Source organism: Psychrobacillus sp. NPDC096389, from assembly GCF_044762855.1.
Lineage (GTDB): Bacteria > Bacillota > Bacilli > Bacillales_A > Planococcaceae > Psychrobacillus.
In genome coordinates, this window is the sequence record NZ_JBIWFB010000001.1 from 807,402 (window position 1) to 1,268,774 (window position 461,373).

At 36.9% G+C, this 461,373-nt stretch carries 442 protein-coding genes, 5 pseudogenes and 2 other annotated features (2 of these 449 running past the window's edge); of the genes and pseudogenes, 367 read left to right on the forward strand and 80 right to left on the reverse strand.

The annotated features are described in order from the left end of the window. The 4 genes from ACIQ38_RS03780 to ACIQ38_RS03795 all read left to right on the forward strand — a co-directional run. Positions 1-451, forward strand: the 3' portion of a protein-coding gene (locus tag ACIQ38_RS03780) for a redoxin domain-containing protein (RefSeq protein ID WP_402818187.1). It extends 128 nt beyond the left edge of the window; 451 of the gene's 579 nt are visible here — the last part of the coding sequence; the start codon falls outside the window, past its left edge; it ends in the stop codon at positions 449-451. 71 nt (positions 452-522) lie between these two features. Then, complete coding sequence (locus ACIQ38_RS03785) at positions 523-1,941, forward strand: S41 family peptidase (protein WP_402818190.1); 1,419 nt, start codon at positions 523-525, stop codon at positions 1,939-1,941. An 81-nt stretch (positions 1,942-2,022) separates the two neighbouring features. Beyond that, on the forward strand, positions 2,023-3,192 hold the full coding sequence (locus ACIQ38_RS03790) for a PDZ domain-containing protein (protein WP_402818192.1): 1,170 nt from the start codon (positions 2,023-2,025) through the stop codon (positions 3,190-3,192). Positions 3,193-3,200: 8 nt separating this feature from the next. Further along, on the forward strand, positions 3,201-3,452 hold the full coding sequence (locus ACIQ38_RS03795; protein ID WP_402818195.1) for a CsbA family protein: 252 nt from the start codon (positions 3,201-3,203) through the stop codon (positions 3,450-3,452). A gap of 243 nt (positions 3,453-3,695) precedes the next feature. Here the strand turns inward: ACIQ38_RS03795 and ACIQ38_RS03800 are convergent, their stop codons facing one another. Beyond that, a complete protein-coding gene (locus ACIQ38_RS03800; RefSeq protein ID WP_402818198.1) occupies positions 3,696-4,004 on the reverse strand; it encodes an AzlD domain-containing protein in 309 nt (102 codons plus the stop codon). 4 nt (positions 4,005-4,008) lie between these two features. Further along, a complete protein-coding gene (locus ACIQ38_RS03805; RefSeq protein WP_402819596.1) occupies positions 4,009-4,716 on the reverse strand; it encodes an AzlC family ABC transporter permease in 708 nt (235 codons plus the stop codon). A 112-nt stretch (positions 4,717-4,828) separates the two neighbouring features. Here ACIQ38_RS03805 and ACIQ38_RS03810 point away from each other — a divergent pair, with 112 nt between their 5' ends. From ACIQ38_RS03810 to ACIQ38_RS03845, 8 genes are all read left to right on the forward strand, one after another. Further along, the gene (locus tag ACIQ38_RS03810) at positions 4,829-5,464 is read left to right on the forward strand and encodes a TVP38/TMEM64 family protein (protein ID WP_402818200.1); all 636 of its coding nucleotides are present in this window, start codon (positions 4,829-4,831) and stop codon (positions 5,462-5,464) included. A gap of 2 nt (positions 5,465-5,466) precedes the next feature. Beyond that, a complete protein-coding gene (gene lepB / locus ACIQ38_RS03815; protein ID WP_402818203.1) occupies positions 5,467-6,018 on the forward strand; it encodes a signal peptidase I in 552 nt (183 codons plus the stop codon). 78 nt (positions 6,019-6,096) lie between these two features. Next, a complete protein-coding gene (addB, locus tag ACIQ38_RS03820; protein ID WP_402818206.1) occupies positions 6,097-9,591 on the forward strand; it encodes a helicase-exonuclease AddAB subunit AddB in 3,495 nt (1,164 codons plus the stop codon). Further along, positions 9,578-13,285, forward strand: a complete 3,708-nt coding sequence (gene addA, locus ACIQ38_RS03825) for a helicase-exonuclease AddAB subunit AddA (RefSeq protein ID WP_402818209.1) — start codon at positions 9,578-9,580, stop codon at positions 13,283-13,285. The genes addB and addA overlap by 14 nt, the downstream gene beginning before the upstream one ends. A 12-nt stretch (positions 13,286-13,297) precedes the next feature. Further along, entirely contained in the window at positions 13,298-14,494 is a 1,197-nt protein-coding gene (locus ACIQ38_RS03830; protein WP_402818212.1) for a DUF418 domain-containing protein, read from the forward strand. 46 nt (positions 14,495-14,540) lie between these two features. Beyond that, complete coding sequence (locus ACIQ38_RS03835) at positions 14,541-15,437, forward strand: fumarylacetoacetate hydrolase family protein (protein ID WP_402818214.1); 897 nt, start codon at positions 14,541-14,543, stop codon at positions 15,435-15,437. 55 nt (positions 15,438-15,492) lie between these two features. Next, positions 15,493-15,855 (forward strand): YisL family protein, encoded by a 363-nt coding sequence (locus ACIQ38_RS03840; protein WP_402818216.1) that lies wholly within the window; start codon positions 15,493-15,495, stop codon positions 15,853-15,855. Between the two features lie 361 nt (positions 15,856-16,216). After that, positions 16,217-17,650: an alpha-amylase family glycosyl hydrolase gene (locus tag ACIQ38_RS03845; protein ID WP_402818219.1), complete on the forward strand. Its 1,434-nt coding sequence runs from the start codon at positions 16,217-16,219 to the stop codon at positions 17,648-17,650. Positions 17,651-17,719: 69 nt separating this feature from the next. Here ACIQ38_RS03845 and ACIQ38_RS03850 read toward each other — a convergent pair whose 3' ends face one another. Beyond that, positions 17,720-18,571: a DegV family protein gene (locus tag ACIQ38_RS03850; RefSeq protein WP_402818222.1), complete on the reverse strand. Its 852-nt coding sequence runs from the start codon at positions 18,569-18,571 to the stop codon at positions 17,720-17,722. A gap of 3 nt (positions 18,572-18,574) precedes the next feature. After that, positions 18,575-19,405: a Cof-type HAD-IIB family hydrolase gene (locus tag ACIQ38_RS03855; protein ID WP_402818225.1), complete on the reverse strand. Its 831-nt coding sequence runs from the start codon at positions 19,403-19,405 to the stop codon at positions 18,575-18,577. A 137-nt stretch (positions 19,406-19,542) separates the two neighbouring features. Here ACIQ38_RS03855 and ACIQ38_RS03860 point away from each other — a divergent pair, with 137 nt between their 5' ends. Next, a complete protein-coding gene (locus ACIQ38_RS03860) occupies positions 19,543-20,301 on the forward strand; it encodes a prolyl oligopeptidase family serine peptidase (RefSeq protein ID WP_402818228.1) in 759 nt (252 codons plus the stop codon). A gap of 57 nt (positions 20,302-20,358) precedes the next feature. Next, entirely contained in the window at positions 20,359-20,667 is a 309-nt protein-coding gene (locus ACIQ38_RS03865; RefSeq protein ID WP_402818231.1) for a metal-sulfur cluster assembly factor, read from the forward strand. 254 nt (positions 20,668-20,921) lie between these two features. Here ACIQ38_RS03865 and ACIQ38_RS03870 read toward each other — a convergent pair whose 3' ends face one another. Further along, entirely contained in the window at positions 20,922-21,623 is a 702-nt protein-coding gene (locus ACIQ38_RS03870) for a Crp/Fnr family transcriptional regulator (protein ID WP_402819599.1), read from the reverse strand. A gap of 149 nt (positions 21,624-21,772) precedes the next feature. Between ACIQ38_RS03870 and ACIQ38_RS03875 the strand changes: the two genes are divergently transcribed. After that, positions 21,773-23,899 carry an ATP-dependent Clp protease ATP-binding subunit gene (locus ACIQ38_RS03875; protein WP_402818234.1) on the forward strand — a complete coding sequence of 709 codons (2,127 nt, stop codon included), beginning with the start codon at positions 21,773-21,775 and terminating at the stop codon, positions 23,897-23,899. A gap of 137 nt (positions 23,900-24,036) precedes the next feature. Here the strand turns inward: ACIQ38_RS03875 and ACIQ38_RS03880 are convergent, their stop codons facing one another. Then, positions 24,037-24,225, reverse strand: a complete 189-nt coding sequence (locus ACIQ38_RS03880; RefSeq protein ID WP_402818238.1) for a YjzD family protein — start codon at positions 24,223-24,225, stop codon at positions 24,037-24,039. Between the two features lie 166 nt (positions 24,226-24,391). Between ACIQ38_RS03880 and ACIQ38_RS03885 the strand changes: the two genes are divergently transcribed. The 7 genes from ACIQ38_RS03885 (at position 24,392) to ACIQ38_RS03915 (ending at position 33,285) form a co-directional block, all read left to right on the forward strand. Next, a complete protein-coding gene (locus ACIQ38_RS03885) occupies positions 24,392-25,327 on the forward strand; it encodes a beta-ketoacyl-ACP synthase III (RefSeq protein WP_402818241.1) in 936 nt (311 codons plus the stop codon). Positions 25,328-25,355: 28 nt separating this feature from the next. Beyond that, positions 25,356-26,591 (forward strand): beta-ketoacyl-ACP synthase II, encoded by a 1,236-nt coding sequence (gene fabF / locus ACIQ38_RS03890; RefSeq protein WP_402818244.1) that lies wholly within the window; start codon positions 25,356-25,358, stop codon positions 26,589-26,591. Positions 26,592-27,489: 898 nt separating this feature from the next. Next, positions 27,490-28,503 (forward strand): ABC transporter ATP-binding protein, encoded by a 1,014-nt coding sequence (locus ACIQ38_RS03895; protein WP_402818247.1) that lies wholly within the window; start codon positions 27,490-27,492, stop codon positions 28,501-28,503. Then, a complete protein-coding gene (locus ACIQ38_RS03900; RefSeq protein WP_402818250.1) occupies positions 28,500-29,447 on the forward strand; it encodes an ABC transporter ATP-binding protein in 948 nt (315 codons plus the stop codon). Before ACIQ38_RS03895 ends, ACIQ38_RS03900 begins: the two co-directional genes overlap by 4 nt. Position 29,448: 1 nt before the next feature. Then, positions 29,449-30,411 carry an oligopeptide ABC transporter permease gene (gene opp4B, locus ACIQ38_RS03905; RefSeq protein WP_402818253.1) on the forward strand — a complete coding sequence of 321 codons (963 nt, stop codon included), beginning with the start codon at positions 29,449-29,451 and terminating at the stop codon, positions 30,409-30,411. 32 nt (positions 30,412-30,443) lie between these two features. After that, a complete protein-coding gene (locus ACIQ38_RS03910; RefSeq protein ID WP_402818256.1) occupies positions 30,444-31,349 on the forward strand; it encodes an ABC transporter permease in 906 nt (301 codons plus the stop codon). Between the two features lie 70 nt (positions 31,350-31,419). Next, entirely contained in the window at positions 31,420-33,285 is a 1,866-nt protein-coding gene (locus tag ACIQ38_RS03915; RefSeq protein ID WP_402818260.1) for an oligopeptide ABC transporter substrate-binding protein, read from the forward strand. Positions 33,286-33,530: 245 nt separating this feature from the next. Here the strand turns inward: ACIQ38_RS03915 and trpS are convergent, their stop codons facing one another. Then, entirely contained in the window at positions 33,531-34,517 is a 987-nt protein-coding gene (gene trpS / locus ACIQ38_RS03920; protein ID WP_402818262.1) for a tryptophan--tRNA ligase, read from the reverse strand. Positions 34,518-34,562: 45 nt separating this feature from the next. After that, positions 34,563-34,780: a binding site (T-box leader), on the reverse strand. 40 nt (positions 34,781-34,820) lie between these two features. Beyond that, positions 34,821-35,165, reverse strand: coding sequence for a DUF3899 domain-containing protein (locus ACIQ38_RS03925; RefSeq protein WP_402818264.1), 345 nt, complete (start codon positions 35,163-35,165; stop codon positions 34,821-34,823). Between the two features lie 236 nt (positions 35,166-35,401). On the opposite strand from ACIQ38_RS03925, the gene ACIQ38_RS03930 reads away from it, so the two are divergent. The 12 genes from ACIQ38_RS03930 (at position 35,402) to pepF (ending at position 50,528) form a co-directional block, all read left to right on the forward strand. After that, entirely contained in the window at positions 35,402-37,108 is a 1,707-nt protein-coding gene (locus ACIQ38_RS03930) for a peptide ABC transporter substrate-binding protein (RefSeq protein ID WP_402818266.1), read from the forward strand. 198 nt (positions 37,109-37,306) lie between these two features. After that, entirely contained in the window at positions 37,307-38,239 is a 933-nt protein-coding gene (opp3b, locus tag ACIQ38_RS03935; RefSeq protein ID WP_402818269.1) for an oligopeptide ABC transporter permease, read from the forward strand. Beyond that, complete coding sequence (gene opp3C, locus ACIQ38_RS03940; RefSeq protein ID WP_402818272.1) at positions 38,239-39,258, forward strand: oligopeptide ABC transporter permease; 1,020 nt, start codon at positions 38,239-38,241, stop codon at positions 39,256-39,258. Before opp3b ends, opp3C begins: the two co-directional genes overlap by 1 nt. Positions 39,259-39,273: 15 nt before the next feature. Then, on the forward strand, positions 39,274-40,338 hold the full coding sequence (locus ACIQ38_RS03945) for an ABC transporter ATP-binding protein (protein ID WP_402818275.1): 1,065 nt from the start codon (positions 39,274-39,276) through the stop codon (positions 40,336-40,338). Beyond that, entirely contained in the window at positions 40,338-41,276 is a 939-nt protein-coding gene (locus ACIQ38_RS03950) for an ABC transporter ATP-binding protein (RefSeq protein WP_402818278.1), read from the forward strand. Before ACIQ38_RS03945 ends, ACIQ38_RS03950 begins: the two co-directional genes overlap by 1 nt. Positions 41,277-42,108: 832 nt before the next feature. After that, entirely contained in the window at positions 42,109-42,939 is an 831-nt protein-coding gene (locus ACIQ38_RS03955; protein WP_402818281.1) for an alpha/beta fold hydrolase, read from the forward strand. Between the two features lie 5 nt (positions 42,940-42,944). Continuing rightward, positions 42,945-43,934, forward strand: a complete 990-nt coding sequence (locus ACIQ38_RS03960; protein ID WP_402818284.1) for a sensor domain-containing diguanylate cyclase — start codon at positions 42,945-42,947, stop codon at positions 43,932-43,934. A gap of 620 nt (positions 43,935-44,554) precedes the next feature. Further along, a complete protein-coding gene (locus tag ACIQ38_RS03965) occupies positions 44,555-45,763 on the forward strand; it encodes a putative glycoside hydrolase (RefSeq protein WP_402818287.1) in 1,209 nt (402 codons plus the stop codon). Positions 45,764-46,146: 383 nt separating this feature from the next. Then, positions 46,147-46,542 (forward strand): transcriptional regulator SpxA, encoded by a 396-nt coding sequence (gene spxA / locus ACIQ38_RS03970; protein ID WP_402819602.1) that lies wholly within the window; start codon positions 46,147-46,149, stop codon positions 46,540-46,542. A 214-nt stretch (positions 46,543-46,756) separates the two neighbouring features. Next, positions 46,757-47,422 (forward strand): adaptor protein MecA, encoded by a 666-nt coding sequence (mecA, locus tag ACIQ38_RS03975; protein WP_402818290.1) that lies wholly within the window; start codon positions 46,757-46,759, stop codon positions 47,420-47,422. A gap of 67 nt (positions 47,423-47,489) precedes the next feature. Beyond that, positions 47,490-48,644: a competence protein CoiA gene (locus tag ACIQ38_RS03980; RefSeq protein WP_402818292.1), complete on the forward strand. Its 1,155-nt coding sequence runs from the start codon at positions 47,490-47,492 to the stop codon at positions 48,642-48,644. 63 nt (positions 48,645-48,707) lie between these two features. Next, positions 48,708-50,528, forward strand: a complete 1,821-nt coding sequence (pepF, locus tag ACIQ38_RS03985; protein ID WP_402818295.1) for an oligoendopeptidase F — start codon at positions 48,708-48,710, stop codon at positions 50,526-50,528. Between the two features lie 554 nt (positions 50,529-51,082). On the opposite strand, the gene ACIQ38_RS03990 is transcribed toward pepF, so the two are convergent. The 4 genes from ACIQ38_RS03990 to ACIQ38_RS04005 form a co-directional block, all read right to left on the reverse strand. Further along, positions 51,083-51,904 (reverse strand): ClpXP adapter SpxH family protein, encoded by an 822-nt coding sequence (locus ACIQ38_RS03990; protein WP_402818298.1) that lies wholly within the window; start codon positions 51,902-51,904, stop codon positions 51,083-51,085. After that, positions 51,901-52,299, reverse strand: a complete 399-nt coding sequence (locus ACIQ38_RS03995) for a globin domain-containing protein (protein ID WP_402818301.1) — start codon at positions 52,297-52,299, stop codon at positions 51,901-51,903. Before ACIQ38_RS03995 ends, ACIQ38_RS03990 begins: the two co-directional genes overlap by 4 nt. A gap of 111 nt (positions 52,300-52,410) precedes the next feature. Then, positions 52,411-53,061, reverse strand: coding sequence for a lytic transglycosylase domain-containing protein (locus ACIQ38_RS04000; RefSeq protein ID WP_402818303.1), 651 nt, complete (start codon positions 53,059-53,061; stop codon positions 52,411-52,413). Positions 53,062-53,067: 6 nt separating this feature from the next. Further along, positions 53,068-53,643 (reverse strand): CYTH domain-containing protein, encoded by a 576-nt coding sequence (locus ACIQ38_RS04005; protein ID WP_402818306.1) that lies wholly within the window; start codon positions 53,641-53,643, stop codon positions 53,068-53,070. A 99-nt stretch (positions 53,644-53,742) separates the two neighbouring features. On the opposite strand from ACIQ38_RS04005, the gene ACIQ38_RS04010 reads away from it, so the two are divergent. The 6 genes from ACIQ38_RS04010 (at position 53,743) to ACIQ38_RS04035 (ending at position 59,209) form a co-directional block, all read left to right on the forward strand. Further along, a complete protein-coding gene (locus ACIQ38_RS04010) occupies positions 53,743-54,126 on the forward strand; it encodes a UPF0738 family protein (protein WP_402818309.1) in 384 nt (127 codons plus the stop codon). 24 nt (positions 54,127-54,150) lie between these two features. Beyond that, positions 54,151-54,831 (forward strand): GTP diphosphokinase, encoded by a 681-nt coding sequence (gene yjbM / locus ACIQ38_RS04015; RefSeq protein ID WP_402818312.1) that lies wholly within the window; start codon positions 54,151-54,153, stop codon positions 54,829-54,831. Then, complete coding sequence (locus ACIQ38_RS04020; RefSeq protein WP_402818315.1) at positions 54,828-55,634, forward strand: NAD kinase; 807 nt, start codon at positions 54,828-54,830, stop codon at positions 55,632-55,634. Before yjbM ends, ACIQ38_RS04020 begins: the two co-directional genes overlap by 4 nt. Beyond that, a complete protein-coding gene (locus ACIQ38_RS04025) occupies positions 55,631-56,545 on the forward strand; it encodes an RluA family pseudouridine synthase (RefSeq protein WP_402818318.1) in 915 nt (304 codons plus the stop codon). Before ACIQ38_RS04020 ends, ACIQ38_RS04025 begins: the two co-directional genes overlap by 4 nt. 868 nt (positions 56,546-57,413) lie before the next feature. Beyond that, positions 57,414-58,772, forward strand: a complete 1,359-nt coding sequence (mgtE, locus tag ACIQ38_RS04030; RefSeq protein WP_402819605.1) for a magnesium transporter — start codon at positions 57,414-57,416, stop codon at positions 58,770-58,772. A 50-nt stretch (positions 58,773-58,822) separates the two neighbouring features. Next, on the forward strand, positions 58,823-59,209 hold the full coding sequence (locus tag ACIQ38_RS04035; protein WP_402818320.1) for a hypothetical protein: 387 nt from the start codon (positions 58,823-58,825) through the stop codon (positions 59,207-59,209). 617 nt (positions 59,210-59,826) lie between these two features. Here the strand turns inward: ACIQ38_RS04035 and ACIQ38_RS04040 are convergent. Then, on the reverse strand, positions 59,827-60,348 hold the full coding sequence (locus ACIQ38_RS04040; RefSeq protein ID WP_402818323.1) for a CotY/CotZ family spore coat protein: 522 nt from the start codon (positions 60,346-60,348) through the stop codon (positions 59,827-59,829). A gap of 132 nt (positions 60,349-60,480) precedes the next feature. Here ACIQ38_RS04040 and ACIQ38_RS04045 point away from each other — a divergent pair, with 132 nt between their 5' ends. From ACIQ38_RS04045 to ACIQ38_RS04080, 8 genes are all read left to right on the forward strand, one after another. Further along, complete coding sequence (locus ACIQ38_RS04045) at positions 60,481-60,873, forward strand: hypothetical protein (protein ID WP_402818326.1); 393 nt, start codon at positions 60,481-60,483, stop codon at positions 60,871-60,873. Further along, on the forward strand, positions 60,873-61,328 hold the full coding sequence (gene spoVAC / locus ACIQ38_RS04050) for a stage V sporulation protein AC (RefSeq protein ID WP_402818329.1): 456 nt from the start codon (positions 60,873-60,875) through the stop codon (positions 61,326-61,328). Before ACIQ38_RS04045 ends, spoVAC begins: the two co-directional genes overlap by 1 nt. After that, positions 61,322-62,329, forward strand: a complete 1,008-nt coding sequence (locus tag ACIQ38_RS04055; RefSeq protein WP_402818332.1) for a stage V sporulation protein AD — start codon at positions 61,322-61,324, stop codon at positions 62,327-62,329. The genes spoVAC and ACIQ38_RS04055 overlap by 7 nt, the downstream gene beginning before the upstream one ends. 1 nt (position 62,330) lies before the next feature. Further along, positions 62,331-62,696, forward strand: coding sequence for a stage V sporulation protein AE (gene spoVAE, locus ACIQ38_RS04060; protein WP_402818335.1), 366 nt, complete (start codon positions 62,331-62,333; stop codon positions 62,694-62,696). A gap of 68 nt (positions 62,697-62,764) precedes the next feature. Next, positions 62,765-62,908: a YjcZ family sporulation protein gene (locus ACIQ38_RS04065; protein WP_402818338.1), complete on the forward strand. Its 144-nt coding sequence runs from the start codon at positions 62,765-62,767 to the stop codon at positions 62,906-62,908. 33 nt (positions 62,909-62,941) lie between these two features. Next, positions 62,942-63,187, forward strand: a complete 246-nt coding sequence (locus tag ACIQ38_RS04070) for a stage VI sporulation protein F (protein ID WP_402818341.1) — start codon at positions 62,942-62,944, stop codon at positions 63,185-63,187. 172 nt (positions 63,188-63,359) lie between these two features. Next, positions 63,360-63,659, forward strand: a complete 300-nt coding sequence (locus ACIQ38_RS04075; protein ID WP_402818344.1) for a hypothetical protein — start codon at positions 63,360-63,362, stop codon at positions 63,657-63,659. Positions 63,660-63,860: 201 nt separating this feature from the next. After that, on the forward strand, positions 63,861-64,841 hold the full coding sequence (locus tag ACIQ38_RS04080) for a DUF2642 domain-containing protein (protein WP_402818346.1): 981 nt from the start codon (positions 63,861-63,863) through the stop codon (positions 64,839-64,841). Positions 64,842-64,933: 92 nt separating this feature from the next. Here the strand turns inward: ACIQ38_RS04080 and ACIQ38_RS04085 are convergent, their stop codons facing one another. From ACIQ38_RS04085 to ACIQ38_RS04095, 3 genes are read right to left on the reverse strand one after another with little or no spacing between them, the layout of a single operon-like run. Further along, on the reverse strand, positions 64,934-65,362 hold the full coding sequence (locus ACIQ38_RS04085) for a GNAT family N-acetyltransferase (RefSeq protein ID WP_402818349.1): 429 nt from the start codon (positions 65,360-65,362) through the stop codon (positions 64,934-64,936). A gap of 3 nt (positions 65,363-65,365) precedes the next feature. Continuing rightward, positions 65,366-65,881, reverse strand: coding sequence for a YjcG family protein (locus ACIQ38_RS04090; protein WP_402818352.1), 516 nt, complete (start codon positions 65,879-65,881; stop codon positions 65,366-65,368). Positions 65,882-65,939: 58 nt separating this feature from the next. Continuing rightward, positions 65,940-66,662: an alpha/beta hydrolase gene (locus ACIQ38_RS04095; protein ID WP_402818355.1), complete on the reverse strand. Its 723-nt coding sequence runs from the start codon at positions 66,660-66,662 to the stop codon at positions 65,940-65,942. A gap of 167 nt (positions 66,663-66,829) precedes the next feature. Here ACIQ38_RS04095 and ACIQ38_RS04100 point away from each other — a divergent pair, with 167 nt between their 5' ends. Then, entirely contained in the window at positions 66,830-67,414 is a 585-nt protein-coding gene (locus ACIQ38_RS04100) for a phosphatidylglycerophosphatase A family protein (protein ID WP_402818358.1), read from the forward strand. A 640-nt stretch (positions 67,415-68,054) separates the two neighbouring features. Next, positions 68,055-69,977: an FUSC family protein gene (locus ACIQ38_RS04105; protein ID WP_402818361.1), complete on the forward strand. Its 1,923-nt coding sequence runs from the start codon at positions 68,055-68,057 to the stop codon at positions 69,975-69,977. 157 nt (positions 69,978-70,134) lie between these two features. On the opposite strand, the gene ACIQ38_RS04110 is transcribed toward ACIQ38_RS04105, so the two are convergent. Next, on the reverse strand, positions 70,135-70,602 hold the full coding sequence (locus ACIQ38_RS04110; RefSeq protein WP_402819608.1) for an Lrp/AsnC family transcriptional regulator: 468 nt from the start codon (positions 70,600-70,602) through the stop codon (positions 70,135-70,137). Positions 70,603-70,863: 261 nt separating this feature from the next. Here ACIQ38_RS04110 and ACIQ38_RS04115 point away from each other — a divergent pair, with 261 nt between their 5' ends. Then, on the forward strand, positions 70,864-71,760 hold the full coding sequence (locus ACIQ38_RS04115) for a DMT family transporter (RefSeq protein ID WP_402818364.1): 897 nt from the start codon (positions 70,864-70,866) through the stop codon (positions 71,758-71,760). 116 nt (positions 71,761-71,876) lie between these two features. Here the strand turns inward: ACIQ38_RS04115 and ACIQ38_RS04120 are convergent, their stop codons facing one another. Next, complete coding sequence (locus tag ACIQ38_RS04120; protein ID WP_402818366.1) at positions 71,877-72,581, reverse strand: thermonuclease family protein; 705 nt, start codon at positions 72,579-72,581, stop codon at positions 71,877-71,879. Positions 72,582-72,692: 111 nt separating this feature from the next. Beyond that, entirely contained in the window at positions 72,693-72,836 is a 144-nt protein-coding gene (locus tag ACIQ38_RS04125; protein WP_402818369.1) for a hypothetical protein, read from the reverse strand. 311 nt (positions 72,837-73,147) lie between these two features. Here ACIQ38_RS04125 and ACIQ38_RS04130 point away from each other — a divergent pair, with 311 nt between their 5' ends. Then, positions 73,148-74,536, forward strand: a complete 1,389-nt coding sequence (locus tag ACIQ38_RS04130) for an aldehyde dehydrogenase (RefSeq protein ID WP_402818372.1) — start codon at positions 73,148-73,150, stop codon at positions 74,534-74,536. A gap of 157 nt (positions 74,537-74,693) precedes the next feature. On the opposite strand, the gene ACIQ38_RS04135 is transcribed toward ACIQ38_RS04130, so the two are convergent. Both ACIQ38_RS04135 and ACIQ38_RS04140 read right to left on the reverse strand, forming a co-directional pair. Further along, entirely contained in the window at positions 74,694-75,374 is a 681-nt protein-coding gene (locus ACIQ38_RS04135) for a phosphopantothenoylcysteine decarboxylase domain-containing protein (protein WP_402818374.1), read from the reverse strand. Positions 75,375-75,415: 41 nt separating this feature from the next. Then, complete coding sequence (locus ACIQ38_RS04140; RefSeq protein ID WP_402818377.1) at positions 75,416-76,633, reverse strand: ATP-binding protein; 1,218 nt, start codon at positions 76,631-76,633, stop codon at positions 75,416-75,418. 468 nt (positions 76,634-77,101) lie between these two features. Here ACIQ38_RS04140 and ACIQ38_RS04145 point away from each other — a divergent pair, with 468 nt between their 5' ends. The 5 genes from ACIQ38_RS04145 (at position 77,102) to ACIQ38_RS04165 (ending at position 86,094) form a co-directional block, all read left to right on the forward strand. Next, positions 77,102-78,151 carry a M42 family metallopeptidase gene (locus tag ACIQ38_RS04145; protein ID WP_402818380.1) on the forward strand — a complete coding sequence of 350 codons (1,050 nt, stop codon included), beginning with the start codon at positions 77,102-77,104 and terminating at the stop codon, positions 78,149-78,151. 88 nt (positions 78,152-78,239) lie between these two features. Next, positions 78,240-79,814 carry a peptide chain release factor 3 gene (locus ACIQ38_RS04150; RefSeq protein ID WP_402818383.1) on the forward strand — a complete coding sequence of 525 codons (1,575 nt, stop codon included), beginning with the start codon at positions 78,240-78,242 and terminating at the stop codon, positions 79,812-79,814. 406 nt (positions 79,815-80,220) lie between these two features. Next, the gene (locus ACIQ38_RS04155) at positions 80,221-83,295 is read left to right on the forward strand and encodes an efflux RND transporter permease subunit (RefSeq protein ID WP_402818385.1); all 3,075 of its coding nucleotides are present in this window, start codon (positions 80,221-80,223) and stop codon (positions 83,293-83,295) included. A 560-nt stretch (positions 83,296-83,855) separates the two neighbouring features. Beyond that, positions 83,856-84,647: a TerC family protein gene (locus ACIQ38_RS04160; RefSeq protein WP_402818388.1), complete on the forward strand. Its 792-nt coding sequence runs from the start codon at positions 83,856-83,858 to the stop codon at positions 84,645-84,647. Positions 84,648-84,741: 94 nt separating this feature from the next. After that, positions 84,742-86,094 (forward strand): TrkH family potassium uptake protein, encoded by a 1,353-nt coding sequence (locus ACIQ38_RS04165; RefSeq protein ID WP_402818391.1) that lies wholly within the window; start codon positions 84,742-84,744, stop codon positions 86,092-86,094. 653 nt (positions 86,095-86,747) lie between these two features. On the opposite strand, the gene ACIQ38_RS04170 is transcribed toward ACIQ38_RS04165, so the two are convergent. Continuing rightward, complete coding sequence (locus tag ACIQ38_RS04170) at positions 86,748-88,505, reverse strand: B12-binding domain-containing radical SAM protein (protein WP_402818393.1); 1,758 nt, start codon at positions 88,503-88,505, stop codon at positions 86,748-86,750. A 198-nt stretch (positions 88,506-88,703) separates the two neighbouring features. Between ACIQ38_RS04170 and ACIQ38_RS04175 the strand changes: the two genes are divergently transcribed. Further along, positions 88,704-89,768: an ATP-binding protein gene (locus tag ACIQ38_RS04175; protein WP_402818396.1), complete on the forward strand. Its 1,065-nt coding sequence runs from the start codon at positions 88,704-88,706 to the stop codon at positions 89,766-89,768. 76 nt (positions 89,769-89,844) lie between these two features. After that, the gene (locus ACIQ38_RS04180; RefSeq protein ID WP_402818399.1) at positions 89,845-90,288 is read left to right on the forward strand and encodes a MarR family winged helix-turn-helix transcriptional regulator; all 444 of its coding nucleotides are present in this window, start codon (positions 89,845-89,847) and stop codon (positions 90,286-90,288) included. Between the two features lie 39 nt (positions 90,289-90,327). On the opposite strand, the gene ACIQ38_RS04185 is transcribed toward ACIQ38_RS04180, so the two are convergent. The 3 genes from ACIQ38_RS04185 to ACIQ38_RS04195 all read right to left on the reverse strand — a co-directional run bounded on the left by ACIQ38_RS04185 (position 90,328) and on the right by ACIQ38_RS04195 (position 91,865). Continuing rightward, positions 90,328-90,945 (reverse strand): hypothetical protein, encoded by a 618-nt coding sequence (locus tag ACIQ38_RS04185; RefSeq protein WP_402818402.1) that lies wholly within the window; start codon positions 90,943-90,945, stop codon positions 90,328-90,330. 54 nt (positions 90,946-90,999) lie between these two features. After that, positions 91,000-91,611: a CPBP family intramembrane glutamic endopeptidase gene (locus ACIQ38_RS04190; RefSeq protein ID WP_402818404.1), complete on the reverse strand. Its 612-nt coding sequence runs from the start codon at positions 91,609-91,611 to the stop codon at positions 91,000-91,002. Between the two features lie 65 nt (positions 91,612-91,676). Continuing rightward, on the reverse strand, positions 91,677-91,865 hold the full coding sequence (locus ACIQ38_RS04195; protein ID WP_402818407.1) for a YkvS family protein: 189 nt from the start codon (positions 91,863-91,865) through the stop codon (positions 91,677-91,679). A gap of 126 nt (positions 91,866-91,991) precedes the next feature. Here ACIQ38_RS04195 and ACIQ38_RS04200 point away from each other — a divergent pair, with 126 nt between their 5' ends. From ACIQ38_RS04200 to ACIQ38_RS04230, 7 genes are all read left to right on the forward strand, one after another. Beyond that, the gene (locus ACIQ38_RS04200; RefSeq protein WP_402818410.1) at positions 91,992-92,180 is read left to right on the forward strand and encodes a hypothetical protein; all 189 of its coding nucleotides are present in this window, start codon (positions 91,992-91,994) and stop codon (positions 92,178-92,180) included. A 92-nt stretch (positions 92,181-92,272) separates the two neighbouring features. Further along, entirely contained in the window at positions 92,273-92,428 is a 156-nt protein-coding gene (locus ACIQ38_RS04205; RefSeq protein WP_402818413.1) for an aspartyl-phosphate phosphatase Spo0E family protein, read from the forward strand. Positions 92,429-92,449: 21 nt separating this feature from the next. Further along, positions 92,450-93,388: an AAA family ATPase gene (locus tag ACIQ38_RS04210; RefSeq protein ID WP_402818416.1), complete on the forward strand. Its 939-nt coding sequence runs from the start codon at positions 92,450-92,452 to the stop codon at positions 93,386-93,388. Beyond that, positions 93,385-94,539 carry a DUF58 domain-containing protein gene (locus ACIQ38_RS04215; RefSeq protein WP_402818419.1) on the forward strand — a complete coding sequence of 385 codons (1,155 nt, stop codon included), beginning with the start codon at positions 93,385-93,387 and terminating at the stop codon, positions 94,537-94,539. Before ACIQ38_RS04210 ends, ACIQ38_RS04215 begins: the two co-directional genes overlap by 4 nt. Further along, positions 94,536-95,780 (forward strand): hypothetical protein, encoded by a 1,245-nt coding sequence (locus tag ACIQ38_RS04220; RefSeq protein ID WP_402818421.1) that lies wholly within the window; start codon positions 94,536-94,538, stop codon positions 95,778-95,780. Before ACIQ38_RS04215 ends, ACIQ38_RS04220 begins: the two co-directional genes overlap by 4 nt. Positions 95,781-95,922: 142 nt before the next feature. Next, a complete protein-coding gene (locus tag ACIQ38_RS04225; RefSeq protein ID WP_402818424.1) occupies positions 95,923-96,792 on the forward strand; it encodes an NAD(P)-dependent oxidoreductase in 870 nt (289 codons plus the stop codon). Between the two features lie 67 nt (positions 96,793-96,859). Further along, positions 96,860-97,765: a chemotaxis protein gene (locus tag ACIQ38_RS04230; protein ID WP_402818426.1), complete on the forward strand. Its 906-nt coding sequence runs from the start codon at positions 96,860-96,862 to the stop codon at positions 97,763-97,765. Between the two features lie 450 nt (positions 97,766-98,215). Here the strand turns inward: ACIQ38_RS04230 and ACIQ38_RS04235 are convergent, their stop codons facing one another. Further along, complete coding sequence (locus tag ACIQ38_RS04235; RefSeq protein ID WP_402818428.1) at positions 98,216-98,683, reverse strand: YkyB family protein; 468 nt, start codon at positions 98,681-98,683, stop codon at positions 98,216-98,218. A 415-nt stretch (positions 98,684-99,098) separates the two neighbouring features. Here ACIQ38_RS04235 and ACIQ38_RS04240 point away from each other — a divergent pair, with 415 nt between their 5' ends. The 11 genes from ACIQ38_RS04240 to ACIQ38_RS04290 all read left to right on the forward strand — a co-directional run bounded on the left by ACIQ38_RS04240 (position 99,099) and on the right by ACIQ38_RS04290 (position 115,477). Beyond that, positions 99,099-101,150, forward strand: a complete 2,052-nt coding sequence (locus ACIQ38_RS04240; protein WP_402818430.1) for an EAL domain-containing protein — start codon at positions 99,099-99,101, stop codon at positions 101,148-101,150. A gap of 1,018 nt (positions 101,151-102,168) precedes the next feature. Next, positions 102,169-102,621, forward strand: coding sequence for a cyclic-di-AMP-binding protein CbpB (gene cbpB / locus ACIQ38_RS04245; protein WP_402818433.1), 453 nt, complete (start codon positions 102,169-102,171; stop codon positions 102,619-102,621). Between the two features lie 68 nt (positions 102,622-102,689). Next, positions 102,690-103,565 (forward strand): transcriptional regulator CcpC, encoded by an 876-nt coding sequence (locus ACIQ38_RS04250; protein WP_402818436.1) that lies wholly within the window; start codon positions 102,690-102,692, stop codon positions 103,563-103,565. A gap of 56 nt (positions 103,566-103,621) precedes the next feature. After that, entirely contained in the window at positions 103,622-106,030 is a 2,409-nt protein-coding gene (locus ACIQ38_RS04255; RefSeq protein WP_402818438.1) for a hypothetical protein, read from the forward strand. Further along, positions 106,027-106,956, forward strand: a complete 930-nt coding sequence (locus ACIQ38_RS04260) for an ABC transporter ATP-binding protein (RefSeq protein ID WP_402818441.1) — start codon at positions 106,027-106,029, stop codon at positions 106,954-106,956. The genes ACIQ38_RS04255 and ACIQ38_RS04260 overlap by 4 nt, the downstream gene beginning before the upstream one ends. 1 nt (position 106,957) lies before the next feature. Then, the gene (locus ACIQ38_RS04265; RefSeq protein WP_402818444.1) at positions 106,958-107,800 is read left to right on the forward strand and encodes an ABC transporter permease; all 843 of its coding nucleotides are present in this window, start codon (positions 106,958-106,960) and stop codon (positions 107,798-107,800) included. Positions 107,801-107,813: 13 nt separating this feature from the next. Further along, entirely contained in the window at positions 107,814-109,244 is a 1,431-nt protein-coding gene (locus ACIQ38_RS04270; RefSeq protein ID WP_402818447.1) for a hypothetical protein, read from the forward strand. Between the two features lie 12 nt (positions 109,245-109,256). Then, positions 109,257-110,249 (forward strand): AAA family ATPase, encoded by a 993-nt coding sequence (locus tag ACIQ38_RS04275; RefSeq protein WP_402818450.1) that lies wholly within the window; start codon positions 109,257-109,259, stop codon positions 110,247-110,249. After that, a complete protein-coding gene (locus ACIQ38_RS04280) occupies positions 110,246-111,121 on the forward strand; it encodes a DUF58 domain-containing protein (RefSeq protein WP_402818453.1) in 876 nt (291 codons plus the stop codon). Before ACIQ38_RS04275 ends, ACIQ38_RS04280 begins: the two co-directional genes overlap by 4 nt. Before the next feature lie 11 nt (positions 111,122-111,132). Further along, entirely contained in the window at positions 111,133-112,893 is a 1,761-nt protein-coding gene (locus ACIQ38_RS04285; protein WP_402818456.1) for a vWA domain-containing protein, read from the forward strand. Next, the gene (locus ACIQ38_RS04290; RefSeq protein ID WP_402818459.1) at positions 112,877-115,477 is read left to right on the forward strand and encodes a VWA domain-containing protein; all 2,601 of its coding nucleotides are present in this window, start codon (positions 112,877-112,879) and stop codon (positions 115,475-115,477) included. Before ACIQ38_RS04285 ends, ACIQ38_RS04290 begins: the two co-directional genes overlap by 17 nt. Positions 115,478-115,646: 169 nt before the next feature. Here ACIQ38_RS04290 and ACIQ38_RS04295 read toward each other — a convergent pair whose 3' ends face one another. The 9 genes from ACIQ38_RS04295 to ACIQ38_RS04335 form a co-directional block, all read right to left on the reverse strand. Next, positions 115,647-116,549: a dihydrodipicolinate synthase family protein gene (locus tag ACIQ38_RS04295; RefSeq protein WP_402818462.1), complete on the reverse strand. Its 903-nt coding sequence runs from the start codon at positions 116,547-116,549 to the stop codon at positions 115,647-115,649. 91 nt (positions 116,550-116,640) lie between these two features. Next, positions 116,641-117,642 carry a 2-keto-3-deoxygluconate transporter gene (gene kdgT, locus ACIQ38_RS04300; RefSeq protein WP_402818465.1) on the reverse strand — a complete coding sequence of 334 codons (1,002 nt, stop codon included), beginning with the start codon at positions 117,640-117,642 and terminating at the stop codon, positions 116,641-116,643. A gap of 106 nt (positions 117,643-117,748) precedes the next feature. Continuing rightward, positions 117,749-118,522: an IclR family transcriptional regulator gene (locus tag ACIQ38_RS04305; protein ID WP_402818468.1), complete on the reverse strand. Its 774-nt coding sequence runs from the start codon at positions 118,520-118,522 to the stop codon at positions 117,749-117,751. Positions 118,523-118,831: 309 nt separating this feature from the next. Further along, a complete protein-coding gene (locus ACIQ38_RS04310) occupies positions 118,832-120,019 on the reverse strand; it encodes an MFS transporter (RefSeq protein ID WP_402818471.1) in 1,188 nt (395 codons plus the stop codon). A gap of 149 nt (positions 120,020-120,168) precedes the next feature. Continuing rightward, positions 120,169-121,242 (reverse strand): ABC transporter substrate-binding protein, encoded by a 1,074-nt coding sequence (locus ACIQ38_RS04315; RefSeq protein ID WP_402818474.1) that lies wholly within the window; start codon positions 121,240-121,242, stop codon positions 120,169-120,171. Further along, the gene (locus ACIQ38_RS04320; RefSeq protein ID WP_402818476.1) at positions 121,239-122,042 is read right to left on the reverse strand and encodes an ABC transporter permease; all 804 of its coding nucleotides are present in this window, start codon (positions 122,040-122,042) and stop codon (positions 121,239-121,241) included. The genes ACIQ38_RS04315 and ACIQ38_RS04320 overlap by 4 nt, the downstream gene beginning before the upstream one ends. After that, positions 122,029-122,850: an ABC transporter permease gene (locus ACIQ38_RS04325; protein WP_402818479.1), complete on the reverse strand. Its 822-nt coding sequence runs from the start codon at positions 122,848-122,850 to the stop codon at positions 122,029-122,031. The genes ACIQ38_RS04320 and ACIQ38_RS04325 overlap by 14 nt, the downstream gene beginning before the upstream one ends. Beyond that, on the reverse strand, positions 122,840-123,946 hold the full coding sequence (locus ACIQ38_RS04330; RefSeq protein WP_402818482.1) for an ABC transporter ATP-binding protein: 1,107 nt from the start codon (positions 123,944-123,946) through the stop codon (positions 122,840-122,842). The genes ACIQ38_RS04325 and ACIQ38_RS04330 overlap by 11 nt, the downstream gene beginning before the upstream one ends. A gap of 175 nt (positions 123,947-124,121) precedes the next feature. Next, positions 124,122-124,664, reverse strand: coding sequence for a helix-turn-helix domain-containing protein (locus ACIQ38_RS04335; protein WP_402818485.1), 543 nt, complete (start codon positions 124,662-124,664; stop codon positions 124,122-124,124). Positions 124,665-124,829: 165 nt separating this feature from the next. Between ACIQ38_RS04335 and ACIQ38_RS04340 the strand changes: the two genes are divergently transcribed. Both ACIQ38_RS04340 and ACIQ38_RS04345 read left to right on the forward strand, forming a co-directional pair. Next, entirely contained in the window at positions 124,830-125,273 is a 444-nt protein-coding gene (locus ACIQ38_RS04340; RefSeq protein WP_402818488.1) for a TlpA family protein disulfide reductase, read from the forward strand. 83 nt (positions 125,274-125,356) lie between these two features. Continuing rightward, entirely contained in the window at positions 125,357-126,016 is a 660-nt protein-coding gene (locus ACIQ38_RS04345; RefSeq protein WP_402818491.1) for a potassium channel family protein, read from the forward strand. Between the two features lie 55 nt (positions 126,017-126,071). Here ACIQ38_RS04345 and rnjA read toward each other — a convergent pair whose 3' ends face one another. Next, positions 126,072-127,739, reverse strand: coding sequence for a ribonuclease J1 (gene rnjA, locus ACIQ38_RS04350; protein ID WP_402818494.1), 1,668 nt, complete (start codon positions 127,737-127,739; stop codon positions 126,072-126,074). A 3-nt stretch (positions 127,740-127,742) separates the two neighbouring features. Next, positions 127,743-127,952, reverse strand: a complete 210-nt coding sequence (locus ACIQ38_RS04355; RefSeq protein WP_402818497.1) for a DNA-dependent RNA polymerase subunit epsilon — start codon at positions 127,950-127,952, stop codon at positions 127,743-127,745. Positions 127,953-128,235: 283 nt separating this feature from the next. On the opposite strand from ACIQ38_RS04355, the gene ACIQ38_RS04360 reads away from it, so the two are divergent. Both ACIQ38_RS04360 and ACIQ38_RS04365 read left to right on the forward strand, forming a co-directional pair. Beyond that, the gene (locus ACIQ38_RS04360) at positions 128,236-129,009 is read left to right on the forward strand and encodes a Cof-type HAD-IIB family hydrolase (RefSeq protein ID WP_402818500.1); all 774 of its coding nucleotides are present in this window, start codon (positions 128,236-128,238) and stop codon (positions 129,007-129,009) included. 10 nt (positions 129,010-129,019) lie between these two features. After that, entirely contained in the window at positions 129,020-129,952 is a 933-nt protein-coding gene (locus ACIQ38_RS04365; RefSeq protein ID WP_402818503.1) for a carbohydrate kinase family protein, read from the forward strand. Between the two features lie 41 nt (positions 129,953-129,993). On the opposite strand, the gene def (ACIQ38_RS04370) is transcribed toward ACIQ38_RS04365, so the two are convergent. Continuing rightward, positions 129,994-130,551 carry a peptide deformylase gene (def, locus tag ACIQ38_RS04370; protein WP_402818506.1) on the reverse strand — a complete coding sequence of 186 codons (558 nt, stop codon included), beginning with the start codon at positions 130,549-130,551 and terminating at the stop codon, positions 129,994-129,996. A gap of 133 nt (positions 130,552-130,684) precedes the next feature. Between def (ACIQ38_RS04370) and ACIQ38_RS04375 the strand changes: the two genes are divergently transcribed. The 10 genes and pseudogenes from ACIQ38_RS04375 (at position 130,685) to ACIQ38_RS04420 (ending at position 141,895) form a co-directional block, all read left to right on the forward strand. Further along, entirely contained in the window at positions 130,685-131,329 is a 645-nt protein-coding gene (locus tag ACIQ38_RS04375; protein ID WP_402818509.1) for a YkyA family protein, read from the forward strand. A gap of 932 nt (positions 131,330-132,261) precedes the next feature. Beyond that, entirely contained in the window at positions 132,262-133,374 is a 1,113-nt protein-coding gene (gene pdhA, locus ACIQ38_RS04380; RefSeq protein ID WP_402818512.1) for a pyruvate dehydrogenase (acetyl-transferring) E1 component subunit alpha, read from the forward strand. Between the two features lie 3 nt (positions 133,375-133,377). Next, complete coding sequence (locus tag ACIQ38_RS04385) at positions 133,378-134,355, forward strand: alpha-ketoacid dehydrogenase subunit beta (RefSeq protein WP_093264164.1); 978 nt, start codon at positions 133,378-133,380, stop codon at positions 134,353-134,355. Positions 134,356-134,386: 31 nt separating this feature from the next. Continuing rightward, positions 134,387-135,730: a dihydrolipoamide acetyltransferase family protein gene (locus ACIQ38_RS04390; RefSeq protein WP_402818516.1), complete on the forward strand. Its 1,344-nt coding sequence runs from the start codon at positions 134,387-134,389 to the stop codon at positions 135,728-135,730. A 3-nt stretch (positions 135,731-135,733) separates the two neighbouring features. After that, positions 135,734-137,146, forward strand: coding sequence for a dihydrolipoyl dehydrogenase (lpdA, locus tag ACIQ38_RS04395; protein WP_402818519.1), 1,413 nt, complete (start codon positions 135,734-135,736; stop codon positions 137,144-137,146). 966 nt (positions 137,147-138,112) lie between these two features. Beyond that, positions 138,113-138,898: an SDR family NAD(P)-dependent oxidoreductase gene (locus tag ACIQ38_RS04400; RefSeq protein WP_402818522.1), complete on the forward strand. Its 786-nt coding sequence runs from the start codon at positions 138,113-138,115 to the stop codon at positions 138,896-138,898. Between the two features lie 85 nt (positions 138,899-138,983). After that, on the forward strand, positions 138,984-139,826 hold the full coding sequence (locus ACIQ38_RS04405) for a polysaccharide deacetylase family protein (protein WP_402818525.1): 843 nt from the start codon (positions 138,984-138,986) through the stop codon (positions 139,824-139,826). 306 nt (positions 139,827-140,132) lie between these two features. Next, positions 140,133-140,567: pseudogene (locus ACIQ38_RS04410) on the forward strand (nitrilase-related carbon-nitrogen hydrolase); the annotation flags it as partial. Positions 140,568-140,843: 276 nt separating this feature from the next. After that, positions 140,844-141,221: a CidA/LrgA family protein gene (locus ACIQ38_RS04415; RefSeq protein WP_402818527.1), complete on the forward strand. Its 378-nt coding sequence runs from the start codon at positions 140,844-140,846 to the stop codon at positions 141,219-141,221. Continuing rightward, positions 141,218-141,895 carry an LrgB family protein gene (locus ACIQ38_RS04420; protein ID WP_402818530.1) on the forward strand — a complete coding sequence of 226 codons (678 nt, stop codon included), beginning with the start codon at positions 141,218-141,220 and terminating at the stop codon, positions 141,893-141,895. The genes ACIQ38_RS04415 and ACIQ38_RS04420 overlap by 4 nt, the downstream gene beginning before the upstream one ends. 45 nt (positions 141,896-141,940) lie before the next feature. On the opposite strand, the gene ACIQ38_RS04425 is transcribed toward ACIQ38_RS04420, so the two are convergent. Beyond that, the gene (locus ACIQ38_RS04425; protein ID WP_402818532.1) at positions 141,941-143,410 is read right to left on the reverse strand and encodes an aminotransferase class I/II-fold pyridoxal phosphate-dependent enzyme; all 1,470 of its coding nucleotides are present in this window, start codon (positions 143,408-143,410) and stop codon (positions 141,941-141,943) included. A 137-nt stretch (positions 143,411-143,547) separates the two neighbouring features. On the opposite strand from ACIQ38_RS04425, the gene ACIQ38_RS04430 reads away from it, so the two are divergent. Next, a complete protein-coding gene (locus tag ACIQ38_RS04430) occupies positions 143,548-144,507 on the forward strand; it encodes an NAD(P)H-dependent flavin oxidoreductase (RefSeq protein ID WP_402818533.1) in 960 nt (319 codons plus the stop codon). 10 nt (positions 144,508-144,517) lie between these two features. Continuing rightward, on the forward strand, positions 144,518-144,787 hold the full coding sequence (locus ACIQ38_RS04435) for a UPF0223 family protein (RefSeq protein WP_402818535.1): 270 nt from the start codon (positions 144,518-144,520) through the stop codon (positions 144,785-144,787). Between the two features lie 40 nt (positions 144,788-144,827). On the opposite strand, the gene ACIQ38_RS04440 is transcribed toward ACIQ38_RS04435, so the two are convergent. Beyond that, positions 144,828-145,457, reverse strand: coding sequence for a YktB family protein (locus tag ACIQ38_RS04440; protein ID WP_402818538.1), 630 nt, complete (start codon positions 145,455-145,457; stop codon positions 144,828-144,830). A 156-nt stretch (positions 145,458-145,613) separates the two neighbouring features. On the opposite strand from ACIQ38_RS04440, the gene ACIQ38_RS04445 reads away from it, so the two are divergent. After that, complete coding sequence (locus ACIQ38_RS04445) at positions 145,614-145,811, forward strand: hypothetical protein (RefSeq protein WP_402818541.1); 198 nt, start codon at positions 145,614-145,616, stop codon at positions 145,809-145,811. A gap of 118 nt (positions 145,812-145,929) precedes the next feature. Beyond that, positions 145,930-146,721 carry an inositol monophosphatase family protein gene (locus tag ACIQ38_RS04450; protein ID WP_402818543.1) on the forward strand — a complete coding sequence of 264 codons (792 nt, stop codon included), beginning with the start codon at positions 145,930-145,932 and terminating at the stop codon, positions 146,719-146,721. A gap of 33 nt (positions 146,722-146,754) precedes the next feature. Here the strand turns inward: ACIQ38_RS04450 and ACIQ38_RS04455 are convergent, their stop codons facing one another. After that, complete coding sequence (locus ACIQ38_RS04455) at positions 146,755-146,940, reverse strand: YlaF family protein (RefSeq protein WP_402818546.1); 186 nt, start codon at positions 146,938-146,940, stop codon at positions 146,755-146,757. Between the two features lie 103 nt (positions 146,941-147,043). Between ACIQ38_RS04455 and typA the strand changes: the two genes are divergently transcribed. Both typA and ACIQ38_RS04465 read left to right on the forward strand, forming a co-directional pair. Next, positions 147,044-148,891: a translational GTPase TypA gene (typA, locus tag ACIQ38_RS04460; protein WP_402818549.1), complete on the forward strand. Its 1,848-nt coding sequence runs from the start codon at positions 147,044-147,046 to the stop codon at positions 148,889-148,891. Positions 148,892-148,913: 22 nt separating this feature from the next. Beyond that, the gene (locus ACIQ38_RS04465; RefSeq protein WP_402818552.1) at positions 148,914-149,240 is read left to right on the forward strand and encodes a YlaH-like family protein; all 327 of its coding nucleotides are present in this window, start codon (positions 148,914-148,916) and stop codon (positions 149,238-149,240) included. 258 nt (positions 149,241-149,498) lie between these two features. Here the strand turns inward: ACIQ38_RS04465 and ACIQ38_RS04470 are convergent. The 3 genes and pseudogenes from ACIQ38_RS04470 to ACIQ38_RS04485 form a co-directional block, all read right to left on the reverse strand. After that, positions 149,499-150,670 (reverse strand): annotated as a pseudogene (locus ACIQ38_RS04470) (IS3 family transposase). 340 nt (positions 150,671-151,010) lie between these two features. Next, positions 151,011-151,214: a YlaI family protein gene (locus ACIQ38_RS04480; RefSeq protein ID WP_142537607.1), complete on the reverse strand. Its 204-nt coding sequence runs from the start codon at positions 151,212-151,214 to the stop codon at positions 151,011-151,013. A gap of 12 nt (positions 151,215-151,226) precedes the next feature. After that, complete coding sequence (locus ACIQ38_RS04485; RefSeq protein ID WP_402818561.1) at positions 151,227-151,724, reverse strand: peptidyl-prolyl cis-trans isomerase; 498 nt, start codon at positions 151,722-151,724, stop codon at positions 151,227-151,229. Between the two features lie 177 nt (positions 151,725-151,901). On the opposite strand from ACIQ38_RS04485, the gene ACIQ38_RS04490 reads away from it, so the two are divergent. From ACIQ38_RS04490 to pyc, 3 genes are all read left to right on the forward strand, one after another. After that, entirely contained in the window at positions 151,902-152,183 is a 282-nt protein-coding gene (locus ACIQ38_RS04490) for an Fpa/YlaN family protein (RefSeq protein WP_402818564.1), read from the forward strand. Between the two features lie 67 nt (positions 152,184-152,250). Beyond that, entirely contained in the window at positions 152,251-153,417 is a 1,167-nt protein-coding gene (locus ACIQ38_RS04495; protein ID WP_402818567.1) for an FtsW/RodA/SpoVE family cell cycle protein, read from the forward strand. Positions 153,418-153,430: 13 nt separating this feature from the next. Continuing rightward, on the forward strand, positions 153,431-156,871 hold the full coding sequence (gene pyc, locus ACIQ38_RS04500) for a pyruvate carboxylase (protein ID WP_402818570.1): 3,441 nt from the start codon (positions 153,431-153,433) through the stop codon (positions 156,869-156,871). A 563-nt stretch (positions 156,872-157,434) separates the two neighbouring features. On the opposite strand, the gene ACIQ38_RS04505 is transcribed toward pyc, so the two are convergent. After that, positions 157,435-158,346, reverse strand: coding sequence for a COX15/CtaA family protein (locus tag ACIQ38_RS04505; protein WP_402818573.1), 912 nt, complete (start codon positions 158,344-158,346; stop codon positions 157,435-157,437). Positions 158,347-158,670: 324 nt separating this feature from the next. On the opposite strand from ACIQ38_RS04505, the gene cyoE reads away from it, so the two are divergent. The 7 genes from cyoE to ACIQ38_RS04540 all read left to right on the forward strand — a co-directional run bounded on the left by cyoE (position 158,671) and on the right by ACIQ38_RS04540 (position 165,963). After that, complete coding sequence (gene cyoE, locus ACIQ38_RS04510) at positions 158,671-159,594, forward strand: heme o synthase (protein ID WP_402818576.1); 924 nt, start codon at positions 158,671-158,673, stop codon at positions 159,592-159,594. A 101-nt stretch (positions 159,595-159,695) separates the two neighbouring features. Then, entirely contained in the window at positions 159,696-160,778 is a 1,083-nt protein-coding gene (gene coxB, locus ACIQ38_RS04515; RefSeq protein WP_402818579.1) for a cytochrome c oxidase subunit II, read from the forward strand. 33 nt (positions 160,779-160,811) lie between these two features. Further along, complete coding sequence (locus ACIQ38_RS04520) at positions 160,812-162,674, forward strand: cbb3-type cytochrome c oxidase subunit I (protein WP_402818582.1); 1,863 nt, start codon at positions 160,812-160,814, stop codon at positions 162,672-162,674. Between the two features lie 2 nt (positions 162,675-162,676). Further along, on the forward strand, positions 162,677-163,303 hold the full coding sequence (locus tag ACIQ38_RS04525) for a cytochrome (ubi)quinol oxidase subunit III (RefSeq protein ID WP_402818585.1): 627 nt from the start codon (positions 162,677-162,679) through the stop codon (positions 163,301-163,303). 1 nt (position 163,304) lies between these two features. Beyond that, positions 163,305-163,640, forward strand: a complete 336-nt coding sequence (locus ACIQ38_RS04530; protein ID WP_402818588.1) for a cytochrome C oxidase subunit IV family protein — start codon at positions 163,305-163,307, stop codon at positions 163,638-163,640. Between the two features lie 913 nt (positions 163,641-164,553). After that, positions 164,554-165,471: a cytochrome c oxidase assembly factor CtaG gene (gene ctaG, locus ACIQ38_RS04535; protein ID WP_402818591.1), complete on the forward strand. Its 918-nt coding sequence runs from the start codon at positions 164,554-164,556 to the stop codon at positions 165,469-165,471. A 30-nt stretch (positions 165,472-165,501) separates the two neighbouring features. Continuing rightward, entirely contained in the window at positions 165,502-165,963 is a 462-nt protein-coding gene (locus tag ACIQ38_RS04540; protein WP_402818594.1) for a DUF420 domain-containing protein, read from the forward strand. A gap of 41 nt (positions 165,964-166,004) precedes the next feature. Here ACIQ38_RS04540 and ytvI read toward each other — a convergent pair whose 3' ends face one another. Together ytvI and ACIQ38_RS04550 are read right to left on the reverse strand one after the other, a co-directional pair. Next, the gene (gene ytvI / locus ACIQ38_RS04545) at positions 166,005-167,066 is read right to left on the reverse strand and encodes a sporulation integral membrane protein YtvI (protein WP_402818597.1); all 1,062 of its coding nucleotides are present in this window, start codon (positions 167,064-167,066) and stop codon (positions 166,005-166,007) included. Between the two features lie 108 nt (positions 167,067-167,174). Continuing rightward, on the reverse strand, positions 167,175-167,543 hold the full coding sequence (locus ACIQ38_RS04550; protein WP_402818599.1) for a YugN family protein: 369 nt from the start codon (positions 167,541-167,543) through the stop codon (positions 167,175-167,177). Positions 167,544-167,695: 152 nt separating this feature from the next. On the opposite strand from ACIQ38_RS04550, the gene ACIQ38_RS04555 reads away from it, so the two are divergent. After that, the gene (locus ACIQ38_RS04555; protein WP_402818602.1) at positions 167,696-168,793 is read left to right on the forward strand and encodes a CAP domain-containing protein; all 1,098 of its coding nucleotides are present in this window, start codon (positions 167,696-167,698) and stop codon (positions 168,791-168,793) included. Between the two features lie 397 nt (positions 168,794-169,190). On the opposite strand, the gene ACIQ38_RS04560 is transcribed toward ACIQ38_RS04555, so the two are convergent. After that, the gene (locus ACIQ38_RS04560) at positions 169,191-169,922 is read right to left on the reverse strand and encodes an amino acid kinase family protein (protein WP_402818605.1); all 732 of its coding nucleotides are present in this window, start codon (positions 169,920-169,922) and stop codon (positions 169,191-169,193) included. A gap of 162 nt (positions 169,923-170,084) precedes the next feature. Here ACIQ38_RS04560 and ACIQ38_RS04565 point away from each other — a divergent pair, with 162 nt between their 5' ends. Then, complete coding sequence (locus ACIQ38_RS04565) at positions 170,085-171,491, forward strand: UDP-N-acetylmuramoyl-L-alanyl-D-glutamate--2,6-diaminopimelate ligase (RefSeq protein WP_402818608.1); 1,407 nt, start codon at positions 170,085-170,087, stop codon at positions 171,489-171,491. Here the strand turns inward: ACIQ38_RS04565 and ACIQ38_RS04570 are convergent. Then, positions 171,440-171,934 carry a PaaI family thioesterase gene (locus tag ACIQ38_RS04570; RefSeq protein WP_402818611.1) on the reverse strand — a complete coding sequence of 165 codons (495 nt, stop codon included), beginning with the start codon at positions 171,932-171,934 and terminating at the stop codon, positions 171,440-171,442. The two genes, ACIQ38_RS04565 and ACIQ38_RS04570, sit on opposite strands and share 52 nt — an antisense overlap. Positions 171,935-172,019: 85 nt before the next feature. On the opposite strand from ACIQ38_RS04570, the gene ACIQ38_RS04575 reads away from it, so the two are divergent. Next, positions 172,020-172,469, forward strand: coding sequence for a YlbF/YmcA family competence regulator (locus ACIQ38_RS04575; protein WP_402818614.1), 450 nt, complete (start codon positions 172,020-172,022; stop codon positions 172,467-172,469). 41 nt (positions 172,470-172,510) lie between these two features. On the opposite strand, the gene ACIQ38_RS04580 is transcribed toward ACIQ38_RS04575, so the two are convergent. Further along, positions 172,511-173,413: a glycerophosphodiester phosphodiesterase family protein gene (locus ACIQ38_RS04580; protein ID WP_402818617.1), complete on the reverse strand. Its 903-nt coding sequence runs from the start codon at positions 173,411-173,413 to the stop codon at positions 172,511-172,513. Between the two features lie 135 nt (positions 173,414-173,548). Here ACIQ38_RS04580 and ACIQ38_RS04585 point away from each other — a divergent pair, with 135 nt between their 5' ends. Next, the gene (locus ACIQ38_RS04585) at positions 173,549-173,821 is read left to right on the forward strand and encodes a YlbG family protein (RefSeq protein WP_093263995.1); all 273 of its coding nucleotides are present in this window, start codon (positions 173,549-173,551) and stop codon (positions 173,819-173,821) included. An 11-nt stretch (positions 173,822-173,832) separates the two neighbouring features. Here the strand turns inward: ACIQ38_RS04585 and ACIQ38_RS04590 are convergent, their stop codons facing one another. Beyond that, complete coding sequence (locus ACIQ38_RS04590; protein WP_402818621.1) at positions 173,833-174,219, reverse strand: DUF7147 family protein; 387 nt, start codon at positions 174,217-174,219, stop codon at positions 173,833-173,835. Between the two features lie 52 nt (positions 174,220-174,271). On the opposite strand from ACIQ38_RS04590, the gene ACIQ38_RS04595 reads away from it, so the two are divergent. The 3 genes from ACIQ38_RS04595 to coaD all read left to right on the forward strand — a co-directional run bounded on the left by ACIQ38_RS04595 (position 174,272) and on the right by coaD (position 176,829). Continuing rightward, positions 174,272-175,690: a hypothetical protein gene (locus tag ACIQ38_RS04595; protein WP_402818624.1), complete on the forward strand. Its 1,419-nt coding sequence runs from the start codon at positions 174,272-174,274 to the stop codon at positions 175,688-175,690. 82 nt (positions 175,691-175,772) lie between these two features. Then, positions 175,773-176,342: a 16S rRNA (guanine(966)-N(2))-methyltransferase RsmD gene (rsmD, locus tag ACIQ38_RS04600; RefSeq protein ID WP_402818627.1), complete on the forward strand. Its 570-nt coding sequence runs from the start codon at positions 175,773-175,775 to the stop codon at positions 176,340-176,342. Position 176,343: 1 nt separating this feature from the next. Beyond that, entirely contained in the window at positions 176,344-176,829 is a 486-nt protein-coding gene (coaD, locus tag ACIQ38_RS04605; RefSeq protein WP_402818629.1) for a pantetheine-phosphate adenylyltransferase, read from the forward strand. Between the two features lie 960 nt (positions 176,830-177,789). On the opposite strand, the gene ACIQ38_RS04610 is transcribed toward coaD, so the two are convergent. Further along, positions 177,790-178,665 (reverse strand): hypothetical protein, encoded by an 876-nt coding sequence (locus ACIQ38_RS04610; protein WP_402818632.1) that lies wholly within the window; start codon positions 178,663-178,665, stop codon positions 177,790-177,792. 92 nt (positions 178,666-178,757) lie between these two features. On the opposite strand from ACIQ38_RS04610, the gene ACIQ38_RS04615 reads away from it, so the two are divergent. Further along, positions 178,758-179,804, forward strand: coding sequence for a SepM family pheromone-processing serine protease (locus ACIQ38_RS04615; RefSeq protein ID WP_402818635.1), 1,047 nt, complete (start codon positions 178,758-178,760; stop codon positions 179,802-179,804). Positions 179,805-179,808: 4 nt separating this feature from the next. Here the strand turns inward: ACIQ38_RS04615 and ACIQ38_RS04620 are convergent, their stop codons facing one another. Further along, entirely contained in the window at positions 179,809-181,023 is a 1,215-nt protein-coding gene (locus tag ACIQ38_RS04620; RefSeq protein WP_402818638.1) for a nucleotidyltransferase, read from the reverse strand. Between the two features lie 124 nt (positions 181,024-181,147). Between ACIQ38_RS04620 and ACIQ38_RS04625 the strand changes: the two genes are divergently transcribed. The 46 genes and pseudogenes from ACIQ38_RS04625 to ACIQ38_RS04850 all read left to right on the forward strand — a co-directional run bounded on the left by ACIQ38_RS04625 (position 181,148) and on the right by ACIQ38_RS04850 (position 228,306). Then, positions 181,148-181,687 carry a YceD family protein gene (locus tag ACIQ38_RS04625; RefSeq protein ID WP_402818641.1) on the forward strand — a complete coding sequence of 180 codons (540 nt, stop codon included), beginning with the start codon at positions 181,148-181,150 and terminating at the stop codon, positions 181,685-181,687. Between the two features lie 24 nt (positions 181,688-181,711). After that, positions 181,712-181,885, forward strand: coding sequence for a 50S ribosomal protein L32 (rpmF, locus tag ACIQ38_RS04630; protein ID WP_093263953.1), 174 nt, complete (start codon positions 181,712-181,714; stop codon positions 181,883-181,885). Between the two features lie 505 nt (positions 181,886-182,390). Further along, complete coding sequence (locus ACIQ38_RS04635; RefSeq protein ID WP_402818644.1) at positions 182,391-183,146, forward strand: enoyl-CoA hydratase/isomerase family protein; 756 nt, start codon at positions 182,391-182,393, stop codon at positions 183,144-183,146. 64 nt (positions 183,147-183,210) lie between these two features. After that, entirely contained in the window at positions 183,211-183,609 is a 399-nt protein-coding gene (locus ACIQ38_RS04640; RefSeq protein WP_402818647.1) for a transcriptional regulator, read from the forward strand. A 221-nt stretch (positions 183,610-183,830) separates the two neighbouring features. Beyond that, positions 183,831-184,043 (forward strand): acetyl-CoA carboxylase biotin carboxyl carrier protein subunit, encoded by a 213-nt coding sequence (locus ACIQ38_RS04645; protein ID WP_402818650.1) that lies wholly within the window; start codon positions 183,831-183,833, stop codon positions 184,041-184,043. Positions 184,044-184,082: 39 nt separating this feature from the next. Beyond that, a complete protein-coding gene (locus ACIQ38_RS04650) occupies positions 184,083-185,624 on the forward strand; it encodes an acyl-CoA carboxylase subunit beta (protein WP_402818653.1) in 1,542 nt (513 codons plus the stop codon). A 614-nt stretch (positions 185,625-186,238) separates the two neighbouring features. Then, positions 186,239-187,129, forward strand: coding sequence for a ketopantoate reductase family protein (locus tag ACIQ38_RS04655; protein WP_402818656.1), 891 nt, complete (start codon positions 186,239-186,241; stop codon positions 187,127-187,129). Then, on the forward strand, positions 187,113-187,502 hold the full coding sequence (locus tag ACIQ38_RS04660; RefSeq protein ID WP_402818659.1) for a DUF3397 domain-containing protein: 390 nt from the start codon (positions 187,113-187,115) through the stop codon (positions 187,500-187,502). Before ACIQ38_RS04655 ends, ACIQ38_RS04660 begins: the two co-directional genes overlap by 17 nt. A gap of 173 nt (positions 187,503-187,675) precedes the next feature. Next, a complete protein-coding gene (bshC, locus tag ACIQ38_RS04665; protein WP_402818661.1) occupies positions 187,676-189,292 on the forward strand; it encodes a bacillithiol biosynthesis cysteine-adding enzyme BshC in 1,617 nt (538 codons plus the stop codon). A 250-nt stretch (positions 189,293-189,542) separates the two neighbouring features. After that, complete coding sequence (mraZ, locus tag ACIQ38_RS04670) at positions 189,543-189,974, forward strand: division/cell wall cluster transcriptional repressor MraZ (RefSeq protein WP_402818664.1); 432 nt, start codon at positions 189,543-189,545, stop codon at positions 189,972-189,974. 13 nt (positions 189,975-189,987) lie between these two features. After that, a complete protein-coding gene (gene rsmH, locus ACIQ38_RS04675; protein ID WP_402818666.1) occupies positions 189,988-190,938 on the forward strand; it encodes a 16S rRNA (cytosine(1402)-N(4))-methyltransferase RsmH in 951 nt (316 codons plus the stop codon). Next, entirely contained in the window at positions 190,939-191,307 is a 369-nt protein-coding gene (gene ftsL / locus ACIQ38_RS04680) for a cell division protein FtsL (protein ID WP_402818669.1), read from the forward strand. 35 nt (positions 191,308-191,342) lie between these two features. After that, positions 191,343-193,511, forward strand: coding sequence for a penicillin-binding transpeptidase domain-containing protein (locus ACIQ38_RS04685; protein WP_402818671.1), 2,169 nt, complete (start codon positions 191,343-191,345; stop codon positions 193,509-193,511). Positions 193,512-193,621: 110 nt separating this feature from the next. After that, positions 193,622-195,487 carry a penicillin-binding transpeptidase domain-containing protein gene (locus ACIQ38_RS04690; protein WP_402818672.1) on the forward strand — a complete coding sequence of 622 codons (1,866 nt, stop codon included), beginning with the start codon at positions 193,622-193,624 and terminating at the stop codon, positions 195,485-195,487. 67 nt (positions 195,488-195,554) lie between these two features. Further along, a complete protein-coding gene (mraY, locus tag ACIQ38_RS04695; RefSeq protein ID WP_402818675.1) occupies positions 195,555-196,526 on the forward strand; it encodes a phospho-N-acetylmuramoyl-pentapeptide-transferase in 972 nt (323 codons plus the stop codon). Between the two features lies 1 nt (position 196,527). After that, the gene (gene murD, locus ACIQ38_RS04700) at positions 196,528-197,883 is read left to right on the forward strand and encodes a UDP-N-acetylmuramoyl-L-alanine--D-glutamate ligase (RefSeq protein ID WP_402818678.1); all 1,356 of its coding nucleotides are present in this window, start codon (positions 196,528-196,530) and stop codon (positions 197,881-197,883) included. Between the two features lie 49 nt (positions 197,884-197,932). Continuing rightward, a pseudogene (gene ftsW / locus ACIQ38_RS04705) lies at positions 197,933-198,994 on the forward strand (putative lipid II flippase FtsW); the annotation flags it as partial. Position 198,995: 1 nt separating this feature from the next. Then, positions 198,996-199,796: a cell division protein FtsQ/DivIB gene (locus tag ACIQ38_RS04710; protein WP_402818681.1), complete on the forward strand. Its 801-nt coding sequence runs from the start codon at positions 198,996-198,998 to the stop codon at positions 199,794-199,796. Positions 199,797-199,920: 124 nt separating this feature from the next. Beyond that, positions 199,921-200,496 (forward strand): DUF881 domain-containing protein, encoded by a 576-nt coding sequence (locus tag ACIQ38_RS04715; protein ID WP_402818684.1) that lies wholly within the window; start codon positions 199,921-199,923, stop codon positions 200,494-200,496. A 21-nt stretch (positions 200,497-200,517) separates the two neighbouring features. Further along, on the forward strand, positions 200,518-201,237 hold the full coding sequence (locus tag ACIQ38_RS04720) for a DUF881 domain-containing protein (RefSeq protein ID WP_402818687.1): 720 nt from the start codon (positions 200,518-200,520) through the stop codon (positions 201,235-201,237). 3 nt (positions 201,238-201,240) lie between these two features. Beyond that, the gene (locus ACIQ38_RS04725) at positions 201,241-201,591 is read left to right on the forward strand and encodes a small basic family protein (protein ID WP_402818690.1); all 351 of its coding nucleotides are present in this window, start codon (positions 201,241-201,243) and stop codon (positions 201,589-201,591) included. A gap of 111 nt (positions 201,592-201,702) precedes the next feature. Then, on the forward strand, positions 201,703-202,995 hold the full coding sequence (gene ftsA / locus ACIQ38_RS04730; RefSeq protein ID WP_402818692.1) for a cell division protein FtsA: 1,293 nt from the start codon (positions 201,703-201,705) through the stop codon (positions 202,993-202,995). Between the two features lie 43 nt (positions 202,996-203,038). Next, positions 203,039-204,199 carry a cell division protein FtsZ gene (gene ftsZ, locus ACIQ38_RS04735; RefSeq protein ID WP_402818694.1) on the forward strand — a complete coding sequence of 387 codons (1,161 nt, stop codon included), beginning with the start codon at positions 203,039-203,041 and terminating at the stop codon, positions 204,197-204,199. A gap of 814 nt (positions 204,200-205,013) precedes the next feature. Beyond that, positions 205,014-205,856 carry a sigma-E processing peptidase SpoIIGA gene (locus tag ACIQ38_RS04740; RefSeq protein WP_402818697.1) on the forward strand — a complete coding sequence of 281 codons (843 nt, stop codon included), beginning with the start codon at positions 205,014-205,016 and terminating at the stop codon, positions 205,854-205,856. After that, positions 205,856-206,563 (forward strand): RNA polymerase sporulation sigma factor SigE, encoded by a 708-nt coding sequence (sigE, locus tag ACIQ38_RS04745; protein WP_402818699.1) that lies wholly within the window; start codon positions 205,856-205,858, stop codon positions 206,561-206,563. The genes ACIQ38_RS04740 and sigE overlap by 1 nt, the downstream gene beginning before the upstream one ends. 90 nt (positions 206,564-206,653) lie before the next feature. Then, positions 206,654-207,436, forward strand: coding sequence for an RNA polymerase sporulation sigma factor SigG (gene sigG, locus ACIQ38_RS04750; RefSeq protein ID WP_402818702.1), 783 nt, complete (start codon positions 206,654-206,656; stop codon positions 207,434-207,436). Between the two features lie 109 nt (positions 207,437-207,545). Then, positions 207,546-207,785 (forward strand): YlmC/YmxH family sporulation protein, encoded by a 240-nt coding sequence (locus ACIQ38_RS04755; protein ID WP_142608618.1) that lies wholly within the window; start codon positions 207,546-207,548, stop codon positions 207,783-207,785. 77 nt (positions 207,786-207,862) lie between these two features. After that, complete coding sequence (locus ACIQ38_RS04760) at positions 207,863-208,555, forward strand: YggS family pyridoxal phosphate-dependent enzyme (protein WP_402818706.1); 693 nt, start codon at positions 207,863-207,865, stop codon at positions 208,553-208,555. Next, entirely contained in the window at positions 208,552-209,028 is a 477-nt protein-coding gene (locus ACIQ38_RS04765; RefSeq protein WP_402818709.1) for a cell division protein SepF, read from the forward strand. The genes ACIQ38_RS04760 and ACIQ38_RS04765 overlap by 4 nt, the downstream gene beginning before the upstream one ends. Positions 209,029-209,047: 19 nt before the next feature. Further along, positions 209,048-209,311, forward strand: coding sequence for a YggT family protein (locus tag ACIQ38_RS04770; RefSeq protein WP_402818712.1), 264 nt, complete (start codon positions 209,048-209,050; stop codon positions 209,309-209,311). 56 nt (positions 209,312-209,367) lie between these two features. Then, positions 209,368-210,156: a YlmH family RNA-binding protein gene (locus ACIQ38_RS04775; RefSeq protein WP_402818715.1), complete on the forward strand. Its 789-nt coding sequence runs from the start codon at positions 209,368-209,370 to the stop codon at positions 210,154-210,156. A gap of 96 nt (positions 210,157-210,252) precedes the next feature. Next, entirely contained in the window at positions 210,253-210,762 is a 510-nt protein-coding gene (locus tag ACIQ38_RS04780; protein WP_402818718.1) for a DivIVA domain-containing protein, read from the forward strand. 140 nt (positions 210,763-210,902) lie between these two features. After that, positions 210,903-211,125, forward strand: a binding site (T-box leader). A 206-nt stretch (positions 211,126-211,331) separates the two neighbouring features. Further along, positions 211,332-214,082, forward strand: a complete 2,751-nt coding sequence (gene ileS / locus ACIQ38_RS04785; protein ID WP_402818721.1) for an isoleucine--tRNA ligase — start codon at positions 211,332-211,334, stop codon at positions 214,080-214,082. Positions 214,083-214,665: 583 nt separating this feature from the next. Further along, the gene (gene lspA / locus ACIQ38_RS04790) at positions 214,666-215,142 is read left to right on the forward strand and encodes a signal peptidase II (protein ID WP_402818724.1); all 477 of its coding nucleotides are present in this window, start codon (positions 214,666-214,668) and stop codon (positions 215,140-215,142) included. Next, positions 215,142-216,068, forward strand: coding sequence for an RluA family pseudouridine synthase (locus ACIQ38_RS04795; protein ID WP_402818727.1), 927 nt, complete (start codon positions 215,142-215,144; stop codon positions 216,066-216,068). Before lspA ends, ACIQ38_RS04795 begins: the two co-directional genes overlap by 1 nt. A 206-nt stretch (positions 216,069-216,274) precedes the next feature. Then, positions 216,275-216,814 (forward strand): bifunctional pyr operon transcriptional regulator/uracil phosphoribosyltransferase PyrR, encoded by a 540-nt coding sequence (gene pyrR / locus ACIQ38_RS04800; protein ID WP_402818730.1) that lies wholly within the window; start codon positions 216,275-216,277, stop codon positions 216,812-216,814. A 30-nt stretch (positions 216,815-216,844) separates the two neighbouring features. Continuing rightward, on the forward strand, positions 216,845-218,143 hold the full coding sequence (locus tag ACIQ38_RS04805) for a solute carrier family 23 protein (protein ID WP_402818732.1): 1,299 nt from the start codon (positions 216,845-216,847) through the stop codon (positions 218,141-218,143). Between the two features lie 151 nt (positions 218,144-218,294). After that, on the forward strand, positions 218,295-219,173 hold the full coding sequence (locus ACIQ38_RS04810; protein ID WP_402818735.1) for an aspartate carbamoyltransferase catalytic subunit: 879 nt from the start codon (positions 218,295-218,297) through the stop codon (positions 219,171-219,173). 1 nt (position 219,174) lies between these two features. Next, positions 219,175-220,461, forward strand: a complete 1,287-nt coding sequence (locus ACIQ38_RS04815) for a dihydroorotase (protein ID WP_402818739.1) — start codon at positions 219,175-219,177, stop codon at positions 220,459-220,461. Further along, a complete protein-coding gene (locus ACIQ38_RS04820) occupies positions 220,452-221,552 on the forward strand; it encodes a carbamoyl phosphate synthase small subunit (RefSeq protein WP_402818742.1) in 1,101 nt (366 codons plus the stop codon). The genes ACIQ38_RS04815 and ACIQ38_RS04820 overlap by 10 nt, the downstream gene beginning before the upstream one ends. After that, positions 221,545-224,742 (forward strand): carbamoyl-phosphate synthase large subunit, encoded by a 3,198-nt coding sequence (carB, locus tag ACIQ38_RS04825; RefSeq protein WP_402818745.1) that lies wholly within the window; start codon positions 221,545-221,547, stop codon positions 224,740-224,742. The genes ACIQ38_RS04820 and carB overlap by 8 nt, the downstream gene beginning before the upstream one ends. After that, a complete protein-coding gene (locus ACIQ38_RS04830; protein WP_402818748.1) occupies positions 224,739-225,515 on the forward strand; it encodes a dihydroorotate dehydrogenase electron transfer subunit in 777 nt (258 codons plus the stop codon). Before carB ends, ACIQ38_RS04830 begins: the two co-directional genes overlap by 4 nt. Continuing rightward, positions 225,512-226,426 carry a dihydroorotate dehydrogenase gene (locus ACIQ38_RS04835; protein ID WP_402818751.1) on the forward strand — a complete coding sequence of 305 codons (915 nt, stop codon included), beginning with the start codon at positions 225,512-225,514 and terminating at the stop codon, positions 226,424-226,426. Before ACIQ38_RS04830 ends, ACIQ38_RS04835 begins: the two co-directional genes overlap by 4 nt. Next, positions 226,423-227,133, forward strand: a complete 711-nt coding sequence (gene pyrF, locus ACIQ38_RS04840; RefSeq protein ID WP_402818754.1) for an orotidine-5'-phosphate decarboxylase — start codon at positions 226,423-226,425, stop codon at positions 227,131-227,133. Before ACIQ38_RS04835 ends, pyrF begins: the two co-directional genes overlap by 4 nt. Next, complete coding sequence (gene pyrE / locus ACIQ38_RS04845) at positions 227,130-227,762, forward strand: orotate phosphoribosyltransferase (RefSeq protein WP_402818757.1); 633 nt, start codon at positions 227,130-227,132, stop codon at positions 227,760-227,762. Before pyrF ends, pyrE begins: the two co-directional genes overlap by 4 nt. A 235-nt stretch (positions 227,763-227,997) precedes the next feature. Then, positions 227,998-228,306 carry a hypothetical protein gene (locus ACIQ38_RS04850; protein ID WP_402818760.1) on the forward strand — a complete coding sequence of 103 codons (309 nt, stop codon included), beginning with the start codon at positions 227,998-228,000 and terminating at the stop codon, positions 228,304-228,306. A 72-nt stretch (positions 228,307-228,378) separates the two neighbouring features. Here the strand turns inward: ACIQ38_RS04850 and ACIQ38_RS04855 are convergent, their stop codons facing one another. Beyond that, a complete protein-coding gene (locus ACIQ38_RS04855) occupies positions 228,379-228,807 on the reverse strand; it encodes a MarR family winged helix-turn-helix transcriptional regulator (RefSeq protein WP_402819611.1) in 429 nt (142 codons plus the stop codon). Between the two features lie 119 nt (positions 228,808-228,926). On the opposite strand from ACIQ38_RS04855, the gene ACIQ38_RS04860 reads away from it, so the two are divergent. The 5 genes from ACIQ38_RS04860 (at position 228,927) to ACIQ38_RS04880 (ending at position 233,817) form a co-directional block, all read left to right on the forward strand. Then, positions 228,927-229,514 carry an NAD(P)H-dependent oxidoreductase gene (locus ACIQ38_RS04860; RefSeq protein WP_402818763.1) on the forward strand — a complete coding sequence of 196 codons (588 nt, stop codon included), beginning with the start codon at positions 228,927-228,929 and terminating at the stop codon, positions 229,512-229,514. Positions 229,515-229,677: 163 nt separating this feature from the next. Then, positions 229,678-230,136: an SRPBCC family protein gene (locus ACIQ38_RS04865; RefSeq protein ID WP_402818766.1), complete on the forward strand. Its 459-nt coding sequence runs from the start codon at positions 229,678-229,680 to the stop codon at positions 230,134-230,136. Between the two features lie 152 nt (positions 230,137-230,288). After that, entirely contained in the window at positions 230,289-232,037 is a 1,749-nt protein-coding gene (locus tag ACIQ38_RS04870; protein ID WP_402818769.1) for an ABC transporter ATP-binding protein, read from the forward strand. A gap of 20 nt (positions 232,038-232,057) precedes the next feature. Further along, positions 232,058-232,735, forward strand: coding sequence for a response regulator transcription factor (locus ACIQ38_RS04875; RefSeq protein WP_402818772.1), 678 nt, complete (start codon positions 232,058-232,060; stop codon positions 232,733-232,735). Next, positions 232,732-233,817, forward strand: a complete 1,086-nt coding sequence (locus ACIQ38_RS04880; protein ID WP_402818775.1) for a HAMP domain-containing sensor histidine kinase — start codon at positions 232,732-232,734, stop codon at positions 233,815-233,817. Before ACIQ38_RS04875 ends, ACIQ38_RS04880 begins: the two co-directional genes overlap by 4 nt. Before the next feature lie 55 nt (positions 233,818-233,872). On the opposite strand, the gene ACIQ38_RS04885 is transcribed toward ACIQ38_RS04880, so the two are convergent. Then, on the reverse strand, positions 233,873-234,406 hold the full coding sequence (locus ACIQ38_RS04885; RefSeq protein WP_402818777.1) for an ECF transporter S component: 534 nt from the start codon (positions 234,404-234,406) through the stop codon (positions 233,873-233,875). A 184-nt stretch (positions 234,407-234,590) separates the two neighbouring features. Beyond that, complete coding sequence (locus tag ACIQ38_RS04890; protein ID WP_402818780.1) at positions 234,591-235,781, reverse strand: coenzyme F420-0:L-glutamate ligase; 1,191 nt, start codon at positions 235,779-235,781, stop codon at positions 234,591-234,593. Positions 235,782-235,902: 121 nt separating this feature from the next. Here ACIQ38_RS04890 and ACIQ38_RS04895 point away from each other — a divergent pair, with 121 nt between their 5' ends. Beyond that, entirely contained in the window at positions 235,903-236,787 is an 885-nt protein-coding gene (locus tag ACIQ38_RS04895; protein WP_402818783.1) for a LysR family transcriptional regulator, read from the forward strand. A gap of 119 nt (positions 236,788-236,906) precedes the next feature. Here ACIQ38_RS04895 and ACIQ38_RS04900 read toward each other — a convergent pair whose 3' ends face one another. Next, entirely contained in the window at positions 236,907-237,080 is a 174-nt protein-coding gene (locus ACIQ38_RS04900; protein WP_402818785.1) for a hypothetical protein, read from the reverse strand. Between the two features lie 566 nt (positions 237,081-237,646). Here ACIQ38_RS04900 and ACIQ38_RS04905 point away from each other — a divergent pair. Continuing rightward, positions 237,647-238,084, forward strand: coding sequence for a VOC family protein (locus ACIQ38_RS04905; protein WP_402818787.1), 438 nt, complete (start codon positions 237,647-237,649; stop codon positions 238,082-238,084). A gap of 175 nt (positions 238,085-238,259) precedes the next feature. Here the strand turns inward: ACIQ38_RS04905 and ACIQ38_RS04910 are convergent, their stop codons facing one another. Then, positions 238,260-238,934 (reverse strand): DUF421 domain-containing protein, encoded by a 675-nt coding sequence (locus tag ACIQ38_RS04910; protein WP_402818790.1) that lies wholly within the window; start codon positions 238,932-238,934, stop codon positions 238,260-238,262. A 162-nt stretch (positions 238,935-239,096) separates the two neighbouring features. Here ACIQ38_RS04910 and hprK point away from each other — a divergent pair, with 162 nt between their 5' ends. Next, positions 239,097-240,014, forward strand: coding sequence for an HPr(Ser) kinase/phosphatase (gene hprK, locus ACIQ38_RS04915; protein ID WP_402818793.1), 918 nt, complete (start codon positions 239,097-239,099; stop codon positions 240,012-240,014). Between the two features lie 101 nt (positions 240,015-240,115). On the opposite strand, the gene ACIQ38_RS04920 is transcribed toward hprK, so the two are convergent. From ACIQ38_RS04920 to ACIQ38_RS04940, 5 genes are all read right to left on the reverse strand, one after another. Next, a complete protein-coding gene (locus ACIQ38_RS04920) occupies positions 240,116-241,459 on the reverse strand; it encodes a TldD/PmbA family protein (RefSeq protein ID WP_402818796.1) in 1,344 nt (447 codons plus the stop codon). A gap of 3 nt (positions 241,460-241,462) precedes the next feature. Then, the gene (locus tag ACIQ38_RS04925; RefSeq protein ID WP_402818799.1) at positions 241,463-242,851 is read right to left on the reverse strand and encodes a TldD/PmbA family protein; all 1,389 of its coding nucleotides are present in this window, start codon (positions 242,849-242,851) and stop codon (positions 241,463-241,465) included. Positions 242,852-243,082: 231 nt separating this feature from the next. Then, positions 243,083-243,931, reverse strand: a complete 849-nt coding sequence (locus ACIQ38_RS04930; RefSeq protein ID WP_402818802.1) for a PD-(D/E)XK nuclease family transposase — start codon at positions 243,929-243,931, stop codon at positions 243,083-243,085. Between the two features lie 110 nt (positions 243,932-244,041). Next, positions 244,042-244,854 (reverse strand): YgaP family membrane protein, encoded by an 813-nt coding sequence (locus ACIQ38_RS04935; RefSeq protein WP_402818805.1) that lies wholly within the window; start codon positions 244,852-244,854, stop codon positions 244,042-244,044. Positions 244,855-244,972: 118 nt separating this feature from the next. Continuing rightward, the gene (locus ACIQ38_RS04940; RefSeq protein WP_402818808.1) at positions 244,973-245,245 is read right to left on the reverse strand and encodes an alpha/beta-type small acid-soluble spore protein; all 273 of its coding nucleotides are present in this window, start codon (positions 245,243-245,245) and stop codon (positions 244,973-244,975) included. Positions 245,246-245,392: 147 nt separating this feature from the next. Here ACIQ38_RS04940 and ACIQ38_RS04945 point away from each other — a divergent pair, with 147 nt between their 5' ends. From ACIQ38_RS04945 to ACIQ38_RS04965, 5 genes are all read left to right on the forward strand, one after another. Beyond that, positions 245,393-246,331: a Gfo/Idh/MocA family protein gene (locus tag ACIQ38_RS04945; RefSeq protein WP_402818811.1), complete on the forward strand. Its 939-nt coding sequence runs from the start codon at positions 245,393-245,395 to the stop codon at positions 246,329-246,331. Between the two features lie 156 nt (positions 246,332-246,487). Then, positions 246,488-247,237 (forward strand): methionine ABC transporter ATP-binding protein, encoded by a 750-nt coding sequence (locus ACIQ38_RS04950; RefSeq protein ID WP_402818814.1) that lies wholly within the window; start codon positions 246,488-246,490, stop codon positions 247,235-247,237. Continuing rightward, the gene (locus ACIQ38_RS04955) at positions 247,230-247,892 is read left to right on the forward strand and encodes a methionine ABC transporter permease (protein ID WP_402818817.1); all 663 of its coding nucleotides are present in this window, start codon (positions 247,230-247,232) and stop codon (positions 247,890-247,892) included. Before ACIQ38_RS04950 ends, ACIQ38_RS04955 begins: the two co-directional genes overlap by 8 nt. A 16-nt stretch (positions 247,893-247,908) precedes the next feature. Further along, entirely contained in the window at positions 247,909-248,736 is an 828-nt protein-coding gene (locus ACIQ38_RS04960; protein ID WP_402818820.1) for a MetQ/NlpA family ABC transporter substrate-binding protein, read from the forward strand. Between the two features lie 107 nt (positions 248,737-248,843). Further along, the gene (locus ACIQ38_RS04965; RefSeq protein ID WP_402818823.1) at positions 248,844-249,239 is read left to right on the forward strand and encodes a hypothetical protein; all 396 of its coding nucleotides are present in this window, start codon (positions 248,844-248,846) and stop codon (positions 249,237-249,239) included. Positions 249,240-249,550: 311 nt separating this feature from the next. On the opposite strand, the gene ACIQ38_RS04970 is transcribed toward ACIQ38_RS04965, so the two are convergent. Beyond that, positions 249,551-250,741, reverse strand: coding sequence for a M14 family metallopeptidase (locus ACIQ38_RS04970; protein ID WP_402818826.1), 1,191 nt, complete (start codon positions 250,739-250,741; stop codon positions 249,551-249,553). Between the two features lie 239 nt (positions 250,742-250,980). Between ACIQ38_RS04970 and ACIQ38_RS04975 the strand changes: the two genes are divergently transcribed. The 4 genes and pseudogenes from ACIQ38_RS04975 to dacB all read left to right on the forward strand — a co-directional run bounded on the left by ACIQ38_RS04975 (position 250,981) and on the right by dacB (position 255,684). Further along, positions 250,981-251,151 (forward strand): hypothetical protein, encoded by a 171-nt coding sequence (locus tag ACIQ38_RS04975; protein WP_402818829.1) that lies wholly within the window; start codon positions 250,981-250,983, stop codon positions 251,149-251,151. A gap of 333 nt (positions 251,152-251,484) precedes the next feature. After that, positions 251,485-253,539 (forward strand): annotated as a pseudogene (locus ACIQ38_RS04980) (ribonuclease YeeF family protein). Positions 253,540-253,552: 13 nt separating this feature from the next. Further along, positions 253,553-253,945 (forward strand): hypothetical protein, encoded by a 393-nt coding sequence (locus ACIQ38_RS04985; protein ID WP_402818832.1) that lies wholly within the window; start codon positions 253,553-253,555, stop codon positions 253,943-253,945. 281 nt (positions 253,946-254,226) lie between these two features. Continuing rightward, a complete protein-coding gene (dacB, locus tag ACIQ38_RS04990) occupies positions 254,227-255,684 on the forward strand; it encodes a D-alanyl-D-alanine carboxypeptidase/D-alanyl-D-alanine endopeptidase (RefSeq protein ID WP_402818835.1) in 1,458 nt (485 codons plus the stop codon). 216 nt (positions 255,685-255,900) lie between these two features. On the opposite strand, the gene ACIQ38_RS04995 is transcribed toward dacB, so the two are convergent. Next, positions 255,901-256,041 (reverse strand): hypothetical protein, encoded by a 141-nt coding sequence (locus tag ACIQ38_RS04995; protein ID WP_402818838.1) that lies wholly within the window; start codon positions 256,039-256,041, stop codon positions 255,901-255,903. Between the two features lie 146 nt (positions 256,042-256,187). Between ACIQ38_RS04995 and ACIQ38_RS05000 the strand changes: the two genes are divergently transcribed. Further along, a complete protein-coding gene (locus tag ACIQ38_RS05000) occupies positions 256,188-256,712 on the forward strand; it encodes a lysozyme inhibitor LprI family protein (RefSeq protein ID WP_402818841.1) in 525 nt (174 codons plus the stop codon). 70 nt (positions 256,713-256,782) lie between these two features. Here ACIQ38_RS05000 and ACIQ38_RS05005 read toward each other — a convergent pair whose 3' ends face one another. Beyond that, on the reverse strand, positions 256,783-257,340 hold the full coding sequence (locus ACIQ38_RS05005; protein WP_402818844.1) for an NADPH-dependent FMN reductase: 558 nt from the start codon (positions 257,338-257,340) through the stop codon (positions 256,783-256,785). Between the two features lie 174 nt (positions 257,341-257,514). Here ACIQ38_RS05005 and ACIQ38_RS05010 point away from each other — a divergent pair, with 174 nt between their 5' ends. Together ACIQ38_RS05010 and ACIQ38_RS05015 are read left to right on the forward strand one after the other, a co-directional pair. Next, positions 257,515-258,069 carry a TetR family transcriptional regulator gene (locus ACIQ38_RS05010; protein ID WP_402818847.1) on the forward strand — a complete coding sequence of 185 codons (555 nt, stop codon included), beginning with the start codon at positions 257,515-257,517 and terminating at the stop codon, positions 258,067-258,069. Between the two features lie 75 nt (positions 258,070-258,144). After that, positions 258,145-259,374 carry a multidrug effflux MFS transporter gene (locus tag ACIQ38_RS05015; RefSeq protein WP_402818849.1) on the forward strand — a complete coding sequence of 410 codons (1,230 nt, stop codon included), beginning with the start codon at positions 258,145-258,147 and terminating at the stop codon, positions 259,372-259,374. A 74-nt stretch (positions 259,375-259,448) separates the two neighbouring features. Here ACIQ38_RS05015 and ACIQ38_RS05020 read toward each other — a convergent pair whose 3' ends face one another. Together ACIQ38_RS05020 and ACIQ38_RS05025 are read right to left on the reverse strand one after the other, a co-directional pair. Beyond that, positions 259,449-259,904 carry a helix-turn-helix domain-containing protein gene (locus tag ACIQ38_RS05020; RefSeq protein WP_402818853.1) on the reverse strand — a complete coding sequence of 152 codons (456 nt, stop codon included), beginning with the start codon at positions 259,902-259,904 and terminating at the stop codon, positions 259,449-259,451. A 662-nt stretch (positions 259,905-260,566) separates the two neighbouring features. Beyond that, on the reverse strand, positions 260,567-262,093 hold the full coding sequence (locus ACIQ38_RS05025) for an L-lactate permease (RefSeq protein WP_402818855.1): 1,527 nt from the start codon (positions 262,091-262,093) through the stop codon (positions 260,567-260,569). 322 nt (positions 262,094-262,415) lie between these two features. On the opposite strand from ACIQ38_RS05025, the gene ACIQ38_RS05030 reads away from it, so the two are divergent. The 10 genes from ACIQ38_RS05030 to aspA all read left to right on the forward strand — a co-directional run bounded on the left by ACIQ38_RS05030 (position 262,416) and on the right by aspA (position 276,200). After that, the gene (locus ACIQ38_RS05030; protein WP_402818858.1) at positions 262,416-263,759 is read left to right on the forward strand and encodes a cyclic 2,3-diphosphoglycerate synthase; all 1,344 of its coding nucleotides are present in this window, start codon (positions 262,416-262,418) and stop codon (positions 263,757-263,759) included. Between the two features lie 104 nt (positions 263,760-263,863). After that, positions 263,864-264,895, forward strand: coding sequence for a Gfo/Idh/MocA family protein (locus ACIQ38_RS05035; RefSeq protein WP_402818862.1), 1,032 nt, complete (start codon positions 263,864-263,866; stop codon positions 264,893-264,895). Between the two features lie 468 nt (positions 264,896-265,363). Next, positions 265,364-265,861 (forward strand): TRAP transporter small permease, encoded by a 498-nt coding sequence (locus tag ACIQ38_RS05040; RefSeq protein ID WP_402818864.1) that lies wholly within the window; start codon positions 265,364-265,366, stop codon positions 265,859-265,861. A gap of 1 nt (position 265,862) precedes the next feature. After that, positions 265,863-267,158, forward strand: coding sequence for a TRAP transporter large permease (locus ACIQ38_RS05045; protein WP_402818868.1), 1,296 nt, complete (start codon positions 265,863-265,865; stop codon positions 267,156-267,158). A 50-nt stretch (positions 267,159-267,208) separates the two neighbouring features. Next, positions 267,209-268,237, forward strand: coding sequence for a TRAP transporter substrate-binding protein (locus ACIQ38_RS05050; RefSeq protein ID WP_402818871.1), 1,029 nt, complete (start codon positions 267,209-267,211; stop codon positions 268,235-268,237). A gap of 121 nt (positions 268,238-268,358) precedes the next feature. Beyond that, positions 268,359-270,203 (forward strand): sensor histidine kinase, encoded by a 1,845-nt coding sequence (locus ACIQ38_RS05055; RefSeq protein WP_402818875.1) that lies wholly within the window; start codon positions 268,359-268,361, stop codon positions 270,201-270,203. Beyond that, positions 270,200-270,943, forward strand: a complete 744-nt coding sequence (locus tag ACIQ38_RS05060) for a response regulator transcription factor (protein ID WP_402818877.1) — start codon at positions 270,200-270,202, stop codon at positions 270,941-270,943. The genes ACIQ38_RS05055 and ACIQ38_RS05060 overlap by 4 nt, the downstream gene beginning before the upstream one ends. A 51-nt stretch (positions 270,944-270,994) precedes the next feature. Further along, positions 270,995-272,380 carry a glucuronate isomerase gene (uxaC, locus tag ACIQ38_RS05065; RefSeq protein ID WP_402819614.1) on the forward strand — a complete coding sequence of 462 codons (1,386 nt, stop codon included), beginning with the start codon at positions 270,995-270,997 and terminating at the stop codon, positions 272,378-272,380. Between the two features lie 52 nt (positions 272,381-272,432). Further along, complete coding sequence (locus ACIQ38_RS05070; protein ID WP_402818880.1) at positions 272,433-274,580, forward strand: glycoside hydrolase family 3 protein; 2,148 nt, start codon at positions 272,433-272,435, stop codon at positions 274,578-274,580. A gap of 195 nt (positions 274,581-274,775) precedes the next feature. Continuing rightward, positions 274,776-276,200, forward strand: coding sequence for an aspartate ammonia-lyase (gene aspA, locus ACIQ38_RS05075; protein WP_402818883.1), 1,425 nt, complete (start codon positions 274,776-274,778; stop codon positions 276,198-276,200). Positions 276,201-276,399: 199 nt separating this feature from the next. Here the strand turns inward: aspA and ACIQ38_RS05080 are convergent, their stop codons facing one another. Together ACIQ38_RS05080 and ACIQ38_RS05085 are read right to left on the reverse strand one after the other, a co-directional pair. Then, positions 276,400-276,876, reverse strand: a complete 477-nt coding sequence (locus ACIQ38_RS05080) for a DUF4188 domain-containing protein (protein ID WP_402818886.1) — start codon at positions 276,874-276,876, stop codon at positions 276,400-276,402. A gap of 2 nt (positions 276,877-276,878) precedes the next feature. Then, on the reverse strand, positions 276,879-277,427 hold the full coding sequence (locus ACIQ38_RS05085; RefSeq protein ID WP_402819617.1) for a PadR family transcriptional regulator: 549 nt from the start codon (positions 277,425-277,427) through the stop codon (positions 276,879-276,881). 259 nt (positions 277,428-277,686) lie between these two features. Here ACIQ38_RS05085 and ACIQ38_RS05090 point away from each other — a divergent pair, with 259 nt between their 5' ends. The 3 genes from ACIQ38_RS05090 to ACIQ38_RS05100 are packed head-to-tail and all read left to right on the forward strand — an operon-like array spanning position 277,687 to position 279,026. After that, positions 277,687-278,037 carry a sigma-70 family RNA polymerase sigma factor gene (locus tag ACIQ38_RS05090; protein ID WP_402818889.1) on the forward strand — a complete coding sequence of 117 codons (351 nt, stop codon included), beginning with the start codon at positions 277,687-277,689 and terminating at the stop codon, positions 278,035-278,037. Between the two features lie 37 nt (positions 278,038-278,074). Then, positions 278,075-278,203, forward strand: a complete 129-nt coding sequence (locus ACIQ38_RS05095) for a hypothetical protein (protein ID WP_402819620.1) — start codon at positions 278,075-278,077, stop codon at positions 278,201-278,203. Beyond that, positions 278,178-279,026 (forward strand): hypothetical protein, encoded by an 849-nt coding sequence (locus tag ACIQ38_RS05100; RefSeq protein WP_402818892.1) that lies wholly within the window; start codon positions 278,178-278,180, stop codon positions 279,024-279,026. The genes ACIQ38_RS05095 and ACIQ38_RS05100 overlap by 26 nt, the downstream gene beginning before the upstream one ends. A gap of 130 nt (positions 279,027-279,156) precedes the next feature. On the opposite strand, the gene ACIQ38_RS05105 is transcribed toward ACIQ38_RS05100, so the two are convergent. Both ACIQ38_RS05105 and ACIQ38_RS05110 read right to left on the reverse strand, forming a co-directional pair. Then, a complete protein-coding gene (locus tag ACIQ38_RS05105) occupies positions 279,157-279,459 on the reverse strand; it encodes a YciI family protein (protein WP_402818895.1) in 303 nt (100 codons plus the stop codon). 297 nt (positions 279,460-279,756) lie between these two features. Next, positions 279,757-280,719: an aromatic acid exporter family protein gene (locus tag ACIQ38_RS05110; RefSeq protein WP_402818898.1), complete on the reverse strand. Its 963-nt coding sequence runs from the start codon at positions 280,717-280,719 to the stop codon at positions 279,757-279,759. 342 nt (positions 280,720-281,061) lie between these two features. On the opposite strand from ACIQ38_RS05110, the gene ACIQ38_RS05115 reads away from it, so the two are divergent. Both ACIQ38_RS05115 and ACIQ38_RS05120 read left to right on the forward strand, forming a co-directional pair. Further along, on the forward strand, positions 281,062-281,697 hold the full coding sequence (locus tag ACIQ38_RS05115; protein WP_402818901.1) for a YczE/YyaS/YitT family protein: 636 nt from the start codon (positions 281,062-281,064) through the stop codon (positions 281,695-281,697). A gap of 244 nt (positions 281,698-281,941) precedes the next feature. Next, positions 281,942-283,450: a DUF1846 domain-containing protein gene (locus ACIQ38_RS05120; protein WP_402818904.1), complete on the forward strand. Its 1,509-nt coding sequence runs from the start codon at positions 281,942-281,944 to the stop codon at positions 283,448-283,450. Positions 283,451-283,636: 186 nt separating this feature from the next. On the opposite strand, the pseudogene ACIQ38_RS05125 reads toward ACIQ38_RS05120, so the two are convergent. Then, a pseudogene (locus tag ACIQ38_RS05125) lies at positions 283,637-283,795 on the reverse strand (monooxygenase family protein); the annotation flags it as partial. Between the two features lie 237 nt (positions 283,796-284,032). Here ACIQ38_RS05125 and ACIQ38_RS05130 point away from each other — a divergent pair. The 4 genes from ACIQ38_RS05130 to ACIQ38_RS05145 all read left to right on the forward strand — a co-directional run bounded on the left by ACIQ38_RS05130 (position 284,033) and on the right by ACIQ38_RS05145 (position 288,196). Continuing rightward, positions 284,033-284,815 carry a transporter substrate-binding domain-containing protein gene (locus ACIQ38_RS05130; RefSeq protein ID WP_402818907.1) on the forward strand — a complete coding sequence of 261 codons (783 nt, stop codon included), beginning with the start codon at positions 284,033-284,035 and terminating at the stop codon, positions 284,813-284,815. 33 nt (positions 284,816-284,848) lie between these two features. Next, on the forward strand, positions 284,849-285,514 hold the full coding sequence (locus tag ACIQ38_RS05135) for an amino acid ABC transporter permease (RefSeq protein WP_402818910.1): 666 nt from the start codon (positions 284,849-284,851) through the stop codon (positions 285,512-285,514). 3 nt (positions 285,515-285,517) lie between these two features. Further along, a complete protein-coding gene (locus ACIQ38_RS05140) occupies positions 285,518-286,270 on the forward strand; it encodes an amino acid ABC transporter ATP-binding protein (protein WP_402818913.1) in 753 nt (250 codons plus the stop codon). A gap of 1,158 nt (positions 286,271-287,428) precedes the next feature. Further along, positions 287,429-288,196, forward strand: coding sequence for a DUF6414 family protein (locus ACIQ38_RS05145; RefSeq protein WP_402818916.1), 768 nt, complete (start codon positions 287,429-287,431; stop codon positions 288,194-288,196). Between the two features lie 213 nt (positions 288,197-288,409). Here ACIQ38_RS05145 and ACIQ38_RS05150 read toward each other — a convergent pair whose 3' ends face one another. Further along, on the reverse strand, positions 288,410-290,095 hold the full coding sequence (locus tag ACIQ38_RS05150; protein ID WP_402818918.1) for an Rqc2 family fibronectin-binding protein: 1,686 nt from the start codon (positions 290,093-290,095) through the stop codon (positions 288,410-288,412). 169 nt (positions 290,096-290,264) lie between these two features. Here ACIQ38_RS05150 and gmk point away from each other — a divergent pair, with 169 nt between their 5' ends. The 12 genes from gmk (at position 290,265) to ACIQ38_RS05210 (ending at position 302,795) form a co-directional block, all read left to right on the forward strand. Further along, positions 290,265-290,885 carry a guanylate kinase gene (gene gmk, locus ACIQ38_RS05155; protein ID WP_402818921.1) on the forward strand — a complete coding sequence of 207 codons (621 nt, stop codon included), beginning with the start codon at positions 290,265-290,267 and terminating at the stop codon, positions 290,883-290,885. Continuing rightward, positions 290,886-291,110 carry a DNA-directed RNA polymerase subunit omega gene (gene rpoZ, locus ACIQ38_RS05160; RefSeq protein ID WP_402818924.1) on the forward strand — a complete coding sequence of 75 codons (225 nt, stop codon included), beginning with the start codon at positions 290,886-290,888 and terminating at the stop codon, positions 291,108-291,110. A 79-nt stretch (positions 291,111-291,189) separates the two neighbouring features. Next, positions 291,190-292,398, forward strand: coding sequence for a bifunctional phosphopantothenoylcysteine decarboxylase/phosphopantothenate--cysteine ligase CoaBC (gene coaBC / locus ACIQ38_RS05165; RefSeq protein WP_402818927.1), 1,209 nt, complete (start codon positions 291,190-291,192; stop codon positions 292,396-292,398). Continuing rightward, positions 292,395-294,806: a primosomal protein N' gene (gene priA, locus ACIQ38_RS05170; RefSeq protein ID WP_402818930.1), complete on the forward strand. Its 2,412-nt coding sequence runs from the start codon at positions 292,395-292,397 to the stop codon at positions 294,804-294,806. The genes coaBC and priA overlap by 4 nt, the downstream gene beginning before the upstream one ends. A gap of 207 nt (positions 294,807-295,013) precedes the next feature. Continuing rightward, positions 295,014-295,502 carry a peptide deformylase gene (gene def, locus ACIQ38_RS05175; RefSeq protein ID WP_402818933.1) on the forward strand — a complete coding sequence of 163 codons (489 nt, stop codon included), beginning with the start codon at positions 295,014-295,016 and terminating at the stop codon, positions 295,500-295,502. Next, complete coding sequence (gene fmt / locus ACIQ38_RS05180) at positions 295,499-296,440, forward strand: methionyl-tRNA formyltransferase (protein WP_402818936.1); 942 nt, start codon at positions 295,499-295,501, stop codon at positions 296,438-296,440. The genes def (ACIQ38_RS05175) and fmt overlap by 4 nt, the downstream gene beginning before the upstream one ends. After that, on the forward strand, positions 296,437-297,786 hold the full coding sequence (gene rsmB / locus ACIQ38_RS05185; RefSeq protein ID WP_402818939.1) for a 16S rRNA (cytosine(967)-C(5))-methyltransferase RsmB: 1,350 nt from the start codon (positions 296,437-296,439) through the stop codon (positions 297,784-297,786). The genes fmt and rsmB overlap by 4 nt, the downstream gene beginning before the upstream one ends. Before the next feature lie 56 nt (positions 297,787-297,842). Further along, the gene (locus ACIQ38_RS05190; RefSeq protein ID WP_402818942.1) at positions 297,843-298,580 is read left to right on the forward strand and encodes a Stp1/IreP family PP2C-type Ser/Thr phosphatase; all 738 of its coding nucleotides are present in this window, start codon (positions 297,843-297,845) and stop codon (positions 298,578-298,580) included. Between the two features lie 2 nt (positions 298,581-298,582). After that, the gene (pknB, locus tag ACIQ38_RS05195; protein ID WP_402818945.1) at positions 298,583-300,577 is read left to right on the forward strand and encodes a Stk1 family PASTA domain-containing Ser/Thr kinase; all 1,995 of its coding nucleotides are present in this window, start codon (positions 298,583-298,585) and stop codon (positions 300,575-300,577) included. Between the two features lie 12 nt (positions 300,578-300,589). Beyond that, positions 300,590-301,471, forward strand: a complete 882-nt coding sequence (gene rsgA / locus ACIQ38_RS05200) for a ribosome small subunit-dependent GTPase A (protein WP_402818948.1) — start codon at positions 300,590-300,592, stop codon at positions 301,469-301,471. Between the two features lie 2 nt (positions 301,472-301,473). Beyond that, complete coding sequence (rpe, locus tag ACIQ38_RS05205; protein ID WP_402818951.1) at positions 301,474-302,142, forward strand: ribulose-phosphate 3-epimerase; 669 nt, start codon at positions 301,474-301,476, stop codon at positions 302,140-302,142. Beyond that, positions 302,139-302,795 carry a thiamine diphosphokinase gene (locus ACIQ38_RS05210; RefSeq protein WP_402818954.1) on the forward strand — a complete coding sequence of 219 codons (657 nt, stop codon included), beginning with the start codon at positions 302,139-302,141 and terminating at the stop codon, positions 302,793-302,795. Before rpe ends, ACIQ38_RS05210 begins: the two co-directional genes overlap by 4 nt. Positions 302,796-303,484: 689 nt before the next feature. Here ACIQ38_RS05210 and rpmB read toward each other — a convergent pair. Continuing rightward, complete coding sequence (rpmB, locus tag ACIQ38_RS05215) at positions 303,485-303,673, reverse strand: 50S ribosomal protein L28 (RefSeq protein WP_142537723.1); 189 nt, start codon at positions 303,671-303,673, stop codon at positions 303,485-303,487. Between the two features lie 319 nt (positions 303,674-303,992). Here rpmB and ACIQ38_RS05220 point away from each other — a divergent pair, with 319 nt between their 5' ends. From ACIQ38_RS05220 to ACIQ38_RS05845, 126 genes are all read left to right on the forward strand, one after another. Next, positions 303,993-304,355, forward strand: a complete 363-nt coding sequence (locus tag ACIQ38_RS05220) for an Asp23/Gls24 family envelope stress response protein (protein ID WP_402818958.1) — start codon at positions 303,993-303,995, stop codon at positions 304,353-304,355. 16 nt (positions 304,356-304,371) lie between these two features. Continuing rightward, positions 304,372-306,027 carry a DAK2 domain-containing protein gene (locus ACIQ38_RS05225; protein ID WP_402818961.1) on the forward strand — a complete coding sequence of 552 codons (1,656 nt, stop codon included), beginning with the start codon at positions 304,372-304,374 and terminating at the stop codon, positions 306,025-306,027. 132 nt (positions 306,028-306,159) lie between these two features. Beyond that, positions 306,160-306,822: an L-serine ammonia-lyase, iron-sulfur-dependent subunit beta gene (gene sdaAB / locus ACIQ38_RS05230; protein ID WP_402818964.1), complete on the forward strand. Its 663-nt coding sequence runs from the start codon at positions 306,160-306,162 to the stop codon at positions 306,820-306,822. A 12-nt stretch (positions 306,823-306,834) separates the two neighbouring features. Then, positions 306,835-307,734 carry an L-serine ammonia-lyase, iron-sulfur-dependent, subunit alpha gene (gene sdaAA / locus ACIQ38_RS05235; RefSeq protein ID WP_402818967.1) on the forward strand — a complete coding sequence of 300 codons (900 nt, stop codon included), beginning with the start codon at positions 306,835-306,837 and terminating at the stop codon, positions 307,732-307,734. After that, positions 307,724-309,772: an ATP-dependent DNA helicase RecG gene (gene recG / locus ACIQ38_RS05240; RefSeq protein ID WP_402818969.1), complete on the forward strand. Its 2,049-nt coding sequence runs from the start codon at positions 307,724-307,726 to the stop codon at positions 309,770-309,772. The genes sdaAA and recG overlap by 11 nt, the downstream gene beginning before the upstream one ends. Before the next feature lie 95 nt (positions 309,773-309,867). Beyond that, on the forward strand, positions 309,868-310,434 hold the full coding sequence (fapR, locus tag ACIQ38_RS05245) for a transcription factor FapR (RefSeq protein ID WP_402818972.1): 567 nt from the start codon (positions 309,868-309,870) through the stop codon (positions 310,432-310,434). Between the two features lie 16 nt (positions 310,435-310,450). Further along, on the forward strand, positions 310,451-311,446 hold the full coding sequence (plsX, locus tag ACIQ38_RS05250) for a phosphate acyltransferase PlsX (RefSeq protein WP_402818975.1): 996 nt from the start codon (positions 310,451-310,453) through the stop codon (positions 311,444-311,446). Further along, positions 311,439-312,389 carry an ACP S-malonyltransferase gene (gene fabD, locus ACIQ38_RS05255; RefSeq protein ID WP_402818978.1) on the forward strand — a complete coding sequence of 317 codons (951 nt, stop codon included), beginning with the start codon at positions 311,439-311,441 and terminating at the stop codon, positions 312,387-312,389. The genes plsX and fabD overlap by 8 nt, the downstream gene beginning before the upstream one ends. Beyond that, positions 312,382-313,128: a 3-oxoacyl-[acyl-carrier-protein] reductase gene (gene fabG / locus ACIQ38_RS05260; protein WP_402818981.1), complete on the forward strand. Its 747-nt coding sequence runs from the start codon at positions 312,382-312,384 to the stop codon at positions 313,126-313,128. Before fabD ends, fabG begins: the two co-directional genes overlap by 8 nt. 57 nt (positions 313,129-313,185) lie before the next feature. Beyond that, complete coding sequence (gene acpP / locus ACIQ38_RS05265; protein WP_142537734.1) at positions 313,186-313,422, forward strand: acyl carrier protein; 237 nt, start codon at positions 313,186-313,188, stop codon at positions 313,420-313,422. A gap of 145 nt (positions 313,423-313,567) precedes the next feature. Next, on the forward strand, positions 313,568-314,326 hold the full coding sequence (rnc, locus tag ACIQ38_RS05270) for a ribonuclease III (RefSeq protein ID WP_402818984.1): 759 nt from the start codon (positions 313,568-313,570) through the stop codon (positions 314,324-314,326). Between the two features lie 3 nt (positions 314,327-314,329). Next, complete coding sequence (gene smc, locus ACIQ38_RS05275; protein ID WP_402818986.1) at positions 314,330-317,884, forward strand: chromosome segregation protein SMC; 3,555 nt, start codon at positions 314,330-314,332, stop codon at positions 317,882-317,884. A 14-nt stretch (positions 317,885-317,898) separates the two neighbouring features. Beyond that, complete coding sequence (gene ftsY / locus ACIQ38_RS05280; RefSeq protein WP_402818989.1) at positions 317,899-318,921, forward strand: signal recognition particle-docking protein FtsY; 1,023 nt, start codon at positions 317,899-317,901, stop codon at positions 318,919-318,921. Between the two features lie 72 nt (positions 318,922-318,993). Next, complete coding sequence (locus tag ACIQ38_RS05285; protein ID WP_402818992.1) at positions 318,994-319,323, forward strand: putative DNA-binding protein; 330 nt, start codon at positions 318,994-318,996, stop codon at positions 319,321-319,323. A 12-nt stretch (positions 319,324-319,335) separates the two neighbouring features. Further along, a complete protein-coding gene (gene ffh, locus ACIQ38_RS05290) occupies positions 319,336-320,691 on the forward strand; it encodes a signal recognition particle protein (RefSeq protein WP_402818995.1) in 1,356 nt (451 codons plus the stop codon). A gap of 104 nt (positions 320,692-320,795) precedes the next feature. Beyond that, positions 320,796-321,068 (forward strand): 30S ribosomal protein S16, encoded by a 273-nt coding sequence (gene rpsP / locus ACIQ38_RS05295; RefSeq protein ID WP_402818998.1) that lies wholly within the window; start codon positions 320,796-320,798, stop codon positions 321,066-321,068. 14 nt (positions 321,069-321,082) lie between these two features. Next, positions 321,083-321,316, forward strand: a complete 234-nt coding sequence (locus ACIQ38_RS05300; protein ID WP_402819001.1) for a KH domain-containing protein — start codon at positions 321,083-321,085, stop codon at positions 321,314-321,316. Between the two features lie 45 nt (positions 321,317-321,361). Next, positions 321,362-321,877, forward strand: a complete 516-nt coding sequence (gene rimM, locus ACIQ38_RS05305; RefSeq protein ID WP_402819004.1) for a ribosome maturation factor RimM — start codon at positions 321,362-321,364, stop codon at positions 321,875-321,877. Further along, positions 321,877-322,605 carry a tRNA (guanosine(37)-N1)-methyltransferase TrmD gene (gene trmD, locus ACIQ38_RS05310; RefSeq protein WP_402819623.1) on the forward strand — a complete coding sequence of 243 codons (729 nt, stop codon included), beginning with the start codon at positions 321,877-321,879 and terminating at the stop codon, positions 322,603-322,605. Before rimM ends, trmD begins: the two co-directional genes overlap by 1 nt. Positions 322,606-322,747: 142 nt before the next feature. Continuing rightward, positions 322,748-323,092: a 50S ribosomal protein L19 gene (gene rplS / locus ACIQ38_RS05315; RefSeq protein WP_402819007.1), complete on the forward strand. Its 345-nt coding sequence runs from the start codon at positions 322,748-322,750 to the stop codon at positions 323,090-323,092. Positions 323,093-323,234: 142 nt separating this feature from the next. Further along, a complete protein-coding gene (gene lepB, locus ACIQ38_RS05320; RefSeq protein ID WP_402819010.1) occupies positions 323,235-323,798 on the forward strand; it encodes a signal peptidase I in 564 nt (187 codons plus the stop codon). A 15-nt stretch (positions 323,799-323,813) separates the two neighbouring features. Continuing rightward, positions 323,814-324,665 carry a ribosome biogenesis GTPase YlqF gene (ylqF, locus tag ACIQ38_RS05325; protein WP_402819013.1) on the forward strand — a complete coding sequence of 284 codons (852 nt, stop codon included), beginning with the start codon at positions 323,814-323,816 and terminating at the stop codon, positions 324,663-324,665. A gap of 728 nt (positions 324,666-325,393) precedes the next feature. Next, on the forward strand, positions 325,394-326,161 hold the full coding sequence (locus ACIQ38_RS05330) for a ribonuclease HII (RefSeq protein ID WP_402819626.1): 768 nt from the start codon (positions 325,394-325,396) through the stop codon (positions 326,159-326,161). 9 nt (positions 326,162-326,170) lie between these two features. Beyond that, positions 326,171-328,021: a hypothetical protein gene (locus ACIQ38_RS05335; protein WP_402819015.1), complete on the forward strand. Its 1,851-nt coding sequence runs from the start codon at positions 326,171-326,173 to the stop codon at positions 328,019-328,021. Further along, on the forward strand, positions 328,018-328,311 hold the full coding sequence (locus ACIQ38_RS05340) for an EscU/YscU/HrcU family type III secretion system export apparatus switch protein (protein WP_402819017.1): 294 nt from the start codon (positions 328,018-328,020) through the stop codon (positions 328,309-328,311). Before ACIQ38_RS05335 ends, ACIQ38_RS05340 begins: the two co-directional genes overlap by 4 nt. Positions 328,312-328,443: 132 nt before the next feature. Next, a complete protein-coding gene (gene sucC / locus ACIQ38_RS05345) occupies positions 328,444-329,604 on the forward strand; it encodes an ADP-forming succinate--CoA ligase subunit beta (protein WP_402819020.1) in 1,161 nt (386 codons plus the stop codon). 18 nt (positions 329,605-329,622) lie between these two features. Beyond that, positions 329,623-330,525: a succinate--CoA ligase subunit alpha gene (gene sucD, locus ACIQ38_RS05350; protein ID WP_402819023.1), complete on the forward strand. Its 903-nt coding sequence runs from the start codon at positions 329,623-329,625 to the stop codon at positions 330,523-330,525. Positions 330,526-330,584: 59 nt separating this feature from the next. Then, positions 330,585-331,466, forward strand: coding sequence for a DNA-processing protein DprA (gene dprA / locus ACIQ38_RS05355; protein ID WP_402819026.1), 882 nt, complete (start codon positions 330,585-330,587; stop codon positions 331,464-331,466). A gap of 121 nt (positions 331,467-331,587) precedes the next feature. Further along, positions 331,588-333,663, forward strand: a complete 2,076-nt coding sequence (gene topA, locus ACIQ38_RS05360; protein ID WP_402819029.1) for a type I DNA topoisomerase — start codon at positions 331,588-331,590, stop codon at positions 333,661-333,663. Between the two features lie 18 nt (positions 333,664-333,681). After that, the gene (gene trmFO / locus ACIQ38_RS05365) at positions 333,682-334,992 is read left to right on the forward strand and encodes an FADH(2)-oxidizing methylenetetrahydrofolate--tRNA-(uracil(54)-C(5))-methyltransferase TrmFO (protein WP_402819032.1); all 1,311 of its coding nucleotides are present in this window, start codon (positions 333,682-333,684) and stop codon (positions 334,990-334,992) included. 71 nt (positions 334,993-335,063) lie between these two features. Continuing rightward, positions 335,064-335,957 (forward strand): tyrosine recombinase XerC, encoded by an 894-nt coding sequence (gene xerC, locus ACIQ38_RS05370; protein WP_402819035.1) that lies wholly within the window; start codon positions 335,064-335,066, stop codon positions 335,955-335,957. Between the two features lie 49 nt (positions 335,958-336,006). Next, complete coding sequence (gene hslV, locus ACIQ38_RS05375) at positions 336,007-336,555, forward strand: ATP-dependent protease subunit HslV (RefSeq protein WP_402819038.1); 549 nt, start codon at positions 336,007-336,009, stop codon at positions 336,553-336,555. Beyond that, positions 336,552-337,946: an ATP-dependent protease ATPase subunit HslU gene (gene hslU / locus ACIQ38_RS05380; protein ID WP_402819040.1), complete on the forward strand. Its 1,395-nt coding sequence runs from the start codon at positions 336,552-336,554 to the stop codon at positions 337,944-337,946. Before hslV ends, hslU begins: the two co-directional genes overlap by 4 nt. A gap of 86 nt (positions 337,947-338,032) precedes the next feature. Further along, positions 338,033-338,812 carry a GTP-sensing pleiotropic transcriptional regulator CodY gene (codY, locus tag ACIQ38_RS05385; RefSeq protein WP_402819043.1) on the forward strand — a complete coding sequence of 260 codons (780 nt, stop codon included), beginning with the start codon at positions 338,033-338,035 and terminating at the stop codon, positions 338,810-338,812. Positions 338,813-339,560: 748 nt separating this feature from the next. After that, positions 339,561-339,956 carry a flagellar basal body rod protein FlgB gene (gene flgB, locus ACIQ38_RS05390; RefSeq protein WP_402819046.1) on the forward strand — a complete coding sequence of 132 codons (396 nt, stop codon included), beginning with the start codon at positions 339,561-339,563 and terminating at the stop codon, positions 339,954-339,956. Further along, complete coding sequence (gene flgC, locus ACIQ38_RS05395; protein ID WP_402819048.1) at positions 339,956-340,417, forward strand: flagellar basal body rod protein FlgC; 462 nt, start codon at positions 339,956-339,958, stop codon at positions 340,415-340,417. Before flgB ends, flgC begins: the two co-directional genes overlap by 1 nt. A gap of 23 nt (positions 340,418-340,440) precedes the next feature. Further along, a complete protein-coding gene (gene fliE, locus ACIQ38_RS05400) occupies positions 340,441-340,746 on the forward strand; it encodes a flagellar hook-basal body complex protein FliE (protein ID WP_402819051.1) in 306 nt (101 codons plus the stop codon). A 57-nt stretch (positions 340,747-340,803) separates the two neighbouring features. Further along, entirely contained in the window at positions 340,804-342,393 is a 1,590-nt protein-coding gene (fliF, locus tag ACIQ38_RS05405; RefSeq protein ID WP_402819054.1) for a flagellar basal-body MS-ring/collar protein FliF, read from the forward strand. A 131-nt stretch (positions 342,394-342,524) separates the two neighbouring features. Beyond that, entirely contained in the window at positions 342,525-343,538 is a 1,014-nt protein-coding gene (gene fliG, locus ACIQ38_RS05410; protein WP_402819057.1) for a flagellar motor switch protein FliG, read from the forward strand. Further along, positions 343,522-344,301: a flagellar assembly protein FliH gene (gene fliH / locus ACIQ38_RS05415; protein WP_402819060.1), complete on the forward strand. Its 780-nt coding sequence runs from the start codon at positions 343,522-343,524 to the stop codon at positions 344,299-344,301. The genes fliG and fliH overlap by 17 nt, the downstream gene beginning before the upstream one ends. Positions 344,302-344,306: 5 nt before the next feature. Then, entirely contained in the window at positions 344,307-345,629 is a 1,323-nt protein-coding gene (gene fliI, locus ACIQ38_RS05420; protein WP_402819063.1) for a flagellar protein export ATPase FliI, read from the forward strand. 1 nt (position 345,630) lies between these two features. Beyond that, positions 345,631-346,080 carry a flagellar export protein FliJ gene (fliJ, locus tag ACIQ38_RS05425; RefSeq protein ID WP_402819066.1) on the forward strand — a complete coding sequence of 150 codons (450 nt, stop codon included), beginning with the start codon at positions 345,631-345,633 and terminating at the stop codon, positions 346,078-346,080. A gap of 8 nt (positions 346,081-346,088) precedes the next feature. Further along, complete coding sequence (locus ACIQ38_RS05430; RefSeq protein ID WP_402819069.1) at positions 346,089-346,688, forward strand: MotE family protein; 600 nt, start codon at positions 346,089-346,091, stop codon at positions 346,686-346,688. A 32-nt stretch (positions 346,689-346,720) separates the two neighbouring features. Further along, the gene (locus ACIQ38_RS05435) at positions 346,721-347,917 is read left to right on the forward strand and encodes a flagellar hook-length control protein FliK (protein WP_402819072.1); all 1,197 of its coding nucleotides are present in this window, start codon (positions 346,721-346,723) and stop codon (positions 347,915-347,917) included. Between the two features lie 12 nt (positions 347,918-347,929). Beyond that, positions 347,930-348,604, forward strand: a complete 675-nt coding sequence (flgD, locus tag ACIQ38_RS05440) for a flagellar hook assembly protein FlgD (RefSeq protein ID WP_402819629.1) — start codon at positions 347,930-347,932, stop codon at positions 348,602-348,604. Between the two features lie 19 nt (positions 348,605-348,623). Continuing rightward, positions 348,624-349,004 carry a TIGR02530 family flagellar biosynthesis protein gene (locus tag ACIQ38_RS05445; RefSeq protein WP_402819075.1) on the forward strand — a complete coding sequence of 127 codons (381 nt, stop codon included), beginning with the start codon at positions 348,624-348,626 and terminating at the stop codon, positions 349,002-349,004. 81 nt (positions 349,005-349,085) lie between these two features. Continuing rightward, positions 349,086-350,363, forward strand: a complete 1,278-nt coding sequence (locus tag ACIQ38_RS05450) for a flagellar hook-basal body complex protein (protein WP_402819077.1) — start codon at positions 349,086-349,088, stop codon at positions 350,361-350,363. Positions 350,364-350,427: 64 nt separating this feature from the next. Next, positions 350,428-350,649, forward strand: a complete 222-nt coding sequence (locus ACIQ38_RS05455; protein WP_402819080.1) for a flagellar FlbD family protein — start codon at positions 350,428-350,430, stop codon at positions 350,647-350,649. Next, a complete protein-coding gene (gene fliL / locus ACIQ38_RS05460) occupies positions 350,639-351,070 on the forward strand; it encodes a flagellar basal body-associated protein FliL (protein WP_402819083.1) in 432 nt (143 codons plus the stop codon). The genes ACIQ38_RS05455 and fliL overlap by 11 nt, the downstream gene beginning before the upstream one ends. 28 nt (positions 351,071-351,098) lie before the next feature. After that, a complete protein-coding gene (gene fliM / locus ACIQ38_RS05465) occupies positions 351,099-352,097 on the forward strand; it encodes a flagellar motor switch protein FliM (protein ID WP_402819086.1) in 999 nt (332 codons plus the stop codon). Continuing rightward, positions 352,090-353,244, forward strand: coding sequence for a flagellar motor switch phosphatase FliY (gene fliY, locus ACIQ38_RS05470; protein WP_402819632.1), 1,155 nt, complete (start codon positions 352,090-352,092; stop codon positions 353,242-353,244). Before fliM ends, fliY begins: the two co-directional genes overlap by 8 nt. 19 nt (positions 353,245-353,263) lie before the next feature. Continuing rightward, a complete protein-coding gene (locus tag ACIQ38_RS05475) occupies positions 353,264-353,626 on the forward strand; it encodes a response regulator (RefSeq protein ID WP_402819089.1) in 363 nt (120 codons plus the stop codon). Continuing rightward, positions 353,598-354,311, forward strand: coding sequence for a flagellar biosynthetic protein FliO (locus tag ACIQ38_RS05480; protein ID WP_402819092.1), 714 nt, complete (start codon positions 353,598-353,600; stop codon positions 354,309-354,311). Before ACIQ38_RS05475 ends, ACIQ38_RS05480 begins: the two co-directional genes overlap by 29 nt. Continuing rightward, positions 354,304-354,969, forward strand: a complete 666-nt coding sequence (fliP, locus tag ACIQ38_RS05485; RefSeq protein ID WP_402819095.1) for a flagellar type III secretion system pore protein FliP — start codon at positions 354,304-354,306, stop codon at positions 354,967-354,969. The genes ACIQ38_RS05480 and fliP overlap by 8 nt, the downstream gene beginning before the upstream one ends. 12 nt (positions 354,970-354,981) lie before the next feature. Further along, positions 354,982-355,251, forward strand: a complete 270-nt coding sequence (gene fliQ / locus ACIQ38_RS05490) for a flagellar biosynthesis protein FliQ (protein ID WP_402819098.1) — start codon at positions 354,982-354,984, stop codon at positions 355,249-355,251. Between the two features lie 4 nt (positions 355,252-355,255). Then, positions 355,256-356,032 (forward strand): flagellar biosynthetic protein FliR, encoded by a 777-nt coding sequence (gene fliR / locus ACIQ38_RS05495; protein ID WP_402819100.1) that lies wholly within the window; start codon positions 355,256-355,258, stop codon positions 356,030-356,032. Position 356,033: 1 nt separating this feature from the next. Then, on the forward strand, positions 356,034-357,119 hold the full coding sequence (gene flhB, locus ACIQ38_RS05500; RefSeq protein ID WP_402819102.1) for a flagellar biosynthesis protein FlhB: 1,086 nt from the start codon (positions 356,034-356,036) through the stop codon (positions 357,117-357,119). Between the two features lie 24 nt (positions 357,120-357,143). Beyond that, positions 357,144-359,177, forward strand: a complete 2,034-nt coding sequence (flhA, locus tag ACIQ38_RS05505; RefSeq protein ID WP_402819105.1) for a flagellar biosynthesis protein FlhA — start codon at positions 357,144-357,146, stop codon at positions 359,175-359,177. Then, positions 359,174-360,289: a flagellar biosynthesis GTPase FlhF gene (gene flhF, locus ACIQ38_RS05510; RefSeq protein WP_402819108.1), complete on the forward strand. Its 1,116-nt coding sequence runs from the start codon at positions 359,174-359,176 to the stop codon at positions 360,287-360,289. The genes flhA and flhF overlap by 4 nt, the downstream gene beginning before the upstream one ends. Beyond that, positions 360,273-361,139 (forward strand): MinD/ParA family protein, encoded by an 867-nt coding sequence (locus ACIQ38_RS05515; RefSeq protein ID WP_402819111.1) that lies wholly within the window; start codon positions 360,273-360,275, stop codon positions 361,137-361,139. Before flhF ends, ACIQ38_RS05515 begins: the two co-directional genes overlap by 17 nt. Before the next feature lie 4 nt (positions 361,140-361,143). Further along, entirely contained in the window at positions 361,144-362,250 is a 1,107-nt protein-coding gene (locus ACIQ38_RS05520; protein WP_402819114.1) for a protein-glutamate methylesterase/protein-glutamine glutaminase, read from the forward strand. 13 nt (positions 362,251-362,263) lie between these two features. Continuing rightward, positions 362,264-364,321: a chemotaxis protein CheW gene (locus ACIQ38_RS05525; RefSeq protein ID WP_402819117.1), complete on the forward strand. Its 2,058-nt coding sequence runs from the start codon at positions 362,264-362,266 to the stop codon at positions 364,319-364,321. A gap of 32 nt (positions 364,322-364,353) precedes the next feature. Beyond that, positions 364,354-364,809 (forward strand): chemotaxis protein CheW, encoded by a 456-nt coding sequence (locus ACIQ38_RS05530; RefSeq protein ID WP_402819120.1) that lies wholly within the window; start codon positions 364,354-364,356, stop codon positions 364,807-364,809. Between the two features lie 3 nt (positions 364,810-364,812). Continuing rightward, positions 364,813-365,442: a chemotaxis protein CheC gene (locus tag ACIQ38_RS05535; RefSeq protein ID WP_402819123.1), complete on the forward strand. Its 630-nt coding sequence runs from the start codon at positions 364,813-364,815 to the stop codon at positions 365,440-365,442. 1 nt (position 365,443) lies between these two features. After that, positions 365,444-365,941 (forward strand): chemotaxis protein CheD, encoded by a 498-nt coding sequence (locus ACIQ38_RS05540; protein WP_402819126.1) that lies wholly within the window; start codon positions 365,444-365,446, stop codon positions 365,939-365,941. Then, on the forward strand, positions 365,938-366,231 hold the full coding sequence (locus ACIQ38_RS05545) for a hypothetical protein (RefSeq protein WP_402819129.1): 294 nt from the start codon (positions 365,938-365,940) through the stop codon (positions 366,229-366,231). Before ACIQ38_RS05540 ends, ACIQ38_RS05545 begins: the two co-directional genes overlap by 4 nt. Positions 366,232-366,328: 97 nt before the next feature. Next, positions 366,329-367,102, forward strand: a complete 774-nt coding sequence (locus tag ACIQ38_RS05550; RefSeq protein WP_402819133.1) for a FliA/WhiG family RNA polymerase sigma factor — start codon at positions 366,329-366,331, stop codon at positions 367,100-367,102. 911 nt (positions 367,103-368,013) lie between these two features. Further along, positions 368,014-368,316 (forward strand): RNA polymerase subunit sigma, encoded by a 303-nt coding sequence (locus ACIQ38_RS05555; protein ID WP_402819135.1) that lies wholly within the window; start codon positions 368,014-368,016, stop codon positions 368,314-368,316. A 9-nt stretch (positions 368,317-368,325) separates the two neighbouring features. Next, entirely contained in the window at positions 368,326-368,811 is a 486-nt protein-coding gene (locus tag ACIQ38_RS05560; protein WP_402819138.1) for a DUF6115 domain-containing protein, read from the forward strand. Between the two features lie 153 nt (positions 368,812-368,964). Beyond that, positions 368,965-369,687: a 30S ribosomal protein S2 gene (gene rpsB, locus ACIQ38_RS05565; protein ID WP_093263113.1), complete on the forward strand. Its 723-nt coding sequence runs from the start codon at positions 368,965-368,967 to the stop codon at positions 369,685-369,687. A gap of 90 nt (positions 369,688-369,777) precedes the next feature. Beyond that, complete coding sequence (gene tsf / locus ACIQ38_RS05570; protein ID WP_402819141.1) at positions 369,778-370,662, forward strand: translation elongation factor Ts; 885 nt, start codon at positions 369,778-369,780, stop codon at positions 370,660-370,662. A 104-nt stretch (positions 370,663-370,766) separates the two neighbouring features. Further along, a complete protein-coding gene (pyrH, locus tag ACIQ38_RS05575) occupies positions 370,767-371,492 on the forward strand; it encodes a UMP kinase (RefSeq protein ID WP_402819149.1) in 726 nt (241 codons plus the stop codon). After that, positions 371,492-372,049 (forward strand): ribosome recycling factor, encoded by a 558-nt coding sequence (gene frr / locus ACIQ38_RS05580; protein ID WP_402819154.1) that lies wholly within the window; start codon positions 371,492-371,494, stop codon positions 372,047-372,049. Before pyrH ends, frr begins: the two co-directional genes overlap by 1 nt. A gap of 143 nt (positions 372,050-372,192) precedes the next feature. Then, a complete protein-coding gene (locus tag ACIQ38_RS05585; protein WP_402819157.1) occupies positions 372,193-372,987 on the forward strand; it encodes an undecaprenyl pyrophosphate synthase in 795 nt (264 codons plus the stop codon). Then, on the forward strand, positions 372,984-373,775 hold the full coding sequence (locus ACIQ38_RS05590; protein ID WP_402819160.1) for a phosphatidate cytidylyltransferase: 792 nt from the start codon (positions 372,984-372,986) through the stop codon (positions 373,773-373,775). The genes ACIQ38_RS05585 and ACIQ38_RS05590 overlap by 4 nt, the downstream gene beginning before the upstream one ends. A gap of 14 nt (positions 373,776-373,789) precedes the next feature. Beyond that, positions 373,790-374,938, forward strand: coding sequence for a 1-deoxy-D-xylulose-5-phosphate reductoisomerase (gene dxr, locus ACIQ38_RS05595; RefSeq protein ID WP_402819163.1), 1,149 nt, complete (start codon positions 373,790-373,792; stop codon positions 374,936-374,938). A 37-nt stretch (positions 374,939-374,975) separates the two neighbouring features. Next, positions 374,976-376,235, forward strand: a complete 1,260-nt coding sequence (rseP, locus tag ACIQ38_RS05600; protein WP_402819166.1) for an RIP metalloprotease RseP — start codon at positions 374,976-374,978, stop codon at positions 376,233-376,235. Positions 376,236-376,306: 71 nt separating this feature from the next. Beyond that, entirely contained in the window at positions 376,307-380,629 is a 4,323-nt protein-coding gene (locus ACIQ38_RS05605) for a PolC-type DNA polymerase III (RefSeq protein WP_402819634.1), read from the forward strand. Positions 380,630-380,763: 134 nt separating this feature from the next. Further along, complete coding sequence (gene rimP, locus ACIQ38_RS05610; RefSeq protein WP_402819169.1) at positions 380,764-381,243, forward strand: ribosome maturation factor RimP; 480 nt, start codon at positions 380,764-380,766, stop codon at positions 381,241-381,243. 22 nt (positions 381,244-381,265) lie between these two features. Then, positions 381,266-382,396: a transcription termination factor NusA gene (gene nusA, locus ACIQ38_RS05615; protein ID WP_402819172.1), complete on the forward strand. Its 1,131-nt coding sequence runs from the start codon at positions 381,266-381,268 to the stop codon at positions 382,394-382,396. A 25-nt stretch (positions 382,397-382,421) separates the two neighbouring features. Next, positions 382,422-382,700, forward strand: a complete 279-nt coding sequence (rnpM, locus tag ACIQ38_RS05620; protein ID WP_093263079.1) for an RNase P modulator RnpM — start codon at positions 382,422-382,424, stop codon at positions 382,698-382,700. After that, positions 382,697-383,017, forward strand: coding sequence for a YlxQ family RNA-binding protein (locus tag ACIQ38_RS05625; RefSeq protein ID WP_402819176.1), 321 nt, complete (start codon positions 382,697-382,699; stop codon positions 383,015-383,017). The genes rnpM and ACIQ38_RS05625 overlap by 4 nt, the downstream gene beginning before the upstream one ends. 4 nt (positions 383,018-383,021) lie before the next feature. After that, positions 383,022-385,265, forward strand: a complete 2,244-nt coding sequence (gene infB, locus ACIQ38_RS05630) for a translation initiation factor IF-2 (RefSeq protein WP_402819178.1) — start codon at positions 383,022-383,024, stop codon at positions 385,263-385,265. Beyond that, positions 385,262-385,540, forward strand: coding sequence for a DUF503 domain-containing protein (locus ACIQ38_RS05635; RefSeq protein ID WP_402819181.1), 279 nt, complete (start codon positions 385,262-385,264; stop codon positions 385,538-385,540). Before infB ends, ACIQ38_RS05635 begins: the two co-directional genes overlap by 4 nt. A 22-nt stretch (positions 385,541-385,562) precedes the next feature. Beyond that, on the forward strand, positions 385,563-385,907 hold the full coding sequence (gene rbfA / locus ACIQ38_RS05640; RefSeq protein WP_402819184.1) for a 30S ribosome-binding factor RbfA: 345 nt from the start codon (positions 385,563-385,565) through the stop codon (positions 385,905-385,907). Between the two features lie 72 nt (positions 385,908-385,979). Beyond that, a complete protein-coding gene (truB, locus tag ACIQ38_RS05645) occupies positions 385,980-386,888 on the forward strand; it encodes a tRNA pseudouridine(55) synthase TruB (RefSeq protein WP_402819187.1) in 909 nt (302 codons plus the stop codon). Positions 386,889-386,902: 14 nt separating this feature from the next. Further along, positions 386,903-387,850 (forward strand): riboflavin biosynthesis protein RibF, encoded by a 948-nt coding sequence (ribF, locus tag ACIQ38_RS05650; RefSeq protein WP_402819190.1) that lies wholly within the window; start codon positions 386,903-386,905, stop codon positions 387,848-387,850. A gap of 133 nt (positions 387,851-387,983) precedes the next feature. After that, positions 387,984-388,253, forward strand: coding sequence for a 30S ribosomal protein S15 (gene rpsO / locus ACIQ38_RS05655; RefSeq protein ID WP_053589935.1), 270 nt, complete (start codon positions 387,984-387,986; stop codon positions 388,251-388,253). Between the two features lie 154 nt (positions 388,254-388,407). After that, positions 388,408-390,528: a polyribonucleotide nucleotidyltransferase gene (gene pnp, locus ACIQ38_RS05660; protein WP_402819193.1), complete on the forward strand. Its 2,121-nt coding sequence runs from the start codon at positions 388,408-388,410 to the stop codon at positions 390,526-390,528. A 111-nt stretch (positions 390,529-390,639) separates the two neighbouring features. Next, complete coding sequence (locus ACIQ38_RS05665) at positions 390,640-391,872, forward strand: M16 family metallopeptidase (protein ID WP_402819196.1); 1,233 nt, start codon at positions 390,640-390,642, stop codon at positions 391,870-391,872. Between the two features lie 930 nt (positions 391,873-392,802). Further along, on the forward strand, positions 392,803-393,075 hold the full coding sequence (locus ACIQ38_RS05670; RefSeq protein WP_402819199.1) for a YlmC/YmxH family sporulation protein: 273 nt from the start codon (positions 392,803-392,805) through the stop codon (positions 393,073-393,075). After that, positions 393,072-393,890 carry an NAD(P)-dependent oxidoreductase gene (locus tag ACIQ38_RS05675; RefSeq protein ID WP_402819202.1) on the forward strand — a complete coding sequence of 273 codons (819 nt, stop codon included), beginning with the start codon at positions 393,072-393,074 and terminating at the stop codon, positions 393,888-393,890. Before ACIQ38_RS05670 ends, ACIQ38_RS05675 begins: the two co-directional genes overlap by 4 nt. Next, on the forward strand, positions 393,874-394,461 hold the full coding sequence (locus ACIQ38_RS05680) for a dipicolinate synthase subunit B (protein WP_402819205.1): 588 nt from the start codon (positions 393,874-393,876) through the stop codon (positions 394,459-394,461). Before ACIQ38_RS05675 ends, ACIQ38_RS05680 begins: the two co-directional genes overlap by 17 nt. Positions 394,462-394,539: 78 nt before the next feature. Next, the gene (locus ACIQ38_RS05685; RefSeq protein ID WP_402819208.1) at positions 394,540-395,589 is read left to right on the forward strand and encodes an aspartate-semialdehyde dehydrogenase; all 1,050 of its coding nucleotides are present in this window, start codon (positions 394,540-394,542) and stop codon (positions 395,587-395,589) included. A gap of 250 nt (positions 395,590-395,839) precedes the next feature. After that, positions 395,840-396,721 carry a 4-hydroxy-tetrahydrodipicolinate synthase gene (gene dapA / locus ACIQ38_RS05690; RefSeq protein ID WP_402819211.1) on the forward strand — a complete coding sequence of 294 codons (882 nt, stop codon included), beginning with the start codon at positions 395,840-395,842 and terminating at the stop codon, positions 396,719-396,721. A gap of 153 nt (positions 396,722-396,874) precedes the next feature. Beyond that, on the forward strand, positions 396,875-398,542 hold the full coding sequence (locus ACIQ38_RS05695; RefSeq protein ID WP_402819214.1) for a ribonuclease J: 1,668 nt from the start codon (positions 396,875-396,877) through the stop codon (positions 398,540-398,542). Between the two features lie 127 nt (positions 398,543-398,669). Beyond that, positions 398,670-400,910, forward strand: a complete 2,241-nt coding sequence (locus ACIQ38_RS05700) for a DNA translocase FtsK (protein ID WP_483880206.1) — start codon at positions 398,670-398,672, stop codon at positions 400,908-400,910. 155 nt (positions 400,911-401,065) lie between these two features. Then, positions 401,066-401,794, forward strand: a complete 729-nt coding sequence (locus tag ACIQ38_RS05705; protein WP_402819220.1) for a GntR family transcriptional regulator — start codon at positions 401,066-401,068, stop codon at positions 401,792-401,794. A 55-nt stretch (positions 401,795-401,849) separates the two neighbouring features. Then, on the forward strand, positions 401,850-402,932 hold the full coding sequence (locus ACIQ38_RS05710; protein ID WP_402819222.1) for a BMP family lipoprotein: 1,083 nt from the start codon (positions 401,850-401,852) through the stop codon (positions 402,930-402,932). Between the two features lie 549 nt (positions 402,933-403,481). Then, a complete protein-coding gene (locus ACIQ38_RS05715; protein ID WP_402819225.1) occupies positions 403,482-404,210 on the forward strand; it encodes a GntR family transcriptional regulator in 729 nt (242 codons plus the stop codon). A 47-nt stretch (positions 404,211-404,257) separates the two neighbouring features. Further along, positions 404,258-405,334 carry a BMP family lipoprotein gene (locus ACIQ38_RS05720; protein ID WP_402819228.1) on the forward strand — a complete coding sequence of 359 codons (1,077 nt, stop codon included), beginning with the start codon at positions 404,258-404,260 and terminating at the stop codon, positions 405,332-405,334. Between the two features lie 132 nt (positions 405,335-405,466). Beyond that, entirely contained in the window at positions 405,467-407,017 is a 1,551-nt protein-coding gene (locus ACIQ38_RS05725; RefSeq protein WP_402819231.1) for an ABC transporter ATP-binding protein, read from the forward strand. Continuing rightward, positions 407,007-408,053: an ABC transporter permease gene (locus ACIQ38_RS05730; RefSeq protein WP_402819234.1), complete on the forward strand. Its 1,047-nt coding sequence runs from the start codon at positions 407,007-407,009 to the stop codon at positions 408,051-408,053. The genes ACIQ38_RS05725 and ACIQ38_RS05730 overlap by 11 nt, the downstream gene beginning before the upstream one ends. Position 408,054: 1 nt before the next feature. Beyond that, entirely contained in the window at positions 408,055-409,014 is a 960-nt protein-coding gene (locus ACIQ38_RS05735) for an ABC transporter permease (protein ID WP_402819237.1), read from the forward strand. Positions 409,015-409,634: 620 nt separating this feature from the next. Further along, the gene (yfmF, locus tag ACIQ38_RS05740) at positions 409,635-410,912 is read left to right on the forward strand and encodes an EF-P 5-aminopentanol modification-associated protein YfmF (RefSeq protein WP_402819240.1); all 1,278 of its coding nucleotides are present in this window, start codon (positions 409,635-409,637) and stop codon (positions 410,910-410,912) included. Continuing rightward, positions 410,905-412,209, forward strand: a complete 1,305-nt coding sequence (gene yfmH, locus ACIQ38_RS05745; protein WP_402819243.1) for an EF-P 5-aminopentanol modification-associated protein YfmH — start codon at positions 410,905-410,907, stop codon at positions 412,207-412,209. Before yfmF ends, yfmH begins: the two co-directional genes overlap by 8 nt. After that, the gene (gene ymfI / locus ACIQ38_RS05750) at positions 412,202-412,933 is read left to right on the forward strand and encodes an elongation factor P 5-aminopentanone reductase (RefSeq protein WP_402819246.1); all 732 of its coding nucleotides are present in this window, start codon (positions 412,202-412,204) and stop codon (positions 412,931-412,933) included. Before yfmH ends, ymfI begins: the two co-directional genes overlap by 8 nt. A 126-nt stretch (positions 412,934-413,059) precedes the next feature. Then, on the forward strand, positions 413,060-413,866 hold the full coding sequence (locus ACIQ38_RS05755) for a DUF3388 domain-containing protein (protein ID WP_402819249.1): 807 nt from the start codon (positions 413,060-413,062) through the stop codon (positions 413,864-413,866). A gap of 16 nt (positions 413,867-413,882) precedes the next feature. After that, positions 413,883-414,743 (forward strand): helix-turn-helix domain-containing protein, encoded by an 861-nt coding sequence (locus ACIQ38_RS05760; RefSeq protein ID WP_402819251.1) that lies wholly within the window; start codon positions 413,883-413,885, stop codon positions 414,741-414,743. 50 nt (positions 414,744-414,793) lie between these two features. Beyond that, positions 414,794-415,372 carry a CDP-diacylglycerol--glycerol-3-phosphate 3-phosphatidyltransferase gene (gene pgsA / locus ACIQ38_RS05765; RefSeq protein WP_402819254.1) on the forward strand — a complete coding sequence of 193 codons (579 nt, stop codon included), beginning with the start codon at positions 414,794-414,796 and terminating at the stop codon, positions 415,370-415,372. 13 nt (positions 415,373-415,385) lie between these two features. Continuing rightward, on the forward strand, positions 415,386-416,633 hold the full coding sequence (locus ACIQ38_RS05770; protein WP_402819257.1) for a competence/damage-inducible protein A: 1,248 nt from the start codon (positions 415,386-415,388) through the stop codon (positions 416,631-416,633). Between the two features lie 214 nt (positions 416,634-416,847). Then, positions 416,848-417,885 carry a recombinase RecA gene (gene recA, locus ACIQ38_RS05775; RefSeq protein WP_402819636.1) on the forward strand — a complete coding sequence of 346 codons (1,038 nt, stop codon included), beginning with the start codon at positions 416,848-416,850 and terminating at the stop codon, positions 417,883-417,885. Positions 417,886-418,689: 804 nt separating this feature from the next. Then, complete coding sequence (gene rny, locus ACIQ38_RS05780) at positions 418,690-420,252, forward strand: ribonuclease Y (RefSeq protein WP_402819260.1); 1,563 nt, start codon at positions 418,690-418,692, stop codon at positions 420,250-420,252. A 112-nt stretch (positions 420,253-420,364) separates the two neighbouring features. Then, positions 420,365-421,162, forward strand: a complete 798-nt coding sequence (locus ACIQ38_RS05785; protein ID WP_402819263.1) for a TIGR00282 family metallophosphoesterase — start codon at positions 420,365-420,367, stop codon at positions 421,160-421,162. Between the two features lie 84 nt (positions 421,163-421,246). Next, positions 421,247-421,513 carry a stage V sporulation protein S gene (locus tag ACIQ38_RS05790; RefSeq protein WP_093060206.1) on the forward strand — a complete coding sequence of 89 codons (267 nt, stop codon included), beginning with the start codon at positions 421,247-421,249 and terminating at the stop codon, positions 421,511-421,513. 185 nt (positions 421,514-421,698) lie between these two features. Then, the gene (locus tag ACIQ38_RS05795) at positions 421,699-423,441 is read left to right on the forward strand and encodes a 2-oxoacid:acceptor oxidoreductase subunit alpha (protein ID WP_402819266.1); all 1,743 of its coding nucleotides are present in this window, start codon (positions 421,699-421,701) and stop codon (positions 423,439-423,441) included. Next, complete coding sequence (locus ACIQ38_RS05800) at positions 423,441-424,307, forward strand: 2-oxoacid:ferredoxin oxidoreductase subunit beta (RefSeq protein WP_402819268.1); 867 nt, start codon at positions 423,441-423,443, stop codon at positions 424,305-424,307. The genes ACIQ38_RS05795 and ACIQ38_RS05800 overlap by 1 nt, the downstream gene beginning before the upstream one ends. 428 nt (positions 424,308-424,735) lie before the next feature. Next, on the forward strand, positions 424,736-426,283 hold the full coding sequence (gene miaB / locus ACIQ38_RS05805) for a tRNA (N6-isopentenyl adenosine(37)-C2)-methylthiotransferase MiaB (protein ID WP_402819270.1): 1,548 nt from the start codon (positions 424,736-424,738) through the stop codon (positions 426,281-426,283). Beyond that, complete coding sequence (locus ACIQ38_RS05810; RefSeq protein WP_093262934.1) at positions 426,283-426,717, forward strand: YlbF/YmcA family competence regulator; 435 nt, start codon at positions 426,283-426,285, stop codon at positions 426,715-426,717. The genes miaB and ACIQ38_RS05810 overlap by 1 nt, the downstream gene beginning before the upstream one ends. 137 nt (positions 426,718-426,854) lie before the next feature. After that, complete coding sequence (locus ACIQ38_RS05815; RefSeq protein WP_402819274.1) at positions 426,855-427,871, forward strand: LytTR family transcriptional regulator DNA-binding domain-containing protein; 1,017 nt, start codon at positions 426,855-426,857, stop codon at positions 427,869-427,871. 119 nt (positions 427,872-427,990) lie between these two features. Next, on the forward strand, positions 427,991-428,839 hold the full coding sequence (locus tag ACIQ38_RS05820; RefSeq protein WP_402819276.1) for an ABC transporter ATP-binding protein: 849 nt from the start codon (positions 427,991-427,993) through the stop codon (positions 428,837-428,839). Then, a complete protein-coding gene (locus tag ACIQ38_RS05825; RefSeq protein WP_402819279.1) occupies positions 428,836-429,543 on the forward strand; it encodes an ABC transporter permease in 708 nt (235 codons plus the stop codon). The genes ACIQ38_RS05820 and ACIQ38_RS05825 overlap by 4 nt, the downstream gene beginning before the upstream one ends. A gap of 481 nt (positions 429,544-430,024) precedes the next feature. Further along, the gene (locus ACIQ38_RS05830) at positions 430,025-431,218 is read left to right on the forward strand and encodes an MFS transporter (protein WP_402819282.1); all 1,194 of its coding nucleotides are present in this window, start codon (positions 430,025-430,027) and stop codon (positions 431,216-431,218) included. A gap of 238 nt (positions 431,219-431,456) precedes the next feature. Beyond that, entirely contained in the window at positions 431,457-431,810 is a 354-nt protein-coding gene (locus ACIQ38_RS05835; protein ID WP_402819285.1) for a YxeA family protein, read from the forward strand. A 240-nt stretch (positions 431,811-432,050) separates the two neighbouring features. Continuing rightward, complete coding sequence (locus tag ACIQ38_RS05840; protein WP_402819287.1) at positions 432,051-432,878, forward strand: alpha/beta fold hydrolase; 828 nt, start codon at positions 432,051-432,053, stop codon at positions 432,876-432,878. Positions 432,879-433,132: 254 nt separating this feature from the next. Continuing rightward, a complete protein-coding gene (locus tag ACIQ38_RS05845; protein WP_402819290.1) occupies positions 433,133-433,675 on the forward strand; it encodes a DoxX family protein in 543 nt (180 codons plus the stop codon). Between the two features lie 69 nt (positions 433,676-433,744). Here the strand turns inward: ACIQ38_RS05845 and ACIQ38_RS05850 are convergent, their stop codons facing one another. After that, entirely contained in the window at positions 433,745-434,683 is a 939-nt protein-coding gene (locus ACIQ38_RS05850) for a DMT family transporter (RefSeq protein WP_402819293.1), read from the reverse strand. Positions 434,684-434,805: 122 nt separating this feature from the next. Between ACIQ38_RS05850 and ACIQ38_RS05855 the strand changes: the two genes are divergently transcribed. Next, on the forward strand, positions 434,806-435,678 hold the full coding sequence (locus ACIQ38_RS05855) for a LysR family transcriptional regulator (RefSeq protein ID WP_402819296.1): 873 nt from the start codon (positions 434,806-434,808) through the stop codon (positions 435,676-435,678). A 34-nt stretch (positions 435,679-435,712) separates the two neighbouring features. Here the strand turns inward: ACIQ38_RS05855 and ACIQ38_RS05860 are convergent, their stop codons facing one another. Next, the gene (locus ACIQ38_RS05860; protein WP_402819299.1) at positions 435,713-436,615 is read right to left on the reverse strand and encodes a hypothetical protein; all 903 of its coding nucleotides are present in this window, start codon (positions 436,613-436,615) and stop codon (positions 435,713-435,715) included. 247 nt (positions 436,616-436,862) lie between these two features. On the opposite strand from ACIQ38_RS05860, the gene ACIQ38_RS05865 reads away from it, so the two are divergent. From ACIQ38_RS05865 to ACIQ38_RS05905, 9 genes are all read left to right on the forward strand, one after another. After that, positions 436,863-437,480, forward strand: coding sequence for a trimeric intracellular cation channel family protein (locus ACIQ38_RS05865; RefSeq protein ID WP_402819302.1), 618 nt, complete (start codon positions 436,863-436,865; stop codon positions 437,478-437,480). Between the two features lie 310 nt (positions 437,481-437,790). Continuing rightward, positions 437,791-438,213: a FosM family fosfomycin resistance protein gene (gene fosM, locus ACIQ38_RS05870; protein WP_402819305.1), complete on the forward strand. Its 423-nt coding sequence runs from the start codon at positions 437,791-437,793 to the stop codon at positions 438,211-438,213. Positions 438,214-438,350: 137 nt separating this feature from the next. Then, positions 438,351-439,319, forward strand: a complete 969-nt coding sequence (locus tag ACIQ38_RS05875; RefSeq protein ID WP_402819307.1) for an MBL fold metallo-hydrolase — start codon at positions 438,351-438,353, stop codon at positions 439,317-439,319. Between the two features lie 13 nt (positions 439,320-439,332). Continuing rightward, positions 439,333-439,716 (forward strand): FAS1-like dehydratase domain-containing protein, encoded by a 384-nt coding sequence (locus tag ACIQ38_RS05880; protein ID WP_402819310.1) that lies wholly within the window; start codon positions 439,333-439,335, stop codon positions 439,714-439,716. A 235-nt stretch (positions 439,717-439,951) separates the two neighbouring features. Next, on the forward strand, positions 439,952-440,659 hold the full coding sequence (locus ACIQ38_RS05885; protein WP_402819312.1) for a DNA alkylation repair protein: 708 nt from the start codon (positions 439,952-439,954) through the stop codon (positions 440,657-440,659). Between the two features lie 81 nt (positions 440,660-440,740). After that, on the forward strand, positions 440,741-441,169 hold the full coding sequence (locus ACIQ38_RS05890) for a hypothetical protein (protein ID WP_402819315.1): 429 nt from the start codon (positions 440,741-440,743) through the stop codon (positions 441,167-441,169). 22 nt (positions 441,170-441,191) lie between these two features. Then, complete coding sequence (locus tag ACIQ38_RS05895) at positions 441,192-441,656, forward strand: DinB family protein (RefSeq protein WP_402819318.1); 465 nt, start codon at positions 441,192-441,194, stop codon at positions 441,654-441,656. A 245-nt stretch (positions 441,657-441,901) separates the two neighbouring features. Then, positions 441,902-442,495, forward strand: coding sequence for a YdeI/OmpD-associated family protein (locus ACIQ38_RS05900; RefSeq protein WP_402819321.1), 594 nt, complete (start codon positions 441,902-441,904; stop codon positions 442,493-442,495). A 123-nt stretch (positions 442,496-442,618) separates the two neighbouring features. Next, the gene (locus ACIQ38_RS05905) at positions 442,619-442,741 is read left to right on the forward strand and encodes a DUF4083 family protein (RefSeq protein WP_402819639.1); all 123 of its coding nucleotides are present in this window, start codon (positions 442,619-442,621) and stop codon (positions 442,739-442,741) included. 32 nt (positions 442,742-442,773) lie between these two features. On the opposite strand, the gene ACIQ38_RS05910 is transcribed toward ACIQ38_RS05905, so the two are convergent. Continuing rightward, complete coding sequence (locus ACIQ38_RS05910) at positions 442,774-443,190, reverse strand: DUF1284 domain-containing protein (protein WP_402819324.1); 417 nt, start codon at positions 443,188-443,190, stop codon at positions 442,774-442,776. 163 nt (positions 443,191-443,353) lie between these two features. Between ACIQ38_RS05910 and ACIQ38_RS05915 the strand changes: the two genes are divergently transcribed. The 10 genes from ACIQ38_RS05915 to ACIQ38_RS05960 all read left to right on the forward strand — a co-directional run bounded on the left by ACIQ38_RS05915 (position 443,354) and on the right by ACIQ38_RS05960 (position 449,742). Then, positions 443,354-444,328, forward strand: a complete 975-nt coding sequence (locus ACIQ38_RS05915) for a M23 family metallopeptidase (RefSeq protein ID WP_402819327.1) — start codon at positions 443,354-443,356, stop codon at positions 444,326-444,328. Positions 444,329-444,365: 37 nt separating this feature from the next. Beyond that, positions 444,366-444,935, forward strand: coding sequence for a hypothetical protein (locus ACIQ38_RS05920; protein WP_402819330.1), 570 nt, complete (start codon positions 444,366-444,368; stop codon positions 444,933-444,935). Positions 444,936-445,003: 68 nt separating this feature from the next. Continuing rightward, entirely contained in the window at positions 445,004-445,288 is a 285-nt protein-coding gene (locus ACIQ38_RS05925) for a hypothetical protein (RefSeq protein WP_402819333.1), read from the forward strand. 37 nt (positions 445,289-445,325) lie between these two features. Beyond that, entirely contained in the window at positions 445,326-445,946 is a 621-nt protein-coding gene (locus ACIQ38_RS05930) for a histidine phosphatase family protein (protein ID WP_402819336.1), read from the forward strand. Further along, the gene (locus tag ACIQ38_RS05935) at positions 445,943-446,401 is read left to right on the forward strand and encodes an NUDIX domain-containing protein (RefSeq protein WP_402819339.1); all 459 of its coding nucleotides are present in this window, start codon (positions 445,943-445,945) and stop codon (positions 446,399-446,401) included. The genes ACIQ38_RS05930 and ACIQ38_RS05935 overlap by 4 nt, the downstream gene beginning before the upstream one ends. Before the next feature lie 108 nt (positions 446,402-446,509). Beyond that, positions 446,510-446,647, forward strand: a complete 138-nt coding sequence (locus tag ACIQ38_RS05940) for a YfhE family protein (RefSeq protein WP_402819342.1) — start codon at positions 446,510-446,512, stop codon at positions 446,645-446,647. Positions 446,648-446,725: 78 nt separating this feature from the next. Next, on the forward strand, positions 446,726-447,538 hold the full coding sequence (locus ACIQ38_RS05945; protein ID WP_402819345.1) for an aminoglycoside adenylyltransferase domain-containing protein: 813 nt from the start codon (positions 446,726-446,728) through the stop codon (positions 447,536-447,538). A gap of 29 nt (positions 447,539-447,567) precedes the next feature. Then, entirely contained in the window at positions 447,568-448,287 is a 720-nt protein-coding gene (locus ACIQ38_RS05950; RefSeq protein ID WP_402819348.1) for a nucleotidyltransferase domain-containing protein, read from the forward strand. A gap of 11 nt (positions 448,288-448,298) precedes the next feature. Further along, the gene (locus ACIQ38_RS05955; protein WP_402819351.1) at positions 448,299-448,577 is read left to right on the forward strand and encodes a hypothetical protein; all 279 of its coding nucleotides are present in this window, start codon (positions 448,299-448,301) and stop codon (positions 448,575-448,577) included. A 109-nt stretch (positions 448,578-448,686) separates the two neighbouring features. Then, positions 448,687-449,742, forward strand: coding sequence for a nitric oxide synthase oxygenase (locus ACIQ38_RS05960; RefSeq protein WP_402819354.1), 1,056 nt, complete (start codon positions 448,687-448,689; stop codon positions 449,740-449,742). 660 nt (positions 449,743-450,402) lie between these two features. Here the strand turns inward: ACIQ38_RS05960 and ACIQ38_RS05965 are convergent. After that, positions 450,403-451,596, reverse strand: a complete 1,194-nt coding sequence (locus ACIQ38_RS05965; RefSeq protein ID WP_402819642.1) for a CynX/NimT family MFS transporter — start codon at positions 451,594-451,596, stop codon at positions 450,403-450,405. 199 nt (positions 451,597-451,795) lie between these two features. On the opposite strand from ACIQ38_RS05965, the gene ACIQ38_RS05970 reads away from it, so the two are divergent. The 6 genes from ACIQ38_RS05970 to ACIQ38_RS05995 all read left to right on the forward strand — a co-directional run bounded on the left by ACIQ38_RS05970 (position 451,796) and on the right by ACIQ38_RS05995 (position 456,054). Next, the gene (locus ACIQ38_RS05970) at positions 451,796-452,596 is read left to right on the forward strand and encodes an ABC transporter ATP-binding protein (RefSeq protein WP_402819357.1); all 801 of its coding nucleotides are present in this window, start codon (positions 451,796-451,798) and stop codon (positions 452,594-452,596) included. Then, positions 452,589-454,232 carry a hypothetical protein gene (locus ACIQ38_RS05975; protein WP_402819360.1) on the forward strand — a complete coding sequence of 548 codons (1,644 nt, stop codon included), beginning with the start codon at positions 452,589-452,591 and terminating at the stop codon, positions 454,230-454,232. The genes ACIQ38_RS05970 and ACIQ38_RS05975 overlap by 8 nt, the downstream gene beginning before the upstream one ends. Next, positions 454,229-454,798 (forward strand): nucleotidyltransferase family protein, encoded by a 570-nt coding sequence (locus ACIQ38_RS05980; protein WP_402819363.1) that lies wholly within the window; start codon positions 454,229-454,231, stop codon positions 454,796-454,798. The genes ACIQ38_RS05975 and ACIQ38_RS05980 overlap by 4 nt, the downstream gene beginning before the upstream one ends. A 13-nt stretch (positions 454,799-454,811) precedes the next feature. Beyond that, positions 454,812-455,405: a hypothetical protein gene (locus ACIQ38_RS05985; RefSeq protein WP_402819366.1), complete on the forward strand. Its 594-nt coding sequence runs from the start codon at positions 454,812-454,814 to the stop codon at positions 455,403-455,405. 104 nt (positions 455,406-455,509) lie between these two features. Next, positions 455,510-455,701, forward strand: coding sequence for a hypothetical protein (locus tag ACIQ38_RS05990; RefSeq protein ID WP_402819369.1), 192 nt, complete (start codon positions 455,510-455,512; stop codon positions 455,699-455,701). 74 nt (positions 455,702-455,775) lie between these two features. Continuing rightward, complete coding sequence (locus ACIQ38_RS05995; protein ID WP_402819372.1) at positions 455,776-456,054, forward strand: hypothetical protein; 279 nt, start codon at positions 455,776-455,778, stop codon at positions 456,052-456,054. Positions 456,055-456,103: 49 nt separating this feature from the next. On the opposite strand, the gene ACIQ38_RS06000 is transcribed toward ACIQ38_RS05995, so the two are convergent. Continuing rightward, positions 456,104-456,802, reverse strand: a complete 699-nt coding sequence (locus tag ACIQ38_RS06000; protein WP_402819374.1) for a glucosamine-6-phosphate deaminase — start codon at positions 456,800-456,802, stop codon at positions 456,104-456,106. A 138-nt stretch (positions 456,803-456,940) separates the two neighbouring features. Here ACIQ38_RS06000 and cotE point away from each other — a divergent pair, with 138 nt between their 5' ends. The 3 genes from cotE to mutL all read left to right on the forward strand — a co-directional run. After that, positions 456,941-457,480: an outer spore coat protein CotE gene (gene cotE, locus ACIQ38_RS06005; protein ID WP_402819376.1), complete on the forward strand. Its 540-nt coding sequence runs from the start codon at positions 456,941-456,943 to the stop codon at positions 457,478-457,480. 442 nt (positions 457,481-457,922) lie between these two features. Continuing rightward, positions 457,923-460,484: a DNA mismatch repair protein MutS gene (mutS, locus tag ACIQ38_RS06010; protein WP_402819379.1), complete on the forward strand. Its 2,562-nt coding sequence runs from the start codon at positions 457,923-457,925 to the stop codon at positions 460,482-460,484. Between the two features lie 16 nt (positions 460,485-460,500). Further along, positions 460,501-461,373: the 5' portion of a DNA mismatch repair endonuclease MutL gene (gene mutL, locus ACIQ38_RS06015; RefSeq protein WP_402819382.1), read on the forward strand. The gene runs 933 nt beyond the window's last position; 873 of the gene's 1,806 nt are visible here — the first part of the coding sequence; its start codon is at positions 460,501-460,503; its stop codon lies beyond the right edge, outside the window.

Sequence of the window (461,373 nt, forward strand, 5' to 3'; positions counted from 1 at the left end):
GGCAAACCCTGCAAATGAAGGAATCGGACAAGGGGATCGTGCGCCGAACTTTACACTGACAACGCTTGATGGAAAAGAAGTATCCCTTTCAGATTATCAAGGTAAAAAAGTCGTATTAAATTTTTGGGCAACTTGGTGTCCACCTTGTAAAGCCGAAATGCCACATATGCAAAACTACTATGAAGATATGGCAGAACAAGAAAATGTGGAAATCTTAGCTGTTAACTTAACAAGCTCAGATGTTGGTATCGATAAAGTAGAACTATTTAAAGAAGATTATGGACTTAGCTTTCCAATTCCTTTAGATGAAGAAGGGAATGTTGGAAAAACATATCAAGCGATTACGATTCCAACCACTTATATGATTGATACAACTGGAACGATTCAAAATAAAATAGTCGGACCTATGGATGAACAAATGCTTACAGACTATGTTAGTAATTTAAAATAAACACCGATTTTTGGGCAAGTATTAAATTTCGCTTTCCACACATATATTAGTGGAAAAGTAGGAGGTTGAACTTGCGCAAAAGTCGGATTTTTTTATATGTCTTGTTATTTATCATTTTATTAGGGTTCGTGTATTTTTGGTTTGGAAAATCTACTAAGTCCGAAGTAACAGGGGTTAGTAACAGTAGAGTAATTGATGAAGCTTATCAGTTGATCAAAAAAGAGGCAGTTTTCTCGAAGAATGAAAAGCTGCTAGTGGAAGGTGCCATTCGTGGAATGACCGAAGCATTAGAAGATCCGCATAGTACGTATTTGACGAAGGAAGAAGCTGCAAACCAAGAAGCTTCACTCGCAGAAGAGCGCGTCGGAATCGGTGTAGAAGTTATGCAATATGCCGGTAAATTTATCATCGTTGCTCCTCTGAAAGACTCACCGGCTTATAAGGCGGGATTAAAGTCTCAAGATGAAATTGTTAGAGTGAATGATGAAAGAGTAGATGGTAAAACAATGGCGGAGCTTGTCCAATTATTAAGCGGGGATAAAGGAACGACGTTGAAAATGACGATCTATCGTGCAAGTGAAAATCGTCATGTAGAGTTACATATGAAAAGAGATACAATCGCTATGCATACGGTCGCAAGCGAAGTATATGAAGTGGATGGTCATTCTATTGGGATTGTGACTATTTCATTATTTGGAGAGAAAACAGGAGAAGAATGGGAAAAGCAAACAAAATCATTGGTGGAGCGTGGCATTGATGGATTAGTCATCGATGTACGTGGAAATCCAGGTGGTTACTTGTTTAGCGTTTCTTCTGTCATCGGTACGTTGATGAAAAATGGAACTACTTTTGCTTATATGCAAAATGCAAAAGGTGTTTTAGAAATGTTAAATACAGAAAGTAAAGAAGCCCCTTATTTGAATAAAGTACCGACTGTTTTATTGCAAAACGGGGGAAGTGCTTCTGCAAGTGAAGTATTGGCTGGTGCACTCCGAGATAATAACCGGGCGCTAATTGTAGGGGAAAAAAGCTTCGGTAAAGGAACTGTGCAAGAGACACATCCATTATCAAACGGTGGCAAGTTGAAAATTTCCACTCATAAATGGTTGACTCCTAAACAAGAGTGGATTCATCATAAAGGAATTGAAGCGGATTTAAAAGTAGAACAAGAAGAATTATTTGCAATGGATCAAAAGTATTTAAGTGGAGAGTTCCGAATCGGTGATTACGGGGAAGAAATAAAATATGTCCAACAAGTATTAAGCGCACTTGGCTATAGTACAGGAAGAGAAGATGGCTATTTCGATGAAGATACGGGAGATGCGATCGAAAATTATCGCCAAGAAAGAAGTTTAGGGGATGGAAATGAAATAAACGCCGCACTTTTTCAATCTTTAACGGAAACAGTCGCAGCATATAAAGAGAAAAAGGAAAATGATAAGCAATTACAAATGGGAATCGGCTATTTACTTCATGATTTAAAAAAATAAGATTATACGAAAATCCTATACGCAAAAGGCTCCTCGTTTGTTACAATAATAGGATAGTATGTGCAAGCGAGGAGGATGCGTATGGTAGAGGAACTATTAATCGAGTTGGCTAAAGGAATCGGACGGTTTTTCCTTCATCCAGCAGTATATATTACGATCCTTTTCTCTGTTTTAATCGGCTATTATCGCGTCAAGCGAGAAAGAAGACAGTTGAGAACAAGAATTTTGTGGGGATGGACAGAAGCAAAGCGACTTGTAGTCGACGGATACTTATGGGCAATCATATTATCGGTCCTTAGTGTCGGCATTGGACTTGTACTGCCAACTTCATGGTTATACATATTTAGTGCGTGGATGATTTTGATCGTATTGTTGTTTATGTATCAAGCTGGCTCTGCCGTTTATGCGATTGCATTAAGTGTAGCAACATTGTATATAATCAATTTGTATGGCTGGTCATTCAACTTATTTTCATGGGAATTAACTGGATTTAATATAATAAATGAAACAATTGTCCCAATCGCAATCGTAGCGGGTTTGTTACTTATTGCAGAGGGAGCGCTTATTCAAAAGCATGGGGCAAATAATGCTTCTCCACGATTAGTAACTACTGCCCGTGGAATCGAGGCGATGGAATATATAACGAAAAGATTATGGTTATTACCGGTCTTACTCGTTGTTCCAGGTGAAGTGATTAGTTCATATATTCCATATTGGCCACAATTTCCGTTAGGAGAATCTATGTTTTCATTGATCCTATTTCCTTTTGTAATAGGATTTCGACAAAAAAGTAGACATACATTACCGGTACATTTTTTCCAAAGATATGGGAAAAAGGTTTGGCAACTTGGAATTATTGTCACAATCTTAGGGGCTGTCGGATTTGTAATGCCTTTGATTAGTATAATTGCAATCGCACTCGGTGTAATTGCTAGATTATTCATTAGTTATATGGAATATAAGAAAGAGATGTCCGGATCGTTTGCGGTGTCACCGCAGTCAAATGGTGTTATGATAGCAGCAGTACTTTCCGATTCCCCGGCAGAAAAAATGGGGCTTCTCGTTGGAGAACGTATCGTCAAAGTAAATGGACAAAAAGTGGCGAATGAACAAGAATTATACGAAGCGATACAAATAAATGCAGCACATTGCCGCTTGGAAATATTAGATTTCAACGGCGAGCTCCGCTTACGTCAACATATTTTGTTTAGACATGATCATTATCGATTAGGGCTAATTTTAGTAAGGTAGGAGAATTCATGGAAACATTATCTTTATCAACCCAAATAATACTTGCCATTTTTGCCCCTGCGTTACTAGTTATTCTTTTTACACGCATAACATTTAATCCTTATGTGGCACTCATTCTTACAGTCGCCCTATTTGCTGCTTCTGTACAAGCAGGATATACACATAGATGGTGGATCTATATACTAGATGCAGCGTCACTGACTGTTGGATTTTGGTACTCCACGAAAAGTAAAAAACCAAAGAAAAAATCCGTCTCTTGAGGCGGATTTTTTCTTTGGTTGGAGGAATAGGAGAGCGGGTGGTAAACAAATCTGAAAGATAGAAGAGTGAAACAGCAAGATAGACTCAGCAAATCGCAAGATAGGGTGCGGGAATCGCAAGATCCACTCTCAGAATCGCAAGATATAGTCCTGAAATAGCAAAATCTACTCTCAGAATCGCAAGTTAGCACCCCAGAACCGCAAAATCCACCCCAAAAACCACACCATGTATGTATTCAACTATCAAAATAACAAACTATAAACAGCTAATACTCCAATTGTCCCTAAAACAACGACCATTACATTAGAAAAAAGAATAGCCAGAGTAAAGGCCACGATTGTACCGATAAATCCAAACAAAAGATTTCCTTCTTGAACGTATAAAATAGCTGGGAATATCAATGCACCCAAAACTGCGAATGGAATATTGCGTAAAACACCAGAAACGACTGGCGGCAATTCTTTTCCTTCTAAAAAAGTAAGTGGAATCGCTCGGGGGATATACGTAACGACCGCCATACCAAGCAATGTCCACCAATACCATGCTCCCATTATGTTAAGCTCCTTTCGGTAAACTTCTACCTCGTCGTACATAAATGATTTCTACAAAAATAGAAGATGCTAAAGTGGAAACTAAAATAGACCACCCTGTCGATAAAACACCGGACCAATAAAAAAATCCATTAATAACAGCAGCGATCAGTGCAAGCATGACTACTTTGCGGCTGCCACGCATAGACGGTACAAGTAAACCTACAAACATCGCGTATAAGGCAATGGACATCGCAGCTTGTAAAAATTGTGGTAGATTAGCGCCGATTACATGTCCAACAGCAGTGAAAACAACCCAGCTACTATAGGCGATAATAGCGACACCAAATGCGAAGGATGTGCGAATCTTTTCTTCTTTTCTCGTTGCGAGGACAGAAAAAGATTCATCTGTAATGCCAAAAGCATAAATTCCTTTTATCCATCTTTTTTCGCTTTGCATCTTTTCATTGAGCGCCGCCGTCATTAAGAAGTGGCGTATATTAAGGACAAATGTATTTAAAACGATTAAAATAGGGTCAACCCCTTTTGAAATTAGCGTTAAAGACATGTATTGAGATGCTCCCGCATAAACGAATATACTCATCGCAGTAGCTTCCCATATGGATAATCCTGATGTTTTGGCAAGTAAGCCGAATGTTAAAGCGACTGGAAAATATCCGATTGCAATACTTAACCCTGCCTTTAATCCTGAAATAAATGAATTATTATTCAACAATAGTCACCACCTAAAAAATCATAATAGACAAATTATACTATAACCGAATAGTTTTATGAATATGAAATATGGGAATAGTATAAACATACATATTTTGGAGGAGAGCAACATGTTTGATTGGTTTTCATGGGATACGTTAACAAATTTAACACAAGATTATCGTGCACTAGGACCGATAATCGGTATCCTTTTGCCTTTTTTAGAAGCTTTTTTGCCCTTTTTACCGCTCATCGTGTTTATCGTAGCGAATGTAACTGCTTATGGGTTGCTCTTTGGATTTTTGATTTCATGGGCAGGCTCTGTAATAGGGGCATATACAGTATTTTTAGTTATTCGCAAATATGGACGAGCACGTGTCCTTGGCTTTATAACAAGACATGAAAAGATCCAAAAATTAATATTATGGGTAGAGAGGAATGGATTTGGTCCACTTTTTTTACTCATTTGTTTTCCTTTTACTCCTTCTGCCCTTGTGAATATCGTTGCCGGACTTTCTAATATGAAAAAGAAAACGTATTTGTGGACGGTTACACTCGGGAAACTCATTATGATTTTTATCGTTAGTTTTATCGGTTCAGATATTAAAGCTTTAATCACCCAACCAGTTCGAACAGCGATTGTGGTAATCATTATTATCATTCTATGGTTTGTCGGAAAAAGGGTAGAAAAACGAATTGAAAAAAAGGTAGAGGAAGATTTAAATAACTTTCATAAAGGCAGAAAAATAGGGAAAGAAAGGAGATAAATTTGAGTACAACGAAGAAGGAAATTATCGAATGGCTTATCGCTTTAGGCATTGGATTTATAGTCGTTTTCTTTGTTCGATCATTTTTAGCGACCAATTATGAGGTAGTTGGGGAGTCCATGATGCCAACGCTCCATGATCATGATAATGTCATCATTAGCAAAGTATCGCGAATTAAACGAATGGATATTATTATTTTTCATAGTGATGAACAAGAGGATTATGTGAAACGAGTTATTGGATTGCCTGGCGATACGATCACTTATGAAAATGATGAATTATTTATCAACAATCAAAAAGTGGAAGAGCCCTTTTTGAGGTCGTATGAAGTCTATATGAATCCTGAAACCAATTTCACGGAGGATTTTGATTTGTTGGAGCTGACTGGTAGTAAAGTGGTTCCACCGGGTAAGTTATTCGTTTTAGGGGATAATCGAATATCCAGTTTAGATAGTCGTTATTTTTATTTTGTTGATAAAAAAGCAGTTATTGGGGAAGTAAAGCTAATTTACTGGCCAATTACCGATTTTACGATGAACTTTCGTTCCGAATAATTTCCTTCCCTATTGGATGTTTTGTACAATAGAGTTAAGGGGTTATTCGGATTTTTTCTTGAAAGGAGTTTGGTTACGTTGTCATTAAGAATCATTAGCGGACGATCAGGGACTGGGAAGACAACAAGGATGCAACAAGAAATTGTACATACATTAAAACAAAGTCCGTTTGGGGACCCGTTATTTTATATTGTGCCCGATCAAATGTCATTCTCGAGTGAGTATGATCTTGCTGCTGGAGCAGGTTTAACAGGGTTAATACGTGCGCAAGTGACGACATTTAAACGGTTAGCTTGGCGTGTATTACAAGAAACGGGTGGTATAGCAAAAGAAGAAATTAGCGGATTTGGATATCGCATGCTTATCCGAAGTTTACTAGAAGATCACAAAGATGAATTTATGCTATTCAATAGATCCGCAACTAAACGTGGATTTACCGATCAAATAGAAGTGCTTATGAAAGAATTCAGTCGCTACTGTTTAGATCATGCCACGATGGTCAACGCATTGCATCAATTAGAAGCAGTCCAAGCACCTAAAACACTTATTGATAAATCTGCGGACCTTATGCTCATGCTAGATTTAATGGAACAAAAGCTAGGGACAAGCTATATCGATGGGGAAGGGTATTTAACTTTACTTGCCGAAAAAATAAAAGACTCTAGTTTGCTTGCAAAAACAGAACTTTACATCGATGGATTTACAAGCTTTACAACGAGAGAACTAGAAATTATTCAAGCATTGATGAAACAAGTAAAGCGTCTTACAATCGCCCTTCCGATGGAGACGCTTGCAGATAGCCAAGACGAGCAATCGTTATTTTATCAGCCTGCTAATACTTGCGTGAGACTACTAGAAATAGCACAAGCAGAGCAAGTGGAAATTGAAGAAATCGTGCATCAAGTAGAACAAAAACGGTTTGTATCGAAGGAACTTGCCCATATCGAAGCAAATTTTGACCGGCTACCACCGGAAGAAATGAAAACAGAAGGTAAATTGCGAATTACGGAAGCTGCAAATAAACGAGCAGAAATTCATGCCGTAGCAAGACAAATAAGAGAGATGATGCAACAAAAAGAAGTGCGTTATAAAGAAATGGCAATATTGCACCGGGATGCAGAAAGTTATGAAGGACTTATCGAAACGATTTTCCCGCAATATGATATTCCCGTGTTTATCAGTCAAAAAAAATCGATGTTGCATCATCCGTTAATTGAGTTAAGTCGTACGGTTTTGGAAATTATCCGAACCGGGTGGAAGTATGAACCGATATTCCGAGCCATTAAAACCGATTTATTCTTTCCGTTAAACGCTTCTAAAAGTAAATGGAGAGAACGGACCGATCGGCTAGAAAATTTCGTTCTGTCTTTTGGTATTTATGGGGATAGATGGTTTGATGACCGCAGATGGGTATACAAAAAATATCGTGGCTTAGAATTTTATTCGAAAGTGCAAACCGATGAAGAATTAAGTATACAAGCAGATTTGCATGCGGCCCGTGATCTAGTCGTCGAACCTTTAAAATTACTTGCGGATACACTCGCACAAAGTAAAACCGGGGTGGAAATGGCAACTGCCCTCTTTTCTTTTATGGAGTCGCTCCAAGTTTACGAGAAACTGCAAGTATTGAAGCAGACAGAAGAAGAAAACGGTCAATTGCTGCTCGCAACAGAACATGAACAAGCTTGGAATGAGTGGGTGGATGTACTCGACCAATTCGTTTTAATGTTTGGTGAAAAAGAGATGACTGTCGAAGAAGCAGCGAAAATATTAGACGAAGGGTATGACCAGCTAGCGTTTTCACGCATACCTCCAACAATCGATCAAATTACCGTTGCAAATGTAGATATTGCGCGTTTAACGAATATAAAAGCGGTGTTTGTTATTGGTGTGAATGATGGTATATTCCCAAAACGGATGGATCATGAAGGATTGCTGTCTGATACGGAACGGGAATGGTTTTCACAAGTAGGATTTGAGTTAGCGCCAACATCGAAAATGCGCTTGCTCGATGAAAATTATTTAGTATATAAAGCATTTGTCACTGCATCCGATTATTTATCCGTGTCTTATCCAATTGCTGATAGTGAAGGAAAAGCACTACTTCCATCGATGTATATTAAAAAACTCCAACAAATGGTTACGGATGTTCCAGTAGAATTGGCTGTAATGGATCCAACTGATCACGCAGATTTGGCACTCCATCTCCAGTCGATAAGTCATCCAAGAACGACACTACCCTATGTTGTGATGCAACTTCGAAAAGCATTAAATACGGGCGAATTGCCAGAAGTTTGGCAGTCGGTTTACCACTATTATGTGGATGACCCATATTGGTCGACTATTTTAAAACGTGTTGTCAAACCTCTAATACATGGCAATGAAACAGAAAGACTTCCACAAGAAATCACGTCGGCTTTATACGGTGAAACGATGATTTCCAGTGTTTCTCGAGTAGAACGATACTATAGCTGTCCATTTGCTCATTATGCAGCATATGGCCTGAAACTAGAAGAAAGAGCGGAATATCGCCTAGAAGCACCGGCAATAGGGGATCTATTCCATGCTGCCCTAAAATGGATAGCAGACGAAACGGCAAGACTTGGTTTAACATGGGCGGATCTTTCCAAGGAACAATGCGCAGCGCTAGCAAAACAAGCGGTCGATCAAATTGTGCCAGTATTTGTGCATCAATTGTTATTAAGTACGAATCGATATCGATATATTCAGCGTAAACTAGAGCAAATTGTTGCTTCCACACTATACGCATTGAGCAAACATTCTAAAGTATCGACTTTTGTGCCAATCGCAATTGAAGCCGGGTTTGGTCCAGGAGAAGATTTACCTGCACTTGAAATTCCTTTAAAGCGTGGGCGAAAAATGCAATTACGCGGGCGCATCGACCGAGTAGACGCATCCAATGTAAATGGTAATCTATTTGTTCGGATAGTCGATTATAAATCATCTCGTAAAGGGATTGATTTGAACGAAGTGTATTACGGACTGTCGCTTCAAATGCTTACTTATTTAGATGTAGCGATAGAAAATGCAGATATTTGGCTACATGAAAACGCAGAGCCTGCAGGAGTTTTATATGTGCATATGCATAACCCTTTTATTAAGACGCAAAAGGAAATGAATGACGCAGAGTTACAAGAAGAGATTTATAAATCGTATAAGATGAATGGTTTGTTACTGGATGATCCAGAAGTGATTATGGAAATGGATGAACAAATCGAAGGGTTTTCTAAAATTATTCCAGTACGAATGAATAAGGACGGAAACTTGTCTAAATCTTCTTCTAAAGTAGTAGAACCGGAACAAATGAAACTTCTTCAATCATTTGTACGTAAAAGACATGAGCAAGCTGGAAATGGGATGAATGCTGGAGATACCCGGGTTTATCCATATCGCTTGAAGGACAAAATGCCTTGTACGTATTGCTCGTATCGAAGTGTTTGCCAATTTGACCCACAGGATCCAGCGCAACCTGTCCGTAATTTAAAAATAGAACAACCAGATATAGTCACTGAAAAAATTCGAAAGGAGATGGGTACAGATGAATATTCCTGAAATGCCAGCGGAGTTAACATGGACACCTGCTCAGTGGAAAGCCATATGGGCAACCGGTTCAGATGTTCTCGTATCTGCAGCTGCGGGGTCTGGAAAAACGGCTGTCCTCATCGATCGTCTCATTCAAAAAGTAATTGCCAAAGACAATCCGATTAACGTCGACGAGTTATTAGTCGTAACTTTCACGAATGCATCTGCTGCAGAAATGCGCCATCGAATGGGGGAAGCACTTGAAAAAGCAATCGCGCTTGATCCAACTTCAACTCATTTGCGCAAGCAACTAAGTCTGTTAAGTAAGGCACAAATATCGACACTCCATTCATTTTGCTTAAATATTGTTAAACAATATTCGTATATGCTGACGATTGATCCCGGATTCCGCATTGCAAATGAAGCAGAAGCAGCACTTATTCGGGATGATATTTTAGCTGAAGTGTTAGAAGAAGCATACGAAGTAGAAAACCCGGAAGCCATGTATAGACTATCAGATAGTTTTACATCGGACCGCGACGATCAATCGATCGAGACGATGATTGAGAAATTATATACGTATGCTAGGGTGCACCCTGAACCGAAAAAGTGGTTATTGGCCATTCCTGAAGCATATACATTACGGGAAGATATGACCATAGACGAACTTTCTTTTATCGAACCTTTGAAACTTGCGATTATACATCATTTAGAAGAAGCAATTGCCGTAGGGGAAGAAATTCGAAAGCTAGCAAATATGCCAAATGGTCCAGCTCCACTTGCGGAAACTGCTATAAAAGATCAGGAGATGATTGGGGAAGTTATTCGACTAATGAAAATGGGTACTTGGCAAGATACATTTCATTATTTGGGGAGCTTGTCATGGGTGAAAGCGGCATCGATTAAAAAAGATTCATGTGATGAAGCCTTGAAAAAACAAGCAACCGCTAAACGAACGAAAGTGAAAAAAATAGTGAATGATTTAAAAGACAATTATTTCACAAGAACGCCAGCCCGTTTACTCGAAGAAATGAGACTAATGGCGCCGCAATTACAAACCTTAGTCGACCTTGCCATTACATATGGGGAACGATATACCGCTGCCAAGAACGAAAAAGGGTTAGTCGATTTTTCCGATCTAGAGCATTATGCATTAGACATATTAACCGAACACGATGAAAATGGCCAACTTGTCCCGTCTGAAATTGCAAAAGAATACCAAGCTCGCTTCAAAGAAGTGTTGACCGATGAGTACCAAGACGTGAATTTACTACAAGAAACGATTTTACAATTAGTGAAAAGCGGCGATGAACGAACGGGCAATATGTTCATGGTTGGCGACGTCAAACAATCGATCTATCGATTCCGTTTAGCAGAGCCGATGCTATTTTTAGGAAAATATTTAGCATTCCATGACATGCCAAAAGATTCTGGTGTAAAAATCGATCTGAACGCAAACTTCCGAAGCCGCAAAGAAGTGCTAAATGCGACCAACTATATATTCCAACAAATTATGGGGGAAAAAGTAGGGGAAATTAATTACGACGAGGATGCTTCCTTAAAGCCGCAAGCACCGTATAACGAAGCAATCGCTCCAGTCGAGTTAGCCCTTTTATATGAAGTGGAAGACGGAAGTGTAGAACCACTAGAAGAAGACGAAATGGAAAATGCCGAGGAAGAATTAAAGAAATCACAAGCAGAAGCGCGTTATATTATTTCTAAAATAAAAGAAATGATGGATTCTGGAGCAACTGTATATGACCCTTGGAAGAAAACAAGTCGCCCTGTAGCCTATAGCGACATCGTTATATTAATGCGTTCGATGACTTGGTCTGGGGAAGTGACAGACCAATTTAAAGAAGCGGGCATTCCCTTATATGCAGAGCTTTCGAAAGGTTATTTTGAAGCGATCGAAGTGCTTATTATGCTTCATACACTCCGAACAATTGATAATCCTTACCAAGATATTTCACTTGCATCTGTTCTTCGTGCTCCTTTTGTCGGACTGACTGAATCGGAACTTGCTATCATTCGTCTTGCTGCACCGAAAGAGCCTTTTTATGAAGCACTGAAAGTATTTGTAGCGACTGGTGGTGCAGGGATTTCAACGGAAACTGCAGAGAAATTACAACGATTTTTATTGCAATTTGAGGATTGGCGGAATATGAGTAGAAGAGGTTCTCTTGCGGATTTGATATGGCGAATCTATTTGGATACCCATTATTACGAAATGGTTGGTTCCATGCCAAATGGAATGCAAAAGCAAGCGAATTTACGTATTTTACATGACCGTGCAGTAGAATATGAAAAAACGTCGTTCCGAGGGTTATTCCGCTTTTTGCGCTTTATCGAGCGTATGCGTAGACGGGGAGATGATTTGGGCGCAGCTCGTGCCATGAGTCAAAAAGAGGATGTCGTGCGACTTATGACTATTCACGCTTCGAAAGGTTTAGAGTTCCCGGTTGTATTTTTAGCTGGAATGGGCAGACCTTTTAACCAAATGGACTTTAATGAACCATACTTATTTGACCAATCGTTCGGGCTTGCTGTAAAAGCTATTGATCCTGAAAAGCGACTTTCATTTACCTCTTTGCCGTTTTTATCAATGAAAGAGAAAAAGCAGATGGAGTTAAAAGCAGAAGAAATGCGTGTGTTATACGTAGCGATGACGAGAGCAAAAGAGTATTTATACCTCACAGCATCTATCAAAGATCTAGCTAAGACGCTCGCTAAATGGGAAGACGCACAAGCACTTTTGCCTGATGAAATGCTTCCAGAATATGTTCGAGCGAAAGCAAAGAACTATTTAGACTGGATAGGACCAGCCATTGCAAGACACCCAGATTATGAGCAAATAGCTGATGTAATGGAAGCAAATTTGGTTGAAAGCGACTCGAAATGGCGAATCGTTGTGAAATGTGTCGATGATTTGAAATTACCTACAGAAACAGAAGTAAAAGAAAAGATTTCCATCGACGAGCTGATTGGCGAGAAAAATACGACTGTTTTGGGCGAAGTGAAAACGCGCTTTGACACAATATATCCTTTTGTACTTTCCACCCAGAAGCGATCAAAACAAAGCGTTAGTGAAATGAAAAAAATTCAACAACTGATGGCAAGAGAAGATGATGCCTATTTTGAACCAACGTTAACTGCAAAGAGTCCATCGCGAGTTTCGAAGCGTCCGTTCTTTTTACAACAGGAAGCGAAACAAACGGGAGCAGAAATTGGTACCGCTGTACATGCGTTTATGCAAAACGTCGATTTGAAGGAAGTAAAAACAACGGAACAAGTGCAAGTCTTTGCACATGAGCTTTATGAACGTGAAATTTTAACAAAAGCGGAGAAAGCAGCGATAAATCCAGAAAAAATGGTGCCGTTTTTCCATTCGAATATCGCGGAAAGGCTACGTGCTGCAAAAGAAGTAATGCGAGAATTCCCATTTACGTATGCAATGGAGGACCAAGACGGAGATAAACAAATTATTCAAGGGGTTGTCGATTGTTTATTTTTAGAAGAAGATGGACGCTTTGTTTTATTAGATTATAAAACGGATCGTGTTGGGCATTTAGCTAACAATGAAGCATTATTGCAACAAGAAATGAAAAATCGCTATGCTATGCAATTATCTATCTATGCGCAAGCAATAGAATCTATTTTGCAAGTGGAGATTAAAGAAAAAATACTTTATTTATTTGATGTAAACAAAATGGTATCGATATAGGAGGAAATAAGTTTGTTGATTCGTCCAGTGGGGGAGAAAGAAAGGGTTATTTCGATTGACGTGATGAGAGGATTTGCACTACTTGGCATTTTTGTCGTCAATATGTTGTTTTTTCATAGTCCGTATATTTATATAAATCCATATACTTGGTTTCAACTTCCAGGGGATTATGAAACGCATAAGTGGATTGACATTTTTGTGCAGGGTAGTGTATATCCGCTGTTTTCTATGCTTTTTGGTTACGGACTGGCAATGCAGTTTATGAAATCGCAAGAAAAGGGGACCTCTTTTAGTAAGCTAGCTGTTCGTCGATTGTCCATATTACTAGTAATCGGGTGTATACATGCGTTCCTTATATGGTCCGGGGATATTTTGATCACATATGCGATTGCTGGGTTCTTTTTATTATTAATGATTCGTTTAAAGCCAATTTGGTTAGTATTAATTAGTGCGCTATTATTTTTAATACCTAATGGGCTGTTAAATTTATTATTGTATTTCATTGGAAAATTTCAGTCGGATAGTTTGATTATTTTTACAGGAATTCAAGAGATTGAGTCATCTCTCCTTGCTTATTCGCTTGGTTCTTGGGGGGATATTTTTTCGCAACGACTAGATGATTGGATTTATATGAATGGCAGTGGGGCAGTAGTACTAATAATTTTAATTACTATTTTGCCGTTTTTAATGCTTGGAGCAGCTGCGGCCAAGATAAAGTTAATCGAACGAGCTCGAGAATTAAAAGTCTTTTGGATCATAGCCATTATTGTAGGGCTTGGGGCTGGAACGGTTATTAAATGGCTTCCTTATATCACAGAGCCAAATTTACTGACGATGACGGTACAAGATACATTTGGGGGACCACTGCAAGCAATCGCTTATGCAGGTATATTCGCGCTTGTATGTACAATCCCCTTCATGCAAAAACTGCTTTCTCCAGTGGCAAAAGCTGGGCGTATGTCTATGACGATTTATTTAATGCAGTCGATTATCGCAACGACCATTTTTTATGCTTATGGTTTTGGATTATACGGAAAAATCGATATTCGTACAGGAACATGGATGGCAGTAGGTATTTACGTGCTTCAGCTAGTCTTTGCAGAAATTTGGTTTATGAAATTTAAACAAGGACCAGTAGAAGCATTGTGGAAAAAACTGACTTATCAAAATAATATGTCGAAAAAAGATGAAAATGAAGTCAACTTGTAATAGACTAGGAATAAGCTATTAAACTACTTGAAGGAGTGTCAAAACGATGAAGCTATTATCATACCGTTTAAATGATAAAATTTACTTCGGACCAAAAGTGAAAAAAGAAGAGGCAGTATGGGATGTATTAAGTATTCAGGAGACGCTTCAAGTATTACCTAATTTTCCTTCTACCATTATCGAAGGTGTAGGATTAGGAATGGATTTTATTGAACAAATTCGTAAACTAGTGGAAGCTGCTTTGAAAGATGAAAATGCAAATTCGTTCAAAAGGCAATTCACCGAAATAGAATGGTTATCACCAATACCTCGCACACCGAAAAATATAATGGCTGTAGGAAAAAACTACGCGGATCACGCAAAAGAGATGGGCGGCGTAGCACAAGACTTTGTCGTATTCACTAAGTCACCAACTTCCATAGCAGCAGATGAACAAACTCTGTCGATCCATGCGGATAAAACAGATGCATATGACTATGAAGGGGAATTAGCGATTGTCATTGGTAAAAAAGGAAAAGATATTCCTTCTAAGCTTGCATTCGACTACGTGTTTGGATACACGATTGCAAATGATTTAACTGCACGTGATTTACAAACAAAACACCAGCAATATTTCTTAGGGAAAAGTTTAGAAGGCTCTTGTCCGATGGGCCCTTATGTTGTGACAAAAGATGAATTGCCTCATCCGCAAGAACTTACAGTCGTAACAAAAGTAAACGATGAAATTCGCCAAAATGGTCAAACTTCTGACATGGTTTTTCCTGTTGAGCAAATTATTGCGGAGATTTCTAAATCGGTTACATTAGAGCCTGGAGATGTCATCTTGACAGGTACTCCTGCTGGTGTAGGAAAAGGATTTAATCCACCAAAATTTATTAAATCAGGCGATATTGTGAAGGTTTCTATTGAAGGAATCGGTACTTTAGTGAACAAATTCGAGTAAAATATTTCATTTGATGGTAAGATATATACGTGAATAAATTGTCGAGGTGAAATAAATGGACTTTTTAGCATCAACACACTTACACATTACAACTTGGGTAATCGCTATAATTTTGTTCTTTGTAGCATTAGCGATCACTAATCCAAAAGTAGTGCATATGATTTTACGTGTATTTTACATTTTAATCATTATTACGGGAATTGCGTTATTTATGAAAGGCATGGACTTCGGTCAAGGAATGCTATACGGATTGAAATTTTTAGCTGGAATCCTAGTCATTGGAATGATGGAAATGTCTTTAGTGAAAAAGAAAAAAGGAAAACCTTTTACTATGTTTGTTGTATTATTTTTCATTTTCCTTTTCATCACACTTTTCCTAGGCTTCAAATTACCAATGGGTAGCCATTTTTTAGCGTAAGCAAACGATGGGAATATCCTTATTAATTTTTGTCGTTGTATTGATGATTATTTTTGTTGTTACTTCTATTTTGATCTCGCGTGTACAAGCGAAGTCATCGGAGGAAGATGCCTTACATCATCATATTCTTCATCAAACAAAACCACCAAAATGATTGGTGGTTTTTGTTATGGCTGTTACTTTTCCAACTAACGTAAAATTATTGAACTAAATCTAGCTAATGTCACAGTTTGGACGAATTATCGGCTATTTTTGGGGCTTTTGTGCCGAAACGATGGCGATTACGAAAGAGCTTTGATAAAATAACAATGACCTGTTTTTATACAAAATACGCTCTTTCCTAGATAGAGGAGGATTTACCTTGAAATTTAATAAGTGGCTAATGACTGGTTTAATGATTAGTGGACTTTGGATCACATCGTCTCAACCAACCAATGCCGAAACAAACGCTTCTATACATAATGAAAGTATTTACGATTTATATGTGGATCGTTATTTTAATAAAGTAATTTCTAATGACTATGATGTCAATGCAAAAGACCCAAATGCATTTGCCGGCGGTGACTTTTTAGGAATTATAGAGAAGATGGATCATATAAAAAAAATGGGATTTACAACGATTTCCATCGGACCTGTATTCGCAACGGAAACCTATGACGGGAAACGCATTTTAGATTTTAATACTTTAGAAAAACGCTTCGGTACACCAGAAGAATTTCAACAGTTGATAAGCGAAGCACATAAACAAAATATAAAGATTATGATTGAATTCCCGCTAAACAATTTTAGCGTCAATCATATGTGGAATGCCGAAACAGATTGGATTCAGAGTACAGAAAACGATGTATTAACATTAGATTTAACAAATGGGGAAGTGCAACAAGCACTAACCGATACATTAATCGAGTTTGCAAATACGTACGGTATTGATGGTGTGAAACTATCTGCATTAGATGGAGCTCCAACTTCATTCATCAACGAACTGATTGCGACTGTAAAAGAAGTGCGTGATCCGATGTACGTAATTGCACTAGAACAATCGGATGCAAATTTTGACGTGAAGTATTCAGATGAATTACTCGTACATTTTAGAGATGCTTTCAAAAATACAGACTTATCAACAGAAAGTATCGTGACAACAGACGAAAATGAGTTACTACTATTTGACAATTTAAACACGGAGAGATTCACTTACTATAGTGCGTTGGAGAATATGTTCCCACCTACTCGCATCAAAACAGCACTAGGTGCAATGTTTACAATGCCTGGCGTTCCATATATGACATATGGTACAGAAATTGCAATGAATGGACAAAACGCTGCGGAAAGTCATCAAGTTATGAATTTCCGAGTGGATGAAGAGCTAATTGAATATATTCAAGACATTAACTCAATTCGCAATAAATCGGAAACAATGCGCACTGGCAAAATAGAATTATTAGAAAATGATAATGGCTATACCGTTTTTAAACGTTATTCCGACGAAGAGCAATTTATCGTCGTTATTAATAATACAAGTGAAACGAAGCGAATTGATTTGGCGAGTGACGTAGTTGGGGAAGATAAAGAACTGCGCGGTTTGTTTGAATCAGATATTGTTCGAGCAGATGATAATGGCAACTATAGATTAGTACTTGATCGGGAAATTGTAGAAGTTTATCAAATAACGGATCGTACAGGTTTAAATAAATCATATATCTTTGCTATGGCATTATCATACGTATTGTTCCTTGGGTTTTTAGTCATCGTGTGGAGAAAAGGAAAGCAACGAAGAAGCGAACAAAATAATAAGTAAAAATGAAAACAGCTACCTACGTCCATTTGCTTTGGACATAGGTAGCTGTTTTTTTATACAATCAATCTCTTAATCTAATTTATTTAAAAAGAATAATGCCAACGTGCCTGGTCCCGTATGCGCAGCAATTGTGGAACCAATCATATAAATTTCAATGCTTTTCGGTTGAAACTTTTCTTCAATCATTTGTTTTAAAGCAAGCGCTGTTTCTTCATCGTCACCGTGGCTAATTGCAACAATTTGCTCGTCTAAACGTTCGCCACGTTCTTCCATCACTTCTATCATGCGCTTGATCACTTTCTTACGCCCACGAATTTTTTCGATAGGCACTAGTTTCCCATCTTCTACATGGAGAAGGGGCTTAATATTAAGCAAACCGCCGATAAAAGCACTTGCTTTGGAAACTCTCCCACCTTGTGCTAAATAATCTAAATCTTCCACTGTGAAGAGGTGCTCCATATGCTCGGCTTGAAATCTGATTTTTTCTTCGATCGTCTGTAAATCCCATCCTTGTTCTTTATAACGGGCTGCCTCTTTTACTAGCAGTCCATAACCTAGAGATGCACATTTGGAATCAATAATCGTTAGCTTTAAATCGGGATACGTTTCCATTACCTGTTCACGCATCATAACTGCCGTACTATATGTTCCAGAAAGTGCAGAAGAGAAGGCGATATACAAACCTACTTCTTCCGACTTCGCTAATTCCTCAAACACACGTAAAAAGTTTTCTGGTGAAGCTTGCGAAGTTTTAGGGTGGGCTCCTTTCCGGATCTCTTCATACACTTGTTTGGAATCAATTCCAATAACATCATCGTATTCTTGTTCCCCGATATGGACTCGCAGTGGAAATAGTTCTACTTGATGTGATTCATAAAATGATTTAGGTAAATCACTGGCACTATCTGCAAATAATTTCATCTTTTATCCCCCTAAAACGCTACTTTGTTTTAACTTTAATCGCTCTATCAAGAAATCGGCAATACCGTCTTCATTGTTCGTTTTCGTGATTTCATTTGCGATGTTTTGTAATGGTTTAATCGCATTCCCCATTGCAACCCCAACTCCCGCATACTCAATCATTTCCAAATCATTGTCTTCATCCCCAAATGCTATGATTCGTTCTTTCGGTATGTTTAAATAAGAGGAAACATGAGAGAGACCAACTGCTTTGTTCAAACCATGGCGAACAATTTCTATTACGTCCCATGGTGCACCCCATCTGCGATGGTCGATTACTTCTGCATGTACATCTCGTAAATGCTTGCGCACTAAATCAACCGAATCTTCTTCTGCATGGATAAGTAAACTTGTAGGATCTTTTTGTAAGATCGTACGTAAATCACCAGTCGTAATGCTTGGATTCCCTAATGCAAATGCAGACATCATTTGTTCATCATGATAATGAAGATAGACATCATCGAGCACTTCAGCAAGCATATTTTTTATAGAGTATTCCTCGACAGCTTCCACCACTTCTTTTACAACTTTCAATTCGATTGGGGTATGTACAGTTTGCCAGGAAGTATTCATAGGGTGATGTACAAATGCTCCATTGAAATTGACAATTGGAGTAGTTAAACCGAGCTCTTTATAATACATTTCACTCGATCGATATGGTCTTCCAGTTGCTATCATGACTTCATGCCCTTCTTCTTTCGCTTGAAGAAGTGTATTTTTCGTCTTGTTTGAAATTACCTTTTCGTCTGTCAATAAAGTTCCATCTAAATCTAGTACGATTAAATGACGTTGCAATTGAAAAACTCCCTTCTATTCTTATATAAAGTGTATCGTGTTCACAGAAGAAGGTCAAAATGTATAGATTAAGCTTTTTGTAAATTTTAAAATGCTTTGTTAGAATAATAATATAATCAAAAAGGTGGGGAAAGTAAATGATTGTCCAACAAGAAACATGGAGAAACATTCCATTATTACATATTTATCATGAGGAAATACAAAATAATGCACCAATCGTTCTTTTTCTACACGGTTTTGAAAGTGCAAAAGAACATAATCTCCATTATGCTTATCAACTAGTACACGAAGGATGTCGTGTCATTTTACCGGATGCCCATTTACACGGGGAACGAGATGAACAATTAGACCAAGTCGAGATCAGTTTACGTTTTTGGGAAACGGTATTAACTTCAATAGAAGAAGTAGGCATTTTAAAAGAAGAACTAGTAAACCGCGGCTATCTAACAAATCAAAAAATCGGCATTGCAGGTACTTCCATGGGGGGTATCACCACCCTTGGTTGCTTAACCGCTTATTCTTGGATAGATGCTGCAGTTATTTTAATGGGAACTCCCGGGTTTGTGGAGCTGGCAAAAGCACAAATGCAACAAATCGAACAAAAAGGCTTTCAAATACCATTAGATGCGGAAGAAAGAAGAAATATGCTCAACACTTTAGCTAAGTTCGACGCTACAAACCAAATGGAAAAACTAAAAGACAAGCCGCTGTTTTTCTGGCACGGCGAAAAGGATCAGGTTGTACCTTTTGCACCTACCGCCGGGTTTATCCAAACAATTGAAGAAGAATATGAAAATCAATCCATCGAATTCATCAAAGAAAAATCAGCAGGACATGCCGTATCGCGCAAAGGAATGTTAGCCGCAACGAAATGGCTTGCAAACAGTTTGGCATAAGTAAGCTTGTTTGTTATGATTGTTATGATGAATGAAAGCGATAAAGGAGGATTTTAAATGGATCAAGATATGAAAGACAGCATGATGGCTGCACTCGAAAATGTTATTGACCCTGAGTTAGGCATTGATATTGTTAATTTAGGTTTAGTATATGATGTAGATTTAACAGAGGAAGGTACGGCAAACGTAACAATGACGCTAACTTCCATCGGTTGCCCAATGGGACCAATGATTGTAGATCAAGTGAAAACTGCACTTGGCGAATTACCAGAAGTAACAGAAACAGAAGTAAACATCGTCTTCAATCCACCATGGTCAAAAGAAAATATGTCAAGATACGCAAAAATCGCTCTTGGTATTAGATAAGTAGAAAAAGCGCAAGGCAATCCTCTTATAGATTACCTTGCGCTTTTTTTATGTTGTTATAATTACTTTGACTTTGGAAGTAAATGGCGAAGAGCAACCAATTGTGATGGAAGCAACCTATTGTACAAGTAAGTTAGTTTGAAAAGAACATATTTGGGGAAAACAAGCGTCAATGGGCAATTAAATGGCGGTGGGAGCAATCCTTCCCTAAAAAAAAGCAAACTTCATATGCAAAACTATGAAGAATGCATTTATTAATCGATGCGACAAATATGCAATGGACAATTGTCACATTCTATTTCCCTACGTAAGAATTGCAAATCATGGACTGTAATAATTCCTTTATCAAAAGAAATGATTCCGTTTTTTTTCAAATCATTCAGCATTCGATTGACTACTTCCCGACTCGTCGCACAAAAGTTCGCCAATTCTTGATTGGTCAAAGAATAATCGATTATTATACTACCATCTGCTTGCTTAATGCCGTACGTATTCGTCAAACGTATTAATGTTGAATAGAGTGCCCCTTTTTTTCCATGTAATAATAAATCACGGAAGCGGGTTTCATTTTTCAAATTATGTGTTTGAATAATTTTCATCCATTCCATCATTAACTGTGGAGAAGAGGACAGGTGTTTTTCCAGTTGATTTTGAGGTAATGCGATGACATGAACTACATCATTTGTATGTGCTGAAACGGAATGATAATTCACTTCGCAAAAGACAGAAGTTTCGCCAATAAACGTATTAGGGCCAGCAATTCGAATCGTTAAAACTTGCCCACTTTCTGTATCTTTACTAATACGAACCGAACCTGACTGGATAAGGTAGACATCCTCTGAACGTTCACCCTCCTCAAAAACTGGCTTATTTTTTCCAACCTTCAGAATGGAACCGTATTGTTCAAATAATGTATAAATCCCAAATAAAGAAGAAGTATCCTCGCTCAAAAATATCACAACCTTTCCTTCTATATCGACATAATACCATATTTGTACATATATCCACCCTAGAAAATCAGTTTTCTTTACAAATTCTACGTAATAATATTATAATTACGTTAGTCAAAGAAGGTCAAACAATTTCAAAAAGGAGATGTTTGGTTATGCAAATGAAACAACAAGATGAAAAAACACCTTTAGAAACGTACGGACGTAACCTAGTTACCGCAGTTAAAGAAGGAAAAATGGATCCGGTTATTGGGCGAGACCAAGAAATCAGAGACGTTATACGAATTTTATCTAGAAAAACAAAAAATAATCCAGTGTTGATCGGTGAACCAGGTGTAGGTAAAACAGCAATAGTAGAAGGATTAGCACAGCGAATTGTTCGAAAAGACGTACCAGAAGGTTTAAAAGAAAAAGAAATTTATGAGCTTGATATGAGTTCCCTTATAGCAGGGGCAAAATACCGCGGGGAATTTGAAGAGCGTTTGCAAGCTGTCTTGAAGCAAGTAAAAGATAGCGAAGGACAAATTATTTTATTTATCGACGAAATTCATACGATTGTAGGGGCGGGTAAAACGGATGGTGCAATGGATGCAGGCAATATGTTAAAGCCGATGCTTGCTCGTGGAGAACTGCATTGTATCGGAGCAACGACATTAGATGAATACCGTATGTATATTGAAAAAGACCCAGCGCTCGAAAGACGATTCCAACAAGTTTTAGTTCGCGAACCTTCTGTAGAAGATACAGTTTCTATTTTACGCGGATTAAAAGAACGTTTTGAATTGCATCATGGAGTGCGCATCCATGACCGTGCAATTGTAGCAGCGGCAGAACTATCGAATCGATATATTACGGAACGCTTTTTGCCAGATAAAGCTATTGACCTTGTAGACGAAGCGTGCGCAATGATTCGAACAGAAATTGATTCGATGCCACAAGAATTAGATGAAGTAACGAGAAAAATGATGCAATTGCAAATTGAAGAACAAGCACTTATGAAGGAAAAGGACGCTGCAAGTCAAAAACGCCTAGAAATATTACGTGAAGACTTAAAAGAACTAGAACAGTCTTCTAGCGAAATGCGAACTAAATGGACAGAAGAAAAAGAAACCATTCAAGTAATTCAACAAAAACGCGAAGAATTAGACCGTTATCGTAGAGAGCTGGAAGAAGCGGAGAATAAATACGATTTAAATAAAGCCGCAGAACTGCGCCACGGTAAAATTCCAACATTAGAAAAAGAATTGCATGCTTATGAGGAACAAGTGAATGAAGACTCAAGCAATAGATTATTACGAGAAGAAGTAACAGCAGAAGAAATTGCTTCAATTGTTTCCAGATGGACAGGAATTCCAGTGACGAAGCTTGTAGAAGGGGAACGTGAAAAGCTGCTCCGTTTAAATGTAACGCTTGGAGAAAGAGTGGTTGGTCAGGATAAAGCGGTGCAATTAGTTACTGAAGCTGTTTGGCGTGCAAGAGCCGGCATCAAAGATCCGCATAAACCAATTGGTTCCTTCTTATTTTTAGGTCCAACTGGTGTTGGAAAAACGGAACTTGCGAAATCGCTAGCGGCCAATTTATTTGACTCAGAAGAACATTTTATCCGCATTGATATGTCGGAGTATATGGAAAAACATAGTGTTTCTCGACTAGTTGGTGCTCCTCCTGGCTATATTGGCTACGAAGAAGGCGGTCAATTAACCGAAGCAGTGCGTAGAAATCCATACTCGGTTGTTCTACTGGACGAGATGGAGAAAGCACATCCAGATGTTGCGAATATTTTATTGCAATTGATGGATGATGGCCGAATTACGGATAGTCAAGGGCGAATCGTAAACTTTACTAATACGATTGTTATTTTAACTTCCAATATTGGCTCACAATATTTAGCTAATACAACAGGAATCGTAGGTGAAGAGGAAGAGGCATTGGTAATGGCTTCCTTAAGAGAGCATTTCAAACCCGAGTTACTAAATCGGATGGATGATATTATAATGTTCCATTCCCTGACTACACATCATTTTGAAAAAATTGCAGAGAAATATGTAAAACAGTTAGAAAATCGTTTGCTTGAGCAAGAAATTAAGCTACAAGTGGAAGATTCGGTTATTAAGTGGATTGTAGAAGAAGGTACAGACGCTGCATTTGGTGCAAGACCATTGAAACGATTTATCCAACGCCATCTAGAAACAGCGGTGGCCAAGCTGTTGATCGGCGGAACCGTACTTCCAGGTGGAACCGTAGTTGCTACGATAGAAGATGGGGAATTACTTATTAAGTAGGAAAATCGCAAAATAGGATATGTAAATCACAAGATACTCATCACGAATTGCAAGATAGGTGTCGAGAGTCGCAAGATACCTCCTAGCACGCGGTAATTTTTAAAAATAAAACAGCTCCCAATACCGGGAGCTGTTTTTTAGTGTTGTTCTTTTGGAAGTGGATCGTTAGGAATGATTGCAGCAATGATAAAAATCATAATAGCAACAGGTACAGACATAATTAGCCCGTTTTCAAATACAAAAGGAACTGCTTGTACAGAACTTACTACATAATTTAACATGGAAACTAAAATAACCGACCATACTAATGTCATAATGTATTTCATATAATTTCACCTCAGGAACTAATTTTTACTAATTGTATCATACCATAACAAAAGGCTTTGCAAAAGAATATTTAAAGAAGGAAACTCTGTTGTTGAAAATTGTACATAAATTCGTTATTATTATTACCAGGTACTAATAATAGATTATAAGAAAAGGGGAACTTTCATGAATGCAGGAATTATTGGGTTAGGAACATACTCACCTGAAAAAGTATTGACAAATGAAGACCTTGAAAAAATGGTAGATACATCAGACGAATGGATACGTACGAGAACTGGCATAGAAGAAAGAAGAATAGCAGGGGATGACCAAGATACATCTGATTTAGCGTTTGAAGCTGCTAAAGAAGCGATTAAAGATGCAGGAATTTCACCTGAACAAATAGGACTTATCCTTGTAGCAACGGTAACACCGGATACACCGTTTCCAAGTGTTTCCTCCATGTTACAAGATCGTTTAGGTGCAACCAATGCTGCGGCAATGGATGTTTCAGCGGCTTGTGCTGGATTTATGTACGGATTAGTTACTGCAAAGCAATTTGTGGAATCGGATACTTATTCACATGTACTTGTCGTAGGTGTAGAAAAGCTTTCGAAAATCACAGATTGGGAAGACCGTAATACTGCAGTATTATTCGGTGATGGAGCAGGAGCTGCGGTAGTAAGTAAAGTTTCAGAAGGTCGTGGAATTTTATCATTTGAACTAGGTGCAGATGGAAGTGGCGGCAAACATTTATACCAAGATGGTGCTCATTTAGCGATGAACGGTCGAGAAGTATTCAAATTTGCTGTGAGACAAATGGGTGAATCTGCTGTCAACGTAATTGAAAAAGCAGGACTTTCCAAAGAAGATATAGATATGTTAATCCCGCATCAAGCGAATATTCGTATTATGGACGCTTCTAGAGAAAGATTAGGATTACCAACAGAAAAAATGTCTAAAACCATTCATAAGTATGGGAACACTTCATCGGCGTCCATTCCACTTTCTTTAAAAGAAGAAGTAGACAACGGCAAAGTAAAAGACGATGATATCCTTGTTATGGTTGGCTTTGGCGGTGGCTTAACTTGGGGTGCCATTACCTTAAAATGGGGAAGATAAACATTGAATTACGAAAGGATGAATATGCATGACGAAACGAAGAGTTGTAGTAACAGGAATAGGTGCTGTTACACCACTTGGCAATGATATAGAGACAACTTGGTCTAGTATTAAAGAAGGTAAGTCAGGCGTAGGTATGTTGACAAGACTTGATGCAAGTCAATTCGCAGCAAAAGTTGCAGCGGAAGTAAAAGACTTTGATATAGAGAAATATATTGAGAGAAAAGAAGCGCGTAAAATGGACCGCTTCACGCATTATGCACTTGCAGCTTCTATTATGGCTGTGGAAGATGCTAATTTGACAATTACGGAAGAGGTAGGTCTTCGAACAGGTGTATGGATCGGTTCTGGTATTGGTGGAATGGAAACATATGAAAATCAGTTCCGTACATTTTTAGAAAAAGGCGCACGTCGTGTTAGTCCATTTTTTGTACCAATGATGATTCCAGATATGGCTGCTGGTCAAGTATCTATTCATTTCGGAGCAAAAGCAATCAATTCATGTTCGGTGACTGCATGTGCATCTGGCACAAACTCCATTGGGGATGCATTTAAAGTAATTGAACGTGGAGATGCAGATGTGATGATTACAGGGGGAGCGGAATCACCGATCACCCACATGTCTGTAGCAGGATTCTGCTCTAGCACTGCACTATCATTGAATACAGATCCTCATACAGCATCTAGACCATTTGATGCAAATCGTGATGGATTTGTCATAGGTGAAGGCGCAGGAATTATTATTTTGGAAGAATATGAGCATGCTGTTGCTCGTGGAGCGAAAATTTACGCCGAAATTATTGGATATGGCTCTACTGGGGATGCTCATCATATTACAGCACCAGCTCCTGGTGGAGAAGGGGCTGCACGTGCGATGCAACAAGCATTAGAAGATGCAGATGTTCAACCTGAGCAAGTCGGTTATATTAATGCACACGGAACAAGTACGCCATATAATGACCAATTTGAAACAATGGCTGTGAAATCTGTTTTTGCAGAGCATGCATATAATCTAGCGATGAGTTCTACTAAATCAATGACAGGTCACTTATTAGGAGCGGCTGGTGGAGTAGAAGCAATCTTTACGGTGCTTGCATTAAAAGAGGGCATTTTGCCACCAACGATCAATTTAGAAACACCTGATCCAGAATGTGATTTAGATTATGTGCCAAATGTTGCGAGATCAGCAAACCTTGAATACGCAATGAGTAATTCACTCGGATTTGGCGGACATAACGCAAGTATTTTATTTAAAAAAATATAAAAACATATAGGAGAAAGGGCGCTAAGCATTGCTAGCGCCCTTTCTTTATTTATTTAATAAAATTTTTCTAATTTTCACTAATTACTGAGATAATGCGTCATATGGTAAAGCATCGGCCTTTTATGATTGGAAAATAATTATTATTTATATATGTACAATATTGACCAAAATAAATCTCAGTCACCGCCGTTTCATCTCAAGTAAACTTATTGTTTTAAGAATTTAGTTGCTTTCATTGAAGGATTTGTTGCCCTAAGCCATTTATTGGATTAATACAGTCGGAAAATTGTAGGAGGATTTATTTTAAGCAAGTCAATACTGAGCAAGTAAACAATTTTTGTTGATTTTCTCTGCAGGAAGGCATTGCCACACGACGTGGAGTTCTCAGCCTTTGTTCTTCTGTGAGAAAAATGAGCCTTCATAACGTACGCGTTAGCGGCTGTGAAAACTCTACGACATTAAAGAATATAACTGGAATAAAATGGTTAATCATTATTCAAAAACACCTCAAAGCATTTCCAAGTAAAAATTTGGAAGTGCTTTTTAGTATGTAAAATATTTTATTAAGTTGAAGTGCTAGTTTAGTAGTGTTTTAGCGCATTGGTGGATATTTTAGTGAAATAATATGTCGAAAAATGATGTCCCATTCATTTTATGAAAAATTTTTTTAGTTAGTTTATAATGGCAAAAACCGTTGAAAATACTATGTTTTCACCTAATTACTAATTTTCTAAAAAGAGTAAATAAAGGAAACAGTCAAAAAATAATATTGCGATTGTAAAGAGATTGTAATAGACTTTGTAATTAAGGTAACAAAACTGAAAAGTGAAACAATTTAATAGCTTAGTAATTTCCAATGTTTGGGTAAAATGATCGATGGCATGAAAGGAGAAATACTTTGAACAACACAGAGAAACTTTTAACGATCAATAACTTACATACTGGTTTTCGGATAAAGGATACATATTATGACGCAGTCGATGGCGTATCAATTTCACTAAAGAAAAACGAAATACTTGCTATTGTAGGCGAATCTGGATGTGGGAAGTCCACACTCGCGACTTCTATCATTGGTCTTCATGATCATAACAAGACGAGAGTAGAGGGAGAAATCATTTATAAAGGAAAAAATCTCGCAAAGTTGGATGAAGAAAAGTTTAACGAAGTCCGCGGTGAAGAAATCGGAATGATTTTCCAAGATCCACTTTCTGCCTTGAATCCGCTTATGCGAATTGGTGATCAAATTGAAGAGAGTTTAGCATTCCATACAAAAATGTCTAAAGGAGAACGAGATAAACGCGTTTTAGAGCTTCTCAATCAAGTTGGAATTTCCAATCCAGCACGTATCGCGAAACAGTTTCCTCATCAATTATCAGGGGGAATGCGACAACGGGTCATTATTGCAATTGCCCTTTCATGTAAACCAAATATAATTATCGCTGACGAACCAACTACAGCACTCGATGTAACAATACAAGCTCAAATATTAGATTTATTAAAAGATTTGCAAGCAGAAACCGGAGCTGGAATTGTTTTAATAACACATGACTTAGGAGTAGTAGCAGAAGTGGCAGACCGAGTTGCCGTTATGTATGCAGGGCAAATTATAGAAGAGGCACCAGTAGAGGAATTATTCGCAAACCCCTTGCATCCATATACACGTTCTCTGTTCAACTCGATACCACAAATGAATAGCGAGAATGAGAAACTACAAGTAATTCAAGGAATTGTTCCATCTTTAATAAACTTGCCAAGAACAGGTTGCAGATTTTCAGCACGTATCCCATGGATTACAGAAGCGATGCATGAAGAAAATCCAACGATGCACGAAGTTTCTCCAGGTCATCTAGTTAGATGTACTTGCTGGCAACACTTTCATTTTGAAAGTGAAGAAGGAGGAATTGCAAGATGAGTTTTATGCAAATAAATGACTTAAAAGTATATTATCCAATTCGTGGAGGCTTTTTCAATACAGTAGTTGACCAAGTAACTGCAGTAGATGGAATCTCGCTGGAATTTGAAAAGGGAAAAGCATATGGCTTAGTTGGTGAGTCGGGATGTGGAAAATCGACGACTGGTAAATCGATTATTGGCTTAGAAAAAATCACTTCAGGAAGTATCATATACGAAGGAAAAAACGTGACACATAATCGAAGAGGACGTGGATCTTCCTATAATCGAGATATACAAATGATTTTCCAAGATGCACATTCTAGTTTGAATCCTCGTAAAAGAGTAAAAGATATTATTGCTGAGCCGATTCGAAATTTTTTGAAACTTTCTCCAGATGAGGAAAAACGTAGGATAAATGAATTGCTCGCAATTGTAGGGATGAATGAAGATGCCAAATTGAAATATCCGCATGAGTTCTCAGGAGGACAAAAACAACGAATTGGGATTGCCCGAGCAATCGCTTGTAATCCAAAGCTTATTATTGCGGATGAGCCAGTTTCCGCACTAGATCTATCCGTTCAAGCGCAAGTACTAAACTTCATGAAAGATATTCAGCAAGAATTAGGACTAAGCTATTTATTTATCTCGCATGATTTAGGGGTAGTGAAGCATATGTGTGATCATATATCGATCATGTATAAAGGACGTTTTGTTGAATCGGGGAGCCGTCAAGATATATATACGAATCCACAACATATATACACGAAACGATTATTATCGGCAATTCCGGATGTGAATCCAATAGATCGAAAAGAGCGAAAAAAGGAAAGAATCGAAGTAGAAGCAAGCTATGCTACAAATCATAAAAATTACTTTGATGAAAACGGAAAAGTACATGATTTAAAACAATTATCCACTACACATTTTGTAGCAATAAGTGCTCGCGAGAAAGGGGGCATTTAACATGTGGAAGACAATTGTTAGACGAGTATTAATCATGATTCCGCAATTATTTGTTCTAAGTTTATTAATCTTTATTATGGCTAAAGCAATGCCAGGAGACCCATTTACAGGAATGATTACTCCAGACACGGATCCGGCACGAATTGAGGAGCTCCGTGAAAAGGCTGGCTTGAATGATCCATGGTATGTGCAATATGTAAACTGGATTGGAAATGCTGCACAAGGGGATTTTGGAAAAAGTTACACATATAAAATACAAGTATCTACTTTAATCGGAGAGCGAGCGTTAAATACATTTTGGTTATCGTTAGTAAGTGTCATCTTGTTATATTTAATCGCCATTCCACTTGGTGTTTTAGCAGGGCGGTATCAAGATACATTTTTAGAAAAAACAATCGTATTATACAGCTTCGTCACATATGCTATTCCGACATTCGTTTTGGCATTAATTTTCTTATACATTTTTGGTTACCAACTTCACTGGTTTCCAACAGTAGGTAGTGTTGATATTAAATATGATGCAGGTACATCTGGTTACTTGTGGAGTAAGTTATACCACATGCTGTTACCAGCAATCACCACAGCTGTATTAGGTACTACTGGTGTCATTCAGTACCTACGTTCTGAAATTATTGACGCAAAATCGATGGATTATGTGCGAACTGCACGAAGTAAAGGAATTCCTGTTAGAAAAGTGTATTCACGTCATATTTTTAGAAATTCATTACTCCCAATTGCAGCTTTCTTAGGGTTTACAATTACTGGGTTACTAGGTGGATCCATTTTCATCGAAACAATTTTCGGTTATCCGGGGATGGGGCAATTATTTATATCGTCCCTTTCATCACGTGACTACAGTGTGATTACCGCGCTTGTTATGTTGTATGGCTTCTTAGCGTTATTAGGTAGTCTACTGTCCGATATCATCATGAGTATCGTTGACCCAAGAATTAGGATAGAATAGGCGAACTAAATGTTAAGGAGAGGTGCATAAATATGGGGAAAGAAGCAACAATTGATAGTAAAAAAGTAAAAACTAACTCTCCTCCAACGGGTATGCAAGTTATTTTCAGAGAGTTTAGTAAAGATAAACTGGCCATGTTCTCACTGATTTCTTTAGTAATTGTAATTGTAGGGGTTTTTATATGGGCATGGTTTATTGACCAAGATGCATTGATGCGTGTTAGTTTACGAGATAAATATGCACCGCCAGGAGATAAGTTCTTTTTAGGAGCCGATCAAGGTGGGAAAGATATTCTTGGACAGTTAGTAATTGGTGCTAAAAACTCCATTAGTATTGCTATCGCGATCACGTTAATTACCGGTGTTTTTGGTATTATTGTCGGCTTAGTTTGTGGTTATTTTGGGGGATGGATTGATAATATGTTTATGCGTATTATCGACTTTTTTATCACGATTCCTTCTTTAATGATTATTATCGTATTTGTAACAGTCGTACCAAAATATACAGTTACTATTTTTATATTCATCATGAGTTTATTTCTTTGGACTAGTACTGCCCGACTTGTACGTAGTAAAGCATTGTCCGAAAGCAGACGGGATTATGTCAATGCTTCTAAGACGATGGGCACACCGGGTATATTGATCATATTCAAAGAAATTATGCCCAATTTAAGTTCAATTTTAATCGTCGAGATGACATTAAACTTTGCAGGGAATGTGGGGATTGAAACGGGTCTATCTTATCTTGGATTCGGTTTACCACCTCAAACCCCTAGTTTAGGTACATTAATAAGCTATGCAAATAACCCACTTGTACTGCAAGATAAGTGGTGGGTATGGTTACCAGCGTCAATCTTTATCTTGTTAATGATGTTAGGGATTAACTATGTAGGGCAGGCATTGCGCCGTTCGGCAGATGCTAAGCAGCGTTTAGGTTAACTTTTTTTGGTATTAAACGGATTCGCGTTTGATATATATATGAAAAAGAGAGTAAAAAGGAGGAAAAGAAATGAGTAAGAAGCTTTGGGGATTACTAGCATTGTTACTAGCATTTATGCTTGTACTAGCTGCTTGTAACAGTGATGGAGAAGAATCTACTGGTACAGATGAGGGAACAAAAACAGAAGATGCTACTACAGATGATGGTGGAGAAGAAGGTACAGAAGAAGAGGCAGAAGAACCAGTTGCAGAAGAATCGGACGCATTATTCCCATTATCCGTTGAAAACGACGGTGAAGCTATTTCAGGTGGTACTTTAAAAGTTGCAATGGCAAAAGATGAGCCATTCCAAGGAATTTTCTCTTATGTATTGTATGAAGATGCTTATGATGCAGACATCTTAGCATATGCAACAAACTCACTTTTCGAAACTGATGGAGATTTCTTAATAACAGATGAAGGTATTGCAAGTATGGAAGTAGATCAAGAAAACAATAAAGTATTAGTAAAAATTCGTGAAGGTGTAAAATGGTCTGACGGAGAACCGTTAAAAATCGAAGACTTAATCCAACCTTATTTAATTATTGGTCACAAAGACTACACAGGTGTTCGTTATGATTCTGATTTCCAAAATATTATTGGTGCTGTTGAATACCATGATGGTGCTGCTGATACAATTTCAGGTCTTAAAAAAGTGGATGAAACAACATTAGAAATTTCATTCAATAAATTATCTCCAGCAATCTTCAGTGGTGGAGATGGAATTTGGACATATGCAGAGCCAAGTCATATTATTAAAGATATTCCAGTTGCGGATTTAGTAGAATCAGATGCAGTTCGTAAAAGCCCAGTTACTTTAGGTGCGTTCAAGTTTGATAAAATCGTACCAGGTGAATCTGTTCAATTAGTAGCAAACGAACACTACTGGAAAGGTCAACCAAAATTAGATGGCGTTCTAGTAAAAGTTGTACCAACAAGCTCCATTTCAGTAGCAATGCAACAAGGTGAATATGATATTGCTTCAAGTTTCAGTGCTTCTAAAATGGAAGAAGTAAAAGACTTTGATAATATCGAAATATTAGGTCGACAAGAACTTTACTATGCTTACTTAGGATTCAAATTAGGTAAATACGATTACGATAATAGTTTAGTTGTAACTGACTTAGAAAATTCTAAAATGGGAGACGTAAAACTACGTCAAGCGATGGGCTATGCTTTAGACGTAGAGCAAGTTGCGGAAGTTTTCTATAATAACTTACGTGAACGTGCAAACTCATTAATTCCTCCGGTATTTGCATCTTTCTATGATGCATCTTTAGAAGGATATACGTATGATCCAGACAAAGCAGCTGCATTATTAGAAGAAGCTGGTTTCAAAGATGTAGATGGCGATGGAATCCGTGAAGACAAAGAAGGGAAACCTTTTGAGATTAAATTTGCGACAATGTCAGGTGATGATATCGCAGAAGATATTACACAATTCTATTTACAAAACTGGAAAGATGTAGGCTTAAATGTAACATTAACAACAGGCCGTACAATCGAATTCAACAGCTTCTATGATAAAATTGAAGCAGATGATCCAGAAATCGATATTTTCATGGCTGCATGGGGTACAGGAACAAACCCATCTCCAGCAGGTCTTTACTCGAAAACAGCTCAATATAACTTTAGCCGTTACTCTTCTGATTTCTTAGAGCAAACGCTAACAAATATTGACTCTCCAGAATCATTTGATGCTGATTACCGTGCAAAAGAATTCCGTGCATGGCAAGAATATATGGCTGAGCAAGCGCCAGTTATTCCAACAATGTATCGTTATGAGTTAGTACCAGTTAATAAACGTGTGAAAAACTACAATATTGACTATGCTAACCCAACTGAGTTACACGAGATTGAGCTAGTAGCTGATACAGGAGTAAAATCTACAAAATAATAAATAAAAAAACCGTTCCTAGACGAAAGTTTAGGAACGGTTTTTCATATTGTTTAAGAAGGATGTGATACATATGAGAATGGTATTGTTTTTAATCAGTTATGGGATAGCAGTTATTAGTTGCTCCCACTTAGTTTTATTCTTAAACTTTTTATCTTTAGGTTATTCGTTGAATTCTGTACTGATGTACATGCTCCAGTCAAAAGAATTTATGATGCTATGTGGATCGCTTTTAGTTTTAACGATTATCGTCTTCTTCCGAGGCCCATTGCGGCTTCCATCTTAGCAAGTGTCGCATTTGCTAAAGCATTTGCTTTTTCTGCTCCAAGATCTAAGATGTCATCTAGCTCAGATGAATTTAATAATTCTTCATATCTCGCTTGAATTGGAGCTAAATGATCGATGATAACTTGTGCCACAGACGCTTTAAAATCTCCATAACCTTTGCCTTCATACTTTTGTACAAGTGCTTCTATTGATACGTCAGTCAGAGCTGCTTCTATTGTAAGGAGATTTGAAACGCCTGGTTTGTTTTCAAGATCATATGCAACAATGCCTTCAGAATCTGTTACAGAACTTTTTATTTTCTTTTCAATTTCCTTAGGTGTATCGAGTAGGCGGATTGTTGCTTTTTTATTTGGATCGGATTTACTCATTTTTTTCAATGGGTCTTGTAATGATTTAATACGTGCACCGTTCTTGGGAAGTTGGATATCAGGAATTGTCAGTACTTCCCCGTATTTTTTATTGAATCGTTCTGCTAAGTCACGTGTTAACTCCACATGTTGTTTTTGGTCGTCGCCAACAGGTACGATATCCGATTGATATAGAAGGATATCCGCTGCCATTAATGGTGGATATGTTAATAACGCTGCTGATACTGCTTCTTTTCCTGTCGATTTGTCTTTAAATTGCGTCATTCTTTCTAATTCACCGATATAGGAAATACATTGCATAATCCATCCGGCCTGTGCATGCGCAGGGACTTCAGATTGTATAAATAATGTAGACTTATTCGGGTCAATTCCTACTGCAATATACAATGCTGCAAGGGAACGAATATGCCCGCGTAGTTCTTCGGGGTCCTGTGGAACGGTGATAGCATGTTGATCAACAATGCAAAATACGCAATCATAATCGTCTTGTAATGCGGTAAACTGTCTAAACGCACCGATATAGTTTCCTAACGTAATAATTCCTGTTGGCTGAACTCCTGAAAAAATTTTCTTCATGTTTTTTCCTCCTCGATAAAATAAAAAAACATCATGCATCCCTAAAAAAGGGACGAATGATGTAAAATCCGTGGTACCACCCAGCTTGCTAAAATAATAATTAGCCACTCTTCTTCTTAACGTGAAGGACACGGTCTATGCTACTACAAGTTCACATACACTGCTCAGAAGCCCATTCCATTTATAGTATGGTCTGTTTGCACCAACCACAGACTCTCTTTTCATACTGTATTAAATGTACTTTTCTTCGTCATAGCTTAACTATTTTGTTTCGCTAATTATATTATAGAAGAAACACAAAAATCAAGCATAAAAAGCAACTAGGGCAATGCCCATACAAACTAAACAAGACAAGCCTAAAGTGACAATCGGCTTATATGGAAAAGAAAAAACCTCGGATGGCAACCTCATATCATTTGCGGTTTTTTTCATATGTTTAGGAGAAAACACTTTTCGTGTGCTTGTCACAAAAATATCGAAAAACCCACCAGCAACTACATACGTCATGAGCCCGATAAATGTAATAGAACCTCCAACATAAAAGGACAAATTTATATATGAAGTAAGCGTGAAAGACCCATTTGTGAAAAACATTAGTACAAAAATAATAAGCTGTAAGACTAAAAAACTAATAATTGTTTTCTTCATAATTCACCTCGACGAAATAAATTATAAAAGATTCACTTAAAATAATCAAAAATTAGACAATTCAAAATGTCAGAAATGAACAAATTAACTACCAAAGATTCCTAATTGTTAGGACAATGTAATGATTTTGTTACTGAATTGTAAAAAAATAATCGAAAAACCTGTACAAGTTTCTAGGAAAATGTATAATGATTATTGTAATGAATTTTTCTGAATATTTAAAGGGGGTTATTCTTTTGAAGAATAGCAAGTTTGCTTGGCTTTTAGGCCTAATGTTAGTTGTTGCTCTTTTCTTGGCTGCATGTGGCGGCGATAAAGAAGAAAGCACAGAAACATCTACAGAAAAAGAAGAGACAGACGCAACAACAGAAGAAGTAGCAACTGACGAGGAACAAGTTCTTAACTTAATCATGACTGCTGAGATTCCAACAATGGACTCTGCACTTGTTACGGATGCAGTAGGTTTTGACCTTCTGAATAACGTAAACGAAGGTTTATACCGTTTAAATCAAGATAACGTTGCTGAACCAGCATTATCTGAAGGTGAACCAACAGTTTCTGAAGATGGATTAGTTTACACATTCACATTACGTGATGCTAACTGGTCAGATGGTTCTCCGGTAACTGCTAATGATTTTGAATTTGCGTGGAAACGTGCGATGAACCCAGATACTGCTTCTGAGTATGGTCCATACATGATGGATGGCGTTATTAAAAATGCTACTGAAATTATGGAAGGTTCTGTAGAGTACACTGAACTAGGTGTTAAAGCTCTAGATGAAAAAACATTAGAAGTAACACTTGAAAAACCAATTCCTTATTTCTTATCACTTATGTCATTTGGAACATTCTTACCACAAAGTGAAGAATTCGTTACAGCGCAAGGTGCAAACTATGCAAAAAATTCTGAAGCACTTTTATACAACGGACCATTTACACTTGCTAACTGGGACGGAACAGGATTATCTTGGCAACTTCTTAAAAATGAAGAGTACTGGGATAAAGACACTGTAAAATTAACTGAAATTAACTATGATGTTGTTAAAGAACCAGGTACAGCTGTAAACTTGTATTCTGAAGGTCAAAAAGACCGTGCTGGGCTTTCTGGTGAGTTCGCAATGCAATATGCTGCTGATCCAGAACTAATCACTGAATCAGAAACATCTGTATTCTATTTCAAATACAACCAAGAGCGTCTTGGAGAAAAAACACCACTTGCTAATGTAAATATTCGTGAAGCAATGTCAAAAGCTTTCAATAAACAAGATTTAGTAGATGTAGTTTTAGCTAACGGTTCTGTACCAGCTAACTACTTAATTCCAAAAGACTTTACTTTCGATGCTGATGCAAATGATTTCCGTGACGTAAACGGTGACATGGCTGAATTCAATGTAGAAGAAGCAAAAGCTGCATTTGAAAAAGGATTATCTGAACTAGGCGTTTCTGAATTAACTATCGAAATTTTAAATGGTGATACAGAAGCAGCTAAAAAAATGGGTGAATACCTAGCAAATCAATTACAAACAAATCTACCAGGTTTAACAGTTAAACTAAAAGAAGTACCATTTAACGTACGTCTAGATCTTGACACAAATCAAGATTACGATATGCAAATTGCTGGATGGGGACCTGACTATCAAGATCCTTATACATTCATGAACTTATGGTTAACTGGTGGCGGAAACAACAAAATGTCTTATTCTAACCCAGAATATGACAAACTAGTAAACTCAGCTGCTAATGAATTAGCTCTTGATCCAGAAGCTCGTTGGCAAGCACTTGCTGATGCTGAAAAACTTCTTATTGACGAAGATTACGGTATCGGACCAATTTACCAACGTGGATTAATGTTCCTTCAAAAACCATATGTTAAAGGTATCGTTGCTCACCCATTCGGTGGAGACTATAGCTACAAGTGGGCTTATATCGAAGGTAAAAACTAATTTAGTGAATGTTTAAAATCACATAGTTTGAGAGTATATGGTATCCGTTCGGGGCCATATACTCTCTTTTTAAATGAATCAGAATTCACGAAATATTTTATTTTTAATTTTAGTTTTGACAACTACGGAGTTTATCTGTTTATATATACTAGTAGAGTTTTAAAAATTATAGGAAAATATTATTTAGGAGGTGCAAAGATGACAAAATATATGATTCGACGTATCGTTTATATGTTTATTACCCTTTTCCTGATCGCGTCAGCAACGTTTTTCTTAATGAAGGCGCTTCCAGGATCCCCGATTAGCTCTGCTCCAAAACTTACCCCTTCACAACTTGCGATGGTGGAAGCGAAATATGGATTAGATGAACCAGTTCCTGTGCAGTATGCAAAATACATGCTCAACTTGGCAAAAGGTGACTTAGGTAACTCATTCCAGTTCAAAAATGCTAGTGTAACGGAACTAATCATGAATCGTTTAGGACCATCTGTTTTAATTGGAACACAAGGTTTGATACTGGGTGTTGCTATAGGTATTTTGTTAGGTATGATTGCAGCGTTAAGGCAGAATACTGTATGGGATTATGGTAGTACACTAATTGCTATCATTGGTATTTCTATTCCATCTTTCGTTTTTGCAACATTGCTTCAATATTGGTTAGCGGTAGAATGGGGTCTATTCCCTGTAGGTTTATGGAAAGATGGTTGGATGTCAAGCATACTACCTTCTATTGCATTAGCAATGGGACCACTTGCGACAGCATCTCGATTTATCCGTACAGAAATGATTGAAGTATTAAGTTCGGATTATATTACTTTAGCAAAATCTAAAGGGGCTAGCGGATTTGAAGTTGCATTCAAGCACGCTTTCCGTAATGCATTAATCCCGCTTGTCACTGTTTTAGGACCGCTTGCTGCTGGTTTAGTTACAGGTTCACTTGTAATTGAACAAATCTTTGCAATACCGGGTATCGGAGAACAATTCGTTAAAGCTATTATGTCCAATGACTTCTCCATTATTATGGGAACAACATTATTCTACTCTGTATTGTTAATTGTCATAATATTCGTAGTAGACGTCCTTTATGGAATAATTGATCCTCGTATTCGTTTATCAGGAGGTAGTAAATAATGAGTTTGGATATAAAAAAAATACCTGCTGAATCTTTTGAAAGAGTTCATATCGATAGTAGCCAAGCAGAAAGAATTACGAAACCGTCTTTAAGTTTTTGGCAAGACGCTTGGTTACGAATTCGTAAAAACAAGGCCGCTATTGCAAGCATATTCATATTATTGTTTATCATTATTATGGCATTTGTAGGGCCGATGGTTAGCCCGCATGATTCTGAAACTCAAACAATTACACATGCTAACTTGCCTCCAAAAGTTCCTGGACTTGAGAAGTTAGGAATATTCGATGGTGTTGGTACATTAGCAGGTAAAGAAGTAGATTTATATGAAATGAAAAAAGTAGATACGTATTATTGGTTTGGGACGGATGGTTTGGGACGTGACATGTTCTCAAGAGCATGGGAAGGTACTCAAATTTCATTGTTAATTGCCTTTATGGCAGCATTAATCGATATGGTAATTGGTGTTGCTTACGGAGGTATTTCTGGTTTCTACGGTGGTCGTGTCGATGATGTGATGCAACGTATTGTAGAAATTCTATATGGTATCCCAACATTAGTTATCGTTATCCTAATGTTATTATTTATGGAACCAGGTGTCACGGCGATAATTATTGCGATTACGCTCACAGGATGGATTGGTATGTCGCGTATTGTTCGGGGTCAAGTCTTGAAATTTAAAAACCAAGAATTTGTACTCGCATCCCGTACTTTAGGTGCAAGTAATGGTCGCATAATTTCTAAACATATTTTACCGAATATTTTAGGGGTAATTATTATTAATACAATGTTTACTATCCCAAGTGCGATTTTCTTTGAAGCATTTCTAAGCTTTATCGGATTAGGACTTCAAGCTCCTGATGCGTCTTTAGGTACACTTATTAACGATGGGTATAAAGTAATTCGTTTCCAACCACATATTTTATTATTCCCATCGATTATTTTAAGTTTATTAATGATTGCATTTAACTTGCTTGGTGATGGATTACGTGATGCATTTGATCCGAAGATGAAAGACTAAAGGAGGAAAGCGAAAATGGAAAAAATATTAGAAGTAAAAGACCTAGAGCTTTCCTTCCATACGTTTGCAGGGGAAGTTAAAGCAATTCGTGGCGTTAACTTTGACTTATTAAAAGGAGAAACGCTTGCAATTGTTGGAGAGTCTGGTTCTGGTAAATCCGTAACGACTAAGTCAATTATGCGTTTATTGCCTGAACATAGCTCTGAATTTAAAAATGGTCATATCTTATTTAATGGAAAAGATTTAACGAAACTTACAGATAAAGAAATGCAAAAGATTCGTGGAAAAGACATTTCAATGATTTTCCAAGATCCTATGACTTCGTTGAATCCTACGATGACTATTGGAAAACAAATTATGGAGCCTATATTAAAGCACCGTAATGTAAGTAAATCAGTAGCGCATAAAGAAGCAGTAGATTTACTTCGTCTAGTAGGTATGCCTAAACCAGAAGCTCGTATGAAACAATATCCACATCAGTTTTCAGGTGGACAACGTCAACGTATCGTTATTGCCATTGCACTAGCATGTAATCCACAAGTATTAATTGCGGATGAACCGACTACTGCGCTGGACGTAACGATTCAAGCACAAATTCTAGAGCTAATGAAAGATTTACAAAAGAAGATTAATACATCGATCATCTTTATTACACATGATCTTGGTGTAGTAGCGAATGTGGCAGATAGAGTTGCTGTTATGTATGGTGGGAAAATTGTTGAAATCGGAACGGTAGATGAAATTTTCTATAATCCACAACACCCTTATACATGGGGATTACTAAGCTCAATGCCTTCACTTGATACGGCAGAAGAGAAACTATATGCAATTCCGGGAACACCACCGGATCTATTGTCACCTCCAAAGGGAGATGCATTTGCTCTTCGTAGTGATTATGCAATGAAAATAGATTTGGAAGAAAATCCTCCATTTTTTAAAGTGAGTGATACGCATTATGCAGCAACTTGGTTATTACATCCAGATGCTCCGCAAGTAGACCCACCAGTAGCAATTATGGAGCGTATGAAAAAATATCCAGGTAGTCGTTACTATGAAGGAACGGAAGGAGGTACTTACTAATGGCTGAAAAATTACTGGAAATCAAAAATTTAAAGCAGTATTTCAATCAAGGTAAGCCAAATGAAGTTCGTGCGGTAGATGATATAAGCTTTGATATTTATAAAGGGGAAACATTAGGTCTAGTTGGCGAGTCAGGTTGTGGTAAATCAACGACTGGGCGTACAATTATCCGTCTTTATGATGCAACAGATGGTCAAGTAATTTACGATGGTGTAAACGTACATGATAAAAAATCTAAAAAAGATTTAAAAGAATTCAATCGTAAAATGCAAATGATTTTCCAAGATCCATATGCTTCTCTAAATCCGCGTATGAAAGTACTGGATATTATCGCAGAAGGATTGGATATTCACGGTCTTGTGAAAAATCCAAAAGAACGAAAAGAAAAAGTAGTAGAACTTTTAGAAACTGTTGGATTAAACCGTGAGCATGCGGATCGTTATGCACATGAGTTTTCAGGTGGACAACGTCAACGTCTTGGAATTGCAAGAGCACTTGCTGTGAATCCTGAATTCATCATTGCGGATGAGCCAATCTCAGCGCTAGATGTATCGATTCAAGCACAGGTTGTAAACTTACTAAAAGAACTACAAGAAGAAAAAGGCTTAACTTATTTATTCATTGCACATGACTTGTCTATGGTAAAATACATTTCTGACCGTATTGGAGTAATGTATTTTGGTAAGCTAGTCGAGTTAGCTACTGCAGAAGAATTGTATGCAAATCCGATGCATCCATATACACAATCTCTTCTATCAGCTATTCCTCTTCCAGATCCAAATTATGAGCGCACTCGTGTCCGTAAATCATACGACCCAGCAAATCATAATTATCAAGACGGGGAAGAAATTGCTATGCGTGAAGTAACGCCTGGACATTTTGTTTACTGTTCTGAAAAAGAATTGCAATCTTTAAGAGCTACATCAAGCTCTAAATAATAAAAAATCGGTCATTCCTATGCGAATGATCGATTTTTTTATGGCCTGTGAAATTATAAAGTAAGTAGGTTAAGTGAATTCTTAAAATTGAGCACAGTATAGGGATGATGCGTCATAAGCATACTTATATGTCCGCTATGATTTCCGCTCCAGGCGGAGACGCTTACCGTGGGGCGGGCGGTGACCTCACAGGTCTCGCCGCCTTGCGCTTCAATTAATAGAACTTGCTAACTTGTTCAGTATCGACTCTCTCAAAACATTCATTTTTCATGGAGTATATCCAGTAAATGTCTTAGGGGAACTAACTAGTCATGGATAGCAACTAATTCTTATTACAACAAGTTTTCTTGGAGTGAGAGGATAATAATTTAGACATAATCTAGGGATAGTGCGTCTTAAGGAAGCACTATTAGTTTTAGCTTATAGGCATAATTTCATCTATTTGCAGTGTTTGGAAGAGAGATCGTCCAACTTCGTGTAGAGCTTGATCAACTTACGCGCAAGCGACGTGAATGATTCATCGCTCACCCGGCGGAAAGCGTACGGCTACAACGAAAATCACAGCGGTCACTAAGACACATTATCTCTATAATATGTGATATCTATTAATGCTGATTATTTCCATTCCTCAGATGGGGACGAAGAGATGCGCTTTTATTCTGGGTAAAGTAGCGAGGAAATGCCTTGTATTCGCTTCTTTAATTGTTGGAACATGTAGAATAGGATATAATGAAATTACTAGAAAATTTTAGAGGATTGTATATGTAAAGCGAGTTAGGTCTTACAATTTAGATAAATAGACTTATATTATTAGAATAGATGAGGTTTCTATATGGATCAAAATGTTCTTTTACGAAATAATGTAAATATTACTGGAAAAGGTACGAGGGCAATGTTGTTTGCTCCTGGGTTTGGATGTGACCAAAATATGTGGAGGTTTGTAGCACCTGCTTTTGAAGAAAATTATCGTACTATTCTTTTTGATTATGTTGGTTCAGGTAAGTCTGATTATAATGCTTATAGCCCTAGCAAATACAGTAAACTTCATGGATATGCACAGGATTTGCTAGAAATATGTGCTGCACTGGATTTAAAAGAAATAACTTTTATTGGACATTCAGTAGGTAGCACCATTGGGATGTTGGCATCTATACAACAGCCTGATTTATTTGAACATCTTATTATGATAGGACCATCCCCTCGTTATCTAAATGATCATCCTGACTATATAGGTGGGTTTGAGAAAGAGGACTTGGATGGATTAATTGATATGATGGAGATGAATTATATTGGCTGGTCCAATTATCTTTCCAAAGTTATTATGAAAAATCCCGATCGTCCAGAGCTTTCCAAAGAATTAGAGGAAAGTTTTTGTTCGACTGATCCAACTGTTGCTCGCCAATTTGCCATTGCCACTTTCTTTTCTGATAATCGAGAAGACTTGAGAAAAGTGGCGGTACCATCGCTTATTCTTCAGTGTGCGGAAGATGTTATTGCTCCAAGTGAAGTTGGGAACTACATGCATCGCCATCTGCCAGACAATACCTTGCGTTTTATGCAAGCTACTGGGCATTGTCCACATATGAGTCATCCTGAAGAAACCATTCAATTAATTAGTGAATATTTGACTACTGGTTCTGTAAGCACACTTAGTAAGGAGTAGATTATTTGTTAGATGAACAATTGAACTATGCTCCGTGTGGCTACTTATCCCTTTCAGATGAGGGCACCATTCGAACGATCAATCAAACATTGCTTACTTTACTAGGCTTTGACTTGGACGAGTTATATGGAAAACATGTCAATATTATTCTAACGGCTCCTAGCAAATCTTTTTATCAACTTTACTTTTTCCCTATCATAAAGTTTCACGAACATGTGGAAGAGATGTATCTTACATTCAAATCGAAAAACAATAAGGATATTCCGGTTCTCCTAAGTGCGACACGTAAAAAACGTGACGGGGAAATTGTAAATGATTGTGTGTTATTTCAAATAAAGAAACGCTATGAGTATGAGCAATCCCTCCTGGCGGTAAAAAAGGAAACAGAAGAACGTAATCGTATTAAGAGAGAGCAAATAGCCGAGCTAGATCTTTTGCGTAGGGAATTAGAGAGCAAACAAAAAGAACTGCTAGAAGTAAACGAACAATTAGAAAAATTAGCTACTACAGATGGACTTACTGGTCTTAAGAACAGAAGAAGTTTTCAGGAAGATTTAGCATCTAATATTTCTTTATTCGCCAGCAATTCGCAACCACTTTCCCTATTATTGTTAGATATAGACCATTTTAAAAAGATAAATGATAATTATGGGCATTTAACAGGTGACAGAGTTCTCCAAGGATTGGGATTAATTCTGAAAGAGGAGCTAAGGGAAGAGGATGTTGCGGCTCGTTATGGAGGAGAAGAATTTGCATTGATCCTTCCTAATACAGATCAATCTGATGCCCAATATATTGCTGAGAGTATCCGCTTACGTGTAGCGAGTGCCGGCTGGACAGATCAAACTGTTACGATAAGTATTGGAGTTGCAACTATTGTAAAAGGAGATACTATAAGTACTCTTCAATCCAGAGCTGATCAGGCGCTTTATGCATCTAAAAATGGTGGACGCAATCAAGTCACCCTTGCTCTCCACTTAGCTATAAATTCATAAATCTTGAAAACGGAGTAAGCTTAAGAGCCACTCCGTTTTTCTATGTATAAATTGTAGAATTTCATTGTATATTTCATGATAATGAACAGAAAAGTTTTTCTTTCATGTTATTAGGGTATATAAACATAAACTTCTAAAAACGATGAATAGTTTGAGGTCGCATTATAGACTATTTAGAAAGAGTATAGAGATAGTGCGTCGTTGTGCGTTGACTAGTGACCGCTGTGATTTTCGCTGCAGAATGGACGTTTTCCGCCGGGTGAGCGATGTTCTTTCACCGACGCTTACGGCTTACATTGTAAAGGCTCATCTGCCTCACTCATCCCGCCGGAGTCGCCGCCTGCCGCGAAAATCAATGGTAATATTAAATTACTAAATTATAACATTAACAGTAAATGGTTGAATGTGACAATTTCAGATGTGAACTCGACAATCACGGCTTCGAACACTACAAAGCAGCCACTGAACGCGACAATCTGGTTTAGCGGATACCTTAAGACACATTATCATCAGTATGCGCTACTTAGAAGACGTGTTAGCAACATTTTGAGCATTATTTCTCTTTCAATCATTGTTTAGTATTGTTAGAATTAAGAAACACTATAAGAAAGGAGAATTTTATGAAAAAGCCAATAAAGCTACTTGCCTCATTTAGTATGGCAGCTACTGTACTTTTACCTAGTACCGTATTTGCTGAATCTAAAGTATTTGCAGAAGACTTTACAACAAAAGAATATAGTTTAAAACCGATCGATGAAACTGTCGTTTCTACATCCAAACTTTTCATATACGACTCCGGACTAAATTTTCAATATCCGGATGCTGTGAGAGGAATATATGTTACTGGTCATTCAGCTGGAGGAGCTAGATTCGCTAATTTAGTAGATTTACTAGATTCAACAGAGCTAAATGCGATGGTCGTAGATATTAAAGACGACTTTGGAAACTTAACATATATTCCAAGTGAGGAATCATCCCTTAAGAAATATGATATTGGAAAGCCATACATAAAAGATCCAAGAGCAATGCTTGAGACAATGGAAGAAAAAGAGATATATCCAATTGCACGTGTCGTTGTTTTTAAAGATACAGAACTTGCCGAAAGAAAACCGGAATGGTCGTATGTGGAAGGGAATGCTGTTTGGAAAAATGGCAGAGGAGAGGCATTTGTCAATCCATTCCTTCAAGAAGTATGGGACTATAATGTAGAAATCGCGATCGAAGCAGCTAAAATGGGCTTTAAAGAAATTCAATTTGACTATGTACGATTTCCTGAAGGATTTGAAAATAGGGAAGATACATTGAAATATTCTATGGGTGAATATGAAACATCGAAAGAAGATCCAGTTCAACGGAGAGTTACTGCTGTTACAGACTTCGTTGCTTATGCAAAAGAAAAGCTAAAACCATATGGAGTACAAGTGTCGGTTGATATTTTTGGTTATTCTGCTACGTTACCAGAAGCACCCGGAATTGGACAAAATTTCTCCAAAATATCCGAAAATGTAGATGTTATTTCTTCCATGATCTACCCAAGTCATTGGACATCTTATTTCGGTATTGCAAAGCCTGATCTAGAGCCTTACCGTTTAGTACAAGAATATGCTAAAGTAGAAAATGCAAAATTAGCGGAACTAGAAAACCCACCTGTATCCAGACCATGGCTTCAAGATTTCACTGCTTCGTACTTAGGTGCAGGCAATTATCAAACATATGCTAAAGAGGAAGTAGAAGCTCAGATTAAAGCATTAAACGAAGCAGGTATTATGGAATACTTATTATGGAATGCTGGTAACAAATACTCGCCCGGCGTAGACTACACACCTTAAATAAAAAAGATAGGATCATAAAAAATCCTATCTTTTTTATTTTTTATGAAACTTTATTTCATGAAAAACGTATTAATTAGTATAACAGTTATTTTCAATACAATTCTTCTAAATGAGAATATGAAAATTTTCATTTTTATGTTTAAAACAGAAAAGAGATGGGTATAATTTAAACATCTATCATTATTAAAGTGAAAATGTAAGTATAACTTATATATTCAACGAATTTGTGACAGCTTTAATTAAAGGAGAAATTTTTCTTATAAACGTATTTTAAATGATTAAAATTTGGTGTATACTGAAAAAGTAAAGAACTACATTAAATTAATTATAAACTACTTCATATAACACAATTACCAATTGAAAGGAAGTGTTTTTAAATGATGGTTACGTTATTCACCTCACCAAGTTGTACTTCATGTAGAAAAGCAAAAGCATGGTTAGAAGAACATGATATTCCATATACGGAAAGAAATATTTTTTCAGAACCACTTACGATAAGTGAAATAAAAGAAATTTTACGAATGACAGAAGACGGAACGGACGAAATTATCTCTACTCGTTCAAAAATATTCCAAAAGCTAAATGTAGATGTGGAAAGCCTGCCTTTACAACGTTTATATGAGCTAATTCAAGAATATCCTGGACTTCTTCGTAGACCAATTATTTTAGATGAAAAACGTCTACAAGTTGGTTATAACGAAGACGAAATTCGTAGATTCTTACCAAGAAAAGTTCGTGCATATCAGTTACTCGAAGCACAAAAACTTGTTAACTAAAAGTTAATCGGCTGATTATTTTCAAAGAACTTTTGAAAATAGTCGGCTTTTCTTTTGGATTGCTTGCATTTAAGTGTAATTTTTCTTACAATTCAATTGTGATTAATAATTTAAAAAGATAAGTTGGAATCCTTTTCTTTTTTTCACAAACAACATACAATAGTAATAGACACTACATGAATGAGGCGGTAGGAAGCGAAAGGAGATGTGTTAAATGGATATCGAGCGTATCAATGATAACACTTTCAAAGTATACATTTCATACATCGACATTGAAGAAAGAGGCTTCAGCCGAGATGAAATATGGTTTAACAAAGATAAGAGCGAGCAGCTTTTTTGGGAAATGATGGATGAAGTTCATGATGATGATCATTTCGAGGAATTGGATGGTCCATTATGGATACAAGTTCATGCGATGGAAAAAGGTTTGGAAGTGATTGTCACTCGAACGGAAATAGGGAAACATGAGGAACGATCAGATGATTTTGAAATGGATGACCTGTCAAATAAAATTTTCAAAAATGGTGTCTCCAGTTCTATAGGACCTCACGAATTTGATGATTTTTCGCATTTCATGGATGATGGCGAGGAAATTCCTTCCGAATACACATTCGTGTTTGAGAACTTTGATGATTTACTTGTTCTAGCAAAAAAGTTAGATAAAGTAAATTTTGAAACATCATTGTATCATTATGAGGAAAAATATTATTTACATGCAGTTTTTAATTCCGACGTAACAGAATTCGAAGATGTATTAAATACACTTAGCGTTATTTCAGAATTTGCAAATAGTACTAAAACTACTATCCATATGATTCAAGAGTATGGAAAAGAAATTATTGTAAATGATGTATTCCAAGAACTCAATAGACATTTTTAACCTTCTGTAAAAAGAAGGTTTTTTTTCTTGCTTTTTTCACTGAAAATTCGTACATTTATGGAAAGAGGTGATCAACATATTAACAGCCATAACTAAAGAAGGACAAGTAATCGTTTCTGTCGACTATTCACGTGAATTCCTAAACCATTTGAAACAAAGAAGTGCGTTTATGTGTATTCAATGTAAGGAAGATGTAATTTTGAGAAGTGGATCCATTAATATTCCTCATTTTGCCCATAAGCGTAAATCGGAATGCATCCATTCTTTTTCAGAAGGAGAAAGTAAAGACCATCTGAATGGCAAATTACAATTGTATGCATTTTTAAAGCGACATAATTGCCAACCACAACTGGAATCATTTATCCCGAAGATCAAACAAAGACCAGATATTTTAGTTAACAATAACCAGTCCCAAGTAGCCATTGAATATCAATGTAGTAAAATACTACCGAATACTATAGTAAGTCGGAATAACGGATATAAACAGCAACAAATCGACCCCCTTTGGATACTGAGAACACCATCTATTTCGGAGTTCCCACCTCAAGAAATAGGCACCCTGCATTTGTCAGCATTTCGTCAACAATTTTTCCTGGAAACCTCCACATACGGTAAAATGATCATCACCTACTGTCCACAAACAAAATTTTTTCACTATATTTCCAACCCAGTTCACATACAATCGAATAAATACATCGTCAAAATAAAGAAGTTATCATTAGAAAAGCAATCCTGGCCATTTGCAGTCGTCAAACGAATATCCCATAAAGAGTACAAAACGTATCTACGAATATATAGAAAACAACGTTTTAAGCATATAGATAACTTATATTTTTATAATAGAAAAGGAGTCCAGAATCAGTTTTTGCAAGTGTGCTATAGATGGAGGCTGTCTCCGAAGGAAATTCCTTTTTTTATAGGTATTCCGACTACTCATGCAGAATCTTTTCATGTGCACGCCGTGGAGTGGCAAATACAGTGGATGGACTATTTAAATCGCATAAAAATTCCGCTTGATGAAGCGGATCTTTCACATTGTAAATCCTTCCTACTCGATCGTCCAATAGGTTCTTCACAAAATCTATTTAAATTGGAAGCTGTCCAATCTTATTTGTCGATACTCCAGCAATGTCTTATGCAGTCAAATACTGTTACTTATAAAAGCAAGTTTAATAGTTCGAAAATGGTTGAACTACTATATAGGGATTTCCTTGCAAAGTGACCTGAAAATTGAGAAAATAAGTAGTGATACGAATTTCGAAACAAATGGAAGGGGAAGTTCATCTTGACGACTGAAACAAACAATAAAGTATTAACACGTGAGGAAGTAGAAGAGCATCTAACTTGGAGATTAGAAGACATTTTTCCTTCCAATGACGCATGGGAAAAAGAATTTCAAGATGTAGCGAAGTTAGCCGAAAAAGCATCTACATTTCAAGGGACGATTGCAAATGGTGCAAGTGCTTTGTTAGAAGTGCTAACGTACCGAGATGAATTAACAGGACGTCTGCGGAAGCTATATACCTACGCACATATGCGTTCTGACCAAGATACTGCAAATAGCACTTATCAAGCGATGGATAGCCGTATTAAGTCGTTATATGTAAAAGTTTCTACGGAACTATCATTTTTAGTGCCAGAAATTTTATCACTAGATGAGTCAGCTCTTTCTAATTACTTATCTGAAAATAGTGATTTGCAATTGTATCGTCAACTTCTAGAGGAAGTAAATCTAGAACGCCCACATGTACTTCCAAAAGAGCAAGAAGCATTGCTTGCCCAGTTTTCAGAGGTGGCTGGTTCACCGTCAGATACATTTGGCAAGTTAAACAATGCGGATTTAGAGTTTCCATCGATCAAAGATGAAAATGGCAACGAAGTACAACTTACGCACGGTCGCTATTCCCGTTTTCTAGAAAGCGAAGACGGACGTGTGCGAGAAGACGCATTTAAAGCAATGTATGATACGTATGGCAAGTTCCGTAATACATTTGCATCCACTTTAGCTGGGAATGTAAAAGGGGATAATGTAAACGCTAAAATTAGAAAATACGCATCTGCACGTGAAGCGGCAATGTCGGGAAATCATATTCCCGAAAGCGTCTACGATAATTTAGTCGGAACGATCAATAAAAATGTTCATCTCCTTCATAAATATGTTGGTTTACGAAAAAAGGTACTTGGATTAGATGAGTTGCATATGTGGGATTTATACACTCCACTCGTAAAAGAATTGAAAATGGAATACACGTATGAAGAAGCTTGCGATACAATGCTAAAAAGCTTTGCTCCGCTTGGTGAGGAATACGTATCGATTGTGAAGCAAGGATTAGAAAATCGCTGGGTAGATGTTGTAGAAACAAAAGGAAAGCGTTCAGGTGCATATTCGTCAGGTACGTATGGTACGAACCCATACATTTTGATGAACTGGCAAAATAACGTGAATAATCTATTCACCTTAGCACATGAATTTGGTCATAGTATTCATAGTTACTACACGCGAGAAAACCAGCCTTATGTATATGGAGATTATTCCATCTTTGTTGCAGAAGTAGCGTCTACTTGTAACGAGGCATTATTGAATGATTATTTATTGAAAACGATTGATGATCCGAAAAAACGCATTTACTTACTGAATCACTGGTTAGAAGGATTCCGAGGAACGGTATTCCGTCAAACGATGTTCGCTGAGTTTGAGCATATTATCCACCAGCTCGATCAAGACGGAGAAGCATTGACTGCGGAAAAACTAACGGAAGAATACTATAAATTAAATCAAAAATACTTTGGCGATGAAATCGTAATCGACGAGCAAATTGGGCTAGAGTGGGCACGAATCCCACACTTCTACTACAACTACTATGTGTACCAATATGCAACAGGTTTAAGCGCTGCTACTGCATTAAGTAATCAAATTTTAACGGAAGGTAAACCAGCCGTTGATCGCTATATAAATGAATTCTTAAAAGCAGGTTGCTCAGATTATCCAATCGAAGTGTTAAAGAAAGCTGGCGTAGATATGAACACGGCTGCTCCAATCGAAGAAGCATGCCGCGTATTTGAAGAAAAACTTAATGAGTTAGAACAATTACTATTAGCAGAATAAAATAGTGAGAAGAAGGCTAAACTAGAGATTACTCAGTTTGGCCTTTTTTGTTGTTCGGAGTGAGTATAAAGCCAAGGTATCCTGCGCATAAAAATAGGGAGCGAGCAATAAGCATTTGTATCCGAGCATATCCCAGCGCCATTCAAGCATATCAAACCTTTATCCGCGCAAATAATGGAGAAAGAGTATAAGCCGGCCGTACACGCACAAACCATGCGTTAATGGGCACATAAACTCAGTCATACGGTGTTTAATAAAGGTATGACGTCTAATGTATGACGAATTTGTGAAAGTCAGTGCTAATATATTGTATTTCTTTAGAAGACATGATAAAGTAAGAGTGTGAAATAAATCACAAGATAACATACACCCCTTTGTTTGAACGTGAACATTTCTCCCATCCCCTTTGTAAAACGAAAACCCCCTTTTCTAACTGAGGAAAGGGGGTTTTCTATTTGGATAATAAATTTGATACTTAGTTATAAGTATGGACTTACTATACAAGAAATTGAATAAAAAAAGCTGCTCATCGATTGTAGATGAGCAGCTTTTTTTTAATTATTTTTCAGTCGCCAGATGACAACGTCCGGTAATACTAATCTTTCTACTTCTTGAAGTAGAAGGAGTTTTTTCAGTTCTCGTTCAGCTTGTTGGTCGGAAATATTATAATAGCTAGCAATTTCACTGGTTGTAAGGGAATGGAATCGATCAAAAAGCTTGGCAAGAGCAGGTGGTTCCTGTACTTCTGGTTTTTCATATAGCATTTCTTGTAATATTTGTACATAAATTTCATAAGGATAAATTCCGGAAACTTTTATTCCTTCATCTTCTATATTTTCATTAAAAAAGACGATACTTGGAAATGTAGTGACATCCATTTCTGACGTGATCGACAAATCACTTTGGAAGGAACGTGCACACTCTTTCGATTGGAAATCTTGTGTGAATTCCGCTACATCAATGTTGACTTTGCCTGCTATTTCTTGCAAAACAGAAAGCGAAGTAACATTTTTCGTTTTAATGAAAAGATATTCTTGTATTTTATTGAAAAAACGAAGAGCAGCTTTTTTCCCTTGAAATTCTGCAGCTTTTACGGCAATAGAAGGGAATACAGAATGCTCTATATCTGGGAAATCACATTGAAACTTTGTTCTTTCTTCAATTGACGTTTTGCAAACAGTATTTAAATTATTCAGCTGAGTACTAAGTACAGTACGAATTGTAAAATACTGTCCATATTGAACTTGCAATTTCCGAATAATCGGTTGCATTTCCCAACAAGCTGAACAAAGTGGATCTAGAAATACATACATTTCAAGTGGCTTGTTCAGAAAAGGAGATGTAATCGGTTCAGTCGGAATGAGTATTCTTGTCACGCTTGTTCCTCCTCATGACTCATTTGATTGACCATGTGGTTTGCAGTAAGCTCAAGTCTACGGTAAAAAGTTTCACGTACTTTACCTTCAAGCCCAACAGTATCCATTGCGGCTCTCATACAGGAAAGCCATGCTGCTGCCCTTTCAGGTGTAATCGGAAAAGGATTATGACGCATTTTCATCATTGGATGTCCATGCTCTTCGGTATATAAATTGGGACCGCCAAGATATTGCGTTAAAAATTGTTTTTGTTTTCTTGCGGTTTCTGTTAAATCATCTGGAAAAATCGGCTTCAGCATTGGATGTTTTGCAACATTACTGTAAAACGTATCGACAAGCTGGTATAATTTCTCTGCTCCAATCTCATCGTAAGGAAGTATTGGTTTTTGTGTCATAATTCGTTACTCCTTTGTTTTAGCACTAATATCATTCTATCAATCCCAAACAATTATCTCAAATAATTAGACTGCCAGTAAAAAACGACCTATCAGGAGGTCGTTTCAAGCCTATGCTTGGTAATAGTTTAATACTTTCTGAACATAATTTTGTGTTTCTTTATAAGGTGGGATACCACCGTATTTTTTTACTGCTCCAGGTCCTGCATTATAGGCAGCTAGTGCTATTTCCGTGTCTCCGTTGAACTGATTAAGCATTTGGCGTAAGTATTTGGCACCGCCCATAATATTTTGTTCAGGGTCGAAAATATTCGTTACACCTAAGTATTTAGCCGTTCCGGGCATCAATTGCATTAATCCAGAAGCACCTGCAGAACTTAGCGCAGAAGGATTAAAATTAGATTCTTGTTTGATGACAGATGAAATAAGTTTTTCTGATACATTATAATTTGCCGCTGCACGTTTAATAATGTCATCAAAATCTGAACTCGACATCTGGTTGGATGGAGCATAAGAAGCAATTGCATTTATTAAGGATTCATTTTGATATGCAAGGTTTGATGGTCTAAAAACAGGGGAATTTCCATTATAGTATAAAGAATTCCTATTAGCTGAATCTACATTGGTTTCATCTGTTTGAAGAACTTGTCCTAGCATTTCTGAAAACAAGGAACTGCTTGAAGTATTTAGTGAGCTTTGCACACTCCCAAGCGTCTGCATGGCATTTATTTCCATAAGTGTTTTAAGGGATTGAATATCCACTTGGTATCAACCTTTCAACGAATTGTTATATTTCATAAGTCGAGCAATCTTTTTATCGGTAGTTCGTAGGGGAATTTGATGCTCTTCTAATAATTGAAGAAAAACTTTCTGCCCCGTTTCGACATCTTTACATTCATATTCTACCTCAAAATCTTCTATTCGACTATAAAAGGAGTGATCCAAAAAGAGTATCCCATTGTTGTAGGGGATTTGTGCTCGATCTGTTTGCATGCTACCAATACAAGTTAATGGACCTTTATCTTTTATTTGCTCCAAAAAGGGGACAGAAGGGAAGCGTGTTTCATGGATGATAGCATCTCGTTCTTTATCTGATAATAGGACTGTTTTTTCCTCCATCACATGTGCCTGTATTGGTGCTTTTAATGTTAATTCATTGTGGTTTGGTAAGACACGTAATCTAAACCCCATTTTATGTTCTTTAAAATAGCTTTCTGGTGTATCGAAGTAGTAGTTTGTTTGTGTTTGGAAATCTGTATTTGTTAAGCCGAGAGCGGCAATTAATGATTGGAATTCTTCTTTTGTTAGTAAATTTTTAAACTCGATTTCACGTTCAGAATGCACAATTTCACGTCCTTTCCTATTATTTCTATTATAGACGGTTTGCAATGAGTTTCAATATGATAAAATAGTGAAAGAATGGACAGAAAGGAAAGATTAATTTTGCCTATTACTTATAACGTGCACAGTGGTGTGCAATTAGAAAATGATATTCGTTTTACTTTAGAGGTAACACCGGACCAACCTAGTATAAATGCGGGTGGTCGAATGATTACCGATTCCGACTCGTTGTCATTTGTGTACTTATTAGAAGATGAAGATGGGTATCATTATGTAAAGTTCGGACAAGATGTATGGCCATTATTAGTTAATACGTTAAGAGCGGAAGATGATCCAACATTACAATTCGGAAATATTGAACTAACTTTAACAAAATTTAAAGAAGAATTGGAAATGCTGATTTTTAATATTGAAGGCAATGATAACTACGGGGCTACATTTTCCAAAGCTGTAGAAGAAGCATTTGAAGAAATATTAAAAGCATAGTGCCAGTGAATGGAGGTTAAGCTTATGGGGCAATGGGAAAGGTTTTTAGAGCCTTACAAGCAAGCAGTTTCCGAGTTGAAAGTGAAGTTAAAAGGAATGCGTTCACAGTATGAAATGGAAAACACAAACTCACCCATTGAATTTGTTACAGGACGTGTGAAACCACTTGCAAGTATTTATGATAAGTCCCTTATTAAAGGTATCGCATTTGAACCTTCTGAAACGTTAGCAAAGGAAATACCGGATATTGCAGGACTTCGGATGATGTGTCAATTTGTTGATGATATCGAACATGTGGTGGAATTATTACGCGCCAGAAAAGATATAAAAGTCGTGGAAGAACGGGATTATATTTCCCATAAAAAGCAAAGTGGCTATAGGTCGTATCATGTCATTATAGAATATCCAGTTCAAACTATACATGGAGAGATCAACATTTTGGCTGAAATCCAAATTCGGACACTTGCGATGAACTTCTGGGCGTCTATTGAACATTCGCTGAATTATAAATATAAAGGAATTTTCCCAGAAGAGATAAAGAAACGTCTTCAGTTTGCAGCGGAAGCAGCATTTCGTTTAGACGAGGAAATGTCTTTAATACGTGGTGAAATCCAAGAAGCTCAAAAATATTTTAGTGAATACAAAGAGCTATCTACGCCAAGAATTCATGAAAGTCATAAAGAAGAAAGGGGGCGCGCGCGATGAAGTTTTTTATTCAATCACGAAATGATGAGCTATCCAATCGCTTAATGGAAACGGCCAAAACGTATTTAGTTGATTTTGGACTAGTATTCGATGAACAAAACCCTGATATTGTGTTATCGATTGGGGGAGATGGGACATTACTACATGCTTTCCATAAATACAAGCATTTGACAAGTTCTGTTGCTTTTGTTGGTATTCATACCGGCCATCTAGGTTTTTATGCAGATTGGAAACCGGTAGAAATTGAAAAGCTTGTCATTAGCATCGCCCAAAAAGAGTTTGAGGTCATTGAATATCCACTATTAGAAGTGACGATCAACTATCGGCATGAAGAGGATAGTTCGGTCTATCTTGCTGTCAATGAATCGACTGTAAAGTCTCCAGACGTGACATTAGTGATGGACGTGGAGTTAAATGGCAAACATTTTGAACGATTTAGAGGTGACGGGTTATGTATGTCTACCCCATCTGGAAGTACTGCGTATAACAAAGCGCTAGGTGGGGCAATCGTGCATCCTTCGTTAGAAGCAATGCAACTAGCGGAAATCGCTTCTATTAATAACCGTGTTTTCCGTACGGTTGGCTCTTCACTCGTTTTACCAAAGCACCATTCTTGTTTATTGAAGCCAGTAAAAGGGCCAGATTTTATGGTGACGATTGACCATTTACAATTATTGCATAAAGACGTGCAATCCATTAAGTACCGAGTAGCTGATGAAAAAATTCGTTTTGCAAGGTTCCGCTCTTTTCCTTTTTGGCAACGAGTTCATGATTCGTTCATCGATAGTGATTTGGAAAAATGAGCAATCAACCAATCACATTAACTTTTGATATAAAAGAATCCCCATTATTATTACGTGATGCCATTAAACAATACGGCATATCCAAAAAAGCATTGACTAGTATTAAGTATGAAGGCGGGACAATCCTAGTCAATGGGGAAGAAAAAACGGTTAGGCATATATTGACTGTTGGTGATAAAGTGACAATTATTTTTCCAAATGAGAAAAAGAGCGAAGGATTAATCGCCGAAAAAGGAGAATTCTCCATTCTGTTTGAGGATGACCATCTTTTAATATTTACAAAAGAAGCAGGACTAAGCACAATACCTTCTCGAGAGCATCCAAATGGAACGGTTGCAAATTTCGTTGCGGGTTATTTTGAAGAAAATGGCCTTTCTTCCACCGTTCATATTGTGACGAGATTAGATAAAGATACATCCGGTGTAATTTGCGTAGCGAAGCACCGGCATGCGCACCATCTTTTAAGCGAAATGCAAAAAGCAGGCACTATATCAAGAGACTATGAAGCGATTGTACATGGCTTTATAAAAGAAGATAGCTTTGACATCGAGGCGCCTATTGGTCGTAAAGATGGCAGTATTATCGAGCGTTTTATATCACCCGATGGTAAATACGCTAAAACCTCTGTACAAGTGTTAAATCGTTTTCACTTGCATGGAGAGCCGCTTACGCATGTCCGGTTAAAGCTACATACGGGACGAACGCATCAAATCCGTGTACATATGATGTCAATTGGTCATCCTTTAATAGGAGACGATTTGTACGGTGGCAGTTTAAAGTTCATAAGTAGACAAGCATTGCACGCAAGAGAGCTAAAATTAAAACATCCATTTTCAGGAGAAGCGTTAATGATAAAATCTCCTTTTCCATCAGATATGGAGAATATAATTCCGTCAACAGCCACTAAATAAACCTGCATATCAGGGAAGTTTAGTGGTTTTTCTTTATGGTAAGCGAGACTGAACTATTTATCTAAAAAGATTATCAAAATAAAAATGTGCAACTTTTAGGGATAATGTGTCTTAGGAAGTTCTATTAGGTGAGCGCCGTATTTTAGTCGGGCGAGTGACGAGCCGCTACGTCGCTAACGCTCTTGCAGGGTCTTTCACCTTCGAGTAAAATTCCAAATAACGGCAAAGAACAATCAAAAAGCTATTGAAAGCAACTAATTTCAGTACGAAAGCAATTAAAATCAGCATGAGAGCAACTAAATTGATAATGAAAGCAACTAATTCTTACAATATCAAGTTTACTTGGATTGAGATGATGAGTATTTTTGCATATTATGGAAAGTACGCATAAATGCCTGCCCAACTCGCCTTGTCGGCATCTGTTGGAATGGTTTGTCGCGTTCACGGACGATATTGTCTCATCCAACCACTTATTGTTAATTTCGGACACTGATAAGTCAGTGTTTTATCATTGGATTTTCGCAGCAGGGCGGCGACTCCGAAGGGATTAAGTGAGTAAGATGAGACTTCACAACGTACGCGCTTAGGCGCGGCGGTGAAGGCTCATCACTCACCCCATGGAAAGCGTCCGTCCTGCTGCGAAAATCCCTGCGGACACTTCATACAATTCACTACGACACATTATATCTATTATGCGCACTAACCTTCTTCATCTTGTTAGTATATTTAATTTAGTTTTAGAATGATTTCCCGGGGAATAATACAAGGTGAATCATTCGGGTTTTCTATGAAAGTGGTTGCTTAATCTTTTTATAGCTCATACAATGAGAGAGGAACGCTGGAAGGAGGGAAAAGTGTGAAAGAAGAAATGAATCAACTACAATTAGAGGAATCAAAGTTAATTGATTTCTTAAGTAATGATTTAATGGATGAATTTAGAGAAGAATTTATGCAATTACATCCTTATGATCAATCGCTATTTTTTGAAAAGGTGGACCCAGAAATACGAAAGAAAATCTTTCACTACCTATCTCCGAAAGAAATGGCTGAGCTATTTGAAGCAACAAAATTTGAAGAAGAACAATATGAATTTTATTTGAAAGAAATGGACACCACTTATGCGGCAGACATGCTCTCTTATATGTATGCCGATAATGCAGTAGACGTATTAAATGAGTTAGGAAAAGATCAAGTCGCTAGTTATTTAAGTATAATGGATGTGGAATCTGCACAAGAAATTAAAGATCTTCTCCATTACGAAGAATACACAGCTGGATCTATTATGACTACAGAATATGTAGCAATTTCCGAAACATCCACTTGCCGTTCAGCAATGACAATATTAAGAAATGAAGCACCAAAAGCTGAAACGATTTACTATTTATTTGTAGTGAGTGAAGAACATCGATTAACTGGAGTTATTTCTCTGCGAGATTTAATCATTGCAGATGAAGATACACTCATTAAAGATATTATGAACGAACGTGTTGTTAGCGTTTTAGTAAGTGCAGACCAGGAAGAAGTCGCACATATGATTAAAGACTATGATTTCCTAGCAGTACCAGTTGTCGATTTTGATCAGCATCTACTCGGAATTATTACAGTCGATGATATTATTGATGTATTAGAAGAAGAAGCATCGGATGATTACTCTAAACTTGCAGGTGTTTCTGATATGGATACATTTGACAAAAATCCATTTCAAGCTGCCAAAAAAAGGTTGCCTTGGCTTATTATTTTGCTGTTTTTAGGAATGATGACTGCAAGTTTAATGAGCGTGTTTACAGAAACACTAGAGAAAGTCGCATTGCTCGCTGTTTTTATTCCTTTAATATCGGGAACAGCCGGAAATAGTGGTACGCAGGCCTTGGCTGTTGCAATTAGAGGGATAGCAACAGGGGATATTGAAAAGCAAAGTAAAATGAAACTACTTGCAAGAGAAGCTGGGACAGGTTTAACAACAGGTCTATTATGTGGAATTATTGTTGTTGGCATAGTTTTCTTTTGGAAACATGATTTAGTAATTGGCTTATTGGTTGGTGCAGCCATTTTTGTTTCTATTTTTGTAGCGACTATTTGTGGATCGTTTATTCCCTTATTGATACAACGAATGAAAATTGACCCTGCTGTTGCATCTGGTCCGTTTATTACAACGATTAATGATGTCATTAGTATTTTAATATATCTTGGGCTTGCAACGGTGTTTATTTCTTCCTTACAAGTCTAGTTCACATTATTTTAGCTAAATGCATAATGTAAAGGAAAAAGGATGTGTCTGTGAGCGTTTATAATGATCCTTTAATCTATATACAAGGCCCACCGGTTTTTCATCTTCCACCTAGGGAAAAGCTAGAGACAGAAATGGAAGAGCAAGTGAAAGAAGAAATTGAGCAAGATGAGAGTACTTCTATTTACGAATTACGAACGAGTATGTCGGATAAAACACTCGCTATTTTAGAGAAACTGAGATTTTTATCGAAACCATTTCAACGGAAAGTTTATCGTCCATTAGTGTTCCATTTGAATGATGGATCGCTTCTACAAGGTGAAGTGGAAAAAGTAGAGAATGAAGTCGTTACTTTTTCTGTTGGAGCTGGAGAACTGATGAAGTATCGAGTCGAACAAATAGAAAGAATTATTTGGCGTGGAGTAGAAATGAAATAACTTGAACAAACTATCCTTTATAAGGGTAGTTTTTTTGTTTTAAGAAACCCCTAAAATAAATATAATTCATTTTAGGGGTAGTATGTAGTAAGGTGATCGTCAGCTTTCGCGATTTGCGCACGTGGCATTAGCCAATTCGTATTGGAAAAGAGTTGCTCACGCGATCCGGCAATATATCTGCTTTATTTAGTTAGAGAAGAATGTCCAAACGAAATGAGGAACATGGTGATGCGTATCTCTAACATTTACTAAAAAGTGACACAATTATAGTCATTTTACTCTGAGTAAACTTGCTATTGTAAGAATTAGTAGCTTTAGCTGACAATTTGGTTGCTTTCGTGTTGATTTAGTCGCTTTCAGACTAGTATTAATTGCTTTCAATGATTGGTTGGTTGCCCTAATCCATTTTCTGGATATGCATAATTGAAAAGGCTGTATTAAATTTGATTTTTAGCGAGTCGCTACTGTGTAAGTAAGCAATTTTCAGCTAAAATCACAGTAATCACCTAATAGAGCTTTCTGGGATGCACTATCCTTAGATTTTAATGTATAAAATCCCACAACAAAACCGTTCGGGGCAGTCCCGAACGGAAGTAGACACTACAAGGTTGAAACGATCAGTCACATACATTTAAAAATACATCCGCTACACATTCAATTGCACAGAAACAATTTAAATCTACTGTAATACAGCTACCTGTCAATCTAAAATTACGTACCTTACAAAGTTTTCTCAAATTAATTTTTGTACCACATTCAGATAATAAATCAACTTCATGTCTATTGGAATCAAGTGGTTCTAACACACGTAATGTTGCACAACAACCGTCAAAAATATCTTCTACACGGAAATAGACGGAAATACAATCATTATCGCAGTTATCTGTGTCACGGAAAAATGCTTTAAAAGGATCACCATCTTTTGTTAACAACATGAAAACTCGTGTGTCCGCACGATGACGAGCAGCAGGACTAACTAGGCCTCCAAGTGGCTCTAAAAAACAGTTTGTAGGACATTGCGGGCATTCATCGTTTGTCGCTGCATCTTGAATATCCTTAATCGCACGAACAACGTCACAAACGCAACCTCTATCATGTTTTCTTTCATTTGTTACGTCTTCAACTCTTCCACAACCCATTGAGTTTCACCTCCTTTTTATCTCTTTCTAATCTATGTAGCTTCTTCCTAATGGGTAGGGCATATATCTCGACACCATTTGTATATTTCATTTTCGCTCGAGCATACTAACTCGAAAAGGAGCAAGTATAAAATGAATAAAATAATGTATGTTTTCCCTCTATTACTACTTTTAACGGCTTGTTCAAATGAAAGAGAAACGGCTATTTATCCGGCTGTGGAATCATCGGAACTCGAGCAAATACTAAATAAGCAAGATACAATCAACGGGTATACAAGTGTCATGGACGACGCAGACATTCTCGTCGCAATCGATATTAAAAGGATGAAGCGATTCCATAAAGAAAAAATTGAAGAAAATTTAAAAAAAGAAATAGAAGAATCGTTTCCCGATAAAGAAATACTTGTTTCGGGTGATATAAAACTAAGGTGGGAAATGGAAAAAGTAATAGATGAACAGTTACAACCAGACAAACTAACAGAAACAATTGAAGAAATAAAATCACTTTCAAAGGAAGAGACATAATGGATCAAAAACAATTCGATAAAATTGTCGATAAACAAACTCCAAAAGCCCCACTATTTGTGAATATGTTAAAAGCATTTCTAGTCGGTGGATTTATTTGTACAGTAGGACAACTTATTACATTTTTTTATGTACGCTTTTTTCCGTTTACAGAGCGAACTGCTGCAAATCCAACGGTAGCCACAATGGTATTTATCGCCATGATATTAACTGGCACAGGACTTTATAAAAAGATTTCTCAATTTGGTGGTGCAGGATCAGCTGTGCCTATCACTGGGTTCGGAAATGCTGTTATTTCATCAGCCATTGAACATAAATCGGAAGGATATGTACTTGGGGTTGGAGGGAATATATTCAAGCTTGCGGGTTCCGTTATCGTTTTCGGTGTATTATCTGCTTTTATCGTTGCATTAATTAAAACAATATTAGTGAAAATGGGAGTGGTCTCATGGTAAATACATTTGGGACAATTCAGTTTAAAGAAATGCCCAGTATTGCAAGTACAGGTGTAGTCGTTGGTCCAGTAGAGAAAGAAAGTCCTTTTGCTAGTTCATTTGATGAGATACTGTCACTTGAAAATGAAAAAGGAGAAACATATGAACAGGCCAATACACGCTTTATCGAAAAAGCTTGTACAAAAGCTGTTCAAAAAGGCCATGAGCAAATGGAGAATATTGATGTATTTATAGGGGGAGATTTGGTCAATCAATTATCCCCTACAAACTTTGCTGCAAGACAGTTAGCGATACCATTTTTAGGTGTTTTTTCTGCTTGTGCAAGCTCCATGGAATCATTAATACTTGGTAGTCTGTTATTGGAATCAGGGAATGCAAAATCGGTTTTAGCTGGAGCCTCCAGTCATCATCCGACCGTAGAAAGACAGTTTCGGTATCCGCTTGAATATGGTGCACAAAAACCTGGAAGTGCACAATGGACGGTAACAGCAGCGGGTTTTGCACTATTACAAAAACATGCCAAAAATGCGCCCATTATTACGCATGCCACGATTGGAAGAGTAGTGGATGGCGGACAAACAGATCCTTTACATATGGGAGCTGCAATGGCACCAGCGGCAAGAGATACAATAGAAAGACATTTAAAAAATACGAATAGTAGCATGTCTGATTATGACATTATTATGACCGGTGATTTAGGAAAAATAGGATTATCTATATTAAAAGAAATGTTCCAAGATGAAGATAGTGGTGTAATTTTACAAGATGCAGGTGCTCAGTTTTATGGAGAAAATTCTTTTTTTAATTCAGGTGCTAGTGGTGCAGGTTGTTCAGCCGCAGTTTTTTTTAGTTATATATATGAACAATTAAAAAACGGTGTATTTAGCAGGGTGTTACTAGTTGCAACAGGAGCACTATTATCCCCTTTAACTTTTCAACAAGGGGAAACAATTCCTTGTATTGCTCATGCTATTGAATGTCGTATGGAGAAGAGGGGATAACATGATTACTTCATTAATTACTTCGTTTATTGTCGGAGGTCTTATTTGTGTAGTAGGTCAACTATTAATGGATGGTTTAAAATTAACTCCAGCCCATACATTATGTACCTTAGTTGTTTGTGGTTCTATTTTAGATGGAATTGGTTTATATGAGCCACTCATCGATTTTGCTGGAGCAGGTGCTACAATTCCAATTACTTCTTTTGGAAACTCGTTAACGCATGGAGCACTAGCCGAAGCTGAAAAACACGGCTTAATTGGTGTATTAACTGGTATGTTTGAAGTAACAAGCTCTGGTATAAGTGCAGCAATATTATTTGGTATAATTGGTGCATTTATTTTTCAAAAGCGGAATACGACCTACTAGTTGATTCGCCCTTTTTCTTTGTACCCTCTTTGCATATGATACGTTGAAGAGGAGAGGAGGGAAAGGATATGTACGACTACTGTGGTGGAGGATATCCCGGCTATTGCGGAGGTTACGGCGGCGGATACGGTGGAAATCGTAACTCAACATTTGTATTAATCGTTGTTTTATTCATTTTATTAATCATTGTCGGAAGAAGCTTTCTCCCTTAAATCTAGAAAATCAAACTGTGAGGGGGAAAAGTAATGCAAAATCCATTTTTTAAGGCAATTGAAAATAAAACTGGAGTATCGATGGATGATCTTTTTACGCTTGCAAATGCCATCTCATATGCTGATTTTACGGATGAAAAACAAGTGCGTAAAATAGTAAGAAAAGTAGGCAAGTTAGCGAATAAGCCAGTTTCAAAAGAGCTAGAAGATGAACTGACGAAATCCATTTTACAAAGTGGAAGTAGTTTAAGTTTAAAGGATATAGAAAAACTACTATAAAATCCAAATGAAAACTGTATTTTCTTTCGAAAAATAAAGTGAACAACTCATGCCCCAGGAAGATGACCTCTATTTTAATCATTAAAATAGGAGCTCAAATTCACTGGGGCAAAGTTGTTTAAAGCATATTATTTTTGGGTATGGAGTATATATAAAGATGGAGGTGGAAAAGATGGGCTACATATTACCGAATCAATCGATACAATCACGAGATTATGCAAATCGCATGTTAATGGACGACTACAATTTTGCTTATATTAATAATGTAAACAGCGTTAAAATGAAGTCAAGTTTTGATGACCATTTAGAGAGAGAAATTTTAGACGAAGAGGAAGAATCGCAAGTATTGGAACAAAATGGACAAACCGATCTGCCATTATATAAAAGCTTCATCCAACCGAACCCCATTAATTTATCGCCTATAATCGCAGAAATAAGCGGTAAAGGAAATTATATAAACCGTTATATTTGATGAAAATGCCGACATATTTGTTGGCATTTTTTTCGTCCATCCCTATACAAATTGAAAAGAGATGGTGGATGATATTCTTCTATTAGGCTTTTGACCGATGATAACAATTCCCCAATACATATAGTAAAAACGAAAACAAAAATCGAAACGAGATAGGCATATTCAGAAAAATCGAATGTTCTATGAAGGAGGTCTCGCAAATTGAGCGAGAAAAATATGAAAACAGCCTTAGCTCCCCTTATAGATAGGAAAATTGGTATATTTCTACATCACAATCAATTTGCAGAAGGTGTTTTGTTAGCTATTAAACAAGATCATCTAGTTGTTCAGATAGATGGGGAAATATATTATTTCACAGTAGAACATATACCTGCTTTTACGGGGAATATAAATCATGCACAAACTTCTCAAAAGGAAGTTATTCTTTACCACAGTAATGATTTAACGGGAGTATTAACACATCTACAAAACAAATGGGTCACGATCAATCGTTTTAGTGATCAAGTGTTTAGCGGCATATTAAGCAGTATTCAAGAGGATTATATTGTTGTCACGAATGATCAAGCACTTCATTATATAGCGATTTCCTCTATTGCAAATATTCATCAAGAAAGCAAGTTAACTAGTACTCTAATGAAAGAGCGGTCTAGTGAAATCAATAAAGAAATAACAACAGAAGAAACTATGTTAAGATTGGTCACCGTCATTAAACAACTGATTATTAATTCTAAAGAGGATGTACAAAGATCTTTGCCGAAAGAACAACCTCCCATTAGAAGATATGAAAAAAGGACACTTCTAACACCTTGGAGTGAAATGAATTATGATCAAAATGCGATTGCTATCTCCTCAACTAATAGGAAAAAAAATCCACCTATTCCCATGCTCCCAGTAGAAAAAAACGAAATCTTACTAGATGAAAAGCCGCCAATTGCCAATAAAAAGCGTTTTGAGGAACAAACAGTCGAAGCATATATAAACCCTAAAGAAAGAAAAGCAATGATAGAAAAGCAATATTATGCACTAATGAGACATGCAGAACAAAATCAAGATCAAAAGCAGGAGGACACGAAAAAACTTCCGATTCATGCGAGCAGAAAGGACGAAAAAGCTGTAGAAGAAAAACAGTTCTATTCGTTAATGCGACATGCAGCTAAAATGTATCGCCAATTGAGAGACTAAAAAATGTTTATGTATCATAGTAGGCATATGATAGATTTCATAAAAAAAAAGTGGAATGCATTGTGTCTGCATCCCACTTTTATCAATTCCAACTATAAACTTTTATCCATCGCACGATGTGGAATACCCGCCTCTAAAAATTCAGGAGATGTAATCGTATAATTTCTTTTTTCATAAAATGGAATAGCATGGCTTTGCGCATTTAACTTCAGCTTTTGAAAACCATTAGAAAATGCATAATCTTCCATACATTGCATCATTAAATTGCCTAAACTTTTACCTCGATACTCAGGTAAAATACAAACGCGCTCTACTTTTCCAATAGTCGGTTCAGTCGTTCGAATACGGCCTGCACCAAAAGGTATTTCTCCATCATATGCAACAAAATGCACTGCCTCTGCATCATGTTCGTCTAATTCCAAATGAAGCGGCACATCTTGTTCCTCTACAAAGACTTTTCGTCGAACGACGATCGCATCTTCATATTCTTTTTTTGTTTCAACTTTTTTTGCGAAAACCAATATTTATTCAGCTCCAGACAATCTAAATGTTTCGTAAACGGTCCAAGAACCATCTTCTAGTTGATATAGCAAATGAAGGCGATCGATTTGTTCTTCAAACTCGGCACCGATCATTTTTAATTGAGGATAAATATCGTCGTGTTCACTAGCACTCAATTTTTGTGCAATTGTAATATGTGGTACAAACGCATAGTTTTCTTCGTCATTGAAACCAATTGCATTTAAGTTTTTGTGCAACGAGAGTAGTTCTTCTGTTGGTTCTACCTTGAAGTATATTGCGTTTGTAACAGGGGCAAATGAACTAACTTTAGACGTCTTTAACGTAAACGGTTTATGTTCTTTTGCAACTAGGGCTACATTTTCTGCAATTTGCTTGATTTCGTTCTCGTTTGCTTCGAATACCCCTTTAACCGTCATATGCGGTGTGATTAATGCGTAATGAGGGTCATAGCGCTTTCTATAAGAGTTAGCAAAGTCCTGTACTTTTTTAGATGGGAAAGCAACAATACCGTATTTCATTTTTCATTACCTCCTCGAAGTTTTTATAGACTACATTAATAGTATAACAAAAAATAATTTATAAACCGAAATTGTTTTGTAGTGATCTTTTCATATCTGGTTGCCAGAGCTTCCAAGTATGGTCACCATCTAATTCGTCATAATACGTGGAAAATCCTTTTTTTATTATTAAATTATGCAATTCTCGATTTGGGGTGACGAAATCTGTTAATAATCCGTCTCCTGTTTTAACTTCGAGCTCGTCTTTTCCAAATACATGATAAACAGAAAAGGCATGTACTTCCTTGTGTTTTTCCACTTGGGCTAATACATACTCATTTACGAGTGGCGAATGTAAAATAATTTTTCCAAATATATTTGGATATTGGAGCGCTGTCAGTAATGACACAGTTGCAGCTAAAGAATCCCCGATTAACGCACGTCCCATGCCAACTTGATAAGTCGGATAGTTGGCATCTATGTAAGGGATAAGCTCATGGGCTAAAAATCGAATATACGCCTGATGCTTTTTGCCTTCAGGATGATACTTTTCTCTGCGATCTTTGACATTTTTGTAAGGGATACCAATAATGATCAAGTTTTCAATTGCTTGTTGTTCATACAATTCATCTGCAACTCGTGTAATACGTCCTAACTGAAAATAATCTTTTCCATCGTTGGCGATAAGAATAGAATATTTATACAATGGGGAATAATTAGGTGGTAAGTAAATAAGTAATTGCATATCTTCTTGCAATGCGTTGCTAAAAAGTGTTAAGTCTTGTACAACTCCTCGGTTCATGGTAGTTCCTCCTACAAGTAATCATGTTGTATAGAAATTGTAACATATACATGTACAGAGGTATAATAAACATTCATCAAAAAACAAGAGCATTTCGTATGACAATATAATGGCATAGAGGGAAAGAATAAAGACTTTGAAAAATTAGACAAGAGGGGGTAATTAAATTGGATAGACAAACGTCCAGAGTACATTCAAGAACAGTGGAAAAGGCAGCAAAAGATGCATTACTTAGAAGAGGTGTAACGATTGAAGAAATTGCTAAAATCGTCTATGAAATGCAAATGCCATACAATAAAGGATTAACTATTGAGCATTGTATAGAATCGATTAAAAGTGTTTTGAAAAAAAGAGAAATGCAACATGCCATTTTAGTGGGCATCGAATTAGATGAGCTTGCTGAAAAGAAAATGTTATCTGCACCATTACAACAAATTGTAGAAGCAGATGAGGGATTATTCGGCATTGATGAAACAATCGCATTAGGAGCAGTGTTTACCTATGGTAGTATTGCTGTTACTACTTTTGGTCATTTAGATAAAAATAAAATTGGTATTATATCTAAGCTTGATACGAAAATTGGGAATGGTGTGCATACGTTCTTAGACGATATCGTCTGTAGCATCGCGGCAAGTGCTGCATCTCGCTTAGCTCATCGTACGAGGGATTTACAAGAAGCAAACGAGACCTTTGAGGATATAACTCCAGAAGAAACTGCTCCTGAATCGAAAATAAAAGACGTCAGAACATAATTACACTTCTTAAATCCCTAGTTGCTTTATCAAGCGACTGGGGATTTTTATTTTAGTGAGATGAATTATTTGGAACAGAATAAAGTAGTAACCGCTATAATATCCGACACCTGCAGGGAGAAAAATTAGAAATTACTTGTTTATCAGTGCCAATCTGCTGAAAAAAAATTTTTAACCAGTTTTTCAATTGTGGCTATCCAATAAATGGCTAAGGGCAACAAATCGATTATGGAAAGCAACTAATTCAGCGCGAGAGCAACTAAATTGCTGGTGAAAGCAACTAATATATTAAAATAGCAAGTTTACTTGGGGTGAGAAATGTGAAATTGTAAATGTTGAGCAACATTCATAATTTCACATTTCTGACCCGTAATAAAAGCTGATTTTTTACGGTACGACTCGGTATCTTTATTATGTAGGTCATTCTATTTATCGCTTTCAATTCCTATATGGTGGGAGAGACCGTTACTTGCACTATTGTTCATGCTTTTTAATCTACTGCAAGCAATAGAACGACGATTATAATCTTAACGTTATTTACCTACGTAACTATCGGTTCATATAAGAAGTTTTGGGGTATATATATGAATAGTGATTTCATTGTAGAATAGGTAGTTAAAAACAAAAGTAGGGGATGCGCATGAAAAATAATTTTTTTAGAGGGTTAAAAGCAGCTTTTGCTGTTAAAAATACTCCGTTCCCTTGGATAAGAGCGATTTGTGCAGGAATATGTTCTTCTACACCTGTTGTTATTGGATTACTACTAGGCAATTTTCAATATGGACTACTTGCTGGCATTGGAGGATTTGCTTATTTGTATGTTTGGAATGAGCCCTTTCCCCAAAGAGCAAAGAAAATTTTCTTTGTGGCACTTGGTTTATCTGCTTCTATAGGATTAGGCATTCTGACTGCTTCTTCACCAATAATCTTTGCTATATTGATTGGACTCATAGGCGGCATTGCCACATTCATTTTTGGTGCATTAAAAATTCCGGGGCCAGCTTCTATATTTTTTGTCATAGTGTTCGCTATGACTTCCGCTTCCCAACCTGATCCAGCGCTCGCTATCACCTATGCTGGTCTTGTTTTTTTAGGAGGGACTTTTGCTTGGTGCGTAGCAATGATTGGTTGGTTTATTAATCCTCAAGGACCAGAAACAAATGCAGTGAAAAGAGTATATTTAGAGTTAGCTTCTCTTCTTCAATCTGTTGGGACAGACCAGTTTAATAAAGCGCGAGAAAAAGTGGTAATTGCGTTAAAAGATGCTGATGTAACATTGATCGCAGGGTATGCTTCTTGGAATAGCTCGATCAATTATAAAGGATTGTATTTATTAAAAGATCAAGCTAGCTTTCTTTTCTCGGATATTCTTGAAATGGTGGCAGAAGGAAGGACAAAGCTACCGTCTGAGTTAGGACAAACAGTTGAGGCGCTAGCCCATTCACTTCATCCAACAAAGAAAATGGAAACTCCCATAATTCTTCAGCCAGTAGATACGGATAAGGCAGTAGATCGATTATTTTCTAAAATCTATGATGCAGAAGCCATATTAAATGAACCAATATCAAAAATTAATCAAGCAATCACTATTACCAAACCGACTGTACGCAGTGTTTTTTCAGATGCATTTGATAAAAACTCGATTGTGTTTATTTCTGCGTTAAAATATGGTGTAGTGTTAATAACTGCGTCACTCATTGCTTTTGCATTTGACTTTGAACGCTCGTATTGGATTCCAGTATCTTGTGGAGCGACAATGTTAGGTTCTACTATAATGAGTACGTTTCAACGAGGTATTCAAAGATCTATAGGTACAATTGTTGGTATTTTGATTATAGCTATTGTTCTTTCATTAGAACCAACTGGTGCCTGGGTTGCGTTATGTATTCTAGTGTTCAGCTTTTTCACAGAGCTTTTTATCGTACGAAATTATGCATTTGCCGTTATGTTTATCACTCCAAGTTCTATATTAATAGCAGAAAATACGACACAAATCCATAATCTTTCTTATTTTGCTACTACTCGAATTACAGATATCATCATCGGGGTTCTCATAGGTCTTGTTGGTGTGTTATTAATAGGCAGGCGATCTGCATCGAGTAGACTTCCTCATTTAATAGCGAAAACGATTCGCAGTCAGTCCCAATTGTTTTTTAAGCTGTTTCCTGAACAAAATAGCGAAATAAAAATGGATAAAAGCCATGCCGTAAATAAGTTAAGAACCAATTTAATCAACTTAAGAACCATTTATAATACTGCTTTAGGGGAAGTACCAAGTAATAAAGAAGCATTGGAATTATTGTGGCCAACCATTTTTTCGATCGAGCAGTTAGGATATGTACTGGAGTTTTCTTCTAATAATGCAAATAGACCAGTTCTATCAGATAAAGTGCTTTCCCAATTTCTTTTAGTATTTGAAACGATGGCAAAAACGGTCGAATTACACCATCATGATAACACCAAACATGTGCCTAGTATCGAAGGATATTCTAAAATCCAACAAGAAATTATTTCCTTGCAAAATGCGCTTGAATTATTCCATGATCAAACTCAGTTAACTTAAAAATCCCAAGTCCTTTTATTTAAGACTTGGGATTTTCGTACCTATTAGGAATAAGAGAGGAAAGTGGGATTCTTTAAGCCATTCAATTAATTGGGTAGTTGTAAAAAGCATAATCCTAATAATTTTAACTCTAGTTCTATAAGACAGATGTTGCAATCTAGAAGCCATTGTTTTCTCGTATAGGTAAGACTGTGGAATATTTAATTTCCCTTAATGCTAAGCTAGTTTGAATGCGTGTAATGCCCAGTGTATTTAACTTTCTTATAAAATTCTCCAATTCTCTGCGGTCTTTGTTTGCCACCTTAAGTAGATAATCATATTCTCCCGTTATGCAATGGCATTCTAAAACTTCTGGCATTGACTCTAATGCTTTCTCCAACACCTTCAGCTGCTCATGTTGATGGATATTTGTACTCATAAAAACAAAGGATAATAAATCATATCCGAGCTTTTCTTGATTTAAAATAACAACATGTCGATTAATATATCCTTCTTTTTCTAGTCTTTTTATCCGTGCATGGGTAGCTGGCGGAGACAGATTAACTCGTTTAGCTATTTCAGAATTACTTATCTGGGCTTCGTTTTGCAGAATATCTAAGATTTGCAAATCCACCTCATCAAGCATTTTACTTATAGATTCCACTGTTTTTTCCTCCTTTATATTCTTCAAATTTTCTCAATAAATTGTGATGAAAAATAAATGTTGTTTTGTAAATGTGATGAATTACTTAATGTTATTTTGAATTTATTCAATTATGCAGAAAAAAAACACCGTTTAGGCATGGAAATGATAAAATTATTAACACTGAATATTTTACTTCATTGCACTATCGCTAGAAGGTAGAGAAATTAAAGCAGTGATAATGGAAGGGATAGAGAAGAAGGAATGCCGATTAAGTATTATGTCTTGCTTTTATTAACTTGTTTGTTTTGGGCAGGAAATTTCGTTGTTAGTAAATCTCTTGTTGAGCATGCGTCACCAATCACCCTGACGACTCTGAGATGGGTGATAGCGGTCGTTTGCCTAGTACCGCTTGTATGGTGGAAGGAAAAGAAGATTCTGCCACCGCGAAATGCTCTACTTTCTTTATTCTTTATGGGAGTAACAGGAGTTGTGCTATTTAACCTTTTGCAATTTTTAGCATTAGAGCATACTACCGCTACAAATGTAGGATTAATATCTACTCTAAATATGATTTCCATCGCTGTCTGCTCTTTTATATTTTTGAAAGAAAAAATTAATTTACTCCAATTCTTTTCAATGATTTTTTCTCTTTTTGGTGTCCTTCTTGTCCTATCGAAAGGGAAACTAGATTACTTGATTTCATTAAATTTTAATACAGGAGATTTATGGATGTTAGCTGCTGTATGTGTATGGGGATTATATACAGTTTGCACCAAATGGGCTATGACGAAAGTTTCGGCTTTGATGTCTACTTTGTATTCCGCTATTTTTGGACTAATTGTTCTCTTGCCTTTTGGTATATCTAATTTTGATGTTTCCAATATAGATGCTTCTTTCTTAGTTGCTATTTCATATACAGGGGTAGTTTCAACAGTTATATGTATGTTGCTTTGGAATATTTGTGTTCAAAAATTAGGTTCAACGACATCCGGAGTTTTTCTAAATTTTAATCCGATATTTACGGCAGTTTTAGCTTTTCTATTCCTTGGAGAACAAATGACTTTGATACAAGCAATGGGTAGCGTTGTCGTCATAACAGGTTGCTATTTATTTTTGTACTTTTCAAAAATAAAATTGAAATATAAAGTAAGTGCATAAATTCGCTTTAATGATCATTGAAGGCATCTTATTTCTAAAATTTTTTAAGCAAGCATCCATTTTGTTTTTTTCAAAATGGATGCTTGCTTAAAGTTTATTTAACAACATTATTTATATTATTGTTGAGCAGGACGGAAACCCGCTTTCACAGCTTCATCTTCCGTACAAAACCATTCTTCCGGTTTAGTTTCCTCATAGTTTTTGCCACTTGGCATATGGTAAATTTTCTTTCCTTGACGATTAATATTCCCTTTTATAAGGCATTTTCCACTTTCTTCGAATAAACTTTTATTGTCTATTACAGCAGCGTTAAATCCTCGATTTGTTACATAGCCTGTTGTCTCCCATACACCAATTTTTTCGTTTTTGGCTATTTCCTCTGCTTTTTCAAATTCATCTATGTATGTTGTATTTGGCGGAAAGACGTAGGCTACCCGTGCCAATCCTTCTTTTAAAAGAGTTTCTTGGACACTGACACCATCCACGTAAATATAGGCAAGCATTCGATTATAATCATCCAATTGTTCTCCTACATCAAATTCAATGGTGACATCTCCGCTATTTAGTAGTTCTTTGTTTCGAGTCTTTGCTGCTTCTCCAAATGGCTGTTTTCCAAGCGTTTGGTGATTCGTCTCAGGGGTATCAATTAGCAAGTATCGTACTTTTTCAACATTTCCCTTATATTTTATTTTGATTGTGTCACCGTCTATAACCTCCATAACTTCAACGGGAATTTGGTTAGTTTGTGTATTTATATCGGTGGAAATTTCTTCACAACCGAATAATATGCAAACGACAATAAGTAAAATCCATTTTTTCATCTTCATCACCTAAAATAAGTTTAACATATAGACAAAGGGGAGAGATTATAATGAAAAATCAGCTTTTCCTTTTTATATGAAGGGAAAGCTGATTTCATGTAGAAAGTATATTCAATTATTACTCTCCGTTTCGTCTAGGTCTTCTTTAAAGTATAAAAACGCTTCTTCGTCTAATTCAGTTAATCGTTCTTTGTTTAGCCCCATTGCAAATGCACCTGTAAAAATTGGTTCCCACCATGTTTCTGTTTCTGTCATGTTCATTTCCTCCTTTAGTTTCCTGTTATCCATTTGACATGTGTATACCCTAACAAGTTTCACAAATAAACTGAATTTCTGAAAGATGAATCAAATATCATACACCAAAAAGTAAGACTTATAGACTAATGGATTGGAATGCATAAAAAAGAATTTCTCTCTACATTAAGAGTATTCCACATTATTTGTTTCTCATGTATCGCGAAAAAAGAATTTTTGCACGCATCCATCGCAATGTAATATTCTTTCTTAATCCAGAAACTAATAGTATGATTCATTAAAAGCCAGTTATACACGAAGGAGATGTTTACATGTATTTTACGGAACAACAATTAGATAAAATAATGAAGGAACATCAAGATTTTTTTAATACCGGTACTACCAAATCAACTAAATTTCGAATGGAACAATTAATGATTTTAAAAAATACGATAAAAAAATATGAAAGAGAAGTTATACAAGCACTTTATCAAGATTTAAGAAAAAGCGAGTTCGAAGCATATACGACTGAAATTGGGTTAGTATACGATAATATTTCATTTATGATCAAACATTTGGCAAAGTGGATGGAACCCAAACAAGTCAAAACACCGATTACACTTATGCCTTCGAAAAGTTTTATCGTGCATGATCCATATGGAACGGTTTTAATTATTGCTCCGTTCAACTATCCTTTTCAATTAGTGATGGAGCCATTGCTAGGAGCTATTGCTGGTGGAAATTGTGCCGTGATAAAACCATCCGAGGCAACTCCGCACACAACAAAGATTGTACAAAAAATAATTGGGGAGGCATTTCATCCGACTTATATTCGAGTAGTGGAAGGAGAGAAAGAAGAAACTTCTATGCTTATACATGCTCCATTTGATTTTATCTTTTTTACGGGCAGTGTGAAAGTTGGAAAAATAGTAATGAAAGCCGCTGCTGAAAGACTGACACCTATTGCACTGGAACTGGGTGGAAAAAGCCCGGCAATTGTTGATCACACTGCGAATTTAGAAGTTGCGGCTAAAAGAATCATTTGGGGGAAACTCATTAATGCAGGTCAAACTTGTATTGCCCCTGATTATGTCGTAGTGGAAGAGAACGTGAAAGAAAAATTTATGGAACTTTTAAAACAAGCTATTTTAAAGTTCTATGGCAAATCAATTCAAAATAGTCCGGATTTCGGTAGAATGGTTCATATAAATCATTTTAATCGTTTACAAGAAATTTTAGCTAAAGAAAAAAATCAAATTATTTTCGGTGGAAAAACAGACAGTGCTGATTTGTATATAGAACCGACTTTACTTACAGGAGTAGATTTTTCAAGTCCTTCTATGGAAGAGGAATTATTTGGTCCAATATTACCGATTATAGGTTATACAGATCTACCAGCTATCATTCATCAAATTCGTAAATTGCCAAAACCACTTGCCGCTTATATGTTTAGTGAGCATGAAGGGGCACAAAATTATTTCTTACAACATCTACCGTTTGGAGGAGGTTGTATAAATGATACAATTTCACATGCGGGAAGTGCTTATTTACCTTTTGGTGGTGTAGGTAATTCTGGAGTACAAGCGTATCATGGGAAAGCTAGCTTTACTTTGTTTACTCACCAAAAATCGATCATGAAAAAAAACACGTCCATCCCTGTTAATATTGTATTTCCTCCATATAAAAATAAAGTGAAATTAGTGAGAGGATTATTAAAATGAAAACGGGCTGATAATTAGAATTCTCTTTTTCAACGTAAACATATAATCAAATAAAAAAACACCGCAAATGCGGTGTTTTTTTATAGCTCAATCCAATGGAATAAGCTTTGCCAACTATTTATTCTCACTATAATATCTATTCGTTGAGGAAGGTTAGTTAGTTTAAATAATCAGCAAGCAAATATATTAAAGCAGTTGCGGTGTCCTTTTTACTAATGTATTTTTGGGGTGCTCGAAATTTTGAAACAATATAATGTTCTGCTTCTTCACCATATAGAGCACCTGATTTATTAGCGACCATAAATTCTGCGCTTGAAGTAGTCATTCGAAGATTTGCCTTTTCTACTAAGTAAGCTAGATCATCTGTATGTTCTAGCTTAAAGCCGACAAGCAATAAGTTAGGATTCCATTTTTTTATTTGTGCTAATATTTTCGGTGCCTTTTTAAAATGAATGATTGGAGGTTCATCACTAGACATTTTTCCTACTTCTGTAATTGGATTTCCTTGTTGGTCTAATACTTTCTCAACAACCCAATCTGAACCGGCAGCTGCCATTATTACAATATCAATATTCTCAGATTGCACGATATTTTTGATTTTTTCTCCTAAATCCTCTATACCTTCAAAAGCAGTTAAACGCATTTTATGATGGTTTTCAGGAAGTTCCGCAAAATATCCGTGTAAATAGATAACCTCTGCTTCTTTATTCAACGCTTCTTCAGCTAAATAACAACCAATTTTTCCTTTTGCTAAATTAGTATGTCCTCTAACATTATCCCATTTTTCAAGTGTTCCTCCACTTGTTATCAATACTTTTTTCCCTTTTAACGAATTCACAAAATCACCTTCTACATAATTACTTATTAGTAACTGTTTATTTATTCTTCCAATGTAAAGGGGAGTTGAATGGTTACAGATGTTCCTGTTTCTATTTCACTTTCGATAAAGATTTTTCCCCCATGATCGGCAATAATCTTCTCAGAAATCATCATACCTAAGCCCGTCCCTTTTTCTTTTGTTGTAAAGAAAGGGGAAAATATATTTTGGAGCGTCTCTTCATCCATCCCAACCCCATTATCTGTAATTTTTATTAGGACGATATTTTCTTGTTCTATCGTACTACAGATTTTTATTTTTCCGTTTTCAGTAATTGCCTCAATTGCATTTTTTATAATATTCGTGAGTACTTGTTTCATTTGAGTTTCTTCTCCAAAAATATATGCGTCACCAGCTGACCACTCGTTGGAGTAGACAATTCCTTTTAAATTCAATTCGGATTGAAATAACATAAGGATATCGTCAAGTGTTGTTTTTAAATGATATTTTTTAGCCGTTGTTAAATGTGGCTTAGCTAAAACTAGGAATTCACTAATAATATAGTTAATGCGTTCGATTTCTTTTTCGATAACCTTTGTATAACTAGAATACGGATATTCCGGATGGTTACCCATCAATTGGACAAATCCTGAGATTGCTGTCATCGGATTGCGAACTTCATGTGCCATCCCTGCTGCTATTTCGCCTGCCATTTTTAGTTTCTCCGATTGTAGTAGTAATTTCTCCGATTCTTTTTTATAGCTTATATCTCTACTTATAACAGATGACGCAATTAATTGACCATCATGATCATAAATAGGTGACAATGTTAGCTCTGCATCAAACAAGGAGCCATCTTTTTTCATCTCTTGCGTTTCTAACAAGCTATAACTTACTCCCTCGTTAATTTCTTTCATTCGAAGCTCGACAATTTCCTTATTATATAGTGGAACGAATTGAATATTTTGACCGATAATCTCCTCTCTTTTCCAACCATATAATTTCTCAAAGGCTGGGTTTACTTCAATTACCTTATTGTTCGTGTCAAACACTGCAATACTGTCTTTTGCATTATCAAAAAATAATTGTAAATATCCTTCTCTCGAGTTTAACTCTTTGCGCATAGATTGATTTTGATCGGAAAGATTTGCCCAATACTTTTTCTCAAATAATGTATTAACAATAGAGGTAGTTATTATTACGATTAAGAGTAAGATAAAGATATTTAAGTCATACAAAGTTAGATTCAAATCATAGGGTGGATTTTGAAAATAAATCAAAAAGTATATTTCCAATAATGTAATAATAAATATGATGACTCGTGGTAAAATAGAGTGGTACAAAATTGAGATATAAACAGGGTATATGAAAAAGAGAATAAAGGAAATTTCCTCACTATAAATGTTTGTAAGCAGGGTATACAAATTTGAGCATATTACGAGTAAATAAGGAGTTATAGCCCCTTTAAAATTACTAAAATAAAGGGACAATAAAATAGCCAAATAGCATAGGATGCTTAATAAAGTGAGCTTTTCTTCAAAACCTCCAAAAATTATTTCTAATATGAAATGTAATGAAGCAAACAAAGCAAATATTATGTAGAAAAGCCTGTTTTGATAAGCGTGAAAATTGTCCATTATGCACCCCTTAGTCAATTATTATTTCCTATAATACCGCAATAAGAGCTTTCTGAATATATCAGAATTTGGTAAGATAAAGAAATGTTTAAAATATAGGAGGAACAATGTATGTCATATATATTTCAAGAAAGAGAAACGGTTTCTTTGTTAAAACAATTAGTGGAAATTCCAAGTCCATCAGGTTATACAAAAGAGATCATGGATTTTATGGAGAATTTATTAAAAGACCTACAAGTTACTTATACTCGAACGAATAAAGGTGCGCTTATCGCTACAATCAAAGGGGAAGACGATTCCAAACATCGACTATTGACGGCTCATACAGATACACTAGGGGCAATGGTAAAGGAAGTTAAATCAAGTGGAAGATTAAAACTTTCCATGATCGGTGGTTTCAATTGGAATGCTGTAGAAGGAGAATACTGCACAATTCATACAGCGAGTGGGAAAAAAATTCGTGGAACGATTTTAATGCATCAAACTACTGTGCATGTCTATAAAAATGCTGGTGCTTTACCAAGAGATGAACAAAATATGGAAATTCGAGTTGATGAAAAAGTAACGAATGCGGAAGGTACACGAAAACTTGGAATTGAAGTAGGTGATTTTGTCTCATTTGATCCTCGTTTTGAAGAGACGGACACTGGATTTATCAAGTCTCGCCATTTAGATGATAAAGCAAGTACTGCTCTACTACTTCAACTGATTAAAACATTAAAAGAAAATAATATAGTGCTACCACATACTACCCATTTTTATATTTCTAACAATGAAGAAATCGGATACGGTGGAAATTCAAACATCCCTGAGCAAACAGTAGAATATATCGCTGTAGATATGGGGGCAATTGGCGATGGTCAAACATCCGATGAATATACTGTTTCTATTTGTGCAAAGGATTCATCAGGACCATATCATTATGAATTGACTCGTCAATTAGTTGAGCTTTCGAAGCGGGAAAATATTGACTATAAATTAGATATTTACCCTAATTACGGTTCCGATGCATCTGCTGCTATCCGAGCTGGATTTGATGTGAAGCATGCATTATTTGGACCGGGGATTGAGGCTTCCCATGCCTACGAGCGTACCCATATAGATTCACTAAAAAATACAGCAGAGCTTTTATACGCATATGTAAACTCAAAAATAAGTTAAGAATCGGGTCAAACCGATTCTTTTTTACTTGTTTTTTTTGCCTTAAATCCATATGATAAATAAGTGAATAAGAAGGAGATATAACAGAATGGACATAAAAACACAAGATGAAATATTAAAAAGAAGAACCTTTGCAATAATTTCCCACCCGGATGCTGGTAAAACAACTATTACGGAAAAGCTTTTATATTTTGGTGGAGCAATTCGTGATGCAGGAACAGTAAAAGGAAAGAAATCAGGGAAATTTGCAACGTCTGACTGGATGGAAATTGAGAAGCAACGTGGTATTTCCGTTACATCATCCGTAATGCAATTCGATTTTAATGATTGCCGGATTAATATATTAGATACACCTGGGCACCAAGACTTCAGTGAAGACACATATCGTACATTAATGGCCGTGGATAGTGCTGTAATGATTGTCGATGCTGCCAAAGGGATAGAAGCACAAACGTTAAAGCTTTTTAAAGTTTGTCGTATGCGTGGAATTCCGATTTTCACATTCATTAACAAGCTTGACCGCCAAGGGAAAGAGCCACTAGAGCTAATGGAAGAGTTAGAAGAAGTACTAGGGATTCAGTCTTACGCGATGAACTGGCCAATCGGTATGGGTAAAGAGTTTTTAGGAATCTATGATCGCTATAATAACCGAATCGAGCAATTCCGTACAGATGAATCTGAACGATTCCTACCATTAGATGAAGAAGGGGAATTAGCAGTCGATCATTCCATGAAACAAACTTCCTATTATACACAAGCAATGGAAGATATTATGCTTTTGAATGAAGCAGGAAATGATTTTGATAAAGAAAAAGTACTTGCGGGGGATTTAACACCGGTATTTTTTGGAAGTGCTCTAACAAATTTCGGAGTACAAACATTTTTAGAAACATACTTACAATTTGCACCGACGCCTCAACCTCGCAGTACGGACAATGAGGAAGAAGTTAATCCTTTAAATGAAGAGTTTTCAGGTTTCATTTTCAAAATTCAAGCGAATATGAATCCTGCTCACCGAGATCGTATTGCATTCGTTCGAATTGTTTCTGGTAAATTTGAAAGAGGCATGACAATAACGCTCGCACGTACAGGGAAAACGTTTAAAGTAACACAATCCACTCAATTTTTAGCGGATGACCGTGAAACAGTCGAAACAGCTGTAGCGGGAGATATTATCGGACTTTACGATGTTGGTAACTATCAAATCGGAGATACAGTAGTAGGTGGGAAAAAAGCATTTAATTATGAGGCGCTTCCACAATTTACACCTGAGTTATTCGTTAAGGTTACAGCGAAAAACGTATTGAAATCGAAGCACTTCCACAAAGGGATCTTACAATTAGTGCAAGAAGGTGCGATCCAATATTACAAAACGCTTCACACCGAAGAAGTTATTTTAGGAGCAGTTGGACAGCTGCAGTTTGAAGTGTTCGAGCATCGTATGAAAAATGAATACAACGTAGAAGTTCGTATGGAGCCAATCGGATCAAAAGTAGCCCGCTGGATCGAAAACGAAGAAGATGTAAAAGAGTCCATGACTGGTCCAAGAAGTATGCTAGTTAAAGATCGCTATGATAATTATGTATTCTTATTTGAAAATGAGTTTGCAACACGTTGGTTCCAAGATAAATATGAGCATATAAAATTGTATAATCTACTGTAAGTAATAAGGCTGCCTTCTAGGAGGTAGTCTTTTTTATGTAATTGGATGGGGGAGTGTTACCAATCGCAAGATAGACTTTTAGAATCGCAAAATACTCATTGATAATCACAAGATCCACTTTAGGAAACGCAAAATAGACTCCCTGAATCGCAAGATCCGCCCTCAGAATCGCAAGATATCGTCAAATCGCAAGATATCCCACTAGAATCGCAAGATACCCAGTGAGAATCACAAGATCCACTTTCGGAATCGCAAAATAGACTCTCTTAATCGCAAGATGACCTCCCAAAACCGCAAGATCCACTCTACAAACAAAATCCATCTTCATTTTTTATCCATAATAAATTTGAACTCTTTCTTTCCAAAGCATATGATAGTAATAGCAAATAAGAAGGTGGACGTGCGAATGAATATAAGTAATTTCTCCATAAAAAGACCAGTATTTACAACTGTTATTATGTTCTTGATTATCATTTTAGGTGGAGTTTCTTTTTTCAAAATACCAACCACACTTATACCTAATTTGAATCCTCCAGTAGCGGTTGTTGTGACGAGTTATCCTGGGGCAAGTCCAGTCGAAGTGAATGAAAAAATTACAAAGCCACTTGAAACTTCGTTAAGTACGTTGCCCGGGATTAAATCGATAAAAAGCACTTCTCAGGAAAGTGCCAATTTTATCTTACTGGAATTTGAATGGTCTACTAACATGGACGACGTCGAGCTGAATGTGATGCAACGTCTAGATATGACGGTATTGCCAGAGGATGCTGCAAAGCCACAGTTTTTAAAGTTTGATCCTGCCCAATTTCCAGTAATTCAACTAGCCTTAAGTGGTACGAGTTCGGGTGAAGATATTCGTTTAGTAGCTGAAAGACTTGAAAAAGATCTCATTAGCACGGAAGGTGTAGCGAGTGTTAATGTATCTGGTGCCATTATAGAAGAAGTGCAAATACAGCTGAATCAGCCTGCTTTAGAAGAAAAAGGGCTAACTCAGTCAGACATTGTACAACTAATTCGAGCAAATAATGTATCGCTTCCTGGAAACCCAATTGAAACGGCAGATAAAAAAACTCTGACAACTCGAATTGTTAGCACACTGACAACGGTCGATGACATAAAAAACTTAGTTATTACTGTAAATCCGCTTGATGGAAAAAAAGTAACGATCGCGGATGTTGCTACAGTCGAGTTAACCGAACGAGCGCAAAATTCGGATACGAGAGCGAATGATGAACCAGCCGTTCTACTTTCTGTTTTTCAAGAATCTAGTGCAAATACTGCCAGTGTTTCCAAAGCATTTCAACAAGCGTTGGACGTGCAGCTAGCAAAAGAGTCTTACAAGGACATAAAAGCAAATATTTTATTTGACCAAGGAGATTATGTAAAGGGAGCGGTCGACAATATTGGGACTAGCCTTATTTCAGGGGCAGTTTTGGCGATGTTTGTATTATTTGTTTTTTTAAGAGGTATTAAGAGCCCAATTATTATAGGTGTCGCTATTCCATATTCCGTCATTGTGACATTTGTTTTAATTTACTTTGCTGGTTTCACCTTAAATATTATGACATTAGGTGCATTAGCACTTGGTATAGGAATGTTGGTAGACAATTCTATAGTGGTAATTGAAAATATCGAAAGGCATTTAGGATTAGGTAAGAAACCAAAAGAGGCAGCTTTAATTGGGACGAAAGAGATTGCTAGTGCAATCTTTGCTTCTACTTTAACGACGGTAGCAGTTTTTGTACCAGTTTTATTTTTATCTGGCTTAATAGGTCAAATTTTCAAGGAATTTGCTTTAACTATTTCGTTTAGTTTGTTTGCTTCTTTAGTTGTGGCACTAACAGTAGTTCCGATGATGGCTAGTAGAATGTTAAAAAAATCAAAAGGAAATTTAGAAGCGAAAAGACGTCGGTCGAAGGCATATAATAATTTCGAGCGATCCGTCAAATGGGCATTATCCCACCGTGCAATTATTCTTTCGATGACCGTTCTTTTATTAGTTACTTCTACATTTGGATTATTCCGTATAGGCACAGAATTTTTACCTGCAACGGACGAAGGTTTTGTAACCATTGTAGTGAGGCTAGAAAATGGGGCTACTTTAGCTGCTACAGATGAAGTAGTAAAAAGTATAGAGCAACAATTACAAAAAGAAAGTGATGTGGAAGTTTACGTAAGTTTTGTCGGAGGCAATCAAGAAGGTCAATCAAGAGGGACTTCGATGTCCAATAGAGCGGAAATATACGTAAAAATGATTCCTTTAGAAAAAAGAAAACGTTCAATTTTTGCATTTGTTGATGAAGTGCAGCCCAAAGTAAAAGAAATCGCCGGAGAAAATGTGGAAGTGAACTTTAATATGCAAACTGCAGCAGGTTCAGCTCCAAATTCCATTTCTTTTACAATTTCTTCAGTAGACAATGAACATCTTACTAACGCAGTTCAAGCAATTACAAATGAAGTTGAAAAAATGCCCGGTGTCACTAGTTTTAGAAACGATTTAACGGAAACAATCGAGGAAGTACAAATTACTATTAAACGAGACGCTGCAACAGAATATGGATTTGCGCCGATTCAAATCGCACAAACGGTCAATAATGTAACAAGAGGAGCATTTGCAACGCAAATAATTTCGGAACAAGAAGATGTATATGGTGTTTATGTCCAATATGATGAAGCATTTCGAAGCAGTGTCGACCAATTGAAACAGTTGAAGCTTAGAACTCCTTCAGGCCAATATATAACCTTACAAGATGTGGCGGATATTGAAATTGCAGAAGGTCCATTAACGATTAGACGGGTGGACCAAGCGGGAGCAGTTACTTTTACGATTAAGTATGAAGCGACATATTCTTTAGGAGCAATGTCTGATATGGTGGATGAAGCGATTGATGATGCTGCCCTTGCTGATAATGTAATCGTCTCTTTTGGCGGCGATAGAGAGTTATTGGATAATGCGAAAGATGATATGATTTTGGCTGTTTTATTGGCAGTTGTATTAGTTTATATCGTTATGGCAGCCCAGTTTGAATCATATAAATATCCATTTGTTATTATGTTTACAGTACCGCTAATTACAATTGGCATATTCATTGGTCTATTTGCTACGGCTACTCCAATAAGTATTTCAGCAGTTATTGGTATTTTAATATTAGTGGGCATTGTCGTGAATAACGGAATTGTGTTAGTGGATTATATAAATCTGCGAAAAGCAGAAGGTATGGGATCGTATGATGCAATTACAACATCGGTAAAAGACAGAGTTCGTCCTATATTAATGACTGCGTTGACGACCATTTTAGGATTAGTTCCGCTCGCTTTAGGGATTGGCGAAGGAACGGAAATCAATCAACCGATGGGTATAACCGTTATCGGTGGTCTCATCAGTTCGACGTTTTTAACATTATATGTTGTACCTGTGATTTACAGTTTATTTGATAAAGAAACGAGAAAAAAGGCTTCAACTATTACAAATGTGGATTAACTAAAAGTTAAAAGTAAAATTTTATTAACTTGGTGATAAAACATTAGGTGCTTATGAATTGCTTAAAACGAGTTCTATACCATTACCGGTACTTCTTGGAACAAAAGGGATGCGACTTTTTCCCATCCCTTTCGTATTATTTCGTTAATCGTATGGTAGTCGTTCGTACATCGCACTGCAATAGCTGAGTATCTAAAGTGCCTAAGCTTTTGAAATAAAAGAATAACCACTTTCCTATTTATACAGTAAGCAGCCAAAGATGCAATTTTTCCACTTTCCTTGTGTAATCTTAGTGGAGTAAGTTGGTTAATCAAAAATCCCATCTTACAATTAAGTAATATATGTTTACAAATGGAAAAATGGTCTGTATAATGAATATCATAATAGAATACACTTTTGACGTACGTCAAAGGGGAGTAGCTATAGGGAAACCTATTTCATAGTCGTCATTACATGGCTTTTGCCATCGGTTATGATAGCAATTATTAAATTTGCTTAGCAAGACCTTTGCCTTTTTTTAGGCAAGGGTCTTTTTATTTGCAAAAAAGAGGAGGATATTGATGGATTTAGGAATTTTGTTAGAGTATGGTTGGGTATTACTTGTACTAGTTGGGCTAGAAGGATTACTTGCAGCCGATAATGCAGTCGTAATGGCTGTTATGGTAAAACACTTACCAAAAGATAAGCAGAAAAAAGCGTTATTTTATGGATTACTTGGTGCGTTTGTCTTTAGATTTTTAGCGTTATTTATGATTACTTTCTTAGTGAACATTTGGCAAGTTCAAGCAATCGGTGCAGCTTACTTGTTATTCATCTCCATTAAGCATATTTACGATCAACGGAAGAGTAATGATGACGATGAATCCAATAGTTTGGAACAAGAAGGTCAAGGAAAAGAGAAAAAAGGTTCTGGTTTCTGGATGACGGTTTTAAAAGTAGAGCTAGCGGATATCGCTTTCGCAATTGACTCTATGCTTGCAGCAGTTGCGATTGCCGTTACATTACCACATGTAAGTAATTACGATATTGGCGGTATTAATGCAGGGCAATTCGCTGTTATGTTCTTTGGTGGTGTAATAGGGCTTATTATTATGCGTTTTGCGGCACATAAATTTGTTCAATTATTAGAAAAGTATCCTACACTTGAAACAGCAGCATTCTTGATTGTTGGATGGGTAGGGGTTAAACTTGCAGTATTAACACTTTCACATCCAGGTGTTGGCATACTAGATGAGCATTTCCCACATTCAACAGTATGGAGTATTATATTCTGGACAGTCCTATTTGTAATTGCAATTGGTGGTTATGTACTAGGAGTAGCTAAATATAAAAATGGGCCAGCAAGTAAATAATATATAAAGCATAAAAAGATAGTTTTAACTATCTTTTTATGCTTTTTTTTTCTACAATGGGTTAACAAAGAAAGTCTGAAAGGAACTATTATGTATGAAACACTCACCACTAAAACTTAAAACTAAATTTACTCCTGCTCAAGCTATCGTAACCTATTATTTTATCGCAATTGCTGTCTCCGTCATGCTGCTTAGTTTACCGGGGGTTCATAGACCAGGGGTATCAGTAAACTTTATAGATAGTCTTTTTACAGCAGTAAGTGCAGTAAGTGTTACTGGACTTACAACGATTAGTATTTCAGATACATACAGTGTGTTCGGATATATTGTGATTATTTTTATTTTACAACTTGGTGGCATCGGAATAATGTCATTGGGAACTTTTATTTGGCTTATTTCCGGTAAAAAAATCGGTTTGAGAGAAAGACAACTCATTATGGTCGATCATAACCAGCCTACTTTGTCAGGAGTCGTTCACTTAATAAGAGAAATTGTAAAACTGCTTTTAGTTATACAATTAATCGGGGCAATTTTATTAACATTATATTTTACCCAGTATTTTGATTCGTTTCAGGAAGCAATGATGCAGGGGATTTTTACTTCGGTATCGGCAACTACGAATGCTGGGCTAGATATTACAGGGCAATCTTTACGGCCATATCATAATGATTACTTCATCCAAATTATTACGAGCTTTTTAATCATTTTTGGTGCTATTGGCTTTCCGGTTCTAATAGAAGTAAAAACATTTTTGAAAAATAAAAATAAAAATTTTCGTTTTTCACTATTTACTAAGCTTACTACGATCACATATGGTATTCTCTTACTATTTGGAACGATTATGATTTTCTTACTAGAAATGTTCCACTCTTTTCAAGAAATGTCGTGGCATGAAAAGTTTTTTACTGCCTTTTTTCACTCTGTTTCGACAAGGTCGGCAGGACTTACTACGATGGACATAACGAGTTTTAACGAGGGAACGGAATTTTTGATGAGTGCGCTCATGTTTATCGGAGCTTCTCCAAGTTCTGTTGGTGGAGGAATACGTACAACGACTTTTGCGGTTGCATTATTGTTTTTGATCAATTTCTCAAGAGGAAAAGACAGTATTCAAATTTTTAACCGAGAAATACAATTAATTGATGTTTTCCGGGCGTTTGCGGTAATTACACTCGCATTAATAATGGTATTTGTAGCTACTATTTTACTGTCGGTTACAGAACCTGATATACCGGTTACCTCTCTAATATTTGAAATTACTTCTGCTTTTGGAACTTGCGGTATGTCGCTAGGAATAACAAGTGAGTTGTCGGATATAGGTAAAGTAACAATGATGGTGCTTATGTTTATCGGTCGGGTAGGCATGCTCTCTTTCTTGTTTTCACTAGGAGGAAAAAGTAATAAAACCAAGTATCAATTCCCTAAAGAACGCGTAATTATTGGGTAAAAAAACAACCGAGCCAACAGTCCTTTAATGGGATGAGTTGCTCGGTTGTTTTAGAGTAAGAAAAGATACCATTTCCGTTGATTTGCTAATTTCTATCATTATAAATTCACCACATATGCGCAAGTATCTCATTTTTCATTTGTACATTTTAGGTTGGTTTTGGACGAAATAATTATTACAACATTACCGGTGGCTTAGTGTAGCTTAAAGTGATTGCCAATGAAAGGCGGAAATATGAAAGAGAAGGACTGAGCAGCCAAAATTGCATCTTTGGCTGCTTTTATATGAATAGGAAAGTGGCTATTCTTTTGTCCTTAAAAGCTTTGGCACTTTGATTCCACCTGCTTTTGGAGTGCGATGGAAGAACGATTGCCACACGATTACCGAAAAAAATGTGCAGGGATGCGACGAAGTCGCATCCCTGCACATAAAGAAGTCTCGATAATGGTGTAGAACTCACTTTCATTCAAAGAACTCCAAAAGCATCTATACATAGAGTGCCTTTTGAGTTGTCGCAAATATAATAAACAATTTAATGGATGACTTTAATTGATCAACGGTTGACTTCACATCTCTTATTTATAGCTTACCTCATAATGATATAGCCAATATACTTTTCAAAGAAGGCTAGAAACAATGAAGACAAGATGCACTTAAAGTATACTCTGCACTTTACTAAGTTCAACCATCGAAAAATGTGCAGTTTCACTTTTACCGAAAGTAGTTAGTAAATAACCATCTTTTTCCTTTATGATTCCATCTTTATAAGCTTCTACACAAATAGAAATAGGGGTAATAAACGTTTGCTTATATAACTCGCGCTCGTTTAACTTGAACGAAACAAACTCATCTCCAGCAATTGAAGGATTATCTACTAGTTGCTTGTATATTGCAGATTGTTTTTCTTTATCCATATCATTTTCCCACCAAGGTTTACGCGGTTGGAATTTTTGTTTCGATAAATAATCAAGTTTCATCACACTTTGAATCGTTTGCAAAGGAATATTTTCTTGATCTTGTAAATAGGAGAATAAACGAGTATACAAATCTTCTAGCTGATGCCCAATTTTAGACCAGTTTCTTTCTTCCCAAAATGTCCCGAATTGTTGAAAAAAGTCGAATGGCGTCTCAAATACATAAGCGAATAAATATTCAAGTGTATTATCCATTCGATGTGCATTCCAATATTTTTCTAGCACATCTTCTACTTGTTTAATACGAAGTATATCTTCGAACGTTAAAACATTATTAGAAAAGATTTCATAAGGTGCTTGATCGACATAAACATAACCATATTTTTTCGCTTCTACACGTAAACCTGTACCACGAAGGAGTTTTAAAAATCCAAGTTGCAGTTCTTCTGGTCTCATATCGAATACTTCATTAAAAGTATTTCTAAACGAATCATAATCTTCCTCAGGTAATCCGGCTATTAAGTCTAGGTGTTGATCTATTTTTCCACCACTTTTCACCATCGTGACAGTGCGTTGCAACTTTTCAAAATTCTGTCTACGTTTTACTAGCTCATTTGTTAAATCATTTGTAGATTGAACTCCAATTTCGAAACGGAAAAGTCCAGCAGGTGCATTGTCATTTAAAAATTGGATAACTTCCGGACGCATAATATCTGCAGTTATTTCAAACTGAAACACCACACCAGGTAAATGTTCATCAATGAGGAATTGGAACATTTCCATCGCATAACTCCGACTAATATTAAATGTTCTGTCAACAAACTTGATTGTTTTTGCGCCATTTGCCATTAAGAAGCGAATATCTTCTTTTACTTTATCTCGATTAAAATAACGAACGCCAACTTCTATAGAGGACAAACAAAATTGGCAAGAAAATGGGCAACCGCGACTTGTTTCAATATATATAACCCGCTTTGATAAGTTTGGAAGATCTTCTGTAAAACGAAATGGTGAAGGTGATTCTCGTAAATCTAATTTCGGTGGTAGCGGATTAAGCATAAATTTGTCGTCTTGTACATAAGCTACACCAGGAACATCATTTAGCGGTTGCTTATTATGTAAGAAGTTTAACAACTCTTTAAATGCATGTTCGCCTTCTCCAACTACAATATAGTCAATTTCTTTTACTTGACGTAACCATATGTTTGTATCGTATGAAACTTCGGGGCCGCCTAAAATGATTGTGATAGAGGGATCTACAGTTTTTAACATTTTAATTACTTTAATCGTCTCTTCAATGTTCCAGATATAACAGCTGAATCCAACTATATCCGGCTTTTTTTGATATAGATCTGCTACAATATTATAAGTAGGATCTTTAATCGTATATTCGACTATAAGGGGGGAATATTCAGGTTCAGCGTAGGCTTTTAAGCAGCGTAATGCTAAATTTGTGTGAATGAATTTCGCATTCAGCGTAGTTAAAATTATATTCATTATTCATAACTCCTTCTTTTGTATAATCATTGTAACAGTGAAATTGCATGTCGACAATATAGGTGAAAAGTATCATATCAAAAACATAGATGATATGAAATAATCAGAATTAATGAATATTTCGGTGTTTTTCGTTTTGCAATTTTCATTGTTTAGTATTTATCAATTTTATGAAATTCATTCGCTATGAGAGGTTTGGTGAAGTTTGTGCTAGTGGAGTATGAATACAGACAAAAATTCGAACATATATTTCAGTTTTTTTCAAATGGTCTACTTTTTGTTGATAAACAAGGAATAGTGATAGAAATGAATGCACAAGTAGAGGAAATATTACAAATAGATAAAAATCGAGTGATTGGCTTTAGTGCTTTGAAGATTTTGGACTTGTTTGTAGATTCATACGAAAGTAAAAAGGCCTTCGTTGCAGAAATTATTCGTTTTGGTCATGCGGAGCTTTTCAGCGAAATTCGAACTTTTTTAGGTGAATTAAAATATATTCATATAAAAGTATCCAAACAGGAAGACACCAATATATACTTGACGGAAATTCATGACGAATCTGAAAAGATTCAGATGAAAAAACGATTAAATCATACGGAATCATTAAGTACAATCGGTCAATTAGCTGCAAGCATAGCGCATGAAATACGCAATCCAATGACATCATTAAAAGGGTTTACACAATTGCTGCAACAAACAACGAATGAGGATGGTAAAAGGTATTTAGCGGTCATTAACGATGAAATAAAACGCATGGAAGAAATTTTAACCGAGTTTTTAGAAGTGTCCAAACCAACGAGTAATAAATTTGAGTACTTCGATTTACAAGTATTATTATTAGAAGTGGTTAATTTTATGGCGCCACAGGCACTATTAAAAAATATAGAAGTAATCCTCGATCCAGAAACAGAAAGCTTAAGCAATTTTTGGGGAGATCGAAATTTAATTAAACAAGTTTTTATGAATTCAATTAAAAATGCCATTGAAGCAATGCCAAAAGGTGGCAAAATAAATATAAAGGTATCGTATACTGAAAAGAAAGATGTTTGTGTTGAGATAAAAGACCAAGGTCAAGGAATTGAAAAGGACAAACTAGATAAAATATTCGAACCGTTTTTTACAACAAAGTCCACAGGGACAGGGCTTGGGTTGTCACATAGCATTCAAGTCATCCGATCTCATGGGGGAACAATTGAAGTAGAAAGCGAAGAAGGAGTAGGAACTAGCTTTAAATTCATACTTCCACTACGGAAAGAGATTTAATCCTATTTTGACAAGAACATAGGATAACCTATATAATGATAGCTAATGTCAATTTTATAGGTGAGGATGACTAAGAATGACAAATGAACAACCGAACAATGCATTAAAGCTTTTTGTTGTATTGTCTCGTGCACATAAAGTAATTCATGAATGTACCAATCAGTTTTTTCAAGAAAATGGATTAAACCCGACAGAATTTGCGGTGTTAGAACTTCTCTATCATAAAGGAAAACAGCCACTTCAACAAATTGGTAATAAAATCTTGCTAGCAAGTGGTTCGATTACCTATGTAGTAGATAAATTAGAAGGACGAGGGTATATAACTCGCGTTTCCAGTGATACTGATCGACGTGTTACATATGCGGAAATCACAGATGAGGGTACAACATTTATGGACGAACTTTTCCCAAGACATGAGCAACAACTGAAACAATTGATGGATGTTTTATCGGAAGAAGAAAAGGAACAAGTGATAGAACTTCTAAAGAAATTAGGATTATCTATTAAGAACCTTTCTTAATAAACTAAAAAACTTCGAGCCAGTTAAGGCCCGAAGTTTTTATTTGGCTTGAATGGTTGAAGCCATTTGTACAAAGTTCTGAACGGCTGGTGTTTCTGTTGTATCAAAAACAGTAAGCTTTACAAGTAATCCTTCTCGCTCAAATGTATAGCCAATTACTTTTCCATCTGGCGTATCTATTTGATAAGCATTCATATGTTCAATAGATTCGTTTGTTGGTATTAGGTTTTGATCCGTAATTTCTTCTACTGTTCCATTATCGTTGGAAGCTTGCAATGTATCCATTAAGTTTTTTGTTAGGTCCTCGAGTGTTGTATCGTCTGTACTAAATGTCTCGATTCGCATGGACTGTAGATCATTTTCTTGATTGAATAGTAAATCTTTATTTGGCTCTTCAGCAGTTAGTTCAAAGCCATCTATTACTGTAATCATATAATTTTGTGTTTCACTTTGAACTTGAGTACCTTCAAGCTCTACTTCTGGTAAAGTCACACTGTCCGTTTCACCTTCAGCTTGAGTCTCTTCTTGGATATTTTCAGTATTGTCAGTTTGTGTTTGTGACTCCGGCTCTGTAATGTCATTTGCGGTGTCCGTTCCACAAGCTGCAAGTAAGATTGTTAGTAAAAGAATGGAAAGTAACGTATAGATTTTTTTCACATTGATTCAGCTCCTTTTTCAAATAGACGTTTTAGTTGTAATAATGTTTCTTTTTCAAGTAAATGGTATTACTAGAAAAAGTAGTATGAGCATCGTAATATGAGCTAAAATAATTAGCGGCATACTTTTTTTCCATTCGTATAAAAAGCCGAAAACAAGGCTGACGATGAAGGCCGCTAGTACTCCTAACCAAAATCCGCTAATAGCAAATGACATACTAAATAATGCTGCAGCTACTGTAATAGCAAATACCGGCGGAAGATATTTTTTGAGTTGTTGTTGGATAAAACCTCTCCAAAAAATTTCTTCACCTGGTGCAATGATAAATAAAAGTAGCAAGTAATGCCATATGGATGAAGGCCCAAATTTATGGATAAAAGAATTGATACTTTTGGTAGACATAAATGGAGTAAGGTCGATCAGTTTATAACCAATAAATAAAAGGGCATATGTAAGCGCTCCGAAAGCTATACTGAGGATGAGGTAGTGAAATGTATTTAGTTCATCTTCTATTTTAGCGGAATAATAAGCAAGTGACATAAGGAATAAAGTTGTAAAGGCATAAAAGTACCAAAATACTTTTACATTTGAAAAGGTTAGCCAAGCAAAGGCATAAGCAAAAATAAGGGGAATTATTAATTGTATAATTGGTATTTTTCGTAACATATAAAGCACATCCTAACTATAATTCAAAAGCCGTTCTTCTTAAAGTGAGAGGAACGGCATGACGTTTAATCTTCATTACTATATAATATTTTATAACGCTTGTGATTAATCACAGTTTTTTCTTCCATTTCTAGCTCATTAAAATTCTCCATGAATGTCAAATTGACAATAACAGAGTTTTCATTCACTTTTTCAACAATACCTTGCAAACCATCTTTAAATTCAACAATATTACCAACTTCAGCTATTTTCATAGATTGTTCCATCCCCTTTTAGAACTTAATACAATACAGTTTGCCCTAAAATGAGGTAGACGTAAAGTATTTTAACCAAAAGTATTGAAAGTATACATGATTAGTAAACAGAAAGGAATGCTTTAGATGAATTCATATGAAGAAAAATTGAATATGTTACAAAGTGGTGACATTGAAATATTAACAATTTCCAAAGGAGATTTTTTATCATTTCGAGAAGTATTAGTTAACAGGGAAGATTTTAAACATTTTTCTGGAAAAGCAACGCAAGGCGGAGAAATAATTTATACGTATTTACGTGTCGCTAGAAGCTAACTTGTTCCTAGTCGCCCGAAAAGCAAATGTTTAGAGAGAATATACAGAAGGTATACTGCAATATATGTACATTTTGTAAAGGGGCGTTTTAAATGGTGGAAGAGCTATTAAAAGAATTAGAATTGACAAGAGAGAAAATGATTCAGGCTGCTTTAGAAAAAGGAGTTTCTCATAAAGAAACGATTAACCTTAGTAAAGAGCTTGATAGACTTTTAAATGAGTATGATACAAATGGAAAATCAAAATAGCTCAATAAGGGAGAATTGTCCATGCATAATATAAAGCGGTTACAGGGAGAGTTGAATAAAGCAATTATTGGAAGAGAAAAAGAAATTGATTTCATGTTAATGGGGCTATTAGTACAAGGACATGTCCTTTTAGAAAGTGTACCAGGCTCAGGTAAAACGATGATGGCAAAAGCTTTTGCAGAAGCTATACAAGGGGAGTTTAAACGACTTCAATTTACTCCAGATGTATTGCCGTCCGATGTAACAGGTATTAGTTATTTTCATCCACAAAAACAGACCTTTATCCTTCGTGTAGGACCTGTAATGAGTAATATATTGCTTGCGGACGAGATTAATCGTGCAACTCCACGAACCCAGTCTAGTTTGCTGGAAGCGATGGAAGAAAAGCAAGTATCGATTGATGGCGAAACGATTAAATTGCCATTCCCTTTTATGGTCATTGCGACACAAAACCCAGTTGAATCGGGACAAGGTACTTTTCCATTACCAGCTGCGCAATTAGACCGATTTTTATTCAAACTGTCGATTGGTTATCCAACTGTTGCGGAAGAAAAAGTCATATTACAGCAGTTTGGACGATCTCCTGGGGAGCTGCCGATACAAGAAGTAGTGTCATTGGAACAAATAGAAACATGGTCACAACAAGTAAAAGAAGTAGCCGTGCATGATGATATTTTGACTTATATTATTCAAATCGTACATAGCACAAGAAATCATCCATATATAGAATTAGGATTAAGCAGTCGAGCATCACTAGCACTTCTTCAAGCAGCTAAAGCGAATGCTTTTATTAATAGCCGTATGTTCGTAACTCCAGATGATGTGAAGAGAGTAGTAGAACCTGTATGTCTACATCGTATGAAACTATCAGCTGAGGGAATGTTAATCCATGATATGGAGGAAGTGATGAGAAAACTTTTACAGACCATTGAAGCACCTGTAGAGGCGAATACTCGATGAGCTGGATTCGTAAAGATTTTGGATTGCAACATATGAAAAATTATATGCAGATATTAGTATTTTCATTGATACTAAGTTTTTTGTTTAAACAATTTCTCCTGTTTTCAATCTTTTCATTTTTACTTATTATTGTTCTTTTGAACATGTATTATTTCCGACAAGTCGGCAAAAAACTTGAACTCGTCAATGAAAAAAAGAGAATCCGTTTACTTAAAAATACTACTTCTGATCTAGAACTAACCTTTCAAAATAAAGGGATACCGATTTGGAATGCAACTCTATTAATCTCTTTTCAAACATGTATAGCACCAAATGGGATTAGCTATACAACATCGGCAGTTTTTCACGAAGTAAAGTTGCCTTTTTCTATCGGCTATAAAAAACAAGTAACTGTAAAGATCCCAGTTGAAGGAGTGCATAGAGGCTTGGCGAGGATAAAGCAAATTGAACTACAAATTCCGCATCCTCTAACAGATGGGTCAATAATACTCGATTTTAAACCAATGATTCTTATAGATGCTATCGTTTATCCACAAATTCATAAGTTGGATGATAATCTTACCCCATCTCGATTAAAGGAAGGCTATTTACAATTGAATTCTTCCTTATATGATGATCCTTTTTTTCCGGTAGGAACAAGAGAATATATACCAGGCGACCAATTCCATCACATTCACTGGAAGGCAAGTGCAAGAACGCAACAATTACAAACGAAGGTATTTACAAAAGTGGCGAATGTCTCTGTCTTATTCGTCGTTAACGTCAAGAAAAAGTATGGGGTAGTTGCTGATTTTGAAGAAAAAATTGAGTGGCTTGCTTCACAGATGGAGGTCTGCTATAAAAAAGATATTCCCTATTCATTTGCCGTAAATATTCGCACTTTTGGGAAATTTCCTTTAGTTTATTTACCTTTAGGGAGCGGAGATGCACATCGTAAACAAGGATTAGAACTTCTCGCTATCTTATCGAGAAGTGATAATTTAATCCCATTTGAAAAGGTTCTTGCATACATAGATAGTTTTGTGGAGTTACCCGTTGCTGTAAGTGTTATGACCCATGAAATAGAACAGTACGCTCCCTTCCTGAGTCGTTTAGAACAGCGTACAAATGTTTTGTATGAAACGAGTACATTTCCAGAGGGAGTTTTATGATGCATCAACCGACTATCACTTTGAAGATTCAAGCTCAATCATTTGGGAACTATTTGCGAGATATATGGTTCGGAGCATTACTATTTGTATTAATACAACATCAAACGACGCTAGCTTTACCATTTCTTTGGATTGGACTACAAATCACTATGGTGGTCGTTAGCGTAGTATTTTTTAGAAAAATAGGTCCAAACAGTATTGTCCCTTTTGTAATCCCTTTTTTCCTTCTGCTCCCTATGTTTTTATTTGGCGCTCCAATTTGGCTATTTGCGGGAAGTGTTGTCTTTTCCATATGGCGGATACAGACAAGATTTAATAACGCTCAAGTGGAACAAACGATGGATAATCCCTTTATTCTTTCCTATTTTTTTACGTTTCTAACAGTTCATTTTGTTAGTTATTTTTTAGGTTACACGGATTATCATTTTGTACTTTATACCGTATTTATTGCTGGTATAGTGCTTTTTGGGGGAGCTCGATTAATCGCTGTTTCGATGAATGTAGACGAATACCATGCATCACCGAAAACTAATTTATTGGGCATATACTTGCTTAGTATAGTTGGCGTAATGAGTCTATCTAGTGTTATTTATTTTGCTATCCCTTTCTTGCGTAAACTGTTTGATTTATTATTCGAGATAATACTTCGTGTCGCACTCATTCCTCTTGCTCCTGTTCTAGAATATATAGAAGCTATATTAAAAGGATTGCAAATAAGAGTATTGGAAGAGGAAGAACTCATCCCAGAAGAGGAACAAGTGGAGACAGAAACGAAAGATGTAGCGACCAATGAAACATTTATTAATTTCCCGGTAGAATGGATTTTTATAGTGATAGGTGTAGTTGCTGTTTTATTTATTATTTATTACTTGTGGAGAAATAAACCGAAGAATATAGAAATAGAGATTTCGGATGTACAATATGAAAATAATCAACTGGCTGCAGGAGAAGAAAAAGAAACAAACCAATTGAACTCTTTATATCAAGTGGAAACTTCCTATTTGCGAGAGAAATACGCACAGTTTGAATTAGAAGCTCACACGTATGATTTTGATAGAAATAGAAGTGAAACAGTTAGAGAATGGTTTAAACGTATGCAATGGCGAGTAGACCCATTCTTTTTTCAAATATATGAAGAAGTTAGATATGGAGGAAAGATGATCAGTTCTGAAAAAGGAGAATTGTTCATAGTAAGCATAGAAAAAATAAAAAATGAAAAATTTTTTAAAAAAGATGTTTAAGAAAATGTAAAACGGGCATATTAATAAAGAACACAGCAACATTCTCATTTCCCCCTTTTTAAAGGATCATCCAAAAGCTATTTGGATGGTCCTCTTTTTTTGGTACACTAGGAGTATGAAAATACGATTTGGGGGAAATGACATGACAGAAAACGTGAAAACTGGATTTATTGGTACGGGTGTAATGGGTAAAAGTTTAGTAAAACATTTACTAAATGCGGGTCATGAAGTAGTTATTTATACAAGAACAAAGGAAAAAGCAGAGGAACTAATTTCACTAGGTGCGACTTGGGTAGAACGTGCAAGTGACGTAGCAAACAATTCGCAAGTTGTATTTACAATGGTAGGCTATCCAAATGATGTGGAAGAAATCTATTTAGGAGAGAACGGTATTCTTGCTGCTGACAATAAAGGTTTAGTTGTAGTTGATCTGACAACATCCACACCAACTCTTGCTCAAAAAATAGAAGATGCTGCAAAAGGAAGAGGTATGCATGCGCTAGATGCACCAGTTTCTGGTGGAGATATTGGAGCGCAATTAGGGAAATTATCAATTATGTGCGGTGGAGAGAAAGCGACGTTTGATAAAGTTTTACCTCTACTAAACCTTTTCGGAGAAACCATTTTATATCAAGGGGCTGCCGGAGCGGGGCAACATACGAAAATGTGTAACCAAATAACAATTGCAACTGGAATGATAGGTGTTTGCGAAGCACTAGCATATGGACAAAAAGCCGGGCTCGATTTAGAGCAAGTGTTACGATCCATTTCTACAGGAGCAGCTGGTTCTTGGTCATTAAGTAATTTGGCTCCTCGTATGATAGCAGGAAACTTCGAACCAGGTTTCTATATTAAACATTTTGTCAAAGATATGAAAATTGCGCTAGAAGAAGCAGAAAAAATGGACTTACAACTCCCAGGATTACAACTAGCAAAATCGATGTACGATGAGTTAGTCGCAAAAGGTTATGAAGATAACGGTACACAAGCACTTATAAAATCGTACGAATGAAATAGGGACTTAAACCTACTATATGATACAATCTACTTAGCTGCTGTAAATAGAAAGGGCGATTCATATGAACGATCATAAAGGAATATTGTTAGAAAGCGGTACGAACGAGCTAGAAATAGTAGAATTTCAAGTAGGTTCTAGTAAGTTTGGGATTAATGTCATTAAAGTAAAAGAAATCATTCAACCGATCCCAGTAACTTTTATTCCGCATGCTCACCCGCATGTGGAAGGAATCATACAATTACGTGGAGAAGTTCTACCAGTTGTAAGTATGGCAAAGGTGCTTGGACTACCGGCAATAAACAAAAGTGAACAAGAAAAATACATTGTTACCGAATTTAACAAACAAAAAGTTGTTTTCCATGTAGATAATGTATCCCAAATTCACCGGATATCATGGGAGCAAATCGAAAAACCGAGTGATATATATCAAGGTGGTACTTCTCATGTGATTGGTGTTATTAAACGCGCCGAGGAAATGGTTCTATTACTAGATTACGAACGAATCATTGTAGATATAAATCCAGAATCAGGCATAAATGTGGCATCGGTTAAAAAACTTGGCGAGCGAGAACGATCTCATAAAAAAATCGTCATTGCAGAGGATTCGCCACTACTTCGTAAGTTATTGAATGATACTTTACATGAAGCGGGCTATGTTAACCTAGAATTTTTTGAAAATGGAAAAGACGCCCTAGGTTACTTAGAAGAGTTAGAAAAGGTTTCACCTGACATTGCGGAACATGTACAAATGGTTGTAACGGACATTGAAATGCCGCAAATGGACGGACATGCATTAACTCGCAAAATTAAAGAAAATAGTCATTTAGCAAAATTACCTGTTCTTATTTTCTCGAGCTTAATAACAGATGACCTCCGTCATAAAGGAGATCAAGTGGGGGCAGAAGATCAAATTAGCAAACCAGAAATTGCCGAACTAGTATTGAAAATAGATCAATATATTTTGTAAGTCTAAAGAATATTTGTGTGCTCTTTGTATGGTCGCTTTTGAATTGCTTTGAATCAAAACAAGACCTACATTATTACCGGATCTTTATAATGTGCAAGGGACGCGATAAAGTCGCACCCCTTGCGCATTTTTTCGGTAATGAAGTAGTTATTGTTTGTTCGGTGCGGTTCGAAAACACAAATAAGCTATTCGAAATCAAAGAATAGCCACGTTCTTATCGAAATAAGAGCAGCCAAAGATGCAATTTTGGCGGCTCAGTCCTTCTATATTGAATTTCTGCTTTTCGATTTTAAAGAAGTGTCCCTGTTCAACATATTGTTACTTATTTGGCCAATAGTTATAGTGGAAATTGATTAAACAGCAGACCAAATAAAATAAGACACTCCTTGTTCGATCATAAACAAGAAGTGAATTATTTTGGTTTCTAATAATGTTGATTCAGGGGGGGAATTAATAATCTAAATATGATTTCATTGTTTGTTTTTTTCGATTAGTTGGCCTAGCATAAGATTGGGTACCCAGTGGAGAGTTAGTAGAGGGATTCTTCACCGTAGATTGAGGTCCAATGTAATCAGTAAGTACTTGTTTTGCCATTTTTAAATTCATTTTTCGGATAGGATTTCGATAAGTATCATCTAGATGACCGAGATGAGGTAATTGCTTAAAATCCTCTTTTGTTGGGATCATATGGAAGTAGTAGTCTGCGCATTGAATTAATACGGAGGATTGCTGTTGGCTATTCCTTGGATTTCGTACAAAATGTAGACCGACTTTTTTGGCTTTGTCTTCTTGTAACATCTTATCGATGGCTAGTTTTTTTAACAGGTAAAGCGGCTTTTTATCAATGGCTGTTTTAGCATGGCGATTGACTGTATAAATGGCAGTAGCTATTCGTTCATCTTCTGTACTATTTGTCATAATAACCCCCCTCAATATATTATATTTACTATATCATACCAATTTTCAGTTAAATTGTATACACAAATCAAAAAAGTATTATGTGGTAACGGACTAAAGATAAGCGTCGTAATGCCGATAAAATAAGGTGAAGTAATATTTTAACTTCATTCAGCAAAAGTTTCCCGCTAATAAAAAGTGATAAAATGATTGTAAAGTAAGTATACAATTTAGCGAAGAACCACTAATCCTTGCTCCTGTGTTTACTCGTTGCAAACAATAAGTGCTGAATAAAGTTAAAGCCTCCGGCGGATGCCACAGATTTTTAGAGGAATTTATCGAGCAAGCTCGATAAAATCTGGGCGCAAATACGCCGAGGCGCATTTGATTATTATTGTTTCGTACTAGTTAGTTTCGATTCAAATTGGAGGATTCCATGAACAATTCAGTAATACCCAAGCTTCTCATGAATAATAACCTAGCAAAAATGATGGATGGGAATCCATTGCCGTTTATTTTACTGAAACGAGAAAGCGAAAAAAAGTTTTCTGTAATCTATTACAACCATGCAGCCGAAAGTTTTTTTGAAGATTCAAGTGATGAATCTGCATCATTTTTTTCAGTGGAAGTCTGGAATCAGTTGCATGTAATTCTAAATAGTTTGAACGTTGAAAAACAGAATGTACATAGTAATTTACTTCTTACGAATCAAAATGGTAACTATTCAATTGATATGACGATTGTTTCCCTACAAAGCGAAGAAAACAGTGTATACGGATTAACTTTGCATAATACGAAGAACGACTTAATCGAAAAACAAGATTTACTTGCAATAAAAGAAAAATATATGTCTCTCTTGAATTATAATACAGATTCTGTTTTATTAGTAGACGAAAGTGGAATAATTCATTATACGAATGCAGTGACTACAAAAGCGTTAGGTTACGACTCAACTACACTTTTACATCAACCGATTGAACAGTTTATCGAAAGTAATTCGCTTAGCAATTTTCAACTTATGATCAAGCAAACATTGAGTGGCTATCCTGCTGAATTGCAAAAATGTCTTTTCCAGCATGCGAACGGACATTATGTATATGTATATTTGAAAGCAATTCCCATTCATGATGAAGGTAATGTGAAAGAGTATCATTTAGTATTAAGAGATTTGACAATAAGTGCCGATGAAAAGGAACAACTATTTTATTTGGCATACCATGATCATTTGACTGGTTTATGGAATCGCCGTGCTTTAAAAGAACATCTACGTGACAATTTAATCGAAGCCCATAATAAAAATACTAAAATTGCTATTATGCGAATCGACTTAGATCGATTTAAACTTATAAACGAATCGCTTGGTTACAATTATGGTGATGAACTATTAAAGAAAATTGCAGATCGTCTAAGCCTTTTTATGAATAAATCAAGTAACCTGTATCGTCAAAGTGGTGATGAATTTGTCTTTATTTTAAAAGGCAAAACACGAGAAGAGACAAGCAGTTTTGCAGAAAATTTATTAGGTGAATTGTCCAAACCAATTTATTTAGATCATCAAGAATATTTTGTAACGGCTTCTATCGGTATTTCGATGTATCCACTAGATGGAGATAATTTAGATGAACTACTTATTAAGGCAGATCAAGCTTTGTATGTAGCGAAAGATAGAGGAAGAGCTCATTATCGCTATTTTCAAGAGCAGATGAATTTATCCTTTCCAAATGAAGCTTTAATGGAGTCTCATCTAAGAAGAGCCATTGAAAAAGAAGAGTTAACGATTCACTATCAACCACAAGTAAATTTAGCAACGGGAGAGATTGACTCCTTTGAGGCATTGTTGCGTTGGAATAATCGAAAGTTCGGATATGTGTCGCCGATGCAGTTTATCCCCCTTGCAGAAGAGTCTGGAATGATTATGCAAATTGGCGATTGGGTATTAGAAGAAGTATGTAAGCAACTAGAATATTGGCAAGAAAAAGGTTATCGCCCAGTTCGCATTGCAGTTAATATTTCACCTAACCAATTCAAACAAGAAAACTTTGCGATAAAAATTCGGGAAAAGATAAATAAATATCGTATTAATCCATTTTCGTTAGAGGTCGAAATAACAGAAAGTGCCATGACGGATATGCAAGATACTTTTGCCATGCTAAAAGAATTGAAGAACATTGGAGTTGTTATTTCAATAGACGATTTTGGAACAGGCTATTCTTCTCTCAGTTATTTGAAAAAATATCCGATTGATATTATTAAAATTGACCAATCGTTTATTAAAGATATGGAGCTAGATGAAAAAAATGCAGCAATCGCAACGACAATTATCCAACTTGCGCATAGCTTAGGGATGGAAGTAATTGCGGAAGGTGTGGAGAAAGACAAGCAAGTCGAAATCTTAAAATCAGCCAATTGCCAAAAAGCACAAGGCTACTATTTCAGTCGCCCGGTACCAATAGACGACATCAACCAATCTTATATGAATATTATTTAACCGTAAATTGTACTACAGATTTACGGTTTTTTTTGTATAGCAAGTTACCAGGTTAATGTTGTAGTCGTGAAACTTTCTCCAAATAATATTAGCTATGCCACTTTTTTATTGATCGCAGTTTAGGGATACTACGTGGTAGCAAGGCGAATAAAGTGTCCGCTGTGATTTTTGCTACAGTCGTACGCTTTCCGCTGGGTGAGCGATGAGCCATCCCCGCCGCCCATAGGCGTACGTTGGGATGTCTCATTAGCCCACTCATCCGGCAGGAGTCGACGCCTGTAGAGAAAATCAGTGGAAATTGCCCAATTATCCATACCATCCCATTAAAAAACAAAATTTCAACCAGTTTTTCCATTCATGCATCCAGTAAATGGCTTAGGGCAACCAACCGATCACTGGGAGCAACCAATTCTATATCGAAAGCAACCAAATCAACATGAGAGCAACCAAATTACTCGTGAAAGCAACCAATTCTCAAAAAGGCTCTTTACTTGATGTGAGACAACTATAATTCCGACCTATTATAGGAGTTATATGTCTTAAAGACCGTCGAACACGCCTGACCGGCATCTACTCGACTAGTTTGTCGTGTTCAGTTATCTTATTGTCGCGTTCGCAGTGGAGATTGTCTCGTTCAACCATTTATTGTTAATATGGGATCCCAATAATTTGGCGATTTTCATTGATTTTCGCTGCAGACGGCGACTCCAGTGGGATCAAGTGAGCAAAATGAGACTTCACAACGTTCGCGCGCAGGCGCGGCGGTGAAGGCTGATCGCTCACCCCACGGAAAGCGTCCGCCCTGCAGCGAAAATCATAGCGGTCACTAGTCAATTCACTACGACACAGTATCCCTATACTGCGAGAACTATCCAGTAACAAGTGTAACTTTTTCATTCCAAACAAAATAAAAAATTAAATGAAAGCGATTCCATGGTATTTTTATCCGTTCATATGCTATCATAGTTTCATAGGGGATGTTTTCTTAAAGTGAAAACAGACAAAGGAGTAGAATGCTATGATAGTTACAAGCAGTAAAGACTTTTTACAAATCCCGATCGAGGATTATATTATATCAGCAGAAAAAGTAGCACATGTTCAATTAGGAAATAACGCCGAACATGCATTATTAGTATTGACGAAAACTGGATATTCTTCCATCCCAGTACTAGACGTAAAATATAGACTACACGGTCTAATAAGCTCCCAACAAATAACGGATGAAATATTAGGACTCGAACATATTGAATATGAACGACTACCTGATCTAAAAGTTGACGATATAATGAAAACGGACGTACCGGTTATCCATATCAAAGAAAAGTTCCAAAAAGGGCTGGATTTATTAGTAGATAATCCTTATTTATGTGTAATCGACGACGAGCGAACGTTTATGGGCATCTTAACTAGAAGAGTTATATTAAAGCAAATGAAAAAGTATTTATACCAAACACAAGAATCTCAAGTATAATGGTGTAAAAACGAAAGAAGGCCTCTTATATATAAAGGGCCTTCTTTTTCATGTAAGGAGGATAAACAATGACTTCAGATTTTATCGTTATCAAAACATTAGCAGAAGAACAAAACATGAGAAAAGCAGCAGAGCGTTTATTTCTTTCCCAACCGGCACTATCGCAACGACTTCAAACAATCGAAAAAGAATGGAATACCAAACTTTTTTTGCGCTCCCAAAAAGGATTAACAGCAACACCAGAAGGCGAATTAATCATTGAATTTGCGACGAATATGATCCAGCAAAAAGAAGAACTTTATGAAGCGATACAATCGCTCACATCTAAAGTGCATGGGACATTGAAAATTGCTTGTGCTTCTATTGTTGGTCAAAATTGGTTGCCGAAAGTGCTGAAGGATTTTGTTCAAACGTATCCAGAAGCAAAAATTTCTCTTCTAACTGGCTGGAGTTCAGAAATTGTCAAAGCGATATATGATGGGGAAGCGCAAATAGGCATCGTCCGGGGGCAAACGGATTGGAAAGGGAATAAAATACATCTGTTCCGAGACACGCTCTATTTAGTTGATAAAGAAATGACTTCTATAGACGATGTCTTAACGACTGATAAACCATTCATTCAATTCAAAAGTGATTCGAACTATTATCAAGAGATTCAGCAATGGTGGCAAAAGCATTTCTCAAGCAACCCAAAAAGACAAATAGTAGTAGATCAAATTGAGACATGTAAGCAAATGGCTCTAAATGGGATTGGGTATGCTATTTTGCCATCCATTACATTGACTGGTCAAGAAGATGTCCAAAAAATTCCTTTAACTAATAATGAAGAACAGTTTGAATTAACGCGTGATACTTGGCTTATTGGCTATGATGCAGCATTTGAACTTCCTCAAGTGGAAGCTTTCGTCAGTATTGTAAAAAAACATGCACAAATATTTCAATAAGGAACTTTCATCTGTTAATAGCGTACTAATTAGTAAGAAGTAAAGGGGGAAATACGATGCATATTCGGAAGTTAGTGCTTTTTATTTCAGTAGTATTTATCTATTTTACATTATTGCCAACAGTAAGTGCATTAGCGGCACCTAACTTAAATGTAAAGGTAACAACTGGATTTAATGGAAAAGCAAAATATGGAGAAGGTCTACCAATCACCTTAACTGTTGAGAATAAAGGAGATGCTTTTTCTGGAGATCTCGTGTTAGATACAGTTGAGTCGTATAATCTAGGAAATGCACTTGCTATTCCATTTGAAATTGGAGCAGGAGAAACGAAAACGGTTCAAGTGGCAGTAGGTGGCTTGGGAGAAGATTATATGTATCAAGGGTCCAATGTGCAACTTATCCACTTTTTTGAAGGAGGATGGGAAAAAGGGAAGTCGATTGATTTTAAAGGAACAAAAAATTTACGAACTAATTTCTATGATCCAACGACTATTTTTTATCTCACACTGACAGACAGTGCAGACCGATTAAAGGTATTGAACCAAATCAAACAGCCTAACCAATTAAATGATGAAGTAATCCATGTTGCACAACTAAGCAATTTTTCTTTGCCAACAGATGCTGTAGCGTGGGAAATGGCGGACTATATTATTTTAGATGAATTTGTTTTAGCGGATTTAGCTGATACGCAGCAACAAGCACTTATTGATTATGTTAAAACTGGCGGAAACATTGTAATTGGTGCATCAGCTAACCTTACTGCAGAAGTGGGGAAACTAGGGGATTACCTACCACTAGCGTTAGAAACAACTACACAAACGTTAACTGCAGAAAATATGCGTGCAGTTACGGCAAATAATACATTATCCAATGATATAACCGTTTATAATTCTACTTTAAGCAATGAGGCCACACCATTATTTAAAATAGACGGAACGATATTAGCAGGAAAGAAACAAGTAGGCAGTGGGGCAATTATTCAAACGACTTTTTCTCTAGGTGATGATCCATTAGCGAAAGATCCAGTCTATAGCGATTTAATGTCTACGATTTTACAGTCAGTTAACGTGCAAAACACGCCAAACATGTATGGCTATAATAATAGTAAAGACCAGCTCGTTTATGAATTAGGCGACACGAATTCTTTATTTAGTTCTTTTAAAGTTTCAACACCCCTAATGATTGGCATCGTAGTCGTTTATATGATTATTATTGTGCCTTTACTGTATATCATATTGAAAAGAAAAGATAAAAGAGAATATGCATGGGGGATTATACCGATTACAGCAATCATTGCTTCGGCTGCTATTTTTGGTTATGGGGCAAGAGACCGCATTGCCCGTCCACAAGTACAACAATCTTCTTTTTTAGAAGTGAATGAAGATAAAAGTTTGCAAGGGTATTATGCAGAATCTATTTTAAGTAACAAAAGTGGTGATTTTACTTTTGAGGCTCCTCCTACTACAACGATGGTTGCGAAGCGAAATTTTAATTCGTTTACGGGGCAAACCCCAAATGTGTATGAAAATGCAATTATGGAAAAGCATGCAACAAGTAGTGAGTTGACGTTTAGAGATGTAGGTTACTGGTCTGTTTCTTCTTTGTTCGGGGAAACACAAATACCGGAAGTAGGAAATTTCGATGTCAATCTTCGAGTGGATGCAAGTCAACTTACTGGTACAGTTCAAAATAATTTTCCGTTTGTCGTAAAAGAAGTGTCCGTTTGGTCTGGAAGTAAACTAATCCCATTAGGTGACCTTGAACCAGGCGAAAAACTGGAAGTAAATAAAAAATTAAGCTCTGTTATGTTAATGCCGATTTCCAATCCGTATGCTAGCAGAAATTATGGAATAAACTCAGGAACGTCCATTGATCTAGTTGAACAACGAAAGCAATCGATGTACTCTGCAAGTTTAATGGGGGACCAATTTGGAAAAAGTCCTGTTCTTACTGGTTTTGCAGAAGATAATATTGTTCCTATCATGCTAAAAGATAAAAAAGTCGAGATGTCGGCTTTACATTTACTTATACAGCCGTTTAAAGCGGAAACAAGTTTTGCGGGAGAATTTGTATTACCAGCCAATATGTTCACTGTCAACGTAAATACAAATGAATATGGTAAATATATGGAACCGGTCATGAACAACAGTTTGGAATGGTATTTAGACGATGGTGAATATAATGTGTATTGGAAAATTCCAGACACAATCCCGGTAGATAAAGTAAAATGGGCACAATTACAAATCGCCAATACCGACCGAAATTCTCATACAATTGAAATATGGAATATAGAAACACAAAGCTTCGAAGAAATAAGTGAAAGTAGATTCACTACTACGGAAAATATCCAACATTATATTAATGATGCAGGCGAGATTTATTATAAACTTCTTAAAAAATCTGTCGACGGTAATCAATACACAAGACTGCCAGAGGTGCGACTGAAAGGGGAGGTTACGCAATGATCGAAATAAAAGGATTAACAAAGAAATATGGCTCTTTTTATGCATTGAATGATTTAAACCTTACGCTAGAAGAAGGAACTGTATTTGGATTCGTAGGAGCGAATGGGGCAGGGAAATCTACTACTTTTTCGATATTGGCTACACTTCTTCAACCGACGTCTGGTGATGCTTTTGTCAATGGAAAAAGTGTAAAAACGGATGCACATGAAGTGCGAAAGCAAATTGGCTATATGCCCGATTTTTTCGGGGTTTATGATCAGTTAAAAGCAAATGAGTATTTAGATTTTTATGGAGCAAGCTACGGTATTTCGGAAAAAGAAAGAGAGGTTTTAATACCTCAATTGCTAGAGCTAGTCAATTTAAGTCATAAGCGTTATGACTACGTCGATTTACTTTCTCGTGGGATGAAACAACGTTTATGTTTAGCACGTTCGCTTATTCATGATCCGAAAGTATTAATTCTTGATGAGCCGGCTTCTGGCCTAGATCCAAGAGCTCGTGTCGAAATGCGAGATATACTTAGACAATTAAAAGGGATGGGTAAAACGATTCTAATTTCCTCCCATATATTACCGGAGCTAGCAGAAATGTGTGATGAAATAGGCGTAATCGATGGAGGCAGACTAATAGCACATGGTTCCGTAGGAGATATTCAAGCACAGCTTGCCGGTGAAAAGCAAATAACGGTGAAGGTGAAAGGATTATTAGAAAATGCGGTTCACTTTTTCGAGGAAGATCCTTTTGTTTCTAAAGTAGAAGTAGAAACGGAGAAAAATGCCATTACCTTTACGTACAGAGGCACAGAAGAAGATCAAATCAATTTGTTAAAAAAGGCATTAGATCATTCTTTAAAAATAGTTTCATTCTCAGAAACAGAAACAGACTTAGAAGATGTCTTCATGGAAATTACGAAAGGGGTGAAATAGGGTGAAGCAGTTACTAGCAAATCCAGTATTAGTAAAAGAAATAAAACTTCGCTTTCGCTCGTTAAAAAGCTTTACGGGTATTCTCTTTTACTTAATCGCGATGTGTATATTTGTATTTGGTTTTATCATGCTGACTACTTCCTTTACTGGAACTGGATATTTCCGACCAGAAGAAAGTTTCTTCATGTTTGCGATGCTATCCTATATTCAGCTAGGGCTTATTCTTTTTATCACCCCCGGCTTAACTGCAGGTGCCATTAGTTCGGAACGGGAGAAGCAAACGTTAAATATTTTATTGACCACTTCTCAAACTTCTTTTCAAATTATTTTCGGGAAGTTAACGTCGTCGATCGCTTTTCTTTTGTTATTAGTAGTATCTGGTTTACCTATTTATAGTTTAGTTTTCCTTTTTGGAGGGGTATCACCTGGACAACTGGGCATTATTTTCTTATTTTTCTTTTTAACGATGCTTGCCATTGGCGGGATTGGTATCATGTACTCTACGATTATTCGTAAAACGATTGTAGCGATGATTGCGACTTATGGAACGATGATTTTCTTGGCTGGGGTAACTGGGTTTATTTACTTAGTCATAACTGGCATGAATAGCATGGCAGCAGGTACACTTGCTTCATCACCTATCGCTCATTTTTTTGCAAGTATAAATCCGGTTGTTTTAATGCTTACATTAATTTCGCCAGGTTCGGATAGCTTTATAACGGAATCAACGAAAGTAGATCTACCGATTTGGATTGGATATACGATTTTCTATATTTGTATAACAGTACTCTCGATTTTTATTGCGGTGAAAAAATTACGTGTCAATATGAAGCATACTAGATGAGGTGGATGCTTAGATGAATAGCCCTTATAAATTAGTTCGTTCTATTGGGAAAGCGAGAAGTCTTCTTGCATTGGAACATTATATTAGAATGCTACAAGCGGCATTGTTTTATGGGTTTGCTTCTGCTGCGGCTATTCTACTCGTCTCTAGATTATTCGTGTTCCCCTATTATATTCGTACTGCAACAATCATTGGTAGCATCGTTTTTATCGCTGTATTTACGTATGCATTTTGGAAAAGACCTTCCAGTGAAAAGGCAACTCGAATATTAGATGCTTTCTTTCCGGATAATTTATTGTTAACATCCATTTCTTTAATACATGATAAGTCTCCACTCATAAAACCGTTATTAGAAAAAACAGATCAGCATAGTGAAAAAGCATTTTTGCTGTTTAAGAAAAGGGAAAAGCGATTTATTCAGCCTAAATGGATGATTGGATTCGTTATTTCCTTTGCTGCTGTTCTTGTACTATATGCCTTCCCTGCGGCTACTCAGCTAGAAGCGAAAGATGTGGAGAAAGAAAATCAAATCGTAAAAGAAATGAAAAAAGAAGTAGAAAAATTAGAGAAAAAAGAATTAGCTACGTCAGTCAAAAAAGAATTGAAGGAATTAAAAGAGAAGCTAAAAGAAGTAGAAACGGCAGAAGAAGCATTACGTGAAACGGTGAAAAAGCAAAAAGAATTAGCTCTAAAAGAACAAAAATTAGAAAAAAAGAAGGAGCTTGCAGAACAAGAGGGCTCTTCGGAATCATCTCTTACAGCTGAAGAACAAAAAGAGCTCGCTTCTTTAGAAGATACGGTAAGTGCTCTATCGAAAAGTGCTGCTACTTCTCAAACTGCTTTAAGCAAGATGGGAAAATCATTTCCTTTTACTTCAAATGAAATAGCACAAAATGGATCAAGCACAAATACGCAGAAAAGCCCTAATCAGTCAAATCAAAGTCAGGGGCAAAATCAAAGCCAGGGTCAAGGACAGAGTCAGAACCAAAACCAAAACCAAGGTCAGAGTCAAAATCAAGGACAGGGTCAAGGCCAAGGACAGGGTCAAGGCCAAGGGCAAGGTCAAGGTCAAGGCCAAGGCCAAGGCCAAGGCCAAGGTCAAGGACAGGGCCAAGGACAGGGTCAAGGGACAGGGCAAGGATCTGGTTCAGGTCAAGGCTCAGGAGCAGGTAAGGGTTCCGGTGGAAGAAATCTCCTTTCCATTCCAACAAGAATCGGTGGAACTGGTGACACTTCTGTAGATGGTGGTCAGCTAGGAGAAGGAGAAGCTGCTAGTGAGCAAGCTGGAGAAGTACCAGTGACACGCGGAACAGCAAAGCCATATGAAGAAGTAGTTAATGAGTACGCGGATTCCTATATAAAAAGCTCTGAGCGCATGCAGTTACCATCGGATTTACAGCGAATCGTTCAAGATTATTTTTCAACCGTTGAAAATAGTGAATAATGGAGGATCATAATGACTTTTACAACAGAGGATTACACAAATATAAGTAAACGCTTAGAAGAAGTTCGAGCGGAAATAGGTCAATTTATCGTAGGTCAAAAAGAAGCTGTAGAATTTTCCATTTATTGTGTTCTAGCCGATGGTCATGCTTTATTAGAAGGATTGCCTGGGTTAGGGAAGACAATGCTTATTCGAACTATTTCAGAAGTACTGGATTTATCTTTTTCTAGAATTCAGTTCACCCCCGATTTAATGCCATCTGATATTACCGGAACGAGTATGATTGAACGATTGGAAAACGGAAAACAGCAATTTACTTTTCAAAAAGGACCAATTTTTAGTCAAATGGTTTTAGCAGATGAGATAAACCGGGCAACGCCGAAAACACAAAGTGCACTTTTAGAAGCAATGGGTGAAAAAACAGTAACGGTGCTTGGAGAAACGAAGCAAATGGATAAACCATTCTTCGTTCTTGCGACTCAAAACCCCATTGAGATGGAAGGGACATATCCATTACCAGAAGCACAAATGGACAGATTTCTTTGTAAAATCCTTGTTTCTTATCCAACAAAAGAAGAACTGATGGAAATTACAAAGCGAACGACAGGCGGGGAGTCCATTCAGTTGAATAAAATAATGAACGCAACAGAAATTGTACACGCTCAACAAATGGTAAAAGAAGTATTAATAGCAGATGATATGCTTGAGTATGCAGTGGATCTAGTAGCTGCCACCCATCCAGAAGCAGCGATCATTCCAGAAGTTGCACAATATGTACAGTACGGGAGTGGACCTCGTGGTTTGCAAAGTCTTATAAAGCTTGCAAAAGCACGGGCTTTAGTTGCCGGGCGTTATCATGTATCCATTGCGGATATTAAATCTGTTGCCAAACCAGTGCTCCGACATCGTTTATTACTAAATTACGAGGGAGAAGCAGAAGGAAAAACAGCAGATGAACTAGTAGATATCGTCTTGCAAACGATTAAACAAGGACAAAGCGTATGAGTACGAACGCTATAGTGCCAAAAGATTGGGCTAGGAAACTAAGTAGTTTATCCATTTCTACGAAATCTAAATTGCGCGGACAACATAAAGGCTCACATCGTTCCCAACGCTTCGGGGCCTCACTAGATTTCTCTGATTTTAGAGAGTATAGTCCGGGTGATGATGTGCGCCAAATAGATTGGAATGTCTATGCGAGAACGGATAAGTATTTCATCAAACGATTTTTAGATGAACAAGAAATGCGCGTACATATATTACTTGATTGTACGAAGTCCATGAGTGATCCACTAAAGTGGACCTTTGCTAAACAGCTTGCGGTATCTCTCGGTATTCTCGTCTTACAACGTGATGATCGCTTATCTTTTTCAGCGGTGAATGATGACTTGAAGCCACCATTTAGACGAAAAGGTGCTACTTATCGGAAAGCTTTTACGCAGACAATTTCCGATTTAAAAGAACCTATCATGACTTCTTCATTTTCCGAAAAGGCCATTTCATTTTTACCTAAAGACAGCACCGTTTTGTTTGTTATTTCGGACTGTCTGGAAAGTTTGGAATCTTGGGAAAGATTACTTCGGAAGCTACCAAAATTCGCGGGAGATATTCGTATTTTACAAGTAGTAACAAATGATGAATTAGCCCCAACTTATACAGGGGACGTGCAAGTAGTGGATGTAGAAACATCGGATCAATTAAATGTATCCATATCTTCGAGGGTACTCGAATCTTATGAAGAAAAGAGAAAATTACATCAACATGGACTGGAACTATTATGTAATAAATTCGGAGCAAGATTACTTCAAGTAAATGCTAATGATGGCATTTCGCATGTACTGTTTCAACAACTATTACGTGCAAATTGGGTGCAATGAGGTGAGACTACTTGGGTTTTAATCAACTACTATTTTTATGGACAGCTGTTTTTCCGATAGCTGTATTACTTTATTATTTCTTCCGAAAAAAGTATGCAAAGCAGCCCGTTTCCTCTACACTTTTTTGGCAAGAAGTAATGAGAGAAACGAAAGCGTCTCCTTATTTGCAGCATTTACAACGAAATGCTTTGTTTTACTTGCAAATGATTGCGATGATTTTACTTGTTTTTGCTTTACTTCAACCTTTTTGGAAAACGAAGGCGCTTGCAGGGGAACAAATTGTCTTTGTTGTAGATACTTCTGCAACGATGGAAGTAGAGACTGAGAATGAATCGACTCTTTTTGAGGAGCATAAAAAACAAATGCGCGAGCTTGCAGAAAGCTTATCAGGTAAGCCGCTCACAATTATCACAACTGGCAATGAACCAATTGTTGTAGTTCGTGCGGAAACGAATATTGATCAAATAAAGAGCGAGATTGAAAAATTGGAAGTTAGTTATGAAGAGGAAAATATGTCGAAATCATTAGATTTTGCCCAATCCTTTTTTCAGCATAAAGCAACTTCTGTTTATATTTTTACGGATGTATTAGATCGAAAAGAATTACCTTTGCAATATGAAAATGTCAGTTGGAATATCGAAGGACTAACGTCTGAAGTAGCTAACCTATCGATGAAACGATTCGGAGCCACTAAAACCAATACTGGTATATCAGCATTGATACAATTAGAAAATCAATCCGATAAGGAACAAATAACAGAATTGTCCATAGCAAATGAACAAAAGAATTTATTGAAGGAGAACGTCACAATTCCACCAAATGAAACAATCACACTGTCATTTGATGAATTAGCGGAATCCACTTTTTTAAAAGCATCTTTAAGTGCAAAAGATGGATATGCATTAGACAATACAATGACCGTATTTATGCAAGATCAATTATCGAAAGTGTTTATTGATAGTGGTTTACATTCACTAGTGAGGACTGCATTTCAAGCGATGGATATTGAAGTTAGCAGCGTACCGACTGAACAAATAGGGTTATTGGCAGAAGAAGGTATTGTCGTTACGAATCAATTTGGACTTTTAGATCAACTAGACCGGCCTCACTTATTCATCGGTAGAAATGATGTAAATGCGTTAGAAGTAAATGGTGCAGTACAAACAACCGAACATCCACTTTTTTCTTTCGCCAATTTATCCGATATTTATGTGAGTGGCGTATACCCTGCAATTCAAGGATATACAACGATTGCAACAGTTGGGGATGTACCGTTTATGCAAGTTTCTCCTCGTGGGGATATTGTCGTGTTAGCGGATATTCAAATGACTGATTGGCCGCTTCATCCCTCGTTCCCGCTATTTATGTGGAGTGTGAAGGAACAATTATCTGCTGGCAATACGTATTTAGGTACGTTCACTCCAAATGAAAGAAAACCTCAATCATTAGGAAGTGCAGTAAGTGAATGGGAAATATATACACTGGATGATTCCTATCAATATTCGATTGAAAATGGGGGGGCATTTATAGCACCGAAAAAACCAGGGCTATACGTACTTCGTTCAAATGATGTGGAAAAAAACTTCGCCGTTTCTCTCTCTCAAAAAGAGAAAGAAATTGTAAAGGGCGAGACGTATAAAGTAAGCGGCGAGCAGGTAGAAATGAGCGAAAATTATTCTCAACATTCATTTGTACCATATATATTACTACTATTATTGTTATTATTTGTCATAGAGTGGGAGGTGCAAAGACGACGTGGATTTACGAGTTGACCAACCACTTTGGCTATTGTTATTCGTTCCAATTGTGATTTATTTTATGTGGACATGGAAAAAAGAAAAGAAAGTTTTTCGAAAAGAAGGAAAGGTTGTTTTTTTTCTTCGATTAGTTGCTATTCTTTGTTTAGTGTTAGGATTGACTAATCCTTATCTTTTATTGCCGATTAAAGAAGAACAAGTGCTTTTCTTAATCGACCGATCCGCTTCTGTGCAAGGGACCAATAACCAAGTGACAACGTTTATCGAACAAAGCTTAGACTCGCGGAAAAATACCCAGCTGGTAGGCGTGTATACATTTGCAGAAGACTTTCAATCAGAAGTATCTTTAACTGCTGGTGAAGTTAATCTGCCGGTTTTTACACCGATGAAAGCACCGGGTAACACAGATATCGCAAGAGCATTGCAACTGGCCACTGGAATTGTAGAACCATCGAAAGCAACTAGAATCGTTCTTTTCACGGATGGATTAGAAACAAGTGGGGCGGTGCAAGATGAACTTTTAAAAATTGCTGGTGGAAACGTGACAATTGATGTTGTCCAACTTGAGCGAGTATCATCGGAAGATGTGGCGATTACGTCGTTTGAAACACCACCTGTTGCCTTTGAAGGGGAGCAGCAGCAACTGAATGTTCAATTAGAAGCGACGACCAATACAACGGGTGAATTGTTGCTCTATGAAAACGATCAATTGCTATCACGGGAGCAAATAACACTAGAACAAGGTTCAAATAGTTTTACGTTTCGTAATGCCTCGACTGGTGAAGGGTTATTAAAGTATGAAGTCCAAGTCGTCGTGAATGGCGATGGATTAATAGAGAATAACAAATTGACGAGTGTAACAAATGTGGAAAGTTCTCCTCATCTGTTAGTTGTCACACATGATGGGAACCACTCTAATATTCCGACCGTTATTGACCAAGCAGCTATTCAAACCGATGTGATAGATGCAAACGCACTGCCATTTGATTTATCGAATTATTTATCATACGATGCCATTATTTTTGATAATGTTCCAGGTCATGTGGTAGGGGAACAAAAAATGACGGTCATTGAGCAAGCGGTGAAAAACTTCGGAGTTGGCTTTATGATGGTCGGAGGAACAAATAGTTTTGGTTTAGGTGGATACTTTAAAACACCAATTGAAAAACTATTGCCAGTCGAAATGGAGATAAAAGGAAAGCATCAGCTACCCTCGCTCGGTCTTGTCATTGTTATGGACCGTTCAGGAAGTATGAGCGGCTCTAAGTTTGACTATGCAAAAGAAGCTGCAGCTCGTTCGGTTGAAATGCTTAGGGAAGGGGATACATTAGGATTTATCGCATTTGATGATCGTCCTTGGGAAATAATCGAAACCGCCCCTCTTTTAGATAAACAAACCGCTCTAGATACGATTTTATCAGTTGGAGTAGGCGGGGGGACGGAAATATACTCGAGTTTAGCATTAGCTTACGAAAACTTGGCTCCGTTAAAATTACAGCGTAAGCATGTCATTTTGTTAACAGATGGACAATCTGCTTCCAATGGTGATTACCAAACGTTAATCGAAGAAGGAGCAAAAGATTTAGTTACCGTGTCCACCGTAGCAGTTGGGCAAGATGCGGATAGAGGACTCCTAGAAAGTTTAGCCGAAATGGGAGGGGGAACATTCTACGATGTAGTAGATGAATCGACTATTCCAGCTATCATGTCTACAGAAACGGCGATGATTTCCAGAACCTATATTGAAGATAATCCTTTTTATCCGATTATTTATGGCGATGCCGCATGGACTAGTTTATTTACAGATGGAGTTCCACAAATGAACGCCTATATTGCAACGACACCAAAGCAAACGGCATCGATTATTGCCGAAAGTGAAAAAGAAGATCCAGTACTTGTAGAGTGGATGTATGGATTAGGAAGAACGATGGCTTTCACTTCGGATTCTACAGGAGCGTGGAGCGGTGATTTTGCTAGATGGAATCGTTGGGGAGACTTTTGGAACACAGCTGTCTCACGCTTATTACCTGCCTATAGCGAAGTACCTTTTACGATTCAAAAAGCGAGCGACGGTAGTTATACGGTAACGGATCCTTCAGGGAAATCCTCTTTTCTAGAAGTAGCAGCGGTCAATGAAAAAGGAGAAGAACTCCCGATTACATCTGAACCACTTGCGCCAGGTAAATCACGTGTAACCGTAGAAAGCGATCCAGGACTTGTATTTTTCCGAGTGTCCAATGAGCAAGATGCCGTTTATCAAGCAGGTATTTCCATTCCATATAGTGAAGAATACAAAGTACAGAAGCCAAATACAAATAAGCTAGAGATGATTGCAAATCGAGCAGGTGGTAAAATTCTTACCGAAGCATCTGACGTATTCCGAACAATCGATTTAAAAAGTTCAGAGCGACAATCGATACAACAAATGCTAATTTTCGCAGCAATCGTGTTATTTTTCATCGATATTACAATTCGCAGATTTGGTTTCAATCAATTATTCGCACCGTTAAATAGGAGTGGTAAGAAAAAGAACATTGTAGAGACCACTGTTGGAACAAGTAATGTGGAAAAGCTTGTGAAAGGGAAGAAGAAACGGTAAGAAATGGTTAAGGGCAACTAATTAGATACGATAAGCGACTAATTTAAAGTGGAGAGCAACCAAATTCTAGTCGAAAGCAACTAAATATACAATGAAAGCAACCAAATGTAAACACCCGAGGCAAATGAACATATTTGCTTGGGGTGTTTGCTGTTTTTAATGAGAGGAATTAAACAAGCAGTAATTCATTTACCTCATCAAGAATCTTTTTAATATTTTCGAATTGTTCTTCCGTTAGCTGAATAGAAGGTTCTTTTGTATAAGCTGAGATATCCAGACCTTTAGCTTTTACTGCAGCTTTAATGCCTGTAACGAATAAATCAGTCGTATCATAGAGTTTCATTAATATAGACACTTGGTGAGCGCATTTTTCTACAGTTACAAAATCTTTATTCTCATAGGCTTCATGTAAAGTAGCGAAAAGCTTAGGTGCAACGTTCGTTAATCCGCTTAATACTCCGTCTCCACCTGAAATTCGGTTCACGACATAATATTCGTCAAATCCAGATAAAACGGTAAACTCCGGTCTTTCTGCTTTGACCTTCTGAATAATCTTTCTTGTGTGGCTAATATTATCAACTGTATCCTTGATGGAAACAATGTTTTTATGTTCTAATGCTAACTTGTAAACTAGATCAGGACTTAAATCATTTCCAGAACGATCTGGGAAATTATATAACATGATTGGTAAATTTACTGATTCAGCGATTGTTCCAAAGAACTTTTCAGCAGTAGCTTCTGTAGGTCCGAAATAATATGGAGAGATAATAACAAGACCGTCAACCTCTGCTTTTTCACAGTAAGTTGCTAGATTTAATACTTCATCCATATTTGTTCCGCCTACGCCGATTAATACATGAACTCTTTTGTTCACTTTTTCTACTACAAAATCGACCAGTTGCTTTTTCTCTTCTAAACTAAAATTGAAGAATTCGCCAATACTACCGAAAAACAAGATTCCGTTAATTCCATTTTCAATTAAATTATTTATATGCGTTTCCATATTTGGAAAATCAAACTTACCATTTTCATCTAATATTGTAATACTTGGAGTATATATCCCTTTAAACATATTGAATTCCATTCCCTTCGAAATTTTATTGTGTTATGCTTATTTTGTATGTGTTGTTGCGTGATACGCGTGCATTCCCAGTGCTTGCGTATCATGTAGCAATTTCTTTTTGAACTTCAGCTTTCATTCTCTTTCTGAAAAACTTAACTTTTCCTGCTTTTTTCGCGTATAAACCGGTAATAATCGGAACAACAATCGATGTCACGATTAAAGAAGTAGCGACTAAAGCTGTTGCTGCTGGTGCAACCGGTGCGAATTCTGGAACCATTTCAGCAACTAACATTGGTGTTGCGACCGCAGCTCCTGCAGTACTGGAAGCGGCAATTCCGGCTGTACCATTCCCTTTACCGATTAAAATATCTGTAATAATAAGGGGAATCCCCGTAGTTATAATAACAAACAAACCAAATAGTATTCCGAGTAATCCTGTTTCCAGAATAACGGTTAACTGGATACTGCTCCCCAATGAAAAAGCGAAGAAAGGAATTAACACAGGAATCCCTTTGCTTAAAAATTCTCGAACCTCCTCATCTAAATTACCTAGTATATAGCCAATAATAAAGGGTAAAACAATTCCAACTAACAACCTTGGATCAAAGGAAGCAATCCCAGCTGTTCCTAAAATAATCATTGTCATTAGTGGACCAGATTCAATGTTCATCAAGACAAAGGCGCCAGCTTCTTCTTTTGTCCCATACTGACCCATGAGCGAAGCATATAATCCAGTATTGGTCATATCCATTGCAGCGACTAATGCCAAGGTAGACAAGCCTGCAAAAAATCCTGATTCTACCATTCCATTACCTAAAAATTGTGCAGATAAATAGGCAGCAATCCAAGCAACTCCTACTTTTGTTACTAGTAGTGTTCCAGATTTCCTTAAAACGACGCCGGTTGACTTTAGTGAAATGGAAGCTCCTAAACAGACAAACCACACTGCCAAAATCGGTGTTGTTCCCGATGCAAGGCCTAGTGTAAACGAACCTAAATCCTCAGCTCCAGTAGGAAATAACGTATTGATGAGTGCCCCTACAAAGAGAGGAATGACCATCAGCCCTCCTGGAATCCTGTTAACTGTTTTCATAATTTTCATCGCACTACCACCTTATTCGTATATTGTTAGAGGTAATCCAGTTTAAGGGAGTACGAAAACACCGTTAAATATGGCTATACCCCGATGAAACCACTAAATCAACTATCTATTTTGAAGCTGAAGGGATGAACCCAGCTTTCAAAGAAATTCGCTGTGCCAAATCGATAATTTCTTGTTCTGCGATCTCTCTTTTTTCATCATATCTATTTATTAGAAGTGTGACGCTTACAGCAGCAATAATATCATTTGCCTGATTTTTGATTGGAGCAGCTAAACAAGTGAATCCGTCAACAGCTTCTTCAAATTCCCAAATGAAACCGTTATCATCAATAGTTTCAATTTGTTGCCATAGCTTTTCTAAAGAATTGACTGTCTTTGATGTTCTAGATAGAAGGGGTACGCCTGCATATAATTCTTGAAGCTGCTCAAAAGGATATTTTGATAAATGTACTTTTCCCATAGCTGTTGAATGAGCGGGTAGTTTCATTCCCGGATCGGTTGCAAGTCTTACCGGGGAAGATCCTTCTTTCTTCGCTACGTATAGGATATCCGTTCCATCTAAAATGGAAAATTGGACAGTTTCATCTAATTTCTTAACGGTGGAAACCGCTTCAGTTGAAAAGGTACTAATAAGGTCAAAGCGACTAAAATACAATGCACCTAAAATACCCATCCTCAATCCAAGCGTATATGTATCATCAGCTTCCTTTTTGACCCATTCTAGCGTTTCCAAAGTATTTAACAAAGAATAGAGAGAGCTCTTATTAATCTCCAAGTCTTTTGAAAGATCGATAAGCCTATATTGATGGGGGTAGTTCGCGATAATGTTTATAATTTTATCTACTTTTTCAATGGATGGAACCCAGTATTTTTTTTCCATTTCAAAATCCTTTCTATTAATGGTTTATTATATAAAACCAGGTTTTAATTTATAAACTGAGATTATCATAAGATCAAATGATTGTAAACATAAAATATTTAGAAAAGTATAAAAATATTTATTTTAAGATGAGAAAAGTCCAAAACGATAACTGGAAACAACTGTCGTTTTGGATGCTTTTTTCAATTTTGATTCTTTCTAAAAGTTTTGAATATCAACTGGATTATATTTTATTCAAGAGTAGTAAGGATAAAAACAAGCGAGGAGAAAAGTGAACTAGTCACTTTCTCCTCGCTTATTTTTATAAATTTAAATAATAACTGGTTTTTTCTTTTTAATCCAAATAATCGTAATAGCCCATGAACATAAAAGAATAAACGCACCGATAACGAAGGGAAGATTTAAATTCATATCAAAAAACATTCCCGCAAGTGCTGGACCAACCATATTCCCTAAGCTCATATATGCATTATTCATACCTGCTGCAAAACCTTGTTCGTTTCCAGCAAGCTTCGACACGACTGTATTAACAGCAGGACGGATTAAAGTCGTTGCAGTGGAGAAGAGGGTTGCTATCAATAATACAAGCACGAATCCATCTACTAAGAAAAAGGCTAGTAAAGATAATGCTGCACCAACAAGACTGACTAAAATGACATTCAATTCCCCATACCGTTTAAATAGTTTATCGACAATTAACGTTTGTACAATTACACCGGCCAATCCTCCGAAAGTTAATACAATGGCAATATCTTGGGGAGTGTAATTATATTTATGGTCTACATATAAAGAAAACGTTGTTTGGAAATTGGCAATCCCAAAAGAAAATACGAAAATAATAACGAGCATCATAAAGTATGGTGTTTTCAAAGAGTTCTTCATTTGAACAAGAATATTCTCGCTTTTTTTCTTAACGTTGGGATTATTAGCAATTGCATGCTTCACATCTGGTAAAATGATAAATGAAATAACCGCAGATAGAATAGCTGCAATAGCGGCCATATAAAATGGGAAAGTTAAACTTACCTTTGCCAAAAATCCACCTATTGCTGGTCCGATCATGAATCCTAAAGACATGGAAGCTCCAAGCAGCCCCATTCCTCTCCCACGTTCTTCAAGTGTGGTAATATCGGCTACAAATGCCATAGTCGCCGGTATTAAAAAAGCTCCTCCAATGCCGCTAATAAATCGAGCTGCATATAGCATCCATTCGTGGGTTGCCAAGCCAAACCACAATTGTGAGGCTGAAAAGACGACTAATCCAACGATAATAAGTTTTTTACGTCCAAAAGTATCGGATAAATCACCGGCCAATGGTGAAAAAAGAAACTGACCTAACGCAAAAGATGCGACGATAAATCCTAGTGCTTGACCTGCTACGCCAAACGTTTCTAAATACTGTGGCATAACTGGAATAACTAGACCAATTCCTGCCATAGCGATAAACATATTAAACATCAATATGTATAATGCAAATTGTGATGATTTCTTCGCCATAAAATTCCTACTTTCTAAAATTTCATTCACATGTCTATCGATTCTACCATATTCCTGAAAGAATAAAAACTTTCGTGACACGAATAATTAATAATTGTTAATTTGGAAAATAAGAAATAGAGCCGCCCAAGAAAAGGCAACTCTATTTCTTATTTCATATCCATTTTAAACTTTAAGAATAACTCGTTATATTGACCAAGCATTTCAAGACCGAGATTATTATACACTTCTAAATGATCTCTCGTCTCTTCGGTCGGATAAAATCGTTCGTCCGAAGTAACTTCTTCATCCATCAATTCAATTGCAGCAGCATTTGGTATAGAATACCCAACATAATCCGCATTTTGTGCAGCTACTTCGGCATCTAGGATAAAGTTAATAAATGCATGTGCTCCATCTATATTCGCAGCAGTTTTTGGAATAACCATATTATCAAACCAAAGATTCGAACCTTCTTCAGGAACTGCATAGTCTAATTCTTCGTTTTCCCACATCATGTCCGCAGCTTGACCGGACCATGTTAAGGCTACAGGAGCTTCCTCATTGACCATCAACTGAGTGACTTCATCTCCAATAATCGCTTTGACGTTAGGTGTCAGTTTAGTTAACTTATCAAACGCTTCTGCTAATTCGTTTTCATCTGTCGAGTTTAATGAATAACCTAAGCTGTTTAAGCCCATGCCAATTACTTCACGGGCACTATCGACTAACAACACTTGTCCTTTTAACGAAGGGTCCCAAAGTGATTCCCAACTATCAAATGTTTGACCGTCTAGTAAAGAAGGGTTAAATACAATTCCTACTGTTCCCCAAAAATAAGGAATGGAATATTTATTCTTTGGATCGAACGATAAATCTAAAAAGTAAGGATCGATATTTTTTAGATTTGGAATTTTCGAATGATCAATCGGTAAGAGTAAGTCATTTTCCTTCATTTTTTCAATGGCATATTCAGATGGAACAGCAATATCATACGAAGTTCCACCTTGTTCGATTTTCGTCATCATCGCTTCGTTGGAATCGAATGTTTCATAGATAACGCGATATCCTGATTCCTCTTCAAATTGCTTCAGTAAATCCGGGTCAATATATTCTCCCCAGTTGTAAATAGTCACAGTGTCACTGCTTGCTTTGCCTGAGCTTTTATCCAAATAGTCATTTATAAAAAACAAAGCGATACATACGACAATAATTGCAACGGATGCTTTTATAATATCTCTCATTTTCGTACCCCCATTCCAACAGGGCTTTTCCCTCTTTGATTAATAAAGTAATAACCAACCACAAGGAGAATCGTCACGATAAAGATAATGCCAGATAGCGCATTGATCGTTAAGGTAATACCAGCGCGTGCCATCGAGTAAATTTCGACAGATAATGTGCTAAATCCATTTCCTGTTACGAAAAAAGTGACCGCAAAATCATCCAGTGAATACGTCAGTGCCATAAAAAAACCTGCAAAAATCCCGGGTTTAATAAAAGGGATAATGACTCTTCGTAAAATTTCTCCTTTTGTCGCACCAAGGTCTGCAGCCGCATCAATAAGCGAGCTATTCATCTCTTGTAGCTTCGGTAATACCATTAATACAACGATTGGAATACTAAAAGCAATATGCGAGATTAACACCGACGCGAATCCTAATTTAACGCCGATCATTGTAAACAAGATTAAGAAAGAAGCACCAATTACAACGTCAGGGCTGACAATCAGCACATTGTTTAAAGACAATAAAGAATTTCGTATAGATTTGTTGCGCATATAGACAATGCCAAGCGAACCAAATACCCCAATGATTGTTGCGATCAAAGCAGAAAGAAGTGCAACAATGACTGTATTGATCAGAATCATGATAAGTCGGGTATCGGAAAAAACAGCAGCGTAATGTTCCCAAGTAAACGATTCGAAATTATTCATACTTCCACCGCTATTGAATGAATAAAAGATCAAATACAAAATTGGTGCATATAAAATAATGAAAATAAGGGCTAAGTAAAATTTCGCTCCAACACTAGTTCTTGCCATTAGAAGTAGCCCCCTTTTCTCTTTGACCTGTAATAATCATCACAATTACCATAAATATGATTAAGAATACGGCAATGGTTGAACCCATTCCCCAGTTTTGTGTAACTAAAAATTGTTGTTCAATTGCAGTGCCAAGTGTAATAACTTTATTTCCAGCGATCAATCGAGTAATCATGAAAAGGGATAGGGAAGGGATGAATACAGCTTGAATCCCAGCCTTCACTCCATTTGTCGTTAGTGGAAAGATAACTTTTGTAAAAGTTGTCCAACTAGATGCACCTAGATCTCTACTCGCATCGATTAACGATGGATTCAATTTATCTAGCGCATTAAAAATTGGCAAAATCATAAATGGAATGAAAATATAAACAGATACAAAAATAAAACTAAAGTCTGTAAATAATATTTGAGTTTCACCAAAACCAAATACATTTAAAAATGCATTAATGGGACCATACAAACCAAAAATTCCAATGAATGCGTATGTTTTTAAAAGTAAATTAATCCATGATGGAATGATGATTAGTAATAACCATAATTGTTTATGTTTTGTTTTCGTTATTAAATAAGCCGTTGGATATGCAACTAATAAAGAAAAGAGTGTAATGAGAAAAGCATACCAGAAAGAGCTAAGTGTTAACTTTAAATAAACAGAAGTGAAGAAGTTTTTATAATTGTCTAATGTAAAATTACCGCTTAAATCGAAAAGAGAGTAATAAGCAATTAGAGCGATTGGTGCAATGACAAATAATAATATCCAAGCAAAATAAGGTATTAAATAAAATGTTTTCGTATTTTTAGTTTGCATATGCGTCTTCTCCGTAAGACTCAAGTCGCTTATCAAATTCTTCTTCTGTTTCGTTTAGGCGCATAACATGAATCGCTTCGGGATCAAAGTCTAACCCGATGAATTCTCCAACTTCCGCTTTTTTCGTAGAGTGGACAAGCCATTCATTTCCTTCATCATCATAGGTAGATAGCTCGTAGTGAACCCCTCTAAACAATTGAGTATCTACTTTCACTTTCATTTTCCCTTTTTCGACAGAAGTAATTTCTAAATCTTCAGGTCGAATAACAATATCAATATTTTCATTCGGATTTAGTCCTTGGTCGACACATTCAAATTCTTTTCCACCAATTCGCACACGGAAATCGGCAACCATTGTACCTGAAACAATATTCGATTCTCCGATAAAATCTGCTACAAATCGATTGATCGGTTCATCGTAAATGTCCATCGGTGTTCCACTTTGTTCAATATTCCCTGCATTCAGTACGAAAATTTCATCGGACATCGCTAATGCTTCCTCTTGGTCATGCGTAACGAAGATAAACGTTTTGCCTAATCGTTGTTGCAGCTCACGAAGCTCGTATTGCATTTCCGAACGGAGCTTTAAGTCCAAAGCCGAAAGTGGCTCATCTAGTAAAATGATTTCCGGATCATTGACGATTGCACGAGCAATTGCTACACGCTGTCTTTGTCCACCAGACATTTCTGCAATTTCTCTATTTTCATATCCTGATAAGTTAACAAATTTTAGTGCTTCTAACACTTTTTCTTGGATCTCTTGTTTCCCTAGTTTTTTAATACGAAGACCAAATGCTACATTTTCAAACACATTTAAGTGAGGGAATAGTGCATAGTCTTGGAAAACTGTATTAACTTGGCGTTCGTTTGCAGGAACATTATTGATTAACTTTCCATTAAAATAAATATTTCCACCAGATGGTTGCATAAATCCTGCGATTAATCGCAAAATCGTTGTTTTACCACATCCGGATGGACCAAGAAGTGTATAAAACTTGCCACGTTCCAATTCAAAATTAATATCTGTTAGTACGGTTGTTTCTGCATCATAATATTTGCTTACATTCTCAAAACGAATGATTGGTGTCTCAGACATAATATACCTCCATTTTGTGTATTATAAGAAAGCATTGCCTTCTTACTTAGTATTTGTCCAGCTGCAGCGCCTTGCCCCTCGGGGTCAAATGTGAAAAAGCTGTGGTGGCTGGGAAGCTGCCTCCTCGCTTTTCCCCATTTGCCTGTCGGGGCAGACATAGGCGCTTCCGCATTTCTTATAAATAAGAATTTGTAACAACATAGATTACTTGTGTTTCTTCGTCTGCAGCATTTTTTAATAAATGATCATCGGCTGCTTCGAAGTAGAGAGATTCTCCTTTAGAAGCAAAATATTGCTGCTTGCCAAGGGCTAATTCTACGCATCCATGTAATACATATATAAACGTTTCCGAAAGGGAAGGTTCAAATTGTTTAAATTGCCCTTTTTGTCCGAGACGGATGAGGACAGGTTCCATTTCGTTTTCATTAGACTCAGAGATGAGCCAGTGAAGTCGATAGTTCTTTTCCTCGTCTACATAAACCGTTTGCTCTTCTTGTTTGTAAACGACTTTTGTCCGCACTTGTTCGTCATCAAAAAAGTCCTTAGGTTTAGAGCCAAGTACATTTAATATAGAAAAAAGTGTCTCAATGGAAGGGGAGTTTATATCTCTTTCTAGCTGAGATATAAATCCTTTGCTTAAATCAGTTCTTTCCCCTAATTCTTCTTGGGTTAAACCTTTTTTGAGACGTAAACGTTTAATTTTTTTCCCAATTTGCACTATTATTCCCCTCCTCTTTTGAAAAACAAAGTTTATTTTAACACAACTTTAAGTTTACTTTAACAACTTATTCATATAAATTCAAAAAAAATTGTTTTTGTCCTGTGTCGTTTTTATCTTTACGCATACAATAGCTATGGACGAAAAGGAAAAGGGGAGACATAGTTGAGATTAAGAGAGGAGTTACCCGAGTTTTCAAGTGACATGGAATGGTTGAATGGAAGTGTAGCAAAAGAAAAATTAATTGGGGAAGTACCTTTACTAGTACACTTTTGGTCCATTAGTTGCCATTTATGCGAGAATACTTTTGGGATTATAAATAGATGGAAAAAGACATATGGAGACAAATTTCACTTAGTCGGGATTCATATGCCAATAACTAAAGAAGATGTGAATAATACGCTTATTAAGCAGAAAGCTGAACGAATGAATATGACGAATTCAATATATCTTGATCATGATTTAGTAGTATCTGAAAAATTCCAAAATCGAATTGTCCCATCTTTTTATTTGTTTGATAAGAAAGGATTGCTTCGCCATATACAATCTGGCGAGAGTGGTTTTAGGATGTTAGAGAAAAGGTTATTACTTTTAATGAAAGATCAGTGATTCTGAATTAACTATTCATTATCTATTTTTAGAAACGGTATGGTAAACTAAGTGCATCCGATTAGTAAGCAGGAGGCACGATCATGCAAAAAGAATTTGTAGTAATTGGTTTAGGGAGATTTGGAGGAAGTATCGTTAGAGAATTAATCGATCAAGGTGCAGATGTAATGGCTATAGATATTGCTACAGAACGAGTAGATGAATTTGCTGCAATAGCAACACAAGCAGTAGTAGCAGATACAACAGATGAAGCAGTGTTAAAATCTCTAGGTATCCGTAACTTTGAACATGTTATTGTTGCAATCGGTGACGATATTCAATCGAGTATATTAACGACACTTATGCTAAAAGAAATTGGTGTAAAGAAAATTACAGTGAAAGCACAAAATGATTATCATGAAAAAGTATTACGTAAAATTGGGGCGGACCAAGTTGTGCATCCTGAACGAGATATGGGAATTCGAATCGCGAATAATATTTTATCGAATAATGTACTGGATTACTTAGAACTTTCCGATGAGCATTCTATCATGGAGATTAAGGTGAATGAAAAGATAGCTCAGAAATCATTAGTAGATTTGGATATTCGCGCAAGATACGGGATTAATATTGTCGCTATTAAACGAGGAAACACTATAAATGTTTCACCACCGGCAGATGAGAATCTTCAGTTAAATGATGTGCTCATTATTATTGGTGCCGATGTAGACATTAATCGATTTGAAAAGAAAGTACTATCCTAATAAAAATGCCAGCGGGAAAATCTCCCGCTGGCATTTTTTATAATTTTCGAAACGATTAAACTTCCATAATAATCGGTAAAATCATTGGACGACGTTTCGTTTTTTCATATAAATAAGGGCTTAGAACATCTGTAATTTCATTTTTTAGTTCCGCCCATTCAGCTGGTTTGTCTTGAAGGGTGAAACGTAAATGTTTGTTTAACATTTGTTGTGCTTCATTAATCATAGTCCCAGATTCGCGCATATACACAAATCCACGTGAAATGATATCAGGACCAGAAACAATTTTCTTTCTTTCCATATCAGCGCTTACAACGACAATAACTAGTCCTTCTTCGGAAAGAATTCGGCGATCTCGAAGAACGATATTACCGATATCTCCAATACCACTACCATCAATATAAACATCTCCCGATGGAATACGTCCAGCAACATGCGCTTCTTTTGCGCTTAATGCTAATACATCCCCATTTTCCATAATGAATGTATTTTCAGGTAGTACATCACAATCTACTGCAAGTTCCGTATGAATTTTTAACATACGATATTCTCCGTGGATTGGCATAAAGAATTTTGGTTTCATCAATCGAAGCATTAGTTTTTGTTCTTCTTGTGAACCATGACCAGATGTATGGATATTATTAAGTGAACCGTGAATTACCTCTGCTCCAGCTCGGAACAGGGAGTTAATCGTACGATTGACACTTGCTCTATTTCCTGGAATTGGAGAAGAAGATAAAACTACCGTATCCCCCGGTTGAATTTGAATTTGACGATGTGTACCATTGGCAATTCGAGAAAGAGCGGCCATTGGTTCACCTTGACTGCCTGTACATAATATAAGTACTTCATTGGCAGGTAATCGATTTAATGCGCTGGCATCGACAAACGTTTCTTTTGGTGCCGTAATATAACCAAGCTCACGACCGATTGTCATAGCGTTATCCATGCTTCGACCAAATACAGCTATTTTGCGACCATGTTGTACCGCAGCATCGGTTACTTGCTGGAGTCTATGAATATTAGATGCAAATGTAGCGAAAATAATGCGTCCATTCACTTTACGGAAGATAGAATCCATGCTTTCGCCGACTTTACGTTCGGACATCGTGAAATTCGGAATTTCTGCATTCGTACTATCAGATAGTAAGCAAAGTACTCCGTCACGCCCGATTTCTGCCATTTTCGTTAAGTTAGCTGGCTCACCAACTGGCGTGAAGTCAAATTTAAAATCACCTGTATGAACGATGTTTCCTGGTGGTGTTTTAACTACGATTCCAAACGCGTCTGGAATACTATGTGTTGTTCTGAAAAAACTTACTGCCGTTTTTCTAAACTTCACAATGTCATCTTCTTCGATTACATGCATTTTAGTTTGACGAAGTAATCCATGTTCTTCTAATTTATTACGCAATAAGCCTAAAGCGAGTTTTCCTCCATACACTGGAACATTCAATTGTTTCAATAAATAAGGAATACCACCGATATGGTCTTCGTGTCCATGTGTGATGAATAACCCTTTAATCTTATCTACATTTTTCACTAGATACGTGTAATCTGGGATAACGTAGTCAATACCTAATAGATCGTCTTCCGGAAATTTAATACCTGCGTCTATTAAAATAATTTCATCTTGAAATTGAACGCCATACGTATTTTTGCCGATTTCACCTAGTCCGCCGAGGGCGAAAACAGCTGTTTGATCATTTTTTACAAATTTCATAAGTTATCTCTTTTCTACTTTAAAATTCGGGCTTGCTTGCTCGTATTCTAAATGATTACCTTCAAGCAGCTGAATTAGTTCGATATTGTATTGGCGCTCTTTTAAAATAGCACGAACTTCTCGTTCAGACTCAGCCTCTACATATAAGCTTTTTGTGTTTTCGCGAACTGGTACTTGCAATGCATTTTCTTGATAATAAACTTTATAAATCATATTATACTCTCCTTTTTCACGTTCATAATAAATCAATTCTCTTTATATTATCACGCAACTTCTTTAAAATAAAGAAAAGCCCTCCATTTTTTGAGAAGGGCAAGTAATTTACGCAATCGTTTTATTTCTGAGCATTCCACCGAGTCGTCTCAACCATTTCCTTCTTAGACGTTTCAACATGGTAACCCACTCCTTACAATATATTATATACGAAAAATGAAAATGTGTAAAGGATTCTTACTGAAAAGTCAAATAATTAGCATTGCGGATTGGAGTTTTTTTAATGGTAAATAAAGTATTATTTTTCGATATAGATGGGACTATTTTAGATAATGATAAGAATATTCCTCCAGGTGTTATGGAATCTATTCAACAAGCAAGAGATAATGGGCATGAAATTGTCATTTCAACTGGTAGAGCTCCATTCACAGCAAAATCTATTTTAGAACAACTTAAAATAGATTCATTCATATGCTACAATGGTCAAATCGTGCAGTTTCAAGGGAAGATTATTCATAAAGGAATTATCGATACAATGGAATTGCAACATCTAACAGATTTTGCGATGGAACGAGAGCAACCGTTAGTTTATATGGATGATGTAGAATTTGTTTCCAACGTGCCTGGTCATGAAGATGTATACGAAAGCATCTCTTCTTTGAAAATTGCCTTGCCTAGAACGGAAGAAAATTTCTTTTTGTCGAATGATATTCATCAAGCGCTTATTTTTTGTGATATGGATATGCAACGAGAATATGAAAAAGCTTTCCCAAACTTGAAATTTGTCAGATGGCATCGGGTTTCTTGTGATGTGCTTCCAAAAGGCGTTTCCAAAGCGAAAGGGATAGAGCTATTCCTCCAACATTTAAATAAAACACCAAATGACGCTATTGCCTTTGGTGATGGTTTTAATGATATAGAGATGCTCCAATATGTAGGGACTGGAGTTGCGATGGGTAATGCTGTGGAAGAATTAAAAAAATGCGCAACCATTGTAACAGACCATGTTTCGGAAAATGGCTTAGTAAATGCCATGAAAAAATTACAATTAATTTAGAGGAGTTACTATGAACGATTTAACAAAGAAGTTTGTGCTTATTTATGGGGACGTATTTGTGGATTATATTGCAGATGATCAAACAAATACACAATTTACAAAGTATTTAGGTGGAGCCACGGTTAATGTTGCAGCAGGTGTTGCTAGACTTGGGGCTGCCTCCTCTTTTATAACGATTTCGGGAGACGATGAAACGTCCGAATTTGTACGAAAAGAGCTAACAACAGAAGGGGTAGACTTAACTTTCGCACAAATGGTACCGGAAAAACGAGTAAGTGGCGTCTATGTGCATTTAACAGAAAATAATGATCGGCATTTTCATACATACGTGGATGAAACGCCTGATTTACAAGTAGATTTTGCAACACTAAAAAAGGAAGTATTTAAGCAAGCTTCTTTGTTTCATTTCTGTTCAGGAACGTTATTCCATCCAACGGCACGTAAGACGACTCGCGATATAGTAGATCAAATGGAAAAATCTCAAGTGCTTTTATCTTTCGATGCAAATATTCGTCCCTTAAGATGGGAAAGTGAACAACTTTGTAGAGAAACAATCTGTTCTTTTTTTAAGCAAATAGATATTTTGAAACTAACAGAAGAAGAACTTTTCTTTTTAACTGAAACGAAGACGAAAGAAGAAGGAATTAACAAGCTTCGAGATTATCAAATTCCAGTTATCCTCATTACAGTTGGAGAAGAAGGAACATATATTGTAATAGAGGAAGAAACGATTCATGTTAAGGTGGAAAAGGTAGTTGCAGTTGATACAACCGGGGCTGGAGACGCCTTTATGGCAGGAATTCTTTCTAAAATTAATTTGAATGGAAAGCCAAAGACAAAACAAGAGTGGATTGACTATGTCTCATTTGGTAATAGACTTGGAGCGATTTGTGCTACAAAACCAGGAGCACTTTCTGCAATGCCAAGATTAGCAGAATTATAACAAAAGACCAGTATTACTTTTTAGAGTAATACTGGCTTTTTTTACGCTCGATCATACGGAACGGAATTCGGTATCTCCGCGTATGGATTTCCTTTATTAATATGATCATAAAACATAATGCCGTTTAAATGGTCAAGCTCATGTTGAAATGCAATAGCCGCAAGTCCTTTTAATCTTTTTTTGAATGGAGTACCATCTGGATAAAAGCCGGTTGCAGTAATTCGCGCATGTCTTGGTACATATCCCTCAATCACTTCATCCACAGAAAGGCAACCTTCCCCCGCAGTAATATAGGTATTTTCGACGGAATGGCTAATTATTTTTGGATTGACTGCAACAAAGCTCGCATCCTCGCCATCTACTCCTGGTATATGTAGCGCGAACATTCTCTTGTTAGCGTTCACTTGAGGAGCCGCAATCCCTATACCAGGGCGTAATTTATATTTTTCCACCATTTCATCATCTTGACTATTGATCACATACTCCAATAATTCATTAGCTAGCTGTATATCATCCTCGGATAAAGGAAAAGTCATTTCTTCCGTTTTTATACGTAGTGCGGGGTGACCATCTCTCACAATATCTTTCATTAATATCATTATTATCGTCCTTTCCGTGTTCATAGTCCTATTATACCGAAAAATCTTCATATGCTAAACAAAAAAAGCCTATTGTACGGTTGAATTTAGAAGCTAGAACAATTATAGTGAAATGAATAGAGGAGGTTACGTCATGAAAAAATGGAAATACGTAATTCCTTTATGCTTTGTATTTCTTCTATCTGCATGTTCTTTTGGGGAATCCACCGAAGAAAAATTGTCTAACATCTTAACGGAAATATATAATTTAGAAGCAGATTATAGAGATGTACAAACGCAGTTAGCCGAAACAGAACAAAAAGAACAAGCTAATTTTCAAAGCATGATGGAGTTAACGAAAGATCAAAAAGAGGAGCTTACGACACAAGTAGAGGAAACATCTCTGCTTTTGGAAGAAAGACTCACATTAGTAGAAAAAGAAGCCGCTTCTATTAAAAGTGCATCTGAAAAATTATCAGCAATCGATGGACTTCTTTCAGAAACGGACAGTGAATCAGAAAAAGAAAATATTAAAAAAATCGAAGAAGCTTTCAAAAATCGCTATACTTCGTACGACGATTTATCAGATCAATATCAAGCTCTTGCTAGTTTACAAGAGAAGTTATATAACATGTTAATCGAAGACGAAGCGGAAGTAGCAACCATTCAAGAACAATTAGAAGAAGTAAACAAACAAAACGATGTCGTACAACAATCGGTCGAAACGTTTAATGAGCTTACAACTGAGTTAAATAAAGTAAAAGAAGAAGTCTTTACTTCTTTCCAGAAGGAAGATTAGTAGTCTTGTGTGGCAAAAGATAGAGTATGGGGAACTTACACGTTTCCTATACTCTATTTTTTATAGTTTAGGAGTTAAAGTATGTTACTGTTTTGGGATACTTTGCGGTAGTGACCGCTATATTTCCGCCGGGCGAGTGACGAGACGCAACATCGCTAACGCTCTTGTAGAGTTTCACACCTGTGTCCAAAATCCCAAAGAATGGCTAAGGGCAATCAAAAAGCTATTGAAGGCAACTAATTTTAGTGCGAAAGCAACTAAAATCAGTATGAGAGCAACTAAATTGCCCAAGAGAGCAACTAATTTCTCACAATAGCAAGTTTACTTGGATTGAGACAACCGTGATTTAGGCATATTATAGGAATAATATGCCTAAAAGCCCGTCGAACTTGGCTGGTCGGCATCTGCTCGACTAGTTTATCGTGTTCAAAGGCAAAATTGTCTCGTTCGACCATTCAGTGTTAATTTCGGACACTGATAAGTAAGTTTTTTTCATTGATTTTCGCTGCAGACGGCGACTCCAGTGGGATCAAGTGAGTAAAATGAGCCTTCACAACGTACGCGCGCAGGCGCGGCGGTGAAGGCTCATCGCTCACCCCACGGAAAGTGTCCGCCCTGCAGCGAAAATCACAGCGGACACTAACAGAGCAATTTACCGCACAGTATCCTCATACTATGCCAAGAGTGAAAACTAAAGCTTTTCTCACATAATGGATGAGCAACTCTATTCTCAGAATATACGAAACTGATATAATACAGACATAATTAAGTACTAGTACAGAATGAAGTGATTTTAATATTCTATTAATAAAAACTCATGATTTTAGATGATTGACCACAGATTTAATCTTGAGTATACTGAAATGGAAAGACAGTTGTATTACTTAAAATAATGAAAAATCTTAATACAGAAGAAAAGGAGAGTTGCTATTATGGCTGCAAACAAGTCGCCGCAGTTAGACCCAAAGAAAACGCTTCAAGAAATTGAAGAGAAGTTTGAAATGTTCCAGATTTTAAACGAGGAAGGGAAAATTGTAAACGAAGAAGCAAATCCTAACTTATCAGATGAGGAATTAGTTGAATTAATGAGTCGAATGGTGTTCACAAGAATATTAGACCAACGTTCTATTTCACTAAACCGCCAAGGTCGTCTAGGATTCTATGCACCTACTGCTGGACAAGAAGCTTCTCAACTTGCATCTCAATTTGCGCTAGAAAAAGAAGACTTTATTCTACCAGGATACCGTGATGTACCTCAAATCGTATGGCATGGCCTACCTTTATGGCAAGCATTCTTATTCTCTCGTGGACATTTTATGGGGAACCAAATTCCAGAAGGCGTAAATGTATTCCCACCACAAATTATTATTGGTGCACAATTTATCCAAGCAGCTGGTGTAGCACTTGGAATGCAAAAGCGTGGAAAGAAAGCGATTGCAATTACGTATACAGGTGATGGAGGTTCATCACAAGGTGATTTCTACGAAGGTATTAACTTTGCGGGAGCATACCGTTCTCCAGCTGTATTTATCGTACAAAACAACCAATATGCGATTTCCACACCGCGTGAATTGCAAACATCTGCAAAAACAATTGCACAAAAAGGAATTGCAGCAGGTATTCCAAGTGTACAAGTAGATGGAATGGATCCATTAGCAGTTTATGTTGCAACAAAAGATGCAAGAGATCGCGCGATTAATGGAGAAGGTCCAAGCTTGATCGAAACAGTATGTTACCGATTCGGTCCACATACGATGGCTGGGGATGATCCTACTCGTTACCGTACTTCTGATACAGATTCTGTTTGGGAAAAGAGAGACCCATTAGTTCGTTTCCGTACGTATTTAGAAGCAAAAGGAATTTGGAATGAAGCAAAAGAAGAAGAAATCATCGAAAAAGCAAAAGAAGAAATAAAAGAAGCAATCAAAAAAGCAGATGCTGCTCCAAAACAAAAAGTAACAGATTTGATCAATATTATGTATGAAGAAAATCCATATAATTTAGATGAGCAATTAGCTTACTACACTGAGAAGGAGTCGAAGTAACCGATGGCACAATTAACGATGATTCAAGCAATTACGGAAGCGCTCCGTACCGAGCTTAAAAATGATGAAAACGTTCTAGTCTTCGGTGAAGACGTTGGCGTTAACGGAGGAGTATTCCGTGCAACAGAAGGGTTACAGAAAGAATTTGGTGAAGATCGTGTATTCGATACGCCTTTAGCAGAATCTGGTATTGGTGGTCTTGCGGTTGGTTTAGCACTTCAAGGATTCCGTCCTGTTCCTGAAATCCAATTCTTTGGTTTTGTATTTGAAGTAATGGATTCTATTAGTGGACAACTTGCTCGTATGCGTTTCCGTACAGGAGGAGCATTTAACGCGCCTGTTACAATCCGTTCTCCATTTGGTGGAGGGGTTCATACACCAGAAATGCATGCCGATAGTTTAGAATTACTTATGACATCGACACCAGGTGTGAAAGTAGTTATTCCTTCTACTCCATATGATGCAAAAGGTTTATTGATCTCTGCAATTCGCGACAATGATCCTGTTATTTTCCTAGAGCATATGAAATTATATCGTTCATTCCGCGGAGAAGTTCCGGAAGAAGAATATACAATTCCACTAGGAAAAGCAGATGTAAAACGTGAAGGTACAGATTTAACAATCATTTCTTATGGTGCAATGGTACATGAAAGTTTAAAAGCTGCTGAGGAGTTAGAAAAAGAAGGGCATTCAGTAGAAGTGATTGACTTACGTACAATCCAACCACTGGATATTGAAACAATTATTGCATCTGTTGAAAAAACAAACCGTGCAATCGTTGTACAAGAAGCACAAAAACAAGCGGGTATTGCTGCTAACGTTGTAGCTGAAATTACGGAAAGAGCTATTTTGAGTTTAGAAGCTCCCGTTCTACGAGTTGCAGCTCCTGATACTGTTTATCCATTCTCTCAAGCAGAAACGGTTTGGTTACCAGGTGTTAAGGATATAGTAGAAACAGCTAAGAAAGTTTTAACATTTTAAACTAAAATTCAAAATAGAAAGGGTGAATACAGTGGCATTTGAATTTCGATTACCAGATATCGGTGAAGGTATACACGAAGGTGAAATCGTTAAATGGTTTGTAAAAGCTGGCGATGAAGTACAAGAAGACGATATTTTGTGTGAAGTACAAAATGATAAAGCAGTTGTAGAAATTCCTTCACCTGTAAAAGGGAAAGTAACAGATGTTTTAGTTAGCGAAGGAACAGTCGCAGTTGTTGGGGATGTTCTTATTAAAATTGATGCTCCTGGATATGAGGATCTTCAATTTAAAGGACAAGAAAGCGGCGAAGAAAAAACAGAAGCACAAGTACAAGCAACTGCAGAATCTAGCCAAGATATCGAAAAAGAAACAGTAGAAGCTCCTGCTCAAAAAGAAACTTCTACAGAACAACCAAAACAACAACCAAAAGGTGAAGCACGTGTAATTGCTATGCCTTCGGTTCGTAAATTTGCTCGTGATAAAGAAGTAAATATTGCAGAAGTATCAGGTTCAGGAAAAAATGGTCGTATTTTAAAAGAAGATATTGAAGCATTCTTAGCTGGGGACCAAAAGTCTACAGAGGTTGCTGCTTCAGAAGAAACATCAGAAACAGTTACAAAAGAATCTAAAGCAGAAGAAAAAGTTGCTGCTCCAGTAGTGCTAGAAGGAGAATTCCCTGAAACGCGCGAAAAACTTTCACCAATGCGTAAAGCAATTGCAAAAGCAATGGTACATTCAAAACATACTGCTCCACACGTAACCTTAATGGATGAAGTAGATGTGACGGAACTTGTTGCACATCGCAAAAAATTCAAAGAGATTGCTGCAGAGAAAAATATTAAGTTAACTTACTTACCTTATGTTGTAAAAGCACTTGTAAGTACGTTAAGAGAATTCCCACAACTAAATACATCCTATGATGATGAAACAAATGAAGTAATTCAAAAACATTATTTCAACATCGGTATCGCAGCGGATACAGATAAAGGATTATTAGTACCGGTTATTAAAAACGCAGACCGCAAATCAGTATTTGCTGTTTCAGACGAAATTAATGCACTTGCTACAAAAGCTCGTGACGGTAAATTAGCTGCTGCGGAAATGAAGGGTGCATCTTGCTCGATTACGAATATCGGTTCTGCTGGAGGACAATGGTTTACACCAGTTATCAACCATCCAGAAGTTGCAATTCTTGGAATTGGTCGAATTTCAGAAAAACCTGTAATAAAAAATAGTGAAATAGTAGCTGCTCCTGTGTTAGCATTATCATTGAGCTTCGATCACCGAATGATCGATGGTGCGACTGCACAACATGCGTTGAACCATATGAAACGTTTGCTTAGCAGTCCAGAACTATTATTAATGGAGGCGTAAAAAATGGTAGTTGGAGATTTCCCAATCGAAACAGATACTTTAGTAATTGGTTCAGGTCCCGGAGGATATGTAGCTGCAATTCGTGCTGCACAAACAGGACAAAAAGTAGTAGTAGTAGAAAAAGAGCATATTGGTGGAGTTTGTCTAAACGTAGGATGTATTCCTTCTAAAGCTTTAATTTCTGTTGGTCACCGTTTTGAGCAAGCGCAACATGCAGATGATATGGGTATTACAGCAACTGACGTGAAAATTGACTTTTCAAAAGCTCAAGCTTTCAAAGACAGCGTTGTAAAAAAATTAACTAGCGGTGTTTCTGGATTATTAAAAGGAAATAAAATCGATGTAGTGATGGGTGAAGCGTATTTTGTTGATGCAAATACTGTTCGTGTCATGGATGAAAATTCAGCTCAAACGTATAAATTCAAACATGCGATTATTGCAACTGGATCCCGTCCAGTAGAAATTCCAACTTTTAAATTTACAAAACGTGTACTAAGCTCAACTGGCGCACTAAGTTTACCTGAAATTCCAAAAAACTTAGTAGTAATCGGTGGAGGATATATCGGAACAGAACTAGGTTCAGCTTTTGCTAACTTAGGTTCGAAAGTAACGATTATCGAAGGCGGCGCTGATATTTTAGCTGGATTTGAAAAACAAATGACAACAATTGTTAAAAAAGGTCTAAAGAAAAAAGGCGCAGAAATTGTTGTTAAAGCATCTGCAAAAGGTGTAGAAGAATCTGATACTGGCGTAGTAGTTACATATGAAGTTGGCGGAGAAGAGAAAAAAGTGGAAGCTGACTATGTATTAGTAACTGTCGGTCGTCGTCCAAATACGGATGAAATCGGATTAGAAGAACTAGGCATTAAATTCGCAGAACGCGGATTATTAGAAGTAGACAAACAATGCCGTACTAGCATCGATAATATCTTTGCTATCGGAGACATTGTTGCTGGTCCACAACTTGCACATAAAGCTTCATACGAAGGAAAAGTTGCTGCGGAAGCAATTGCTGGTCAATCTTCAATCGTAGATTACTTAGCAATCCCAGCAGTATGCTTTACAGATCCAGAAATGGCTACAGTTGGTTTGAACGAAGCACAAGCTAAAGAACAAGGCTATGATGTTGCTGCTGGGAAATTCCCATTCGGAGCAAATGGTCGTGCACTTGCACTTAATGCTACAGATGGTTTCGTAAAACTTGTTTCTCGTAAAGAGGACGGTTTACTTCTTGGAGCACAAATTATTGGTCAAGGAGCTTCCGACATGATTGCTGAACTAGGTTTAGCGATTGAAGCTGGTATGACTGTAGAAGATATCGCAATGACTATTCATGCTCACCCAACTTTAGGTGAAATTGCAATGGAAGCTGCGGAAGTAGTAATGGGTCACCCAATTCATATTCTTTCTAAATAAGATTGATAGAGCCTCTCGAAGTTTTATACTTGGAGAGGCTCTTTTTTGAGCGTAAATACATACTCATATACGAAATATACATATATCATCCAGATTTAATAATGGAAATCTAGAAAATGGTTTAGCGCAGTAACTGAATAATCGTAAGCAACCATTTCTCAGAGTGAGGGGATGAATTTCGAGGATATTGCGTTGAATTGTGCATTTTAGGGAAAGTGCGTCGTAGAGAGATGTATGAAGTGTCCGCAGGGATTTTCGTAGCAGGGCGGACGCTTTCCGTGGGGTGAGTGATGAGCCTTCACCGCCGCGCCTACGCGCGTACGTTGTGAAGTCTCATCTTACTCACTTAATCCCTTCGGAGTCGCCGCCCTGCTACGAAAATCCAATGATAAAACACTGACTTATCAGTGTCCGAAATTAACAATAAGTGGTTGAATGAGACAATATACACTGCGAACACGACAAACTAGTCTAGCTGATGCCGGCTAGGCGAGTTCAGCGGGCTTTTAGCATATTATTCCTATAATCTGCCTGAATTATGGTCGTCTCAATCCAAGTAAAGAGCTATTGTAAGGAATTGGTTGCTTTCAATGGCTATTTAGTTGCTCTCATGCTGATTTTAATTGCTTTCATACTAAAATTAGTTGCTTTCAACAGCTATTTGATTGCCCTTAGCCATTCTTTTGAATTTTGCTCGAAGGCGTGAGACCCTGCAAGAGCGTTGGCGACGTAGTGGCTCGTTACTTGTCCGGCGGAAATATAGCGGCCTCCTTATTGAGCTTGCTAAGACCCACTATCCCTATAGTATGAAAGAGAATCCGCTGTATTTTTTTCATTAACTTGAAGCACAAACAACAGGCACAGGATTACGGATAGAAACTAAGAAACAGAGAAGTTATAATATTCGACTTAATATGAACGTTGAATCTATAATATAGTATTAATAGATTATAAGGAGGCAATAAAATGGAATTAGGATTAACGGGAAAAGTAGCAGTAATTACGGGGTCGAGTAAAGGAATTGGCTTATATACAGCTTTACAATTAGTAAAAGAAGGTGCATCAGTTACAATTTGCGCTCGTGGAAAAGAACAATTGGAAGAGGCTGCGAAGTTTATAAAAAATGAAACAGGGAAAGAAGTATTATCGGTGTCTGCTGATATTACAAATGAGCAGGAATGTAAAAAAATTATTCAAGAAACAATCGCGCATTATGGTAAATTAGACATTTTAGTAAACAATGCAGGGACATCCTCTGCAAATCCATTCGAGTCGGTTGATACAGAATTATGGCACTCAGACTTAGATTTAAAAGTTTTTGGCGCAATACATACATCCAAAGCTGCTATTCCTTATATGCGTGAAGTAGGGGGAGGAGCAATTGTTAATGTAACAGCAGTACTTGGAAAAACACCACCCGCCTCTTCTTTACCGACAACAGTAAGTAGAGCAGCGGGTATGGCGCTAACAAAAGCGATGAGTAAGGATCTAGGCAAAGATAATATTCGTGTAAATACAGTTTGCATTGGACTTATACGTAGCGATCAATTAGAGAAAAAATGGAAAAAAGAAGCTCCTCAGCTTTCGTGGGAAGAATATTCCAAAGATGTTGCAGGGCCATCTATTCCACTAGGAAGAATCGGTGAGACAGCCGAGGCGGCAAATGTTATTACCTTTTTAGTTTCAGGTGCAGCATCGTACGTAACGGGGACAGCAGTTAATATCGATGGTGGGTCTGGCGGAACACTCTAAAATAGAAACAAAAGACCGTGTGTTATGCCACATGGTTTTCTTTTTTACATAATAGAATAATAGTTGAAAGGAACAGGTGATCAAATTGAAAAAAACAACATGGATATTATTGGCAGCATTGATGCTTATACTTTCAGCATGTGGAGTTTCAGAAGAAAAACCTACTGTACAAAAGGAAAGTGGAGAAACAAGTGAAGTTACTAGTGAGGAGAAAGTAGAAGTAAATGGCGAAGGTACTCAGGAAGTAACTGGGGAGGTAGTGGAAAAAGAACTTGTAGAAGAAAAGAAAGAACCGTTGTATGAGTTAAATACAGGAAACTGGACATTCAAACCAATAGGAGATGCTAATCCTAAAGTAGTATTACTGACAATTGATGACGCTCCCGATAAACATGCTGTAGAAATGGCGAAAACATTGAAAGCATTGAATGCACCAGCTATCTTTTTCGTCAATGGACATTTCGTTGAAACAGATGAAGAAAAAGCGAATTTGAAAGAAATTTATGACATGGGCTTTGCAATTGGAAATCATACGCAAACTCATGCTAACTTAAAAGATATTTCTGAGGAAGAGCAACAACAAGAAATTTTGAAAGTAAATGAAACGGTGGAAGCTGTAATTGGTGAAAAACCTAAATTTTTCCGTGCACCATTTGGTATCAACACGGATTTTAGTAGATCGCTAGTTGAAAGTGAAGGAATGCTTCTGATGAATTGGACATATGGATACGATTGGGAAAAAGATTATATGAATGCTGCTAGTCTTACAGATATAATGCTTAATACTGAATATTTAACGGATGGAGCAAATTTATTAATGCATGATCGTAAGTGGACAGCAGAAGCTTTAACTGGAATTGTAGAAGGTTTTCGTGATAAAGGATATGACTTTATAGATCCTCATACAATTAAAGGAATAGAACAGTAAGAGTAATGGTTATCGCCCAATAGGACGATAACCATTTTTATATTAATCGACATTGGAAGAGGTGGAGTAAAGCAATAAGCGTGTTCTGACTGCCAATTTGAATTTATAAAGCTTATAAGTACGAGTTTGTATCAAAAGTTAATAATAAACAATGATGTAGAATATAGTAAACTATGTTAACTTGTTAATATATAACTATTTTTCAAAAACAAAGGGGGAGCTTGTTTTGACGCATAGACAAAAAAATGTTCGGGTGGCAGTTGTACAAGCTGCATTAATTATCATAGATGGAAAAGCGAGCACGGAATATGTTGGGAAAATTATATGCCACTTGCAAGAACGGCAATGTATGCAAAAGGTGTACAGTTGTATATCACTCCGACAGCGGATTCAAGAGAATCATGGCAATCTACTATTAGACATATAGCAATGGAAGGCAGATGCTTTGTTTTATCATGCAACCAATATGTAACAAAGGATATGTATCCAACAGATCTTAAATGTTATGAAGATTTAAATGAGGCTCCGGAAGAAATGAGTGCCGGCGGTAGTGCGATTGTTGGACCATTGGGAGAATATATCTCGGAACCAGTATGGGGACGAGAAGAGATATTGATTGCTGATTTGAACTTACAAGATATTGCGCTTAGCCAATTAGATTTTGATGTTACTGGTCATTACGCAAGTTCCGATGTTTTTAAATTGTATGTGAATGAAAATAGCAATAAGACCGTGAATTAGTTAAATACAGATCGTAATCGACTGATAAAAAATAAGGCGCTAAAAAGAAATATTATTAAATTTTATCGGTATAGGCAATCCTTAAAGGGGGTATTTAGTTCGGGATTGAATGAAATGTCGTCTTTTTTACGTTCACTTATTAATAGAGACGATTATTTCTTATAAAGTTTAACCAAAGTTTAACTCTAGACATGACTGGTAAACGAGCGTAAAATATTTCCTGTTAATAGTTTAGGAGGTGAGTACTTTAAAAGAAAAGTCTTTTAAAGCTACTAAATGAAAAAATATATTCGCATTGTTCTTCAAATTTGTATATTGTACTTGTTTTCTATATTAGGTTCTTTTATCGTACAAATACTGCATATCAAATTCCCTGGAAGCATCGTTGGGTTATTGTTGCTTCTAGGTTGTTTATACTTGAAAATTATTCCAGTTAATATAATTAGAGATGGAGCAGGGTTTTTATTAGGTGTATTTGCACTGTTTTTTGTTCCATCAACGGTCGGGGTAATGAATTATCCAGAGTTATTGTCTTTAAATGGAATCCTTCTTATTTCCTCGGTAATGATAAGCACAGTACTTGCAATTATAGTAAGTGGTAGACTTAGCCAATACTTGGAGGGTAGAAAATCAGGAGAGGAGGAGATACAATGATTGCAATTAGTATGATTATCGGGACAATCTTAATTTTTGTCCTTATGGCAAAAGTAAATGCAAGATTTTCAACCCCTCTCCTCTTTCCAGTACTTACGACTACTATTCTAATCGTTATTTTATTGAAATCATTTTCTTTTTCTTATGATACGTATATGAGTGGGGCAAAGTGGATCGATGCAATGCTTGGACCAGCAGTAGTTAGTATGGCGTACCCATTATATACACAACGACATATTATTAAACAAAACATGTTTCTTATTGTTACCAGTGTTGTTGTGGCGATGCTGTCAGGACTAGTAAGTATAATTGTTTTTGCTAAATTACTAAATTTAAGTAATGATTATATTTTGTCTTTATTGCCAAAATCGATTACTACTCCTGTCGCCATGCAGATTAGTGGGGCTATTGGAGGTTTTCCGTCACTGACGGCTATATTTGTCATTATCGCTGGTTTAACTGGTGCAATATTAGGACCGATTATTTTTAAAATAGGTCGCATTGAAAAGTCAGTTAGTAGAGGATTATCAATGGGGAGCGCCTCGCATGGATTTGGTGTTTCTAAACTTACAGAATACGGGGAGCAGACGCTATCAATGGGCTCTGTTTCGATGACGTTGAGCGCCATTATAGGTGCTTTTATATGTCCATTGTTTGCCTTGTTGTTTCAATGAAAAAAGGAGAGATCGATTGTTGATCTCTCCTTTTTACGTATGCTCTTAAAAAATTGCTTGATGTTCTTTTATTACATGAATCATTTCTAATGTATCGTCTTCTGGTCCTTGCACAGGAAGTCCAGCTTCCATATTCATTAAAATATAGTCGATATTCCCTTGAGTAATTATTTCCCCGGGAATAAAAATTGGAATCCCAGGAGGATATACCATCACAAACTCCGCAGAAATACGCCCGCTTGCTTCTTTTAATGGTACTTGCTCTGTAGCTGCATAAAATGCATCACGAGGAGACATCGCAAGTCCAGGAATATCAGGTAAGGTAACTGATGGCTCTATCACCACAGCTTCTGATTCATGGGCATCCACCATTCGGCAAAGAGCATTTATCAGTAAATTTGTCTCTTTTTTAGTATCTCCAAGGGTGATTAAACAAAGAATATTATACAAATCGGAAAGCTCTACTTCAATATTCGCTTTTTCTCTCAGCCATATTTCCGCTTCGTAACCAGTCATACCTAAGTTTTTCACGCTTATTAATAATTTTGTAGGATCCATATCAAATGTTGCGGATGTTTGTAAAATTTCTTCCCCAACACAGTGAATATGTGGAATCGCATTTATGCGTTTGCGAGTGTCTTTAGCAAGTCTAATAGCATTTCCGATTAAATCTTCCCCATGTATTGCTAATTGTCTTCTAGCAGTGTCTAATGACGCTAGGAGCGGATAAGATGTGGAAGTTGTCGTAAGCATAGACAAAATGGATTGCACACGTTTAGTAGAAACAAGCCCTTCACGCACATTTAAAATAGAACTTTGTGTCATAGATCCGCCTAATTTGTGAACAGAAGTAGCAGCCATATCTGCACCAGCTTCCATAGCGGAAATAGGGAGCGACTTATGGAAGTGAATATGCACGCCATGTGCTTCATCCACCACTACTGGAATTCCTTTATCATGTGCTATGTCTACAATTTTTTTTAAGTCTGCAGCTAATCCAAAATAGGTAGGATTAATAACGAGTAAACCTTTTGCATCAGGATGTGTCTCTAGTGCTTTTTCAACGGATTCAACGGAAATTCCATGTGAAATACCTAGTTCTTTATCTACTTCAGGATGGATAAAAATAGGGATAGCACCAGCAAAAACAATGGCAGACATAATGGATTTATGAACATTCCGTGGAACTAGTATTTTGTCTCCAGGACCACAAATAGTAAGAATCATCGTCATAATAGCACCGCTTGTCCCTTGCACAGAGAAGAATGTTTCATCTGCTCCAAATGCTTCTGCGGCTAAGCGTTGTGCTTTTTTGATTGCACCTTTAGGGGAATGTAAATCATCTAATGGGGCAATATTAATTAAATCTATAGAAAGTACATTATCTCCAACGAACTCTCGAAATGCAGGGTCCATCCCTTTCCCTTTTTTATGCCCTGGAATATGAAACTGGATAGGATGACGATTTCGATGCTTTAGTAAGGCATCGAATAAAGGAGTTTCTAATTGTGACAACGCTCATACCACCTCTAGCTAAAATTTTTATTAAAACAAAAGAATTATAGCACTTTCACCGTTTCATGACTATCAAAAAATATTTGAACATTGAAGTGTGTGAAAAATTCTTTATACTTAAAGTAGGGGGGATGAGAATGAAATTTCAGTCTAGAGTCACGGATTTATTGGGGATAGAATATCCAATTATACAAGGGGGACTTGCCTACTTAGCATATTCTGATCTTTGTGCAGCTGTTTCAAATGCGGGTGGACTTGGTCAAGTAACGGCAATGAGCTTAAAGACACCAGATGAATTGCGAGAGGAAATTCGAAAGGTTAGACAGTTAACAGATAAACCATTTGGAGTTAACTTCGCCATTGGACAAACAGGAAGACCTTATGAGCATATGCTTCAAGTAGCAATTGACGAAGAAGTTCCAGCTATTTCTATGACCGGAGGAAATCCTGCGCCTATTTTGGAAAAACTTGCAAATACTTCTATAAAAAAATTAGTCCTCGTTGCAGCAAAACGCCAAGCACAAAAAGCAGAGCAGCTAGGTGCGGATGCAGTCATGGTTGTAGGGCAAGAAGGTGGCGGGCATTTAGGAAGAGACGATATTGGCACTATTGTATTAATACCACAAGTAGTGGATGCTGTATCCATACCAGTTATCGCTTCTGGGGGAATTGCAGATGGTAGGGGCTGGATGGCTGCACATGCACTTGGTGCAGAAGGTATTGAAATGGGAACACGATTCATCGCAACAAAGGAATGTGTACATGCCTCTGAAGTATATAAACAGGCATTAATTGCAAGCAACGAAACGGATACGACCGTTATTAAACGATCTATCGGAGCACCAGCAAGAGCGATTAAAAATGGATGGACACAAGAAATATTACGTATTGAATCTGAAAATCCAACATATGATGCATTAAAAGAGTTCGTTAGCGGCCACGCAAATAAGCAATTTATCTATGAAGGTAAGGAAGAAAATGGGTTTGGTTGGGCAGGTCAGTCAATTGGTTTAATACGTGATATTCCGTCAACAAAGGAACTAATAGAACGAATGGTAAAACAAGCAGTAGCGATAAGAACACAATGGCAACAATAGGAGGAAAACTATGGAATACACATATCCCTTTTCTTTAGATTGGTCCACGGAAGAAATAGTAGATGTCGTCCAATTTTTTGAAGCGATCGAAAAAGCGTATGAAAATGGCATTAAACGAGAAGAATTATTAATGAAATATAGACGTTTTAAAGAAATTGTTCCTTCAATAGCAGAAGAAAAAACTTATTTCCGAGAATTTGAAAAAGAAAGCGGTTACGCAAGTTATCCAATTGTGAAGATGATGAAAGAAAAAGGCGAGAACATTGTTATTAAAGGATGAAAATTACCTCCTATAGCTTTAAAGTTATAGGAGGTAATTGCTACTTTTTATTTACCATAGCTTTATAAATAGGCAACAGTTCATTGAATGTTTCTTCTGCAAAATGTAAGAATTCGTCTTCTGAGAATGTAATAGCACTTTCTTTAGAAATATGACGACCAACTAGAAACTCAGCTTTTTTCACATTATGTAATCGTGTTAATAAATCCTTTAATTCCCCTTTTTTGGCTTGTTTCAAAGGAATAGCATCTGGTTTCATATGATCTCCCGAAACAATGAAATCATCTGGTAATTTATTGAATAAGCTTTTCTTCTTTAACAACTGTTCTGCTATAGCTACTTTATCAGGTGCTTCATAAATGACTGCAACAATGATAAATAAATGGCTTCCCCATAGCCCAATTTGAAAATGAGGCAATGATTTATACCCTCTTTTATATGGCGCAAAAGCAACCCAGCTATCTTTGGGGGGATTGACAGAGCGTCTAGCATGCTTTGCTACATGAGGAAAGAACTCGTCCCCTAAAGTGCTTGAAAAATAGTGACTATATTGCATTCCGAGTTTTTCGAACTTTGGACGAACGTTTTCAATAAGTGCGTTCATCCTGTTTTCTAAACCTTCTACTTGAAACACATCAAAATCTTTGGCTTCCCAAAATGTTTTAACCATTTGTAAACTCCTTTCGTTTTCCATGTTTATTTTATAGGAAATATGGGTAAAAATCATGTAAGTAGTATTTCTTCAGTTGACAATATTTCATTGACAGCATAAAATATTAAAAATCTTCTGAATATTACGGAATAATAAAAAGAAGGGGTGTTAGTTATGAGACAGGTAGTGCATATTATTCGCAAAAATGACATGGAAAAAGAAAAAATCCAAACGCTGAAATTAGAACTGGATTATCAACTTGCTACTTTATACGATGCATTGAATGACCAAAACGAAAAAGAAATAACAGAAGCAAAAATGCAATTGACTGAAATTCACCGCCTTTTAAAAGAGCTTGATGCACTTGATTGATGCTTTACTTTTTAGGAATCCATAAAAACACCTGCTAATCGAAAGACAGCCGGTGTTTTTTTCTTTATACTATAGTAAAGCGGATTAGGGGAAACTAGGTGAAGAAAGGGTTGTTGAAATGAATATACATAAACTGGACAAAATCGCAAAATCTTTAATTAAAGAAGCGGCCGGGAAAATTAGAGCATCTTTTACTACGGAGCTCATTATTGAAACGAAATCAGAAGCAAATGACTTGGTAACGAATATCGATAAAGAAACGGAACAATTTTTTATTCAACAAATAAAGAAAAAGTTTCCAGAACATAGAATAATGGGAGAAGAAGGATTTGGGGATGAAATACAAGACTTGAACGGTTATGTGTGGATACTCGATCCTATTGATGGAACGATGAATTTCATCCATCAAAAAAAGAATTTTGCTATTTCTTTGGGCATTTTCAAAGACGGTGAAGGCATTCTAGGGTATGTATATGATGTGATGGCAGATGATTTACTTTCAGCTGCACAAGGCGAAGGTGCGTTTTTCAATGATCAACGAATTCCAAGAGTAGAAGAGGCACATTTGGAGCAATCTATTATTAGTATGAATGCGAGTTGGGTTGCACCAAATAAATACATTGAACATGACGGAATGATCGAGCTTTTACGTAAAGTACGAGGAACGAGATCATACGGATCAGCAGCGATTGAAATCTTGTATGTCGTAATGGGAAGACTAGATGCTTACATTTCGATGCGTTTGTCGCCTTGGGATATTGCAGGAGGAATGGTAATTGCGAAAGAGGTCGGTGCTATCGTAACTAATTTAGGGAACGAGCCAATTAATTTATTGAAACAAAATACATTTATCGTGTCGAAACCTGGTTTGCATCGTGATATTGTGATGAACTATGTTAAACTAAAGTAAAAGACCAGCAAGAAAGTTCTTGCTGGTCCATTATTACAAAAGCCCGTGGTCGCGCATTTTTTTCTTTGTTTTGAATCCGAAACCCATTACGACAAAAAGTAACACAAGAAACAAGATCACAAGAGGAATATTACGGAGTGCAATAGCGATTCCAACTAGTGCCATCGATAAAATTGCGCCGAAAGAATAAAGAACAAAAATCCATTTAATATTGCCCAATACAATTACCCCCAGAAAATGATAAAAAAATAATATTACTTTAGTTCCACTTGTGATATAATAACACAGTTATGGACTCGAAAAAAGAATATGGAGTGGAAATATGACAAAATTACGTCAAGATTTACGAAACATTGCAATTATAGCACACGTTGACCATGGAAAAACGACATTAGTCGACCAATTATTAAAACAATCGGGTACATTCCGTTCAAATGAGCATGTAGATGAAAGAGCGATGGACTCTGGAGACATCGAACGTGAACGCGGAATTACGATTTTAGCTAAAAACACAGCTGTAGACTATCATGGTACACGCATTAATATATTAGATACACCTGGACATGCCGACTTCGGTGGTGAAGTAGAACGTATTCTAAAAATGGTAGATGGAGTTGTATTAGTTGTTGATGCATATGAAGGTTGTATGCCACAAACACGATTCGTATTGAAAAAAGCATTAGAACAAAAGTTAACACCAATCGTCGTAGTAAATAAAGTGGACAAAGATTCTGCTCGCCCATTAGAAGTAGTGGATGAAGTATTAGAATTATTTATCGAATTAGATGCGGATGCAGATCAACTAGAATTCCCTGTTGTTTATGCTTCTGGTGTAAACGGTACTGCTTCATTAGATCCAGATCCAGCTTCTCAAGAAGAAAACATGGCATGCCTATTCGAAAAAATTATCGAAGCTATTCCAGCACCAATTGATAACTCAGATGAACCACTACAATTCCAAGTAGCGTTATTAGATTACAACGACTACGTTGGTCGTATTGGTATCGGTCGTGTATTCCGCGGTACGATTGAGGTAGGTCAACAAATTTCTTTGATGAAACTAGATGGATCTATTAAAAATTACCGTGTAACCAAATTATTTGGTTTCTTCGGCTTAAAACGTGTAGAAGTACAATCAGCTAAAGCAGGAGATTTAATCGCTGTATCTGGTATGGAAGAAATTAATGTAGGGGAAACAGTTTGTCCGACAGACCATCCAGATGCATTGGTTCCATTACGTATAGATGAACCAACTTTACAAATGACATTCTTAGTAAATAACTCACCATTTGCTGGTCGTGAAGGAAAATGGGTCACTTCTCGTAAAGTAGAAGAGCGTTTACGTTCTCAACTTCAAACGGATGTATCATTACGTGTCGATGATACAGAATCTCCAGATGCATGGATTGTATCAGGTCGTGGGGAACTTCACTTGTCGATTTTAATCGAAAATATGCGTCGTGAAGGTTTTGAACTTCAAGTATCGAAACCAAAAGTAATTATTCGTGAAATTGATGGTAAAAAATGTGAGCCAATCGAAAGAGTACAAATTGATGTACCAGAAGATAGCGTAGGTTCTATTATCGAATCCATGGGAACACGTAAAGGTGAAATGACGGACATGATCAATAATGGAAATGGTCAAGTTCGCTTAATCTTTATGGTTCCAGCACGTGGACTAATTGGATACACTACTGAGTTTATGTCTCTAACAAAAGGTTTTGGTATCATTAACCATACATTTGATAGCTACCAACCAGTAGTTTCAGGTCGTGTTGGTGGACGTCACCAAGGCGTACTTGTTTCGATGGAAACTGGTAAAGCGACAACTTATGGGATGATGCAAATTGAAGACCGTGGTACACTATTCGTAGAACCTGGTACTGAAATTTACGAGGGTATGGTAGTTGGTGAAAATACTCGTGATAATGACATTACGGTCAATATTACTAAAATGAAACAAAAAACAAATATTCGTTCTGCTAACAAAGACCAAACAAACGTTATTAAAAGACCTCGTATTTTAACGCTTGAAGAAGCAATTGAGTTTCTAGGTGATGATGAGTATTTAGAAGTAACACCACAGTCAATCCGTCTACGTAAACAAATTCTAGAGAAAAATGAACGTGAACGTGTGACGAAAAAGTTAAAAAATGCAGAACTTGAATAGAATCAGAAAAGGGTGAATAACCTTGGAAGAACAGCAATTCGTATTTGGTAGAATGTCTAGTATATCGAAGTTTATCTATGAGATAACTCCAAATTACGACATAGCGGGTTATGTATTATTTTTGACAATTTTCTTGCTATCCGTGCTTGTGTACAAGCTAGGATTTGCCAAAAAATTGCGTGTTGGACAAAATATAGTCATTTACGTATTCTTATTCTTAGGATGTTTGATGTTAACGTTTTTAGCGTTTTTCCTTCCTGTAGTGGAAGGATTAATCGTGGCAGCGCTCATCTTAATCATTTATAAGATTCGTTTACGACTTGAAAAAAAACAAAGCTCGACTACTTAAAAGTAGTTGGGCTTTGTTTTTTGGGTAATAGGGAAACTGCTTATTTATTCAGTATTGAATTGTAAAAAAACTCCTGCTTTTTTCGAACTGATACACCCAGTAAATGGCTTAGGTCAACAAATTGGTCTTCTGTAAAGAAAGTAGACATATTAAATCACAACTTTTTCTTTTTTCACTACCGCGCTACCGCTTGCTCTGATGGTGAAAATAGGATAGGTCAAAACCGTACCTATCCTATTTCCACCATCTACCGTTTAATCAACCTGCAGCTAAAAGTAGACTTTTAGAGTACGCTTTTTCAAAGTCTACGGGACTCTCGTAACCCAACGTCGAATGCCTTCTTCTCGTGTTATAGAACTGGTCGATATAATGACGAATTGCCTGGATGGCTCCTTCTCTCGTCTCCCATTTAAACCGATAGATCAACTCTTTTTTGATCGTTGCGTGGAAGGACTCGATACAGGCATTGTCATAAGGATCTCCTTTGCGACTCATGCTTCCTTTCATTTTCCTTTCGTTCAATAGCTCCCTATATTCATTAGAACAATATTGTGCGCCACGATCCGAGTGATGGATGAGCCCTTCACCCGGTTCTCTTAGCATAATCGCTTGTTTAAGGGCTTCCAATGGCAACTCTTTTTTCATCGTTGCCGCAATGCTCCATCCGACAATTTTTCGGGAGAACAGATCCATTACACTCGCCAAATAAAGCCAACCCTGCATCGTCCAGATATACGTTATATCTGTCACCCATACTGTGTTAGGCGTGTCCACCATGAATTGACGCTCTAGCAAATTCGGATAGATAGGGTACTTATGGTTCGAATCGGTCGTCACTACATAAGGGGTTTTGGGCGTCGCCCGGAGCCCCATTTCTTTCATTCGTTTTCCTATTGTCCGCTCACACACTGGAATTCCCCGTGCTTTTAATTCCCTTGCGATTCGTGGGCTGCCATAAGTTTCCTGGCTTTCGATAAAGGACTGTCGAATCAGTTGGTCCATTCTTTCTTTTTCCTCGTGTATAATTTTTCTTTTCTCTTTTTCTTCTATCCATTTGTAATAGCCACTGCTAGAAACCTCTAATACTTTACACATCTTCACTACGCGAAATTCCTGTTGATATTCCTCTATGAACTGAAATATCACGTGTGGCTTTTGGCAAAGACATGCATGGCCTTTTTTAAGATTTCATTTTCCTCTTTTAATTCTTTTTCATTCTTCTCTAACTCTGCTATCCGTTTCTTTAATTCTGTGGAAGAACTAAGCTGGACATCACTTGCAAGCTCCTGATTCTTTTTAAAGGTTCTTACCCAGGCACGTATTCTTGCCGGGTTTATCCCATGTTCATAGCCCAGTTCTGTCGCTTTTCTTCCATCTTCCACTACTAGTTTCACTAGATATTCACGCATTTCTTTACTTGTTAGTGCCATCACAAACACGCTCCCTTAATTTTCTTTTAGTATGAAGGTCGTGTTTTAACATGTCCACTTTTTATTCTAATTCAAAAATCGTTCATTGAAAGCAACTAATGCCACGCCGAAAGCAACCAATTCAGCTCGAGAGCAACTAAATTGCCTGTGAAAGCAACTAATTCATATAATAACAAGTTTACTTGTAGTGAGACTACGATAGTTTCGACACATTTTAGGAGAAACATTCCATAAACTTTGCCATACTCGGTTGGCTAGCTTCTTACTACGCCGCATTTCACCTATAATATAAAATAGACCACTACCTGGTACTTTAAAACAGGTAGTGGTCTATTGGTAGTTAAAACTCATTCTCGATTAGTTTGGATGTTTTGTAGAAAATGAACTTTCCTGTTGCTAGCCGAGCGTTCGTTTTCTCTTCTATGCGGTCGTGACAAACCGGACACATGTATGTGTGGATGAGTCGATTCCTTAGCTTTTTTGCTAATGGTAAATCATCCGATAGTATGTCTATTCGATCGCATATGACACATTGTACTTTCATATAAGTCAACTCCTATTCAATACGAAATGCAGAAACCAATTTAATCGGATTATTAATATTTGAACCATCTTTTTTAATAATATGCACAGGACCATCTTCACGAAGAGGTTTCCCTTTATGACTAAATTTAAGTAATAGCGTATCTAATTCGCTCATTGGTATAGTATGTTCACCTTCTGTAGTCTCAATAATTAGGGTAGAAGCTTCAGGTAGCGGTTCTGCATTTAAGATAAATGGTTTTAGTTCGACACCGTAAGTACTTGTTAATACTTTTGTGCGCTCGTATTTTTTTTCTGATTGTAAAGTAGGAGGAACTGTAGAGCCTTCTATAATTTCGCGTGACCAGTGAGCGGAAGTTACTTTTGTGTACTCCTCTAACTCATCTTCATATTCATATTCTCCTGAGAAAAATTCATCTAAATCAATTTTTCGATCATCAAAAATCCAAACTGTTGGATCTAGTGTAATAGTAAATTTCACAGCACCTTTAATAGGGATAATAAATTCCAACGAAATTGCCTCCTCTAATCTCTCTTATCAAACTAAGTATATCGCTAAAATGAAAATATCTAAAGAATATTTCACTTTTTTCTAAACTAAGATGAGAGAACACTTGCTTTTTTGTTCATCAAAAGATACACTTTAGGGAGGTAAACAATTAGAAATCAAAATAATGGGGGCGTCCTCATGGATACTAAAATACAACTTTCGTATCAAGAAAAAGCATTAGAGCTTTTAAAGAAAGATGCGGAAAAGATTGCGCAGCTAATAAAAGTGCAAATGGACAACTTAACTATGCCTCAATGTCCGCTTTACGAAGAGGTTTTGGATACTCAAATGTTTGGATTATCACGCGAAATAGATTTTGCGGTCAAACTTGGACTTTTAGAGAAAAGTGAAGGAAGAGAAATAATTGCTTCACTAGAACAAGAGTTATCCGTTTTACATGATATCCATACAGAAAAATAATTTTAAAACTCAAACGAAGCTTACTGTTTGAGTTTTTTTTTCTAATGGAAGAAATAGAGGTTTTAACATGATTCCATATTTAAAACGATTTTTTAAAAACTTTGATTACCCGTTATTTTTTGTGTATTTAGCATTAAGTTTATTTGGATTAGTGATGATTTACAGTGCTAGTATGGGTTGGGCTGTGCTTAATTATGATCGAGAGCCTGATTACTTTTTTGATAAACAAATAAAAAATCTAGTAATCGCAATTCCAATGTTTTTTTTAGCAGCTTTTTTCCCTTATAAGCATTATAAAAGTAGAGCAATGATGCAACTTATGCTAATAGTTATGTTCATACTTTTAATACTAGTGCATTTTATCGGAACAGGCGGAGAAAGTGGATCTCAGAGTTGGATTCATTTAGGTTTTGGGAATATTCAACCTTCGGAAATTGCAAAAATAGTAATAGTATTATATTTTGCTGGAATTTTCACAAAAAAATACGAAAAGGGCACGCTGGATAAGTTAAATGAATCTGTAGGTCCGCCATTGATCGTCTTATTCTTTGTATTTGTACTCATCATGATGGAGACAGATGTTGGAAATACAATGATAATCAGCTTCGTTGCAATCTCTGTTATAGCAGCGAGCGGAATTAAACTAAAATCTTTTTCCAAACTTGTCGGATTAATTGGTATAGTTATACTAATGGGTCTATTTGTGATTTATATAATGAAAGACCAATTACAAATGGAAAAACGTCTAGGTCGATTGGGAGCTTTCTTGCATCCTTTTGAAGATGAACTAGGTTTTGGTTATCAAATTGTAAATGGATATATTGCAATAGGCTCCGGAGGTTTGAAAGGCTTAGGCTTAGGAAACTCCAATCAAAAGTTTGGATACTTGCCTGAACCTCATACAGATTTTATAATGGCTATTATTGCGGAAGAACTTGGACTCATCGGTGTATTAATTGTGATGTGTGGTCTGTTCTTTCTGGTATTTAAAGGAATTTCAATTGCTTTATCTACAAGAGATCCGCAAGCCCGTATGATTGCAGCAGGTATTGCCAGTATAATTGGTTTTCAAACATTCGTTAACCTAGGTGGAATGCTAGGATTAATCCCGCTTACCGGGGTAACACTTCCTTTTATTAGTTACGGAGGTACTTCTATCATACTGTTATCTGCTGCAATAGGGATTTTAATGAATGTATCTATGTTTGTGAAGCACGAAAAATCAAAAGAATAAGGGGTGCCACTGGATGGAAAATATTAAAAAGATCGTCGTTGCAAATAGGGGAGAAATTGCTATTCGAATCTTTCGCGCGTGTACGGAATTAAATTTGCGTACCGTAGCGATCTATTCGAGAGAAGATAGCGGTGCATTTCACCGTTTTAAGTCGGATGAATCGTATTTGGTTGGGGAAGGCAAAAAACCGATTGATGCATACTTAGATATTGAGGACATCATTCGTATCGCAAAAGAGAGTAAAGCGGATGCCATTCACCCAGGTTACGGTTTTTTATCTGAAAATTTAGAATTCGCTAAACGTTGTGAAGAAGAAGGAATTATATTTATCGGTCCTACTTCTAAACATTTAGATATGTTCGGAGATAAAGTGAAGGCTCGTGAGCAGGCTGTAAAAGCTGGTATTCCGGTTATTCCAGGTAGTGACGGCCCAGTGCAAAGCTTAGAGGAAGTCCGGGAATTTGGTGAAGCACATGGCTACCCACTTATGATCAAAGCTTCCTTGGGCGGCGGTGGTCGTGGGATGCGTGTTGTACAGACGAAAGATGATTTGGAAAGTGCATACGAACGTGCTAAATCGGAAGCAAAAGCCGCTTTTGGTTCGGACGAGGTATATGTGGAGCGATTTATATTTGAACCAAAGCATATTGAAGTTCAAATTCTAGGGGATAAGCACGGAAATCTAATTCACCTGTATGAACGTGATTGTTCTATTCAAAGAAGGCATCAAAAGGTAGTGGAAATTGCTCCTTCGAATTCACTTAGTCCTGAATTACGCAATAAAATATGCCAAGCTGCTGTTCAATTAATGCAAAATGTATCATACATAAATGCAGGAACTGTAGAGTTTTTAGTGACAGAAGATGAATTCTTCTTTATCGAAGTAAACCCGCGCATTCAAGTAGAGCATACGATTACAGAGATGATCACTGGTGTAGACATCGTACATGCGCAGATTAAAATTGCTGATGGTTTAGCCTTAAATAGTGAGGATATGGGAATTCCAAGTCAAGAGAATATTCCTCTTTTTGGATTCGCTATACAGTCCCGAGTAACAACTGAAGATCCATTAAATAACTTCATGCCAGATACAGGAAAATTAATGGTGTATCGTTCCGGAGGCGGATTTGGTGTTCGTTTAGACGCAGGAAACGGCTTCCAAGGAGCAGTTATTACTCCTTATTATGATTCCTTGTTAGTAAAAGTTTCTACCTGGGGTATGTCTTTTAAAGAAGCGGCAGCAAAAATGGACCGAAATTTACAGGAATTTAGAATTCGTGGTATTAAAACGAATATTCCTTTCCTAGAAAAAGTTGTGAAACATCCTAGTTTTATTTCAGGACAGTTTAATACTAGTTTTATAGATTCCACACCTGAGTTGTTCCTATTTCCAAATCGAAAAGACCGTGGTACGAAATTATTAAATTATATCGGCAATGTTACGGTGAACGGCTTCCCTGGTGTAGAACAAAAATCCAAACCTGTATTTGGAATGCCAAGAAAACCGAATGTAGATATCTCACTTGCACCACCGGCTGGAACAAAGCAAATCCTAGAAACGCAAGGCGTAGAAGGGGTTATAAAGTGGGTGAAAGAGCAACAAGGCGTTCTATTAACCGATACAACATTCCGTGATGCACATCAGTCTTTACTTGCAACTCGCGTGCGTTCTCATGATATGTTCGGGATAGCGAAAGAATCTGCTCAAGGATTGCATAATCTATTCTCATTTGAAATGTGGGGAGGAGCAACTTTTGACGTTGCCTATCGTTTCTTAAAAGAAAGTCCATGGGATCGATTATTAAAAATGCGTGAAATGATTCCAAATGTATTATTCCAAATGTTATTCCGAGGGGCAAATGCAGTTGGATATAAAAACTATCCGGATAATGTGATACGAGAATTTATTCAAAAATCTGCAGAAGCAGGTATAGATGTATTCAGAATATTCGACAGCTTAAACTGGATAAAAGGAATGGAAGTTGCTATTGATGCTACAAGACAATCCGGAAAAATCGCAGAAGCAGCTATATGTTACACAGGAGACATTTTAGATGACTCTAGAGCCAAGTATACAGTGCAGTATTATAAAGATATGGCAAAAGAGTTAGAAGCAGCAGGAGCTCATATTTTAGCGATTAAGGATATGGCTGGTTTATTAAAACCGGAAGCCGCATATCGTTTGATCAGCGAGCTAAAAAGTACAGTCGATTTGCCGATCCATTTACATTCTCATGATACGAGCGGAAATGGAATTTATATGTATGCAAAAGCAATAGATGCTGGAGTAGATATTGTCGATACTGCACTAGGCGCTATGGCTGGTTTGACTTCACAACCAAGTGCAAGCAGTTTGAGTTATGCGATGGCAGGCTCTGGAAGAGAAGTTATTGGAGATATTGATGCATTTGAAAAGGTATCTTATTACTGGGAAGATGTACGGAAATATTACCAAGACTTTGAAAGTGGCATGATGAGTCCACATACAGAAATTTATGTACATGAAATGCCAGGTGGACAGTATAGTAATCTTCAACAACAAGCAAAAGGGGTAGGGCTAGGAGAAAGATGGGAAGAGGTAAAAGAAATGTATTCCCGTGTGAACCTACTATTCGGTGATGTTGTAAAAGTTACACCTTCCTCTAAAGTTGTAGGGGATATGGCTTTGTTCATGGTACAAAACAATTTGGATGAAGTGTCAGTGATTACAAGAGGAAAAACAATTGACTTCCCAGACTCCGTAATTGAGTTTTTCGAAGGATATATTGGACAGCCGTTTGGCGGATTCCCTGAAGAGCTTCAAAAAGTAGTGTTGAAAGACCGTCAAGCTATTACTGTACGTCCAGGAGAGCTACTAGAACCAGTTGATTTTAAAGCAGTTAAAGAGCTATTATTTAATCAACTAGGGCGTCCTGTCACTAGCCAAGAGATTTTAGCCTATACTTTATATCCAAAAGTATTTGAAGAATATAGTGCGACAGAAAAGAATTTTGGAGACGTGTCTGTTTTAGATACACCTACATTCTTATATGGTTTAAGACTTGGAGAAGAGATCGAAGTAGAGATCGAAGTTGGGAAAACTTTAATCATTAAATTAGTTTCGATTGGTGAACCAACCCAAGACGGTAACCGCGTCATCTATTTCGAATTAAACGGTCAACCACGTGAAATAATTATTCAAGACATGAATATTGAAGTAAGTCACTTAGCAAAACAAAAAGCAGATTTAACAAACGAAAGCCATATCGGCGCAACGATGCCAGGAACTGTATTAAAAGTTGCAATAGATACTGGCAGCAAAGTAAAAAGAGGTCAGCATTTGCTTATAACTGAAGCGATGAAAATGGAAACAACCGTACAAGCACCATATAATGGTGTCATTAAAGAGATTCACGTAGTAGCTGGTGAAGCTATTGCAACTGGAGATTTGTTAATCGTAATGGATAAAGAATAGAAAAAAGGCTGTTGGACATACATTGTCCAACAGCCTTTTTCTTATAATTAGAAGATTTGTAGTAGATGCTTTTAGAGAATAGTGCGGCTTACTGACCTGATTTTCGTTGCAGATCGGACGCTTTCCGCGAAAATCAATAGAAATTGCTTGCTTTTTCAAAGGCGACTCGCTCAAAACAATATTTTTTTCTAATTTTTCCATTGAGTGTATCCAGTAAATGGATAGGGGCAACCAACTAGGCAGCGAAAGCAACTAGTTATACACTCAAGGCAACTAAAATCAGCGCAAGGGCAACTAAATTGTAGATGAAAGCAACTAATTCTTATAACAACAAGTTTACTTGAAGTGAGACGACGAAGAATCTGACTCATTTTTTATTGGTCAATCTTCACCAAATGAATAGCTCGGAAATATTTGTTATAGCGCGCAGGCTCGTGGCTACCTTACGACCCAGCATCCCGAAGCATAGACAAAAAGGACACTGCTTGTTCAATTCGAAACAAGAAGTGTCCTATTATTTGTTTATTCTATTGTTTATTAGGGAACAGGAAAAAAAGATATACTTAATTTTTCGCTCTACTTCTAGATAACAATAGAATCATATAACATAGTAATCCAAAAAGTAATGATATAAACAATGAATGCAATAATGCTATATACAAATTTAACCTCGTTAATATAACAAACATTCCAGATACTAATTGGCATGTTACTAGTATAAGTGCAATAATCCAACTCCAGTATATTGCGCGTTGATCTTTATAATTCTTTATAACATGAATTGCAGTAATGAGAATCCAAATAAAAATCAATCCAGCTGCAACCCGATGTCCCATTTGTACCCACTCGTACAAGTTTGTCGGCAGTGTAAATTCATCATTTCGACATAATGGCCAATCTCGGCAAACTAAGCTAGACTCTGTATGTCGTACAAGTGCACCTGTATAAATGACAACATAAGAATAAAGTGTAATACCAATTGTATGAAATCTCAGTGTTTTACCTATTCTTATTTTATCCGTGTCGAATTTACGGTCGACTTCAAATACAAGTAAAGTTAATAACAAAACAGCAGCAAATGAAATAAGAGAAATACCGAAGTGAAGTGCGAGGATAAAATCTCCTTGTCCCCATTTCACTTGTGCAGCTCCAATGAGAGCTTGTAATACTAAGAAAAAGACTGCCATGAAAGATAAGAATTTTGTTTCACGCACATGTCCTAAGGAACGCCAAGCCCAAACAGCTAAAGCAACGATGAAGATGCCGACAGCTCCTGTCACAAGACGATGTGAAAATTCAATTAATACTTCTGGTGTAATTACATCTGGAATAAGTTGTCCATTACAACCAGGCCAATGTCGTCCGCAACCCATGCCGCTATCAGTTTTGGTAACTAGTGCTCCACCCAAAAGGATGAGCAACATACCAACTGTAGAAGCGATAGCAAGGGCTTTTAAATATTTATTAATGTGCAATGCGCCACCCACTTTATGTATCTTGTTCGTCTATAAAAGACGGTATCTGCTACTAGATAATATCGAAACATGAGAAAAATTACAATGTATATACTTTGAACACCATAGAACGATAAAGGCATTTCACAAATTGTTCATAAATTCGTGCTCGAACCTTCACAAATAACGACAAAAAATGATTTACTATGGATATGTTCTATCGAAATTTACATTTTTATAGAACTTATTATGCGAAAATCTTTATTCACTATAGAAATTGGAAAGGATTTTCGATATAGTAAAAGGTAGCGGAATATGCTTACAATTTTGAAAGGAGGGCGCAGCATGTCAAATGGTCATTCATTAACCGCTACTACCGAAGCTGAAAAGGAACCAGTATCCAGTTCTTTTTTGAAAGATTTTCTGTCGCTTATTAAAATTGGAATAGTCAATTCCAACTTAGTAACGACGTTTACTGGAATGTGGCTAGCTTTTCAAATTACTAATGTCAATTTTCTGCATAATTTAGATTTGTTATTTTATACGCTTTTTGGCGCAGCACTTATAATTGCAGGATCTGCGGCAATGAATAACTATATCGATCGTGATATTGACCCAGTCATGAAAAGCAAGAAAGGTAGACCTACCGTTACTGGAAGATTTACACCATCGGCCGTGCTGATAACTTCCTTTTCATTTTTAATTGTAGGTGAAATCTTGTTATTTATGGCTTCAACTTCTGCGGGAGTTTGGGGGCTGGCGGGGATTATTAGTTACGTTGTTTTATACTCAATGTGGTCAAAAAGAAAACATGTTAGTAATACGGTAGTAGGTAGTATTTCCGGTGCTATTCCTCCATTAATTGGATGGGCAGCAGTAGAACCAGGTCTCAGTTTTGGTGCGCTTGCATTGTTCTTAATAATGTTTGCTTGGCAACCACCGCATTTCTATGCGCTTGCAATGAAGCGAACGGAAGAATATCGTGCAGCTAACATTCCAATGTTACCTGTTGTAAAGGGTTTCAAACGTACTAAAGTTTCTATGCTGTTATGGATTTTACTTTTGTTCCCGTTACCATTCTTATTATTGGATTTAGGAATTATTTTTATTGTGTTAGCGACAGTACTTAATATTGGCTGGTTATTGCTATCTATTAAAGGCTTTCGTGCAGAAGATGATATTAAATGGTCTACTCGTATGTTTGTCTATTCGTTAAACTATATGACGATTCTATTTGTATCCATGATTATCTTTTCTATTTTCATTTAACTATTGGGATTCTTTCTTTTAGTCAACAAGAATTCATATAAAACAGTACGACCGTCCAAATGCACATGAATACAACTATGAAAGAGGGGTTTGATTTAGCTATGATGAAAGGGCTTAAAAAATGGCGACTTTTTTCACTGTTAGCAGCTCTTACGATTTTCCTATCGGGTTGTGGCGAGGAATATTTATCAACGCTTACACCTGCTGGACAAGTCGGAAGAGATCAATTTAATTTACTACTTCTATCTACTGGTATTATGACATTAGTTGTTATCGTAGTAGTAATTATTTATGTACTTGCAATAGTGAAATTCCGACGCAAAAAAGTTGGAGAAAATGTGATTCCAAAACAAGTAGAAGGAAGTCACACACTTGAAGTTATTTGGACAGTTATTCCAATTCTTCTATTAATCGTGCTTGCTATTCCAACTGTAATTTATACTTACAAACACGCGGATGTATCAGCGATGGACCACGTGGACGCAGACGGAAACAAAACAGCTGTTACAGTCAATGTAACTGCAAAATTATATTGGTGGGAGTTTGAATATCCTGATCTAGGTGTAGTTACAGCTCAAGAACTTGTAGTTCCTACAGGGGAAAAAGTATACTTTAACTTAAAAGCAGCGGATGTTAAACACTCATTTTGGATCCCAGCAGCTGGTGGTAAATTAGATACAAACGTAGAAAACGTCAACCAATTCTATTTAGAATTTGATAAAGAATCTGCGGGATTAAAAGACGGCGTATTTTATGGTAAATGTGCGGAACTTTGTGGGCCATCACATGCTTTAATGGATTTCAAAGTAAAAACATTGAGTCGTACCGACTTTAATGCTTGGGTAGAGTCAGCTAAAACAACAGAAGCTGTTGCAGAAGGTGAACTTGCTACTCAAGGTGAAGAAATATTTAATACAAGCTGTATCGCATGTCATGCAACTTCGGCTGCTGGTTCTGCCGGTGGTGTTGGTCCTAACTTAGCGGCATTTGGAGACCGTAATCGTGTTGCAGGGTTCATGGAACATACAGAAGAGAATCTAAAAAACTGGATTAATGATCCACAAAGCTATAAACCGGGTAACTTAATGCCTCAACCTGAACAACTGAACGATGGTAAAAAATTTAGTGAAGAGCAATTAGATGCTCTTGCAGAATATTTAATGGGACTATCTATTGAAAAATAATTTCAATAGATAATTATGAGGGAGGTTAAAGTTGTGAGTTCAATCGCACAAAAAAAGGGCTTTGGCGCAACTTTATGGGACTATTTAACAACAGTCGACCATAAAAAGATCGCGGTCATGTACCTCATTGCTGGTGGATTATTTTTCGTAATCGGCGGTATTGAGGCAATGCTAATTCGTATTCAATTAGCGCAGCCAGATAACGATTTTGTTAGTGCTGGTCTGTTTAATGAAATTATTACAATGCACGGAACAACGATGATTTTCCTTGCGGCCATGCCAATATTATTTGGATTTATGAACGCAGTTATGCCACTTCAAATTGGTGCACGTGACGTTGCGTTTCCATTTCTAAATTCACTTGGTTTTTGGTTCTTCTTATTTGGTGGTCTATTCCTTAACCTATCTTGGTTTATGGGTGGCGCACCTGATGCAGGGTGGACTTCTTACGCTTCGTTATCATTAGCTTCACCAGGTCATGGTATTGACTTTTATGCCATTGGTCTTCAGATAGCTGGTGCTGGTACTTACATAGGTGGTATTAACTTCCTTGTAACGATTATTAATATGCGTGCACCAGGTATGACGTATATGCGTATGCCATTATTCACTTGGACTACATTTGTTGCAAGTGCGTTAATATTATTTGCTTTCCCACCACTTACAATCGGATTATTCTTCTTAATCCTTGACCGTATGTTCGGAGCAAACTTCTTTGACCATACAATGGGTGGTAATACAATTATTTGGGAGCATTTATTCTGGATTTTCGGACATCCTGAAGTATATATCTTAATATTACCTGCTTTCGGTATTTTCTCGGAAATTTTCACTATTTTTGCTCGTAAACGTCTATTTGGTTACTCATCTATGGTATTTGCGACTGTATTAATCGGTTTCTTAGGATTCATGGTTTGGGCTCACCATATGTTTACAGTTGGTTTAGGACCTACAGCAAATGCTATTTTCGCAGTAGCTACAATGGCAATCGCTGTTCCTACCGGTATGAAAATCTTTAACTGGTTGCTGACGATTTGGGGAGGAAGTATTAAAGTTACGACTCCAATGTTGTACGCTTTAGGATTTATTCCATCCTTCGTAGCAGGTGGGGTAACAGGAGTTATGCAAGGGGCTGCACCTCTTGACTATCAATTACATGACTCTTACTTTATCGTTGCCCATTTCCACTATGTAATCGTAGGTGGAGTTGTGCTTGCAATTTTAGCTGCGGTACATCTATATTGGCCATTAATGTTTAACCAAATGCTAAGCGAAAAATTAGGTAAATGGACTTTCTGGTTCTTCTTTATCGGTTTCCATTTAACATTCTTCGTACAACATTTCTTAGGATTAATGGGGATGCCTCGTCGTGTATTTACGTTTGGAGCGAACCAAGGTTGGGATTTATTCAACTTAATCAGTTCTGTCGGAGCGTTCTTCATGGCAGCAGGTGTTATTATTCTTGTTATTAACATCATTATTACGGCTGTTAAAAATGTACCAGTTGGAAATGATCCATGGGAAGATGGCCGTACATTAGAGTGGGCTATTCCACAACCGGTTCCATTTTATAACTTTAGACAAACTCCACTTGTTCGTGGACTTGATCCTTTCTGGATTGAAAAACAAGAAGGTAATAAAGAAGGTATGACATATGCAGAGCCTCTATCTGATATCCATATGCCAAACAACTCATTTGTTCCTTTCGTAATGACATTTGGTTTCTTTATTGCTGGTTTTGGAGCACTTTATCATGGTGAAAAAGAGTGGGCTGTTCCGGTATTAGTTCTTGGATTAGCAATCACTGCAGCTTCTATGGCTGTTCGTTCATTAAAAGATGATCATGGTTACCATATTCACAAAGAAGATTTGATGAATGAAAAAGGGGGTAAATAATAATGGACTTAAATAAAAAGTACACCCCACAAACTTGGCCGGATCACCCAGAACAAGTAACAATGGAAGGTAAGAACAAGTTTTTAGGTTTCTGGCTGTTTCTAGGTGGAGAAACTGTACTATTTGCGAGTTTATTTGCTACTTATTTAGCGCTTAAAAATAAAGGACCAAGTGGTATGGAGTTTTCTACTCAGTCATTATTTGAATTACCGCTTGTATTCATTATGACAATGGTACTTCTTACTTCTTCTTTAACAAGTGTTTATGCAATGTATCATATGAAAAACCATAATTTTAAAGCTATGCAACTTTGGTTAGGAATCACAGTTGTTCTTGGGCTTACGTTCTTAGCTTTAGAGATTTATGAGTTTAATCACTATGTACATTTAGGCTTTAACTATAGTCAAAGTGCGTTTTCATCAGCGTTCTTTACACTAGTTGGAACACACGGGATACACGTTGTAATCGGTTTAGTATGGATTATCCTATTGATTGTACGTAATGCAAAACGTGGATTTAACTTGTATAATGCACCAAAATACTATACTGCTTCACTTTACTGGCACTTCATCGACGTTGTGTGGGTATTCATCTTTACAGTAGTATACTTGATGGGAGTTGTTGGCTAATATGTCTCACGATGCTCAAGTTTATGTTAAATCAGAAACTGAATTTAATTATATTAAGCAACAGAGAAGAAAAGATATGCGTGGCCAAATAACAACATTTGCAATTATGATTTTCTTTACACTAATTGCATTTACTGCTGTTGCGGCTGACTTCTCTAAGTACTTAATAGCACCTGTAATTTTGTTACTTGCTGTAGTTCAAGTAATATTACAACTTTTTTACTTCATGCATATGAGTGAAAAAAATCATAATGTTCCGATGTATTTCTTGTTTGTTGGGGCATTCTTCGCGTTTATCTTCATCCTTACGTTCTTAACGATCATTTGGTGGGGATAATCTAAACACAAAAGTCGAGACTAAGAAAATTCTTAGTCTCGGCTTTTTTTGTTGGGAAGTTCCCAAGTTAGTGGTACGCGTAAGTGTAAAATTTCTTCAAACATTGAAGGTATGGCACTTTTTAGGGATAATGCGTCGTAAAGAGTTGAATGAAGTGTCCGCAGGGATTTTCGCAGCAGGGCGGACGCTTTCCGTGGGGTGAGTGATGAGCCTTCACCGCCACGCCTACGCGCGTACGTTGTGAAGTCTCATCTTACTCAGGCAGAGGAACAAAAGGCTAAGAACGCCACATCGTGTGGCAACGCCTTTGTGACCAACCTCCTGTTGGCCTCCTTCAGAGTCGCCGCCCTGCTGCGAAAATCCAATGATAAAACACTGACTTTTCAGTGTCCGTAATTAACAATAAATGGTGAACGAGATAATATACACTGCGAACCAGACAGAAACTCGTCCAACTAGTCGAGCTGATGCCTGCCAGGCGAGTTCGATGGGCTTATAGGCATATTATTCCTATAATCTGCCTAAATCATGGTCGTCTCACTCCAAGTAAACTTTTTATTGTAAGAAATTCGTTGCTCTCATAAGCAATTTGGTTGCTTTCATGCTGATTTTAGTTGCTTTCAGTGTAGAATTAGTTGCTTTCAACAGCTTTTTGATTGCCCTTAGCTATATTTTGGAACTTTCCATGACAGTGTGAGACCCTGCAAGAGCGTTAGCGACGTAGCGGATCGTCACTCGCCCGCGAAAATCACAGCGGCCACCTAATAGAACTCTCTACGACGTATTATCCCTACATTGCGTAAAACACCTTAGAGAAAGCTAGTCTTTCATTTGTCATAGTTCGTTCATTGAAGTTATTGACATTCGGCTATATAATGGGATTAGTAGTAAAAGTAAAGGAGTGAGGTTACATATGCCTTTAAGTATATTTGGTTTTCAAGCTAACTGGAGCCCTGTATTAATCGGATTATTAGTGTTTATAACTATTCTATATTTTTTAATAACAGTTAAGTGGCGTAAAGACTTCAAAGTTTCAGAGCCTTTAACAAAACAAGAAGCAGCATATTTTTTAACGAGTATCGTACTTGTTTATATTGTTAAAGGATCACCTGTAGATTTGATGGCGCATATTATGTTCTCCTATCATATGGTGCAAATGGCTTTATTACTACTGTTAATTCCACCTTTGTTGATGAAAGGAATTCCATGGTGGGTCTGGAAAGTTGTCATTCAATTACCAGTTGTAAGAAAGGTCTTTCCGGTATTAACGAAACCGTTATTGTCGTTAATAGTATTTTCTGGATTATTCTCTCTTTACCATATTCCCTTAATCCTTGACTATATTAAAATGGATGAAGTGTTACATGGAACATATACGTTCATTTTGTTTATTTCAGCGATATTTATGTGGTGGTCTATTGTTGATATTATTAAGGGAGAGCAAGGGTTGCACGGGTTAAAGAAAATTGGTTTTATTGTAGGTAGTGCTATCTTAATAACTCCAGCTTGTGCATTGATTATTTTCTCAGGAACAGCAAATTATGTAACATACACAGACGGAGAAGCTTGGCTTAAAGCGATGGAATTATGTGTACCAACTAGTACATTATCCGGCTTATCACTTTCTGGACCTGAACTGTTTTCTAATATGTCGCCTGAAGCGGATCAACAACTCGGTGGTATTTTGATGAAGATTATTCAAGAGATTATATATGCTGTTGTTTTAGCGTCAATATTCTTTAAATGGTTTAAAAAAGAGCAGGAAACTGCTGATGAAATTACACAAAAAGCATTAGATGATTTAAAACTACAAGCAAGCTATAATAAATAACAAATTTAATGGATTCAAGGAGAATTGACGATGAGTTTACCCGTGTTACCAACGATTAGTACCTTTTTCATCGTGTTAAGTGCTGTATTAGTTGCCATTGGATGGGGATTAGTAAAGCAACGTAAAATAGAAGCACATAAAAAAACGATGATTGCTGCAGCTATTTCTGCTTTAATTTTTTTCATCATTTACGCATCACGAACAATTTTTATCGGGAATACCGCATTTGGCGGACCAGATAATATAAAAATTTACTATACAATATTTTTAATTTTCCATATCGTATTAGCGACTACAGGGGCTGTATTTGGAATTGTTACGATTGTTTTAGGATTTAAGAATAATATTACAAAGCATCGTAAAATTGGTCCCATTACAAGCGTCATTTGGTTTTTCGTTGCAATCACAGGAGTAGCCGTGTATTTATTGCTGTATGTATTTTATCATGGTGGAGATACGACTTCTGTCATTAAAGCGATAATCGGTGGATAACTGAGGCAAAAGCCAACACATTCAAAATGTGTTGGCTTTTGTTATAGTTTAAAGTTAAGTTTGATCATTCCCGCTTCTTTTGCGGTTATAAAAACAATGACGATGAGCGGTCCTATTAAAAATCCGAGAAAGCCGAATAGTTTCGCTCCGACAAACATAGCGATTAATATTGCTAAAGGGGATATGCCCATTTGTGACCCCATTAATTTTGGCTCAACTGCTCTTCGAATTATTAAAAGGATAATAGCTAAAATCGTAAGCTTAGTACCTAATACAATATCGCCTGTAATATATTCATAAATGGCCCAGGGTGCTAAAATAATGATAGAACCTAAGATAGGGATTATATCGATAATCCATATAATAATTGCCATAATGATCGCATATTTTGGCGTAAGTATAAATAGTAACCCTATAAGCGACGCTCCTAAAATTATGAAGCTTGCTAAAATTTGAGCCTTCATAAATCCGATTGTTACTTTTTTTATACTTGTACTCATCACTCGAACTTTCTCTGCAGTGCCTTCGGATAAATACCGAAAGAATTTCGTGCGCAATCTTTCCAAATCTAACATAAATAAAAATAAAGCAATAATAAAGACGATAAAGCTGATTAGAAAGTTTGGGACATTCGTAAGAAGTGCGGTAATATTCGAGTAACTTAGCAAATCGAGTAATGCATCTTTCATGCTCATCAAGGTGGAATCGAATTTATCTTGAATGGATTCTACTACTTCTTTTGGCAGTCCTTCTGTATATTGAAACAAGTTATTTTGTATGTTGATCCATACTCCTGTTAAGCTATTCAAATGAAATGGGATTACTTTAGAAGTATAAATGAGCTGACTGATTAGCTTCGTTATAACAAAATAAATAATGGCTGAAATAATAATGATAAAGAAAAAGAAATTAGTCATAACTGCTATTTTTCGATTCCATTTAAATGTTCTCTGGGTGAACTTAACAAGAGGCTCGATGATGATTGCAGTAACTAAAGCTAAGATAATTGGGAGTGATACTGGGATGACGAATATTGCAATTAATAATAGTAAAATGCCTGTTATAATGTATTTTACATATTCTTTTTTAAAACGTTTCAGCACGATGGCAGATACTCCTTTCTGTAGACTCCCACCTAGTATAGACAACATATTTATATTTGAACATATAAAAAACGCTAGAGAATTATTCTCTAACGTTTAATACAAGTCTTATTTCGATTGCAATTCAAAAGCGTCTAAGTCTTTTTTTAGTGCAGCTAATACTTGTTCACATGATTTTACTAAGTGGTTAGGGAATACTTCATTTTCCCCGTATTCTACCCCATGTGGATAATAATGTTTGCCGACTACTGGTTTTAATAATGTAATGTTTGCTTCGTGAGCACCAACATCGCCGTCTTTTGTAAAACCAAATACTCTTAGATAGAATGTGCCTTCTTTTATCTCATACTTTTTGTCATAAGTTACACGTTCATAATCCCATTGACCAGCGCGGATTAATCCGTTTTTGCTCATAAGATCATCTAATAAATTAAGATCAATGACAGTGTTTTCTATACCTGTGTTTTCGAAATACATTGAATTGTCCTCCTTCACGTTCGAATTACCAAAGAATATGTTCTCATTAATATTAATTCAAATTTGAAAATGTTGCAATGGCAACATTGTGTCTTTCCATGTAAGCTTGATATACTAGTGATAACGGATTAATCGTTAAGGAGAAAATTGAGATGAAAAATCTATTTCGCATTTTAGTAGCTGTTACTATTGTACTGGTGATATTTATATATTTGGATAATCCTGTTCAGGAAAATGAGCTAATTATGGGACCAAACAACTCTGGTCAATTAATACCACAACAAGTAACAGAGGTTTCAGAGCCTTTAACCATTTTCGATAGACCAAAAGAAGGGATCTCTACTCTTATAGGAAAGCCTTCTCAAACATTAATTGATTTGTACGGGAAGCCCGTGAGAATCGAACCATCTGGATTTGATTATGATTGGTGGGTGTATAATGAATCATTTTCAACATATAGACTGTTCGGAGTTTCAGATGGTCTGGTCGTACAATCATTTGCCATAGGAGGAGATGTAGATGTCGCTCCATATAAAATAGGGCAGACGCTCACGGATATTTATCGGTTTACACTAGTACAATCGGAAATCACTATGTCTATTGATTCTAATACGTATACTTTTTCGTTAACAGAAGAAGATATTAATACGCGTATTTTAGTGCAATTTAATGATTTGTTTGCCATTTTATATATAGATATGGATGATCAAGAGCTAGAGGCAGTCCGATATATAGACGCTAAAACACTGTTAAAACTTAAACCATATGATATTTTATATAACGGAATGATGATTGATGTGGAAACTCCAGCCTCTTCTCTGCAAGCTTCGATAGATAGGGCAAATGAGAGACAAGTGGTAGAAATGACGAATGTTATCCGCCACCGGCACGGTTTACAAGTGTTAGAGTCCAATTATGCCTTGCAACAACTTGCAAGAAATCATAGTGAAGAAATGGCTAAAAATAACATAGTAATAAATGAGACATTTGAAATTCCTAAATTTAGTGATCAATTAAAAGAATCTGCCATTGATTTTACACGGGCAGCCGGAAACACAGCCGCTTTTTACTTTGATGCAGGGGAGGCCGTTAATGGTTGGTTAAATTCGAAAGACCATCGTGCAACAATACTTGGCGAATGGTACACACATACTGGTGTAGGAGTTTATAGTAACTATTATACGCAAAACTTAATCGAACAACCTAAGCCAAAACTAAAAGATAGAAAAAAAGACGCAAGTATTGATTAAACAAAAATATTAAGCAGATGGATGATTATTATGAAGAAGGTACGATTGTTACTTTAACTTTAAATGCTTTGAACTAAACGAGTTCTATACCTTTATCGAAAAAATACGAAAGGGATGTGATTATGTCACATCCCTTTCGTATTTTTGGGTAATGGTGTAGTAGTTTATGGGTAATGAAAGTACCAAAGGTGTTGAAAACGAAAGAATGGCCACTTTCCTATTCATATAAAAGCAGCCAAAGATGAAATTTTGGCTGCTCAGTCCATCTCTATTGTGTTTATGCCTTTTCATTAATCGTCACCACTAAGCCTTCGGTAATAATTTTGCAATCATTTCGTCCACCGCTAACCTTCTGCGTTTTTGAAATGTGCTGTAAATTGGTTCATTAACAGACTGATTACTTAAAAACGAATGTTCCTTCTTTATCTTCATATAGGGAGCGAATATGCAAAGGAACATGATGGAGTGCAGCAAATTTAGCTGCTCTTTTTTGTATGACTTCCACTGGTCCATTTATTTTATTTTGTAATTCTGCATACGTCATTGATGTAATTAATTCGACGTTTTTATTTCTAAAAGGATCAGACGTCATCACACCTGGAACGTTTTTATAAAACTCCACGACATCTGCATTTAAATAATGTCCATAAACGACTGCAGTTAAATCGCTTCCACCTCTACCAAGCGTAGTGAAAGTTTGTGTTTCTTCTGCAACTCCTTGAAAACCTGGTACTACAATACAATGGAAATGTTGGAAGGTGGCGGCTATTGATGTTGTATCTACTTTTTCTATTTGAGCATCTCCGTAAGCATCATTTGTAATAATTCCTGCACTTTTTCCGTATAAAAGGGTTGCCAAAATTCCTTCTTTTTTTAACTCTGCGCAAAGTACAGATGCAGATATTAGTTCACCACATGCGGAAAGTAAATCCGTTTCCACACTATTAACAGCGTTTGGTACTAGATCTAATAATGTATCCGTTGCATAGTGTTGACCACTTCTTCCCATTGCTGAGACAACTACCAATACTTGTTGATGCATCGTTATTGCTTTTTTAATCCTTGCCATAACCAATTTCCTACTTTGATGATCCTGCATTGCAATTCCACCAAATTTTTGCACTATCATATTTTCAACCACTCTACTCGTGACATTTCAAACACTCCGTTCATACGATACAGGGAATTCATTTTACTTTATGCGAACTCACAAGAATGGTGTAGGGAGTGTGTTACTATTTTTCCTTTAAAAGAACTATTGGATTGTTTAGACTACAAGATTAAAGGTGACTTGAAGAACTTTAAGATAAACAGATTTATCGATCATTCGAAACAAATAAGAGATGGAGATGTGTTTGTTTCCGAAACGGGGAATCGAATATTTATAGAAGAAGCCATACAAAACGGCGCAAAAGCGATACTCACTGAGTATTTCATCCCTGATTGTAGTGTTCCACAAATTATTTTACCGACGGATATGCATTTGTTAAAAGAGAGAATTTCCTATATGACCTATGAAATGTACGGGAAATATATAAAAACAATTGGGATTACTGGCACGAATGGAAAAACTACTGTAGCGTCTTTTATAGGACAATTACTGATGCAACAACAGAAAAAAGTGTGCGTAATTGGTACACTTGGCGTTTTTATAAATGGTCAAAAATTGGATGGTCAATTTAGAAGTAATACAACATTGCCTTTTTATGATTTCATACAAGTAGTAAAATCTTGTTTTGAACAGAAAGTGGAATACATCGTATTAGAAGCTTCTTCCCAAGGATTGTTGGACAATCGATTAGGGGTATATCCAATCGATTTAGGCGTATTTTTGAATATAGGAAAAGATCATCTAGAATTCCATGGCGGGATGGTTCCTTACAAAAAATCAAAAGAGTTACTCGTCACACTTTCCAAGCAATTAGTTATTAATGATGATGATGAGTGGTGTCAATCCATTGCTGAAAGGACGATACTACCAGTTATCCGATTCGGCGAAAAATATACAAATGACGTTATTTATCAAAAGGTAGATTACTCAACGGAAATGGTCCTTTATAAATTTTGGGTAAGGGATAAAGAAGTGCACTTAAAAATGAAAAACAGTGGTTATTATAATGGGATGAACATAGCAGCGGCAATAGCATGTTTAAGTGCATTCGATATTCCTTTTGACGAAATAAAAGCTCTGATGCTCCCTAAGGGACGGTTAGAGCAAATTCCTAATAGTAAAGGGGTGGAAGTGCTAATTGACTATGCACATACACCTGATGCGTTGGAAGCTTGTTTATCTACTATTACTTCCTATGCAAAAAAAGACATCTATGTAGTTTTTGGCTGTGGGGGAAATCGAGATAGACAAAAAAGAAAAGGTATGGGGGAAGTTGCAACAAAATATGTAACAAAAGCAATTATCACTTCCGATAATCCAAGAGATGAGCGTCCAGAAGACATTATTACAGAAATTGTAAGTGGAGTGGACCCTAGCAAAGTCATGATTGAACCTGACCGTAAAAAAGCAATCGAGTTAGCCTTACAAACTGCCCAAAAGGGAGATGTTATCTTAATAGCAGGAAAGGGACATGAGCAAGAACAAATTGCTCATGGTCTCGTTGTCCCTTTTTCTGATCATGAAGTAGTCCGTAATTATTTTGAAGAAGTTGGTGGATTAATAACAAAAAATGATCCCGTGGCATGAGCAATTCTTTTGCCGTTTGGTTGAGTGACTGTACATTCGAGCACTAATGTTTGGCGACCTCTATGTATGTAGGACGCTGTAGCGATCAAAGATTTTTCGGAAGCTGCTTTCACATAATGAATATTCATATTCGTCGTTACAGCACCTTTTCCTGTTGGTTGTAAATCTTTGTTAACGAGGTATCCCATTGCATTATCCATTAGTGTTGCGATGATACCACCGTGTGGATTATCAAATGTATTATAAGAAAGTGGCGTAATTGGAAAAGTGACGATACATGTATCCTGCTCGAATTGTATATCCATCTGGAGAAGGGAATTTAAATAAGTATCGCTTGTTTGTTGCTTTTTTTGTAACCCTGTTAGAAAATCTTTTAGCAGAGTCATGTCTGTATCTGTTGCATTTTCCGTTACTTGGTTAAGTAATGTTTGTAATTCATTCATTATTTTTTCTCCTAACAGTAAGTTAATAATTTAGCATTTATTTCTCCATTTCTGTTATGATATACAGTGAGTGGAGGTTTTATAAATGATAATGACCAATGAATGGGCCACTATAATGGACCAATCAGATATGCTATGTACAATGGTTCTTTCCTCTGAACAATTTTATCAATACTTAGATGCACATCGTGCTGTATATACAAATTCGGATCTAGTCCGTGAAATTAATCATTTTACGAAACTGAAAGACCAATATGAAGAGGTCCAACGATTCGGAAAATACCATCCTGACTATTCGAAAGTTATGAAAGATATTCGCGTAACTAAACGAAACTTGGACATGGTGGATGAAGTTGCAACATTAAAGGTTGCGGAAAATGAATTGCAAGATCTTTTAGATGAAGTGAGCTTGCTAATTGGTAAATCTGTTTCAGAAGGTGTAAAAGTTCCTGTAAGCAACCCGTTTTTTTCATCCGGTGGCTCAAGCTGCGGAAGTGGTTGTGGTACGGGCGGCGCTTGCTCTTGTTCTGCATAAGAAATACGAAGGATGTGTGCATATTTTTGCACACATCCTTTTTAGTCTAATTTTAATGCTTCGATGGCTAGGTCGGGACGATCGGTGACAATTCCTTTAGCACCGTTTTTTATCAATTTCTGCATCACTACTGGATCATTAATAGTCCAATAGTGAACAGGTATATTCAAAGAAGTGATGAACTTGATAAACCCTACACTATCGAGCGGAAATACGCCGGATTTCACCGGAATTTGAAACACATCTGCCTTTGGATGGTATAAGTGTTTAAATTGGCTCGTATACGCAGTATATGCTTTTTTTACTTCCTTTTCGCCAGCACCTAAGGCAACCGTATTTTGTGCATACAAGTTAAAACGATCTATTTGTTCATCATAAAAACTAGTAACTACTACACGCTTATATGCTTGTTTTTCTTCTAGTAGTCTCCAAAGCTTAGAAGGCATTAAACTACCTTCATATGTTTGTGGGGCATCTTTAATATCTATATTGATAAGCATTTGCGGGTATGTATCGAGAAGCTCACCTAATGTGATTATTTGTTCACCACATCCCCTATAGATTTGAGCACCTTCTAAATCGACAAAGTGATAGCCAAGATCGGCTTCTTTCAATTGGGCTAATGTGTAATCTGCCACTTTACCACTTAAGTTTGTCACTCTGTCTAAGTGCTCATCGTGAAAGACGATAATCTCTTCATCTTTCGTCAGTCGTATATCTATTTCAAATCCATGTACTCCTAATTTTGCTGCCTTTTCAAAAGCGGCAAGCGAACATTCTGGAGCTAATAATGCACCACCTCGATGAGCAAGGATGATAGGCTGCTCGTATTCAAGTGCTTCTTTTGGAGTGCGAATCTGTGGTTTAGAAATAGCTTTTGAACTTGCCCAAGCTGCTCCAGCAGCCGCAGCAATAGCGAATGCAACATTTGTTTTTTTTCCCATTAATCGATTTAACCTCCTTTTTAACATTTAGCTTTTCTAATTATAACTTTTAGACAAACAACTGTCAGCTAGTTGTTGTTGCTATCATTTTCCCGGTTATGTTATCCTAAAGAGGAAGAAATGAGGGGAAAAAGTATGACAGAAAGACAAGGATTAATTGTCTATGTGCATCATTTAAAACAAGCCAAATCATTAAGAAAATATGGCCATGTCCACTATATATCAAAAAAATTGAAGTATGTCGTGTTGTATTGTGATCAAGATCAAATTGAGACGGCCAAACAGAAGATGAATAAACTTCCATTTGTCAAAGAAATACTTGAATCATACCGTCCATTTTTAAAAACGGAATTTGAAAATAGTAAACCGGATAAAGCGAAAGAATACGATTATAAAATTGGTTTATAACGTTTTCAAATCTATTGTAATGGCGGTATTAAATTATTTAATCGTAAAACGCCGATCACATATTGATAGTATAAATTTGTATCTACAAAAGTGGATGAATGTTTCATATCAATTTGGATTGGTTTAATTTGAAATGTTTCTAGCGTCTCATTAAATATGGAAAGTCTTTTAGGTACCAGTTCCTTTTTTGGTATTCCTTCTCGACATATATATATTGGGAAAAAATTGGCGTTATTAATTGGTTTTAAAGCAACTGCAATGGAAAAGTACTCTTTCTCTTCTTTTTTAGATGTGAATATAAATGCATGGTGTATACGATTTTTATTTAAACGAGTGAGTTCACAGAGCTCAAATACATCCGCATAACCTTCACCTAGTTCTATAAAACGTTGAATCAATGGTATCACTTCCTTTCCAGTCCATCTTACCACTTTGTTGGAGGAAAATTCTATGAAATTTGTTATAAGTTTTTTGATGATGTCGCTTGTTGTTGTAAATAGTGTATTGCTTTTATTTCAATACCATGTTTATTCCTCTAGTTTGGAAGAAGAGAAGCAGTCTTTTTTTTATGAACAAGAAATCGCATTGACATTTAAAAGTGACAGCGTCATCGTAAAGCAACATTTCCGTCATTTACCGCAACAACCATTGACTATTTCATGGCCTATTTCGAGTGAAAATAGAAGCTGTGATGTGAGTACGAGTGATAGTTGTAGTCGATTATCGGATGATTTAATATCGTTCGTTGAAGGGGATTCATCCGAGCAGAGCATCTCCTATGAAATTCCTTTAGCTGATGGATTAACGGATGGAAAATTATTAACTGGTTTTTTAGCGAAAATTGAAAAAGGTGGAGTTTCCTACACAACGCTTCATGTGACGGATGAGTTGAAAAGAGGAGGGATGTGGGTTAGCGGATTACCTGTAATTGGCACTACATCGTTAGATTTAATCGATTATACTTTTTCATATGGTGTTGGAGATATTACCGATTTATATTGGCAACAGGAAATAATTCCAGTGAAATATGAAAACGATTATTTTACAGTCTATTCACCGGAAGACCTTTCAGAAGAAGTGCGTGCACGCTTAGATAGCTTGAATATTCCAAATAGTACGCATATGACCTTGCTTTTCACTGAAAATAAAAATAATATTAAATCATCACGAATAGCATTTGTATTAGGTAAAGATATGGATTCCATTGAACGCGATTTAACAGTAAAAAGTGTTCAATCACAATATGATTTAAACGGAGAAAGTCCATTGCTTGCCGAAGTAATTAGTAGTTTTTTAATGGAACGTCCGATTGGAACCGAAAAATCGATTTGGATGTATGAAACAGTTAATAATTATTTGACAACAAGTCAGATGACAGAATGGAAAGCAATATTGACTAAAAATCATCCGTTAAATGCTAAAGAATTAGACAAGCTCTTGTCAGAAACAATCGATTTGAAAACTTCTTTCTTTCAAAAGAATGAACAAGCTGATTTGGAAAAGTTTCCTTTACTTTTTGAAGATCCACGTGCTTTGTATGTAAATGGGGTTCAACAAGAAGAGATGAAGTTATTGATGAGAGACGGAAAAGTTTTATATGCAGCGGAACCATTGCTTACCGCATTAGAGTACACTTTAAATGATACAGATAAAGGATTATATGTACAAAATGATTCAAGAGCATTTCGTTTTCCGATACAGGAGCCTTTTTATGTGTTGAATGAGAAACGATATGACGCAATGTCAGAACCGTTCGAACGGATTGGATCAGAATTTTATATTGAAGAAGCATGGATGATTCGATTGTTTTTATTGAGTTTAGAGAAAGAAGAAAATCGTATAAATATTACGGAGTCCGTACCACTTTAACTTCATTCAGCCAATGTTTTTTGCGACAAGCTTGCGCAGGAGCACATACGATGAAGCGAATTTAATCATTAGGAGTCATAACATGAGAGTTATATCAGGAGACAAAAAAGGACTGCCATTAAAAGCGGTACCTGGAACAAATACAAGACCTACCACGGATAAAGTAAAAGAATCGATTTTTAATATGATTGGTCCATATTTTGACGGGGGAACTGCAGTAGATTTGTTTGCAGGAAGCGGAAACTTAGGAATTGAATCACTCAGTAGAGGAATCGATTTATGTATTTTTATCGAAAAAGACCAGAAAGCGATTCAAACAATCAATGAAAATTTGAAAAAATGTCGTTTAGAAGAATCGAGCGAAATATACAGAATTGATGCATCCAGGGCTGTCAAAGCGTTTGAAAAACGAGAGTTAAAAATTGATTTGTTATTTGTAGATCCACCGTATAATAAGACTGCATTTTATGATTTAGCTGAAAAAATTGTAGAAGTTGGATGTATGAGCGATACAGGAATTATCGTGTGTGAACATGATAAAACGGTAGACTTGGCAACTGATTTTGGTCCTTTTACTCTAGCTAGACGGGAAACATACGGTGGTACAATTATTTCTATTTATCGTAGACGTTTAGAAGAAGAGGGGGATTAAATTGGTTAAAATTGCAGTAGTACCAGGAAGTTTCGATCCAATTACGAATGGGCATTTAGATATCATTAATCGAGGAGCAGCTGTTTTTGGACAAGTTAATGTAGTTGTCTTAAACAACTCTTCCAAAAATCCACTCTTTTCGGTGGAAGAAAGAATGGAACTGATCAAACAAGCAACAAGTCATCTTTCCAATGTGAAAGTGGATACATATTCTGGACTATTAATGGACTACGCAGAAAGTGTCCATGCAAGCGCGATTATTCGAGGATTACGAGCAGTTTCCGATTTCGAATATGAAATGCAAATTACATCGATGAACCGCGTATTAAACGATGAAATCGAAACATTTTTCATCATGACAAAAAACCAATATTCTTTTTTAAGCTCAAGCATCGTCAAAGAAGTAGCGAAGTATGGAGGGAAAATTGAAGAATTAGTTCCCCCACAAGTAGAAGCTGCCCTTCGACAAAAATTCCAAAACTCCTAACCTTGCCAACCAGGCAAGGTTTTTTTATCGCTTAGGAAACTATAAAATTTATGACATGTGGATAACTTTAAAAAAACATTAAATTTGGATTTATAGTTTTGAGCGTAGTATAGGGACAATGCGTCGTAAAGCTTTATTATAGGTGGCCGCTAAGATTTTCGCTGGAATCGTACGCTTTCCGCCGGGTAAGCGATGGGCCATCCCCGCCGCTTAGGCGTACGTTGGGATGTCTCATTTTGCTCACTTATCCGGCTGGAGTCGACGCTTACAGCGAAAATCAATGGAACTCACTTGCTTATTCAATATTTGCTTGCTAATAACAAAGCTTCCTACATTTTATGGGCCTAATTTATCCAGTAAATGTCTTAGAGCAACCAACTATTCATTGAAAGCAACCAATTCCAGTCTGAAAGCAATCAAATCATGGCGAGAGCAATCAAATAGCCGATGAAAGCAACTAAATTCATAAATCAACAAGTTCACTTAGGGTGAGGCGACTATAATTTCTATATATTATTGGAACAATACATTATAAAGCCGTCTGAGCACGCAAGCTAGTATCGGATAGACTGGAGTTGTCATGTTCAGCTACTGTGATTTCTCTTTCGGAGTGTGTATTGTAATGTTGGGAGTTGTGATTGTCACGTACACTGTGGAAATGGGCTCTTTCAACCATTTATTGTTAATACGAGACCACGATAAGTAAGTTTTTACCATTTATTTTCGCTGCAGGGCGGCGACTCCGAAGGGATTAAGTGAGTAAGATGAGCCTTCACAACGTACGCGCGTAGGCGCGGCGGTGAAGGCTCATCACTCACCCCACGGAAAGCGTCCGTCCTGCAGCGAAAATCACAGTGGTCGCTACGACTCATTTTCTCTATTATGCGTTTCATTCCATTCGAAATTCTTTTTACTAAATCGATGCAGAGACTGGCGCATGCAATTCTGTCATATTGGTAGTTAGAGTATAAAAAACAATGGGATGATGAGCATATGAAGGAAGCGAAATAGAATATAGCGTTTTATAGGGATACGAGCTTTTTGTGCAAGCACAATGATTTGCATGTGAATACTAATACCACTAAAAGCAATGATGATTGCCACGATAAATGGAAGGATTGCTTTTCCAGCAAGAATTTCTCCTGCTAAACTGATCCCGCCAGTCATTTCGAAAAAAGATGCGACAAATACTAATAATAATGGTGAAATGGATGGCAGCACTTCTTTTACAGATTCAAAAACGATAATGCTCACCGTTGTGAAAAAAATTACCGTGGTACCGATTAGTAATAAGATTTGAGAGGTTTCTTTTATACTTTCCTGAAATGGAGAAACGGCAATTGACGGTTTGTAATCATTCTGTTGTATAGGCTGTGAAAAAAAGATGAATACTAAAAGGAATAGTAAATTGATTAGATGTATAATGATTAACAATTTCAAGCCCGCAAACTCTGCATGAAATATTTCAATTCCAACAAATCCGATCACAAACATTGGGCTCGGAGCATGACAAATCCCTAACAACCAACTCGCATTTCGTTCGTTTAAAGTACCCATTTCCTTTAACGAAGAAATTACTGCGGCTCCACTCGGAAACCCTCCAATCGCGCTTAATATGTAGACATTCATATACAATTTAAACTTATTCGTTGTATGTAAAAAAGTGTTTTGCGACCTTATAAACATTTGTGTAATGACTAAATAAGGCAACAAATAAGGAAGTAATGACGTCGTAAAAATACGCATCCCTTCAACGGCACCTCTATGGGCCGTACCAGGTTGTAGAAATAGTAAAATTATTAATGCCCAGCTTCCGATCGTTATTATAATATGCATAAATTCATCCTTTATTTTCAATTGTTTTGTCAGAAAAAAATGGAAGTGATAAACTAATACTCATATATAGTTAAGAAAGAGAGGGAGAACATATGAAGAAGAGAAATTCCGTAATCCTTCTTTTCGTATTTGCGATTGTGTTGGCTCTTGCCTTTTATCCAATGGAATCCTATATTTCCAAACCAGGAGGTGCCTATGAGCTTTCTCCATTTGTAGACGTGGAAGGTGGAGATGAGGATGACATCGGAACAATGAGTTTACTCACGATTGCGCTTGCAAAGGCGACGCCACTTACATATGCATACGCTAAACTTGTGGACAATCAAAAAATCTATAAGGCCAATCAAATTCGACAAGAAGATGAAGACGATAAAGAATATAATGTTCGTCAATTAAAGCTTATGTCTGATTCTCAATTTAATGCTATAACCGTTGCATATAATCGAGCGAAGAAGCCTTATACAATAACAAATAACGGAATATTTATTTTTAATGTAGTGGATGGTAGTGCAGCTGATAATGTGTTAGAACCTGGTGATAAAATTCTAGAAATGGATAATATAAAGGATTTAACTGAAAGCTCAATCCAAACTTATTTAGCAGACAAACAAGAAGGAGACACAATTCAACTACTGGTCGATCGAAATGGTAAAGAGTTAATAAAAGAGGTGACACTTAAGGTAGTTCCTGGCGTTCTTGAGAAACCTGGTATTGGGATTTCCTATAAAGAAGATAAAATCGTCGAAACTACCCCTGTTGTTCATATGAACACTGAAGATATTGGAGGCCCTTCTGCCGGTCTTATGTTCACACTTCAAATATTAAATCAATTGCTACCGGAAGATATTACGAAAGGGCATAATATTGCCGGTACTGGGGAGATGCTTCCAGATGGAACGGTTGGACGAATTGGTGGCATTGACTTAAAAGTAATTGCTGCAGATCGAGAAGGAATGGAAATCATGTTTGCTCCTGATGATGAGATTGATCCTGCCATATTAGAGAAAAATCCGAATCTTACATCCAATTATGAAGAAGCATTAAAATCGGCAAAAAAAATAGGCACAAAAATGAAAATTGTACCTGTAAAAACAGTTGATGATGCACTGGCATATTTAGACAAACTAGAACCAAAATAAAGTATTATATTCTAATCGGGGCAATACGGAAGTCACTTCCAACCATTTGTTGTCCAAATGCACTTTGTAATCCAAGATAATATAAATTGGCCGCTTTAATATCTAACTGAAGTAATCTATTTTCTTTACTTGCAGCAACCCTACTTACAAGTGGAAGCTGCAAGTCTTTTTTTATCGACTGTAAATAAGCCTGTCCTCTTTCATTCATTCCTAGTGGGCGAATATAAGTCGGTAATTCGGTCTCTTTCAATTGTTTCCATGTAAAATCGTTATAAATATGCGTTAACATTCGCTGAATTCTAGTCCATGTAAATCGCTTCGATTTAATCTTTTCCATAAAGGATTGGAAAGTAAGACACGTGGTTGCTGCATTCCAAATAGCATTTTCCATACCTTCTGTCACTTCTGCAAACTGGGCTAATTTTTCTTTCGTGTGACGTAAAATAATGAATCGAAGTGTGGGGTAAAACTGTTCCCAGTTTCCAAAAGAATTAGCCGTACTTTGCCATTCGTATAATGCCTCTAAGCTAGTTGGTGGCATATAAGTTTGCACCGCACTTAGGTTAGCACCGTCAAACAACACTTTTCGTATTCCGGTTGCACTCGCAATAGTTTCCGTAGCTTTGGCAGGATCGTGATAATTTGCCACTACACGTTGAATAGTCTCTGGTTGAATGGTTGCATGTAATGTTTTTGCAGCCTCTATATAGTGATAGCCTAAAATATTATTTGGCTTAGATAAGTCTACTAATGGCACGGTCACATCTTTAGAAACTATATCGTAAGCTTCGTTTAATGCTTTCGGGTAACTAATTCCTTTTTTCATAAGCGTGGAAATGGCTAAATTATAAGCAGTCTTATTTTCGGTTAATAAATCATACGTATGCTCAAACGCCTTTAAAGAGCCCTCTTCGCTTCCAAAACAAAATGATGTACATTTTAAAGCATCTAATAAAAAAATGGCTCCTTTAGCAAAATCGCTCGCCTGAGCAGTTGCAAATGCGTAAGGTAGCTCAATTACTAAGTCCACACCCGCAGAAAGTGCCATTTTCGTTCGAGTCCACTTGTCCACAAGCGCTGGTTCACCGCGTTGAAGGAAATTACCAGACATTACAGCAATCATCACGTCATTATTTGTTTTCAGTCGCGCCTGTTGTAAATGATGTAGATGGCCATTATGAAATGGATTATATTCCACAACAATTCCAGTAGCTTTCATATCCCAATCAAATCCTTTCCATAATCAAATTATAGTGTTATTATAATGTAGTGACAAGAAATTATCTTGACATCTAAATTCAGTCATTATATAATCAACTTTGTTGTCTTGAGGTGATAATCGTATGAAATGGGCAATTAGTCAACTAGCAAAATATCGTGAAAACGGGATGCCGTTAGATGAGTTCGTGACACTTGAAAAAGTGAAAGAACTAAACCCGGACGTTCGAAATATTTCACCCGTTCATGTAACAGGGCATTGCACGTTTGGTGCAGCGCAAATGACTTGTCATTTTCAGCTTTCAGGGACTCTAATATTACCTTGTGCTCGCACATGGGAAGATGTAGAATATCCATTTGAGATTCAATCTGATGAAATTTTCAACTGGTCAGAGACTGCAGCTGCTTCTGCACAAACACATGATAATTTTCATGTGGTAGAAGGAGATGTCATTCATGTAGACCCAATTCTAGAAGAGTTAGTTCTTTTAGAAATACCATTGCAAGTGTTTAAAGAAGGTTCAGACCAATTTAAACATGAAGGTGGGAATGGTTGGAGTTATACAACAGATGATGATCTGGACGATATGCAAGAAGATGAACAACCAAAACTGGATCCAAGACTAGCTGATTTAGCTAAGTATTTTGATCAAACAGACGAATAATAGATCTGTAAGGAGGTGCCACCAATGGCAGTACCAGCTAGAAGAACTTCTAAAACTGTAAAAAGAAAACGTCGTACACACTTCAAATTATCCGTACCTGGTATGGTTGCTTGTTCAAATTGTGGTGAAATGAAATTGGCTCACCGTATTTGTAAATCATGCGGTCAATACAAAGGGAAAGAAGTAGTGAGCAAATAATACAGTATTTGTTCCATAAAAGACTACCAAAGAGACCATGGCTCTTCGGTAGTCTTTTTTTGTTTTATAAAAATTTCTCTCAACAGCTGAAAATCTGTCGCTATTTAGGGGTAATGAGTCTTAGAGATTTCAATAAGGAGATCGCTATATTTCCGCCGCTGGACGTGTGACGAGCTGTTATGTCGCTAACGCTCTTGCAGGGTCTTACACTGTCGCGGAAAATTCCAAAGAATGGATAAGAGCAATCAAGAAGCTATTGAAAGCAACTAATTCTACATTGAAAGCAACTAAAATTAGCGCAAGAGCAACTAAATTGCATATGAAAGCAACTAATTCTTACATTACTGCAGCGAAAATTACACCGGTCACCTAATAGAACGCTCTAAGCCGCATTATCCCTATACTGTGTATTATCCTATAGCATGCTCTTTCTCATAATCCTACTTCTTGTAAATCGATCGATATGGTACCCTTAATATATATATAATTGCAAAGGGGTATGGAAATGGCATATACAATTGAAAAAAGAGACGGTATCATTATCTTTGAAATAAACAGACCTGCAATCCATAATGCGATTAACGGAGAAATTGTAGAAGGGTTTAAACAATTAATTCAGAATGTGAAATCAGATGATTCCATTAAACTAGCTGTCATTACAGGAACGGGCGAAAAAACATTTTGTTCAGGTGGGGATCTTTCTGTATTTCATATGCTTAAAACAGAACAAGAATCATATGCAATGTTAAGTGATACTGCGCAAGTTTTATACGAAGTAGCCACATTAGATATCCCAACAATAGCTTTACTTAACGGGACAGCTGTAGGTGGGGGCTGTGAAATTGCTACATTATGTGATTTTCGTTTAGTGAAAAAAGAAGCGAAATGTGGTTTTATTCAGGGGAAATTAGGAATTACTTCTGGTTGGGGTGGAGGTTCGTATTTATTTGAAAAAGGGATGAGGCACGACCATGCATTGCGAATGCTAACAGAAGCTGTGCCATATACTTCTGACTATCTACTTACTATTGGTTGGGCAACCGAAGTTTTTGAAGGAGATAAATATAGTGCTTTAGGGAAGTTTATCGAAAAAATGATGGTCCCCCATGCATCTGTTTTAAAGGCATATAAGAAACAAGTTATCCAAAAATGGGAAAATGCCGGATTATATGAACGAATTATGAAAGAAGTATCCACATGTTCGGTTCTTTGGGCTCAAGATGCACATCATGAAGCGGTCGATGCTTTTTTAAAAAGATAACCATTTTTAGAGTCTATTTGCACCCACTTTGCATATATTAGTAAAAAAGCAAAGGGTGAAAAACATGAATGTTAAAATTAGAAAAGATAGTTGGAGTACGGAAGAAGACAATCTTTTAAAAGAAATAGTTTTAAAGAAAATAGAGCAAGGCCTTACGCAAATTTCTGGATTTGAAGAAGCGAGTGTATTGCTAGGTCGCTCTAAACAAGCTTGTGCATTCAGATGGAATAAAAATCTGCGCCCTCAAATTTTTAAAAAGGAAACTTCGTCGAAGGAACATGTAGTAAGAGAAGTGGCAGACTCTTCCACTTTGCAAAATCATTTACAGTTAGCAATGGAAAGTTATGATGAGATGAAACAGTCTTATGATGAAATCTCTAGTGCCTATAATTTATTGAAAAAAGATTACGAGCAATTATTAAATTGGGCCAAACAAGGAATTACGCATTTAGAACGGCAATAACTAAGAAGTCTCTTCCATTAGAGGCTTTTTTTTATGCAAAAAATAGAAAATTAGCAATAAAGAACGCACAAAAAGTATTTTCTTCTGCTAAAATAGAAGGTGTGAAAACAAATATTCCACTTTTCAATGAATTCTTACAAAATATTTGCTTTGAAAAGTAGAATATGCGCAACATCCTCTAAAGGGGAATGGTTGGAACATCAAAGGGAGGAAATATCAACATGAAAAATTTAGCATCAACTATGGCAGGAACAGTATTTACAGTAAACGTAGCCGTTGGAGAGGAAGTTTCTGCTGGACAAGTAGTAATGGTACTGGAGTCAATGAAAATGGAAATTCCTATCGAAGCAGAATCAGCCGGTAAAGTAGCAGCTATCAATGCAACAGAAGGCGATTTCGTTAACGAAGGCGATGTTTTAATTACGTTCGAATAAAATAGTGCTTACGCTTTTCTAATAAGGGGGATTTGCAAAGTGGGAGAGGTAAAAGGATACAATGAACGACTAGAAGAAAAATTAACATCTATTTATGCAGGTGGGCACGAAAAATATCACGAAAAAATGAAACAACAAAATAAATTATTTGTGCGAGATCGTTTAAAATTACTTTTCGATAACGGTGAATATGCAGAAGATGGCCGATTTGCCAATGTGGAAGCGGGAGATTTACCGGCAGATGGTGTTGTCACAGCGACTGGTAAGGTAAATGGACAAACTGTATGCGTTATGGCAAATGATTCTACTGTAAAAGCGGGCTCATGGGGATCTCGCACGGTAGAAAAAATTATCCGCATCCAAGAAATTGCAGAAAAAAATAGAGTGCCATTACTATATTTAGTAGATTCTGCTGGTGCTCGAATTACAGATCAATTAGATATGTTTCCAAATCGTCGAGGTGCGGGTAGAATATTCCACAACCAAGTAAGACTTTCGGGATTCATCCCACAAATTTGTTTGCTATTTGGTCCATCTGCAGCAGGTGGGGCATACATACCAGCGTTTTGTGATGTGGTTTTTATGGTCGAAGGAAATGCATCGATGTATTTAGGATCACCTCGCATGGCAGAAAAAGTAATTGGTGAAAAAGTGACGCTCGAGGAAATGGGCGGTGCACGAATGCACTGTACGGTAAGTGGTGTAGGGGATGTACTTGTCACTTCCGAAGAAGAAGCAATTGAAGAAGCGAAACGATATTTAAGTTTTTTCCCGGCAAACTTCACGAAGAAGCCTAAAAAAGTAGAAGCGAAAGCGATTAAAGAAGGAAGAACGTTAGAAGCGATTATTCCTGAAAACCAAAATGCACCATTTGATATGTATGAAGCAATTGATGCCTTAATAGACGAAGGTACATTCTTCGATGTGAAAAAACTATTTGCACCAGAACTTATTACTGGGTTTGCTCGCATCGAAGGTCAAGCTGTAGGGATTATTGCCAACCAGCCAAAAGCAAAAGGTGGCGTTCTTTTTGTTGATTCAGCTGATAAAGCGGCAAAATTCATTTCACTTTGTGATGCTTTTTCCATTCCATTAGTATTTTTAGCGGATGTTCCAGGGTTTATGATTGGAACGAAAGTGGAGCGAGCTGGGATTATTAGACATGGAGCAAAGCTAATCGCAGCGATGAGTTCTGCAACTGTACCAAAAATCTCGGTCATTGTCCGCAAAGCTTATGGAGCAGGACTATATGCGATGGCGGGACCAGCGTTTGAACCAGATGTATGTATCGCACTACCTACAGCCCAAATAGCGGTGATGGGTCCAGAGGCAGCTGTAAATGCTGTTTATTCCAATAAAATTGAAGCAATTGAAGATCCAAAAGAACGATTGAAATTTGTACAAGAAAAACATGCGGAATATAAAGAAGAAATTGATATTTATAAGTTAGCGTCTGAAATGATTATTGATGAAATTGTTGCGCCGAGTGATTTGCGTCGTGAGCTTTCGGATCGTCTTCGTTATTATGAAGACAAAGAAATTGCACCAGCACCTCGAAAACACCCAGTGCTTCCTGTATAATATTTTAAAAAGGTCTACCATTCCGGTAGACCTTTTTAAAAAGATAAAAATATAGCAAAATCTTCCTATGAACTGCGATGATGTAATGGCACATCTATCTTGCTCATCTCATCGGAGACGACACCTCCAACTTCAAACAATATGGTGTCTAGTATTCAACAAGTAGATTTAGCATCGCTTATCACTGAGATGAAAATAGTAGTTAAAGTTAAAATGGTGATAAAATCGTCTGTTGAAATTGGGATACTATAATGCAATGGGGGATGAGGAAAGTAGATTTTCTTTTTTACTAGTGGAAATAAAGAGAAATAGTAAGTGCTTGCTAAATAAAGAAGTGAATAGCGAACGAAATTGTATCTTCGAGAGCTTCCTCTATTAATAAGAAAGTCTCTTTTCCCTAGTTATCCAAAAATGTACTTATCTGTTTCTAAGAGTTATAGGAGACGACGGACAGACAAACGCCATAAGATTACCAATAGCAAAAAATTCACTCGGTAATGATATAGCAAATCGTTTGTTCAAAGCACTTCGAAGACGATAGAAGAAGATTTTGAACGTAAAGTATTTGGGTATCTTTTTTTGTCCGATTATTCTTAAAACTTGAGGTGATTCATATGAATATTGGAATTGTAGGTGCCGGTTCTATCGGAATGTTATTTGGTGCCTATTTAGCAGAAGCAAAACATAAGATTACATTTTTAGTTCGAAATCCTCCTACATCAAATGAATTATACATAGAAAAAATGAATACAACTAAACAATTGATCCCCTGCAATCTTGTTTATAGCATGGACAAACTAAAAGAAATGGATTTAATCATACTAGCAGTGAAATATCATCATTTGCCATTATTAAAAGATGAATTAGATGCATTGCCAAAAGATATCCCGCTTTTATTTTTACAAAATGGATTGCTTCATCTCACGTTTGCTAATACATTAAAACACGACACGATCTTAATCGGTTCTGTTTTACATGGAGCAACGAAAAAAGATGCACATACAGTCCAGCACCTAGGGGTGGGGGTTACGACGATTGGTCTTTGGAAAGGGGAATGGGGAAGGATGGAGGAGTTATTATTTCCACCAAATCAGCATTTTCCATTTGAAATTTCCACTAAAATAGAGGATGTATTATTTAAAAAAGCAATGCTAAATAGTTTGATTAATCCTTTGACGACAATAGCTCGTGTTCCAAATGGAGTGGTTGTGCAAAACACGGCTTATCAAACGATTGCTAAAAATATTTTCGATGAAATGCTAGATGCATTTGATGAATGGAAAGACCGTTTTTCATGGGATGAAGTAGTTATGCTTTGTACTAATACCCAATTTAATCATTCTTCTATGTTAAAAGACTATGAGAACGGTCGTCAGATGGAACTCGATACTATTATGGGAGCGATTATAGAGGAAGCGAGTAAAAGAAATAAAAAATTACCGATATTAAATACATTTTATTTGCTATTGAATGAACAGAATAAAGTAGGTGAACGACATCTTTAATACGATTATTTCATTTTTGCTATTATATCCAATCGTACTATTTATTCTGACCTTCATTGTCTCTAAATACTTTTTACATAAACGAAAAAAATCGATTGGTATTGCCGCAGATGTAACTACTTTTCTATTATTCTTCTCGGTTTCTCATGTTTATTCGGTTATATTTTCTAAAAATATTGGATTTATATTGATCATCTGTTCGTTACTATTAGCAACAATCTTGACGTTCCTTGATTGGCGTACAAAAAAAGAAATGGAAGTTCGTCCGCTACTTCGAAAAATTTGGAGATTGTTATTTATGTTGCTTTGTTTGTTTTATGCGTTTCTTTGGATATTCGGAGTTATCCGATATGTATTAGGCTATATAAGCTAATAATTTTCCACGCATTCTCCTGTAATGATATACTCATACAAGTATTTGTCTTAATCCAGTAATACGTAAAGAACTCTTTAGGATTAGGATAAAAATCGACGGCGTATGCAGTGTTTTTGTGAAGTAACTAAAAAAGCGCCGAGATGAAATTGATAATTAGAGGTGGAAAAATCGTGCGATTAGAGCAACATACACAACCATTCGCGTCCCTATTTTATAAGAAATATTTGGAGGATACAGCTAGTCTTACTTCTTTTTTTCATTATGAATGGAATCAAAAGGCACTTAATAAGAGACTTCAAGAAACTGATTTTAGCAAGACGAAAAGATTGGAACTGGTAGAAGTATTAACGACTTATATGCGTAAGTTTGGTATTTCAAAAAAGAGCAGTGAACATTTAGAAGAGTTAAAAGACAATGGTGTCGTTGTAATTGGTGGGCAGCAGGCTGGTATATTAACGGGGCCGATGTATTCTATTCACAAGGCGATATCGGTTATTACGTTGGCGAAGCAACAAAGGGAGAAACTTGGAGTTCCTGTAATTCCTGTTTTTTGGATTGCTGGAGAAGATCATGATATTGACGAGATTAACCATGTTTACATAGAAAGAAGTAGAAAGCTTCAAAAGTTTGTATATCCGCAAAAAACGAAAATAAAGAAAATGGCTTCTGAGACAACATTTGATAAGCCGTTTATGGTTAACTACTTAACTGAAATTTTTCAAAGTTTACCTGAAACATTGTACACTAAGGAACTATTTTCTAAAGTGGTCCATCATTTAGATGATAATAGTACGTATACGGATTTCTTCTCGGCGCTAATGAATGATTTCTTTCAAGAAGAAGGATTACTTTTAATAGATGCTGCATACGAACCGCTTCGAAAGTTGGAAAGTGAATATTTTCAACTTTTTGTAGAGAAATCTACGGAGCTTGCGGAAATCGTCTTTGAAAAAGAAAAAGAATTTGAAAACGCCGGATTTGGTACGCCGATCCAAACAAAGGAATCAGCTGCCCACTTATTCTACGTCGAATCTGGAGAACGATGTTTATTGGAAAGACAAGATGATATGTTCGTCCACGAAGCAAAGGGACTTTCCTTTACGAAAGATGAGTTGCTTCAAATTGCAACTAATCATCCGGAGAAGTTAAGTAATAATGTTGTAACGAGACCAATTATGCAAGAAATGGTATTCCCTGTGTTGAGTTTTATAGGTGGGCCCGGGGAAATTGCTTACTGGGGGACGTTAAAAACTGCTTTTGAACTGTTTCAGATGAAGATGCCAGTTATAATGCCGAGATTAAGTGTGTCGGTTGTGAACACAAAAACACAAACATTACTGGAAAAGTTTTCGTTCACGATTCAAAATGTATGGGACGGAGCGGTAGAAGAAGCGAAACTTCAGTACATCAACAAACATCGAAATGAGCAAATTCCCGCGTTGATCGAAACGATCAGACAGGAGCTTGCTGCTAAATATGAAAAGTTAGAGGCACTTTTAACAGATGATGATCTTAAACTAAGTCCATTAGTTCAGAAAAACTTGCGTTATCATGAAAATCAATTAACATTTATCGAACATGCTATCGATGACACACTTCTTGGTAAGTTAGATGCATCTATTCATCGATATGATCGCATAATAATGGAATTAACTCCAAATGGAGGACTACAAGAGAGAATTTATTCCCCACTTCAGTTAATAAATGAGGTAGGAGCAGATTTTATCAAAGAGCTTTTAGAAGTTCCTTACGAGTTTAATGGTAAACATCATGTAGTCTATCTATAAAACAGAAGAACTCTGGCTAAGATCGCCGCGTCCTGCGGCAAAGCCTGAGTGATCAACGTCCTGTTGACCCTAGCCCCCACAGTTTATGTGGGGGCTTTTGTATGAGGAGAAATATAGCTTTTTTGCACTGTTTTTGTCTCAACAAGTACTATTTACACATTTTGAAAAATTAAATGCTCATTTTTAAAAAAATGGGTGGAGGAAAGTGGGGGGATGTGGTATGTTAATGACATAAAGTGGGGTGAGTAGCATGTTCATGGGCGAATATCAACATAACGTTGACGCGAAAGGACGGTTAATAATACCATCCAAATTTCGTGAACACTTAGAAGACTGTTTTGTTTTAACACGTGGTCTTGATAATTGTTTATTTGGTTATCCTATGAATGAATGGCGAAAACTCGAAGAAAAGTTGAAAGAACTGCCTGTCACCAAGAAAGATGCAAGGGCATTCACTCGTTTTTTCTTTTCAGGTGCAACTGAAGTTGAAATTGATAAAACCGGACGTATTAATATTCCAAGCAATCTTCGCAGTTATGCAAAGATGGACAAGGAATGTATCGTTCTAGGTGTTTCAAACCGTCTTGAAATTTGGGCGAAAGATGCATGGGAAAATTACTTTGAAGAATCAGAGGATTCCTTCAATGACATTGCAGAAAATATGATCGACTTTGATATTTAGAGGAGGAAAAGGCTTGTTTCATCACACAACAGTATTATTAAAAGAAACGGTAGATGGACTTGCCGTTCGTCCAGATGGTATTTATGTGGACTGTACATTAGGTGGTGCAGGGCATAGTGAATACTTAGTTAAACAATTAAATGAACAAGGCAAGTTAATATGTTTCGATCAAGATATGACAGCGATTGAAAATGCAAAAATAAAACTTGCGCCTTACTTAGATCAAGTAACTTTTGTACATGCGAATTTTCGGTATTTGAAAAAAGAGCTCGCTGACATTGGGATTGAGAAAGTAGATGGCATTTTATATGACCTAGGAGTTTCTTCTCCACAACTCGATACACCAGAACGTGGTTTTAGCTATAACTACGATGCTCCGTTAGATATGCGTATGGATCAGACGAGCGAGTTAACCGCTTATCATGTTGTCAATGAGTGGGCATATGAAAAATTAGTGAAAATCTTTTTCCGTTACGGGGAAGAGAAGTTCTCCAAACAAATAGCTCGTAAAATTGAGCAAGCAAGAGAGGTAGCACCTATTGAGACAACTTTTCAACTGGTGGAATTGATAAAAGCTGGAATTCCGGCTGCAGCAAGAAGAACTGGTGGACATCCGGCCAAACGAATTTTCCAAGCAATCCGAATAGCTGTAAATGATGAACTTGGAGCAGCAGAAGATTCTCTCGAAGATGCTATCCAACTGATTAACGTGGGCGGAAGGGTTAGTGTTATTACTTTCCATTCACTCGAAGATAGACTTGCAAAAACCATTTTTAAAGAAGCATCATCATTACCAGATTTACCTCCAAACCTACCTGTAATTCCAGCTGGGATGGAGCCTATGTTAAAGCTAGTAACAAGAAAACCGATATTGCCTTCAGCAGAAGAACTAGAAGTGAATAACCGATCTCGTTCAGCTAAGCTAAGAATTGTGGAAAAACTAATTGAAAAAGGAAGTGTCTAAATGGCTTTACGTAAACATCAGTCAGAAACATACATAAGTCGTCCTTCTTTCCCAGAACAACCACAAATACAAAAACCGATCAAAAAACAAAAAAAGCTTTTATCAAAAGGGGAGAAGATATTACTCGTTTGTCTGCTTTCTGTAGTAACGATTCTCTCTCTAATGATTATCCAAACGCAAACCGCGGTTCGTGCTACAACTACGGACATTTCTCAAATTGAAAAACAAATCGATACTACTTCAAAAGAAAATACAGATTTGTCCATACAAGTAAGCGAACTATCTACCTATGATCGCATTTGGAAAAAGGCGGAAGAGCTCGGTTTGAAACTGAATGAGCAAAACGTGAAGGTAGTACCAGGACAATGAATAAGAAATTTCGTTTTCAATGGGGAGCCTTTCTAATGTTTTTATTTTATGGAGGGCTCTTTTTTCTATTACTAGGTAGATTTGTTTTCATTCAAGTAACCGGGGTTGCAGAAGGACAAGTATTAGCAGCAAAAGCAGAGGCAAAATATAATAGAGAACAAGTTTTGCAAGCAAGTAGGGGGAATATTATCGATCGGAACGGCGAAATTCTTGTACAAGATACATTAAGTTATAAGATGATTGCTGTCATCAGCCCGAAAGCTACTGAAAACATTAAAGTACCTCGACATGTCGTAGATACGAAAGAAACGGCGCAAGTATTATCGGAGTATATTGATATGACGGAAGAGGAAATAATCGCTCTATTAGAGAAAAATATAGAAAAAGACAAATATCAAGTGGAGTTTGGAAAAGCAGGTAGAGATATTAGTCATAAAGTAATGAATGAAATAAAAGCACATAAACTACCTGGAATTATATTCGTTCAAGATTTAAAAAGACTGTATCCAAACGGGCAATTTGCATCACATTTAATAGGATTTGCATTAAAAGAAGAGAAAGAAAATGGTGAAACAGAAACGGTAGGAAAAATGGGGCTTGAATATATATACGATAAAGCGTTAACAGGAACCCCGGGAAAAGTTGAGTTCAAAAGTGATACAAAAGGGTTTTTACTACCAAATGCAGAGAAAATGATAACAGAACCACAGAATGGGCAAGATATTTATTTGACCATTGATAAAACGATTCAAAACTTCTTAGAAGATGCGTTAAATAAAGCAGAAGAAAAATATAATCCGGAGAAAATGACTGCCATTGTGGCGAATGCTAAAACAGGTGAAATACTTGCGATGTCTCAAAGACCCACATTTGAGCCGAATACCCGAGAAGGGTTATCGACAAACTGGCTAAATGAGGCGACTGAACAAACGATTGAACCTGGCTCGACGATGAAAATTTTCACGTTGGCTGCAGCTATTGAAGAAGGTGTATGGGATCCAAATGCAACGTTTAAATCTGGTTCTTACACATTGTATGGTGATACAATTCGAGATCATAACGTTTATGGGTGGGGACAAATTAGTTACTTAGAAGGTTTTCAACGCTCGTCTAACGTATCAATGGCGTACCTAATGAATCGAATGGGCGATGAGACATTCATCGACTATATTCATCGTTTCGGTTTTGGAGAGAAAACAGGTATCGATCTTCCGAATGAAGCTACGGGTACTGTTCTCGACACTTATCCACTGAATAGAGTAACGACGACATATGGACAAGGTACCACTGTAACACCTATTCAAATGGTTCAAGGAATGACTGCGATAACGAACAATGGAAAGATGATGCAACCATATGTAATTGATAAGATTGTAGATCCTAATACTGGTGAAGTATTAAGCAATCATAAGCCGACTGAAAAAAAATCACCTATTTCAGCGGAAACAGCGGAGCGGGTAAAGGAAATTTTGGCTAGTACGGTTACCTCTGAGTATGGTACTGCAAAACGTTTTAAGTTAGACGAATATACAACTGCTGGAAAGACCGGAACAGCACAAATCGCAAAACCAGGTGGAGGCTATTATTGGGGGAGAGAAGTATTTTTATATTCTTTCTTAGGAATGGCACCAGTAGAAGACCCACAACTCATTGTGTATGTCACTGTTCACAAACCGCATCTAGAGTTAACGGAATCTGGTTCACAACCGGTTGCGGACGTATTTAACGCAGTAACGGAAAAAAGTTTAAAGTATTTAAATGTTCAACCCGAAAATCTGGAACTTGCTACGCCTATTGAAATGCCGAATGTAGTAGGGCAAAATGTTATTGAGAGTCAAAGTATGCTAGAGTCACAAGGTTTGAAAACTGTTATAATTGGTCAGGCAGAAAATGTATTGGCGCAATACCCGACAGCTGGTACTTCTATTATTTCAAGTGGCACTGTGTTTATTAAAGGACAGGGAGATATTTACTTACCAAATTTTTCTGGTTGGTCTAAGCGTAATTTAATGTTATATAAATCATTGGCGAATCTTCCAATTGAAATTACTGGAGAAGGATTTGTTACAGAACAAAGTTTGACAGCAGGCTCCTTAGTAACGAGTGAAACGCCTATCGTTGTCAAATTAGCGACTCCAGATGAAGCAACCAATATTGCTCCTGTCGAGGAAGAACTAGTAGAAGAAGAACTGCCACAGGATTGAAAGACTTGAAAGAGGAATAGAATAGTTGTTGCCATTTTCTCATACCTTATCTAAAACGAGTAAAAGGAGAAAATGGCATTTCTAAAATAAAACAAATGATCCGTTTACGAATGATTTGGCTGATTACAATTATTTTATTTATATTAGTAGGTGGCAAGTTAATACAGCTTCAATTTTTTCAATTTGATGAATTGACGTCTAAAGCGAAAGAAAGCTGGGATAGAGAACTCCCTTACTCATATCTCCGTGGGAATATTTTGGATACAAATGGCGAAGTAATTGTGGGAAACAAGCTTTCTCCAACCTTATATTACATGCCGTCTCAAAATGACGACCCCCAGCAAGTAGCAGACCAAATCGCACCACTTATAGAAATGGAAAATGACAAGCTATTTGAACAATTAAACAAAAGAGAGTCTATCGTCAAAATAGCGCCTGCTGGAAAAAACATTTCTACTGAACTAGCAATGGAAATACAAGATAAGAATATTAAAGGCTTATATGCAGGCGTCGATTACATACGAGACTATCCATATGGTGAGATGCTTTCTAGATTATTAGGATTTGCAGGTTATGACAAACAGGGACTTGCGGGTATCGAATATCAATATGATTCTGTATTAAAAGGAAATGATTCAGCCATTAGAATGTATACTGATGCAAAAGGGATTCCTTTACCACATGTAGATGATGGCTGGAAAAGTGGTGTTAAAGGAAATCATGTGCAACTAACGATTGATATGAAAGTGCAGCAAGTAGTAGAAAGAGAACTTTCTCAAGCGATGAAGCAGTATGATGCAACGCAAGCTATCGGTATTGCAATGAACCCTAATACAGGAGAAATACTTGCACTTGCTTCTGCACCAAACTTTGATCCTGCTAATTATCAAGATGTGGATTCTACTATTTATAATCGTAACTTACCAGTTTGGATGACATTTGAACCGGGTTCCACTTTTAAAATAATTACATTAAGTGCTGCACTGGAAGAAAATGTTGTAGATTTAGAAAATGATCATTTTTTTGATCCAGGGTACGTAATGGTAGAAGGTGCTAAACTTCGTTGTTGGAAAAGAGCGGGACACGGAGATGAAACTTTCCTGGAAGTGGTCCAAGATTCTTGTAATCCAGGTTTTGTTGAGCTAGGCAGGAGAGTAGGTCCAGACAAGCTTCAGGAGTATATTCGAAATTTTGGTTTTGGACAATCGACAGAATCAGGCATGGCTGGAGAATCAACGGGTATTCTATTTAGTAAAGATCGCTACGGTCCTGTGGAACATGCCACTACATCATTTGGTCAAGGTATTTCTGTCACACCTATTCAACAAGTGCAGGCGGTGTCTGCAGCGATAAATGGTGGTTATTTATATAAACCGTATATTGTTAAAAATGTTCTAGACGGGGAAACTAATGAGATTTTATCAAGTACAAAGCCTGAAATGAAAACTCAAGTCATCAGTGAAGAAACTTCTGCAAAAGTTCGGGATGCACTTGAACACGTCGTAGCGTTAGGCTCAGGAAGACATGCATATAGAGATGGTTTGCGAATTGGTGGGAAAACAGGAACTGCCCAAAAAGTAATAAATGGTAGATATGCTGATGGGGAATATATCGTATCTTTCATCGGTTTTGCCCCAGCTGATAACCCGGAAATCGTTGTATATGTCGCAATCGATAATCCCAAAAATTCTACGGTATTTGGTTCTACTATTGCAGCACCGATAGTCGGGCAAATTATCGAGGATACATTGGAAGTTACTAGTGATGGGGAACAATTGGAAAAAGAATACAGATGGGGAGACATCGAACAAGTTCGCGTTCCAAACTTAGTTGGAGTAAAGAAAAAAGAAGTAACGTCTTATATGTATCCATTTTCAATAGTTTGGCATGGTGAAGGGGAAGAAATACTTACCCAGTTACCAAAAGAAGACACGCTTATACCTATTGATGGAACTATACATGTATATACGAAATAACCATTTTAAAAAATAAATAACTATGGAACATTTAGCTATAGTTGATGGCAATTAAGGAGATTTATTCATGACATTATCTGCAACGATTATAACACTTTTTGTTAGTTTTCTATTATCGGTCATTCTCGCACCAATCGTTATACCTTATTTAAGGAAGATGAAGTTTGGTCAAAGTATTAGAGAAGAAGGACCGCAATCACATCAGAAAAAAGCAGGAACACCGACGATGGGTGGACTTATTTTTATCGCTTCCATCATCATTTCCACGATAGGTCTGTCGTTTTACTTCGATAAGTTAACGACGCAATCAATCGTTTTGCTCATCATTTTAGTTGGTTTCGGAGCTATTGGATTTTTAGATGACTTTATCAAAGTCGTATTGAAGCGAAATCTTGGGTTAACATCCATTCAAAAATTGATTGGTCAAATTATTATTTCGATTATTGCCTATTTCCTATTGAAACTAGGTCCGTTTGATACAACACTTGCAATTCCATTTACGAATATCGATATATCACTTGGTCAATTTTATGTGGCGTTCCTCATTTTCTGGTTAGTCGGTTTTTCTAATGCAGTAAACTTATCGGATGGGTTAGACGGTTTAGTTTCTGGAACCGCTTCAGTAGCTTTTGTAACATTTGGCGTGCTTGCACTTACATTTGAACAAACGGATATCGCTATTTTCGCATTTAGTGTTGCTGGTGCCTTATTAGGATTTCTATTATTCAATAAAAACCCAGCAAAAGTTTTTATGGGGGATACGGGTTCACTAGCATTAGGTGGATCCCTTGCTATGGTATCTATTTTAGTGAAGCAAGAATTATTGCTTGTCATCGTTGGGATTATTTTTGTAGTTGAGACATTATCGGTTATTTTGCAAGTAATTAGTTTTAAAACGACTGGAAAGCGTATTTTTAAAATGAGTCCGATACATCATCACTTTGAATTAGTCGGTTGGAATGAACGTAAAATTGTTACTGTATTTTGGGCAGTTGGTTTTGTTGCCGCTATGTTTGTTGTATTGATGGAGGTTTTGTAGAGTGAAACAGTTACCAATTGTCTATCATAAAAAAATACTCGTATTAGGTTTGGCTAAAAGTGGTACGGCTGCGGCCGAAATTTTGCATGATTTAGGTGCTTTCGTCACAGTTAATGATGCAAAACCTTTTGATCAAAATGAAAATGCCCAATATTTACTTTCTAAAGGGCTAACGGTAATATGTGGAAGCCATCCGGAGGATCTTTTAGACGAGGGATTCAGTCTTATAGTAAAGAACCCTGGTATTCCTTACACAAACCCTGTTATTGCTGAGGCGAAAAAGAGAGGCATCCCAGTATGGACGGAAGTGGAGCTGGCTTATCGCATAAGTGATGCACCAATGATTGGTATTACAGGGTCCAATGGAAAAACAACAACGACTACACTTATTTTTGAAATCCTAAAACAAGCCGTTAAACACCCGCTAATTGCTGGGAATATTGGAACGGTAGCAAGTAGTGTAGCGCAAGAAGCTACAAAAGAAAATACAATTGTAACGGAGCTATCATCGTTCCAATTAATGGGTACCGAACAATTAAAACCGAAAATCGCCATTTTGATGAATTTATATGAGGCGCATTTAGATTACCATGCCGATTTCGAAGAATACACGGATGCTAAATTTAATATCACAAAAAACCAAGATGCGTCTGACTGGTTTATATATAACGGGGAACAACAGCTTGTAGTGGATTATGCGGCAAAAAGTAAAGCGATTAAAGTACCGTTTTATGTAAGCAAGAAGACAGATGATGGCATTAGTGCAGACGATCAATTCGTCTATTGGAATGGCGAGAAGGTATTTGAGCGGTCTATTATTGCGCTTCGCGGAAAACATAATTTAGAAAATGTGTTGGCAGCAACTGCAGCTGCACTTTTAATGGATTGTTCGTTAGAAGCCATTAAGGAAATAATTTCTACTTTTCACGGTGTAAAACATCGAACGCAATTTATAAGAGAGTGGAAAAATCGAAAGTTTTATAATGATTCGAAAGCGACGAATGCACTAGCAACAAAAAGTGCATTAGAAGGCTTTTCAGAACCAGTTATTTTAATCGCTGGTGGTGTGGATAGAGGACATTCATTTGATGAATTAATCCCTTATTTACATCATGTAAAAGCATTGATTCACTACGGAGAAACAGCAGAACGTTTGCAAAAGTTTGGGGAGGAGCAATTTATCCCCACAGTTACTCGAGTGAATAATTTAGTAGACGCTATTGAAGAAGGAGTCAAACTCTCAAGTGTAGGGGATGTCATACTATTGTCTCCTGCTTGTGCAAGCTGGGATCAATACGCGAGCTTCGAGTTGCGTGGGGATGAATTTATCGAAAAAGTGATGGCATTAAAAGAATAACGAAAGGATGAAATAATCGAAAGACAAAAGTAAAGTACTATTCGTTTCCTCTGTCCTATTTTTATCAATTATTGGTATATTGTTTGTGCATTCTGCAGGGTCTTACTGGAGCGAAGTACATTATAAAGGTCAAACGCCATTCGCTGTTAAGCAAGCTACTTATTTAGTCGTAGGTATTGCGGTAGCTTTTTTTATCCGAAATAAAAGCATCATCCGCATTCCTACATTTTGGCAGTTTTTATATTTAATTTCTGTCGTATTATTAATAGGGGTATTAATCCCAGGAATAGGTGTAGTGCGTAATGGGTCACAAAGTTGGATACCATTAGGCTTTATGAATTTCCAACCAGCAGAACTTGCTAAAATTGCAGTATTAGGTGTATTAGCAAGTGCTTTGGCAAATGACAAAAAGCCGAAAAAGACAGTGTATTTTCAAAGTGCTATTTTGCTTTTATTGCCGATTAGTCTCATCATGCTTCAACCGGATTTTGGATCCGCTTTTGTGCTAGTAGTAGCCGTATTCTTCTTATTGTTTGCAGCAGGATTGTCGATTAAGTTTTTTGTAGCTATTGGGGCTGTTGGGGTTATTGGCTTTGTGGCATTGATCATTTCAGCGCCATACCGGCTTGTTCGAATTCAAGCATTTCTAGACCCTTGGAAGGATCCTTTAGGTTCAGGGTTCCAAGCAATCCAATCGTTACTAGCGATAGGGCCAGCTGGTTTGTTCGGTTTTGGTTATGGGAATAGTAGACAAAAGTTTTTATACTTACCAGAACCACAAAATGATTTTATCTTTTCTATTTTGTTGGAAGAGACCGGTTTTATCGGTGGGATCATCGTTATCAGCGCATTTCTCATATTTTTTACAACGAGTTTTATGATGGCTGCAAAAGCCAAAACAAGAGAAGCACAGTTAATGATTATTGGATTTACGTCGTTGTTAACGGTTCAAACGTTTTTAAATATGGGAGTTGTGACAGGGTTACTTCCTGTAACAGGTGTTACTTTGCCGTTTATAAGCTATGGTGGTTCATCACTTGTTATGACTTGGATTATTATTGGGATCATATTCAATTTAGCAAATACATCGATAAACGAAGGGAGGCGGTAGAATGGAAAAAATCATCGATATTGAAGAGCGCATACCTACTTTTAAAGAACGTAGAAGACGTAGAACAAACAAAAAGTTTTCCATTCTACTTTTTCTCTTTGTCACGACTCTTCTAATCGTTCTCTATTTTCAATCTGACTATAGTCAAGTACAGGCAATTGAGCTAGAAGGCGCGATGCTCGTTCCGAAAGAAAAGTATATCGAACAGAGTGCATTAAAATTAGGCGATTCGATGTGGGGATTTAAAGAAAAGAATATCGAAGATGCATTAGAACAAAATGAGTGGGTAAAGGTTGCTAAAGTAAAACGAAATTGGTTAACAGAAGTACATATTCAAGTGGAGGAATACAAACAAATAGGATACGAGGAAAAAAATGGGACACTTCAAATTATTTTAGAAAATGGCAAAGTGATAGAAACAGATGGACAAGTGTTGCCACTAGAAGGACCTATTTTTTCAGGGTTTAAAGAAGAAAAAGTCCGTTTAAGATTGATAAAAGAATTAGCTAATTTACAACCAGAAGTACTGTTAACTATTTCACAAATCTTTTACACACCAACAGAAAATGATGCCTATTCGATTCAAGTATTTATGAATGATGGCAATGAAATTAAAGCGCTTATCCCATCATTTGCTGAGAAGATGAACTATTATCCATCGATCGTATCGCAGTTAGATCCAGATGTAAAAGGCATTATCGACCTAGAGGTTGGCTCGTTCTTCCAACCATATGTAGAGTTACACAATGAAGAGATAGAAGAAGAGGTGATGGAGCTTGAAGAAGAGCAACAAACACCTTAAAATTCCCTCCAGAGGTCGAATACTTATTTCCTTAGTTAGTCTAGTTTTAGGTTTTATACTTGCCTATTCCTACAGCATAGCTGTCGAAAATGAAACCGAAATAAATACAACAAGTGAAGGTTTTATGGAGCAGAGCAAATATAGAGAAGACTTAATAGAACAAAAAGAAAAAAATAAGGAACTAACAGAAGAAATAAATGAAAAGCAGCAAGAGATACGTGACTACGAAAAATCATTTGTGAGTAGTGAAGAAAGCGTGGAAGCACTAGTAAAAGAAGCAGAAAAGTTAAGGCTATTAATGGGGGATATCCCATCACAGGGAAAGGGGATATCCGTTTCATTAGAAGATGGCGCATATAACCCATCCCAAGAAAATCCAAATGATTATATCGTTCACGAAAGTCATGTTTTTAAAGTGGTAAACGAATTGAAAATTTCAGGAGCAGAAGCAATTTCTATTAATGGACAAAGACTTCGAGCAAATTCGTTTATCCGCTGTACCGGCCCAGTTATAACAATAGATGGTAAGACTTTTCCCGCACCCTTTACAATTGAAGCAGTAGGGGATCCTGCTGTCCTATTAGCTTCTGTGCAGTTAGGTGGCGGCGTTTTAGATCAGCTAACAAGTGATAATATTGTCGTGACGGTTGAGGAAAAAGGGAAAATAACGATGCCTGCACTAAGGGATGAAAAAAGCTAACAAAATAAAGGAGGCCGAATAATGAAAAAAGCCGTCTATATTCGGTTTACGATCATTTTGTTAATAGTTGGTTTTATGTTAGCTGTTCAATATAATACCGTACAAAATCCAGAAGCGAGAGATACAAGAGACGTTTGGGCTATTCGTCAAGAGCTAGCTAGAGAAACAGAATTACATTCAGAGTTATTATCGGAAGTACGGATGTTAGAGCAAACAATTGGTAAATACGAAAATATGAGGAATGAAAGTCCAGAAATCGCTTTAAGCGACACAGTGAACCAATTAAAAAAAGATATCGGATTAGAAGCATTTAATGGTCCAGGACTTACAATTGCAGTTAAACCGTCTTTAGAAAGTATCGCTGTTGGACAAGCTATCGATGGAATTTCTCCTGATTTACTTATTCGATTGGTCAATGAAATTAATCGTTTTAAAGCAAAAGTGGTAGAAATAGATGGAAAACGCATCATTTATTCATCTGCAATAAGGGATGTGAATGGCAAAACGACTGTCAATAATCTTGCGATACGAAATGCCCCTTTTACGATTAAAATTGGAACAGCATCCTTTGAAGATGCCAAAAAAATGTATAATCAATTAGAGGCTTCCGCTATTGGGGACGACTTTTACATCGATAATCTAACGTTAGAAATTGGAAATCCGGTAAACAATCTGACTATTTCTGGTTATGACCAATCGATCAACAATCAATTTTTACAAGAGAATCCAGGAGGAGAGTAATGTATGTGGTTGCCATTATTAGGGTTAATACTCGGGATTTCGCTTGGTCTATTAACAGATATCCAAATTCCTGAAATCTATGAAAGCTATTTGTCCATTGCTGTACTCGCTGCGCTCGATACGCTTTTTGGAGGAATAAGAGCGCAATTACAACATGTGTATGATGATAAGGTTTTTGTTTCTGGATTTTTCTTCAACATTGGACTCGCTGCAGCACTTGCGTTTTTAGGGGTTCATCTTGGGGTAGATTTATATTTGGCTGCTATTTTTGCATTTGGCGTCCGCTTGTTCCAAAATATAGCTGTTATACGCCGGATTCTTTTGACAAAATGGTCGGATAGAAAAAATACATAAGTAATATGTATGAAAAATTAGAATATTTAACGATCGCATTATAAAGTTTTAGACTTTATGCGGTTTTTACACTAGAATAATAGTTAAAGAGTAAATAGGAGGTGCCACGGGTTGAATCAATCAGAATTGTACGTATCACTAGATATCGGGTCGTCTTCGATTAAAGTATTAATCGGCGAAATGAATGACGACTCGCTGCATGTAATAGGTGTGGGAAATGTAAAATCAAATGGTATTCGAAAAGGCACCATTGTTGATATAGACGCAACAGTTCAGTCTATTAAGAAAGCGATAAGTGAAGCGGAAAGAATGATAGGAATGTCTATTCATGAAATCGTTCTAGGAATTCCAGCTAATTTAGCAAATATACAAAATGTAAAAGGCGTTGTAGCCGTTAATAGAGAAGATCGAGAAATTACAGATGGTGATTTAGAACGTGTCATTGAATCTGCTCAAGTAATGTCTATCCCTCCTGAGAGGGAACTGATCAATATTGCACCGAAGCAATTTATCGTAGATCATCTAGAAGAAATAAAAGATCCTCGCGGTATGATTGGTACAAGGTTAGAACTAGACGGTATTATGATGACTACATCGAAAACGATTTTACATAATGTGTTGCGGTGTGTAGAAAGAGCTGGTCTGCAAATTAGAGAGATTTATTTGCAACCACTAGCTGGTGGTCATTTTGCTTTAACGGAAGATGAAAAAAACCATGGAACAGCCTACATTGACATTGGTGGTGGTTCTACAACAATTGCCATTTTCAATGAAGGGCATTTAATCAATACATCTGTTATTCCAGTTGGTGGAGATCATATTACAAAAGATTTATCGATTGTATTAAAAACACCAACGGAACAAGCGGAAATGATTAAGTTAAAGTATGGACATGCTTTTTATGATGATGCTTCTGATGATGAACTATTTGAAGTTCCAGTAATTGGAGCGGATATGAAAGAGCAATATTCTCAACGTTATATTGCAGAGATCATTGGTGTTCGCCTAGAAGAATTATTTGAATTGGTGTTAGAAGAGTTTTATAGAATGGGTCTCCAAGATCTACCTGGTGGTGTCGTCATAACCGGGGGCGTTTCTAAATTGGATGGAATAGGTCAATTAGCGAGACATATTCTACAAACAAGAGTGAGATTGTACACACCAGACTATATTGGGGTACGTGAACCACAATATACGACTGCTGTTGGTCTTATAAGATATGCCTATAAAGAAGATCTTTTCTATGGTAAAATTGGTAATAGCCAAGCATTGGCACAAATAGCTAGTAGTGAAGCAGTTTCAAGTCCTAAAAAACAAAAACAAACTGTTCAACATTCGACAAATGAAAACAAAGAGAGTGCAATGTCAAAAGCGAAGAAATTTTTCGACAAATTTTTTGAATAACAAAACCCTTATCATAGCTTAAGAGAATATAGGAGGCAATAGCATGTTAGAATTCGAAACAAGTGAAGATCAATTAGCCGTTATTAAAGTTATTGGAGTAGGTGGCGGCGGTAACAATGCAGTAAATCGAATGATTGAACATGGCGTTCAAGGGGTAGATTTCATCGCCGTTAATACAGATGCACAAGCATTAAAAATGTCACAAGCAGAAGTAAAACTACAAATCGGTGGTAAGCTCACTCGTGGATTAGGAGCAGGTGCAAATCCAGAAGTAGGTAAAAAAGCAGCTGAAGAAAGCAAGGAACTAATTGAGGAAGCATTAAAAGGCGCAGACATGGTATTCGTAACCGCTGGAATGGGTGGGGGAACTGGAACTGGTGCTGCTCCTGTAATCGCTCAAATTGCACGTGATTTAGGTGCATTAACTGTTGGTGTAGTAACACGTCCATTTACTTTTGAAGGTCGTAAACGCTCTACGCAAGCAGTAGGCGGTATTGGAATGATGAAAGAAGCAGTAGATACACTGATCGTTATTCCAAATGACCGATTATTAGAGATTGTCGACAAAAATACGCCGATGCTAGAAGCATTTAGAGAAGCAGATAATGTTTTACGTCAAGGGGTTCAAGGTATTTCCGATTTAATCGCTGTTCCAGGACTTATCAACTTGGACTTCGCCGATGTTAAAACGATCATGTCTGATAAAGGCGCAGCACTTATGGGTATCGGTATATCCTCTGGCGAAAATCGTGCGGCAGAAGCAGCGAAAAAAGCAATTTCAAGTCCACTTCTTGAAACATCTATCGATGGAGCAACTGGAGTGCTGATGAATATTACTGGTGGTTCTAATTTAAGTTTATTTGAAGTTCAAGAGGCTGCTGATATTGTTGCTTCCGCTTCGGATGAAGAAGTGAACATGATCTTCGGTTCGGTTATTAATGATAATTTGAAAGATGAGATTGTTGTTACAGTAATCGCAACTGGTTTCAATGAAGAACTAATCATGCAAAAACAGCCAAGATCTTCAGGCTTTGGAGGAAGTAGAACACAACAAGCTGCTCCAACTACTCCAATCCGTGAACAACGTAAAGAAGAAATCCAACAACCTTTACAGCATGAACGCCAAGAACGTCAAGTGCCTAATCATCCACAAGAAGATGCACTAGACATTCCAACATTCTTGAGAAATCGTCAACGTCGTTAATATATTGTTACAGATGAAGCTATCTCCCAATTCGAATAACATCGAATGGGAGATAGCTTTTTTGTTTAGTAACTTTATAGAGAATATCATTTTGTATGGAGTGTCATATAAGGATAGTGCGTCGTACAGCAGAGTAACAGCTATTTTTGCTTGGAGAATAATGACAATTAATAAAATGCACAACGTAGCGGCCGTTACTCGCAAAGTTGAAGTGCATATGCGCAACATTCGCTTTCAAACACGCAACATTATGAGTCATTTGCCCAACATTTACAAAAACGAGGTAAGATCATTGGCGTCTCACTTCAAGTAAACTTGCTGTTTTAAGAATTTGTTGCTTTCATCGGCAATTTGATTGCTCTCGTGATGATTTAATTGCTTTTAGACTGGAATTGGTTGCTTTCAATGAATGGTTGGTTGCTCTAAGCCATTTACTGGATAAAATAGGCCCATAAAATGTAGGAAGCTTTGTTATTAGCAAGCAAATATTGACTAAGCAAGTGATTTCCATTGATTTTCGCTGTAAGCGTCGACTCCAGCCGGATAAGTGAGCAAAATGAGACATCCCAACGTACGCCTAAGCGGCGGGGATGGCTCATCGCTTACCCGGCGGAAAGCGTACGATTGCAGCGAAAATCTTAGCGGCCACCTAATAAAGCTTTACGACGCATTGTCCCTACAATCCCAACTATCCTTAATATGGATAGTTTTTTATTATGTTATTTTGTCGTTAAAAAAGGGGCTTTTCCACCGTTCTTTTGACAAAGTTTTTAAAAGTGACATGGTACCATTTAGTAAAAAAGGGGGGAGAATCATGTACGCGGAAGTCATGATTGCAACTAATACTTTTTTCAACTATACCGTGTTAGCATTTGCAAACAAAATTGGGTGGATAGAAAACCAAAAAAGATATTTGTTCCTTTCAGCGTTTACTGCTGGAGTGATTACAGTCATTTTCTCTCATCATGTAAGTACGGTCTTTTTATCGTTTGTTGTGATGATCGGCATTGCTTTTTGGAAGAAACGCACACATATCGTTAAAGCGATTACATTGACATTACTAGCAAGTATTTTCGCGGGTGGCTTATTAACCGCAATCGCACCGATGTATAGCAATAGTAGTAATATTTTTATGATCGTAAACTTCGCATTAATTGCAATTGGCGGACTCTACTTCTTAACGAAACATGTGCTTCATCTTAATATTTCAAGTACAGAAAGAGAGTTATTATACGCTTCTCATATTACTTTGTTTGGGGAAACAAAGGAGCTAACTCTTTTTATAGACTCTGGAAATGTATGTAAGGAACCACTGTCGAATGATCCAGTACATTTTGTTGCGTCAGAAGTGTTACAAGATGTGCTGCCAAAAGAATTGTTTCAAGCGATTAATGATTGGGAGTTTGAAAAAGATAAGGGACTTGATAAACTCTCCAAAGAATATGCTACTAAATTGCGGTTAATACCAATATCGACTATACAAAAAGAGAAAACTTGGGTTATTGGAATAAAGTACGACGAATGGTTTGTAAATGATCTGCCTCTACCAAAAGGATACATTGTCATGACAAGAGTGAAAGATAAATTCCCACACGGGGCAGATGGTATTTTACACAGTTCTTCTTATTTCCATTTAAAGAAAAGGAGTGTTAGATAATGCTGTTAAGATTATTACGTAGATTATATTACTGGATATTATCATTTAGAAGAAGCGGAGTACATTATATTGGTGGCAATGAATCATTACCAAAACCACTAACTAGAGAAGAAGAACGGGAAATGCTCTTAGCTTTTATGGATGGAAACGAACATGCGAGAGATGTATTAATCGAAAGAAACTTAAGGCTGGTCGTATACATTGCAAGAAGGTTCGATCAAACGAATACAAACATTGAAGACCTCATTAGTATCGGTTCGATTGGACTTATTAAAGCAGTAGAAACCTTTAATGTTGATAAAGGAATTAAACTTGCTACATATGCGTCCAGATGTATCGAAAACGAAATATTAATGCATTTAAGAAAAACAAATCGCATGAAATCAGAGGTTTCTTTTGATGAACCATTAAACTCTGATTCGGATGGGAATGAACTTCTTTTATCCGATATTTTAGGAACAAGTGAAGATTTAATCATTGAAGATGTAGAAAAAAAGTTGGAAAGACAACATGTGTTTGAAGCGATTAATTTACTTGGAAATAGGGAAAAATATATTATGCAATGTCGTTTCGGACTGAATGGAAAAGAAGAAATGACACAAAAAGAAGTGGCCGATCACTTAGGTATTTCACAGTCTTATATATCTCGCTTAGAGAAGAAAATAATATTAGATTTGAAAGAGCTGTTAAACGAACCGATTGCCTAATGGTTGAAATTGGATTTGGCACCTCGGAATAATCTTCACACTACCGGACAAACTGATTAAGAACCAATTAAAAAGTCCGGAGGAAGATCTATGACGAGAACAAAAGTAGAATTATGCGGCATTGATACATCTAAGCTTCCTTTACTTAAGCATGAAGAAATGAAAGAATTGTTTATCAGGTTACAAGCAGGTGAAGAGTCCGTTAAGGATGAACTAGTTATGTGTAATTTAAGGCTAGTTTTAAGTCTAGTTCAACGATTTGCATATCGCGGGGAACAAGCAGATGATCTATTTCAGGTTGGATGTATCGGTTTGATCAAGTCAATTGAAAACTTTGACCTTAAGCATAACGTTCGTTTTTCCACGTATGCTGTCCCAATGATTATAGGAGAAATTAAAAGACATTTACGCGATCATCACTCGGTGCGTGTTTCAAGATCGTTACGAGATATTGCCTATAAAGCGATGAAAGCAAAAGAACAATATATAAATGAGCATTTACAAGAACCAACATTGGAAGACTTATCGAAAATATTAGAAATACCAGTCGAAGATATATTACTTTCTTTGGATGCTATTCAAGATCCTGTTTCGCTCCAAGAACCTATTTTTAGTGATGGAGGAGACGCTATTTATATGATGGACCAATTATGTGATAATGATGTGTCCGAAGATCAATGGGTAACGTACTTTACGGTCAAAGAAAGCTTCCAAAATCTAGATGCCAGACAGAAAAAGATTTTAACGAAAAGAATATACTACGGAGCAACGCAAACAGAAATCGCCATGGATTTAGGATTGTCTCAGGCCCAAATTTCCCGCTTAGAAAAAAGCGCCTTGTCCACAATCCAAAGCCATTTGAATCCTAAATGATTTCGTGTTCAAAAGTTACGACAAAAAATAGACGAAACGCTTTTTCTACATAGAAGAAGCGTTTTTTTTTTTGATTTCGTTCATACAATGTGTTAAAAGGAGGTTTGTGATGAAGTTTTCTGATGCACAGCAAAAAGAAGTAATTGAAGCGAGCAGTGGCCAATTATTAGGATTTATAGTCGATGCCGAAATTGATAAAGAAAGCGGGCGTATTATTTCGTTTATCGTTGAGACCAATGGAGCATATCCGACTTTTTTTAATAAAAAAAGAGAAACTAAAAAAATAGCCGTTGAAAATATAGCTATAATTGGAAAAGATGTAATAATTGTTTCGAGAAACATAGAATAGGTAAGTTTCATCATTGATAAATCAGTGTTTCATTGATACAATAAAGAAAATATTGATGATGAAAAGTTGGTTTTCATATGACAAATGTAGAACAAAATTTACAACAAATAAAACAACATATTCAAGACGCTTGTAACCGTTCCGGAAGAAAAGTAGAAGATGTTACGATTATCGCAGTGACGAAAGAAGTATCCGTGGATCGTACAAAGGAAGTAATCGCTACTAGCTTAACCCATTTGGGAGAAAATAGACCAGATGGGCTTAAGAATAAATTAGATGCCATTTCAGACGATGTCAAATGGCATTACATAGGAACGTTACAAACTAGAAAAGTTAAGTCAGTCATTAACGAAGTAGATTATTTGCATTCGCTTGACCGTATTAGTTTAGCAGATGAAATTGAAAAAAGAGCAACTTCAATGAAAGATTGTTTTGTACAAGTGAATGTATCCGAAGAAGAGTCAAAACATGGTCTTTCTATCGCAGAAGTAGAAGCTTTTATTAGTGAGTTAGGAAATTACTCCCATATTCGCATCGTTGGATTAATGACAATGGCTCCTAATACAGATGATCATTCCTTAATTCGTGATGTTTTTCGTCAGCTAAAAGCACTACAAGAAAAAATTGCAGCGAAACAGTTAACCCATGCTCCTTGTACAGAATTATCAATGGGAATGTCCGGTGACTATGAAATTGCAATCGAGGAAGGTGCAACATTTATTAGAATAGGTACAGCATTAGTAGGTAAAGAGAGGGAGGAAATTAAATGAGCATGAAAGACTGGATGAAAAATTTCTTCTACTTAGACGAAGAGGAAGAAACTTCAGCAACACAGCAGCCAAAACCTCAGCAACAACCAGTAGAAACTCAAATGCGACAACAACCGGCTAAGTCCCCTGTGAAAGAGCGTAAATTTAATACGACACCTAAAGAAATGACTGTACCTAATTTAGTAAGCATACAAAATGTGCAAAAGTCTTCCAAAGTAATGTTAATAGAACCACGTGTATACGCAGAAGCACAAGATATTTCTGAGCATCTAAAAAGCAAAAAAGCAGTTATCGTAAATTTACAACGTATTGATAAAGATCAAGGAATCAGAATCATCGACTTTTTAAGCGGAACCGTATATGCTTTAGGTGGAGATATCCAACGAGTTGGCACAGATATTTTCCTTTGTGCACCTGATTCTGTCGAAGTAGCCGGAGCCATTTCGGATTATTATTATAACGATTTAGATTAATAGAGGAGCATTTTAAACTATGGGTTTATTTTTATATTTATTAAGTCAAGCAGTAACAATCTATACGTATGCATTAATCGTATATATTTTAATGTCGTGGGTTCCAAGTATTCAACAATCAACGGTTGGAAGGTTTTTAGGAAGAATTTGTGATCCATATTTAGATATATTCCGTAAAATCATCCCTCCACTGGGCATGATTGATATTTCACCAATTGCTGCTATTTTTGCTTTACAGCTTGCAATGAGTGGAGTAGCGTATCTTTTTCTAACGTTCGTTTAAACCTCACATTCGTGGGGTTTTTATTATACATAAGGAATATAAGGAGATAAACTCAAATGGAACATGTATTACAACATTTTAGGAAAGAAGAGCAGCCTTTTATAGAGCAAGTTGTGAGTATGGTACATGAAGTAGAAAACAGGTATGCTCCAAAACTATTGGACTTTTTGGATCCTAGGCAACAATTTATCGTCGATTCGATTCGAAGACAATATGAAGGGATTGAATCAGAGACAAACGGTGTCTTAGACGATGCAGAACGAAAAAGAGTATTATTATATCCTTCCTATTTTGTACCAACAACAGAAGATTTCTCTATGCGTGTGGTAGAAGTGAAGTATCCGACGAAGTTTGTTACGTTAAAGCATAAGGATGTGCTCGGATCGATGATGTCTTTAGGCATTGATCGGAGTAAATTTGGAGATATCCGTGTTGTAGAGGGTGCTATTCAATTTGTCGTTGCAGCAGAAGTTTTAGACTATGTCCGAGCGAACTTTGCATCTATCGGAAAAGTGAAAGTACAAATAGAGTTAGTGGAAGATCCACTAAATTACTTTGAGCAGTCAGAAGAATGGCTAACCGAGACATTAACAGTAAGCTCTTTACGTTTAGACACAGTACTTTCAGCAGTTTTTAATATTTCCCGCCAAAAATCAGCTAACCTTATTTCAAGTGGCAAAGTGAAAGTAAATTGGGCAGAGAAAGATCAGACGTCTATGGAGTTGCAGGAGTTAGACTTACTTTCGATTCGTGGATTGGGACGAGTTAAGCTATTGATGATCGAAGGAAGAACAAAAAAAGACAAAATACGACTTCAAATAGGTCGTTTAGAGCAAAAAAAATAAATATATACAACAAACTGCGAATTTTAGATGTATTCCCTCATTTGTAAATGTATAATAGAGAAAAGAATGCTAGTCTAGTCAAAGGAGATGGAAAAAATGCCATTAACACCACTTGATATACATAACAAGGAATTTAGTAAAGGATTTCGAGGGTATAATGAGGATGAAGTAAACGAATTCCTTGATCAAATAATGAAAGATCTTGAAATCTTAATAAAAGAAAAAAAAGATCTGGAATCCAAATTAAAATCTTCAAGCGAAAAAGTTGGGCATTTCACATCGATTGAAGAGACTTTACATAAGTCTATCGTTGTTGCACAGGAAGCTGCGGAAGAAGTACGAAGAAACTCGCAAAAAGAGGCGAAGTTAATCGTCAAAGAAGCAGAAAAAAATGCAGACCGAATTGTCAATGAAGCACTATCTAAAGCAAGAAGAATTGCAATTGAAATCGAGGACTTGAAAAAACAGTCCAAAGTATTCCGTAATCGTTTTAAAATGCTAGTAGAAGCACAACTCGATTTGATCAATACAGATGACTGGAATCATTTAATGGAGTACGATGTGGATACAGAAAGCCTAAATCGAATTTCGGCAACAGAAGATTAACTTTATTCAGCCGGCTTGATAAAAATCTGCGCACACTGTTTTCGGCGACGAACTTGCGCAGGAGCAATTCGCCAAGGCGAATTTGATTTCATTTCTTGACTGTTGGACTTACATTTTCTATAATGATTTCATATCATATAAAATATGCGTTGAAAAAGACGTCTAAAATAATTTTTGAATAAGCGACTTGAGGATGGTGAGAGCTCAAGCAATGAAATTATTTAGATTATCACTTTGGAGCAAAGACACTGAAAAAAGAAGTAAGTGTCTTCGGTTTATGTCCCGTTATGGCATACTAAGCGGCGATTTTTCACAAAATCGCAAGTAGGGTGGTACCGCGAGTTCAAACTTCTCGTCCCTTTTGGGGATGAGGAGTTTTTTTGTATATTAGCCCAACTTCAAAGGCGCTTGTGCTTTTCTAATTATCGATCCAGCTCCAGCGCCTTGCCCCTCGGGGGCAAATGTGAAAAAGCTGCGGTGGCTGAAGAGCTGCCTCCTCACTTTTCCCCATTTGCCTGTCGGGGCAGACATAGGCGCTTCCGCTTTTCAAATTATAAGGAGGATTTCAAATGGAATACAAAGACACGTTATTAATGCCAAAAACAGATTTCCCAATGCGCGGAAACTTACCTGCAAATGAACCGAAAATTCAAGAAAAATGGAACGAAATGGACATCAACAAATTACAACTAGAGCGTACAAAGGATCGTCCGGAATTCATCCTACACGATGGACCTCCATATGCGAACGGGGATATTCATATCGGACACGCACTAAACAAAGTGCTAAAAGATATGATTACACGTCATCGCTCTATGACTGGTTTCCACGTACCTTACGTTCCAGGTTGGGATACACACGGATTACCAATCGAACAAGCGTTAACTAATAAAGGAGTAAAACGCAAAGAAATGTCCGTTGCGGAATTCCGTGAGCTTTGTGAAAAATATGCTTATGAGCAAATCGACAACCAACGCGAACAATTCCGTCGTTTAGGTGTTCGCGGAGATTGGGAAAATCCTTATATTTCATTAAAACCTGAATTTGAAGCTCGCCAAATTGAAGTATTCGGTAAAATGGCTGAAAAAGGCTATATTTATAAAGGATTAAAACCAGTATACTGGTCACCATCTTCGGAATCTGCATTAGCAGAAGCAGAAATTGAATACCAAGATAAAAAGTCACCATCAATTTATGTAAGTTTCGAAGTAAAAGATGCAAAAGATGTTGTACCAGCAGATGCTAAATTCATCATCTGGACGACAACTCCTTGGACAATTCCAGCAAACTTAGGTATTTCCGTGCATCCAGAATTCACTTATGTTGTTGTACAAGTAGCGGACAATAAATTCATCGTTGCAAAAGATTTACTAGCTTCATTAGCGGAAACTTTAGAGTGGGAAGCATATGAAGTACTACAAGAAGTAAAAGGGGCAGACTTAGAATATGTTGTAGCCAAGCATCCAATTTATGATCGTGATTCACTTGTAATGATTGGGGAGCATGTTACGGCTGACGCTGGTACTGGTTGTGTTCATACAGCACCAGGCCACGGGGAAGATGACTATTTAATCGGAAAACAATATGGTTTAGATATTTTAAGTCCAGTAGATAATCGTGGTTGCTATACAGAGGAAGCACCTGGTTTTGAAGGATTATTTTATGACGATGCTAACAAAGTCGTAACAGAAAAATTAAAAGAGCTAGGTAGACTTGAAAAACTAACTTTCTTTACGCATTCTTATCCGCATGACTGGCGTACGAAAAAACCAGTTATTTATCGTGCAACACCACAATGGTTTGCTTCTGTCGAGGCATTCCGCGATGAATTATTACAAGCGGTTCGTGAAACAGAGTTTACACCTTCATGGGGGGAAACGCGTCTATACAATATGATCCGTGACCGCGGAGACTGGGTTATTTCTCGTCAACGTGTATGGGGTGTGCCGATTCCAATTTTCTACGCAGAAAACGGAGAGCCAATCATCACGCCAGAAACAATTGCCAATGTCTCTACATTGTTCCGTGAGCATGGATCTAATATTTGGTTCCAAAAAGAAGCGAAAGAGCTATTACCAGAAGGATTTACACATCCAGGTAGTCCAAATGGTCAATTTACGAAAGAAAACGATATTATGGACGTTTGGTTCGACTCAGGATCTTCTCACCAAGGAGTACTAGTAGAACGTGGATTGAAATATCCTGCAGACCTTTACTTAGAGGGATCTGACCAATATCGTGGCTGGTTTAACTCATCACTTATTACAAGCGTTGCCATTAATGGATACGCACCGTATAAAGGATTGCTTTCTCACGGGTTCGTGTTAGACGGAGAAGGTCGCAAAATGAGTAAATCAGTTGGGAATGTTATTCTACCATCAAAAGTAATGAACCAATATGGTGCAGATATTTTACGTTTATGGGTTGCATCAGTTGATTATACTGGCGACGTTCGAATTTCAATGGATATGTTAAAGCAAGTTTCGGAAGTATACCGTAAAATTCGTAACACATTCCGTTTCCTACATGGTAACGTTACGGACTTCGACCCTGCAACAGATCGTGTCGCATACGAAAACTTACGCGAAATGGATAAATATGTATTCATGCGTTTGCAAGATGTATTAAAAACAGCACGTGCGGCATATGATCGCTATGATTTCGCTGCAGTTTACCATGCTGTAAACAATTTTGTAGCAGGTGAGTTAAGCTCGTTCTACTTAGATGTTGCCAAGGATGTTGTATATATTTACGGACAGAATCATTCAGATCGTCGTGCAATGCAAACAGTAATGTATGATACTTTGCTTACATTATTAAAAGTAATGACACCAATTTTACCGCATACGACTGATGAGCTTTGGGGTTATTTGGAGCATGAAACGCAAAGCAGTATTCAATTAACGGATATGCCAGATGCGGTACAATATCCAGATTTCGAAGAACTAGCTACTAAATGGACGAAAATTATGGATTTACGTGACGATGTGTTAAAAGCATTAGAAGAAGCACGTAATGCAAAAACAATCGGTAAATCATTAGAAGCAAAAGTAACTTTATATGTAAAAGATGAATATAAATCATTGTTCGAAACAGATGCAATTGATTTTGCCCAATTATTTATCGTATCTCAGTTTGAGCTAGTAGAAGCTGCTGCTGAAAATAGTCTTGTACTGGAGCATGCGTCTGTATTAGTTGAAAAGGCAGATGGAGAAAAATGTGAGCGCTGCTGGACTATTTCGGAAACAGTTGGAGCAAATGAAAAACACGCAACTTTATGTGCGCGTTGTGCAGATGTTGTAGAAGAAAATTATATGTAATCAGTAAATGTGGTCCTCTTAGGCAGGACCACATTTTTTATGCTTAGGAATTAATATAAAATGACTCCAAAAATGGCCAGTTTCAATAGATTGATCACTATTTCCCAAAGGCATCTGAAAACGGACCAAAATCAGCTTGATTTTAGTCCATTTTTTGTATATTTGTCTTCGGAAATATATTTAGTTGGAATTTTGAAACGGTTAGTTGGAAAAGGATATTTTTTCCTCAAAAAAAGTAATCAATTTCAATTGAATGATCGCTAGTTGTGATGAGATGACTTTGTGTTTTTCAAAAACAAGATCTGGAGATTTTCATTTTTATTCAACCACTCTTTTACGGATAGCATGTTTGTATGGTAAACTAGGGAAGATTCTTTTAATTTTATTCATCAAAAGTAACTGCTGAATAAAATTAAAGCCTCCGGCGGATGCCACGGATTTTTTAGAGGAATTTAAAGAAGGCAGTCTAAGTTCGCGACATCCTGTCGCAACGACTGCATGACCTACATCCTGTTGGCCTCGAGCTCGATAAAAATCCGGACGCAAATAAGCCAAGGCGAATTTGATATCGGGGGAATTTGATGTGTGGAAATTTTATGGACTAGCGGCAATAGTCATTGCCCTTGATCAGTGGACGAAATGGCTTGTAGTTCAAAATATGGAACTTAGAGAACGGATTATTATCTGGGACCCTTATGTTGCACTACTTTCCCATCGAAATCGCGGAGCGGCATGGGGAATGCTTCAAGGGCAGTTTGGTATATTTACCATTGTTACGGTTATCGTAATTATAGGGATAATTTATTATTTTCATAAAGAGGCAAAGGGCAAGCCAATGTTTCAAGCAGGTTTGATGATGCTACTTGGCGGGGCAATAGGAAACTTTATCGATCGTTTATGGAGAAAAGAAGTAGTCGATTTTGTCGATGTGTTAATACCAATCATCAATTATGACTTTCCAATTTTTAATGTGGCCGATGCTGCCTTATCAATCGGTGTTGTGATGGTAATCATATTCATAATAAAAGAAGAACGAGCAGAAAAGAAAAAGGTGAAGTAATGGAAGAATTTACATTTGTAATAGAAAAAGAACAAGAAAAAGAGAGAATAGACAAAGCAATTGCCTCTTTTGATACGGATTGGTCACGCACGCAAATCCAAAACTATATAAAAGATGGACATGTGTTAGTGAATAATGAAGCTGCAAAATCGAATTATAAAGTAAAAGAAGGGGATGTTATTGTTGTCACACCTCCTGAAGCAATTCCACTTGATATTATAGCGGAAAACTTGAACTTAGAAATCGTCTATGAAGATGAGGATGTAGTGGTGGTATATAAACCACGTGGAATGGTCGTTCATCCTGCACCGGGTCATGTAAGTGGTACGCTTGTGAACGGGCTTATGTATCAAGTAAAAGATTTATCTGGTATTAACGGCGTATTGCGTCCGGGAATTGTTCACCGAATTGATAAAGATACGACGGGACTATTAATGGTTGCTAAAAATGATGTGGCACATGAATCATTAGTGGACCAATTAGTCAAGAAAACAGTGACGCGTAAATATACGGCACTTGTACATGGACACATACCACATGATAAAGGAACAATCGATGCTCCTATTGGCCGTGATAAAAAAGAGAGACAAAGCATGGCGGTAGTGGATAACGGGAAGCATGCAGTGACTCATTTCCGAGTATTAGAACGTTTTAATAAATTTACGTTAGTTGAGTGTCAATTGGAAACAGGTAGAACGCATCAAATTCGTGTGCATATGAAATACATCGGACATCCATTAGCAGGGGATCCAAAATACGGACCGAAAAAAACAATTGATTTTAACGGTCAAGTACTGCATGCCGGAGTATTAGGGTTTATCCAACCTAAAACAGGCGAGTATTTGGAATTTTCCTCACCACTTCCGGAGGATTTCGATAATTTAGTACAAGATTTGAGAAAACAATCCTTGCTAAAAGAAGAATAGTAGCTTATACTGAAAAAAGAAAATCGAATAGCTTCACCTTTAATAACAGTCCAGAGAGGCTGAGAAGGTATATGTGAAAGTGACTCACTATAGGTCTGCGGACTTTTTTAGTGTGCCTCACCCTATTTAAACGTGCGCATACAACCTCTTGGGCTTCTCTAGCTCAAGAGGTTTTTTATATTTTCAAAAGGAGGAAAAAAACGACCATGGCGGAAAAAGCAAATATATTAGATGAACAATCGATCAAACGAGCACTTACACGAATTGCACATGAAATTATTGAACGAAACAAAGGTATTGAACAGTGTATACTCGTGGGGATAAAAACAAGAGGTGCATTTTTAGCAGAACGACTTGCAAAAAGAATCGAACAGATAGAAGGTAAAGCAATCAAAACAGGGGAACTCGATATAACCCTTTATAGAGATGACTTATCCTTAAAAAATGGTATTGATGAGCCTTTAGTCCAAGACGTCGATATTACACACGATGTGACGGGTAAAAAAGTAATACTAGTCGATGATGTGCTATATACAGGAAGAACGGTTAGAGCAGCGATGGATGCAGTTATGGATTTAGGGAGACCTGCACAAATCCAACTTGCTGTATTAATAGACAGAGGACATCGAGAACTTCCGATACGGGCTGATTATGTTGGGAAAAACATCCCGACTTCCAGCAGTGAACGAATTGTAGTCAAAGTATTAGAAAAAGATGGATTAGATACAGTCACCATTTTTGAGTGATAAATTTGGAGGAAAAGGTAGGAATCATCCATGTCAAATACCGTATTAGATGTAAATGAAAAACCATCTGGAGGCCAACTAATCACATTAAGCTTCCAGCATATGTTCGCCATGTTTGGTTCCACAATTTTAGTACCGCAACTAGTAGGATTAAGCCCCGCTATCGCCCTACTTACAAGTGGAATAGCGACAATAGTGTTCTTGTTAATCACGAAATTTCAAGTCCCTGCCTACTTAGGATCATCATTTGCCTTTATCGCTCCGATTATTCTGGCTTCGAAGATAGGTGGGATAGGAAGTGCCATGATAGGCGCAATGTTCGTCGGGTTAACTTACGGAATCGTATCACTTATTATTTGGAAGAGTGGATATAAGTGGATTATGAAGTTATTGCCGGCTATCGTAGTTGGTCCGGTTATTATGGTAATCGGGCTTGGACTTGCAGTTACTGCCGTAGATATGGCGATGAATATTCCTGTTGAAGGAACAGATTTAAAAGAATATAGTTTTTTACACTTCTCAGCAGCCTTAGTTACACTGTTTACAGCGATCTTCTGTACGATCTACTTTAAAAATATTTTAAGTACAATGCCAATTTTAATCGGTTTAGTAGTCGGCTATATTTACTCCATTGTCATTGGGATCGTTAATTTTGAACCGATTAAAGAAGCGAACATGTTCGCATTACCAGACTTCTTAATACCGGGTGTACATTATGAATTTGTAGTAACTTCTAAAATACTACTAGTCATGGTGCCGATTGTTATCGTCACGATTTCGGAACATATTGGTCACCAACTTGTGCTTGGAAAAGTAGTAAATCGTGATTATATTAAAGAACCAGGTTTACACAGATCCTTGCTTGGTGATGGCTTTGGAACATTTGTCAGCGCATTAATCGGTGGTCCACCGAAGACAACATACGGTGAAAATATCGGTGTGCTAGCAATTACACGAGTGTATAGTGTATATGTCATTATGGGTGCGGCAGTAATCGCTATCTTACTATCATTCTTTGGAAAAGCAATGGCTGTTATAGCAACAATTCCAACATCAGTTCTTGGTGGAGTTTCCATACTATTATTCGGAATAATAGCTGCAAGTGGCTTAAGAATGCTAGTAGAAGCAAACGTAGACTTTGGGAATAGTAGAAACTTAGTTATTGCGTCGGTTATCTTAGTAATCGGTATCGGTGGAGCAAAATTCATCGTATCAGAATCATTAAGCATAGAAGGCATGGCACTAGCAGCAATCATTGGGGTTATACTGAATTGGGTATTACCAGGAAGAAAAGAAGCGGAAACACCGAACTTAAATACAACAGAATAAGAAACCTTTTAAAAGTTGAACAGAGAGTCAGCAAAAGGTTCGGATAGATTGGTTGGGACTTCACTAAGAGATTCCTTTCCTTGTCTATGCTTAAACGAACCTTCTTGAGACTTTTCAAGAAGTTTTTTTTATAGAAAAGAGGAGGATTCAAATGGAAAACTTAGTATCAATGAAAGATTTATCGGTGGAACAAATAATAGCAATTTTAGAAAGAGCAAAGGATTTTCGAGATGGTGCTACCTCGACGTTGAAAAATAACTATATGATGGCAAATTTATTTTTTGAACCGAGTACTCGAACGAAAATGAGTTTTGAAGTGGCGGAACGTAAATTACAGCTAAATGTAATTCCTTTCGATTCCGGTTTTTCCAGTACTTTAAAAGGCGAGACGCTTTACGATACAGTGAAAGTTTTAGAAGCAATCGGAATAGATGCTTTAGTAATAAGACATGAACAAAACAACTTTTTTGAAGATTTAGTAGGGAAAACGAAAGTAGCGATCATTAATGGAGGAGACGGAACGGGAAATCATCCAACTCAAAGCCTCTTAGACATCTTCACCATTTGGGAAGAATTTGGGACAGTACAAGATAAAGTTGTCACGATAGTCGGAGATATAGCACATAGTCGCGTTGCGAGATCGAACGCAGATGCTCTTTCTAGACTTGGAGCAAAAGTACAATTAGTTTGCCCGACAGAATGGCAAGGAGAGTTCGAATGCCTGCAAAATTTCGATGAAGTAATTGAATCTAGTGATGTGATGATGATGCTTCGAGTACAACATGAAAGACATAAGGAAAATGGAATTTTCTCTAAAGAAGACTATCATCAAGCATTCGGATTAACAGTGGAAAGAGAAAGAAAAATGAAAGATGGCGCAATTATTATGCATCCAGCCCCATTTAATCGAGACGTTGAAATCGCGAGTGAATTAGTAGAATGTGATCGTTCTAGAATTATTAAGCAAATGGAAAATGGTGTGTACGTACGTATGGCGATTACTGAAATGATTTTGAAAGGGAGAGAATAACATGACAAAAATTATTAAAAACGTTCAAACAGTTAACAATGCAGGAGATTTCGAAAAAGTTTCGGTTGTCATCAAAGAAGGAAAAATAGCAGAAATCGGAGCAAATGTAACAGCAGAACATGCCGATGTTATAGACGGAAAAGGAATGCTTCTCTCACCTGGATTTATCGATGTTCATGTCCATTTACGTGAGCCAGGTGGTGAACAGAAAGAAACGATTGAGACCGGAACAAAAGCTGCTGCTAAAGGTGGATATACTACGATTTGTGCAATGCCAAATACACGACCTGTACCTGATACAGCGGAAAATTTCTCACATGTGCTTGGTTTAATAGAGAAAAATGCGCTAGTACGTGTGCTTCCATATGCATCGATTACGATACGACAGGCTGGAAAAGAAAGAACAAATATTGAAGAACTAAAAAATCTTGGTGCCTTTGCTTTAACGGATGACGGAGTTGGAATACAAGCTGCGGGTACAATGTTGGAAGCAATGGAGGAAGCAGCGAAATTTAATATCCCGGTTGTTGCACACTGTGAAGATAATACACTTATTTACGGTGGTGCCATGCATAAAGGAAAAAGAAATGAGGAATTAGGGATAAAAGGAATTCCATCCGTTTCAGAATCAGTACATATTGCGCGAGATATTCTACTCGCTGAAAGCGCTGGAGCTCACTATCATGTGTGCCACGTAAGCACAAAAGAATCAGTACGTGTGATAAGAGATGCTAAAAGAGCCGGAGTTCATGTCACAGCGGAAGTAAGCCCTCACCATTTACTTCTTTGTGAAGATGATATTCCATCTAATGATGCTATTTGGAAAATGAATCCTCCGCTTCGAGCAAAAGAGGATATGCTCGCTCTTCGTGAAGGTTTATTAGATGGAACGCTGGATTTCGTAGCAACAGATCATGCACCACATACGCAGGAAGAAAAAGCATTCGGTTTTGAAAAAGCGCCATTCGGAATTGTCGGACTAGAAACAGCCTTCCCACTTTTATATACACATTTCGTCAAAACGGGCGAATGGACTTTACAGCAATTACTGGACTCTTTAACGACTAAACCAGCTGAAGTTTTCGGCTTTGAATTTGGGAAGTTAGAAGTTGGCGCACCTGCAGATTTAGTTTTAATCGACTTAGAAAAAGAACAAGCAATTGATAAAGAAGGATTTTTATCTAAAGGGAAAAACACACCATTCGACGGATGGGTTTGTACGGGTTGGCCGCAAGTAACTATTTATAACGGAGAAATCGTATGGCAGGAGGAGCGCGTATGCCAGTGAGATATTTGCTACTAGAAGATGGAACAGTGTTTAAAGGGAATGCTTTTGGAAGTGATGAAGGAACAATCGGAGAAGTTATTTTCACTACCGCAATGACCGGCTATCAAGAATCTATTTCGGATCCATCGAACTGTAGTCAAATATTAACATTTACGTATCCAATGGTTGGTAACTACGGGGTGAACCCCGACGATTTTGAATCCATTGATCTTGCCCTTGCTGGAGTCGTAGTAAGAGAACTAGCAGAGCAACCATCCAATTTTAGAAGTCAAAATACATTGCATGAATTTTTAGAAGCAAAAAATGTACCAGGTATTGAAGGAATTGATACCCGCAAATTAACTCGAATTATCCGCAACCATGGTTCTTTAAAAGGAAAGCTTACAAAAGCAGGAGAAGAAGTGAATATAGCGCAAGAAATAGAAAAATTAAAAGCTGCTGTTATTCTAACAAATGTCGTTCAACAAGTTTCCATCACTCGTCCATACCCAAGTCCAGGTCGAGGAAAAAGAGTTGTACTAGTCGATTTTGGGATGAAACATGGTATTTTAAGAGAATTAAATAAACGCGACTGCGACATTATTGTTGTTCCATATAATACTTCCGCAAAAGAGATTTTAAGTATGTTCCCAGACGGAGTGATGCTTTCAAACGGTCCTGGAGATCCAACTGATATTCCAGAAGCAATTGAAATGGTGAAAGATATAATCGGCCAAGTTCCTATTTTCGGAGTATGTCTTGGACATCAACTGATTTCCCTTGCTAGTGGGGCAACATCATTCAAATTGAAGTTTGGGCACCGTGGAGGCAATCATCCGGTAAAAGATTTGACAACAGGAAGAACCGAGCTTACTTCTCAAAACCATGGCTACGCAATAGATGCAGATTCCATTGCAAATACAGATTTAGAGATTACCCATATTGCCCTAAACGACGGCACTGTAGAAGGAGTGAAACATAAAAAGTTCCCAGTATATTCCGTACAGTTCCATCCAGAAGGTTCATCAGGTCCAGAGGATTCTACGCACTTATTTGATCAATTTATCGAATTAATGAATGCTAATAGCAAAAAGGAGAATTCACATGCCTAAACGTAAAGATATCGAAACGATTTTAGTAATTGGTTCTGGTCCAATTGTCATCGGTCAAGCAGCTGAATTTGACTACGCGGGAACGCAAGCTTGTATTTCATTGAAAGAAGAAGGCTACCGAGTAATCCTCGTAAACTCGAATCCTGCAACGATTATGACAGATACGGAAATAGCAGATAAAGTATACATCGAACCAATTACTTTACCTTTTGTTAGCAAAATCATTCGCAAAGAACGACCTGATGCGATTTTACCTACTCTAGGTGGTCAAACGGGATTGAATATGGCGATTGAACTTGATAAATCCGGTATTTTAGATGAATTAGGCATTGAAATTTTAGGTACGAAGCTAGAAGCAATTCACAAAGCGGAAGACCGTGATTTATTCCGCACATTGATGAATGAACTTGGAGAGCCTGTACCAGAAAGTGATATTATCCATAATATGGACGAGGCAAAAGCATTCGTGGAACGAATCGGATACCCAGTAATCGTACGTCCTGCTTTCACTTTAGGTGGAACAGGTGGCGGTATTTGCCATAATGATACAGACTTACTAGAAATCGTGACGAGTGGCTTAAAGTATAGTCCCGTAACACAATGTTTACTTGAAAAATCGATCGCAGGGTATAAAGAAATCGAATATGAAGTTATGCGTGACTCTGCGGATAATGCAATCGTAGTATGTAACATGGAAAATGTGGATGCAGTAGGGATCCATACAGGAGATTCAATCGTAGTTGCTCCAACGCAAACATTATCTGACCGTGAAAACCAAATGCTTCGCAATGTATCACTAAAAATTATTCGAGCATTAAAAATTGAAGGCGGATGTAATGTGCAATTGGCACTCGATCCGCATAGCTTCAACTACTATATTATTGAAGTGAACCCACGAGTTAGCCGTTCATCCGCACTTGCGTCTAAAGCAACAGGTTACCCAATTGCAAAGCTTGCTGCCAAAATTGCAGTTGGACTTACATTAGACGAAATGATGAACCCGGTTACTGGAAAAACATATGCTTGCTTTGAACCTGCACTAGACTATATCGTGGCGAAAATACCAAGATGGCCATTCGATAAATTCGAGTTAGCTAAACGTAATTTAGGCACGCAAATGAAAGCTACTGGAGAAGTAATGTCGCTAGGACGTACGTTTGAAGAAGCAATTTTAAAATCAGTTCGTTCCCTTGAAACTGGTCATTTCCATATCGAGATGAAAAATGCCGTATCCATCACAGATGAGTGGGTGGAAAAGCGTATTCGCCGAGCTGGTGACGAGCGCTTATTCTTCATCGGTGAAGCACTTCGAAGAGGAATCACAGTAGAGCAAATTCATGAGTGGAGCCAAATCGACTTATTTTTCTTAAACAAATTACAAAATATTGTGCAGTACGAAAAAGAGATTCAAGCGAACCAGTTTGATCAAGAAATATTGTACAAAGCGAAACGTATGGGCTTTGCAGATAAAACAATCGCAAAATATTGGAATGTAGAAGAAATTGAAGTGTACCATTTCAAAAAAAAGCATAACATCGTACCAGTATATAAAATGGTGGACACTTGTGCAGGAGAGTTCGAATCCGAAACGCCATATTTCTATGGAACGTATGAAGAAGAAAACGAATCGATTCGTACAGACAATGAAAGTGTCATCGTACTTGGTTCAGGTCCGATTCGCATCGGTCAAGGGGTAGAGTTCGACTATGCGACGGTTCACTCTGTTTGGGCTATTAAAGAAGCAGGATATGAAGCGATCATTATAAACAACAACCCTGAAACAGTTTCGACTGACTTCTCTATTTCAGACAAATTATACTTCGAACCACTAACGGTAGAAGATGTCATGCATATCGTAGACTTAGAACAGCCAAAAGGGGTTGTCGTTCAATTTGGTGGTCAAACAGCGATCAACTTAGCTGCTGCTTTAGAAGAACGAGGCGTAAAAATTCTTGGTACTACACTTGAAAGTATTGACCGTGCTGAAAATCGTAATGAATTTGAAGCTGCTTTACATGAAATCGATATCCCGCAGCCACTTGGTAAAACGGCGGTTTCAGTAGAAGAAGCAGTTACAATTGCAAATGAAATTGGCTATCCTGTTCTAGTTAGACCTTCTTATGTACTTGGTGGACGTGCCATGCAAATCGTCTACACCGAAGAAGAGATTAAACATTACATGGAGCACGCAGTAGATGCAAGTCCAGAGAAGCCAGTATTAATCGACCGTTACTTAACTGGTACAGAAATCGAAGTAGATGCGATTTGTGATGGAGAAAATGTGTTGATACCTGGAATTATGGAGCATATAGAGCGCGCTGGAGTTCACTCAGGGGACTCGATAGCAGTTTACCCGCCGCAAAAACTTTCTCAGCAGCATATTGATACGCTTATAGACTATACAACTAGACTTGCAAAAGGGTTAAAAATTATCGGGCTAATGAATATCCAATACGTCATCTCTAATGATGAAGTATATGTAATTGAAGTAAACCCACGTTCAAGCCGAACAGTGCCATTTTTAAGTAAAATTACATCTATTCCAATGGCGAATATTGCTACAAAAGCGATTTTAGGACAGTCGATAATAGAACAGGGATACAGCCCAGGACTTGCTCCAAATAGTCAAGGTGTATACGTAAAAGTACCCGTATTCAGTTTTGCGAAGCTACGCAGAGTAGATATTACGTTAGGACCGGAGATGAAATCTACTGGGGAAGTAATGGGGAAAGACATTACACTAGAAAAAGCATTGTATAAAGGATTAGTAGCAGCTGGTATGGAAATAAAAGACCATGGTTCCGTCTTAATGACAGTTTCCGATAAGGATAAAGAAGAAGCAATAGAAATCGCTAAACGATTTAATCATATAGGCTTCCGCATAATTGCGACAGAAGGAACAGCAAAAGCAATTCAAAAAGTTGGTATCCCTGTAGATATCGTCAACAAAATAGGCTCAAAGGGTAAGACTATATTAGATGTTATTCAAAATGGGCATGCACAATTTGTTATTAACACACTAACAAAAGGAATGCAGCCAGAACGTGATGGTTTCCGCATTCGAAGAGAATCTGTTGAAAATGGCGTTCCATGTTTAACATCTCTAGACACTGCGAAAGCGATGCTACGTGTCATTGAATCAATGACTTTTTCCACAGAAATAATGAAACATGAGGAGGTTCATGCATGATTAGACAAGGACAAATGCAAGTCGTCAAGCAACAACAGATTGCGACGAACATTTTCGAGTTAACATTAATTGGACAACAAGTTCTAGATATGAAGCAACCAGGTCAATTTGTCCACTTACGTGTGTCTGATCAAATGGAACCACTGCTTAGAAGACCAATTAGTATTTCTTCTATTGATAAAGAAACATTAGAGTTTACAATGATTTATCGTGCAGATGGAAGAGGGACGACGCTTCTTTCAGAAAAGAGACCAGGAGACCAAGTCGATGTACTTGGACCTCTTGGAAATGGGTTTCCGATAGATAAGATAAAAGCTGGTCAGACTGCCTTACTTGTTGGAGGAGGAATTGGCGTGCCACCACTTTATGAGTTATCAAAAAGACTTGTAGAAAAGGGTGTAAAACCAATTCATGTACTTGGATTCCAATCAAAAGATGTCGTGTTTTACGAAAGAGAATTTATGCAGCTTGGCGAAACGTATATTGTCACAGCAGATGGTAGCCACGGGCATCAAGGATTTGTAACAAATGTATTGGAAACACTAGCGGATGATTTTGACGTTTACTATAGTTGTGGACCAACACCAATGCTGAAAGCACTAGAAGAAATGTATCCTGAAAAAGAGGGATATTTATCTTTTGAAGAGCGCATGGGCTGTGGAATTGGCGCTTGCTTCGCATGTGTATGTGAAACGACAGAAAAAACGGAAGCTGATTATGTGAAAGTATGTTCAGATGGTCCAGTGTTCGAGTCAGGAGTGGTTCGTGTATGAATAGATTAGCGGTTGAATTACCAGGACTTTCATTGAAAAATCCAATCATGCCAGCTTCTGGTTGCTTTGGTTTTGGGAAAGAATATGCGAAATTGTATGATTTATCAAAGCTCGGTGCAATTATGATTAAAGCTACAACATTAGAAACAAGGCTTGGAAACCCGACACCACGAGTAGCAGAAACACCTGCTGGCATGTTAAATGCAATCGGATTACAAAATCCAGGTTTACAAAAAGTAATGGAAAATGAACTTCCTTGGTTAGAACAATATGATGTGCCAATTATCGCAAATGTTGCCGGTACATTAATGGAAGACTATGTAGGAGTCGCTAAACACATTTCACAAGCACCAAATGTGCATGCACTGGAATTAAATATCTCCTGTCCAAATGTCAAGCAAGGTGGCATTACATTTGGAACAGATCCAGTAGTTGCAGAAGAGTTAACTCGTGCTGTAAAAGAAGTTTCCTCTGTACCTATATACGTAAAACTTTCTCCGAATGTGACCAATGTAAATGAAATCGCAAAAGCAGTTGAAGCAGGTGGAGCAGACGGAATCACGATGATTAATACATTACTTGGTATGCGTTTTGATACGAAAACAGGTAGACCCGTCATCGCAAACGTAACAGGTGGATTATCTGGTCCAGCCATTAAACCTGTCGCTCTACGTATGGTCTATGAGGCGGCAAAACAAGTGTCAATTCCCATTATCGGAATGGGCGGTGTCTCAACAATTGATGATGTAATTGACTTTTTATCCGCGGGAGCGAGTGCTGTTGCAGTAGGTACGGCAAACTTCGTGGATCCATTTGTTTGTCCGAATTTAATCGAGCAGCTTCCAGAAAAATTGGATGAGCTTGGATTTGAAACTGTAACAGATCTAGTTGGAAGGAGTCATCGATTATGAAAAACAGCCCAATTATAGCATTAGATTTTGCATCTGCGGAAGAAGTATATCCATTTTTAACTCCATTCCAAGAGTCATTATTCGTTAAAGTAGGGATGGAACTTTATTTACAAGAAGGTCCATCTATCGTATACAAGTTGAAAGAAATGGGACATGATGTGTTTCTCGATTTGAAATTGCATGATATTCCAAATACAGTCGGGCAGGCCATGAAAGGACTAGCTCGTTTAGGGGCAGATTTGGTTAACGTCCACGCTGCAGGCGGAGAAGCAATGATGATTGCTGCACGTGAAGGATTAGAAGCAGGCACAACTGCGGGCAATAAAAGACCATCCATTATCGGTGTAACGCAACTAACATCTACTTCTGAAAAACAAATGCAAGAAGAGCAATTGATTCAAACAACAATCGATGAATCCGTTGTCCACTATGCAAAGCTAGCAAAAAATGCTGGACTAGACGGTGTCGTATGCTCCGTTCTCGAAGCGAAAAAAATTGCAAGAGCATGTGGTAATGAATTTTTGAGAGTAACGCCAGGCATTCGTTTAGCAGAAGGAGAGGCCCACGATCAAATCCGTGTAGCGACTCCGTCAAATGCGAGACTACTAGGTTCATCTCATATCGTTGTAGGACGTGCAATAACAAAAGCAGAAAACCCAGTACAAGCTTATGAAAATATATTAAAAATGTGGGAGGAACAAGCATGACATTAGAAAATACAATTGCAAAAGCATTGCTCGAAGTAGGAGCAGTCGAATTAAAACCGAATGATCTTTTCACATGGGCATCCGGCATCAAATCACCAATTTACTGTGATAACCGCATTACCATGTCTTCACCAGCCATTCGCAAAGAAATTGCAAAAGGACTAGCAGAAGCAATTGAAAAGAACTTCCCGCAAGCAGAAGCAGTGGCAGGTACAGCAACTGCAGGTATCCCACATGCTGCATGGGTTAGTGATGTATTGGAACTACCAATGATGTATGTTCGTTCAAAAGCAAAAGAACATGGCCGTGGCAATCAAATCGAAGGTAAAATTGTCGCAGGACAAAAAGTAGTGGTTATTGAAGATTTAATCTCTACAGGTGGTAGTAGCTTAGTAGCGGTAGAAGCATTGCAAAAAGAAGGATTTGAAGTGCTGGGAGTAGTAAGCATTTTTACATACGGACTTCCGAAAGCAGAACAAGCATTTAAAGAAGCAGGCGTTTCATTTGTAAGCTTAACAAATTACGATGCACTAACAAACGCTGCAAAAGAAGCAGGCACAATTGCAGAATCAGATTTGCCAATGCTTTCAAAATGGCATAATGATTTAAAAGAAGGATTATTGAAATAAAAGGAAAAGACGTTCACTTATAGATTAGTGAATGTCTTTTTTTATATACAGTCTTTCAAATAAGTGAAAGTGTACATGCATATTGTTATTAGAGACAACTTCCTTCTGATTCTTCCATGTATTGAGTAAAAGTCATATGAATTAAGAAATGCTAAAGACGCTTTGGGAAATATGTGGTATATTTAATGAAATTTGGTTCTATTCTTAAAAATTATTATTATAAGGGGATGTTTAGATGTCGCCATCAAAAGTACTGAAATGGGTTACTGGTGGATTGGAAGCGCTCTTAGGTATTCCTATTTTAGGGGCTACAATTGTAATTGGTTTTTTGTGGATTCCTTTAGGTGTGATGTTAATACTTCATATTATTACGCTCGTTTTAACTAGCAAGGAAGAAGGTTCCATTAGAGGGAGTGTATTAGGGATTGTCACTTCATGCATCGCTTGGATACCGTTTGTTGGGATGGTTATGCATATAATTTCCGCGATATTTTTAATGATTGATGCTGCTAAACCGGAAATTAATAAAACTGATTTTGCATAACTCAGTGGTAGGAAGCAAGAGTCTTATAATAAAGAGAAAAGTCCATCGATTTTGATGGACTTTTTTTGTCGATTAATAAAATAATTTTGATTGGAGTACATCAAGGGCTTGGTCAATTTCTTGTAAATCTTCTTTGGAAGCATTCTGAATTCGATCTAGAAAACGTAATTCTACGGTTGCAAATGCTTCATGCATCATCGCTTCCCCCTCTTTTGAAAGACAAATAGATTGTTTTCGTCGATCATCTGTATTGCTTATTTTTTCGATTAGATTTTTTTCACTTAACTTTTTCAATTCACGGCTTGTATTTGGCATAGACATATGCTGACAATCACTAATTTCGCTAGGAGTAACAGGCTGACTAACGGTTATATATTCAAGAATTTTATATTGAACTGGTGTGATTGATTCCGATTTGGCGTTTTGTGTTAACTCATGTGTCACACGATGAACAGAAGTTAATAATGTTATGCATTTGTTAAAAAGAGCTTTATTGTCCAGAATTCTCACCTCTTATTGCTAACATAACAAAAAAGTTATCTAAAAACAATTATCAATTGACAACTAAAAATATCGTGCTATCATTTAGTTATCAAATGATAATTATAAGGGGTGCTATTATGAATACGCTTGTTATTTACACATATCCGAATCATAAAAGTTTAAATTATGCATTTTTACAAAAAGTAATGGAAGGTATTAAGGAGAATCCTCAGATAAAACAGTTACAAGTATTAGATTTGTATGAAGAGGGCTTTAACCCCCTTCTCCAATTTAATGAGCAAAAACGTAGACGTGATATGTACCGTGATCCGGCACTTGAAAAATATAGAAATCAACTTACTTGGGCCGACAAGATTGTCTTCATTTATCCGATTTGGTGGGGAAGACCTCCGGCGATGCTTTTGGGATATATTGATCAATTATTTTCTGCAAATTTTGCATACAGAGATAAGAAGGGGCTCATACCAGAGGGTCTATTAAAAGGAAAGTCAGTAGTTTGTGTATCTACGATGAAGGGGCCAACAAACTATTTACTTGTTTGGTTGAATAATGCTCATAAAATTTTAATGAAACGAGCTCTATTCAGTTTTGTTGGAATCAAAAAAGTAAAATTTTTTGAATTTGGTAACATGGAGAATTCCAATGGAAAGCAAATAAAAAAACTTAACAAAGTATATCAATATTTTAAAAAAGTGAGCTATTAAGTAATAAAAAATAATATTACTGTTTAAGATAAAGTATATTTGGAATGATATATACAAATTTCTAAAAAGAGAACCAGGAACGATCGAAGAGGGAGATCTATAATACTTTCATTATGTTATACTAAATGAAAGAAAAGACTTTCACTTGTTGAGGAGGAATAAGATGATTGAAACGACTTTTGTATACGATACATACATCGCTACGACACCCGAAAAGCTTTGGAAGGCGCTTACTAACGGTGAGTTCACAAAAAAGTATTGGTTTGAAAATGAAGTCCAATCTGATTGGACAGTAGGTTCCACTGTTTCCTACCTAAACAAGGATGGAAAAGTAGTAGATCAAGGAACAGTTTTAATAAACGAGCCTTATCGTCTTCTCTCGTATACCTTTAACTGGTTAGCGGATGAAACAGTTCGTGAGCATGAACCAAGAGTGACTTTCGAACTAAAACAGATGGATTCGACTGTAAAGTTAACACTTAAACAAGAACATATATTGCCGACGGACTTACGTGATGAAAATGAAGGATTCCATGGTTACAATAATGGCTGGCCAGCGATTTTAAGCAATTTGAAAAGTTTACTTGAAACAGGAAGTACTTTACCTGCAATTACGATATGAACTTAACTGTAATTATTTATTAAAATAGAAACTGCAAGTAGAAGAGACATCATGCAACGAAGATGTCTCTTCTTTTTTGTATTTCATATTCAGTTCATAAACAGATGTTAAAGTAACTTTTGTAATAGAGTTTTGATAGGAGGAAGAAAGCAATGAAAGAAGAAAAAAGGGAAAATAAATTTAAAAATTGGCGACAATTTTTTCAACTGATAAAAGAAACGGAACCGCCTAAGCTCATATTAATTATTGCACTTTGTATGAGTTTTGTGACAACTGGGGTAGGGTTTATCGTACCATTATTCACTAAGCAACTAGTAGATGGGTTTTCAATAGATTCTCTAAATTATTGGCAAATTATTTTGTTAGTGATTGCTTTTATTGCACAAGCAATTGCAAGTGGGCTCTCAATCTATTTATTGAACCGAGTTGGGCATCATGTGGTTGCCAATTTAAGAGATAGATTATGGAGAAAATTACTCCATTTACCGATACCTTATTATGATGATAATGATACTGGAGAAACGTTAAGTCGTGTAACGAATGATACTTCTGTTGTGAAAGAACTTATTACGGAGCATCTTGCAAATTGTTTAACAGGAATTATTGCGATTATCGGTTCAGTTACAATTCTACTATTTTTGGATTGGAAAATGACTTTAGTCATGCTTATTGCGGTTCCAATTGCCATGGTTATTTTGATGCTGCTAGGTAAACGGATGTATGTAATTTCAAAAGGAATGCAAGATGAAACAGCGAAATTTACTGCTGTGTTGAATCAAGTTTTACCGGAAACACGCTTAGTGAAAGCTTCCAATGCAGAGGACTTGGAATATAAACGAGGGAAAAAAGGAATTACAAATCTATTCCAATTTGGTTTGAAAGAAGCGAAAATACACGCGCTTATCACTCCTTTGATTTCTTTTGTTCTTATGATTGTTCTCGTTGCAATTATTGGTTATGGTGGAGTTCGTGTCTCTTCTGGCGAGCTAACTGCTGGTGATATGGTCGCGTTTATTTTATATTTAATTCAAATTATTATTCCGATGACACAGTTAACGATGTTCTTTACGCAGTTGCAAAAAGCAATGGGTGCTACAGAACGTATTAGTGCAGTACTAGAACATGAAGAGGAAAATGTACATGCAGGCAAGAATTTAGAAGTAGTAAATAAACCAATTCATGTGCATCATGTAGACTTTGCATATGGAGAAGAGAAGATTTTGTCTGATATAGATTTTACTATTGAACCGGGTAAAGTAACGGCTATTGTCGGACCGAGTGGTGGTGGGAAAACGACTACATTCTCTCTTTTAGAGCGGTATTATCAACCGACCAAAGGAAGTATTACACTTGGGGATACTCCAATTGATACGTTTTCACTACATTCTTGGAGAAGTAAAATAGGATATGTTGCACAGGAAAGTGCATTATTATCCGGAACGATACGCGAAAATATTTGTTATGGAATTGAAAAGAATGTGGATGATGCAGAACTTGAAAGAGTAGTGAAAATGGCCTATGCCGATCAATTCATAGAAGCCCTTCCGGATAAATTTGATACGGAAGTAGGCGAAAGAGGGATTAAACTTTCTGGTGGACAACGACAACGGATTGCGATTGCTAGAGCGTTATTACGCGACCCTCAAATTTTAATGCTGGATGAAGCGACTTCAAGTCTTGATAGTAAATCAGAAATTTATGTGCAAAAAGCACTTGATAATTTAATGAAAGGCAGAACGACACTAGTAATCGCCCACCGCCTTTCTACCGTTGTCGATGCGGATAATATTTTATTTATGGAGAAAGGGCATATTACGGGAAGTGGTACGCATGATACATTATTTCAAACACATGACATGTACAGAGAGTTTGCCAAACAACAATTACGTATTGAGGAATAAGTAAGAAGGGATTTGTTGTAATGATAAAACTGTTAGTTGTAGATGATGAAGAACATATTAGAGAGTTAATAAAAGTGTTTTTACAAAACGAGGGATTTAGCGTATTAGAAGCGGTGGATGGTGTAGATGCACTGTCCAAGCTTGAGTCGGAAAAGGTTGATATGGTTATTATGGATATTATGATGCCGAATATGGACGGGTGGGAGTTGTGCAAGGAGATACGTATGTATAAGGAGGACTTGCCCATTCTTATGCTGACGGCAAAAGGTGAAACTGCCCAAAAAGTAAAGGGATTTAACCTTGGTTCAGATGATTATATGGTGAAACCTTTTGAACCAGCGGAGTTAATCGTACGCGTTAAATCCATTTTAAAGCGATATCGTATTTCTTTATCTCAAACAGTAGAAGTCGGCCATCTCCAGATGAACCGCAATACGTATGAGCTAGTGTATTTGGACGAAAATATTACGCTACGATTAAAGGAATTTGAGCTTTTATTTACATTAGCAAGTTACCCTGGAAAAACATTTTCACGTGAGCAATTGATAGAAGAAATTTGGGGATTTGATTATGAAGGTGATGAGCGAACCGTAGATGTGCATATAAAAAGGTTGCGTGAACGATTCCCAGAAGAAAAAAGTGGATTTACAATACGCACGATTCGAGGACTTGGCTATCGATTGGAGCTTGAATCATGAAGAGATGGCAATTTATCGGAAGGATTTTAATGGTGATTACATTTTTTCTTATTGCTACTACTGTTTTTTCATTCCTTTCTTTTCATGTAACTTCTTTTCTTTATGATTGGATTGGAAAATATCCTCAAGGCTACTGGCAACAGCTTTTTACCGTAATAGGCGTAATACTCTTCTTTTGGTGTACAGCGGTTATTACTTTTCTATTTGGTTCCAAAAAGCAGCGGCTTTATTGGGATTCAATTGTAGGTGCTTTGAGACAAATGGCCACCGGAGATTTTAATGTAAAATTAGATCTTAAAGCAAATGAACGAGATCAGTTTGGACAGCTCATTAGTGGGATAAATAATATGGCGGTTGAATTAGGGGAGATGGAGAAAATGCGTCAAGAATTTATCTCCAATGTTTCGCATGAAATTCAATCTCCTTTAACATCCATCAATGGTTTTGCCAAAGCGTTGAAAAATATCGACATGACCGATGAAAAAAGAATTCATTATTTAACAATCATTGAAATGGAAAGTAGTAGATTATCGAAAATTAGTGATAATTTATTAAAACTCACGTCTTTAGAATCGCAACATCATCCGTTTGAACCCAAATCATATAGGCTAGATAAACAATTGCGAAACGTTGTGTTAGCTTGTGAACCAAGCTGGTTAAGCAAAAATATTGAAATGGATATTCGGCTAGATGGAGTGACATTAGTCGCGGATGAAGACTTGATGAATCAAGTGTGGATGAATTTACTTAATAATAGTATCAAGTTTACGCCGATTGGAGGAACCATTCACATTCGTATAAGTCAACAAAATGAAACAGCTATTATTTCTATTAAAGACAATGGAATAGGAATGACAGAAGAAGACCAAAAGCATGTTTTTGAACGATTTTTTAAATCGGATAAATCGAGAACAGCTGTAAATGGCGGGAGTGGCTTAGGACTTTCCATTGTCAAAAGAATTGTAGATATGCATGGGGGAAGTATAACTGTTCGAAGTGAGCTTGGGAAAAGCACTGAATTTATTACAATAATGCCTTTAACGCAACGTCTCGCTGAATTTAGCAATGAAGTATGTAAATAGAATATGCAATAAAACAAATCCCCTCTTTTTATAAAGAAGTGGGGATTTTAGCTGATTATTTAAAAATAGGTAATTTTTTTAACACAGCACAAACTGGAAGCGCTATACACATACCTACAACAATCTGAACGAGATTCCCGGGAATAGACCCTAATGGGATAACCCAACTACCAAATATAACTCGTTCGCAAATATAATAAACTGCTAACATAACTGGTGCTGAAACTATTGTTCCAACTAGATTGAAGACATAGCTGTTTCCATTACGACCGTTGGACCAAGCAATTTTTCCTACAATATACCCTTGAAGTCCTCGAGCAACAATAGTGAAAGGAGCCCATAATGTCCATCCCATCATTATATCGAATAACCCCATCCCAACAGCCCCAGCAATTGCACCTTTTTTAGGACCAAATAAAATAGAGGCGATAAAGAGCATGGCTGTACCAAGATGAACTAAACCGCCGTTTGCAGAGATAGGCAGTTTAATATTGAGCATAACTGTTGCAACAAATACGAGAGCGATTAACATAGAAGTGATAATTAAATCGGTAGTATTGGATTTTGAATAACTATTTATTGAGTTCATAATTTTATACCTTTCTTTCTTTATGTATTTGTCGATAACTTTATCAAAATTATGACACTTGTAAAAGCGTCAGTTTAGAACAAAACTTAAAGGTCAGTTTTGGTGTAGGATGAAATAATATCATTAAAAAAAGCGATGTATTCAACAATTAATTTGTCGAATGCATCGCTCAAAAGTAGTGATTTTATTTTGTATAGTTATCAAAGTAACCTTGGATGAAAACAATCGGTGTCCCTTTGTCGCCACTTCCAGAAGTTAAGTCAGATAACGAACCAATAAGATCTGTTAGTTTTCGAGGAGTTGTCCCTTGTGCTTCCATCGCTCCTACAAGATCTTCATTTTTATTGTTAATAAACTCGGAAATAGCTTGTTTTAGTTCTTCGCCTCTTAAATCGGCAAAATTATTATCCGCAAGATATTTTAATTTCACTTCATTTGGAGTACCATCAAGACCTGCAGTATAAGCAGGGGATACAACTGGATCCGCAAGTTCCCAAATCTTACCTACTGGATCTTTAAATGCTCCATCTCCATACACCATAACTTCCACATTTTTACCTGTTTTTTCTTTTAAAATCTGCTGTATATTATCAACAAGTGGTTGACAATTACGAGGGAAAAGTTTCACGCTATCTTCTGTTGATTTATTTGATCCTAGTAGACCATATGCTTCATTAAATCCACTGCCATCAATAGATGTTGATAAGATATCATCCAGACCGTAAATTTTCTCTCCACCATTTGCTTTTAAGATTCTTTTCGTTCTGAATCTTGTATGGATATCACAAGTCAGGACATTTTTAGTGTAGTCTAATATAGTTTTCGCGTTATTTGAGAAAATTACTTCACATTCCACACCGAATTCTTCGATTAATGATTTGTAATACTCAATATAGTCGACTCCAGTAAAGGTATGTTTAATATAACCAAAATGATCACGGAATTGTTTTTCTGTTAGAACATCCGTCCATGGATTAACGCCTTTTTCGTCCAGTAAATCTATGTCTACCAAGTGATTTCCAACTTCGTCCGATGGATAGCTTAACATTAATACAACTTTTTTAGTACCTTTCGCTATGCCGCGAAGGATGTTTGCAAATCGATTACGACTTAAAATAGGGAAGATAACACCAACTGTTTCCTCTCCAAATTTTGCCTTTACATCTTGTGCAATATGATCAATCGTCGCGTAATTTCCTTGTGCACGAGCAACGATGGATTCTGTTAACGTAACGATATCTTTGTCTTGAATCGTAAAGTCTTCTACTTCAGAAGCTTTTAATACGCTATCTACAACGATTTCTTCGATTTTATCTCCCTGATTGATAATCGGGCAACGAAGGCCTCTTACAACTGTTCCAACAACTCTTTCCAAAATGATCGCTCCTTAATAAGCATAAAAATTTAATATCAAATCGTGCCTACTTGTACTATACATGAAATTAATGGTATAAGTAAAATGAATATATTATATAGTAGGTATAAGAGGTGCTTATGTGGTAAGTAAATTAGATTTATATAAAGTGTTTTATAAAGTCGCCCTTTGTAAAAGTTTTTCGAAGGCTGCAAAAGATCTCTATATGACACAACCAGCAGTTAGCCAATCCATCATGCAGTTAGAAAGAGAATTAGATATCCGTCTTTTTAATCGAACACCAAGGGGAGTATCTTTGACAAATGAGGGGAGTCTTCTATTTGAGTATGTGAGCTCTGCAATGAACTTAATCGATGTTGGGGAAGAAAAGATGTTTGAATTTAAGCATTTGACAGCCGGTGAATTGAAAATAGGCGTCGGGGATACCATTTCTAGATATTATTTACTTCCGTATTTAGAAGCTTTTCATATGAAGTATCCAAATATTAAATTCAAAATTGAGAACGGTACGACATTGGAGCTTTGTTCGTTATTAAAATCTGGAGCAGTGGATATTGCGATTTGTAATTTCCCGCTTGAAGATACGACGTTGGAACAAATTCCATGTATTGATATTCAAGATATATTTGTGTGTGGAGAAAAATATAAAAAGCTACTATCTGACCCGATAAGTCTAGAGGAAATGGTGAAACTTCCATTAATATTATTGGAACCTAGTTCAATCTCTAGAAAGTATGTAGAAGATTATATATTATCTAAGGGGATAAAGATCGCTCCTGAATTTGAATTAGGTTCACACGATTTATTATTAGAATTTGCTCGTATTAATTTAGGTATAGCTTGTGTAACAAAAGAATTTTCAGGGGAATATATAAACAAAGGATTACTAAACGAAGTACCTTTAATGGAAAAAATTCCAAAGAGAAATATTGGTGTATGTTATTTAAAGAGTGTGTCCTTGTCACAAGCGTCAAAAAAGTTCGTGGAGATTATAGAAAATAAATAAACATAATAGAGTTATGCAAGAAAAACAGTTATCAAACGCAATGGTTTGATAACCTTATTTAATTGGGCTCAGTTAAGGAAAAAGATTGATTTGTCCTTAATGAATGGGGAGAATAGGTATTATTTTACACGCTTTAAAGGGGAAATGACAATGTTATAAAAAAATCTTTCCCATTTAGCTAACAAACCTTTCCCATTTTCACCACGTTGTATTTCAATTTCGTGGTTTTTATGAAATTTTGCTACTTGTTTATTATGATTTTTATGCCTTTGATGGAGAGCTGGTTGATTCATTTTTATTCCTCCCCCGATTATTACCATAATTATATCTCTAGGATCGATAATTACAAAGTTATTTTAATCAACAAGTTTTGATAAAAAGAAGCAAAATTTATGGAGAAAATTACGCAACGTAAAAGGAGATGCGATATTTGGAATTGAACGCTGAAGAAGAACAATGTCGCAGTACGACTATAATGTGTAATAAATGAGAAGGTGTTTATATCATTAAAGGGGCTTTACTTCAAGAAGAGATAAGCCTTTTTCATATGAAAGAAATCGGGCAGGATTAAATTACTTGTTTATAACAATTTTATTTTTAATCCCAGTAATGGCATTCAGTATTATTTCGATATGGCAATATTTAACTCCAACTACGGGTTATTCGTTTATGGTTAAAACCTACATACACTGAGGGACTTAAAGTAGATGAGGCATATGTAAAGCATTCCTTAATAATCAGAGGCGTTTTTTTCACTGGCAATACTGGAATCTTACTATTGTTTTAATCGTCTCGTTGTTAACACTAAAATTTGAATACAGGATATTGCAAAATAACAGGAACATAGGAGGTATGAAAGTTGAAAATCCGAAAAATAGATCATGTTGGTGTAATCGTAAATGATCTCTCTGCCGCTAAGGAGTTTTTTCTCGATTTTGGACTTGAGGTCAAAGGGGAATGGGAAATGGAAGGTGAGTTGATGGGATATGCAGTTGGGCTTAATGATGCTAAAGTAGCGTGTGTAGGATTAGGAACGCCAGGCGGTCAGACATGGATAGAGCTAATCAAATTTTATTCACCTTCAGACGAAAAAGATATTCAGCAAACCTTTGCAAATTCACTGGGTATCCGACATATTGCATTTACTGTGGAGGACATTGAAGCTGTTATTGCCAAACTGAAAAAGAAGGGCACGGAACTCTTTAGTGAGATACGGAAATATGAAGAAAGTTATAAATTATGCTACGTTCGTGGTCCTGAAGGAATTATTTTGGAACTGGCCGAGGAAATCAAATAAGTAATGTTAATTATAAAGAAAGTACGACTCTTTGTTACTTTCTATTTTTAAAATTTGAGAAGAAATGCACTTTAACGAACAGGTGCTTTAGTATAATAGACAGAAAAAATGAGCTTGGAAAATTCTTTATGCTCATTTTTCTATATACAATCAACTATTAACCATAACATAGCATTTAATTGTTATTCCTTACAAAAAATCCTTCTGTTTCGGACCAATCGCAATAGGCAATACTTTGAAGTTGAGTATACCCTTGTTCTGATAGTTTTGTGACTAGCCAAGTACGATCTTTTCCGATTGAATTTAGCATATCATCTTTCACTTCACCTTCATCGATCAATAATACAGTTGGTTCCTGATCCCTTGCATTTGTTTGGAAATCTCCATTTTTTATCGGTTCATAATCCACATATTTATTGATCGTTACATCTCCTCCGGGTTCTAAAAAAAGATCGCGTATTTCACGCAAGGAGAAGACACCTTGCTTTCTTAGTGCGGAACGCAGTTGTTCCATTTCGAGATTATGCTTATTAAATTTTTTCATGTCTAACTTACCGTCACTGATCAGTTGGACGGGTTCTCCTTTTAGCAGTACACGTATTGGGTTCCATTGTTTAGCTGCTTTTTCAATGATAAATATGAGGATTGCCCACAAAGCAATCGCAAAAAGGAAATGGGTGATTTTTACTTTCTCGTCAAATAAGCTTTCTTCCAGTATTCCACCTAGTACGATTGTATAAATAAAATCGTAAGGTGTCAGTTGAGCAAGCTCTTTTTTACCTAGAAGCCTAATAACAATCAGTAAAGCAGCCAGTCCAATTGTAAGTTTCAATAGTATATCGAGATACAATTGAGCTCATCTCCATTCGGATAATATATAAGGATATACCCCTATTTTGTAGAACATAATCTTATGTTTAAATATTCATGTTTTAGATACTTGTGAAGTATACTTTAATAGGGTATTATAACTAATATTTAACAGGGAATTTAGAAGGCGAGAGAGATTAATATGAAAATCATAACAGTTGAAAATATCGTTCGGACATTTTCATTTGATGTGTTAACAGGAATAGATCAGTTACATCGTATACTGAAAAAATCAAAAGTCCGTCGACCCGGGTTAGAATTTATGGATAAATTCGATTTTATCGCAACAGAACATGTCCAAATATTAGGGAAAAATGAAATTAATTATTTACATACACTTTCCGAGGAAGAATGCAAATTACGTATCGGCAATATTGTTCAATACGATCCACCATGCATTATCATCACATCCAATCAAGAAGAGCCACTGGGATTAATCCATTATTGCGTAGAAAAGAAAATTCCAGTATTGCGCACACATGACTCGACAAGTGAGGTCAGTGCAAAACTAGATGCTTATGCGGTAAAAGCGATGGCAGAAGAAATTGCGATCCATGGTGTTTGTGTAAATGTAGCTGGAATGGGTATTTTGTTGCGTGGTAAATCGGGTGTCGGGAAAAGTGAAACGGCTCACACGTTAATTGGGCGCGGCCATCGTTTAGTAGCTGATGATATCGTCGTATTGAAGAAGCTCAGTCCGCAAACGTTACTGGGCTCGCATAATGAAAAAAACAAAGAATTTCTTGCTTTGCGAAGCATCGGTTTATTAAATGTAGTACGTTTATATGGAAGAGCTGCATTCCAAGATGAAACACGGATTGCGCTGGATATCGAGTTAACGAAATGGGAACATAATGCGCTGAATAATGAACTAGAATTGGAAACGAAATTTATCGAATATATGGGAGTCCAAATTCCACATATTCAAATTCAATTACAACCTGGAAGAGATGTTGCTGGATTAATAGAAGCGGCGGCAAATAACTGGTATTTGAAGCAACAAGGCTACAGCGCGGCGGAAGAATTCGTGAAACGTCTAGGGCAAGATTTCGATAAATAAAGTAAATCGATTATCAATAGGTTACTAGATTAAAGAATAGATCAAAATATTTTTTCTAATACGGGACATCCTCAGAAGCGCGAGGATATCCCGTATTTTACTTAATCCACTGTAACGGAAAGTTCTTTTAAACGTAATGATGGGGAACCGTAACCACCTGGTAGGAAATTTAAGTCGGATCCTATTTCTTCGATATTATTAATCAAATCGAAGAAGTTACCAGCTATTGTCATCTGTTTAACTGGTGTCGATATGTTGCCGTCTTTAATATGAAACCCGGCTGCAGCAACCGAAAAATCCCCTGAAATCGTATTTGTACCAGAATGTAGTCCTGACAAATCTGTAATGAGTACTCCGTTTGCAATAGAAGTAATTAGATCATCCTTGCTTTTTTCACCAGGTGCAATGAACATATTAAGAGGTGCTATAGTGAGTGTGCTTTTATAAGATGCTTTATGTGCGTGACCTGTTGTTTCTACACCATCAATTTTTGCCGTTTTTCGGTTATGAAGTAGTGTTTCGAGAATGCCGTTTGAAACAATGTTCCTTGTTTTAGTTGCAACACCTTCTCCATCGAAATTCGATCCTGCAACGGCATCCGGATGGAAGGGATCATCAAGCAAGGTAAAAACATCTGATGCAACTTTCTTTCCGACTTTCCCTTTCAAAAGGGACTGATCCTTTTGCGTGTTTTCTGCTGAAAATATTGGTGTAAACGTTGCTAGCAAAGATGCTGCCGCGTCATGTCGCATAATAATTGGGTATTTTCCAGTTGGAATAGATTGTTCACGGAGGTGAGACAATGCTTCTTCTGCTGCTTCTTTTGCGATTTTATCTGCATCGAGGGAACCGAAATCACGTGTCAATTTTATAAAGCTGCCTGTTTTCATTTCTTCGCCATCTTTGACAACTGCGGAAATAAAAATAACTAATCCATTCTTTTTTTCTTTCAAAGAAAGACCTTTATTGTTGGCCAACATGCGATCTCCAGCAAAGTCTTGTAGAACGCAGTAGTTAAGCGTCACAATCCGTGGATCATACGCGAGCACTTTCTTTTCAATAGATTTAATAAGGTCAATCTTTTCTGGAATTTGAATCTTTGCAAGCTCCTCACTGTAAAATGAATGATTAGCATATTCTTTACTACCACCGAAAATATCTGATCCATCGTCTTCATCTAGTACGTCCGCATTTGCTTTTGCGCTTTCAATTAAAAAGGGGATTGAATCTTCATCGATTTTTTCCGTATATGCATAGCCCATTTTTCCGTTAAATAAACCCCTAAGTCCGAGACCGCCCTCTTCAGAAGTTTCGTAGCTATCAATTTCTCCTTCAAAAATCATACATTGAAATGAGTCCGAACGTTCATAATACACTTCAGCTTCCTTGAAGCCAGCTTCTATTGCTTTACTTAGTAGTTCTTCTTGAAACTCTATGATTTGCATGATTTATTCCCCCTTCGTCCCACCGACTGTAATTTCACTGATACGAATCATCGGCTGCCCGACATTGACTGGAAGGCTTCCACTTATTGAACCGCACATTCCTGCACCATGGGCAAGATTATTGCCGACTTTATCGACTAACTGTAATGTTTTCGCTCCATTCCCAATAAGAGTTGCACCACGAACAGGTCGATCAATTTTCCCGTTTTTCACAAGATAAGCCTCCGAAACAGCGAAATTATAATCTCCTGTAGCTGGATTTACAGAACCGCCACCCATATACTTTGCATATAGTCCATTTTCAGTCGATGCAATAATTTCTTCCGGTGTTGAAGTACCTGGTGCAATATACGTGTTTGTCATACGTGAAGTCGGGTTGAATCGGTATGATTCACGGCGAGAAGATCCTGTTGCTTCTGCATTCATTCGACGGGCATTAAACTTATCAATAAGATATCCTTTTAAAATCCCATTTTCTATTAAGACATTTTTTCGTGTCTTTTCACCTTCATCATCGATATTTAAGGAACCCCATTCATTTGGCAGAGTACCGTCATCGATATATGTCACGATATCAGGTGCAACTTTTTCACCAATTCGATTTGCGAAAACAGAATTATTTTTAGCAACAGAAGTAGCTTCTAATCCGTGTCCACACGCTTCGTGAAAAATAACGCCGCCAAATTCATTGTCGATAATGACAGGGAATTTTCCACTTGGACATTCATCTGCTCCAAGCATCGTGATCGCAATACGGGCTGCTTCTCCTGCATAATGATCTAAATCTAGTTTCTCAATAAACTCGAAACCTGCATGTGCGCCTGGACCGTAAAATCCGGTCTGCATTTCCACGCCATCAGAAGCGGTAGCTTGGATGGACAGCCTACTATGGACACGAGTATCTTCCACAAATTTTCCTTCTGAATTTGCAATAAGTACATGCTGTTCTTCGTCTATATAACGTAGCCCTACTTGACAGATTCGTTCATCGTAATTTCTAGCAATCTCATTTGCTTTTCTCATAACGGCTACTTTCCTAGCATGTTCCACAGTTTTTGGCATTTGTTCAATTTGGTGAATAGGATGGAATATTTCTTTTCTGAGTGGATGAATAGTTCCATTTATGCCATCTTTTATAGCAAGTGCTGCACGTTTTGCTGCAAGTAGTAAGCCTTCTTCGGAAAAATCAGTCGTATAAGTATAAATGCTTTGCAAACCTGAAAAAATACGAATGCCTATGCCAAAATCACGACCGGAAATACTTTTCTCTATTTTTCCGCTTTGCAATTCCAATCTGTTTACATACTTATCTTCAATGAATACTTCCGAAAAATCACCGCCATTCGATAGTGCGGCTTCTAACACGTTTTCAATGATGGATTGTTTGATCATATTTGTTTCCCCCTTCAACTTATAATTATAGCTTAAGGCTTTTAAGAATACACTTACTAGAAAGATAATTTTGTATTTTCAGTTATTTATAGATGCAGTTTTAGTTCAGTTTCGTTGCTTATTTCGATTCAGGCTTTCTGCGAGAGAGGGGAGTACAGCGGTTGCGGTGAATTGTGTAATGTAGCACGACGGTCTTCATTAAACTGTTAATTAGAATACCGCCATGTCTCTTCAAAAGAAGTAATACATGTTTGATTTAGCTATTACTTCAATCATTGGAATTCCTAAATGGTCTGCCGTCTCTTGATAGGACATTGGACAGGAGCTTGAGACTAGTTCATGAATGAGATCCATTTGGGATTCCCATTCACTAGTATCCATACTATCGTATCTATAAAAATATACTTTCTGTAATGAAGCATAATAATCTGCTGCTTCTTGGACGGTAACTTCATCTTCGTTTAACTCGTTAAGTGCTTTTAAAGTCTTCTGAAGTAAAGGATATTGAGCGGCTAGCGCCTGCTTTGCTTCTTGGTCTCCGATGAAGAAATCTAACCATTTTCTTTTCTCGGAGTTGTTTTCTACTATTGCAAAGTATTTCATATGGATAGCATGTACCTCATAGTGATCTGAATAACAACTACCATCATGTGTTATAGCTTTTTGCATTTTATGTCTGGAATCCAATATCGTACTGAAGTCGAAAAAGTACATGACAATTTTAGGAGTATGGCCAATATTACCTTGTACAACTTGTCTTACATACTCTTTTTCCCATGTCATAGTCATCTGTTTATAGTACTTTTCGGAGTGAATAAGATGAATTTCTATATTATAAAGCTTCCCCTTATCCGTTTTAACATCGACAGAAAACTCTTCAAAAAATTCATGTCCAAGATAATTAGAATCCTTTACTCTTTCGACTTCGATTATATTTAAATCTAAAAATGGCCGAATGAAATCAAGTAAAAGATCATAGTTTTCTGCTTTTCTGAATATTTTTTTGAAAACATACATGTTTCTCAAATCAAGTGAATTTTGCATATAATCTTTATGAAACTCATTAACTTCCATTCTCATTGTAAAATCCTCCTTTTTAAAAATTATAGAACATATATTCTGTTTATTCGAATATTTTAATGCATAATAAAAAAACATGCCACCGCAATTTACGGCGACATGCTTTTTTATTATTGAAGAATATTGGAAGTGGTTGTGTTATTAGCGGCTGTTTTTGACACAGCGTCTATGACAGAAGCATCAATTGGTGGTGTCGAGTTAGTTTTTTGAGTTTTATTATTAGTTGTGGAAGTAGCTTGTTTCTTTGCATTGTTGTTTGTAACCGAAGCTGTTTTTGTATTGTCCGCATTCGCAGAAGCATTTTTCTTTCCACTAGAGGATGCGGTTGCAGTATTCTGTGTGTTGGCACTCGCATTGGAAGTAGTTGCTTTGTTCGATGCTCCGCTCGTCGCTGCCGATTGTGTTCCTCCGTTATTTCCTCCAGTAGCATTTTGTGATCCCGCCATTGCTGCTACATCGTTGATCATTTGTCCAACTTTCGGTGCTACAGTTTGAGCTATATCACCAATAGTTTGAGCAGTTGTCCCGCTTGTCATTTGTTGGGAAGCATTTGCACTGGTTAGTTTTTGAGCGAGATTCCCGACCATTTGCATAAGGTTTCCACCCATTTGTTTCGTTCCACTATTGGAAGCACTTTGCCCAGAACTTGCTCCACTAGCCATCGCCGTTCCAGCACCAGAAGAAGTACCTTGGGAAGTATTGTTACTCATCATAGTGTCCATCATACTACTCATAGCTTTTCTTGGGCAAAATTTTGTAGCGCCTTCTGCTGCTTTCATCGAACCAAATAAAACAAGCATTTTCCCTGTTCTGCTTTTAGGTTCACGCAATAATTTAACAGTACCATAAGCGGTCAGGATAGAGCCCAACATGAAACGGGCATAGGCAGTGCTCGGACTAATGTTTTGTTGATTTTTTGCCATCTGTGTGATTCCTCCTATCTGTATTTAAACCATGTTTTTATTGCCTTCTCCGTTTCAATTTTATAGTCCCCAATCCTATTTAAAATATGTGTCTTTGTTCGACAGTCATGTTGGTCATTCATTTTTTAATCATTTGTTCTTGTGCCATTCTAATCATTTCTTTCACCATACTGCCACCGATTGGGCCGCCAATTTTTCCAGCTTGTTCAGCTGTAAGTTTGCCGTTATAACCATTTTTTAATGGGATGCTTAGTTCTTCTGCTATTTCGTATTTAACATCATTTGGTTTGTCCATATTTACCTCATAACCTTGTTCTTTCATCACGCGGGCTTTTAGTTTGTCTAATTCTTCTCGAGCAGAGGGAACTAATATTTTATTTCTACTTGCCATTTTTTTCACTCCTTTACCTGTTAGTATTTCCTGAAAATGAAGGATTACACGTTTTTTAATGAAGGGATGATTATCTTTCATTCTTTTGATGATTATGATTAACTAGTTACATAGCTTGAAAAATAGAATGTTAAAGGAGTGCAAATAATGGCAAAAACTACATTTGCAATAATCGGCACAGGAGTTGTGGGGGAACGTATTATTAATCAGATTTCTGCCCATGCTAATTGTGAAATCGTATCGGTATTTGATGAAAATAAAACAAGACTAGATGAAATTACGACAAAATATCAGCTTCCGGTTGCAGAATCGCTAGAAAGGCTTTTACAAACGCGTCCAGATTGGATTTACATTGGAACTCCACCTGTCAGCCACGCGCCTTTATCCGAACAAATAGCAGCATATGGATTGAACATTCTTTCTGAAAAGCCACTTGCTCATGATGTGAAGGATGGAATGCGGATGGTAACAGTGGCAGCTGAAGCTAACGTACAAACAGCGATGCATTTCCCGTTAATGTATAGTCCGGTTGTACATAGTCTCAACAATGCAATAGTTGCAAAAGAACTTGGGGATATCGTTCGCATTGAACTGCATACATACTTAGCAAATTGGCCTAGAAAATGGCAACAAAATCCTTGGATTGGCACAAGAGAACAAGGTGGTTTCATAAGAGAAATATTTCCACATTATCTTCAACTTATGTATCATCTTTTCGGAAACTTTACAATTTCCTCGCATAAGACGACTTATCCAGCAGACATGGAACTTTGTGAGACGGGTGTAACAGCATTCGCAAAAACAGAAAATGGAATACCGATTGTATTAAATGGCTTATCAGGAATTGGACAAGAGGAACGTCTTGAGTTTAAAGTTTTTGGAACAAAAAAAGTGATGACTATCCGGAATTGGTCAGAGCTTTGGATCAGTGAGAAAGATCAAGAAGCTGTACAAGTAAATCCTAGCATTCAGCCTAATAGTCTAATAGATGCATGTCATCGAACATTAAATGGTCAAGAAGCATTCATCGTTTCGTTTGAAGAAGGATTGAAGGTGCAAGAGTGGATTGACCAGTTATTGAATTAAAAACTTTCCCTGTGACATACACAATTTAGACATGATGCATAGTACTGTCTTAGTTGTATATGTCACAGGGAATAACAACCATGACAGCCTTAGCATTTTAAGCTATAATAAGTATCGTTGCAATCGCCCTTCCAATAATAGAAAGGTGTTTTTTTTATGATTCAATTACATAATGTAACTAAAAATTATGCATATTTTCGGGCTATTAACTCCGTAACTTTGCAGATTAATAAAGGGGATATCTACGGAATTATCGGAGCAAGTGGAGCAGGAAAATCTACTTTATTGAGACTCATGAATTTGCTGGAAATTCCCGATGAAGGGGAAGTAGAAGTAAATGGTCAAATATTAACTAAATTGAACAGCAAACATCTACGAGAAGCACGAAAATCTATTGGGGTGATCTTCCAACAGTTCAATCTAGTGGCGAATAAAACAGTTTTCGAGAATGTAGCCGTGTCTTTAGAATTGGCAAAGTTTCCGAAAAAAGAGCGTCGAGATCGCATTATAGAATGTCTGCAATTTGTTGGACTAGAAAATTTTATTTCCAAATATCCAGCACAATTAAGTGGAGGTCAAAAGCAGCGTGTTGCAATTGCAAGAGCACTAGCAAATAATCCGCAAGTTTTGTTATGTGATGAACCAACCTCTTCACTTGATCCTCATACAACTTCGGAAATATTAGAAGTATTAGAAAAGGTAAATAAAAGTTTTGGGGTTACAATTGTTCTTGTTAGTCATGAAATGGACGTGATTAAAAGTATATGTAATCGCGTAACGGTAATGGCAGATGGAGAAATATATGACACCTTATCAATTGAACCAAAAAAGATGCTAAGTACAGACAATAGTCCAAAGTACTTTGTGGAACAACTAACAAAGGATGGTGGGATGGACCATGCCTGAAATATTAGTTCAATATGAAGCGGAAATTTGGTCGTCTATTGGAGAAACTTTTATAATGGTCGGTGTTTCTATTTTAGCAGCGATAGTATTAGGACTCCCAGTTGGAACATTACTTTTCCTATGTAGGAAGGGACAAATACTAGAGAATAAAATCATTTTCTCATCATTGAATTTATTGGTAAATATTATACGTTCTTTTCCTTTCCTATTATTGGTTGTCTTTTTAATCCCATTTACAAGATTCATCATTGGGACTGCGATTGGCACAGCGGCTGCAACTATTCCATTAGCCATCATAGCTATTGCGCATTATTCACGTTTAGTCGAGCAATCTTTACTGGACGTACCAAAGGGTGTACTGGAAGCAGCGATTTCAATGGGTGCGTCTGTGAAGGAAATTATTTTTAAATTCCTCTATGTGGAGGCTCGGTCGGGTCTCGTTCTCGGATTGACAACATCTATTATTAGTTTTATTTCCTATTCCACTATTATGGGCGTGGTAGGAGGAGGCGGTATAGGGGACTTTGCAATACGGTATGGCTATCAACAATTTAAAACAGACTTAATGATGTATATGATAATAATTATGGTCATTCTTGTGCAACTCATTCAGTTTATTGGAACTACTGTATCTAGAAAAATAGATAAAAGATAAATGGAGGAAAATAGTTATGAAAAAACTACTTGTTTTAATCGCCTTGCTACTACTTGTTTTAGCTGGTTGCGGTAAAGATAATAAAGAGGCAAAAAATGATAATCCGCAAAATAATGAGAGCGAAGAAGTGACACTAAAAGTAGCTTCTTTAATACCACCAATGACAGAAATTCTCGAGCTGGTGAAACCGAAATTAGCAGAAGAAGGAATTAATTTGGAAATGGTTGTATTAGGTGATAATGTGCAACCTAATAGTGCACTTGCAGCAAAAGAAGTGGATGCAAACTTCTTCCAACATGTCCCGTTTATGGAACAATTCAATGCAAACAATAATGCAGATCTAGTTCCGATTGTACCAATTTATTTTGCAAATTACGGTGTGTATTCAAAACAATATGATTCGATGGACAAATTACCAGAAGGTGCAGCCATTGCTATAGCGAATGACGTTTCCAATATAGATCGTTCGTTAGCTTTGTTAGCGCAACATGATGTCATTAAGTTAAAGGAAAAGACAGGTCCATATTATACAATAGCTGATGTTATAGACAATCCAAAAAACTATCAATTTAAAGAAGTAGATTTGTTAATGTTAGCGAGAATGTACGATGATGCAGATGCTGTATTCATGTACCCTGCTTATGCTGCGCCACTTGGATTAACACCTAAAAGTGATGCGCTCCTTACAGAAGGAACAGAAAATGATTTTGCCATTACTTTAATTGCACGACAAGACAACAAGGACTGGGAGCCAATCCAAAAATTAGCCGAAGCGATGACTAGTCCAGAAGTACGCAAATTTTTAGAAGAAAATTATGATGAAACTGCAATTCCTGCATTTTAAATACATTCCCTGTATAAGACGCAATTCAGAAGCAATTCTGAGTTGCGTCTTATTTGTATATTAAACAGGGAATATGAATATACTGTTAAAATGAAAGAGGTGAAGAAATGAGCTTTAAGTTTGGCATTCTTATTTGTTTAATTATCATGTTTTTTATTGCGTGTATTACTTTTTATTTAGGAAAAAAAGTAGCCCATAGCTTAATGAAATATATTCCAGTCTTTTCTTTTGCTTCTGGGTTAATTTTTTATTATATCAAACTCCATTTTATTTCTTATAAACCGAATTCATTCGATAGTATCTACGATATGATTGCATTTATTATTCTTATAATTGTAGGTAGTATTGCTTTATTAGAGACAGTGATTATTGATATTGTAAAAAACAGCGAACTATTTGGGAAAAGTTATACAGCATTACGAAAAGCAATAACATTAGAAAATATAAAGAAAATATTTAAGTTCAAAATGCCTAGTGGTTTTCTTAGGAAGATTAGAAGTTAGAGAGTAGGCATGCATATGAGATGAAAGCCCTCAGTGATACGCACTTGAGGGTATTTGCCATGTAATCAATTATTGTTCTGCTAACTTTTGTGAGATCTTTTCTATTCTATCTTAATAACTATTAATTTGCTTGAGTGATAGGTTGAGAAGAGAACTGGGAGCAATGATAAAGTTTTTTCGATTATATCAATGGATTTTCAACTAGAATACGGTAATGGATATCAAAATCAAATGATAAACGCACGCTAAAAAGAACAGCCGCTAGAGGAATGTGAGAATCCCAAAAGCAGCTGTTCTTTCCAAGTGAATATTCATAAATATAAACCCGCCAAGAAAATGCCCAATGCCTCTTCATAAATCTCATCAAACTGGGTAAGTGGCAGCGGATTTGTTCCCGATCCAAGTTCCACCGTAAAACCGGGTCTTCGCCAGTCTTGGATGAACCAATCCTTGTAACCAGCGTAGCTTTCGATTGTTTGAACAGGTTCATATCCGCTAACTCTACTAAATTCTTTGACCATTGCTTCGGTTTCTGGCGGTTCTAGATTTTCAAATCCCCAATAAATAACTCTTCCTTGTGTATGAAAAGCTAATACTCTTGCAAAATCCTTATCTTTTGTTAAATCTGCCATTGCAATCGCTTCTGGTTCGGATAAAGGACTTTCACCACCATAATCTCTTGGACCAGGAGTTTTAGGGTTCCGGGCCCGTTCACGTTTCCACTCAGCAGGAAATTGATCATTTAAATCTACTCCGCGAATATTTGCTTTCCATCCTGAAAAGTCCATGCTGTCATTATTCCATTCAATCACATTGCTTCTAGAAGGTTCTTCGGTAGGAGGGCCATTTAATACCAAGTCAACACCATCTGGATTAACCATCGGAACAATAGAAAGGTTCGTTTGAACATACAATGGAGAAGTAGTGAGTCCTCGGATTGGACGTTGATTCGTTAAGGATAGTAAATAATCATTTAAAAAGGTTAAAAGTATTGGAGTAGTAATCCATTCGTTGGCATGGAAGGAGGCATTATAATGCACTTGTTTTTCTCCATTTCCAATTTCTATTTCAGGGATATCCTTACCTAAAACTGTATTACCTATGGAAGAAACGCGCAAAAATGGATAGATGGTTTGTAACCGTCTAATATCAAACATCATTGTATTGTAATCATAATCTTGTTTGCCACTAACGATTCTCCAGTCTACTCTTAGTGGAAGCTGAATTGTCTGCCCAATTTGCAAAAAGTTTGGATTCAGGTTTGGGTTGAGAAGCAAGATAGCATCTAAAGGAAGGTTACGACTACCAGACAATCTCCAAAGCGAGTCACCTGGTGTTATTTGATAAGTGACCGTAACAAATCCAGGAATTTGAATGAGTTGACCAACCGCTAATGTTTGAGCATTGACAGTGCGATTTGAATGAATAATTAATTGCAAGGGAATCATAAATAATTGGCTATAGTAATAGAGGGAATCACCACGTCTTACATGAACTTCCATGTACTTCCTCCTCATCATTGAAGTCTCCAAATATAAAAGTATATGTGTGATTGAAGCTTATTATTAAAAACTTTACCAGAAAGACAGTAGACAAGCTTACTAGTAGTTTGTCTACTGTATAAGAGGGAGGGAATTTTAAGCCAAATATGCATCTCGTTCTACAATGATTGAAGCTAATGCATTTATAAAGAATAAAACCTTCTATATAGAGCAAATTAGACTCGAGGAGGTGATGATCAATGAGTAAAAATAATAATAAGACAATGAATATTCGAACGCAAAATGGATTCGAACTGTATAAAAATCCTACAAATAATCCTGACGAGGAATTTGCAGAGGAATTTGTGGAAATATCTAAAAACAAAGTAACGAAAGAAATTAATAAAAATAAGCCTAAGAAAAGGGATTAAATCAGTATATGAAAGGTGAGTGTCTAAATGCTCGCCTTTTCTCAAAATAAATAGATACATACTAGTTAAATAAATGCTCGCTCCGATCTAAATAACTACTATTTTCATGATGTATTAGGATAAGAGTTATAAAATATTTATTTATAATCGTTTCTTAGGATTCATTTTTATGAATATTATTACTTCTCTTTTTACCTTCATATGTAAAGATGGAATATTATAACTATTGATAGTTTACTAGAGGAGGAGAAGAATGTTCACTTTTGGAGTATTGTTATATAATAAAGAACTTAATAAAGTTATAATTTCTAGTCCCTCGTTGAGGTATTACATATGAAGGTTTTAGATGTCGATTTATTTCAAGAAGGTCTACAGCGAAATATAGCAATGCTAGAAAGATTAAGATATGAAACAGAAGTTATTCTTCGTTCAATCGAAGGACTTGTTCAAATGGATGAAATGCTGAAAGGGGAAGGAGGAAATGCGATTCGCTCCTTTTATGGAGAATGTCATTTGCCATTCCTTCAATTTTTTCAGTTGTTTTCCATTTAATTTAAACAAGTGCTTCACCAAATGGAGGCAGCCCTTTTCTCCCTCGAACCTGATACAGCAGGTTACATACTAGAACAATTTCTAGAGGGTGAACTGGAACAGGGGTTGACGTTCATCGGTCAGCTCACAGCCAGTTTGACGGATCAGACAAACAGTGTGATGGATGAGGTAAGTGACATTATTGGGTTACCACATCTTGATGATAGTGGAGTGCAAGAAGGGGTCCATCATTCAAAAAGGAAACGGGATGATACGATTACACGGCTTTACGAATTTGATGCGAATCAGATGACTGCATTGAATCCGATTGAAATGGATATACATGCGATGGAAAAATGGTTGTCAGATATAGAAGGAGTGTTTATTGGGGGATTAACGGATGTCAATTTCCATCAAAGTGATTGGGCAACTTTAACTTCTCAAAATAGATTGAAGGTAGAGCTGGAGGTACGGCAAGCCAGTCTTAAAAACCTTTCGTATGTGCTTAGTTGGGAAAAGTTACAGTCGATTTATCAAACATTATTGCATTATGCAAAACCAATTACGTTTGGCTTCGGAGGTACTATTAGCAAAGAAAATCCATTTGTTGGTACTGATATGATCACCCTTTCATGTCCAGTACCTGAGGCTGATGACGATCAACAAGAAGATGTAAATCCATTTATGAGGTCGATGAATAGCTTCACAGAAATGGGAAAAGATTTTTGGAATGGACTACAAACTCGAGCTGATAAGTCATTAGATTCGCCATATGATTTTGTAAATTATATAACGCTTGGGGCTACAGATGGAATTTGGTCAGGAGCTAAAGAGAGAGCAGACAAAATGTTCGACTCGAAAACTGATTTTGCTAACTATGCTACATTCGGTTTTAGCGGTATGGTTAAAGAAGCCGTTCTACCAGAAGATGCTTTTTCCAAAGAACATTGGCAAAATAGTTTTGGATTAGCCACAAGTATTTTGGGGGCTGGGAAATTGCTAACATCGCCAACTAAACCTAGTGTAGGAATTCTTGGAGAAACGGAAATTGGTGTAAGTACAAGAAACGTAGGAAAAATAAGCGATTTAAATGAATTAATGGACTTTGATGAAGCAAAAAGATATGCTCAATTTCATGATAAAGTTGCTGTAGGAATGGATAGAGAAGCTCGATTTGCAGCTAGTCGAATGGACACTAATAGTTTTATGAATAGTATACTTCCGATCAAATTAAAAGAGCATAATTTAAGTTACGATCAATTTAGAGATTTACGATTAAAACCATACTACAAGCTAAATGACAGTGAAAGAATGATGATTCAAGATTTTCGAGACTCTGTCCCAAGGCCAGATAATAAAACAACTTTAATAAAAAACATTCATGCTAATGATATTCAAAAATATCTTGATGGAGAGTATATCACTGTTAAAGGTTTTGTGGCAAAAGCTGAAGATAGTTCCCATATACATGATTATTCTCACGTTAGAGAGTCTATGAGATTAGATTACTCTTATTACGATGAATATAAAGAAAAAGTAGTTAAACCTTATCCTGAGGATGGCAATAGTTATGGTTATATTGAATTTAAAGTAAAAAACCCAGAATTGCTTTCTCCTGAAAATTTAGAGATTCCGTATGGCCATAATATGAAAAAACCGTATAGTGGCTGGGAAAGTAACGAGTGGCCATGGACTGGAAATGGGTTTACCGCTTCTAGAAATGGTGATGTTATACCAGAATGGACATCTAAAAAGTTTATTGAATTAGAGGTAGGAGCAAAATTACACAGAGTAGTTGATGGGAAAGATGAGGTTATAGGAATATTTAACGGTAAAGAATTTATTTTAGAAGATTAATGAGGTGAATAGTGTGTTGAGAAAAGGCTTATATGGAATTTATGGTGGAGTCGAGTTTAGTATAACTTTTGATATGGATAATAATTTGAAAATCATGACTGAAAATAAAGAGAAAATAGATGCAACTTTTGAAGATACTTATCAAAATGGAGTATACACTAAGATAGTGAAACCAAACGAAATAGTGGATTGTGTAAGTATTATTCCATTTGGTATTATTAAAGAGGAGAAAGTCCAAATTTTACAAGAAAAAGAAAACGAATATCAAGTTGCCACTGGTTCTTTACTGGTGGGAAGTAAACTAAATCTACCTAGAATAGATAGGGATTCATGGCTTGGGTGGGTATCAAAAAGTGAGGTTATGCTCATTGAAGAGATAACGCCTATTAATTCAGAAGACTTATAATCATTAATTAAAATTAATAACCAGTATTATCATCTAAAAAGTAAGCTAGGCATAATTGATTTTACAAGAAGACACAACTAACCTTGAGTGGCTAAAGCCTCTCAAGGTGTTTTAGTTATATGAGTATTTATAAAGGGAATGAGATAGAACTATAGATTTATACTAATGCTTCTAATCTCCATCGATAAGCCTGTTTTTAATAACAATAAAGGAAAAAAAGTATTTATGGTGAATTTATGCTTTGAAATAATCGAATATTCAAATAAGGGGGATGAAGATTTGTGAGGAAAAAGTGGCCAGTGATGGTAATGGCGTGGATGTTGATAATGAGCATGTTTAGTTTTCAACATGTGGCTCAAGCAGAGGAAGCAATAGAAGTCACATTAAGCGATTCTATTAATAGGATTGTAGAAGAAAAATTAGCTGGAGCAGATGTAAGTATTACGGTAAGAGACCGACATTCAGGAGAAATGATTTATGATTATAATGGTCAAACAGCTGTAAAACCGGCATCTAATATGAAACTGTTAACTACAGCAACAGCTTTAGAAGTTCTTGGCAAGGATTATCGTTTTAATACAAGCCTCTATGTTAATGGTAAGCTGTCGAATGGCGTTTTAAAAGGGGATGTCTATTTAAAAGGACAAGGTGATCCAACACTATCTATCGAGGATCTACAACAGTTTGCAGAAGAGTTAAAAGCAAAGGGGATTCATAAGGTTGATGGACGAATTGTCGGGGATGATAAGTGGTTCGATGATGACTTGTTAACGCCTGGAATATGGGTTGGTGACGAGTCTTATTATTATGCTGCTCCTATTTCAGCCTTAACTACTTCTCCAAACACAGATTACGATTCTGGAACGATTATTGTAGAAGCTATTGGGTCTGTAGTTGGGGAATTACCGTCCATTAAAGTAACGCCGAACATTGGTGATTTACAAATTGTAAATAAAGCACAGACAGTGGCAGCTGGAGAAACTAACACAATAACAATTGAAAGATTGTATCAAACAAATAAGATTGTCATTAGTGGGAATCTTCCAATCGATAAAACTAAAAAAGAATGGGTGACTGTTCAACATCCAACGACCCATACATTAACAATGTTCCAAGCAGTATTAACAGAAGCAGGAATCGAATATACAAAAGATAAAGTATTTCAAGCGGCAACACCAAAGTTCGCTCAACTCGTAGCAACAAAGCATTCAATGCCACTGGAGCAACTATTAATCCCGTATATGAAATTAAGCAATAATGGGATTGCGGATATTTTAGTCAAAACAATGGGAAGAATAATAAATCATCGTGGTAGCACAAAGGATGGATTGAAGGTTTTAGAAGAATACGGTCAATCAATTAACTTAAATATGGCAGACTGGCGTTTTGAAGATGGCTCTGGAATGTCTCATGAAAATAGCGTTTCGAGTTTATTGTTGAGTGAATTGTTATTTAAAGTACAGGGCGAAGATTGGTTTACTACTTATTTGACTAGCTTACCGGTAGCCGGAAATGCAGACAGAATGGTGGGAGGTACTTTAAGAACACGATTAAAAGATCCGCTAACAGCAGGAAAAGTATATGCAAAAACTGGCTCATTAACTGGTGTCAGTACACTAAGCGGTTACTTAGAAGCAAGCAGCGGGCAATCATATATTTTTAGTGTTTTAGTACAAAATAAATCGGGGGCATCCACAGCGATTGATGAAATCGTGAAAGTAATAGCGGAAGAGTTGTAGGGAATAGAGTTTAGAAATAAAAATACCTTTACGTTGAAGCAGGTAGTCACGCAAAATTCAACTTGGAGGTGTTTTTTCTTTTTGTGTTAAAAAAATTTTGTAACTCCAATCGTTTACTGTAGTTGAACTAAAACGATTAGTGTGAAAACACGGAGGCAAAAATTTATTTAGCCTTCGTGTTTTTTTTATAGTACATTGCATTATTTCATAGTTGGATTATCGCTTCTGTTGATTATTTGGTTGTGTGTTATTTCGTTTAGCTTGATTTAGATTATGTTCTTCTGCAAATTCTTCACGCGTATCTTTTCTTGAATTGGGTTCTTTCTTCTTAAAGTTTGGTTTATTTTTCTTTGTCATTGGATCTTCACCTCCTAGAGTTTAATGTGCTCAGTAGTGATGAACTTATTCAAAATGATTCGTTCTTTACAAATATTTAATGGAATTGGAAACTTCCCTTCGAAGAATGTTAAAGTGTTATATGATTCTAAAAAGGAGGTTTAATAATGAAAAAGAATAAAAAAATCACAACGGTAATATTAGTTTTAGTATCCATCATATTGGTTGCTTGTGAAGACATGTCTGATGAGCTAGGTGCTAAACCGAATAACGAATCATCTAATGCAGATTCAACAGAAAATACTTCGGAAATTGCTGAAGATAGTGAAGTAAAGAAGGAAAGTAAAAAGGAAGAATATCTCAAGAAACTAAATGATATGGAAGAAGCAGATAGAAACTTAGTAGCTGGAACCACGATGGTAGAGTTAGAGGAACAAGAGGTGGAGAGATATAAAAAATGGGATGTAGAGTTGAACGAAATATATGGTGTGTTAAAAGAACAGCTTAGTAAAGAACAGATGGATAAATTAAAAGAAGAACAAAGGAACTGGATAAAACATAGGGATAAGGCTGCCAAAGAGGCATCATTAAAGTATGAAGGTGGTTCTATGGAGTCATTAGAATATGTGGCTACGCAAGCAAGTCTCACAAGAGAAAGATGCTATGAGTTAGTTGCAAAGTACATGAAGTGATAGGAATTAAACTAAGTCCCTGTGCAAGGAATTATTCTGAATTGTTCCTTACACAGGGACACTTTATTTTTTATCTAATTGTTTTTAATGCAGTAGACCAAGCTACGACCTCGTTCAACATTGACTGAACGGTTTCTTCATGAAACGGTGCTGGTTTAAAAGTTTTCATTTCTTCAAAATCTGTGAAAAGACTTAGTGCAGGCTGCGTACCCACTGTTGCAACTTTAGGCACCGTTAATATTAAACGTAAGTTGTTCGCTGCTGTAACACCTAGCGTAGAACCATAGCTTACAATTCCTGCTGCTTTATTATTCCACTCCACATATAAATAATCGATTGCATCTTTTAATCCAGACGTAATGGCTTTATTGTACTCAGGTGTTACGAATACAAAACCATCTAGTTCCTTAATTTTTTTAGACCAAATATGTGCTTCTGGTGCTTGGTAATCCTGTGACATAATGGCAGGAATCGGTTCATTAAATTTTGGTAAATTATAATCTTTAATATCTACCACTTCAAATTCCGCATCCGTTCTTTTCTCTGCGATCGATTTTACCCATTGTGCAACCTGTACGTTGACTCTTGAATCTTTAGTGCTACCTGTTATAATACCTATCTTAACCATATTTATTCCTCCTTAAATTGTTTCAATAAAAGGCAAAATTTCAATCTAGGTTTAATTATTTGCCCTATAATTGAATTTTAAGTCATAATAAATAGGATCAACACCAATAGTTCTAAGGATGTGTCGTTTATCCAACACATTTAAGAATTTGTTTAAAAAATAGGAGGGATAACAATGACTCAATCAAAGGTTGATCCCCGAATTCTACGTACCCGTAAATTAATTATGGATGCTTTTATAGAGCTATCAGGTAAAAAAGAATTTAAGGATATTACCGTCAAGGATATTACAGCAGAAGCCATGATAAATCGTGCCACTTTTTATTATCATTTTGAAGACATATACGACTTATTAGACAAATCATTATCAGAAGTATTACTGGTAAAATTAGATTGTGATACATACAAAAATAGCGAATTAAAGGAAGAAGTGTTGATTAGTATTTTCGAAGTCATCACGAATTTCCAAAAATCATTATCCAACCGTTGCCATAGAGGTTACGAAGATACCATCGCTCGTATTATTAGGGAACAGCTTGAATTTATCTTTTATCACATGTTATTAAAACAGCGGCCAACAGATGATGAGCAATCTTTGAGACTTACTGCGGTCATGTTAAGTTGGGGGATTTACGGAGCTTCTGTAGAATGGAGAAGAAGTAATAATAATGTTGAACCAGAGATTTTTATCCAATCAGTAATACCATATATTATTTCTGGGATAAACTAAGTCCCTGTACAAGACAATATTCAGAATTGCGTCTTACACAGGGAAACTTTTTGGGGAAAGGAACTATGCTACTTTATGAATAGATTAGAAGATAATAGGAAAGAAACGAAGTCACTGTCCAAAGTATGGATGGTGCTCCTACTAGGTTCACTCACTGCATTTGGACCATTATCAATGGATATGTATTTACCAGCACTACCAATTGTAGCTGATGATTTACAAACGACAACCTCCTTGGCACAGTTAAGTATAACCGCTTGTTTGCTGGGACTTGCAGTTGGTCAGCTAATATTTGGTCCCTTAAGTGATATTCGAGGGAGACGCAAACCACTTGTGTCTACACTTATTGTTTATGTTATCGCCTCCGTATTATGTGCCCTTAGTACGGATATTTGGCTCTTTATCGTTTTCCGTTTTGTGCAAGGGGTGACAGGAGCGGCAGGTATCGTCATTGCCCGTGCCTCCGCACGTGATTTGTATTCGGGTAAAGATTTAACGAAATTTATCGCATTGCTTGCACTTGTGAATGGTGCCGCACCTATTTTAGCACCGCTTGCCGGTGGGATAGTGCTAAACTTTACCTCATGGAATGCTGTATTTATTATTTTAGGAGTTATCGGTCTTATTATGTTTTTAGGTGTTCTATTCTTTTTGCCCGAGACGCTACCTGTCGAAAAAAGGTCAGAAGGTAGTATATTGGCAGTCGTCAAGACCTTTCGGGGGTTATTAAAGGATCGCCTGTTTATGGGAATTGCATGTACACAAGCACTTATTATGGCAAGTATGTTTGCCTACATTGCAGGCTCACCTTTTATCTTGCAAAACCTTTATAATGTTACGCCTCAACAATTTTCTATGCTTTTTGCACTGAATGGTATTGGGATTATTATTGCAGCGCAAATGACAGGAAGGCTGTCAAATACCATTGGGGAAGTGCAATTACTTTTTAGTGGTGTCCTTTTGTCATTTATAGGTAGTCTTTTACTGCTCGTAGTGATTTTATTTAAATTGCCTTTGTTCGTGATGGCTCTTGCTTTATTTTTAATCGTATCAAGTGTTGGGATGGTTTCTACTTCCTCGTTTTCACTTGGAATGCAAAGGCAGGGCAATTCGGCAGGAAGCGCGTCTGCATTTCTTGGGCTACTTCCGTTTATCGGAGGGGCGATAGTTTCTCCGCTTGTTGGAATAGCAGGCGATCAAACGGCTTGGCCAATGGGAATTATTATTGTTTTATGTAGTGGTATTGCTTTACTGATTTTTATGTTTTTTGTGAGAAAAAATGATTCAAGTATGAATAATATTTGAGCATTCCACTAAATTTACATTTTATGAAATACTGATTAACACAAAAAGGTAGCGATAATGCTACCTTTTTTGTGTTAATCAATATATTTATTTTTTAACTGGTCTGCTCCAATACCACCGACTACCATTAAAACTAAGGGTGCAAAATTTACCATACCTTTAGGCAATCCTTCTAGAATCATAATATTTGTACCAACAAAATAATTTAAACCGAAAATAATTAGTTTTGTTAGTAACATAAATACTCCTAACATAAACACACTATCAAAGAATGTTTTCCATTTTGGATATGCTAATTTCTTACTATCTTGAATTACTTGTTCTTTCAAATTTTTGTCACTCCTCAACATTTCATCTATCGTAATACCGAATAAATCACTTAACTCAATGATAATTTCGATACTTGGATAGTTCTTACCAGTTTCCCATTTTGACACAGATTGGCGACTCACATGAATTTTTTCAGCAAGATCAGTTTGTGACCACCCTCTTTTTTCTCGTTCCTTTTTTAATCGTTCATTAAAAATCATGTTATTATCACCTTTCCTTATTTCCATTATTGAGGGAGTGTATAACTAAAGTAAAGCTAGTTATAGGCGCATCAAGGCGCAACCCCATGTTGACAATGAATAAAACCTTGTCTTATCTATGCTATTTTATCTCTAATGCTGTAAAAGTAAAAAATACTAAATAATAATTATACTATAAGGGAGCTTTACTTAAATTAGGTATTGCACTCTTTCAAGTACGTAGCAGTTTAGCGAAATAAAGGAAAAAGGCAAGGGCTGTGGTTAAAGTGTCTTTAGAGTTGGCAGCCAATGTTGAAAATATTAGAAAATCTCATATAGCAGAATTATTAGTCGAATGGATAATAAGTTGAAGGATTCTTCCAATAGTACAGAACAAAATTTATCTGCTTTTAAATTTGTATATGGGGAAAATAGTCACCTCATAAGGGGATTGGCTCATTGAGTGAAAAACCTTATTTGAGCTTTAATTTAAGGAGGGGGAGTTTTTTAGTTTTGTATAAAGCAAAACTGTACGGAAATAGATGCCTTTCAATGATTCTTTTTTGACAGTAAAATCATTATTCATCCGTTCAAATCGCTAGATCTAAAAGGGAAGGAATCAGTTAAAGCTGATATAAAAACTGTAATCTTTCTACTGAACCTCACGGGTTAAGTCGTGAGGTTCAATAAGTATAACCTTCAACAAACATTAAAATAGTCGTCATAAGTATTATTAACAATATTGCTCCTAGAACAATTAAAGACATCTTTTTTAATAAACTGTTTTCTTCGGACTCGATTTTACATAATGTTGCTGCTAATGCAACCCTCGAAGGACAAGCCATGGTTGCATGGGCAGAGCTTGCATTTTGAATACTAGAAACCAAGTTTAATGGTAATCCAGTTTTTGAAGCAGTTTGAACTTGTAATTGGATAAACATTGCATTGGATCCTGTACTACTTCCTGTAAGGAATCCGCCAATCCCACCGATAAAAGGAGAGATGTATAGGTAGAAAAATCCAAATGTTAATCCTGCAGCATTAGCTATAACAAATGTCATATTTGACGCAGTCATTAGCTGAGAAATGGCTACAAATGTTGTAGTGGAGATTACAAAAGGAACCCACTGTTTTACAGTCGTTTTAAGGGAGTTCCATATAATATTTTTAGAAATTTTAAAAATGAAGATAGTATATAAACAAGTAATAAAAAGCCAAAAACCTGGTGAATAAAATAAAGCCAGTGAAAAAGAAAAAGCAGGGAGATCAATAACAAAATTAGATTCCAAAAAATCTTTAATTGCAGGTACAAGTCTTGTAATAAAGATGGAGATAGTTAGAAATAAATATGGACTCATAACTTTAACAATACTAACACTTTTATCAGTTACTATAGGCGTATAAGTTTCCTCGATAGTTTTATTAGCTGATTTAAATCGAGAAGGACCTTTCATCTTGATTATAAGTAAACCTATACCACTACTTACCAAGGAGCTAAGAACGCCAGCTAACTCTACACTTACAAAAATGTTAAACAGAATCATAGTAAGCGAAAAAGCTATGGAAACAACTAAAGTTTCCTTCCATCTACGTTTTACTGCTTCTCTTCCTCCAGCTAAGTAAATAGCAATTATCAAGAAATAAATAAATATAGGAATACTTATAATAGCCGTACCTATACCCATTTCCTTAAGATCGATATTTCCAATTTGTGCACCAATTACTGTTCCTGTAGATAAGGCTCCCCACGGAACTGCAAGTAAACTGACCAGTCCAATCGAGGCCGCTTTTATAGGAGGAAATCCTAAAGCAATGAGGATTGGCGCTGTAATCATAAAAGCGATTCCAAAACCACTCGTTGATTCTAAAAGTGGGGAGAGTCCAATAACCAATAATATAACTTGTAAAAGATGATCATTTGTTGCACTTGAAATAAAATCGGCAATAGTTTGAATGCCACCAATATTATTAATTAAATGAAAAAAGAGCATTCCAAAGAACAAAACATATGCTGCTATAAATGAAATTAAAAAGCCTTTGAAAGAAGCATGTATAATCTCTTCGAAGACTATATGATATTTAGGATAGACTAATATAATGAACAAGGTTGCAATATAAGAGAGTATACCTGACCTTAAAGATGTTTGTTTAAATATAAATAAAAAGACGAAAATACATACAAATGGTATTAAAGCTATTATTATCTCCACAATTTAAACTCCTTTCAGAAGCTAAGACTATTAAACAACTACAAATGATATTAGTTTTTTTGTATAGGATATATATAGGATAAGGTATCTCTAAGGGATTTAACAGGGATAGTTTTTAGGTAATTCTTAATGTCAGAATTTCTTTTAATATATAAACAGGCCATGTATACGAGTGAATGAAAGGGTAGCCCTGTTGACCCTTAGTAAAAGAAACCTATCATCAATATCTTTAAATTTCTAGCAATTCCGAAAATGCGGTTGTATTAATATACATTATTAGTTATGATTATAATAATTTAATGAATTATTAGGAGAGAGTGCTATGAAAAGAAAAAATATTATTATTATAGGTGCAGCGGGAAGAGATTTTCACAATTTTAATACATATTATCGTAATAATGAAGCATATAATGTTGTTGCTTTTACAGCCACACAAATTCCAGATATCGATGGACGTAAATATCCAAGTGAATTAGCAGGTGAGCTATATCCAGAAGGGATTCATATTTATTCACAAGATCAACTGCCAGAGTTGATAAAAGAATTACAAGTGGATGAATGTGTTTTTGCATATAGTGATATTGGTTATGAAGATCTGATGGGTGTAAGTGCAATTGTGAATGCAGCGGGTGCTAACTTTACATTGTTAGGTCCAAAGTCCACGATGTTAAAAAGCAATAAGCCTGTCATTTCTGTCTGCGCTGTACGCACCGGAACTGGAAAAAGTCAAACATCGAGAAAAATTATTGAGACGCTACTGGAGCATGACTTAAATGTTATTGCAGTGAGACATCCAATGCCTTATGGCGATTTAAACGCACAACGTGTTCAGCGTTTTGCAACAGTGGAAGATCTAGAGAAGCATCATTGCACGATTGAAGAAATGGAAGAATACGAACCACATGTAGCACGTGGTAATATTATTTATGCTGGTGTGGATTACGCAGATATTTTAGCAACGGCAGAAAATGATCCAGACGGCTGTGACGTAATTTTATGGGACGGGGGAAATAATGACTTTTCTTTCTTCGAACCTGATTTAGCAGTTACTGTATTAGACCCACACCGCCCAGGTCATGAGCTTAAATATTATCCTGGTGAAGTATGTTTAAGAACAACGGACGTGGCTATCATTAACAAAGTAGATAGTGCTGCAGAGGAAGCAATTGAAATCGTAGAAAATAATATCAAATTTGCTAATCCAAGTAGTACGATTATTAAAGCTGAATCAAAGATTACTGTCGATCAGCCTGAGAATGTAGTAGGGAAGCGTGTGTTAGTTGTGGAAGATGGTCCAACGTTGACACACGGAGAGATGAAACTTGGTGCAGGTATAGTTGCAGCTGAACGTTTAGGCGCGAAAGAAATCATTGACCCTCGCCCATTTGCAGTAGGTACACTAACTGAAACGTTCAACAAATACCAACATATTGGAAACGTTCTTCCGGCGATGGGATATGGTGAACAACAGTTGAAAGATCTAGAAGAAACAATTAATAATGCTGACTGTGATGCAGTCATTATTGGAACACCAATCGATTTAACTCGCATCATTTCGATCAATAAACCGTCTACACGTGTACATTATGATTTAGATGAAGTAGATGGTCCGAATTTAAGTGATGTATTAAAAGGTTTTATCCGAGAACATAAGCTTGTAAAATAGGCATTCGGTGCCACTCAAACTATTTTAAAAAGACTAGCGACAGATAAGTTGCTAGTCTTTTTAAAATCCCTGCATTCTAAATTTTAATTCTCCGGAGGTATAAGATGATGAAAAAAACGTTATATTTCGGAATAATCGGTAGTGGAAGTATTGTAGAAACCCATATTAGAAGTATTCAAGAGATACCGAATGCGGAAGTCACAGCTATTTTTTCTAGAAATAGGGCAACTGCCGAAAAATGGGCAAATAAATACGACATTCAAGTTTTTAGCGATTATGAGGATTTTCTAAGTAACGATAAATTGGATATTGTCACGATCTTAACGCCGAGTGGGACACATGCGGATTTAGGAATTTTAGCGGCGAAAAATGGGAAGCATGTTGTTGTAGAAAAGCCGATTGATACGTCTTTAAACAAAACAAACGATCTTATTCATGCTTGTAGAGATGCTAATGTTATGTTGAGTTGTATTTTTCAACATAGATTTGATAATGGGATAATAGATATTAAACATGCAATGGATCAGGGAGAATTTGGTCAACTGAATTTTGGCGCAGCACGCACTACTTGGTATCGTTCACAAGAATATTATGATAGTGGTGCATGGCGAGGAACTTGGGAACTTGATGGTGGCGGAGCATTAATGAACCAATCGATCCACTATATTGATCTACTACTTTACTTAATGGGTCCAGTTGAAGAAGTTCATGCGTACTGTGCGACTCGAGCGCATGAAAGAATAGAAGTAGAAGATATCGCTGTCGCATCTTTAAAATTTAAGTCAGGTGCACTCGGACTAATCGAGGGAAACACAGCTGCATATCCAGGATATAGTGCAACTCTAGATATCTTCGGCAATAACGGAAGTGTAATCATTGAAAATGACCAAGTAAAAGAATGGAATTTCAAAAATGGAAATCAATATACAAAACTGTCAAAAGAACTAGCAAAAACAAGTGCTTCATCAAGCAAAATGGCTTCTTATAAGTCCCACAAAAGACAATACGAGGACATTGTACATGCAATTTTGGAGAACAGAGAACCGCTAGTAACAGGGGAAGAAGCAAGAAAATCCCTCGAATTAATTTTAGCGATTTATCAATCCGCCAGAAGTGGAAGTCCTGTAAAGTTATAAAATAAAAATGTAGTGATTTGATCAAAAAATAGTTAGCATCTACTATATAAAGAAGCTACTTGGGCACCCGAAATTGTATCTTCGGGTGCTTTCTTTATGAGTTTGAAAGTATCTTTTCACTTATTATCCAAAAAGATCTTAACCTTATTCGTATTGTTGAAGAAAGACGCCGGACAGACAAACGCAATAAGATTACCGAAAAAGAAAGGTTGGTCGTGATGTCAGTCATGACCAACCTTTCTTAAAATTAATCGGCAATGATATAGCAATAAGACTGTCCAAAGACTTTCGAAAACGAAACAAAACAGGTTTTGAACTTAGAAAATGTTTAGACTTTACTTATTGATCGATTATCTAACCTAAAAAAAACACAAGTTTTTCATAAAAAATAAACATTCTAACAATTCTGAATAAAAAGTAACATATGAAGAGTAAGAAGAAGTAAACGCTTTCTTGAGGAGGGGAGTTATGAAACTAATAAAAAAGCTCTATTCAATCATGGACAATATATTTGAAAATTTCACCCTTTTATCACTTATTTTATTAGTATTCATCGTCACAATGCAAGTCATCACTAGATATTTTTTCAACTTTGTCTTCTTTTGGTCAGAAGAAATCACCTTACTTTTATTAGTATGGTTTGGATTTATGGGAATAGCGATTGGATTTCGTGAATACATCCATTTAGGAATTGATTCATTTACTAATCTCTTTCCGAAAATATTTAATAAAGTGCTAGATAAAGTAATTCTTGCCATTGTCTTTTTATTTGGAATATATCTAGTAGTTCAAGGTTGGCAATTTACAGTTCTAATGTTGGAATCTACTCTTCCCGCAACAAAACTACCAAGCAGTATTACATATATTGTCATGCCAATAACGGGACTCATGATTTGTTTATATGCACTGCTACAACTATTTAATATCGATACAGCCAAGTATAAAGACATAGAGGAGGGACATTAGCATGACCAGTACTAGCATTGCAGTAACCATTTTACTCGTAAGTTTTGTTGTTTTAATCATGCTACGTTTTCCGATAGCTTTAACACTTGTTATATCATCCCTGCTAACGATCATTTTTTTAGATATCCCGTTACCTATTATTGGACAACAGATGGTTCAAGGTGTGAATTCTTTTTCACTTCTCGCAATACCATTTTTTATCCTAACTGGTCAAATAATGAGTACAGGTGGTCTTGCTAATCGGATTGTAAATCTGGCAATTCTGTTAGTTGGTCGAATCCGGGGAGGTTTGGCCATGGTAAATAGTGTAGCCTCCCTGTTTTTTGGTAATATTTCTGGCTCTGCTGTAGCCGATGTTTCATCTGTTGGTTCGGTGATGATTCCAATGATGAAAAAGAATGGTTATGAAGCAGATTATGCGGTGGGAGTTACGATTGCATCTGCTATACAAGGAGTTGTAGTACCACCAAGTCATAATCTTGTTTTATATTCTTTAGCAGCAGGCGGCGTCTCCATTGCTAGTCTCTTTATGGCTGGTATCGTTCCAGGTGTCATTATGTTAGTAGCACTATGTATTACAGGTTATATAATTGCAAGAAAAAGAGGTTATGAAAAGGCAGCTCCCGTCCCAAAATCACAAATTGCAACTACTCTTTTACATGGAGTGTTATCCCTAAGTCCAGCAGTCATTATATTGGGTGGCATTATGAGTGGGATTTTTACAGCAACTGAATCAGGGGCATTAGCTTGTTTATATTCTTTTATTCTCGCATTCGTAATTTATAGAGAAGCACCGCTATCAAGTATTTGGCCGATATTAAAACGTACTTTGAAAACAGTTTCAATGGTTTTCTTCCTAATCGCTGCTTCTGCTGCATTTGGTTGGGTATTGGCATACTTACAAATTCCATCTATGATGACTAGCTTACTGTTAAGCATTTCGGATAATCCGCTTATTATACTATTGATTATTAATATATTATTGCTTCTCCTAGGGGCACCAATGGATATGGCACCAATGATTTTAATCATGACACCAATTCTTCTTCCAGTTGTCACAAGCTTTGGCATGGATCCGGTACACTTTGGGATTGTGCTTATATTAAATGCTGGAATAGGCTTACTGACCCCACCTGTAGGAACCGTTTTATTCGTCGGGTGTGCCATAGGAAAGATTTCCATTGCACAAGGTACGAAAGCAATGATGCCATTTTTCTATGCTTTATTAGTAGTTCTGTTAATTATCACCTATATCCCTGAGGTAGTGATGTGGCTTCCAAATTTGATGGCTGACTAACTTTGGGCATGGGGAGAAATTATAAAAAATATTGAAGGGGGTTTGCGCTAGTGAAGAACAAAAAAATGATAGGATTATTAACTTTTGTACTTTTTGTCACATTAATTCTAGCAGCATGTGGTCAAAAGAAAGAGGAAGCAGTAGAGAAAGATGAAGGTACCAAATCAGAAGGACCTAAAATTACATTACGTTTAGCAGACAACCAACCAGCTGATTATCCGACGGTCATTGGAGATCAAAAGTTTGCTGAGTTAGTTAGTGAAAGATCGGAAGGAAGAATTACCATAGAGGTATTTCCATCTGGGCAGCTAGGCGATGAAAAATCCGTACTAGAGCAAGTGCAACTTGGAGCTATTGACTTCGCTAGAATCAATGCCAGCCCACTTGCAGAATTTAATGATGATTTCACGGTTTTCTCCGTTCCCTATTTATTTAACAGTGATGAACATCTGTGGAATTTTCTAAATGGAGAAAAAGGTACGGATTTGTTAAATGGTCTTCAAGCAGCGAAAATGCAAGGTCTTGCCTATTATGATTCAGGTTCTCGTAGTTTTTATTCCACTAAACCTTTAACAGGCATTGAAGATTTAAAAGGGCAAAAGATTCGCGTTCAGCAAAGCGAGATTAATATTAAATTGATGGAGGCATTAGGAGCAAGTGCTACTCCAATGCCATATGGAGAAGTATTCTCTGGTCTTCAAACTGGTATCATTGACGGAGCAGAAAACAATCTTCCGAGCTTTGACTCATCAAACCATTACCAAGAGGCAAAATATTTGATTATGGATCACCATACTCGAGTGCCAGAAGTAGTGTTAATGAGTAAAACGGCTTGGGATAAGCTTTCAGATGACGACAAAGCGTTAATCAAACAAGCAGCACTAGACTCAGTAGAGACTCAAAGACAAGCTTGGGCTGATTATGAAGAAAAATCACTCAACACATTGAATGAGGCGGGAGTAACGATTACAGAAGTGGAAGATATATCTCCTTGGCAAGCGGCAGTTAAACCTATTGTGGATGGATTTTCTAAAGACTATCCGGAGCTAGTTGATGCTATCAATTCAGCAAGTCCATAATCTCTCGAAAACTATGTGTGATTACTACCCTACCTAGTTGGGGGAATATTTACTAGGTAGGTCTTTTCCATTAAGATTAGGAGATATAATACTCATCAATACTTAGTGGAAAGGAACTGCGATGAAAAATTTGTGGAGTAAGATTTCGGAATTTTTAAAACGTTATATTCTTTTTGAAAATCAGACACTTATGATAAAACTTTGTGTATTTTCCAGTGTTTTAGTTATATTACCAGTACTTTCGGTTGGATTCATCACTTATACGTATTCTTCTTATGAACTAGAAGAAGAGTTCAAGCAATCAAGTCAGAAAATAATAGAACAAGTAGAATTGCATGTGGAATATTATTTGCAGGATTTTGAAATAGCTAGTTTAAAAATCATTAATTCGCCTGAAATGGGAAGTTTATTGAGATTAGAAACAAATGGAAATGAATATGATCCTATACTGAAAGAACAAGCATACAAAGTCCTAAAAAATTCAGAATATTCCAGAAGTGATATTTCTAATATTACTGTTTCATTAGATAATGGCATTATTATAGATTCGTTGAGAGAGCGAAATTACTATCCTGCCCAAAATATAAAAGAGGAATATTGGTATTCATCGGTCCCACAAAACGGGATGGTTTTGCTTGTCAGTAGAACGTTGAAATTGAAAGACAAGGAACTACCGGTCATTTCTCTAGTTAGACGTTTATATAATCCGCATACACTAAAGCCCATTGGTATGCTCATTATTGATATCAATTTTAAGAGAATCGAAGAAATATCTAAAAAGGTGACTTTTGATAAGAATGGTTATTTTTTTATATTGGATTCAAGCGGGCATTATGTCTATCATCCAAATTATAAAAAACTTGGAAACAAGGTAGAATTCAAGCAGTTAACAAATCTTGATAATGAAAAAAGTGGTTCTGTGCTCATCGATAACAATCGAAAGGAGTTTGTTTCCTATTCATTTTCTCCAAATGTTGGTTGGAGCTTTTTTACAGCTGCTCCATACGAAGATTTGCGAGTCGGTATCGAACAGATAAGAACGGCTATAATATGGACAATTTTTATTTCTTTACTCTTTGCATACTTAGTAGGTTTTTATAGTATTTCCAAAAGTATCGTTCGTCCTATTCATCGACTTCGTTCCTTTATGAAAGAAGTAGAAATTGGTCATTTTAATGGAAAAGTAAAGGTGGAGTCCAATGATGAAATCGGACAATTGACAGCCGGTTTTAATAAGACGGTGGAAAGACTATCTAATTTACTCGAGGAAGTGTATGTTTCCAAATTAAAGGAAGCTGAAATGTCTCTTAACAAAACAGAAACAGAGTTAAAAATGCTCCAATCGCAAATTAACCCTCATTTTTTATACAATTCCCTTGAAACAATTAGAGGAATGGCATTGGAGGAGGGAAGAGAGAACATTGCTAATATGTCGTCTTCTCTTGGAAAACTATTACGTTATAACCTTAGAAATAGTATTCCTACTGTTAGTTTACGAGAAGAGTTAAAGTTTTGTGAGATGTATTTACAAATTCAAATGATTCGTTTTGAGGATCGTTTTGACTACTTATTTGATATACCAGATTATTTGATGAACTTTGAAGTTGTAAAGTTTTCTCTCCAACCACTTGTGGAAAATTGTTTTATGCATAGTATTGGTGAAAACTCTAAGAAAATAAAAATTACGATAACTGCACAGCTTCTATCCGAATCGGAATTTGTCATTCGAATTACTGATACAGGAATAGGAATTCAGGAAGATGTATTAAAAGGATTAACAGAGAAATTGAGTGAAAATTCAACTTCCCTAGGTGGGCAACATATTGGGATTATGAATGTTCATCAGAGAATTCGCTATTTGTTTGGCTTAGAGTATGGGATAACAATCACTAGCACAAGAGGTTTGAAAACAGAGGTTAGTATTCATTTGCCGATTGTAGATGTTAGGGAAGTGAAGAAAGAATGAAGAGAGTTTTACTAGTGGACGATGAGAGATGGGTAAGAAAAGCTCTTATGTGGTCGATTAATAAGCTGAACTTATCCTTACAAATCGTACATGAATGCGCAAATGGATTAGAGGCGCTTGACTGGATTAAACAAAATGAGGTGGATTTGGTTTTAACAGATATTCGTATGCCCGTAATGGATGGAATTTCTTTAGTGAAAGAGCTAAATGAATTAGGGAGAGACTTGGATTGTATCGTCATTAGCGTTCATGATGAGTTTCAAATTGTTCAACAAGCAATCCGGAGCGGGGTAATGGATTATCTTCTTAAACCAATCGAGGAAGAAGACTTAAAAACTTGTTTGGAAAAATGGCTTAATAAGCAAAAAGAAATAAAAGAAGAAAGTAAAGTATCTATCATTGAGGATGAAATAGTTCCTACTTCTACAATAGATCAAGTATTGGCTTATATTGAAAAAACACCTTTAAAACAAGTAACGCTAACCGACGCTGCAAATAGTGTGCATTTGAATCCAAGTTACTTAAGTCAATTGTTTAAACAGCAACTTAATACTAAATTTGTAGATTATTTAACCGAACTTCGTATTCAAGAAGGAAAACGTTTACTGCTGAACACCACATTAAAAATGGTCGAGATTGCGGAAAGAGTGGGATACTCGGAAGTGGCCTACTTCAGCAATAACTTCAAAAAAATGACGGGATATTCTCCGTCCGAATTTCGTAAATCTCAAAAAATATAGGATTAACTGCGTGAAACTTTCGGAAAGCAGGTAGTAGACTTGAAAAAATTTATGGACGATACCTTTTTATTGTCAACCGATACGGCTATGACTTTGTATAATACATTCGCAAAGGATTTACCAATTATCGATTATCACTGTCACTTAAGCCCTAAGGAAATCTATGAAAATAAAACATTTCAAAACATTACAGAAGCGTGGCTATATGGTGATCATTATAAATGGAGAGCGATGAGAGCGAACGGAATGGATGAAGCGTTCATTACTGGGGATGCAACAGATTACGAAAAGTTTTTGGCATGGTCCAAAACTGTTCCGATGACTATTGGTAACCCCTTATACAATTGGACTCACTTAGAACTTCAACGTTTTTTCAATGTATATGACATTTTAAATGAAGAAACTGCTCCAATGATTTGGGAGAAAGTTAATAGTAAGCTTACTAGTGGAGGCTTTGGTGCAAGGGATTTAATGAGGATGTCAAAGGTTGAAGTGGTTTGTACAACGGATGATCCAATCGATACATTGGAATATCATAAGAAATTAAAAGATGAATCCGACTTTGACGTGAAGGTACTCCCAAGCTTTCGACCGGATAAAGGATTAGAAATTAATCTAGATGGCTATTTACAATGGGTTCAGAAGCTTGGAGAAGTGTCGGAAATACAAATTTCCAACTATGATGAGTTTCTAGATGCATTACAGGCAAGAGTGGAGTTTTTTCATTCGAATGGCTGTCGTGTTTCGGATCATGGGATAAATACGTTGATGTATGAGGAAACAACGAAAAATGAAGCAACAACTATTTTTACAAAAGCATTGGCAGGAGTAAAAGTATCCCTAGATGAAGAAAAAAAGTATAAGTCGCACACCTTATCTTTTTTAGGAAAACAGTATGCGAAGCTTGGTTGGGTCATGCAACTGCATATGCAAGTATTGCGAAATACGAATACAAAAATGTATAAACAATTAGGGCCAGATACTGGTTTCGATAGTATGAATGACGGGCAAATAGCCTTGCCTTTAAGTCTATTATTAGACGGTTTGGCAAGAGAAGATGCGCTTCCAAAAACAATCTTATATTCTTTAAATCCGAAAGACAATTACGTGATTGGTAGTTTAATTGGTAATTTTCAAGGAGAACAGCCAGGAAAAATCCAGTTTGGTACTGCTTGGTGGTTTAATGACCAAAAAGATGGCATGCTCGAACAAATGAAAGCATTGGCAAATCTTGGACTATTTAGCCGTTTTATAGGAATGCTAACGGATTCCAGAAGTTTTCTTTCCTACACAAGACATGAGTATTTTAGAAGATTAGTATGTGAATTGCTTGGTGGGTGGGTAGAAAACGGAGAAGTGCCAAATGATATAGACATGTTGGGAAGCATTGTACAGGGAATCTGCTATCAAAATGCAAATGAGTATTTTGATTTTTGATGAATAAAAGATATTGTCTGCAAACATTTAGTTAAGAAAAGGGAGGAAAAGTATGAGCTCAATTTTCAGAAGTCTAAAGAAAAGCAAAAAATCTAAAAAAGCAATAACTGGTGTCCTTGCATTATCTCTTATTACATCAATGGGTATTCCACAAGTAGCGGCAAATGAAAACTTAGGGTATGTAGATCCAAGCACGAATACAAACCCTGGACATTCAGGCACCAACGTAGAGACGTATCGTGTGCTAGCGAATAGTAAAACGGGTCAACCGGAAATCGAAGCAGCGAAAAAAGGTGTTCTTACAATAGGCGGAAAACAATTCAAAGACTTAAATGGTAACAAGAGTCTTGATTTGTACGAGGACTGGAGAAAACCTGTTAAAGAACGGGTGGCCGATTTAGTATCTAAGATGACGCTTGCGGAAAAAGCAGGATTCATGCTCATCAACACACATACACCAATTGCGGACCCAACGGACGGAAAGTATGTTAAATCAGATGATCCACTAATTGTTGGAAAGAATATGCGATACGTCATTTTCCGTCAAACTCCTACTGTAGATATAATCGCTAAATATACAAATCAGCTTCAAGAATTGGGCGAGTCTTCAAGATTAGGAATCCCAGTAGTGGTTACTTCGAATCCGAGAAACCATGCTTCCACGGACTATACGAATATTGCCGCAAGTGAAGGGCAACATTCATTCTGGCCAGGACCTTTAGGATTTGCAGCAGCAGGAGATACAAATGCTGTAAACGAGTTTGCAGAAATAGCTGCTCAAGAATGGAGAGCTGCTGGAATTCGTAAAGTATACGGATATACTGCAGATATCGCTACAGATCCACTTTGGGCGAGAATTGAAGACACATTTGGTGAAAATCCAATCGTTGCTTCCAATATGATTTATAACGTCATCAAAGGATTTCAAGGTGAAAAGCTCGATACAGAGAGCGTAGCCATAACGGTGAAACATTTTCCAGGAGGCGGGGCGCGTGATAATGGGTTAGATCCTCATTTTGTTGAAGGGAAATTCAATCCATATCCAACGGAAGGAAGTTTACTTAAGTATCATATTCCTCCATTCGCTGCTGCTATTAAAGCAAATGTATCGTCTATCATGCCATATTATGCATATCCAACTAATGATAGCGCTGATCAAGGATTAACATGGTACAGTAAAGATCAACAATTTGAAGAAGTTGGCTTTGCCTTAAATGATTCTATATTAAATGGCCTTTTACGTGGGAAACTTGGTTTCAAAGGATATGTAAACTCTGATACAGGTGCCGTGGGAGATAATGCTTGGGGTGCAGAGAGTTTAACACCAGAACAAAAAGTTGCTAAAGCAATCAACGCTGGGACTGATATTATTTCAGGATCATCTGAACCAGAGTTAATCATTGATGCAGTAAAAAAAGGATTACTTTCAGAAAAAACAGTGAACGAGTCTATCACATTATTGCTAACAGAAATGATGGATTTAGGTCTATTTGAAGACCCATATGTAGATGCACAACATGCACTAGATGTAGTGGCAAATCCAAAAGCACAAGAACTAGCATATGAAGCGCATCTTAAATCACTCGTTCTTTTACGCAATGATGAAAATCTATTGCCTTTAAAGGATGCAACCTTAAAAGAAGTAAAACTATATGTGGAGATGTTCCCTAGTGGTAAAGATGGAGCAGGCACAAAAGGGTTAATAGACACCATCAAAAAGCATGATCCTTCTATTACAATTACGAATAAACTAGAAGAGGCCACGCATGCCTATATTTATGTGAAACCTGTTCAATCAAACTGGGATAATAATCCACGAATTACGGTAGGTCCTGAAACAGGAATTACAAATGTGGATCGAATTGTCACTATACAAAAAACAGTTCCAACTATTACGGCAGTAAACATGACGAATCCATGGGTGCTGGATGAAATCGAACCAAATGCGGCAGCATTAATCGGTACATTTGGCACGAAAGCTGAGGCCATTATGGATGTTATCCGTGGTAAATTTAATCCAACCGGAAAGCTACCATTTGCCCTACCAGCAAGTTTGGAAGCAGTAGACAATGAAGTCGGAGATGTCCCTAGCTACGCTCCAGAAGAAGACGCTTCTTATTCTTATGTAAATAAATCTGGTGATGCGTATAAGTATGGGTTCGGTCTTTCTTATAATCATGGAAAATCTAAAAATAAATAAAAAATTTTAAAAAAGAATCGGCCTGAAGTGACAAAGTCAACTTTAGGTCGGTTTTATTAATTTCAGAAAAGTATTTTAGTTAGAAACATTGGTTAATAAATAATATAGGATGACTTATTTATAAATTGTGTTACTCTATTAACTGTTGAATAATATTCCACAATAAACGTTTTATTAGAAATGGAGATTAGGATAATGGTTACCACAGGGTTTCGTATGGAAAAAGATTTTTTAGGGGAAAAAGAAATTCCGAAAGCTGCTTATTATGGTGTTCAAACTATGAGGGCAGTTGAAAACTTTCCGATTACGGGATATCGAATTCACCCGGAACTTATAAGATCTTTAGGTATTGTGAAAAAAGCTGCAGCATTAGCAAATATGGAAGTTGGCATGTTAGAGAAAGAAATAGGATATTCGATTATTCAAGCGTGTGATGAAGTCATTGCGGGAAAATGGAATGACCAATTTATTGTCGATCCTATTCAAGGTGGAGCAGGAACATCTATTAATATGAATGCAAACGAAGTGATTGCAAATCGAGCTTTAGAGTTAATGGGAGAAGAAAAAGGGAATTATACACTCATCAGCCCAAATAACCATATTAATATGTCCCAATCGACAAATGATGCATTTCCAACTTCTACGCATATCGCAGTGTTGTGCTTATTGGATCAATTACTCGAGGCTACTAAAACAATGCAAAAAGCATTTGTATCGAAAGCAAAAGAATTCGAAGGTATTATAAAAATGGGTCGTACTCATCTTCAAGATGCCGTACCAATCTTACTGAGTCAAGAATTTGAATCATATAGTCGTGTCATTTCACGTGACATTGACCGTATTTCACTCTCAAAACAACACTTATATGACATCAATATGGGTGCAACTGCCGTTGGTACAGGATTAAATGCAGATCCTTTATATATCGAACTAGTCGTTCGAAATCTTAGTGAAATCAGTGGCTTACCATTAACATGTGCTGAACATTTAGTGGACGCTACTCAAAATACAGATTGTTATACCGAAGTTTCTGCGAATTTAAAAGTTTGTATGATTAATATGTCAAAAATTGCGAATGACTTGCGCTTAATGGCTTCTGGACCTCGTGATGGTTTATTTGAAATACAATTACCTGCTCGTCAACCAGGGTCATCAATCATGCCTGGAAAAGTAAATCCCGTAATGGCTGAAGTCGTGAACCAAGTAGCTTTCCAAGTAATGGGGAATGATTTAACCATTTCTGCAGCTTCTGAAGCGGGTCAATTTGAACTAAATGTCATGGAACCGGTTCTATTTTATAATTTAATCCAATCCATTTCGATTATGAATAATGTATTTACAGTATTTACTGAGAAATGTTTAGAAGGCATTACTGCGAATAAAGAACGTTTAAGAGAATACGTTGAAAAAAGTGTAGGAATTATCACTGCAGTAAATCCTCATATCGGATACGAACTTGCAGCTCAAATTGCAAAAGAAGCCATTGCTACCGGAGCTTCTGTTCGTGAACTGTGTTTACAAACCGGCGTTTTAACGGCAGAACAATTAGATATAATATTAGATCCATTTGAAATGACACATCCTGGTATTGCTGGTGGTAGAACACTTGTAAAGAGTTGATTGCAAAGTTTTGAGATGACAAGAAGTAAAATAAACTTCTAATCAGATGATAAATGTGAAGCATTGGCGGACGCATTTTGATTTGACAGAAGATTATCCTGAACGACAAAATAATATGGTGAATTTAAAAACGCACTGAAGTGTATATTGTCCAGGCACTGATACTATTTTGAATAGATTGTGTGCCTGGCACTACACACTATAATTTGTTAAGTCGTTTTCTAGCGGAATTTAGTTCTACAGAAACGGGAATATGGTTCAACGCCTTCCCTAAGCCATAATGGGGCATATTGGCATAAATAGATTCATAATTCCCCTTTTTTATTTGAAAAGTTTCATGATAAATTCCAACCGCATCATTGTTATTTACTTTTTGGTTGAAATTTTTCCAGGCCTTAAGATGTTTTTCATTTTTAGCATAAGTAAGAAGGTCCTCAGTGGAACGCCAATATTGGATCATGGCAGTAGTTCGAAGACCAAAGTAGCTTTCCATCGATAAAAATCCTAGTTCCTCTTTGTTCATATATAGCTCCTTAATCATCCCGGGCATAGAGCTAAAAACGGGTAGCCACTTATGAATTGCAAATCGTTTGTTTACCCTCATGCCAATTATGAAAACGACAATATCCTCTGTATTATCAACCGTATAACGCCCAGTAAAAGTTTGGTTAGCCATCATTAATCCTCCTCCAGTTTATCAAGAGAAAAATCACACCATTCTATTGCGGCCTTTGTGGTTCTTTTTCCATAATCTAATGTAAATAACCAATACATCGAATCGTCATTGGTATCTTTGTGATTGCTAATTGCCTGTTCAATAGAAACATAGGTATTATAACGTCCTTCAAGCTCTTGCTTATAGTTCTGTAGAAGTAATAGCTTATTTTCTCGTCCTTGATAGCGACCAAAAAATAGTTTTAGTAAAATTTCATTCCGCTCAATTGGTAATTGTTTAACTGGCTGCTCTAACCAACTTTTTAGTACTTCCATTCCCTTTGAAGTAAGAAAGTACTCATTTTTATCAGGCCTTCCTGTGCTAGATAAAGTACGAACTTCTGCTAATTCCTCTTGGACTATTAGTTTGAGGGTTGGATATATTTGTCCATAACTAATTTTCCAAAAATGATTTAAGCTTCGATCAATGAACTGTTTAATGGAGTAACCAGATTTACACTCAGTAGTTAGTATTCCTAATATTGCATAGGTTGAATCGTTATAATTTTTCAGTATTACCACACCTATCTAAAGAATATATATCATTTAGATATATAATAAAGGATGCTACTAGGGAATACAAGTGCAATTTTCTGAATAAGTGCAAAATAATTTATATTCAAGCTAGTCCCATGTAGCCGTTTTGGAGATGTGAACGTTAAAGATGCTATGATTTAGTTGTGAAATATATCATGTAAATAAAAAAATACTGTCGGTTTGAAACAGAAATTCCTGTTGCTCCGTCTAACGTTTAACAACAAGGAGGTGCCCTATGTCGCATCTTGAAAAATTTATATATGAACATGGCGAGGAGTTATTGAGACTTGCTTATACTTATGTGAAAAACAAGCAAGCTGCGGAAGACATTGTCCAAGATGTGTTACTCAAAGCATTTGAAAAGCAAGCAGAGTTTCGTGGAGAAGCCACGTACCGTACTTATTTGTATAGAATGACGATTAATCGTAGTTACGACTATTTGCGAAGTTGGCATTATAAAAATACAATTCTTGGCGAGAAATTTCAGCGTTTATTTGGTCGATTGACAGAGCAAGATGTAGTCACGCAATCAGAAAATCGGCAACTTGCAAAAGCAGTTCTTTCTTTGCCCTTAAAATACCGGTGAAGTCATCGTGCTTACTTATTATTTAGACTATTCTTCAGTGGAAGTAGGAAAGTTGCTTAATTGTTCAGCGGCAACAGTGCGCACCAGGCTCGCGCGTGGTCGTGAAAAACTCAAAATGGGGCTAAAGGAGGTCGGCTTTGATGGAACGATTGAAAACGGGTATTGATGAAGTCATTGGTGAGAAAATATGGATGACGGAAAGGTTAGCCAAGAAAATGGCTGAACCGAGAAAAAAAACGTCGCGTACTCCGATATATGCAGTAGTCGGTTTTGTTGCAATAGCTGCCTTATTTCTTACGATTACATTATGGTCATCTCAATCAGATATTTTAAGTGCTTCTACAACAAAGGCGCTTGGTGCGCATGGAGAATTATTTAATACGTATTTTGAGGCAATTGATGCAAAGGATGTAGAAACATTAAAACAAGTTGCATCACCAGCACACGGTGTGGCTATAGAGGAGCTAGTTAGTAAATATGAAAATATAGATTTTTCGAAAGCAGAATTTTTGCTTCAACTTGACGGCATTATTTGGATGAAGTTGGTGGTGATTAATGAGGACGGGGAAAAATGGGAGGATGTTGTTACCTACTATCAAATCGTTGATGGCAAAATATATGAGCCGGTATATGAACATCCGTTTTATGTATATAATCAGTTTGATATTGAAAAAGCGCAGGCACAAGCCATTTTTGGTTTCGGAGGATATCGTAATAACGATGAGCTTGTAGCGATTGAGGGCGGAAAATTGCTGGTGAGTGGTTCTCGTTCATATAATAAGGTAGAATCGGCCATCGAGTTATACTTAAAAGAGATTGGAGAGGAATCTGTCTCTGCATATTATGAGCAACCTCGCCTTGTATACAAAAATAATGGAAAATTGTTATGGTTATCGGCAGATGGATTTGACATCGTCTTTATAAGAAAAGGAGAGCGCATTTTAGTAGATAACCAAGGAGTAGAATATTATCAACAAGGAAGATTTTAGAAAACCTGTGGTAGCATCAAGCAATTTAATATAACAAACGGTTCCTTCAAGAGCTGTTTGATAAGATTAACCCATCTGAGCTTTGGACTGACAACTCATGGATGGGTTATTTTTATTTTTTAGCATCGCTTTATTTTTTGTATAAAGCAACCCGATAAGGAAAAAGTTGCGCTTCCATGATTCCTTCTTTTACTGCAGGATCATTATTCATCAATTCAACTGCTTCTTCCTCTGTATCTACTTCTAAAATGACGATTCCCATTGGATCCAAGTTCAAAGTTCTACCCGCTAAAAGGAGTTTTCCTTCTTCTTGCAAATTTTGTAATACCTCAAAATGCCGTTGGACAATAGAATTTTCTTTATCTGTCCAACTAGCTTGATCTAACAGGGAAGGAATAAGTTTCAGTTGATACAAAAACTGTAATTTTTCCATTATGGGCCTCCTAATAAATGCAATATAGAATTGTATTTCATAATAATTGTATCAAAACATCTAAAAGTAGTTAATTAGTAATCTATCATTTATTTAGATAGATTAGAGAGAAAGGGAATACCTATTATAATGACGAATATCTACAGCTCCGAGCAAGTGGTTGCACGGTAGCATATAGAGGAGAAGTTGTGAAATAACTAGTCTACTTTCTTTGCAGAAGAATATTCCTGTGTTAGACTCTATTCTGACTTCTTTTGAATTGTGTCTAACACAGGGATGCTTCACTAGACTCTGGGTTTAAAGTTTACTTCTTTTATATATATTTTTCTTAATGATTAAGTAGTTCTTAATCTCGAAATTTAAATAAAAAAGATTTGCTCTGACTTCAAATTCTTCCCTTGACGTCGGTAATTCTGTTTCACGTATGGACTCCTCGTATTCCTCTAATAGTTTTAATGCAATGGTTGTATCCCCTGAATCCACATGTTGACTGATGTACTGAAAGATATTAGCAAGCATTCCTCTTTGTTTTACATCTAATTCTGAAGAAGAAACGATGCTTAGGATGTCTACCATCCGTTTTAGGATTTCTAGTTGATCCTCACGCATTTCGAGATAATGATAATCCTTGTTTTTCTTTCTTAATAGATGATTTTCTACATCTTGTATCGTAATGTTTTTAGCTTGATTAAGAATGTTTTCTACTTCGACTAACTCTTTACCATTCCATTTTTGTTTACTATCTTTTAAAAATGTAGAAAATTGGTAAAGAATAACACTGAATTTATTTTCGATTTCTGTTTTATATTTTTCAATTTCTTTCTTAAAGCTTGGCATAATACTGTTTACGAGTATGGCGATTCCTATCCCAATAAAAATAATATAGAGTTCATTCAATAGGTTTTCTAGGTTGGCTCGCTCTACTGTATAAATATGTAAAATTACAACTATGCTTGTGACAAAACCTTCCTGAATACGTAACTTTACAAGGCATGGGACAAACAATAAGATAAATAGAGTTAAGACAATGGGATGATATCCTAATAATTCAAAACATATGGAACCAAGAATTAAAGATAATAGTGATGCGAAAAACTTTTTTTGAATGGAATGTAATGTCTTTTTCTTTGTCTTCTCAATACACATAATAACGATTATGGCTGCAAATGAACCAAACTCCAAGTCGAATAAACTCGCAATCCAAATTGCTAACCCTGCCCCTATTGCTGTTTTAATTGTCCGATATCCCATTCCGATCATATGCATCATCCTATTTTTTCTATATTTATTATTACCCGTAGTTATTAATTCTAACAGAAATTCATGGGAACGTGAAAGCAACGGAACAGGTTTCTTGGCTCAATATGCCGAAGTACCTGTATCCGTTTTTTTTTTTGCATTTTCATTATATACAATCATGAGGAGAGGTGGTGAAAATGCTCTTCTATTTTATATTACCTCAGAAGTTGGTATGGTTAACCGTATTATTAGAAAATGAGAGATATGAGTTCGAGTGACATTTTAGAAAATATAGATTATAAATTCTGGCCAAATTTAATGTTATATTAATAAAAAAGTATGATTCAAGATTGAGGAGCGGTTATGAAAAAGGAATGGATTTTACGCTGGTCTTTTTTTATTTTTGGATTAATGGTGTTAGCATTTGGCATATCATTAACCATTAAAGGAAAGTATTTAGGGATTGGACCATGGGATGTTTTTCATTATGGTTTATTCACTAAATTTGGCTTTACTATTGGAACTTGGTCGATCATAAGTGGATTTTTCCTTTTGTTGATCAGTTCCATTTTCAATAAGGCATGGCCAAAAATAGGGGCTTTTCTGAATATGTTGTTATTAGGATTGTTTATTGATCTTTTTAATTCGATTTTACCTAGCATTGATAGTTTAATAGGAGCAACAATTGCCTTTATCATAGGTGTCGTTTTAATTGGGTATGGTATTGGATTATATGTTTCTGCTGATTTTGGAGCAGGTCCTAGAGACAGCTTTATGTTTTTAATCATTGAAAGAACGGGTTGGAGTATTCCGTTAGTTAGAAATGGAATAGAAGTACTGGTTTTTCTTCTTGGTTGGATGCTAGGGGGGCCAGTAGGAATTGGAACCGTGTTGATTGCATTTGGATTAGGTCCGATTTTAGGAATTTCTATTCCTCAATGTAAGAAACTGATGGCATATTTCCTTGGTCAAAAGGATCACCTGTTTACGCATATGTAGACAACAAAAAATAAATAAATACTTTATATAAACTCTAACTTATACATGTTTTGTACAAATGCTAAAGAAAATAGATTATTAGAATAACCCAATCACTGAAACGATTGGGCCAGTTATCCTTTGTCTATTTTTTAAAAAGCTTTATAATGATAAAAGATTTAAATTAGTTAGTATTCTCTCTAAAGGCGTTTTTATCTATCGGTTTAAGGGAAAGCTTGAAGTATAGAAGGCGGGCGGAAATTAAATGAAAAAAGTTGGATTTGATTTGGAGAAATATTTACAAGAACAATCTGCCTACATCCTAGAACGGGTGCAGCAGTATGATAAACTTTACTTGGAATTTGGCGGAAAATTGATAGGCGACAAACATGCCAAGCGTGTCTTGCCTGGATTTGATGAAGACGCCAAGATCAAATTATTGAATACGCTGAAAGAAAATGCGGAAATCATCATCTGTGTGTACGCTGGAGACATCGAGCGGAACAAAGTCCGTGAAGATTACGGTATCACTTATGACCAAGATGTCTTGCGCTTAATCGATGAATACCGGGCATATGGCATTTCTGTCAACAGCGTCTTGCTCACTCGTTATCAAGGACAGCCAACAGCCAAAGTATTTATGACCAAGCTTGAGAGGAACGGAATTAGCGTCTGCACCCACAGTGAAATCAAAGGTTATCCCACAAATGTGGACGCGGTCATTGGCGAGGAGGGATTTGCGATGAATCCCTATATTAAAACGACAAAGCCAATCGTGGTAGTAACGGCACCTGGCCCGGCCAGCGGAAAGCTTGCAACCTGCCTTAACCAAATGTACCATGAGAATAAACTGGGGAATAAAGTCGGCTATGCCAAGTTTGAGACTTTTCCGGTTTGGAACTTGCCGTTAAAGCACCCGATAAACATTGCTTATGAAGCGGCTACCGTCGATTTGAAAGACGTGAATATGATTGACAATTATCACTATGAAGCATACGGGAAAGTAGCGATCAATTACAATCGTGATATTGAGACGTTTCCTGTCATCAAACGGATTATTGAAAGGATTACTGGTAAAGAGTCTGTTTACCGCTCACCGACTGATATGGGTGTTAATCGTCTGAAATCGGGTATCACCGACGATATGGTCGTGCAGGAAGCTGCCAGGCAGGAAATCATTCGGCGCAGTTTCGTCGTAGAGAACGACTATAAAAAAGGGCTTGCCGATGAAGATAGTGTACGCCACATGCAAGTGATTTTGGAAGAGACTGACTTAAAGCAAGAGGATCGGGCACCGGTATTGCCGGCCCGTAATTATGCGAAAGCAGTCGGAGAGAGAATTGACAGCACGAATTTGCAAGCCGTAATTGCGATTGAACTGCCAAATGGCGAGATGATCACCGGTCGAACGACAACTTTGATGGATGCTTCGGCAGCCTCGATTCTGAATGGGTTGAAGAAATTGGCCAATATTGCCGATGAAATTGATTTGTTGTCACCTATGATTTTGCAGACGATTCAACGGTTGAAAACCGATGATTTGAACAGCCGAGTCCCGACACTAAGCGCCAATGAAGTGCTGATTGCACTGGCAATCAGTGCGGTCACCAACCCTACTTCTGAGCTGGCTTATAAGCAACTGCCAAATTTAAAAGACACACAAGCTCATTCTACGGTTATATTGAATAGGGAAAACGAACAGACCTTTAAGAAGCTTGGAATCGACATCACCAATGATCCAGTGTATCCGACTGAGAACCTATATTACAATTAGGTTTTGGAAAACGCCTGTCTTTTTCTTCTTACATGGAAGCCTAAGGCAGATGTTTTTTCGTTTATAGAGTTTACTAAAAAGGTGTAGTCTTCTCTTTAAGAGAGGACTACACCTTTTTGGATTAATGGATTAACTACCGGAAAGTCTGTTGGAACCTATTAAGGCCAAGCTTTAGAATACTGGAGGTCAAGCACGAGAATGAAGCCTTTTTCTAGCGGTATTGTTTTCAGCTATGATTGGAAAATATTCTAATGCTTTTCCTAATCCATAGAGAGGCATATTACCATAAATAGATTCATAAGCACCTTTTTTTACTTGATACGTTCCATGATAGGTCCCAACTGCACTATTGTTCCCAACCTATTGAATGAACTTTTTCCAGGCAGTTAAATGCTTTTTATTTTTTGCATATAAATGTGTATAGTATGTATTATACAAAGAGTGTCAGACACCATTAAAGGTGCCTGACACTCTTTTGTTTAATCCGGAAGTTAGTAGGGTATTTACCATTTATAAGCAAGCTACTTAGTTAGCTAGAAGTATTGAAGAACTAAATAAGAGTGAAAGGGATTGATAGCCAGCATGAGGTTAAATAAAAAGTTAATATTGGTTTTTGGTTTGATCGTGGTCTGCTTTTTATCTGCTTGTGCAGAGAAGGAGAAGCTTGCCGACGGATCTGAACTGATACATAAAGATGAATTTGTTTTTACTGCTTCTGGTGAGTTTAAGCCATTTAGTTATATGAACGATGATCTCACCATGTCAGGCTTTGATATTGAGGTTGGCGAAGCCATTGCAAAAGAAATGGGCCTTAAGCCAGTTCAGAAGCGAATTAAATTCAAAGGGATTGTAGAAGGGGTAAAAACGGGGCGTGCAGATGCAGCTGTTGCCAGCCATACGATTAATCCACAGCGGAGCAAACATGTTTCCTTCTCTACACCCTATTATTATTCTGGTCCGCAAATTTTTACAAGACCGGACAGTGAGATTAAGACTGTCGACGATTTAGCAGGAAAAGAAGTAGCTGTAGCAAAAGGTTCGACCTATGCCGATACAGCGGCTGAGTATACAGACAAAATAAAAACATATGACAGCGATATTACAGCTTTGCAAGCATTGAGCAGTGGACGTCATGATGCGGTTATCACAGATTTTGTTACAGGGAAAAATGCTGCAAAGGAAGGATTTGAGATTAAAGAGCAGCAGTTAATTGAGCGCAGTGAACAAGCGATCGTGCTACCCCAGGATAACCCAAAGCTATTAAAGCGTGTAAATGAAGCGCTGGAGCAGCTCTGGCAAGATGGAACACTAAGTGAGATCAGCATCAAATATTTTGGTGAGGACATTACCAAAAAACCGGAATAAATCAACACGATGGAAAGAAAGGAAGTAGGTACATTGCCAAGTTTATTACATTTTTTTCAAACTCTCATAGATACAAAGGGTGTATTCGTAAAGGCCATGCTTGTAACGATAGAGCTTACTATAGTATCTATCTTAATCGGAATAATTATTGGACTTTTCTTTGCCTTATTAAAAATCTCTAAAATAAAAATATTAGAATTCATCTCAGATGCATATGTCTATTTAGTCCGCGGAACACCGCTGATTGTTCAAATATTTATCCTCTATTTCGGAATTAGCGGGCTTTTCCTCCTTCCTGATTTCTGGGCCGCTTCCTTGGCTTTGGCCCTACATAATGGAGCATATATTTCGGAAATCCTTCGAGGAGCCATACAGGCAGTCGATAAAGGTCAGATGGAGGCAGGACGCTCTTTAGGGATGACAAAAGTACTGACATTAAGAAGAATTATTCTTCCACAGGCATTCCGCCGAGCACTGCCGCCTTTAGGCAACCAATTTATTATCGGTTTAAAGGATTCTTCGTTAGCCGCATTTATCTCGATGAATGAGTTGTTCAATGTGGCGACAACACTAGGGTCCAATAATTTTGACGAAATGACCTATTTACTCATTGTAGCGGTCTACTATTTATTGCTAGTGGCACTGTTGACATTCGTAGTGAAACGATTTGAATTGAAATTAGCAGTAAGTGACAGATAGGAGATGAGATCATTGGACGCAAAGGAAATGATTAAAATTAATCAATTGAATAAATCATTTGGAGACTTGCATGTATTAAAAGGTATCGATATGACAGTTTACGAGAGCGATGTCGTTTGTTTAATAGGAGCAAGCGGCTCAGGGAAAAGTACTCTCCTTCGCTGTTTGAATTTTTTAGAAAAAAAGGATAAGGGCGACATTATCATTAAAGGAAAAGAAGTCGACCCTAATACCGATAACCTCAATAAAATTAGAGAAAAGGTAGGAATGGTGTTTCAACATTTCAATTTATTCCCACACAAAACAGTTTTGGAAAACATTATCGAAGCACCTATTATGGTGAAGGGGGTTCCCAAAGAGGAGGCTATCTCGAAAGCAAAACAATTACTGAATAAAGTAGGCTTGGAGGATAAGTTAGATGTCTATCCAAGTAAACTATCAGGAGGGCAAAAGCAACGAGTGGCGATTGCTAGAGCACTTGCAATGGAACCAGAAATTATGCTTTTTGATGAGCCAACATCGGCACTGGATCCCGAGCTGGTGGGAGAGGTTTTAACCACCATGAAAGAATTAGCTGAAGAAGGAATGACAATGGTTGTTGTCACCCATGAAATGGAATTTGCTAAAGAAGTAGCGGATTGGATCGTGTATATGCACGATGGAAAAATCGTCGAACGCGGCAAGCCCGAGCAATTTTTCAGCAATCCGAAAGAGGAACGAACTCAGGAGTTTTTAAAAACTACTATTCTGAAATAAATTATACGAGGTCCTGTCTATAGTTCTAGGCAGGACCTTGTGTTTTGATTAATTTGTGCCTTGAGTCGTAGAGAATAATATGTTTCAGAACGTATGTGTGGTATAATGAGAGGATAATAGATAGGTAACTCAAGGGTGGTGGGCACACTCCTGTAAGAAAGGAGGTGGTGCCGGTGTCAGTATTCGAAGCATTGATGTTCGCAGTAGCATTTGCAACATTAGTCGTAGTGATTCTGTCATTTAACCCAAAAAAATAACCCATCCTTGAGTTGGAGCTCAGATGGGTTAATCCTATCAACCAGCCAATCCCCTTGAGGGAACCGCTATTATAATTGACCGTTTGATGCTATAACATCAAACGGTCTTTTTTATTTTATTCAAATCTTACTTCTAGTATACATGTGAAATATTGGCTTTTCAAGTGTTTACAACTATTCCAAAAAAGTGCTAGAAACAACAAGGACACTATCTTGAAACGTTTTAATTTGTGTCTAACACAGGGAAACTTTATTAAACTTAATTGGGCTGTCGCGCTGCAGCGATTACTCGAGCTTCTTGAAGATGTCTTAAAAAAGACCAATAAAACATTACAAAAACTATTCAAAAGTCAACTTCAGCAACGGATTGACGGTCTGCCTAACTATATCAAGGCTGATTTCTCGATTTCAGTGTGCGAAGTTTGAGTAACCTATAACAAAATCTTTATCTTTAATCTTATGGCTTCTAGCAATTAATATGTTATATTGCTCTATTGTTGTCTTAAATGTTTAAACGACATAGTCTTCCTCCTTGAAGACTATTATATAACACAAAATTAGCTACGCATTTAAATTTTAAAAACCCAATAGATATTATTATTATTATTATTATTATTATTATTATTATTATTAATCTTTTATATTAATTTCGTAGAGATGAAAATACATAAGTTTAAAGAATCATTTAATTTAGAGGGGATGGCTAATAAAAGCCATTCTCTTTTTTATGTTAAATAATAGAAGATGGTGCAACATTAGATGTATTAGCTCTAGTATCAGATATAGTATCTTTTAGTAAAAAGTAAATTGAAGAAATTTTTGTGATGTTATATAATAGGAACGAATGTTCTTATTTAGCGTAATTGAACTTTTAAACTACTTAATTTTCGGAGGGATTATTATGTTTAAAAATATGATTTATTTTAATGCACAAAAAGTAGCTGAATACAAAGCCGTTTTAGAAGGGAAAAAACATGTAGCAATAAAAAATGTGAAAATATCTTCGTCCAAATCTCTAGATGCTAACATTTCAGTATTTTCCGGGGGGATTGGTGGAACTAATGAAATGGAAGGTGAGTTGATTGATAACCTGGTTTTAGATTGTAATGATTTTGAAGAATTATTAAAGAAAAAAGGTGGAAATCATTATTTTGATTTAATGACTTTAGATTACGATATTGAGACTATTACAAAATCATCAATCATTTCATTCGAAGGGGCAATAAGTATTCCAAATGAGTTTGATATGATGGAATTAATTAATCAATTTAAACCTATATTGATAAATAGCATGAATTTAGCTAATGCTCAGGAAGAAGAACTTTTTAAAAAGATTTTTGAAAAAGAGAGTACTAAAATTCCAATTTTTATTGAAAGTAGTCAATTAGGTGAAAGGCAAGGCTTTACAAAGTTAACATCGACAGAATTACTTGTAGGTATGGAAGCATTAGAAGATTATGAGGAAGAAGAACTTACTTTTATTGCAAAAATTACATCTAGAAAACAAATAAAAGATACATCTATTGTTGTTTTCGATATCATGAAAGATTTGTTTTCAATTAGTAGAGGACTAAGAAGACAAATGGGACAAAGTGAAATAGAGGGGATTGAAAATATCAAATCAGAAAGAGATACGATAGAATTAGAAGTGTTAGCGATTTATAGATGAAATAAAATTTAAGACAAAAACCTTATTTAACCTTGTAACGAAGAATCGTACCATAAGTAATGAGACCATTTTATCTTGATATTCATATATAAAAGTTGTGACAAAATAGAAGAGTAATTTTTATGTAAGTATGCTTATTATTCATTCATAGTTGAAATATCAAATAAAAAAAGGTTATCAAAGCGACTAAAAACCCGCTCTGATAACCTTTTCTCATTTCTTCATCAACCGAATCTTCTCCTCATCCGGAGTAACAAACAAAGTAGTCTGTTCAAAATAAATAACAAACCCCGGCTTAGCCCCGCTTGGCTTCTTCACTTGCTTAATCACCGTATAATCAACCGGCACAGAAGCAGACTCTCGAGCTTTACTAAAATAAGCGGCAAGATTCGCTGCTTCTAGCAATGCTACTTCAGATGGATTATCGGAATGTATAACGACATGGGATCCTGGGATATCCTTAGTGTGGAGCCATGTATCTGATTTCTTCGCTAGTTTGAATGTGACGAAATCATTTTGTTTATTGTTTTTACCGACAGAAATTTCAGTTCCGTCTGAGGCGATGAATTTTTCTGGTGTTGGCTTCAATGGTTTTTTCTTCTTTTTGGAAGCTCTTGCTTTTAATAAGCCTTGCTCCATTAGTTCTTCTCGAATTTCTTCGATGTCGGTTGGAGATGCTTGCATGACTTGTTGAAGCAGTAATTCGAAATAGGCAATATCGTCTTTTGTGATTTCAAATTGCTGTTCGATTTTTTGTAAAGCTGTTTTTGCTTTTGTGTAGCGATTGTAATAGCTTTGTGCATTTTGGGTTGGTGTTTTTCGTGTATCCAACGGGATGATGACTGTTTTTTCCTCTTCATCGTAGTAGTTGACGAGCTCCACTTCTTTTAACCCTTTTTCCAATGCGTATGCATTTGCCATTAAAAGCTCTCCGTACAATTGGAATGTATCAAGCTTTTCGGCTTGTTCGAAATCTTTTTGGAGTTTTTTCATCTTTAGCTTCAATTTATTTAATTCGTTTTGAAGCCATCTTTCTAAGTCGCCAGCTTGTTGTTTGACACGGTCTCGTTCCGCTTTGGCGAAATATACTCGGTCCAGTAAATTTCCTAGCGTTTTTTCGCTAAATTTGTCGCCATCTAAATGGGTTAACTCATTCGGTGAATAATACGTTTTTCCGCCAGATTCGACAATTTGTTTCGAAGTTCCACCTTGTTCAAATTCGTTCAAATATTCCTTGTAAATTTCGACACGATTCGCACCGTTTTGGAAGCGATGTACTATTTCTTTTGCGTGTAAAGGAGAGAAACCGGAAATTTGCTCGACGATTTCTTTCGATTCATTAGCTGTTTGAATCACATTAAGGAGTGCCTCTGAATACACTAAGGGATGGAGCTTATCCTGCGCAGGTGGTGCAATATAAGGTTGCCCAGGTAAAATCGTCCGGTAACTATTCATGGAAGGTGATAGATGCTTAATACTTTCCAAAATGAGATTACGGGTAGGATCGACTAATAATAAGTTACTATGGCGACCCATAATTTCCATATGGATTTCTCGCGTTATGTCGTCTCCGATTTCATTTTTACTTTGAATTTGGAAAATGATAATTCGGTCTGTTTCATGTTGTCGAACAGAATGAATAATGCCGCCTTCTAAATGTTTGCGTAGCACCATGCAAAATAATGGTGGTTGTGTTGGATTATCAATTGTTTCGTTTGTAATTTGTACGCGAGAATAGGAAGGGTGAACAGAAAATAATAATTTGTAGTTTTGCCCTTGTGCTCGGATATGCATTAAAATTTCTTGTGCATTTGGTTGATGTATTTTAGAAATACGTCCTGAAACCAATTGTTGTAGTTCTGTTGTCATTGCTATTGTAAATAAACCGTCAAAAGCCATAATTGTATCCTCTTTCAAAACTTTATCGTCGAACTAGCCTATTGCCACACTTTTTTAGGCAATAACGCTTTTCTAATATGATATCATTTTAATGGAAACTTGTGTTATAATCAGTTAAGTATATAATGCAACAAGGAAACGGAGTAAGCATATATTTGAAGGAGACGTTATGCGAAGAGAAAAAGGTATATTAATCGTTTTATCAGGTCCATCTGGAGTTGGTAAAGGGACAGTGAGAAAAGAACTGTTTTCCGAGCCTGGTACAAATTACGAATATTCCATTTCTATGACTACAAGACTTCCTAGAGAAGGCGAAGTAGACGGAGTGGATTATTTCTTTAAACAGAAAGAAGAATTTGAACAGTTAATCGGACAAGGGAAGTTATTAGAGTATGCCTCTTATGTCGGCAATTATTATGGTACTCCCATCGACTATGTAAATGAAACACTCGATTCTGGTCGCGATGTATTTTTAGAAATCGAAGTACAAGGAGCAGCCCTTGTTCGAGAAAAAGCACCAGATGCACTTTTTATATTCCTTGCACCGCCTAGTTTGTCTGAGTTAGAGCAACGACTAATAGGCAGAGGGACAGAAACAGAAGATGTGATCAATTCAAGAATTCAAGCTGCTAGACAAGAACTTGAAATGATGCATCTATATGATTATGTAGTGGAAAATGATGAAGTCACAAAAGCATGTGCGAAAATAAATGCCATCGTTGCTGCTGAGCATTGTCGACGTGAACGTGTTGAAAAAAGATATTTAGCAATGTTGGAAGGGGAATTTTAAATGTTATATCCATCAGTAGATTCATTAAAAAACAAAATCGATTCAAAATACTCGTTAGTAAGTGTAGCTTCTAAAAGAGCACGACAGTTACAAGAAGAAGGCGGCGAACGTTTAACTTCATACGTATCTGCTAAACAAGTTGGGAAAGCGTTAGAAGAAGTTGCAGCTGGGGAACTGGCGATTGAGTCATCTAACGAAAACATAGTTTACGAAGACGAAGTGTAAGAAGTGTAATAGGATGAATGAAACACCTCCCAAAGTAAGTACTCTTTGGGAGGTTGTTATTTAGAGGGGAGAAATTAAGATGTTAACTTCTAAAAAAATTGTCGTTTGTGTAACTGGTGGGATTGCAGTTTATAAAACGGTTGCACTTGTCAGCAAGCTTACGCAAGCTGGTGCTGATGTAAAAGTAATCATGACGAAATCCGCAATGGAATTTGTACAACCTCTAACTTTTCAAGCAATGTCTAGAAATGATGTGTATTTCGATACATTTGATGAGAAAGATTCGCGTGTGATCGCGCATATTAATTTAGCAGATTGGGCAGATTTAGTCATTGTGGCACCTGCAACAGCCAACGTTATTGGCAAACTTGCGAACGGCATTGCGGACGATATGGTGACGACAACATTACTTGCGACGACTGCAAAAGTGTGGATCGCACCAGCGATGAATGTACATATGTATGAAAATGCAGCGGTTATACGAAATATAGATCAACTTTCAAAAGACGGATATTCATTCATAGAGCCTTCTGAAGGTTTTTTAGCATGTGGTTATGTTGGAAAGGGGCGATTGGAAGAACCGGAAAAAATTGTACAACTTGTGGAAGACTATTTTACCCCGAAGGATTTGCCTCTTAAAGGGAAGAAAGTTGTTGTCACAGCTGGACCGACGAGAGAAAGAATTGACCCAGTTCGCTTTTTAACGAATTTTTCAAGTGGGAAAATGGGATATGCAATGGCGGAAGCAGCGGCTGAATTAGGTGCGGAAACAATTCTTATTTCAGGGCCTGTCAGTATAAATCCACCTTCTAATGTACAATTTATTTCAGTGGAAAGTGCCAAGGAAATGTATGAAGCCGTTATAGAGGAGTTTGATACAGCTTCTATTGTCATAAAAACTGCGGCTGTTGCTGATTATAAACCGAAAGAAGTACATGGCCAAAAGATGAAAAAGCAACCAGGAGAAGCGACCATTGTATTAGAGCGAACAACCGATATTCTGGCGGCGCTTGGTGAAAGAAAAACGAGTCAATTGTTAATAGGGTTTGCTGCAGAAACAAATGATGTCACGCATTATGCAAAAGGAAAACTAGCAAAGAAAAATGCGGATTATATCATTGCAAATGACGTAACAGAAGCAGGTTCAGGATTTGGCACGGATACAAATTCCGTTACTTTAGTTGGAAAAAACGATATGGAAATACATTTTGACCACCTACCTAAGAAGGAACTTGCACTACAATTGCTACAAACAATTATGAAATTAGAAACAGCTGAGTCAAAATGATCGTAGAAGTAATTGTCGATGTTTCTGCCTATCCAATTGATCGACCTTTTGACTATATCGTCCCTGAAAAGTTGGAGACCCTTGTGGAACGAGGAAGTCGAGTGCACGTGCCTTTTGGACCTCGTAAAGTGCAAGGCTTTGTCACGAATATAAAAGAAGAAACAGATTTAGATAAGTCGAAATTAAAAGAAGTGCACTCCCTTGTGGACGTGGAACCTGTTGTAACAGAAGAGCTTTTGCAGCTATCCAAATGGCTGACGAAAAAAACACTTTGCTATGAAATAGATGCCTTGCAAGTAATGCTTCCAGCGGCTTTGCGTGCTACTTATAAGAAAAATATTAGGTTAGTCGACTCATCTGCACTAGATGAAGACTTTTTAGCTTTGTTCGGAAAAAAAGAGATCATTTCCTACGAAGTTATTGAAAAATCTGGTTATTTACGTGCGATGAAGAAGTACTTAACAGATGGTGCTATTCAGTTAGAAACGGTTATTAAGCAGCATGCTAAAGCAAAAACAATTGTGAAATATAATATAGCATCAGATAGAGAATTTATTGTCGAACAGTTAAACAGCTTAACGAAACAAGCAGTGAAGCAAAAAGAGTTAATCGAATGGCTGTTACAGCAAGAGCAAACTACATTTACGATGCAACAGCTGGTCGAAGTTGCAAATGCAAGCAATAGTACAGTAAAAGCATTAATCGAAAAAGGAATTTTAGAAAAAGAACAAGAAGAAGTTTATCGCGAGATTTCTTCTTTGGAATATGATGATAAAGATAAACGATTCCAGCTTACAGAAGAACAAAATAAGGCACTTTCGAACATTAAACATGCGCAAGAACATGCCGAAAATACAACATTTTTACTTCATGGAATTACTGGTAGTGGAAAAACAGAAATCTATTTGAATGCAATCGAAAATTCCATTCTAAAAGGAAAGCAAGCGATTATGCTTGTGCCAGAAATCTCGTTAACCCCTCAAATGACTCGTCGTTTTAAGCTACGCTTTGGTGATCAAGTGGCTGTTATGCATAGCGGATTATCTATCGGTGAAAAATACGATGAATGGCGGAAAATATGGCGTGGGGAAGTAAAAGTTGTTGTCGGTGCTAGATCTGCTATATTTGCTCCATTCAAAGATTTAGGAATTATTATTTTGGATGAAGAACATGAATCTACTTATAAACAAGAGGACAATCCTAGATATCATGCTAGAGATGTAGCAATTTGGCGCAGTGAATTTCACCAATGTCCAGTTATTTTAGGAAGTGCCACACCATCACTTGAATCTTATGCACGAGCATCTAAAGGGGTTTATTCTTTATTAACATTGAAAATGCGTGCAAAAGAACAAGCATTACCAACCGTAAATGTTGTAGATATGCGCGCAGAGTTAAAAAACGGAAATCGTTCTATGTTTAGTGTAGACCTTGCAGACGCTGTGAGAGAAAAATTAGATAAAAAAGAACAAATTGTCCTGTTTTTAAATAAAAGAGGATTTTCATCTTTCGTCTTATGTCGAGACTGTGGAACAGTAGTAGAATGTAAACAATGTGATATTTCATTGACCTATCACCGAGCGGGAGAACAATTAAAATGTCACTATTGTGGACATGAAGAACCAGTACCTAAAACATGTCCTGAATGTAGTAGTGAACATATTCGCTTTTTCGGTACAGGCACACAAAAAGTCGAAGAAGAAATCGCGAAATTATTTCCCTATGCAAGAGTGTTGCGAATGGATGTAGATACAACAAGAGCAAAAGGTGCCCATGAACGTATATTAAAACAGTTCGGAGACGGTGAGGCGGACATATTACTCGGTACGCAAATGATTGCCAAAGGGTTAGATTTTCCGAATATTACACTAGTAGGCGTATTAAATGCCGATACAACACTCCATTTAGCAGATTTCCGAGCAGCGGAAAAAACATTTCAACTAATGACCCAAGTAAGCGGAAGAGCTGGTAGACATGATAAAGAAGGACAAGTATTCATTCAAACGTATACACCCGAGCATTATGCGATTGAACTATCCAAATCTCAACTATATGAGCCTTTTTATCATACAGAAATGCTGACACGAAAACAGTATGGCTATCCACCTTTCTACTTTTTAACATTAGTCCAAGTAACACACGAGAATGTTATGCTTGCGTCTGAATATGCAAAGCTTGCGACCGATTGGTTAAGAGCAAATTTATCGTCCACGACAATGGTCGTTGGGCCTACAGCTAGTGCTATTAGTAAAATACAAAATAGATATCGTTACCAATGTTTGATAAAATACAAAAAAGAGCCATTATTAATCGAAAAACTACAGCAATTAATCAAAATATACCGTACAGAATGGATAAAAAAAGGCGTTATCTTAACAATTGATTTAGACCCATCTACTATTTTATAACAATATTCAGCAAAAAGAATTGCTGGATATTGTTATTGCCTCCGGCGGGTGTCACAAATTTTGAAAGGAGTTGAGGAAGGCAGTCTAAGTTCGCGACGTCCTGTCGCAACGACTGCATGACCTACATCGTGTAGGCCTAACTCAATTCAAAATTTGGACGTAATTACGCTGAGGCGAAATTGATTTAGATTGAAATGAGGAATTTACATGGCAATTAGACCAGTTATTACACACCCAAATGAAATTTTGACGACGAAATGTCGAGAAGTCACAGTTTTTGACGAAAAATTAGCAACACTACTAGATGATATGTACGACACAATGATTGCTTCTGATGGAATTGGAATCGCAGCACCACAAGTTGGGGAAACGGTTCAAGTGGCAATTGTTGATCTTGGGGAAGGACAAGAAGTAATAGAGATGGTTAACCCTGAAGTCGTGCAGATTGGCGGATCTGAAATAGAAGTAGAAGGTTGTTTAAGCTTTCCAGATATATATGGAGAAGTAGAACGTCCATTTTATGTGAAAGTAGAAGCGCAAGATCGTGATGGCGCATTATATGAACTAGAAGCAGAGGACTATGAAGCAAGAGCTATTTTACATGAAATCGATCATTTACATGGAGTTTTATTTACAACTAAAGTGATTCGTTATGTAGATTTAGAGGAATTAGAAAATGAGGAGGAAGAAGCATGACAAATATTATTTTCATGGGGACACCTGCATTTTCAGCACCCATCTTACGAATGCTCGTTGAAGAAGGCTATAATGTACAAGCTGTAGTGACACAGCCGGATCGCCCAGTAGGAAGAAAAAAAGTGCTAACTGCTCCGCCTGTTAAAGAAGAAGCAGTTAAACTGGGGCTACCAGTCATCCAACCGAACAAGCTGAAAGGTTCACCAGAACTCGAAGAAATTATTAAGTTAGCTCCAGATTTGATCGTGACAGCGGCATTTGGTCAACTATTACCGAAAGAATTACTTGATGCTCCGGAACTTGGTTGTATTAACGTACATGCATCGCTATTACCAGCATACCGCGGAGGAGCACCGATTCACCAAGCGATTATTGATGGGCAAGACAAAACGGGCGTAACGATTATGTATATGGAAGAAAAGCTAGACGCTGGAGATATTATTTCTCAAAGTGAAATCCCAATTGCACATACGGACGATACAGGCTTACTTTTTGATAAGTTAAGCAAAGTCGGTTCTGATTTATTAAAAGAAACTTTACCTTCGATCATTTCGAAAACAAATAATCGGGTAAAGCAAGATGAGTCACAAGTAACGTTTGCTAGAAATATTTCACGAGAGCAAGAAAGAATCGATTGGAACAAATCGGCGTTAGATATACACAACCAAATTCGGGGGTTACATCCATGGCCAGTTGCATATACAACGTTAGAAAGCCAGACGGTGAAAGTATGGAAAGCAGATACAATACAAGCAAAGTCAAAAGAATTACCAGGAACTGTTGTGAAAATTGAATCGGATTATTTTGTCGTACAAACAGGATTGGAAGAAGCAATTCGAATAGATGAATTACAGCCAGCTGGAAAAAAGAAAATGACCGCAGAAGATTATTTGCGTGGCGTTGGTTCGAAATTGCGAATAGGGGATATATTTGAATGACAAAAAAACAAGAAAAAATTTGGACAGGTAATGTTCGAGATGCAGCACTCAATATACTAATGGCCGTTGAAAAACAACAAGCCTATAGCAACTTATTATTACATCAAACGATTGAAAAATATAAAATCGATGACAAAGACCGTGCATTATTAACCGAGTTAACATATGGAACATTGCAATATAAAATGACATTAGACTATTATTTAGAACCATTCATTAAAGGGAAGTTAGATGATTGGGTTAAACAATTACTTCGTCTGTCTTTATATCAAATTCATTATTTATCTCGAATTCCAGATCATGCTGCGGTAAATGAAGCGGTGAATATTGCGAAAAGAAGAGGACATAAAGGAATTTCAGGAGCAGTAAATGGAATTCTTCGTTCTATATTAAGAGAAGGTGTTCGTTCGACAGAAGAAATAACAGACGAATTGGAACGTCTTTCGATTGAAACAAGTCATCCCCTATGGATGGTGAAACGATTTGTTTCAGAGTATGGCTTTGAAACAACAGCGAAAATGCTCAAGGAAAATAATGAGCAACCTGTGACGACGCTTCGTGTGAATTTATTTAAACGAACAGTGGAACAAGTATTGCATTTAATGACACAAGAAGGATATGTCGTTGCGCAAAGTGAAGTAATTCCGGAATGTATTTATTTGTTCAATGGGCAAGCTGCGAAAACGACTGCTTATCAAAAAGGTTTCGTCACAATTCAAGATGAAAGTTCAATGATTCCGGCTTACGCACTTCAAGCAGAACCTGGAATGACAGTGCTAGATATGTGCTCAGCACCAGGAGGAAAAACAACGCATATTGCGGAGAAAATGCGTAATACCGGAAAACTTGTAGCGTTGGATATTCATGAACATAAGTTAAAGCTAGTAAAAGAAAATGCAGCTAGACTCGGTTTTGACTTTATCGAAACAGTGCAAATGGATGGGCGTAAATCTTCAGAAGTATATGAAGCTGAAATCTTTGATCGTATATTGGTTGATGCGCCATGTAGTGGTTTAGGGGTAATGAAGCGTAAACCGGATATTAAATATACAAAAAACGAAAAAGATTTTGCGACGCTTAAGCCAATCCAGCTAAAACTATTAGATGAGGCATACAAGCTTTTAAAACGAGATGGACTGTTAGTTTATAGCACTTGTACAGTAGATCGGGAAGAAAACGAGGGAACAGCCAAATTATTTTTAGAAGCGCATCCTGATATGGAACTTCAGCCGTTTCCGAACGTTATTAAAAATATCAAAGAACAGGAACAAGAAGGTATGCTCCAACTATTCCCGCAAGATTTAAGAAGTGATGGATTTTTTGTTGCAATTTTCAAGAAGAGGTAAGCTTCTAAAAAGAAAAATTGTTTTTTCTTTTCATTTAAAAAGAGGTGATGGAAGAAATGAAGTTCGTTGTTGAAACAGATGTCGGTTTGAAAAGGACCGTAAATGAGGACCGGGTGGATGTGTTCGTCCGCGATGATCATCGAATACTTGCGGTTGTTGCAGATGGTATGGGTGGTCATAATGCCGGAGATGTGGCAAGTGAATTAGCTATATCTGAGTTCAAAAAGTATTTTAAAACGTATAATCCTGCTGTTATCAAGGCTAAAGATTGGCTCACTTACACATTCCAAACGATTAACCAATCCATTGCTAGGCACTCTTCCATAACTGCTGGGTGTGAAGGAATGGGGACGACATTAATCGCTGGACTATTTGACAAGCATAAAGGAATTATCGCTCATGTCGGGGATAGTCGTGTTTATCAAATTACAAAAGAAAAAGTAAAACAAATAACACGGGATCATTCTTATGTAAATGTATTAATCGATTCAGGGGAAATTAGTGAAGAACAGGCGAAGACACATCCAAAGAAAAATGTATTAATGAAAGCAGTTGGTACGGAACAAACGATACAACCAGATTTTTACGAAGTAGCATTTTTGCCGGACTCTTATTTTCTGTTTTGTTCAGATGGATTAAGCAATAAACTTAGTGAAGCTTTTATACAATCTCTCCTATATTCGGATAAAACACTCGAACAAAAAGCGAGTCAATTAGTAGAGGAAGCAAATCAATCTGGTGGGGAAGATAATATTTCATTGATCTTACTATCAAACCGTGATAAGGAGGTGTAAGGATGTTAATAGGTAAACGAATAAGCGGCAGATATAAGTTGCTTGAAATGATTGGTGGAGGCGGCATGTCCAATGTCTATTTGGCACATGATATGATTTTAGACCGTGATGTGGCGATCAAAATTTTACGTTATGATTTTTCGAATGAAGAAGAATTGCACCGAAGATTTCAACGAGAAGCACTATCTGCAACAAGCCTTACACACCCAAATATAGTGAATATATTCGATGTTGGCGAAGATGGGGATATTCACTATATTGTCATGGAGTATGTGAAAGGGGAAACATTAAAACAATACATACAACGGAATGCTCCCGTTTCACCTAAAAAATCAGTAACGATTATGAAACAGCTTACTTCCGCTATTGCAAATGCACATAATAACCATATTATTCACCGGGATGTTAAGCCACAAAATATTTTGCTGGATGAAGAAGAAAATATTAAAATAACAGACTTTGGGATTGCGATGGCCCTTAGTGCCACTTCTTTTACTCAAACGAATTCTGTACTAGGGACGGTCCATTATTTATCGCCAGAACAAGCACGTGGGGGAACAGCTACAAACCAATCTGACATTTATGCTTTAGGGATTGTCATGTTTGAGCTGTTGACTGGACAACTCCCATTTTCCGGGGAATCAGCTGTATCGATTGCATTAAAGCATTTGCAATCGGAAACGCCATCTATTCGTGCCATTAATCCAGCTATACCGCAAAGTTTAGAAAACGTTGTATTGAAAGCAACTGCAAAAGATCAAAAAAATCGATATCGTAGTGCAGAAGAAATGGAAGCGGATTTAGCAACAGCCCTATCCCCGGAAAGAGCGGAGGAGGCGAAGTTTGTTGTTGCCTTGGATGATGATGCAACCAAAGTTCTACCTGTTATTAAAGAACCCGTTTCTTTTGAAGAAGTTTCCGACACGAAAAAAATGGCAGTGCCAACCTCAGAGGTAATAGAAGAGGTAAAGCCGAAAAGTAAAAAGAAAAAAAGAAAGATTATTGGTGCGATCATAGCAAGTATCGTAGTGCTTGCACTGTTAGTTATTATTGTATTTCCAGGAATGTTTAGACCTAAAAAAATTGAAGTGCCAGACGTATCCAATTTAGAACTTGAAGCTGCAATAGAGGAATTGGAAGCGAATGGTTTTAAAATTGGAGAGCAAACATTAGAGTTTAACGAAGAAGTAGAAGAGAACCATGTTATTCGGACATCACCGGAAGCAGGAAAAATGAGAGATAAAGATACGGAGATCCATCTCTTTGTCTCATCTGGTAAAGAGACATCTGCAATTGGAGATTATGTAGGACAAGATATTGATCAAGTGAGAACACTACTTCAAAATCAGCAATTGCTTGATATTGATGATGATGAAGAAAGATTCGATTCGAAACCTGCTGGAACGATTTTAGAACAATCACCAGTCGGTGGTACAGAAATTATTCCAGACGAAACGATATTAAAATTTGTCGTAAGTAAAGGTCCTGACTTAAGAACTGTTAATGATTTAACAAATTACAATGAAAAAGCATTAAAGGATACAGAAAAGTCTTCTGGATTTAAAATAAAAATAGTTGGCAAAGAAAACCATGATACCATTCAAAAGGGAAATGTTATTAGGCAAGATCCCAAACCGAATGCCAAAGTAGCACCAGGTAGTACGATAGAAGTCACCATTTCAGACGGGCCAAAAGAAAAGCCAACGAAATTCTTTGCCAAAACAATTACGATTCCATATCAACAACCGAATCCAAGTGGAGAAGATTCTGAGGATGAAGAACAAGAAGGCGAAATAGAAGTAATACCACAAGTTGTGCGTATTTATATTCAAGATAAGACAAGGTCGCTTGAAGAACCAGCTGAGGAGTTTCTTTTAACTGAAACTACGGAAAGACAACTTAAATTAGAAATAAGTGAAGGGCAAAAAGCAGTTTATCGTGTGATGGTGAATTCAACTGAAATTGCACATGAAACGATTGCCTATGACGATATTTAAAGGAGGCTTCGGATGCCACAAGGTCAGATAAGAAAAGCATTAAGTGGATTTTATTACGTATACGATGATGGAAAGATCATTCAATGCCGCGCTAGAGGAGTTTTCAGAAATAGAGGAGAATCTCCTTTAGTAGGTGATTTCGTAGATTATACAGTGGACGGAGAGAATGACGGTACCATTACAGTCATTCACGAGCGTAAAAATAACTTAGTTCGCCCGCCAATAGCTAATATTGACCAAGCAATATTAGTATTTTCGATAAAAGAACCAGATTTTAATACAATCCTATTGGATCGCTTTTTAGTAGTGTTAGAATCATTTTATATCGAGCCGATCATTTGTTTAACGAAAAGTGATCTAATGGACGAACAAATGGAAAAAAAGATGGATACTTATATAAAGGACTATGAACAAATCGGTTATCAAGTATTAATGACTTTTAAAGATGATCCATCCTTTGACGAGAAAATAGCACCACTATTAAAAGATAAAACAACCGTGCTTGCAGGGCAATCAGGTGTTGGGAAATCGACGTTATTAAATACGATTTTACCTTCCTTAGATTTAAAAACAGGTGTGATTTCTAGTGCACTAGGACGAGGGAAACATACGACAAGGCATGTTGAGCTGATCGAAGTTTGTGATGGTTTACTTGCTGACACACCAGGTTTTAGTTCGTTCGAATTTGATCTGATGGAAAAAGAAGAACTGTCTAAATGTTTTCCGGAATTCGTCGAAAAACAAGATTCGTGCAAGTTTAGAGAGTGTATGCATGTGAAAGAACCGAAATGTGCTGTCAAAGATGCTGTAGAAACGGGAGATATTAAAGAGTATCGTTATAAACATTATTTACAGTTTTTAGATGAAATATTAGAAAGAAAGCCGAGGTACTGATTATGGTGAAAATAGCTCCATCCATTTTAGCAGCAAATTTTGCGAAACTGGGAGAAGAAGTATTAGAAGTTGAAAAAGCGGGGGCAGACCTAATTCATATCGATGTGATGGATGGTCATTTTGTTCCGAATATTACAATGGGACCAATCGTTGTAGAGGCATTACGTCCACTAACAACTTTGCCACTAGATGTGCATTTAATGATTGAAAATGCGGATCAATACATTGAAGCATTTGCAAAAGCGGGTGCTGATTATATTACGGTGCATGTGGAAGCTTGTCCTCATTTACACCGAACAATCCAATTGATCCGTTCTTTTGGCGTTAAGCCAGGAGTCGTCTTAAATCCGCATACCCCTGTTGAGTCTATTCAACATGTGTTAGAAGATATTGATATGGTGCTCTTTATGACGGTAAATCCGGGATTTGGCGGGCAAAAGTTTATTCACTCGGTCGTTCCAAAAGTGAAACAACTTGCAGATATTATTCTAGAAAGAAATCTTTCTATCGAGATTGAAATCGATGGCGGTATTAATGAAGAAACGATTAAACCTTGCGTCGAAGCCGGAGCTACTGTTTTAGTGGCAGGATCTGCTATTTACAATGCACCAGATAAAGGAAAAGCTTTGCAAACGATTAAAGAAGCAGGTTTGAGTGTACTTTCGAAATGAACCGAGTAATTGTTTGTTCTGGAGGTCCAGTAGAGGAAGTTGTTGATTTTGAACAGCTTCCTCTTTTGGAAAAAGAGACTGTTTATATTGGTGCGGATCGAGGTGCTTTGCATTTATTGGAAAAAGGTATCACACCTACCGAAATTATCGGTGATTTCGACTCACTTACGACAGAAGAATTTCAATTAGTTCAGCAACGAGTAAGTAAAGTTACCACGCTACCAGTAGAAAAAGATGAGACGGATACCCATATTGCACTTCAAAAAGCTCTTACATATGCAACAGACGAAATTATATTGACAGGAGTTACCGGGGGCCGATTAGATCATTATGAAGCGTGCTTACATGATATTTGTCGTTTTCAAATGGACCATCCGGATATTCATTTCTCCATTCAAAATAATCAAAACATCATCCAATTTCTGTTTCCAGGAACTTATGAAATTGAGCAAGACGACCATTATAAATATATTTCCTTTTTTTCTTTCGGCGAAACAGTGGAAAAAATTACTTTAACAGGTTTTTTATATAATGTTACAGAAGAAAATATTACGGTAGGCAATACAAAATTCACGAGTAATGAAGTTAAAGGACGAACAAGTACTATCTCTTTTATAACTGGCATATGTTTAATGATAAGAAGCAGTGACTAAAAGGGAGGAATTGTGTGAAGGTCTACACATTTAGATTGCCTAAATCCGTTAGTAGTTTGATGAAAGTTTGTATCCGTCTGTTTAAAAGAGAAGAAGTGAAGAAATGAAAGACCTTGATGACTCCATATGTATTGGGGTCATTTTTTTATAATTTAAGGTATGCTTTTTTATATCGAACACATTATAGGGAAAGTGCAAAGTAAATTGCTTACTTACCCAGTATTGAATTGCTAAAAATAAATTCAATTAAAACTTTTCGGCATTTTTAATCCAATAAATGGCTAAGGGCAACTAATCTTTTATTGAAAGCAACTAATTCGATTCCGAATGCAACCAAATTAGCGCGAAAGCAACTAATTCTAATAATAGCAAGTTAACTTGAAGTGAGACGACGATGACTGCTACTTGTTCTAGTCAATGCTGTGCGTAACTGCTGCTACGTTGGGTATTTATTAATTGATATTATTTTCTAATCTTTAAAGAGCCAATACTTTGCCGTAAGACTTACTATTCTTATTATGTGCATCATTCGCTTGCTATATTGTTTGGAGACAAAGACTTGCGCTTTTTTCTTAAGCTTATGTTTGTTACAACCCGGTGTGGTGCGATTCGTAGCTTTGTACTAATTTTAATTAAAATAAAAAATACCAAACTGACAATTGTCAGCTTGGCATTATTTATGAGGGCGATTAAACGCGCTCTACTTTTCCTGATTTTAAAGCTCTAGCAGAAACCCATACACGTTTAGGTTTACCATCTACAAGGATACGGACCTTTTGAAGGTTAGCTCCCCACGTACGTTTGTTAGCGTTCATAGCGTGTGAACGAGCATTACCAGTACGAGCTTTACGCCCAGTGATTGCACATACTTTTGGCATTATATTTTCCTCCTCTTAAAAGAAGCTGAAAGATTTTTCAGTTCGATATTTCACATACTTTAATAATTTACCACAGACTTTTATTATGCGCAAGTCTTATCAAGAAAAAAACCTTTACAGACATTCAAATGTAGATGAAGCTATATAACTGACTGGACACAGCTAAATAGTGTTCACTATAGGGAAAGTTTATCACAGCAGTCACTGCGACACTTTATCCCCAAACAGTGAATCTATAGACGAAAAGAAACGTTTCTTTTATAATTTCTATGGGTGTAGTACAATAAAGGGTAGTCAAAAAGACTTGGGAGGTTTCAACATGTCAATTGAATTGAAAAACGAATTCGGACAAATTGATATATCACCAGATGTTGTTGCTCAAATTGCTGGTGGTGCTGCGATTGAGTGCTATGGAATAGTCGGTATGGCATCAAAGCACCAAATAAGAGACGGACTAACAGATATATTAGGAAAAGAAAACTTCACAAAAGGTGTAGTAGTCAGACAAGAGAAAGAACATTTACATATTGATATGTATATAATTGTAAGTTACGGATCGAAAATTTCGGAAATAGCTTATCAAGTACAATCGAAAGTGAAATATACACTGAACAAATCTCTTGGAATGTCCGTGGAATCCGTAAATGTTTATGTACAAGGAGTTCGCGTGGCAAACGTGTAAATAAGGAGAGAACATAATGAAATTAATCAATGGTATTCAATTTGCAGATATGGTCAAGATGGGAGCACATCATCTTTTTCAAAATGCAGATTATGTAGATGCACTGAACGTATTTCCAGTCCCGGATGGTGACACAGGAACAAATATGAATCTTTCTATGACTTCTGGTGCAAAAGAAACTGCAGCACATGCAGGTGAGCATATCGGAAAAACAGCACAAGCTCTATCTAAAGGGTTACTTATGGGTGCACGTGGAAACTCGGGCGTTATTTTATCTCAACTATTTAGAGGTTTTGGAAAATCAGTAGAAAATCTTGAAACGTTAACTGCTAAACAATTTGCACAAGCGTTGAACTATGGGGTAGAAACTGCCTATAAAGCGGTAATGAAACCTGTCGAAGGAACAATTCTAACAGTAGCAAAAGATGCAGCGAAAAAAGCTGTGGAAGTAAGCGAAACAGAAGATGATATTCCTACATTAATGGCAGCGATTGTAGAAGAAGCGAAACAATCGTTAAACAGAACACCAGATTTATTGCCAGTGTTAAAAGAAGTAGGGGTAGTAGATAGTGGTGGGCAAGGGCTTGTTTTCGTCTATGAAGGTTTTTTAGCTAGCTTAAGAGGGGAAGCGCTTCCTGAAAAAACGGTCGCTTCTTCGATGGACGATTTAGTAAGTGCAGAACACCATAAAAGTGTACAAGGGTTTATGGATACAGCAGATATCGAATTTGGCTTTTGTACCGAATTTATGGTTCGTTTAGAAGAAGGGAAAAAAGCATTTGATGAAACACAATTTCGAAATGATTTAAGTGCATTCGGTGATTCTTTGTTAGTTATTTCGGATGAGGAAGTAGCGAAAATCCATATTCACTCTGAAACACCAGGTGACGTATTAACATATGGTCAACAATATGGTGATTTGATCAAAATAAAAATTGAAAATATGCGCGAGCAGCATACTGAAATCGTCGGCGAAGGATATACGAAAGAAGCACCTGTCGAAAAAGCTGAAGTTCATCCATATGCAGTTGTTACAGTTGCAATGGGAAGTGGCGTATCTGAACTACTGAAAAGTTTAGGCGCATCTGCAGTCATCGAAGGTGGTCAAACAATGAACCCTTCTACGGAAGATATTGTGAAAGCGATTGAAGCTGTCGGAGCTGAACGTGTGCTCATTTTACCAAACAACAAAAATATTATAATGGCTGCTGAGCAAGCTGCAGAAGTACTAGGGATCGAAGCTGCAGTTGTTCCGACCAAAACAATCCCACAAGGAATGGCAGCTATCCTAGCATTTAATCCGCAAGCAACTGTGGAAGAAAACCAAAAAAATATGACGAACGCATTTGCACATGTCAAAACAGGTCAAGTTACATTTGCTGTTCGTGACACATCTATTGATGGTGTGGAAATTAAAAAAGATGACTTCATGGCACTTGCAGAAGGTAAAATTATTTTATCGAATCCTTCTAGAGAAGCATCTGCTACGAGCCTGGCAAAAGCATTGATTGATGAAGAATCAGAAATCGTAACTGTTATTTATGGCGAAGGTGTTTCGGAAGAAGAAGCAAATGATTTTGCTGCATTTATTGAAGAGCAATTTGAAGATGTGGAAGTGGAAGTTTACAATGGTAAACAACCTCTTTATCCATATATTTTATCAGTCGAGTAATAAGATGCCACGGGAATGACAAGACCCGTGGTTTTTTTCTGCGCAAAAGAGATGAAATTTTATCCTTTTGTTTAATTCGTATTTTAAGTGTAAAATAGAGAATAAATATATAGTTAACTGGAGGTCTATGCTTTGAAATTCAAATCCGTTTTTGACATAATTGGACCCGTTATGATTGGACCGTCTTCTTCCCATACGGCAGGAGCAGCACGAATTGGTCGAGTGGCAAGAGATTTATTTGGAAAACAACCTACATGGGCAAAAATACATTTGTACGGATCGTTCGCTGAGACGTATAAAGGACATGGTACAGACGTAGCAATAATTGGCGGATTGCTCGATTATGATACATTTGATGAACGCATTAAAACGGCATTTGAAGATGCTAAAAAAGCTGGACTTACCTTTGAATTTATACCGGAGACAGCAAATACAGAGCATCCGAATACCGCACGTATTGTTATTGGAGATGGCAAGCAGGAAATGTCTATGGTTGGTATCTCTATTGGTGGTGGGAAAACAGAAATTACTGAGTTAAACGGTTTTCCGCTACGACTTTCAGGTAATTTAGCAGCCATTTTAGTTGTGCACGAAGACCGATCTGGATGTATTGCAAATGTGGCTAACTGCTTGGCGAAGTACGATATTAATATTGGTCATATGGAAGTTTCTCGAAAAGAAAAAGGAAATATGGCGTTAATGGTTATAGAAGTGGATCAAACGGTAGATGAAGATGTACTTGAGGAAATTGGGAAATTACCAAATATCACGCAAGTAACGAGAATAGCAGATTAAGGAGGATGTCATATGGATGTGTTATTTCATAATGTGCGCGAGTTAGTAGATAGAGCAAATAAAGAACAAAAACTAATCTCGGAAATCATGATTGAGCAAGAGATGTTAATCACAGGCCGTTCCAGAGAAGAAATTATGACGCAAATGGAACGTAATTTAACTGTCATGGAAGAAGCTGTAGAAAAAGGTCTTAATGGCGTACGCTCTACTTCTGGATTAACGGGAGGAGATGCAGTACTTCTTCAAGATTATATGAAAAAAGGAAACACTTTATCTGGTGAATTAATGTTAGATGCTGTTAGTAAAGCAGTAGCTACAAACGAAGTGAACGCAGCAATGGGAACAATTTGTGCAACTCCAACAGCAGGTTCTGCTGGAGTTGTGCCAGGTACTTTGTTTGCGGTGAAAAATAAATTAAATCCGACGAGAGAACAAATGATTCGCTATTTGTTTAATGCGGGTGCTTTTGGATTTGTTGTTGCCAATAATGCCTCAATTTCTGGTGCAGCGGGTGGCTGTCAAGCGGAAGTAGGATCAGCAGCAGGAATGGCTGCAGCTGCAATTGTAGAAATGGCTGGTGGTACACCGGAACAAAGCTCTACTGCATTTGCGATAACGTTAAAAAATATGCTCGGTTTAGTTTGTGACCCAGTAGCAGGTTTAGTAGAAGTTCCTTGTGTAAAAAGAAATGCTATGGGTGCGTCGAATTCATTGGTAGCTGCTGATATGGCGCTTGCAGGTGTTACTAGCCGTATCCCTTGTGATGAAGTCATTGATGCGATGTACAAAATTGGGCAAACAATGCCAACAGCTTTAAAAGAAACAGCTCAAGGCGGGCTAGCTGCAACTCCTACTGGAAAATGGTTAGAAGCAAAAATATTCGGTGGAGCAGTTGTAAGTAGTGGAAACTAAAAAAGATGGGTTAGTAACTTCCTTAAAAGGAGTGGGAAGTGGAACTGCTAACGCATTACAAGAACTTGGAATTGTGACATTAGAAGATTTAGTGATGACATTTCCATATCGGCATGAGGATTTTCGATTAAAAAATATAGCAGAAACCCCACATAATGAGCGTGTCACGGTAGAAGGAAGGGTCGAAAGTGAACCTTCCCTCCTTTTTTTAGGACCTAAAAAATCACGTATGCAAGTCCGAATACTTGCAGGACAGCATCTCATAAAAGCGGTATTTTTTAACCAAGCCTATTTAAAAAATAAAATAATTCCAGGATCTATCGTTACGGTAACTGGGAAATGGGATAGAGGTAGGCAGGTTATTAATGTGTCTACTTTTTCAGCTGGTCCAAAAACGGATCAACAGGACTTTGAACCTGTCTATTCTTTAAAAGGATCTATTAACCAAAAAGTGTTTCGTAAATTTATGCGACAAGCGTTAGATGAAGTGAATGGATGCTTAACAGATCCCTTGCCGGAATCCATCCGAATGTCTTATCGGCTACCTAATATATCAGAAGCGTTAGAAGGTATTCATTTCCCACAAAATGTAGATCATTCGAAAAATGCTCGCAGACGTTTTGTGTACGAGGAACTGCTTGTTTTTCAATTGAAAATGCAAGCAATCAAAAAAGTACGCAAAGAACAAAACGTTGGGAATAGTATTGCATTTGATAATGATAAACTGAAAAAATTAATAGAAACATTGCCATACGAACTAACGAACGCACAAAAAAGAGTCGTCAATGAAATTTGCCGAGATTTAAAAGAACCGCATCGAATGAATCGCTTACTACAAGGAGATGTAGGTTCAGGTAAAACGATTGTAGCGGCTATTTGTTTGTATGCTGCAATAACAGCTGGATATCAAGGTGCACTTATGGCGCCGACGGAGATTTTAGCCGAACAACATGCCAGCTCTTTAGATGAATGGTTAGCGCCAATTGGGATAAAAATTGCGCTTCTTACAGGGTCGACAAAAGCAAAAGCACGTCGCGCAGTACTAGAAAATCTAGAAGCCGGGAATATCGATTTATTAATCGGAACTCATGCATTAATTCAGCCAGATGTGACCTTTAAAAAGCTTGGTTTAGTAATTACGGATGAACAGCATCGATTCGGTGTCGAACAACGAAGAGTGTTAAAAGAAAAAGGCGAAAATCCCGATGTATTGTTTATGACGGCAACTCCGATACCAAGAACTTTGGCGATTACTGCTTTTGGAGAAATGGACGTCTCGATTATTGACGAAATGCCTGCAGGGCGTAAGAAAATTGATACATATTGGATGAAGCAGGAACAGCTTCATAAATTGATTGTACGCTTAAAAGCAGAACTGACAAAAGGAAGACAAGCCTATATAATTTGTCCGCTTATCGAAGAGTCCGAAAAACTAGATGTTCAAAATGCTGTCGATGTGTACAATATGATGGCTACAGAACTTGGTAATGATTATTCAGTTGGCTTGATGCATGGTCGCCTGCATCCGGATGAGAAAGATGAAGTGATGCGTAGTTTTTCAGATGGGGAAGTGAAGGTACTTGTTTCTACAACGGTTGTGGAAGTTGGAGTGAATGTACCAAACGCAACATTTATGATTATTTTCGATGCGGAACGGTTTGGCCTTGCGCAGCTTCACCAGTTAAGGGGACGAGTAGGACGAGGGGAGCATCAGTCCTACTGTATCTTACTTGCAGATCCAAAATCAGAAGAAGGTAAAGAACGAATGATGTCTATGACCGAGACGAATGATGGGTTCGTTTTGGCGGAAAAAGATTTAGAGCTAAGGGGTCCTGGAGATTTTTTCGGTCGTAAACAAAGTGGGCTACCAGAATTTAAGGTGGCGGATCTTGTACATGATTATCGAGCGCTTAATACAGCAAAGGTAGATGCCGAAAAGCTGTTAAATTCGGATGATTTTTGGAAGTCTGAAGAAATGGAAGCGCTCAGGGCGATTCTCATTGATTCGAAAGCACTAGACGGAGAACGTATCGATTAAGAAGAATGCAAGAAGGATGGAAATCTATTCTTGCATTCTTTTTTTAATATTTATATACTGATATTAGTACCAAGTGCTAAAATGGTGGTGATTGGATGAAATACACTAAAAAAGACAGACAACAACTACTTCTAGAGACATTAGATAAAAATCCATTTATCACAGATGAAAAATTAGCTTCGACATTCAACGTAAGCGTTCAAACAATTCGTCTTGATCGAATGGAGTTATCTATACCGGAATTACGTGAACGTATAAAATCAGTAGCGGCACATAATTTTGGGGAAGAAGTGAAGTCACTTCCGCTAAATGAGGTAATTGGAGAAATTATTGATATTGATTTGGACAAACAAGCTATTTCTATATTGGATATTACACAAGATCATGTATTTGCAAGAAATGGCATTGCAAGGGGACATCATTTGTTTGCCCAAGCAAATTCTTTGGCGGTAGCAGTGATAAATGATGAACTAGCTCTTACTCGAAAATCTACCATTACGTTTGTGAAACCTGTCAAAGCAGGGGATAGAGTAATTGCAAAGGCTGTCGTGTTATCAAGTGATACTGAAAAAAATAGCACGCTAATAGAAGTGACTAGTAAAGTAGAAAATGATACTGTTTTTATCGGACAATTTAGTATGTACCGTGTGACAAAGTCTTAAATAAAGGTGATGACAAATGAAAATTTCCATTGATGCAATGGGTGGAGATAATGCCCCGCATGAAATTGTAAAAGGTGTATATGAAGCGCTACAAGCTTTTGATGATATTGAAATCCAGTTATACGGGGATGAACAAAAGCTAGCTTCTCTCCTTACAGCACATGAACGATTAACAGTGATCCATACAGATGAGGTAATCTCTGGGACGGATGAACCAGTCCGCGCTATTCGAAGAAAGAAAAACTCTTCCTTAGTTAAAATGGCTGAATCTGTGAAAAACGGTGAATCAGATGCATGTGTTTCGGCTGGAAATACAGGGGCTTTGATGGCTGCTGGTTTATTTGTTGTTGGACGTATTGATCAAGTAGATCGACCGGCTTTAGCACCGACATTACCCACGCTTGATGGCCAAGGATTTGTCATGCTCGATTTAGGGGCGAATTCAGACGCAAAGCCGGAGCACTTAGAGCAGTTCGCAGTTATGGGGAGTGTCTATGCTGAAAAAGTACGTGGCATTGCAAATCCTCGTGTTGGGCTATTAAATATCGGTACAGAAGATATTAAAGGAAACGAGCTAACAAAAGCTGCTTTCGAATTATTGAAAAATGCACCGATTAACTTTATTGGCAATGTGGAGTCTCGCGATTTATTAAATGGTGTTGCGGATGTTGTAGTAACAGATGGTTTTACAGGTAATATGGTGTTGAAAACAATTGAAGGTACTGCATCAAGTATTTTTACATTGCTAAAAGAAGCGTTTAATACTTCTACAAAAACAAAACTCTCCGCTTTATTAGTAAAAGACCAGCTTCGTGGATTGAAAAACAAGTTGGACTACACAGAGTATGGCGGGGCTGGATTATTTGGCTTAAAAGCACCTGTTATTAAAGCGCATGGCTCATCCAATGCGAACGCTATTTTCCATGCAATCCGTCAAGCAAGAACAATGGTGGAGTACGATGTGTGTGGAATTATTCAAAGTACGTTACGAAAGGAATTATCCAATGACTAAAATTGCATTTATTTTTCCAGGACAAGGTTCCCAATCGGTTGGGATGGGGCAAGAACTGATCGAAACAAATGAAGAAAGTAAAAAGTATTACGATCAAGCAGATGAAGTGTTAGGATTTTCTTTATCGAACATTATGTTACAAGGTCCTGCGGAGGAATTGACAAAAACATACAATGCACAACCTGCTTTGCTTACGACTAGTACAATGGTGGCAAAACAATTGCTTGCCGCAGGAATTTCACCTGATTATACGGCTGGTCACAGTTTAGGTGAGTATTCCGCACTTGTTGCATCAGGTGTACTAAGCTTTGAAGATGCTGTTTTATTAGTGCATAAAAGAGGTCTTTTTATGAATGAAGCAGTACCTGCTGGTGAAGGGGCAATGGCTGCTATTTTAGGGTTAGATAAAGAGTCCTTAATCGAAGTAACGAAAGAAGTATCTGCAAATGGTGAAACTGTGCAAGTAGCTAACTTAAACTGCCCTGGTCAAATCGTTATTTCTGGAACTGCAGCTGGAGTGGAAGAAGCTTCTGTAAAAGCAAAAGAAGCTGGTGCCAAAAGAGCAATTCCTCTAGTAGTTAGCGGACCGTTCCATTCGGAGTTAATGCGACCAGCAGCAGCTAAATTAGATGCTGCCATTTCTTCGATTGATTTAAAAGAAGCAGACACACCAGTTATATCGAATGTAACAGCACTTCCGGTAACTGAAAGTGCGACTATTAAAAACTTATTAGTGGAGCAGCTTTATTCACCTGTTCGATGGGAAGAATCAGTCGGGAAAATGATCGAACTAGGCGTAACTACATTTATCGAATGTGGACCAGGTAAAGTACTCAGTGGATTAGTGAAAAAAATCGATCGTTCTGTTACTACTTATTGCGTACATGATGAGGAATCATTGCATCAAGTAATAGACTTGTTAGGAGGGAATAAAAATGGGTAAATTAGACGGGAAATCAGCAATCGTAACAGGTGCATCTCGCGGGATTGGAAAAGATATAGCCTTATATCTTTCAAAAGAAGGTGCAAAAGTTGCGGTGAATTATAGTGGAAGCAAGGAAAAAGCAGAAGCAGTAGTAGAAGAAATTAAAGCACTTGGTGGCGAAGCATTTGCGTTTCAAGCAAATGTCGATCAGTCAGAAGATATTAAAGAATTGGTGAGTGCTACATTAGAACAATTCGGATCCATTGACATTTTAGTAAATAATGCAGGTATAACCCGTGATAATTTACTGATGCGTATGAAAGAACAGGAATGGGATGATGTACTTAATACGAATTTAAAAGGTGTGTTCCTGTGTACAAAAGCTGTCACAAGACAAATGATGAAACAACGTGCTGGTCGTATTATTAATATTACATCCATCGTTGGTGTATCTGGAAATCCAGGACAAGCGAATTATGTAGCGGCAAAAGCGGGTGTTATTGGATTAACTAAAACATCAGCATTAGAACTTGCAAGTCGTAATATTACAGTGAACTCGGTTGCTCCAGGATTTATCACAACCGATATGACAGACGCGCTTCCAGAAGAAGTAAAATCACAAATGCTAAGTCAAATCCCGCTTGCTAAGTTCGGTAACACCGAAGATATTGCAAAAGCAGTTGCTTTTTTAGCGTCGGATGATGCAAACTATATTACTGGGCAAACACTACATGTAAATGGTGGAATGTTCATGTAATCTCCTCTTTCATTAGCAGGGATAATTTTGTATAATCATTGAGGGGAGGTGACTAATGTGTCAACAGTATTAGAACGCGTAACAAAAGTAATCGTTGATCGTCTAGGTGTAGACGAGAGCGAAGTGAAACTAGAAGCATCTTTCCGTGATGATCTAGGTGCTGACTCCCTAGATGTAGTTGAATTAGTAATGGAACTGGAAGATGAGTTCGATATGGAAATTTCAGATGAAGATGCTGAAAACATTTCAACTGTAGGTAGTGCAGTTAGCTATATTGAAAGTAAACAAAGCTAATGACAAATAGCGAAAAGAGACGTCCTACTTATTCCAAGTGAATAAGGGCAGGGCGTCTCTATTTCTTTTTGCACAATGCTTTATAAACAGGTAAACTTAAAAGCATACATGACAAAGCGAAAAAAGTGAGGAAGGCAGATTATTCATGAAAGTAAATCGTAAAAATAATCATACAAGAAAAACAGTATTCTCTGAAAATGTCAAAGAAAAGTTTGAGCAATTTCAGCAACATTTTCAAATTCATTTTAATAATCCAGCACTATTGTATCAAGCCTTTACCCATTCATCCTATGTGAATGAGCATCGACGGAAATTTTTTGCCGATAATGAACGCTTAGAATTTCTTGGTGACGCCGTGCTAGAGTTATCCGTTTCTCAATATTTGTTTCAGCAATATACGATGATGAGTGAGGGAGAGTTAACAAAGCTCCGTGCAGCAATCGTTTGTGAGCCTTCGCTCGTGTTATTTGCCAATGAGTTAGATTTTGGTCAATATGTATTGCTTGGAAAAGGAGAAGAGCTAACAGGCGGACGAGAAAGACCAGCATTACTTGCGGACGTTTTTGAAGCGTTTGTAGGTGCATTATACTTGGATCAGGGATTAGACGAAGTCGTCTCCTTTCTAGAAAAAATTGTTTTTCCGAAAATAGAGCTCGGTGCTTTTTCGCATGTGATGGATTATAAAAGTCAGTTACAAGAAGTTATTCAACAACATAATAATGGGACACTTAGCTATGAAATTGTAGAGGAAACAGGACCTGCACATAATCGCACGTTTGTTTCGCGCGTCCTACTAAATGCAAAAGAATTAGGAATAGGAAAAGGTCGTTCTAAAAAAGAAGCAGAGCAACAGGCGGCAAGACTTGCAATACTTGCAATAAAGGATCAAGAACAGGGGGAATAATAATTGTTCCTTAAAAGATTGGAAATTATTGGTTTTAAATCATTTGCAGATCGAATTGGCATAGATTTTGTACCCGGTGTTACAGCGGTTGTCGGTCCAAATGGTAGTGGGAAAAGTAATGTAACGGATGCAATACGATGGGTATTAGGAGAACAATCCGCTAAATCACTTCGTGGTGCGAAAATGGAAGATGTTATTTTTGCGGGAAGTGATTCTAGAAAAGCGTTAAACTTTGCAGAAGTTACATTAATACTGGATAACTCGGATAACTTAATTCCGCTTGATTTTGCAGAAATTAATGTTACTAGAAGGGTTTTCAGGTCTGGTGATAGCGAATATTTATTGAACAAACAAACATGTAGATTAAAGGATATTACGGACTTGTTTATGGATTCTGGTCTTGGAAAAGAAGCTTTTTCGATTATTTCCCAAGGTCGTGTCGATGAAATTTTAAATAGTCGTCCGGAAGATAGAAGAACTATTTTTGAAGAAACTGCTGGAGTACTAAAATACAAACAGCGAAAAAAGAAAGCTGAATTTAAACTAATCGAGACGGACGATAATTTGAACCGTGTTTTAGATATATTGCATGAATTAGACGGTCGTATGGAGCCTTTGCAAATTCAGTCTTCTCTTGCATCCGATTATTTGAGAATGTCCGAAGAGCTAAAAGGTATTGAGATTGCTGTAATTGCACATGATTTACGATTATATGTTCAAGAAAACGCTACATTACATAGTAAATTACAAGCAATGGAAGAAACAAAAAAAGCACTTTTAGAACAAATTCATACGATGGAAACTTCTGTCCAAAAAGACCGCAAAACAATGACTCAGATAGATGAAAAGTTAGATTCGGAACAAAGTGAATTGGTAGAGACAAGTTCTGAATTAGAACGTTTAGAAGGTCGCAAGCTTTTACTTGCAGAAAAGCAACATAATGCAAGTCAGCAAATTTCACAACTAAGAAATACACTACAAGAAGAACAAGAAAGACTTATTTCTTTTGAGCAACAATTAAAAGAAAATAATATTTCCAAATCAGAAAAACAAATTCTGTTAAAAGAGCTTCGTGCTAAAAAGCATCAAATCGATCTTGTATTAAGTAAATCGGCTTCAGAAGTAGAAGACGAAATAGAAGAGTTAAAAAGCACTTATATCGATTTGTTAAACGAAGAAGCAACGATGAAAAATGAAATGAAGCATATGGAGCAGCAATTGCATTTTGAACATGTTTCTTCGGAAAAAATGATTGAAGACTACCGTGACATAAAAGAAGAGCTTGAAAAACTGACGTCCCGTAAACAAGAACTAGACAAATTGCTAGCAACTTGCCAAAAAGAATTAGAACAAAAACTACGAGACTATGCACAGAAACGGGAAACATCGGAACGTTTAGAAACAACATTTGAAGATCAACAAACGATGCTACAAAAAGCGTATCAAATGAAACATCAAATGCAAGCTAGAAAAGATTCATTAGAAGAGTTGGAGTCCGAGTTCTCCGGATTTTTCCAAGGAGTAAAAGAAATATTAAAAGCAAGAGATAAAAAAGAATTACAAGGTATTCATGGGGCAGTAGCAGAACTAATCCAAATACCACATGAGTACATGAATGCAATCGATACGGCTATTGGCCAACAATCCCAGCATATTATTACCGATACGAGCCAAGATGCCCGCAAGGCGATTGAATGGTTAAAAAAGAAAAGGGTTGGTAGAGCAACATTTTTACCGCTCCAAGTCATGAAATCCCGTAAATTAAACGAGCATACACTAGCTTCGATTAGTGAGCACCCATCATATGTCAATACAGCGGATAAGCTTGTCAATTACAGTGATGGCTATCAAATTATTGTGGAAAACTTACTTGGAAATATTATTATTGCAAAAGACTTAAAAGGTGCCAATGAAATGGCGTCTCGTTTGCAATATAAATTCCGATTTGTCACGTTGGATGGAGACGTTGTAAATGCGGGCGGTTCCCTCACTGGTGGATCTGTTAAACAGCAATCTTCACTGTTTACTCGAAAAGCGGAGCTGGACCAATTAAATGACAAGCTAATTGAACTAGAAAAGTCTGTTTACCAAGCGGAAAAAGCTGTTTCTTCTAGAAAACAAGAAGTGCAGCAGTTAAAAATTGAGTTGGAGGAAACTCGACTTGCTGGTGAAACATTACGAGGAGAAGAGCATAGACTGCTTTCTGAAACGAGAGAATGTGCAGCCATCATTTCCCGACTGACCCATCAATTACTAGAGTACGATGAGGAAAAAACGGAAAAAAATCATTTGCAAGAGAACCTAGTGCGTAAAAAAGAACAAACAGCGGTAAGAAATGCGGAGATTAAGGAATCATTAGCTACCATTACGCAAACGATTGATCAACTCCAATTGTTGAAACAACAATCCATTGAGGAAAAAGACAAGTTTCAAAATGAGCTTGGGGAGCTATTATCCCAAATTGCTGTCGTAAACGAACAAGTTTCTCAGCAAGAAAAAGAAAAAGTTCAGCTAGAAAGCTCTATTTTAACGAGTACCCAAAAAGTGGCCACATTACAAAAAGAAATTGCCTGGTATGAAAATGATGAACAAGGTGGTACTACTGCGGAAGAACTGGTGGTACTGATTGGTCAACTGAAAGACAAAAAAGATCATTTAGTGGAACAAATTCAAGCGGCTAAAACAAATAGGCTGGACCTTGTTCACCAAATAAGTAAATTGGAACACGCGTTAAAAGAAGTACAAAATGAGGCAAATCTTCATACAAATGTAGAGCGAGATTTGGAAATCAAGTTAAGCAAGTTAGAAGTAGAGATGCATACTTTACAAAAACATTTAGAAGAAACATATGACATGACTCTAGAAGAAGCAGAGCGTGATTATCCATTTACGCTGGAAGAAGATTCGGCTCGTAAGAAAGTGAAGCTACTGAAACTTTCTATTGAGGAATTAGGACCGATTAATTTAGGGTCTATTCAAGAATTCGAGCAAGTGAGTGAACGCCATGCATTTCTGACCGAACAAAGAGAAGATTTGCTATCTGCACAAGAAACATTGCATGAAGTGATTAAAGAGATGGACGAAGAGATGACAATTCGTTTTGAAACGACTTTCCATGATATACAGAAGCATTTTAAAGTAGTGTTCCGCGAATTGTTCGGTGGTGGTCAGGCTGATTTAATACTCACAGATCCGACTTCTTTGTTGGATACAGGTATTGATATAATCGCACAGCCTCCAGGAAAGAAATTGCAAAACCTTTCCTTGTTATCAGGTGGGGAGCGCGCGCTTACAGCGATTGCGTTGCTGTTTGCAATTCTTCACACAAGACCAGTTCCATTTTGTATTCTGGATGAAGTAGAAGCGGCGCTAGACGAAGCAAATGTCACGCGTTATAGTGAGTATTTGAAGAAGTTTAGTCACAATACGCAATTTATCGTTATCACACATAGAAAAGGTACGATGGAAGGCGCGGATGTGTTGTATGGTATTACAATGCAAGAGTCCGGAATTTCAAAATTAGTTTCTGTTAAACTAGAAGAACAATTAGTGACGTAAAGGAGTTTAGTTGAATGAGTTTTTTTAAAAAGTTAAAAGAGAAAATGCTTGGTACAACGGAAGAAGTCCAAGAGACGGTTACGATTACGAATAAGTTTAAAGAAGGATTAGCTAAAACGAGAAACCAGTTTACCTCTAAAGTAAATGATTTAGTCGCAAAGTACCGCAAAGTAGATGAAGAGTTTTTCGAAGAACTAGAAGAAATTTTACTACAAGCAGACGTTGGTTTTGAAACGGTAGACGAGCTTATGGAGGCATTACGTTTTGAAGTACAGCGTAAAAATATAAAAGATACTGCAGGGATCCAGTCAGTAATTTCTGAAAAGCTAGTTGAAATTTATGAAGCAGGCGATGAAAATATAACAGATTTGCAACTGGAAGAAGAGGAATTATCTGTTATTTTATTTGTCGGAGTAAATGGTGTAGGGAAAACAACTACAATCGGAAAACTTGCGCATCGTCTAAAAGGTGAGGGCAAAAAAGTAATGCTTGCTGCAGGAGACACATTCCGTGCAGGAGCAATTGACCAACTGCAAGTTTGGGGCGACCGAGTAGGTGTGGAAGTGATCAAACAAGCAGAAGGTTCAGATCCTGCTGCAGTTATGTATGATGCCATTAGAGCAGCGAAAACAAGAAATGCAGATGTATTAATATGCGATACTGCTGGTCGACTTCAAAACAAAGTAAACTTAATGAATGAATTAGAAAAAATTCATCGCGTTATTTCTCGGGAAATACCGGACGCTCCACATGAAGTATTATTGGCATTAGACGCTACTACCGGGCAAAATGCATTAGTGCAAGCACAAACGTTTAAAGAAGCAACAAATGTTACAGGTATTGTATTAACGAAGTTAGATGGCACGGCAAAAGGTGGTATCGTATTAGCGATTCGCACGAAGTTGCATATACCAGTAAAATTCGTTGGTCTGGGGGAACAAATGGATGACTTGCAACCATTTGATGCTGAGAAATATGTATATGGACTTTTCGCAGAAGGCTTAGAGCATGAAAGTGAAAATGAAGAAGACAAGTAAAAATACTTGACAGTTGTATTTTCTATTACTAAACTAGAGAAAGACCATTCAAAATGGTAGGGAGAGATGGGTATGATTGAAAAAACAACGCGTATGAATTTTCTCTTCGATTTTTACCAGGCTTTATTAACCGATAAACAAAGAAGCTATATGCAGCTTTATTATTTAGATGATTTATCACTTGGAGAAATAGCAGAAGAATATGATATTTCGAGACAAGCAGTTTATGATAATATTCGGCGAACAGAGGCAATGTTAGAAGAATATGAAGAAAAGCTAAATCTGTTCACGAAATTTGAGAAGCGGCAAGAAACGATTGACCAGCTACTGCTAGCAGTAAAGGAACAATCATCTGAACAAACACTGATTCAACTCATTAATCAATTAAAAGAATGGGATTAGGAGGCGGCATGCATGGCATTTGAAGGATTAGCTGAGCGACTCCAAGGGACGCTTCAGAAAATCAAAGGCAAAGGAAAAGTTTCTGAAGCTGACGTAAAAGAAATGATGAAAGACGTAAGACGTGCGTTAATTGAAGCGGACGTTAACTTAAAAGTAGTAAAAGAATTTGTCAAAAATGTATCCGAACGAGCAGTTGGTCAAGAAGTGATGAAAAGTTTAACTCCTGGCCAACATGTTATCAAAATCGTTAAAGATGAACTAACGGAGTTAATGGGTGGGGAGCAAAGTCAAATTTCTTTTGCGACAAGACCACCGACTGTCATTATGATGGTTGGACTTCAAGGTGCAGGTAAAACAACGACTACTGGAAAACTAGCGAATGTACTGCGTAAAAAGTACAATAAAAAGCCTTTACTTGTTGCTGCCGATATTTATCGTCCAGCGGCAGTAAAACAGCTAGAAACGCTCGGTAAACAGTTATCTTTGCCAGTCTTTGCATTAGGGACAGATATTTCTCCTGTGGAAATTGTCAAACAGGCACTAGAGCATGCAAAAGAAGAGCATCATGATGTCGTAATTGTCGATACAGCAGGTCGTCTTCATATTGACGAAACGCTTATGCAAGAGTTAAAAGATATTCGTGCGATTAAAGAACCGGATGAAATCTTCTTAGTTGTCGATGCGATGACAGGGCAAGACGCAGTCAATGTCGCGAATAATTTTAACGAAACAATCGGAATTACAGGTGTTGTTTTAACAAAACTGGATGGCGATACTCGTGGTGGGGCAGCTTTATCTATTCGCTCTGTCACCCAAAAACCGATAAAATTTGTCGGAATGGGCGAAAAAATGGATGCATTAGAAGCTTTCCATCCAGAACGTATGGCTTCCCGTATTTTAGGTATGGGAGATATGATGTCTCTTATCGAAAAAGCCCAAGCAAATGTAGATGAAGAAAAAGCGAAGGAATTGGAAGAAAAATTCCGTACGCAATCTTTTACATTTGATGATTTCTTAGAGCAAATTGGTCAAATGAAACAAATGGGACCATTAGAAGAAATTTTGAAGATGCTTCCAGGGGCCGGGAAGATTAAAGGGTTAGAAAATGCAAAAATCGATGAAAAACAAATGGATCGTATAGAAGCGATCATTTATTCGATGAATAAGCAAGAAAAAACGACCCCTGAAATTATTAACGGTCCAAGAAAAAAACGAATTGCAAAAGGATCTGGAACGTCTATTCAAGACGTGAATCGATTGTTGAAACAATTTGAAGACATGAAAAAAATGATGAAACAAATGACCAACATGCAACAAAAAGGGAAGAAAAAGATGAAAATGCCAGGCCTAGACTCGCTTTTCAAATAAATTTTCTCGAAAAAAATTAGGGTGTTAAGAAAAAACACTTTACAAACAAATAAAAGCTTGATAATATACTATCTTGTGTGAAACTATTCGGAGGTGCAATAAAAATGGCAGTTAAAATTCGTTTAAAACGTATGGGAGCAAAAAAATCTCCTTTCTATCGTATTGTAGTAGCAGACGCTCGCGCTCCACGTGATGGCCGTCAAATTGAAACAGTAGGTACTTACAACCCACTTACTAAACCAGCAGAAGTTAAAATTAACGAAGAATTAGCGTTAAAATGGCTTCAAGACGGTGCGAAACCATCTGATACAGTACGTAACTTGTTCTCAGAACAAGGAATTATGGAAAAATTCCATAACGCAAAACTCGGCAAATAATCGGAGGGGACAATGTGAAGCAGCTGATCCAAGCAATCGTTAAACCATTAGTTGATTATCCTGATAAAGTTCAAGTTGAAGAAGAGGAGCATGTAAACCGTATAGTTTATAAACTTTCTGTTCATCCTGAAGATATGGGAAAAGTAATTGGCAAACAAGGGCGAGTAGCGAAAGCCATTCGTACTATTGTTTACTCAGCAGCAGGCAGTCACCAAAAGAAAAAAACATATGTCGATATTCAAGATTAAGGGAGAACACTTTGTTCTTCCTTTTTTGATAGGAGGTTATTATAGATGGAATGGTTTAATGTTGGTAAAATTGTAAATACGCATGGTATTTGGGGAGAAGTTCGCGTTATTTCTACAACTGACTTTGCAGATGAACGATATGAGGTAGGTAGCGAACTAGGTCTTTTTAAAGCAGATGGTTCTAAACCGATTATTGTTAAAGTGGCTAGTCATCGTAAGCATAAAAACTTTGATTTATTAACATTTGAAGGATATACATTATTAAAAGATGTGGAAGTTTTCCGGGATGCGGTATTAAAAGTATCGGAAAAGTATCTTTCTGATTTAGAAGATAATGAATTTTATTACCACGAGATTATCGGTTGTTCCGTTGAATCTTTAGAAGGTGAAGTAATTGGAACTGTTACGGAAATCATTCAAACCGGCGCAAATGACGTTTGGGCAGTTCAACCTGTAAAAGGGAAAACGCATTATATTCCGTATATCGAAGACGTTGTTAAAACGGTTGATATTGCCAGCAAAAAAATCACGATTGATGTGCTGGATGGTTTGTTATCATGATGAACATTCATATTCTTTCGCTTTTTCCAGAAATGTTTACGGGGGTATTTAATTCCTCCATTTTGAAAAAGGCGCAGGAAAAAGAGGAAGTTGCGATTAATGTAGTCAACTTTCGAGATTTTTCCGGCAACAAACATCATCAAGTGGATGATTATCCATATGGTGGCGGAGCTGGTATGGTGTTGAAGCCAGAACCTATTTTTAATGCGGTAGAATCGCTTATTACGGATTCGGAACATAAACGTCGTGTTATTCTTCTTTGTCCCCAAGGAGAGCGATTTACGCAACAAAAAGCAGAGGAACTTGCGAAAGAAGAAGAACTAATTTTCATTTGTGGTCATTATGAAGGCTATGACGAACGCATCAGAGAACATTTAGTGACAGACGAGATTTCTATCGGAGATTTTGTTTTGACAGGTGGAGAGTTGGCGGCAATGACTGTTGTTGACAGTGTTGTGAGACTTTTACCGAATGTACTTGGAAAAGCGGAATCACATGAACAGGATTCTTTTTCGACTGGACTATTAGAGCATCCGCATTATACTCGCCCAGTAGAATATCGCGGCTATAAAGTACCGGATGTTTTATTGTCAGGAAATCATGCAGCCATTGAAAAATGGAGAAAAGAGCAGTCATTAAAACGAACGGTTGAAAGAAGACCTGATTTGTTAGAAACGGCTGAATTGACTGAAGCAGATAAAGAGATTATTCGTGTGTTAAAAAAATAACATAAATAAATTATTAAACTGTTGCACCTATGAACTTGTTATGATATATTCTATTATGTACTTTTATGTAAAGTACGGATTTTGGGTGTTCCGCTGCAACAGCTAATGTGTGTAAGAGCATTCTAGAGAAGGAGAGAAAATGATGCAAAACATTATTTCAGAAATCACTAAAGAACAATTACGTACAGATCTTCCTACTTTCCGTCCTGGTGACACTGTTCGTGTACACGTTAAGGTAGTAGAGGGAACTCGTGAACGTATCCAAATGTACGAAGGTGTTGTAATTAAACGTCGTGGTGGCGGAATTAGCGAAACTTTCACAGTTCGTAAAATTTCTTCTGGCGTTGGTGTTGAACGTACATTCCCTGTACACACACCAAAAATTGCAAACTTAGAAGTTGTTCGTCGTGGTAAAGTTCGTCGTGCTAAATTGTACTACTTACGTGAACTACGTGGTAAAGCAGCTCGTATTAAAGAACGTCGCTAATAGTAAAAGTAAATGTTGTAGTGAAGGTGATGCCACTTTTGCTACAACATTTTTTCTTTTTTCAAAAGAAATGTTGTCATACCTTTTGCTTGAAACTAATTTTCCTTGTACAATATAAGGAGTGAATAAAGGAGGCAAATTGATGGAACAAGTAAAAAAGGAAAAGAATGAATTATGGGAGTGGTCAAAGGCACTTTTAATCGCTTTTGGACTAGCGGCAATAATTCGTTTCTTTTTATTTACACCAATCGTAGTAGACGGAGAATCCATGATGCCTACTTTAAAAAATGGGGATCGAATGGTTGTTAACAAAATTGGCTATATGGTTGGCAAACCAGATCGTTACGATATAGTAGTATTTCATGCGCCAGAACAAAAAAATTATATTAAACGTGTGATTGGTCTACCTGGCGATCATGTAGAGTTTAAAAATGACCAGTTATTAATTAACGGAAAAGCATTACCAGAACCATATTTAGAACAGTATAAAAGTGAAATTAGTGAAGGAACGCTTACAGGTGACTTCACTTTAGAAGAGACTCCAGCACAAGTGAATGTAATCCCTGACGGATATATATTTGTAATGGGAGATAATCGTCTATATAGTAAAGATAGCCGACATATCGGTCTTATTGCGATCGACGAAGTGATTGGAAGCACGAACTTCGTATTTTGGCCAATGGATGATATTGGTTTTGTAAAGTAAAGAAGGTGGAACGAAATGACGATTCAATGGTTTCCTGGTCATATGGCCAAAGCAAGAAGAGAAGTAACGGAAAACTTAAAACTAGTCGACATTATATTTGAGTTAATAGATGCACGTTTGCCGTTGTCTTCCCGAAATCCGATGATTGATGAAGTAGTTCATCAAAAAACAAGATTACTCATTTTAAACAAAATGGATATGGCGGATGAAGCACAGACGAGAAAATGGATAGCTTATTTTGAGTCAAAAGGGCACCCTGCTGTTGCGATAAACTCTTTAGAAGGAAAAGGATTACAAACTGTTTTCAAAGCCGCTAAAGAGCTTTTAAAGCCGAAATGGGACCGTATGAAAGAGCGAGGCATTAAACCTCGTGCAATTCGTGCAATGATTGTTGGCATTCCGAATGTAGGAAAGTCTACACTCATTAACCGATTTGCCAAGAAGAACATTGCGAGAACTGGTAATACGCCGGGCGTGACCAAAAGACAACAGTGGATCAAAGTAGAAAAGGAAATAGAATTACTCGATACGCCGGGTATTCTTTGGCCAAAGTTTGAAGATCAACAAGTTGGATATAAATTGGCGCTCACTGGTGCAATAAAAGATGCAGTGATCAACATGGAAGACTTGGCTGTATATGGGCTTCGTTTTCTACAAGAACATTATCCAAAGCGTATGGAAGAACGTTATCAGCTAACAGAGGTCGGTGAAGACCTAGTAGAAACGTTTGACCATATTGGAAAGCTACGGAGATGTTACGCGGGCGGTGGCGAAATTGATTATGATCAAGTCGCTGAATTAATCGTTCGAGACGTTCGTAATCTGCATCTTGGTAAATTGACCTTTGATTTTGTAGAAGAATATTAATGTGAAAATATACCCTTTTTGCCATACGGTAAAGAGGGTTTTCTCTTGCTTTCAGACATAATAAACTTTGTGAAATGGGGACAGTTTAGGGATAATGCGTCGTAGTGACCGCTATGATTTTCGCTGCAGTCGTACGCTTTCCGCCGGGCGAGCGATGAGCCATCCCCGCCGCTTGCGCGTACGTTGGGATTGCTCATTAGCCCACTCATCCGACTGGAGTCGACGCCTGTAGCGAAAATCAATAGAATTTGTTTACTTATTTAGCATCGACTCATTAAAAAAAAATTTTATATAGGTTTTTGGACTAAGAGAATCCAGTAAATGGCTTAGGATAGCCATTCGGTCATTGATAGTAATCAATTCTATTCCAAAAGCAATCAAATCAACATGAGAGCAACCAAATTGCTGGTGAAAGTAACCAATTCTTAAAATAACAAGTTGACTTGAGGCGAGAGGACCAGGAATTGGCCGCATTATTTATAAACGTTGCGCAAATGGTCGATAATGTTGCGAGTTTGAAGGAGAATGTTGCGCGAATGCCATACAATGTTGCGAGTAACGCCTGTAACGTTGCGTATTTTTTTATTGGATAATCTTCTTTAAAACGCATTATCCCTACAATCTGAAATATAGATTCAAACGTTAGAAAAGAAAGTATGCAAGCATTTTTAAATTAATTGATAAAATAACCGATACATAATAATAAGCAAGAGAAAGTAGATGTGAATATGTTAAGTTTGAAAGAAATAAAAGAAAGATTAGAGCATGCAACCGGTGCGGAAACCTGGTTCAAAGAGCTAGAAGCCGATACCAGAGTAGGTGCGCAAAAATTAATAAACGGTTGGACAAGAAACCAGCAAAAATTACTACTAGAAAAACAAGCCCATGAAGAAAAAATATTATTCGATCGCAGCTTTTGTACAAACGAACAAGATTTAGTAGCTGGAGTGGACGAAGCAGGCAGGGGACCATTGGCAGGACCAGTAGTAACAGCCGCTGTTATATTAGATACATATGCAGAAGAACTGATTGGCTTAAACGATTCTAAGCAACTTTCCAAAGCGAAGCGAAAAGAATTAGCGTTGAAAATAAAAAAAAATGCGATCAGTTATTTCATTCATTTTCAATCGGTCGAAAAGATTGATGAGCTGAATATTTACGAAGCAACAAAGCAATCCATGACAGAAGCTGTCGCCAATTTATCTACACAACCTTCTGTAGTGCTTGTAGATGCAATGAAACTGCCCATTAATATAAAAACACACTCTATTATCAAAGGAGATGCGCAAAGTTTAGCGATAGCTGCAGCATCTATACTTGCTAAAACAGCTCGAGATGAGTATATGGATCAATTGCACGAAGCATTTCCGGCATATTTGTTCAATAAACATGCAGGATATGGAACGAAAGACCATATAGAAATGATTAATAAATATGGACCTACCGAACATCATCGAAAAACGTTTGAACCTATCAAGTCCATTTTAAAAAAATGAGGTGAGTATATGACTTCCACATCTTTTTCAGCTATTGGGGCACAGTCATCCCAGACGACCAATACAAGTAAACAGATGCCAATGAAAGAGGGGCAAGTTGTACACGGAACTATAAAAAAACTATATCCCAATCAAACGGCAGAAGTGCAAATTGGCAATCAAAAAGTCATTGCAAAATTAGAAACGCCTTTAAAAGCAGGAGACGCCCATTTTTTTCAAGTATCGAAAGCATCTCCAGACGTGCAATTAAAAGTAGTGACTGGTCCATTAGCGGGAGGCAATACAATTGCTCAACAAGCGACCCAATTATTACAGGCGATGAATTTAACGAAAACGAGTGAAATGCTTGCGGTAACTCAGTTTTTCTTAAAAGAGCAATTGCCTATTTCGAAAGAGATATTAGTACAAGCGGAGCAATTATTAAAACAATTACCACCAGGAGTCCAGGTGAAGGCTGCGCTGGAAGGTATTCAAAAAATGATCGAATTAAAGCTACCTCTTACACCAAATCTTTTGGAAACAATGTTAAGTGGGAAATCCACAAGTGGGATGCAATCAGCTATCGAAAGCTTTAAATTAGCATTACAGCAAGATTCGACTATTTCACCAAATGTTAAAAATGATCTGCTGCAAAATTTACAAAAAATATCAGAGCCTTTTCGCTTACCGGTAGCAGGTGCAATTGTTGGAAAGCAAATAGAAAATCTTCAAAACAAACAAACAAATATTTCAACGAAGTTACCTATTTTACAAGCATTAAAGGAAACGGGAATTTTACCGGCAGCGGCTTCTTTGTCGAACCCGACTCCTCTGTCTAGTCAACCTGCTTTGCCAAATTCAGCTGGACAATGGATGGCACAATTCGTACAAGCCCCTCCAACTGAAAAAGGAGCAATTGTAGAACAACTACGAAACTGGATAAATACGCAGCCTTTATTGACTACTGGGCAAAAAGAGCAATTGTTATCTTTGGTGAAAGAAAACAGCCAAGCTCAAACAATACAAAACGTACTTGTTAAAGTATTTGCGGAACAAAGCGGGCAGGCTATTTTCCGAGAAGATACAAATGGTTTAACTGCTAAAGAACATTTAGTCACTCTACTTGGAAAAGGGCAGACGGTGGAAACAGTTAACCAGACATTACAACAAATAAATACGATGATTAAAAGTAGTTCCAATAGTTTTTTTGCTCCACAGCTGATCACCGAGTCGGAGCAAGCTGCATTAAACCAATTGGACGGAAAAGCTTTTGAACATGCGATGAAAGAAGTGTTGAAATCACTTGGATTTAATTATGAAGCAAAACTTGGTAGCGAAAGTCAGGACTTGAGGCAAGTAGCGTTACAGTTAAAGCCACAGTTAGTAGAATTATTACAAAATCAGGCCATCTCGACATCTGTTAGAGAGGGAGCAGAAACGTTACTAAATCGAATGAATGGCTTGCAAATTTTGTCGGGAGAAAATGGTCTGCAGCATCAACTGCTAATGCAAGTACCATTAGAGTTTCTTGGAAAGAAAATGGATGCAACACTCGAGTGGAATGGCAGGATGAAAGAAGACGGTAAAATAGATTCTGATTTTGCGAGAATTATGTTTTATTTAAAGTTAGAAACATTAGACGAAACGGTTGTCGATATGCAAGTACAAAATAGAATCGTGACGATTACCGTATATAATAATGATGCGCAGTTGCAGCAGCTTGCCAATACATTTAAATCCGCTTTAAAAGAAGGGTTATTATCAGTTGGCTATACTTTATCTGGTGTGTTTACGAAAACTTTCGAAGAACAACAACTTGCATCGAAAGTTCTGCCAAAAGTAGCTTCGAAAGAAATACAAGGAGTAGATATACGCATATGACAGAAGAGAAACAAATCCGAAAAGAAGCAATTGCTTTAACGTATAAACCTGGAGTTGTAGATGCGCCGACAGTAGTAGCAAAAGGAAAAGGAAAAATCGCTGAAAATATATTAGCGCAAGCAAAAGAACATGATGTACCTATCCAACAAGATGCAAGTTTAGTAGGACTTTTAGGTCAGCTTGATATTAATCAATCGATCCCAGAAGAGTTATATCAAGCGGTCGCTGAGGTGTTTGCATTTATTTATAAAGTGGATCAAGAAAAAGGGAAAAACAATCTGCCGCTCTAATTCTATCAATTTAAAATCCGAATATTTGCTAAATTGTTTAAATACTAGACTTTTGTGGACAAGTTGTGACAGTTTTAATACAATGAATAAGGTAGTAAATTACTTGACACAAGTTTGATTGGAGGATGCAAGATGAATATCCATGAATATCAAGGGAAACAACTCCTCAGACAATATGGCGTAGCAGTTTCAAACGGAATTGTCGCTTTTTCACCTGAAGAGGCTGTAAAAGCTGCAAAAGAGTTAGGCTCAAGCGTTATTGTTGTAAAAGCTCAAATCCACGCAGGTGGTCGTGGTAAAGCTGGTGGGGTAAAAATCGCAAAAAGTTTAGATGAGGTACGCGAATACGCCAAGGAACTTTTAGGAAAAGTGTTAGTAACACACCAAACTGGTCCAGAAGGTAAAGAAATTAAGCGTTTACTTATCGAAGAAGGTAGCGATATCAAGAAAGAGTATTATGTAGGTTTAGTACTAGACCGTGCAACTTCTCGTGTAACATTAATGGGCTCTGAAGAGGGCGGTATGGACATCGAGGAAGTAGCTGCAAATACACCAGAAAAGCTTTTCTATGAAGAGATTGATCCTGTTGTAGGTTTAACGGGCTTCCAAGCTCGCCGCATGGCTTTTAATATGAACATTCCAGCAAAGCTTGTTAACAAAGCAGCTAAATTTATGCTTGGCTTATACCAAGTATATAAAGAAAAAGATGCTTCTATCGTTGAGATTAACCCGCTAGTAGTAACAGCGGATGACAACGTATTAGCACTTGATGCAAAATTTAACTTCGACGCAAACGCTTTATATCGCCATAGCGATATTTTAGAAATGCGCGATTTTGATGAAGAAGATCCAAAAGAAATCGAAGCTTCAAAATATGACTTAAGCTATATTTCATTAGATGGAAATATTGGTTGTATGGTTAACGGAGCAGGACTTGCAATGGCTACAATGGATACGATTAGCTATTACGGCGGTTCACCCGCAAACTTCCTGGACGTTGGGGGCGGTGCTACAGCTGAAAAAGTTACAGAAGCTTTCAAAATCATCCTTTCTGATGCAAACGTAAAAGGTATTTTCGTTAATATCTTCGGTGGTATTATGAAATGTGACGTAATCGCAGAAGGTGTTATTATCGCTGCGAAAGAAGTAGGACTTGCTGTGCCATTAGTAGTTCGTTTAGAAGGAACAAATGTCGACTTAGGTAAAAAATTATTAAATGAATCAGGTTTAAATATAATCGCTGCTGACTCAATGGCAGACGGTGCTCAAAAAATCGTTAATCTTGTAGGATAAGAAAGGCAGGGACATATTGTGGGCGTATATATTAATAAAGATACGAAAGTAATCGTTCAAGGAATTACGGGCTCAACTGCTCTTTTCCATACAAAACAAATGCTTGAATACGGCACTAAAATCGTTGCTGGGGTAACACCTGGTAAAGGTGGTACAGAAGTAGAAGGCGTTCCAGTTTTCAATACAGTTGAAGACGCTGTAAAAGCTACTGGTGCAAACGTTTCTGTAATCTATGTGCCAGCTCCATTTGCTGCGGATGCGATTATGGAAGCAGTAGATGCAGAGTTAGATATGACAATCTGTATTACAGAACATATTCCAGTACTTGACATGGTAAACGTTAAACGTTACATGGAAGGAAAGAAAACTCGTTTAGTAGGACCAAACTGCCCGGGTGTTATCACAGCAGGTGAATGTAAAATTGGTATTATGCCAGGATATATTCATACAAAAGGTCATGTAGGCGTTGTATCACGTTCTGGTACCCTTACGTATGAAGCGGTTCATCAGTTAACACAAGCTGGTATCGGTCAAACGACAGCTGTAGGTATTGGTGGAGACCCTGTAAACGGTACTAACTTTATCGATGCTTTAACGGCATTCAATGAAGATGAAGAAACGTATGCAGTGGTAATGATTGGTGAAATCGGTGGTACTGCAGAAGAAGAAGCAGCAGCATGGATTAAAGCAAACATGAAAAAACCGGTAGTAGGATTTATTGGCGGTCAAACTGCTCCTGAAGGTAAACGTATGGGACATGCTGGAGCAATTATCTCTGGCGGTCAAGGTACAGCTGAAGGGAAAATCCAAGCGATGAAAGATGCAGGAATGAAAGTTGCTGCAACTCCATCGGTAATTGGTGAAACTTTAATCGAAGCGATTAAAGAAGCAGGTCTTTACGACGCTTGTAAAACACATTAATATAGTAGTACGGCGCATCTTTTCGGTGTTGCCGTACTATTTTTTGTAGGAGGGAAGCAATGAAAGATGAACTTTTCGTCAATCGATTTTTAGCTTTACATTATGTTCTCCCGGTACCATTAAACAAACTAAAACCTCTACTTGAGTATGATCCCCAATTAGCTCAAATAGACAAGATGCAACCTCAAAAGCTCGCCAGTTTATGCAAAATATCGCAGGAGAGAGCGATTAATTTGCAGCAAATGTACCGAAAATTTGTGGAAATCCCACTTCTACAAATGTATGAAAAACATACCATATCCCCTATCTTTTATACTAATCCCAATTACCCATCGAATCTATTAAACTTACATGATCCGCCAGCAATATTATATGTAAAAGGTAATGTAAATTTACTTCAAATTAATAAAAAGCTTGCAATTATTGGGTCCAGAGAAGCATCCGAATATTCGAAAAGCAGTATTGAAAAAATTTTGCCTCCATTAATACAAGAAGACTTTGTCATTGTAAGCGGACTAGCGAAAGGTGCAGATACGTTAGCACATGAAATAACGATGAAATATGGAGGAAAAACAATAGCTGTATTAGGTACTGGCTTTTTTCATCTATATCCAAAACAAAATGTAGAGTTAGCACATAAAATGGCGAAAACTCAGTTATTAGTAACGGAATATCCTCCGTATATAACACCAAAAAAGTGGAATTTCCCTATGCGTAACCGAATTATTAGCGGATTGTCGCAAGGTGTCGTTATTACAGAAGCCAAAGCAAAAAGTGGTACAGTTTCGACAATGGAACATGCACTTGAAAATGGCAAAGAAATATTTGCGATTCCCGGATCTATCTTTTCCCCTCTTTCTGTAGGTCCGCATCTCCTTATACAAGAAGGGGCCAAGCCTGTTTGGGATGGTCATCAAATACTAGAAGAATTACTAAAATAACAACCGAATAAAATAATAAAAAATGAAATGTCTTGCATTTCTTGAGAAACTGTTATACATTTTGCAACAGGTATTTGTTTTGTAGATTAAAGCGAGTTACCTTCTATAAGGAGGCACATTTATGTCGGATTATTTAGTTATAGTAGAATCGCCAGCAAAAGCAAAAACGATTGAGCGATACCTTGGAAAAAAATATAAAGTAAAAGCATCGGTCGGTCATGTTCGTGATTTACCTAGGAGTCAAATGGGTGTAGATGTGGAGCATGACTATGAACCAAAATATATTACAATACGAGGAAAAGGTCCCGTATTGCAAGATTTAAAAAAAGCAGCCAAAAAAGCGAAGAAAGTTTATCTCGCAGCTGACCCCGACAGAGAAGGAGAGGCTATTGCATGGCATTTAGCTAACTCATTAAATGTTGATATTGAATCTGATTGTCGCGTTGTATTTAACGAAATTACAAAAGATGCTATTCTAGAATCTTTTAAGCATCCTAGACCCATTAATATGGATTTAGTAGATGCTCAACAAGCAAGAAGGATTTTGGATCGCCTCGTTGGTTACAATATTAGTCCTATACTATGGAAGAAAGTGAAAAAAGGTCTTTCAGCAGGTCGTGTTCAATCTGTAGCACTTCGTTTGATCATTGACCGTGAAAACGAAATTAATAACTTTGTCCCGGAAGAGTATTGGACAATCGAAGGGGAATTCGAAAAAGATAAAAAAGCATTTGATGCACTCTACTTTGGAAACGAAAAAGAAAAAGTAAAACTATCCAATGAAAGTGATGTTAAAGCAGTATTAAAAGTTATGAAAGGCAAAAAGTTTGAAGTAACGAATGTTGTGAAAAAAGAACGCAAAAGAAATCCAGCCCCTTCTTTTACTACGTCATCTCTTCAACAAGAAGCCGCTCGCAAGCTAAACTTTAGAGCTAGAAAAACGATGATGCTTGCACAACAATTATACGAAGGTATTGATCTTGGCAAAAAAGAAGGTACTGTAGGTTTAATTACTTACATGCGAACAGACTCTACTCGTATATCAGACACTGCGAAAGCGGATGCACAGGAGTTCATTACACAGGAATATGGAACTGATTTCATTGCAACGAAAAAAGCGGAAAAGCAATCGAAAAAAGCCCAAGATGCACATGAAGCAGTTCGTCCTACAAGTGTATTAAGAACACCAAATGAGTTGAAAGCAATCTTGTCCCGTGACTTATTTAGATTGTACAAACTAATATGGGAACGATTTATCGCTAGTCAAATGGCCCCGGCGATTTTAGATACAGTTGCAGTAGACTTGAAAAACGGAGATGCGGTATTTCGTGCAAATGGTTCCCAAATAAAATTTCCAGGTTTTATGAAAGTGTATGTGGAAGGTTCGGATGATCAAACAGATGATAAAGACAAACTATTACCTGTTTTAGCAGTTGGAGATAAAGTGAGTGCACTTTCTATCGAACCAAAGCAACATTTTACACAACCGCCTCCAAGATATTCGGAAGCAAGACTAGTAAAAACACTAGAAGAGTTAGGTATAGGTAGACCTTCAACATATGCACCTACACTTGATACAATTCAAAAGAGGGGATATGTTGCATTAGAAACGAAACGTTTCGTGCCTACCGAGCTTGGAACGATTGTTCATCAACTCGTGTTAGAATTTTTCCCGAACATTTTGGATATTGAATTTACCGTTCAAATGGAACAAGATCTGGATAGTATAGAAGAAGGGCAAGTGAAATGGGTAGAAGTAATCGATGGTTTCTACCAAGACTTTGCCAAACACGTAGAGCATGCAGATGCTGAAATGGAGAAAATCGTCATCAAAGATGAGCCAACTGGAGAAGACTGCGAAAATTGTGGTTCTCCAATGGTATATAAATTAGGACGTTATGGTAAGTTTATGGCTTGTAGCAATTTTCCGGATTGTCGAAATACAAAAGCGATCATAAAAGAAATTGGTGTGCCATGTCCGTCATGTGAAGAAGGGCAAATCGTAGAACGAAAAAGTAAAACAAAACGATTGTTTTACGGCTGCAACCAGTATCCAACATGTGAATTTGTTTCATGGGACAAGCCAATCAATCGACCATGTCCTAAATGTAATGCTATGCTAGTAGAGAAGAAATTGAAAAAAGGTATACAAATACAATGTGTTTCTTGCGATTATAAAGAAGATCCACAGAGTTAAGAGAAAGAAGGATAATACATGACTGAAATTGTAAACGTTATTGGTGGAGGACTTGCTGGAAGTGAGGCAGCTTGGCAAATTGCAAAAAGAGGTGTGAAAGTACGTCTTTATGAAATGCGCCCAGTCAAACAAACACCTGCCCATCATACAGATAAATTTGCTGAGTTAGTATGCTCCAATTCCCTTCGAGCAAATAATTTAACGAATGCTGTAGGCGTTATTAAAGAAGAAATGCGTATGTTAGATTCACTTATAATTGATTCTGCAGATAATAGCAGTGTACCAGCTGGTGGCGCACTAGCAGTCGATCGACATGATTTTGCTGGAAGAGTAACAGATGCAATTCGAAATCATCCATTGATCGAAGTGGTGAATGAAGAAGTAACAGAAATTCCAGAAGGCATTACAGTTATTGCAACTGGACCTTTAACTTCTCCAGCTCTTGCGGAAAAAGTCAAAGAAATGACAGGTCAAGAATATTTATACTTTTATGATGCTGCAGCACCAATCGTAGAAAAAGACAGTATTGATATGGACAAAGTATATTTGAAATCTCGCTATGACAAAGGGGAAGCAGCATATTTAAACTGTCCGATGACAGAAGACGAGTTCAATCGCTTTTATGATGCATTAGTCGCAGCAGAAGTAGTGCCTTTAAAAGAATTTGAAAAAGAAATTTATTTTGAAGGCTGTATGCCGGTAGAAATCATGGCAGAGCGTGGCCGCAAAACATTGTTATTCGGACCGATGAAGCCAGTAGGATTAGAAGATCCGAAAACAGGAAAACGTCCATATGCGGTTGTTCAACTTAGACAAGATGATGCAGCTGGAACGCTTTATAATATCGTTGGATTCCAAACACATTTAAAATGGGGACCACAAAAAGAAGTCCTTAAGCTAATCCCAGGTCTTGAAAATGTGGAAATCGTTCGCTATGGTGTAATGCATCGTAATACGTTCATCAATTCGCCATATGTGTTACAACCGACGTATCAGTTAAAAGCAAATCAAAATATCTTCTTTGCTGGGCAAATGACAGGTGTAGAAGGATATGTAGAGTCAGCTGGAAGTGGACTACTCGCAGGTATTAATGCAGCGAAACTAGCAAAAGGGGAAGAATTAGTCGTATTCCCAAGTGAAACAGCGCTCGGTAGTATGGCGCGCTATATCACGGAAGCAGACCCGAAAAACTTCCAACCTATGAATATAAACTTTGGTTTATTCCCAGAATTACAGCCAAAAGTAAGAGATAAAAAGGCAAGAACGGAACAATTAGGAAATAGAGCGCTTACAACGATTCAAAATTTTATGAAAAATACAGCAATATAATTGCTTTAAGCCTCTTAAAAGTTGTATACTTTTAGAGGCTTTTACTATGGAAATGTAACGGAGTTGTTGGGATGAGTGAATCTGATAAATTACATGCTTTTTTAGAATACATTCAATTAGAAAAAAATTACTCAAATCTGACCGTTCGCGAATATGAAAAAGATATAACACAATTTATCCAATTTCTTGAGATAGAAGGAGTAACTAATTTAAACGATGTAGAGTATGTGCATGCGCGATTGTATGTAACAAATTTGTATGATGCGCAACATGCCAGAACTTCTATTTCTCGGAAAATATCTTCTATACGATCTTTCTATAAATTTTTGCATAGAGAATACAATATTCGAGATGATGCTTTCCAATCGTTATACCATCCCAAAAAAGAAACAAAATTGCCACATTTCTTTTATGAAGAAGAAATGGAGAAACTATTCGAAGCAAATAAGGGAACCGATCTATTATCCATCCGTAATATGGCAATCCTTGAATTACTATATGCGACTGGAATACGTGTAAGTGAACTTATATCCATCGAATTGCGTCATATTGATAGCAGCTACGGGGTCGTCCGTGTAATGGGAAAAGGTAGAAAAGAGCGGTATGTACCAGTAGGTGATTTTGCGCTTTCTGCTGTAGAAGAATATATGTTAAATAGTAGACCGAAACTGATGAAGCATACTTCCCATCCTTTTTTATTCGTAAACAATAGAGGAGGGCATTTAACGACATGGGGAGTACGGTATATTTTAAATGAAATGATGGAGAAAGCTTCTATGCATACAACCATTTATCCGCATATGCTGCGCCATACTTTTGCTACTCATTTGTTAAACAATGGAGCAGATCTGAGAAGTGTTCAAGAATTATTAGGCCATGAACATCTATCTTCTACGCAAGTATACACTCATGTAACAAAAGAGCATTTACGAAAAACGTATATGAATGCTCATCCACGTGCATAGCATGCAGGCTATAACAGGTGAATTTGATCTATTGGAGGGAATTGGTACAATGTCTAATATTCATGCAACAACGATTTTTGCGGTTAGTCATAATGGAACTCATGCAATGGCAGGAGATGGGCAAGTTACATTAGGCAATCAAGTCGTAATGAAACACACAGCAAAAAAAGTTAGAAGATTATTTAACGGGAAAGTAGTAGCAGGATTTGCTGGTTCGGTAGCGGATGCATTTACCCTATTTGAAATGTTCGAAGGGAAACTGATGGAATATAACGGGAATCTTCAACGTGCCGCAGTAGAACTTGCTAAACAATGGCGAGGGGATAAAATGTTACGACAGCTAGAAGCGATGCTATTAGTAATGGATAGTAAAAATCTATTGCTCGTTTCTGGTACGGGGGAAGTAATTGAACCGGACGATGGTATTTTAGCTATTGGATCTGGTGGGAATTATGCCCTTGCCGCTGGAAGAGCATTAAAACAGTATGCTGGAGATAAAATGTCTGCAAAAGAAATTGCCGTTGCTTCTTTAACAACTGCTGCTGATATTTGTGTATTTACAAATCATCAAATTATTGTGGAGGTAATAGGCGAATGAAAGAAACAAACTTGACCCCAAAACAAATTACCGAGCATTTAAATAAATATATCGTCGGACAGGAAACTGCAAAAAAAGCGGTAGCCGTAGCACTTCGAAATCGTTATCGACGACAATTGCTCCATGAAGAGATGAAAAACGAAGTCATACCGAAAAATATTTTAATGATCGGACCTACTGGTGTAGGGAAAACAGAAATTGCAAGACGAATTGCAAAACTGACAAAAGCTCCATTCGTAAAAGTGGAAGCAACTAAATTTACAGAAGTCGGGTATGTCGGTAGAGATGTGGAATCGATGGTAAGAGATTTAGTAGAAGCTGCGATTCGTATTGTAAAAGAAGAAAAAATGGAAGAAGTAAAAGATCAAGCCATTCGTTTAGCAAATGATGCAATAGTGAAATTACTTGTACCTTCCTTAAAGAAAAAGAATGCGAACCAGAATCCGTTTGAAGCTCTTTTTGGTGGAAAAGCCGACGAAGAAACTTCTGAGATAGAAGATACAGATGTACGTTTAAAACGCTCACAAATTGCCGAAGATTTAAGAGACGGAAAACTAGAAGATGAAATTGTAACGGTTGAAGTAACGGAAACAGCACCATCTCTTTTTGATGCATTGCAAGGCGGCGGAATGGAAAGCATGGGTATGAATATGCAGGACGCGTTTTCTAGTTTAATGCCAAAGAAAAAGAAAAAAAGAAAAATGAAAGTGAAGGATGCCCGGAAAGTTTTAGTTCATGAAGAAGCGGGTAAGTTAATAGATAATGATGAGATTTCCCAAATTGCAATTGAAAAAACGGAACAATCCGGCATAATTTTTATCGATGAGATGGATAAGATTGCAAGCAGAAGTGGAAGTAATTCTTCTGCAGATGTTTCAAGAGAGGGTGTTCAACGAGATATTTTACCGATTGTTGAAGGTTCTACAGTAACGACTAAATACGGTGCTGTTAAAACAGATTATATTTTGTTCATCGCCGCTGGAGCTTTCCATATGTCGAAGCCGTCGGATCTTATTCCGGAATTGCAAGGGCGTTTCCCGATTCGTGTAGAATTGGAAAAGCTAACAAAAGATGATTTCGTCCGAATTTTAAAGGAGCCACAGCATTCTTTAGTAAAGCAATACGAGGCATTACTTCAAACTGAAGGTGTAACGATTGAATTTTCGGATGAAGCAATCGAACGCATTGGAGAAATCGCTTATGAAGTTAACCAAGAGACCGATAATATCGGAGCAAGAAGACTTCATACGATATTGGAGAAGATTTTAGAAGAACTTTCTTATGAAGCTTCCGACATATCACCGGCACATATTCAAATAACTCCAGCATATATCGATCAAAAACTTGACAATATTGTGAAAAATAAAGATTTATCTCAGTTTATACTGTAGAATGGAATACTGGGTGTTTTCAACGGAACAATTGAAAAACTTTAGAAAATTAAAAAAATTAATGAACCAAAATGGAGGATACAACAATGAACTTATTAGACAAAACAAGAAAGATTAACTCGATGCTACAAGCATCTGCTGGTAAACCAGTTAACTTTAAAGAAATGGCAGCAACATTAAGTGATGTTATCGAATGTAACGCATTCATCGTAAGCAGAAAAGGTAAACTACTTGGATTTGAAGTACATCAACAAATCGAAAACGAGCGTATGATTAAAATGATGGAAGAACGTCAATTCCCAGAAGATTACACAAAGAATTTGTTTGCTGTAAATGAAACATCATCTAACTTAGACGTATATAGCCAACATTCTGTATTCCCTGAAGAAAACCGTGAACTATTTAAAGAAGGTTTAACAACAATTGTCCCAATTATCGGTGGCGGTGAACGTTTAGGAACATTAATCTTAGGTCGTTTAAAACAAGAATTCCATGATGATGATTTAATTCTTGGTGAATATGGTGCAACAGTAGTTGGTATGGAAATCCTACGTGAAAAATCAGAAGAAATTGAAGAAGAAGCACGTAGCAAAGCAGTTGTTCAAATGGCGATTAATTCATTATCATATAGTGAATTAGAAGCAATTGAGCATATTTTCGAAGAACTAGATGGTAACGAAGGTTTACTTGTTGCATCTAAAATCGCTGACCGTGTAGGTATTACTCGTTCAGTAATCGTTAACGCACTACGTAAACTAGAAAGTGCTGGCGTAATCGAATCAAGATCATTAGGAATGAAAGGAACTTATATTAAAGTTCTTAACGACAAATTCCTTGCTGAATTAGCTCAATTAAAAATGAAATAATAAGTAAAATAATTGAGCCTCTTCTACTTAATTGTGGAAGAGGTTTTTTGTGTGGTATTAAGGCTTAAATTTGTTATTTTAAGAATTAGTTCATCAAATCTATTCACTGGGTTTACACAGTGAAAACACAAAGGGAAATACTGACTTATAAGGCGTTAATATTGGTGGAAAGTGGTTGTATAAGAGAATCGCCGCTCAAATACGACTAACCACCCACTGAAAAGGACCTATTTCTCCTGGTAACACTTTACTTACTGGAAAGCTGTCTTTTGCTAATCAGGCATTATTATCCTTTCGTCTTTATAAAAGATAATCATATTCAAGGAAATCTTTGTCGAAGTATAAGACTCACCATCACCGCTCTTATTTTTACAATTACGAAAGGTGAAGGAAATGAGTGTTAAGCGATATTCCATTTAAGCAAATTACTCATGAATTGAAGGGATAATAATCAATAATTTGATAATATGGCTCGCAAGTCTTATATTTGAGATTATTCTGATATTAAGAATTTGTGAAATTTGATAGTTTATGATTGATTTTTAGAGGGAATGTATGTAAAAATTAACAATTGAATAGAATGGACAATAAAAAGTCGAAAGTTAGCGAAAAAAAGGAAAAAAGACCTATTAATTCGTGGGAAATTGAATAGACACATTGTAACGTTTTCATTACAATTAGATTATTGTGATTTTCATAGATTATTATTATTTATAAAAGACAAGAAAGTAAAAAAGAGGTGAAATAGTTGGGTATATTTGGTGGGACAATTTCAAATTTGGAAAGAGGATTAGATTTCTCAGCGGCGAAACAAAAGACAATTGCTCAAAATATAGCGAATGTTGACACACCGAATTACAAAGCAAGAAGTGTAAGTTTTAACGAATTTCTTACAGATGCCAAAAAAACTACGATAGCTGCTCATCGTACAGACCAAAAGCATATGATTTTTGGCACTCAAACTAGTACATCTGGAGTATTCGACTATCAAAATTTCCGCTACAGCAACAATGGAAATGGAGTCGATATGGATAAGGAACAAGCAAATCTTGCGACTAATCAACTATACTATAATGCTTTGGTTGACCGAGTAAGTGGGAAGTTAAATACGCTACAAACCGTTATTAAAGGAGGAAGCAGATAATGTCGATTTTTCATGGGATGAATACAACGGCTTCCGCTTTAACAGCGCAACGGCTTCGAATGGATGTCATTTCTTCCAATATGGCAAATGTTGATACGACTCGTGCAAAATTTGTCGATGGTCAGTGGCAGCCTTATAGAAAAAAGACGGTTACATTACAACCATTAGAAGGGAATTTTTCGAACTTCTTAAACGTAGCTATGGGAACTGCCAATAAAGATAGTTTAGGGCATGGTGTGAAAGTGTCGAAAATAAATGAAGATACAGAAACGCCATTCAAATTAGTGTATGACCCGACGCATATAGATGCGAATGAGGAAGGGTATGTAGAAATGCCTAATGTTGACCCCTTAAAAGAGATGGTTGACTTAATATCAGCCACACGCTCTTATGAAGCGAATGTCACAGTTTTTAATGCTAACAAATCGATGTTATCGAAAGCATTAGAAATTGGAAAATAAGAAGAAAGAAGGTCTAAACTAAAATGGCAATAGAATCTGTTTCATTATTTAATCCTTCCCAAATAAATCCAACCTCTACGACTTCAAAAGTGAGTTCCGCTGAAGCACAAGAGAAATTTGGTGATTTTTTGAAAGGCGCAATTGATTCTGTAAATGCAAATCAAAAAGCTTCTGATGTTGCAACAGAAAAATTAATTCGTGGAGAAAATATAGAATTGCATGATGTGATGATTGCTTCTCAAAAAGCAAGTATTACATTGAATGCAACTTTAGAAATTCGAAACAAAGTAATTGAAGCGTACCAAGAAATCATGCGAATGCCAGTCTAAACCCTCGGTTATCGCTAAATATCGAGCAAAAATATTCACCATAACCGGAGGATACAAATGAATGATCGTATAAAAAAAATAACCAATGATATAACCTTGTTTTGGAAAAGTAGAACAAAGGCGCAAAAAGGGACAATGATAGGAAGCGTCTTAGCGGTTATACTACTTGCCGCTATACTTACTTACTTCTTAACAAAAACAGAATTTGTTCCTCTTTACTCAGATGTTTCACCTTCTGAAATAGGGCGTATAAAAGAAACATTAGATGCACAAGGAGTACCAAATGAAATTGCAGCTGGTGGGACATCCATTTCTGTTCCTGCAGATCAAGTTGATACATTATTAGTACAACTGGCAGCGGAAGGATTTCCACAATCAGGAATGATTGACTATAGCTTCTTTTCACAAAATGCTGGTTTTGGTATGACAGACAACGAATTTAACGTATTAAAATTAGCTTCTATGCAAACAGAATTAGCTAATTTGATAAAAGGTGTTAAAGGGATAAAAGATGCGCAAGTCATGATTACATTACCTGAAGAAAGCGTGTTTCTATCACAAAGCAATGATGCAGCAAGTGCAGCAATTATTTTAAATACTGAACCGGGATATCAATTTACGGAATCTCAAATAACGTCTTTATACAACTTAGTTTCTAGATCTGTTCCGAACTTATCAACAGAAGATATTACGATCCGAAATCAGTATTTAGAGTATTTTGATATGGCACAAGCTACTAATGGAGCTGGTGGTACAAGTGTAACCGATCAAATGACGATTAAAAAGACTATAGAACGGGACCTACAAAGACAAGTACAAACGATGTTAGGTACTTTAATGGGGCAAGACAAAGTAGTCGTATCGGTTACTACAGATATCGATTTCCAACAAGAAAACAGAGAAGAAAATTTAGTACTTCCTGTAGATGAAGAAAACATGGCTGGTATTGAGATTAGTGCACAGCGTATTTCAGAAACATTCACAGGAAATAACCCTGTCGCAGGTGGTACACCGCAAGCAGAAGATGCAACAGATAACTTTACAAATTATGTAGAAGGCTCTACTGCCAACGGAGATTATGAAAGAACCGAAGATATGATCAACAGTGAAGTTAATCGAATCCGTAAAGAAATTGTCGAAAGTCCTTACAAAATTAGAGACATCGGTATTCAAGTAATGGTCGAACCACCAAATCCAGAAGATATTGCCTCTATGCCAACTGGTGTACAAGGTGATATTGAACAGATTCTTGCAACGATTATTCGAACTTCAATTGACAAAGACGAAGTAACAGAATTGACAGAAGCGCAACTACAAGAAAAAATAGTCGTGTCTGTACAACCGTTTAACGGTAAAGCGGTAACGACTGCAGAAACGAATACTACAATTCCTTGGTGGGTGTACGTAATTGGAGGAATTTTACTTGTAGCTATTATTCTACTAGTCATCTTTATCATTCGATCTAGAAGAAAAGAACAGGAAGAAGAAATTATCCTAGAAGAACAGCGCGAAGAATTGAAAATAGATGACGTTAATGATGAAAAAGAAACCGAAGCTACATTAAGACGAAAACAACTAGAAAAAATGGCAAAAGACAAACCAGAAGATTTCGCGAAGTTGTTACGTACTTGGATAACAGAGGATTAACTTTATTCTGGAGAATAAAGTTAATCCTTCGGAGGTTGTCACAGATTTTGAAAGGTCGTTAATTGCGTGTGTGAGCGCAATTAACATCTGGACACAATTACGCAGAGGCGTAATTGATTGGGGGGACGGCTATGAATAAAAAAGAAAAAGAACTTAGTGGCAAACAAAAAGCCGCGCTCTTGTTAATTTCTCTTGGACCTGAAGTGTCAGCTTCCATTTATAAACATTTAAATGAAGAAGAAATCGAGCGCTTGACCTTGGAGATCTCTGGAGTGAAAAAAGTCGAACCAGAAATTAAAGAAGATATTATAGAAGAATTTCATAATATTGCACTTGCCCAAGATTATATTTCACAAGGCGGTATCGGGTATGCGAAAACAGTGCTGGAAAAAGCACTTGGCTCAGAGCATGCCCAAGCGATCATTAATCGTTTAACATCATCTTTGCAAGTGAGACCTTTTGACTTTGCAAGAAGAGCTGAACCGACGCAATTATTTAATTTCATTCAAAATGAGCATCCACAAACCATTGCACTTATCTTATCTTATTTAGAAGCACAGCAAGCAGGAATTATTCTTTCTTCATTGCCACAAGAAATGCAGGCAGATATTGCAAAACGGATTGCGACGATGGATTCTACGTCCCCTGAAGTAATAAGTGAAATTGAATCGGTGTTAGAAAGAAAACTTTCATCAACAGTTACGCAAGATTATACCGAAACTGGTGGAGTCGATGCGGTTGTTGAAGTATTGAACGGAGTCGACCGTACAACCGAAAAAACAATTTTGGATGCATTAGAAATTCAAGATCCAGAACTTGCAGAAGAGATCAAAAAACGCATGTTTGTATTCGAAGATATTGTCACATTGGACAATCGTTCTATTCAACGCGTTATTCGTGATTGTGAAAATGAAGATTTACTTCTATCGATGAAAGTTTCGAGCGAAGAAGTAAAAGACGTTATTTTTCGGAATATGTCTACTCGTATGGCTGAAACGTTTAAAGAAGAAATGGAATTTATGGGTCCAGTTCGATTACGTGATGTGGAAGAAGCACAATCTCGTATCGTCACAGTTATTCGTAGATTAGAAGATGCAGGCGAAATCATTATTGCACGTGGTGGAGGAGATGACATTATTGTCTAGGATTTTCCGAAACGTACAAGTAAGTGAAAAAAATGAGAAATCAAAACCAATTGAAATAAGAAATCTTTTTGTGCAAGAAGAAATAGATACCGAGCAACCTCTTTCTTTAGACATCATCTTAAAAGAAAGACAGAAAATGATGCAAGAAGTAAAGCAAGAAATTACACACAAAAAAGCTGCATTAGCTCAGGAAATAGAAGAAACGAATCAGTTGATTGAAAACGAACGAAATGCATGGGATGAACAAAAACTAGCATTTCAACAACAAGCCTACGACGAAGGTTTCACGCAAGGAGTCGAGGAGGGGCGCCAAAAAGCCCTTTCAGATATGGAACATTCCTTACAAATTGCAAATGAAACGATGCGGATTGCGCATGAAAACGCAGCAAAATATTTACAACAGCAAGAACATGTAATACTGGAACTTGGACTTAGAACAGCAGAGCGAATAATAAGTACGAAACTAGAAGAAAATCCTGAGATTTATTTGTCCATCGTGAAAAGAGGCTTAAAAGAAGCGAGAGAAATGAAAGAAATTAAGTTATATGTTTCACCAACTTATTTTTCTTTAGTATCAAGTAATCGCGAAGAACTTGCCTCATTGTTCCCAGTAGATGTGCCTTTTATGATTTTTGTAGATGAAGATATGGACAGTACGGATTGTTTTATCGAAACAAATCACGGAAGAATTGTTGTTAGTATCGATGAGCAACTGCAGGAGTTAAGGAAAAAATTAGTAGACATGCTAGAGAGCTTGGAGTGAATGTGATGAAAGCGGTCGATTTAATTCAACAAATTACCAATGTGCCTACATTTAAAAAATATGGTCGTGTGAGTCGTGTTGTTGGATTAATGATTGAATCACAAGGTCCTGAAAGTTCTATCGGCGATGTTTGTAAAATTCATATAAACTCTTCTAAAAACGGTCCTTCTGTTATTTTTGCAGAAGTAGTTGGATTCAAAGAAGAGATCGTCATTTTAATGCCTTACACGAATATTCGAGAAATCTCTACAGGTTGTTTAGTGGAAGGAACGAATAGCCCTCTAGAGATAAAGGTTAGTCCAGACTTAATAGGAAAAGTGCTCGATTCGATGGGGAACCCAATTGATGGAAGTGTCCTACCGAAGGGATTAATGACGGTAGGTACTGAACAAGACCCCCCTAATCCACTTACTCGTCCACCCATCGATGAACGTATCGAAGTGGGAGTAAAAGCGATTGATGGCATGTTAACGATCGGAAAAGGGCAAAGGGTTGGTATTTTTGCGGGTTCGGGTGTAGGAAAAAGTACTCTACTTGGAATGATTGCAAGAAATACCAATGCAGATTTAAATGTCATTGCTCTGATCGGAGAACGTGGAAGAGAAGTGCGTGAATTTATCGAGCGTGATTTAGGAAAAGAAGGATTAGCAAGATCGATCGTTGTCGCAGCAACATCCGATCAACCTGCATTAATGCGTATTAAAGGTGCCTTTACTGCTACCGCTATTGCCGAATATTTCCGTGATAAAGGCTTAAATGTCATGCTGATGATGGACTCCGTTACGCGTGTTGCAATGGCACAGCGAGAAATCGGTCTCGCGGTTGGGGAGCCTCCTGCTACAAGAGGCTATACGCCTTCTGTGTTTTCGATATTACCGAAACTATTGGAACGTACAGGTACGAATGAGCACGGTACGATTACGGCATTTTATACGGTATTAGTAGACGGGGACGATATGAACGAACCAATTGCAGATACGGTCCGAGGTATTTTAGACGGACATATCGTACTTGATAGATCGCTTGCCAACAAAGGACAGTATCCAGCGATTAATGTTTTGAAAAGTATTAGTAGGCTGATGAATCATATATCAGATGATAGTCATAAAAAGGCTGCTGAACGATTGCGAGATTTATATTTTACGTATAACAAATCGGAGGATTTGATTAATATAGGTGCTTATAAACGAGGCACATCCAGAGAAATTGATGAAGCTATACAATATGAGCCTTTAATAACGTCATTCTTAAAACAAGGCTATTTAGACAAAGTATCGCTTGCGACGACTGTGGATGAAATAGTGAAATTAGCGGGTGGTGGTTCGTAAAATGGTTGCTTATCAATATAAATTTGCAAAAGTCTTAAATGTCAGGGAGCAAGAAAAGTCAGAAACGGAACTTGCATACAAAGAATCAGTAAATATGTTTGAAAAAGTTGCCACTGAATTATATGAGCTATTAAAAAAACAAGAAGATACAGTAGATGCGCAAAACGATCGGTTAACATCAGGCTTGTCTATCGACCAAGTGCATCATTATTCGAAATATATCGATGGATTACAAAAAAGAATTGATGTTGTTCAAAAAGAAGTAATTCAAGCACGTTCCAAAATGAACTGGTTTGAACAAAAACTAGTGGAAAAGTCATTGGAAGTACGAAAGTTTGAAAAGATGAAAGAAAAGGATTTCGAACAATTCAAAGAAGAACAAAAGCGCTTAGAAGCGATACAGTTAGATGAAATATCTTCTTTAAAGTTTCAAAACAAAGAGATTAGGTGAGTAAAAGCATGGCTAAGCAGAACAAATCGAATAAAAGCATTCCACAAGAGAAAAATAGTGCAAAAGGTATAAGCAAAATGAAAATGTTTTTGTATTGGTTTATCATTCCTTTGTTATTTGCTTTAGCTCTCCTACTAATTATTGCTCAAATTTTGGATGTGAATGTTTTTGAAAAAGCAAAAGAATTAACCGGTGCCGGACAAACGGAAGTAGTAACTGAAGAAATAAAAACGGATCGTTTAGAAGAACGAGTTGTTTCACTACAAGCAGAGATCCAACAAAAAGAAGCAGAAATTGACCAATTACAAGTAGAGATTGAAAACTCTGCGAAGTCAAATGAAGCTCTATTAGTAGAACAGCAAAGGCTACTCGATGAAATAGAAACGCTACAAAGAGAACAAACGAGCACAAAACAAGCATATAGTGAAATTGTTTCTACATTTGAGAAAATGTCCGCCAAAGCAGCGGCACCTGTCATTACGAAAATGAGTGACGCAGAGGCACTGCGCATATTAACTAGTTTAAAACCAGACACTGTGGCGAAAATTTATGAAAAAATGACGCCGGAGGATGCTGCAAAGTATACAGAGCTTATGACAGAACAGTAATTTTTGCTTAGTGAAAGGAGGTGAGATATTCCGTGAATCTCGCAACAATCGTAAATATGGGAAATAATATAGCCGTTCCAACAAAGGTGCAGCAATTATCTCCTCAAGGCAATCAAGTTTTCGGCAATATATTTGGTCAAATATTATCCAACCAACAAGGACAGTCAACAGTTGATACTATTCCAAATATGCCCGAGCAGGATGTAATCCAAGATTTACTATCCATTCTTAACGCAACATCTCTAGAAGAATTAGAGTCACTCATCGGTTCGGAAGAGTTAGAAGTAAATCCGAAACAATTAAAAGAATTATTAAATAAACTGCTTGATGAAGAAATAGATGCTCCTTTGGTGATAGAAGAATCTAATGTGTGGGATTTGCTAGCAGGTATTCAGGAGCAAGCCAGTAAGCTAACAGATGTGATAACTTTGTCTCTCAATGGGCAAGGTACTGCCACACCAGTAGAAGCAAAGCAAGCAGTGCAATTACTAAAAATAGCACAACTAATCGGAAATAAATCGGATCTTACATTAAAACAAGAGTCAACGGTCTTTGACTTGAAACAACTCCTTGAAAATGTCAAAGACAGCACAGCGAATCTTGTCGTTAACCAAAGCCAAAAACCAGACCTAATGCAAGGATTAAAGCCAGTTATTCAGCAAGTGATTGTTCGTCAAGTACAAACCCAAGCTCCAACTGAAACAATTGCTGAAACGAAGGAAGTAACATCCAATATCCAAGGCCAATCTACTGCTATTGTTCAAACGAAAGTAGAAACGGTATCCGTGACATTACCGACTGAAAAGTCAGCGCAATCGGAAGAATTTATAAAAGAACTACAAAAAGTGATGAACCGTGTACAATTCGGTCAAACGAATGGGGCAAACAGATTAGTTATTAAACTATATCCGGAGCAACTAGGAACAATTCGTATTGAATTAGTTCAAAAAGACGGAATCCTAACTGCGAAAATGTTGGCATCTACTGCACTTGGAAAAGAAATGTTAGATTCAAATTCAAATCATTTAAGACAAAGCTTAGTTCACCAAAATATTCAACTAGATAAACTAGAAATAGCGCAAGCTTTGCAAGATACGAATAGACAAGAGAGAAACCAATCTTTCCAAGAATCATTTAAACAACAACAAGAGCAGCAGCACGAACAACCCGATGAGAAGTTGGAAGAACAATCTTCATTCGAAGAATTTTTGAAGGAAATGGAGGTTTAACAAGTGGCTGATATGAACCCAATTACAAAAAATATGTACTTGGCCAATCAAAAAAAAGTAGAAAAGCAAACAGGGAGCAATGCACTTGGAAAAGATGCCTTTTTAAAAATATTAATGACACAATTACAAAACCAAGATCCAACAAACCCAATGAAAGACACTGAATTTATCGCTCAAATGGCCCAATTTTCATCTTTAGAACAAATGCAAAACCTAGCGACCGCATTTAAAGAGTTTGCAGCAGTTCAAGAGCAATCTCAAATGATTGAGTATAGTAGTTTTGTAGGGAAAGAAGTTAAATGGCATGAGGTAACAGATAAATTAGATGAAAATAAAAAGCCAATTATAAATGAAGGTAGCGGTCAAATTAAAGGCATTAAATTTGTGAATGGAAGTGTCGAATTCACACTTGCGGACGGTAAAGTTATTACACCGGGTAATATTTCAGAAGTATTATCAACAAGCACTAGCTCTAATAGTTTAGTGGAAGCTAGTATGATGATTGGTAAAACAGTTAGCTATATTCCAACCAACACAGAGGAAACAGAGGAAACAGAGGAAGAAGCAGAAACAACTAAAGAAATTTCAGCTCAAGTAGAATCTGTATCTAAAAAAGATGGCAAAGTTGTATTTAATCTAGTTGGTGGTGCATCTATAACTGCTGATCAAATTACATCTATCAAATAAATTAGAACGGGGATCTGCAATGGGCAACATTAATGTTAATCGCGTTCCGCTGCAATCAACTATCCGTCAACCGCTCACATCTAAACAAGTAACTTCGCCTAAACAATCGTTTTTACAGCACTTACATGAAGCAACCGTAAAAACAGAATTGAAAGTAAGTAAACATGCTAATCAGCGTCTAACTGAAAGAAATATTCATATAACAGACGCAGAATGGCAACTTGTGAGTGATAAAGTATCAGAAGCTCGCTCAAAAGGTGTGAATGACTCATTAGTATTGATGGACCAAGCAGCATTAATCGTTAGTGCAAAAAATGCAACAGTGATTACTGCTATGGATCGCAAGGAAGCGAAAGATCAATTATTTACAAATATAGACGGCACAATCGTGCTGAACTAATAAATAGCAGGACCTTTTAAAGGATGCTATGTGCAGCTGACTGATTGAAGCTAGCACGCAAATTGAAGGGAGAAAAAATAAATGATTCGCTCAATGTACTCAGGTATTTCAGGTTTAAAAAACTTCCAAACAAAGCTAGATGTAATTGGTAACAACATCGCCAACGTAAATACGTATGGTTTCAAAAAAGGCCGTACAATTTTTAAAGACTTAATCTCACAAACAACAGCTGGAGCATCAGCAGCAACTGGAACACGTGGGGGAGTAAATGCAAAACAAGTAGGCTTAGGTTCCCAATTGGCTGCTATTGACACAATTCACTCAGGTGGTTCACTTCAATCAACAGGAAACACACTGGACTTGGCAATTTCAGGAGATGGCTTTTTTCAAGTAGCGGATTCTTCAAATGCTAACCGTGATGGTTTTGTTAATCCTCTGTATACTCGTGCAGGTAACTTTTATATGGACAATGACGGGTATTTAGTGAATGGGGACGGGAAGTTTTTAGTTGGTGGAGTTACTAAAGTAGATCCTGATTCCCTTAAAACAGCTCAGGATGCTGCTACAGCTGCTAAAACAAAAGCAGAAGGCACCGCTATAACAGCTAAGAGCACTGCTGAGACGTTAGCTGGCATACTAAAACCTTTAGAGAAGGCAGTATCTGACGCTAAAGATAAATTAGCAAGTGCAAAAACTGATGCGGAAAAAGCTACTGCCAAAACCGAATTGGAAACTGCAGAAAAAAAGTTAGCTGATACTAAGGATCCTACAAATGCAACAGACGGGGCAGCAGCCAAAGCTGCTCTTGAAGCAGAGAACGCTGCAACAGCTGATGCAGAAGCTTTAGCAGCAGCAAACGCGGCAGTAGTTAACCTATCTTACCCAGATGCTTCTACTGTTGAACGAAATTGGGAAGCTTCTGGTAATCTGAACACTGGTGGAAGTTATTTACCGGACATGCCGATTACTGCAAATGGTGAATACAGACCAATCAAAATACCAACCGATGCACAAAGTATGAATATAGGCCAAGATGGTACTGTAACGTTTGTCGACAAAGAAGGAACATTACGTTGGGCAGGTCAACTTGTTCTAGCTAAATTCCCGAATCCAGGTGGTATGGAAAAAGTCGGGTCAAACTATTTCAAAGATACTTCGAATTCAGGAGATCCAATTCTTCAAACTGCAACAGAAGCAGGATTGGGTACCATCAACTCCGGCTTCCTAGAAATGTCCAACGTTGACCTTTCAGAAGAATTCACAGACATGATTGTAGCGCAACGTGGTTTCCAAGCGAATACTCGTATTATTACGACTTCTGACTCCATTTTAGAAGAGCTTATCAACTTAAAACGTTAATCAATTAAACTATTAAACTTGTAAGGGAGGGGTGGGCCGCTCCATTGTGGCCCGGCCCTTATATATGATTAAGTTAACACGATTAAACGGAAAAGAGTTTTCGTTGAATGCTCTATACATAGAGACGGTGGAATCTTTTCCGGATACAACGATTACGACTACAAACGGTCATAAATATGTAGCGTTGGAATCCAGAGAAGAAGTACACGCTCAAATTGCTCAATTTTATAAGGAAGTACATATTTTAGCGAACCCCCATATTAGAGGTGAAGAACATGAAGAGTAAAAATAAGTTGCTAACGATTATGCTAATAATATTAGTTTCCATCACTTTAGTAGGTGTTATCGCTTTACTTATTATTTTCCAACTGAACAAAGGTGATGAAGAAACTGGACCGACCATTGACGAAATTGTGGAGGCGTCGGTAGATATACCGGAAATTACAACGAATCTTGCAGCAAACAAATTCATTCGTATTTCGTTAAAAGTGCAAATGGATAATGCCAAAGCGGCAGAAGAACTAACGAAACGCGATTTCCAAGTAAAAAATATTGTCATTACAGAGCTTTCTGAAATGACTCCAGAAGATTTAGAAGGCAAGCAAGGCAAAGCTGTGTTTCAAGCAGCGCTAAAAACGAAAATTGATGAGTTAATGGATGCAGGAGAAGTGCAGCAAGTTTATATTACTTCTTATATAATCCAATAAAGATATACTTTGAATGGAGGTGGGCAGATTGGCAGGAGATATATTATCTCAATCGGAAATAGATGCGTTGTTAAGTGCGCTTTCTACAGGCGAAATGACAGCAGACGAGATGAAAAGTGAGCAGGAAGCTAGAAAAGTTAGAGTGTATGATTTTAAGCGCGCACTTCGATTCTCTAAAGATCAAATTCGTAGTTTAACACGAATTCATGAAAACTTTGCTCGCTTATTAACAACCTTTTTTTCTGCCCAATTAAGATCGTACGTGCAAATTTCTGTCGTATCAGTGGATCAAATTCCGTTTGAAGAATTTATTCGATCGGTTCCGCATATGACACTGATCAATGTGTTTGAAGTTCCTCCTTTAGAAGGGAATATTCTCATGGAGATTAATCCAAATATCGCTTACACGATGTTAGATCTATTAATGGGTGGACGGGGAGAAACACATACTAAAACAGATAATCTTACAGAGATTGAAACTAAAATTATGACGAACTTATTTGAACGTTCGTTTGATAATTTGAGGGAGGCTTGGGCTAATATTGCGGATATCGACCCGATACTTACTGAGCTGGAAGTTAATCCTCAATTTTTACAAATGATTTCTCCAAATGAAACAGTAGTTGTTATATCTTTTAACACTATTATTGGGGAAACAAGCGGGATGATTAACATTTGTATCCCACATGTCGTTTTAGAACCGATTGTACCTAATCTATCCGTGCGATATTGGATGCAAACAAATAAAAAAGAAGTGTCACCAGAGCAATTAAAAGTACTGGAAAAACGTGTGAAATCAGCTGAAATACCGATAATTGCGGAAATAGGCTCTACTGATATTTCCATCGAAGATTTATTGTATTTGCAATTAGGAGATGTGATCCAGTTGAATGCGAAAATAGACGATCCATTAACGGTTAAAGTTGGGAATATTCCTAAATTTAAAGCCCAACCTGGAAAACTAAAAAAACGAATGGCTGTCCAAGTCATGGAAACTTTGAAAGGAGGAGAGGATGATGATGAGTGATGATATGCTCTCCCAAGAAGAAATTGAGGCCCTCCTAAGAGGAACTACTTTAGAAGAGGATACAAAGGACAAAGAAAATGAAGTGATTAACATTCAAGATTATTTGGATGATTTTGCACAAGATACTTTAGGAGAGATCGGAAATATTTCTTTTGGTAGTTCTGCTACAGCGTTGTCTGCTCTATTAGGTCAGAAAGTAGAAATAACGACTCCTAATATTAGCATGATTAATCGTTCGAAACTGAAAGAGGAATTTCCACAGCCATACGTAGCGGTTCAAGTTCATTATACAGCTGGACTTAGTGGGATGAATCTTTTGGTCATTAAACAATCAGATGCCGCTATTATTGCCGATTTAATGCTTGGTGGGGATGGAATTGATCCAAAACCAGAACTTAGTGAGATTCAACTGAGTGCCGTACAAGAAGCGATGAACCAAATGATGGGTTCTGCAGCGACTTCCATGTCGACTGTCTTTAATAAAAAAGTAGATATTTCTCCACCTTCTATCGATCTGATGAATTTATTAGCAGATGAAGGTGCGGATGCCATTCCAAGCGATGAAATGTTAATTAAAGTTTCCTTCCGTTTAAAAATTGGTGAGTTAATCGATTCGAATATTATGCAATTACTGCCACTTCAATTCGGATTGAATTTAGTTAAATCGCTGATGGGAGAAGAAGATGAGCAAGAAGCGGCCGCAACGATTTTGGAAGAGGCTCCTACGCAAACGCAACCACAAGTAGTGCAAGCACCGCATGTGCAAGAGCCAATTCAACAGCAGGCACCAATGCAGTTTAGTCAACCGCGACAGGCAGCACCACAGGTAGAAGTGCAACAAGCTCAATTTGCTAGTTTCGAAGCACCTAATTTGTCACAAAATGAATCAAGAAATTTAAATTTACTACTTGATATACCACTACAAGTAACAGTAGAATTAGGTCGTACTAAAAGAACAGTGAAGGATATATTGGAACTAACAAGTGGTTCTATTATTGAATTGGATAAATTAGCTGGGGAACCAGTGGATATTTTAGTAAATAATAGACATATCGCTAAAGGGGAAGTCGTTGTAATCGATGAAAACTTCGGTGTTCGAATTACCGATATTCTTAGCCAAGCAGATCGTATTAACAATTTAAAATAAGTACTGGGGGAGACATACGATGTCAAAAAGAATTTTAATAGTGGACGATGCAGCATTTATGCGCATGATGATCAAAGATATTTTATCTAAAAACGGGTTTGAAGTAGTAGGAGAAGCTGGGGACGGTGTACAAGCTATTGAGAAATATGCGGAACTGAAACCAGATTTAGTAACGATGGATATTACAATGCCTGAAATGGATGGAATTGCAGCATTAAAAGAAATTAAAGCAAAAGACCCAAATGCGGTTATCATTATGTGTTCAGCTATGGGACAACAAGCAATGGTTATTGATGCTATTCAAGCTGGCGCAAAAGATTTTATCGTGAAACCATTCCAAGCGGACCGAGTAATTGAAGCAATTTCTAAAGCAATCGGGTAACACAATGATGAGGAAGTTCACCCTCATTTTTTGTGTCATCAGTAGTTTGTTTTTACTAGTTGATCAAAACGTGTATGCGGCTATAGATCCTAATGGAAGCGTCGAAGAGTTTTATGATAAATCAAAGGATGATCGTTCAGAAGTAGAGCCTGCTCCTGACGTAGAAGAAGAACCGGCGGATGCAATAGCCAAGGAACCAGTGTCTGTTACAGCTTGGGATTATGTCAAAATGATTTTTGCATTGCTATTTGTTGTGTTATTGCTGTATGGTCTTTTACGGTTTGTCAACAGTAGAAATAAAACGTTCCAACAAAATAACCTAATACAAAATTTAGGTGGAGTTGGCGTCAGTCAAGGTAAATCCGTTCAGTTATTACAAGTTGGGAATTCACTTTTTTTAGTTGGTATTGGGGAAGATATTACTTTATTAAAAGAAATAGAGGATCCCGAAGAGAAAGCGAAATTAACGAAAATATATGAAGAAAAACAAGATATTGGTAAAACAGTTCCGTACATAACAGAACTAATCCAGCGTTTAAAAGAAAATATTTCTTCTAAACCGACAAGTAATGAAAAAGATCCTTCATTTAACGAAACGTTTCAAAAGAAGTTACGAGAAATCAAAAAAGACCGTAGTGAAGTATTAGAGGATTGGAAGACAAAGGAGCGCGAAAAAAATGAATGATTTTGTCCAGTTCTTTTCGGACAGTGATCCGTCAAATGTCTCTACTTCAATCAAGTTAATGCTATTGCTTACGGTTTTATCTTTGGCACCGAGCATTTTAATATTGATGACAAGTTTTGCCCGAATTGTTATTATTCTTTCCTTTGTAAGGACGGCACTTGCTACACAGCAAATGCCACCGAATCAGGTAATCGTTGGATTGGCATTATTCTTGACTTTCTTTATCATGGCACCTACATTCCAACAAGTGAATGAAGATGCCTTAACGCCACTTTTCAATGAAGAGATAACATTAGAGCAAGCATATGAAAATGCAAGTGGTCCAATTAAAGAGTTTATGAGCAAGCATACGAGGCAAAAAGATTTAGAGTTATTTTTACGCTACACAGAAGCAGAACGACCAGAAACGATTGAGGATATTCCGTTAACCGTTATGGTTCCTGCATTCGCACTAAGTGAAATTAAAACTGCTTTTCAAATAGGCTTTATGATTTTTATTCCTTTTTTAGTAATAGATATGATTGTTGCCAGTGTATTAATGTCGATGGGTATGATGATGTTACCACCTGTTATGATCTCATTGCCATTTAAAATATTATTGTTTGTATTAGTGGATGGTTGGTATTTAGTCATGAAATCCATTTTACAAAGTTTTTAGGAGCTGATTGTCATGAATAGTGAAATGGTAATTTCGATTGCAGAAAGCGCAATTTGGGTCATTCTTCTTACATCAGGTCCTCTACTTTTGGTCGCATTAATCACTGGTCTATCGGTCAGTATTTTTCAGGCAACGACGCAAATTCAAGAACAAACACTTGCATTTGTTCCGAAAATTATTGCTGTTTTAGTTGCCCTTGTTTTTTTTGGACCATGGATGTTATCGCGCGTGACATCGTATGCAACAGATATATTTGAAAATCTAATTAGATACATTGGTTGAGCAGATGGAAGAAATTATACCTAGCTTAACCGTATTCTTATTGATTGTTGCAAGAGTTTCCGCCTTTTTTGTTATTTTGCCCCTTTTTTCCCATCGTGCGGTACCTGCATCCCATCGTATCGCTTTTGCGGTTATCTTATCATGGATGATGTATTATACGATGGATGTGGAACCATTTGAAGTGAACGGGGATTATCTATTATTAATTATAAAAGAAGTAATGGTTGGATTATTTATTGGATTGCTTGCTTATATTATTATGTCTGCCGTCCAAATTGCTGGTGGGTTTATCGATTTTCAGATGGGCTTTGCCATTGCCAATGTAATTGATCCGCAAACTGGTGCACAAAGCCCTTTAATCGGTCAATTTTTAAATACATTGGCACTTCTATTGTTACTTGCGCTAAATGGTCATCATTTACTGTTAGATGGTGTTTTTTATAGCTATCAATTTATCCCGATGGAGCTTGTTTGGCCTGCGTTTGGGCAAGAAAATTATGTGGAGTTTATTATGAAAACCTTTGCGGGAATATTTGCTGTAGCTTTTCAAATGTCTATACCAATAGTGGCAACACTTTTCTTAGTAGATATTGCATTAGGTATTACGGCAAGAACCGTTCCACAGTTGAACATATTCGTAGTCGGGTTTCCTATTAAAATAGGAGTTAGTTTTTTAGTACTCCTTGTCATGATGGGAGTTTTAATGGCAGTTGTTCAGAAAATGTTTGAAATGATGGTTGTCAGTATGCGCGATTTAATGATTATTTTAGGAGGTGGCTAATATGTTCGAACTCCGATTAGACTTACAGTTTTTTGCTGGAGAAAAAACAGAAAAAGCAACTCCTAAGAAAAGGCAAGATTCGCGTAAAAAAGGACAAGTATTAAAAAGCCAAGATGTAACAAGTGCCATTGTTTTACTTTCCGTGTTTTTGTTTTTATTTTTATTTGCCAGTTTTTTAAGAACTGAAATCTTTTCTTTTTTTGAAGTGACATTTACGAAGTATATGTTAATCAAAACGCTGACGATTGAAACGTCGATGGAAATATATAAAGATTTATTAATGGAAATGGCAGTCATTTTACTGCCAATTATGCTAGTTGCAGTTGTAGCTGCGGTCGCTGCAAATTTCTTTCAATTTGGATTACTTTTTACAACGGAGCCACTTAAGTTTGATCTGAAAAAGATAGATCCGATTAAAGGATTGAAACGTATTTTTTCACTAAAAGCAATTATTGAATTATTAAAATCGATATTGAAGATTTCATTTATCGGATCTGTCACAACGCTTATCTTATGGATGAATCTAGAACAAGTATTATCCCTGTCCTTTAAAACAGCTTGGGATACATTATCGACTGTTGGTTGGTTAGCGGGGATGATGGGGATTGCGGCATCGTTTGTGTTGTTATTTATATCGATACTAGATTTCTTTTATCAGCGATTTGACTATGAAAAAAACTTGAAAATGTCGAAGCAGGACATTAAAGATGAACATAAAAACTCAGAGGGAGATCCGATTATTAAATCTCGTATTAGGCAAAGGCAAAGGGAAATGGCTATGCGTCGCATGATGCAAGAAGTTCCCACTGCAGATGTTGTTATTACAAACCCAACTCATTTTGCCATTGCGTTAAAATACGATGATGAATCGATGGAGGCCCCCATAGTTGTGGCTAAAGGCGCCGATTTTGTCGCCCAAAAAATTAAGTTAATTGCCAAAGAAAATGATGTCGTCATGGTTGAAAACAGGCCACTTGCTAGAGCGATGTTCGATCAAGTGGAGATCGGTCAACGAATTCCGGATGAATTTTTCAAAGCAGTAGCAGAAGTACTAGCCTATGTATATCGAATTAAACAAAAAATTTAAAGGCAAAGATTGAGGTGGAAGTATATGCAAATCCGCGATATATCCGTTTTAGCAGCTGTCATTTCCATTGTGGCGATGCTAGTAATACCTCTTCCTCATTGGTTGATAAGTTTTCTGATAATAATTAATATTACTATAGCTTTATTAATATTAATGACTGCTATGAATATGCAGGAGGCTTTACAGTTTTCCGTTTTCCCTACCGTTGTATTGCTCGTCACCTTATTTAGACTAGCACTGAATGTCTCGACTACTAGGGCCATCTTAGCGGAAGGTGACGCTGGTAAAGTAGTAGAAACTTTCGGTACATTCGTAACAGGCGGAAACATGGTAGTTGGTCTTGTTGTGTTTGCCATTTTAGTAATTATCAATTTTATCGTTATAACGAAAGGGGCAGAACGTGTGGCGGAAGTTGCCGCTCGTTTTACTTTGGATGCTATGCCCGGTAAACAAATGAGTATCGACGCAGATTTAAATGCAGGGATGATCTCCGAAAAAGAGGCAAGAGAAAGACGTGAAAAAGTTAGTGGAGAAGCGGACTTTTACGGGGCAATGGATGGTGCTACCAAATTCGTAAAAGGGGATGCAATAGCAGGGATCATTATTGTTATTATTAACCTTGTATTTGGAATTATTATTGGTGTTGCTCAGCTAGGTCTTCCTTTTAATGAAGCTGCAGTTCTATTTTCTACTTTAACAGTTGGGGATGGTCTTGTTTCTCAAATTCCTGCCTTATTAGTTTCTACAGCAACTGGTATCGTTGTTACAAGGGCGGCTTCTAAAGGTAATCTTGGTGGAGATATTACAGGTCAATTACTTAATCAACCAAAACTTTTATATGTTGCAGCGGCTACTATAGCGCTTCTTGGTATTATTACGCCTATTGGAATCTTACTTACTTTCCCGATTTCCATTGCACTTGCAATTGGTGCATATATGATTAGTAAATCAGCGAAAGAAGATCCGGATGAATTAGAAGAATATGAAGAGGAAGTTGCAACGGATACGATGAAAAGTCCCGAAAATGTTATTAATCTATTAAATGTGGATCCGATTGAATTTGAATTCGGTTATGGCCTGATCCCGTTAGTAGATACAGCACAGGGTGGCGATTTACTCGACCGAGTAGTCATGATTCGTAGACAGTTGGCACTTGAACTTGGGGTTGTCATCCCAGTCGTTCGTATTCGAGATAATATCCAACTTCAACCGAATGAATATCGGATTAAGATTAAAGGAAACGAAATGGCAAGAGGGGAACTATTATTAGATCACTATTTAGCGATGAGTCCTGGTGATGATGATTCGATTGAAGGAATAGACACGATCGAACCTTCCTTTGGATTACCTGCAAAATGGATTACCGAATCGGTAAAAGAAGAGGCAGAAATACTTGGTTACACAGTAGTCGATCCACCAAGCGTTGTGTCTACACATATGACTGAAATTATTCGAAATAATGCACATGAATTATTAGGTCGTCAAGAAACGAAGCAGTTAATTGACCATATTCGGGAAACATATCCGATTCTTGTCGATGAACTAACGCCTACTCCTTTAACGGTTGGAGAAATTCAAAAAGTATTAGGCAACTTACTTAGAGAGCATGTGTCCATTCGTAATTTACCGATTATTTTTGAAACACTTGCTGATTATTCGAAAATGACGTCAGATGTCGATGTATTAACGGAGTATGCAAGACAATCTTTAGCAAAACAAATTACAGCGCAATATGCGGGAAATAATCATGTTTTAAAAGTGTTGACTGTTTCTGGTAGAGTCGAAAAATTGATAGCAGACAGTATTCAACAGACAGAACACGGCAATTACTTATCGATCGATCCAAACGATTCCCAAGCAATTTTAGAATCGATGGCAAAAGAAATAGAACGAGTATCGTTAATGGAGCAATCGCCCATTATTTTATGCTCTCCTGCTGTGCGAATGTATTTAAGACAAATGACAGAACGGTATTTTCCTCAAATTCCGATTCTTTCTTATAATGAACTAGAGTCATCAATTGAAGTACAAAGTGTTGGGGTGGTGAATATAGAATGAAAATGAAAAAATATACGGCTAGTACAATGCCGGAAGCAATGAAACTGATTCGCAAAGAATTAGGAGAAGAAGCGGTCATTTTAAATTCTAAAGTTGTTTATTCGAAAGGCTTTTTAGGGCTGTTTAAAAAGAAATCGATTGAAGTTTTAGCAGGAATGGATTCGATTGAAAGTCCAGCACCTATTCTAGAAAAACCAATCCTTCCACAAGTACAAGAAGATTCTAGTTCAGAAGAGATAAAAAAGGAATTAGAGGACTTAAAACAAATGGTTAAGTCGATTGGGCGCACGCAGTCGAATAGAACCAATCCGGATGAAATGGAAGCCCTTATTCAACATTTGAAGGAGCAGGAATTGGCAGAAGAGCTTATCACATCGATCGGTGATGAGCTTTTCGTACATTTGAAAAAAAATGAAGAAGATACAGCAATGGAAGCTCAACTAAAAATAGCAAAAGATCAATTAAGGTCCGAACTAGAGGTATTCCCATTCGGTGGCATTTCCTATGAGAAGAAATATATTAACGTACTTGGACCGACTGGAGTCGGAAAAACGACGACTATTGCGAAAATGGCGGCGCGGGCCGTATTAGAAAAGAAGAAAAAAGTTGGGTTTATCACGACAGATACATACAGAATCGCTGCGATAGAACAACTAAAAACGTATGCAGGACTATTGCAAGCACCGATAGAAATTGTTTATAACGAACAAGATTTAAAGCAAGCAATGCATAAGTTTGAGGCTTTAGATGTAGTGTTTATCGATACTGCTGGAAGAAATTATAAAGAAGTAAAATTTGTCGAAGACTTGCAAAAACTAATCGACTTAAAAGAAAATACGGAAACATTTCTTGTCCTATCATCAACATCTAAACAGCGTGATATGGAAGTAATTATTGAACAATTTAAGGATTTTCCGATACAAAAGTTTATCTTTACAAAAGTGGATGAAACAAATTCTATTGGCTCTATTGTTAATTTAATGGTTAAATATAAGAAAGGACTTGCTTACTATACAGATGGTCAAGAAGTCCCGGAAGATATTGTGGAAGCTAGTCTAGATGAATTACTCAATTTGTTTTTAAAGGGGATTCGTTATGAGAGATCAAGCTGAACAGTTACGAATGCAAATGTTGCAGAGTCAACAAAAGCTAGGTCGATCTATAGCCGTTGTTAGTGGAAAAGGTGGCGTTGGGAAAAGCAATTTTTCAATGAATTTTACGACCACATTGAGTGCATTAGGGAAAAAAGTAGTGCTTATCGATATGGATATCGGCATGGGAAATATTCACATATTGCTAGGGAAAACAGTTCCATCCAATTTAAGAGATTATTTAGTCGGAGAAAAAGCAATCGAAGAGGTCATGTTCGAAGGACCAAATAATTTACAATATATTTCTGGTGGTTCTGGTCTTTCAGGCGTGATGGAGTGGGATGATAAAATATTCCAACGGCTTATTGAAGCATTTGAATATTTACAAAAAAACTTTGACTATATTGTTTTTGATATGGGTGCCGGTGCCACTAGTCAAACTTTGGACTTACTAGTTTCAGTAGACGATATTATCGTTATCACAACTGCGGAGCCTACTTCCATAACCGATGCCTATTCAATGATGAAGTTTATTTACTTGAAAGATCCGGAAAAGAATTTTTTTGTCCTTTGTAATCGAGCATTTTCAGAAGAAGAAGGGTTGGACACAACGTCTAGATTAAAATTGGCAATGTCTAAATTTTTATCCAAAGAAATTGTTGTACTAGGTTCCTTGCCTGAAGATCCAGTTGTACGTGCATCTGTCAAAGAACAAGTTCCTTTCTCCATTTTACATCCAAATGCTGCCATTACAAAAAAGCTAAAATTAATTGTGCATCGCTTTGCTAACTTTATAGTGGAAGAAACAAATGTTCCAAACCAAAGTACATTTATATCTCGATTGAAAAATCTATTTTCGAGGAGGTCATGAGCTAGTGGATCTTTTGTCAAAAAAGAAATTATTAATCGTTGATGATTCTGCGTTTATGCGTAAGCTGATCGGTGACTTTTTCAAGGACAGTCAGGTAATTGAAGTGGTTGGAATCGCACGTAACGGGAAAGATGCCATTCGAAAAATAAAAGCATTGAAACCGGATGTTGTGACGCTTGACGTCGAAATGCCTGAAATGAACGGCTTGGATGCACTGAAACAAATAATGACAGAAACGCCTGTTGCGGTAGTAATGTTGTCTAGTACGACGCAAAAAGGTACGGAAATCACGCTTCAAGCAATGGGACATGGTGCAGTGGACTTTGTCGCTAAGCCAAGTGGGACAATTTCCTTAGATTTACATAAGATTAAAGACGAACTAGTAGCAAAGGTAGAAAACGCGGCGAATATTTCTATTAGCAAATTAAATAAAGTACCGCCAAAAGTTGTAGCCACAACTTCTATCTTGCCCGAAAGAAAAACAGAAGTAAAAGAAACAATCAGTCCAAAAAGAGTGAGCAATTGGAATAAAGCAACTAAGAAAATGGTGTTGATTGGTACTTCTACAGGAGGACCTCGAGCTTTGCAAGAAGTGATTACAAAGCTGCCAAAAGACATGCAAGCTCCCGTGCTTATAGTACAACATATGCCAGCAGGATTCACTAAATCTTTAGCTGAAAGACTCAATCAATTAGCTGAAATAGAAGTGAAAGAAGCAGAAAATGGCGATATTATTCGGAATGGTCATGCCTATATTGCTCCTGGGGGATACCATATGAAAATTCATAAAATAGGGAGCACTTATAGCATTTTATTAGATAAAGAAGAGGCCCCACGTGCAGGACATAGACCCGCTGTAGATGTGCTATTTGAAAATAATAGCCACTATAATGATTTCGATAAAATCGCCGTTATTATGACTGGAATGGGTTCGGATGGTTCCAAAGGGCTTGTGCAACTGAAGAAAAATGGAAATGTAGTAGCCATTGCGGAATCGGCAGACTCTTGCATTGTATATGGTATGCCTAAAGCGGCAGTGGAAACAAAGTTAGTAAACGAAGTAGTAGAATTAGAAAATATCGCAAAAGCGATCATACACTATTTACCTTAAGGAGTGTTAATGAATGGATACAAGTCAATATTTAGAAATGTTTATCGAAGAGAGTAAAGAACATTTACAAGCTTGTAATGAACACTTATTAGAACTGGAAAAAAATCCGGAAGATATAGCTATTGTCAATGAAGTCTTTCGTTCGGCGCATACGTTAAAAGGGATGTCCGCTACGATGGGATACGAAGATATTGCAAATTTAACGCATAAAATGGAAAATGTACTAGACGAAATAAGAAATAATCGTTTGCATGTAACAGCCGATTTACTAGATGTTGTTTTTACTGCAGTTGATCAGTTAGAAGAAATGGTCCTAGATATTGCGGCTGGAGGAAACGGAAAATTAGATGTAGCTGATACGGTTCAAAAACTGCATGCGATTGAAATAGGCGAGGAAGTACCTGTAGCAGCAACTACTATAGATGAGCCTGTTGCGATCGAAGCAACAACAGGGGATAACTGGTTGTCGTATGATGATTATGAATTGACGGTCATCCAACAATCATTAGAGCAAGATTATCAAACATACGAAATTTCCGTTAAATTACGAGAAGATTGTTTATTAAAAGCAGCGCGTGTTTATATGGTTTTTGAACTGTTAGAAAAAATGGGAGATGTGATTAAATCTTCACCGTCAGTGGAAAAGCTAGAGGCAGAAGATTTTGATGAAGTTTTCTATATCGCACTTGTTACTACTGAGCCAAAAGACGATGTACAAAAGAAACTGATGAAAGTTTCAGAAGTTACAGAAGTAGTTGTTCAGCCTGTCACACTCGAGCAACTTAAAATTCGTCAACAAGATGAAATTAGCATCGTAGAAAAAGCAGAGCCAGTAGTTGTCCAACCGGACGAGCCAAAGCTTCAGGTAGTAGAATCAAAACCAGAGAAAAAAGAAAAATCCGCTTCTACAAAAGGGGCTTCCAATAGTAAAACAATCCGAGTAAATATTGAACGATTAGATGTGCTAATGAATTTATTTGAAGAGTTAGTCATTGATCGTGGTCGATTGCAGTCTATTTCGGAAGATTTAAGAAACGCTGAATTAGACGAGACAGTGGAACGGATGTCACGTATAACAGGAGATCTTCAAAATATCATTCTAAATATGCGAATGGTGCCTGTAGAAACAGTATTTAACCGATTCCCACGAATGGTAAGACAATTAGCAAGAGACTTAAATAAGAAAATTAACTTAGAAGTAATTGGAGCGGAAACGGAATTAGATCGTACGGTAATTGATGAAATAGGAGATCCACTCGTTCACTTAATTCGTAATTCACTCGATCATGGAATAGAAAGTCCAGAAATCAGAAAAGCAAAAGGCAAACCTGAAGAAGGTACGGTCGTACTTCGTGCGTATCATAGTGGGAACCATGTTTTTATCGAAATTGAAGATGATGGAGCAGGGATTAATCGTGAGAAAGTACTGAAGAAAGCAATTTCTAGAGGTATTGTCAGTGAAGAACTTGCTGCTACTTTAACAGATAAACAAGTGGCGGAACTTATTTTATCTTCCGGTTTTTCTACGGCTGAAGTCATTTCCGATGTGTCTGGACGTGGAGTAGGATTGGATGTTGTGAAAACAACGATTGAATCACTTGGCGGAACGATGGATATTACTTCAACAGAAGGAAAAGGATCTTTATTCTCTATCCAATTGCCATTAACATTGTCTATTATTTCGGTTATGTTAGTAGAACTTGGCGAAGAAATATACGCTGTTCCTCTTTCCTCGATTATTGAAACAGCGATAATTCGTTCATCGGATATCTTAAATGCGCACAATCAAAAGGTAATTGATTTCCGTGGAAAAGTAGTGCCATTAGTATTTTTAGAAGATGTATTTGAGCTGCCGAGAGAAAGTACAGCAGAAGAATTCCATTCAGTAGTCCTAGTTCGAAAAGGGGATAAATTAGCTGGACTTGTCGTAGATTCGTTTATTGGACAGCAAGAAGTGGTACTAAAGTCGTTAGGAACATATTTAACAAGTGCGTTTGCTATTTCAGGGGCAACTATTTTAGGAAACGGAAAAGTAGCATTAATCGTAGATTGTAATGCATTGATCATATAAAAGTTGATCTTTTAGAAAGGATGCGAAGCGATATGACAGAAACAGTAGACGTTCAAAATTTAAAAGTAGTTGTTTTTCAATTAGCAAATAAAGAATATGTTATTCCCGTCACACATGTACAAGGAATTGAAAAATTTACGCATATAACAAGAGTACCAAAAACCCCTTCTTATGTTAAAGGAGTTATCAATTTAAGAGGAGTTGTTACTCCGATTATAGATTTGAAAAATCGGTTAAGACTTGGTGAAAGCGAATTAAATGAATCTTCCCGAATTATTATTATTACGTTAGAAGATATGGATGTAGGAGTTATCGTCGATTCTGCAAATGATGTATTAGACATTCCAATGGATTCAATAGAACCACAACCCGAAGTAGTAGGCGGATTAGAAGAAGATTATATTGCTGGTGTTGCGAAATTAGGCAGCCGCTTATTGATATTGCTGCATATGCATCTCGTATTAAACCCGATAAAGTCAGGTGTTTAATACATGTATGAAAAAAAGATTACTTCCATGCATTTAGATGTTTTAAAAGAAATAGGAAATATCGGGGCTGCGCATGCAGCTACCGCACTTTCAACATTATTAAACAAAAAAATAGATATGAAAGTGCCAAAAGTAGAAATGGTTTCTTTCGATGACATGATGGATTTAGCGGGAGGTCCAGAAAACGTTGTTGCTGGTATCTACCTAAGAATTGAGGGAGATGTAACGGGGAGTATGTTTTTTATACTGCCTGTCGAGCAAGCTAATCGATTTATTCGGGCCTTGGTGCAAGATAGTAGTCTGGATTTTCAAACGGGAGAAGTTTCAGAGCTTGGTGCATCTGCCATGCAAGAATTAGGAAATATTCTTTCTGGATCATATTTATCTGCATTATCTGATTTTACGAGTCTCAAAATTTACCCTACAGTACCTGCATTAAGTGTAGATATGGTAGGGGCTATCGTTAGTTTTGGTTTAGTGGAAGTTTCTCACGTGAGTGATTATGTAATCGTTATTGACACAGCAATCACGGAGGAAAGTAAGCCGGACGGAGAAAGTGTAAAAGGACATTTCTTCTTGTTGCCTGATCCGGATTCATTTGATGCTATTTTCACTGCTTTAGGAGTATTTTAGTATGGTAGCAATTGGCCAAGTAGTGAAAGTCGGAATAGCAGATATGAACACAGTAAAAGCCCCAAATACGATACGTACCTCTGGGCTTGGTTCATGTGTTGGCGTTGTCTTATATGATGAAAGATCTCAAATTGCTGGATTAGTTCATGTAATGCTACCAGATTCTAGTTTAGGAAGAACTGAAACAATTAATATTGCTAAATTTGCTGATACCGGTATTCCTGCTATGATTGAACAGCTTAAATTAGAAGGGATACAACCTTTTAGATTGCGCGCGAAAATTGCGGGCGGTGCGCAAATGTTCCAATTTACATCGGGAAAAGATACGATGCGGATTGGACCTAGAAATGTAGCAGCAGTAAAAGAATATTTAAAAAAATATTCCATACCCATTGTTTCCGAAGATACAGGTGGTAATAGTGGAAGAACAATAGAATTTAATCCATCTACAAATCTATTAAATATTCGAACGGTAAACCAAGGAGTGAGAGATATTTGATGGTCGGCACTATTCTTTCTAACTTTTGGGTTGCCCTTATAGCATTTAGTGCATACTTTTTCTTCTCATATCCTTTTTTGAATGGAAAAAGTATATTGTGGAACGCAAGTATGCTAGCTTTGTTATTTTTTATATTAACGTTTGTCGCCAGGGCAATTATCGCATTTATCATGGCAGATCCGGTGAGCAAGGAAGAAGAATCCATTACTGTTTCAGCGAAAGAAGTAGTTGAGGAGGAGCCTTCCTCGGAGGAACTTGCGAAAATTGTCAAATCTATGTTAAATGAGTAGTAAAAGTAGGGGATGTCGATAGTTTCGGCTCCCCTTTTTGTGTAGAAATTTGATATAATATACATATTCACTAGATATATTGGAGAGGAGGGTAATAGTGGCAAAAGATAATTCGACAGATGAACAACTCCTTTGGAAGAAATGGATAGAAAGTAAAGATTCAGAGGCCGGAGACTTACTCATACGAAAGTATACGCCCCTAGTTACCTATCATGTTCAGCGTATTGGCGCAAGCATCCCTAAAAATATATCGAGAGACGAACTGAAAAGCCTAGGTATGATGGGTCTATTTGATGCGCTTAACAAATTTGATTATTCGAGAGAGTTAAAGTTTGATACGTATGCATCTTTCCGTGTTCGCGGTGCGATTATAGATGGTTTACGAAAAGAAGATTGGCTTCCAAGATCCTCTCGTGAAAAGGCGAAGAGATTAGAGACCAAAATTGAAGAACTGGAACAACGATTATTAAGGCATGCTACCGCCGAAGAAATAGCGGATTATGTCGAAATGCCAGTAGACGACGTATACCAAACGGTTCAGGAACATTTTTTCTCAAATGTTTTGTCTATTGATGAACAATTACAAGATAATGAAGAAGTAGATGCGAAGTCATTTGTAATAAGAGACGATGCGCAAAAAACACCGGAGCAGCAAATGGTGAAAGAAGAATTACTTCGTGATCTTGCAGGACAAATTCAACAATTAAATGAAAATGAACAGTTAGTTTTGAGTTTGTTTTACACAGAAGAGCTAACATTAACGGTAATCGGTGAAATGCTTGGACTTTCAACTTCTAGAATTTCGCAAATTCATTCAAAAGCTTTGTTCAAATTAAGAAAACTACTAGCTAGTGAAATGATGAATGCGTAAAAAAGGTTAGACGAATCATACAATGGAAAATAAAAATGCATGCTCACAGTTTAGGGATTATGCGTCTTAGCGACCGCTGTGATTTTCGCTACAGGCCGGACGCTTTCCGTGGGGTGAGTGATGAGCCTTCACCGCCGCTTAGGCGTACGTTGTGAAGTCTCATCTTACTCACTTGATCCCTTCGGAGTCGCCACCCTGCAGCGAAAATCAATGGTAAAAACTGACTTATCGTGTTCTCGTATTAACAATAAATGGTTGAACGAGCCAATTTCCACAGTGTGCGTGACAATCACAACTCCGAACATTTCAATGCACACCCCGAAAGAGAAAACATGGCAGCTTAACACGACAACCCCAGTCTATCCGATACTAGCTTGCGTGCTCAGGTGGCTTTATAACGTATTGTTCCAATAATATATAGAAATTATAGTCGTCCCACCCTAAGTAAACTTGCTGATTTAAGAATTTAGTTGCTTTCATCGGCTATTTGATTGCTCTCAAGATGATTTGATTGCTTTCAGACTGGAATTGGTTGCTTTCAATGATAGTTGGTTGCTCTAAGACATTTACTGGATGAAATAGACCCATAAAATGTAGGAAGCTTTGTTATTTGCAAGCAAATATTGAATAAGCAAGTGATTTCCATTGATTTTCGCTGCAAGCGTCGACTCCAGCCGGATAAGTGAGCAAAATGAGACATCTCAGGCGTACGCCTAAGCGGCGGGGATGGCTCATCGCTTACCCGGCGGAAAGCGTACGATTGCAGCGAAAATCTTAGCGGCCACCTAATAGGGCTTTAAGACGTATTTTCCCTAAAATGCAATGTTATAAGTTACTTTTTAAATGGTTATTAAATTTGCGGCTTAAACCAATTAGTATTTTATTTTACTTTGTTAAAGGAGCGATTCGCGATGAGTTTAAAAGGTGTGGAACTTCAAATTGCTATTCCGAAAACATTTGACGCTGGTAAAGTCCAAGAGCAACTGCAACAGCAGAGTTCGGTAAACCAAGCAAATGCACAAGCAGCTTCTGAGAGACAACTAGAAAAAAATAGAGAAACTGTCTTAGAATCGAACCATACAACGGAAGCGAATCTCGACAACAAAGAAAGAGAACAAGCAGAACACGAACAAAAAAAACGACAACAACAAGAACAAGAAATGAATAAGGCAAAACATCCTTTTAAAGGGAACTTTGTGGATTTTAGTGGATAGGAGCAGGTTATGACGTCTATCATTCTAGTCATACTATTTTTACTTCAAATAATCAGTTTTTACTTCATTGCTTTACTACATGCAAAACTTGCTAAATTTAACAATATGGAACATAAACAATCGCAAATCTTAGCCGAAATGGAAGACTCTTTCAGTGCATATATAGCCGAAATAAAAGATGAAAATGATAGACTTTTACAAGAGCTAAATAACACCAATCATGTTGTAGCGGCAACGACAGAGTTTGTAAAGGAAATAGAAAAGGATGAAAAAGTAGCGCCAGTTCCTTTCGAACTTCCCAAAACATTTGTCTCCAAACATCGTGTAGCCAATAGTTATAGTAAAACAGCAACGATAACAGAAAAAAAAGAACCTGTTACGATAAAAGAAAAAGTTTTTTTCTATGATAACGAAGGTAAAAGTATCGATGAAATTGCGAAGATGCTACAAATAGGCAAAACAGAAGTAGAGCTTTTCTTAAAGTTTAAACATTAAAATAGTTGAAAGTATGAAAAATGTATGGTATATTACAATACGGTATGAATACACACGCAGTTCGGATGGATTTAGCAGGTGCTCTTTTACTAAAAGAGTGGCTAAAGAAAAATGATGACTGCGGAAGACTAAACCAAACCAGGAGGAATAATCATGTCAGTAATCTCAATGAAACAATTACTTGAAGCTGGTGTACATTTCGGACACCAAACTCGCCGTTGGAACCCAAAAATGAAAAAATACATTTTTGTTGAGCGTAACGGTATCTACATCATCGATCTTCAAAAAACGGTGAAAAAATTAGAAGAAGCTTATGATTTCATGCGTCAAGTTGGTCAAGACGGTGGGAAAGTTCTATTCGTTGGAACGAAAAAACAAGCGCAAGAAGCTATTAAAGAAGAAGCTGAACGTTCAGGTAACTACTACATCAACCAACGTTGGTTAGGTGGTACTTTAACAAACTTCGGTACTATTCAAAAACGTGTAGCTCGTCTAAAAGCGATTGAAAAAATGGAAGAGGATGGTACATTTGATGTACTACCTAAAAAAGAAGTAGTTCAACTTAAAAAAGAACACGAACGTCTTGTGAAATTCTTAGGCGGTATCCGTGATATGAAAGCTATTCCAGATGTAATGTTCGTTGTTGACCCACGCAAAGAGCGTATCGCTGTTGCGGAAGCACGTAAATTGAACATTCCATTAGTAGGAATCGTTGATACAAACTGTGATCCAGATGAAATCGACTATGTAATTCCTGCAAATGACGACGCAATTCGTGCAGTTAAATTATTAACAGCTAAAATGGCGGATGCATTGCTTGAAGCAAGACAAGGTGAAGACGAAGAAGTAACTCCAGCTGAAGTTGCTGCTGAGTAAGACACATGTAATGAACAGGTGATAAGCGGCCAAACCACTTATCACCTTTTTTTGAGAAGATGAAATTATTCGTACTAGGAGGAATATAAAATGGCAGTTACAGCACAAATGGTAAAAGAATTGCGTGAAAAAACTGGCGCAGGTATGATGGATTGTAAGAAAGCTTTAGTACAAACAGACGGTAATTTAGAGGCAGCAATCGACTTTTTACGTGAAAAAGGTCTTTCTTCTGCAGCTAAAAAAGCAGACCGTATCGCTGCTGAAGGTACTACTTTTATCCAAATTGAAGGAAACAAAGCTGTACTTTTAGAAATGAATGCAGAAACAGATTTCGTTGCAAAAAACGAAGCTTTCCAACAATTAGTTCAACAAGTTGCTTCTCATTTATTAGCAACTGAACCAGCTTCAGTAGAAGAAGCTTTAGCTTCTACATTAGAAGATGGTGTAACAGTAGAAGACGCTATTTCTAACGCAGTTGCAAAAATCGGAGAAAAAATTACACTTCGTCGTTTTGTAATTGAAACTAAAACAGATGCAGATGCATTCGGTCCTTACCTACACATGGGTGGACGCATTGGTGTTCTAACTGTTCTTGAAGGTTCAACTGACGAGCAAGCAGCTAAAGATGTTGCAATGCACGTTGCAGCACTTAACCCTGCACACATCTCTCGTGACGCAGTATCTGCTGAAGAAGTAGAGCGTGAGCGTAAAGTATTAACAGAACAAGCATTAAACGAAGGTAAACCTGAAAATATCGTTGCGAAAATGGTAGAAGGTCGCCTTGGTAAATATTTCGAAGAAGTTTGTTTATTAGACCAATCTTTCGTTAAAAACCCAGACCAAAAAGTAGGCGTATTCGTTGAATCAACTGGTGGTAAACTAGTTTCATTCACACGCTATGCTGTTGGTGAAGGTATCGAAAAACGTGAAGATAACTTCGCAGAAGAAGTAATGAACCAAGTTAAAGGTAACTAATTTTAATGTGAAAATGCAACAGTATTTTCACTAAATAGACAAAAACTCTAGGGAACACGCAATTAGTGTTCCCTATTTTTCAAGAAAAGAGATGGAGGATACCTATGAGCACACCACAATACAAAAGAATCGTTTTAAAATTAAGTGGCGAAGCATTAGCTGGAGAGCAAGGTTTCGGACTATCACCTGCAATTATCAAGTCTGTAGCAGAGCAAGTTAAAGAAGTAGTTGAATTAGGCGTCGAAGTTGCCGTTGTAGTAGGCGGAGGTAACATTTGGCGAGGTAAAGTAGGAAGCGAAATGGGTATGGATCGTGCAACTGCAGATTATATGGGTATGCTTGCTACGGTTATGAATTCACTTGCGCTACAAGATTCACTTGAAAAATGCGGGATTGAGACTCGTGTTCAAACTTCCATCGAAATGCGTCAAGTCGCAGAGCCATACATACGAAGAAGAGCAATTCGTCATTTAGAAAAAAAGCGAGTAGTGATATTTGCTGCGGGAACAGGAAATCCATACTTCTCTACTGATACAACTGCCGCACTTCGAGCAGCAGAAATTGAGGCAGATGTTATATTAATGGCTAAAAATAATGTAGACGGTGTATATTCTGCCGATCCTAAGACGGATACTACAGCTATTAAATACGACGAGTTATCATTTATTGAAGTAATCCAACAAGGTTTGCAAGTAATGGATTCTACAGCGTCAACTTTATGTATGGACAATGATATTGCACTTATTGTATTCTCAGTTATGGAAAGTGGAAATATTAAAAAGGCTGTACTTGGGGAAACGATTGGTACAGTCGTTAGGAGGAATTCATAATGCCGAAACAAGTAATTGAGCAAACGAAAGATAAAATGGCAAAAACGATTCAAGTGTACACAAGAGAACTTGCATCGATCCGTGCTGGTCGTGCAAATGCATCTTTGCTAGACAAAATTTCGATTGATTATTATGGTGCTCCAACACCAATTAATCAAATGGCAGGTATTTCGACTCCAGAGGCCCGATTAATCACGATTCAACCTTATGACAAATCAGTTCTTGGGGAAATTGAAAAAGCAATTTTAAAGTCGGATATTGGTATTACACCTACTAATGATGGAACAGTAATTCGTCTAGCAATTCCTGCCCTGACGGAAGAACGTCGTAAAGAACTAGTGAAACAAGTGAAAAAAGAAGCAGAAGAAGCAAAAGTTAATATTCGTAATGTTCGTCGTGATGGAAATGATGATCTTAAAAAGCTAGAAAAAGCTGGAGACATTACAGAAGATGATTTAAGAAACTACACAGAAGAAATTCAAAAATTAACAGATGCAAATATTGAAAAGATTGATTCTGTTACGAAAGATAAAGAAAAAGAAATTCTAGAAGTATAACCTCACTCAGTAGTGCATCCAAATAATTATTTGAACTTTTTGTTTGCAAAAGGCGTCCTTTTAGTGGGACGCCTTTTTATATTGCGATATATTTGATATGATAGGTCATATATGTTCCTAGTTAGTAAGGTGGGGGTTTTTGTATGTTAAATAAACTTATCCGTAAAAATGATAAAACGATAAGTATTCCTTTAAAGAAACGGAAAGAAGATGCCCAACAAGAACAATTGCCGAGCCATATAGCGATTATCATGGACGGAAACGGCAGATGGGCGAATAAGCGAGCACTACCCCGCATAGCTGGTCATCACGAAGGCATGAAGACTGTAAAGAAAATAACTAGGTTTGCGAATGAAGTGGGTATAAAAGTGTTAACTTTATACGCATTTTCTACAGAAAATTGGAAAAGGCCTAAAATGGAAGTAGAATTTTTAATGCGCTTGCCAGAGGAATTTTTAGGTACGTATTTACCTGAGCTTATTGAGCAAAATGTACAAGTACAAATGATGGGGAATATGGAATCATTGCCGGAGCATACGAAAAGAGCTATCCAAAAAGCAATGGATAAAACTGCGATGAATGACGGGCTAATTTTAAACTTTGCTTTGAATTATGGGAGTAGAGATGAAATAGTTCAAGCAGTCAGCCAAATTGCTCGTAATGTACAAGCGGGACATGTAGCAGTAGAAGAGATATCAGAACAATTATTAAGCAATCATTTAATGACAAAACATTTAAGTGATCCAGATTTACTTATTCGTACAAGCGGAGAAGTGCGATTAAGTAATTTTATGCTTTGGCAGCTTGCTTATACAGAGTTTTGGTTTACAGACACTTTATGGCCGGATTTTGATGAAGCGTGTTTAATGGATGCGATTGAAAATTATCAAAAACGAAACAGGAGATATGGTGGATTGAAGGAGGGAGAAGGGAATTGAAAGTACGTATCATTACGGGTGTTATTGCGGCAGCACTTTTTCTTCCTATTGTTTGGTTAGGTGGATCCATTTTTACTGCACTTATATATATTATGGCTGCAATAGGCGTATATGAATTATTGCGAATGAAAGACTTACCGATATTTTCATTTGCAGGGGCTATTTCTTTGCTCCTGTTATTTGTGCTTTTATTGCCCTCATCGATTGCGGAGACGGTGTTTGATATAACAGGTCATTCCAAAATCGAATGGGTTTTTGTCGTTGTTTTTCTGCTGTTAATTTATACAGTACTGGTGAAAAATCGATTTACATTTGATGATGCAGCATTTATGTTGTTAGGTACTTTATACGTAGGGATTGGATTTCACTATTTTATCGAAACAAGGGACGCAGGATTAGGCTATTTAATCTTTGCCCTTGTTGTTGTTTGGACAACCGATTCTGGTGCTTATTTTACAGGTCGAAAAATAGGGAAGCGTAAATTATGGCCAGAGATCTCGCCGAATAAAACGGTAGAAGGGTTTATTGGCGGTATTGTATGGGCATTGATCGCAGCATTTATTATGCACTTTATAAGCCCGCTTACGAATTCCTACCTTATTTTAATTGGGATTACGATTGCTGCCTCTATTTTTGGCCAATTAGGTGATTTAGTAGAGTCTGCGATTAAAAGGCATTATAATGTAAAAGATTCTGGTAAAATTTTACCTGGTCATGGTGGAATATTAGATCGCTTTGACAGCCTTCTTTTCGTCTTGCCATTACTTCACTTTTTACATTTCATCTAAGGAGACATAATTTTATGCAGAAAAGAATAAGTTTATTAGGGGCTACCGGTTCTATCGGAATTCAAACGATAGATATTATGAGAGAGCATCCCGAACATTTTCAATTAGTTGCTTTTTCAGTAGGCAAAAACATAGAACAAACCAGAAATATTTTGCGAGAGTTTCCGGTTTCATTAGTTTCTGTTTTAAATGAAGCAGATGCGCGTCAATTACAAGAAGAATTTCCGCATGTAGAATTCGTATATGGAGACGCAGGATTGGTACAAGTTGCTGCTCATACAAATGCGGATGTTCTGGTCAATGCTGTCCTTGGAAGTGTTGGTTTAAATCCGACGCTTGAGGCCATCAAAAAAGGGATTACAATAGCTATTGCGAACAAAGAAACACTAGTGACTGCGGGACATCTAGTCATGCAAGCAGCAAAAGAATACAATGTACCAATTCTACCTGTAGATAGTGAACATTCTGCTCTTTTTCAGGCGATGAATGGGGAAAAAAGATCAGAGATTGCCAAGTTAATCATTACGGCATCTGGTGGGAGTTTTAGAGATCGTACGAGAGAAGAACTGAAAAATGTAACTGTAAAAGACGCTTTAAATCATCCTAACTGGTCCATGGGCTCTAAAATTACGATAGATTCGGCAACGATGATGAATAAAGGATTAGAAGTAATTGAAGCACATGTCCTTTTTGACATATCATACGATGATATTGAAGTGTTGTTACATAGAGAAAGTATTATTCACTCCATGGTAGAATTTGAAGATACAAGTGTTATTGCTCAACTAGGAACTCCAGATATGAGAGTTCCGATTCAATATGCCTTGTCCTATCCAAATAGACTTCTGCGTCCTCATGCGAAACGATTAAGTCTAGCGGATATAGGGAAATTGCATTTTGAAGAGATGGATTATCAGCGTTATTATGCGTTGAAGCTAGCAATTGACGCAGGACGAGCAGGTGGTACAATGACGACTGTTCTAAATGCAGCAAATGAAGCAGCGGTGGCATTGTTTTTACAAGAGAAAATTGGCTTTTTAACAATTGATGAGCTAATCGAGCGAGCAATGGATGCACATGTGAACATTTCTAGTCCTGATTTAGAAACAATTTTACATGTAGACACTGAAACAAGAAAAACTGTACAAAACATGATAGAATAATGCAAGACAAGCTGGAACACGATAAGGGTGGGATATAATGGAGACAGCCATTGCGTTTATAATAATTTTTGGAAGTATCGTATTTTTCCATGAACTAGGGCATTTTATTTTTGCGAAAAAAGCAGGAATTATGGTGCGCGAGTTTGCGATTGGAATGGGTCCAAAAATTTTTGCGATGACAAAAGGCGAAACGCTTTATACACTTCGACTATTACCGATAGGTGGGTATGTGCGCATGGCAGGGGAAGATTTGGACTCTGTCGAACTACAACCAGGGTATAGATTAGGAATTCGAGTAAATGATGCCAATGAAATCGATCAAATAGTTCTCAACCAAAATAAGCAATTTCCGGATATGCTTTTTTTAGAAGTAGAGAAGTCAGATTTAATGAAGGAAATGTTCATTGAAGGTTATGATGAGGAAGAACGATTAGTTAGATACAAAGTAGCTAGAAATGCTAAAATCATTGAGAATGGCAATGAGACGTTCATCGCACCATATGATCGTCAATTTGGATCGAAAACAGTTGGACAACGATCAATGGCTATTTTTGCAGGTCCACTTTTTAACTTCATATTAGCGTTTTTCATCTTTTTAATGCTTGGTTTACTGCAAGGTGTTCCAACATATGAACCTGTCATTACAACAGTAGTTGGTGATAGCCCGGCAGCACAAGGCGGGATGAAAGATGGAGATTTAGTAACGGCCATAAATGGTACTCCAATCTCCACTTGGGATGAATTTTCGGAAGAAGTAAAAGTAAATCCAAATGAAAAAATGCAATTCACCATTGATCGAAATGGCCAAACAATGGATTTAGCCATAACGCCGAATGAAGTTGTGGTAGGCGATGAAAAAGTAGGACAAATTGGTGTTCAGTATAGTAGCCCGTTTGAAAAAAATCCATTGAAAGCTATACCATATGGTGCAGAGCAAACATATGAAACAACGAAACGAATATTTATTTTATTAGGCACTTTAATTTCAGGTAACTTCACTATTGATGATTTATCGGGTCCAGTTGGAATTTATAAAGCGACTGAAGAAGTTGCTCAACACGGCGTGTTTAATCTAATGTATTGGGCAGCATTGTTAAGTATAAACTTAGGAATTATGAACTTGTTGCCACTTCCTGCATTAGATGGAGGGCGTTTATTATTTTTCCTATTCGAAGCAATTCGAGGAAAACCAGTAGATAAACAAAAAGAAGGAATGGTTCACTTTGTTGGAATCATGCTTCTCATGGTATTAATGGTCGTCGTCACTTGGAATGATATACAAAGGTTTTTCTTCTAAGGAAAACTAGAAGAAGGGAAAGTTCGCATCAATGAACTTTCCTTTCTTTTTGCAGTTAAGGTTAAGGAGGAATCGCTATTATGCAAGACGGTAAAATGAGAATGCACTTATTGTTGCAACAACTCGAGTTAACGGAAGATTCTTTCGTCAGGTATTTCGAACATGCATCCATTACAAGATTTACAGTTCATAAAAAAATAAGACAGTGGCAATTTCAAATCCAATTATCGGCTATTTTGCCCATTGATGTATATACTATTTTACATACTCGACTACAAGAAAAGTTTGCAGGGATCGCAAATGTTTCATTAACGATTTCATGTGAAAATGTGAGTGTATCAGATGAGTTAGTTAAACAATATTGGACAACTGTTCTAAAAGAAATAAGCGATATGTCTCCGCCACTAAAAGATTGTTTGCAAAAGCAACAGCCAGAGTGGAATGGACAAATGATTCAACTAACATGTACGAACGAGTTAGAGCTTCTCACTTTTAAAAAGAAATATATCGAATTAATATCGAACGTGTTTGAAAGTTTTGGTTTTCCAAAAGTAGCGATCGATTTTCGATTAGTGGAAAACACCGAAGCAATGGCAGAAGCGCAAATCGCTTTTTTAGAACAGCGAAGAATAGAAGAAGAAGCACTTGGACATAAGGCTTTATTAGACTTACAGAATAGAGAACAAAACCGTAAAGACACTGGGGACGATGTGGCAGATGGACCTTTCCAACTCGGTATACCACTGAAGAAAGAAGAACCTATCTTAGAAATTCGAACGATTCAAGACGAGGAAAGAAGAGTCACAATCGAAGGGTTTGTATTTGATGTTGAAGTAAAAGAACTGCGAAGTGGACGCTCGCTTCTAACAGCAAAAGTAACGGACTATACAGATTCGATTCTTGTTAAAATGTTCTCCCGTGATAAAGAAGATGCGCAAATGATGGCACGTCTTCAAAAAGGAATGTGGATAAAAGTAAGAGGCTCTGTACAAAATGATACGTTCGTACGAGATCTTATCATTATGGCGCAAGATATGTCGGAGATTAACCCTGTCATTCGTCTCGATACAGCAAAAGAAAAGCGAGTAGAACTACATATGCACTCGCCAATGAGTCAAATGGATGCAGTATCCTCCGTTTCTTCTGTTGTATCCCAAGCAGCCAAGTGGGGACATAAAGCAATCGCTATTACCGATCATGCAAATGTACAATCGTTTCCAGAAGCCTATGCAGCTGGTAAAAAGAATGGCATTAAAATTTTATATGGGCTAGAGGCGAACCTAGTGCATGATGGTGTTCCCATTGCTTATGACGAACAACATACGCTACTGGAAGATGCTACTTATATCGTTTTTGACGTAGAGACGACTGGTTTATCTGCAACTTACGATAAAATAATCGAGCTTGCTGCAGTCAAAATGAAAAACGGCAATATCATTGATAAGTTTGAACGATTTGCCAACCCACATCATGCTTTATCAGCAACTACAATTGAGTTAACTGGTATTACGGATGAAATGGTTCAAAATGCACCAGAAATTGAAGATGTCATTCAAGACTTTTATGAATTCATCGGCGATGGAATCATTGTTGCGCATAATGCATCCTTTGATATGGGCTTTTTATATGAAGGGTACCGCAGATGCGGTATTGATCACTTTACACATCCTGTCATTGATACACTGGAACTTGCTCGATTTTTACATCCAGAGCTTAAAACGCATCGACTAGGGTCGCTAGCGAAGAAGTTTAATATTGAACTAACACAAGCCCACCGAGCAATATTTGACTGTGAAGCAACCGGTTATTTACTTCTTCATTTATTGAAGGAAGCAGAAGAAAAAGATATTGCATACCATGATGATTTCAATAAACACATCGGCCAAGGGGATTCGTATAAACGAGCAAGACCATCTCATTGTACAATTTTAGCAGTCAATGACGAAGGGCTAAAAAACTTATTTAAATTAGTGTCTCTTTCGCATACGACAACTTTTTATCGGGTGCCTCGGATTAAGCGCTCCGTCTTGCAAAAACATCGAGCAGGCTTAATCATTGGTTCAGGTTGTGATAAAGGGGAAGTTTTTGAGGGTCTTATGCAAAAACCACTTGAACAAGTGGAAGAAATTGCGAAGTTCTATGACTATTTAGAAATACATCCAAAAGAAGTGTATAGCCATTTACTTGAGCTTGAATTAGTGCGAGATGAATGGAATTTAGAAGATATCATTCGCAAAATGATCAAGCTAGGTAAAAAACTAAATCTCCCAGTAGTAGCAACAGGAAATGTCCATTACTTGCATGAAAATGATGCGATTTTCCGAAAGATATTAGTGAACTCGCAAGGTGGGGCAAATCCACTCAATCGTCATCAATTACCAAAAGTGCATTTCCGTACAACGAATGAGATGCTGGATGCATTTTCATTCTTAGGGGAAGAATTGGCGAAAGAAATCGTCATTACAAACCCAAATAAAATTGCAGATTCGATTGAAGAGATTAAACCGATTAAAGATGACTTATATACTCCGAAAATTGAAGGTGCAGATGATGAGGTTAGATCATTAACTTACTCGAAGGCAAAAGAAATATATGGGGAAGAACTGCCTGAAATAGTGGAGGCTCGAATAGAAAAAGAGTTAACTTCTATTATTGGGCATGGATTTGCGGTTATTTATTTAATTTCACATAAACTGGTGAAAAAATCGCTCGATGATGGCTACTTAGTTGGTTCGCGTGGATCGGTTGGTTCTTCATTAGTTGCTACACTGACTGAAATTACGGAAGTAAATCCCTTGCCGCCTCATTATGTTTGTCCAAACTGTCAACATTCGGAGTTTTTCCAAGATGGTTCAGTTGGTTCAGGATTTGACTTGCCAAATAAGTCTTGCGTAAAATGCGATACACCTTATGTAAAAGACGGACAAGATATCCCGTTCGAAACTTTCCTAGGATTTAAAGGAGATAAAGTACCGGATATCGACTTAAACTTTAGTGGGGAGTATCAACCTGTAGCGCATAACTACACAAAAGAGCTTTTTGGAGAAGACTATGTATTCCGGGCAGGTACGATTGGAACAGTTGCTGAAAAAACAGCTTATGGATATGTACGCGGGTATATGAATGATAATAATTTAACGATGCGAGGCGCAGAAATTGACCGGTTAGTGCAAGGTTGTACAGGGGTTAAACGGACGACTGGTCAGCACCCTGGGGGAATAATTGTAGTTCCAGATTATATGGATATTTTTGATTTTTCACCAATTCAATTCCCAGCAGATGCGCAAGATTCAGAATGGAAAACGACACACTTTGACTTCCATTCTATCCATGATAATTTATTGAAGCTCGATATTCTCGGACACGATGATCCGACGGTTATTCGGATGCTCCAAGACTTATCGGGAATTGATCCGAAAACGATACCTACGGATGATCCCGAAGTAATGAAAATATTTAGCGGTACCGAATCATTAGGTGTGACGGAAGAACAAATAGATTGTAAAACAGGTACACTTGGTATACCGGAATTCGGAACTCGCTTTGTTCGTCAAATGTTAGAAGAAACGAAGCCGTCCACATTTTCCGAGCTTGTACAAATATCGGGTCTTTCTCATGGAACCGACGTATGGCTAGGCAATGCACAAGAGCTTATCCAAGATGGTACATGTCAGTTATCCGATGTAATCGGTTGTCGAGATGACATTATGGTTTACTTGATCTATCAAGGGTTAGATCCTTCATTAGCATTTAAAATAATGGAATCCGTTCGAAAAGGGAAAGGGTTAACACCAGAGTTTGAATCTGAAATGAAAGCAAAGGGCGTAGCGAATTGGTATATAGAGTCTTGTAAAAAGATTAAGTATATGTTCCCGAAAGCCCATGCCGCTGCTTATGTTTTAATGGCTGTTCGTATTGCATATTTTAAAGTGCATTTCCCAATACTATATTATGCAGCATACTTTACGGTGCGAGCATCCGATTTCGATTTAATATCGATGGTCAATGGATCGCATACAATGAGAGCAAAATTAGATGAGATCAACGCAAAAGGATTGGACGCTGCACCGAAAGAAAAAAGTTTGTTGACAGTCCTTGAAATAGCACTGGAAATGTCCGAGCGCGGGATTAAGATGCAAAAAGTGGATTTGTACAAATCAAAAGCAACAGAGTTTACAATCGAAGGAAACACACTTATTCCGCCTTTTAATGCAATTCCTGGCCTTGGAACAAACGTTGCCATTCAAATTACAAAAGCACGATTAGATGGAGAGTTTTTATCGAAAGAGGATCTACAACAAAGAGGTCGCGTGTCGAAAACGATTATCGAATATATGGATGCTATGGGTTGTTTAGAAGGCCTTCCAGAAGCCAATCAACTTTCACTGTTCTAGCATGCAATTTGCATGAAGGCTATAAGTATGGTAATATAAAACTACCAATGTTTCATAGTTCTGTGACGAAAGAGTGGGATTTCCCGCTCTTTTCTGTTGTTATATAGAAAATCATTGTTGTGTAGGAGGCTTATATGAGTAATATTACAAGCGAAATTGAAAACCTTGTAACGCCTATTTTGCAAGAGTTGAACTTAGAGCTAATTGACATTGAATATGTAAAAGAAGGGCGCGATTGGTTTTTACGTATCTATATTGATACACCAGCTGGTGGTATAGATATTGAACAATGTGCTCAAGTTAGTGAAAAACTAAGTGAAAAATTAGACGTTGTCGATCCGATCAAGGAAAACTATTTTTTAGAAGTTTCATCACCAGGAGCAGAGCGACCGCTTAAAAAAGATGCGGACTTAGTCGCAGCTGTTGGAAAATATGTTTTCATTAAAACGTATGAACCGATAAATGGTGCTAAAGAATTTGAAGGGACATTACTTTCCTTTTCAGTTGAAGAAGGCGCTTTAATAGAAGTTCGCGTGAAAACAAGAAGAGTTAAAATTCAAATTGATAAAGAGAAAATTGCGCTTGCTCGTTTAGCAATCGATTTCTCTGCATAATGTATATTGAGGAGTGATGGCTATGAGTAGTGATTTATTGGATGCGCTAACTGCGCTCGAAAAACAAAAAGGAATTTCAAGAGATATATTAATCGAAGCAATCGAAGCGGCATTAGTAACTGCTTATAAACGAAATTTTAACCAAGCGCAAAATGTGCGAGTGGACATTAATCTAGCAGTTGGAACTATGCTTGTTTATTCTCGTAAAGATGTAGTGGAAGAAGTCACAGACGATCGTCTACAGATTTCATTAGAGGATGCAAGAACGATTAATCCACATTATGCGGTGGGAGATGTGGTGGAGGAAGAAGTAACTCCACGAAATTTCGGTCGTATTGCTGCACAAACTGCGAAACAAGTCGTGACACAACGCGTAAGAGAAGCAGAGCGTGGACTTATCTACGAAGAGTATGTAGATCGTGAAGACGATATTGTCAATGGAATCGTGGAGCGTTTAGATGCCCGTAATATTTACGTTGGGTTAGGAAAAGTAGAAGCCGTACTTCCTGCAAATGAACAAATCCAAACAGAAACGTATCGTCCACATGACCGTATTAAAGTGTATATTACGAAAGTGGAACGCACGTCTAGAGGACCACAAGTGTTTGTTTCTAGAACACACCCTGGCTTCCTTCGCCGTCTGTTTGAAATGGAAGTTCCAGAAATCTTCGAAGGAATTGTCGAGATAAAATCGATTGCACGCGAAGCTGGTGATCGTTCGAAAATATCTGTTTATGCACATAACGAAGAAATCGATCCAGTAGGTTCTTGTGTTGGAGCAAAAGGAGCACGTGTACAAACAATTGTTAACGAGTTAAGCGGAGAAAAAATCGACATCGTAGAATGGTCGGAAGATCCAGTCGTGTTCGTTGCAAATGCACTTAGTCCTTCCAAAGTATTGGATGTACAAGTGAACGAAGAAGAGAAATCTACTACCGTAGTAGTTCCAGATTACCAACTTTCCCTAGCAATTGGTAAAAGAGGTCAAAATGCTAGACTTGCTGCGAAGTTAACTGGATGGAAAATTGATATTAAAAGCGAAACAGATGCAAGAGAATTAGGGATTTATCCGAATGAAAACTCTCCAGAAGTTATTTTAGAGAGCTTTGATGATGAGATGGATGATTTCGATTTTTATAAAGACGAAGAGTAAGAATAAGCAAGGATGGTGAGCTTGTATGGCGATTCAAAAGAAAATTCCATTACGTAAATGTGTTGCTACTGGTGAAATGTTCCCGAAAAAGGAAATGATTCGCATCGTTCGTTCAAAAGAAGGCGAAGTTACGGTCGATTTAACTGGAAAAAAATCAGGTCGTGGCGCATACGTATCTAAAACGATCGAAGCGGTGAACCAAGCGAAAAAGAAAAATTCGTTAGCCAATCATTTAGAAGCTTCAATTCCAAATGAAATATATGATGAATTGATCGTTATCATCGAAAGAGAAAAACTAAAATGACGATTGAACAGCAAATTACCCAACTGCTTGGACTAGCAACACGTGCAAGAAAAACGATTTCTGGTGAAGAATTAGTCGTTAAAGAAATAAGAAGCAAAAAAGCAAAACTTGTCATTTTAGCATCCGATGCTTCTGACAATACAGCAAAAAAAATGAATGATAAATGTGCATCTTTTAACGTTGAGCTGCATGTCTTTGGAGACCGGCACGATCTCGGACATGCGACGGGAAAAGAGGCCAGGGTGGCAATAGCCATTATGGATGACGGTTTCGCTAAAAAACTGTCCGGCCTTCTCAACGAATACAACCGGGGGTGAGCTAATGACAAAAATCAGAGTTCATGAATATGCGAAACAAATAGATAAATCGAGTAAAGAAGTTATTGAGCAACTAGGAAAGCTTAATATTCAAGTGAAGAATCATATGGCGATGTTGGAAGGAGACGCTGTTCAAAAATTGGATAGTGTTTATAAAAAGCCTTCTGCTAAACCTAGCAAACCAGCTCAAAACCAATCACAAGCAAAACCTGCTGGTCAGTCACAATCAAAACCAGCAAATCAAAACCAATCAAGACCGACAAACCAAGGAGCGGCAAAACCGGCTCAAGGAAATGCTAGTCAAGGATCAAATCATCAATCAAAAGATAAAAAGCCTTTTAATAACAATAATCGCCCAGGCGGAAATAACCGCCCAGGCGGCCAAAATAGACCAGGTGGGCAAAACAGACCAGGACAAAAATTCCAAAAAAGAAGAAAAGGTCCAACAACTCCTGTTCAACCACCAGTACCGAGAAAAGAAAGAGAACTTCCTGAAAAAATTACATTTACTGAGTCATTAACAGTAATGGAGTTAGCAAAAAAACTTGGTCGTGAACCAGCAGAAATTATTAAAAAATTGTTTTTACTAGGTGTAATGGCAACGATCAACCAAGAACTGGATAAGGATGCAATCGAGTTAATTTGTGCAGACTACGGGGTAGAAGTAGAAGAAGAAATTAGAATCGACATTACTGATTTAGAAGTACATTTCGAATCTACGGAAGAAGACTCAGCTAACTTAACAGAACGTCCACCAGTTGTTACAATAATGGGACATGTTGACCACGGAAAAACTACTTTACTAGACTCCATCCGTCATACGAAAGTTACGGCTGGTGAAGCTGGTGGGATTACGCAACATATTGGTGCTTATCAAGTAGTAGAAAACGGCAAAAAGATTACATTCCTAGATACACCAGGACATGCTGCGTTTACAACAATGCGTGCACGCGGAGCGAAAATAACGGATATCACTATCCTTGTAGTCGCTGCTGATGATGGTGTAATGCCACAAACAGTTGAGGCGATTAACCATGCGAAAGCTGCTGAAGTACCGATTATCGTTGCAGTAAACAAAATGGATAAACCAGCTGCAAACCCAGACCGTGTTATGCAAGAACTAACAGAGCATGGTTTAGTTCCAGAAGCATGGGGCGGAGAAACAATTTTCGTACCAATTTCAGCACTAAAAGGTGAAGGAATCGACAGTCTGTTGGAAATGGTATTATTAGTATCAGAAGTCGGAGAACTAACTGCTAATCCAAAACGTCTTGCAATAGGTTCAGTAATTGAAGCTCAACTGGATAAAGGTAGAGGTTCAGTTGCGACACTTTTAGTACAAGACGGGACACTTAATGTTGGAGATCCTATCGTTGTAGGTCATGCATATGGACGTGTACGTGCAATGGTCAATGATTTAGGACGTCGTGTAAAATCGGCAGGTCCATCGACACCAGTAGAAATTACTGGATTAAACGAAGTACCTCAAGCGGGCGATCGTTTTGTCGTGTTTGAAGATGAAAAAACAGCTCGTCAAGTTGGAGAAACACGTGCTTCTCACGCGCAAGTTAACCAACGTTCTGAAAAGGCTCGTGTGACATTAGACAATTTATTTGATCAAATGAAGCAAGGAGAAATGAAAGAACTTAACTTAATCGTTAAAGCAGATGTACAAGGTACGGTTGAAGCAATGGCAGCATCGCTTATGAAAATCGAAGTGGAAGGCGTAAATGTTCGAATCATCCATACGGGTGCTGGAGCAATTACTGAATCTGATATTACACTTGCAGCTGCTTCTAATGCAATCGTCATCGGATTTAACGTTCGCCCTGACACTAATGCAAAACGTGCAGCAGATGAAGAAGGTGTAGATATCCGTTTACACCGCGTTATTTATAAAGTAATCGAAGAAATTGAATCAGCGATGAAAGGATTACTTGATCCTGAATTCCAAGAGAAAATTATTGGTCAAGCAGAAGTTCGTGAAACATTTAAAGTTTCTAAAGTTGGAACGATTGCAGGTTCATATGTAATCGAAGGTAAAATCACGAGAGATAGTGGTGTTCGTATTATCCGTGATTCCATCGTTATTTTCGAAGGCGAATTAGATACATTAAAACGTTTCAAAGATGATGCAAAAGAAGTAGCAAAAGGATATGAATGTGGTGTTACGATTAAAAACTTCAATGATATAAAAGAAGGCGACATTATCGAAGCATTCATCATGGAAGAGATTAAACGAAAATGATCGTATATGCAGAGTGTGATTTCCTCATTCCTACTGCACATTCACTCAAAGAAAAACGAGCTGTTCTTCAACGAATGCTCACTCGTACGAAACAAAAATTCAATGTTTCTATTTCGGAACTGGCTCATCAAGATGTTTGGCAACGGACGACGATCGGTATCGTTTCCGTTGCTTCACAAAAGGATGCAGCAGAACGTGAGCTTACCCACGCTATTCGTTACTTAGAATCGTATCCGGAATGGGAATGCATTGAAATTAGAAAAGAACATTTATGATAGAAAATGAGGTGTAGCCATCATGTCGATGCGCGCTAACCGAGTTGCGGAACAAATGAAAAAAGAATTAGGCGAGATTATTGGCCGAAAATTAAAAGATCCTCGTATCGGTTTTGTTACAGTAACAGATGTTGCGGTAACAGGTGACTTACAACAAGCGACGATTTATATAACTGTCCTTGATGGAAATAAAGAAGATACGTTAAAAGCTTTAGAAAAAGCGAAAGGATTTATCCGTTCGGAAATCGGACAACGTATTAGATTACGTATAACGCCTGAATTATTATTTCAATTTGATGAGTCTGCAGCTTACGGTAATCGAATAGATGATTTACTAAGACAGATTAACAAGTCATCTGAAGAGTAAAACAAACAAAGAAGTCTGCTGAACAATACAAGCAGACTTCTTTGTTTTATCATGAATTTAGAGGTGAACTACATGTACGAAGGTATACTTCCGCTATGGAAAGAAAAAGGAATGACATCCCATGATTGCGTATTTAAACTACGCAAAATATTGAAAATGAAACGAATTGGTCATACAGGCACATTAGATCCAAGTGTAGAAGGTGTTCTACCTATTTGTTTAGGACAGGCAACAAAAGTATCCGAATACATTATGAACGAAGGTAAAACGTATATTGCAACCGTTTCGATAGGCGCATCTACTTCAACAGAAGATGCAGATGGAGAAGTAGTAGAACAAGACAACACAGCGAAATCTTTTTCGCGGACACAAATTCTAGAAGTACTTCAACAATTAACTGGTGAAATAACACAAACTCCACCAATGTTTTCTGCGGTAAAAGTAAACGGAAAAAAACTGTATGAATACGCAAGAGAAGGAAAAGAAGTAGAACGTCCAAGTAGACAAGTAACGATTTATAAACTGAGTCTATTAGATGCACAAGAAGATTTCTCTGGTGAAAACGTACAATTCACGATCGAAATAGCCTGCAGCAAAGGGACATATATTCGAACACTCGCAGTTCAAATTGGAGAGTTACTTGGATACCCTGCGCATATGTCTTCATTAGTACGAACAACTTCAGGAAACTTTACAAAAGCACAATGCTTAACACTTTACGAAGTGCAACAAGCGGTTGAAAATATGCAGTTAAATAAGGTCATTTTACCATTGAAAGATGCGCTCAGCTCTTGGCCATCGATCGAAATAACAGATGAAACAAAAAAGAGTATAACAAATGGTCAAGTAGTAGAATGTCATCCATTATTAGAAGTGAATGATAAGATTATATACACATTAAATGCTAATCCTATTGCTATTTATATTAAACATCCAACAAAAGATGGTATGATGAAACCAGAAAAAATGTTTTCAGCTTAAAAAAGGAGATTAATATGGAAGTATATCACGTATCTTACCCAAACCATTTATTTAAAAATGAAACAAATGAATCTTATGCTTTAGCTCTTGGCTTCTTTGATGGGGTACATGCTGGTCATCAAGCGGTTATCCAAGAAGCTTTAAATAAAGGAAAAGAGCGAAATATTAAAACGGCTGTAATGACTTTTGATCCTCATCCATCATTAGTCCTTGGTGGTCGGAAAGAACAAATTTTTTATATAACGCCTCTGGAACAAAAAATAGAAATATTGAGCGAACTACAAGTGGATGCTGTTTTTGTTGTGCGTTTTACATCTGACTTTGCCAAGTTGACTCCTGCTGAGTTTATCGAATCGTTTATTAAACAAGCAAATGTGAAACATGTTACCGCAGGCTTTGATTTTACATTTGGGGCATTTGGGAAAGGGACGATGGAAGACATGGAACAGCTTTCAGAAGGCAAATATACCGTTTCTGTTGTAGGAAAGCAAGAGCTATCCGGGGAGAAAATTAGTTCTACTAGAATAAGAGAAGAACTAAAATCTGGTAATATGGAAAAAGTAAAAGATTTACTAGGGCGACCGTTTATGTTATCGGGAGTCGTTGTTCACGGGGACAAACGAGGCAGAACAATCGACTTCCCAACTGCCAACATCCAACCAGCGGAAGGTCAATTCACTCCTGCAACCGGCGTGTATGCTGTGAAAATTCGCGTCCAAGAGAAATGGTATGATGGAGTTTGTAATGTAGGGTTTAAACCGACCTTTAATAATCCAGATGAAAAAAGGCTTTCGATTGAAGTACATATTATTGATTTTGATCAATCTATTTACGGAGAAGAAGTGATTGTACACTGGTATATGCGAATTAGGTCTGAGCAAAAGTTCGATGGAATAGAAGCATTAAAAGCACAAATCACAAAAGATAAATTAGTAGCAATCGATTATTTCAGACAATCATAATTGGTTGCTTCGTATAAAATAATATGTTATTCTGTAACAGTACAAAATTGTACTTAACCTTTCCTTGGCTTTTTCGATTCTCCAACGATTGCTCAGGAGCAGGGGATACTATGAATTTTAGGAGGAAACAAACATGGCAATTACACAAGAACGTAAAAATGAACTAATCGCTGAGTTCAGAACACACGAAAGCGATACTGGATCTGCAGATATTCAAATCGCAATCCTTACTGAAGAAATTAATTCTTTAAACGAACATTTACGTACACACAAGAAAGATCATCACTCACGTCGTGGTCTATTCAAAATGGTTGGACGTCGCCGTAACTTGTTAAAATACTTACGTGAAAACGAAGTACAACGTTACCGTGAGCTAATCGCTAAACTTGGTTTACGTCGATAAGATACCACCTAAGAAAGCGGGATTTATCCCGCTTTTTCTTTTGCATAAAATACTTCGCATAGTTTTGGTTTTTTTGATACACTACTTATGATACATATATAGATTATATATACATTTAATAAGAAGTTTTGAAGTCGAGAGGAGTTTTGAATAAATGAGTGAAAAGAAAGTATTTACGTACGAATGGGCAGGACGTCCCTTACAAGTAGAAATTGGACAACTTGCAAAGCAAGCAAATGGAGCAGTATTAGTTAGATACGGCGATACAAGTGTATTATCAGTTGCAACTGCTTCTAAACAACCGAAAAACCTAGATTTCTTCCCACTAACAGTGAACTATGAAGAAAAGCTATATGCGGTTGGTAAAATTCCTGGTGGATTTATTAAACGAGAAGGACGTCCTTCTGAGAGAGCGATTTTAACAAGTCGTCTAATCGACCGTCCGATTCGTCCATTATTTCCAGACGGATTCCGTAATGAAGTACAAGTAATCTCTATTGTTATGTCTGTTGATCAAAACTGTTCATCAGAAATGGCAGCGATGCTAGGTTCTTCTTTAGCACTTAGCGTGTCAGATATTCCGTTTGACGGACCAATTGCTGGAGTTCAAGTTGGTTTAATTGGCGATGAATTCATCATTAACCCAACAGTAGAACAAATGGAACAGAGTACACTTGATTTAACAGTTGCCGGAACAAAAGATGCGATTAATATGGTTGAAGCTGGAGCGAAAGAAGTTTCAGAAGAAGTCGTACTAGAAGCAATTATGTTCGGTCATAACGAAATCATTAAACTAATCGAATTCCAAGAACAAGTAGTAGCTGCAATTGGAAAAGAGAAAAAAGAAATTCCTCTTTTCGAATTAGATAAAGAGCTTTTTGAAGAAGTAAGAGGCATTTGCGAAACTAAACTTGTACAAGCTATTCAAGTACAAGAAAAACATGCACGTGAAGATGCCATTACAGAAGTTAAAAATGAAGTTTTAGAACAATATACAGAAAAAGAAGCGGACGATGAAACATTAAAACAAGTTCGTGAAATATTAGATGCAATGGTGAAAGAAGAAGTTCGTCGTCTAATCACAGAAGAAAAAGTACGTCCAGATGGGCGTGGTGTAGCAGAAATTCGCCCACTTTCTTCTGAAGTTGGCATTTTACCTAGAACACATGGTTCAGGCTTGTTCACACGTGGACAAACACAAGCATTAAGTATTTGTACATTAGGTCCACTTGGCGATGTACAAATTATCGATGGTCTTGGTTTAGAGGAAACAAAACGTTTCATGCATCATTATAATTTCCCACAATTTAGCGTTGGGGAAACGGGTCCAATCCGTGCTCCAGGTCGTCGTGAAATTGGACATGGTGCCTTGGGTGAGCGTGCATTAGAAGCGGTTATTCCAGACGAAGCTGATTTCCCATATACACTTCGCCTAGTAGCTGAAGTATTAGAATCGAATGGTTCTACTTCTCAAGCAAGTATTTGTGCGTCTACACTAGCGATGATGGATGCTGGTGTTCCACTAAAAGCTCCAGTAGCAGGTATTGCAATGGGGTTAGTGAAAAAAGGCGAGCATTACACGATTTTAACAGATATTCAAGGGATGGAAGATCATCTAGGAGATATGGACTTTAAAGTGGCTGGTACATCTAAAGGGATTACAGCGCTTCAAATGGACATTAAAATCGACGGCTTATCTAAGACCATTTTAGAAGAAGCACTAGAACAAGCGAAAATTGGTCGTATGCAAATTTTAGAAAGCATGCTTGCAACGATTAACCAACCACGTGAGAAACTATCACAATACGCACCGAAAATTACAATGATCAAAATTAACCCAGACAAAATCCGTGATGTAATCGGACCTGGTGGGAAACAGATTAATAAAATCATTGATGAAACTGGCGTAAAAATTGATACAGAGCAAGATGGTACAATTTATATTGCATCTCCAGATGAAGAAATGATTGCACGTGCAAAACAAATTATTGAAGACATCGTCCGCGTAGCGCAAGTTGGCGAATATTATTTAGGAAAAGTAAAACGAATTGAAAAATTCGGTGCTTTCGTCGAAATATTCAATGGAAAAGATGGTCTCCTACACATTTCAGAAATTCAAGAAGAACGTACGAAAAATGTAGAAGATGTGCTTAAACTTGGAGACGAGCTTCTAGTGAAAGTTATCGAAATAGACAATCAAGGTCGCGTAAACTTATCTCGCAAAGTTGTACTAAAAGAAGAAAAAGAACGTGAAGAACAAAAAGAACAACAATAATAAATAATTCATTGTTGCAAATTAGGTTGACCGTAGGCATATAATAACTACGGCAACTTTTTTTAATACCCATTAATATCCTACATAAATAACTTAGACAGAGGTGCAATATTGATAAAGAAAATTACTTGTAATAACGGGCTTCGAATCGTTTCAGAACATATTCCTCATGTGCGCTCCGTAGCGGTCGGTATTTGGGTGCAAGCGGGTTCAAGATACGAACTCCCAGAAGAGAACGGATTAACCCATTTTATCGAGCATATGTTGTTTAAAGGGACGACCAAAAGAACGGCAAAACAAATAGCGGAGGAATTCGACCGCATTGGTGGTAATATTAATGCATTTACTTCGAAAGAAAATACTTGTTACTACGCAAAAGTATTAGATCATCATGCAAGCCACGCCGTTGAAATACTCGCAGACATGTTCTTCCATTCTGTATTTGACCCAATCGAAATAGAAAAAGAACGTCAAGTAGTATTGGAAGAGATAAATATGGTTGAAGACACACCAGACGATATCGTCCATGAGTATTTGTGGAAAGAGATGTACGGTGATCATCCACTTGGAGCGCCGATTTTAGGAACGGAAGAAACACTGAATAGCTTTACGAAAGAAATGATTTTATCGTATATGGAAAAGCATTACACACCAGAAAATGTTGTCATTTCGATAGCTGGTAATATTCCAGACGGACTTACAGACTATATTAAATCATTATTTGGACAGTTCACTCGTAAGAGAACACAGGAGAGTACAGCATTTTCTACACCAGTAATTAGCCCGATTTATACAGAAAAAAGTAGAGAAACAGAACAAGCACATATTTGTTTAGCCTACCCAGGTTTAGCAGTAAAAGCAGATAATATATATAGCTTAGTCATTTTAAATAATATTTTAGGTGGAAGTATGTCGTCTAGATTATTCCAAGAAATCCGAGAAGACAAAGGGCTAGCCTACTCTATTTATTCGTATCACTCTTCTTATGAAGATACGGGTGTGCTTGCAATTTACGGTGGAACTTCTAGCAAACAATTAAATGAATTACAATCCTCTATTTCAGATACCATTGAAACAATTGTCCAAAACGGATTTACAGAAACCGAGGTTGCAAGTGCAAGAGAGCAACTAAAAGGAAATCTGTTACTAGGCTTAGAAAGTACAAATGCACGGATGAGCCGTAATGGCAAAAATGAATTATTATATGGAAAACATCGTTCACTTGATGAAGTGAGTGAAACAATAGATGAAGTAACGCTAGCATCTGTAATGGATTTAGCAAAAGAAATCTTTTCCCACAAGCCAGCTATATCAATTATTATGCCAAAAAACGCCGATCAATGATGATTGGCGTTTTTTTATTAAAGAATAGACGATGGATTACAGTTATAAGTTATGGTTCGCATTGTGGGGATAAAGCGTCTAAGAGAGGCCTCTTAGGTGTCCGCCTGAGATGTCTCATTTTGCTCACAGAGGGCACAAAGGCTAAGAGCACCAAATCGTGTGGCAACGCCTTCGTGACCAACATCGTGTTGGCCTCGGCTGGAGTCGACTCTTGCAGCGAAAATCAATGGAAATCACTTGCTTTTTCAATATTTGTTTGCTGGTGACAAAGCTTGCTACATTTTATGGGTCTATTTTATCCAGTAAATGGCTAAGAGCAACCAACCATTCATGGAAAGCAACCAGTTCCAGTATGAAAGCAATCAAATCATCACGAGAGCAATCAAATAGCTGATGAAAGCAACTAAATTCTTAAATCAGCAAGTTTACTTGGATTGAGATGACCACGATTTGGGTGCATTATGGAAATAATATACCTAAAAGCACTCCGAACTTGTCAGACCGGCATCTGCAAGACAAGTTTGTCGTGTTCAGCTATATTATTGTCACGTTCGCAGTGTAAATTGTCTCTTTCAACTTTTTATTGATAATACCGGATCCCGTTCAGCTAGTATTTTCCACTGATTTTCTCTGCAGCGGCGACTCCAGTGAGATCAAGTGAGTAAGATGAGACTTCACAACGTACGCCTAAGCGGCGGTGAAGGCTCATCACTCACCCCACGGAAAGCGTCCGTCCTGCAGCGAAAATCACGGCAGACACCTAATAGAGGTCACTAAGACGCATTATCCCTATTTAGCTCAACATCCATTAAATCGCCGACAATGTGTTAGACATCAAGTAGTAAATAAACCGTGATTGCTTTATTTTTAATTCACTTTGCTTCATAAAATGGCATATACATAAATAGAAAGAAATAAGGAGGGAAATGATTGTTACTTTCGGAACTGGCAGAAAAAGAATTAATCCAAGTGAAAGACGGTGCGAGATACGGGAAGCTTGCGGATACAGAACTATTATTCAACCCAAAAACCGGTAAAATAGAAGGCTTTGAAGTGTTTCAAAAGGCAGCATCTTTTTTCCAGGCAAACAAAGCAAATAAGAAAAAAGAATTTATCGCTTGGGAAGAAATCATCCTTATTGGAAAAGATCGTATATTGTTCAATGAAACTGATTCAACCAGCGATGCAAGTGATTATTCATGAAAAAGAAATGTATTATTATCGGAACAGACCTACGCTTATCCTACTTCCATACAGCCATTAGTAGCGATTTAGAAACGAAATTAATTGCGACAATGACATGGGATGAAGAACTAAAAGAGGCAGTGGAACAATTTGAACCACAGATTTTATTTTTGCCAATTCAACCGCTTCAAATGGAATGTCCATTTATCTTACCTGAATCATGTAAAGTCTTGTTTGTCGGGAAACAAAATGAAGAGATTGAGAAAGAAATAGAACGTAGGAATATGCACGTTTTTGCCTATTTAGAAGATGAGCAATACATTTGGGATAATGCGAATCTTACGGCAGAAGGTTTTATTAATTATTTTTATACTGAGGAAAAACAAGCGATTTATAATAAGCAATTTATTATTACAGGCTATGGAAGAGTAGGAAAAAGACTTGCACATGCTTTGCATCATCTAGGGGCTAAAGTAGTTATTTCTGTACGATCCGAACATCAATTATTTGAAGCAAAAAGCTACGGCTATGACATAGAAACGTTAGAAAATGTATTGGATAAACAAAAAAATCAATCAGCCTACTTGATCAACACCATACCATCTAAGTGGTTGGAAAATAAACAGGCGGACTTGTTTAAACAAGTTTTCGACCTTGCTTCCAATCCAGGATGTTTACTGGATACAAAGGATAATATCCCATCCAATTATGCACTTGCGACTAGTTTGCCAGGTATGTATTTTCCACAAGATGCCGGTTTACTCATCGCCCAAGCGGTTCAAAAACATTTGTCTTTTTTAGAGGAGGAAAAAACTAGTGTTAAAAGATCTTAGAATAGGTCTTGGCATTACGGCATCTCATTGTACGTATGAGGAAGTAATTCCGATGATAAAACAATTCACAGATTTGGGCGCTGTCGTGGTGCCAATTATTACGTATTCAGTGTTAACGGCAGCAACCCGTTTTGGAACGGGAGAAGAATGGATTGAAAAAATTGAAGGTGCAAGTGGTAGTAAAGTCATTTCCAAAATTGTCGAGGCAGAACCTTTTGGACCGACCAATCCACTCGACTGTATGGTTATTGCACCGATGACCGGAAATTCGATTAGTAAACTGGCGAATGCGCAAACGGATTCTCCTGTTTTAATGGCAGCCAAAGCGACATTACGAAATGGCAAACCAGTAGTCCTAGGAATATCGACAAATGATGCATTAGGATTGAATGGGATGAATATCATGAAACTTTTATCGACAAAAAATATTTATTTTATTCCTTTTGGTCAAGACAATCCTCACTCCAAACCAAACTCGCTAATCGCTGATTTCACAAGGATTGTACCTACTGTGGAACACGCCATTCAGAAGAAACAACTACAACCTTTGCTCATTGCACATTCATCATAAATATAAATAGTGATGTATTTTCATGTATAATATGATACAATATCGCCAATATGTTTTGATTTTAGGAGGAGAGCTTTTATGTCACTTGGGTTTACAGTAGCAGTAGTAGGAGCGACAGGTGCTGTCGGTCAAAAAATTATTGAAAAGTTAGTAGAAAGAAGCTTTCCATATACAAAGTTAAAACTTTTAGCTTCCAAGCGATCTGCAGGTAAAGAAGTGGAAGTGAATGGTTTAACATATACGCTAGAGGAAGCAACACCTGAATCATTCGAAGGAGTAGACGTCGCATTTTTCTCAGCTGGTGGTTCTATTTCGAAAGTACTAGCAAAAGAGGCGGTAAGCCGTGGTGCGATTGTTGTAGACAATACAAGTGCTTTTCGAATGGATAAAGACACACCACTTGTCGTGCCAGAAGTAAACAAACAAGCGTTACATGCCCATCAAGGGATTATTGCTAACCCGAATTGTTCCACTATTCAGATGGTTTGCGCACTAGAACCTATTCGCAATGCATACGGTTTAAATAAAGTTATCGTCTCTACTTACCAAGCAGTTTCTGGTGCGGGAGCAGCGGCAATCGATGAGTTAACTATACAAAGTGAAAAGCTTAATGAAAAAAATCCAAATCCAGCGATTTTACCGGTTAAAAGTGCTGACAAGCATTATCCAATCGCTGGTAATGTAATTCCACAAATTGATGTATTTGAAGAAGATGGTTTTACATTTGAAGAGCATAAAATGATGAATGAAACGAAGAAAATTATGACACTTCCGCAGCTATCTATTGCAGCAACTTGTGTGCGCGTGCCTGTTGTAACGGGTCATTCGGAATCAGTTTATGTCGAAGTAGATCAAGAGAATGTAACAGTAGAAGAATTGAAACAATTATTATCCAATACAAAAGGGATCACTGTACAAGATTCACCGGAACAACAACTGTATCCAATGCCTTATTTTGCAGAAGATCAAGATGATGTTTTCGTTGGGCGTATTAGAAAAGATCCTTCCAACAATAACGGCTTCCATATGTGGATTGTATCTGATAATCTATTAAAAGGGGCAGCACTAAATTCGATTCAAATTGCGGAAGCATTAATAGAGGAACGTATTTTAACTGCATTCAGCTGACCTTTTTAATGTTATAAGTGGTAAGATGAATGCAAATTAAGTAGACAATTTAGTGAAGGTTCTAACCAAGCTGAATAAAGTTAAAACCTCCGGCGGATGTCACAGATTTTTTAGGGGAATTTAAGGAAGGCGGTCTAAGTTCGCAACGTCCTGTCGCAACTCCCGCATGACCTACATCCTGTAGGCCTCAGGCTCGATAAAAATCTGGACGCAAATACGCCAGGGCGAATTTGATAAGAGGTGTAATCAAATGAATATCGGTCATATTTCCACAGCGATGGTTACTCCGTTTGCAGAAGACGGTTCCATTGATTTTATTGCAACAGAAAAGTTAATCGAACATTTACTAGCAACTGGAACGGACTCCCTCGTTGTTTGTGGTACAACTGGAGAATCTCCAACACTATCAACGGACGAGAAGTTGGAACTCTTTCGATTTACAGTTGAAAAAGTGAATAAGAGAGTTCCGGTAATAGCAGGAACGGGAAGTAATAATACTGCGGCATCGATCGACTTGTCGCAAAAAGCGGAAGCGCTTGGTGTAGATGCACTAATGCTTGTTATACCGTATTACAATAAACCAAATCAGCGCGGGATGATTGCGCATTTTGAAGCAATTGCAAATGCGACAACATTACCGATTGTAGTCTATAATATTCCAGGACGTTCGGTCGTCAATTTAGAAGCGGATTCCATGATCGCTTTAAGTAAAATTCCATCCATTCAAATCGCTAAAGAAGCGAGTGGAAATTTGGATCAAATGACGAAAATTTTAGCTGGCGTGGATGATGAGTTCCGTGTATATAGTGGAGACGATGCGTTAACTTTACCACTACTTGCGCTTGGAGGGTCCGGGGTCATTTCTGTTGCTTCACATGTAATTGGGAACGATATGCAAGAAATGATACAAGCATTTCATGCAGGAGACCACCAAAAGTCTGCTAAAATCCATCAAACGATTTTACCAGTTATACATGGACTGTTTGCACACCCAAATCCAGTAGTAGTGAAATATGCACTTTCCAAAGTGGGAGTAGAAGTAGGTTCCCTGAGGTTACCACTCGTAGAAATGACAGAAGACGAGAAAAAAGCATACGACCTCATTTGGGAAGAGTACTTGAAAAATAAATAATATTCACCAAAAAGACGGAGGAAAGTTAAAGTGTACCTTACGCTCGGGACATTTTATTTTTCTTTCTGTCTTTTTTTATTTGTGTGAATCGTCGTCGTTCGATATAATAAAATCTAGTGGATGTTGGTCGGGTTAATAATAGGAGGAAAAGATTTGGTTAAAGTAAAAAATGAACTTATTCGCATTATCCCACTCGGTGGAGTAGGGGAAATCGGAAAAGCAATGTATGTAGTAGAAATAGATGAAGAAATTTTTGTTGTAGACAGTGGGCTAATGTTCCCTGAAAATGAAATGCTTGGAATTGATATCGTTATTCCAGATATTACGTATTTAGAAGAAAATAAAGACCGCGTAAAAGGAATCTTTTTAACGCACGGACATGAAGATGCAATTGGATCTATTTCCTATTTATTGCAAAAGGTACAAGCACCTGTCTACGGTTCTAAATTGACAATTGCTTTAGCGAAAACACATTTAAAAGCATTGCCTACCAAACAAGCGGTCAAATATTTTGAAGTAACAAATAAAAGTCGGATGAATTTTCAAAGTACACATGTAACATTCTTCCACACAACACATAGTATTCCAGATTCACTTGGAATTGTTTTTCACACATCAGAAGGTGCGATCGTACACACTGGTGAATTTAAATTTGATCAATCAGCAAAAGGGAAGTATCGTCCGGATATCGCAAAAATCGCTGGGCTAGGAGAAGAAGGAGTATTCATTCTTTTATCCGACTCAACAGAAGCAGAAAGACCGGGTTATACTACATCGGAAGCTGTCATTGAAAACCAATTATCCGAAACATTCCACGCTGCACGTGGTCGTATATTAGTAGCTTTATATGCATCTAATTTCATCCGCATTCAGCAAGTATTAGATAAAGCGGCGGAAACAGGTAAGAAAGTAGCGATAGCTGGAAAAACGTTAGAAAACACATTCCAAATCGGATTGGATCTTGGTTATTTCACAGTCCAAGAAGACACGCTTATTTCGATTAAAGAAATCGCCAAGCATGAAGATGGAAATGTGGTTGTCATTGTTTCAGGCAATCAAGGCGAACCTTTAGAAGCGCTGGAAAAAATGATTCGTAAACACCATAAAGATATTAAGATTAAAGATACAGACACTGTGCTTATCACATTTACTCCTTCACCAGGAATGGAAGTTGGTATGTACCAAACGATGAACCAAATCGCAAAAGTTGGTGCTAAAGTGTTAACGGCTAGCAAAAATGTCCATGTATCTGGACATGGCAGTCAAGAAGATTTAAAAATGATGTTGAACTTAACGAAGCCAAAATATTTCATCCCGATTCAAGGGGAGTACCGTATGTTAATGGCTCACTCGAAAGTAGCACAAGATACTGGTATGACAAAATCAGAAATATTTATTGCGGATAAAGGCGATATTGTCGAATACAAAAATGGTAAAATGCGCATGAGTGGAAGAGTACAAGCTGGAAATGTCCTGATCGATGGAATTGGTGTTGGCGATGTAGGGAATATCGTTCTACGTGATCGTAAACTTCTATCCCAAGATGGTATTTTTATCGTAGTAGTTACATTGAACCGCGCGCAAAAGAAAATAGCTTCTGGTCCAGAGATTCTTTCGAGAGGTTTCGTCTATGTAAGAGAATCAGAGGAACTTATGGAAGAATCGGCGCAACTAGTTCGAACAATTGTTGAAAAATATGTGAATAAAGAAACGTTTGAATGGACAAACATAAAACAAGAAATCCGTGATACGCTAAATTCATATTTATTCCAACAAACTAAACGTCGTCCAATGATTATCCCGATTATTATGGAATATTAATATGAATAATAAAGGGATTTCCTTTCGGAACACGGAAGGAGATCCCTTTTTATAACGAAAGCAGGTGATATGGTTGGCACAGACTAAAAGAAAACCAGTAAAAAAAGCAGCACCGAAAAAAAAGACAATGCATCCGCTAATGTTTGAAATTATTGGATTACTTATTATTGGACTAGCGATCATTTCCTTTTTCGAATATGGTCTAGTTGGTCGAGGGCTAGCATATATCGGTTATTTCCTATTCGGGAACTGGCATATTGCCATTCCTTTTATGTTTATCGTTTATGCACTTATAATTATGATGAAGCAAACTTTTCCAGCATGGAATCATCGTCTCTTATTGGGAAGTGGGTTTATTTTAAGTAGTTTATTGCTATTTAGTCACATAGCTCTTTTCCAACAACTATTTGAAGGAAAAGGATTAATGACCAATTCTGTTTTAAGGGAAAGCTATCGTGTGTTAGTGGAAAGTGGAGGTATTATAAATCAAACGAGTTCTCTTGGTGGAGGTATATTAGGGGCTGTTTTATTTGCCTCGTTTCATGTTTTGTTTGATTCCTCTGGTGCAAAGATTGCTGGTTGGCTTTTATTATTAATAGGAATTATTTTATGGACTGGGAAGGCACTTGTACCATTAATGATGGAAGGTGCACCAAAACTTCGAGATAAAATAGCCGATTATAAGAAAAAGAAAAAACCGGCACCACCTAAAAAGACAACAAGACGATCGAAGAAAGAACAGCCTCAGGAAGAAGCAGTGACTGTCCATGATGAGGTTTTAACGATTAGAGAAGAAGTGGTAGAGGAAGTTTCTGCACCAATTATTTCGGCTTTTACGGAACGAATCGCGAAAAGAGAAGAGAAGGTCGAAGTAGAGCCAGAAGAAATAACGGAACCAATTGAACTCCATATGGAAGCGGAAGAAGTAGAAAACGAAGATTATCAACTGCCGCCTATTACACTTTTAGATGCTCCTGCACATAGCGACCAAAGTGGCGAGTTAAATGCACTTCAAGCTAATGCTCAAAAACTAGAAAAGACATTTTTAAGTTTTGGCGTAAAAGCAAAAGTAACGCAAGTACATTTAGGTCCAGCAGTGACAAAATACGAAGTCCTTCCAGACGTTGGAGTGAAAGTAAGCCGTATTGTTAGTTTACATGATGATTTGGCGCTAGCGCTTGCAGCAAGAGATATTCGTATTGAAGCCCCGATTCCAGGTAAATCTGCTATTGGGATTGAAGTTCCGAACACAGAAGTGGCCATCGTTAGCTTACGTGAGGTATTAGAATCGGAGGAAAATAATAAGCCGAATTTGAAACTGCTCATTGGATTTGGACGAGACGTAACTGGACAAGCTGTACTTGCGCAATTAAACAAAATGCCCCATTTACTAGTAGCAGGTTCAACTGGAAGTGGGAAAAGTGTTTGCATTAACGGAATTATTACAAGCATCATGATGCGAGCAAAACCGCATGAAGTAAAAATGATGATGATCGACCCAAAAATGGTGGAGCTAAATGTATATAATGGCATACCGCATTTGCTTGCTCCGGTAGTGACAGACCCTAGAAAGGCATCACAAGCATTGAAAAAAATCGTTTCGGAAATGGAACGACGATATGATTTGTTCTCCCATACAGGTACACGAAATATGGAAGGATATAATGAATATATCGACAAATGGAACGAAGAAAACGATGAAAAACATCCGAAGCTTCCATATATCGTAGTCATTGTGGACGAGTTGGCGGATTTAATGATGGTTGCATCCAGTGATGTAGAAGATTCCATCACACGTCTAGCGCAAATGGCTCGTGCTGCTGGTATCCATTTAATTATTGCGACACAAAGACCGAGTGTGGACGTTATTACTGGAATTATTAAAGCAAATATTCCTTCTAGAATAGCCTTTGCTGTATCTTCAGCGATCGATTCACGCACCATCCTGGATATGGGTGGCGCGGAAAAGCTTTTAGGTCGAGGAGATATGTTGTTTTTACCAGCAGGAAGTTCGAAACCTGTTCGTGTGCAAGGTGCCTTTTTGTCAGACGCTGAAGTAGAACGCATGGTCGACTTTGTCATCGAACAGCAAAAAGCTAATTACCAAGAAGAAATGATTCCAGATGAAGTAGAAGAGTCGCAAGAACAAGTGGATCGGGATGAGCTTTATGATGAAGCTGCACAATTAGTGACAGATATGCAAACTGCATCGGTTTCACTTATCCAAAGAAGATTTAGAGTAGGCTATTCTCGGGCTGCTAGAATTATCGATCAACTCGAATTGGGTGGAATAGTAGGACCTTATGAAGGAAGTAAGCCACGTCAAGTACTTGTCTCAAAAAACGCTGGAGATTCTGATTTAATATGACAATATGATTACAATTAGATAAAGTTTATGTAAAGTCAATAGATAATAAAATAATAAAAGTATTTATTTTGAACATTTAAAGTGTTATAGTATGACTGATTAGTAGGAATGTTTTACATCAGAGGTCTGATCTCGAAAAATGGTGGTGTTTTTATATGACAATAAAAGTAGATCATCGTCCTTTGTATCTTCAAGTGATTGATCGTATTAAAGAAGACATTGAAAAAAACATATTCAAAGAAAAGGAAAAGCTTCCTTCTGAATTTGAATTAGCAAAATCACTCGGTGTTAGTCGTGCAACTTTAAGAGAAGCTCTACGTTTATTAGAAGAAGAAAATGTCATTGTCAGACGACATGGAGTCGGGACTTTTGTTAATTCAAAACCCGTCTTCACGTCTGGTATTGAACAGCTTTCAAGTATTTCCTCTATGATTCGAAGTGCGGGTATGGAACCAGGAACAATTTATTTGAGTTCTATGCAATCGCTTCCAACAGAAGAAGATATAAAGCGCTTCCAATGTAAAGAAGAGCAATCGATTATTTCAATGGAACGTGTCCGTACTGCAAATGGAGAACCAGTTGTGTATTGTGTCGATAAAGTTCCAAAGCATTACTTGCCTAATGATTTTCTCATAAGAGAAGAAGGTTCTATTTTTACTGCATTAGAGGAATCTGGAGACATACGTGTATCTCATGCGGTCGCGTTTATAGACCCTATTGGATACCATGAAGTTGCTTCACCGACTTTGAATTGTGAACCGGAAACTTCTTTGCTTGTGTTAAAACAACTTCACTATGACGAAAACGATCGTGTGGTTTTGTATTCGAAAAATTATTTTCGAGCAGATAAATTTAGTTTTCATGTTGTTCGAAAAAGGGTGTAAAAGGCTTTAAATTCCTACTAATAAGAAAAAGAGAAAATAATTGGGGGTTTTCATTTTGTCAAAACGTAAATTTGGTTTAGGTCTATCATTTGTATTAGCTGCAGGTACTATCCTTGGAGCTTGTGGTACAAAAGACGAAGAAACAAAAACTTCAACAGGTTCAGAAGGCAAGGATACTGAAACTACAGAAACAAAAGATTTCTCTATCGCTATGGTAACCGACGTTGGTGGTGTAGATGATAAGTCTTTCAACCAATTAGCATGGGAAGGTATTGAAGAGTGGGGTAACGAACATGGCCTTGAAAAAGGGGATGGTGGCTATGATTACCTTCAATCAAAAGGCGATGCTGATTATATGACAAACTTAAACAGCTTAGTACGTCGTAATTTCGATGTAGTTTATGGAATCGGTTTCTTAATGGAAGAACCAATTGGTACGATTGCAGGCCAACAACCGGAAGCACAACTTGCTATCATCGACGGTATTGTGGATAAACCAAATGTTGCTTCTGTAATGTTTAAGGAGCAAGAAGGTTCTTTCTTAGCTGGTGTTGCAGCAGCACTTATGTCTGAATCAAAACAAATTGGTTTCGTTGGAGGAATGGAAATTCCAGTTATCGAACGATTTGAAGCAGGATTCGTAGAAGGTGTTAAAGCAGTAGATCCAAGTATTAAAGTAGATGTACAATACACTGGTAAATTTGATGATGCAGCTCTTGGTAAAACAACTGCTAACCGTATGTATTCTTCAGGCATTGATATTATTTTCCACGCAGCTGGTGGTACTGGTAACGGTGTATTCGCGGAAGCTAAAGAGCGTAAAACAAAAGATGCTAATGCGAACGTATGGGTAATCGGAGTGGACTCTGACCAATACGAAGAAGGTGCTATTGGTGATACTAACATTACACTAACTTCTATGCAAAAACGTGTAGATGTAGCAGTACAAACAATTGCAAATGAAGCAATGGCTGGTAATTTCCCAGGTGGGAAAACAGTAACTTATGGTTTAGCAGAAAAAGGGGTGCAGCTTGCTGACTCTCGCGGAGCTATCCCACAAGATATTCTAGACCAAATCGAAGAATACTCTAAAAAAATTGTTGATGGCGAAATCACTGTTCCTGAAACAGTAGAATAATTAGTTTTTCTAACATCATAAAGGCCGATGCTCATCGGTCTTTATGATATTTTAATTAATAGATGAAAGATTTTAAAAAATTCAACCTACAAAATTTAAGGTCTTTCCTGTATTAATTTTGTAAACAGTACTAAGATGAAATGATTCCAGATGAAGTAGAAAAACAACATGAACAAGTATACCGGGATGAATTGTATGATGAGGCTGCACAATTAGTAATAGAATATGTAACTGCATCGATTTGACAAATCCACAAACGCTTTATAATGGGTTATTTCAAGTTGCAGGAATTATCGATTAACTCGAATTGGGTATATTAGTAGGACCTCATAAAGGAAGTAGGCCATGCCAACTACTTATTGCAAAAAACGCCGTAGATATTGATTATATATGACAAAACGATTACAAAAAGGTTAAATTATTGTTAAGTAAATAGTTAAAAAATTTATAAAAGTATTTATTTCACTAATTAAAAGTGTTATAGTATGACTGATTAGTAGGAAGGTTTTACATCAGAGGTCTGATCTCTAAAAATGGTGGTGTTTTTATATGACAATAAAAGTAGATCATCGTCATTTATATCTTCAAGTGATTGATCGTATAAAAGAAGACATTGAAAAGGGCATATTCAAGGAAAAGGAAAAACTTCCTTCTGAGTTTGAATTAGCAAAATCACTAGGTGTCAGTCGTGCAACTTTAAGAGAAGCTTTACGTCTTTTGGAAGAAGAAAATGTAATTGTCAGACGACATGGAGTCGGGACTTTTGTTAATTCAAAACCTGTCTTTACGTCTGGTATTGAACAGCTTTCGAGTATTTCCTCTATGATTCGAAGCGCGGGTATGGAACCAGGAACAATTTATTTGAGTTCGATGCAATCGCTTCCAACTGAAGAAGATATGAATCGCTTTGAATGTAAGGACGAGCAATCGATTATTTCGATGGAGCGGGTCCGTACTGCAAATGGCGAACCAGTAGTATATTGTGTGGATAAAGTTCCAAAGAATTACTTGCCTGTAGATTTTCTCATTAGAGAAGAAGGTTCTATTTTTTCCGCATTGGAGGAATCTGGAGAAATTCATGTATCCCATGCGGTTGCATACATCGATCCTGTTGGATACCATGAAATTGCTTCTCCTACATTAAATTGTGCTCCGGAGACGTCTTTGCTTGTATTAAAACAACTGCATTATGACGAGAATGATCGTGTGGTATTGTACTCGAAAAATTATTTTCGGGCAGATAAATTTAGCTTTCATGTTGTTCGAAAAAGGGTGTAAAATATTTCCGAGTCCTGCTAATAAGAAAATAAATGGAGGTTTTCATTTTGACAAAACGTAAATTTGGTTTAGGTCTTTCACTTGTCCTAGCTGCTGGAACAATTCTTGGCGCTTGTGGTACAAAAGACGAAAAAGCATCAACTGGTTCAGAAGGTACAGACAAAGGCACTACAGAATCAACAGATTTTTCTATTGCAATGATCACTGACGTTGGTGGAGTAGACGACAAATCTTTCAACCAATCAGCTTGGGAAGGTTTTCAAGCTTGGGGTGCAGAACATGGTCTTGAAAGAGGCGATGGTGGTTTTGACTATCTTCAATCAGCAGGAGACGCTGATTACGTAACAAACTTAAATAACTTAGTACGTCGCGATTTCGACATCGTTTATGGTATTGGTTTCTTATTAGAAGAGCCGATTGGAACAATTGCTGACCAAAAACCGGATAACAAATTCGTTATTCTTGATGGTGTTGCGGACAAGCCAAACGTTGTTTCTGTATTGTTTAAAGAACAAGAGGTAGCATACCTTGCTGGTGTTGCAGCTGCACTTATGTCAGAAACTAAACAAGTTGGTTTCGTTGGAGGAATGGAAATTCCAGTTATCGAACGTTTTGAAGCAGGATTCGTTGAAGGTGTTAAAGCAGTAGATCCAAGTATTAAAGTAGATGTACAATACACTGGTAAATTTGATGATGCTGCACTTGGTAAAACAACTGCTAACCGTATGTATTCTTCAGGTGTAGATATTATTGCACACGCAGCTGGTGGTACTGGTAACGGTGTATTTGCAGAAGCAAAAGAACGTAAAACAAAAGATCCGAATGCAAACGTATGGGTAATCGGAGTTGACTCTGACCAATACGAAGAAGGCGCTGTTGGCGATTCTAACGTAACACTTACTTCTATGTTGAAAAAAGTTGGAGTAGCGGTACAAGACGTTGCGAATGCTGCAATGGCTGGAGACTTCCCAGGTGGAACTACATTAACTTATGGTTTAGCTGAAGAAGGCGTTGAACTTGCTGATTCACGTGGAAATATCCCACAAGACGTTTTAGACCAAATCCAAGAGTATGCAGATAAAGTTGCTGCTGGAGAAATTACTGTTCCTGAAACTTTGGAATAAATTATTAAACGAAAATCATAAAGACCGAGATATTTCGGTCTTTATGATATTTTAATTAATAGAAGAAAGATTTTAAAAATTTAAAGTCTTTCCTGTATTAATTTTGTACTAGTATAGTAGGGAGTGAATTCATTGGAATATGTAATAGAGATGCTAGGCATTCGAAAAGAGTTTGGATCATTTGTTGCGAATGATAATATTACTCTCCAATTAAAAAAAGGAGAGATTCATGCTCTTTTAGGAGAAAATGGAGCTGGAAAATCCACTCTCATGAATGTACTATTTGGCCTATATCAACCGGAAGCCGGAGAGATAAAAGTGAATGGGAAGACTGTGAATATAACAGATCCGAACGTAGCGAATGATCTTGGTATCGGGATGGTTCATCAGCATTTTATGCTTGTGGAAAATTTCACGGTAACAGAAAACATTATTTTAGGGAATGAATTAACGAAGGGCGGCGTGATCGATATTAAAGATGCTGCCAAAAAAATTCATTCTTTATCAGAAATGTACGGTTTGGCAGTGGATCCATACGCTAAAATTGAAGATATATCTGTTGGTATGCAACAACGTGTAGAAATCTTAAAAACACTATATCGTGGTGCTGAAATACTAATTTTCGACGAACCGACCGCATCTCTTACTCCTCAAGAAATAGTGGAGCTCATCCAAATTATGAAGCGACTCATTCAAGAAGGAAAGTCGATTATTTTAATCACGCATAAATTAAAAGAGATTATGGACGTTTCAGACAGAGTGACCGTTATTCGAAAAGGAGAAGGAATTGGTACAGTTATTACCTCTGAAACAAATCCCAATGAACTTGCTTCTTTAATGGTTGGTAGACAAGTTGATTTTACAACAGTGAAAGACGAAGCAAATCCTACCGATGATGCTCTAGTTGTTAAAAATCTAGTTGTTACTGATTATCGTGGCGTTGAAAAAGTAAAAAATTTAAATTTAACAGTACGTAAAGGCGAGATTTTAGGAATTGCAGGAATTGATGGAAATGGTCAATCGGAGTTAATCGAAGCTATTACTGGACTTAGAAAAACAAAGAGTGGATCTATTTCGATCAATGGACAAGATATTACGAACAAAAAGCCTCGTAAAGTGACAGAAACAGGGGTTGGGCATATCCCACAAGACCGTCATAAGCACGGACTTGTACTGGATTTCCCAATCGGGCATAATATTGCATTACAAACGTACTACCTAGATCCGATTTCCAAAAATGGTATTATGAATTATGGAAAAGTTTCGGAGCTAGCTCAGAAAATAATTCGCGAATATGATGTTCGAACACAAGGAGAATATACTCCAGCACGTGCCTTATCTGGTGGTAATCAGCAAAAAGCGATTATTGGACGTGAGATCGAACGTAATCCAGAATTATTGATCGCTGCACTTCCAACTAGAGGATTAGATGTTGGTGCAATCGAATTTATTCACCAAAGATTGATCGAACAACGTGATAAAGGCAAGGCGGTACTACTACTATCGTTTGAACTAGATGAAGTTATGAACGTTTCAGACCGAATCGCGGTTATTTATGATGGGCAAATTGTGGATACATTATTGCCAAAAGAAACAACAGAGCAGGAGCTAGGATTGTTAATGGCAGGTCAAACTACGAGAGAAAATGTTGTAAAACAGGGGGATAAAGAAAATGCCGAATAGAGTAGTTAATATACTTGTCCCTGTTATTTCCGTTATATTAGGTCTACTTGTTGGAGCAGTAGTGATGATAGCAAGTGGATATGATCCAGTAGCAGGGTATACTGCATTATGGAACGGTATTTTTGGAGATTCCTATACAATTGGAGAAACTGTTCGTACAATAACTCCTTATTTGTTATCCGGTTTAGCAGTTGCTTTTGCTTTCCGTACAGGGTTATTTAATATCGGTGTAGAAGGACAATTACTAGTCGGTTGGTTTGCAGCTGCATATGTAGGAATTGCCTTCGACCTACCAATGTATATTCATTTACCACTTGCCATTATCGCAGCTGCTGTAGCAGGAGGACTATGGGCATTTATACCTGGTCTTTTAAAAGCAAAATTACAAGTTCATGAAGTAATTGTAACGATTATGATGAACTATATTGCACTTCATACGACGAATGTGCTTATACGTATCGTTGCAAAAGGAAAAGAAACAACAGAACCTATTAAAGAAACGGCTTCTTTGAAATCTGCTTTTTTTGAAAGTATGACAGATTTTTCGAGATTACATTATGGTATTTTCATAGCACTTGCCATGGTTCTAGTAATGTGGTTTATTTTAGAAAAAACAACGACTGGTTTTGAATTGAAGGCAGTTGGATTTAATAAGCACGCATCCGCTTATTCTGGTATGAATGTAAACAAAAACATTATTCTTTCAATGGTTATTTCTGGAGCTTTTGCAGGACTTGCTGGTGCAATGGAAGCACTTGGTACATTCCAATACGCGAGTGTAAAAGGTGGCTTTACAGGAATTGGATTTGACGGAATCGCAGTAGCTCTTTTAGGGGCAAATACGCCGCTCGGGGTTGTGTTCGGTGCCACTTTATTCGGTGCGTTGAAATTTGGTTCATTAAATATGCCAAACGCAGCAGGTATACCGGTTGAGATCGTTTCAATCGTTATTGCCCTTATTATTTTCTTTGTAGCATGTGGTTACATTATTCGCTATTTCCTTCTAAAGTTAAACAAGAAAAAGGAGGCGAAATAACATGAGCTTTTTAGAGGTTCTATATTTCATTATTCCGTCGGCCATATTTTATGCTGCTCCGTTAATCTTTACTGCAATCGGTGGGGTTTTCTCAGAACGTTCTGGTGTTGTTAATATTGGACTAGAAGGTTTAATGGTAATGGGAGCATTTATCGGGATTATTTTCAACTTGACGTTTGTCGGTACTTTTGGTGCGATGACTCCTTGGGTTTCGATTATAGCGGCAATGATCGTTTCTGGTATATTTGCGATTATGCACGCAGTAGCAACGATTTCATTCCGTGCAGATCAAACGATTTCTGGGGTAGCGATCAATATGCTAGGTGTCGCGATTGCATTGTTCTCCGTTAAAATGATTTACGGGAAAGGACAAACAGATTATATTCAAGAACGCTTTATCCGTTTTGATATTCCTTTTTTAAGTGATATTCCGGTTCTAGGACCTATGTTTTTTAAAGATGTCTATTCAACATCGATTTTAGCTTTCATCGTAGCAATCGGTGCGTGGTTTGTTATTTATAAAACACCATTTGGTTTACGTCTTCGCGCTGTAGGTGAACACCCCATGGCAGCAGATACAATGGGTGTTAATGTAACGAAAATGCGCTATATAGCTGTTATTTTATCTGGTATGTTCGCTGGTGTTGGTGGAGCAGTTTATGCACAATCTATTTCAGCCGAATTCAGCCATTCGACGATTAATGGACAAGGGTTTATGGCGCTTGCTGCGATGATTTTTGGTAAATGGCATCCACTTGGAGCGCTTGGAGCCGCATTATTCTTTGGTTTTGCACAAGCATTAAGTATTGTCGGTGGACAAATTCCGATTATCAATCAAGTACCAAGCTATTACTTGCATATATTACCGTATGTCTTGACGATTTTAGCGGTAGCTGGATTTATCGGAAAAGCACATGCACCAAAAGCTAGTGGTGTACCGTATATTAAAGGAAAACGATAAAATAGAAGGGACCAATTAAATTTGGTCCCTTTTTGTTGTTTGTGTTGGGAACTATAAAACATAAGACACTTTTATCTTGTATGTATTTTAGGGATAGTGCGTCGTAGTCAAAGCCGTCTCAATCCAAGTAAAGAGCTATTTTAAGAAATGGTTGCTTTCATTGGCAATTTAGTTGCCATCGCGCTGATTTGGTTGCTTTCGGAATAGAATTGATTGCTTTCAATGACCGAATGGTTGCCCTAATCCATTTATTGGATTCACACTGTCGAAATACTGTAGAAGATTTTGTTTTTAGCTAGTAGATACTGAATTAGTAAGCGATTTTCCATTGATTTTCGCTGCAGATGTCGACTCCAGTGGGATCAAGTGAGTAAGATGAGACATCCCAACGTACGCCTAAGCGGCGGGGATGGCTCATCACTCACCCCACGGAAAGCGTACAACTACAGCGAAAATCACAGTGGTCACCAGTCAACTCACTAAGACTTATTATCCCTATTATGTACGTTATTCCATTGTTCGTTCCTATTTGATATAGTTGTTTGAATATGTACAATGAATATATGTATAGTAAAATGGTATAAGAGATACACTAGAAAGAAAAAGGGGGATATTACAACATGTTTCAACAATTTGAACTTGCGCGTGGCGTTAAGCTTTACGTAAGACCTACAGAACAATTTAAAACGATTAATATATCGTTTAAATGGAAACAACAGTTAACCGAAGAACAAGCGGCAATTCGCGCTGTTTTAGCGAATGTTTTGCAATATAGTAATGCAGAATACCCAACGAACGCGGAATTCCGAAAGCGTTTAGATGATTTATATGGTGCCGTTTTATATTTTGATACGGGAAAAAAAGGGAATCATCATATTTTTTCGTTGAATGCGGAAACTGTAAATGATGCTTATTTATCCAACGAAAAAGTAGTGGATGAAGTATTCAACTTATTACATACAGTTCTTTTCAAACCAAAACAAGTTGATGGAAAATTTGTAGAGTCGATTGTAACTAGGGAAAAAGACCAAGTTATTGAACGTATTCAATCGATGTATGACGATAAAACAAGATATGCTCAACAACGATTGCTAGAGAATATTCGTCCAAATCACCCTGCTTCTATCTCTGCTAATGGTACGGTTCCAGCAGTTAAAGCTGTAACAAATGAACAATTAGTAGCCATGCATCAAACGATCCTCACAGAAGACAATTTGTCTATTTATATTGTCGGGGATGTCAATGCACAAGAAATCAAAGAAAAAATAGCTAGCCATTTTCCGTTTACAAACAGAACATCAGTACTAGTACACGATGTAGAAGCTGCAAAAGCTTCCTCAGAAAATGGGTTTTTACATGAAATCCAAGATATGAAACAAGGTAAGTTGCATATTGCATACAAGACACCAGTTACTTTCTTCTCAGAAGAATTCCCGATTATGCAAATGACGAATGGTATATTAGGTGGCTTTGCACATTCCAAAATATTTATGAATGTGCGTGAAAAAGAAAGTATGGCCTACTATGCATCAAGTAGTTATGCGTCATTATATGGATTGATATTCGTCTTAGCGGGTATTGATGCTAATTTGCAGGATAAAGCGGTGAAGCTAATTGATGAACAGTTAAAAGCGATGCAACAAGGCGATATTTCTGATTTAGAAATCAATCAAACAAAATCGATGTTAACAAACCAATTAAAAGAAGCATTGGATTCAGCTCGCGCACAAATTGAAATTTACGATCAATATAAAGAAATAAATGAGTCATTTACAGTGGAAAACTGGGTTGCCAAATGGTCCAATGTCACGAAGGATCAAATTCAAGAAATGGCTCAGAAAATAGAGAAGGAATTCGTCTATTTCCTATCAGGTAAGGAAGGTGCAACCAATGAATGAAACATATTTTAAACAATTAGAAGAAACGTTATACCATGAGCAATTGCCGAATGGTTTAGATGTATATATATTACCAAAAAAAGGGTTTTCCAAAACATTTGTAACTTTTTCGACGAAGTATGGCTCAATTGACCGAGAATTTATTCCACTTGGGAAAAAGGATCCGGTAATCGTTCCGGACGGGATTGCTCATTTTTTAGAGCATAAAATGTTTGAGAAAGAAGAAGGAGACGTTTTTCAACAGTTTAGCGAAAAAGGGGCCTCTGCAAATGCCTTCACTTCGTTTACAAAAACGACTTACTTATTTTCATCTACCGATCATGTATTAGAAAATACGAAAACATTACTTGATTTTGTACAGCAACCTTATTTCACTGAAGAAACGGTGGAAAAGGAAAAGGGTATCATTGCCCAGGAAATAACGATGTATGATGACCAGCCCGATTGGCGTTTATACTTCGGTGCTATTGAAAATATGTATAAAGAACACCCAGTGAAAATCGATATTGCGGGTACAGTAGAGTCTATTGATAAAATTACGGCCGATCATTTATATGAGTGTTATCACACATTTTATCATCCATCCAATATGACCGTATTTGTTGTTGGAGCTGTGAACCCACAAGAAATGATGAATTTCATTAAGCAAGATCAAGCTGCGAAAAAATTCGAAGCTCCACAAGAAATAAAGCGATTTTTCCCGACTGAACAAACGAATGTTGCTTTTGAAAAACGCAGTTTACAAATGGATGTGCAAAAACCAAAAATTATTTATGGCATCAAGTCGACTAATACCGATATTTCAGGAAAAGAAATGCTAAATTATGAGCTATCTATGCAAGTGGCAATCGAATTATTATTTGGTAGAACATCTGCATTTTATCAGGACGTCTACGAAAAAGGATTAATCGATGAATCATATTCAGCAGACTTTTCGATGGAAAAAGGCTATGGCTTTACAATGATCGGTTCGGATACAGTAAATGCAGAAGAACTTGCCGAGAAGATTAAACAATCAATTCAACGATATGGAAAAGAGGGGCAGTTTACGGACGAAGATTTAAAGCGAGTGACACGTAAAAAAATTGGGTTTTTCTTACGGGCTTTGAACTCCATCGAATATATTGCCAACCAATTTACAAGATATTCATTTAACGATATGAATTTATTTGACGTTGTTCCTGCACTTGAAAATCTAACAATGGTTCAAGTAGTTGAAGCTCTAGAATCTTTAAAAGATGAACAGACGCATACAGTATTTACGGTTGTTCCATTCGAGAAAAACAGCAATGAGTAAAAAGTTTGCATTAGTGTTAGGGGCTTCAGGAGAAATAGGGGACACGATTTGTCGAAACTTGGCGAAAGCTGGCTGGTCTCTATACCTACACTATTCAAGTAATAAAGCGCGTGTAAGCGTGCTGATCGATGAATTGGAACAATTATACCCTTCCCAAGAATTCATGCTTATACAAGCGGATATGCGGGAAATAAGCTCCATCGAAAAATTAGCGAATTCAATTTATTCCCTTCATTCCATCGTTTTTGCTCATGGGCACAGCTTGTATAAAGGGCTGGAAGATACAACTGCGGAAGAAATACGTCACTTATTTCAAGTGCATGTGGAGCATCCGATGTTCCTTTTAAGTAAGGTGACTTCCAAGCTTCGTAAGCAATTGCATAGTTCCATAATTTTCGTTGGCTCTATATGGGGAGAAACGGGGGCCTCTTATGAAGCGGCATACTCTGCTGCTAAGGGAGCGCAACATGCATTTGTGAAAGCATACGCAAAAGAAGTTGCACACTCGAAGGTAACGGTTAATGCGGTAGCGCCAGGGTTCATCGATACGAAAATGAATCTCCATGTAGAACAGGAAGCACGTACGCTTATTTTAGAAGAAATACCAGCAGGTGTTTTCGGTACAACACAAGACGTTGCGGATGCGGTTGTCTTTTTGGCCAGTGAAAAGGCACATTATATAACGGGTCAAATTATCCGCGTAAACGGTGGATGGTATATTTAAGAAGGATGAAGAGAAAAGAGAGATATTGTGCTCTTTTCTTTTTTTCTTTTATTCAACTAGGAATTCATATATGATAGAACTTATAATAGGTAAATAACGTCATCTAATGAGAGAGGACAGATACGTATGACAAGTGAGTGGTTTTTTGAATACGAAATTCAAATAAATCGTCCCGGACTTTTAGGAGATATTTCTTCTTTACTTGGTATGCTTCGTGTAAATATTGTTACGATTAATGGCGTAGACGAAGGTCGTCGTGGTATGCTTATAAAAGCAGAAAAAAAGGAAAATATCGAACGCTTTGAACATATCGCTTCGACAATGGAAACGATTCAACTAACGAAATTTAGAGAACCGAAGCTAAGAGATCGGCTGGCAGTGCGTCACGGTCGTTATATTCAGCGAGATGCGGATGACAAAAAGACATTTCGATTTGTCCGCGGAGAACTAGGTATACTTGTCGATTTTATGGCCGAAATCTTCAAACAAGAAGGTCATAAGCTTATTGGCATAAGAGGAATGCCACGAGTAGGTAAAACAGAATCGGTCGTTGCAGCAAGCGTTTGTGCAAATAAAAAATGGATTTTCCTTTCTTCCACAATGATCAAGCAAACCATTCGAAGCCAACTGATTGGGGACGAGTTTAGCGATCGCAATATTTTCATCTTGGATGGCATTGTGACAAGAAATTCAAATGATGAAAAACATCAAATGTTAGTAAGAGAAATGATGCGAATGCCTACGATAAAAGTAGTAGAGCATCCGGATATGTTCATTCAACACTCCGAGTATTCCATTGATGATTTTGATTATATTATTGAGCTTCGTCATAATCCAGATGAAGAAATTTCGTATGAAATGATGGAGAAAAACCACACCATGTCAGATAAAGGAATGAGTGGTTTCGGTGGATTTGGTGGTTTTAATTTTTAACGGGCAGGTGTTTTAGTTGACTGAACTGGGCGCTCGCTTAAAAGAAGCGAGATTAGCAAAAGGTTATAGTATTGACGATTTACAAGAAATAACAAAGATTCAAAAAAGGTATTTGGCAAGTATTGAAGAAGGAAATTATGCCACTATGCCAGGTGCATTTTATGTGCGTGCATTTATTAAGCAATATGCAGAGGCTGTTGGATTGAATCCAGACGAATTATTGGAAACATATAAAACGGATATTCCTTCTCCATCCAATGATGAAGTATCCAAAAGTATTCCTACGACGCCATCTAGGCGAACTTTAGGTGGACGCTCTTCCAACAAGTTGATGGAAGTTTTTCCGATGATTGTCGTGGCGCTATTTATTATCGCAATTATTGTAATTGTGTGGACTTTATACCAACAAAGACTTGGAGACACTCCTGATCTTGATGAACCAAAAGAAGATGTGCTGATTGAACAACAGCCGCAATCAGAGCAAAACTCAAAGGATCCAGTAGTGGAAGAGCAAGAAGAGCCTGAAGCACCTGTCGAGGAAGAAGTAGAAGAAGAGCCTGTGGTAGAGCAAAAACTGACGTTTGTGGAAACACAAGGGGAAACATCTACGTATGATTTAACTGGCGCTGAAAACTATGTAGTGAAATTGGTTACTACAAATAGAACTTGGTTGAACATAAGAGACCAAGATAACAAAATTTTAGTGGACCAAGAAATCGCAGCTGGGCAGACTTTTGAATTAGATGTAGCTAGCTCATCTAAAGTTCGTGTACGTGTTGGTTCGACTCCTGGTAATACAGTCTATATGAATGACCAAGTAGTGGAATTCCCGAACGATAGAGCTACGCAAAACTTAGTAATACAGTTTCAAAAATAGTCATCTTTTAGATGGCTATTTTGTTTTAAAACGAAAGGAGTTACATATTAATGAATATACCGAATCAAATTTCGATGTTCCGTATTTTTTTAATACCGATATTTATGCTTTTTATGCTTGTCCCGTTTAACTGGGGAGATGTTAGTTTTCTTGGAGCGACAATTCCAGTAGGGCATTTGATTGGAGCGATTATTTTTATTATTGCATCAATCACCGACTTTATTGACGGTTACTATGCAAGAAAATATAATTTAGTAACGAATATGGGGAAATTTTTGGACCCATTGGCAGATAAATTACTAGTGTCTGCTGCACTAATTATTTTAGTGCAATTGGGAACAGCTCCAGCATGGGTAGTTATTTTAATCATTAGCCGCGAGTTTGCGGTAACTGGACTGCGTTTAATCCTTGCAAACGAAGGAGAAGTAGTAGCCGCCAACCAACTTGGTAAGATTAAAATGTGGACCCAAATTATTGCCGTTTCGTCTTTATTATTAGGAAATGTATTTTTTGAAATGTTCCATATTCCATTTGATATGATTATGTTGTATGTTTGTTTATTTTTCACTTTATGGTCTGGATTTGATTATTTTTATTTAAATCGTAAAGTGTTGCTTGACTCTAAGTAGGAAGGAAGATCTTATGAAAGCTGAAATTATTGCAGTTGGTTCTGAATTATTATTAGGTCAAATTTCCAATACAAATGCACGATTCATCTCTTCACAATTAGCGGAGCTAGGGATAGATGTCTACTATCATACAGTCGTTGGGGATAATCCTAATCGATTAGTAGATTCTATTAAAATTGCGGAGAATCGAGCAGACTTAATCATTTTTACAGGGGGATTAGGTCCGACGAAAGATGATTTAACAAAAGAGACAATCTCGAGACATTTAAACAAAAATCTCGTGTTGGACGATCATGCATTAATTTATATTGAAGATTTCTTCCGACGCATGAATCGAAAAATGACAGAAAACAATAAAAAACAAGCGCTTGTTTTAGAGGGCTGTACGGTTTTAGAAAACAAGAATGGGATGGCTCCTGGAATGTTTTTATCGACTAAAACGCATTCATATATTTTACTACCAGGTCCACCAAAAGAAATGGAGCCGATGTTCCAATTCGAAGCGAAACCTATTCTTACGAAGCTACTACATAATGAATCGATCATAAAATCTCATGTCATTCGATTTTACGGGATTGGAGAAGCGGAACTAGAAACGGAAGTACAAGATTTGTTGTACAATCAAACGAATCCAACGCTTGCTCCACTTGCTTCTGACGGGGAAGTCACTTTACGATTAACAGCTAAAAGTGAGACAGAAGAAGAAGCTTGGAAATTAATCGATGCCATGCAAACGGAGATCTTCAATCGAGTTGGAAAGTTCGTGTATGGCTATAACAATGATTCACTTGCATCGAAGCTTCGAGATATACTAGTTGAAAATAATTTAACGATCGCTGCAGCTGAAAGTATGACGGCCGGTCTTTTCCAATCGGAACTCTCTGCTGTTTCTGGGATGGGACAGGCATTAGTTGGTGGTATGATTACGTACACGGAAGATATAAAAATAAAGCATCTAGGTGTCAGTGAAAAGACGATTAAAGAATGCAGCGTAGTATCTGGTCAATGTGCAGAAGAAATGGCTATGCGAGTAAGAGAGAAGTTTGATACGAATATTGGAGTCGGGATTACAGGAGCAGCTGGTCCAGACGGGCATGGCGGACAGCCAGCTGGAACCGTTTGGATAGGGATTTCCTTCGACGATGCCGCACCTATTTCTTACAAATTAAATCTATCAGGCATGCGTAATACAAACAGACTGAGAGCTGTGAAGTTTACCATTCATTATTTAATACGCTTGCTGCATGAACGAGGATTGTAAAAATTTAATTTTGAATATAAAAAACGGCCTAAAATTCCATTTTGGGCCGTTTTTATTGACCAAAATGAAATAGTCTCAAAAATGAACGAATAAACGTTCGCTTTTTTCTTGTGTATTTCTCAAAAACCTAGTATAGTAAACATAGAAATAAAAAACAGAGGAACTTTCTAAGGAGGAAATATAATTGGCTAATGATCGTAAAGCGGCGCTTGAGATGGCGCTAAAGCAAATAGAGAAGCAGTTCGGTAAAGGTTCTGTTATGAAATTAGGAGAAAGTACAGACCGTGAAATCTCCACTTCATCAAGTGGTTCTTTAGCACTTGATGCAGCACTAGGAATAGGTGGATATCCAAGAGGACGTATTATTGAAATTTATGGTCCTGAAAGTTCGGGTAAAACAACTGTTGCCCTTCATGCAATTGCAGAAATACAAAAAACGGGTGGCCAAGCAGCGTTTATAGATGCTGAGCATGCCTTAGACCCGGTATACGCACAAAAACTAGGTGTTAATATTGATGAATTATTATTATCACAACCAGATACAGGAGAACAAGCACTTGAAATTGCAGAAGCATTAGTACGTAGTGGTGCAATTGAAATCTTAGTAATTGACTCAGTAGCTGCTCTTGTACCTAAAGCTGAAATTGAAGGAGAAATGGGAGACTCTCATATCGGACTTCAAGCTCGTTTAATGTCACAGGCATTACGTAAGCTTTCTGGTGTTATTAATAAATCTAACACAATTGCTATTTTCATTAACCAAATTCGTGAAAAAGTAGGCGTAATGTTCGGTAATCCAGAGGTTACACCAGGTGGTCGTGCACTTAAATTCTATAGTTCAGTCCGTTTAGAAGTTAGACGCGCAGAAGCGATCAAACAAGGCACTGATATTATGGGGAACAAAACGAAAATAAAAGTCGTGAAAAACAAAGTAGCGCCACCATTTAAAACTGCTGAAGTAGATATTATGTACGGTGAGGGGATTTCTCAAGAAGGAGAAATTGTCGACATTGGTTCAGAGTTTGATATTATCCAAAAAAGTGGTTCTTGGTATGCTTACAATGAAGAGCGAATTGGCCAAGGTAGAGAAAATGTAAAACAATTCTTAAAAGAAAATCCAGCTATTAAAAATGAGATTTCTTTAAAGATCCGTGAGTCTCTTGGAATGGCTGCAAGTTCCTTAACAATCGGCGGGCACGAAGTAGAGGAAGAAGACGACGCAGAGTTTGAATTATTGTTAGATGAAGAATAAAATAAAAAAAGTCTCTCAATTTGAGAGACTTTTTTTATTTTGTGTATATACGCAAAATAAAGAGATTGCGTCGCAGAAGCCGCTGAACCCGGCAACAAGTATTTGCTAGATAGTGGTTGTCGTGTTCGCAGTGGTTATTGTCGCTAACGCTCTTGCCAGGTCTCAAACCGTCATGCAAAATTCCAAAGAATGGCTAAGGGCAATCAAAAAGCAGTTGAAAGCAACTAATTCTACACTGAAAGCAACCAAAATCAGTATGAAAGCAACTAAATTTCAGATGAAAGCAACTAATTTCTTACAATAGCTCTTTACTTGGATTGAGACGACCATGATTTCGACATACTATAGGAATAATATGCCTAAAAGCCCACCGAAACTGCTTAGCCGACATCTGCTGAACTAATTTATCTCGTTCATCCCTTTATTGTTAATACCGAATCCCGATAAGTTAGTTTTTTTCATTGATTTTCGCTGCAGGGCGGCGAAGGCTCATCACTCACCCCACGGAAATCGTCCGTCCTGCAGCGAAAATCACGGCAGACACCTAATAGAGCTCACTAAGACGCATTATCCCTATAAAATAAAGTATATTTTCAGTAAGCTCCGAAGAACACTTGCAATTTATCATAAAAAACGTTGTAAAATCAATAATATTCCTATCGTTTCCTTGACAGAGTATTTTTACATCTATACAATTAAAATTGTATAATTTCTTTATAAAATAATGAAAAGGCAATACATATATGCGGGGTGCATATATGAGCCGACTGAAACTTAAAAAGAATAGCAATAGGGGGTGTTCGAATGCCATTATTGGAAATTATCATCTCCGCTTTGCTTGGTCTAGGTGTCGGTGCCGTTGTTGGTTATAATTATCTAAAAAAAGTGAACGATTCAAAAGTGACTGGTGCGAAACAATCTTCTGCACTCATCTTAGATGAAGCAAAGCGAGAAGCAGAAGCATTAAAGAAAGAAGCGCTCTTAGAAGCCAAAGATGAAACTCACCAATTACGAAATGAAGCAGAATCTGACATCCGTGAACGCCGTATGGAACTGCAAAAACAGGAAAATCGGTTATTACAAAGAGAAGAGAACCTTGATCGTAAGGATGATGCTCTAAACAAGAGAGAAATAGGTCTTGAGCGTAAAGAAGATGCTCTAACCGAAAGACAACAGCATATCGAACGAAAAGAAAGTAAAGTGGACGAGCTAGTTGATAAACAACAAAGTGAACTAGAAAGAATTTCTACCTTAACACGTGAAGAAGCAAGAACAGTTATTCTTCAAGAAGTAGAAAATGAACTAGCTACGGATATCGCTGTCATGACAAAAGAATCGGAAACAAGAGCAAAAGAAGAGGCGGATAAAAAGTCTCGTGAGATTCTTTCCCTTGCCTTACAACGATTTGCGGCGGATCATGTAGCAGAAACAACTGTTTCTGTTGTTAATCTACCGAATGACGAAATGAAAGGTCGTATCATTGGTCGCGAAGGACGTAACATTCGCACGCTCGAAACTTTAACTGGAATCGATCTAATTATTGATGATACACCAGAAGCTGTTATCCTATCAGGATTCGATCCGATACGAAGAGAAACTGCTCGTCTAGCACTAGAAAAATTAGTGCAAGATGGACGAATTCATCCAGCTCGTATTGAAGAAATGGTAGAAAAATCGAGAAGAGAAGTAGATGAACAGATTCGAGAAATCGGAGAACAAACTACATTTGATGTAGGCGTTCATAATCTACATCCTGACTTGATCAAGATTCTTGGTAGACTACGTTATCGTACAAGCTATGGTCAAAATGTCTTGAAGCATTCAACAGAAGTAGCGGTTTTAGCTGGTCTACTTGCTGCTGAACTTGGAGAAGATGTGACACTGGCAAGACGCGCAGGATTACTTCACGATATTGGGAAAGCAATTGACCACGAAGTAGAAGGAAGTCATGTGGAAATTGGTGTCGAGCTTGCAACGAAGTATAAAGAGCATCCAGTCGTTATTAATAGTATTGCTTCTCACCACGGTGACACTGAAGCTACATCAGTTATTGCTGTATTAGTTGCAGCTGCAGATGCCCTATCCGCAGCACGACCTGGTGCAAGAAGTGAAACATTAGAAAACTACATTCGTCGATTAGAAAAACTGGAAGAAATTTCAGAATCCTATGATGGCGTGGAAAAATCTTTTGCGATTCAAGCAGGAAGAGAGATTCGTATTATGGTGCGTCCAGATCAAATTGATGATATTACTGCTCATCGTTTGGCAAGAGATATTCGTAAACGAATCGAAGAAGAACTTGATTATCCTGGTCATATTAAAGTAACGGTTATTAGAGAAACAAGAGCTGTAGAATACGCAAAATAGTTCAGACTGTTGAGAAACGCTGAAACAGCCATTTATTATTTCGTATGTTAGTATTAAGAAAAAAGGCTTCGAAATGAAGCCTTTTTTTCGTTAAGGAAGTGGATGAACAATAATGAAGATTTTATTTATAGGGGATATCGTTGGTTCAATTGGTAGAGACACATTAGAAAGTTATTTACCAAGATTAAAAAGAAAATATAGTCCAGATGTTGTCATTGCAAATGGTGAAAATGCTGCGGCTGGTCGAGGCATTACGAAGAAAATTTTTCAAGACTTGCTACATATGGGAGTCGACGTTGTAACGATGGGTAACCATACGTGGGATCAAAAAGAAATTATGGATTTTATTGATGATACGGATTATTTGATTCGTCCTGCCAACTTTTCGGAAGATGCACCGGGCAAAGGAATGACGTCCGTTACGAAAAATGGGCATACGATTTCGGTTATTAATATGCACGGAAGAACATTTTTGCCGCCACATGATGATCCTTTTAAAAAAGCGACAGAGCTAGTAGAAGAAGCGAAAAAATTATCACCAATCGTTTTCGTTGATTTCCATGCAGAAGCAACAAGTGAAAAAATTGCTTTTGGATGGCATCTAGATGGCAAGGCTTCTGTTGTTGTAGGGACGCATACGCATGTACAAACAGCCGATTCTCGTATATTGCCAGGGGGCACAGCGTATATTACAGACGTTGGGATGACGGGTCCTTATGATGAAGTTTTAGGGATGAAAAAAGAAGATGTTCTATACCGTTTTCAAACAAATATGCCGACTCGTTTTGAAGTACCGAAAAATGGTCGCTCCGTGTTAAGTGGATTTTTCGTAGAAGTAGATAATTCTACAGGGAAAGCAATTTCTCAAGAACGTGTTTATATTAATGAAGACTACCCATTTCAAGGCTAAAAAGTCTAAATAATCCCCGCGTAGCATAAGGTAGGTTATGGACGAAAGCAAGTTCATAATCTAGCTATAAAAGGAGAAATGATAGTGGATTCTTTAAAAGTATCTTCACGTTCTAACCCAAATTCAGTTGCTGGAGCACTTGTTGCAGTAATTAGAGAACAAGGGTATGCAGAGATGCAAGCAGTAGGGGCAGGTGCACTAAATCAGGCGATTAAAGCAATTGCTATTGCAAGGGGATTTGTTGCACCTAGTGGTACAGACTTAACTTGTTCACCTGCTTTCACGGATATTATTATTTCGGGTGAAGATCGAACTGCTTTGAAGTTGTTAGTAGAGAAAAAGGTAAAATAACCGTGAAGTCGCTACTGATTGTTGTAGCGACTTCATTTTATTTTTCGTATATATTGTGACGAATTCGGTTCCGTCAAAGGTCTGATTTTGAAGGAAAATATATTGAATACATAGTGAATCGTACTACTTCATGGTAAACTAATGAAAGTAAAAAGCATTCAACGAGATAGTAAGGAGATGTTTATATGTTGCAGCAGCTTTCTTGGAAAGTAGGAGGGCAGCAAGGAGAGGGTATTGAAAGTACTGGGGAAATTTTCTCTATGGCGATGAACCGCCTGGGATATTACTTATACGGATACCGTCATTTCTCTTCTCGAATTAAAGGTGGACACACAAACAATAAAATCTGTGTACGTCCTACACAAGTACGTACAATTCCAGATGATTTAGATATTTTAGTAGCATTCGATCAAGAAACAATAGATGTAAACTACAAAGAACTAACAGAAAAAAGTGTTATTTTAGCAGATGCAAAGTTTTCACCGGTAGCACCAGAAGATTGCGTTGCTCCAATGTATATCGTGCCATTTACAGAAGTTGCTGCAGAGCTAGGCACATCGCTAATGAAAAACATGGTCGCAATTGGGGCTACTTCTGCACTATTAAATTTAGATAAAGCAGTTTTCCAAGAAGTTGTAGATGAAATATTCGGTAAAAAAGGGCAAGAAGTCGTTGAAAAGAATATGCAAGCCATTCAACAAGGCTTTGATACAATGGCGGAACAACTAGGTGACCGTTTAGGTGAATGGGAGCTTATTCCTGCAGACGGGCAACATCGAATGTTTATGATTGGGAATGATGCAATCGCACTTGGTGCTTTAGCGGCAGGTGTACGTTTTATGGCGGCATACCCGATTACACCAGCTTCTGAGATTATGGAGTACATGATTAAAAAGCTGCCGTTATTTGGTGGAGCAGTTATCCAAACAGAAGACGAAATTGCTGCTGCTACAATGGCAATTGGATCTAACTACGGTGGGGTTCGGGCATTTACTGCTTCTGCAGGTCCTGGATTATCACTTATGATGGAAGCAATCGGCTTATCTGGTATGACAGAACAACCACTTGTTATTATCGATACGCAGCGTGGTGGTCCATCGACTGGACTTCCAACGAAACAAGAACAATCGGATCTTATGCAAATGATTTATGGTACGCATGGGGAAATTCCGAAAGTGGTTATAGCACCAAGTACTGGAGAAGAAGCATTTTTTGATACAATTCAAGCTTTTAATATAGCAGAAGAATTGCAACTGCCTGTTATCATTTTATCTGATTTGCAACTATCTCTTGGTAAACAAACTGTGGAACCATTTGATTATTCTAAAATCGAAATTCGCCGTGGTAATTTAGTAAACAATGAAGAAATTCCAGAAGCAGAAGATAAATCATACTTCAAACGCTATGAAGTAACAGAAGATGGCATTTCACCACGTGTACTACCTGGTACAAAACATGCCATTCATCACGTAACTGGTGTAGAACATGATGAAACAGGAAAACCTTCAGAAGCAGCGTCTAACCGTAAAGCGCAAATGGACAAGCGTATGAAAAAACTTCAACATGTAAACTTTAACGAGCCAGTTTATGTAAACGCACCTTATGAAGAAGCAGATATTTTATTCGTAGGATTCAACTCTACTAGAGGTGTATTAGAAGAATTACAGCAAACACTGATTGCACAAGGAATGAAAGTGAATCATGCACATATTCGCCTGATCCACCCATTCCCATCAAAAGAAGTGCAACCGCTCGTGACAAATGCGAAAAAAGTAGTCGTAGTAGAAAACAATGCAACAGGCCAACTGGCAAATATTTTAAAAATGAATGTTGGCGGTCACGATAAAGTAATTAACGTATTGAAATATGACGGAACACCATTCTTACCATTACAACTAGAAAAACAAGTAAAGGAGCTGCTTAACTGATGGTAACATTTAAAGATTTTCGTAATAATGTAAAACCAAACTGGTGCCCAGGATGTGGTGACTTTTCTGTTCAAGCAGCTATTCAACGTGCGGCAGCCAATGTCGGCATTCAGCCCCATGATTTAGCGGTAATTTCAGGAATCGGTTGTTCTGGACGTATTTCAGGTTATATTCATTCATATGGTTTCCATGGTATTCACGGACGTGCTTTACCTATTGCACAAGGTTTAAAAATGGCAAATAAAGGTCTACACGTTATCGCTTCTGGCGGAGACGGAGACGGATTTGCTATCGGTATTGGCCACACGATTCATTCGATTCGTCGTAATATCGATCTAACTTATGTTGTCATGGACAACCAAATTTATGGTTTAACGAAAGGCCAAACTTCTCCACGTTCAGCAGAAGGATTTAAAACGAAATCAACACCAGGTGGAGCAATCGAGCCTTCCCTTAAACCACTAGAACTAGCACTTACTTCTGGAGCTACTTTTGTTGCACAAGGGTTCTCATCTGATATTAAAGAACTAACAGCAATCATTGAAGCAGGTATTAACCATAAAGGTTTTGCCTTCATCAATGTATTCAGTCCTTGCGTAACATACAATAAAGTAAATACGTATGACTGGTTCAAAGAAAACTTAACGAAGCTTTCCGATGTGGAAGGATACGACCATACAAATCGCGAACAAGCAATGCAAGTTGTCATGGAAAATGAAGGATTAGTGACAGGAATCATTTATCAAAATGAAGATGCACCGTCCTACCAAGAACAAGTTCCTGGCTACGCACCAACACCACTCGTAGACCAAAACTTGAAGATGAGTGAAAAAGAATTTAATACATTGTTACAAGATTTTATGTAATGACTTAAGAGCTATCCACGTTTGTGGATAGTTTTTTTATTGTATTGAAAATGATAAAGTAGACCATTTGATTTGCAATACTGCTACTCAGAATAGTAAATCGCAAGATAGGGCTTCCGAATCGCAAGATAGAGTGTCAAAATCACAAGATAAGAAGTCGGTATCACAAGATCCACTCTCAAAATTGTGAATCGCAAGATAGAGTGCAAAAATCGCAAGATAGGCAGCTCGAATCGCAAGATAGGATGTCAAAATCGCAAAATCCCCACATCTACAATACAAACTCCAATATTTCCTCACCGAATATTCTTTCTTATGTCCAATTCAGTACTTTTAAGCTTTATACCTTGTGACGAGTGGATACTATTCAGTATAATAGGGTGATGGATGTTCGTGTTTGTTACGAATGAAAGAAAGGAGCGTCTTCTATGAACGAAGAATCGCGTTTACAAAGTACACAAGTAAAGGAACCTAATTCTCCGGACAAAAAATCCGAGAAGGATTATAGCCAATATTTTCAATCAGTTTATACTCCACCATCTTTAAAAGAAGCTAAAAAACGGGGTAAAGAAGAAGTTGCCTACCATAATGATTTTGCGATCCCTGAGCAATTTAAAGGGATGGGGCAAAACCGTAAATTTTTTATTCGTACGTATGGCTGCCAAATGAATGAGCATGACACGGAAGTGATGGCAGGTATTTTCATGCAACTTGGATATGAACCTACCGACACAGTGGATGATGCAAATGTTGTTTTACTCAACACATGTGCCATTCGTGAAAATGCGGAAAACAAAGTATTTGGTGAGCTAGGTCACTTAAAACATTTAAAACAAAATAATCCAGATGTATTGATCGGTGTTTGCGGATGTATGTCCCAAGAAGAATCCGTTGTCAATAAAATATTAAAAACTTATAACCAAGTAGATATGATTTTCGGAACGCATAATATTCACCGCTTACCTAATATTCTAAACGAAGCATACCTTTCAAAAGAAATGGTCGTAGAAGTTTGGTCTAAAGAAGGCGATGTTATTGAAAACTTACCACGAGTGAGAAAAGGTTCGATCAAAGCTTGGGTAAATATTATGTACGGTTGCGACAAATTCTGTACATATTGTATCGTTCCTTACACGCGAGGCAAAGAACGTAGCCGTCGCCCGGAAGATATCATTCAAGAGATTAGACATTTAGCTGCACAAGGCTATCAAGAAGTGACGCTACTTGGTCAAAACGTAAATGCTTATGGAAAAGACTTCGAAGACTTAGATTATCGCTTTGGTGATTTAATGGATGATCTTCGCAAAATTGACGTAGCGCGTATTCGTTTCATGACAAGTCACCCTCGAGACTTTGATGATCATTTGATCGAAGTACTTGCTAAAGGTGGAAACTTGGTCGATCATATCCATTTACCAGTGCAATCTGGATCTTCCGACATTTTAAAAATAATGGCTCGTAAATATTCAAGAGAGCATTATTTAGAATTAGTTCGTAAGATTAAAGTGGCTATTCCAAACGTTTCCTTAACAACGGATATTATTGTTGGATTCCCGAATGAAACAGATGAGCAATTTGAAGAAACAATGTCTTTATATAAAGAAGTAGGATTTGAAATTGCTTATACGTATATTTATTCGCCACGTGAAGGTACTCCAGCTGCCAAAATGGTCGATAATGTACCGATGGAAGTGAAAAAAGAACGTCTACAACGTTTAAATAAATTAGTTAATGATATGTCAGCAGAAGCTATGAAAAAATACGAAGGTCAAGTGGTGGAAGTGCTAGTAGAAGGGGAAAGTAAAAATAACCCAGATGTACTGGCAGGATATACACCAAAAAGTAAGCTAGTAAACTTCGTTGGACCAAAAGATATTATTGGTAAGCTCGTACAAGTGAAAATTACAGATGCTAAAACATGGTCACTTACTGGTGAATTAGTAGAAGTACCAAATGAGCAAAAGGTGGGAATATAATGACTACTAAATATACAAGAGACGATATTATTGAAAAAGCAAAAGAAATCGCTACAATGATTGCCAATACAGAAGAAGTAGATTTCTTTAAACGTGCAGAGGCACAAATCAACGAAAACCAAACAGTGCGTGAAAAAATTGCTAGTTTGAAAAGCTTGCAAAAACAAGCAGTAAACTTTCAACATTTAGGAAAAGAAAAAGCACTAAAAATGATTGAAGGAAAAATTGAAGCAATTGAAGCAGAAATTGACGATCTTCCAATCGTGCAAGAGTTCAAGCAATCACAAGGTGATGTAAATAGCCTACTACAATTAGTAGCAAACTCAATTTCTAATAACGTTACGAACCAAATTATCGAAGCAACAGAAGGCGATTTACTAAGAGGCGAAACTGGCTCGAAAGTCAAAAATACGACATACGATAGTTGTTCATAATAAGTAACGAGAACATGTAGGAAGCCTAAAATGGTTTCTTGCATGTTCTTTTTATTTTGCGAAAGAACGCCTTCATTTCTATCTATAATTGCTGATATAATTAAAATGTTAAGAATAATAGAAATGAGGATATATGAATGTCTTTGAATTTTTTGCAAGCCGAAAAACATATACATGATACAATCGTTTTTCCGGCTTTCGATTTAACTATACATACTGGGGAAGTTGCAGCAATTTGTTCGAATGTGAATGTAAGGGAGCAGCTCATAGATATTTTATTAGGAAAAAAATTATTATCAAATGGAGAAATCCAATATGTTGACTCCAAAAAGTTAGCATTCTTTTTCCTTCATGAGGGTTTACACGAACGACTTACAGTGCAAGAGTTCCTTAAATTTTACCACCAATTGTATCAATCCACCCAAACGATAGAGGACGTTACTCGTTTAGTGCAATTGGACGCAAAGAAAAACAAAAAAATAAAAGATCTTACATACTCCGAAAAGAAACGTGCACAGCTTGCATACATACTGATTCAAAACGCGCAAATCTACATAATGGAAGAACCAGATCAAAACTTAGACGCGGAATCAAAACGTATTTTGATCGCCGTGTTAAACGAACTTCGAAAATTGCAAAAAACAGTACTTGTCTTAACAAGTCATTTGGAAACAGCAGTAACTGTTGCAGATAAAATTATTCGTTTGGACGACAAAGGAATGCATGAAGTGCAAACGGAAGAAGAGAATCAAGAAGAAGTACAAAATGAAACAATCACCCAAAATGAAATCGAAGAAAAAATCGTTCAACCGATTCGATTTGAAAAAATTCCAACAAAAGTAAACGACAAAATCGTGTTATTTGATCCACCAGAAATTGACTATATTGAAAGTACAGAAGGGCAAACTTTTTTACATATTAAAGGAGAAAATTTTCCTTGTACTTTTACGTTAAATGAATTGGAAGAGAGATTATTGCCATTCGGATTTTTCCGTTGTCACCGTTCTTACATTGTCAATTTACAAAAAGTAAGGGAAGTCATCACATGGACGAGAAATAGTTATAGCCTCGTACTCGATGATGCTTTAAAATCGTCCGTTCCATTATCTAAAACGAAAATGGCGGATTTAAAGGGAATGTTGGGCCTCAAATAAGCTCCATTCACCCCAAAAATGACTCCTTTCACGGGAAATATGATGTTTTCCATATGAAAACCGCTTAATGTTAGGTGTGTAGAAACGAAACAGGCAACTAACAATTTAGGAGGATGAAAATGGAAAACGCGATTGAAGTAAAAGGTTTAGCAAAATACTTTGCTAATTTTAAGGCGATTGAGGGAGTCGATTTTGAAGTAAAAAAAGGAGAAATTTTTGGCTTTCTTGGTCCAAGTGGATCGGGAAAAACAACTACTATTAAAATATTAACTGGTCAACTAGATCCGACAGAAGGAGAAGCATTTGTTTTTGGTGAAAATGTTTCCCATTTAAAAAATCCGAAAGCTCGCAAACGTTTTGGTGTATTAACCGATAATAGTGGCCTTTATGGAAGATTGACCATTTATGAAAATTTAAAATTGTATTGCGAGCTATATGACCTCCCACTTTCTAAAATTGATGAGGCGCTAGGATTCGTTAATTTAAAAGAAGAAAGCAAGAAAAAAGTGTCTACTTTATCAAAAGGGATGACACAGCGTGTCGTGTTGGCTAGGGCAATTCTTCATGAACCTGAGCTTCTATTTTTAGATGAACCAACATCTGCACTGGATCCTGTGAATACACTTCATATATATGAAGGATTGCGTGCGCTCAATAAAAAAGGTACGACCATCTTTTTAACGACACATGATATGCAAGAAGCAGATACACTGTGTAATCGCGTTGCCTTTTTAAATAAAGGAAAAATCCGCTTGCTCGATCAACCAAGCAAGTTAAAGAAGCAATATGCGGATGCTACCATTACGGTGGAACTTACGAATGAAGAAAAAATACAACTCTGTAAAGATGCAGCAGGAGCAGAAGAAATGTACCAACTAATGAAAGAAAACCGTGTAGTAACAGTACATTCCAATGAGCCAACATTAGGAGATATTTTTGTGAAAGTAACGGGAGGGGAATTAGTATGACATTTTCATGGAAGCGTGTGAACGCAATACTTCAAAAAGATTTTAAAGATTTTTCAAGAAACTCAGCTGTATCCATCATCATTTTTTTACCTATTATTTTGGCGGCAATATATGGGCGGATGGGAATCGATTTGATTCAAACCCATTTTATGAATATTAATATGGCCTTTGCGATGGTAGGGACATATGTGCAATGTTGTTTAATAGCAGAAGAAAAAGAGAAGAACACGTTACGAGGACTTATGTTATCACCGGCAAGTACACTCGAAATTCTTAGTGGGAAAAGTTTATTAACGTTCGTATTAACGATTGTTGTTGTGTTTTTTAGTGCTTATTTATCCGAATATAGACCGGCGAATATGGCGATTGTAGCATTGGCTGTTGTTTTATCAACCTTATTTTATATTGGAATGGGGACGTTATTAGGACTTGTAGCAAAATCTGTCATGGAATCATCTGTGATTGTGCTTCCGGTTATTGGGATATTCACGATGGGGTCATTTGTAACTGCATGGACAGAAAAGTATCCAATATTAAAGGTGGCGGAATTTTTACCGAATATCCGACTAATTGAGCTGGCAGAAGAAGTAGAACTAGGAGCAAGTTTAGTTCAAGTGCTTCCAAACCTAGGTATTATCGCTGTTTGGATTATTGCTATCTTTGCATTGACTGTCGTTGTTTATCGAAAACGTATGGTAGATTAAGGATAATAGACTTAATTGCTTTATTAACAATGTCGATTTGCTAAAAACAACAAATATTATCTAGTTTTTCAATTGTGGGAATCCAGTAAATGGATTAGGGCAAGTAATTGGTCAGTGAGAGCAACTAATCTCATTCCCAAGGCAACTAAATCAACATGAAAGCAACCAAATCACACTTGAAAGCGACTAATTCCTAAAATAACAAAGTTTACTTGGAGTGAGACATCAATGGCTGTGAGCCGTTTTTATAAAGTTGTGTGCACCGCTTGAAATGTCACGCATTAATAAATTGATATTTTTCTCTATAAATAAGAACTGATATTTTACTCTATAAAATATGTTGCAAGCGGATGAAGAAATTTTAATCCCCCGAAGTTTCTTCTGCTTGCCAAATGGTAAAGGAGTTATGCAAATGAATCGTCCAATTTAACCCCATTAAATCACACGCAAAAAAATGTGATTTAATAAATGGGGGATAATGATGAAAGTTAATAAAAATTTTCTTTTCTTACTGCTTGGTCAGTCTGTAGCCAATCTTGGTGATGTATTTTATATTGTTAGCACGATTAGTATTTTGTATCAGTTAACTGGTTCAGCAACTGTATCGGCATTTGTGCCGTTTTCGATTACTTCTGCCATGTTCATTTCTAGCATTTTGACGCCTTTAGCAATTGGGAAATGGCGGTTAAAAACGATATTGTTAAGCTCACAAATCGGTAAAACAATATTGCTTGCAGGTTTAGGTGTTTTTGTTTTACTGTTTTTAAACGATACGAACTACTACTACATCTTTTTTCTTATTGTTTGTATAGCTTTTTTAGACGGTTGTGCAAATCCCATATTGAGTAGTTTTCTACCTTATTATGTGGAAGATAATCAGCTTGTGAGAGCAAATAGCATTGTAGAGTCCATTACGCAAATGATTCAAATAGGGGCCTGGCTTTTTGGAGGACTATTGTTATTTGCTTTAAGTCCTACACAATTAATATGGCTTGTTAGTTTATTATTTGTGTTGAGTTGTGTATTTTTGTTCTTTATTGAAAATGTACATCATGTAGGAGAGAAAGAGAAGAAGTTATGGTCCCAGCTTACAGCAGGCTGGAAAAGTATTAGATCAAGTCCGATATTGAGAAAATTAGTTCAAATGGACATTTTGGAAACAATTGCTGGAACTGTATGGATTGCCGCCATTTTATATGTATTTGTGGAGCAGGCACTACATGTTGGCGAACAATGGTGGGGTCTTATTAATGGCGTGTTTTTTATAGGGCTGCTACTAGGTAGTTTTTATTGTATAAAGTTTCCTCATATTGTCGATCAATATAAATTCCAATTTATAATTTTCGGTGCGTTTTTTTGCGGTATACTGACGATATTGTTTGGTGTGACTAGCCACCCGATAGTGGCATTGGTATTATCGGTATTTATTGGTCTAAGTTCTCAATTAAAAAATATACCTCAGCAAACTATTGTGCAACGAAGTGTTTCAACTGACAAACTAGTAACTGTCTATACATCGATGGGTACAGTAGTGACAGGTGTATTTGGAGTTTCTTCTTTACTTATGGGAGTATTGGTAGATTTACTTGGCGTTCGAATAGTATTTGCTTTTTCCGGTTTGCTTCTATTAGTCGTCAGTATAATGGTGATTAAAAATAAAAAGTTGATCGAGTAGAATTTTTATTCATATAACAGGTATCGCTTGCTATCTCACAATATAAAAAATAAATCTGAAGCAAACTATAATTGAAAAACTGCCACTGAATTCTATGTTCCTTTTCCTATTTTTTACGATAAGCTGAGAAAGTGACAATATTGTCACTTCTCTGTTTAATTTGTAACCATAATCGAAGGCTAATATTTTCTCGTACTTGTAATATGTACATAAGGAGAAAAGAAGGAGGAATTTTAGAATGAAAGTGGTAAAGATAGCAATTGGAACCCTAGTTGTTGCAGTTATACTCATATTGTCTTTGTCCCTCTTTGTTAAGAACGAGCTTGCAGACATGTTAAATCCTTTTATTCCCCAAAAAGATGTTTTCGTAAAAATTGATCAAATTGGAGAAAAGATAGATTCACAAACATACGAATACACTTTAGAAGGAATTAATGAAGATGGCAAGAAAGTACAAATTGCTTTCACTGCCAGTAAACAATTACGTGAGGGGGCATACTTAAAAGTAGATACCAAAAGAACTTTCGTAAAATCTTGGGAAGAAGTCCAACTGAAGGATATCCCTTCCGTTGCTCGAAATAAGCTCCAATAATACTTAATTCATCATAATGTCATTAAAAAAGCTCAGTGTAAAATCACAACTGAGCTCTATTTCTAATTCATTTGCTTATTCTCTGTAATTGTTGAATAGATTTGTGGGATTTTCAATCATAAAACTAACTTCCATATGAATCTATGTATGAGCGATTCAATAAATTGTATTTGATAATTTAGAATACTACAATAAATAATAGTGGCAAAAGTATTTCAATAAGCAAAGGGAGGAAGGGAAATGGCTTTATTTGAAGCAAGTGATGGAGTGAAATTGTTTTATAAGCAACAAGGGGAGGGCAATACAATCATATTAGTCCATGGTTGGTCTGCGGATCACACGGCATTCGATCAATCGTTCGATGAATTGAGCAAAAACTATCACGTGATCTCTGTTGATTTGAGAGGGCATGGTACTTCAGATCGTCCGGAAAAAGGGTTATCCTTAAAACGATTTGCGACTGATTTGGAGGAATTGATGGAACATTTAAATCTTCAGGATGTCACCTTAGTAGGACATTCGATGGGAGGATCTACTACATTCGAATATGTAAGAAACTTTGGTGTACATAGATTAAAATCCCTTTCCATATTCGATATGACTCCCAAATTAGTCAATGAAGGAGATTGGAATCTTGGACTGTATCATGGAAAATATACAAGAGAAGATTCGCTAAACGACCTTACAGTTATCAATGAGGATTTTAGTGAATTTGCGAAGCCATTTTTCAAAATCGCTGTGCCTTATTTAACAGATGATCTTATGAACGAGCAACTTGAATTAGTAATTAATAATAACACTCCACATATTCTATCTGCGATGTGGCATGCGATGGCAGTTGCAGATTTCCGCGATGTACTGCCAAATATTACGGTTCCTACGCAAATTGTGTATGGAGAGAAGAGCACGCTCTATTCAAAAGAAACTGCTGATTATTTAGCATCCAAAATTCCTCAAGCCAAAGTAGTACCTTTTGAAAACTGCACTCATCTTCTAGTCGTAGAAAACCCGGCAAAAACAACAGAAGTAATTGAAGAAATCGCTAAAATATCATATAACCATAACTAAGTAGAGTCCTCAAAAAGAAGCTATCAAATTTAATCATAGCTTCTTCTTTGCGTTTAGGAAGTACACAAACATTTGTGTGAAATACCTATTAGATTAAAAGTATTATTAGAATAAAGTTTGTATAAATAAGACCGAATTCGAAAATAAGTCATAAGATTATTACAGAACAATGAATGAGCTCTAAACGCTAATACAGAAAGCGTTTGCACATGATATTGTGTACTTGTAAAACAAATTTGAAAGGAAGATATATTATGTTAAACAATTGGTGGAGAAATAATAATATTGCTGCTTCCATTCTTACCATCTTAAGACTTTATTTAGGGTTTGGTTTCCTTACTGCTGGCTGGGGGAAAATAACAGGCGGTCAATTTGATGCTAGTGGTTTTATTACAAATGCCATTAATAATCCTGTAATGGGGCCAGATGGAAATAGTGTTTTTGGTTTTTATACAACTTTTTTAGAAACGTTCACATTGCCAAATGTGCATATTATAAATGTAATGGTACCTTGGGGAGAATTTTTAGTAGGTTTAGGTTTAATGGTTGGCTGTTTAACTTCAGCTGCAGCATTCTTTGGAATGGTTATGAACTTTTCCTTCCTAATGGCAGGAGCTATTTCACACAATCCAATCGACATACTATTAGGCTTTTTAATCTTTGTAGCTGGAGCAAATTCAGGTAAATTCGGAATCGACTTTTATCTTTTGCCGCTATTAAAAAAATTGGCTTTAAAAGGAAAAAAGCAAAAATTCGATAATAAAATGGAAAATAAACATAAACCTAATTTAATATAACAGTTATGATAGGCTGTCCAAAAAGTGAGTAAGTAACTCTCTTTCAGGACAGCCCTTTTTTCTAATAAACTAGGCTTCCGAACTATCCACTGTTTTGTTAAATCTTTTTCTCATAAATGGGTTTTTAAAATTGAATTCTGCAGCTAAGACACCTACTAAAATGAGGATAGCTCCTATATATCCTTTTCCAGGAAGTGTTTCACCGACGAAAATGAAGGCAAAAATGGCTGCGAAAACTGGTTCCATTGAAAATATGAGACCTGTATGTGTGGCAGTAGTATGTTTTTGCGCTACCGCTTGACCGATAAATCCAATGGCACTACATAGAATACTTAATGCCATGATTGCTATCCATGATTTAGTTGTGCTAGGAAGATGCGGCTTTTCGATAAACAATGAAAATAGTAAGCCCCATGCGCCTGTAACCCCTAGTTGGATAATCCCTAGGGTGATGGAATCCACATTTTTCGTTAACTTATCTGTAACGATGATCTGGACGGCATAAAAGATTGCTCCCAATATAATGAGGTAGTCGCCAGAATTTATCTTTAATTCGCCATTCAATGTTAAAAGGGCAATTCCTATAAAAGCGATAGTCACACCATAAATGACTTTTTTCTCCGGTTTTATTTTGAAAAACAGCGCTAATAATAAAGGGACAAAAATAACAGAGAGACTAAATAAAAACCCTGTATTTGAAATGGTTGTAAATTTTAAACCAATCGTTACAACTGAAATTACTAAAAACAAAATGGTTCCTAATATAAACCCATAGAATAACGTTTTAAAATCTATACGAATTAAACGTTTGTAAAAGATAAGCCCAGCTAATATAAAGGCTATGCCAAAACGTAGTGCTATTAAGTTGAACGCTTGTAGAGAATCCAGTCCCATCTGCATAAACAAATAGGATGAACCCCATAACATCGTAACAATCAACATCATGAAATCTGCTTTCGATTGGGTGTTCCATCTACTCAAGTTTCCGAACAGTTTAAACTGATTCATTTTTAGTCACCATCCCTATTACAAATTGATTATTCATTAGTATAAATGTAAGATGAAGATTAGAAAAATGAATGTTTTTAAATATTTACATGAAATAAATTAATGTAAAGGGAGGGCTAAAATTGTCTCTAGCGAAGTTTGAAGTATTTAGTGCTGTTGTAGAAATTGGGAGTCTAACGAAAGCTGGTGAAACACTTGGATTAACGCAATCTGCTGTAAGCCATGCCATTGCTAGTTTGGAATCGGAATGTGGATTTTCTTTACTTAATCGAGGACGTGCGGGTATTCAATTGACGAGTAACGGAGAACGTATCTTACAGTACATACGTGAAATTCTAAAGTGGAATGAAGAAATGGTTCAAGAAATCGCCAATATTAATGGTCTGGAAGTGGGTACAGTAAGGATTGGAACGATTTCGAGTGTGTCGATTCATTGGCTACCAGAAATTATGAAAAAATTTAATGAACATCACCCAGCTATCGAGATCAAACTAATGGAAGGGGATTATGATGATGTCGAGCATTGGATCTCAACAGGTCTAGTTGATTTTGGCTTTGTATCACTTCCAACTTTGCAAAACTTTGAAGTAATGCCTTTAATAAAAGATAGAATGCTCTGTATAGTTTCAGAAGCACACCCGCTTGCTAAACAAAAAGAGATTAGTTTTGAGATGATCAAGGAAGAGCCGCTCATTAAGTCGAAAAAAGGAAGTGATAATGATTTATTACGAATCTTAAAAGAAAGCAAAATAACACCTTTTATTAAATTTGAACTTACAGATGACCAAGCCATTATTTCAATGGTTGAAAATGGGATGGGAATCAGTATACTCCCGGAAATGGTTTTACATCGGGTTCCTAACAATGTTCGAATCCTTCAGTTAAAAGGAGAGCATTATCGGACACTTGGTATTGCCGTTACTTCCTTTAACTCCCTTGCTCCTGCCACGAAAAAGTTCATAGATTACTTCAAATCTTGGTTAACTGATAAGTAAATCTAGTTTACAAATATATAGGAAAAAGCTCAGTTCAATTTCGCACTGAGCTTTCATTCACTTGCTTATTATTTTTACCTCTTATAATAACTTTATATGGTAAAACTTCTACTGATAATTCTTCCCTTTTGAGTTCAATTATTTCATCTACATATTTTACAATCTGCTTCGCTTTTTTATTGGAATTCCAAGGCCATTTTGATTTCTGTAAGTCGGTTTTTATAATAATTTGCAATGGTTCTGGATGGAATGAGTATGCAAACCCTTCATATTCTTCAAACTTTTTTTCAGTCTCTTCTCTAATTGTACTAAAAATCGGTTGCCACTTTTCGTCTCTTATATCATTCTCACTTTTTCTTGTTATTTTTACTTGAAAGTTGATTTTTGTTTTGGAGAAAACCGCATTGGATACAAGTTGTTGGATATCATCTTTCACTTTGTCATAATATTCTTCAGTTTCCTCTATTCTTATCTCAATAGATGGATTAGGGGTTCTTGGATCAATCATCATCGCATTTATGTAATATCCTTTTTCATGCAATGATTCAGATACGATTTTGGAAACTTCATTTACTAAATCATTTAATTTTTTGTCTTCTTCACTTATAGCATGGTAGGTCTCCAAGGATTCTAATTGAATTTTAAAGGAATCTATCTTTTTTTCTTTCGCAATATCATTAATAAGTGCTTTTATTTTCTTCTCGTTTTGATCTAAAAATGCTTGATCTTTAACCTGTACGGTAAGTAAATGTTCTTGAAAAGAAAAGGACAATCCTACTTCATCATAATTTTGATGCTCTAATGATTGCTGTATTTCTGTTAAGAGTGATTCCATTTTCTGCTGTTCCTTTTTAGTTTCTGCCATACTTTCAGCCAATGTCAATTCTTTGTGTTGAGAATGGACAAACAAAAAAGAAAGTATAATAACCCAAGCCACTATGACTCCTAACAATGTAAGAGATTTCTTCTGTATGACCTTCCACCTCCAGTATTCCTATTTTAGAAAAATTGAGAAGAATAAAACTTTTCTTACAGCCCATTATACATTGGAATTAGTTTAAGAGAACTATTTTTGGGTATTATAAATATAATATGCAAGAATAAACCAGTAGAGTCGTTCAATGTTTCCTATTTGAACGACTCTTTTGCGATTAATGGAAACTGTTGAGAAAGGAAGAATTGCTTTGACATGGGATATTCTGAACGCTATTGGCACGATTGCTTTTGCTATTAGTGGCGTGCTTATAGCAAAAGAAGAGGATTATGATCTTTTTGGTATTTATGTTTTAGGCTTTACTACTGCATTTGGGGGCGGACTTATACGTAATCTATTAATCGGCATACCAATTGAAAACTTTTGGTTACAAGGTCATTTATTTGAAATTGCATTTTTGTCTATTACGATTGTTTATTTATTACCGAATCGATGGATTCATAAGTGGAAAAATTGTGTGGTGTTTTTTGATGCCATTGGTTTGGCTGCATTCGCCATTCAAGGTGCAAATTATGGTGTATCTATAGAGGCCCCATTAATCGTAGTAATCATTGCAGCTTGCATGACAGGTACAGGGGGTGGGATGTTAAGAGACTTGTTCGCAGGTCGAAAACCGATGATTTTTTCTTCTGGCATTTATGCTTTTTGGGCAGTATTAGTAGGCCTTGTCATTGGATTAGATTGGATACAAGGCCCATATTTCACGTTTGTTCTCTTAATCGTCATCGTTATTTTGAGAATACTATCGGTCTATTTTAACTGGAATTTACCCCATACTATTTACAATAAAAGAAGGATGGGCAAATAAAAAAGATTGCAAGTCCCTGTTACTTAGTGTGGTGTATTTTGAAATTTTCGAAACTTTATTTTTGCCTATTCGTAGTAATGGTAAAGGAGTTGATCTTTGCAGATATTTTACGTGCTATTTCGATAGGAGTATTAGTTATTACTTCCGCTTTTTATATGCGCTATTTGGGAGACGCTAAGAAACAAAGAAAGCTATCTTTTTATGAATTTTTCATGTACATAATTATTCAGATAGCGTATTTATTATTTGCAACTAGTTTGATAATATCTATATCTATATTTGTTGAGAAATAAATTTTGAGGTGATAAAAGTGTCCATAAAAGGTCTTAATCATTTTTTATTTTCAGTTTCGGACTTAGATATTTCCATTGATTTTTACAAAAATGTATTGGAAGCTAAATTGTTAGTAAAAGGTAAATCTACTGCGTATCTAGATTTAAATGGTATGTGGATTGCACTCAATGAAGAGAAAGATATACCGCGAAATGAAATACATCAATCCTATACACATATAGCTTTTTCCATTGATGCAGCTGAATTTGATCAAATGTACGAGAAACTGAAAGAATTGAAGGTAAATATTTTGCCCAGTCGTCCAAGAGATGAAAGAGACAAGAAGTCTATTTATTTTACTGATCCAGATGGTCATAAGTTTGAGTTTCATACAGGTACATTACAAGATAGAATCGATTATTATAAACAAGAAAAAGCATATATGGAATTTTTCGATTGAAAGAATTACTTGATAGAAACGGATGATCTTTTTTGTTGCAACGCTAAATGTATAAAATGTTTAATTCAAAATAATCAGTAATCATGTATAATAAAATTGAGTGAACGCTCAATCAATGAAAAGGCGGGGAATAGCTTTTGAAAAAATCCGAGATTATTTTCTTTGAACGAAAGTTTCCTAGTGCAAATATGGTCCTTATTGAGGATGAATTCCCAATTCTTATTGATACAGGTTTTGGTAGTGATATACAAGATACGATGCATTTAATAAAAGAAGCTGGCGTCTCACCAGACCAATTACATCTTATCGTGAACACACACTATCATAGCGATCATGTAGGAGGCAATTTTCATCTTCAGCGAAATTATGGTATTCCGATTGCTGCCCACAAATGGGAGGCAGAATTAATTAATGCTAGTGACTCGGAAGCTTTTAGTGCGGAGTGGCTAGATCAACCGGTAGAACCATATCGAGTCGATAGAAAACTCTGGAACAATGATGAGATTCATACAGGGAGCAGAAGATTACAAGTCCTACACACCCCAGGACATACATTAGGGCATATTTCTCTATTCGAACCAGAAGAGAAAATATTAATTTGCGGTGATCTCTTTCACCATAATGATATTGGCTGGTTAAATATCTTTCGAGAAGGTGTTTCAGCTATTCAACGATCTTTGGAAAGTTTGGAGCAGTTGTCCAAGTTACGCATTGAAAGGGCTTATTCAGGGCATGGACCTCAAATAGAGAATCCCGGGTTGTCTATTGATGTGGCAAGAAAACGGTTTGAAAAATGGATAAAGGCGCCGGAGAAAATTTCATGGCATGCCTGCAAACGAATTTTTTCATTCACTTTAATAATGAAAAATGGATTGGCCAAAGAAGAAATAGATGATTATCTAATGCAGTGTGGCTGGTTTCAAGATTTTGCACGCTACTCTTTTCAAGTGCAGCCGGAGGAATTTATTCCGATCTTGTTAGAAGAAATGATTCGTTCAGGAGCAGCAAGCTGGCAAGATAATCATTTAATGGCAACCGCTCCGTACAAGGCACCAGCGAAGGAATGGATGGAAAAAAATATAAAACCAAGAGAATGGAAAATGTAAAGGAGAGATTAGTATGTCGCTAAAAGTAGGAGATGTAATTTCTTTTGAACGCGCTTTCACACAGAGAGATGTGGAATTATTTACAGAAATCTCAGGGGACGAAGGAATTCATCATCTAACTCCAGATGAACAAGGAAGACTAGTAGTTCAAGGGTTACTAACAGCAACTTTGCCAACAAAAGTGGGGGGAGATCATAATGTGTTGGCCCGTACAATGAATTTTGAGTTTTTAAGACCTGTGTTTACAGGTGATACCATTATTTGTGAAGTAAAAATCGAACAATACGAAAAGCAAGAAAACAAGAATAATAGAACAGCTATTATGGCGTCTTTTATATGTACCAATCAACATGAAAAAGAAGTGCTAAAAGGTGAATTTGCGGGTGTAATACTTTAGATTCCTAACTATAAGGAAGCCGCCCTTCATAACATAGAGCTTCCTTATTTTATTCCACTTTCCTTTTCCTCCTTATTAATTCTACAAAATAGTTTCTTCCTTTTATTTTATCCCTCTTTTGTACTAACTTAGACGGTAGTTTTGCTGACAAGTAGTCGTCTGTTATAGGATAATGGTATTGTGTTAAATAAGCGAAAATTATAGAAAAAAATTCTTGAAAAGGAAGTGCTGAACAATGAATTTAGAAATGGTTATGCAGGAGCTAGAAGCTCTTGGCAAGGAACGAATGAAAAAAATGTATATGTCCAATGGAGCTCATGAACCATTATTTGGTGTGGCTACAGGCGCTATGAAGCCAATCGCAAAGAAAATAAGAATAGATCAGCCTTTAGCAGAAGAGCTATATGCCACTGGTAATTATGATGCTATGTACTTTGCAGGCATTATTGCTGACCCAAAAGGGATGACTGAGTCGGATTATGAACGTTGGATAGATGCGGCGTATTTTTATATGCTGTCCGATTATGTAGTAGCCGTTACATTATCAGAGTCAGATATTGCACAAGAGGTTTCGGATAAATGGATCGCAAGTGGTGACGAGCTAAGAATGTCGGCGGGGTGGAGCTGCTACTGTTGGCTTTTAGGAAACCGAAAAGATGTGGAGTTTTCTGAAAGCAAGATTTCTAAAATGCTTGATATAGTGAAAAATACGATTCATGATTCACCTGAAAGAACGAAATCTGCCATGAATAATTTTGTATACACGGTAGGTATCTCTTACGTGCCGCTCCACAAAAAAGCAGTCGAGACGGCGAAAGAGATGGGTGTGGTAGAAATGAAACGAGAAAACAAAAAAAATAGTTTTCTAAATGCAAGCGAAAGTATTCAAAAAGAACTGGATAGAGGGAAGCTTGGTTTTAAACGCAAGTATGTCAGATGTTGATGCCATAAGCATTTATCGCTATTTTTGTTACTGCATATGATGTTAGAAATTATTCTTATGCAGGAGCAAGGGGGTGTGTATTTGGTCATAAAACGATTGTTTTTAATATTAATCATTTCTGTTCTCGGTGCTTGTAGTCAATTACAAAGTAATGAAGATCATCCAAACATGGATCAAATTACTATAGAACAAATTGAAAATAAGCTTACGGAAAAAGGATTGAAATTAGAAGAATCAGATTTACCAAGTGACAATGTCTTTATCCAACAATTAAACAACGTTAATCCAATCGTATATTTTATAGATGGAAAGATTCTTTCTATCTATTTATTTTCAAATGAACAGGAACGAGAAAAAGGAATGCTTGATTTTGAAGAAAAAACAGCAACCGCAGAATTAGTGAGTCATAAAATATACGCTATTCAAAACATATTAGTATACTATGTAGATGGAAATGAAGTAACAACAAATAAAATTTATGATGCCATGAATCAATTAAACGAGCAATAAATGTTAGAAGAAAGAGGAACTTATGCATATTGAAGCTGTGTTACATCAAATAGAAGTAGCTGTAAAAACAATCATTGAAATGATAGACAAATTAGAAGAGGCTGATTTACAAAAAAGACCTACTGCTAATAAGCAGTCAATCGGGGAATTATTAGAACATATCGCAGGGATTTGCGAAGCGGATTGGCGAATTTCCAATGGCGCAACAAAAGAAGAAATGGAAAATTATTATTCGAACGTTTCCTACAAAACATTAGACGCCTTAAAAGAGGATTTACGCACAAACTTCAAAGCATTAGAAAATAATGTAATGCAATTATCGAAGGAAGAATTGGAAAGAGAAACAACTTCCTATTGGGGTTTGACTTATACAAAATTTGAGTGGCTGCTAGAAGTACTAGCACATATGTATCATCATAGAGGACAATTACATGCTATGCTCGTTCATTGCTATCAAAAAGATCCGAAAATACTAATGTTTGAGTAAATAATAAAATGAGAAATAGGTGATCTAATGGATTTTATTTATTTTATCGCAACACCGTTGTTTGCGATACTTTGGTTTCTAAATTTAGTCCAACTTTTAGAAAAACTAAAATTAGGAAAAGATATACATAATCAAAAAGTGTTAGGTTGCGTTTGGAGCGTCGGATTTACTTTTTCTTTGATTTGTACCATCGTAGTTTTTTTGTAAATACGTCGACCTAATTATTAGAAGGGGAGTGTTCCTTTATGACAAATAGTAAATTGAACCCAAAGGTTGATGAATTTTTAAGTAAGGCTACAAAGTGGAAGGAAGAATACGAGCAGTTGAGAAGTATTATCCTTGATTGTGAGCTAACCGAAGACTATAAGTGGATGCATCCTTGTTACACATTAGACAATAAAAATATATTGTTAATCCATGGATTTAAAGAATATTGTGCGATTCTATTTCACAAAGGTGCCTTATTAAAGGACGAACGTGAGATTCTAATCCAACAAACTGAGAATGTCCAGGCAGCACGCCAAATAAGGTTTACCAATGTCCAAGAAATCGTTGGTATGGAAACGATTTTGAAAGATTATATTCTTGAGGCCATTGAAGTGGAAAAAGCTGGTTTGAAAGTAGAGTTAAAAAAACATGCAGAATATGAAATTCCGGAAGAACTGCAACACAAATTCGAAGAGATTCCTGGCTTGAAAACTGCTTTTGAAGATTTGACTCCCGGCAGACAAAGACAATATATTTTTTATTTTTCAGAAGCCAAACAAGCTAAGACTCGTGCGTCAAGAGTAGAAAAATATATACCAAAAATCCTAGATGGCCAAGGTTTAAAGGATTAGGATGATAGTTTTTTAAGCATTTATAAAAAGGGGGATGTTTCAATGTTCAGTTTAGCTGATGCATTATATCAAGTTATCGTATTAGGATTAGTCATTTTATTTGTAATTTCTTTTTAACTATTTATAAGAAGATTACTTGTAAATCAACAGGTGAAAAATTCTCAACTGAATGAAGTAGAAAAGAAATTGGATAAAATAATAGGATTAATGGAAAAAGAGAAAAGTGACTCTTTGCTTAGAAAATAATAGTTGTTAATAAGATTACTAAAAGGGAGGGGTTATTTAATTTTCCTTAACCCTTTCCCTTCAATAGATTCTTTAATGCCTTCTTCACAAACTCCATATGCACGCCAGGAACAAGTTACACATACGGTTTGAATGTCGGAAGGAACGATGTAATTTCGAACATTAGATTCAATTTCCGCCCAACTTAGAATTTGTCCAATTTTTAGTCCTAATTTACTTAAAATAGCAGCATCTCTTTTGTATATATCATCGTTTTGGCAGTGATATTCCGCTGTGTTTGGATACTTTTCACATAATTCATCGGGACCATTTACAAGTCTAATCATCGTCTTCGGATTATTCCTCAATGTTTGATGAAGACGTGTCATGTTTTCCGCATATTCTTTCGAATAGCCTATTCCCCGATAGCCCAAAAGGCAAAAAAGATGATGACCTCTTAGCGTATACATAATTTTTCCCCCAAAATAAAATGCATATGTTAACTAATTATGTTTTCAGGTTAACTAATATTCATAATCATATCATACAAAATACTCTTCTATGAAACTTTCCAACTATAATTTCGTAGTAAATCTTAAAGAAGCTTTTTGGAGAGATTTGGAGGTTTTACAATTGTATGTTAGTTTAGACAATCTTGAGGATTTTGGAACAATGTTTTTGAACGGAGCGTATGAAAATATTTATTTTTGTACTTCAAAAGACTTTCAACAAATAATTTCTTTAGAACAATTCATTGAATTAGCATCTACTTTTAATAATGGCGTTCATAATTATCAAATTGAATTTTCATCAGCTTTTCAAAACATGACCCATTATATTTGGTTAGACAACAAAAAAGAAAAGGCAATCTCCGTATTTTTTGATGAGCGCAAAACTATTCAACGTTTATATTTAAAGCCATTTATAACCTATGAACAGACTGATAATCGTTATACATCCAATTTGTACACAATGCCAGTAAAAGGGGAATGGTTGGTGTTTTGGGGTGGAGCCAATGAATTTATCAATTATCATTATCCCTATGAAAGCCAGCGTTATGCTTATGATCTAGTGAAAATACAGGAGGGTTTGTCTTATAGAAATACACAAACGGAAAATAAGGACTTCTATGCATTTGATGAAGCTGTAGTCGCTCCGGGAGATGGAAAAATCGCAAAAGTAGTGGATGGACTAAAAGATAATGTACCTGGTGAAATGGATACAAATAATCCAGCAGGCAATTATGTGGTCATAGAACATGCCAATAAAGAGTTTAGTATGATTGCTCATTTTAAAAAGAATACTATATTAGTAAAAGCCGGAGATGTTGTAAGGGAGGGGCAGCTTATTGGAAAATGCGGTAATTCAGGTAATTCATCTGAACCTCATATTCATTTTCAAGTAATGGATTCTGCCGATTTGGAAAGCGGTAATTCTATTCGTATCCAATTTAAAGACGGTAATGAGCCCATTCAAGGCGATACAATAGTAAATCCACAGGAGTATAAAGATCCTTTTGATGAAAAGTTAGATAAAATCGGTAATTCATTGACGATTATGGATTTCATTCTTTTAATACCAAGAACAATCGCACAGTTTTTTAAATAATTGGGACTAGCATTAATAGTGAGATGGAGGTGAAAAATTGATTAAGAAAAGTTTAGCATTAGGTATATTAACTACCAGTAGTTTTTTGTATATATTTCTTTTTTTCGGACTGACTATATTCATCATTTTATTTTATTCCACCTATAGCGTATTAAGTCTTTCTGCAGTTCTTTTACCACCTATTTTCCTTTTGTTATTATTATTTATTCTTTGGAAATATAGCTACTTGAAGAATGAGCGAAAAAGCAAAAATTTATTAGTAGTTATTGCTATACTTTGTATCATTCCGCCACTTTTTTTAGTAGGATTGTTAGGAAAAAATGAAGAAAAGTTAAATTTTACGATAGAAAAATGGATAAATGAACCGGATGATCGAGTGTATATTGTCTATGACTTTTTAGATGAAAATGAGATAGTAGGTAAGTCAAAAGAGGACATTCAAAAGCTTTTAGGGACGCCTGATGAAAATCAGCTTCATACTAATGAGAATGTAGTTTCATATCTTCTTGGTCTTGAGTTAGGGTGGATAAGGATGGATGGTTCATACTTAGTCATTTGGTTTAATGATGAAGACAAAGTGATAGATTATGCGGTAGAAACATATTAATTTACTAAAAGTTCCTATGCTAAAGAGGATACTAATACATTATCATGAAATCATTTGGAGGGGTGTATATGAAGAAGTTATTCAGTAAATGGTCGATTTTCTTTATCGTCTTAGGATTGATTTCTTTGGGAGCAAATTGGTTAATAGATGGATATTCTGAACTTCTTGTACTTATAGGGGCTATTTTTTTATTTATAGGAGTTATATTTAGTTATATAGCTATTTCAAAAAAGGAAAAAGGAAATATGAAATTCATATCTCTCACCTCTTTTTTTATTATTCTGTTCATTGTTAGTTTGTTTGAGCCATTTCACATAATTCGTATAATGACATGGCTTAAAAACATTTATTAATTTGCTAATATAATAAGGATTAATGAGGAGATCATTTATGCTAACTTTGTATATAACTAGGCACGGTGAAACAGTATGGAATACACAAAAGAGAATGCAAGGTTGGAGTGATTCCGATTTAACCGAGAATGGAATTTCTAATGCAGTTTCTTTAGGAGATAGGATGAAAGAGATAAAATTAGATGTGATTTATACAAGTCCTAGTAAAAGAACTATTACAACTGCTAATTTAATTAAAGGCGAAAGAGAAATCCCAATTATTCTCGATGAAAATTTAAGAGAAATAAATATGGGAATATGGGAAGGTCAAACTTTAACCGACATAGAGCAAAAATATCCAATTGAATATGACGCCTTTTGGAATACGCCACATTTATATAAGCCATTAAATGGAGAAAGTTTTGCAATGCTTCATAAAAGAGTACTGAATGCCATTAATTCCATACAAGACAAACATAGTGCAGGAAATATTCTAATTGTGACTCATTCTGTTGTTATTAAAACATTATTAGCTTACTTTAAAAATTATCCATTAGAAAAATTATGGGAACCTCCTTTTATACATGATACTAGCCTGACCATTATCGAGTTAACTGGTAATAAAAACAATATCGTCTTAGAAGGAGATTTATCGCATCGGGAGATGGAGCGTCAATGATTAGAAAAGCAGTCGGTGCAATAGTTTTTCAAAAAGACAAATTTTTAGTTGTACATAAAACGAATATAAATACGATAGATGGCAAACAGAACATTCAAGGGGAATGGGACTTTGTAAAAGGGAAGGTAGAAAAAAGCGATAAGGATTACAAAGATGCGCTGTTACGTGAGTTGCAGGAAGAAACAGGTTCGATCGAATACAAAATTATCAAGGAGTTTGATCAAAAAATTAACTTTGATTTTCCAGATGAGCTTAAAGAAAAAATAGGATACGACAAACAGGTAACAACGATGTTTCTCGTAGAATTTATGGGAGGGTCCAACTCACTTATCTCGCAAGACAATGAAATAAGTAACATCGCATTTCTAGATCCATACCATGTTGTAGAAATACTCCCTCACCAAGAAACAAGAGATTACTTTATACAGTATGTAAAAGGTAAATTTCTGTTGTAATGTTTATATTAAGGAAAACAATTTTATGCGTCACCTATATTTTAATTATTAGAATATCAATCGTCACTATGGAAAAGCTAATGATGAAAAACGAAAGGAGTGTCCGAAATGAAGGAAAATAAAACACCTGTTGAGCAACTAACGACGAAGGATAATGGATTGTCTTCAACGCAAGAGGTCTTATATCAAAAAGAATTCAAGCGAGCTAGTAAAGGAACATCGAAGAAAAACCAAGATAAGAGGTAAAAGGAATAATAAGCCCCGAATTAGAAATTTTTTCGGGGTTTCTTATTGAATGTAATCAAAAGGGAGTGGAGATAAAAAATGAATAATGTCCCCGCAAAAACACAGCCGGTTTTAGATAAGTATTTTCAGCTGCTTGAAAAGAAATTACCCGATTTACTTGAAACCTATTATCTTTATGGCTCCATCTCATTAGGAGCATTTAAGGATGGATGTAGTGATATTGATTTTATTGCAATTATTAAACGGAGATTAACAGAGTCAGAACTAAAATTGCTGAAAGAAATTCATAAAAGTATTCAAAGTAAATTTCCTGAAACAATTTTAGATGGGTTTTATATAATGAAAGAGGATTTTGTAACTATAAACAAAAGAAAAGTTACTAGTATTCGCTTTAATGATGGAAAGTTCCATGGCTTTACAGCCTTTGATAAAAACTCAATCGATGCTTTTCAATTACAAAAATATGGAGTCCTTATAAAAGGAGAAAAACTCGAAGAAAATATTTATACAGTAGATTGGAATATTTTAATTCCTAATATGCGGCATAATCTTAATACTTATTGGCTTGGTTGGATGAATGATTGCAGAAGATTTCCTTCTATTAAATACATAGGTTTATATTTTAGTATAAATATGATTGAGTGGGGAGTTTTGGGAGTTTCTCGTCTATATTATACATTTATCGAAAAGGATATTATATCTAAAGCTGGTGCAGGTGAATATGTATTACGAAAAGCCCCAGAAAAATACCATAAGATTATTAAAGAAGCGTTGAGAAATAGACAAGGTATTAAAAAGTCCTACTATCGTTCCATTGTGGAAAGGCGTAAAGATACATTGGATTATATGGAGTTTATGATGAAAGAGTGTCATAATCTTTTTATTGAGTAACTGGTGGCATTTTATGGAGGTGGGTATCTATGCAAAAGTATAACAAGATAGAACCAGTAGTAGCAGCACAAAAATTTATACATAAATATTTTCCTGCTTGTGATGCGGCTCTGTTGGCAGGAAGCGTTGTTCGAGGGGAAGCGACGGAAACTTCAGACCTAGACATCGTTGTATTTGATCAATCGCTTTCTACTTCATACAGGGAGTCGCTAATTGATTTTGATTGGCATATTGAAGTGTTCGTACATAACTTGAATTCTTATCAAGCATTTTTCGAAAGTGATAGAAAACGTGCTCGCCCGTCATTACCACAAATGGTATCAGAAGGTATTGTTTTAAAGGATACAGGTATCATTGACTCTATCAAAATGGAAGCCAAAAAGTTATTAGCGGATGGTCCTCAAAAATGGTCAGATGAAATGGTACAAATGAAACGATATTTTATTACCGATGCCTTGGATGATTTTATCGGATGTAAGGATCGTGATGAAGAAATATTTATTGCGAATGCACTAGCTGAACTTTCGAGTGAATTTTTATTAAGGACAAATAATCGGTGGATCGGTGCTTCCAAATGGGTCATACGTTCATTAAAAAATTTCAATCCACAATTTGCAGAACGATTTATTGAGGCATTTGATTTGTTTTATCGAACTGGATCCAAAGATAAAATTATTAAACTAATAGATGAGATATTACTTCCTTACGGAGGACGAATATTTGACGGATTTTCATTAGGGAAAAAGTGAGTGGATGTTAAATGGAAGCAATAGTAGGTCTAATAGGTAATCTAGCGACAATTATACTCTGTTTATTTAAGGATATTACGGAAGAAGAAATTGACAAGAACATTAAGTATTTAAAGCAAGAAAAATGGTTTCAAGCTTATTTACTTAATGAAAAGCATACTGAATTGATCAGTTATAACACCAAAGCCCGGAATGTAATTGGAAGTATGAATATCAAAAAGATGTCAAAATCAACCTATAGTAGAAGACAACAAAAGAGGATTGAACGTGTCATTAACAAACAATCTTAACGAGCTTTTTTTCTGTCATAAATCCCTCACAACTTCATGAGCCTTGGGACTTGTCTACGCTATCTTGTTTCTTCTATGATGGAGGGAGACAGCAGGAGGGATTTTGGTCATGTTCAAAGAAGCGAAGAATTTTATCCAAATGTATTATGAAGAAACAGGGCAATCGGAGCAGGAACTGGCGACTCGTTTAATAGAAGTAGAGCAACAAATTTCAAAGCAAGGTACATACGAACAAACGCTAGATGAGCTCACTTACGGAGCAAAAGTGGCTTGGCGTAATAGTAATAAATGCATTGGCCGACTTTTTTGGCAAAGTTTAAACGTCTTAGACAAAAGAGATTTACAAACAGAGGAGTCCATATTCGAAGCACTTCTTGCGCATATTGAATTTGCAACGAATAACGGAAGAATTCGTCCAACGATTACGGTGTTTTCCCCCAAAGATGTGCGTATTTGGAATCATCAATTGATCCGTTATGCAGGATACGAAACGAACAATGGAATCATTGGGGATCCGGATTCGGTAGATTTTACAAAAGTATGCCAGAAACTTGGATGGCAAGGAAACAATGGTTTGTTTGATGTGCTGCCACTTGTTATCCAAATAAAAGACAATCCGCCAAAACTATTTGATATACCACAAGCATCTATTTTAGAAGTACCTATTCGACATCCGGAATTCGACTGGTTTGCGGATTTGGGATTAAAATGGTATGCCGTTCCGATGATTTCCAATATGAAATTGGAAGTAGGGGGTATATCCTATGTAGCCGCTCCTTTTAATGGATGGTATATGGGAACAGAAATTGGCGCACGAAATCTAGCGGACGATAATCGATATAATATGCTTCCGACAATCGCTGAACAGATGGGATTGAACACGAAATCGAATGCATCATTATGGAAAGATCGAGCATTAGTAGAATTGAATGTAGCGGTTTTATATTCGTATAAAGAAGATGGGGTAAGTATCGTGGACCACCATACAGCCGCTCAACAATTTAAGCGTTTTGAAACAAACGAAATGGAAGCAGGACGCGATGTAACAGGAAACTGGAGCTGGCTAATCCCTCCATTATCCCCAGCAGCAACGCATATTTTTCATAAACCGTATGCAAATGAAAAGAAAACGCCTAATTATTTTTACCAAAAATCACCGTATTAAAAAAGAGGAATCAGCTTACATATTTGCTGATTCCTCTTTTACGTTATAGGGATAATGCGTCTTAGATTGAGACCACTAGCCTTCTCGCTACTGCAATTATATATGAACAGTTTATCTTGAGGAGAGTGCCCAATAACATACGCGCAATGTTCCAGTCGTTTCTCGCAACATTCTATTTCAAACGCACAACATTGAGAGACATTTCCGCAACTTTGACATAAATCGAATCAAATCCATCGTCGTCTCAATCCAAGTAAAGAGTTGTTATAAGAATTAGTTGCTTTCATGGGCAATTTGGTTGCTTTCAGATTGATTTGGTTGCTCTTGAGATAGAATTGGTTGCTTTCAAAGACCAATTAGTTGCCCTAATCCATTTATTGGATTAAAACAGACTTAAAACTGTGTAAGATTTTGTTTTAAACAAGTCTATACCGTCGTTTACGACTCATTATTCTTTTTATCCCGCATTAACGGGCAGTAAGACTCCCACTTCAAGATTTAAGAAAAACGAAAAGATAAGTGGGAGATCAACTGCCCGTAAAAGCCCGATTGGTTCAACTAGCAATCAGTGGGGGATGAAGAAACCCCCACTGATTGAAGTTTCACTTTATGTGCTCCATTCCGTGAATTATTAAATGGGCAATTATTATAATGTTTTTGTTATTCAGCAGGAGAAACAAATCGATCTTTGCCTGCGTGCATTCCAACAATGAATAATACGATTGCTGTTGCGATAAATAAAATAATAGGCATCGACCAACTAGCAGTTGCATCGTGTAAAAAACCGAAAAGTACAGGACCAATTGCCGCAAGTAAATAGCCAAACGATTGGGCAGTGCCCGACAATTCAGCTGACTCCATTGGTGTTCGTGTGCGAAGCGTGAACAACATCATTGCAAAGCTGAACGAAGCCCCTCCAGCAAATCCTAAAATAATCATCCATACAATTAATAAGGAAGAGTTTCCTACTAAAAGCCCACCGAAACCAATTACATAGAGAAGTGAAAAGAAAGCCACTAATGGACGTTGATCTTTCATGCGACTGGCAAGAATTGGAGTTAAAAAAGTAAGTGGTAATTGAGCAAATTGCATTAACGATAACATCCAACCTGACTTGTCCGCACTAATGCCTTGCGATTGCATGATTTCTGGAATCCAAGCAGCTGTCGTATAAAAAAGAAGTGATTGAAGCCCCATGCATAATGTAACAGTCCACGTTAATGGATTAGATAAAATAGATTTAGACCGACCAGTAGCAGCTGGTTCTGTATTTTCTTTTATTCGTTTGACGTTTTTTATTTGTGGTAACCAAATGAGAGCGGCAATTATTGTTAATATTGCCCAGCATCCAAGTGCCCCTTGCCATCCCAATGTTGTATATGCAGCAATCGGGTAACTAATTCCTGCTCCGATGGTTGAGGAGAAATTCATCGATAAAGTAAAAATGGCTGTCAGTAGTCCTACTTGTAATGGGAATTTTAGTTTGATTAAACTAGGTATTAAAACGTTACCAAATGCAATAGCTATTCCTATTAAAGCAGTTCCGATCAAAAGTAAAGATGTATTTCCTAACGACCTCATGATAATTCCAAAAGCGAGCAAAATAATAGAGAAGAATAAAGTTAATTCCATTCCGACACGTCTTGCTATTTTCGGGACAATTGGTGAAATGAGTGCAAACGCAATAAGCGGAATAGTCGTTATAAATCCCGCTAACACATTGGATATTCCAAGATCATCTCTAATATAGGCAATAATAGGTCCAACAGATGTGAGTGGAGACCTTAAAGTCGTAGCAAGAAAAATAATACCAATTACAAGTAATAGCACGGTTTTTTTGTGTTTTTGATCCATAGTTTGCAAACGGATTAGCTCCTTATTTCATATTATTATGTTAGCCTATCACTTTTCGATGAATAGATACAATAGCCAAAAGACTAGAATAATAGAAGTTAGAATATTCTTTTCCTTTTACGTGTGTTTTAGTTGTATAATTAACAGTATATAGGAAAAATGGTAAGCATATGTCGGTTGAATGGATGGGAGTTTTAATATGAACAAAGAAAAGGTTTTATCATTACAAGATGTGACGATGCGTTTTGGTCCTAAACAAGTATTAAATGGGGTGAACTTAGAAGTTTATAAAGGGCAGATTATCGGTTATATTGGTCCGAATGGCGCTGGGAAAAGTACGACGGTTAAAATCATGCTTGGGTTAATCGAAGGCTACGAAGGAAAAATTGAAATTTTCGGCGAAGAAATTGGCAATGGCAATGGCGATGTCTCGTATAAACGAAAAATTGGCTATGTACCAGAAACGGCAGAACTTTATGATAATTTAACGGCTTGTGAGTATTTAACATTTACAGGGGAGTTATACGGGTTAAACGCCAAAGAAGCGGAAAGTAAAGCTCTTCAGTTAATGAAAGAATTTGAGTTAGAGTCTGTATTTTACCAACGATTATCTTCTTTTTCAAAAGGGATGAGGCAAAAAGTACTTATCATTTCTAGTTTGTTACATGACCCCGAATTACTATTTTTGGATGAACCTTTAAGTGGGTTAGATGCGAATAGTGTTATGGTTATTAAAGAAATTCTGGATCAGCTAGCAGCTCGTGGAAAAACTATTTTCTATTCCTCTCATATTATGGATGTGGTTGAGAAAATAAGTAATCGGATCATATTACTGGTGGATGGCCGGGTAGTTGCGGATGGAACGTTTTCGGAATTACAGGAACAAAGTAAAGAAGGTACGTTAGAAGAGATCTTCAATCAAATTACAGGTTTTTCGGAGCATAAAAAGATTGCGGAAAAGTTTGTGGAAATAGTAAGTGAGGAAAATGCCCATGGATGATTTTAAGTCGCTTCGCGTTTTGGATCGCTTCAAATGGGCATTTCAAAAGTTACATATAGACTACGATGTCATGCGTAAAATTTTGCAATTAAAGTTAACGATGGATGGCAGAAGAATGCCCACTGTTTTCAATGGATCGAAAGTGAAAAAAGAAGGAAATCAATTTATAAAATCTTTATGGGTCTATGGATTATATGGACTTTTATTACTGACCCCGTTTTTATTTTTAGGGAATCAATTTATTTTTTTCATTAGTATCATGTTTAGTGTTTTAATGTTTATCGTGATGACATCGATGGTATCTGATTTTTCAGCTGTCCTACTTGATATTCGGGATAAGAATATTCTTCATTCGAAACCGATTAGCACTCGGACATTGAATGCTGCAAAAGTAGTGCATATTTTAATTTATTTGTTTTTATTAACAGGTTCTTTTATCATTGTTCCACTCATCGTAAGTATTTTTAGGCATGGAATTGGGTTTGCAGTCGTTTTTCTAGTGGATGTAGTACTAATTAGTTGTTTAGTAGTGGTGCTTACTGCATTTGTTTACTTATTTATTTTGCGCTTTTTTAGTGGGGAAAAATTAAAGGATATGATTAATTATGTCCAAATCATTTTAACTTTAGCAATCATGCTTAGTTATCAGCTTGTAGCCCGAGTATTTGAATTCATCGATTTTGATATTACCTATTCTTTTGCTTGGTGGCATCTGTTGCTGCCTCCGCTATGGTATGGAGCGTCATTTGAGCTGCTATTAAACAACAATTTTTCATTGCCTATCATTATATTTACTGTATTGGCCGTAGTGGGACCAATCTTATCCATTTTGTTATATATCCGACTAATGCCGGCTTTTGAACGAAATCTAGCAAAATTACTAAGTGATTCGAAAAGAAATAGAAAAAAATCACGTTACCTAGACCGATTTTGGTCAACTGTCTTATGTAGGACGAAAGAGGAGCAAACTTTTTACATGTTTTCATCCCTTATGATGAAGCAAGAACGGGAGCTCAAGTTGAAGATCTATCCTCAAATAGGTTTTGCGCTCATTTTACCATTCATTTTCCTTTTTAACAATCTTCGCATGAGTTCATGGGAAGAGATGAGTAAAGGAAATATGTTTTTGGTCATTTACTTTAGTTTAGCGATGATACCAACTGTTGTTCAAATGCTGAAATTTACAGGAACGTACAAAGCTCAGTGGATTTACAGGGTCGCACCCATTCAAAATATATCAGTGATCTATAGTGGGACGTTAAAAGCATGTATCATTAATTATTTTATTCCAATCTATTTACTATTAAGCATATTTTTCGTGTGGGTTTTTTCGTTTCGAATTGTCGCAGATTTAATCGTAGTATTGCTGGCGGCAATCGCAATGACACTTGTTTCGTTTCGACTTTTTACTGGGGAAGATTACCCATTCTCTCATTCGCATGAACATACACAGGACATGAGCACAATGAAAGTGTTTGGTGGTATACTCGTCGTCGGAATTTTTGTGCTTGTTCATTTTATCTTTAGTAAAATTCCTGTTGGACTATATATATATATGGCAATCTTAGTGATAGGAATAATAGTCGGTTGGAAGAAAATATTTCCTAATAAGTGGAAAGAAGTGGGCACCAAGTGAAACTAAAAAATGCAAGTGATATTAGAAAAATGATTGAAGAAGACGAGTGGATGATGGAATTATTAAAAGCTGCTCAACAATTGAATCTCCCAGATTGGTGGATATGTGCAGGTTTTGTTCGCTCTAAAATTTGGGATGTGTTGCACGACTTTAACGAACGGACTTTGTTAGCGGATATTGATGTTATTTTTTTCGATCCAACTAACACAAAAGAGGAAGAAGAGAAAAAGTTAGAAGAACGATTGAAAAGTTTGACACCTAATATCCCTTGGTCTGTAAAAAATCAAGCAAGAATGCATAGTATTAATAATTTACCGCCTTATTCATCTGCAGAAGAAGGCATTGCGAATTTTCCCGAGACGGTAACGGCGTTAGGGGTAAAATTAGATAATCTGAACAAAGTAATATTAGTTGCCCCGCACGGGATTAAAGACGTGATTCATCTCGAAGTTAGACCTACGCCACTTTTTTTGACTACAACGACCTTAAGAGAAGTATATGAAGAGCGTGTAAGAAAAAAAGATTGGGTAGCTACTTGGGAGTTGCTTAAGATTTTTCATAGTTAAAAGGAGGTACTCTGTGAGGAAAATAGGTATTCGTATTTCTTTTCTTTTGTTTCTGTGCTTATTGGCTGCTTGCAGTAATGAAACGAAAGTAGATAATGTATTAACCAATGTAGAACTTAGTGATAGGGAAAAGCTCCTATTAGCTTCTGCAAGTGATGAATCATTTGTCTTCGAGTTTCGGGCAAAGGATGAGTATAAACAAGTGTCTCTATGGGTCGATAAATATGAGTTCGGAAAGCTTACTGAAGAACATATTGGCCGATTGACTACAGAAATAGAGGAAAAGGACTTGCTCATTTTATCCATCTCCAAAATACCACTCGACGAAGAAATGCTCATTTTTAATACGATTGTTGGTCATGGTACTTCATTCAGTAAAGTAACTGCCAAACAATTATCGCCCACCGAAAATCAAAGTATATGGGGAAGTAATCCACTAGAAACTATTCCTATTTCAGATCAAATGGTGTTGGCAACAATGTGTTATGCAAAAGGGAATGGGATGAGCTCGCTATCTTCAGAATTTTATATGGATATAGATAATCGTATTAGTGAAATGGCGAATTATGATGTGGTGTATGTATTGAAAAGTGAATTTCATCAATAAATGGGTAGGAAATAAGTATATCTATTATGGAATAATTACTTATTGATTTCGCTGAGCGTTTGGCAAGATCAATTCGTCCGATTATACAAAAGGAGGCTAATGAAATGGTTCAGTATAATAATGAAAATCCTTCTCCAACTTTAGCTGAAATATTTGCAAGCGAAAGGAAAGAAGGAATATTAGAAGGAGAGAAGAAAGGAATCGAACAAGGAAAATTAGAAGAAGGTAAAAGTATCGCACGCACTCTTTTAAGTAAAAAATGTCAGCTGCTTCGGTTGCACTATAAGAGGCATTAATAAAGAGTGATAATAGAAAGGAACGGCGTAATTTTATTTGCTAAATTTCATGATTCGGAAAGTGGATGAAAGAAATGAAGATTTCTCTTAAGTTCTATTTAAGTGCTTTGTTTATTTATTTTCTGAGTTTTATATCTGGCTTTTCCATTGGATTGTATGTACTATTCGGAGCCATTTTACTTTTGTTATTTGGTTTGGCTATATCTTTGAAATTATTAAGGAAAGAAATGAATACTTTTATTCTAATAGTTATTTCCATTGTGATTAGTGTGATTTCATTTGTCGTTTGGTACTTTTTAGTACATCGGGTGGATGATTATTATATCTTTTATCCTTTTGCTATTTTTGTATAAAGGAAAACGCTTGAAGATTTCTCCAAGCGTTTTTTTCGTATCTAATCTTTTATTTAATATCCGTAATAACTGTCACATGCGGATGTTTTTTCAAAACCGTGATTGGCCACTCTTCCGAAATTGTATCCCCTAGTAACATATCGATTGCTGGGCGTTTCTTTTCCCCAAAAGCTAATAAAATTATTTTTTTCGCCTTCATAATAGAAGAGATTCCCATCGTAAAAGCAGTATGCGGAATTTCTTCTTCATCGTCAAAATATTGACTATTTACACCGAGTGTAGAGTCTGTCAATTTCGCCACATGCGTCACCGAATCAAAAGAAGTGCCTGGCTCATTAAATGCGATATGTCCGTTTTCTCCAACACCTAGAAATTGAATATCCAATGGATGCTCATTTAATTGGTTTTCATAACGTACACACTCTGCATCTAAATCTTGCGCTTTTCCATTTGGAATATTCGTTTCTTTGAATTGTTTGTGCGAAAATAAATGCTCTTGCATAAAATAAGCATAGCTATTCACATTGTTCGGTGCCAACCCTATATATTCATCTAAATTAAACGCAGTAACTTCGGAAAAGTCCAAAGAGGATTCGACTAAATTTTTATAAATAGGAATCATCGTACTTCCAGTTGCTAAGCCTAATACGTTTAAATGGTTTGCTTTTAAATCTTGTTCTAGTTTTTCTTGCACGATAGTAGCTGCCTCTTGTTGATTGGCAACATGAATTACTTCAAAAAACGCCATTTCAAAACCTCACTCTTCCTTCATTATCCTATAATTGTATGCCGATTCTTGTGAAAGGTCAACGAATTATCTTATCAGATGAACCGATTGGGCATAATGCGCATATGATGTTATGACTTGAATACAAGGAGGAAAAACATGAAAACTGTGCGACAAATTGTGACGAAAGCTGTAATAGCTAAAGGGAAAAAGAGAACGGAATCTAGCGAAGTTCTTAGTCCGCCAAATACTCCATCTAGCATTTTAGGTTGCTGGGTTATCAATCATTCTTGCCAACCGAAGAAACAAGGTAGATTTGTAGAAGTTACTGGAAAATTTGACATAAACGTTTGGTATGCACATCATGATCATTCCAAAACATCTGTTTTTACAGAAACAATCCATTATACTGATCGCATTAAATTACATTTTCGTGACAAAGATTCAACTGGTGAAGAAGTACATGTACGTGTCCTTCAACAACCAAATTGTACAGAAGCTATTATAATAGAAAAAGGAACTAAATTCCAAGTGACTGTGGAACGGGAACTATTAGCAGAAGTAGTAGGAGAAACGACAATTTGCATCGAAGTGCAGAACGATGATTTTGAAGAAGATTGGACATTCGAAGAAAGTTCTTCTAGTCCGTCAGTTCATGCTAGTTTGTCTAAAGATTCTGATCCATCCTCATCACTTTAACAAGCCGGTCAGTATTTCCGGCTTTTTTTTGTTCTAGTAAATATATTAAGTTTCATGTGGCCGGGTGTGTTACGGCAATTACTAGTTATTTATCTGGAGAAGATTGCCCAATAATAAATGGCGCAAGGTTCCAGTCATTACTCGCAACATTGACAAAAATGAGTCACAGTCATCGTCGTCTCACTCCAAGTAAACTTGTTGTTTTATGTATTAGTTGCTTTCAAAAGCAATTTGGTTGCTTTCGTGTTAATTTAGTTGCTTTCGAACTAGAATTGATTGCTTTCACTGTGGGTTTGATTGCCCTACCCCATTTACTGGATGAAAAGCTATTGCGTAGCACATTTTATCCCCATATTACGTGAACTATCCATTAACATAAGCACTCCCTCTTTTGATTTGTTATAATAAAATAGAAAGTTTTTAGAAGAGAGAAGGCCAACACATGACAACACAAACACCTATGATGCAACAATATATAAAAATAAAGGAAGCATATTTAGATGCCTTTTTATTTTTCCGATTAGGCGACTTTTATGAATTATTTAATGATGATGCGATCAAGGCAGCGGCTATTTTAGAAATTACGCTAACTAGTCGAAAAGATGGCATACCAATGTGTGGTGTGCCCCATCATTCGGCACAAGGCTATATTGAGACGCTTATTAATAAAGGGCATAAAGTAGCGATTTGTGAGCAAGTCGAAGATCCAAAACAGGCAAAAGGCGTCGTAAAAAGAGAAGTAGTCCGATTAATTACGCCTGGTACGATAATGGAAGGAAAAGGAATGCAACATAAAACGAATTATTTTATTGCTTCAGCGGATGTAGTTTCGCCAAATGAAGTTGCCTTTTCTTATTTAGACGTTTCGACAGGTGATGGATTTACAACGATACTTCCAGGGGACGAAAAAGCAGTTTTGCAGGAATTACTAGCGATTCAAGCAAAAGAATTGATTGTTAGTGAGCAAATGTACGTATTGATCAATGATTTATCGGCGATTCATGATTTTACTTTATCCATAGAACAAGATGAAGCAAATGATCAATCAATCGAAAAATATGTACCCAATCATCCACTAGAATCACATCGGACAGTGAAACGCTTATTACAGTACATTCAAAAAACACAAATGCGCTCACTATTACATATTCAGCCTTTTACTTTTTCCCGTAGAGATTCTTTTTTAGCAATTGACTACCATTCCAAACGAAATTTAGAGCTTATTTCTTCAATCCGAAATGCAGATCAAAAAGGTACATTATTATGGTTATTGGACGAGACGGTTACAGCAATGGGTGGACGAAAGTTAAAACAATGGATTCATCAGCCGCTTGCGGAAAAATTTGCAATTGAAGAGCGATTAGCAGTAGTGACGAGCTTTTTAGAAGATTTTATGCTACGTGAAGAAATAAAAGAAGCATTTAAAGAAGTATATGACTTGGAAAGACTAGTAGGAAGGATTGGGTTCGGAAGTGCCGGCGGAAGGGATCTTGCGCAACTAAGACAGTCTTTGTCTAAAGTTCCTTCTATTAAAGAGCATTTAATGCATGCAAACAATCAAGCATTAAATGATCTTGGACAAGCAATAGAGGATTGTCAAGATATTTGGAGAAAGTTAGAAGATGCAATACATGAAAATCCGCCTATTTCTGTGAAAGATGGTGGCGTCTTAAAAGATGGTTATAACGAGCGGTTAGATCAGCTAAGAGACGCTTCTGTGAATGGGAAAAGATGGATTGCGGAACTAGAACAAAAAGAGCGTGAACGAACAGGCGCTAAAAATTTAAAAATAGGGTACAACCGAATATTTGGTTATTATATTGAGTTAACAAAATCGACGATCCATCTGGCAGACGAGGCACGATATGTGCGGAAGCAAACACTTGCCAATGCGGAACGCTATATAACAGATGAATTGAAAGAAAAGGAAACGCTCATTCTTTCAGCAGAAGAGGAAAGTTTAGTATTAGAGTATGATCTATTTACTCAATTAAGAGAAGAAGTGAAAGCATATATACCACGAGTACAAAAGCTTGCCAAACAAATTAGTGAGCTAGATGTGTATATTTCCTTTGCGCAAGTAGCTGAGAAGTACCGTCTAACAAAACCGGTATTCCACGATTCAAATGCGATGATTATTAAAGAAGGAAGACATCCGGTCGTAGAGAAAATGATGAACAATCAACTATATGTGCCGAATGATTGTACGCTAACAGAAGAGGAAAATATGTTGCTGATCACAGGACCGAATATGTCCGGTAAAAGTACGTTTATGCGCCAAGTTGCTATTACGGTTATTATGGCTCAAATTGGCTGTTACGTGCCAGCGGAATCAGCAGAATTGCCAATCGTCGATAAAATATTTACGCGAATCGGAGCGGCAGATGATTTAGCAGGTGGCCAAAGTACATTTATGATTGAAATGATGGAATCCCAACATGCCATTATGAATGCGACAAGTAAGAGCCTGCTCCTTTTTGATGAAATTGGACGCGGAACTTCGACATATGACGGCATGAGTCTAGCACAAGCAATGATGGAATATATCCATGATCATATTGGGGCAAATACATTGTTTTCTACCCATTACCATGAGCTAACTGATTTAGAGCAAACATTAACAAAACTTCGTAATGTGCATGTTGCAGCGACTGAAAAAGATGGTAAAGTCGTCTTTTTGCACAAATTAAAAAATGGTCCAGCAGATAAAAGTTATGGTATTCATGTTGCCGAATTAGCGCAACTACCGGAAGAAATTATTGAGCGAGCACGAGAAATACTCGATACATTTGAATTACAAGAAAAGAAAGAAGTGGGGGAAACTACCGTTCAGGAACAACAATTATCGTTCTTTGATGAACAACCACCAAAACAACCAAAGCCAGTGACAGAGCATCCTGCAGCGGATAAAGTAATAAAGAAATTGAAAAAAATTAATATTTCCGGAACAACGCCACTAGCTGCATTACAAATACTATACGAACTGCAAAGTGAAATAGACTAAAAAGTAGGTGAAGAAAATGGGACAAATCATCGTCATGGAAGAGCTACTTTCCAATAAAATTGCAGCAGGGGAAGTAGTAGAACGTCCCGCTTCTGTTGTTAAAGAATTAGTCGAGAATGCAATTGATGCGGAAAGTACATCGATTGAAATACTATTAGAAGAAGCAGGGTTAGCAAAAATTCAAGTGACCGATAATGGAAAAGGAATGGATGAAGCAGACGCCGTTCAATCCTTTTCCAGACATGCGACGTCGAAAATTACGACGGAGCATGATTTGTTTCGAATCCGGTCGCTAGGTTTTAGAGGAGAAGCACTTGCCAGTATTGCTTCCGTTTCTAAAATAAGTTTATGGACTTCTGATGGGGAAAACGTTGGCACGAAAGTGGAACTAGAAGGTGGTCGCATCATTTCTTGTACACCAGCTCCAATACGAAGAGGAACGGATATTGCGGTCAAGCAATTATTTTTTAATACACCTGCTCGATTAAAATATTTGAAAACAATCCAAACAGAACTTGGACATTCGATCGATTTGATCAATAGGCTTGCACTTAGCTATCCCAATATAGCATTTAAGCTTATCCATAATGAACAGACGATTATTCAAACAAGTGGTAGGGGAGATTTGCGGCAAGTGCTTGCTTCCATTTATGGAGTGACGAATGTGAAGAAAATGGTGCCATTCGAAAAGGAATCGCCCGATTTTCAAATATCGGGTTTTGCGACGATACCCGAAATTACGCGCGCGTCTAAAAACTATATAACGATTTTAGTGAACGGTCGTTGGGTCAAACATTATGGGCTAAATAACGCGATTGTAGATGCCTATCATACGCTACTTCCAATTGGAAGATATCCAATTGTTGTATTAAATATTGAAACAGACCCA

What these genes read in the sequence shown, in the direction of transcription:
- ACIQ38_RS05330 (WP_402819626.1), top strand. Translation starts at nt 325,394, where the DNA reads ATGTTAAGTTTGAAAGAAATAAAAGAAAGATTAGAGCATGCAACCGGT.
- ACIQ38_RS05475 (WP_402819089.1), top strand. Translation starts at nt 353,264, where the DNA reads ATGTCAAAAAGAATTTTAATAGTGGACGATGCAGCATTTATGCGCATG.
- ACIQ38_RS04055 (WP_402818332.1), top strand. Translation starts at nt 61,322, where the DNA reads ATGGTAAATACATTTGGGACAATTCAGTTTAAAGAAATGCCCAGTATT.
- truB (WP_402819187.1), top strand. Translation starts at nt 385,980, where the DNA reads ATGTACGAAGGTATACTTCCGCTATGGAAAGAAAAAGGAATGACATCC.
- ACIQ38_RS04315 (WP_402818474.1), bottom strand. Translation starts at nt 121,242, where the DNA reads ATGAGAGATATTATAAAAGCATCCGTTGCAATTATTGTCGTATGTATC.
- ACIQ38_RS04645 (WP_402818650.1), top strand. Translation starts at nt 183,831, where the DNA reads ATGAAAAATTTAGCATCAACTATGGCAGGAACAGTATTTACAGTAAAC.
- ACIQ38_RS05770 (WP_402819257.1), top strand. Translation starts at nt 415,386, where the DNA reads ATGAAAGCTGAAATTATTGCAGTTGGTTCTGAATTATTATTAGGTCAA.
- ACIQ38_RS04025 (WP_402818318.1), top strand. Translation starts at nt 55,631, where the DNA reads ATGAGCAATCAACCAATCACATTAACTTTTGATATAAAAGAATCCCCA.
- hslV (WP_402819038.1), top strand. Translation starts at nt 336,007, where the DNA reads ATGTCTAATATTCATGCAACAACGATTTTTGCGGTTAGTCATAATGGA.
- pdhA (WP_402818512.1), top strand. Translation starts at nt 132,262, where the DNA reads ATGGCTGCAAACAAGTCGCCGCAGTTAGACCCAAAGAAAACGCTTCAA.
- uxaC (WP_402819614.1), top strand. Translation starts at nt 270,995, where the DNA reads ATGGACGATACCTTTTTATTGTCAACCGATACGGCTATGACTTTGTAT.
- ACIQ38_RS04110 (WP_402819608.1), bottom strand. Translation starts at nt 70,602, where the DNA reads ATGCTTGATGAGGTGGATTTGCAAATCTTAGATATTCTGCAAAACGAA.
- sucC (WP_402819020.1), top strand. Translation starts at nt 328,444, where the DNA reads ATGAATATCCATGAATATCAAGGGAAACAACTCCTCAGACAATATGGC.
- ACIQ38_RS04950 (WP_402818814.1), top strand. Translation starts at nt 246,488, where the DNA reads ATGATTCAATTACATAATGTAACTAAAAATTATGCATATTTTCGGGCT.
- def (WP_402818933.1), top strand. Translation starts at nt 295,014, where the DNA reads ATGGCAATTAGACCAGTTATTACACACCCAAATGAAATTTTGACGACG.
- coxB (WP_402818579.1), top strand. Translation starts at nt 159,696, where the DNA reads ATGATGAAAGGGCTTAAAAAATGGCGACTTTTTTCACTGTTAGCAGCT.
- ACIQ38_RS05850 (WP_402819293.1), bottom strand. Translation starts at nt 434,683, where the DNA reads ATGAATCAGTTTAAACTGTTCGGAAACTTGAGTAGATGGAACACCCAA.
- rpmB (WP_142537723.1), bottom strand. Translation starts at nt 303,673, where the DNA reads ATGCCAAAAGTATGTGCAATCACTGGGCGTAAAGCTCGTACTGGTAAT.
- ACIQ38_RS05930 (WP_402819336.1), top strand. Translation starts at nt 445,326, where the DNA reads ATGCTAACTTTGTATATAACTAGGCACGGTGAAACAGTATGGAATACA.
- sdaAA (WP_402818967.1), top strand. Translation starts at nt 306,835, where the DNA reads ATGGATGTGTTATTTCATAATGTGCGCGAGTTAGTAGATAGAGCAAAT.
- hslU (WP_402819040.1), top strand. Translation starts at nt 336,552, where the DNA reads ATGAAAGAAACAAACTTGACCCCAAAACAAATTACCGAGCATTTAAAT.
- kdgT (WP_402818465.1), bottom strand. Translation starts at nt 117,642, where the DNA reads ATGAAAATTATGAAAACAGTTAACAGGATTCCAGGAGGGCTGATGGTC.
- yfmF (WP_402819240.1), top strand. Translation starts at nt 409,635, where the DNA reads ATGTTTCAACAATTTGAACTTGCGCGTGGCGTTAAGCTTTACGTAAGA.
- ACIQ38_RS05825 (WP_402819279.1), top strand. Translation starts at nt 428,836, where the DNA reads ATGACATTTTCATGGAAGCGTGTGAACGCAATACTTCAAAAAGATTTT.
- ACIQ38_RS05285 (WP_402818992.1), top strand. Translation starts at nt 318,994, where the DNA reads ATGATTGAAAAAACAACGCGTATGAATTTTCTCTTCGATTTTTACCAG.
- ileS (WP_402818721.1), top strand. Translation starts at nt 211,332, where the DNA reads ATGGAATACAAAGACACGTTATTAATGCCAAAAACAGATTTCCCAATG.
- opp3b (WP_402818269.1), top strand. Translation starts at nt 37,307, where the DNA reads ATGACAAAATATATGATTCGACGTATCGTTTATATGTTTATTACCCTT.
- ACIQ38_RS05450 (WP_402819077.1), top strand. Translation starts at nt 349,086, where the DNA reads ATGATTCGCTCAATGTACTCAGGTATTTCAGGTTTAAAAAACTTCCAA.
- ACIQ38_RS04205 (WP_402818413.1), top strand. Translation starts at nt 92,273, where the DNA reads ATGGTGGAAGAGCTATTAAAAGAATTAGAATTGACAAGAGAGAAAATG.
- ACIQ38_RS04440 (WP_402818538.1), bottom strand. Translation starts at nt 145,457, where the DNA reads ATGGTTAAAACATTTTGGGAAGCCAAAGATTTTGATGTGTTTCAAGTA.
- ctaG (WP_402818591.1), top strand. Translation starts at nt 164,554, where the DNA reads ATGCCTTTAAGTATATTTGGTTTTCAAGCTAACTGGAGCCCTGTATTA.
- ACIQ38_RS05995 (WP_402819372.1), top strand. Translation starts at nt 455,776, where the DNA reads ATGAAGATTTCTCTTAAGTTCTATTTAAGTGCTTTGTTTATTTATTTT.
- ACIQ38_RS04200 (WP_402818410.1), top strand. Translation starts at nt 91,992, where the DNA reads ATGAATTCATATGAAGAAAAATTGAATATGTTACAAAGTGGTGACATT.
- carB (WP_402818745.1), top strand. Translation starts at nt 221,545, where the DNA reads ATGCCTAAACGTAAAGATATCGAAACGATTTTAGTAATTGGTTCTGGT.
- ftsL (WP_402818669.1), top strand. Translation starts at nt 190,939, where the DNA reads ATGGCTTTACGTAAACATCAGTCAGAAACATACATAAGTCGTCCTTCT.
- ACIQ38_RS04415 (WP_402818527.1), top strand. Translation starts at nt 140,844, where the DNA reads ATGAAAAAATATATTCGCATTGTTCTTCAAATTTGTATATTGTACTTG.
- ACIQ38_RS04615 (WP_402818635.1), top strand. Translation starts at nt 178,758, where the DNA reads ATGAAGAAGAGAAATTCCGTAATCCTTCTTTTCGTATTTGCGATTGTG.
- fliQ (WP_402819098.1), top strand. Translation starts at nt 354,982, where the DNA reads ATGAATAGTGAAATGGTAATTTCGATTGCAGAAAGCGCAATTTGGGTC.
- ACIQ38_RS04150 (WP_402818383.1), top strand. Translation starts at nt 78,240, where the DNA reads ATGGACATAAAAACACAAGATGAAATATTAAAAAGAAGAACCTTTGCA.
- ACIQ38_RS04620 (WP_402818638.1), bottom strand. Translation starts at nt 181,023, where the DNA reads ATGAAAGCTACTGGAATTGTTGTGGAATATAATCCATTTCATAATGGC.
- ACIQ38_RS04970 (WP_402818826.1), bottom strand. Translation starts at nt 250,741, where the DNA reads ATGGAAGTTCATGTAAGACGTGGTGATTCCCTCTATTACTATAGCCAA.
- mraZ (WP_402818664.1), top strand. Translation starts at nt 189,543, where the DNA reads ATGTTCATGGGCGAATATCAACATAACGTTGACGCGAAAGGACGGTTA.
- trmFO (WP_402819032.1), top strand. Translation starts at nt 333,682, where the DNA reads ATGACTGAAATTGTAAACGTTATTGGTGGAGGACTTGCTGGAAGTGAG.
- pknB (WP_402818945.1), top strand. Translation starts at nt 298,583, where the DNA reads ATGTTAATAGGTAAACGAATAAGCGGCAGATATAAGTTGCTTGAAATG.
- ACIQ38_RS04955 (WP_402818817.1), top strand. Translation starts at nt 247,230, where the DNA reads ATGCCTGAAATATTAGTTCAATATGAAGCGGAAATTTGGTCGTCTATT.
- ACIQ38_RS03835 (WP_402818214.1), top strand. Translation starts at nt 14,541, where the DNA reads ATGAAGCTATTATCATACCGTTTAAATGATAAAATTTACTTCGGACCA.
- ACIQ38_RS05040 (WP_402818864.1), top strand. Translation starts at nt 265,364, where the DNA reads ATGAAACTAATAAAAAAGCTCTATTCAATCATGGACAATATATTTGAA.
- ACIQ38_RS04560 (WP_402818605.1), bottom strand. Translation starts at nt 169,922, where the DNA reads ATGATAGTGCAAAAATTTGGTGGAATTGCAATGCAGGATCATCAAAGT.
- ACIQ38_RS04975 (WP_402818829.1), top strand. Translation starts at nt 250,981, where the DNA reads ATGAGTAAAAATAATAATAAGACAATGAATATTCGAACGCAAAATGGA.
- ACIQ38_RS04540 (WP_402818594.1), top strand. Translation starts at nt 165,502, where the DNA reads ATGAGTTTACCCGTGTTACCAACGATTAGTACCTTTTTCATCGTGTTA.
- ACIQ38_RS04715 (WP_402818684.1), top strand. Translation starts at nt 199,921, where the DNA reads ATGGAGCAGAGCAAATATAGAGAAGACTTAATAGAACAAAAAGAAAAA.
- ACIQ38_RS03800 (WP_402818198.1), bottom strand. Translation starts at nt 4,004, where the DNA reads ATGGGAGCATGGTATTGGTGGACATTGCTTGGTATGGCGGTCGTTACG.
- ACIQ38_RS04900 (WP_402818785.1), bottom strand. Translation starts at nt 237,080, where the DNA reads ATGAATCAACCAGCTCTCCATCAAAGGCATAAAAATCATAATAAACAA.
- ACIQ38_RS03850 (WP_402818222.1), bottom strand. Translation starts at nt 18,571, where the DNA reads ATGAAATTATTTGCAGATAGTGCCAGTGATTTACCTAAATCATTTTAT.
- ACIQ38_RS05555 (WP_402819135.1), top strand. Translation starts at nt 368,014, where the DNA reads ATGAGTTTAAAAGGTGTGGAACTTCAAATTGCTATTCCGAAAACATTT.
- ACIQ38_RS05955 (WP_402819351.1), top strand. Translation starts at nt 448,299, where the DNA reads ATGGAAGCAATAGTAGGTCTAATAGGTAATCTAGCGACAATTATACTC.
- ACIQ38_RS04130 (WP_402818372.1), top strand. Translation starts at nt 73,148, where the DNA reads ATGTATTTTACGGAACAACAATTAGATAAAATAATGAAGGAACATCAA.
- ACIQ38_RS05140 (WP_402818913.1), top strand. Translation starts at nt 285,518, where the DNA reads ATGAGATCATTGGACGCAAAGGAAATGATTAAAATTAATCAATTGAAT.
- ACIQ38_RS04310 (WP_402818471.1), bottom strand. Translation starts at nt 120,019, where the DNA reads ATGGCGAAGAAATCATCACAATTTGCATTATACATATTGATGTTTAAT.
- trmD (WP_402819623.1), top strand. Translation starts at nt 321,877, where the DNA reads ATGAACATTCATATTCTTTCGCTTTTTCCAGAAATGTTTACGGGGGTA.
- ACIQ38_RS05845 (WP_402819290.1), top strand. Translation starts at nt 433,133, where the DNA reads ATGTTAAACAATTGGTGGAGAAATAATAATATTGCTGCTTCCATTCTT.
- ACIQ38_RS05730 (WP_402819234.1), top strand. Translation starts at nt 407,007, where the DNA reads ATGCCGAATAGAGTAGTTAATATACTTGTCCCTGTTATTTCCGTTATA.
- ACIQ38_RS05080 (WP_402818886.1), bottom strand. Translation starts at nt 276,876, where the DNA reads ATGGCTAACCAAACTTTTACTGGGCGTTATACGGTTGATAATACAGAG.
- rimP (WP_402819169.1), top strand. Translation starts at nt 380,764, where the DNA reads ATGAGTAATATTACAAGCGAAATTGAAAACCTTGTAACGCCTATTTTG.
- flgD (WP_402819629.1), top strand. Translation starts at nt 347,930, where the DNA reads ATGAACCCAATTACAAAAAATATGTACTTGGCCAATCAAAAAAAAGTA.
- ACIQ38_RS04365 (WP_402818503.1), top strand. Translation starts at nt 129,020, where the DNA reads ATGAACGATTTAACAAAGAAGTTTGTGCTTATTTATGGGGACGTATTT.
- ACIQ38_RS06000 (WP_402819374.1), bottom strand. Translation starts at nt 456,802, where the DNA reads ATGGCGTTTTTTGAAGTAATTCATGTTGCCAATCAACAAGAGGCAGCT.
- ACIQ38_RS03790 (WP_402818192.1), top strand. Translation starts at nt 2,023, where the DNA reads ATGGTAGAGGAACTATTAATCGAGTTGGCTAAAGGAATCGGACGGTTT.
- ACIQ38_RS04075 (WP_402818344.1), top strand. Translation starts at nt 63,360, where the DNA reads ATGGGCTACATATTACCGAATCAATCGATACAATCACGAGATTATGCA.
- ACIQ38_RS04400 (WP_402818522.1), top strand. Translation starts at nt 138,113, where the DNA reads ATGGAATTAGGATTAACGGGAAAAGTAGCAGTAATTACGGGGTCGAGT.
- ACIQ38_RS04430 (WP_402818533.1), top strand. Translation starts at nt 143,548, where the DNA reads ATGAAATTTCAGTCTAGAGTCACGGATTTATTGGGGATAGAATATCCA.
- ACIQ38_RS05070 (WP_402818880.1), top strand. Translation starts at nt 272,433, where the DNA reads ATGAGCTCAATTTTCAGAAGTCTAAAGAAAAGCAAAAAATCTAAAAAA.
- ACIQ38_RS04105 (WP_402818361.1), top strand. Translation starts at nt 68,055, where the DNA reads ATGAAAAATAATTTTTTTAGAGGGTTAAAAGCAGCTTTTGCTGTTAAA.
- ACIQ38_RS05895 (WP_402819318.1), top strand. Translation starts at nt 441,192, where the DNA reads ATGCATATTGAAGCTGTGTTACATCAAATAGAAGTAGCTGTAAAAACA.
- flgC (WP_402819048.1), top strand. Translation starts at nt 339,956, where the DNA reads ATGTCGATTTTTCATGGGATGAATACAACGGCTTCCGCTTTAACAGCG.
- ACIQ38_RS04795 (WP_402818727.1), top strand. Translation starts at nt 215,142, where the DNA reads ATGGAAGAATTTACATTTGTAATAGAAAAAGAACAAGAAAAAGAGAGA.
- pgsA (WP_402819254.1), top strand. Translation starts at nt 414,794, where the DNA reads ATGAATATACCGAATCAAATTTCGATGTTCCGTATTTTTTTAATACCG.
- ACIQ38_RS05675 (WP_402819202.1), top strand. Translation starts at nt 393,072, where the DNA reads ATGAAAAAGAAATGTATTATTATCGGAACAGACCTACGCTTATCCTAC.
- ACIQ38_RS03955 (WP_402818281.1), top strand. Translation starts at nt 42,109, where the DNA reads ATGGATCAAAATGTTCTTTTACGAAATAATGTAAATATTACTGGAAAA.
- ACIQ38_RS05115 (WP_402818901.1), top strand. Translation starts at nt 281,062, where the DNA reads ATGAAAAAGGAATGGATTTTACGCTGGTCTTTTTTTATTTTTGGATTA.
- ACIQ38_RS05015 (WP_402818849.1), top strand. Translation starts at nt 258,145, where the DNA reads ATGAATAGATTAGAAGATAATAGGAAAGAAACGAAGTCACTGTCCAAA.
- ACIQ38_RS05455 (WP_402819080.1), top strand. Translation starts at nt 350,428, where the DNA reads ATGATTAAGTTAACACGATTAAACGGAAAAGAGTTTTCGTTGAATGCT.
- coaBC (WP_402818927.1), top strand. Translation starts at nt 291,190, where the DNA reads ATGTTAACTTCTAAAAAAATTGTCGTTTGTGTAACTGGTGGGATTGCA.
- ACIQ38_RS03840 (WP_402818216.1), top strand. Translation starts at nt 15,493, where the DNA reads ATGGACTTTTTAGCATCAACACACTTACACATTACAACTTGGGTAATC.
- cbpB (WP_402818433.1), top strand. Translation starts at nt 102,169, where the DNA reads ATGATAGTTACAAGCAGTAAAGACTTTTTACAAATCCCGATCGAGGAT.
- ACIQ38_RS04930 (WP_402818802.1), bottom strand. Translation starts at nt 243,931, where the DNA reads ATGAGAATGGAAGTTAATGAGTTTCATAAAGATTATATGCAAAATTCA.
- ACIQ38_RS05010 (WP_402818847.1), top strand. Translation starts at nt 257,515, where the DNA reads ATGACTCAATCAAAGGTTGATCCCCGAATTCTACGTACCCGTAAATTA.
- ACIQ38_RS05515 (WP_402819111.1), top strand. Translation starts at nt 360,273, where the DNA reads ATGAGAGATCAAGCTGAACAGTTACGAATGCAAATGTTGCAGAGTCAA.
- hprK (WP_402818793.1), top strand. Translation starts at nt 239,097, where the DNA reads ATGAAAATCATAACAGTTGAAAATATCGTTCGGACATTTTCATTTGAT.
- ACIQ38_RS04115 (WP_402818364.1), top strand. Translation starts at nt 70,864, where the DNA reads ATGCCGATTAAGTATTATGTCTTGCTTTTATTAACTTGTTTGTTTTGG.
- tsf (WP_402819141.1), top strand. Translation starts at nt 369,778, where the DNA reads ATGGCAGTTACAGCACAAATGGTAAAAGAATTGCGTGAAAAAACTGGC.
- pyrH (WP_402819149.1), top strand. Translation starts at nt 370,767, where the DNA reads ATGAGCACACCACAATACAAAAGAATCGTTTTAAAATTAAGTGGCGAA.
- yfmH (WP_402819243.1), top strand. Translation starts at nt 410,905, where the DNA reads ATGAATGAAACATATTTTAAACAATTAGAAGAAACGTTATACCATGAG.
- rimM (WP_402819004.1), top strand. Translation starts at nt 321,362, where the DNA reads ATGGAATGGTTTAATGTTGGTAAAATTGTAAATACGCATGGTATTTGG.
- ACIQ38_RS05800 (WP_402819268.1), top strand. Translation starts at nt 423,441, where the DNA reads ATGGTAACATTTAAAGATTTTCGTAATAATGTAAAACCAAACTGGTGC.
- ACIQ38_RS04065 (WP_402818338.1), top strand. Translation starts at nt 62,765, where the DNA reads ATGTACGACTACTGTGGTGGAGGATATCCCGGCTATTGCGGAGGTTAC.
- ACIQ38_RS05815 (WP_402819274.1), top strand. Translation starts at nt 426,855, where the DNA reads ATGTCTTTGAATTTTTTGCAAGCCGAAAAACATATACATGATACAATC.
- ACIQ38_RS05445 (WP_402819075.1), top strand. Translation starts at nt 348,624, where the DNA reads ATGGGCAACATTAATGTTAATCGCGTTCCGCTGCAATCAACTATCCGT.
- ACIQ38_RS04525 (WP_402818585.1), top strand. Translation starts at nt 162,677, where the DNA reads ATGGACTTAAATAAAAAGTACACCCCACAAACTTGGCCGGATCACCCA.
- frr (WP_402819154.1), top strand. Translation starts at nt 371,492, where the DNA reads ATGCCGAAACAAGTAATTGAGCAAACGAAAGATAAAATGGCAAAAACG.
- ACIQ38_RS04385 (WP_093264164.1), top strand. Translation starts at nt 133,378, where the DNA reads ATGGCACAATTAACGATGATTCAAGCAATTACGGAAGCGCTCCGTACC.
- ACIQ38_RS05030 (WP_402818858.1), top strand. Translation starts at nt 262,416, where the DNA reads ATGAAAAGAAAAAATATTATTATTATAGGTGCAGCGGGAAGAGATTTT.
- ACIQ38_RS05035 (WP_402818862.1), top strand. Translation starts at nt 263,864, where the DNA reads ATGATGAAAAAAACGTTATATTTCGGAATAATCGGTAGTGGAAGTATT.
- ACIQ38_RS05735 (WP_402819237.1), top strand. Translation starts at nt 408,055, where the DNA reads ATGAGCTTTTTAGAGGTTCTATATTTCATTATTCCGTCGGCCATATTT.
- ACIQ38_RS05145 (WP_402818916.1), top strand. Translation starts at nt 287,429, where the DNA reads ATGTTTAAAAATATGATTTATTTTAATGCACAAAAAGTAGCTGAATAC.
- ACIQ38_RS05625 (WP_402819176.1), top strand. Translation starts at nt 382,697, where the DNA reads ATGACGATTGAACAGCAAATTACCCAACTGCTTGGACTAGCAACACGT.
- ACIQ38_RS03945 (WP_402818275.1), top strand. Translation starts at nt 39,274, where the DNA reads ATGGAAAAAATATTAGAAGTAAAAGACCTAGAGCTTTCCTTCCATACG.
- recA (WP_402819636.1), top strand. Translation starts at nt 416,848, where the DNA reads ATGGCGCTAAAGCAAATAGAGAAGCAGTTCGGTAAAGGTTCTGTTATG.
- infB (WP_402819178.1), top strand. Translation starts at nt 383,022, where the DNA reads ATGACAAAAATCAGAGTTCATGAATATGCGAAACAAATAGATAAATCG.
- ACIQ38_RS05110 (WP_402818898.1), bottom strand. Translation starts at nt 280,719, where the DNA reads ATGATCGGAATGGGATATCGGACAATTAAAACAGCAATAGGGGCAGGG.
- rsgA (WP_402818948.1), top strand. Translation starts at nt 300,590, where the DNA reads ATGCCACAAGGTCAGATAAGAAAAGCATTAAGTGGATTTTATTACGTA.
- spoVAE (WP_402818335.1), top strand. Translation starts at nt 62,331, where the DNA reads ATGATTACTTCATTAATTACTTCGTTTATTGTCGGAGGTCTTATTTGT.
- ACIQ38_RS04725 (WP_402818690.1), top strand. Translation starts at nt 201,241, where the DNA reads ATGTGGTTGCCATTATTAGGGTTAATACTCGGGATTTCGCTTGGTCTA.
- ACIQ38_RS04215 (WP_402818419.1), top strand. Translation starts at nt 93,385, where the DNA reads ATGAGCTGGATTCGTAAAGATTTTGGATTGCAACATATGAAAAATTAT.
- ACIQ38_RS04445 (WP_402818541.1), top strand. Translation starts at nt 145,614, where the DNA reads ATGAGACAGGTAGTGCATATTATTCGCAAAAATGACATGGAAAAAGAA.
- fliG (WP_402819057.1), top strand. Translation starts at nt 342,525, where the DNA reads ATGAATAAAAAAGAAAAAGAACTTAGTGGCAAACAAAAAGCCGCGCTC.
- ACIQ38_RS04760 (WP_402818706.1), top strand. Translation starts at nt 207,863, where the DNA reads ATGACAAATGTAGAACAAAATTTACAACAAATAAAACAACATATTCAA.
- sigE (WP_402818699.1), top strand. Translation starts at nt 205,856, where the DNA reads ATGCTGTTAAGATTATTACGTAGATTATATTACTGGATATTATCATTT.
- ACIQ38_RS04740 (WP_402818697.1), top strand. Translation starts at nt 205,014, where the DNA reads ATGTACGCGGAAGTCATGATTGCAACTAATACTTTTTTCAACTATACC.
- aspA (WP_402818883.1), top strand. Translation starts at nt 274,776, where the DNA reads ATGGTTACCACAGGGTTTCGTATGGAAAAAGATTTTTTAGGGGAAAAA.
- rsmB (WP_402818939.1), top strand. Translation starts at nt 296,437, where the DNA reads ATGACAAAAAAACAAGAAAAAATTTGGACAGGTAATGTTCGAGATGCA.
- rpe (WP_402818951.1), top strand. Translation starts at nt 301,474, where the DNA reads ATGGTGAAAATAGCTCCATCCATTTTAGCAGCAAATTTTGCGAAACTG.
- ACIQ38_RS04690 (WP_402818672.1), top strand. Translation starts at nt 193,622, where the DNA reads ATGATTTGGCTGATTACAATTATTTTATTTATATTAGTAGGTGGCAAG.
- ACIQ38_RS05705 (WP_402819220.1), top strand. Translation starts at nt 401,066, where the DNA reads ATGACAATAAAAGTAGATCATCGTCCTTTGTATCTTCAAGTGATTGAT.
- ACIQ38_RS04965 (WP_402818823.1), top strand. Translation starts at nt 248,844, where the DNA reads ATGAGCTTTAAGTTTGGCATTCTTATTTGTTTAATTATCATGTTTTTT.
- ACIQ38_RS03950 (WP_402818278.1), top strand. Translation starts at nt 40,338, where the DNA reads ATGGCTGAAAAATTACTGGAAATCAAAAATTTAAAGCAGTATTTCAAT.
- addA (WP_402818209.1), top strand. Translation starts at nt 9,578, where the DNA reads ATGAATATTCCTGAAATGCCAGCGGAGTTAACATGGACACCTGCTCAG.
- mecA (WP_402818290.1), top strand. Translation starts at nt 46,757, where the DNA reads ATGGATATCGAGCGTATCAATGATAACACTTTCAAAGTATACATTTCA.
- ACIQ38_RS04435 (WP_402818535.1), top strand. Translation starts at nt 144,518, where the DNA reads ATGGAATACACATATCCCTTTTCTTTAGATTGGTCCACGGAAGAAATA.
- ACIQ38_RS04210 (WP_402818416.1), top strand. Translation starts at nt 92,450, where the DNA reads ATGCATAATATAAAGCGGTTACAGGGAGAGTTGAATAAAGCAATTATT.
- ACIQ38_RS05585 (WP_402819157.1), top strand. Translation starts at nt 372,193, where the DNA reads ATGTTAAATAAACTTATCCGTAAAAATGATAAAACGATAAGTATTCCT.
- ACIQ38_RS05945 (WP_402819345.1), top strand. Translation starts at nt 446,726, where the DNA reads ATGAATAATGTCCCCGCAAAAACACAGCCGGTTTTAGATAAGTATTTT.
- ACIQ38_RS04275 (WP_402818450.1), top strand. Translation starts at nt 109,257, where the DNA reads ATGACTTTTACAACAGAGGATTACACAAATATAAGTAAACGCTTAGAA.
- fliL (WP_402819083.1), top strand. Translation starts at nt 350,639, where the DNA reads ATGAAGAGTAAAAATAAGTTGCTAACGATTATGCTAATAATATTAGTT.
- ACIQ38_RS04280 (WP_402818453.1), top strand. Translation starts at nt 110,246, where the DNA reads ATGAGTACGAACGCTATAGTGCCAAAAGATTGGGCTAGGAAACTAAGT.
- ACIQ38_RS04830 (WP_402818748.1), top strand. Translation starts at nt 224,739, where the DNA reads ATGATTAGACAAGGACAAATGCAAGTCGTCAAGCAACAACAGATTGCG.
- ACIQ38_RS05840 (WP_402819287.1), top strand. Translation starts at nt 432,051, where the DNA reads ATGGCTTTATTTGAAGCAAGTGATGGAGTGAAATTGTTTTATAAGCAA.
- miaB (WP_402819270.1), top strand. Translation starts at nt 424,736, where the DNA reads ATGAACGAAGAATCGCGTTTACAAAGTACACAAGTAAAGGAACCTAAT.
- sigG (WP_402818702.1), top strand. Translation starts at nt 206,654, where the DNA reads ATGACGAGAACAAAAGTAGAATTATGCGGCATTGATACATCTAAGCTT.
- mgtE (WP_402819605.1), top strand. Translation starts at nt 57,414, where the DNA reads ATGAATCAACTACAATTAGAGGAATCAAAGTTAATTGATTTCTTAAGT.
- ACIQ38_RS05715 (WP_402819225.1), top strand. Translation starts at nt 403,482, where the DNA reads ATGACAATAAAAGTAGATCATCGTCATTTATATCTTCAAGTGATTGAT.
- ACIQ38_RS04090 (WP_402818352.1), bottom strand. Translation starts at nt 65,881, where the DNA reads ATGAAATACGGTATTGTTGCTTTCCCATCTAAAAAAGTACAGGACTTT.
- ACIQ38_RS04595 (WP_402818624.1), top strand. Translation starts at nt 174,272, where the DNA reads ATGAAATTTGTTATAAGTTTTTTGATGATGTCGCTTGTTGTTGTAAAT.
- ACIQ38_RS04195 (WP_402818407.1), bottom strand. Translation starts at nt 91,865, where the DNA reads ATGAAAATAGCTGAAGTTGGTAATATTGTTGAATTTAAAGATGGTTTG.
- ACIQ38_RS04920 (WP_402818796.1), bottom strand. Translation starts at nt 241,459, where the DNA reads ATGCAAATCATAGAGTTTCAAGAAGAACTACTAAGTAAAGCAATAGAA.
- ACIQ38_RS05045 (WP_402818868.1), top strand. Translation starts at nt 265,863, where the DNA reads ATGACCAGTACTAGCATTGCAGTAACCATTTTACTCGTAAGTTTTGTT.
- ftsZ (WP_402818694.1), top strand. Translation starts at nt 203,039, where the DNA reads ATGTTAGAATTCGAAACAAGTGAAGATCAATTAGCCGTTATTAAAGTT.
- fliH (WP_402819060.1), top strand. Translation starts at nt 343,522, where the DNA reads ATGACATTATTGTCTAGGATTTTCCGAAACGTACAAGTAAGTGAAAAA.
- ACIQ38_RS04160 (WP_402818388.1), top strand. Translation starts at nt 83,856, where the DNA reads ATGGATTTAGGAATTTTGTTAGAGTATGGTTGGGTATTACTTGTACTA.
- ACIQ38_RS04575 (WP_402818614.1), top strand. Translation starts at nt 172,020, where the DNA reads ATGATAATGACCAATGAATGGGCCACTATAATGGACCAATCAGATATG.
- ACIQ38_RS03965 (WP_402818287.1), top strand. Translation starts at nt 44,555, where the DNA reads ATGAAAAAGCCAATAAAGCTACTTGCCTCATTTAGTATGGCAGCTACT.
- ACIQ38_RS04360 (WP_402818500.1), top strand. Translation starts at nt 128,236, where the DNA reads ATGGTAAATAAAGTATTATTTTTCGATATAGATGGGACTATTTTAGAT.
- ACIQ38_RS04850 (WP_402818760.1), top strand. Translation starts at nt 227,998, where the DNA reads ATGTCGCCATCAAAAGTACTGAAATGGGTTACTGGTGGATTGGAAGCG.
- ACIQ38_RS05820 (WP_402819276.1), top strand. Translation starts at nt 427,991, where the DNA reads ATGGAAAACGCGATTGAAGTAAAAGGTTTAGCAAAATACTTTGCTAAT.
- fliP (WP_402819095.1), top strand. Translation starts at nt 354,304, where the DNA reads ATGAATGATTTTGTCCAGTTCTTTTCGGACAGTGATCCGTCAAATGTC.
- ACIQ38_RS05900 (WP_402819321.1), top strand. Translation starts at nt 441,902, where the DNA reads ATGACAAATAGTAAATTGAACCCAAAGGTTGATGAATTTTTAAGTAAG.
- ACIQ38_RS04330 (WP_402818482.1), bottom strand. Translation starts at nt 123,946, where the DNA reads ATGTCTGAGACACCAATCATTCGTTTTGAGAATGTAAGCAAATATTAT.
- pyc (WP_402818570.1), top strand. Translation starts at nt 153,431, where the DNA reads ATGGAAAATATTAAAAAGATCGTCGTTGCAAATAGGGGAGAAATTGCT.
- ACIQ38_RS05525 (WP_402819117.1), top strand. Translation starts at nt 362,264, where the DNA reads ATGGATACAAGTCAATATTTAGAAATGTTTATCGAAGAGAGTAAAGAA.
- rnc (WP_402818984.1), top strand. Translation starts at nt 313,568, where the DNA reads ATGAAAGTAAATCGTAAAAATAATCATACAAGAAAAACAGTATTCTCT.
- ACIQ38_RS04635 (WP_402818644.1), top strand. Translation starts at nt 182,391, where the DNA reads ATGGCATATACAATTGAAAAAAGAGACGGTATCATTATCTTTGAAATA.
- ACIQ38_RS03995 (WP_402818301.1), bottom strand. Translation starts at nt 52,299, where the DNA reads ATGACACAAAAACCAATACTTCCTTACGATGAGATTGGAGCAGAGAAA.
- ACIQ38_RS04940 (WP_402818808.1), bottom strand. Translation starts at nt 245,245, where the DNA reads ATGGCAAGTAGAAATAAAATATTAGTTCCCTCTGCTCGAGAAGAATTA.
- cyoE (WP_402818576.1), top strand. Translation starts at nt 158,671, where the DNA reads ATGTCAAATGGTCATTCATTAACCGCTACTACCGAAGCTGAAAAGGAA.
- ribF (WP_402819190.1), top strand. Translation starts at nt 386,903, where the DNA reads ATGGAAGTATATCACGTATCTTACCCAAACCATTTATTTAAAAATGAA.
- rpsB (WP_093263113.1), top strand. Translation starts at nt 368,965, where the DNA reads ATGTCAGTAATCTCAATGAAACAATTACTTGAAGCTGGTGTACATTTC.
- ACIQ38_RS04815 (WP_402818739.1), top strand. Translation starts at nt 219,175, where the DNA reads ATGACAAAAATTATTAAAAACGTTCAAACAGTTAACAATGCAGGAGAT.
- ACIQ38_RS05190 (WP_402818942.1), top strand. Translation starts at nt 297,843, where the DNA reads ATGAAGTTCGTTGTTGAAACAGATGTCGGTTTGAAAAGGACCGTAAAT.
- fliY (WP_402819632.1), top strand. Translation starts at nt 352,090, where the DNA reads ATGAGTGATGATATGCTCTCCCAAGAAGAAATTGAGGCCCTCCTAAGA.
- ACIQ38_RS04555 (WP_402818602.1), top strand. Translation starts at nt 167,696, where the DNA reads ATGAAAAATCTATTTCGCATTTTAGTAGCTGTTACTATTGTACTGGTG.
- ACIQ38_RS05935 (WP_402819339.1), top strand. Translation starts at nt 445,943, where the DNA reads ATGATTAGAAAAGCAGTCGGTGCAATAGTTTTTCAAAAAGACAAATTT.
- ACIQ38_RS03860 (WP_402818228.1), top strand. Translation starts at nt 19,543, where the DNA reads ATGATTGTCCAACAAGAAACATGGAGAAACATTCCATTATTACATATT.
- ACIQ38_RS04880 (WP_402818775.1), top strand. Translation starts at nt 232,732, where the DNA reads ATGAAGAGATGGCAATTTATCGGAAGGATTTTAATGGTGATTACATTT.
- ACIQ38_RS04875 (WP_402818772.1), top strand. Translation starts at nt 232,058, where the DNA reads ATGATAAAACTGTTAGTTGTAGATGATGAAGAACATATTAGAGAGTTA.
- opp4B (WP_402818253.1), top strand. Translation starts at nt 29,449, where the DNA reads ATGTGGAAGACAATTGTTAGACGAGTATTAATCATGATTCCGCAATTA.
- fapR (WP_402818972.1), top strand. Translation starts at nt 309,868, where the DNA reads ATGAAATACACTAAAAAAGACAGACAACAACTACTTCTAGAGACATTA.
- dprA (WP_402819026.1), top strand. Translation starts at nt 330,585, where the DNA reads ATGAAAGATGAACTTTTCGTCAATCGATTTTTAGCTTTACATTATGTT.
- ACIQ38_RS04345 (WP_402818491.1), top strand. Translation starts at nt 125,357, where the DNA reads ATGCAAAAAGAATTTGTAGTAATTGGTTTAGGGAGATTTGGAGGAAGT.
- ACIQ38_RS04580 (WP_402818617.1), bottom strand. Translation starts at nt 173,413, where the DNA reads ATGGGAAAAAAAACAAATGTTGCATTCGCTATTGCTGCGGCTGCTGGA.
- ACIQ38_RS03810 (WP_402818200.1), top strand. Translation starts at nt 4,829, where the DNA reads ATGTTTGATTGGTTTTCATGGGATACGTTAACAAATTTAACACAAGAT.
- ACIQ38_RS05535 (WP_402819123.1), top strand. Translation starts at nt 364,813, where the DNA reads ATGTATGAAAAAAAGATTACTTCCATGCATTTAGATGTTTTAAAAGAA.
- opp3C (WP_402818272.1), top strand. Translation starts at nt 38,239, where the DNA reads ATGAGTTTGGATATAAAAAAAATACCTGCTGAATCTTTTGAAAGAGTT.
- ACIQ38_RS04120 (WP_402818366.1), bottom strand. Translation starts at nt 72,581, where the DNA reads ATGAAAAAATGGATTTTACTTATTGTCGTTTGCATATTATTCGGTTGT.
- trpS (WP_402818262.1), bottom strand. Translation starts at nt 34,517, where the DNA reads ATGAAGAAAATTTTTTCAGGAGTTCAGCCAACAGGAATTATTACGTTA.
- mutS (WP_402819379.1), top strand. Translation starts at nt 457,923, where the DNA reads ATGACAACACAAACACCTATGATGCAACAATATATAAAAATAAAGGAA.
- ACIQ38_RS04870 (WP_402818769.1), top strand. Translation starts at nt 230,289, where the DNA reads ATGAAAGAAGAAAAAAGGGAAAATAAATTTAAAAATTGGCGACAATTT.
- dxr (WP_402819163.1), top strand. Translation starts at nt 373,790, where the DNA reads ATGCAGAAAAGAATAAGTTTATTAGGGGCTACCGGTTCTATCGGAATT.
- ACIQ38_RS04450 (WP_402818543.1), top strand. Translation starts at nt 145,930, where the DNA reads ATGAATATACATAAACTGGACAAAATCGCAAAATCTTTAATTAAAGAA.
- dapA (WP_402819211.1), top strand. Translation starts at nt 395,840, where the DNA reads ATGAATATCGGTCATATTTCCACAGCGATGGTTACTCCGTTTGCAGAA.
- ACIQ38_RS04165 (WP_402818391.1), top strand. Translation starts at nt 84,742, where the DNA reads ATGAAACACTCACCACTAAAACTTAAAACTAAATTTACTCCTGCTCAA.
- ACIQ38_RS05885 (WP_402819312.1), top strand. Translation starts at nt 439,952, where the DNA reads ATGAATTTAGAAATGGTTATGCAGGAGCTAGAAGCTCTTGGCAAGGAA.
- ACIQ38_RS04805 (WP_402818732.1), top strand. Translation starts at nt 216,845, where the DNA reads ATGTCAAATACCGTATTAGATGTAAATGAAAAACCATCTGGAGGCCAA.
- rnjA (WP_402818494.1), bottom strand. Translation starts at nt 127,739, where the DNA reads ATGAAATTTGTAAAAAATGATCAAACAGCTGTTTTCGCCCTCGGCGGA.
- ACIQ38_RS05090 (WP_402818889.1), top strand. Translation starts at nt 277,687, where the DNA reads ATGTCGCATCTTGAAAAATTTATATATGAACATGGCGAGGAGTTATTG.
- ACIQ38_RS04495 (WP_402818567.1), top strand. Translation starts at nt 152,251, where the DNA reads ATGATTCCATATTTAAAACGATTTTTTAAAAACTTTGATTACCCGTTA.
- ACIQ38_RS04585 (WP_093263995.1), top strand. Translation starts at nt 173,549, where the DNA reads ATGACAGAAAGACAAGGATTAATTGTCTATGTGCATCATTTAAAACAA.
- ACIQ38_RS03900 (WP_402818250.1), top strand. Translation starts at nt 28,500, where the DNA reads ATGAGTTTTATGCAAATAAATGACTTAAAAGTATATTATCCAATTCGT.
- ACIQ38_RS04995 (WP_402818838.1), bottom strand. Translation starts at nt 256,041, where the DNA reads ATGACAAAGAAAAATAAACCAAACTTTAAGAAGAAAGAACCCAATTCA.
- cotE (WP_402819376.1), top strand. Translation starts at nt 456,941, where the DNA reads ATGAAAACTGTGCGACAAATTGTGACGAAAGCTGTAATAGCTAAAGGG.
- ACIQ38_RS04375 (WP_402818509.1), top strand. Translation starts at nt 130,685, where the DNA reads ATGAAAAAATGGAAATACGTAATTCCTTTATGCTTTGTATTTCTTCTA.
- yjbM (WP_402818312.1), top strand. Translation starts at nt 54,151, where the DNA reads ATGGGGCAATGGGAAAGGTTTTTAGAGCCTTACAAGCAAGCAGTTTCC.
- lepB (WP_402819010.1), top strand. Translation starts at nt 323,235, where the DNA reads ATGGAACAAGTAAAAAAGGAAAAGAATGAATTATGGGAGTGGTCAAAG.
- ACIQ38_RS04260 (WP_402818441.1), top strand. Translation starts at nt 106,027, where the DNA reads ATGATCGAAATAAAAGGATTAACAAAGAAATATGGCTCTTTTTATGCA.
- ACIQ38_RS04530 (WP_402818588.1), top strand. Translation starts at nt 163,305, where the DNA reads ATGTCTCACGATGCTCAAGTTTATGTTAAATCAGAAACTGAATTTAAT.
- rplS (WP_402819007.1), top strand. Translation starts at nt 322,748, where the DNA reads ATGCAAAACATTATTTCAGAAATCACTAAAGAACAATTACGTACAGAT.
- pyrF (WP_402818754.1), top strand. Translation starts at nt 226,423, where the DNA reads ATGAAAAACAGCCCAATTATAGCATTAGATTTTGCATCTGCGGAAGAA.
- ACIQ38_RS04020 (WP_402818315.1), top strand. Translation starts at nt 54,828, where the DNA reads ATGAAGTTTTTTATTCAATCACGAAATGATGAGCTATCCAATCGCTTA.
- topA (WP_402819029.1), top strand. Translation starts at nt 331,588, where the DNA reads ATGTCGGATTATTTAGTTATAGTAGAATCGCCAGCAAAAGCAAAAACG.
- ACIQ38_RS04250 (WP_402818436.1), top strand. Translation starts at nt 102,690, where the DNA reads ATGACTTCAGATTTTATCGTTATCAAAACATTAGCAGAAGAACAAAAC.
- ACIQ38_RS05335 (WP_402819015.1), top strand. Translation starts at nt 326,171, where the DNA reads ATGACTTCCACATCTTTTTCAGCTATTGGGGCACAGTCATCCCAGACG.
- pyrE (WP_402818757.1), top strand. Translation starts at nt 227,130, where the DNA reads ATGACATTAGAAAATACAATTGCAAAAGCATTGCTCGAAGTAGGAGCA.
- ACIQ38_RS05130 (WP_402818907.1), top strand. Translation starts at nt 284,033, where the DNA reads ATGAGGTTAAATAAAAAGTTAATATTGGTTTTTGGTTTGATCGTGGTC.
- pyrR (WP_402818730.1), top strand. Translation starts at nt 216,275, where the DNA reads ATGGCGGAAAAAGCAAATATATTAGATGAACAATCGATCAAACGAGCA.
- fliE (WP_402819051.1), top strand. Translation starts at nt 340,441, where the DNA reads ATGGCAATAGAATCTGTTTCATTATTTAATCCTTCCCAAATAAATCCA.
- ACIQ38_RS05925 (WP_402819333.1), top strand. Translation starts at nt 445,004, where the DNA reads ATGAAGAAGTTATTCAGTAAATGGTCGATTTTCTTTATCGTCTTAGGA.
- ACIQ38_RS04095 (WP_402818355.1), bottom strand. Translation starts at nt 66,662, where the DNA reads ATGAACCGAGGAGTTGTACAAGACTTAACACTTTTTAGCAACGCATTG.
- rbfA (WP_402819184.1), top strand. Translation starts at nt 385,563, where the DNA reads ATGTCGATGCGCGCTAACCGAGTTGCGGAACAAATGAAAAAAGAATTA.
- ACIQ38_RS05150 (WP_402818918.1), bottom strand. Translation starts at nt 290,095, where the DNA reads ATGGCTTTTGACGGTTTATTTACAATAGCAATGACAACAGAACTACAA.
- rpmF (WP_093263953.1), top strand. Translation starts at nt 181,712, where the DNA reads ATGGCAGTACCAGCTAGAAGAACTTCTAAAACTGTAAAAAGAAAACGT.
- ACIQ38_RS04295 (WP_402818462.1), bottom strand. Translation starts at nt 116,549, where the DNA reads ATGTTTAAAGGGATATATACTCCAAGTATTACAATATTAGATGAAAAT.
- typA (WP_402818549.1), top strand. Translation starts at nt 147,044, where the DNA reads ATGACAAAATTACGTCAAGATTTACGAAACATTGCAATTATAGCACAC.
- fabD (WP_402818978.1), top strand. Translation starts at nt 311,439, where the DNA reads ATGACTAAAATTGCATTTATTTTTCCAGGACAAGGTTCCCAATCGGTT.
- ACIQ38_RS04960 (WP_402818820.1), top strand. Translation starts at nt 247,909, where the DNA reads ATGAAAAAACTACTTGTTTTAATCGCCTTGCTACTACTTGTTTTAGCT.
- ACIQ38_RS04570 (WP_402818611.1), bottom strand. Translation starts at nt 171,934, where the DNA reads ATGAATGAATTACAAACATTACTTAACCAAGTAACGGAAAATGCAACA.
- ACIQ38_RS04820 (WP_402818742.1), top strand. Translation starts at nt 220,452, where the DNA reads ATGCCAGTGAGATATTTGCTACTAGAAGATGGAACAGTGTTTAAAGGG.
- ACIQ38_RS04935 (WP_402818805.1), bottom strand. Translation starts at nt 244,854, where the DNA reads ATGGCAAAAAATCAACAAAACATTAGTCCGAGCACTGCCTATGCCCGT.
- ACIQ38_RS05990 (WP_402819369.1), top strand. Translation starts at nt 455,510, where the DNA reads ATGGTTCAGTATAATAATGAAAATCCTTCTCCAACTTTAGCTGAAATA.
- ACIQ38_RS05120 (WP_402818904.1), top strand. Translation starts at nt 281,942, where the DNA reads ATGAAAAAAGTTGGATTTGATTTGGAGAAATATTTACAAGAACAATCT.
- ACIQ38_RS05635 (WP_402819181.1), top strand. Translation starts at nt 385,262, where the DNA reads ATGATCGTATATGCAGAGTGTGATTTCCTCATTCCTACTGCACATTCA.
- ACIQ38_RS05835 (WP_402819285.1), top strand. Translation starts at nt 431,457, where the DNA reads ATGAAAGTGGTAAAGATAGCAATTGGAACCCTAGTTGTTGCAGTTATA.
- ACIQ38_RS03885 (WP_402818241.1), top strand. Translation starts at nt 24,392, where the DNA reads ATGAATGCAGGAATTATTGGGTTAGGAACATACTCACCTGAAAAAGTA.
- ACIQ38_RS05055 (WP_402818875.1), top strand. Translation starts at nt 268,359, where the DNA reads ATGAAAAATTTGTGGAGTAAGATTTCGGAATTTTTAAAACGTTATATT.
- plsX (WP_402818975.1), top strand. Translation starts at nt 310,451, where the DNA reads ATGAAAATTTCCATTGATGCAATGGGTGGAGATAATGCCCCGCATGAA.
- ACIQ38_RS04355 (WP_402818497.1), bottom strand. Translation starts at nt 127,952, where the DNA reads ATGATTTATAAAGTTTATTATCAAGAAAATGCATTGCAAGTACCAGTT.
- ACIQ38_RS04170 (WP_402818393.1), bottom strand. Translation starts at nt 88,505, where the DNA reads ATGAATATAATTTTAACTACGCTGAATGCGAAATTCATTCACACAAAT.
- ACIQ38_RS04225 (WP_402818424.1), top strand. Translation starts at nt 95,923, where the DNA reads ATGACAGAAAACGTGAAAACTGGATTTATTGGTACGGGTGTAATGGGT.
- ACIQ38_RS04235 (WP_402818428.1), bottom strand. Translation starts at nt 98,683, where the DNA reads ATGACAAATAGTACAGAAGATGAACGAATAGCTACTGCCATTTATACA.
- ACIQ38_RS04325 (WP_402818479.1), bottom strand. Translation starts at nt 122,850, where the DNA reads ATGCAAACTAAAAATACGAAAACATTTTATTTAATACCTTATTTTGCT.
- ACIQ38_RS05880 (WP_402819310.1), top strand. Translation starts at nt 439,333, where the DNA reads ATGTCGCTAAAAGTAGGAGATGTAATTTCTTTTGAACGCGCTTTCACA.
- ACIQ38_RS04865 (WP_402818766.1), top strand. Translation starts at nt 229,678, where the DNA reads ATGATTGAAACGACTTTTGTATACGATACATACATCGCTACGACACCC.
- nusA (WP_402819172.1), top strand. Translation starts at nt 381,266, where the DNA reads ATGAGTAGTGATTTATTGGATGCGCTAACTGCGCTCGAAAAACAAAAA.
- ACIQ38_RS04480 (WP_142537607.1), bottom strand. Translation starts at nt 151,214, where the DNA reads ATGAAAGTACAATGTGTCATATGCGATCGAATAGACATACTATCGGAT.
- ACIQ38_RS03795 (WP_402818195.1), top strand. Translation starts at nt 3,201, where the DNA reads ATGGAAACATTATCTTTATCAACCCAAATAATACTTGCCATTTTTGCC.
- ACIQ38_RS05960 (WP_402819354.1), top strand. Translation starts at nt 448,687, where the DNA reads ATGTTCAAAGAAGCGAAGAATTTTATCCAAATGTATTATGAAGAAACA.
- ACIQ38_RS05560 (WP_402819138.1), top strand. Translation starts at nt 368,326, where the DNA reads ATGACGTCTATCATTCTAGTCATACTATTTTTACTTCAAATAATCAGT.
- ACIQ38_RS05225 (WP_402818961.1), top strand. Translation starts at nt 304,372, where the DNA reads ATGAAATTAATCAATGGTATTCAATTTGCAGATATGGTCAAGATGGGA.
- gmk (WP_402818921.1), top strand. Translation starts at nt 290,265, where the DNA reads ATGCGAAGAGAAAAAGGTATATTAATCGTTTTATCAGGTCCATCTGGA.
- ACIQ38_RS04490 (WP_402818564.1), top strand. Translation starts at nt 151,902, where the DNA reads ATGGATACTAAAATACAACTTTCGTATCAAGAAAAAGCATTAGAGCTT.
- ACIQ38_RS04775 (WP_402818715.1), top strand. Translation starts at nt 209,368, where the DNA reads ATGGAACATGTATTACAACATTTTAGGAAAGAAGAGCAGCCTTTTATA.
- ACIQ38_RS05975 (WP_402819360.1), top strand. Translation starts at nt 452,589, where the DNA reads ATGGATGATTTTAAGTCGCTTCGCGTTTTGGATCGCTTCAAATGGGCA.
- ACIQ38_RS04685 (WP_402818671.1), top strand. Translation starts at nt 191,343, where the DNA reads ATGTTTTTATTTTATGGAGGGCTCTTTTTTCTATTACTAGGTAGATTT.
- ACIQ38_RS04305 (WP_402818468.1), bottom strand. Translation starts at nt 118,522, where the DNA reads ATGGAAAAAAAATACTGGGTTCCATCCATTGAAAAAGTAGATAAAATT.
- ACIQ38_RS05220 (WP_402818958.1), top strand. Translation starts at nt 303,993, where the DNA reads ATGTCAATTGAATTGAAAAACGAATTCGGACAAATTGATATATCACCA.
- xerC (WP_402819035.1), top strand. Translation starts at nt 335,064, where the DNA reads ATGAGTGAATCTGATAAATTACATGCTTTTTTAGAATACATTCAATTA.
- ACIQ38_RS05700 (WP_483880206.1), top strand. Translation starts at nt 398,670, where the DNA reads ATGCATCCGCTAATGTTTGAAATTATTGGATTACTTATTATTGGACTA.
- ACIQ38_RS04550 (WP_402818599.1), bottom strand. Translation starts at nt 167,543, where the DNA reads ATGTATTTCGAAAACACAGGTATAGAAAACACTGTCATTGATCTTAAT.
- codY (WP_402819043.1), top strand. Translation starts at nt 338,033, where the DNA reads ATGAACTTATTAGACAAAACAAGAAAGATTAACTCGATGCTACAAGCA.
- fliR (WP_402819100.1), top strand. Translation starts at nt 355,256, where the DNA reads ATGGAAGAAATTATACCTAGCTTAACCGTATTCTTATTGATTGTTGCA.
- ACIQ38_RS04070 (WP_402818341.1), top strand. Translation starts at nt 62,942, where the DNA reads ATGCAAAATCCATTTTTTAAGGCAATTGAAAATAAAACTGGAGTATCG.
- ACIQ38_RS05005 (WP_402818844.1), bottom strand. Translation starts at nt 257,340, where the DNA reads ATGGTTAAGATAGGTATTATAACAGGTAGCACTAAAGATTCAAGAGTC.
- fliI (WP_402819063.1), top strand. Translation starts at nt 344,307, where the DNA reads ATGAAAGCGGTCGATTTAATTCAACAAATTACCAATGTGCCTACATTT.
- lpdA (WP_402818519.1), top strand. Translation starts at nt 135,734, where the DNA reads ATGGTAGTTGGAGATTTCCCAATCGAAACAGATACTTTAGTAATTGGT.
- ACIQ38_RS04040 (WP_402818323.1), bottom strand. Translation starts at nt 60,348, where the DNA reads ATGGGTTGTGGAAGAGTTGAAGACGTAACAAATGAAAGAAAACATGAT.
- ACIQ38_RS04835 (WP_402818751.1), top strand. Translation starts at nt 225,512, where the DNA reads ATGAATAGATTAGCGGTTGAATTACCAGGACTTTCATTGAAAAATCCA.
- ACIQ38_RS04180 (WP_402818399.1), top strand. Translation starts at nt 89,845, where the DNA reads ATGACAAATGAACAACCGAACAATGCATTAAAGCTTTTTGTTGTATTG.
- ACIQ38_RS04765 (WP_402818709.1), top strand. Translation starts at nt 208,552, where the DNA reads ATGAGCATGAAAGACTGGATGAAAAATTTCTTCTACTTAGACGAAGAG.
- ACIQ38_RS04240 (WP_402818430.1), top strand. Translation starts at nt 99,099, where the DNA reads ATGAACAATTCAGTAATACCCAAGCTTCTCATGAATAATAACCTAGCA.
- rpsP (WP_402818998.1), top strand. Translation starts at nt 320,796, where the DNA reads ATGGCAGTTAAAATTCGTTTAAAACGTATGGGAGCAAAAAAATCTCCT.
- ACIQ38_RS05340 (WP_402819017.1), top strand. Translation starts at nt 328,018, where the DNA reads ATGACAGAAGAGAAACAAATCCGAAAAGAAGCAATTGCTTTAACGTAT.
- flhB (WP_402819102.1), top strand. Translation starts at nt 356,034, where the DNA reads ATGTTCGAACTCCGATTAGACTTACAGTTTTTTGCTGGAGAAAAAACA.
- ftsY (WP_402818989.1), top strand. Translation starts at nt 317,899, where the DNA reads ATGAGTTTTTTTAAAAAGTTAAAAGAGAAAATGCTTGGTACAACGGAA.
- ACIQ38_RS03925 (WP_402818264.1), bottom strand. Translation starts at nt 35,165, where the DNA reads ATGAAGAAAACAATTATTAGTTTTTTAGTCTTACAGCTTATTATTTTT.
- def (WP_402818506.1), bottom strand. Translation starts at nt 130,551, where the DNA reads ATGATATTAATGAAAGATATTGTGAGAGATGGTCACCCCGCACTACGT.
- rpsO (WP_053589935.1), top strand. Translation starts at nt 387,984, where the DNA reads ATGGCAATTACACAAGAACGTAAAAATGAACTAATCGCTGAGTTCAGA.
- ACIQ38_RS04810 (WP_402818735.1), top strand. Translation starts at nt 218,295, where the DNA reads ATGGAAAACTTAGTATCAATGAAAGATTTATCGGTGGAACAAATAATA.
- fliF (WP_402819054.1), top strand. Translation starts at nt 340,804, where the DNA reads ATGAATGATCGTATAAAAAAAATAACCAATGATATAACCTTGTTTTGG.
- ACIQ38_RS04190 (WP_402818404.1), bottom strand. Translation starts at nt 91,611, where the DNA reads ATGTTACGAAAAATACCAATTATACAATTAATAATTCCCCTTATTTTT.
- ACIQ38_RS04885 (WP_402818777.1), bottom strand. Translation starts at nt 234,406, where the DNA reads ATGAACTCAATAAATAGTTATTCAAAATCCAATACTACCGATTTAATT.
- ACIQ38_RS03910 (WP_402818256.1), top strand. Translation starts at nt 30,444, where the DNA reads ATGGGGAAAGAAGCAACAATTGATAGTAAAAAAGTAAAAACTAACTCT.
- ACIQ38_RS03915 (WP_402818260.1), top strand. Translation starts at nt 31,420, where the DNA reads ATGAGTAAGAAGCTTTGGGGATTACTAGCATTGTTACTAGCATTTATG.
- ACIQ38_RS04220 (WP_402818421.1), top strand. Translation starts at nt 94,536, where the DNA reads ATGATGCATCAACCGACTATCACTTTGAAGATTCAAGCTCAATCATTT.
- ACIQ38_RS05685 (WP_402819208.1), top strand. Translation starts at nt 394,540, where the DNA reads ATGTCACTTGGGTTTACAGTAGCAGTAGTAGGAGCGACAGGTGCTGTC.
- ACIQ38_RS04420 (WP_402818530.1), top strand. Translation starts at nt 141,218, where the DNA reads ATGATTGCAATTAGTATGATTATCGGGACAATCTTAATTTTTGTCCTT.
- ACIQ38_RS04640 (WP_402818647.1), top strand. Translation starts at nt 183,211, where the DNA reads ATGAATGTTAAAATTAGAAAAGATAGTTGGAGTACGGAAGAAGACAAT.
- ACIQ38_RS05940 (WP_402819342.1), top strand. Translation starts at nt 446,510, where the DNA reads ATGAAGGAAAATAAAACACCTGTTGAGCAACTAACGACGAAGGATAAT.
- ACIQ38_RS04860 (WP_402818763.1), top strand. Translation starts at nt 228,927, where the DNA reads ATGAATACGCTTGTTATTTACACATATCCGAATCATAAAAGTTTAAAT.
- fliJ (WP_402819066.1), top strand. Translation starts at nt 345,631, where the DNA reads ATGGTTGCTTATCAATATAAATTTGCAAAAGTCTTAAATGTCAGGGAG.
- ACIQ38_RS04270 (WP_402818447.1), top strand. Translation starts at nt 107,814, where the DNA reads ATGAATAGCCCTTATAAATTAGTTCGTTCTATTGGGAAAGCGAGAAGT.
- ACIQ38_RS04610 (WP_402818632.1), bottom strand. Translation starts at nt 178,665, where the DNA reads ATGCATATTATAATAACGATCGGAAGCTGGGCATTAATAATTTTACTA.
- mraY (WP_402818675.1), top strand. Translation starts at nt 195,555, where the DNA reads ATGACATTATCTGCAACGATTATAACACTTTTTGTTAGTTTTCTATTA.
- ACIQ38_RS04710 (WP_402818681.1), top strand. Translation starts at nt 198,996, where the DNA reads ATGGAAAAAATCATCGATATTGAAGAGCGCATACCTACTTTTAAAGAA.
- ACIQ38_RS04155 (WP_402818385.1), top strand. Translation starts at nt 80,221, where the DNA reads ATGAATATAAGTAATTTCTCCATAAAAAGACCAGTATTTACAACTGTT.
- ACIQ38_RS05795 (WP_402819266.1), top strand. Translation starts at nt 421,699, where the DNA reads ATGTTGCAGCAGCTTTCTTGGAAAGTAGGAGGGCAGCAAGGAGAGGGT.
- ACIQ38_RS04045 (WP_402818326.1), top strand. Translation starts at nt 60,481, where the DNA reads ATGAATAAAATAATGTATGTTTTCCCTCTATTACTACTTTTAACGGCT.
- ACIQ38_RS04145 (WP_402818380.1), top strand. Translation starts at nt 77,102, where the DNA reads ATGTCATATATATTTCAAGAAAGAGAAACGGTTTCTTTGTTAAAACAA.
- ACIQ38_RS03865 (WP_402818231.1), top strand. Translation starts at nt 20,359, where the DNA reads ATGGATCAAGATATGAAAGACAGCATGATGGCTGCACTCGAAAATGTT.
- ACIQ38_RS04925 (WP_402818799.1), bottom strand. Translation starts at nt 242,851, where the DNA reads ATGATCAAACAATCCATCATTGAAAACGTGTTAGAAGCCGCACTATCG.
- ACIQ38_RS05950 (WP_402819348.1), top strand. Translation starts at nt 447,568, where the DNA reads ATGCAAAAGTATAACAAGATAGAACCAGTAGTAGCAGCACAAAAATTT.
- ylqF (WP_402819013.1), top strand. Translation starts at nt 323,814, where the DNA reads ATGACGATTCAATGGTTTCCTGGTCATATGGCCAAAGCAAGAAGAGAA.
- ACIQ38_RS04720 (WP_402818687.1), top strand. Translation starts at nt 200,518, where the DNA reads ATGAAAAAAGCCGTCTATATTCGGTTTACGATCATTTTGTTAATAGTT.
- spoVAC (WP_402818329.1), top strand. Translation starts at nt 60,873, where the DNA reads ATGGATCAAAAACAATTCGATAAAATTGTCGATAAACAAACTCCAAAA.
- ACIQ38_RS04230 (WP_402818426.1), top strand. Translation starts at nt 96,860, where the DNA reads ATGAACGATCATAAAGGAATATTGTTAGAAAGCGGTACGAACGAGCTA.
- ACIQ38_RS04780 (WP_402818718.1), top strand. Translation starts at nt 210,253, where the DNA reads ATGCCATTAACACCACTTGATATACATAACAAGGAATTTAGTAAAGGA.
- ACIQ38_RS05020 (WP_402818853.1), bottom strand. Translation starts at nt 259,904, where the DNA reads ATGATTTTTAATGAACGATTAAAAAAGGAACGAGAAAAAAGAGGGTGG.
- ACIQ38_RS05785 (WP_402819263.1), top strand. Translation starts at nt 420,365, where the DNA reads ATGAAGATTTTATTTATAGGGGATATCGTTGGTTCAATTGGTAGAGAC.
- rpoZ (WP_402818924.1), top strand. Translation starts at nt 290,886, where the DNA reads ATGTTATATCCATCAGTAGATTCATTAAAAAACAAAATCGATTCAAAA.
- ACIQ38_RS03880 (WP_402818238.1), bottom strand. Translation starts at nt 24,225, where the DNA reads ATGAAATACATTATGACATTAGTATGGTCGGTTATTTTAGTTTCCATG.
- ACIQ38_RS04655 (WP_402818656.1), top strand. Translation starts at nt 186,239, where the DNA reads ATGAATATTGGAATTGTAGGTGCCGGTTCTATCGGAATGTTATTTGGT.
- ACIQ38_RS05530 (WP_402819120.1), top strand. Translation starts at nt 364,354, where the DNA reads ATGACAGAAACAGTAGACGTTCAAAATTTAAAAGTAGTTGTTTTTCAA.
- ACIQ38_RS05755 (WP_402819249.1), top strand. Translation starts at nt 413,060, where the DNA reads ATGACAAGTGAGTGGTTTTTTGAATACGAAATTCAAATAAATCGTCCC.
- flhA (WP_402819105.1), top strand. Translation starts at nt 357,144, where the DNA reads ATGCAAATCCGCGATATATCCGTTTTAGCAGCTGTCATTTCCATTGTG.
- ACIQ38_RS05210 (WP_402818954.1), top strand. Translation starts at nt 302,139, where the DNA reads ATGAACCGAGTAATTGTTTGTTCTGGAGGTCCAGTAGAGGAAGTTGTT.
- ACIQ38_RS05105 (WP_402818895.1), bottom strand. Translation starts at nt 279,459, where the DNA reads ATGGAAAAATTACAGTTTTTGTATCAACTGAAACTTATTCCTTCCCTG.
- fabF (WP_402818244.1), top strand. Translation starts at nt 25,356, where the DNA reads ATGACGAAACGAAGAGTTGTAGTAACAGGAATAGGTGCTGTTACACCA.
- ACIQ38_RS04755 (WP_142608618.1), top strand. Translation starts at nt 207,546, where the DNA reads ATGAAGTTTTCTGATGCACAGCAAAAAGAAGTAATTGAAGCGAGCAGT.
- ACIQ38_RS04770 (WP_402818712.1), top strand. Translation starts at nt 209,048, where the DNA reads ATGGGTTTATTTTTATATTTATTAAGTCAAGCAGTAACAATCTATACG.
- fmt (WP_402818936.1), top strand. Translation starts at nt 295,499, where the DNA reads ATGACAAATATTATTTTCATGGGGACACCTGCATTTTCAGCACCCATC.
- ACIQ38_RS05830 (WP_402819282.1), top strand. Translation starts at nt 430,025, where the DNA reads ATGAAAGTTAATAAAAATTTTCTTTTCTTACTGCTTGGTCAGTCTGTA.
- ACIQ38_RS04945 (WP_402818811.1), top strand. Translation starts at nt 245,393, where the DNA reads ATGGCAAAAACTACATTTGCAATAATCGGCACAGGAGTTGTGGGGGAA.
- ffh (WP_402818995.1), top strand. Translation starts at nt 319,336, where the DNA reads ATGGCATTTGAAGGATTAGCTGAGCGACTCCAAGGGACGCTTCAGAAA.
- ACIQ38_RS04255 (WP_402818438.1), top strand. Translation starts at nt 103,622, where the DNA reads ATGCATATTCGGAAGTTAGTGCTTTTTATTTCAGTAGTATTTATCTAT.
- ACIQ38_RS04625 (WP_402818641.1), top strand. Translation starts at nt 181,148, where the DNA reads ATGAAATGGGCAATTAGTCAACTAGCAAAATATCGTGAAAACGGGATG.
- ACIQ38_RS05810 (WP_093262934.1), top strand. Translation starts at nt 426,283, where the DNA reads ATGACTACTAAATATACAAGAGACGATATTATTGAAAAAGCAAAAGAA.
- rsmD (WP_402818627.1), top strand. Translation starts at nt 175,773, where the DNA reads ATGAGAGTTATATCAGGAGACAAAAAAGGACTGCCATTAAAAGCGGTA.
- rny (WP_402819260.1), top strand. Translation starts at nt 418,690, where the DNA reads ATGCCATTATTGGAAATTATCATCTCCGCTTTGCTTGGTCTAGGTGTC.
- ACIQ38_RS05000 (WP_402818841.1), top strand. Translation starts at nt 256,188, where the DNA reads ATGAAAAAGAATAAAAAAATCACAACGGTAATATTAGTTTTAGTATCC.
- ymfI (WP_402819246.1), top strand. Translation starts at nt 412,202, where the DNA reads ATGAGTAAAAAGTTTGCATTAGTGTTAGGGGCTTCAGGAGAAATAGGG.
- flhF (WP_402819108.1), top strand. Translation starts at nt 359,174, where the DNA reads ATGAAAATGAAAAAATATACGGCTAGTACAATGCCGGAAGCAATGAAA.
- priA (WP_402818930.1), top strand. Translation starts at nt 292,395, where the DNA reads ATGATCGTAGAAGTAATTGTCGATGTTTCTGCCTATCCAATTGATCGA.
- ACIQ38_RS05060 (WP_402818877.1), top strand. Translation starts at nt 270,200, where the DNA reads ATGAAGAGAGTTTTACTAGTGGACGATGAGAGATGGGTAAGAAAAGCT.
- spxA (WP_402819602.1), top strand. Translation starts at nt 46,147, where the DNA reads ATGGTTACGTTATTCACCTCACCAAGTTGTACTTCATGTAGAAAAGCA.
- ACIQ38_RS05540 (WP_402819126.1), top strand. Translation starts at nt 365,444, where the DNA reads ATGGTAGCAATTGGCCAAGTAGTGAAAGTCGGAATAGCAGATATGAAC.
- ACIQ38_RS05965 (WP_402819642.1), bottom strand. Translation starts at nt 451,596, where the DNA reads ATGGATCAAAAACACAAAAAAACCGTGCTATTACTTGTAATTGGTATT.
- ACIQ38_RS05910 (WP_402819324.1), bottom strand. Translation starts at nt 443,190, where the DNA reads ATGTATACGCTAAGAGGTCATCATCTTTTTTGCCTTTTGGGCTATCGG.
- rnpM (WP_093263079.1), top strand. Translation starts at nt 382,422, where the DNA reads ATGGCGATTCAAAAGAAAATTCCATTACGTAAATGTGTTGCTACTGGT.
- fabG (WP_402818981.1), top strand. Translation starts at nt 312,382, where the DNA reads ATGGGTAAATTAGACGGGAAATCAGCAATCGTAACAGGTGCATCTCGC.
- ACIQ38_RS05100 (WP_402818892.1), top strand. Translation starts at nt 278,178, where the DNA reads ATGGAACGATTGAAAACGGGTATTGATGAAGTCATTGGTGAGAAAATA.
- pnp (WP_402819193.1), top strand. Translation starts at nt 388,408, where the DNA reads ATGAGTGAAAAGAAAGTATTTACGTACGAATGGGCAGGACGTCCCTTA.
- ACIQ38_RS04320 (WP_402818476.1), bottom strand. Translation starts at nt 122,042, where the DNA reads ATGGCAAGAACTAGTGTTGGAGCGAAATTTTACTTAGCCCTTATTTTC.
- rseP (WP_402819166.1), top strand. Translation starts at nt 374,976, where the DNA reads ATGGAGACAGCCATTGCGTTTATAATAATTTTTGGAAGTATCGTATTT.
- ACIQ38_RS05970 (WP_402819357.1), top strand. Translation starts at nt 451,796, where the DNA reads ATGAACAAAGAAAAGGTTTTATCATTACAAGATGTGACGATGCGTTTT.
- ACIQ38_RS05430 (WP_402819069.1), top strand. Translation starts at nt 346,089, where the DNA reads ATGGCTAAGCAGAACAAATCGAATAAAAGCATTCCACAAGAGAAAAAT.
- ACIQ38_RS03875 (WP_402818234.1), top strand. Translation starts at nt 21,773, where the DNA reads ATGCAAATGAAACAACAAGATGAAAAAACACCTTTAGAAACGTACGGA.
- ACIQ38_RS04125 (WP_402818369.1), bottom strand. Translation starts at nt 72,836, where the DNA reads ATGACAGAAACAGAAACATGGTGGGAACCAATTTTTACAGGTGCATTT.